Annotated in this window: 394 protein-coding genes, 3 tRNA genes, 5 pseudogenes and 3 riboswitches (2 of these 405 only partly in view); of the genes and pseudogenes, 231 read left to right on the top strand and 171 right to left on the bottom strand. The window is 67.2% G+C overall.

Annotated elements, in window-relative coordinates:
• From C1930_RS19790 to C1930_RS19780, 3 genes are all read left to right on the top strand, one after another.
• Window positions 1–1,020, top strand: partial view of a translocation/assembly module TamB domain-containing protein gene (locus C1930_RS19790; RefSeq protein WP_108772478.1) — the final stretch only. The gene continues 2,850 nt to the left of window position 1, outside the view; 1,020 of the gene's 3,870 nt are visible here — the last part of the coding sequence; the start codon falls outside the window, past its left edge; its stop codon occupies window positions 1,018–1,020.
• Between the two features lie 168 nt (window positions 1,021–1,188).
• A complete protein-coding gene (locus tag C1930_RS19785; RefSeq protein WP_108772477.1) occupies window positions 1,189–3,336 on the top strand; it encodes a S46 family peptidase in 2,148 nt (715 codons plus the stop codon).
• 111 nt (window positions 3,337–3,447) lie between these two features.
• On the top strand, window positions 3,448–6,903 hold the full coding sequence (locus C1930_RS19780; RefSeq protein ID WP_108772476.1) for a PAS domain-containing hybrid sensor histidine kinase/response regulator: 3,456 nt from the start codon (window positions 3,448–3,450) through the stop codon (window positions 6,901–6,903).
• Between the two features lie 68 nt (window positions 6,904–6,971).
• On the opposite strand, the gene C1930_RS19775 is transcribed toward C1930_RS19780, so the two are convergent.
• The 3 genes from C1930_RS19775 to acs all read right to left on the bottom strand — a co-directional run bounded on the left by C1930_RS19775 (window position 6,972) and on the right by acs (window position 10,655).
• Window positions 6,972–7,547, bottom strand: coding sequence for a manganese efflux pump MntP family protein (locus C1930_RS19775; RefSeq protein WP_108757556.1), 576 nt, complete (start codon window positions 7,545–7,547; stop codon window positions 6,972–6,974).
• 89 nt (window positions 7,548–7,636) lie between these two features.
• Window positions 7,637–7,726, bottom strand: a riboswitch (yybP-ykoY riboswitch).
• 167 nt (window positions 7,727–7,893) lie between these two features.
• Window positions 7,894–8,559: a response regulator transcription factor gene (locus C1930_RS19770; protein WP_006477308.1), complete on the bottom strand. Its 666-nt coding sequence runs from the start codon at window positions 8,557–8,559 to the stop codon at window positions 7,894–7,896.
• 152 nt (window positions 8,560–8,711) lie between these two features.
• Complete coding sequence (gene acs / locus C1930_RS19765) at window positions 8,712–10,655, bottom strand: acetate--CoA ligase (protein WP_108757555.1); 1,944 nt, start codon at window positions 10,653–10,655, stop codon at window positions 8,712–8,714.
• A gap of 244 nt (window positions 10,656–10,899) precedes the next feature.
• Here acs and C1930_RS19760 point away from each other — a divergent pair, with 244 nt between their 5' ends.
• The 4 genes from C1930_RS19760 (at window position 10,900) to xth (ending at window position 16,601) form a co-directional block, all read left to right on the top strand.
• Window positions 10,900–12,321 carry a DcaP family trimeric outer membrane transporter gene (locus C1930_RS19760; protein ID WP_108754623.1) on the top strand — a complete coding sequence of 474 codons (1,422 nt, stop codon included), beginning with the start codon at window positions 10,900–10,902 and terminating at the stop codon, window positions 12,319–12,321.
• A gap of 113 nt (window positions 12,322–12,434) precedes the next feature.
• A complete protein-coding gene (locus C1930_RS19755) occupies window positions 12,435–14,099 on the top strand; it encodes an MFS transporter (RefSeq protein ID WP_108772475.1) in 1,665 nt (554 codons plus the stop codon).
• Window positions 14,100–14,314: 215 nt separating this feature from the next.
• Complete coding sequence (locus C1930_RS19750) at window positions 14,315–15,724, top strand: coniferyl aldehyde dehydrogenase (RefSeq protein ID WP_108772474.1); 1,410 nt, start codon at window positions 14,315–14,317, stop codon at window positions 15,722–15,724.
• A gap of 109 nt (window positions 15,725–15,833) precedes the next feature.
• Window positions 15,834–16,601, top strand: coding sequence for an exodeoxyribonuclease III (gene xth / locus C1930_RS19745; protein ID WP_108763246.1), 768 nt, complete (start codon window positions 15,834–15,836; stop codon window positions 16,599–16,601).
• 79 nt (window positions 16,602–16,680) lie between these two features.
• Here the strand turns inward: xth and C1930_RS19740 are convergent, their stop codons facing one another.
• Entirely contained in the window at window positions 16,681–16,932 is a 252-nt protein-coding gene (locus C1930_RS19740; RefSeq protein WP_108751668.1) for a GlsB/YeaQ/YmgE family stress response membrane protein, read from the bottom strand.
• An 84-nt stretch (window positions 16,933–17,016) separates the two neighbouring features.
• Here C1930_RS19740 and C1930_RS19735 point away from each other — a divergent pair, with 84 nt between their 5' ends.
• The 13 genes and pseudogenes from C1930_RS19735 to C1930_RS19675 all read left to right on the top strand — a co-directional run bounded on the left by C1930_RS19735 (window position 17,017) and on the right by C1930_RS19675 (window position 31,029).
• Window positions 17,017–17,616 carry a 4'-phosphopantetheinyl transferase superfamily protein gene (locus C1930_RS19735; RefSeq protein ID WP_108754617.1) on the top strand — a complete coding sequence of 200 codons (600 nt, stop codon included), beginning with the start codon at window positions 17,017–17,019 and terminating at the stop codon, window positions 17,614–17,616.
• Window positions 17,617–17,668: 52 nt separating this feature from the next.
• The gene (gene rsmG, locus C1930_RS19730) at window positions 17,669–18,307 is read left to right on the top strand and encodes a 16S rRNA (guanine(527)-N(7))-methyltransferase RsmG (RefSeq protein ID WP_108754900.1); all 639 of its coding nucleotides are present in this window, start codon (window positions 17,669–17,671) and stop codon (window positions 18,305–18,307) included.
• A gap of 113 nt (window positions 18,308–18,420) precedes the next feature.
• Window positions 18,421–19,218 (top strand): ParA family protein, encoded by a 798-nt coding sequence (locus tag C1930_RS19725; protein WP_108754616.1) that lies wholly within the window; start codon window positions 18,421–18,423, stop codon window positions 19,216–19,218.
• Window positions 19,218–20,138: a ParB/RepB/Spo0J family partition protein gene (locus C1930_RS19720; RefSeq protein ID WP_108751359.1), complete on the top strand. Its 921-nt coding sequence runs from the start codon at window positions 19,218–19,220 to the stop codon at window positions 20,136–20,138. The genes C1930_RS19725 and C1930_RS19720 overlap by 1 nt, the downstream gene beginning before the upstream one ends.
• 70 nt (window positions 20,139–20,208) lie before the next feature.
• On the top strand, window positions 20,209–20,934 hold the full coding sequence (locus C1930_RS19715; protein WP_108772473.1) for a suppressor of fused domain protein: 726 nt from the start codon (window positions 20,209–20,211) through the stop codon (window positions 20,932–20,934).
• Window positions 20,935–20,983: 49 nt separating this feature from the next.
• Window positions 20,984–21,949 (top strand): NAD-dependent epimerase/dehydratase family protein, encoded by a 966-nt coding sequence (locus C1930_RS19710; RefSeq protein ID WP_108754614.1) that lies wholly within the window; start codon window positions 20,984–20,986, stop codon window positions 21,947–21,949.
• Between the two features lie 90 nt (window positions 21,950–22,039).
• Window positions 22,040–22,762: a glycosyltransferase family 2 protein gene (locus C1930_RS19705; protein WP_108754613.1), complete on the top strand. Its 723-nt coding sequence runs from the start codon at window positions 22,040–22,042 to the stop codon at window positions 22,760–22,762.
• On the top strand, window positions 22,762–23,103 hold the full coding sequence (locus C1930_RS19700; protein ID WP_108757547.1) for a lipid-A-disaccharide synthase N-terminal domain-containing protein: 342 nt from the start codon (window positions 22,762–22,764) through the stop codon (window positions 23,101–23,103). Before C1930_RS19705 ends, C1930_RS19700 begins: the two co-directional genes overlap by 1 nt.
• A gap of 168 nt (window positions 23,104–23,271) precedes the next feature.
• Entirely contained in the window at window positions 23,272–25,044 is a 1,773-nt protein-coding gene (locus tag C1930_RS19695) for a DUF885 family protein (RefSeq protein ID WP_108772472.1), read from the top strand.
• A gap of 122 nt (window positions 25,045–25,166) precedes the next feature.
• On the top strand, window positions 25,167–25,544 hold the full coding sequence (locus tag C1930_RS19690) for a hypothetical protein (RefSeq protein WP_234412705.1): 378 nt from the start codon (window positions 25,167–25,169) through the stop codon (window positions 25,542–25,544).
• Window positions 25,545–25,602: 58 nt separating this feature from the next.
• On the top strand, window positions 25,603–26,874 hold the full coding sequence (locus C1930_RS19685) for a TolC family protein (protein WP_108772471.1): 1,272 nt from the start codon (window positions 25,603–25,605) through the stop codon (window positions 26,872–26,874).
• Between the two features lie 155 nt (window positions 26,875–27,029).
• A pseudogene (locus tag C1930_RS19680) lies at window positions 27,030–27,842 on the top strand (efflux RND transporter periplasmic adaptor subunit); the annotation flags it as partial.
• A gap of 19 nt (window positions 27,843–27,861) precedes the next feature.
• The gene (locus C1930_RS19675; protein ID WP_199912441.1) at window positions 27,862–31,029 is read left to right on the top strand and encodes a CusA/CzcA family heavy metal efflux RND transporter; all 3,168 of its coding nucleotides are present in this window, start codon (window positions 27,862–27,864) and stop codon (window positions 31,027–31,029) included.
• 48 nt (window positions 31,030–31,077) lie between these two features.
• Here the strand turns inward: C1930_RS19675 and C1930_RS19670 are convergent, their stop codons facing one another.
• Window positions 31,078–31,467 (bottom strand): RidA family protein, encoded by a 390-nt coding sequence (locus tag C1930_RS19670; RefSeq protein ID WP_108772470.1) that lies wholly within the window; start codon window positions 31,465–31,467, stop codon window positions 31,078–31,080.
• 109 nt (window positions 31,468–31,576) lie between these two features.
• On the opposite strand from C1930_RS19670, the gene C1930_RS19665 reads away from it, so the two are divergent.
• The gene (locus C1930_RS19665) at window positions 31,577–32,470 is read left to right on the top strand and encodes a LysR family transcriptional regulator (RefSeq protein WP_108772469.1); all 894 of its coding nucleotides are present in this window, start codon (window positions 31,577–31,579) and stop codon (window positions 32,468–32,470) included.
• A 146-nt stretch (window positions 32,471–32,616) separates the two neighbouring features.
• Window positions 32,617–33,126, top strand: coding sequence for a DNA polymerase III subunit epsilon (dnaQ, locus tag C1930_RS19660; RefSeq protein ID WP_108772468.1), 510 nt, complete (start codon window positions 32,617–32,619; stop codon window positions 33,124–33,126).
• Window positions 33,127–33,144: 18 nt separating this feature from the next.
• Here the strand turns inward: dnaQ and C1930_RS19655 are convergent, their stop codons facing one another.
• On the bottom strand, window positions 33,145–34,395 hold the full coding sequence (locus C1930_RS19655) for a glycosyltransferase (protein WP_108772467.1): 1,251 nt from the start codon (window positions 34,393–34,395) through the stop codon (window positions 33,145–33,147).
• Window positions 34,396–34,677: 282 nt separating this feature from the next.
• Here C1930_RS19655 and rpmB point away from each other — a divergent pair, with 282 nt between their 5' ends.
• The 6 genes from rpmB to C1930_RS19625 all read left to right on the top strand — a co-directional run bounded on the left by rpmB (window position 34,678) and on the right by C1930_RS19625 (window position 40,883).
• Entirely contained in the window at window positions 34,678–34,914 is a 237-nt protein-coding gene (rpmB, locus tag C1930_RS19650) for a 50S ribosomal protein L28 (protein WP_005411638.1), read from the top strand.
• A 10-nt stretch (window positions 34,915–34,924) separates the two neighbouring features.
• Complete coding sequence (gene rpmG / locus C1930_RS19645; RefSeq protein ID WP_170272460.1) at window positions 34,925–35,092, top strand: 50S ribosomal protein L33; 168 nt, start codon at window positions 34,925–34,927, stop codon at window positions 35,090–35,092.
• Window positions 35,093–35,325: 233 nt separating this feature from the next.
• Window positions 35,326–36,744 carry a cardiolipin synthase gene (gene cls / locus C1930_RS19640; protein WP_108757539.1) on the top strand — a complete coding sequence of 473 codons (1,419 nt, stop codon included), beginning with the start codon at window positions 35,326–35,328 and terminating at the stop codon, window positions 36,742–36,744.
• A 30-nt stretch (window positions 36,745–36,774) separates the two neighbouring features.
• Window positions 36,775–38,196: an FAD/NAD(P)-binding protein gene (locus C1930_RS19635; protein WP_108772466.1), complete on the top strand. Its 1,422-nt coding sequence runs from the start codon at window positions 36,775–36,777 to the stop codon at window positions 38,194–38,196.
• A 9-nt stretch (window positions 38,197–38,205) separates the two neighbouring features.
• Entirely contained in the window at window positions 38,206–40,398 is a 2,193-nt protein-coding gene (gene uvrD, locus C1930_RS19630) for a DNA helicase II (RefSeq protein WP_108772465.1), read from the top strand.
• A gap of 158 nt (window positions 40,399–40,556) precedes the next feature.
• Window positions 40,557–40,883 (top strand): low molecular weight protein tyrosine phosphatase family protein, encoded by a 327-nt coding sequence (locus tag C1930_RS19625; RefSeq protein WP_108757537.1) that lies wholly within the window; start codon window positions 40,557–40,559, stop codon window positions 40,881–40,883.
• Window positions 40,884–40,992: 109 nt separating this feature from the next.
• Here the strand turns inward: C1930_RS19625 and C1930_RS19620 are convergent, their stop codons facing one another.
• Window positions 40,993–41,595, bottom strand: coding sequence for a hypothetical protein (locus C1930_RS19620; RefSeq protein ID WP_108772464.1), 603 nt, complete (start codon window positions 41,593–41,595; stop codon window positions 40,993–40,995).
• A gap of 130 nt (window positions 41,596–41,725) precedes the next feature.
• Between C1930_RS19620 and C1930_RS19615 the strand changes: the two genes are divergently transcribed.
• Window positions 41,726–42,280: a hypothetical protein gene (locus C1930_RS19615; RefSeq protein ID WP_108757535.1), complete on the top strand. Its 555-nt coding sequence runs from the start codon at window positions 41,726–41,728 to the stop codon at window positions 42,278–42,280.
• An 80-nt stretch (window positions 42,281–42,360) separates the two neighbouring features.
• Here C1930_RS19615 and C1930_RS20485 read toward each other — a convergent pair whose 3' ends face one another.
• Window positions 42,361–42,507, bottom strand: coding sequence for a hypothetical protein (locus C1930_RS20485; protein ID WP_199912386.1), 147 nt, complete (start codon window positions 42,505–42,507; stop codon window positions 42,361–42,363).
• A 73-nt stretch (window positions 42,508–42,580) separates the two neighbouring features.
• Entirely contained in the window at window positions 42,581–44,176 is a 1,596-nt protein-coding gene (rtcR, locus tag C1930_RS19610; RefSeq protein ID WP_108757822.1) for an RNA repair transcriptional activator RtcR, read from the bottom strand.
• Window positions 44,177–44,363: 187 nt separating this feature from the next.
• Between rtcR and C1930_RS19605 the strand changes: the two genes are divergently transcribed.
• The 4 genes from C1930_RS19605 (at window position 44,364) to C1930_RS19590 (ending at window position 49,293) form a co-directional block, all read left to right on the top strand.
• Window positions 44,364–45,911: a VWA domain-containing protein gene (locus C1930_RS19605; RefSeq protein ID WP_108772463.1), complete on the top strand. Its 1,548-nt coding sequence runs from the start codon at window positions 44,364–44,366 to the stop codon at window positions 45,909–45,911.
• A 503-nt stretch (window positions 45,912–46,414) separates the two neighbouring features.
• A complete protein-coding gene (locus C1930_RS19600; protein ID WP_108757821.1) occupies window positions 46,415–47,641 on the top strand; it encodes an RtcB family protein in 1,227 nt (408 codons plus the stop codon).
• Between the two features lie 57 nt (window positions 47,642–47,698).
• Window positions 47,699–48,715, top strand: coding sequence for an RNA 3'-terminal phosphate cyclase (gene rtcA / locus C1930_RS19595; protein ID WP_108772462.1), 1,017 nt, complete (start codon window positions 47,699–47,701; stop codon window positions 48,713–48,715).
• A 131-nt stretch (window positions 48,716–48,846) separates the two neighbouring features.
• On the top strand, window positions 48,847–49,293 hold the full coding sequence (locus tag C1930_RS19590) for a universal stress protein (RefSeq protein WP_108754591.1): 447 nt from the start codon (window positions 48,847–48,849) through the stop codon (window positions 49,291–49,293).
• Window positions 49,294–49,746: 453 nt separating this feature from the next.
• On the opposite strand, the gene C1930_RS19585 is transcribed toward C1930_RS19590, so the two are convergent.
• On the bottom strand, window positions 49,747–50,031 hold the full coding sequence (locus C1930_RS19585) for a DUF2782 domain-containing protein (protein WP_108757532.1): 285 nt from the start codon (window positions 50,029–50,031) through the stop codon (window positions 49,747–49,749).
• Between the two features lie 86 nt (window positions 50,032–50,117).
• Between C1930_RS19585 and polA the strand changes: the two genes are divergently transcribed.
• Together polA and C1930_RS19575 are read left to right on the top strand one after the other, a co-directional pair.
• On the top strand, window positions 50,118–52,892 hold the full coding sequence (polA, locus tag C1930_RS19580; protein WP_108772461.1) for a DNA polymerase I: 2,775 nt from the start codon (window positions 50,118–50,120) through the stop codon (window positions 52,890–52,892).
• A 338-nt stretch (window positions 52,893–53,230) separates the two neighbouring features.
• Entirely contained in the window at window positions 53,231–53,716 is a 486-nt protein-coding gene (locus tag C1930_RS19575) for a YetF domain-containing protein (RefSeq protein WP_108757530.1), read from the top strand.
• Between the two features lie 401 nt (window positions 53,717–54,117).
• On the opposite strand, the gene hemF is transcribed toward C1930_RS19575, so the two are convergent.
• From hemF to C1930_RS19555, 4 genes are read right to left on the bottom strand one after another with little or no spacing between them, the layout of a single operon-like run.
• Entirely contained in the window at window positions 54,118–55,014 is an 897-nt protein-coding gene (hemF, locus tag C1930_RS19570) for an oxygen-dependent coproporphyrinogen oxidase (RefSeq protein WP_108757529.1), read from the bottom strand.
• 31 nt (window positions 55,015–55,045) lie between these two features.
• Complete coding sequence (locus C1930_RS19565) at window positions 55,046–55,609, bottom strand: hypothetical protein (protein ID WP_108757528.1); 564 nt, start codon at window positions 55,607–55,609, stop codon at window positions 55,046–55,048.
• A gap of 34 nt (window positions 55,610–55,643) precedes the next feature.
• Complete coding sequence (locus tag C1930_RS19560; protein ID WP_108757527.1) at window positions 55,644–56,063, bottom strand: NUDIX domain-containing protein; 420 nt, start codon at window positions 56,061–56,063, stop codon at window positions 55,644–55,646.
• Complete coding sequence (locus tag C1930_RS19555) at window positions 56,060–58,426, bottom strand: S9 family peptidase (RefSeq protein WP_108772460.1); 2,367 nt, start codon at window positions 58,424–58,426, stop codon at window positions 56,060–56,062. Before C1930_RS19555 ends, C1930_RS19560 begins: the two co-directional genes overlap by 4 nt.
• Window positions 58,427–58,593: 167 nt before the next feature.
• On the opposite strand from C1930_RS19555, the gene C1930_RS19550 reads away from it, so the two are divergent.
• The 26 genes from C1930_RS19550 to C1930_RS19425 all read left to right on the top strand — a co-directional run bounded on the left by C1930_RS19550 (window position 58,594) and on the right by C1930_RS19425 (window position 83,539).
• Window positions 58,594–58,923, top strand: coding sequence for a hypothetical protein (locus C1930_RS19550; protein ID WP_108754583.1), 330 nt, complete (start codon window positions 58,594–58,596; stop codon window positions 58,921–58,923).
• A gap of 36 nt (window positions 58,924–58,959) precedes the next feature.
• Window positions 58,960–59,604, top strand: coding sequence for a sigma-70 family RNA polymerase sigma factor (locus C1930_RS19545; RefSeq protein WP_108772459.1), 645 nt, complete (start codon window positions 58,960–58,962; stop codon window positions 59,602–59,604).
• The gene (locus C1930_RS19540; protein ID WP_108772458.1) at window positions 59,601–59,810 is read left to right on the top strand and encodes a hypothetical protein; all 210 of its coding nucleotides are present in this window, start codon (window positions 59,601–59,603) and stop codon (window positions 59,808–59,810) included. Before C1930_RS19545 ends, C1930_RS19540 begins: the two co-directional genes overlap by 4 nt.
• Window positions 59,811–60,292: 482 nt before the next feature.
• Window positions 60,293–61,690 (top strand): cytochrome ubiquinol oxidase subunit I, encoded by a 1,398-nt coding sequence (locus C1930_RS19535; RefSeq protein ID WP_108772457.1) that lies wholly within the window; start codon window positions 60,293–60,295, stop codon window positions 61,688–61,690.
• A 1-nt stretch (window position 61,691) separates the two neighbouring features.
• Window positions 61,692–62,705 carry a cytochrome d ubiquinol oxidase subunit II gene (gene cydB / locus C1930_RS19530; protein WP_108757522.1) on the top strand — a complete coding sequence of 338 codons (1,014 nt, stop codon included), beginning with the start codon at window positions 61,692–61,694 and terminating at the stop codon, window positions 62,703–62,705.
• Window positions 62,706–62,922: 217 nt separating this feature from the next.
• A complete protein-coding gene (locus tag C1930_RS19525; RefSeq protein WP_108772456.1) occupies window positions 62,923–63,666 on the top strand; it encodes a beta-ketoacyl synthase chain length factor in 744 nt (247 codons plus the stop codon).
• Window positions 63,659–64,456, top strand: coding sequence for a lysophospholipid acyltransferase family protein (locus C1930_RS19520; protein ID WP_108757520.1), 798 nt, complete (start codon window positions 63,659–63,661; stop codon window positions 64,454–64,456). Before C1930_RS19525 ends, C1930_RS19520 begins: the two co-directional genes overlap by 8 nt.
• Window positions 64,443–64,700, top strand: a complete 258-nt coding sequence (locus tag C1930_RS19515; RefSeq protein ID WP_005411610.1) for a phosphopantetheine-binding protein — start codon at window positions 64,443–64,445, stop codon at window positions 64,698–64,700. The genes C1930_RS19520 and C1930_RS19515 overlap by 14 nt, the downstream gene beginning before the upstream one ends.
• 15 nt (window positions 64,701–64,715) lie before the next feature.
• A complete protein-coding gene (locus tag C1930_RS19510) occupies window positions 64,716–64,973 on the top strand; it encodes an acyl carrier protein (protein WP_108751324.1) in 258 nt (85 codons plus the stop codon).
• A gap of 22 nt (window positions 64,974–64,995) precedes the next feature.
• Window positions 64,996–65,547 (top strand): hypothetical protein, encoded by a 552-nt coding sequence (locus tag C1930_RS19505; RefSeq protein ID WP_108772630.1) that lies wholly within the window; start codon window positions 64,996–64,998, stop codon window positions 65,545–65,547.
• Complete coding sequence (locus C1930_RS19500) at window positions 65,540–67,222, top strand: AMP-binding protein (protein WP_108772629.1); 1,683 nt, start codon at window positions 65,540–65,542, stop codon at window positions 67,220–67,222. Before C1930_RS19505 ends, C1930_RS19500 begins: the two co-directional genes overlap by 8 nt.
• A complete protein-coding gene (locus tag C1930_RS19495) occupies window positions 67,212–67,982 on the top strand; it encodes a glycosyltransferase family 2 protein (protein ID WP_108754576.1) in 771 nt (256 codons plus the stop codon). Before C1930_RS19500 ends, C1930_RS19495 begins: the two co-directional genes overlap by 11 nt.
• A 1-nt stretch (window position 67,983) precedes the next feature.
• Window positions 67,984–68,925 (top strand): acyltransferase, encoded by a 942-nt coding sequence (locus tag C1930_RS19490; protein ID WP_108751322.1) that lies wholly within the window; start codon window positions 67,984–67,986, stop codon window positions 68,923–68,925.
• Complete coding sequence (locus tag C1930_RS19485; protein WP_108772455.1) at window positions 68,915–70,465, top strand: aromatic amino acid ammonia-lyase; 1,551 nt, start codon at window positions 68,915–68,917, stop codon at window positions 70,463–70,465. Before C1930_RS19490 ends, C1930_RS19485 begins: the two co-directional genes overlap by 11 nt.
• Window positions 70,452–70,883 carry an acyl-CoA thioesterase gene (locus tag C1930_RS19480; protein ID WP_108757518.1) on the top strand — a complete coding sequence of 144 codons (432 nt, stop codon included), beginning with the start codon at window positions 70,452–70,454 and terminating at the stop codon, window positions 70,881–70,883. The genes C1930_RS19485 and C1930_RS19480 overlap by 14 nt, the downstream gene beginning before the upstream one ends.
• Complete coding sequence (locus tag C1930_RS19475) at window positions 70,880–71,509, top strand: outer membrane lipoprotein carrier protein LolA (protein WP_108754573.1); 630 nt, start codon at window positions 70,880–70,882, stop codon at window positions 71,507–71,509. The genes C1930_RS19480 and C1930_RS19475 overlap by 4 nt, the downstream gene beginning before the upstream one ends.
• Window positions 71,502–73,856: an MMPL family transporter gene (locus tag C1930_RS19470; protein WP_199912385.1), complete on the top strand. Its 2,355-nt coding sequence runs from the start codon at window positions 71,502–71,504 to the stop codon at window positions 73,854–73,856. Before C1930_RS19475 ends, C1930_RS19470 begins: the two co-directional genes overlap by 8 nt.
• Before the next feature lie 56 nt (window positions 73,857–73,912).
• Window positions 73,913–75,163, top strand: coding sequence for an NAD(P)/FAD-dependent oxidoreductase (locus C1930_RS19465; RefSeq protein WP_108751317.1), 1,251 nt, complete (start codon window positions 73,913–73,915; stop codon window positions 75,161–75,163).
• A complete protein-coding gene (locus C1930_RS19460) occupies window positions 75,151–75,708 on the top strand; it encodes a DUF3261 domain-containing protein (RefSeq protein ID WP_108751316.1) in 558 nt (185 codons plus the stop codon). The genes C1930_RS19465 and C1930_RS19460 overlap by 13 nt, the downstream gene beginning before the upstream one ends.
• On the top strand, window positions 75,705–76,889 hold the full coding sequence (locus C1930_RS19455; RefSeq protein WP_108757516.1) for a beta-ketoacyl-[acyl-carrier-protein] synthase family protein: 1,185 nt from the start codon (window positions 75,705–75,707) through the stop codon (window positions 76,887–76,889). Before C1930_RS19460 ends, C1930_RS19455 begins: the two co-directional genes overlap by 4 nt.
• A gap of 47 nt (window positions 76,890–76,936) precedes the next feature.
• Window positions 76,937–77,344 carry a hypothetical protein gene (locus C1930_RS19450; RefSeq protein ID WP_108772628.1) on the top strand — a complete coding sequence of 136 codons (408 nt, stop codon included), beginning with the start codon at window positions 76,937–76,939 and terminating at the stop codon, window positions 77,342–77,344.
• A complete protein-coding gene (locus tag C1930_RS19445; RefSeq protein WP_108772453.1) occupies window positions 77,341–78,072 on the top strand; it encodes a 3-ketoacyl-ACP reductase FabG2 in 732 nt (243 codons plus the stop codon). The genes C1930_RS19450 and C1930_RS19445 overlap by 4 nt, the downstream gene beginning before the upstream one ends.
• Complete coding sequence (locus tag C1930_RS19440) at window positions 78,072–79,310, top strand: beta-ketoacyl-ACP synthase (protein ID WP_108751313.1); 1,239 nt, start codon at window positions 78,072–78,074, stop codon at window positions 79,308–79,310. Before C1930_RS19445 ends, C1930_RS19440 begins: the two co-directional genes overlap by 1 nt.
• A 36-nt stretch (window positions 79,311–79,346) precedes the next feature.
• Window positions 79,347–79,787, top strand: a complete 441-nt coding sequence (locus C1930_RS19435; protein WP_108751312.1) for an excinuclease ATPase subunit — start codon at window positions 79,347–79,349, stop codon at window positions 79,785–79,787.
• Between the two features lie 160 nt (window positions 79,788–79,947).
• Complete coding sequence (locus C1930_RS19430) at window positions 79,948–80,208, top strand: YcgL domain-containing protein (protein WP_108757514.1); 261 nt, start codon at window positions 79,948–79,950, stop codon at window positions 80,206–80,208.
• A complete protein-coding gene (locus tag C1930_RS19425; protein WP_108772452.1) occupies window positions 80,201–83,539 on the top strand; it encodes an ankyrin repeat domain-containing protein in 3,339 nt (1,112 codons plus the stop codon). Before C1930_RS19430 ends, C1930_RS19425 begins: the two co-directional genes overlap by 8 nt.
• A 563-nt stretch (window positions 83,540–84,102) precedes the next feature.
• On the opposite strand, the gene C1930_RS19420 is transcribed toward C1930_RS19425, so the two are convergent.
• Window positions 84,103–85,878: a monovalent cation:proton antiporter-2 (CPA2) family protein gene (locus tag C1930_RS19420; protein ID WP_108757512.1), complete on the bottom strand. Its 1,776-nt coding sequence runs from the start codon at window positions 85,876–85,878 to the stop codon at window positions 84,103–84,105.
• Between the two features lie 346 nt (window positions 85,879–86,224).
• Between C1930_RS19420 and mgtE the strand changes: the two genes are divergently transcribed.
• From mgtE to C1930_RS19400, 3 genes are all read left to right on the top strand, one after another.
• The gene (gene mgtE / locus C1930_RS19410; protein WP_108772451.1) at window positions 86,225–87,592 is read left to right on the top strand and encodes a magnesium transporter; all 1,368 of its coding nucleotides are present in this window, start codon (window positions 86,225–86,227) and stop codon (window positions 87,590–87,592) included.
• 150 nt (window positions 87,593–87,742) lie between these two features.
• Complete coding sequence (locus C1930_RS19405) at window positions 87,743–90,463, top strand: bifunctional acetate--CoA ligase family protein/GNAT family N-acetyltransferase (protein WP_108772450.1); 2,721 nt, start codon at window positions 87,743–87,745, stop codon at window positions 90,461–90,463.
• Between the two features lie 213 nt (window positions 90,464–90,676).
• Window positions 90,677–91,384: an alpha/beta hydrolase gene (locus tag C1930_RS19400; protein ID WP_108757818.1), complete on the top strand. Its 708-nt coding sequence runs from the start codon at window positions 90,677–90,679 to the stop codon at window positions 91,382–91,384.
• 42 nt (window positions 91,385–91,426) lie between these two features.
• On the opposite strand, the gene C1930_RS19395 is transcribed toward C1930_RS19400, so the two are convergent.
• From C1930_RS19395 to C1930_RS19385, 3 genes are all read right to left on the bottom strand, one after another.
• Entirely contained in the window at window positions 91,427–91,858 is a 432-nt protein-coding gene (locus C1930_RS19395) for a hypothetical protein (RefSeq protein ID WP_108772449.1), read from the bottom strand.
• 391 nt (window positions 91,859–92,249) lie between these two features.
• On the bottom strand, window positions 92,250–93,059 hold the full coding sequence (gene dkgB, locus C1930_RS19390; RefSeq protein ID WP_108757508.1) for a 2,5-didehydrogluconate reductase DkgB: 810 nt from the start codon (window positions 93,057–93,059) through the stop codon (window positions 92,250–92,252).
• A gap of 87 nt (window positions 93,060–93,146) precedes the next feature.
• Window positions 93,147–94,361 (bottom strand): MFS transporter, encoded by a 1,215-nt coding sequence (locus tag C1930_RS19385; RefSeq protein WP_108772448.1) that lies wholly within the window; start codon window positions 94,359–94,361, stop codon window positions 93,147–93,149.
• 105 nt (window positions 94,362–94,466) lie between these two features.
• Between C1930_RS19385 and C1930_RS19380 the strand changes: the two genes are divergently transcribed.
• A complete protein-coding gene (locus tag C1930_RS19380) occupies window positions 94,467–95,372 on the top strand; it encodes a LysR family transcriptional regulator (RefSeq protein WP_108772447.1) in 906 nt (301 codons plus the stop codon).
• Between the two features lie 25 nt (window positions 95,373–95,397).
• On the opposite strand, the gene C1930_RS19375 is transcribed toward C1930_RS19380, so the two are convergent.
• Complete coding sequence (locus tag C1930_RS19375; protein WP_108757505.1) at window positions 95,398–97,518, bottom strand: methyl-accepting chemotaxis protein; 2,121 nt, start codon at window positions 97,516–97,518, stop codon at window positions 95,398–95,400.
• A gap of 183 nt (window positions 97,519–97,701) precedes the next feature.
• Here C1930_RS19375 and C1930_RS19370 point away from each other — a divergent pair, with 183 nt between their 5' ends.
• Both C1930_RS19370 and C1930_RS19365 read left to right on the top strand, forming a co-directional pair.
• Window positions 97,702–98,157 (top strand): Rrf2 family transcriptional regulator, encoded by a 456-nt coding sequence (locus C1930_RS19370; protein WP_108757504.1) that lies wholly within the window; start codon window positions 97,702–97,704, stop codon window positions 98,155–98,157.
• On the top strand, window positions 98,147–99,088 hold the full coding sequence (locus tag C1930_RS19365) for an NAD(P)/FAD-dependent oxidoreductase (RefSeq protein WP_108772446.1): 942 nt from the start codon (window positions 98,147–98,149) through the stop codon (window positions 99,086–99,088). Before C1930_RS19370 ends, C1930_RS19365 begins: the two co-directional genes overlap by 11 nt.
• Before the next feature lie 127 nt (window positions 99,089–99,215).
• Here C1930_RS19365 and C1930_RS19360 read toward each other — a convergent pair whose 3' ends face one another.
• Entirely contained in the window at window positions 99,216–100,436 is a 1,221-nt protein-coding gene (locus C1930_RS19360; RefSeq protein ID WP_108772445.1) for an RtcB family protein, read from the bottom strand.
• Window positions 100,437–100,832: 396 nt separating this feature from the next.
• Complete coding sequence (locus C1930_RS19350; protein WP_108754548.1) at window positions 100,833–101,789, bottom strand: aldo/keto reductase; 957 nt, start codon at window positions 101,787–101,789, stop codon at window positions 100,833–100,835.
• Between the two features lie 169 nt (window positions 101,790–101,958).
• Between C1930_RS19350 and C1930_RS19345 the strand changes: the two genes are divergently transcribed.
• The gene (locus C1930_RS19345) at window positions 101,959–102,819 is read left to right on the top strand and encodes a class I SAM-dependent methyltransferase (protein WP_108772444.1); all 861 of its coding nucleotides are present in this window, start codon (window positions 101,959–101,961) and stop codon (window positions 102,817–102,819) included.
• Window positions 102,820–102,899: 80 nt separating this feature from the next.
• Window positions 102,900–103,439 (top strand): pseudouridine synthase, encoded by a 540-nt coding sequence (locus tag C1930_RS19340; RefSeq protein ID WP_108757501.1) that lies wholly within the window; start codon window positions 102,900–102,902, stop codon window positions 103,437–103,439.
• A 98-nt stretch (window positions 103,440–103,537) separates the two neighbouring features.
• On the opposite strand, the gene C1930_RS19335 is transcribed toward C1930_RS19340, so the two are convergent.
• Together C1930_RS19335 and hrpB are read right to left on the bottom strand one after the other, a co-directional pair.
• Window positions 103,538–103,927 carry a hypothetical protein gene (locus C1930_RS19335; protein ID WP_108751293.1) on the bottom strand — a complete coding sequence of 130 codons (390 nt, stop codon included), beginning with the start codon at window positions 103,925–103,927 and terminating at the stop codon, window positions 103,538–103,540.
• Between the two features lie 213 nt (window positions 103,928–104,140).
• The gene (gene hrpB, locus C1930_RS19330; protein ID WP_108772443.1) at window positions 104,141–106,645 is read right to left on the bottom strand and encodes an ATP-dependent helicase HrpB; all 2,505 of its coding nucleotides are present in this window, start codon (window positions 106,643–106,645) and stop codon (window positions 104,141–104,143) included.
• 68 nt (window positions 106,646–106,713) lie between these two features.
• On the opposite strand from hrpB, the gene C1930_RS19325 reads away from it, so the two are divergent.
• The gene (locus C1930_RS19325; protein WP_108754544.1) at window positions 106,714–107,511 is read left to right on the top strand and encodes a TatD family hydrolase; all 798 of its coding nucleotides are present in this window, start codon (window positions 106,714–106,716) and stop codon (window positions 107,509–107,511) included.
• 348 nt (window positions 107,512–107,859) lie between these two features.
• Here C1930_RS19325 and C1930_RS19320 read toward each other — a convergent pair whose 3' ends face one another.
• From C1930_RS19320 to C1930_RS19300, 5 genes are all read right to left on the bottom strand, one after another.
• Window positions 107,860–108,762, bottom strand: a complete 903-nt coding sequence (locus C1930_RS19320) for an NAD-dependent epimerase/dehydratase family protein (RefSeq protein WP_234412703.1) — start codon at window positions 108,760–108,762, stop codon at window positions 107,860–107,862.
• Window positions 108,763–108,770: 8 nt separating this feature from the next.
• Window positions 108,771–109,709: a 2-dehydropantoate 2-reductase gene (gene panE, locus C1930_RS19315; protein WP_108772442.1), complete on the bottom strand. Its 939-nt coding sequence runs from the start codon at window positions 109,707–109,709 to the stop codon at window positions 108,771–108,773.
• 213 nt (window positions 109,710–109,922) lie between these two features.
• A complete protein-coding gene (locus tag C1930_RS19310) occupies window positions 109,923–110,474 on the bottom strand; it encodes a hypothetical protein (protein WP_159093641.1) in 552 nt (183 codons plus the stop codon).
• 162 nt (window positions 110,475–110,636) lie between these two features.
• The gene (locus tag C1930_RS19305; protein WP_108751287.1) at window positions 110,637–111,428 is read right to left on the bottom strand and encodes an ABC transporter permease; all 792 of its coding nucleotides are present in this window, start codon (window positions 111,426–111,428) and stop codon (window positions 110,637–110,639) included.
• Window positions 111,425–112,393, bottom strand: coding sequence for an ABC transporter ATP-binding protein (locus tag C1930_RS19300; protein ID WP_199912384.1), 969 nt, complete (start codon window positions 112,391–112,393; stop codon window positions 111,425–111,427). The genes C1930_RS19305 and C1930_RS19300 overlap by 4 nt, the downstream gene beginning before the upstream one ends.
• 84 nt (window positions 112,394–112,477) lie before the next feature.
• Between C1930_RS19300 and C1930_RS19295 the strand changes: the two genes are divergently transcribed.
• The 4 genes from C1930_RS19295 (at window position 112,478) to C1930_RS19280 (ending at window position 116,822) form a co-directional block, all read left to right on the top strand.
• Entirely contained in the window at window positions 112,478–113,227 is a 750-nt protein-coding gene (locus C1930_RS19295; protein WP_108772440.1) for a ferredoxin--NADP reductase, read from the top strand.
• Window positions 113,228–113,371: 144 nt separating this feature from the next.
• Entirely contained in the window at window positions 113,372–114,898 is a 1,527-nt protein-coding gene (locus C1930_RS19290; RefSeq protein ID WP_108754538.1) for an alpha/beta fold hydrolase, read from the top strand.
• Window positions 114,895–115,641, top strand: a complete 747-nt coding sequence (locus tag C1930_RS19285; RefSeq protein WP_108751282.1) for an ATP-binding cassette domain-containing protein — start codon at window positions 114,895–114,897, stop codon at window positions 115,639–115,641. Before C1930_RS19290 ends, C1930_RS19285 begins: the two co-directional genes overlap by 4 nt.
• The gene (locus tag C1930_RS19280; RefSeq protein WP_108757495.1) at window positions 115,638–116,822 is read left to right on the top strand and encodes an ABC transporter permease; all 1,185 of its coding nucleotides are present in this window, start codon (window positions 115,638–115,640) and stop codon (window positions 116,820–116,822) included. Before C1930_RS19285 ends, C1930_RS19280 begins: the two co-directional genes overlap by 4 nt.
• Here C1930_RS19280 and C1930_RS19275 read toward each other — a convergent pair.
• The 3 genes from C1930_RS19275 to C1930_RS19265 all read right to left on the bottom strand — a co-directional run bounded on the left by C1930_RS19275 (window position 116,809) and on the right by C1930_RS19265 (window position 119,498).
• Complete coding sequence (locus C1930_RS19275) at window positions 116,809–117,447, bottom strand: transposase (protein ID WP_108757494.1); 639 nt, start codon at window positions 117,445–117,447, stop codon at window positions 116,809–116,811. The genes C1930_RS19280 and C1930_RS19275 overlap by 14 nt on opposite strands.
• A gap of 211 nt (window positions 117,448–117,658) precedes the next feature.
• Window positions 117,659–118,675 carry a TonB family protein gene (locus C1930_RS19270; protein ID WP_108754535.1) on the bottom strand — a complete coding sequence of 339 codons (1,017 nt, stop codon included), beginning with the start codon at window positions 118,673–118,675 and terminating at the stop codon, window positions 117,659–117,661.
• A gap of 199 nt (window positions 118,676–118,874) precedes the next feature.
• Complete coding sequence (locus C1930_RS19265) at window positions 118,875–119,498, bottom strand: TIGR00645 family protein (RefSeq protein ID WP_108757493.1); 624 nt, start codon at window positions 119,496–119,498, stop codon at window positions 118,875–118,877.
• Between the two features lie 110 nt (window positions 119,499–119,608).
• Between C1930_RS19265 and C1930_RS19260 the strand changes: the two genes are divergently transcribed.
• The 6 genes from C1930_RS19260 to C1930_RS19230 all read left to right on the top strand — a co-directional run bounded on the left by C1930_RS19260 (window position 119,609) and on the right by C1930_RS19230 (window position 130,918).
• Complete coding sequence (locus C1930_RS19260) at window positions 119,609–120,298, top strand: glutathione S-transferase N-terminal domain-containing protein (RefSeq protein ID WP_108757492.1); 690 nt, start codon at window positions 119,609–119,611, stop codon at window positions 120,296–120,298.
• 134 nt (window positions 120,299–120,432) lie between these two features.
• On the top strand, window positions 120,433–122,658 hold the full coding sequence (locus C1930_RS19255; protein ID WP_108772439.1) for a S9 family peptidase: 2,226 nt from the start codon (window positions 120,433–120,435) through the stop codon (window positions 122,656–122,658).
• A 24-nt stretch (window positions 122,659–122,682) separates the two neighbouring features.
• Window positions 122,683–123,198 (top strand): cytochrome c oxidase assembly factor Coa1 family protein, encoded by a 516-nt coding sequence (locus C1930_RS19250; protein ID WP_108772438.1) that lies wholly within the window; start codon window positions 122,683–122,685, stop codon window positions 123,196–123,198.
• Between the two features lie 326 nt (window positions 123,199–123,524).
• Window positions 123,525–124,154 carry a hypothetical protein gene (locus tag C1930_RS19245; protein WP_108772437.1) on the top strand — a complete coding sequence of 210 codons (630 nt, stop codon included), beginning with the start codon at window positions 123,525–123,527 and terminating at the stop codon, window positions 124,152–124,154.
• Between the two features lie 214 nt (window positions 124,155–124,368).
• Window positions 124,369–129,078, top strand: a complete 4,710-nt coding sequence (locus C1930_RS19240) for an RHS repeat-associated core domain-containing protein (protein WP_108772436.1) — start codon at window positions 124,369–124,371, stop codon at window positions 129,076–129,078.
• A 1,384-nt stretch (window positions 129,079–130,462) separates the two neighbouring features.
• A complete protein-coding gene (locus tag C1930_RS19230) occupies window positions 130,463–130,918 on the top strand; it encodes a hypothetical protein (protein WP_108772434.1) in 456 nt (151 codons plus the stop codon).
• Between the two features lie 42 nt (window positions 130,919–130,960).
• On the opposite strand, the gene C1930_RS19225 is transcribed toward C1930_RS19230, so the two are convergent.
• Window positions 130,961–131,470, bottom strand: a complete 510-nt coding sequence (locus tag C1930_RS19225; protein WP_159093640.1) for a hypothetical protein — start codon at window positions 131,468–131,470, stop codon at window positions 130,961–130,963.
• A gap of 27 nt (window positions 131,471–131,497) precedes the next feature.
• Window positions 131,498–131,863, bottom strand: a complete 366-nt coding sequence (locus tag C1930_RS19220; protein ID WP_108772432.1) for a hypothetical protein — start codon at window positions 131,861–131,863, stop codon at window positions 131,498–131,500.
• A gap of 436 nt (window positions 131,864–132,299) precedes the next feature.
• On the opposite strand from C1930_RS19220, the gene C1930_RS20375 reads away from it, so the two are divergent.
• The 4 genes from C1930_RS20375 to C1930_RS19205 all read left to right on the top strand — a co-directional run bounded on the left by C1930_RS20375 (window position 132,300) and on the right by C1930_RS19205 (window position 136,181).
• Window positions 132,300–132,860 carry a hypothetical protein gene (locus tag C1930_RS20375; protein WP_159093639.1) on the top strand — a complete coding sequence of 187 codons (561 nt, stop codon included), beginning with the start codon at window positions 132,300–132,302 and terminating at the stop codon, window positions 132,858–132,860.
• Window positions 132,861–133,465: 605 nt separating this feature from the next.
• Entirely contained in the window at window positions 133,466–133,825 is a 360-nt protein-coding gene (locus tag C1930_RS19215; RefSeq protein WP_108772431.1) for a hypothetical protein, read from the top strand.
• 52 nt (window positions 133,826–133,877) lie between these two features.
• The gene (locus C1930_RS19210) at window positions 133,878–134,228 is read left to right on the top strand and encodes a hypothetical protein (protein WP_108772430.1); all 351 of its coding nucleotides are present in this window, start codon (window positions 133,878–133,880) and stop codon (window positions 134,226–134,228) included.
• A 156-nt stretch (window positions 134,229–134,384) separates the two neighbouring features.
• Window positions 134,385–136,181, top strand: a complete 1,797-nt coding sequence (locus C1930_RS19205) for a DUF885 domain-containing protein (RefSeq protein WP_108772429.1) — start codon at window positions 134,385–134,387, stop codon at window positions 136,179–136,181.
• A gap of 283 nt (window positions 136,182–136,464) precedes the next feature.
• Here C1930_RS19205 and C1930_RS19200 read toward each other — a convergent pair whose 3' ends face one another.
• Window positions 136,465–136,923 (bottom strand): hypothetical protein, encoded by a 459-nt coding sequence (locus C1930_RS19200; protein ID WP_108757485.1) that lies wholly within the window; start codon window positions 136,921–136,923, stop codon window positions 136,465–136,467.
• Window positions 136,924–137,100: 177 nt separating this feature from the next.
• On the opposite strand from C1930_RS19200, the gene C1930_RS19195 reads away from it, so the two are divergent.
• The 4 genes from C1930_RS19195 to C1930_RS19180 all read left to right on the top strand — a co-directional run bounded on the left by C1930_RS19195 (window position 137,101) and on the right by C1930_RS19180 (window position 139,715).
• Window positions 137,101–137,349 carry a hypothetical protein gene (locus C1930_RS19195; RefSeq protein WP_108754522.1) on the top strand — a complete coding sequence of 83 codons (249 nt, stop codon included), beginning with the start codon at window positions 137,101–137,103 and terminating at the stop codon, window positions 137,347–137,349.
• A 124-nt stretch (window positions 137,350–137,473) separates the two neighbouring features.
• Window positions 137,474–138,391, top strand: a complete 918-nt coding sequence (locus C1930_RS19190) for a bestrophin family ion channel (RefSeq protein ID WP_108763188.1) — start codon at window positions 137,474–137,476, stop codon at window positions 138,389–138,391.
• A gap of 19 nt (window positions 138,392–138,410) precedes the next feature.
• Window positions 138,411–139,400: a porphobilinogen synthase gene (gene hemB, locus C1930_RS19185; protein WP_108751261.1), complete on the top strand. Its 990-nt coding sequence runs from the start codon at window positions 138,411–138,413 to the stop codon at window positions 139,398–139,400.
• 45 nt (window positions 139,401–139,445) lie between these two features.
• Window positions 139,446–139,715 (top strand): SHOCT domain-containing protein, encoded by a 270-nt coding sequence (locus C1930_RS19180; protein ID WP_108751260.1) that lies wholly within the window; start codon window positions 139,446–139,448, stop codon window positions 139,713–139,715.
• A gap of 113 nt (window positions 139,716–139,828) precedes the next feature.
• Here C1930_RS19180 and C1930_RS19175 read toward each other — a convergent pair whose 3' ends face one another.
• Complete coding sequence (locus tag C1930_RS19175; protein ID WP_108772428.1) at window positions 139,829–140,692, bottom strand: PD40 domain-containing protein; 864 nt, start codon at window positions 140,690–140,692, stop codon at window positions 139,829–139,831.
• Window positions 140,693–140,740: 48 nt separating this feature from the next.
• Here C1930_RS19175 and aroE point away from each other — a divergent pair, with 48 nt between their 5' ends.
• The 3 genes from aroE to dinG all read left to right on the top strand — a co-directional run bounded on the left by aroE (window position 140,741) and on the right by dinG (window position 144,292).
• Complete coding sequence (aroE, locus tag C1930_RS19170) at window positions 140,741–141,586, top strand: shikimate dehydrogenase (protein WP_108751258.1); 846 nt, start codon at window positions 140,741–140,743, stop codon at window positions 141,584–141,586.
• Window positions 141,587–141,589: 3 nt separating this feature from the next.
• Window positions 141,590–141,946, top strand: coding sequence for a hypothetical protein (locus C1930_RS19165; protein ID WP_108751257.1), 357 nt, complete (start codon window positions 141,590–141,592; stop codon window positions 141,944–141,946).
• 243 nt (window positions 141,947–142,189) lie between these two features.
• The gene (gene dinG, locus C1930_RS19160; protein ID WP_108772427.1) at window positions 142,190–144,292 is read left to right on the top strand and encodes an ATP-dependent DNA helicase DinG; all 2,103 of its coding nucleotides are present in this window, start codon (window positions 142,190–142,192) and stop codon (window positions 144,290–144,292) included.
• 98 nt (window positions 144,293–144,390) lie between these two features.
• On the opposite strand, the gene C1930_RS19155 is transcribed toward dinG, so the two are convergent.
• Window positions 144,391–145,002, bottom strand: coding sequence for a hypothetical protein (locus C1930_RS19155; protein WP_108757481.1), 612 nt, complete (start codon window positions 145,000–145,002; stop codon window positions 144,391–144,393).
• Between the two features lie 130 nt (window positions 145,003–145,132).
• Complete coding sequence (gene ilvD, locus C1930_RS19150; RefSeq protein ID WP_108772426.1) at window positions 145,133–146,971, bottom strand: dihydroxy-acid dehydratase; 1,839 nt, start codon at window positions 146,969–146,971, stop codon at window positions 145,133–145,135.
• 364 nt (window positions 146,972–147,335) lie between these two features.
• Here ilvD and C1930_RS19140 point away from each other — a divergent pair, with 364 nt between their 5' ends.
• The 3 genes from C1930_RS19140 to C1930_RS19130 are packed head-to-tail and all read left to right on the top strand — an operon-like array spanning window position 147,336 to window position 149,768.
• Window positions 147,336–147,905: a DUF1190 domain-containing protein gene (locus C1930_RS19140; RefSeq protein ID WP_108751249.1), complete on the top strand. Its 570-nt coding sequence runs from the start codon at window positions 147,336–147,338 to the stop codon at window positions 147,903–147,905.
• Between the two features lie 7 nt (window positions 147,906–147,912).
• Window positions 147,913–149,091 carry a glutathionylspermidine synthase family protein gene (locus C1930_RS19135; RefSeq protein ID WP_108772425.1) on the top strand — a complete coding sequence of 393 codons (1,179 nt, stop codon included), beginning with the start codon at window positions 147,913–147,915 and terminating at the stop codon, window positions 149,089–149,091.
• Window positions 149,091–149,768, top strand: a complete 678-nt coding sequence (locus C1930_RS19130; RefSeq protein ID WP_108772424.1) for a hypothetical protein — start codon at window positions 149,091–149,093, stop codon at window positions 149,766–149,768. The genes C1930_RS19135 and C1930_RS19130 overlap by 1 nt, the downstream gene beginning before the upstream one ends.
• Window positions 149,769–149,911: 143 nt before the next feature.
• Here C1930_RS19130 and C1930_RS19125 read toward each other — a convergent pair whose 3' ends face one another.
• The 10 genes from C1930_RS19125 to C1930_RS19075 form a co-directional block, all read right to left on the bottom strand.
• Window positions 149,912–151,210: a DUF58 domain-containing protein gene (locus tag C1930_RS19125; protein ID WP_108772423.1), complete on the bottom strand. Its 1,299-nt coding sequence runs from the start codon at window positions 151,208–151,210 to the stop codon at window positions 149,912–149,914.
• Window positions 151,207–152,190 (bottom strand): MoxR family ATPase, encoded by a 984-nt coding sequence (locus C1930_RS19120; RefSeq protein ID WP_108757474.1) that lies wholly within the window; start codon window positions 152,188–152,190, stop codon window positions 151,207–151,209. The genes C1930_RS19125 and C1930_RS19120 overlap by 4 nt, the downstream gene beginning before the upstream one ends.
• Entirely contained in the window at window positions 152,187–153,389 is a 1,203-nt protein-coding gene (locus C1930_RS19115) for a DUF4350 domain-containing protein (RefSeq protein ID WP_108757473.1), read from the bottom strand. Before C1930_RS19115 ends, C1930_RS19120 begins: the two co-directional genes overlap by 4 nt.
• Complete coding sequence (locus C1930_RS19110) at window positions 153,386–154,993, bottom strand: DUF4129 domain-containing protein (protein ID WP_108757817.1); 1,608 nt, start codon at window positions 154,991–154,993, stop codon at window positions 153,386–153,388. The genes C1930_RS19115 and C1930_RS19110 overlap by 4 nt, the downstream gene beginning before the upstream one ends.
• Complete coding sequence (locus C1930_RS19105) at window positions 154,983–155,975, bottom strand: stage II sporulation protein M (protein WP_108757472.1); 993 nt, start codon at window positions 155,973–155,975, stop codon at window positions 154,983–154,985. Before C1930_RS19105 ends, C1930_RS19110 begins: the two co-directional genes overlap by 11 nt.
• Window positions 155,972–156,661 carry an RDD family protein gene (locus tag C1930_RS19100; protein ID WP_108757471.1) on the bottom strand — a complete coding sequence of 230 codons (690 nt, stop codon included), beginning with the start codon at window positions 156,659–156,661 and terminating at the stop codon, window positions 155,972–155,974. The genes C1930_RS19105 and C1930_RS19100 overlap by 4 nt, the downstream gene beginning before the upstream one ends.
• 125 nt (window positions 156,662–156,786) lie before the next feature.
• On the bottom strand, window positions 156,787–157,317 hold the full coding sequence (locus C1930_RS19095; RefSeq protein ID WP_108757816.1) for a gamma carbonic anhydrase family protein: 531 nt from the start codon (window positions 157,315–157,317) through the stop codon (window positions 156,787–156,789).
• Between the two features lie 51 nt (window positions 157,318–157,368).
• Entirely contained in the window at window positions 157,369–158,187 is an 819-nt protein-coding gene (locus C1930_RS19090; RefSeq protein ID WP_108772422.1) for a nucleotidyltransferase domain-containing protein, read from the bottom strand.
• A gap of 172 nt (window positions 158,188–158,359) precedes the next feature.
• On the bottom strand, window positions 158,360–160,249 hold the full coding sequence (mnmG, locus tag C1930_RS19085; RefSeq protein WP_108772421.1) for a tRNA uridine-5-carboxymethylaminomethyl(34) synthesis enzyme MnmG: 1,890 nt from the start codon (window positions 160,247–160,249) through the stop codon (window positions 158,360–158,362).
• Between the two features lie 524 nt (window positions 160,250–160,773).
• Window positions 160,774–161,271, bottom strand: a complete 498-nt coding sequence (locus C1930_RS19075) for a hypothetical protein (RefSeq protein WP_108772420.1) — start codon at window positions 161,269–161,271, stop codon at window positions 160,774–160,776.
• Between the two features lie 158 nt (window positions 161,272–161,429).
• Between C1930_RS19075 and C1930_RS19070 the strand changes: the two genes are divergently transcribed.
• Window positions 161,430–162,392: a pyridoxal-phosphate dependent enzyme gene (locus C1930_RS19070; RefSeq protein ID WP_108757468.1), complete on the top strand. Its 963-nt coding sequence runs from the start codon at window positions 161,430–161,432 to the stop codon at window positions 162,390–162,392.
• Window positions 162,377–163,021: a YdcF family protein gene (locus tag C1930_RS19065; RefSeq protein WP_164275080.1), complete on the top strand. Its 645-nt coding sequence runs from the start codon at window positions 162,377–162,379 to the stop codon at window positions 163,019–163,021. Before C1930_RS19070 ends, C1930_RS19065 begins: the two co-directional genes overlap by 16 nt.
• A gap of 249 nt (window positions 163,022–163,270) precedes the next feature.
• Here C1930_RS19065 and bioC read toward each other — a convergent pair whose 3' ends face one another.
• From bioC to bioB, 5 genes are all read right to left on the bottom strand, one after another.
• Window positions 163,271–164,155, bottom strand: a complete 885-nt coding sequence (gene bioC / locus C1930_RS19060; RefSeq protein WP_108754501.1) for a malonyl-ACP O-methyltransferase BioC — start codon at window positions 164,153–164,155, stop codon at window positions 163,271–163,273.
• A 12-nt stretch (window positions 164,156–164,167) separates the two neighbouring features.
• Window positions 164,168–164,947, bottom strand: coding sequence for an SDR family oxidoreductase (locus C1930_RS19055; RefSeq protein ID WP_108772419.1), 780 nt, complete (start codon window positions 164,945–164,947; stop codon window positions 164,168–164,170).
• Window positions 164,948–164,976: 29 nt separating this feature from the next.
• On the bottom strand, window positions 164,977–165,756 hold the full coding sequence (bioH, locus tag C1930_RS19050) for a pimeloyl-ACP methyl ester esterase BioH (RefSeq protein ID WP_108772418.1): 780 nt from the start codon (window positions 165,754–165,756) through the stop codon (window positions 164,977–164,979).
• Window positions 165,757–165,773: 17 nt separating this feature from the next.
• On the bottom strand, window positions 165,774–167,012 hold the full coding sequence (gene bioF / locus C1930_RS19045; RefSeq protein ID WP_108757465.1) for an 8-amino-7-oxononanoate synthase: 1,239 nt from the start codon (window positions 167,010–167,012) through the stop codon (window positions 165,774–165,776).
• A 67-nt stretch (window positions 167,013–167,079) separates the two neighbouring features.
• A complete protein-coding gene (gene bioB, locus C1930_RS19040) occupies window positions 167,080–168,111 on the bottom strand; it encodes a biotin synthase BioB (RefSeq protein ID WP_108772417.1) in 1,032 nt (343 codons plus the stop codon).
• A gap of 158 nt (window positions 168,112–168,269) precedes the next feature.
• Here bioB and C1930_RS19035 point away from each other — a divergent pair, with 158 nt between their 5' ends.
• The 4 genes from C1930_RS19035 (at window position 168,270) to C1930_RS19020 (ending at window position 169,944) form a co-directional block, all read left to right on the top strand.
• Window positions 168,270–168,578, top strand: a complete 309-nt coding sequence (locus C1930_RS19035) for a hypothetical protein (protein WP_108772416.1) — start codon at window positions 168,270–168,272, stop codon at window positions 168,576–168,578.
• A 53-nt stretch (window positions 168,579–168,631) separates the two neighbouring features.
• Window positions 168,632–169,177, top strand: coding sequence for a CbrC family protein (locus C1930_RS19030; protein ID WP_108757462.1), 546 nt, complete (start codon window positions 168,632–168,634; stop codon window positions 169,175–169,177).
• A 61-nt stretch (window positions 169,178–169,238) separates the two neighbouring features.
• Complete coding sequence (locus C1930_RS19025) at window positions 169,239–169,628, top strand: hypothetical protein (protein ID WP_108772415.1); 390 nt, start codon at window positions 169,239–169,241, stop codon at window positions 169,626–169,628.
• Window positions 169,629–169,635: 7 nt separating this feature from the next.
• A complete protein-coding gene (locus C1930_RS19020) occupies window positions 169,636–169,944 on the top strand; it encodes a hypothetical protein (RefSeq protein WP_108772414.1) in 309 nt (102 codons plus the stop codon).
• Between the two features lie 33 nt (window positions 169,945–169,977).
• Here the strand turns inward: C1930_RS19020 and C1930_RS19015 are convergent, their stop codons facing one another.
• A complete protein-coding gene (locus C1930_RS19015; RefSeq protein ID WP_108772413.1) occupies window positions 169,978–170,538 on the bottom strand; it encodes a hypothetical protein in 561 nt (186 codons plus the stop codon).
• A 141-nt stretch (window positions 170,539–170,679) separates the two neighbouring features.
• Entirely contained in the window at window positions 170,680–171,429 is a 750-nt protein-coding gene (locus C1930_RS19010) for a glucose 1-dehydrogenase (RefSeq protein ID WP_108757460.1), read from the bottom strand.
• A gap of 126 nt (window positions 171,430–171,555) precedes the next feature.
• Between C1930_RS19010 and C1930_RS19005 the strand changes: the two genes are divergently transcribed.
• On the top strand, window positions 171,556–172,461 hold the full coding sequence (locus tag C1930_RS19005) for a LysR family transcriptional regulator (RefSeq protein WP_108772412.1): 906 nt from the start codon (window positions 171,556–171,558) through the stop codon (window positions 172,459–172,461).
• Window positions 172,462–172,487: 26 nt separating this feature from the next.
• Here C1930_RS19005 and C1930_RS19000 read toward each other — a convergent pair whose 3' ends face one another.
• Window positions 172,488–173,132: a DNA-3-methyladenine glycosylase gene (locus tag C1930_RS19000; RefSeq protein ID WP_108772411.1), complete on the bottom strand. Its 645-nt coding sequence runs from the start codon at window positions 173,130–173,132 to the stop codon at window positions 172,488–172,490.
• Window positions 173,133–173,284: 152 nt separating this feature from the next.
• Between C1930_RS19000 and C1930_RS18995 the strand changes: the two genes are divergently transcribed.
• Window positions 173,285–173,983 (top strand): ComF family protein, encoded by a 699-nt coding sequence (locus tag C1930_RS18995; RefSeq protein ID WP_108757815.1) that lies wholly within the window; start codon window positions 173,285–173,287, stop codon window positions 173,981–173,983.
• Window positions 173,984–174,226: 243 nt separating this feature from the next.
• Window positions 174,227–174,787, top strand: coding sequence for a DUF308 domain-containing protein (locus tag C1930_RS18990; RefSeq protein ID WP_108757457.1), 561 nt, complete (start codon window positions 174,227–174,229; stop codon window positions 174,785–174,787).
• Between the two features lie 487 nt (window positions 174,788–175,274).
• On the opposite strand, the gene C1930_RS18985 is transcribed toward C1930_RS18990, so the two are convergent.
• From C1930_RS18985 to C1930_RS18960, 6 genes are all read right to left on the bottom strand, one after another.
• Window positions 175,275–177,050 (bottom strand): MFS transporter, encoded by a 1,776-nt coding sequence (locus C1930_RS18985; protein ID WP_108772410.1) that lies wholly within the window; start codon window positions 177,048–177,050, stop codon window positions 175,275–175,277.
• Between the two features lie 190 nt (window positions 177,051–177,240).
• On the bottom strand, window positions 177,241–178,368 hold the full coding sequence (nagA, locus tag C1930_RS18980) for an N-acetylglucosamine-6-phosphate deacetylase (RefSeq protein WP_108772409.1): 1,128 nt from the start codon (window positions 178,366–178,368) through the stop codon (window positions 177,241–177,243).
• A complete protein-coding gene (locus C1930_RS18975; RefSeq protein WP_108751658.1) occupies window positions 178,365–179,141 on the bottom strand; it encodes a DeoR family transcriptional regulator in 777 nt (258 codons plus the stop codon). The genes nagA and C1930_RS18975 overlap by 4 nt, the downstream gene beginning before the upstream one ends.
• Window positions 179,142–179,174: 33 nt before the next feature.
• Window positions 179,175–180,509 (bottom strand): D-tagatose-bisphosphate aldolase, class II, non-catalytic subunit, encoded by a 1,335-nt coding sequence (locus C1930_RS18970; protein WP_108772408.1) that lies wholly within the window; start codon window positions 180,507–180,509, stop codon window positions 179,175–179,177.
• 17 nt (window positions 180,510–180,526) lie between these two features.
• Window positions 180,527–181,465, bottom strand: a complete 939-nt coding sequence (locus C1930_RS18965; RefSeq protein WP_108772407.1) for an ROK family protein — start codon at window positions 181,463–181,465, stop codon at window positions 180,527–180,529.
• On the bottom strand, window positions 181,458–182,612 hold the full coding sequence (locus tag C1930_RS18960; RefSeq protein ID WP_108772406.1) for an SIS domain-containing protein: 1,155 nt from the start codon (window positions 182,610–182,612) through the stop codon (window positions 181,458–181,460). Before C1930_RS18960 ends, C1930_RS18965 begins: the two co-directional genes overlap by 8 nt.
• A gap of 322 nt (window positions 182,613–182,934) precedes the next feature.
• Between C1930_RS18960 and C1930_RS18955 the strand changes: the two genes are divergently transcribed.
• The 4 genes from C1930_RS18955 to C1930_RS18940 all read left to right on the top strand — a co-directional run bounded on the left by C1930_RS18955 (window position 182,935) and on the right by C1930_RS18940 (window position 191,646).
• Window positions 182,935–186,294, top strand: coding sequence for a TIM-barrel domain-containing protein (locus tag C1930_RS18955; protein WP_108772405.1), 3,360 nt, complete (start codon window positions 182,935–182,937; stop codon window positions 186,292–186,294).
• A 131-nt stretch (window positions 186,295–186,425) separates the two neighbouring features.
• On the top strand, window positions 186,426–189,401 hold the full coding sequence (locus C1930_RS18950; protein WP_108772404.1) for a TonB-dependent receptor: 2,976 nt from the start codon (window positions 186,426–186,428) through the stop codon (window positions 189,399–189,401).
• A gap of 63 nt (window positions 189,402–189,464) precedes the next feature.
• Window positions 189,465–190,820, top strand: coding sequence for a Gfo/Idh/MocA family oxidoreductase (locus C1930_RS18945; RefSeq protein WP_108772403.1), 1,356 nt, complete (start codon window positions 189,465–189,467; stop codon window positions 190,818–190,820).
• Window positions 190,821–190,938: 118 nt separating this feature from the next.
• A complete protein-coding gene (locus tag C1930_RS18940) occupies window positions 190,939–191,646 on the top strand; it encodes a DKNYY domain-containing protein (protein WP_108772402.1) in 708 nt (235 codons plus the stop codon).
• A 12-nt stretch (window positions 191,647–191,658) separates the two neighbouring features.
• Here the strand turns inward: C1930_RS18940 and C1930_RS18935 are convergent, their stop codons facing one another.
• The 3 genes from C1930_RS18935 to C1930_RS18925 all read right to left on the bottom strand — a co-directional run bounded on the left by C1930_RS18935 (window position 191,659) and on the right by C1930_RS18925 (window position 192,988).
• Window positions 191,659–192,072 carry a DUF5615 family PIN-like protein gene (locus C1930_RS18935; RefSeq protein ID WP_108772401.1) on the bottom strand — a complete coding sequence of 138 codons (414 nt, stop codon included), beginning with the start codon at window positions 192,070–192,072 and terminating at the stop codon, window positions 191,659–191,661.
• Window positions 192,069–192,773: a DUF433 domain-containing protein gene (locus tag C1930_RS18930; RefSeq protein ID WP_108757446.1), complete on the bottom strand. Its 705-nt coding sequence runs from the start codon at window positions 192,771–192,773 to the stop codon at window positions 192,069–192,071. The genes C1930_RS18935 and C1930_RS18930 overlap by 4 nt, the downstream gene beginning before the upstream one ends.
• Before the next feature lie 138 nt (window positions 192,774–192,911).
• Window positions 192,912–192,988, bottom strand: a tRNA-Arg gene (locus C1930_RS18925).
• A 150-nt stretch (window positions 192,989–193,138) separates the two neighbouring features.
• Between C1930_RS18925 and ubiA the strand changes: the two genes are divergently transcribed.
• Window positions 193,139–194,032, top strand: coding sequence for a 4-hydroxybenzoate octaprenyltransferase (ubiA, locus tag C1930_RS18920; protein WP_108757445.1), 894 nt, complete (start codon window positions 193,139–193,141; stop codon window positions 194,030–194,032).
• 401 nt (window positions 194,033–194,433) lie between these two features.
• Entirely contained in the window at window positions 194,434–195,858 is a 1,425-nt protein-coding gene (locus tag C1930_RS18915) for a TIGR00366 family protein (RefSeq protein WP_199912383.1), read from the top strand.
• A 200-nt stretch (window positions 195,859–196,058) separates the two neighbouring features.
• Here C1930_RS18915 and C1930_RS18910 read toward each other — a convergent pair whose 3' ends face one another.
• A complete protein-coding gene (locus C1930_RS18910) occupies window positions 196,059–197,723 on the bottom strand; it encodes an AMP-binding protein (protein WP_108772399.1) in 1,665 nt (554 codons plus the stop codon).
• Window positions 197,724–197,800: 77 nt separating this feature from the next.
• Window positions 197,801–198,271, bottom strand: coding sequence for a hypothetical protein (locus C1930_RS18905; RefSeq protein WP_108772398.1), 471 nt, complete (start codon window positions 198,269–198,271; stop codon window positions 197,801–197,803).
• A gap of 270 nt (window positions 198,272–198,541) precedes the next feature.
• Here C1930_RS18905 and C1930_RS20480 point away from each other — a divergent pair, with 270 nt between their 5' ends.
• Complete coding sequence (locus C1930_RS20480; RefSeq protein ID WP_180886923.1) at window positions 198,542–198,706, top strand: hypothetical protein; 165 nt, start codon at window positions 198,542–198,544, stop codon at window positions 198,704–198,706.
• A gap of 87 nt (window positions 198,707–198,793) precedes the next feature.
• On the opposite strand, the gene C1930_RS18900 is transcribed toward C1930_RS20480, so the two are convergent.
• A complete protein-coding gene (locus C1930_RS18900) occupies window positions 198,794–199,417 on the bottom strand; it encodes a YiiX/YebB-like N1pC/P60 family cysteine hydrolase (RefSeq protein ID WP_108772397.1) in 624 nt (207 codons plus the stop codon).
• An 80-nt stretch (window positions 199,418–199,497) separates the two neighbouring features.
• Between C1930_RS18900 and C1930_RS18895 the strand changes: the two genes are divergently transcribed.
• Both C1930_RS18895 and C1930_RS18890 read left to right on the top strand, forming a co-directional pair.
• A complete protein-coding gene (locus C1930_RS18895) occupies window positions 199,498–200,016 on the top strand; it encodes a hypothetical protein (protein WP_108772396.1) in 519 nt (172 codons plus the stop codon).
• Window positions 200,003–201,286 carry a TPM domain-containing protein gene (locus C1930_RS18890; protein ID WP_234412702.1) on the top strand — a complete coding sequence of 428 codons (1,284 nt, stop codon included), beginning with the start codon at window positions 200,003–200,005 and terminating at the stop codon, window positions 201,284–201,286. The genes C1930_RS18895 and C1930_RS18890 overlap by 14 nt, the downstream gene beginning before the upstream one ends.
• 1 nt (window position 201,287) lies before the next feature.
• Here the strand turns inward: C1930_RS18890 and C1930_RS18885 are convergent, their stop codons facing one another.
• On the bottom strand, window positions 201,288–201,959 hold the full coding sequence (locus C1930_RS18885) for a VOC family protein (RefSeq protein WP_108772395.1): 672 nt from the start codon (window positions 201,957–201,959) through the stop codon (window positions 201,288–201,290).
• 322 nt (window positions 201,960–202,281) lie between these two features.
• Here C1930_RS18885 and C1930_RS18880 point away from each other — a divergent pair, with 322 nt between their 5' ends.
• The 4 genes from C1930_RS18880 to C1930_RS18865 all read left to right on the top strand — a co-directional run bounded on the left by C1930_RS18880 (window position 202,282) and on the right by C1930_RS18865 (window position 205,372).
• Window positions 202,282–202,650, top strand: coding sequence for a hypothetical protein (locus tag C1930_RS18880; RefSeq protein ID WP_108772394.1), 369 nt, complete (start codon window positions 202,282–202,284; stop codon window positions 202,648–202,650).
• A gap of 99 nt (window positions 202,651–202,749) precedes the next feature.
• Window positions 202,750–203,109, top strand: coding sequence for a hypothetical protein (locus C1930_RS18875; protein WP_159093638.1), 360 nt, complete (start codon window positions 202,750–202,752; stop codon window positions 203,107–203,109).
• Window positions 203,110–203,628: 519 nt separating this feature from the next.
• Window positions 203,629–204,069 (top strand): DUF2231 domain-containing protein, encoded by a 441-nt coding sequence (locus tag C1930_RS18870; RefSeq protein ID WP_108757436.1) that lies wholly within the window; start codon window positions 203,629–203,631, stop codon window positions 204,067–204,069.
• Window positions 204,062–205,372, top strand: a complete 1,311-nt coding sequence (locus C1930_RS18865; protein ID WP_108763140.1) for a sorbosone dehydrogenase family protein — start codon at window positions 204,062–204,064, stop codon at window positions 205,370–205,372. The genes C1930_RS18870 and C1930_RS18865 overlap by 8 nt, the downstream gene beginning before the upstream one ends.
• A 339-nt stretch (window positions 205,373–205,711) precedes the next feature.
• Here the strand turns inward: C1930_RS18865 and C1930_RS18855 are convergent, their stop codons facing one another.
• The gene (locus C1930_RS18855; protein ID WP_108772392.1) at window positions 205,712–206,374 is read right to left on the bottom strand and encodes an exopolysaccharide biosynthesis protein; all 663 of its coding nucleotides are present in this window, start codon (window positions 206,372–206,374) and stop codon (window positions 205,712–205,714) included.
• A gap of 167 nt (window positions 206,375–206,541) precedes the next feature.
• On the opposite strand from C1930_RS18855, the gene yidA reads away from it, so the two are divergent.
• From yidA to C1930_RS18840, 3 genes and pseudogenes are all read left to right on the top strand, one after another.
• On the top strand, window positions 206,542–207,375 hold the full coding sequence (gene yidA / locus C1930_RS18850) for a sugar-phosphatase (protein ID WP_108757812.1): 834 nt from the start codon (window positions 206,542–206,544) through the stop codon (window positions 207,373–207,375).
• 507 nt (window positions 207,376–207,882) lie between these two features.
• Window positions 207,883–210,197: pseudogene (locus C1930_RS18845) on the top strand (TonB-dependent receptor).
• A gap of 309 nt (window positions 210,198–210,506) precedes the next feature.
• Complete coding sequence (locus C1930_RS18840; RefSeq protein ID WP_343125575.1) at window positions 210,507–210,890, top strand: hypothetical protein; 384 nt, start codon at window positions 210,507–210,509, stop codon at window positions 210,888–210,890.
• Here the strand turns inward: C1930_RS18840 and C1930_RS18835 are convergent.
• Window positions 210,801–211,283 (bottom strand): cold-shock protein, encoded by a 483-nt coding sequence (locus C1930_RS18835; protein ID WP_199912381.1) that lies wholly within the window; start codon window positions 211,281–211,283, stop codon window positions 210,801–210,803. The two genes, C1930_RS18840 and C1930_RS18835, sit on opposite strands and share 90 nt — an antisense overlap.
• An 86-nt stretch (window positions 211,284–211,369) precedes the next feature.
• The gene (locus tag C1930_RS18830; RefSeq protein ID WP_108757431.1) at window positions 211,370–211,717 is read right to left on the bottom strand and encodes a hypothetical protein; all 348 of its coding nucleotides are present in this window, start codon (window positions 211,715–211,717) and stop codon (window positions 211,370–211,372) included.
• A gap of 582 nt (window positions 211,718–212,299) precedes the next feature.
• Here C1930_RS18830 and C1930_RS18820 point away from each other — a divergent pair.
• A complete protein-coding gene (locus C1930_RS18820; RefSeq protein ID WP_267895986.1) occupies window positions 212,300–219,820 on the top strand; it encodes a CHC2 zinc finger domain-containing protein in 7,521 nt (2,506 codons plus the stop codon).
• Window positions 219,821–219,982: 162 nt separating this feature from the next.
• On the top strand, window positions 219,983–220,522 hold the full coding sequence (locus C1930_RS20370) for a hypothetical protein (RefSeq protein ID WP_159093636.1): 540 nt from the start codon (window positions 219,983–219,985) through the stop codon (window positions 220,520–220,522).
• A 236-nt stretch (window positions 220,523–220,758) separates the two neighbouring features.
• Here C1930_RS20370 and C1930_RS18815 read toward each other — a convergent pair.
• Window positions 220,759–220,986, bottom strand: a pseudogene (locus tag C1930_RS18815) (IS3 family transposase); the annotation flags it as partial.
• A gap of 27 nt (window positions 220,987–221,013) precedes the next feature.
• Between C1930_RS18815 and C1930_RS18810 the strand changes: the two are divergent.
• Complete coding sequence (locus C1930_RS18810; protein WP_234412699.1) at window positions 221,014–222,444, top strand: TonB-dependent receptor; 1,431 nt, start codon at window positions 221,014–221,016, stop codon at window positions 222,442–222,444.
• A 71-nt stretch (window positions 222,445–222,515) separates the two neighbouring features.
• On the opposite strand, the gene C1930_RS18805 is transcribed toward C1930_RS18810, so the two are convergent.
• The 3 genes from C1930_RS18805 to msuE are packed head-to-tail and all read right to left on the bottom strand — an operon-like array spanning window position 222,516 to window position 225,183.
• The gene (locus C1930_RS18805) at window positions 222,516–223,550 is read right to left on the bottom strand and encodes a methionine synthase (RefSeq protein WP_108772391.1); all 1,035 of its coding nucleotides are present in this window, start codon (window positions 223,548–223,550) and stop codon (window positions 222,516–222,518) included.
• A 49-nt stretch (window positions 223,551–223,599) separates the two neighbouring features.
• Window positions 223,600–224,577: a DUF1852 domain-containing protein gene (locus C1930_RS18800; protein ID WP_108754448.1), complete on the bottom strand. Its 978-nt coding sequence runs from the start codon at window positions 224,575–224,577 to the stop codon at window positions 223,600–223,602.
• 15 nt (window positions 224,578–224,592) lie between these two features.
• Complete coding sequence (gene msuE / locus C1930_RS18795; protein ID WP_108757424.1) at window positions 224,593–225,183, bottom strand: FMN reductase; 591 nt, start codon at window positions 225,181–225,183, stop codon at window positions 224,593–224,595.
• 75 nt (window positions 225,184–225,258) lie between these two features.
• Here msuE and C1930_RS18790 point away from each other — a divergent pair, with 75 nt between their 5' ends.
• The 6 genes from C1930_RS18790 to C1930_RS18765 all read left to right on the top strand — a co-directional run bounded on the left by C1930_RS18790 (window position 225,259) and on the right by C1930_RS18765 (window position 229,792).
• Window positions 225,259–226,170, top strand: coding sequence for a LysR family transcriptional regulator (locus tag C1930_RS18790; RefSeq protein ID WP_108757423.1), 912 nt, complete (start codon window positions 225,259–225,261; stop codon window positions 226,168–226,170).
• Entirely contained in the window at window positions 226,170–227,033 is an 864-nt protein-coding gene (locus C1930_RS18785; protein ID WP_108772390.1) for a methylenetetrahydrofolate reductase, read from the top strand. The genes C1930_RS18790 and C1930_RS18785 overlap by 1 nt, the downstream gene beginning before the upstream one ends.
• Before the next feature lie 102 nt (window positions 227,034–227,135).
• Entirely contained in the window at window positions 227,136–227,657 is a 522-nt protein-coding gene (locus C1930_RS18780) for a DUF6622 family protein (RefSeq protein WP_108772389.1), read from the top strand.
• Window positions 227,658–227,700: 43 nt separating this feature from the next.
• A complete protein-coding gene (locus tag C1930_RS18775) occupies window positions 227,701–228,420 on the top strand; it encodes a GNAT family N-acetyltransferase (RefSeq protein WP_108772388.1) in 720 nt (239 codons plus the stop codon).
• A 64-nt stretch (window positions 228,421–228,484) separates the two neighbouring features.
• Entirely contained in the window at window positions 228,485–228,934 is a 450-nt protein-coding gene (locus C1930_RS18770; protein WP_108772387.1) for an SMI1/KNR4 family protein, read from the top strand.
• A 69-nt stretch (window positions 228,935–229,003) separates the two neighbouring features.
• Window positions 229,004–229,792 (top strand): hypothetical protein, encoded by a 789-nt coding sequence (locus C1930_RS18765; RefSeq protein WP_108772386.1) that lies wholly within the window; start codon window positions 229,004–229,006, stop codon window positions 229,790–229,792.
• A gap of 36 nt (window positions 229,793–229,828) precedes the next feature.
• Here C1930_RS18765 and C1930_RS18760 read toward each other — a convergent pair whose 3' ends face one another.
• Window positions 229,829–230,335, bottom strand: coding sequence for a GNAT family N-acetyltransferase (locus tag C1930_RS18760; protein ID WP_108772385.1), 507 nt, complete (start codon window positions 230,333–230,335; stop codon window positions 229,829–229,831).
• Entirely contained in the window at window positions 230,322–230,984 is a 663-nt protein-coding gene (locus C1930_RS18755) for a TetR/AcrR family transcriptional regulator (protein ID WP_108772384.1), read from the bottom strand. Before C1930_RS18755 ends, C1930_RS18760 begins: the two co-directional genes overlap by 14 nt.
• A 154-nt stretch (window positions 230,985–231,138) precedes the next feature.
• Between C1930_RS18755 and C1930_RS18750 the strand changes: the two genes are divergently transcribed.
• Both C1930_RS18750 and C1930_RS18745 read left to right on the top strand, forming a co-directional pair.
• Entirely contained in the window at window positions 231,139–233,403 is a 2,265-nt protein-coding gene (locus tag C1930_RS18750; RefSeq protein WP_234412698.1) for a TonB-dependent receptor, read from the top strand.
• A 17-nt stretch (window positions 233,404–233,420) separates the two neighbouring features.
• Window positions 233,421–234,317 (top strand): tyrosine-protein phosphatase, encoded by an 897-nt coding sequence (locus C1930_RS18745; RefSeq protein WP_108772382.1) that lies wholly within the window; start codon window positions 233,421–233,423, stop codon window positions 234,315–234,317.
• A gap of 42 nt (window positions 234,318–234,359) precedes the next feature.
• Here C1930_RS18745 and C1930_RS18740 read toward each other — a convergent pair whose 3' ends face one another.
• The gene (locus C1930_RS18740) at window positions 234,360–235,865 is read right to left on the bottom strand and encodes a YifB family Mg chelatase-like AAA ATPase (RefSeq protein ID WP_108772381.1); all 1,506 of its coding nucleotides are present in this window, start codon (window positions 235,863–235,865) and stop codon (window positions 234,360–234,362) included.
• A gap of 537 nt (window positions 235,866–236,402) precedes the next feature.
• Between C1930_RS18740 and C1930_RS18735 the strand changes: the two genes are divergently transcribed.
• A complete protein-coding gene (locus tag C1930_RS18735) occupies window positions 236,403–236,552 on the top strand; it encodes a hypothetical protein (RefSeq protein ID WP_199912380.1) in 150 nt (49 codons plus the stop codon).
• Between the two features lie 76 nt (window positions 236,553–236,628).
• Here C1930_RS18735 and C1930_RS18730 read toward each other — a convergent pair whose 3' ends face one another.
• The 5 genes from C1930_RS18730 to C1930_RS18710 all read right to left on the bottom strand — a co-directional run bounded on the left by C1930_RS18730 (window position 236,629) and on the right by C1930_RS18710 (window position 241,726).
• Window positions 236,629–239,391 carry a zeta toxin family protein gene (locus C1930_RS18730; protein WP_108772380.1) on the bottom strand — a complete coding sequence of 921 codons (2,763 nt, stop codon included), beginning with the start codon at window positions 239,389–239,391 and terminating at the stop codon, window positions 236,629–236,631.
• A complete protein-coding gene (locus C1930_RS18725) occupies window positions 239,388–239,738 on the bottom strand; it encodes a hypothetical protein (protein WP_108772379.1) in 351 nt (116 codons plus the stop codon). The genes C1930_RS18730 and C1930_RS18725 overlap by 4 nt, the downstream gene beginning before the upstream one ends.
• 387 nt (window positions 239,739–240,125) lie before the next feature.
• Window positions 240,126–240,620: a cold-shock protein gene (locus tag C1930_RS18720; protein WP_108772378.1), complete on the bottom strand. Its 495-nt coding sequence runs from the start codon at window positions 240,618–240,620 to the stop codon at window positions 240,126–240,128.
• A 4-nt stretch (window positions 240,621–240,624) separates the two neighbouring features.
• Window positions 240,625–240,981, bottom strand: a complete 357-nt coding sequence (locus C1930_RS18715; RefSeq protein WP_108772377.1) for a hypothetical protein — start codon at window positions 240,979–240,981, stop codon at window positions 240,625–240,627.
• Between the two features lie 493 nt (window positions 240,982–241,474).
• Window positions 241,475–241,726 carry an accessory factor UbiK family protein gene (locus C1930_RS18710; RefSeq protein ID WP_108754433.1) on the bottom strand — a complete coding sequence of 84 codons (252 nt, stop codon included), beginning with the start codon at window positions 241,724–241,726 and terminating at the stop codon, window positions 241,475–241,477.
• 135 nt (window positions 241,727–241,861) lie between these two features.
• Between C1930_RS18710 and C1930_RS18705 the strand changes: the two genes are divergently transcribed.
• Window positions 241,862–242,200: a P-II family nitrogen regulator gene (locus C1930_RS18705; protein ID WP_108751139.1), complete on the top strand. Its 339-nt coding sequence runs from the start codon at window positions 241,862–241,864 to the stop codon at window positions 242,198–242,200.
• 139 nt (window positions 242,201–242,339) lie between these two features.
• On the opposite strand, the gene C1930_RS18700 is transcribed toward C1930_RS18705, so the two are convergent.
• The 3 genes from C1930_RS18700 to C1930_RS18685 all read right to left on the bottom strand — a co-directional run bounded on the left by C1930_RS18700 (window position 242,340) and on the right by C1930_RS18685 (window position 245,415).
• Window positions 242,340–243,149, bottom strand: coding sequence for a trypsin-like serine protease (locus tag C1930_RS18700; protein WP_108772376.1), 810 nt, complete (start codon window positions 243,147–243,149; stop codon window positions 242,340–242,342).
• Window positions 243,150–243,622: 473 nt separating this feature from the next.
• Window positions 243,623–244,282, bottom strand: coding sequence for an RIO1 family regulatory kinase/ATPase (locus tag C1930_RS18690; RefSeq protein WP_108757406.1), 660 nt, complete (start codon window positions 244,280–244,282; stop codon window positions 243,623–243,625).
• A 206-nt stretch (window positions 244,283–244,488) separates the two neighbouring features.
• Window positions 244,489–245,415, bottom strand: coding sequence for an alpha/beta hydrolase (locus C1930_RS18685; RefSeq protein WP_159093635.1), 927 nt, complete (start codon window positions 245,413–245,415; stop codon window positions 244,489–244,491).
• 224 nt (window positions 245,416–245,639) lie between these two features.
• Between C1930_RS18685 and C1930_RS18680 the strand changes: the two genes are divergently transcribed.
• Window positions 245,640–246,545: an aspartyl/asparaginyl beta-hydroxylase domain-containing protein gene (locus C1930_RS18680; RefSeq protein WP_199911456.1), complete on the top strand. Its 906-nt coding sequence runs from the start codon at window positions 245,640–245,642 to the stop codon at window positions 246,543–246,545.
• A 91-nt stretch (window positions 246,546–246,636) separates the two neighbouring features.
• On the opposite strand, the gene speE is transcribed toward C1930_RS18680, so the two are convergent.
• Window positions 246,637–247,491 carry a polyamine aminopropyltransferase gene (speE, locus tag C1930_RS18675; protein WP_108751135.1) on the bottom strand — a complete coding sequence of 285 codons (855 nt, stop codon included), beginning with the start codon at window positions 247,489–247,491 and terminating at the stop codon, window positions 246,637–246,639.
• Window positions 247,492–247,670: 179 nt separating this feature from the next.
• On the opposite strand from speE, the gene speA reads away from it, so the two are divergent.
• Both speA and C1930_RS18665 read left to right on the top strand, forming a co-directional pair.
• Window positions 247,671–249,560, top strand: coding sequence for an arginine decarboxylase (gene speA, locus C1930_RS18670; RefSeq protein WP_108757404.1), 1,890 nt, complete (start codon window positions 247,671–247,673; stop codon window positions 249,558–249,560).
• A gap of 57 nt (window positions 249,561–249,617) precedes the next feature.
• Window positions 249,618–249,938 (top strand): DUF6122 family protein, encoded by a 321-nt coding sequence (locus C1930_RS18665; protein WP_065174355.1) that lies wholly within the window; start codon window positions 249,618–249,620, stop codon window positions 249,936–249,938.
• Window positions 249,939–250,281: 343 nt separating this feature from the next.
• Here the strand turns inward: C1930_RS18665 and C1930_RS18660 are convergent, their stop codons facing one another.
• From C1930_RS18660 to C1930_RS18650, 3 genes are read right to left on the bottom strand one after another with little or no spacing between them, the layout of a single operon-like run.
• Entirely contained in the window at window positions 250,282–251,601 is a 1,320-nt protein-coding gene (locus C1930_RS18660) for a sensor histidine kinase (RefSeq protein ID WP_108757403.1), read from the bottom strand.
• The gene (locus C1930_RS18655) at window positions 251,598–252,257 is read right to left on the bottom strand and encodes a response regulator transcription factor (protein WP_108772374.1); all 660 of its coding nucleotides are present in this window, start codon (window positions 252,255–252,257) and stop codon (window positions 251,598–251,600) included. Before C1930_RS18655 ends, C1930_RS18660 begins: the two co-directional genes overlap by 4 nt.
• Complete coding sequence (locus tag C1930_RS18650) at window positions 252,257–252,553, bottom strand: PepSY domain-containing protein (protein ID WP_234412201.1); 297 nt, start codon at window positions 252,551–252,553, stop codon at window positions 252,257–252,259. Before C1930_RS18650 ends, C1930_RS18655 begins: the two co-directional genes overlap by 1 nt.
• Before the next feature lie 148 nt (window positions 252,554–252,701).
• Between C1930_RS18650 and C1930_RS18645 the strand changes: the two genes are divergently transcribed.
• Window positions 252,702–253,136, top strand: a complete 435-nt coding sequence (locus tag C1930_RS18645; RefSeq protein ID WP_108757400.1) for a PepSY domain-containing protein — start codon at window positions 252,702–252,704, stop codon at window positions 253,134–253,136.
• A 140-nt stretch (window positions 253,137–253,276) separates the two neighbouring features.
• Here C1930_RS18645 and C1930_RS18640 read toward each other — a convergent pair whose 3' ends face one another.
• The 3 genes from C1930_RS18640 to C1930_RS18630 all read right to left on the bottom strand — a co-directional run bounded on the left by C1930_RS18640 (window position 253,277) and on the right by C1930_RS18630 (window position 255,714).
• Complete coding sequence (locus tag C1930_RS18640; protein WP_108763107.1) at window positions 253,277–253,765, bottom strand: hypothetical protein; 489 nt, start codon at window positions 253,763–253,765, stop codon at window positions 253,277–253,279.
• Between the two features lie 230 nt (window positions 253,766–253,995).
• The gene (locus tag C1930_RS18635; protein WP_108772373.1) at window positions 253,996–255,207 is read right to left on the bottom strand and encodes an FAD-dependent oxidoreductase; all 1,212 of its coding nucleotides are present in this window, start codon (window positions 255,205–255,207) and stop codon (window positions 253,996–253,998) included.
• 12 nt (window positions 255,208–255,219) lie between these two features.
• Window positions 255,220–255,714 carry a lipocalin family protein gene (locus C1930_RS18630; protein WP_108757809.1) on the bottom strand — a complete coding sequence of 165 codons (495 nt, stop codon included), beginning with the start codon at window positions 255,712–255,714 and terminating at the stop codon, window positions 255,220–255,222.
• Window positions 255,715–255,897: 183 nt separating this feature from the next.
• Between C1930_RS18630 and C1930_RS18625 the strand changes: the two genes are divergently transcribed.
• Both C1930_RS18625 and C1930_RS18620 read left to right on the top strand, forming a co-directional pair.
• A complete protein-coding gene (locus tag C1930_RS18625) occupies window positions 255,898–256,146 on the top strand; it encodes a hypothetical protein (protein ID WP_108772624.1) in 249 nt (82 codons plus the stop codon).
• Window positions 256,147–256,376: 230 nt separating this feature from the next.
• Window positions 256,377–258,809: a DUF3772 domain-containing protein gene (locus tag C1930_RS18620; RefSeq protein ID WP_199912379.1), complete on the top strand. Its 2,433-nt coding sequence runs from the start codon at window positions 256,377–256,379 to the stop codon at window positions 258,807–258,809.
• 485 nt (window positions 258,810–259,294) lie between these two features.
• On the opposite strand, the gene C1930_RS18610 is transcribed toward C1930_RS18620, so the two are convergent.
• Window positions 259,295–261,400, bottom strand: coding sequence for a phosphoglycerol transferase I (locus tag C1930_RS18610; protein WP_108772371.1), 2,106 nt, complete (start codon window positions 261,398–261,400; stop codon window positions 259,295–259,297).
• A 231-nt stretch (window positions 261,401–261,631) separates the two neighbouring features.
• Window positions 261,632–263,275 (bottom strand): AarF/UbiB family protein, encoded by a 1,644-nt coding sequence (locus tag C1930_RS18605; protein WP_234412399.1) that lies wholly within the window; start codon window positions 263,273–263,275, stop codon window positions 261,632–261,634.
• Between the two features lie 288 nt (window positions 263,276–263,563).
• On the opposite strand from C1930_RS18605, the gene C1930_RS18600 reads away from it, so the two are divergent.
• Window positions 263,564–264,490: a DUF808 domain-containing protein gene (locus C1930_RS18600; protein WP_108772370.1), complete on the top strand. Its 927-nt coding sequence runs from the start codon at window positions 263,564–263,566 to the stop codon at window positions 264,488–264,490.
• A 76-nt stretch (window positions 264,491–264,566) separates the two neighbouring features.
• Here the strand turns inward: C1930_RS18600 and C1930_RS18595 are convergent, their stop codons facing one another.
• Window positions 264,567–266,105, bottom strand: a complete 1,539-nt coding sequence (locus C1930_RS18595) for a GGDEF domain-containing protein (RefSeq protein ID WP_108751120.1) — start codon at window positions 266,103–266,105, stop codon at window positions 264,567–264,569.
• A gap of 106 nt (window positions 266,106–266,211) precedes the next feature.
• Between C1930_RS18595 and C1930_RS18590 the strand changes: the two genes are divergently transcribed.
• Window positions 266,212–266,847, top strand: coding sequence for an NAD(P)H-binding protein (locus C1930_RS18590; protein ID WP_108772369.1), 636 nt, complete (start codon window positions 266,212–266,214; stop codon window positions 266,845–266,847).
• 336 nt (window positions 266,848–267,183) lie between these two features.
• Here the strand turns inward: C1930_RS18590 and C1930_RS18585 are convergent, their stop codons facing one another.
• Genes C1930_RS18585 through pdhA form a run of 4 tightly spaced genes read right to left on the bottom strand, consistent with a single transcriptional unit; the run spans window position 267,184 to window position 271,066 of the window.
• The gene (locus C1930_RS18585) at window positions 267,184–268,572 is read right to left on the bottom strand and encodes a dihydrolipoamide acetyltransferase family protein (protein WP_108757392.1); all 1,389 of its coding nucleotides are present in this window, start codon (window positions 268,570–268,572) and stop codon (window positions 267,184–267,186) included.
• Window positions 268,569–268,922, bottom strand: a complete 354-nt coding sequence (locus C1930_RS18580) for an SH3 domain-containing protein (protein WP_108751116.1) — start codon at window positions 268,920–268,922, stop codon at window positions 268,569–268,571. The genes C1930_RS18585 and C1930_RS18580 overlap by 4 nt, the downstream gene beginning before the upstream one ends.
• A 1-nt stretch (window position 268,923) precedes the next feature.
• Window positions 268,924–269,991 (bottom strand): alpha-ketoacid dehydrogenase subunit beta, encoded by a 1,068-nt coding sequence (locus tag C1930_RS18575; protein ID WP_108751115.1) that lies wholly within the window; start codon window positions 269,989–269,991, stop codon window positions 268,924–268,926.
• Window positions 269,984–271,066 (bottom strand): pyruvate dehydrogenase (acetyl-transferring) E1 component subunit alpha, encoded by a 1,083-nt coding sequence (gene pdhA, locus C1930_RS18570; protein ID WP_108757391.1) that lies wholly within the window; start codon window positions 271,064–271,066, stop codon window positions 269,984–269,986. Before pdhA ends, C1930_RS18575 begins: the two co-directional genes overlap by 8 nt.
• Before the next feature lie 335 nt (window positions 271,067–271,401).
• Here pdhA and C1930_RS18565 point away from each other — a divergent pair, with 335 nt between their 5' ends.
• From C1930_RS18565 to C1930_RS18550, 4 genes are all read left to right on the top strand, one after another.
• Complete coding sequence (locus tag C1930_RS18565) at window positions 271,402–272,277, top strand: tryptophan 2,3-dioxygenase family protein (protein WP_108757390.1); 876 nt, start codon at window positions 271,402–271,404, stop codon at window positions 272,275–272,277.
• A gap of 180 nt (window positions 272,278–272,457) precedes the next feature.
• Window positions 272,458–273,957, top strand: a complete 1,500-nt coding sequence (locus tag C1930_RS18560) for an oligopeptide:H+ symporter (protein ID WP_108757389.1) — start codon at window positions 272,458–272,460, stop codon at window positions 273,955–273,957.
• A gap of 17 nt (window positions 273,958–273,974) precedes the next feature.
• Window positions 273,975–274,586, top strand: coding sequence for a thioredoxin family protein (locus C1930_RS18555; protein WP_108757388.1), 612 nt, complete (start codon window positions 273,975–273,977; stop codon window positions 274,584–274,586).
• 158 nt (window positions 274,587–274,744) lie between these two features.
• Complete coding sequence (locus C1930_RS18550) at window positions 274,745–275,884, top strand: hypothetical protein (RefSeq protein WP_108757387.1); 1,140 nt, start codon at window positions 274,745–274,747, stop codon at window positions 275,882–275,884.
• Window positions 275,885–276,014: 130 nt separating this feature from the next.
• Here C1930_RS18550 and C1930_RS18545 read toward each other — a convergent pair whose 3' ends face one another.
• Window positions 276,015–276,509, bottom strand: coding sequence for a MarR family transcriptional regulator (locus tag C1930_RS18545; RefSeq protein WP_108754407.1), 495 nt, complete (start codon window positions 276,507–276,509; stop codon window positions 276,015–276,017).
• Between the two features lie 129 nt (window positions 276,510–276,638).
• Between C1930_RS18545 and hppD the strand changes: the two genes are divergently transcribed.
• Both hppD and hmgA read left to right on the top strand, forming a co-directional pair.
• A complete protein-coding gene (gene hppD / locus C1930_RS18540) occupies window positions 276,639–277,751 on the top strand; it encodes a 4-hydroxyphenylpyruvate dioxygenase (RefSeq protein WP_199911386.1) in 1,113 nt (370 codons plus the stop codon).
• An 84-nt stretch (window positions 277,752–277,835) separates the two neighbouring features.
• On the top strand, window positions 277,836–279,134 hold the full coding sequence (gene hmgA / locus C1930_RS18535; RefSeq protein ID WP_108757386.1) for a homogentisate 1,2-dioxygenase: 1,299 nt from the start codon (window positions 277,836–277,838) through the stop codon (window positions 279,132–279,134).
• A gap of 188 nt (window positions 279,135–279,322) precedes the next feature.
• Here the strand turns inward: hmgA and C1930_RS18530 are convergent, their stop codons facing one another.
• Window positions 279,323–279,841 (bottom strand): hypothetical protein, encoded by a 519-nt coding sequence (locus tag C1930_RS18530; protein ID WP_108757385.1) that lies wholly within the window; start codon window positions 279,839–279,841, stop codon window positions 279,323–279,325.
• Between the two features lie 122 nt (window positions 279,842–279,963).
• Between C1930_RS18530 and C1930_RS18525 the strand changes: the two genes are divergently transcribed.
• Entirely contained in the window at window positions 279,964–280,605 is a 642-nt protein-coding gene (locus C1930_RS18525) for a hypothetical protein (RefSeq protein ID WP_108772368.1), read from the top strand.
• Window positions 280,606–280,677: 72 nt separating this feature from the next.
• Complete coding sequence (locus C1930_RS18520) at window positions 280,678–281,634, top strand: sodium:calcium antiporter (RefSeq protein WP_108772367.1); 957 nt, start codon at window positions 280,678–280,680, stop codon at window positions 281,632–281,634.
• Window positions 281,635–281,722: 88 nt separating this feature from the next.
• Here C1930_RS18520 and C1930_RS18515 read toward each other — a convergent pair whose 3' ends face one another.
• From C1930_RS18515 to C1930_RS18480, 8 genes are all read right to left on the bottom strand, one after another.
• Window positions 281,723–282,109, bottom strand: coding sequence for a Na+/H+ antiporter subunit G (locus C1930_RS18515; RefSeq protein WP_108751104.1), 387 nt, complete (start codon window positions 282,107–282,109; stop codon window positions 281,723–281,725).
• Window positions 282,106–282,390, bottom strand: a complete 285-nt coding sequence (locus C1930_RS18510) for a K+/H+ antiporter subunit F (RefSeq protein ID WP_006399171.1) — start codon at window positions 282,388–282,390, stop codon at window positions 282,106–282,108. The genes C1930_RS18515 and C1930_RS18510 overlap by 4 nt, the downstream gene beginning before the upstream one ends.
• Complete coding sequence (locus C1930_RS18505) at window positions 282,387–282,893, bottom strand: Na+/H+ antiporter subunit E (RefSeq protein ID WP_108751103.1); 507 nt, start codon at window positions 282,891–282,893, stop codon at window positions 282,387–282,389. Before C1930_RS18505 ends, C1930_RS18510 begins: the two co-directional genes overlap by 4 nt.
• A complete protein-coding gene (locus tag C1930_RS18500) occupies window positions 282,890–284,425 on the bottom strand; it encodes a monovalent cation/H+ antiporter subunit D (RefSeq protein ID WP_108772366.1) in 1,536 nt (511 codons plus the stop codon). Before C1930_RS18500 ends, C1930_RS18505 begins: the two co-directional genes overlap by 4 nt.
• Window positions 284,422–284,799: a Na+/H+ antiporter subunit C gene (locus C1930_RS18495; RefSeq protein WP_108754400.1), complete on the bottom strand. Its 378-nt coding sequence runs from the start codon at window positions 284,797–284,799 to the stop codon at window positions 284,422–284,424. Before C1930_RS18495 ends, C1930_RS18500 begins: the two co-directional genes overlap by 4 nt.
• Entirely contained in the window at window positions 284,799–287,627 is a 2,829-nt protein-coding gene (locus tag C1930_RS18490) for a monovalent cation/H+ antiporter subunit A (protein ID WP_108757381.1), read from the bottom strand. The genes C1930_RS18495 and C1930_RS18490 overlap by 1 nt, the downstream gene beginning before the upstream one ends.
• A gap of 339 nt (window positions 287,628–287,966) precedes the next feature.
• On the bottom strand, window positions 287,967–288,452 hold the full coding sequence (locus C1930_RS18485; RefSeq protein ID WP_108772365.1) for an Mpo1-like protein: 486 nt from the start codon (window positions 288,450–288,452) through the stop codon (window positions 287,967–287,969).
• Between the two features lie 234 nt (window positions 288,453–288,686).
• Window positions 288,687–289,613 carry a phosphoribosylaminoimidazolesuccinocarboxamide synthase gene (locus C1930_RS18480; protein WP_199912378.1) on the bottom strand — a complete coding sequence of 309 codons (927 nt, stop codon included), beginning with the start codon at window positions 289,611–289,613 and terminating at the stop codon, window positions 288,687–288,689.
• A gap of 141 nt (window positions 289,614–289,754) precedes the next feature.
• Here C1930_RS18480 and C1930_RS18475 point away from each other — a divergent pair, with 141 nt between their 5' ends.
• The 4 genes from C1930_RS18475 (at window position 289,755) to yegS (ending at window position 292,522) form a co-directional block, all read left to right on the top strand.
• On the top strand, window positions 289,755–290,084 hold the full coding sequence (locus tag C1930_RS18475; protein ID WP_107232903.1) for a DnaJ domain-containing protein: 330 nt from the start codon (window positions 289,755–289,757) through the stop codon (window positions 290,082–290,084).
• 32 nt (window positions 290,085–290,116) lie between these two features.
• A complete protein-coding gene (gene rpe / locus C1930_RS18470; protein WP_108751097.1) occupies window positions 290,117–290,794 on the top strand; it encodes a ribulose-phosphate 3-epimerase in 678 nt (225 codons plus the stop codon).
• Window positions 290,795–290,797: 3 nt separating this feature from the next.
• Window positions 290,798–291,289 (top strand): GNAT family N-acetyltransferase, encoded by a 492-nt coding sequence (locus tag C1930_RS18465; protein ID WP_108757379.1) that lies wholly within the window; start codon window positions 290,798–290,800, stop codon window positions 291,287–291,289.
• Window positions 291,290–291,589: 300 nt separating this feature from the next.
• The gene (yegS, locus tag C1930_RS18460; protein ID WP_108772363.1) at window positions 291,590–292,522 is read left to right on the top strand and encodes a lipid kinase YegS; all 933 of its coding nucleotides are present in this window, start codon (window positions 291,590–291,592) and stop codon (window positions 292,520–292,522) included.
• An 8-nt stretch (window positions 292,523–292,530) separates the two neighbouring features.
• On the opposite strand, the gene C1930_RS18455 is transcribed toward yegS, so the two are convergent.
• Entirely contained in the window at window positions 292,531–293,397 is an 867-nt protein-coding gene (locus tag C1930_RS18455) for an ankyrin repeat domain-containing protein (protein WP_108772362.1), read from the bottom strand.
• An 11-nt stretch (window positions 293,398–293,408) separates the two neighbouring features.
• Window positions 293,409–294,290 carry an ankyrin repeat domain-containing protein gene (locus C1930_RS18450; protein WP_234412697.1) on the bottom strand — a complete coding sequence of 294 codons (882 nt, stop codon included), beginning with the start codon at window positions 294,288–294,290 and terminating at the stop codon, window positions 293,409–293,411.
• A 102-nt stretch (window positions 294,291–294,392) separates the two neighbouring features.
• On the opposite strand from C1930_RS18450, the gene C1930_RS18445 reads away from it, so the two are divergent.
• The 7 genes from C1930_RS18445 (at window position 294,393) to C1930_RS18415 (ending at window position 302,462) form a co-directional block, all read left to right on the top strand.
• Window positions 294,393–296,762: an XVIPCD domain-containing protein gene (locus C1930_RS18445; protein WP_234412696.1), complete on the top strand. Its 2,370-nt coding sequence runs from the start codon at window positions 294,393–294,395 to the stop codon at window positions 296,760–296,762.
• Window positions 296,763–296,919: 157 nt separating this feature from the next.
• Window positions 296,920–298,395: an anthranilate synthase component I gene (gene trpE / locus C1930_RS18440; protein WP_057494325.1), complete on the top strand. Its 1,476-nt coding sequence runs from the start codon at window positions 296,920–296,922 to the stop codon at window positions 298,393–298,395.
• A 67-nt stretch (window positions 298,396–298,462) separates the two neighbouring features.
• A complete protein-coding gene (locus C1930_RS18435) occupies window positions 298,463–299,242 on the top strand; it encodes an SIMPL domain-containing protein (protein ID WP_108772360.1) in 780 nt (259 codons plus the stop codon).
• Between the two features lie 2 nt (window positions 299,243–299,244).
• Window positions 299,245–299,832, top strand: a complete 588-nt coding sequence (locus C1930_RS18430) for an aminodeoxychorismate/anthranilate synthase component II (RefSeq protein ID WP_108754392.1) — start codon at window positions 299,245–299,247, stop codon at window positions 299,830–299,832.
• A gap of 16 nt (window positions 299,833–299,848) precedes the next feature.
• Complete coding sequence (trpD, locus tag C1930_RS18425) at window positions 299,849–300,880, top strand: anthranilate phosphoribosyltransferase (protein ID WP_108754391.1); 1,032 nt, start codon at window positions 299,849–299,851, stop codon at window positions 300,878–300,880.
• 74 nt (window positions 300,881–300,954) lie between these two features.
• Entirely contained in the window at window positions 300,955–301,749 is a 795-nt protein-coding gene (gene trpC, locus C1930_RS18420; RefSeq protein ID WP_108757373.1) for an indole-3-glycerol phosphate synthase TrpC, read from the top strand.
• Window positions 301,746–302,462 (top strand): haloacid dehalogenase-like hydrolase, encoded by a 717-nt coding sequence (locus C1930_RS18415; protein ID WP_108754389.1) that lies wholly within the window; start codon window positions 301,746–301,748, stop codon window positions 302,460–302,462. The genes trpC and C1930_RS18415 overlap by 4 nt, the downstream gene beginning before the upstream one ends.
• A gap of 93 nt (window positions 302,463–302,555) precedes the next feature.
• Here C1930_RS18415 and C1930_RS18410 read toward each other — a convergent pair whose 3' ends face one another.
• Together C1930_RS18410 and crp are read right to left on the bottom strand one after the other, a co-directional pair.
• Window positions 302,556–303,317 carry a sulfite exporter TauE/SafE family protein gene (locus C1930_RS18410; RefSeq protein WP_108772359.1) on the bottom strand — a complete coding sequence of 254 codons (762 nt, stop codon included), beginning with the start codon at window positions 303,315–303,317 and terminating at the stop codon, window positions 302,556–302,558.
• Window positions 303,318–303,393: 76 nt separating this feature from the next.
• Window positions 303,394–304,083: a cAMP-activated global transcriptional regulator CRP gene (gene crp / locus C1930_RS18405; protein ID WP_010482649.1), complete on the bottom strand. Its 690-nt coding sequence runs from the start codon at window positions 304,081–304,083 to the stop codon at window positions 303,394–303,396.
• A gap of 149 nt (window positions 304,084–304,232) precedes the next feature.
• Here crp and speD point away from each other — a divergent pair, with 149 nt between their 5' ends.
• Complete coding sequence (gene speD, locus C1930_RS18400) at window positions 304,233–305,027, top strand: adenosylmethionine decarboxylase (RefSeq protein WP_006473908.1); 795 nt, start codon at window positions 304,233–304,235, stop codon at window positions 305,025–305,027.
• 166 nt (window positions 305,028–305,193) lie between these two features.
• On the top strand, window positions 305,194–305,514 hold the full coding sequence (gene sugE / locus C1930_RS18395; protein WP_108751088.1) for a quaternary ammonium compound efflux SMR transporter SugE: 321 nt from the start codon (window positions 305,194–305,196) through the stop codon (window positions 305,512–305,514).
• 118 nt (window positions 305,515–305,632) lie between these two features.
• On the opposite strand, the gene coq7 is transcribed toward sugE, so the two are convergent.
• A complete protein-coding gene (coq7, locus tag C1930_RS18390; RefSeq protein WP_108754387.1) occupies window positions 305,633–306,277 on the bottom strand; it encodes a 2-polyprenyl-3-methyl-6-methoxy-1,4-benzoquinone monooxygenase in 645 nt (214 codons plus the stop codon).
• 196 nt (window positions 306,278–306,473) lie between these two features.
• Here coq7 and rplM point away from each other — a divergent pair, with 196 nt between their 5' ends.
• Both rplM and rpsI read left to right on the top strand, forming a co-directional pair.
• On the top strand, window positions 306,474–306,902 hold the full coding sequence (rplM, locus tag C1930_RS18385) for a 50S ribosomal protein L13 (RefSeq protein ID WP_005414692.1): 429 nt from the start codon (window positions 306,474–306,476) through the stop codon (window positions 306,900–306,902).
• Between the two features lie 2 nt (window positions 306,903–306,904).
• The gene (rpsI, locus tag C1930_RS18380; RefSeq protein ID WP_005411311.1) at window positions 306,905–307,297 is read left to right on the top strand and encodes a 30S ribosomal protein S9; all 393 of its coding nucleotides are present in this window, start codon (window positions 306,905–306,907) and stop codon (window positions 307,295–307,297) included.
• 188 nt (window positions 307,298–307,485) lie between these two features.
• Here the strand turns inward: rpsI and C1930_RS18375 are convergent.
• Both C1930_RS18375 and C1930_RS18370 read right to left on the bottom strand, forming a co-directional pair.
• Window positions 307,486–307,560: transfer RNA gene (locus tag C1930_RS18375), tRNA-Gln, on the bottom strand.
• A gap of 52 nt (window positions 307,561–307,612) precedes the next feature.
• Window positions 307,613–307,689 (bottom strand) — tRNA-Met (locus C1930_RS18370).
• A 121-nt stretch (window positions 307,690–307,810) separates the two neighbouring features.
• Between C1930_RS18370 and C1930_RS18365 the strand changes: the two genes are divergently transcribed.
• The 3 genes from C1930_RS18365 (at window position 307,811) to bfr (ending at window position 309,358) form a co-directional block, all read left to right on the top strand.
• A complete protein-coding gene (locus C1930_RS18365) occupies window positions 307,811–308,431 on the top strand; it encodes an RNA pyrophosphohydrolase (protein WP_108751086.1) in 621 nt (206 codons plus the stop codon).
• Between the two features lie 108 nt (window positions 308,432–308,539).
• A complete protein-coding gene (locus C1930_RS18360; protein WP_057497541.1) occupies window positions 308,540–308,746 on the top strand; it encodes a (2Fe-2S)-binding protein in 207 nt (68 codons plus the stop codon).
• 141 nt (window positions 308,747–308,887) lie between these two features.
• Complete coding sequence (bfr, locus tag C1930_RS18355; protein ID WP_108754386.1) at window positions 308,888–309,358, top strand: bacterioferritin; 471 nt, start codon at window positions 308,888–308,890, stop codon at window positions 309,356–309,358.
• 149 nt (window positions 309,359–309,507) lie between these two features.
• Here the strand turns inward: bfr and C1930_RS18350 are convergent, their stop codons facing one another.
• From C1930_RS18350 to C1930_RS18340, 3 genes are read right to left on the bottom strand one after another with little or no spacing between them, the layout of a single operon-like run.
• Window positions 309,508–311,721: a hybrid sensor histidine kinase/response regulator gene (locus tag C1930_RS18350; protein WP_108757371.1), complete on the bottom strand. Its 2,214-nt coding sequence runs from the start codon at window positions 311,719–311,721 to the stop codon at window positions 309,508–309,510.
• Complete coding sequence (locus C1930_RS18345; RefSeq protein ID WP_108757370.1) at window positions 311,722–313,620, bottom strand: EAL domain-containing protein; 1,899 nt, start codon at window positions 313,618–313,620, stop codon at window positions 311,722–311,724.
• Window positions 313,621–313,664: 44 nt separating this feature from the next.
• Window positions 313,665–314,282, bottom strand: a complete 618-nt coding sequence (locus C1930_RS18340; protein WP_108757369.1) for a DUF4126 domain-containing protein — start codon at window positions 314,280–314,282, stop codon at window positions 313,665–313,667.
• Window positions 314,283–314,460: 178 nt separating this feature from the next.
• Here C1930_RS18340 and C1930_RS18335 point away from each other — a divergent pair, with 178 nt between their 5' ends.
• From C1930_RS18335 to ampE, 5 genes are all read left to right on the top strand, one after another.
• The gene (locus C1930_RS18335; RefSeq protein ID WP_108757368.1) at window positions 314,461–315,204 is read left to right on the top strand and encodes a DUF6776 family protein; all 744 of its coding nucleotides are present in this window, start codon (window positions 314,461–314,463) and stop codon (window positions 315,202–315,204) included.
• 4 nt (window positions 315,205–315,208) lie between these two features.
• Entirely contained in the window at window positions 315,209–315,676 is a 468-nt protein-coding gene (locus tag C1930_RS18330; RefSeq protein ID WP_108757367.1) for a polymer-forming cytoskeletal protein, read from the top strand.
• A gap of 31 nt (window positions 315,677–315,707) precedes the next feature.
• Entirely contained in the window at window positions 315,708–316,100 is a 393-nt protein-coding gene (erpA, locus tag C1930_RS18325) for an iron-sulfur cluster insertion protein ErpA (protein WP_108747525.1), read from the top strand.
• Between the two features lie 66 nt (window positions 316,101–316,166).
• The gene (gene nudC, locus C1930_RS18320; RefSeq protein WP_108757366.1) at window positions 316,167–317,072 is read left to right on the top strand and encodes an NAD(+) diphosphatase; all 906 of its coding nucleotides are present in this window, start codon (window positions 316,167–316,169) and stop codon (window positions 317,070–317,072) included.
• 111 nt (window positions 317,073–317,183) lie between these two features.
• Window positions 317,184–318,071: a regulatory signaling modulator protein AmpE gene (gene ampE, locus C1930_RS18315; RefSeq protein ID WP_108757365.1), complete on the top strand. Its 888-nt coding sequence runs from the start codon at window positions 317,184–317,186 to the stop codon at window positions 318,069–318,071.
• 526 nt (window positions 318,072–318,597) lie between these two features.
• On the opposite strand, the gene C1930_RS18310 is transcribed toward ampE, so the two are convergent.
• The 9 genes from C1930_RS18310 to C1930_RS18270 all read right to left on the bottom strand — a co-directional run bounded on the left by C1930_RS18310 (window position 318,598) and on the right by C1930_RS18270 (window position 334,417).
• Window positions 318,598–319,023 (bottom strand): DUF2752 domain-containing protein, encoded by a 426-nt coding sequence (locus C1930_RS18310; protein ID WP_108757364.1) that lies wholly within the window; start codon window positions 319,021–319,023, stop codon window positions 318,598–318,600.
• 43 nt (window positions 319,024–319,066) lie between these two features.
• Window positions 319,067–319,339: a CD225/dispanin family protein gene (locus C1930_RS18305; RefSeq protein ID WP_108751076.1), complete on the bottom strand. Its 273-nt coding sequence runs from the start codon at window positions 319,337–319,339 to the stop codon at window positions 319,067–319,069.
• Between the two features lie 32 nt (window positions 319,340–319,371).
• On the bottom strand, window positions 319,372–319,659 hold the full coding sequence (locus C1930_RS18300; RefSeq protein ID WP_108751075.1) for a CD225/dispanin family protein: 288 nt from the start codon (window positions 319,657–319,659) through the stop codon (window positions 319,372–319,374).
• Window positions 319,660–319,834: 175 nt separating this feature from the next.
• Window positions 319,835–321,724 (bottom strand): MFS transporter, encoded by a 1,890-nt coding sequence (locus C1930_RS18295; protein ID WP_108757363.1) that lies wholly within the window; start codon window positions 321,722–321,724, stop codon window positions 319,835–319,837.
• Between the two features lie 433 nt (window positions 321,725–322,157).
• Window positions 322,158–324,338 carry a YccS family putative transporter gene (yccS, locus tag C1930_RS18290; RefSeq protein ID WP_108751073.1) on the bottom strand — a complete coding sequence of 727 codons (2,181 nt, stop codon included), beginning with the start codon at window positions 324,336–324,338 and terminating at the stop codon, window positions 322,158–322,160.
• A gap of 96 nt (window positions 324,339–324,434) precedes the next feature.
• The gene (locus C1930_RS18285; protein WP_108772358.1) at window positions 324,435–326,492 is read right to left on the bottom strand and encodes a TonB-dependent receptor; all 2,058 of its coding nucleotides are present in this window, start codon (window positions 326,490–326,492) and stop codon (window positions 324,435–324,437) included.
• Window positions 326,493–326,713: 221 nt separating this feature from the next.
• Complete coding sequence (locus tag C1930_RS18280; protein ID WP_108772357.1) at window positions 326,714–329,836, bottom strand: efflux RND transporter permease subunit; 3,123 nt, start codon at window positions 329,834–329,836, stop codon at window positions 326,714–326,716.
• Between the two features lie 31 nt (window positions 329,837–329,867).
• Window positions 329,868–333,101, bottom strand: a complete 3,234-nt coding sequence (locus C1930_RS18275; RefSeq protein ID WP_108754373.1) for an efflux RND transporter permease subunit — start codon at window positions 333,099–333,101, stop codon at window positions 329,868–329,870.
• Window positions 333,102–333,175: 74 nt separating this feature from the next.
• Window positions 333,176–334,417 carry an efflux RND transporter periplasmic adaptor subunit gene (locus C1930_RS18270; protein ID WP_108772356.1) on the bottom strand — a complete coding sequence of 414 codons (1,242 nt, stop codon included), beginning with the start codon at window positions 334,415–334,417 and terminating at the stop codon, window positions 333,176–333,178.
• A gap of 186 nt (window positions 334,418–334,603) precedes the next feature.
• Between C1930_RS18270 and C1930_RS18265 the strand changes: the two genes are divergently transcribed.
• The 11 genes from C1930_RS18265 (at window position 334,604) to C1930_RS18215 (ending at window position 346,495) form a co-directional block, all read left to right on the top strand.
• Entirely contained in the window at window positions 334,604–335,923 is a 1,320-nt protein-coding gene (locus C1930_RS18265; protein WP_108754371.1) for a M20 family metallopeptidase, read from the top strand.
• 602 nt (window positions 335,924–336,525) lie between these two features.
• Window positions 336,526–337,344, top strand: coding sequence for an NADPH-dependent 7-cyano-7-deazaguanine reductase QueF (gene queF / locus C1930_RS18260; protein WP_108757358.1), 819 nt, complete (start codon window positions 336,526–336,528; stop codon window positions 337,342–337,344).
• A 198-nt stretch (window positions 337,345–337,542) separates the two neighbouring features.
• Window positions 337,543–337,836 carry a LysM peptidoglycan-binding domain-containing protein gene (locus C1930_RS18255; RefSeq protein ID WP_108751066.1) on the top strand — a complete coding sequence of 98 codons (294 nt, stop codon included), beginning with the start codon at window positions 337,543–337,545 and terminating at the stop codon, window positions 337,834–337,836.
• Window positions 337,837–337,893: 57 nt separating this feature from the next.
• Window positions 337,894–338,403: a hypothetical protein gene (locus C1930_RS18250; RefSeq protein WP_108751065.1), complete on the top strand. Its 510-nt coding sequence runs from the start codon at window positions 337,894–337,896 to the stop codon at window positions 338,401–338,403.
• A 385-nt stretch (window positions 338,404–338,788) separates the two neighbouring features.
• Window positions 338,789–341,011: an NADP-dependent isocitrate dehydrogenase gene (locus C1930_RS18245; protein WP_108772355.1), complete on the top strand. Its 2,223-nt coding sequence runs from the start codon at window positions 338,789–338,791 to the stop codon at window positions 341,009–341,011.
• A 294-nt stretch (window positions 341,012–341,305) separates the two neighbouring features.
• Entirely contained in the window at window positions 341,306–342,253 is a 948-nt protein-coding gene (locus C1930_RS18240; RefSeq protein WP_108772354.1) for a hypothetical protein, read from the top strand.
• Complete coding sequence (locus tag C1930_RS18235; RefSeq protein WP_108772353.1) at window positions 342,246–342,794, top strand: ATP/GTP-binding protein; 549 nt, start codon at window positions 342,246–342,248, stop codon at window positions 342,792–342,794. Before C1930_RS18240 ends, C1930_RS18235 begins: the two co-directional genes overlap by 8 nt.
• A complete protein-coding gene (locus tag C1930_RS18230; RefSeq protein WP_108772352.1) occupies window positions 342,787–343,203 on the top strand; it encodes a roadblock/LC7 domain-containing protein in 417 nt (138 codons plus the stop codon). The genes C1930_RS18235 and C1930_RS18230 overlap by 8 nt, the downstream gene beginning before the upstream one ends.
• 54 nt (window positions 343,204–343,257) lie before the next feature.
• Entirely contained in the window at window positions 343,258–343,617 is a 360-nt protein-coding gene (locus tag C1930_RS18225; protein ID WP_108751060.1) for a hypothetical protein, read from the top strand.
• Window positions 343,618–343,829: 212 nt separating this feature from the next.
• Window positions 343,830–345,560 (top strand): bifunctional isocitrate dehydrogenase kinase/phosphatase, encoded by a 1,731-nt coding sequence (gene aceK / locus C1930_RS18220; RefSeq protein ID WP_108772351.1) that lies wholly within the window; start codon window positions 343,830–343,832, stop codon window positions 345,558–345,560.
• A 62-nt stretch (window positions 345,561–345,622) separates the two neighbouring features.
• A complete protein-coding gene (locus C1930_RS18215) occupies window positions 345,623–346,495 on the top strand; it encodes an energy transducer TonB (RefSeq protein WP_234412695.1) in 873 nt (290 codons plus the stop codon).
• 24 nt (window positions 346,496–346,519) lie between these two features.
• Here the strand turns inward: C1930_RS18215 and C1930_RS18210 are convergent, their stop codons facing one another.
• The 5 genes from C1930_RS18210 to C1930_RS18195 form a co-directional block, all read right to left on the bottom strand.
• Entirely contained in the window at window positions 346,520–348,094 is a 1,575-nt protein-coding gene (locus C1930_RS18210; protein WP_108757351.1) for a sensor domain-containing diguanylate cyclase, read from the bottom strand.
• Between the two features lie 107 nt (window positions 348,095–348,201).
• Window positions 348,202–349,218, bottom strand: a complete 1,017-nt coding sequence (locus C1930_RS18205; RefSeq protein WP_108757350.1) for a cupin-like domain-containing protein — start codon at window positions 349,216–349,218, stop codon at window positions 348,202–348,204.
• Between the two features lie 62 nt (window positions 349,219–349,280).
• The gene (locus C1930_RS18200; protein ID WP_108772350.1) at window positions 349,281–352,268 is read right to left on the bottom strand and encodes a TonB-dependent receptor; all 2,988 of its coding nucleotides are present in this window, start codon (window positions 352,266–352,268) and stop codon (window positions 349,281–349,283) included.
• Between the two features lie 100 nt (window positions 352,269–352,368).
• Window positions 352,369–352,638: a hypothetical protein gene (locus tag C1930_RS20365; protein WP_159093634.1), complete on the bottom strand. Its 270-nt coding sequence runs from the start codon at window positions 352,636–352,638 to the stop codon at window positions 352,369–352,371.
• Window positions 352,639–352,832: 194 nt separating this feature from the next.
• Entirely contained in the window at window positions 352,833–353,840 is a 1,008-nt protein-coding gene (locus tag C1930_RS18195) for a LacI family DNA-binding transcriptional regulator (protein ID WP_108754360.1), read from the bottom strand.
• A gap of 341 nt (window positions 353,841–354,181) precedes the next feature.
• On the opposite strand from C1930_RS18195, the gene C1930_RS18190 reads away from it, so the two are divergent.
• Window positions 354,182–356,713 carry a glycoside hydrolase family 3 protein gene (locus C1930_RS18190; RefSeq protein ID WP_108772349.1) on the top strand — a complete coding sequence of 844 codons (2,532 nt, stop codon included), beginning with the start codon at window positions 354,182–354,184 and terminating at the stop codon, window positions 356,711–356,713.
• A 138-nt stretch (window positions 356,714–356,851) separates the two neighbouring features.
• Window positions 356,852–357,919 carry a hypothetical protein gene (locus C1930_RS18185; protein WP_108772348.1) on the top strand — a complete coding sequence of 356 codons (1,068 nt, stop codon included), beginning with the start codon at window positions 356,852–356,854 and terminating at the stop codon, window positions 357,917–357,919.
• Between the two features lie 259 nt (window positions 357,920–358,178).
• On the opposite strand, the gene rho is transcribed toward C1930_RS18185, so the two are convergent.
• On the bottom strand, window positions 358,179–359,930 hold the full coding sequence (gene rho / locus C1930_RS18180; RefSeq protein ID WP_108754357.1) for a transcription termination factor Rho: 1,752 nt from the start codon (window positions 359,928–359,930) through the stop codon (window positions 358,179–358,181).
• A gap of 227 nt (window positions 359,931–360,157) precedes the next feature.
• On the bottom strand, window positions 360,158–360,487 hold the full coding sequence (gene trxA, locus C1930_RS18175) for a thioredoxin (protein ID WP_025878607.1): 330 nt from the start codon (window positions 360,485–360,487) through the stop codon (window positions 360,158–360,160).
• 523 nt (window positions 360,488–361,010) lie between these two features.
• Here trxA and rhlB point away from each other — a divergent pair.
• The 5 genes from rhlB to ung all read left to right on the top strand — a co-directional run bounded on the left by rhlB (window position 361,011) and on the right by ung (window position 366,053).
• Window positions 361,011–362,732 (top strand): ATP-dependent RNA helicase RhlB, encoded by a 1,722-nt coding sequence (rhlB, locus tag C1930_RS18165; protein WP_108757346.1) that lies wholly within the window; start codon window positions 361,011–361,013, stop codon window positions 362,730–362,732.
• A gap of 123 nt (window positions 362,733–362,855) precedes the next feature.
• Window positions 362,856–363,542, top strand: coding sequence for a cell division ATP-binding protein FtsE (ftsE, locus tag C1930_RS18160; RefSeq protein ID WP_108751049.1), 687 nt, complete (start codon window positions 362,856–362,858; stop codon window positions 363,540–363,542).
• A gap of 3 nt (window positions 363,543–363,545) precedes the next feature.
• Window positions 363,546–364,493 (top strand): permease-like cell division protein FtsX, encoded by a 948-nt coding sequence (ftsX, locus tag C1930_RS18155; protein WP_108757345.1) that lies wholly within the window; start codon window positions 363,546–363,548, stop codon window positions 364,491–364,493.
• A gap of 7 nt (window positions 364,494–364,500) precedes the next feature.
• The gene (locus C1930_RS18150) at window positions 364,501–365,343 is read left to right on the top strand and encodes a response regulator (RefSeq protein ID WP_108757344.1); all 843 of its coding nucleotides are present in this window, start codon (window positions 364,501–364,503) and stop codon (window positions 365,341–365,343) included.
• Complete coding sequence (ung, locus tag C1930_RS18145) at window positions 365,340–366,053, top strand: uracil-DNA glycosylase (RefSeq protein WP_108772347.1); 714 nt, start codon at window positions 365,340–365,342, stop codon at window positions 366,051–366,053. The genes C1930_RS18150 and ung overlap by 4 nt, the downstream gene beginning before the upstream one ends.
• 21 nt (window positions 366,054–366,074) lie before the next feature.
• Here the strand turns inward: ung and C1930_RS18140 are convergent, their stop codons facing one another.
• Window positions 366,075–366,425, bottom strand: coding sequence for a helix-turn-helix transcriptional regulator (locus C1930_RS18140; RefSeq protein ID WP_234412190.1), 351 nt, complete (start codon window positions 366,423–366,425; stop codon window positions 366,075–366,077).
• A gap of 434 nt (window positions 366,426–366,859) precedes the next feature.
• On the opposite strand from C1930_RS18140, the gene C1930_RS18135 reads away from it, so the two are divergent.
• The 4 genes from C1930_RS18135 to rpoH all read left to right on the top strand — a co-directional run bounded on the left by C1930_RS18135 (window position 366,860) and on the right by rpoH (window position 384,857).
• Window positions 366,860–368,944 (top strand): DUF11 domain-containing protein, encoded by a 2,085-nt coding sequence (locus C1930_RS18135; protein ID WP_199912377.1) that lies wholly within the window; start codon window positions 366,860–366,862, stop codon window positions 368,942–368,944.
• 110 nt (window positions 368,945–369,054) lie between these two features.
• On the top strand, window positions 369,055–380,037 hold the full coding sequence (locus C1930_RS18130) for an Ig-like domain-containing protein (RefSeq protein WP_108772345.1): 10,983 nt from the start codon (window positions 369,055–369,057) through the stop codon (window positions 380,035–380,037).
• 10 nt (window positions 380,038–380,047) lie between these two features.
• Window positions 380,048–383,662 carry a hypothetical protein gene (locus tag C1930_RS18125; protein WP_108772344.1) on the top strand — a complete coding sequence of 1,205 codons (3,615 nt, stop codon included), beginning with the start codon at window positions 380,048–380,050 and terminating at the stop codon, window positions 383,660–383,662.
• A gap of 319 nt (window positions 383,663–383,981) precedes the next feature.
• Window positions 383,982–384,857, top strand: coding sequence for an RNA polymerase sigma factor RpoH (gene rpoH / locus C1930_RS18120; protein ID WP_108751041.1), 876 nt, complete (start codon window positions 383,982–383,984; stop codon window positions 384,855–384,857).
• Between the two features lie 98 nt (window positions 384,858–384,955).
• Here rpoH and C1930_RS18115 read toward each other — a convergent pair whose 3' ends face one another.
• The gene (locus tag C1930_RS18115; protein WP_108757338.1) at window positions 384,956–385,396 is read right to left on the bottom strand and encodes a hypothetical protein; all 441 of its coding nucleotides are present in this window, start codon (window positions 385,394–385,396) and stop codon (window positions 384,956–384,958) included.
• Between the two features lie 151 nt (window positions 385,397–385,547).
• On the opposite strand from C1930_RS18115, the gene C1930_RS18110 reads away from it, so the two are divergent.
• Together C1930_RS18110 and C1930_RS18105 are read left to right on the top strand one after the other, a co-directional pair.
• A complete protein-coding gene (locus C1930_RS18110; protein WP_108757337.1) occupies window positions 385,548–385,937 on the top strand; it encodes a type II toxin-antitoxin system RelE/ParE family toxin in 390 nt (129 codons plus the stop codon).
• Window positions 385,921–386,253 (top strand): DNA-binding transcriptional regulator, encoded by a 333-nt coding sequence (locus tag C1930_RS18105; RefSeq protein ID WP_108757336.1) that lies wholly within the window; start codon window positions 385,921–385,923, stop codon window positions 386,251–386,253. Before C1930_RS18110 ends, C1930_RS18105 begins: the two co-directional genes overlap by 17 nt.
• 117 nt (window positions 386,254–386,370) lie before the next feature.
• On the opposite strand, the gene purD is transcribed toward C1930_RS18105, so the two are convergent.
• From purD to purH, 3 genes are read right to left on the bottom strand one after another with little or no spacing between them, the layout of a single operon-like run.
• Entirely contained in the window at window positions 386,371–387,654 is a 1,284-nt protein-coding gene (gene purD / locus C1930_RS18100) for a phosphoribosylamine--glycine ligase (RefSeq protein ID WP_108757335.1), read from the bottom strand.
• A 58-nt stretch (window positions 387,655–387,712) separates the two neighbouring features.
• A complete protein-coding gene (locus tag C1930_RS18095; RefSeq protein ID WP_108772343.1) occupies window positions 387,713–388,579 on the bottom strand; it encodes a hypothetical protein in 867 nt (288 codons plus the stop codon).
• 17 nt (window positions 388,580–388,596) lie between these two features.
• Window positions 388,597–390,180 carry a bifunctional phosphoribosylaminoimidazolecarboxamide formyltransferase/IMP cyclohydrolase gene (purH, locus tag C1930_RS18090; RefSeq protein WP_108772342.1) on the bottom strand — a complete coding sequence of 528 codons (1,584 nt, stop codon included), beginning with the start codon at window positions 390,178–390,180 and terminating at the stop codon, window positions 388,597–388,599.
• A 181-nt stretch (window positions 390,181–390,361) separates the two neighbouring features.
• On the opposite strand from purH, the gene C1930_RS18085 reads away from it, so the two are divergent.
• The 6 genes from C1930_RS18085 to C1930_RS18060 are packed head-to-tail and all read left to right on the top strand — an operon-like array spanning window position 390,362 to window position 396,152.
• On the top strand, window positions 390,362–390,979 hold the full coding sequence (locus C1930_RS18085; RefSeq protein ID WP_108772341.1) for a CDP-alcohol phosphatidyltransferase family protein: 618 nt from the start codon (window positions 390,362–390,364) through the stop codon (window positions 390,977–390,979).
• Between the two features lie 24 nt (window positions 390,980–391,003).
• Window positions 391,004–392,755, top strand: a complete 1,752-nt coding sequence (locus C1930_RS18080; protein ID WP_108772340.1) for a bifunctional alpha/beta hydrolase/class I SAM-dependent methyltransferase — start codon at window positions 391,004–391,006, stop codon at window positions 392,753–392,755.
• 23 nt (window positions 392,756–392,778) lie between these two features.
• A complete protein-coding gene (locus C1930_RS18075) occupies window positions 392,779–394,089 on the top strand; it encodes a phosphatase PAP2/dual specificity phosphatase family protein (RefSeq protein WP_199912440.1) in 1,311 nt (436 codons plus the stop codon).
• A complete protein-coding gene (locus C1930_RS18070; RefSeq protein ID WP_108757329.1) occupies window positions 394,086–394,523 on the top strand; it encodes a hypothetical protein in 438 nt (145 codons plus the stop codon). The genes C1930_RS18075 and C1930_RS18070 overlap by 4 nt, the downstream gene beginning before the upstream one ends.
• A gap of 10 nt (window positions 394,524–394,533) precedes the next feature.
• Window positions 394,534–395,163 (top strand): lysophospholipid acyltransferase family protein, encoded by a 630-nt coding sequence (locus tag C1930_RS18065; protein WP_108751032.1) that lies wholly within the window; start codon window positions 394,534–394,536, stop codon window positions 395,161–395,163.
• A complete protein-coding gene (locus C1930_RS18060; RefSeq protein WP_108757328.1) occupies window positions 395,160–396,152 on the top strand; it encodes a phosphatidate cytidylyltransferase in 993 nt (330 codons plus the stop codon). The genes C1930_RS18065 and C1930_RS18060 overlap by 4 nt, the downstream gene beginning before the upstream one ends.
• Before the next feature lie 143 nt (window positions 396,153–396,295).
• Here the strand turns inward: C1930_RS18060 and fis are convergent, their stop codons facing one another.
• The 3 genes from fis to prmA all read right to left on the bottom strand — a co-directional run bounded on the left by fis (window position 396,296) and on the right by prmA (window position 398,392).
• Entirely contained in the window at window positions 396,296–396,571 is a 276-nt protein-coding gene (fis, locus tag C1930_RS18055) for a DNA-binding transcriptional regulator Fis (RefSeq protein ID WP_108751030.1), read from the bottom strand.
• Window positions 396,572–396,685: 114 nt separating this feature from the next.
• Window positions 396,686–397,429, bottom strand: coding sequence for a DUF3426 domain-containing protein (locus tag C1930_RS18050; protein WP_108757327.1), 744 nt, complete (start codon window positions 397,427–397,429; stop codon window positions 396,686–396,688).
• A gap of 42 nt (window positions 397,430–397,471) precedes the next feature.
• Complete coding sequence (prmA, locus tag C1930_RS18045; RefSeq protein ID WP_108757326.1) at window positions 397,472–398,392, bottom strand: 50S ribosomal protein L11 methyltransferase; 921 nt, start codon at window positions 398,390–398,392, stop codon at window positions 397,472–397,474.
• A gap of 149 nt (window positions 398,393–398,541) precedes the next feature.
• Between prmA and C1930_RS18040 the strand changes: the two genes are divergently transcribed.
• Window positions 398,542–399,507 carry a hypothetical protein gene (locus C1930_RS18040; RefSeq protein ID WP_108757325.1) on the top strand — a complete coding sequence of 322 codons (966 nt, stop codon included), beginning with the start codon at window positions 398,542–398,544 and terminating at the stop codon, window positions 399,505–399,507.
• Window positions 399,504–399,878: a hypothetical protein gene (locus tag C1930_RS18035; RefSeq protein WP_108754332.1), complete on the top strand. Its 375-nt coding sequence runs from the start codon at window positions 399,504–399,506 to the stop codon at window positions 399,876–399,878. The genes C1930_RS18040 and C1930_RS18035 overlap by 4 nt, the downstream gene beginning before the upstream one ends.
• Window positions 399,879–399,991: 113 nt before the next feature.
• On the opposite strand, the gene accC is transcribed toward C1930_RS18035, so the two are convergent.
• The 5 genes and pseudogenes from accC to C1930_RS18015 form a co-directional block, all read right to left on the bottom strand.
• On the bottom strand, window positions 399,992–401,359 hold the full coding sequence (gene accC / locus C1930_RS18030; protein WP_010481079.1) for an acetyl-CoA carboxylase biotin carboxylase subunit: 1,368 nt from the start codon (window positions 401,357–401,359) through the stop codon (window positions 399,992–399,994).
• Between the two features lie 10 nt (window positions 401,360–401,369).
• Entirely contained in the window at window positions 401,370–401,849 is a 480-nt protein-coding gene (accB, locus tag C1930_RS18025) for an acetyl-CoA carboxylase biotin carboxyl carrier protein (protein ID WP_108754331.1), read from the bottom strand.
• Window positions 401,850–401,908: 59 nt separating this feature from the next.
• Window positions 401,909–402,352: a type II 3-dehydroquinate dehydratase gene (gene aroQ / locus C1930_RS18020; RefSeq protein ID WP_108751024.1), complete on the bottom strand. Its 444-nt coding sequence runs from the start codon at window positions 402,350–402,352 to the stop codon at window positions 401,909–401,911.
• Between the two features lie 78 nt (window positions 402,353–402,430).
• Window positions 402,431–402,568 (bottom strand): hypothetical protein, encoded by a 138-nt coding sequence (locus tag C1930_RS20360; RefSeq protein WP_159093633.1) that lies wholly within the window; start codon window positions 402,566–402,568, stop codon window positions 402,431–402,433.
• Between the two features lie 21 nt (window positions 402,569–402,589).
• Window positions 402,590–403,311 (bottom strand): annotated as a pseudogene (locus C1930_RS18015) (DOPA 4,5-dioxygenase family protein).
• Window positions 403,312–403,466: 155 nt separating this feature from the next.
• Between C1930_RS18015 and C1930_RS18010 the strand changes: the two are divergent.
• On the top strand, window positions 403,467–404,297 hold the full coding sequence (locus tag C1930_RS18010) for an isocitrate lyase/phosphoenolpyruvate mutase family protein (RefSeq protein WP_108757323.1): 831 nt from the start codon (window positions 403,467–403,469) through the stop codon (window positions 404,295–404,297).
• 130 nt (window positions 404,298–404,427) lie between these two features.
• Here C1930_RS18010 and C1930_RS18005 read toward each other — a convergent pair whose 3' ends face one another.
• From C1930_RS18005 to C1930_RS17995, 3 genes are all read right to left on the bottom strand, one after another.
• Entirely contained in the window at window positions 404,428–406,479 is a 2,052-nt protein-coding gene (locus C1930_RS18005) for a TonB-dependent receptor (protein ID WP_108772338.1), read from the bottom strand.
• A gap of 153 nt (window positions 406,480–406,632) precedes the next feature.
• Window positions 406,633–407,418, bottom strand: a complete 786-nt coding sequence (locus tag C1930_RS18000) for an SDR family oxidoreductase (protein ID WP_108757321.1) — start codon at window positions 407,416–407,418, stop codon at window positions 406,633–406,635.
• A 23-nt stretch (window positions 407,419–407,441) separates the two neighbouring features.
• Complete coding sequence (locus C1930_RS17995; protein WP_108772337.1) at window positions 407,442–408,428, bottom strand: MDR family oxidoreductase; 987 nt, start codon at window positions 408,426–408,428, stop codon at window positions 407,442–407,444.
• Between the two features lie 119 nt (window positions 408,429–408,547).
• Here C1930_RS17995 and C1930_RS17990 point away from each other — a divergent pair.
• Window positions 408,548–408,865, top strand: a pseudogene (locus tag C1930_RS17990) (helix-turn-helix domain-containing protein); the annotation flags it as partial.
• 194 nt (window positions 408,866–409,059) lie between these two features.
• Window positions 409,060–410,607 carry an alkaline phosphatase gene (locus C1930_RS17985; protein ID WP_108772336.1) on the top strand — a complete coding sequence of 516 codons (1,548 nt, stop codon included), beginning with the start codon at window positions 409,060–409,062 and terminating at the stop codon, window positions 410,605–410,607.
• 161 nt (window positions 410,608–410,768) lie between these two features.
• Here C1930_RS17985 and C1930_RS17980 read toward each other — a convergent pair whose 3' ends face one another.
• Complete coding sequence (locus C1930_RS17980; protein ID WP_108772335.1) at window positions 410,769–411,704, bottom strand: AEC family transporter; 936 nt, start codon at window positions 411,702–411,704, stop codon at window positions 410,769–410,771.
• 92 nt (window positions 411,705–411,796) lie between these two features.
• Between C1930_RS17980 and C1930_RS20470 the strand changes: the two genes are divergently transcribed.
• Together C1930_RS20470 and C1930_RS17975 are read left to right on the top strand one after the other, a co-directional pair.
• Complete coding sequence (locus tag C1930_RS20470) at window positions 411,797–412,030, top strand: LysR family transcriptional regulator (RefSeq protein ID WP_199912376.1); 234 nt, start codon at window positions 411,797–411,799, stop codon at window positions 412,028–412,030.
• 21 nt (window positions 412,031–412,051) lie between these two features.
• Window positions 412,052–412,672: a LysR family substrate-binding domain-containing protein gene (locus C1930_RS17975; RefSeq protein WP_267895997.1), complete on the top strand. Its 621-nt coding sequence runs from the start codon at window positions 412,052–412,054 to the stop codon at window positions 412,670–412,672.
• Window positions 412,673–412,822: 150 nt separating this feature from the next.
• Here the strand turns inward: C1930_RS17975 and C1930_RS17970 are convergent, their stop codons facing one another.
• The gene (locus tag C1930_RS17970) at window positions 412,823–413,539 is read right to left on the bottom strand and encodes a transporter substrate-binding domain-containing protein (protein ID WP_108772334.1); all 717 of its coding nucleotides are present in this window, start codon (window positions 413,537–413,539) and stop codon (window positions 412,823–412,825) included.
• A 162-nt stretch (window positions 413,540–413,701) separates the two neighbouring features.
• Here C1930_RS17970 and C1930_RS17965 point away from each other — a divergent pair, with 162 nt between their 5' ends.
• Window positions 413,702–414,070: a VOC family protein gene (locus C1930_RS17965; RefSeq protein ID WP_108772333.1), complete on the top strand. Its 369-nt coding sequence runs from the start codon at window positions 413,702–413,704 to the stop codon at window positions 414,068–414,070.
• 7 nt (window positions 414,071–414,077) lie between these two features.
• On the opposite strand, the gene C1930_RS17960 is transcribed toward C1930_RS17965, so the two are convergent.
• The gene (locus tag C1930_RS17960) at window positions 414,078–414,914 is read right to left on the bottom strand and encodes an arylamine N-acetyltransferase (RefSeq protein WP_108772332.1); all 837 of its coding nucleotides are present in this window, start codon (window positions 414,912–414,914) and stop codon (window positions 414,078–414,080) included.
• A gap of 201 nt (window positions 414,915–415,115) precedes the next feature.
• Between C1930_RS17960 and C1930_RS17955 the strand changes: the two genes are divergently transcribed.
• Complete coding sequence (locus C1930_RS17955; RefSeq protein ID WP_108772331.1) at window positions 415,116–417,653, top strand: methyl-accepting chemotaxis protein; 2,538 nt, start codon at window positions 415,116–415,118, stop codon at window positions 417,651–417,653.
• A 63-nt stretch (window positions 417,654–417,716) separates the two neighbouring features.
• On the opposite strand, the gene C1930_RS17950 is transcribed toward C1930_RS17955, so the two are convergent.
• From C1930_RS17950 to C1930_RS17930, 5 genes are all read right to left on the bottom strand, one after another.
• Window positions 417,717–420,248 (bottom strand): sulfite reductase flavoprotein subunit alpha, encoded by a 2,532-nt coding sequence (locus tag C1930_RS17950; protein ID WP_108772330.1) that lies wholly within the window; start codon window positions 420,246–420,248, stop codon window positions 417,717–417,719.
• Between the two features lie 524 nt (window positions 420,249–420,772).
• Window positions 420,773–421,330, bottom strand: a complete 558-nt coding sequence (locus C1930_RS17945; RefSeq protein ID WP_108772329.1) for a TlpA disulfide reductase family protein — start codon at window positions 421,328–421,330, stop codon at window positions 420,773–420,775.
• A complete protein-coding gene (locus C1930_RS17940) occupies window positions 421,327–423,702 on the bottom strand; it encodes a protein-disulfide reductase DsbD domain-containing protein (protein WP_108772328.1) in 2,376 nt (791 codons plus the stop codon). The genes C1930_RS17945 and C1930_RS17940 overlap by 4 nt, the downstream gene beginning before the upstream one ends.
• Entirely contained in the window at window positions 423,699–424,037 is a 339-nt protein-coding gene (gene cutA, locus C1930_RS17935) for a divalent-cation tolerance protein CutA (RefSeq protein WP_108754311.1), read from the bottom strand. Before cutA ends, C1930_RS17940 begins: the two co-directional genes overlap by 4 nt.
• A gap of 74 nt (window positions 424,038–424,111) precedes the next feature.
• Entirely contained in the window at window positions 424,112–425,914 is a 1,803-nt protein-coding gene (locus tag C1930_RS17930) for an endonuclease (RefSeq protein WP_108772327.1), read from the bottom strand.
• A gap of 311 nt (window positions 425,915–426,225) precedes the next feature.
• Here C1930_RS17930 and C1930_RS17925 point away from each other — a divergent pair, with 311 nt between their 5' ends.
• The 3 genes from C1930_RS17925 to C1930_RS17915 all read left to right on the top strand — a co-directional run bounded on the left by C1930_RS17925 (window position 426,226) and on the right by C1930_RS17915 (window position 429,019).
• Window positions 426,226–426,513: a co-chaperone GroES gene (locus C1930_RS17925; RefSeq protein WP_006396661.1), complete on the top strand. Its 288-nt coding sequence runs from the start codon at window positions 426,226–426,228 to the stop codon at window positions 426,511–426,513.
• Window positions 426,514–426,596: 83 nt separating this feature from the next.
• A complete protein-coding gene (groL, locus tag C1930_RS17920; protein WP_108750286.1) occupies window positions 426,597–428,246 on the top strand; it encodes a chaperonin GroEL in 1,650 nt (549 codons plus the stop codon).
• 161 nt (window positions 428,247–428,407) lie between these two features.
• Complete coding sequence (locus C1930_RS17915) at window positions 428,408–429,019, top strand: DUF6445 family protein (RefSeq protein ID WP_108757307.1); 612 nt, start codon at window positions 428,408–428,410, stop codon at window positions 429,017–429,019.
• A gap of 28 nt (window positions 429,020–429,047) precedes the next feature.
• Here C1930_RS17915 and C1930_RS17910 read toward each other — a convergent pair whose 3' ends face one another.
• Window positions 429,048–430,214 carry a serine hydrolase domain-containing protein gene (locus tag C1930_RS17910; protein ID WP_108772326.1) on the bottom strand — a complete coding sequence of 389 codons (1,167 nt, stop codon included), beginning with the start codon at window positions 430,212–430,214 and terminating at the stop codon, window positions 429,048–429,050.
• Window positions 430,215–430,279: 65 nt separating this feature from the next.
• Window positions 430,280–431,209: a pepsin/retropepsin-like aspartic protease family protein gene (locus C1930_RS17905; RefSeq protein WP_108772325.1), complete on the bottom strand. Its 930-nt coding sequence runs from the start codon at window positions 431,207–431,209 to the stop codon at window positions 430,280–430,282.
• A gap of 103 nt (window positions 431,210–431,312) precedes the next feature.
• Between C1930_RS17905 and C1930_RS17900 the strand changes: the two genes are divergently transcribed.
• The 8 genes from C1930_RS17900 to C1930_RS17860 all read left to right on the top strand — a co-directional run bounded on the left by C1930_RS17900 (window position 431,313) and on the right by C1930_RS17860 (window position 438,150).
• The gene (locus C1930_RS17900) at window positions 431,313–432,020 is read left to right on the top strand and encodes a response regulator transcription factor (protein WP_108757304.1); all 708 of its coding nucleotides are present in this window, start codon (window positions 431,313–431,315) and stop codon (window positions 432,018–432,020) included.
• 32 nt (window positions 432,021–432,052) lie between these two features.
• Entirely contained in the window at window positions 432,053–433,345 is a 1,293-nt protein-coding gene (locus tag C1930_RS17895) for a HAMP domain-containing sensor histidine kinase (protein WP_108772623.1), read from the top strand.
• A gap of 245 nt (window positions 433,346–433,590) precedes the next feature.
• Complete coding sequence (locus C1930_RS17890; RefSeq protein WP_108772324.1) at window positions 433,591–434,091, top strand: MarR family transcriptional regulator; 501 nt, start codon at window positions 433,591–433,593, stop codon at window positions 434,089–434,091.
• The gene (locus C1930_RS17885) at window positions 434,088–434,831 is read left to right on the top strand and encodes a DNA alkylation repair protein (protein ID WP_108772323.1); all 744 of its coding nucleotides are present in this window, start codon (window positions 434,088–434,090) and stop codon (window positions 434,829–434,831) included. The genes C1930_RS17890 and C1930_RS17885 overlap by 4 nt, the downstream gene beginning before the upstream one ends.
• A 266-nt stretch (window positions 434,832–435,097) precedes the next feature.
• On the top strand, window positions 435,098–435,358 hold the full coding sequence (locus tag C1930_RS17880; protein ID WP_108754304.1) for a hypothetical protein: 261 nt from the start codon (window positions 435,098–435,100) through the stop codon (window positions 435,356–435,358).
• Window positions 435,359–435,617: 259 nt separating this feature from the next.
• Complete coding sequence (locus tag C1930_RS17875) at window positions 435,618–436,691, top strand: 3-deoxy-7-phosphoheptulonate synthase (protein ID WP_108757301.1); 1,074 nt, start codon at window positions 435,618–435,620, stop codon at window positions 436,689–436,691.
• Window positions 436,692–437,177: 486 nt separating this feature from the next.
• Window positions 437,178–437,585 (top strand): hypothetical protein, encoded by a 408-nt coding sequence (locus C1930_RS20355; RefSeq protein ID WP_159093632.1) that lies wholly within the window; start codon window positions 437,178–437,180, stop codon window positions 437,583–437,585.
• A gap of 28 nt (window positions 437,586–437,613) precedes the next feature.
• Window positions 437,614–438,150: a type II TA system antitoxin MqsA family protein gene (locus C1930_RS17860; RefSeq protein WP_159093631.1), complete on the top strand. Its 537-nt coding sequence runs from the start codon at window positions 437,614–437,616 to the stop codon at window positions 438,148–438,150.
• 58 nt (window positions 438,151–438,208) lie between these two features.
• Here C1930_RS17860 and C1930_RS17855 read toward each other — a convergent pair whose 3' ends face one another.
• The 4 genes from C1930_RS17855 to C1930_RS17840 all read right to left on the bottom strand — a co-directional run bounded on the left by C1930_RS17855 (window position 438,209) and on the right by C1930_RS17840 (window position 446,588).
• On the bottom strand, window positions 438,209–441,268 hold the full coding sequence (locus C1930_RS17855) for an efflux RND transporter permease subunit (protein WP_108772320.1): 3,060 nt from the start codon (window positions 441,266–441,268) through the stop codon (window positions 438,209–438,211).
• A complete protein-coding gene (locus tag C1930_RS17850; protein WP_108772319.1) occupies window positions 441,265–444,453 on the bottom strand; it encodes an efflux RND transporter permease subunit in 3,189 nt (1,062 codons plus the stop codon). Before C1930_RS17850 ends, C1930_RS17855 begins: the two co-directional genes overlap by 4 nt.
• Entirely contained in the window at window positions 444,450–445,637 is a 1,188-nt protein-coding gene (locus C1930_RS17845; RefSeq protein ID WP_108772318.1) for an MdtA/MuxA family multidrug efflux RND transporter periplasmic adaptor subunit, read from the bottom strand. The genes C1930_RS17850 and C1930_RS17845 overlap by 4 nt, the downstream gene beginning before the upstream one ends.
• A 333-nt stretch (window positions 445,638–445,970) precedes the next feature.
• A complete protein-coding gene (locus tag C1930_RS17840; protein WP_108750299.1) occupies window positions 445,971–446,588 on the bottom strand; it encodes a trimeric intracellular cation channel family protein in 618 nt (205 codons plus the stop codon).
• A gap of 84 nt (window positions 446,589–446,672) precedes the next feature.
• A riboswitch (glycine riboswitch) is annotated at window positions 446,673–446,777 on the bottom strand.
• 13 nt (window positions 446,778–446,790) lie between these two features.
• Window positions 446,791–446,880: riboswitch (glycine riboswitch) on the bottom strand.
• A gap of 41 nt (window positions 446,881–446,921) precedes the next feature.
• Between C1930_RS17840 and C1930_RS17835 the strand changes: the two genes are divergently transcribed.
• From C1930_RS17835 to C1930_RS17825, 3 genes are all read left to right on the top strand, one after another.
• A complete protein-coding gene (locus C1930_RS17835; RefSeq protein ID WP_108757804.1) occupies window positions 446,922–447,188 on the top strand; it encodes a GIY-YIG nuclease family protein in 267 nt (88 codons plus the stop codon).
• Between the two features lie 73 nt (window positions 447,189–447,261).
• Window positions 447,262–447,672: a hypothetical protein gene (locus C1930_RS17830; protein WP_108772317.1), complete on the top strand. Its 411-nt coding sequence runs from the start codon at window positions 447,262–447,264 to the stop codon at window positions 447,670–447,672.
• A 71-nt stretch (window positions 447,673–447,743) separates the two neighbouring features.
• Window positions 447,744–448,175, top strand: coding sequence for a nuclear transport factor 2 family protein (locus C1930_RS17825; protein WP_108772316.1), 432 nt, complete (start codon window positions 447,744–447,746; stop codon window positions 448,173–448,175).
• 101 nt (window positions 448,176–448,276) lie between these two features.
• Here C1930_RS17825 and C1930_RS17820 read toward each other — a convergent pair whose 3' ends face one another.
• Window positions 448,277–449,554, bottom strand: coding sequence for an NAD(P)/FAD-dependent oxidoreductase (locus tag C1930_RS17820; RefSeq protein ID WP_108754296.1), 1,278 nt, complete (start codon window positions 449,552–449,554; stop codon window positions 448,277–448,279).
• A 112-nt stretch (window positions 449,555–449,666) separates the two neighbouring features.
• Between C1930_RS17820 and C1930_RS17815 the strand changes: the two genes are divergently transcribed.
• Entirely contained in the window at window positions 449,667–450,446 is a 780-nt protein-coding gene (locus C1930_RS17815; protein ID WP_108757291.1) for an NYN domain-containing protein, read from the top strand.
• 80 nt (window positions 450,447–450,526) lie between these two features.
• Window positions 450,527–451,147 (top strand): glutathione S-transferase, encoded by a 621-nt coding sequence (locus C1930_RS17810; RefSeq protein WP_108757290.1) that lies wholly within the window; start codon window positions 450,527–450,529, stop codon window positions 451,145–451,147.
• A gap of 109 nt (window positions 451,148–451,256) precedes the next feature.
• Here the strand turns inward: C1930_RS17810 and C1930_RS17805 are convergent, their stop codons facing one another.
• Window positions 451,257–453,434 carry a primosomal protein N' gene (locus C1930_RS17805; protein WP_108772315.1) on the bottom strand — a complete coding sequence of 726 codons (2,178 nt, stop codon included), beginning with the start codon at window positions 453,432–453,434 and terminating at the stop codon, window positions 451,257–451,259.
• A 413-nt stretch (window positions 453,435–453,847) separates the two neighbouring features.
• Here C1930_RS17805 and C1930_RS17800 point away from each other — a divergent pair, with 413 nt between their 5' ends.
• The 4 genes from C1930_RS17800 to sppA all read left to right on the top strand — a co-directional run bounded on the left by C1930_RS17800 (window position 453,848) and on the right by sppA (window position 459,060).
• The gene (locus C1930_RS17800) at window positions 453,848–454,849 is read left to right on the top strand and encodes a hypothetical protein (RefSeq protein WP_108757288.1); all 1,002 of its coding nucleotides are present in this window, start codon (window positions 453,848–453,850) and stop codon (window positions 454,847–454,849) included.
• Window positions 454,842–455,405: a DUF3106 domain-containing protein gene (locus C1930_RS17795; protein ID WP_108757287.1), complete on the top strand. Its 564-nt coding sequence runs from the start codon at window positions 454,842–454,844 to the stop codon at window positions 455,403–455,405. The genes C1930_RS17800 and C1930_RS17795 overlap by 8 nt, the downstream gene beginning before the upstream one ends.
• A 252-nt stretch (window positions 455,406–455,657) precedes the next feature.
• On the top strand, window positions 455,658–457,022 hold the full coding sequence (locus tag C1930_RS17790) for an MATE family efflux transporter (RefSeq protein WP_108772314.1): 1,365 nt from the start codon (window positions 455,658–455,660) through the stop codon (window positions 457,020–457,022).
• Between the two features lie 115 nt (window positions 457,023–457,137).
• Entirely contained in the window at window positions 457,138–459,060 is a 1,923-nt protein-coding gene (gene sppA, locus C1930_RS17785) for a signal peptide peptidase SppA (protein ID WP_108757285.1), read from the top strand.
• Window positions 459,061–459,143: 83 nt separating this feature from the next.
• On the opposite strand, the gene C1930_RS17780 is transcribed toward sppA, so the two are convergent.
• Complete coding sequence (locus C1930_RS17780) at window positions 459,144–459,350, bottom strand: hypothetical protein (RefSeq protein WP_108750309.1); 207 nt, start codon at window positions 459,348–459,350, stop codon at window positions 459,144–459,146.
• Window positions 459,351–459,459: 109 nt separating this feature from the next.
• Between C1930_RS17780 and C1930_RS17775 the strand changes: the two genes are divergently transcribed.
• Window positions 459,460–460,236 carry an SDR family oxidoreductase gene (locus tag C1930_RS17775; protein ID WP_108757284.1) on the top strand — a complete coding sequence of 259 codons (777 nt, stop codon included), beginning with the start codon at window positions 459,460–459,462 and terminating at the stop codon, window positions 460,234–460,236.
• A 79-nt stretch (window positions 460,237–460,315) separates the two neighbouring features.
• Here the strand turns inward: C1930_RS17775 and C1930_RS17770 are convergent, their stop codons facing one another.
• Together C1930_RS17770 and C1930_RS17765 are read right to left on the bottom strand one after the other, a co-directional pair.
• Window positions 460,316–461,053: a hypothetical protein gene (locus C1930_RS17770; protein WP_108772313.1), complete on the bottom strand. Its 738-nt coding sequence runs from the start codon at window positions 461,051–461,053 to the stop codon at window positions 460,316–460,318.
• A gap of 151 nt (window positions 461,054–461,204) precedes the next feature.
• Window positions 461,205–461,373, bottom strand: partial view of a hypothetical protein gene (locus C1930_RS17765; RefSeq protein ID WP_108757282.1) — the 3' end only. The gene runs 527 nt beyond the window's last position; 169 of the gene's 696 nt are visible here — the last part of the coding sequence; the start codon falls outside the window, past its right edge; the stop codon is at window positions 461,205–461,207.

Raw genomic sequence — 461,373 nt, 5'->3', positions numbered from 1 at the left:
TCGGCCAAGATCACCGCGCAGGCCAATTCGGGGCAGGGCACGCTGTACGTGGACGGCGGTCTGTCCTGGTTCGGCGATGCGCAGCCGCTGCAGCTGAAGATCCATGGCGAGAACGTGCTGGTGTCCAACACCAGCGAACTGCGCATCATTGCCAACCCGAACCTCGATTTCACCCTGGCCAAGGCCGCGATGGAACTGCGCGGTACGGTGCACGTGCCCGAGGCCGACATCGACCTGGAACGCCTGGACCGCGGCACGTCGGTGTCCGAAGACGTGGTGGTGCTGGACCCGGCCGATCCGGAGGAATCGCGCACCTCGCCGCTGGACATGGACCTGACGGTCAGCCTGGGCGACAAGGTGAAGATGACCGGGTTCGGCCTGAAGGGCGCGCTGACCGGCAAGATGCAGGTGTGGGCGCGGCCGGGCCGCGAGATGACCGCCAATGGCGGCCTGGAAGTCAGTGGCCGCTACAAGGCCTATGGCCAGGACCTGACCATCACCCGCGGCAACCTCAACTGGAACTACAACGCGGTGTCCGACCCGCGCATCAACATCCGCGCCGAGCGCCGCATTGGCGATGTCACCGCGGGCATCGATGTGACCGGGCGCGCCCAGCAACCCCGTGCCGATGTCTGGTCCGATCCGGCCATGTCGCAGTCCGAAGCCCTGGCCTACCTGGTGCTGGGCCGCAGCCTGACCAATGCCAGCAGCGACCAGACCCAGCAGGTCACCGCCGCCTCGGCCGCGCTGTCGGCCGGCAGCGGCCTGCTGGCCTCGCAGCTGGGTGCCAAGCTGGGCCTGGACGATGCCGGGGTCAGCCAGTCGCGCGCGCTGGGCGGTTCGGTGATTGGTTTTGGCAAGTACATTTCGCCCAAGCTGTACGTGGGCTACGGCGTATCGATGGTCGGCAGCGGTTCGGTGCTGACGCTGAAATACCTGCTCAGCCGCGGCTTCGACGTGGAAGTGGAATCGAGCACGGTGGAAAACCGCGGCTCGCTGAACTGGCGCCGGGAGAAGTAGAGCCACGCCATGCGTGGCTGCACCGGCGCCACGCCATGCCGGGGGTCAGATCCCTTTCAACGAAAGGGCTCTGACCCCGGGTGCAACGCCGCCACCCAACCATCGGCCGTTGCCCCGGCCTGCCCCAGCGGCTATGGTCCCCGGCTGTTCTGTATTGCCGGAGTGCCGATGTCTGCCCGCAAAACCCTTCCCGCTGCCCTGGCCCTGGGCCTGACCCTGGCCGCCGGTGCCCACGCCGACGAAGGCATGTGGATGCCGACCCAGCTGCCCGACCTGGCCAAGCCGCTGCAGGCGGCCGGTTTCAAGGGCGATCCGGCCGACCTGGCCAACGTGACCGCGCCGCCGCTGAGCGCCGTGGTGCGTGCTGGCGGTGGCACCGGTTCGTTCGTGTCGGCCGATGGCCTGCTGCTGACCAACCACCACGTGGCGATGGGCGTGATCCAGTACAACAGCTCGCCCGAGCACAACCTGATCGACAACGGCTTCATCGCCCAGGGCCGCGCCGACGAGCGCCCGGCCAACCCGGATTTCCGCGTGCTGGTGACCGTCGGGTTCGACAAGGTGACCGACCAGGTGCTGGCCCAGGCCCGTGGCAAGACCGGCCGTGCTTACTTCGACGCGGTGGATGCGGCCAGCAAGCAGATCGTGGCCGAGTGCGAGAAGACCGGCAACGTGCGCTGCTCGGTGGCCAACATGTACTACGGCACCGATTTCTACCGCATCGCCCAGCTGGAGCTGAGCGACGTGCGCCTGGTGTACGCACCGCCGCGCGCGATCGGCAACTACGGCGATGAGATCGACAACTTCATGTGGCCGCGCCACACCGGCGATTTCACCCTGCTGCGTGCCTACGTGGGCAAGGACGGCAAGCCGGCCCCGTACAGCAAGGACAACGTGCCCTACCAGGCGCCGGCACACCTGCAGATGTCGCTGGAAGGCCCGAAGGAAGGCGATTACGCGATGCTGGCCGGCTACCCGGGCATCACCTACCGCCACCGCACGGCGGCCGAGTTCGCCGGCCAGATCGATACCGTGCTGCCGCGCCGGGTGTCGGTGTTCCAGCAGATGATCGACACGATCGAAGCGGCCACGGCCAAGGATGCGCAGGCGCGCACCCGCTACGCCTCGCAGCTGCAGTCGCTGAAGAACAACCGCAAGCGCGCCGCCGGCGAGCTGGAAGGTCTGCTGCGCAGCGATGCCAAGGCCCAGCGCGCCGCCGACGAATCGGCCATGCTGGCCGCCACCGACCGCCGCTACCAGGGCGATATCAAGGCCCTGCTGGGCAACCTGTCGCAGGGTGCAGCGGTAGGCGAGCGGGACCTGCTGCTGGACCAGATGGCCCTGCAGACCCAGCTGCTGCGTTCGGCGCTGCTGCTGGAGCGCCTGCGCATTGAATCGGCCAAGCCCGATGCGCAGCGCGAGACCGGCTTCCAGCAGCGCGACCAGGCGATGATCGAAGGCGTGCTCAAGCAGGTGCAGCGCCGCTATGCGCCGGAGGTCGAGAAGGCCCTGCTGAGCAGCCTGCTGGCCCGCTACCAGCAGCTGCCGGACGCGCAGCGCGTGGCTGAATTCGATGCCGCCTTCGGGCGCACCCCCGAACAGCTGGCCAAGGCCTTGGATACGCTGTACGCCAGCACCCAGCTGGGTGACGAGGCACAGCGCCTGAGCCGCTTCGCCGCCGCCCGCGAAGGCAAGGCCCTGGCGGCCGATCCGTTGATTGCCGTGGCCGGCCCGCTGGTGGCCGCGCAGCTGCGCATCGAGAACGAAAGCAAGACCCGCGAGGGCGAACAGCTGCGCCTGCGCCCGGCCTACATGCAGGCGCTGTTCGCCTGGCGGGCCAAGCAGGGCCGCGCCGTCTACCCCGATGCCAACCGCACCCTGCGCATCAGCTACGGCAAGGTGGAGGCACTACACCCGCGTGATGGCGTGACCTATTCGCCGGTGACCACCGTGGCCGGCATCGTCGAAAAGAACACCAACGCCTATCCCTTCGACGCGCCCAAGCCGCTGCTGGCGGCCATCGCCAAGGGCGATTTCGGCAGCACCGCCGACCCGGCGCTGAAGACCCAGACGGTCAACTTCCTGACCAACCTGGATACCACCGGTGGCAATTCCGGTTCGCCGGTGCTCAACGCCAAGGGCGAACTGATCGGCCTGAACTTCGACAGCAACTGGGAATCGGTCAGCGCCAGCTGGTGGTTCGACCCGCGCTACAAGCGCGCCGTGCACGTGGACATGCGCTACCTGCGCTGGCTGCTGGCCAAGGTCTACCCGGCGCCGGCGCTGCTGGAGGAAATGGGCGTGCCGGCCCAATAACGTCGGTACCTGGCAGGTGCCCACCCCTGCTGGTGGGCACCTGCCGCCATGACCTACCCTCACGACCAACGGTCGTGATCTACTGGCCCCTGTCCTGACGGAAACGCACGCGTGGTCTCCAGCTGGATCCTGCTGCTGGTCTCGGTTGCCTATGCCGCGCTGCTGTTCGGCGTGGCGTGGTGGGGTGACCGACGGCCCATGTACCCCGACCGCCCGTGGCTGCGGCCGGTGGTCTACAGCCTGGCGCTGGCCGTCTACTGTTCGTCGTGGACTTTCTACGGTGCCGTGGGCACCGCCGTGCGCAACGGCGTGGGCTACCTGCCGATCTACATCGGCCCGTTGCTGCTGCTGCTGTTCGGCTGGCGCATCATCGAGCGGCTGGCGCTGATCGCACGCAGCCAGAACGTGGTGTCCATCGCCGATTTCATATCCTCGCGCTTCGGCCGCTCGCGGCGGCTGGCCGCGCTGGTGGCGATCATCGCCCTGATCGGCATCGTTCCGTACCTGGCCCTGCAGTACAAGGCCGTGGCCATGAGCCTGCAGGTGCTGACCGGCAACAGCGGCCCCACCGGCTTCTTCACGGATCCGGCGCTGTACGTGGCGCTGTTGATGGCCCTGTTCGCCACCCTGTTCGGCACCCGCCAGGTCGATGCCACCGAGCACCACCACGGCATGATGCTGGCCATTGCCTTCGAATCGGTCATCAAGCTGTGCGCGATGCTGGCGGTGGGCGTGTTCGCCTACCTGTGGCTGAGCGACCGCAGCGAAGCGGTGGTTGCCTCGGTGCATACATTGTTCACCGGCCTGCCGCCGGTGGGCTTCATTTCGCAGACCCTGCTCAGTTTCCTGGCCATCATCTGCCTGCCGCGCCAGTTCCATGTGGCGGTGGTGGAGTGCGGCGACGTGCGCGACGTGCGTCGCGCGCGCTGGATGTTCGGTGGCTACCTGGTGCTGATCTCGGCCATGGTGCTGCCGATCGCCACCGCCGGCGTCAGCCTGTTCGGCACCGGCGGCAGCGTGGCCGACGATGCCATGGTGCTGGCGCTGCCGCTGGCCGAGGGGCGCAACGCGCTGGCCCTGATCGCCTACGTCGGCGGTTTCTCGGCGGCCACCGGCATGGTCATCGTCTCGTCCATCGCCCTGGCCACCATGGTCAGCAACGACCTGGTGATGCCGGTGCTGCTGCGCCGCAGTGGCGACCACCAGGAAGCGGCCGACGTGGCCTCGCGCGTGCTGTGGATCCGCCGTTTGGCGATCCTGCTGCTGGCGTTGATGGCGTACAGCTACTACCGCAGCAGCAGCAACGACAGCACCCTGGCGTCCTACGGCCTGATGGCATTCGCGGCGGTGGCGCAGTTCGCGCCGGGCCTGATCGGCGGCCTGTACTGGCGTGGCGCCAGCCGCCGCGGCGTGGAAGCCGGCATGCTGCTGGGCTTTGCCACCTGGCTGTACACCCTGCTGCTGCCGGCGATGACCCTGGCCGGCTGGGTGGATGCGGCGTGGGTGCAGCACGGGCCGTTCGGTATCGACTGGCTGCGCCCGCAGCAGTTGTTCGGCATGACCGGCTGGGACCCGCTCACCCACGGCACGTTCTGGTCGCTGCTGGTGAACGCGGCGACGATGATGCTGGTGTCCGCGCGCTGGCGCCCCGGCGTGGACGAGCGCCTGCGTGCGGCCCCCTTCCTGGACCCCTACGCAGAACGGCCGTCGGTCGCCGGTGGCTGGCCCGGCCATGTGCACGTGGGCGACCTGCTGGCGCTGGCCTCGCGCGTGGTGGGCGAGCGCCATGCGCAGCGCTCGTTCTTCGAACAGGCGCAGTCGCTGGGTCGCGAACTGCAGTCCTCGGCACCGGCCGACCGGCCGTGGGTGCAGTTCACCGAGCGTCTGCTGGCCGCCTCCATCGGTGCGGCCTCCGCACGCCTGCTGCTGACCAGCCTGCTGCGCGGTTCGGGCATGGACCTGGGCGAAGTGGTGGCGGTGCTGGATGAAGCCGGGCAGGAGCTGCGCTTCAACCGCGAGATTCTTTCTACCACGCTGGAAAACATCAGCGCCGGCGTCAGCGTGGTCGACCCGGACATGCGCCTGACCGCCTGGAACCGCCGTTACCAGGACATGTTCGGCTATCCCGACGGCATGCTCTACGTCGGCCGCCCGGTGGCCGACCTGATCCGCTACAACGCCGAACGCGGCGAGCTGGGCGAAGGCGATATCGAAGTGCAGATCAACCGCCGCATCGGCTACATGCGCGCCGGTTCGCCGCACGTGTTCGAGCGCACCCGCAGCGATGGCAAGGTGATCGAGATGCGTGGCCAGGCGCTGCCCGGCGGCGGTTACGTGACCAGCTACAACGACATTACCGATTACAAGCACGCGGAAAAGGCGCTGCTGGAAGCCAACGAAACGCTGGAACAGCGCGTGGCCGAGCGCTCGCATGAAGCCGAGGTGGCGCAGCAGTCGAAGACGCGCTTCCTGGCGGCGATCAGCCATGACGTGCTGCAGCCGCTGAACGCGGCGCGCCTGTTCGCTTCGGCACTGCGTGACAGCGACCACGTGAGCGATGAGCAGAAGCACCTGGCCGAACGCGTGGATGCGTCGTTGCGCGCGGCCGAAGAACTGCTGGATGGCCTGCTGGACGTGTCGCGGCTGGATGCCGGTGGCCTGCACCCGGTCATCGGCGAGTTCGACGTGAGCGCGCTGATGCGCGAGCTGGCGGCGCAGTACACCCCGGTGGCTGCGGGCCGCGGCCTGCGCCTGGACCTGTTCGCGCGCACCACCTGGGTGCGCAGCGATCGTCGACTGCTGCGGCGCGTGCTGCAGAACTTCCTGGCCAATGCGCTGCGCTACACCCGCCAGGGCCGCATCGTGCTGGCCGTGCGCCAGCGCGGCGATGAAGTGGAACTGCAGGTGTGGGACACCGGGCCAGGCATTCCTGAGCACCACATGCGGCAGATCTTCGACGAATTCCACCGTTACCAGCAGCCGTTCGACTGGGGTGAGCAGGGGTTGGGCCTGGGCCTGTCGATCTGCCAGCGCATCTCGCGTCTGCTCGACCATCGCTTGAATGCCCGCAGCCGGGTCGGCAGTGGCTCGATGTTCTCGATCATCCTGCCGCGGGTGGCACCGTTGCCGGGCTACACCGAGCCGGCGGCTGTGGTCACCGCAGCCGCACCGGCGGTGCGCAGCGATTCGCTGGCCGGCCTGCGCGTGCTGTGCGTGGACAACGACGAGGAGATCCTGGACGGCATGCGCGCGTTGCTGGGTCGCTGGCAGGTGCAGGTGATCACCGCCTCCACCGTGGACCAGGCACTGGAACGGATTGTCGAGCGACCGCAGGTGATGCTGGTGGATTACCACCTGCATGACCGCATGGATGGCCTGGATGCCCTGGTGGCGCTGCGCGACGCGGCCGGCTATGCATTGCCGGGCGCGTTGCTGACCGCCGATGGTCGTGACGAGTTGAAGCGGATGGCCCGCGAACGCGGCTACCGCGTGCTGACCAAGCCGATCAAGCCTGCCTCGCTGCGCGCCTTCCTGGGCGCGCTGCGCGATGCAGGAACGTCACCGTAGATCCACGCCATGCGTGGATGCGCATCGATTTCGCCGGGCCACGCCCGGCGGCAACGATAGCCAACGCGTTATGCCACGCCGTGCAGGTGCTCGTACAGGATCGTCGAACCGATGATGATCAGGATCACGCCGCCGATGATCTCGGCGCGCTTGCCGACCATGCTGCCCAGCGCACGGCCGAGCATGATGCCGGCGGTGACCATGGTCAGCGTGCACAGGCCGATCACGGCTGCCATCACGCCGATATGCACGTCCATGAAGGCCAGGCCGATGCCCACCGCCATGGCGTCGATGCTGGTGGCGAAACCGGTCAGCGCCAGCTTCCAGAAGCCGTGGTGCTGCGAGGAGTCTTCCTCCTCGTCATCGCCGTCCGGGCGCACACCGTTGATGATCATGTGCACGCCCAGTGCCAGCAGCAGGCCGAACGCGATCCAGTGGTCGAAGGCTTCCACGTACCGCAGGGCGGCGCGACCGAGCAGCCAGCCGATGATGGGCGTGATCGCCTCGATGACACCGAAGATGATGCCGGCGCGCAGTGCATCGCGGAACACCGGCCTGCGCATGGCCGCACCCTTGCCGATCGCCGCAGCGAAGGCATCGGTGGACATGGCAAAGCCGATCAGGAGGATCGAAACAGGAGACATGGGCGGCAACTGAAGGTCGGGCAAGGACGGACGCACGGCTCGCGTTCGCGCCCAACCTGAGATTGCGCACGCGGGCCGCTGGTCTCGCCAACCATCATGGTTGTCCACGCCACGGCGCACTGGCCGAGTATGTTGACGTGGACGATTCCTGCGAAGGAATCCGGCTACTCCCCAAGGGGACGCGAAGCTTAGCACCGCGATCCGCGCGTGGCGCATTTCCAGGCAAACGCGCAGGCAGGGCTGGTTTGTATAGCGCAGGCTATATCGAGGCGAAGCAGAAGCGTGCCAAGCAAGCTTGGCACCCACCAGGGTGGTCAAGGTAGCGCCGGGCCATGCCCGGCGAGGGTCAGTCTTCTTCCGGCGGCAGCACGATGGCGTCGTCGTCGATGGCCAGCTTGCCGGCCATCAGCACGGCCTGGGTGCGGTTGGTCACGCCCAGCTTGCGCAGGATCGCGGTCACGTGCGCCTTGATGGTCGCTTCAGAGACATTGAGGTCGTAGGCGATCTGCTTGTTCAAGCGACCGGCGCCCAGCATCTGCAGTACGCGGAACTGCTGCGGTGTCAGTTCGCGCAGGCGCTGGCCGACTTCGCGTTCCTCGCTGCCGGTGGGCGGCACGTTGTGCGCTTCCGGCGGCGCCCAGGTTTCGCCATCCAGGATGGTGCCCAGCGCATGGCCGATGGTGTCCGAGTCGGCCGACTTGGGAATGAAGCCCAGCGCGCCGTGGTCCAGCGCACGGCGCATCACCGTCGCCTCTTCGCGTGCCGACACCACCACCACTGGCAGGTGCGGGTGCAGCGACCGCATGTGTACGAGCGCATTGAAGCCCTGCGCACCGGGCATGTTCAGGTCCATCAGGACCAGGTCGGCATCGTTGTGCTGGTCGGCCAGTGCGTACAGCGCTTCCACGCTGTCGGCCTCGAACAACTGCACGCCGGGGATGACCCGCTGCACCGCCCCACGCAGGGCTTCGCGGAACAGGGGATGGTCATCGGCAATCAGAAGGGTGGTCATGGTCGGGGGGAACCGTGGGGGAAACTGTTCGGGGTCAGATCCCGTTCCGTCAGGGACGGGCTCTGACCCCGTGGCGGCCGGAATCTGCTGGGGTCAGAGCCCTTTCCTTGCGGAAAGGGATCCGACCCCGGGATCTGACCCCGGGTGATGCATCAGCGCACCTTGCGCTCGTCCACCAGCGAGGCCACGACCGAGGGATCGGCCAGGGTCGAGGTGTCGCCAAGCTGGTCAGGTGCATTCTCGGCGATCTTGCGCAGGATGCGGCGCATGATCTTGCCCGAGCGCGTCTTCGGCAGGCCCGGCGCCCACTGCAGGTGGTCCGGCGTGGCGATGGGGCCGATTTCCTTGCGCACCCAGGCGACCAGCTCTTTCTGCAGCTCGTCGCTGGGGGCCTCTTCGGCCACCAGGGTCACATAGGCATAGATGCCCTGGCCCTTCACGTCGTGCGGGAAGCCGACCACGGCCGCCTCTGCCACCTTCGGGTGCGAGACCAGCGCGCTTTCCACTTCGGCGGTGCCGATGCGATGGCCGGACACGTTGATCACATCGTCCACGCGGCCGGTGATCCAGTAGTAGCCATCCTCGTCGCGGCGGCAGCCGTCACCGGTGAAATAGCTGCCCGGATAGGTGCGGAAATACGTGTCGATGAAGCGCTGGTGGTCGCCATACACCGTGCGCATCTGGCCCGGCCAGGAATCACGGATGATCAGGTTGCCCTCGGTCGGGCCGTCCTGGATCTCGCCATCGGCATTGACCAGCGCCGGCTGTACGCCGAAGAAGGGCAGGGTGGCCGAACCCGGCTTCAGATCCATCGCGCCGGCCAGCGGCGAAATCAGGATGCCGCCGGTTTCGGTCTGCCACCAGGTATCGACGATCGGGCAACGGCTGTCACCCACCACTTCGTAGTACCAGCGCCAGGCCTCCGGATTGATAGGTTCGCCAACACTGCCAAGCAGGCGCAGCGAGGCACGCGAGGTCTTCTTCACCGGCTCCTCGCCCTCGCGCATCAGCGCACGGATGGCGGTGGGGGCGGTGTAGAAGATCGACACCTTGTGCTTGTCGATCACGTTCCAGAAGCGCGAGGTGTCCGGGTAGTTCGGCACGCCTTCGAACATCAGCGAAGTTGCGCCGTTGGCCAGCGGGCCGTACACGATGTAGCTGTGGCCGGTGACCCAGCCGACGTCGGCGGTGCACCAGTAGATGTCGTCCTCGCGCAGGTCGAACACCGCTTCGTGGGTGTAGGCCGCGTACAGCAGGTAGCCGCCGGTGGTGTGCAGCACACCCTTGGGCTTGCCGGTGGAGCCGGAGGTGTAGAGGATGAACAGCGGATCTTCCGCGTTCATGCGCTCCGGTTCGCAGGTGGACGGCTGGCTGTCCACCACGTCATGGAACCAGCGGTCGCGCGGGGCCTGCATGTCCACCGCACCGCCGGTGTGGCGCACCACCAGCACGGTTTCCACCGTGTTGGTGCCCGGCAGTTTCAGCGCGGCATCCACGTTGGCCTTCAGCGGCACCTTGCGGCCGCCGCGCAGGCCTTCGTCGGCGGTGATGATCAGCTTGCTCTGGCAATCGCTCACCCGGTCGGCAATCGAGTTCGGAGCGAAGCCACCGAACACCACCGAGTGGATCGCACCGATACGTGCGCAGGCCAGCATGGCCACCGCGGCATCGACGATCATCGGCAGGTAGATGGTGACCCGGTCGCCCTTCTTCACGCCCAGGTTGCGCAGCGCGTTGCCCAGGCGACAGGTGCGCTCGTACAGCTCGCGATAGGTCACGTGCTGGGCCGGTGCATCCGGGCTGTCCGGTTCGAACAGCAACGCGGTCTTGTCGCCGCGCTTCTCGAGCTGGCGATCCAGGCAGTTCACGCTGGCGTTGAGCTCGCCATCTTCGAACCACTTGATGTGGAAATCGGCCAGGTCGTAGCTGACGTTGCGGATCTTCGTCGGCGCACGCATCCAGTCCAGCCGCTGCGCGGCCTTGCCCCAGAAGGCATCCGGATCGGACACCGACGCCTGGTACTGCTGTTCGTAGGACTTCTTGTCGATGCGTGCCTTGGCGGCGAACTGCGGATCGACGGGGTAGATATCAGCCATGGCACCCTCACTTGCACGTTGACTTTTCATGTGCGTCCGCAGCATCGCAGCGGCCGTTCCCCCTCAGTTTGCCCCATCCACCCCCGCCCGCGTTATCGCCGCGCTTAGACCTTGGTCGAAAGACCGGCCCGTAGCAGCCCGGCTTCGACCAATGGCGAATACCGCTATACATAAACCCCCCGCAGTCTCGGCTCGACCGTGCCCCACGCGCGGCATCACCTTGCCACTTGGGAGAGAGGGCAACATGAGCCACCGTACGTTGAAAGCCGTGCGCAAACCTTTGGCGGCCTGCTTGCTGGTCGCCCTGGTCGCACCGGGCATGGCGTTTGCAGAAACCGCCAAAGAGAAAGCACTGGAAGCGCGCGTTGCCGAGCTGGAACGCCAGGTCCAGGCGCTGCTGTCATCGCAGCAGCAGCAACAGACCCAGATCGTGCAGACCCAGCAGGCGGTCACCGAAGTCCGCACCGTGCAGGCCGAGCAGAAGCCGGCCGTGCCCGCGGGCAAGCAGCCGATCCAGGTCACCACCATCACCCCCGGGGCGGCGCCGGGCACCACGGTCAAGATCGGCGGCTTCATCAAGGCCGACTTCCTGGCCACCCAGACCGGCGATGGCCAGTTGGCTGACGATGCCACCGGCCGCGCGCTGTACCTGCCGGGCCAGACCCCGGTGGCCGGCGCCGGCGGCAGCGGCAAGCGCTCGGACGTGGACTACAACGCCCACGCCAAGTTCTCGCGCTTCAACATCGGCATCGACAACGTCAGCGAATCGGGCAACAAGTCCGGCGCGCTGTTCGAGATGGATTTCTTCGGCAACTCGCTGGGCAACCAGACCGCCACCAACACCTACGGCGTGACCCTGCGCCATGCCTACATGTACTGGAACAACTGGTTGGCCGGCCAGACCTGGTCCAACTTCATGGACGCCGCAGCGCTGCCTGAAGCGGTCGATTTCGTCGGTCCCACCGACGGTGTGATCTTCGTGCGGCAGGCGCAGGTGCGTTACACCAACGGCGGCTTCAGCGTGGCGCTGGAAAACCCGGAAACCACCACCTTGACCGGCACCCGCAACCCGGTGACCGGGGCCTGGACCAACGCCAGCGCCAACTCCGACCGCGGCAGCCTGCCCGATCTGACCCTGCGCTATGGCTGGAAGGGCGACTGGGGCACCTTCGGCGTGGGTGGCATCGTGCGCCAGCTGAAGGTCGACAACCAGGCCACCGGGGCCAAGGCGGACAAGGTGGGCGGCGGCCTGACCGTGGGCGGCAAGTGGGTGATGGGCGGCAACGATTCGCTGCATTACCAGCTGACCGGTGGTGAAGGCATTGCGCGCTACATCGGTCTGGGTGTGACCGCCGATACCGCTTACGACGTGGCACGTGACGAACTGAACCCGACTGGCGTGCTTGCCGGCTACGTGGGCTGGCGGCATGCGTTCACCCCGAAGCTGCGCACCAACCTGATCTACGCGCGCAGTGACTACGACAACGATGGCAGCCTGGGCCCGCTGGTGACCAAGAGCGTGCAGAGCATCCGCGGCAACATCTTCTACACGCCGATGCCCAAGGTCGATATCGGTGCCGAGTACATGTACGGCGTGCGCGAGATCGAAGACGGGCGCAAGGGCGATATCAACCGCGTGCAGTTCACCACGAAATACAGCTTCTAACGGCGTGCCGACCAACGGTCGGCACCTACCAGAACACGGTGCCGACCAAGGTTGGCACCTACCGAGAATGAGTGCCGACCCTCGGTCGGCACCTACAAAGGGGAAAACGTCTCATGTCCAGTACACCCAGCACCGCGCACGACGCCGCGGGCAGCCTGACCAAAGGCCACAAGAAGGTCATCTTCGCATCGAGCCTTGGCACGGTCTTCGAGTGGTATGACTTCTTCCTGTACGGCTCCCTCGCCGCGATCATCGCCAAGCAGTTCTTCAGTGGCGTGAATGAAACCACCGGCATGATCTTCGCTCTGTTGGCCTTTGCCGCAGGCTTCTTCGTGCGACCGTTCGGCGCGGCCTTCTTCGGCAGCCTTGGCGACCGCATCGGCCGCAAGTACACCTTCCTGGTCACCATCCTGATCATGGGCATCTCGACCTTCCTGGTCGGCGTGCTGCCCAACTACGCCTCGATCGGCTTCGCCGCACCGGTGATCCTGATCATCCTGCGCCTGGCCCAGGGCCTGGCGATGGGCGGTGAATACGGCGGTGCCGCCACCTACGTGGCCGAGCACGCGCCGGACGACAAGCGCGGCCTGTACACCAGCTTCATCCAGTGCACCGCCACGCTGGGTCTGTTCATGTCGCTGCTGATCATCCTGGCCTGCCGCTACTTCCTGGGCAACGAAGCCTTCGAAGCCTGGGGCTGGCGCATTCCGTTCCTGGTGTCGATCCTGCTGCTGGGCGTTTCGGTGTGGATCCGCCTGCAGCTGAGCGAATCGCCGCTGTTCCAGCAGATGAAGTCCGAAGGCAAGGGTTCCAAGACCCCGTTCCGTGACAGCCTGAAGGGCGGCAACCTGAAGTTGATGCTGCTGGTGCTGCTGGGTGCCGCGGCCGGCCAGGCCGTGGTCTGGTACGGCGGCCAGTTCTACGCGCTGTTCTTCCTGAGCAGCATGCTGAAGGTCGATGCCACCACCTCTTACCTGCTGATTGCCGCCGCGCTGGCGCTGGGCGTGCCGTTCTTCATCTTCTTCGGCTGGCTGTCCGACCGTATCGGCCGCAAGAAGATCATCCTGGCCGGCTGCCTGCTGGCCGCCGTCACCTACATCCCGATCTTCAAGGGCCTGACCCACTTCGCCAACCCGGCCATCGAAGAAGCCCGCAGCAGCTCGCCGGCACTCGTGGTTGCCGATCCGAACACCTGCTCGTTCCAGTTCGATCCGGTGGGCCTGCGCAAGTTCACCAGCTCCTGCGACGTGGCGACCGCCGCGCTGACCAAGGCCGGTGTGCCGTACGACGTGCAGCCCGCCGCTGCCGGTTCGCTGGCGATGGTGAACGTGGGTAGTGCCAGCGTCACCTCGTATGAGGCGGCCGGCCTGACCAAGGAAGAAGGCAAAGCCAAGGCCGATGCGTTCGGTGCCGAACTGAAGGGCGCGCTGACCACCGCCGGCTACCCGGCCAAGGCCGATGGTTCGCGCATCAACTACGCCGGCACGATCTTCATGCTGTGGCTGCTGGTGCTGTACGTGACCATGGTCTACGGCCCGATCGCCGCCTACCTGGTGGAACTGTTCCCGACCCGCATCCGCTACACCTCGATGTCGCTGCCGTACCACATCGGCAACGGCTGGTTCGGTGGCTTCCTGCCGGCGATCTCCTTCGCGCTGGTGGCCGGTACCGGCAACCTGTACTACGGCCTGTGGTACCCCATCATCATCGCGCTGATGTCGGTGGTGATCGGCGGCTTGTTCCTGCGTGAGACCAAGGACGTGGACATCACCAAGTAGGAATGGTGATCATCGGATAGAGGAGAGGCCGTGGTGCAGACCACGGCCTTTTCGTTTCCCGGTAGCGCCGAGCCATGCTCGGCGACCGCGCAACGCGCGGCACAAAATCCGCAGACGCGAAAAGACAGCGTTCGGCACGCCCGGGGTCAGATCCCTTTCGCATGCGAAAGGGATCTGACCCCAGTGAATGGCGCGGCACCCCGTATAGTCGGCCCATGACCACCACCGCCCCGGCCGACCTTCCCGCCCTCCTGCACACCCTGCGCAGCGCCTGGCAGGCCCGGCGCCCTTCGCTGGACCAGCGCGAGGCCGACCTTCGCCGCCTGCGCGAAGCACTGAAGGCGCGCCTGGATGAAATGGCTGCGGCCATCGCCGAAGACTTCGGCCACCGTGCCCATGTCGAATCGAAGCTGGCCGATGGCATGAGCGTGCTGTCGGCCATCGACCACCTGCGCCGCCACCTGCGGCGCTGGTCGAAGCCGCAGCGGGTGGGCGCCGGCTGGCGGCTGTGGCCGGCGCGTGCGCAGCTGCGGCCGACACCGCTGGGCGTGGTCGGGGTGATTTCGCCCTGGAACTACCCGGTCACCCTGGCCCTGGTGCCGCTGGCCACGGCCATCGCGGCGGGCAACCACGTGCTGCTCAAACCCTCCGAACACACGCCGCGCACCAGCGCGTTCCTGGCCGATCTGCTGGCCAGCGTGTTTCCGCCCGATCGCGTGGCGGTGGTGCAGGGTGGTGCGGATGTGGCTGCAGCCGTGTCCTCGCTGCCGCTGGACCATCTGGTGTTCACCGGCTCAACCGCCGTCGGCCGCAAGGTAATGGCGGCCGCAGCCGAGCACCTGGTGCCGCTCACGCTGGAATTGGGTGGCAAATCACCGGCCATTGTCTGCCGCGATTTCCCGCTGGACAAAGCCGCCGCGCGGCTGGCCACCGGCAAGTGGTTCAACGCCGGCCAGACCTGCATCGCGCCCGATTACGTGCTGATCGATACCGTGCGCCAGCGCGAGTTCGTGCAGGCGCTGCAGCAACAGGTGCGCGCGCGCTACGGGGATTTCGCCGATGCCGATGACTACACGCGCATCATCAACGAGGGCCAGTACCAGCGCCTGCAGGGCTATCTGGCGCAGGCCCGCGAGCGCGGCGTGCCGGTCATTCCGTTGGCCCAGGTGGATGCCACGCGCGCCGACCGCGAGCGCCTGCTGGTGCCCACGGTGGTGCTGGACCCGCCGGATGACCTGGACCTGATGCGCGAGGAGATCTTCGGCCCGATCCTGCCGGTGCGGGCCTACCCGGACCTGGATGCGGCGCTGGCCGATGTGCTGTCGCGGGATCGCCCGCTGGCGCTGTACCCCTTCAGCCAGGACCGTGCGACGGTGGAGCGCATCCTCGACCAGGTGGTGGCCGGCGGGGTGACGGTGAATGACACGCTGCTGCATTTCGCCGCCGACGGCCTGCCGTTTGGCGGAGTGGGGGCCAGTGGCATGGGCGCGTACCACGGGCGGGCTGGGTTCGACGCCATGAGCAAGCGGCTGCCGGTGCTGTGGCAGTCACGCTGGGCGGCCAGCGACCGGCTGCGGCCGCCGTATTCGAAGATTGCGGGGTTGTTGAGGTTCCTGTTGCGGTGAAGCCACGCATGGCGTGGCTCTACCGACGGGGCCGCGTTCCGGTAGGTGCCAACCTTGGTTGGCACGCGGGTTTGGCGCCTACCAAAGCAGGGCCGGGTAGAATGCCCCCATGAAAATCGCCTCGTGGAACGTCAATTCGCTCAATGTCCGCCTGCCGCACCTGGAGCAGTGGCTCAAGGACTTCGGCCCGGACATCGTCGGTATCCAGGAAACCAAGCTGGAGGACCACAAGTTCCCCGATGCGGCGCTGATCGCCGCGGGCTACCGCAGCGTGTTTGCTGGCCAGAAGACCTACAACGGCGTGGCCCTGCTGTCGCGTGAGCCGGCGCAGGACGTGCAGATCGGCATTCCCGGTTTCGAGGACGAGCAGAAGCGCGTCATCGCCGGCACCTTCGGTGATCTGCGGGTGATCAACCTGTACGTGGTCAACGGCCAGGACATCGGCACCGACAAGTACGACTACAAGCTGCGCTGGCTGGAAGCCGTGCATGCCTGGATCGCGCAGGAGCTGCAGCGCCACCCGAAGCTGATCGTGATGGGCGACTTCAACATCGCCCCGGACGCGCGCGACGTGCACGACCCGGAGGTGTGGAACGAAAACCACATCCTCACCTCCACCGCCGAGCGCGGCGCGCTGAACAAGCTGCTGCAGCTGGGCCTGCACGATGGCTTCCGCCTGCACAACGACGAGGCCGGTGTGTTCAGCTGGTGGGATTACCGTGCGGCTGGCTTCCGCCGCAACCTGGGCCTGCGCATCGATCTGACCCTGGTGTCCGATGCGCTGAAGGGCAGTGCGGTGGCCGCGGGCATCGACCGCGAGCCGCGTACCTGGGAACGCCCCAGCGACCACGCCCCGGCGTGGGTGGAATTGGGTTGAAACGGTAGCGCCGGGCCATGCCCGGCGAGCGCAGCGGCGGCAGGGAGGCGCCGGGCATGGCCCGGCGCTACCCCTCGGATCACCGTATGCTCTTGCGGGTGAACAGGTTGACGATGGCCAGCAGGATCACCGCGCCGATCAGCGAGAACAGGAACGTGCGGATCGTAATCGCTTCGTTGATGCCGCCGCCGAACAACCAGCCGGCAATCAACGCGCCGACGATGCCGACCACGATGTTGAGGATGATGCCCTGCTGGGCGTCGCGTCGCATGATGAGGCTGGCCAGCCAGCCCACCACGCCGCCCACGATCAGCCAGATGATGATGCCCATGTACGTGACCTCCGGAAGGGAACGCGCCCAGTTGACGCGCAGCGCCGTGAACCCGTCGTGCAATCCCGTGACGGGGGCGTGCGGATGAGCCTGCCGGCCACCCTGGACGGCCCCTGGCGGTTCGGCCCGGTGACCGTCTGGCGGCGCCCACATGTGCCCGGCCAGCGGGGTGAACCGCAGGCGCGGCAGGTGCTGGCGCAGGCGCTGGGGGTCGAACCGGAGGCGTTGCCGCTGGTGCGTGATGACAAGGGCCGGCCCGAGCTGGCCGGTGCGCTGGCCCACTACGGCACCGGCTGGAGCCACAGCGGCGAGGTGCTGCTGGTGGCGCTGGGCGAGGGCGTGCGCCTGGGGGTGGACCTGGAACTGCTGCGCCCGCGCCCGCGGCTGCTGGAAATCGTGCAGCGCTTCTTCCACCCGGACGAGGTGGCCTGGCTGGAGGGGTTGTCCGTGGCCGAGCGCGAACACTGGTTCTTCCGCGTCTGGTGCGCCAAGGAGGCGATCCTGAAGGCGCACGGGCAGGGCATTTCCTTCGGCCTGCACCGCCTGCGCCTGGCCCCCGGCCGCGATGGCGCCCTGCACCTGCTGGCCTGCGATGCCGAGCTGGGCCAGGCCGAGCGCTGGCACCTGCACGAATGGCAGGCCAGCGGCCAGTTCCGCGCCGCGTTGGCCTGGCATGCCGATTGATGCCGCGCAGTGAAGCGGCGAACCGGCGGGCAAAACCGGCGATAATGGCGGCATGAGCGAACATGATCTTCCCGCCGGCGTGGTTGCCACGCTGGAACAGGGCCTGGCCAGCATGGGCCTGGCGGCCGACCTGGCGCCGCCGCTGCTGCGCTACCTGGCCCTGCTGCACCGCTGGAACGGCACCTACAACCTGACCGCCATCCGCGACCCGCAGGAGATGGTCACCCGCCACCTGCTCGATTCGCTGGCCATGCAGCCGTTCGTGGCCGATGGCAGCCTGGCCGACCTGGGCACCGGCCCCGGCCTGCCCGGCATCCCGCTGGCCATCGCCTGCCCGGGCCTGCAGGTCACCCTGGTGGAAAGCAACGGCAAGAAGGCGCGCTTCATGCGCGAAGCCGTGCGCCAGCTGGGCCTGGCCAATGCCCGCGTGGCCGAGTCGCGCGCCGAGGCGCTGGACGAGGCCGGCGCCTACGACCAGCTGACCGCGCGCGCCATGGACACCCTGGCCGGCATCGTCCGCGTGGGCGGGCACCTGCTGCGCCCCGGCGGCGTGCTGCTGGCCATGAAGGGGGTCTACCCGCATGACGAGATCGCCGCACTGCCGGCCGGCTGGCAGGTGCGCGAGGTGACCCCGCTGAGCGTGCCCGGCCTGGCCGGCGAACGCCATCTGGTCACCGTTACCGGCCCTTGAACCCGCTCGTCGACCCCTTGTGCAACAACGGGTTGGCGATCCACGATTTCCGCCCGGGGCCGGTTGTACGCATAATGACCGGTCCCAACCATCCGTCGACGAGGCACACCTGCATGGCCCGCATCATCGCCATCGCCAACCAGAAGGGTGGCGTCGGCAAGACCACGACCGCCGTCAACCTGGCCGCTTCCCTGGCCAACGCACCCAAGCGGGTGCTGCTGGTCGATCTCGATTCGCAGGGCAATGCGACCATGGGCAGCGGCGTGGACAAGCGCGAACTGGTCGCCTCCACCTACGATCTGCTGCTGGGTGAAGCCAACGCCGCCGATGTGCGCGTGGCCACCGCCGAAGGCTACGACCTGCTGCCGGGCAACATCGACCTGACCGCAGCCGAGATCCAGCTGATGGCACAGGAAGCGCGCGAGCAGCGCCTGAAGCGCGCGCTGGCGCCGATCCGCGATGAGTACGACTACATCCTGATCGACTGCCCGCCGGCGCTGTCGCTGCTCACGCTGAACGCACTGGCCGCCGCCGATTCGGTGATCGTGCCGATGCAGTGCGAGTACTACGCACTGGAAGGCCTGAGCGCGCTGGTGGAAACCATCGAAGCGCTGCGTGCCAACCTGAACCCTGCGCTGGAGATCGAAGGCGTGCTGCGCACCATGTTCGACGTGCGCAACAACCTGGCCAACGCGGTGTCGGCCGAACTGACCGAACACTTCGGTGATCGCGTGTTCCGCACCATCGTGCCGCGCAACGTGCGCCTGGCCGAAGCCCCCAGCCATGGCCAGAGCATCGTCGGCTACGACCGTGCCTCGCGCGGTGGGGTGGCCTACCTGGGCCTGGCCGGCGAGATCATCCGCCGCAACAACGAACGCAACAAGGCCGCCAAGGCCGTGGAGACCGCCTGATGACCAGCAAGCCTGCAGCCAAGAAGCGAGGCCTCGGCCGCGGCCTGGACGCCCTGCTGGGTCCGAAGGGCGCGGTCAGCCAGGTGCAGGCCACCACTGCTGTCATCGAGCCGCTGCCGGGTGAAGTGCTGCGCAAGCTGGCTGTCGGCCAGCTGCAGCCGGGCAAGTACCAGCCGCGCCGCGAGATGGACGAAGGCAAGCTCTCCGAGCTGGCCGATTCGATCAAGTCGCAGGGCGTTATCCAGCCGATCCTGGTGCGCCAGCTGCCGGCCGGCAACTACGAAATCGTGGCCGGCGAACGCCGCTGGCGCGCTTCGCAGCTGGCGGGTCTGGACGAAGTGCCGGTGGTGGTGCGCGAGCTGGAAGACCGCACCGTCATCGCGATGGCGCTGATCGAGAACATCCAGCGCGAAGACCTGAATCCGCTGGAAGAAGCCGAAGCGCTGCAGCGGCTGATCAGCGAATTCACCCTGACCCACGCCGAGGCCGCCGAAGCGGTGGGCCGCTCGCGCGCGGCGGTGTCCAACCTGCTGCGCCTGCTGGAACTGCCGGTGGCGATCCGCCTGCTGCTGGAAACCCGCCGCCTGGAAATGGGCCACGCCCGCGCACTGCTGACCCTGGCCCCGGAACTGGCCGGCAAGCTGGCCCAGGAAGCGGCCGACGAAGGCTGGTCGGTGCGCGAGGTCGAGCGCCGTGCGCAGGCCTTCGCCGCCGGCAAGGTGCCCAGCAACCGCCCGGTGGCCACGCCGAAGGTGCAGCAGGCCGACATCGCGTCGCTGGAAACCGAACTGTCCGAATCGCTGGGCACCAAGGTGGCCATCAACCATGGCCGCGGCGGCAAGGGCAAGCTGATCATCCACTACACCGACCTGGATACGCTGGACGGCGTGCTGGAAAAGCTGCGTACGCGCCAGGGCTGAGCCCGGCCGGGTTTCTGCCCCGCGCACGGCGCGCCTGCGCCGTGCCCCGGGGCCTGACAGGGAACCGTGCATGAGCAACGACTTCGACGATGTCAGCCCCGGTGGCAGCCGCATGCACCTGCACCGCCGCGACACCGTGCATTCGCCTGCACAGGGCCAACCGCACACGGCGCAGATCCGTGCCTATATCGAGCGCCACCTGGGGCCGGTAGCGGGCGCGTTCGACGATGCGCTGCCCGATACGGTGCGCGTGCTGGTGCACGTGGTACCGCCCACCGCCGACCGTCCCTGGCTGCAGCTGGTCACCTCGGGCATGAGCGATCTGCCGATGAACCTGCCGCCGGGCGTGGATGTTCCGCATTTCGCCGAACTGATGCTGACCCTGCCGGCCCACTGGCCGCTGGATGCGCAATCGCTGCAGGACGAGCGCTTCTACTGGCCGGTGCGATTGCTGCAGACGCTGGCACGCCTGCCGCATCTGTATGACACCTGGCTGGCACCCGGGCACACCGTGCCGCATGGCAATCCGGCCGAACCCTACGCGGCTGACGTGCGGTTCGACGGCGCCATGGTGGTGTATCCGGCTACAGTGCCGCCGGCCTTTGGCGAACTGCTGGACGATGATGGCCGCACGATTGCCTTCCGCGCGGTGCTGCCGCTGTACCCCGAAGAGATGGCGTTGAAGCTGCAGGAAGGGGCCGATGAACTGCTCGAACGCCTGCAGGCCAAGGGCATCGACGACCGCATCGACACCGGCCGCTTCAACGTGGCGCGGCCACGGCTGGGCCTGTCCTGAGCCAGGCGGGTAACATCTGTGCTGCATTCCTGCGCGTAGAGCCCCCGCCATGACCCTCCTGCTCACCGGCGCTGCCGGCTTCATCGGTGCCTACACCGCCCGTGCCCTGCTGGAGCAGGGCCAGGCCGTGGTTGGCCTGGACAACTTCAACGATTACTACGACCCGCAGATCAAGCGCGACCGCGTGGCCGCGCTGTGCCCCACGCTGGACCTGCGCACGCTGGACCTGACCGACCGCGAAGGCCTGGCCGCCCTGTTCGACGAAGTGCAGCCCAGCGCGGTGATCCACCTGGCCGCGCAGGCCGGCGTGCGCTATTCGCTGGAAAACCCGCACGCCTACGTCGACAGCAACCTGACCGGCTTCGTCAACATGCTGGAATTGTGCCGCCACCGGGGCGTGCAGCACCTGGTGTACGCCTCCAGCAGCTCGGTGTACGGTGATTCGGCCACGCCGCCGTTCTCCGAAGACCAGCGCGTGGACCAGCCGCGCTCGCTGTACGCGGCCACCAAGGCCGCCAACGAGCTGATGGCCTACACCTATGCGCAGCTGTACGGCCTGCATGCCACCGGCCTGCGCTTCTTCACCGTGTATGGCCCGTGGGGCCGCCCGGACATGGCGCCGCTGCTGTTCTCCCGCGCAGTGCTGGCCGGCCGCCCCATCGATGTGTTCAATGAAGGGCGCATGCAGCGCGACTTCACACATGTTTCCGACATCGTGGCCGGTATCCTCGGCGCCCTCGCGCACCCGTCCACCGAACCGGTGCCGCACCGCGTGTTCAACCTGGGCAACCACACTCCGGTCGAGCTGGAACGCTTCATCGGTGTGATCGAACAGGCGGCCGGGCGCCCGGCGCAGAAGGTCTACAAGCCCATGCAGCCCGGCGACATGGTGCGCACCATGGCCGACACCCGGCGCGCCCATGACGCATTCGGCTTCGACGCGGTCACCCCGATCGAACAGGGGCTGCCGCCGGTGGTGCAGTGGTGCCGCGAGTACTTTGGCGATCGCGCCTGAGGAAGGCTCCTCACGCAGCCGGGTTCATCTTCGGATAACCTCGGCTGCGGACAATGCGCGGTCTTTGTTTCCCTCTTGGCCGAGTGCCCCATGAGCCAACCTGAGCTTTCCGTTGTCGTTCCGGTGTTCAACGAGCGCGACAATGTCGCCCCGCTGGTGGCCGAGATCACTGCCGCCCTGCGCGGCCATCTGCCGTTCGAGATCGTCTACATCGACGACCATTCGCGCGACGACACCTTGGCCGTGCTGCAGGGTCTGAAGGCCACCACCCCGGAACTGCGGGTGCTGCACCATGTCAGCCAGAGCGGGCAGAGCACCGCCGTGCGCACCGGGGTGAAGCATGCGCGCGCGCCGTGGATCGCCACCCTGGATGGTGATGGCCAGAACGATCCGGCCGATATTCCCAAGCTGCTGGCCGCCCGCGCCGCCGCCGATGCGCAGGTGAAACTGTTCGCCGGCTGGCGGGTGAACCGCCAGGACAGCGGCAGCAAGCGCTGGGCCAGCCGCTGGGCCAACGCCATCCGCGCGCGCATGCTGCGCGACGACACCCCCGATACCGGCTGCGGCATCAAGCTGTTCGAACGCGCCGCCTTCCTCGACCTGCCGTACTTCGACCACATGCACCGCTACCTGCCGGCGCTGATGCAGCGGGCAGGCTGGAAGACCACCAGCGTGCCGGTGAACCATCGCCACCGCACCGCTGGGGTTTCCAAGTACAACAACCTGGGCCGCGCGCTGGTCGGCATCCGCGACCTGCGCGGCGTGGCGTGGCTGATCACCCGCAGCAAGCGCACTGCGGTGGAGGAGCGTTGATGGAACTGCACTGGCTGGACCAACCGCTGACCTGGCTGTACTGGACCGGCCTGCACGTGACCGGCTGGAAGCTGATCGGCTACACCGGCGCGCTGATGTTCGGCGGCCGCTGGCTGGTGCAGTTCGTGGCTTCCAAGCGGGCGGGCAAGCCGGTCATCCCGCGCCTGTTCTGGTACATGAGCGTGGTCGGCAGCCTGATGACGCTCAGCTACTTCCTGTTTTCGGCCAAGCAGGATTCGGTGGGCGTGCTGCAGAACCTGTTCCCGGCGTTCACCGCGCTGTACAGCCTGCACCTGGACATCAAGCACCGCGGCTGGAAGCGCGACAAAGCCAGCCATTGAGGGCCGGGGTCGGATCCCTTTCCGCAGGAAAGGGCTCTGACCCCCGTCAGGATCCCCGGCGCATCCACGCATGGCGTGGATCTACTCATCAGGCAGGACCTTCGTCCCATGCCTGCACGGGGCTGGCGGTGCGATCATCGGGGTCTGCCTTCCCGGGAACCTGTGCTTGTGAAAACCCGTCTTGCCGTTGCCCTGCTGATCGCCCTGGCCGCGCCGGCCGTTGCCCTGGCCGCGCCGCCCGCTGCCGCTGCACCGGCCAGCATGGCCGCCGAATCGCCCGCCGACGCGGCGTTCCGCGCGATCTACGAGAAAGAATGGAAGTGGCGCCAGGACGGCGGTGGTGAAGCCAGCGAAGACGGCGATGCACCGGCCAATGCCACCCGCCTGCCCGACGTCAGTGCCGCCGCCCAGCAGGGCCGGCTGAAGGTCTGGGACCAGACCCTGGCCGACCTGAAGAAGATCGACCCGGCCACGCTCAGCGCGGCCAACCAGGTGAACTACGCGATCTATCGCGACCAGGTGTTCAACCTGGCCGAGGAAACCCGCCTGCGCGGCTACGAAATGCCGTTCAATTCCGATTCCTCGTTCTGGTCCAACCTGTCCTTCATGGCCCGGCGCGAGATGAAGACCGCGCAGGACTACCGCAACTACATCGCCCGCCTGAACGATGTGCCGCGCTACTTCGGCCAGCAGACCGACAACATGCGCGCCGGCCTGAAGCGCGGCTTCAGCGTGCCGCGCGCGGTGCTCGATGGCCGCGAAGTGTCCATCGCCACCGTGGCCGAACTGAAGGACCCGACCCAGTCGCCGCTGTACGCGCCGTTCAAGAAGCTGCCCAACAGCATTCCGGCCGCCGAACAGGCCGCGCTGCGCGAGCAGGCGGTGGCGGCGATCGGCGGCAAGGTGGTGCCGGCGTTCCAGCAGCTGCGCACCTTCTTCGTGAACGAATACGTGCCGCAGGCCCGCACCACCCTGGCCGCCGAAGCGATGCCGGGCGGCAAGGCGTACTACAAGCAGCAGATCCACGAGTACACCACGCTGGATCTGACGCCCGACCAGATCCACCGGATCGGCCTGGAAGAAGTGGCCCGCATCCAGCAGGAAATGAACGCCATCATCAAGCAGGTGCAGTTCAAGGGCAGCTTCGCCGATTTCCTCACCTTCCTGCGCACCGACCCGCAGTTCTACGCCAAGACCCCGGAAGAGCTGCTGTCGCGCGCCGCATGGATCTCCAAGCGTGCCGACGGCCAGATCGGCAAGTTCATGACCCTGCCGCGCGCCCGCTTCACCATCGTGCCGGTGCCGCCGGATATCGCTCCGTTCTGGACCGCGGGTCGCGGTGGCATGGGCACCTACTGGGTGAACACCTACGATCTGCCGTCGCGCCCGCTGTACAACCTGCCCGCGCTCACCCTGCACGAATCCGACCCGGGCCACGCCCTGCAGGGCGCGCTGGCGGCCGAGCAGGGCGAACAGCCCGAGTTCCGCCGCAATGCCTACATCTCGGCCTACGGCGAAGGCTGGGCGCTGTACTGCGAGAAGCTGGGCGTGGAAATGGGCATCTACGAAACCCCCTACGAGGATTTCGGGCGCCTGACCTACGAAATGTGGCGCGCCGCGCGCCTGGTCATCGACACCGGCGTACACAGCAAGGGCTGGACGCGCGACCAGGCGCTGGCCTATCTGCGCGACCACACCGCGCTGAGCGAGCACGAAGTGACCACCGAAGTGGATCGCTACATTTCCTGGCCGGGCCAGGCGCTGAGCTACAAGCTGGGTGAAATCGCGATCGTGCGCCTGCGTGCCCAGGCCGAGAAGGAGCTGGGCGACAAGTTCGACATCAAGGGCTTCCACGACGCCGTGCTGAAGCAGGGTTCGGTGCCGCTGCCGGTGCTGGAACAGCAGATCCAGGCGTATATCGCCGAACGCCGGAAGGCCTGACCGGTCACGCCGCCGGGCATGGCCTGGCGCTACCGGAAGGCACGCAGGGGTAGCGCCGGGCCATGCCCGGCGAGCGGCGGCTGCGATTGTGTAACGGCTGCAACGCCCGCTACCCTCCCGGCATGATCCGCTTCGTGCGCCGCCGCCCGTCGTTCCTGCTCCGCCTGCTGATGCTGGTGGTGGTGGCGATCGGCAGCGTGGGCGGCGCCACGGCGTCGGCACTGGGCGAGCTGCACGAGATGTCGCATCTGGACCATCCGGCGGCGCCGCACGATGCCGCCGGGCTCGATGCCGGGCACGATCCGGACGACACCAGCGCACGCCTGCTGCACGCGCTGGTGCATTGCGGGCACTGCCACGGCCAGGGCGGCGTCCTGCCGTTCGCATTGGCCAGCTGGGAACTGCCGCTGCCGCCGTCGGCCGCCGCGCCGACCACCATCGACACCGACGGCCGCCCGGCGCCGCTGGAATCGCTGCTGCGTCCTCCGATCCAGGCCTGATCCATCGCCCGCCGTGCGCGGGCTTCCGATCCTGTCCTGAGATTTCCGGAGTATTCCCATGTGGATCCGCCTGGCCGCTGTCGCGGCCCTGGCGATCGCGCCGTGCGTGCATGCGCAGGCGCCGTCGTCGCTTGACCCCCTGACCCTGGACGCGGCCGTCGACCGTGTCGCCCGTACCCATCCCGACCTGCGCCTGCCCACCCTGCAGCGCCAGGCCGCCGAAGCCCGCCTGGACGGCGCCGCCCTCACTCCGGCGCTGGTGCTCGGCGTGGAGCTGGAGAACGTGCTGGGCACCGGCAGCACCCGCGGCTTCGATGCCGCCGAAGCCACCGTCACCCTGGCCGGCGTGCTGGAACGCGGCGGCAAGCTGGACGCGCGTCGTGCCGTGGCCCAGGCCAACCTGGACGCGCTGGCCCCGCAGCGCGAGATCACCCGCCTGGATCTGCTGGCCGAAACCGCGCGCCGCTACCTGGCCATCAGCGCGGCCGAACAGCAGCGCCGCATCGCCGTGGACGATATCGAGCAGCGCCGCCGCGCGGTGGCCGCCGCACGTTTGCGCCTGCAGGCCGGTGCCTCGCCGGCGTCCACGCTGCTGACCGCGCAGGCGGCACTGGCCCAGGCCGAACTGGACCGCGACCGCAGCGTGCAGGCGGCACGCGCTGCGCGCATGGCGCTGGCGGCGCTGTGGAACGCGCGCGAAGTGGATTTCGACGCCATCACCGGCGACCCCTTGCAGCTGCCCGCCCTGCAGGACTTCCAGCAACTGGCGCAGCTGCTGCAGCGCACGCCGGAACTGGCGGTGATCGCCACCGAAGCACGCGTGCGCGAGGCGCAGCTGCAGTTGGCGCGCAGCCAGCAGCGCAGTGACCTGTCCTGGCAGCTGGGCGTGCGCCACATGCGTGACAGCGGCGACAGCGCCCTGCTGGCCGGCTTCAGCATGGCGCTGGGCAGTGCGCGCCGTGCGGTCCCGGAGATCCGCGCCGCAGAAGCCGAACTGGCCCTGAGCGCGGTCGAACGCGAGGCCCGCGCGCTGCAGCTGTACGCCACCCTGGCCGAGGCGCACGGCCGCTACGAAACCGCCCGGCTGGAAGTGCAGCGCATGCAGCGCGACGTGCTGCCGCAACTGCAGAAAGCCGAAACGGCCGCCGAAACCGCCTGGCGCGCCGGTGCCATCAGCTACCTGGAATGGGCCCAGCTGCAGGCCATGCGCATCGAAGCGCGGCAGCGGCAGTTGGATGCCGCGCTGTCGGCACAGTCCGCCCTGATCGAAATCCAGCGCCTGAGCGGACAACCGCTGCTGGCCCCCTCTGCTGAAGGAACCCTGCCATGAAGGCTGTCACCTCGCTGATCCGTCTGGCCACCGTGGCCGCGCTGCTGGCCGCGCTGAGCGCCTGTGGCAACGGCGGCCCGCAGGCCGCGTCGCCTGCGGACGATGACCACGACCACGCCGAAGGCGAAGCCGCGCATGCCGACGATGCGCCCGAGCGCACTACCATCACCGCCGCGCAGGCGGCCGAGGCGGGCATCGTCAGTGCCGCAGTGGGCGCCGGCACCATCGCCGACGAACACGACGTGCAGGGCCTGCTGGCCCCGGTCGATGGGCGCAGCGCACAGGTCACCGCACGCTTCCCCGGCCCGGTGCGCGCGCTGCGTGCGAACGTGGGCGACCGCGTGCGCGCCGGCCAGCCGTTGGCCAGCATCGACAGCAACCTCAGCCTGACCACCTACAGCGTGGCCGCGCCGATCAGCGGCGTGGTGCTGTCGCGGCAGGTGCAGGTGGGCGCCATGGCGGGCGAGGGCCAGGTGCTGTTCGAGATCGGCGATCTGTCGCAGCTGTGGGTGGACCTGCATATCTTCGGTGCCGATACCCAGCACATCACCGCCGGCGTGCCGGTTACCGTCACCCGCATGACCGATGGCGTCAGCCAGGTCACCACGCTGGAACGCGTGCTGCCCGGCACCGCCACCGCCAGCCAGAGCACCGTGGCGCGCGCCAGCGTGGACAATGCCGATGGCCTGTGGCGGCCAGGTGCGGCGGTGCGCGCGCGCATCGTGGTGGCCAGCACGCCGGCCGATATCGTGGTGCCGCTCAGCGCGTTGCAGACCCTGGACGGCAAGGACGTGGTGTTCGTGCGCGAGGGCGACACCTATACCGCGCGACCGGTCACCCTGGGCGCACGCGATGCGCAGCAGGTGGCGGTCAGCGCCGGGCTGCGTGCCGGCGAGCAGGTGGTGGTGCAGCAGAGCTACACGGTGAAGGCCGACATCGGCAAGGCGGGTGCCAGCCATGAGCACTGACCCCAACGCCCGCCACGGGCTGCTGGAACGCATCATCGCCGCAGCCATCCAGCGCCGCTGGCTGATGCTGGGCCTGACCCTGGTGCTGGTGGCGGTCGGTATCTGGAGTTTCACCCGGCTGCCGATCGACGCCACCCCGGACATCACCAACGTGCAGGTGCAGGTGAACACCGCCGCGCCCGGCTATTCGCCACTGGAAAGCGAACAGCGCATCACCTACGCGGTGGAAACGGCGATGGCCGGCCTGCCGAAGCTGGACCACGTGCGTTCGCTGTCGCGCTACGGCCTTTCGCAGGTCACCGTGGTGTTCAAGGACGGCACCGACCTTTATTTCGCCCGCCAGCAGGTGGCCGAACGCCTGCAGCAGGTGCGCTCGCAGATTCCGGCCGGGCTGGACCCGCAGCTGGGGCCGATTGCCACCGGCCTGGGCGAGATCTTCATGTACACCATCGACGCCGATCCCAAGGCGCGCAAGCCCGACGGCACGGCCTACACCGCCACCGATCTGCGCACCCTGCAGGACTGGGTGATCCGGCCACAGCTGCGCAACGTGCCGGGCGTGACCGAGGTCAACACCATCGGTGGTTTCCAGCGCCAGGTGCACATCACCCCGGATCCGGCGCGACTGCGCGCGCTGGGCTTCAGCCTGGACGACGTGGCCGAAGCCGTGCAGGCCAACAACCAGAACGTCGGTGCCGGCTACATCGAACGCAATGGCCAGCAGTTCCTGGTGCGCATTCCCGGCCAGGTGGCCGATCTGCAGGAGATCGGCAACATCGTGCTGGACCGCCGCGAAGGCGTGCCGATCCACGTGCACGACGTGGCCAGCGTGGCCGACGGCCCGGAACTGCGCAGCGGCGCGGCCACCCAGAATGGCCATGAAGTGGTGATGGGCACCGTGGTGATGCTGGTCGGTGCCAACAGTCGCGAGGTCGCGCAGGCCGCGGCCGCTCGCCTGCAGCAGGCGCAGGCCAGCCTGCCTGCGGGAGTTACCGTTACCGCCAGCTACGACCGCACCGCGCTGGTCGACCGCACCATCCAGACCGTGGCGCGCAATCTGCTGGAAGGTGCGCTGCTGGTGATCGTGGTGCTGTTCCTGCTGCTGGGCAACGTGCGTGCCGCGTTGATCACCGCGGCGGTCATTCCGCTGGCCATGCTGTTCACCCTCACCGGCATGGCCCGTGGCGGCGTGTCGGCCAACCTGATGAGCCTGGGCGCACTCGACTTCGGCCTGATCGTCGATGGCGCGGTCATCATCATCGAGAACTGCCTGCGCCGCTTCGGCGAACGCCAGCATGCGCTGGGCCGCGACATGACCGTGGCCGAACGCTTTGCCGAAACCGCCAGCGCCACCGCCGAAGTGATCCGCCCCAGCCTGTTCGGCCTGGGCATCATCACCGCGGTGTACCTGCCGATCTTCGCGCTTACCGGCGTGGAAGGGAAAATGTTCCACCCGATGGCGATCACGGTGGTGCTGGCACTGACCGGCGCCATGCTGTTGTGCCTGACCTTCGTGCCGGCTGCCATCGCGCTGTTCCTCGGCGGCCGCGTGCAGGAAAAGGAGAACCGGCTGATGGCCTGGCTGCGGCGGCGCTACCAGCCGCTGTTGGCGTTCACCCTGCGCCGCGGCCGCTGGGTCGCCGTGGGCGCCCTGGTGCTGGTGCTGGGCTGCGGCGCCCTGGCCACGCGGCTGGGCAGCGAATTCGTGCCCAGCCTGGACGAAGGCGATGTGGCCATGCATGCCATGCGCATTCCCGGCACCAGCCTGGCGCAGTCAGTGCAGATGCAGGTGCAGATTGAACGCCGCCTGCTGCAGGTGCCGGAAGTGGCCAAGGTGTTTTCCAAGATCGGCACGCCGGAAGTGGCGTCCGACCCGATGCCGCCCTCGGTGGCCGACACCTTCATCATGATGAAGCCCCGCAGCCAATGGCCCGACCCGCGCAAGCCGCGCGCAACGCTGCTGGCCGAGCTGGAGCGCACGGTGGAATCGCTGCCCGGCAACAACTACGAGTTCACCCAGCCGATCCAGATGCGCATGAACGAGCTGATTTCCGGCGTGCGTGCCGATGTGGCGGTGATGCTGTACGGCGATGACCTGGACACCCTGCGCAACGTCGGCCAGCGCCTGCAGCGCGTGGTCGCAGCGGTACCGGGTGCGGCCGATGTGCGGCTGGAAGAGACCACCGGCCTGCCGCTGCTGACCGTGCTGCCGGATCGGCAGCGGCTGGCCGGCTATGGCTTGAACCCGGGCCAGGTGCAGTCCACCGTGGCCACCGCCGTGGGTGGGCAGGTGGCCGGGCAGCTGTTCGAAGGTGACCGCCGCTTCGACATCGTGGTGCGCCTGCCCGAAGCCCTGCGCCAGGACCCGGCGGCCTTGGCCGATCTGCCCATTTCGCTGGAGCCGGCGCTGGCCAGCGACAACGGCGACGAACTGAGCCGAGGCGTGGCCGCGGGCAGCGGTGCACCGCGCACCGTGCCGCTGCGCGAACTGGCCCGCATCGAAACCAGCGAAGGCCCGAACCAGATCAACCGCGACAACGGCAAGCGCCGCATCGTGGTCACCGCCAACGTGCGCGATCGTGACCTGGGCAGTTTCGTGGCGGACCTGCAGCAGGCGGTGCAGGGCAGGGTGGAACTGCCGGCCGGCTACTGGATCGACTACGGCGGCAGCTTCCAGCAGCTGATCTCGGCCAGCCAGCGCCTGGCGGTGGTGGTGCCGGTCACGCTGCTGCTGATCTTCGTGCTGCTGTTCTGGGCGTTCGGATCGGTGCGTGATGCGGCCATCGTGTTCAGCGGCGTGCCGCTGGCGCTGACCGGCGGCGTCCTGGCGCTGGCGTTGCGTGGCCTGCCGCTGTCGATCTCGGCCGGCGTCGGCTTCATCGCCCTGTCGGGCGTGGCCGTGCTCAACGGCCTGGTGATGATCAGCTTCGTGCGCCACCTGCGCGAGCAGGGCCTGCCCCTGCTGGATGCGGTACGCGAAGGCGCGCTGGGGCGCCTGCGCCCGGTGCTGATGACCGCCCTCGTCGCTTCGCTGGGCTTCGTGCCGATGGCCTTCAATGTCGGTGCGGGATCGGAAGTGCAACGGCCCCTGGCCACCGTGGTGATCGGTGGCATCGTCTCGTCCACGCTGCTGACCCTGCTGGTGCTGCCCGTGCTGTACCGCTGGCTGCACCGCCGCGAGCCCTGACCGGAGGGGTCAGATCCCTTCCGCAGGAAGGGCTCTGACCCCATCCACTTACGGCAGCTTCGCAATCACCTTGATCTCGAACTGGAACCCATACAGCCAGGTCACGCCGATGCCGGTCAGGGTCGGGTGCGGCGCCTGGCCCCAGTATTCGGGCACGATGGCCCAGGCCTTCTCGAAATTCTTTTCCGGATCGACCAGAAACACCGTCGCGTCGATCACATCGTCGAACGTGCAGCCGGCGGCTGCCAGCACCGCATTGAGGTTGTCGAAGGCGCGGCGCACCTGGGTCTCGAAGTCCGGCTCGGGCGAGCCGTCTTCGCGGCTGCCGACCTGGCCGGAGACGAACAGGAAGCCGTTGGATCGGATGGCCGGCGAGTAGCGGTTGCGCTCGTAGAGGGCCTGGCGACCGGCGGGGAACACGACATCACGCTGTGACATGGGGACTATCCCGTGGAAGAGAGGGCCATCCTCCTCGCCAAAGCTGTCTGGATAAACCGCGATAATCGGCCTAGATTGATTGTCGATCCCAAACAATTGCGGGCCGCCCATGGACCGATTCGAGGCAATGCGGGCCTTCGCCCGGGTGGTGGAAACCGGCAGCTTCACCCGCGCCGCGCACACCCTGCAGATCAGCCGCACCACGGTCACCCAGCTGGTGCAGCAGCTGGAAGCGCACCTGCGCCTGCGCCTGCTCAACCGCACCACCCGGCGTGTCAGCACCACCGCCGATGGCGCGGCGTACTACCCGCGCATCGCCCGCCTGCTGGCCGAGCTGGAGGCGGTGGAAGGCGGCCTGGGCGAAGCCGCCAGCCAGCCGCGCGGGCGCCTGCGCATCGACGTGCCGGGGCCCTACGCACGACTGCGGCTGGTGCCGGCGCTGGCAGATTTCCACGCACGCTACCCGGAGATCCAGCTGGACATCGGAGTGAGCGACCGCGAAGTGGATGTCATCGCCGACAACGTGGACTGCGTGATCCGCGGCGGCACGCCGGCCGACCCGGCGCTGGTCGCACGGCCGCTGGCCAGCCTGCCGCTTGGCTTCTACGCCAGCGTTGCCTACCTGCAGCGCTTCGGCGCGCCCGACCACCCGCGCGCACTGGAAGGACCGGACCATCACGTGGTCGGCTTCCTCAGCCCGCGCAGCGGTCGCGCGCGGGTGTTCAGCGCCCGCCGTGGCGATGAGCGCATGGAGGTGCAGGGCCGTTACACGGTGGGCTTCGATGATGGCAACGCCTATCTGGCGGCCGCTGTGGCCGGACTGGGCGTGGTCGCACTGCCCAGCTACATGGCGCAGCCGCATGTGGCGCGCGGCGAACTGCAACCGGTGCTGCAGGACTGGCAGCTGCCGGCCATGCCGATGCACGTGATGTTCCCGCCGAACCGGCACATGAGCCAGCGCCTGCGGGTGTTCATCGATTGGGTGGTGGAGGTGCTGGGGTAATGCCTTTGCAGCGTCGAGCGTTGCTCGACCGCTTCTGCTCGGCGCTACAGCCTCCCGGCCGCAAAGTTTTGCAACTGTTCCTAGGTCGATGGCGTCAACGTTCGTGCGACCATTTCCGGCACGCCACAAAGGAAATGGATTGCCACATGAGTCGTATCGTTGCACTGGACACCGAAACCACCGGCCTGTCGCACAAGCAGGGCCATCGCATCATCGAAATCGGTGCGGTGGAAATGATCGACGGACGAATCACGGGTCGCCAGTTCCACACGTTCCTGCAGCCACAACGTCGCGTGGATCCTTTCGCACAACGTGTGCACGGCATCAGCGACGCCATGCTGGTCGGCAAGCCGTTGTTCTCCAACAAGGCGGTCGAACTGCTTGAATTTCTGCGTGGCAGTGAACTGGTGGCCCATAACGCCACGTTCGACGTCGGCTTCCTGGACCATGAACTTCGCCTGGCCGGCCACACGGTGGCCCTGGCCCACCATTGCAGCGTGACCTGCAGCCTGAAGATCGCCCAGCAGCGCTGGCCGGGGCAGCCCAACAAGCTGGATGACCTGCTGCAACGCCTGGGCATTCCCGGCGAGCGCGGCCTGCACGGCGCGCTGAAGGATGCACATCTGCTGGCACAGGTGATTCCACACCTGCGTTGACTTGGCCCGCAGCAGGGGTCAGAGCCCGCGTCTGTCGACGCGGGATCCGACCCCATCGGGAAGCCGTGCCAACCGTTCGATCATCGCCACACCGGTGGCCACGCCATCTTCGCTGGCCATCGCTGCACCCAGTGCAACCGCACGTGCGCGCGTTTCCGGGTCTTCGGCGAACGCGATGGCCGTCGCCAGCGTGGCCGCATGCAAGCGCTTCGGCGACAGTGGTGCTGGCGCAACACCGAGCGCCTGCAGACGCCGCGCCCAGAAGAACTGATCGGCGGCGAAAGGCATCACCAATGAAGGAATACCTGCGCGGCAGGCCGAATGCGTGGTGCCGCTGCCACCGTGATGGATGGCCAGCGCGCAGCGCGGGAACAACGCTTCATGCGGTGTCGGGCCAACGACGAACACGTTCGCCGGCAGGTCGCCTGCAGGCAGGCCCGCCCAGCCGGGAAACAGCAGCACGCGGCGCGGTGCCAGGGCCTGCAGCAACGCCGGCAGCACGCGCTCGCGGTCGAAGCCGGTCATGCTGCCGAAGCCCAGGTACACCGGTGGCGGACCGGCATCCAGGAAGGCCTGCAGGTCTGGCGGCGGCAACCACGGTTGCTCCGGCATCCGCCATTGCCCGCACACCACGTGGTCGGCCGGCCAGTCCGGCGGCGGCGGCAGCAGTTGCGGGGAAATGCCGTACAGCATTGGCAGGCCGGTCCACAGCGTGCGGCGCGGGGCTTGCCCCAGTGCGGCGCGCGCCACGTTGATCGGCTTGCGGAACGTGCGCCACACCGCCTGGTTGACCAGCCCGTAGCTGGCCCGGCGCAGGAACCCGGGCAGCGGCAGCGGCGGCAGGAAGGGGGATGCAAAGGCCCGCGTCGGGGTGAGCGGAATCATGCCGGTGCCGATGGCTGGCAGGTCGTGCCGTTCGGCCACGCTCAAGCCCACCAGGGCGGCCAGACCCCCCGTCAGTATGGCGTCGCAGCCTGCGGCGGCCGCATCGGCCTGCGCCATCCAGGCCGGCACGTGGCGGCCGGCCATCCGCGCCAGACCGCGCGAGGCGGCAGCCAGGTTGTTGCCGCGTGCCACCAGGGCCACCACCTCATCGTGGATGTCGCCCTGCAGCGCCGCGTGCGGCACGCCGAGGTCGCGCGCAGTGGCCAGCGTGCCCTGTTCGGCCAGCAGCATCACCTCATGGCCCGCCTGGCGCAGCCCGTGGCACAGCATCACCAGCGGCCGGGTGTCGCCTTCGGTGCCATAGGTCAGGGCCAGCAGTCGCATGGAAGGGCTCGCGGGAGGGGCCGCCAGTATGGTCAGACCCGGCATGAACACGGCGTGCCACGTTCAGCCTTCGCCCTGTGGACAACTTGCGCAAGTGATTGAAAGCCTGCATAATGCGCGGCTCGCTGTGTCCGGTTTCGTACCGGGCGGCACCCCCGGGAGCACGTCCCCGGCCGCCCAACGCCAGCGTAACCCTTTGATTCTCTTGATGTGTGGTGGGTAACCACCGAGGCCGCCGTCTCCCGGGCTACGGGCTGACAAAATTAACTATCGAGGTGCGCAATGTCCCGCGTATGCCAGGTTTCCGGCAAGCGAGTGCAGACGGGTAACAACGTCTCGCACGCCAACAACAAGACCCGTCGTCGTTTCCTGCCCAACCTGCACGAGCGCCGCTTCTGGGTTGCCAGCGAAAACCGCTGGGTGAAGCTTCGTGTTTCCGCGCATGCACTGCGCACCATCGACAAGAACGGCATCGATTCCGTTCTGGCTGAGCTGCGTGCGCGCGGCGAAAAGGTCTGAGGAGTAGACGATCATGGCAGGCAAGCGCGATAAGGTCCGTATGATTTCGACCGCCGGTACCGGTCACTTCTACACGACCGACAAGAACAAAAAGAACACCCCGGGGAAGATGGAATTCTCCAAGTACGATCCGGTCGTGCGCAAGCACGTCCCGTACAAGGAAGGCAAGATCAAGTAATCCGCAAGGGTTGCTGATCGCCTCCGGAAAAACCCGCCCTTGTGGCGGGTTTTTTCATGCCCGGCGCCCGGCAGGTGCTCACCCCGCCCGGTAGGTGCCAACCTTGGTTGGCACACGCACCCCCCCGGTAGGTGCCAACCTTGGTTGGCACATGGCTTCCAAGCCGTCGAGCAAGCTCGACTCTACACACCCTGCTGGGCAGAATGGCTGCACACCTCCCGACGGGCGACGCGATGCTGTTCGAGTGGCTGCTGGGCTCCTACCTGCTGTTGATCGACTGGCTCATCCGCCTGGTCGCGCTGTGCTGGATTCCCACCCGCACCACGCCGGGGGCCGCACGCAGCTGGCTGTTGCTGGTCGGCTTCGTGCCGCTGCTGGGCCTGCCGTTGTACCTGCTGTTCGGCCATCCCTGGCTGTCACGCGAACGCATCCGCCGCCAGGCCGAGGCATCGCTGGTCATCCGCGAAGAGCAGGCGCTGCAGCGGCGCCTGCGCTGGGTGCCGCAGCCCGACACTGCCACTGCCGAGATCGTGCCGCTGGTGCAGCGCCAGGGCGACTTCATGCCGGTACACGGCAATGCCGTCGATCTGCTGACCGACTACGATGAATCGCTGCACAGCCTGATTGCCGATATCGACCAGGCCGAAGACCGCGTGCACCTGCTCTACTACCTGATGTTCGATGACGCCGTGGGCGAGGCCATCGTCGAAGCCCTGCAGCGAGCCGCCGCGCGTGGCGTGCAGTGCCGCGTGCTGCTTGATGCCGTCGGCGCCAAGCGCGGCCTGCGCGCCTACCGCAAACGGCTGCAGGCACGCGATGTGGAAGTGCGCGCGATGCTGCCGGGCGGCCTGCGCTGGCGCCGCAGCGGCCGCATGGACCTGCGCAACCACCGCAAGATCGCAGTGATCGACAACGAAGTGGCCTACGTGGGCTCGCAGAACCTGGCCGGCCCGCAGTTCGTGCCCGGCCATCCCAACCGTGAACTGGTGGCGCGCGTGCGCGGCCCGGCGGTGGCGCATCTGGAAGCGGTGTTCGCCAGCGACTGGTACATGGAAACCGGGCAGCGCCTGGAGGTGATCGCCAACGTGCCGGTGTGCAGTGACGACATCGCCACCCAGCTGCTGCCCAGCGGCCCGGCCTACCCGTACAGCAATGCGCGCGATGCCGTGGCCGCACTCATCCACCTGGCACGGCGGCGACTGGTGATGGTGACCCCGTACTTCGTGCCCGACGAGGCCACCCTGAGCGCGCTGCGCATCGCCGCGCTGTCGGGCGTGCAGGTGCAGTTGATCCTGTCGGCCAGCAACAACCAGCGGCTGACGTCCTGGGCGCAGGAGGCGTACTACGACGAACTGCTGCGCTGTGGCGTGCAGATCGCGCTGTACGAGCCACAATTCCTGCACGCCAAGCACATGAGCGTGGACGAAGACATCGCGGTGCTCGGTTCGATCAACATGGATATCCGTTCGTTCGCGCTGAATGCCGAGATCGGCCTGATCTGCTACGACCGCCCGCTGGTGAAGCAGCTGTGCGCGATCGAAGACGACTACCTGCGGCAGTCGACGCTGCTCGATCTGGAGCAGTGGCGGCAGCGACCGGCGTGGCGGCGCAGCCGCGAAGGCATCGCACGGCTGGCCGATGCGCTGATGTAAACGGGCGTGTTGGCGCGGGTCACGCCGGCCATGGCCTACAATCCACGCATGACTGATTCCGCGCGAACCGCTGAAGCGGACCTGGCGATCATCGGTGGCGGCGCTGCCGGCGTACTGGTGGCCCTCCACGTGCTGCGCCTTGCTCGGCAGCCGCTGCGTATCGCTTTGTTCGAGCCGGCCTCGCAGCCGGCGCAGGGCATTGCCTATTCCACACCGTGGCCCGAGCACCTGCTGAACGTGCCGGCGGCAAAGATGAGCGCATTCCCGGAACAGCCCGGCGATTTCCTCGATTACCTGGAAGCGGCCAACGCCTACCCGGGTGAAGCACGCGATGTGCTGGGCGATCGCTATGTCTGCCGCCATTACTTCGCCAGCTACCTGCAGCAGCGCCTGCAGCAGGCCGCTGCGGCCAGCCCAGCGCAGGTGCAGGTCATCGCCCAGCCGGTGCTGGCCCTGCAGGTGGACGCGCACGGCTGCCAGTTGCAGCTGGGCGATGGACAGGTGCTGCGCGCCGCGCAGGCGGTGCTGGCCACCGGCAACAGCATGCGCCCGCTGCCGGTGCCCGGCGCCGACGCATTGCCGGCCGACGCCGTGGTCGAAGCCTGGGATTACGATGGCGTGCGCACCCTGGCCGGCGCACAGGCGCTGGCCATCGTCGGCTCGGGCCTGAGCATGGCCGATACCGTGCTGGCCCTGGTGGCGGCCGGCCATAGCGGCCCGCTGCACGTCATCTCGCGGCACGGCCTGCTGCCGCTGGCGCACGACCATGGCGCGCTGCCGAGCTTCGATCCCGCCAGCCTGCTGCCGCTTACCCTGCGCCAGCGACTGCGCGCACTGCGCCAGCACGCCGGTGAACTGCAGGCCGCCGGGCAGCCGTGGCAGGGCGTGATGGACCGTATCCGCGCGCATGGGCAGGCCCTGTGGTGCAGCCTGGATGCAGCCGACCAGCGTCGCTTCCTGCGCCATGTGGTGCGCTACTGGGACGTGCATCGTCATCGCATTGCCGAAGGCATCGATGCGCAGCTGCAGGCGCTGCAGGCCAGTGGCCAGCTGCAGATCCACCGCGCACGGTTGCAGCAGGTGCGCCAGCAGGACGACGCCCTGTTGCTGAGCGGGCGCAGCGCTGACGGTGCTGACCAGGCCTGGGCGGTGGCCGGCATCATCAATGCCACCGGCGTGGAAACCCGTGCCACCGCCCTGCGCAACCCGTTGCTGCAGCAGCTGCTGGCCGATGGCGTGGCACGGCCGGGACCGCATGGGCTGGGCCTGGACAGCAGCGTGCCCGGCGATCGCCTGCACGACGCTCAGGGCCGGCCGCAACCGCGGCTGGGCGTGCTCGGCAGCCTGCGCATCGGCAGCCTGTGGGAAAGCCTGGCCGTGCCTGAACTGCGTCAGCAGGCACAGGCATTGGCCACGCAGGTGGTCGCAGGGCACGCGACCGCGATGCCGTAAAATGGGGGCATGGATGTCTCCCACCTGCTTGATGGCCTGAACCCGGCCCAGCGCGACGCCGTCTCTGCTCCCCCTGGCCACCACCTGGTGCTGGCCGGCGCCGGCTCGGGCAAGACCCGCGTGCTTACCCACCGCATTGCCTGGCTGCATGAAGTCTTCGGCGTGCCCACCCACAGCATTTTCGCGGTCACCTTCACCAACAAGGCGGCCGGTGAAATGCGCCACCGCATCGACGCGCAGCTGCCCAACGGCAGCCGCGGCATGTGGATCGGCACCTTCCACGGCCTGGCCAACCGCCTGCTGCGCCTGCACTGGCAGGACGCCAAGCTGCCCGAAGGCTTCCAGGTGATGGATTCGGACGACCAGCTGCGGCTGGTCAAGCGCGTGGTGCAGGCGCTGGAAATCGACGACAGCAAGCACCCGCCCAAGCAGATTGCGTGGTGGATCAACGAGCAGAAGGACGAGGGGCGCCGCCCGCAGCACATCCAGCCCGAGCCGCACGATGCGTGGCTGGAAACCATGCGCCAGGCCTACATCGAATACCAGGCGCGCTGCGACCGCGCCGGCCTGGTCGACTTCGCCGAACTGCTGCTGCGCGCTCACGAACTGCTGCGCGACAACCCGGCCCTGCTGGCGCACTACCGCGCCCGCTTCCGCGAAATCCTGGTGGACGAATTCCAGGATACCAATGCCATCCAGTACGCCTTCGTGCGCGTGCTGGCCGGCCATGAAGGCCACGTGTTCGTGGTCGGTGACGATGACCAGGCCATCTACGGCTGGCGTGGCGCCAAGGTCGAGAACGTGCAGGGCTTCCTGCGCGATTTCCCCGGCGCGCAGACCATCCGCCTGGAACAGAACTACCGTTCCACCGCCAACATCCTGGGCGCCGCCAACGCGGTGATCGCGCACAACCCGGACCGCATCGGCAAGGAACTGTGGACCGACAGTGGCGATGGCGAGCCGATCGATCTGTACGCCGCGTACAACGAAATGGACGAGGCGCGTTACATCGTCGAACGTGCCCGCCAGTGGGTGCGCGACGGCGGCAGCTACACCGAAGTGGCCGTGCTCTACCGCAGCAACGCGCAGTCGCGCGCGCTGGAAGAAGCGCTGCTGAGCGAACAGGTGCCGTACCGCGTGTACGGCGGCATGCGCTTCTTCGAGCGTGCCGAAATCAAGGACGCGTTGGCCTACCTGCGCCTGCTGTCCAACCGCAATGACGATGCCGCCTTCGAGCGCGCGGTGAACACGCCCACCCGTGGCATCGGCGAGCGCACGCTGGACGAAGTGCGCCGCGAAGCACGTGCGCAGGGCCTGTCGCTGTGGGAAGCCACCATGCTGGTGACCCAGGGCAGTGCGCTGGCCGCACGCGCACGCAACGCGCTGGCCGGCTTCCTGGTGCTGGTGAACGAGCTGCAGGCACAGACCCTGCACATGACCCTGGCCGAGCGCGTGGACCACATCCTGTCGCGCTCGCAGCTGCGCGAACACTGGAGCAAGGAAAGCCGCAATTCGCTGGATTCGGAATCGCGCACCGACAACCTGGACGAACTGGTGTCGGTGGCCTCGCGCTTCGTGCGCCGTGCCGATGACATCGAGGAAGTGGGCGAGGAGATGGACGAGCTGGTCGCCTTCCTGGCCTACGCCGCGCTGGAGGCCGGTGAAGGCCAGGCGCAGGCGGGCGAGGAGGGTGTGCAGCTGATGACCCTGCACTCGGCCAAGGGCCTGGAATTCCCGCTGGTGTTCCTGGCCGGCATGGAAGACGGCCTGTTCCCGAGTGCGCGCTCGCTGGAAGAAAGCGGGCGGCTGGAAGAAGAGCGCCGCCTGGCTTACGTGGGCATTACCCGTGCACGGCAGAAGCTGGTGCTGTGCTACGCCGAATCGCGGCGCATCCACGGCCAGGACAACTACAGCCTGCCCTCGCGCTTCCTGCGCGAGATTCCGCGCGAACTGCTGCACGAGGTGCGCCCGAAGGTGCAGGTCTCACGTCCGGCCTCGCTGGGCAGCAGCCGGGTGATGGGCCACGCCTCGATCGAGGCGCCGCCGCTGAAGCTGGGGGCCCTGGTCACCCATCCCAAGTTCGGCGAAGGCATGGTGACCGACTATGAAGGCAGCGGCGCGCACGCCCGCGTGCAGGTCGAATTCGCCGATGCCGGCAGCAAGTGGCTGGTGATGGCCTACGCCAACCTGACGGTGATCTGATCACCGTCGGGGTCAGATCCCTGCCGCGGGAGGGCTCTGACCCCCTCTGCGAACTCCTGTAGAGTCGAGCTTGCTCGACTGCTCTGCGCGTTCAGTCGAGCAAGCTCGACTCTACAAAAAGCAGTCGAGCAAGCTCGACGCTACAACGGCAGAATCCCATGACCCGCAACGTGCTCTTCCTCTGCAGCCAGAACCGCCTGCGCAGCCCCACGGCCGAGCAGGTGTTCGCCGATTGGCCCGGCATCGAAACCGCCTCGGCGGGCTTGCTGGCCGACGCCGAGGAAGTGCTCAGCCCCGAGCTGCTGCAGTGGGCCGACCTGGTGTTCGTGATGGAAAAGGCGCACCGCAACCGCCTGTCCAGCCGCTACAAGGCATGGCTGAACGGCAAGCGGGTGATCTGCCTGGATATTCCCGACGACTACGACTACATGGACCCGGTGCTGGTGGAACTGCTGAAGCGCAAGGTGCCACCGTTCCTGCGCTGACAGGTCGCCACGGCACCCTGTCGCGCGCGGTAACCGCCCGTAGAGTCGAGCTTGCTCGACTGGCCCTTCCCGGAAGCAGCCGTCCAGCCCGCCCGGCGCTACGGATGGGCTACTCCTGCGCCGCCATCTTCTGCTTGAAGTCCGCGGTGAAATCAGTGACTGCACGCTCCAGCGCTTTCTCCCAGTTTTCCGGCGAAACCACTTGGAACACATTCGTGCCATGGCCCTTGGCAACGAACGATCGGCTCTGCTCAGCCTCGCCCGTTGTCACTTCCACCGATATATCCGCCACCATCTGTTGCGCCCAGCCTGCGGCGCGCCAGAAATTGAAAGGCGCTCTGACCGCGAACTGATTCATCGACGCCTGCAGGTGCAGGCAGCGTGCGTCGCAGCTCTCGACGGTGCGATAGCCCATGTTCCGCAGTGCCTGAATGATGATCTCGCGGGTCTTCTCGGCCGTGGTGGTCGACTCCAGAACCAGGTTGAAGCCATTGCCTTGGCGGACTTCTCCGCCCACGTTCCGGGCCCGGTCCGCTGCGGGCACCAGCGCCAGGAAGTCGGTGGGGCGATGGTCGGTGACCGGTGCCACGACCACCGACGTGCCCTGTTCCGGATTGACCCGGATGTCAGGCACGTTCACCCGCACGACTTCGGTGCGGATGCCGCAGCCAGTGAGCAACAGCAGCAGTGTGGCTGCAATGATCGACTTCATGTATTCCCCCTGTTGGAATGATGTTTCTGTACCGCGCATTATCGCGTGACCGACGGGTCCGGGGGGCTGAAGAAGCAGTCGAGCAAGCTCGACTCTACAATAGGCGGCGACATCTTCCAGGAACGCCGCCATGACCGAACCCACGCTGCACGTTACCGTGACCTTGAACGCCAAGTTGCAGCCCGAGCACCGCCACGAGCTGTTCGAGGACCCGCTGGATGCGCTGCTGCAGGCGGCCGGCATCGGTGAGATCACCGGCGGCGGCACCGCGATCTCCGACGAGGGGGAAGTGGAGTACGGCGATATCGAAATCGCGCTGAACGACGCAGCCGGCGTGCCCAAACTGGTTGATCTGCTGGAACAGCTGGGTGCACCGAAGGGTTCCAAGGTGCAGGGCGCGGGCGAGGCCGATCGCAGTTTCGGCGTCACCGAAGGGCTGGGCATCTACCTGGACGGTCTGAACCTGCCGGACGAGGTGTACGAGCAGTGCGATTCGAACCATGTGTTCGAGCAGCTGTCCGAGCGCATCGATGGCCTGGGCGAAATCTGCAGTTGGTGGCAGGGCCCGACCGAAACCGCGCTGTACATGTACGGCCAGTCGTTTACCGCGATGCAGGCAGCCATTGCCGAGTTCGTTGCCAGCTACCCGCTGTGCCAGAACGCGCGCATCGTGCAGATTGCCTGAGCGTAGACGTTCACCGGTAGGTGCCAACCTTGGTTGGCACGATGCTTCCGATCACAGAAAACAGTCGAGCAAGCTCGACGCTACTGGCCCGCCGCCTGCTTTGCATTGTCGCGCAGGGCCAGTTCCTTGCCGACCTGATAGCCGCCGTAAAGCACCGCGAAAACGCCGATGACAACCCATACAAGTGTGCGCGGGACGGCGGCGGGTGTTGGTTTGCGTTCGTGCATGGCGATCTCCTTGAAAGCGATGGATGCTGCGCGGCCAGCATGTACCGGGGCCCTTTGTCGAGCAAGCTCGACGCTACGCAGAACCGGGGCTGCGCACCTGTTCCCAGTCCAGGCCGAACTTCGCCAGGTACTTGCGCAGGCGGTCGGCGTCATTGGTACTGGCGCGCTGGGTGCGCGACACCGCGAACAGCTCGCGTCCAGCGGCAGAAAGCGACTTTGAGCGCGCGCAGACCCGCACCACTTCTTCCAGCTGCACGCGGTCGAAGCGGTCCAGCTGGTCGGCGGCGTCGCCCAGCAGGGCCTGCAGCGGTGAGGGCGCTTCGCCGCCGCGCCACTGCCGGCGCAGGCGGGCAATCTCCTCGTCCACGCCCTCGGTCTGGATACGCCCGCCCGTGGCCAGCGTGGCCAGGCGCATGATCGATGCGCCCAGGTCGCGGAAGTTGCCGCGCCAGGCGGCCTCGGCGCTGGTGGCGAAGGCCAGGTAGCGCGCGCGTGCTTCCGCGTTGAAGCGCACCCGCGCGTGCTGCTGCTGTGACCAGCGCTCCAGCTCGAACTCGATGTTCGGCTCGATGTCCTCGCTGCGCTGGGCCAGGCCCGGCAGGTGGTAGGTCCACAGGTTCAGGCGTGCCAGCAGGTCTTCGCGGAAGCGGCCTTCCAGCACCGATTGCTGCAGGTCGCGGTTGGTGCCGGCAATCAGCTGGAACTCGCTTTCCACTTCGCGATCGCTGCCCACCGGCAGGAAGCGTTTCTCCTCCAGCGCACGCAGCAGCATGGCCTGTTCGTCCAGGCCCAGTTCGCCGATTTCATCCAGGAACAGCAGCCCTTGGTGCGCCGAACGCAGCAGGCCGGCGCGGTCCGACGATGCACCGGTGTAGGCGCCCTTGGTATGGCCGAACAGCGTGCTCATCGCACCGTCCCCGCGCAGCGTGGCGCAGTTCACTTCAACGAAGCGGCCGGGCAACTGGTGCTTGAGCTTCTTCAGTTCGAACACGCGCTTGGCCAGCTGGCTCTTGCCGGCACCGGTGGGGCCCATCAGCAGCATAGGTGCGCGTGAACGCGTGGCCACCGTTTCAATCTGCTCGATCATCGCGTTGAAGGCGGCGTTGCGGGTGGCGATGCCGCTCTTCAGCAGGTCGCGGTCCTGCAGTTGCTGCTGGGCGAAGCGCTGGGCAATGTGGTCGTAGCGTGACAGGTCCAGATCGATGACGGCGTAGCTGCCGGCCGCGCCATCCTGCTTGCGCGGCGGCGAGGTCTGCAGCAGGCGGCCGGGAAAATGGCGGCTCTCGGTGAGCAGGAACCAGCAGATCTGCGCCACGTGCGTGCCGGTGGTGATGTGGACGTAGTAGTCCTCCTCCTCCGGCTGGAACGGGTAGCCGGCCAGGAAATCGTGCAGGGTGGCGTAGACCCCTTCGAATTCCCACGGATCGGCCAGGTAGGTGTCGTGCCGACGCACCTCCAGGCCCGGCGCGGCCTGCTGCAGGTCCTCGCACACCACGCGCGCCAGCTTGGCGTAGCGGCGCTCGTCCAGCAGCAGCTCGACGCGGTCGGGCAGGAAATCCTCATGCATGCCCAGCGACACCGTCGGCCGCCATTTCTGCCAGCGGCCGGGGCCTTCGCCCGTGTCGAGCTGGGTGCCGAGCATGCCGAAGACGACCTGTCGCCGAGACATATCCATTCCTATAAAAGACGCGCTGCAACTATATACATTCTTCGAGCGCTACGCCGGCGATTCTTGCCTGAAGCGAATAAAAAATCAGTAAAAACAACAATTTGATCAATTAGATCAAGAGTTGGCACGGCCGTTGCTCTATTCCAGGCAAGACACGACGCGGGCAGTTCCCGCCGAGGACACCACGATGGCCAACCTGACGCTCTTCTCCAACCCGCGTGCCGCATCGCTGCCGCCGGCCACCACCGTCAATGAGGCCGGTGGTCTGGCCTACCGCCGCGACCCGCGTGCTGCGCTGGCCCTGTATGCGGCCACCGGCTGCCTCAACAACACCTTCTACAGCAACGCCGACGCGCAGCTGCAGCAGGTGCTGGCGCTGACCGCGCAGGTCGAGCCGGCCTTCGTGGCGCGCACCGCGGTGTACGCACGCCAGGTGGCGCACATGAAGGACATGCCGGCGCTGCTGCTGGCGGTGCTCAGCCTGCGCGACGCCGCGGTGTTCGCCCAGGTGTTCCCGCGGGTGATCGACAACGGTCGCCAGCTGCGCACCTTCGTGCAGATCATGCGCAGCGGCCAGGTCGGGCGCCGTTCGCTGGGCTCGCTGCCCAAGCGTCTGGTGCGTGAGTGGATCCAGCAGGCCCCGGTGGAAACGCTGGTGCGTGCAGCCATCGGCCAGCAGCCGTCGCTGGCGGATCTGATCCGCATGGTCCACCCGAAGCCGGCCGATGCCGAGCGCAAGGCGCTGTATGCGTGGGTTGTCGGTCGTCCGTATGACGCGGCGCAGCTGCCGGCGCTGGTGCAGGCCTACGAAGCGTTCAAGCGTGACCCGCAGGGACTGCCGCCGGCGCTGCCGTTCCAGTACTTCAGCACGCTGCCGCTGGATGCGGCGCAATGGTCGGCGCTTGCGCGCAGCGCGTCGTGGCAGTCGATGCGGATGAACCTCAACACGTTCGCCCGCAACGGCGTGTTCGACGATGCGGCGATGGTGGACCTGATTGCCGCGCGGCTGCGTGACCCGCAGCAGGTACGTCGTTCACGGGTGCTGCCGTACCAGTTGCTGATGGCGTTCCACGCCGGCAAGGGCCTGCCGTTGCCGATCCTGGATGCACTGCAGGATGCGATGGAGATCGCCACGGCAACGGTACCGGTGCTGCCGGGGCGGGTAGTGGTTGCGGTGGACGTGTCCGGGTCCATGCAGTGGCCGCTGACCGGCTACCGCAAGGGCGCCAGTACGTCGGTGCGCTGTGTGGACGTGGCGGCCTTGATCGCGGCTTGTGTGCTGCGCGGTCAGCCGCAGGCCACGGTGCTGCCGTTCGACACCCAGGTGCGGCCGGTGCAGTTGAACCCGCGCGACAGCGTGATGACCCTGGCCGCGCAGTTGGCGATCAACGGCGGCGGCACCTCGGTCAGCGCACCGCTGGAAGACCTCAACCGTCGCCGCGCGCAGGTCGACCTGGTGGTGCTGGTGTCGGACAACGAGAGCTGGCGCGATACCCGCCAGGGCGGTGCGACGGCCACGATGCGGGCGTGGGAGGTGCTGAAGCAGCGTTGCCCGCAGGCGCGCCTGGTCTGCATCGACCTGCAGCCGGTGGCCAGCAGCCAGACGGCGCAGCGCGAGGACGTGCTGCACATCGGCGGCTTCAGCGATGCCGTGTTCGATCTGCTGGGCCAGTACGCGCAGGCACCGGCCGATGGCAGTGGCTGGGTGCAGCGCATCCAGGACATGACGTTGTAAGGCGGCAAGGATGTCGCCAGGAACCGCCCGGCGGGCAATGGGGCCCGCCGGGCAGGGACCCGGAATTCGAGTTTTCGCGGTGAATGCTGGTGGAACTACATTGGTTGTCCCTTCGGGGTCGGGTTCAAATCCCGCCTTTCCTGCCGGGTGTGGGGAAAGAGATGTTCCACTCCTTTTGTCACCGCACCTGCTTCAACGCCGGCACTGCGAATGCCGGAGGAACTACAGCCTTCCAAGCTCCGGGTCGCGGGTTCGAGCCCCGCCCGCTGTGGCAACGCAGCGGTAGCTCAGTGGTAGAGCAGGATGTTCCTCCAACCCTCGTCGTGCTGCCGGCACCTTCGCTTTCGTTGCGCGGGGAATGCCGGCCGAACTACATCGGAAACCCTTCGGGGTCGGGTTCAAGTCCCGGCCACCTGCCACGGCAACGCGGCAGGTGGTGCGTTCGGCCACCTTTGTCACCGCACCTTCTTTGCTTTTTGTATTGGATGAAAGGAAACATCACCATGACCACCTTGAACCACGACGTGATCCAGCAGCCCGGCGCTGCACCCATCAAGCTGTGGACGCGCGGCGTGCCGCTGGAAGACCAGGCACGCGAACAGCTGCAGAACATCGCGCGCCTGCCGTTCATCCACAAGTGGATTGCGGTGATGCCCGACGTGCACCTGGGCAAGGGGGCAACCGTGGGTTCGGTGGTGCCGACCGTGGGCGCCATCATTCCCGCCGCGGTGGGCGTGGATATCGGCTGCGGCATGATGGCCGTGCGTACCACGCTCGACGCCAGCGACCTGCCGGACAACCTGTCGGCCGTGCGCAGCGCGATCGAACGGGCGGTGCCGCACGGCCGCAGCGTGACCCGCGGTGGCCGTGACAAGGGCAGCTGGGATACGCCGCCGGAGCTGGCCATCGAAGGCTGGAAGCAGCTGGTGGACGACTTCGCGCTGATCTGCGAGCGCCACCCGCGCCTGAAGAACACCAACAACCTCAAGCACCTGGGCACCCTGGGTACCGGCAACCACTTCGTGGAAGTGTGCCTGGACCAGGACCAGCGCGTGTGGTTCATGCTGCACTCCGGCTCGCGTGGCGTGGGCAATGCCATCGGCACCTACTTCATCGAACTGGCCAAGCAGGAAATGCGCCGCTGGATGATCAACCTGCCCGACCAGGACCTGGCGTACCTGCCCGAGGGCAGCCAGCACTACGGCGACTACGTGTTCGCCGTGGAGTGGGCGCAGCGTTTCGCACGCATGAACCGCGAGGTGATGATGCGCAACGTGGTGGCCGCCGTGCGCACGGTCATCAGCAAGCCGTTCGAGGCCCAGGCCGAGGCGGTGAACTGCCACCACAACTACGTGAACCGCGAGACCCACTTCGGCAAGGACGTGATGCTGACCCGCAAGGGTGCGGTCAGTGCGCGCAAGGGCGAGCTGGGCATCATTCCGGGCAGCATGGGTGCCAAGAGCTTCATCGTGCGTGGGCTGGGCAACGAGGACAGCTTCCACAGCTGCAGCCACGGCGCCGGCCGCGTGATGAGCCGCACCCAGGCGCGCAAGCTGATTACCGTGGACGAGCACGCCAAGGCGACCGCGCACGTGGAATGCCGCAAGGATGCGGAGGTGGTGGATGAATCGCCGGCGGCCTACAAGCCGATCGAGGCGGTGATGGAGGCCCAGCGCGATCTGGTCGAGATCGTGCACACGCTGCGCCAGGTGGTGTGCGTGAAGGGATGAAGCGGGCCGCGCGCGGCGTACACTGCGCCGCGCGCGGCAGGATGGAGGAACCTACACATGGATATGATTGAACTTGATGGCGGGCAGGGCGGCGGGCAGCTGCTGCGCTCGGCCCTGACCCTGAGCCTGTGCACCGGCATTGGCTTCACCCTGCAGAACATCCGCGCGATCCGGCGCAAGCCGGGGCTGATGCGCCAGCACCTGACTGCCGTAAATGCGGCCGCGCGGGTCGGAAACGCCTGCACGCATGGCGCTGCGCTGGGTGCCACCTCGCTGCGCTTCGAGCCCGGCGTGGTGAGCGCTGGCGACTACCACTTCGCCACCGGCAGTGCCGGTTCGGCCACGCTGGTGCTGCAGACCGTGCTGCCGGCGTTGTGGCGCGCGCAGCAGCCCTCGCGCCTGCGGCTGGAAGGTGGCACCCACAACCCGCTGGCGCCCAGCGCCGATTTCATCGCCGACAGCTACCTGCCGTCACTGGCGCGCATGGGAGTGCAGGTCGAGATGCAGCTGCTGCAGCATGGCTTCCACCCGGCCGGCGGCGGCGTGATTGAAGTGCAGGTGCAGCCGTGCGCCGCGTTGCAGGCACCGCTGCTGGAGCAGCGGCCGGCCCTGGAGTCGATGCAGGCGCAGGTGCTGATGTCCGGCCTGTCCAGCAGCATCGGCCTGCGCGAGCTGCAGGTGCTGGCCGACACCCTGGGCGTCGACCCGCACCCGCGTCACGTGCAGTCGATCCGCCCGGCCTTGGGCCCGGGCAATGTCGCCCTGGTGCGCGTGCAGCATGGCAGCCACGTGGAAGTGTTCGATGGCCACGGCGAGCGCGGGGTGAGTGCCGAACAGGTGGGCGCACGCCTGTCGGCCCGCGTACAGCAGTACCTGCAGGGCAATGCCTACGTGGGTGAATACCTGTCCGACCAGCTGCTGCTGCCGATGGCCCTGGCCGGCGGCGGCGCCTTCACCACCCACGTCATCAGCGATCACCTGGCCAGCAACGCCCGGCTGATCGAGAAGTTCCTGCCGGTGGAATTCGACTGGCAGCCGCACGAGGGGGGCTGGCGGGTGACCGTCGAGGCGTAGGCATCCTGGGGCTCGCCGGGCCATGCCCGGCGGGCGTCAACCCCGCGCATTGATCCTGCTCAAGGCACGGCGTGCACATCGGCTGTGTAATGGTGGTGTTCCCATTCGGCAGATCGCCACGGAGCCCCACCATGTACACGCGCATCCTGATCGCCACCGACGGTTCCGAGCTGGCCGACAAGGGCCTGGCCAAGGGCCTGGAGCTGGCCAAGGACCTCAACGCCGAGGTCGATATCGTGACGGTGTCCGAGCCGTGGGCCGTCGGCATGTACGACGCCATGGGCTGGAGCGTGGGCTACATGAACAGCCCCGAGTACAAGGCCGACCGCGAGGAAGGGGCCCAGAAGGTGCTGCAGCCGGCGCTGGCCAAGGCCGCCGAACAGGGCATCAAGGCCAACCCGGTGCATGTGCTGGACCGCTACGCGGCCGACGGCATCATCGAAACCGCCGCTGATCGCAACAGCGATCTGATCGTGATGACCTCGCACGGCCGCCGCGGGGTGACCCGCGTGCTGCTGGGCAGCCAGACCGCCGAAGTGCTGGCGCGCAGCTCGCTGCCGGTGCTGGTCATCCGCTGAATTCACGCGTTCCCGGGGAGGGGACCGACGCCGGTGCGCAGGATGCGTACCGGCGTCATCTTTTGTGGGGTTCGGGATGGCCGCATCCACGCATGGCGTGGATCTACTGCGGGGTTCGGGCGGGCCGCATCCACGCATGGCGTGGATCTACCGGGGTTTGGGATGGCCGCATCCACGCATGGCGTGGATCTACTGCGGGGTTCGGGCGGGCCGCATCCACGCATGGCGTGGATCTACTGCGGGGTTTGGGATGGCCGTATCCACGCATGGCGTGGATCTACCGGGGTTTGGGATGGCCGTATCAACGCATGGCGTGGATCTACCGGGGCGGGATGCGCGTGTACGTGCCGGGTGCCAGGTAGTAGATCCACGCCATGCGTGGATGGGCATTGCCGCTGGCCCTGATGGGGTCAGAGCCCTTTCCTGCGGAAAGGGATCCGACCCCTCGCCACATCACCAGCTGTAGAGCTTCCAATACACCGGCGACACGCCATCCTTGTCGTTGTCCATGCGGCCATCGCCGTTCTGGTCATACATGTAGAACGGTGCGCCCCGCGACGGGGTGACCTTGACCATGCGCAGCTGGCCGGACACGCGGTACTCCTCGATGGTGTCGCCGTTGTCCATGGTGCGGCTGGACACTTCGGCACCCTTCACGTCCACCGGGGGAGCGCCGGCACCGCCCATGCTGGCGCAGCCAGCAAGCAGGAGCACGGACGCCAGCATCAGGGTCTTCATCGACAGGGCCTTTGCCTGGAACGGGTCTTGATTATGCCCCATCACCGTGTCGCCGCCGTGCAGGCGTGGGCGCGTAGAATCGCCGCATGAGCAGATTAGTCCTGATCGACGGGTCCAGTTACCTGTACCGCGCGTTCCACGCGCTGCCGCCCCTGTCCAATGCACAGGGTGAACCCACCGGCGCGCTGTTCGGCGTGGTCAACATGCTGCGGTCCACACTGAAGGAGCGCCCGGCCTACGTCGCCTTCGTGGTGGATGCGCCGGGCAAGACCTTCCGCGATGACCTGTACGACCAGTACAAGGCCAACCGCCCGCCCATGCCCGACGACCTGCGCAGCCAGGTGGAACCGATGTGCCGCATCGTCGAAGCGCTGGGCATCAGGATCCTGCGCATTCCCGGCGTGGAGGCCGACGATGTGATCGGCACGCTGGCCCTGCAGGGCGTGGCGCAGGACCTGAAGGTGACCATTTCCACCGGTGACAAGGATTTCGCCCAGCTGGTGCGCCCGGGCATCGAACTGGTGAACACCATGACCGGCAGCCGCATGGATTCCGATGCGGCCGTCATGGACAAGTTCGGCGTGCGTGCCGACCAGATCATCGACCTGCTGGCACTGATGGGCGACACCGTGGACAACGTGCCCGGTGTGGAGAAGTGCGGGCCGAAGACCGCGGCCAAGTGGCTGGCCGAATATCAGACGCTGGACGGGGTGATGGCCGCTGCCCCGACCATGAAGGGCAAGATCGGTGAAAACCTGCGCGCGGCGCTGGATCGCCTGCCGCTGAACCGCGATCTGGTGACCATCCGTACCGACGTGGAACTGGACGCCAGCCCGACCACCCTGGCGCTGCGTGACCAGGACGTGCCGGTGCTGACCGAGCTCTACGCGCGCTACGGCTTCACCCAGGCGCTGAAGGAGCTGGGTGCGCCGCTGCCGGCCCCGGCCGCCGCCAGCGAAGCCACCCCCAGCCTGCGCGGCACCGCCGCCGGTTTCGCCCGCGGCAGCGCCGAAGCGCCGGCTGTGGGTGAACTGGACCCGGCCCTGGCCGCACCGGGCGAGTACGAAACCGTGGTGACCGACGAGCAGTTGCAGGCCTGGGTGCAGCGCCTGCAGCAGGCAGAGCTGATCAGCTTCGATACCGAAACCGATGCGCTGGACGCAATGCGTGCGCGCCTGGTCGGCATCAGTCTGGCGGTGGAGCCGGGCAAGGCCGCCTACATTCCGGTCGGCCACGATTATCCCGGCGCGCCGGCACAGCTGCCGCTGCAGCACGTGCTGGACGCGCTGCGCCCGCTGCTGCAGGACCCGGCGAAGAAGAAGCTGGGCCAGCATGGCAAGTACGACCTGCACGTGCTGCGCCGCCATGGCGTGGAGGTGCAGGGCTACCACGACGACACCATGCTTGAGAGCTTCGTGCTCAATTCCACGGCCACCCGCCACGACATGGATTCGCTGGCCCTGCGCTACCTGGGCTACAACACCATCAAGTTCGAGGACGTGGCCGGCAAGGGCGCCAAGCAGATTCCGTTCTCGCAGGTGGGTATCGACGAAGCCAGCCGCTACGCGGCCGAGGACGCCGACATCACCCTGCGCCTGCACCACGCGCTGCGCCCGCAGCTGCTGGCCGAACCGAGCCTGGACAGCGTGTACCGCAGCATCGAGATGCCGCTGGTGCCGGTGCTGACCACCATCGAAGCCAACGGCGTGCACATCGACACCGCCGAACTGCGCCGGCAGAGCCAGGACCTGTCCTCGCGCATGCTGGCCGCGCAGCAGAAGGCCACCGAACTGGCCGGCCGCAGCTTCAACCTGGATTCGCCCAAGCAGCTGCAGGCCGTGCTGTTCGACGAGCTGAAGCTGCCGGCGGTGGTGAAGACCCCCAAGGGCCAGCCCAGCACGAACGAGGAAGCACTGGAGGCCATTGCCGACCAGCACGAGCTGCCGCGTGTGATCCTAGAATACCGTGGCCTGGCCAAGCTGCGCAGCACCTACACCGACAAGCTGCCGGAGATGGTGAACCCGGACACCGGCCGCGTGCACACCAGCTACCACCAGTCCGGCGCCGCCACCGGCCGCCTGTCCTCGTCGGACCCGAACCTGCAGAACATTCCGATCCGCACCGACGATGGCCGCCGCATCCGCCGCGCCTTCGTCGCCCCGGAAGGCTGCCAGCTGCTGGCGGCCGACTATTCGCAGATCGAGCTGCGCATCATGGCCCACCTGTCCGAAGACCCGGGCCTGGTGCGCGCCTTCGAGCAGGGCGCCGACGTGCACCGTGCCACCGCCGCCGAAGTGTTCGGCCGCACCCTGGACGAGGTGACGCCCAACGAGCGCCGCGCCGCCAAGGCCATCAACTTCGGCCTGATGTACGGCATGAGCGCCTTCGGCCTGGCCCGCAACCTGGGCATCGACCGCGGCCAGGCGCAGGACTACGTGGCGCTGTACTTCAGCCGCTACCCGGGCGTGCGCGACTTCATGGAGCGCATGCGCCAGCAGGCGCGCGAGCAGGGCTATGTGGAAACCCTGTTCGGCCGCCGCCTGTACCTGAACGACATCAACGCCCGCAACCAGGGCCTGCGCGCCGGCGCCGAACGGGCGGCCATCAACGCCCCCATGCAGGGCACGGCGGCGGACATCATCAAGCGGGCGATGGTGTCCGTGGACCAGTGGCTGCGCGACAGCGGGGCACCGGCGCGGATGATCCTGCAGGTGCACGATGAACTGGTCTTCGAAAGCGCGGCCGGTTTCACAGAGGAATTGCGTAAGCACGTGGTCGAACACATGTCGCAAGCGGCACAGTTGCGGGTGCCACTGGTGGTCGATACCGGCATTGGCAGCAACTGGGACGAAGCGCACTGAGTCGCATTTCGGGCCATTAACGACGTGAATTCATTCATTTCAGGGGATTTTCTGACTCGAAGATGAATGTTTCCGGAGGGGCGCACGATTAAATGGGCGCCCTTCACGAACCGTTAGTGTTCGGAGTGCTTCTATAACTCTCGACAGGCGCAACGCCTGTTGTGGATCTCTCCCATCCCCTGGAGCAGATCTCGGAACGGGGGCTCCTCCCCAAGCGCCCGTTCCCCGGCCCCGTTGACCTCCCCCTGGTCAGCGGGGCTTTTTATTTGTGCCGCCGGAAAGCTGCGGATCTGACCCCAGGTGCTAGGCTGGGCCATCGCTCCGCTGGGGAACCGGCAATGCACGACCTGTTCGCACTGGCCATGCCGTGGTGGGAATTCATCCTGCGCGCGGTGGTGGTCTACACCGTGGTGCTGGGCATGGTGCGGCTGGGCGGCAAGCGCGCGCTGGGGCAGATCACCCCGTTCGACGTGCTGCTGATCGTGCTGCTGGGCAACGCTGTACAGAACGCCTTGCTGGGCAGTGATACGTCACTGGGCGGTGGCCTGCTGCTGGCGGCCACGCTGATCCTGCTGAACTACGCCGTGGGCTGGCTGACCACGCGCAGCCGGCGCATGGAGCGGATCATCGAAGGCGAGCCGGTGGTGATCGGGCGCGATGGGCGCTGGTTCGACAGCGTGCTGCGTCGTGAACAGGTGACCCGCGCCGACGTAGAAGCCGCGCTGCGCCAGCAGGGCTGCCTGGGCGTGGAAGAAGTAGCCCTGGCGCTGCTGGAGAACAACGGCCATATCACCATCATTCCACGGCAGAAGACGGCCGCGTGATAGCCGCGCGATGTTGAACGCATTCGACGTGCGCCCCGCGCTCGCAATATCGAACGCACTCGGCCGTGCGTCCCGCTTCGGTAGAGTCGAGCTTGCTCGACTGCCGTTGGCGCCATGCGAAAGGCAGTCGAGCAAGCTCGACTCTACGGGCATTGCGCCACATGCATTGATGGCGTCGAACGCGTCCGCCCCGCTCCGGTAGAGTCGAGCTTGCTCGACTGCGGTTGGCGCAATGCGAAGAGCAGTCGAGCAAGCTCGACGCTACGGGCATTGCGCCACACGCATTGATGGCGTCGAACGCGTCCGCCCCGCTTCGGTAGAGTCGAGCTTGCTCGACTGCGGTTGGCGCCATGCGAAAGGCAGTCGAGCAAGCTCGACGCTACGGGCATTGCGGCGTTGCGCTACACCCAGTCGCGCGGCACCAGGTAATCGGCCAGGCGCGCCTCGGCGCTGCCGGCTTCGGGGCTGAACCCGTATTCCCAGCGCACGCGCGGCGGCAGGCTCATCAGGATGCTTTCGCTGCGGCCGCCGCTCTGCAACCCGAACAGGGTGCCGCGGTCATAGACCAGGTTGAACTCCACATAGCGGCCGCGACGGTACAGCTGGAACTCGCGCTCGCGTTCGCCGTAGGCGGCATCCTTGCGCCGCTGCACGATCGGCAGGTAGGCCTGCAGGAAGCCATCGCCCACCGCGCGCAGGTAGTCGAAATCGCGTTCGAAATCGCCGTGCAGGTCGTCGAAGAACAGCCCGCCCACGCCGCGCGTTTCGTTGCGGTGGCGCAGGAAGAAATACTCGTCGCACCAGCGCTTGTGGGCGGCGTAGCGTTCTTCGCCGAACGGCGCGCACAGGTCGCGGGCCACCCGATGCCAGTGCTGCACGTCCTCGTCCTGCGGATAGAACGGGGTCAGGTCGAAGCCGCCGCCGAACCAGCTGGCCACCACTTCACCGTCGCGCTGTGCCTGGAAGAAGCGCACGTTGGCGTGGGTGGTGGGCACGTGCGGGTTCAGCGGATGGAACACCAGCGAGACGCCTGTGGCGCGCCATGATGCGCCCGCCAGCTCCGGGCGGTTGGCCGACGCAGACGGCGGCAGGCGGCTGCCGCAGACATCGGAAAAGCCGATGCCGGCCTGCTCGAACACGGCGCCGTCGCGCAGCACGCGGGTACGCCCGCCACCGCCCTCGGCGCGCTGCCACAGGTCTTCCTGGAAGCGCGCGCTGCCATCGGCGGCTTCAATGGCCGCACAGATGCGGTCCTGCAGGTCGGTCAGGTAGGCGCGCACGCGCTCGAATTCGTTCATGCCGCGTACTTTACCGCAGCGACCGCTCCGTTCAGCGGAAGCGCGCGCGGATGTCCGGCCGCAGCAGGCGCCAGCCCAGCCAGCCCTGCAGGCCGGCGAACAGCACCGAGGTGCCCAGCAGCGTGAGCGTCATCAGCAGGCGCTGCACCTGCAGCTGCTGCTGCAGCTCGGCATCGTTGGCGGCCAGCCCGATGAACTGCAGCATCACCACATCCAGCCACCAGGTGATGACGAAGTTGGCCAGTGCGCTCAGGGCCAGCGCCCATACGAAGGCCCACAGGCCCCAGCGGCGCTCGCGCCACAGGCCCCAGCTGGCCAGGGTGGAGCCCAGGCAAAGCAGCGCAGCGATCAGGGACGTCGCCACCGGGTGCGCGAGCATCCACAGCAGGCTGCCATCCAGCTGGTTTTCCCAGGCCAGCTTCACCAGCGCCTGCCACAGCGCGGTGGGCGCCAGCACGGCCGCCACCACGGCCTGGCCCAGGAAGTAGACCACCATCAGCACGCACAGCCAGAACGAGCCCTGTGCCAGCGGTTTCACCCACGTGTTGAGGGGGGCCGCGGCCGGCGAGGGAAGATCGGGAATGGAGGGAGACATCCGGTGTCCTTGCACTGCGATGGCGCCCGCCAGGTCAGCGGGCCGTCGCCAGGGCGGCGACCGCCGGCAGGATATGGTGTTCACTCAAGGGTGCCAAGGGCAGGCCGTGCGGCGGCTGCAGCGGCACCCAGGCCAGTTCGGCAATCTCCGCCTGCGCGCGGGGCGTGCCCGCCACCTTTACCCACCAGGCATCGGCCTGCACCCGGTGGCCGGGTTCGTTCACCGCCCAGTCCTGGAAGCGGCCCAGGGCGATGGCCGAATCACGCTGCAGCTGCACGCCCAGTTCCTCGTGCAGCTCGCGCGCCAGCGCGGTCAGCGCCGCTTCGCCGGGCTCGGGCTTGCCACCGGGCTGGATGAAGCGCTGGGCGCCGTGCTTGCGCACCACCAGCGCCCGGCCGCGGTCATCCAGGATGACCGCGGCCACGATCTGGATCGTGGCCGCGGCGTTGCTCACTTCAGGTTCTGCTCGAACAGCTTGAGGATGCGCTTGTACTGGTCCAGCCAGGAATCGGCACGGGTGTAGCCGTGGCGCTCCAGCGGGTACGGCGCGATGGACCAGTTGTCCTTGTGCAGCTCGATCAGGCGCTGGGTCAGGTGCACCGAATCCTGGAAGAACACGTTGTCATCCATCATGCCGTGGGCGATCAGCAGGTTGTCCTGCAGGTTCTGCGCGTACTCGATGGGCGAGGACGTGCGGTACGCCTCCGGGTCGATGTCCGGGGTGTTCAGGATGTTGCTGGTGTAGGCGTGGTTGTAGTTGTTCCAGTCCACCACCGGGCGCAGTGCGGCGCCGGCCTTGAACGTGCCCGGCGAACGGAACAGCGCCATGAAGGTCATGAAGCCGCCGTAGGAACCGCCGTAGATGCCGGCGTGGTCGCGGTCGCCCTGCTGGGTGTCCACCAGCCAGTCCAGGCCGTCCTTGTAGTCTTCCAGTTCCGGGTGGCCCATGTTGCGGTAGATGGCCGTGCGCCAGTCGCGGCCGTAGCCCTCGCTGCCGCGGTAGTCCATGTCCAGCACGATGTAGCCCTTTTCCACCAGCAGGTTGTGGAACATCTGCTCGCGGAAATAGGCCGGGTAGCGCTGGTGCACGTTCTGCAGGTAGCCGGCGCCGTGCACGAACATCACGATCGGGTACTTCTTGCCCGGTTCCTTGTGCTCGGGTTCGTAGTACTTGGCCCAGACCACGCCGGCGCCGTGCTTGGACGGCACCGCCACCAGCTTCGGCTGCACCCACTCACGCGCCTTGTATTCGGCGGTGCGGGTGTCGGTCAGCACGCGGGCCTGGCCACCCGAGGACGGCAGCACCGCCAGCTGCGGCGGCAGGTAGGCGCCGGAATAGCGCACCAGCAGCTGCTGGCCGTCCGGCGACAGCGAGAAGTCTTCCACGCCGTTCAGGCTGGTCAGTTCGCGCACCTGGCGGCTGCCGGTGTCGACCGCGCAGACTTCGTAGTCGTGCGGGGCCTGCTGGTTGCACAGGAAGTAGAAGCCCTTGCCGTCGGCCGACAGCACCGGCGCGGAGGTTTCCCACTTGCCGCCGGTCAGCGCCTGCGGCTTGGCCGTGCCGGCCTGGGTATACAGGTGCGAGTAGCCCGATTCTTCCGAAAGCAGCCACAGCGTGCGGCTGTCGGCCATCCAGCCGAAATCGTTGAAGCCCCAGTTGATCCAGGCGTTGTCGGTCAGCCGGTGGCGGTTCTGCACGCGGCCATCGTTGCCCACGCTGACGATCCAGCGGTCCTTGTTGTCGTTGGCGCGCAGCATCACCGCCGCCTGCTGGCCGTCGGCGCTCCAGCGCATGCCGCCGCCCATGAAGTCGCTCATCACCTGCACGCTGCGGTCGCCCTTCAGCGCGTCCTTGCCGGCCTTGCGGCGCAGCTCGGCCAGCGGGTCGGTGCCGATGCCCGGCAGGCCCGACAGCGACAGCTTCTGCGCCTTGCCGGTACGCACGTCCACGAACCACAGGGTGTGCGGTTCAAAGCCGTTGCGGCCGACGCGGGTACGGGTGTCTTCGGTTTCCTCGTAGCCCGATTCGGTCACGTACAGCGGCATCTTGCTGGTGCGGCCGTCATCGAAATCCTTGGCTTTGGTGGCCACGATCAGGTGGCCCAGGTCCGGCGACAGCAGGCTGTCGACGATCTCCACGTCGGCGCCCAGGTAGATCGGTGCGGCCGCGCGGGTCGGGTCGGCCTGGCGCCAGCGCTGGTCCTGGTCCTTCAGCGCTTCGCGCTGGTCACGGTCGCGGCGCAGGGTTTCCAGGGTGCGCAGCTGCTGGTCGCGCAGCAGGTCATCCTTGGGCTTGCTGGCCGGGTCCTTGTCGGCCTTCAGGCTGGCCACCTGCTGCACGCCGCTGGCGGCGGTCCAGTGGAACCAGTTCTGGCCCACGCGCCAGATCACGCCGTTGTCGGCGGCGAAGTTCACCCCGGTCGCACGCTCGTTGCTGCGGGTCAGCTGGGTCAGCGCGCCACTGCGCAGGTCGCGCACGAACACATCGCCATTGCGCACGAAGGCGCTGCGGCTGCGGGTGCGGTCGTAGACCGGATCGGCCACGTCCAGGCTGCCGCGCTGGTCATCGGCCACCTGCGCGGCGGCGCCACCGGCCAGCGGCTGGCGGAAGGTGTCGCGCACCGGGCTGCCATTGCGCTTGAGCTGGTATTCCACCTGCTGGCTGTTCCACGACCACCAGGCCTTTTCCACCGGCGGACCGATCCAGTCCGGGTCGGCCATGGCCTGTTCGATGGTGATCGGCGTGGGCGCGGCATGCGCGGCCGGTGCGGCCAGGATGGCCGACAGCAGAAGGGACAGGGGCAGCACTCGGGACATGGGCGGACGGCACCAGAAGAGGAAACCGGGAAAGGGTAGCAGCCGCCCGCGCCGGGGGAGGGGGCCACAGGTCATGGCAGCGGGATCGGCAAAGCCGTGCAACCGGCAGCCGGTCCTGCGCATCCAATCTCCTGAACCCGCATCATCCACCGGACAGGAGCCCGACCATGCAGGAACTCATTCCGATCACCCTCTTCATCTGCATCGCCTATGCGATCCATGCCCTGGCCGATGCCCGCGCCCGCAGCAAGCTGGTCGCCCCGCACGTGCCGGAGGAGGTGATCCGTTCGCTGGCGGTGCTGGAAGAAGAGCGCCGCCGCCAGGGCGCGCTGCGCTGGGGCATCAGCCTGGTCAGCCTGGCCGTGGCCATGGGCCTGCTGGAGGCGATGGGCGCGCGCGAGCTGACCTTTGGCGCGGCTGCGGCGCTGGCCGGCAGTGCCGGGCTGGGCCAGCTGCTGGCCTGGCACTTCACCCGTCCTGCCCTGCGCAAGGGCTGAGGCCGGCATGCCACGGGCACAGGGGGCGCCCCGCGCATGAGCCTGCTGGGCGGAGCACTGGCTGCATTGCGGGGGCGTCGCCACGACGTCCCCGCAGCGCCTCTACCGGAAGCTGACGACGACCGCGCGCTGGTGCGGGCGATCATCGATGGCTCGCAGCCGGCGTTCGCGCAGTTGGTGCAGGCCCACCAGCGCACCTGCGCGCACGTGATCGGGCGCATGGTCGGCGACCGTGACCAGGTGGCCGACCTGCTGCAGGAGACCTTCCTGGCCGTGTTCCGCCAGCTGCACCGGTTCCGCTTTGAATCTTCGCTGCGCACCTGGGTTTCGCGGGTGGCCTACACCACGGCGCTGCAGTACCTGCGCCGGCGGCGGCTGGAGGCGCAGTGGATGGTGGCGGTGGACGTGCCGGAGGAGCTGGGCGTGGGTGATGAAGGCCCCGGCCCGGCGGAACTGAGCGAGGCGCTGCAGGCCGGGCGCCAGTTGGGCGCGGCACTTGAGCGGCTGAGTGCACCGCAGAGGCTGATCGTGGGCCTGCATTACCTGGAGGATTTCGACCTGGCCGAGATCGAGCAGGTGACCGGGTTGCCACGCGGTACCATCAAGAGCCACCTGTACCGCGCGCGGCAGACCCTGAAGCAGGAGCTGACCCGACGCGCCACCGCCGGAGAGCTGCTGTGAGCGAAGCCAACGACCCCCGCGATGCCGATGCGCGCGCGCTGTCGCGGGCGCTGCGCGAGCAGGAGGACTCCGTGCCCGATGTGAGCGAGGCGCTGCAGCAGCGATTGCAGGCGGAAACCCGCGACAGCGGCGTGGGCTACGTGGTGGTGCAGGTGCTGCTGGTGTGTGCCCTGCTGGCCGCCGGCGTTTGGTATTTCTGGCGGTGAAGCCCCCGCCGGGCATGGCCCGGCGCTACCCGCACTGGTAGCGGCCGACCTTGGTCGGCGATGTGCGATGTGCCAACCAAGGTTGGCACCTACCAGAGCGGGTCGGTTGGCACCCACGTAGTGGTAGCGGCCGACCTTGGTCGGCGATGTGCGATGTGCCAACCAAGGTTGGCACCTACTAGGGCGGGTCGGTTGACGCCCACTTACTGGTAGCGGCCGACCTTGGTCGGCGATTTGGGGTGTGCCAACCAAGGTTGGCACCTACTAGGGCGGGTCGGTTGACGCCCACTTACTGGTAGCGGCCGACCTTGGTCGGCGATTTGGGGTGTGCCAACCAAGGTTGGCACCTACCAGAGCAGGGCGCCGGCGGCGTCTGCCCCCTGCGACACAGTGAAGCAGCGCGACACCGCGTCGCATCCCAGTGCGGCGATATCTTCCTAAAGTGGTCCGGTATCCCACCCGTACCCGGCAGGAGGCGTCCCTTGGACGCGTTGTTGTTGTCGCGGATCCAGTTCGGATTCGTCATCAGTTTCCATGTGCTGTTCCCCGCCTTCACCATCGGCACCGCCAGCTGGCTGGCCTTCGTTGAATGGCGCTGGCTGCGCACGAAGTTGCCCGTCTGGCGCGATCTCTACTTCTTCTGGCAGAAGATCTTCGCCGTGTCCTTCGGCATGGGCGTGGTCAGCGGCATCGTCATGGCCTTCCAGTTCGGCACCAACTGGCCGCGATTGAGCGAAGTGGCCGGCACCGTGATCGGCCCGCTGCTGACCTACGAAGTGCTGACCGCGTTCTTCCTGGAAGCCAGCTTCCTGGGCGTGATGATGTTCGGCTGGGGCCGGGTCTCGCCGCGCCTGCACTTCCTGTCCACGTGCATGGTGGCGCTGGGCACGCTGTTCTCCACGTTCTGGATCCTGTCGTCCAACAGCTGGCTGCATACGCCGGCCGGCTACGAACTGATCAACGGCATCGTGCACCCGGTGGACTGGTGGCAGGTGGTGTTCAACCCGTCCTTCCCGTACCGCTTGGCGCACATGGCGCTGGGCTCGTTCATCACCACCTGTTTCGTGATCGGTGGCGTGGGCGCGTGGTACCTGCGCAAGGGCACGCACGTCGAAGCTGGGCGACGCATGCTGATCGCCGCCGTGGCCTTCGCCGCGCTGACTGTGCCGGTGCAGATCTTCGTCGGCGACATGCATGGCCTGAACACGCTGAAGCACCAGCCGATGAAGATCGCGGCGGTGGAAGCGCACTGGCACGAAAGCAAGGAAGGCGAGGGCGTGCCGCTGGTGGTGTTCGCCCTGCCCAACGAGAAGGAACAGCGCAACGATTTCGAAGTGGCCATCCCCAAGCTGGGCAGCGTGATCCTGACCCATTCGCTGGACGGCACCTTCGATCCGCTGACTTCCGTGCCGGCCAGCGAGCGGCCGCCGGTGACGCCGGTGTTCTTTGCCTTCCGCATCATGGTCGGTCTGGGCACGCTGATGCTGCTGCTGGCCTGGGTGTCGGCCGTGCAGCTGTGGCGGAAGAAGCTGCTGGATTCGCCGTGGCTGCTGCGCGGCTGGAACTGGATGCTGCCCAGCGGCTTCATCGCCCTGGTGTCCGGTTGGTTCGTGACCGAGATGGGCCGCCAGCCCTGGGTGGTGTACGGCGTGCTGCGCACCGCCGATGCCGTGGGACCGCAGAGCGCGTGGATGACCGCGTTGTCGCTGGCGGTCTACGTGGTCGGCTATGCCTTCGTGTTCGGCTGGGGCATCTGGTACCTGGTGAAGATCCTGCGCCATGGCCCACAGCCCCATGACCACGGGCCGTCGCTGGACCATGGCAGCCACACCCCGGCGCGCCCGCTGTCGGCGGCCGATGAACCGCTGGAGGAGCGCTGAGATGGACCTGATGACCTGGCTGCCGGTGGCATGGTTCGCGGTGATCGGCTTCGGCGTGTTGATGTATGTGGTGCTGGATGGCTTCGTGCTGGGCATCGGCATCCTGGCCCCGTTCGCCGAAGACGAGGAGCAACTGGACCTGATGATGAACACTGCCGCGCCCATCTGGGACGGCAACGAGACCTGGCTGGTGCTGGGCGGTGCCGGCCTGCTGGCCGCGTTCCCCAAGGCCTATGCGGTGCTGCTGTCGGCGCTGTACCTGCCGGTGCTGCTGCTGGTGGTGGCGCTGGTGTTCCGTGGCGTGGCCTTCGAATTCCGCTTCAAGGCGCACCGTTCGCGGCGGCTGTGGAGCGTGGCCTTCGGCCTGGGCTCGCTGCTGGCGACCTTCGCCCAGGGCGTGATCCTGGGCACCCTGGTGCAGGGCATTCCGCTGCTGGAGGGTCGCTTCAGCGGTGGGGCGTTCGTGTGGTTCAGCCCGTTCGCGATGCTGACCGGTGCCGCGCTGGTGGCCGGTTACGCGCTGCTGGGCAGCACCTGGCTGATCCTGAAGACCGAAGGGCGCGTGCAGGCACTGGCGCGGCAGCTGACCCGGCCGCTGGTGGCCGCGGTGATCGTGGCGATGGGCCTGGTCAGCAGCTGGCTGCCGTTCCTGCACTCGCGGCTGATGGACCGCTGGTTCAGCGATGGCAACTTCTGGTGGCTGTCGCCGGTACCGCTGCTGACCTTGGCGGTGGCGGCCGCACTGTGGCGCAGCGCCACCCACCCGCGCCGCGACCTGCCGCCGTTCCTGCTCAGCCTGGGCCTGTTCGTGCTCGGCTTCGCCGGTCTGGTGCTGGGCATGTGGCCCTACCTGCTGCCGCCGTCGATGACCCTGTGGCAGGCCGCGGCCCCGGCCTCGTCGCTGGGCTTCAGCCTGGTCGGGCTGGTGATGCTGCTGCCGGTCATCCTGGGCTATACCGCATGGTCGTACCGGGTGTTCCGCGGCAAGGTGCACGCCGGCGCCGGTTACCACTGAGGCGTGACCCACGGCAGCGGACGGTGACCGCTGCCCGTTGGGGTTTGTGAAACATGTATTCCCTGCGCCGGACGTGCTAGCGTGCGCTCCTTTCCGGCCGCCAGGGGGGGCTGCCGGCGACGTCCTGGACGGACGCACGGCTGCAGGAATGGGGGGCCGCCGCGCGTCGCCGTAACTGGCTCGTGCCTATTGTTTGCCCATCCAAACATCACCGGTAATGATTGAATTTTCCGTAGTCGACTGGGCTGCCTGGGCACCCGGGCTGACCGAACGCAGCCAATGGATGGACTGGGCCCGCACGCCGTTCCTGCCGCAGGGCGAGGGCACGCCTGCGCTGGCCGAAATTCCCGCCATGCAGCGGCGCCGCATCGAGCGCCTGGGCCGCATGGCCATCCAGACCGCCTGCTGGTGCGAAGACGGGCAGGGCGCCGACAGCCAGGTGCCGCTGGTGTTCGCCAGCCGCCATGGCGACGTGGCCCGTTCAATGGAACTGCTGGGCTCGCTGGCGGCCAACGAGCCGCTGTCGCCCACCGGCTTCGGGCTGTCGGTGCACAACGCCATCGCCGCGCTGTATTCCATCGCCCGCGGCCACCGCGGCAACTACCTGGCGCTGGCCGCCGGCCAGGCCACCGTGGAAGCGGCCTGCCTGGAAGCGGTGGGGCTGCTGGCCGATGGTGCGCCGGAAGTGCGCATCGTGGTCTACGAATCGCCGTTGCCCGACGTTTACGCGGAATTCGCCGACGAACCTGACCCGTTCTTCGCCTGGTGCTGGCGTCTGGCACCGGCCGACGCGGCCGGTACCGGCCTGCGCCTGGCCTGGCAGGCGGCCGAGGGCGCGCCGCAGACCGCCCCGGGCCTGCTGCCGCACGCGCTGGACCTGCACCGCTTCCTGCTTGGCCAGGACGCCAGCCTGGAGCACGTCAGCCAGGGCCAGCGCTGGTGCTGGAGCCGCCGTGTCTGAGGCGCTGCGCCGCCTCGATCACGCCTGGCGGGTGTTCGGCACCGGCCTGAGCTTTGCTGCCTTCGGTGTGGGCGGGCTGCTGCTGGGCGTGTTCGTGATGCCCCTGCTGCTGCTGATGCGCGACCCGGTGGCGCGGCGGCGGCGTGCGCGACGGGTGGTGCAGGGCGCGTTTGCCAGTCACGTCTGGCTGATGTGCCGGCTGGGGGTGATGACCCTGCAGGTGGAAGGGCGCGAGCGCCTGCAGCGCGACGGCCTGCTGGTGCTGGCCAACCACCCCACACTGATCGACGTGGTCTGCCTGATCGCCCTGTTGCCCAACGCCGACTGCGTGGTGAAGCGGGCGGTGGCCTGCAACCCGTTCATGCGCGGCCCGGTACGCGCCGCCGGCTACATCGCCAACGACGATGGCGCCGGCCTGGTCGATGACTGCGTGGCGGCCGTGCATGCCGGCGGCACCCTGGTCATTTTCCCGGAAGGCACCCGCACCGTGCCGGGCCAGCCGCTGCGCCTGCAGCGCGGCGCGGCCAACATTGCCGTGCGCGGCCGGCTGGACATCACCCCGGTGCGCATTACCTGCACCCCGCCCACGCTGACCAAGGGCCAGAAGTGGTATCGTGTGCCCTCACGTCGTTTTCACGTTCAGCTGCAGATCGGCGAAGATATCGCGATCGCGCCGTTCCTGGCCGAAGATGACTCGCCGAGGGGGGATGCCTTGGCGGCCCGTCGCGTCACCGACCACCTCACTCGTTATTTCGACCTGTCTGGAGATCCGACCCGTGCAAGCACTTGAGCACGAGATCAAGGAATTGATCATTTCCTCGCTGTCACTGGAGGACATCACGCCGGAGGACATCGATCCGACCGCGCCGCTGTTCGTTGAAGGCCTGGGCCTCGATTCGATCGATGCGCTGGAACTGGGCCTGGCGCTGCAGAAGAAGTACGGTGTCAGCCTCTCGGCCGACTCTGAAGAAACCCGTCGCCATTTCTCCAGCGTGCGCGCGCTCGGCGAGTTCGTCGCCGCCCGCCAGTCGTAAGGCGCAGGAACAGCCATGACCAAGAATGAACTTTTCGAGCGCATCGTCCGCATCCTGACCGACAGCTTCGAGATCGAGCCGGCCCGGATCACCCCGGAGGCGCGCCTGTATGACGACCTGGACATCGACAGCATCGATGCGGTCGACCTGATCGTGCAGCTGAAGCCGCTGCTGGGTCGCAACCTGCAGCCGGAAGCCTTCAAGGCCGTGCGCACCGTGCAGGACATCGTTGATGTCGTGCATGGCCTGCTGCCTGGTCAGGCTGCCGCCTGACCGCAGCGCAGACGGCACGGCCATGGCTCGGGCACGCGTGGTCGTGGTGGCAGCGCTTTCGCTGGCCTACCCCGTGCTGGTGTACGCCGCGATGGGCCGCTTCGAGCCACGCTGGCTGTCGCTGCTGCTGTTCGGCCTGGCCCTGCTGCGCGCGCTGACCACCCGGCAACCGCTGTGGTGGGCCGCCGCCGCCGGTGCCGGCCTGCTGGCCGCGCTGGCCACCCTCCTCAACCAGGCGCTGCCGCTGAAGCTGTACCCGGCGCTGGTGAACGTGGTGATGCTGTGCGTGTTCGCCACCAGCCTGCGCTTCGGCCCGCCGCTGGTGGAACGCCTGGCGCGCCTGCAGGAACCGGACCTGCCACCGTTCGCGGTGGTCTATACCCGTCGCGTCACCCAGGTGTGGTGCGGCTTTTTCGTTTTCAACGGAGGCCTGGCCCTGCTCACCGCGCTGTACGCGTCGGATCGGGTCTGGATGCTCTACAACGGACTGTTGGCGTACGTGATGATGGGCGTGTTGTTTACAGGTGAATGGCTGGTGCGGCGGCGGGTGAAGGCAGCACATGCGCATGGCTGACTGGATCGCCCTGGACCGCCTGATGGTCACCGCGCAGCCGGGTCGCCCGGTCGGTCTGTGTGGCGAGGTGGCGCTGGACCACAGCGCGCTGCGCCAGCGTGTGGTGGCCTGGCGTGATGCCTTCGCCGCAGCCGATGGCCGCGACTGGGCGCTGTATTTCGACGATGCCATCGCCTTCGCCGCGGCCCTGTTCGGCGCGTGGCATGCCGGCAAGCGCGTGTTCCTGGCCGCCGACAACCTGCCGGCCACCCTGCAGGCGCTGCAGCCGCAGGTCGCAGGCTTTGCCGGCGATGTGTCGGCCGATTACCGGCCGCTGGTTCCCGCTGCTCCGACCGATGGCGCGCTGCACGCGCTGGATGAGCGCGCCTGCGAACTGTGCGTGTTCACCTCCGGCAGCACCGGCCAGCCCAGCGCGATCAGCAAGCGCATGGACCAGTTGGCGCGCGAGGTCGATGCGCTGCAGGCGGCCTTCGGTGCGCAGGTGGAGGGCGCGCAGGTGCACGGCACCGTGTCCCACCAGCACATCTACGGCCTGCTGTTCCGCGTGCTGTGGCCGCTGGCGGCGGGGCGGCCGGTGCAGCCGCGGCGGTTCTTCCATGAAGATCTGGTGGCGACCCTGGCCGCGGCCGACAGCGTGCTGGTGGCGACCCCGGCGCACCTCAAGCGCCTGCCCGAACAACTGGATTGGGCCAGCCTGCATGGGCGCCTGCGCGCGGTGTTTTCCTCCGGCGGCCCGCTGCCCGAAGACGCCGCACGACAGGTGCGCGGCTGGCTGGGCGTGGCACCCACCGAGGTGTATGGCAGCAGCGAGACCGGCGGCATCGCCTGGCGCCGCTGGGATACCGACATGCCGCCGTGGCAGCCGCTGCCGGGCGTGCAGTGGCGCATTGAAGAGGGCTGCCTGGCCGTGGCCTCGGCGCACCTGGAAAGCGCCGACTGGTGGCGGACCCAGGATCGGGTGGAAGCCCTGGCCGATGGCCGCTTCCGCCTGCTGGGGCGTGCCGACCGCATCGTCAAGATCGAAGAGCGCCGGGTTTCGCTGGACGCGCTGGAACGCGCCCTGCGCGAAGACCCCGAAGTGGAGGACGCGCGCGTGCTGGTGCTGCAGGGGCACCGTGAACAACTGGCCGCCGTGGTGGTGCCCGCCGTTCCGGCGCTGGCCGAGGCCGGTGATGCCGCACGTCGCGCACTCGGCCAGCGGCTGGGCGCCCGCCTGGCGCAGGGCCATGATGCGGTGACCCGCCCGCGCCGTTGGCGGCTGGTGCAGGCACTGCCGATCAATGCCCAGGGCAAGGTGACCCAGGCGGCGCTGGCGGCATTGTTCCAGCCGTTGCTGCCGGTGCCGCAGTGGGACCAGCGCGGCGACGCCAGCGCGACCCTGCGCATGACCCTGGACCCGGCGCTGCGTGCATTCCAGGGCCACTTCCCGCAGGCCGCGATCCTGCCCGGCCTGGCCCAGCTGGATTGGGCGGTGCGCTTCGGCCGTCAGGCCTTCAACCTGCCAAGCGGCTTCGTGCGCATGGACGTGGTGAAGTTCCAGAAGGTGGCGCGGCCCGGCGATGAGCTGACCCTGCAGCTGGACTGGGATGCGCCGCGCGGCGTGCTGACCTTCCGCTACACCTCCCTGCACGGCGTGCATGCCAGCGGCAAGGTGATCCTGACCGATGCGCACTGAGCCGGCGCCGACCGGGGGCGCCTTCGCGCCGCTGGTGGTCATTCCCGTGTACGACCACGAACACGCCATCGGCGCCGTGGTGCAGGGCGTGCAGGCCGCGGGCCTGCCGTGCCTGCTGGTGGACGATGGATCATCGCCTGCGTGCGCGGCCGTGCTGCGCGCGTTGTCCACGCAGCCCGGCGTCGATCTGCTGCGGCTGGACCAGAACCAGGGCAAGGGCGGCGCCATGCTGGCCGGTTTTGCCGAAGCGGCGCGGCGCGGCTACAGCCATGTGCTGCAGATCGATGCCGACGGCCAGCATGACACCGGCGATCTGCCGCGCTTCATCGCCGCTGCCCGGGCCCGCCCGCAGGCAGTGATCTGCGGCATTCCGGCCTACGATGCCAGCGTGCCCAAGGCGCGCCTGTACGGTCGCTACGCCACCCATATCTGGGTCTGGATCAACACGCTGTCGCTGCACCTGCGCGACACCATGTGTGGCTTCCGGGTGTATCCGCTGCCGCCGGTGCTGGCGCTGGTCGGCCAGGAAACCATCGGCCGGCGCATGGATTTCGATACCGAAATCATGGTCCGCCTGTACTGGCGGCAGGTGCCGGTGGAGCACCTGGCCACGCGCGTGACCTACCCGGCCGATGGCGTGTCGCACTTCGATGTGTGGCGCGACAACGTGCGCATCAGCCGCATGCACACCCGCCTGTTCTTCGGCATGCTGCCGCGCGCGCCGCGCCTGCTGTGGCGCCGCCTGCGGGGCCAGGGCTGACATGGCGCGCACGCAGGACGCACCGCATTGGGCCGACATCGGCGAATCCACCTCGGTGGCCGGTGTGCTGTTCCTCTGCTGGGTGCACCGCTGGTTCGGGCGCTGGCCGTTCCACCTGTGCGTGTGGCCGGTGGTGGCCTGCCACTGGCTGGGCAACCGGGTCGGCCGCCAGGCGTCGATGCAGTACCTGCAGCGGCTGCAGGCGCACAGCGGTGCGCTGGGCCATGCGCCCACCTGGCGCGACAGCCTGCGCCACTTCTTCAGCTTCGCCGATACGCTGCTGGACAAGCTGCTGGGCCTGGGCGGGCGCTACCCGCCCGAACGCATCCACCTGCAGCGCGACCTGGTGCTGGGCAAGATCGCGCGCCGCGAAGGCGGCCTGATCCTGACCGCGCATATCGGCTGCCTGGAACTGTGCCAGGTGCTGGCCGAACAGGTGCCCGGCTTCCGCATTACCGTGCTGGTGCACACCGCCCATGCGCAGCGCTTCAACCGCCTGCTGCAGCGGCTGGACCCGCTGGCCGCGGTGGAGCTGGTGCAAGTGACCGAAATGGGCCCGGCCACAGCGATGATGCTGGCCGACAAGGTTGCTTCCGGTGGCTTCGTGGCCATCGTCGGCGACCGCGTGCCGGTGCAGGGCGGGCGCAGCGTGATGGCCGATTTCCTGGGCCACCGCGCGCCGTTCCCGATCGGTGCCTACGTGCTGGCCTCTGCGCTGGCCTGCCCGGTGTACACCATGTCCTGCCTGCACGATGGCGATGGCTATCGCGTGGCGTTTGAACAGTTCGCCGAACGCGTGGTGCTGCCGCGCGGCTCGCGTGATGCCGCCCTGGCCGAACAGGCGCAGCGCTTCGCGCGCTGGCTGGAACTCCAGGTCATCCAGTCCCCGTTGGACTGGTTCAATTTCTTCCCCTTCTGGGATCAGGCCCCCCATGACGACTGACGCCGTACCCGTATGCCGTTTCGGTGATGCACCGCTGACCATTGAAGACGTGGTGGCGCTGGCCCAGCGCCAGTGCGAGGCCGCCCTGAGTGAGGCGCCCGCGTTCCGCGCGCATATCCAGCGCGGCGCCGATTTCCTCGACCGCCTGCTGCGCGAGGATGGGGTGATCTATGGCGTGACCACCGGCTACGGTGATTCGTGCACGGTGAACATTCCGCCGGCGCTGGTGGCCGAGCTGCCGCACCACCTGTACACCTACCACGGCTGCGGCCTGGGCCGTTACCTGGACCCGGCGGAAACGCGTGCCGTGCTGGCCGCGCGCCTGGCCTCGCTGGTGCGTGGCATGTCCGGCGTCAGCGTGCCGCTGCTGGAAGGCCTGGCCACCCTGCTGCAGCACGACGTGCTGCCGCTGGTCCCGGCCGAAGGCTCGGTCGGCGCCAGTGGTGACCTGACCCCGCTTTCGTACGTGGCCGCCGTGCTGTGTGGCGAGCGCGAGGTGCTGTTCGAAGGCCAGGTACAGGCGGCCGGTCCGGTGCTGGCGAAGATCGGCATGACCCCGCTGAAGCTGCGCCCGAAGGAAGGCCTGGCGATCATGAACGGCACCGCGGTGATGACCGGCCTGGCCTGCCTGGCCTGGCAGCGCGCCGACTACCTGGCCCGCATGGCCACGCGCCTGACTGCCTTCAACGTGTTGTCCAGCGACGGCAACGCGCACCACTTCGATGAAACCCTGTTCGCCGCCAAGCCGCACCCCGGCCAGAGTCGCATTGCCGCGCGCCTGCGCAGCGACCTGCACAGCGAGCGCCCGCCACGCAACGAACAGCGCCTGCAGGACCGCTATTCGCTGCGCTGTGCGCCGCACGTGATCGGTGTGCTGGAAGACAGCCTGCCGTTCCTGCGCCAGCTGATCGAAACCGAACTGAACAGCGCCAACGACAACCCGCTGATCGATGCCGACGGCGAGCGCATCCTGCATGGCGGTCACTTCTATGGTGGCCACATCGCGCTGGCGATGGATACGCTGAAGAACACCGTGGCCAACGTCGCCGACCTGCTGGACCGGCAGCTGGCGCTGGTGGTCGACGCCCGCTACAACCACGGCCTGCCGGCCAACCTGTCGGCAGCCACCGGCCCGCGTGCGGCCATCAACCATGGCCTGAAGGCGCTGCAGATCAGCGTGTCGGCGTGGACCGCCGAAGCCCTGAAGCAGACCATGCCGGCCAGCGTGTTCTCGCGTTCCACCGAATGCCACAACCAGGACAAGGTCAGCATGGGCACCATCGCCGCGCGCGACTGCCTGCGCGTGATCGAACTGACCGAGCAGGTGGTGGCGGCCATGCTGATCGCCGCCCGCCAGGGCCTGGCCCTGCGCGAACGGGTTGGCCTGAACGCGCAGCTGCATGGCAGTCTGGCCGACATGTACGCCGACCTGGGGCAGCGCATCGCCCTGGTTGAAGAAGACCGCGCGCTGGATCGCGAACTGCGGGAACTGCTGGTGGAGATCCGCGCGCAACGCTGGGAACTGTATGCCGGTGAATGAACACACGGAACTGGTCGGGGAAATCACCCTGACCCCTGCCTTCCATGACTGCGATCCGATGAACGTGGTCTGGCACGGCAACTACTTCAAGTATTTCGAGATCGCGCGCTGCGCGCTGCTCGGCCGCTACGACTACGACTACCCGCAGATGCTCGAATCGGGCTACCTGTGGCCGGTGGTCGATGCGCGGGTGAAGTACGTGCGCCCGCTGCTGTTCAACCAGCCGCTGCGCATCGTGGCGCGCATCGTGGAATGGGAGAACCGGCTGAAGATCGAGTACGAAATCTTCGATGCGGGCAGCGGCCAGCGCTTGACCCGTGCAATGACCATCCAGGTCGCGGTGGACGCGACCAGCAAGGAAATGCTGTACCAGTGCCCGCCGGTGCTGTGGCAGCGCCTGGGAGTGCCTGCACCATGAAGACCCTGTTCACCGTTCCGCGCGCGCTGCTGTGCGCGCTGCTGCTGGCCGCTGCGCCGCTGGCCCAGGCCGCCGACCCGGCGGTGGATGCGATCACCCAGGCGGTGGCGCGGCCGGACGTACTGCGTGGCCAGTTCACCCAGGAAAAGCAGGTCAGCGGCTTCAAGAACCCGCTGCGTTCGCAGGGCCAGTTCGTGGTCGCGCGCCAGCACGGCGTCATCTGGACCACGCTCAAGCCGTTCCCCTCGGAAGTGGTGGTCACCGCCGACCGCATCCTCAGCCGCCAGCGCGACGGCAGCACCCGGGTCGAACTGGATGCGCGGCAGCAGCCGGCCATGCGCTCGGTGAACGCGATCATGTTCGCGCTGATGAGCGGTGACGTGCAGGCGCTGTCCAGCCAGTTCAACGTGCAGGCCAGCCGCGAAGGGCAGGGCTGGACGCTGAAGCTGACCCCGAAGTCGGCGATGCTGGCCAAGGCTTTCGAATCGCTGACCCTGCAGGGCGACCGCTACGTGCGCCAGGTGCAGATCGTGGAGGCCAACAAGGACCGCACGCAGATCCAGTTCAACGCGTTGAGCGAAGCACCGGCCACGCTGAATGCCGACGAGGCGCGCCGCTTTGACTGATCTGGGTAGCGCGAACGGAGCGGACCGCCTGCGCCGCTGGTGGCACTGGCTGGGCATTGCCTGGCTGCTGGTGCTGCTGGTGCTGGGCGTGCAGCAGTGGCGGCTGTGGAGCGAACAGTCGCGGATCGACACCGACATCCTGGCGCTGTTGCCGCAGGATGCACACGATCGCCTGTTGAGCGATGTCACCCGGCGCATTGCCGACGGCAGCTCGCGCCAGGTGGTGGTGCTGCTGGGCAGTACCGATGGCGGCGCCGCCAAGCGCGCGCAGGCCGCCTTCGCCAAGGCGATGGCCGGCGATGCCGACAACGGGCTGCTGGTGCCCAGTGGTTCGATCGAAGGCTGGTTCGATGAAGCGCGCGCGTTCTACGCGCCGTACCGCGACCGCCTGCTGACCCCAGGCCAGCGCGAACAGTTGCAGCAGGCCGAACCGGGCGCGCTGGCCGAACAGGCCTTGGGCGCGTTGTATGGCCCGATGGGCGCACCGCGGTTGACCGATTGGCGGCAGGACCCGCTGTCGCTGTGGCCGAAGTGGTGGCAGCAGCAGGCACAGGGCTCGGGCCTGCGCCTGGGCGATGATGGCCTGCTGGAAGCCGAAGGCAAGCATTGGGCCGCGCTGCAGTTCGATACGCCGGGTTCGGCGTTCCAGCTCGATGGCGAGCGTCATATCGATGGCCTGCTGGAACGTGCCGGCCAGGCCGCCAAGGCCGCGGCGCCGGATCTGGAGATCCTGCACGCCGGCGTGCCGCTGCATGCCGAAGCGGCGGCCGTACAGGCCAACCAGGAAATCAACACCATCGGCTGGGGCTCGCTGGCCGCCGTGCTGCTGCTGGTCTGGCTGGCGTTCCGTTCGCTGCGCCCGATCCTGCTGGTGGCCGCCTCGCTGCTGATCGGCTGTGGCGTGGCGCTGGCGGTCACCGTGCTGGTGTTCGGCAAGGTACACGTGCTGACCCTGGTGTTCGGTGCATCGCTGGTGGGCGTGGCCGAGGACTACGGCATCCACTGGTTTGCCTCGCGCCAGGCCGAACCGGCGGACCGCCGCTGGAAGCTGCTGCGGCACCTGCTGCCCGGCCTGTGGCTGGCCCTGCTGACCAGCGCGCTGGCCTACCTGGCACTGGGCCTGGCCCCGTTCCCCGGCCTGCGGCAGATGGCGCTGTTCTCGGTGGTGGGCCTGGCGGCCGCGTTCCTGACGGTGATCTTCTGGTTCCCGTGGCTGGACGGCGGTGACATCCGCCAGACCCGTTTCTCGCAGTGGCTGGGCAGCACCCTGGAGCGCTTCCCGCGCCTGCATGGCACGCGCCCGGTCACGGTGTTCATCGTGGCCGCACTGGCGCTGTCGGCCATCGGCATCGCGCGCCTGCAGAGCAACGACGATCTGCGCAGCCTGCAGTCATCGCCGCCGGCGCTGATGGCCGAACAGATCCGCCTGAGCCAGTTGCTGGGCATGCCCAGCCCGGCGCAGTTCTACCTGGTGCAGGGCGAAGATGACGCACAGCTGCTGCAGCGCGAAGAAGCGCTGACCGAGCGCCTGCGTGTGCTGGCCCATGACAAGCGCATTGGTGGCTACCGTGCGATCAGCGATTGGCTGCCGTCGCCGGCGCGCCAGCAGGCCGATGCCGCACTGACCGCGAAGGTCGAACCGGGCGTGTTGTCGGCGGTGGGCGAAGCGGTGGGCGAACCGCTGCCGCGCCCGGATTTCGCTGCCGGCCCGCTGACCGCGCAGGCATTCCTGGCCTCGCCAGCGTCCAAGCCGTTCCGCCACCTGTGGGTGGGCAGCGTGGGCGGGCAGAAGGTCAGCGTGGTGATGGTCGACGACCTGTCGCGTGCCGATGCGCTGGCCACCCTGCAGGGCGCGGCCGAAGGCCTGTCCGGCGTGCGCTGGGTCGATCGCACCGCCGATTTCTCCAAGCTGCTGGGCCACTACCGCAAGCTGATGGGCGGCCTGCTGCTGGTCGGCATCGCGCTGGTGTTCGGTGCGCTGTGGCTGCGCTACCGCCGCCAGGCGTGGCGGGTGTTCGCACCCACCCTGATTGCCGGTGCGCTCACGCTGGGCCTGCTGGGTCTGTTCGGGCAGCCGCTGCAGCTGTTCAACGTGCTGGCGCTGATGCTGTTGCTGGGCATGGGCATCGACTACGGCATCTTCCTGATCGAGCACCGCGGCGATGCCAGTGCCTGGCTGGCGGTGTGCGTGGGCGCGGCCAGCACCTGGCTGTCGTTCGGCCTGCTTGGCCTGTCGCAGACCCCGGCGCTGCGCGCGTTCGGGCTCACCCTGCTGTTCGGCATCGGCCTGGTCTGGCTGATCTCGCCGCTGTTCCGGCCACCGCCGCACGACCTGCCGCCGGCATGACGCCGGCACCGCCGTTTTCCCTTCTTTCCACCTGATCGAGCAACAAGGACGCCCCGATGAACACTGCTGTGGATGCTGTCGAACGTACTGAAATCCTGATCATCGGTGCCGGTCCCGCCGGTTCGGTGGCCGCCGCGATGCTGCGCCAGCAGGGGCGCCAGGTGCTGATGCTGGAGCGCCAGCAGTTCCCGCGCTTCTCGATCGGTGAAAGCCTGCTGCCGCAGAGCATGGAATACATCGAAGCGGCCGGCCTGCTGCAGGACGTGGTGGAAGCGGGCTTCCAGTACAAGAACGGCGCGGCCTTCGTGCACGGCGAAGCGCGCACCGCCTTCGATTTCCGCCAGAAGTTCTCGCCGGGCTGGGGCACCACCTACCAGGTGCAGCGCGCCGACTTCGACAACGTGCTGGCGCGTGGCGCCGAGCGCATGGGCACCACGCTGCGCTTCGGCGATGAAGTGCTGGCGGTCGAGCCGGGCGAGCAGCCGGTGGTGAGCGTGCGCCGTCCCGACGGCAGCGAATACCGCATCCAGGCCGACTTCATCCTCGATGCCTCCGGCTTCGCACGCCTGCTGCCGCGCCTGCTGGATCTGGAATCGCCGTCGAACTTCCCGGTGCGCGGGGCGATCTTCTGCCACGTGCGCGACAACATTCCGGCCGAGGCCGATTTCGACCGCAACAAGATCCTGATCACCACCCACCCCGAGCACATCGACGTCTGGTACTGGACCATTCCGTTCTCCAACGGCTGCTGCTCGTTGGGCGTGGTGGCCGAACCGTCGTTCTTCGAACGCTACGAGGGCGACGATCTGCAGAAGCTGCAGGCCATCGTGGGCGAAGACCCGAACCTGACCCGGCTGCTGGCCAACGCCGAATGGGCGGTGCTGCCGGTACGCCGCATCACCGGCTATTCGGCCAATGTCAGCTCGCTGTGGGGCCCGGGTTACGCGCTGCTGGGCAATGCCGGCGAGTTCCTCGATCCGGTGTTCTCCTCCGGCGTCACCATCGCCTTCAAGTCGGCGCAGCTGGCCAGCGAATGCCTGAAGCGCCGCTACGCCGGTGAAACCGTCGATTGGGAAGCGGAGTTCTCCATTCCGCTGCGCGCCGGCGTGAAGACCTTCCGCCGCTTCGTCGAAGCCTGGTACCAGGGCGGTTTCCAGAAGATCATCTACCACCCCGACCAGCAGCCTGCCGTGCGCGACATGATCAGTTCCATCCTGGCCGGCTATGCGTGGGATACCAAGAACCCGTACGTGGCCGATGACAGCGGCCGCCGTATGCGTGTGCTGGAGGAATTGTGCAGCGCCTGATCGTCCGTTTCACCGCCGTGCTGCTGTGCGTGCTGCTGGCCGCCTGTGCCAGCCGCATGCCGCGGCCCCTGGTCGAACTGCCGCCGCTGCGCCTGCCGCCGGCCAGTCTGCCGGCGCCGCTGGCGCTGCAGCAGCAGTTGCATTTCCGTTTCGGCAGCCACGAGCGCGACCTGGACGCGCTGCTGGAAGCCGATGCCCAGCAGGTGCAGTTGGCGGTGCAGGCCATGGGCCAGACCGGCGTGCGCCTGCAGTGGGATGGCCAGCAGCTGACCCAGCAGCGCGCGCCGTGGCTGCCGCCGCAGGTGCGTGCCGAACGCGTGCTGGACGACCTGCAGTTCGCGCTGTGGCCGACCGCCGCGATTGCCGCGGCATTGCCGCCGGGCTGGCAGGTGGCCGACGACGGCCAGCAGCGCACGCTCTCACGCGACGGCACGGTGTGGCTGCTGCTGCAGCGCCGCGCCGATGGCAGCGTGGAACTGGACAACCGCGCCGAGGGCTACGCCCTGCGCATTGAATCGATCGACATGGCCGGGCAGCACGAATGACCGCACCGATTTTCCTGAACGACCTGGGCGTGGTCTGCGCGCTGGGCGCGGGCCGCGCCGAGGTGGCCGCCGCGCTGTTCGCCGACGCCCCCGGTGGGCTCAGCGACAACCACACCCTGCTGCCGGGGCAGACCCTGGCGCTGGGTGAAGTGCGCACGCCGCTGCCGGCGCTGGACGATCTGCCGGTCGCCCTGCGCGGCCGCAACAATGCGCTGCTGGACGTGGCGCTGGCACAGATCGCGCCGTCGGTTGCCGCGGCCATTGCCCGCTATGGCGCATCGCGCGTGGCGGTGGTGCTGGGCACCAGCACCTCCGGCATCGGTGAATCCGAACAGGCGCTGCGCACCCGCGCCGAGCAGGGCCACTGGCCCGAAGGTTTCGATTACGCACAGCAGGAAATGGGCACCGCCGCCCAGTTCGTGCGCCAGCGCAGTGGCGCGCAGGGCCCGGCATGGACGTTGTCCACGGCCTGTTCGTCCAGCGCCAAGGCGCTGATGTCGGCCGCGCGCATGCTGCGCACCGGCGTTGTCGACGCCGTCATCGCCGGCGGCGCCGATTCGCTGTGCCGCTTCACCGTGGCCGGCTTCAGCGCACTGGAATCGGTATCGCCGCAGCGCTGCAATCCGTTCTCGCAGCACCGCAATGGCATCAACATCGGCGAAGGCGCCGCACTGTTCCTGCTGACCCGCGAGCCGGGCGGCGTGCGGTTGGCCGGCTGGGGTGAATCGGCCGATGCGCACCACATGTCCGCACCCGATCCGCAGGGCCTGGGTGCCATCGACGCGCTGCAGCAGGCCCTGCAGCGTGCCGGCTGGGCCGCGCAGGAGGTGGACTACGTGAACCTGCACGGCACCGCCACCGGCCACAACGACGCCATGGAAAGCCAGGCGGTTGCGCAGGTGCTGGGCACCACCGTGCCGGCCAGTTCCACCAAGCCGCTGACCGGGCACACGCTGGGCGCGTCCGGCGCGATCGAAGCCGCGCTGTGCTGGATCGTGCTGGCCGACAACCCGCAGCAGCTGCTGCCGCCGCACTGGTGGGACGGCGTGGCCGACCCGGCGCTGCCGGTGCTGCCGCTGGTGGCACCCGGTACGCGCACGGCGCAGGCACCGCGGCGCGCCCTCAGCAATTCTTTCGCCTTCGGTGGCAGCAACGCCGTGCTGGCGCTGGAGCGCCTGTGAGCCGGCCGCTGTACGCCATTGAAGAGGTGGTGCCGCACCGCCAGGACATGTGCCTGCTCGAGCGCATCGTGCACTGGGACGATGAAGGCATCGAGGCCGAGCTGGTCGTGCCCGAGGCGGGATTGTTCGTCGAAGACGGCGGCATTCCGGCCTGGGTGGGCATCGAATACATGGCCCAGGCCATTGCCGCATGGGCGGGGTGCCGCGCACGCACTGCCGGGCGCCCGCCGCAGCTGGGCTTCCTGCTCGGCAGCCGCCGCTACAGCAGCCAACGCAGCAGTTTCCCCAGCGGCACCCGCCTGCGCGTACAGGCGCGCTGCGAGTTGTTGGGCGACAATGGGCTGGGAATGTTCGCCTGCCGCATCCTGGCAGGCGACGAAGAATGGGCGGTTGCCAACGTGTCGGTGTTCGAACCGGCCGACTCGATGGCCTATCTGGAGAGTGGACAGGCATGACAGGGAATCGGAGTGTGCTGGTGACCGGCGCCAGCCGGGGTATCGGCCGGGCCATCGCGCTGCGTATCGCGCGCGATGGCTTCGACGTGGTGGTGCATTGCCGCAGCCGCGTGGAGGAAGCGCAGGCCGTGGCCGCGGAAATCCAGGCGCTTGGCCAACAGGCCCGCGTGCTGGCATTCGACGTGGCCGACCGCGCCGCCGCGCGTGCGGCGCTGGAAGCCGACGTGGATGCGCACGGCGCCTACTACGGGGTGGTCTGCAATGCCGGCATCGCCCGTGACGGCGCCTTCCCGGCGCTGTCCGAAGACGATTGGGACCAGGTCATCCACACCAACCTGGACGGCTTCTACAACGTGCTGCACCCGCTGATCATGCCGATGGTGCGCCGTCGCAAGCCGGGCCGCATCGTCACCCTGTCGTCGGTGTCCGGCGTGGCCGGCAACCGCGGCCAGGTCAACTACAGTGCGGCCAAGGCCGGCATCATCGGTGCCACCAAGGCGCTGGCGCTGGAACTGGCCAGCCGCCAGATCACCGTGAACTGCGTGGCCCCGGGCCTGATCGAGACCGACATGCTGAATGAAGAAGTGGTCGAACACGCATTGAAGCTGATTCCCGCCGGCCGCGTCGGCCGCCCGGACGAAGTGGCCGCCACCGTGGCCTTCCTGCTGTCCGAGCCGGCCGGGTACATCACCCGCCAGGTCATTTCGGTGAACGGGGGCATGATCTGATGGCCGCCGATCGTCGCGTCGTGGTGACCGGTGCCGCCGCCATCAGCCCGCTTGGCCACGACTGGCCGACCATCCAGGCGCATCTGCGCAGCTGCCGCAATGCAGTGCGCAGCATGCCCGAATGGGATGTCTATGCCGGCCTGAACACCAAGCTGGCCGCGCCCGCGCAGGATTACGAACTGCCGCCGAACTACAACCGCAAGACCACCCGTTCGATGGGCAAGGTCGCCATCATGTCGGTGCGCGCCACCGAAGTGGCGCTGCGCGAAGCCGGCCTGTACGAGCACCCGGTGCTGCGCAGCGGCCGTGCCGGCGTGGCCTACGGGTCCTCGTCGGGCAGCCATGAAGCCACCGGTGAATTCGGCCGCATGCTGCATGAATTCACCACCGATGGCATCAGTGCCACCACCTACCTGAAGATGATGAGCCACACCGCGCCGGTGAACATCGGCGTGTTCTTCGGCCTGTCCGGCCGCGTCTACACCACCTCCAGCGCCTGCACGTCGGGCAGCCAGGGCGTGGGCGCCGGCTACGAGGCGATCCGCAGCGGCAAGCAGACGGTGATGGTGGCCGGCGGTGCCGAACAGCTCGACGCTACCGCGGCGGCGGTGTTCGACACTCTGTTCGCCACCAGCACCCGCAACGACGCCCCGCAGACCACCCCGCGCCCGTTCGATGCCGGCCGCGATGGCCTGGTGCTGGGCGAGGGCGCCTGCACGCTCATCCTGGAAGACCTGGAGCACGCGCAGGCGCGCGGTGCCACCATCCTGGCCGAGATCGTGGGTTACGGCACCAACAGCGATGGCCAGCACGTCACCCAGCCCAGCGCCGACACCATGGCCCAGGCCATGCGCCTGGCCTTGGAGGACGCCGGCCTGGAGCCGTCGCAGATCGATTACGTGAACGCCCACGGCACCGCCACCGACCACGGTGACATCGCCGAAACCCAGGCCACCGCCCAGGTGTTCGGAAACGCCGTGCCGATCAGCTCGCTGAAGAGCTACGTCGGCCACATGCTGGGCGCCTGCGGCGCGTTCGAGGCCTGGATGAGCATCGAGATGATGCGCGCCGGCTGGTTCGCGCCCACCCTGAACCTGGGCGAGGTCGATCCGCGCTGTGGCCAGCTCGATTTCATCACCGGCCAGGGCCGTGAACTGCAGGCCGAGTACGTAATGAGCAACAATTTCGCCTTCGGCGGCATCAACACCTCGCTGGTGTTCCGCCGCTGGAGCGAGTGACCCGCTGTACCCGCACCCCAACAAGGAGATGTTCCGATGCGCCGCACCCTGCTGATCGCCGCCGCCACCGCGCTGCTGGCCCTGTCCTCCACCGCCTCGGCCCGCGACACCCGCGTCGAGCAGTCCCTGCGTGACCTGGTCAATTCGCAGGCCGCCAAAGATGCCGGCATTGATGGCAGCGTCCGCTTCTACCTGGCCGGCCAGCCGGTCAGCGTGCAGCAGCGCCTGGGCGAGGACGTGACCAACAAGAAGACCAACGCCGCCAACAAGAGCGACGAAGAAGCCTGCCGCTGGGTGGCCCTGTCGGCGCTGCGCGCGCTGCAGGATGGCGCCAAGTCGCGCGGCGCCAACGCCGTGGTCGACATCGTCAGCTACTACAAGAAGAACGAGTTCAAGAGCGCCACCAACTACGAATGCTATGCCGGCGCGATCCTGGCAGGCGTGGCGCTGAAGGGCACCTACGCGAAGGTCAAGTAAGGCCCGCGCAGCGCCCGGTGCTGGCTGAACGCCGCCGCCACATTGCTGAACCCCGGTGGGGAAACGCCGTCGATCGCGCCGCCATCGTCGCGTGACGGCTTTCCCCGCCCCCGGCTTTCCGACACAATCATGGCTCTTCCCGGGTTATCGTCCCGCGGACATGCACGCCTACGTCTATAAAAGCCAAAAAAAGCCGGACACCTACGTCTATCTCGCCCGTCGTGATGACTTCAGTGCGCTGCCTGCGCCGCTGGCAGCGTCGCTGGGCGCGCTCACCTTCGTGCTGGATGTCGCGCTGGATGCCTCGCGCCGCCTGGCCCAGGCCGACCCGGCCAAGGTCCGCAGCGAACTGACCGAACGTGGTTTCTACCTGCAGGTGCCGCCGTCGGTGGCCAGCCTGATGCCGCGCCACTATGACTGAGCTGTCCCGTTCGCGCGCCCTGACGGCGGCCTTCGGGCTGGGCGCCGTGCTGGCGCTGGGTTCGGCCCTGGGTGGCCTGCCGGGTGCGCTGCTGGCCGCCTTGGCGCAGCCGGCGTTCGCGCTGGGCGTGTCGTGGTGGCGGCGCAGCCGTGCGCTGCTGCCGCTGCAGCAGACCCTGCGCCAGGACGTGCCGGCGCTGCTGGCGCTGTGGTTCGCTGCGCCGCTGCTGCTGGCCCTGCTGTTGGCCTGGCCGTTGGCGGCGCTGCGCGACAGCGGCAGCCTGGCCGCCGTGCTCGGCCTGAGCGTGCTGGTCAGCGCCGCGTTGCTGGCGGCCTGGCGTACCTGGCCGCTGTGGAACGATGTCGAACGTCTGGATGGTGGCCTGGGCCCGCACTGGCAGGCACTGGCCGGGCGCGATCTGAGCGCCTGGCGTGGCCTGGGCGTGGCCGCGATCGTGGTGGCGCTGGCCGCGCTGGTGGTGTTGCCGGCCTGGCCCGAACTGCTGCCCGAAGGCGCACGCTGGCCGGCCGCGCTGGCCGTGCTGCTGCTGTCGCCGCCGCTGCACCTGCTGCTGCAGAAGGTGCAGCCGGCACCGCTGGTGGCACTGCGCAGCCGTGTGCTGGACACCGCCGGCGACGATGCGGCACCGCTGTTCACTGCCGTAGCCGACAGCACCCCGCTGGAAGCCATGGCGCCGCAGGAACTCACCCCGTCGCTGTTCGAAGCGGCCCGCCACGGCCGTGTCGACCGCGCGCTGCAGTTGCTGCAGGCCGGTGCCGACGCGCACGCGCTGCCCGATTCGAGCTGGCGCGACCAGCGCAGCCTGGCCGTGCTGGCGGCGGTGCTGCCGGACCTGCGCCTGCTGCGTGAACTGATCGGCCGCGGGGTGGATGTGAACGCCCCGCACCGCGGCATGACCCCGTTGCTGGCCGCCACCCGTGACAGTTGGCATGGCCGCCCCGAAGCGGTGATGACCCTGCTTGCCAACGGTGCCGATTCGCGCGCCACCGACAGCGACGGCAACACCCCGCTGCACCATGCCGCACGCAGTTCCGACCCCGGCGTGGCCGCGCTGCTGCGCGACGCCGCCGCCGAAGTGGACGCGCTGAACCATGAAGGCTGGTCGCCGCTGGCAGTGGCCTGCCAGGTCGGCAACTGGCGCCTTGCACGCTTCCTGCTGGAGCGCGGCGCGCGTACCGAACCGGCCGAGGGCACCCCGGTGCTGCTAGCCGCGGCGGCCACCGAAGACGATGACCCGGCCGGCGTGCAGCTGCTGCTGAAGCACAAGGCCCGTGCCGATGCGCGTGATCGCCAGCGCCGCAGTGCGCTGCACGACGCCGCGCTGGCCGGCCACGTGGACATCATCGGCGTGCTGCTGGGCGCCGGTGCCAACCTGGAAGCCCGCGACGCGCTGGGCCGCACCCCGTGGCTGGAAGCTGCCCGTGCCGGTCGCGCAGCGGTGATCGAACACCTGCTGCCGCACAAGCCCGACCTGACCGCCGTCGATGGCGAAGGCCGCAACGCCGTGCTGCTGGCCGCCATGGCCGACGATGTGTCGCCGCTGCTGGTCAAGCGCCTGGTGGACCTGGGCATCGCCGCCGATGCCAGCGATCCCTTGGGCCGCCGCGCCGTCGATTACGCTGCCGAAGCCGGGCGCTGGGCGATCGTGGCCCTGCTTGATCCCAGCTATCCGCTGCCAGCGGCCGTCAGCGATGGCCTGGCCGAACGCGGTGATGCTGCCACCGCCAGCGGCCTGCTGCCGGACCGCCCGCCGCTGACCCTGCTGCGCGAAGCGCTGGGCTTCGGCAATACCGACGGCATGGCCGCCCTGGCCAAGCTGTGCCAGCCCGAAGAACTGGGCAGCCTGCTGCTGGACCCGGAACTGGCCCTGGAACCGCGCGCGGTGGACTGGCTGCTGGGCCATGGCGCCGACCCGTACGTGCGCGATGCCTGCGCCGACACCCCCATGTTCGCCCTGCTGGCCCGTGGCATCGATGCCGTGCCGGCGCTGCAGGTGATGCTGCAGCGTGGCCTGTCACCGGCCGGCCGGGGTGGCCTGGCGCGCTTCCTGGCCGCCTGCGCACAGCACGACCAGGCCGCCCGTGGCCTGGAACAACTGTCGCTGGAACTGCTGGAACGCGGCGCCGATCCGTTCGCGCCTTCGCCGGCCGGTGATCCGCCGTTGTCGTTGGCCGTGCGCCTGGGTTGGCTGCGCCTGCAGCAGGCCTTGCTGAACACTGGCGTGGACCGCGAAGCGCGCGACAGCCATGGCATGACCGCCCTGCACCTGGCCACCGCCCTGGCCCGGGAAGGCGCGTTGAAGCTGCTGGTGCAGCACGGTGCATCGCCCGAAGCGCGCGCCGCCGACGGCCAGACTCCGTTGGGCGTGGCGCTGTCGATCGGCCGTCGCGACCTGGCCGACTGGCTGGACTGGCGCGTGTGGCCGCTGCCGCGCCGCACGCTGCGTGAAAGCGATCTGCCGGCCGCCGCCATGGCCGGCGACGTCGATGCCGTGCGTCGCCTGAACGATCTGGGTTTTGCCATCGATGCGGTGGATGCGCAGGGCTGCACGGCCCTGCTGCGCGCGGCCGGTGGCGGCCACCTGGCGGTGGTCGATCTGCTGCTGGCCCGTGGCGCCGATCCGCAGCATGGCGCGGCCAGTGGTGCCACGCCGTTGTCGGCGGCCGTCAGCATGCGCCAGGTCGATATCGTGTCGGCCCTGCTCGATGCCGGTGCGCAGCTGGAACACCGCCTGCCCGGCGGCGTAACCGTACTGATGCTGGCCTCGGCGCTGGGTCTGCCGGACATCGTGGCGCGCCTGCTGACCGCCGGCGCCGACGTACATGCCGGCGATGCCCAGCAGTTGGGGCCGCTGCACTGCGCGGCGCTGTACGGTTTCAGTGCACGCGATCGTTCGCGCCTGCTGGCCCTGCTGGATACGCTGCTGCTGGCCGGTGCCGAGCCGGACCAAGCCGCTGCCGGTTCGGTCACCCCGCTGCTGCTGCTGCTGGGCGCGCGCGCCGAGCCGGGCACGGCCTGCGACGAACAGGTGGTGATGGCTGCCGTGGAGCGCCTGCTGGATGAAGAGGTGAGCCTGGACGTGCGCGATCCGCGTGGTTTCGGCCCGCTGCATCTGGCCGCCCTGCACGGCCTGCCGCTGCTGGTGCAGCGCCTGCTGCGCGCAGGCGCCGACCCCGAAGCCCGCGACAGCTTGAACCGCAGCCCGCGCGAGATCGCGGTCATGCGCGGCTTCATCGACGTGGCCGGCGAATTCGAACCGCGCGTCCCCGGTGTGTCCTCCATGGCCCGCTTCCTGCGCGACAACGGCTGAGGCACCACGGTAGCGCCGGGCCACGCCCGGCGGCATCGCATGTGGGTGCCGACCGTTGGTCGGCACGTGGGGTCGGCCGACCCCAGTAGATCCACGCCATGCGTGGATGACCGCATCCGCAGCCAACAGCATCCACGCATGGCGTGGATCTACTTGTCGCGCTCGGCGTCGGCTACGAACAGATGCATCAGGTCGTTGGCTGAAGCGCGGGGTCGGATCCCTTTCCGCAGGAAAGGGCTCTGACCCCTGCATGGCCGCATGCATGCTCATCCACGCATGGCGTGGATCTACTTGTCGCGCTCGGCGTCGGCTTCGAACAGGTGCATCAGGTCGTTGGCTGAAGCGCGGGGTCGGATCCCTTTCCGCAGGAAAGGGCTCTGACCCCTGCATGGCCGCATGCATGCTCATCCACGCATGGCGTGGATCTACTTGTCGCGCTCGGCGTCGGCTTCGAACAGGTGCATCAGGTCGTTGGCTGAAGCGCGGGGTCGGATCCCTTTCCGCAGGAAAGGGCTCTGACCCCTGCATGGCCGCATGCATGCTCATCCACGCATGGCGTGGATCTACTTGTCGCGCTCGGCGTCGGCTTCGAACAGGTGCATCAGGTCGTTGCGGGCATCGCGTGAGGTCTGGATCACCGCGGCTTCGTCGTCGTAAACCAGATACTGGTCACGCAGCAGCTGTTCGTCGTGCTCGCGGAAGCGCTGCACATGGCGCTCGGCCACATCGGGCGCCACACCCAGCGCGGTCAGCACGCGGCCGCTCATCTCCAGGCTGGTGCCGAACACTTCGCGGAACGGCTCCGCCGACATGTCCATCAAGCGCCACGCATGCTGGCGGTTGCGCGCACGCGCCAGCACCTTCGCTTCCGGGTACAGGCGGCGCACCATGCGCACCGCGCGCAGGTTGGTTTCCGGGTCGTCCACGGTGATCACGAACACATCGATGCGCTCGCCGCCGGCCGCGCGCAGCATTTCCGGCCGGGTCGGGTCGCCGTAGTACAGCTGGTTGCCGAAGCGGCGCAGGTCGGCCACGGTGTCCGGGTTCGCTTCCAGCGCCACGAACGGCACCTTCTGCGCGGTCAGCAGGCGCGCGATCACCTGGCCGAAGCGGCCCATGCCGGCAATCAGCACCTTGGGCTGGTTGTCCGGCGCCACCTTGTCGGCCGGCGCGGCATCACGCGGCGCCACGCGCTCGCGTCCCAGCAGTTTCAACAGCGCGATCATCAACAGCGGGGTGATGGCCATCGACAGACCGACCACCGCCACCAGCCGGTCGTGGTTGGCATTGCCCAGCAGGTGCGCGCGCTGCGCTTCGTTGAACACCACGAAGGCGAACTCGCCGCCCAGCCACAGCACACTGCCCAGCAGCAGCGACTGCCGCGACGTCAGCCGGGCAACCCGGCCGATCGCATACAGCACGCTGAACTTCACCAGCAGCAGCGCGCCCACGCCGGTGGCGATCAGCCAGGGCTCGGCGGCAATGCGGTCCAGGTCGATGCCCATGCCCACGGCAATGAAGAACAGCCCCAGCAGCAGGCCCTTGAACGGCTCGATCTGCGCTTCCAGTTCATGGCGGAATTCCGAATCGGACAGCAGCACACCGGCCAGGAACGCGCCCAGGCTGGGGCTCAGCCCGGCTTCCTGCATGAACCAGGCGGTGCCCAGTACCACCAGCAGGGCGGTGGCGGTGAACACTTCGGGGCTGCGCGTGCGCGCGATGACGCCAAACACCCGCCGCAGCACCGGGCGCCCGCACAGGATCACCACCGCCAGCGCACCCAGCGCCACTGCCACATCTTCCCAGCGCAGGGTCTGGTTGCGCGCCCCGCCCAGCAGCGGAATGGCGGCCAGCAGCGGAATGGCGATCAGGTCCTGGAACAGCAGGATCGCAAACCCCAGCCGCCCATGGTCGCTGTTCAGCGCCTTGTGTTCGGACAGCAGCTGCAGGCCCACCGCCGTGGACGACAGGGCCAGCGCGATGCCCACCACCAGCGCGCTCTTCCACTGGAAATGGTCCAGCAGCAACAGCCCGCCCAGCAGCAGGCCGGACACGGCCACCTGGGCCGCACCGGCACCGAACACCGAGCGCCGCATCACCTTCAGGCGCGAGGGTGACAGTTCCAGCCCGATCACGAACAGCAGCATCACCACGCCGATCTCGGCCGCGCCCAGGATCCGGTCGGCATCCTGCACGAAGCCCAGCCCGTCCGGGCCCAGCACCACGCCGGCGGCCAGGTAGCCCAGCACCGCGCCGAAGCCGAACTTCTTGAACACCGGCACGGCGATCACCGCGGCCAGCAGCAGCACCAGTGCCAGTTCCAGACCACCGCTATGCATGGGAATACCTGGTCATCGCAGTGGCCGGGGCGCGTCCGTTCGGTTGGGGGAAGGGCGGTGGAGTGCCCTGCGCGCATTATGCGCGCCTGCCCGTGCACGAACGACAACGGCACCGCAACCGGCAACCGGCCAGCGCCGCAACCGGGGTTGACCGCGGCAGTGGGCAGGTCCAGACTGCCCGCCGCTGCCGGTGTCTTGCGGCAGTACACCCATCCGGAGTCCCCAACCCATGTCCAGCGACAGTAGAAGTCGACCTCGTTCGACGCCAGCAATGGCAACCGCCTGACATCGGGACGGTCTGCCTGCGTTGGCGTTGCGCGAGGTCGCACCCACGAAAGGCAGATCCATGAACCAGAAGCAATTGCTGCGTCCGGTGGCCGATGCCGCCGCACTGGCCGCCCCCCTGGCCGACTACAACACCGCCGACGCGGTGGAATTCCTCAACACCCTGGAGCTCGAGCGCGCCGCAGACACGCTGGCGGCACTGCCGCTGCCGCGCGCGGTGAAGATGCTGGAAGCACCGGAACTGCACCGCAGCGGTGAACTGGTGGCCGCACTGCCGCCGGCGCGAGCAGCCGCGCTGCTGGGCCTGATGGCCGACGACCGTGCCACCGACATCGTGCACGAGCTGGACGAGGACGAGCGCGCCCGGCTGATTCCGCTGCTCGGCAGCGAAGCCCGCCAGGCCATCCAGACCCTGCTCAGCTACCCGCCGAACACGGCCGGTGCGCTGATGACCACCGAATTCGCGGTGCCGGCCAGCTGGACCGTGGCCCAGACCCTGCAGCACATCCGCCAGGTCGAGCGCACCCGCGAAACCGTGTACGCCATCTATGTGCTGGACCCGGCCAGCCAGCAGCTGCAGCAGGTGGTGACGATGCGCCGGCTGATCACCGGCCTGCCGGAGGAATCGATCCTGGACGTGGCCCAGGTCAACCCGCCGGTCACCGTCGATGCCCTGCTGGACCAGGAAGAAGTGGCGCGGCTGATCCGCCGCCACGACCTGCTGGCCATTCCGGTGGTCGATACGCAGCAGCACCTGCTGGGCATCGTCACCGTCGATGACGTGCTGGACGCCCTGATTGAAGAGTCGACCGAGGACGCGCACAAGTTCGGCGGCATGGAAGCGCTGGACAAGCCGTACATGCAGATCGGCTTCTTCGAGATGCTGCGCAAGCGCGCCGGCTGGCTCAGCGTGCTGTTCCTGGGCGAAATGCTCACCGCCAGCGCGATGCAGCACTACGAGGACGAACTGGCGCGCGCAGTGGTGCTGACCCTGTTCATTCCGCTCATCATGAGCTCGGGCGGCAACTCCGGTTCGCAGGCCACCTCGCTGCTGATCCGCAGCCTGGCCCTGCGCGAGCTGCGGTTGAGTGACTGGTGGAAGGTGGCCCTGCGCGAAGTGCCCACCGGCATGGTGCTGGGCGCGATCCTGGGCTGCCTGGCCATCGTGCGCATCGTCATCTGGCAGCTGGGCGGCCTGCACGACTACGGCGAGCACTGGGTGCTGCTGGCCATCACCATCGGTGCGGCGCTGGTGGGCATCGTCACCTTTGGTTCGCTGTCCGGTTCCATGCTGCCCTTCATCCTCAAGCGCCTGGGCTTCGACCCGGCCAGCGCGTCGGCCCCGTTCGTGGCCACCCTGGTGGATGTAACCGGCCTGGTCATCTACTTCAGCATCGCCGCGATGATCCTGCACGGCACCCTGCTGTAGCTGCTCTGGTAGGTGCCCACCTTGGTGGGCACGCAAGGCTCTGGTAGGTGCCCACCTTGGTGGGCACGCAACGGTCACGCCGGGGTCAGAGCCCTTTCCTGCGGAAAGGGATCCGACCCCTTCACCACGGAATTTCGGTACCGTAGGCGCATGAGTACCTACCATCTGCAGTCCGTGTTCCGCCCGCAGTCGGTTGCGGTGATCGGCGGCAGCCCGCGCGAACGCTCGGCCGGCCGCGCGGTGATGCGCAACCTGCGTGGCACCGGCTTCCCCGGCAAGGTGGCGTGGATCAACCCGCGCCATGCCGAGATCGATGGCATCCGCACGGTGAAGCGGCTGAAGGACCTGGACTGGGTACCCGACCTGGTGGTGATCACCGCACCGGCGGCCATCGTGCCGCAGGTGGTGCGTACCGCCGCCGAGCGCGGCGTGCAGGCGGCCATCATCCTCACCGCGCACCTGGGCGAGGGCCCGGGCTCGCTGTCCGAACAGGTGGAAACGGTGGCGCGCAAGCACGGCCTGCGCATCCTCGGCCCGCACTGCCTGGGCGTGATCGCGCCGCACGCGCGGCTCAATGCCAGCATCGCCGCGCATTTCCCGCAGGCCGGCGACCTCGCGTTGATTTCCGAATCTTCGGCGATTGCCGCGGCGCTGGTGGAGTGGGGCGTGGCACGTTCGGTCGGCTTCTCCGCCGTGGTATCGCTGGGCGACACCCTGGACGTCGACTTCGGTGACCTGCTCGACTACTTCGCCACCGACTACCGCACCCGCGCCATCCTGCTGTACGTCGAACACATCAAGGACGCGCGCAAGTTCATGTCGGCCGCGCGTGCCGCTGCGCGTGCCAAGCCGGTGGTGGTGGTGAAGTCCGGCCGCGCCGAGCGCGTGCAGCCTGGCAGCGCCGATACCCACGTGCAGGCGCTGGCACGCGCCGATGATGTCTACGGCGCCGCCTTCAACCGCGCCGGGCTGCTGCGCGTCAGTGCGCTGGACGAGCTGTTCACCGCTGCCGAAACCCTCGGCCGCCTCGGCACGTTCCCGGGCCGCCGGCTGGCCGTGCTCAGCAACGGTGGCGGCGTCGGCCGGTTGGCCGTGGACCAGCTGGTCGCCCTGCGCGGCACCCTGGCACAGCTGTCCGACAGCACGGTCGAAACGCTGGACAAGGTGCTGCCGCAGGGCTGGTCGCGCAGCAACCCGGTGGACATCGTGGTGGACGCCGATGGTGACCGCTACGCCGCCGCCATCGAGGCGCTGCTGGCCGACAGCGAAAACGATGCGGTGATGGTGGTCAACGTGCCCACCGCGTTCACCTCGTCGGCCGATGCAGCGCAGGCACTGACCCGCACCCTCGGCCTGCGCCCGCGCCACCACCGCGACAAGCCGGTGTTCGCCGTATGGCTGGGCAACGATGACCAGGCTACCGCCACGCTCAACGCCGCGCGCGTGCCGACCTACCCGACCGAAGCCGAAGCCGTGCGTGGTTTCCAGCACCTGGTGCGCTACCGCGAAGCGCAGAACGCGCTGATGGAAACGCCCCCCAGCCTGCCGCAGGATTTCAGCGTGGACACCGCGCGGGCGCGCGCCCTGGTCGAATCTGCACTGTGCAACGGCCAGCAGTGGCTCGATCCGCTGGCCACCCATGAACTGCTGAAGGCCTACGGCATTCCGTCGGCGCCGGTGCTGCATGCCCGCGATGCGCACGAGGCGATGGATCTGGCGCAGCCGCTGCTGGAGCGCGGCGCCACGGTAGCCCTGAAGATTCTTTCGCCGGATATCCCGCACAAATCGGAAGTGGATGGCGTGCGCCTGAACCTGGCCACGCTGCCGGCGGTGCAGAGCGCGGCCAACGCGATTCTTGCCCGCGCGCGCCAGCTGCGCCCCGATGCGCGCATTGACGGTCTGCTGGTGCAGCCCACCATCGTGCGGCCGAAGGCGCGCGAGATCATCGTCGGCATTGCCGATGATGCAACCTTCGGGCCGGTGATCGTGGTCGGGCGCGGGGGCACCGCCGTGGAAGTGATCAACGACAAGGCGCTGGCGCTGCCACCGCTGGATCTGCGCCTGGCGCACGAACTGATCGGCCAGACCCGCGCCTCGCGCATCCTGAAGGCCTATGGCGATGTGCCCGCGGCCGACGAACGCGCGCTGGCGCTGGCCCTGGTAAAGCTGGCACAACTGGCCGCCGACATTCCCGAAGTGCGCACGCTGGACATCAACCCCTTGCTGGTGGACAGCAAGGGCATCCTCGCCCTCGATGCGCGCGTGGCCATCGCACCCTCGCGCATCCTGCACAAGGGCCGCGGCCATCCGCGCTTCTCGGTGTTCCCGTACCCGAAGGAGTGGGAGCGCACCATCGATCTGTCCGATGGTGGCCGCGCCTTCGTGCGCCCGGTGCGGCCGGAAGACGACGCGCTGTTCCGCGCGTTCTTCGCCCGGGTCAGCGATGAAGACCTGCGCCTGCGCTTCTTCCAGTCGGTGAAGCATTTCAGCCACGAGTTCATCGCGCGCCTGACCCAGCTCGACTACGCGCGCTCGATCGCGCTGGTGGCCATCGACCCACGCAGCGGCGACATGCTGGGCGCGGTGCGCCTGCATGCCGATGCCGATTACCATCGCGGCGAGTACGGCATCCTGATCCGCTCGGACCTGAAAGGCCACGGCATTGGCTGGCGCCTGATGGCGATCATGATCGAGTACGCCAAATGGCTGGGCCTGGACGTAGTGGAAGGGCAGGTGCTGCGCGAAAACAGCACCATGCTGGCGATGTGCCAGAGCCTGGGCTTCAAGGCAAAGCTGGACCCGGATGACCCTACCGTGATGGTGGTGACCCTGCCGGTGCAGCAGGTTGAGATCGCAGCAGCCCCCCCGTAGCGTGGAGCAAGCTCGACTGCTCTGGATCTTCGTAGAGGCGAGCTTGCTCGACTGCTTTGGATCTTCGTAGAGTCGAGCTTGCTCGACTGCTTTGCGCACAGCAGTCGAGCAAGCTCGACTCTACGACAGAGCGCAGTCGAGCAAGCTCGACTCTACCGTGCAATCGCCCGTTCCGGCATGGCCACGTCGCCCCACCGGCGCGACAATACCCCCATGACCGAACGCATTCCCCTGCTGCTATTGCCCGGCCTGCTCAACGATGCCGAGCTGTGGCGCGCGCAGCTGGCCGATCTGGCCGACATCGCCGACTGCACGGTGGGCGACCAGACCCGTGGTGAAACCCTGCAGGCGGTGGCCGAGGACGTGCTGGCGCAGGCGCCCGAGCGCTTCGCCTTGGCCGGCTTCTCCCTGGGCGGCTTCGTCGCCCAGCAGATCCTGCGCATCGCGCCCGAGCGCGTGCTGCGGCTGGCGCTGGTCGATACCTCGATCCATGCCGATTCGCCGGAGCGCGCCGAACAACGCCGCAGCCAGCGCGCCAGCGTACGCCTGCCGGGCAAGTTCCATGGGTTTGGCGATGCGCTGATGCGCAGCTACATCGACGCCTCGCGGTTGGATGACTACGTGCTGGTGCAGCGCGTACGTGACATGACCGCACGCCTGGGCGCCGAGGTATTCCTGCGCCAGAGCGGGCTGGAACGCCGCGATGGCCATGACGTGCTGGCCGCCTACCGCGATCCGCTGCTGATCGTCTGCGGTGCCAACGACCGCATCACGCCGTTGGCGGTGAGCGAGGAAATGCACGCGCTGGTGCCGCAGTCGCAGCTGGTGGTGGTGCCCGATTGCGGGCACCTGGCACCCATGGAAAGGCCGGACGAAGTGAGCGCGGCAATGCGCGGCTGGTTGCTGCAGAGCAGGGGCTGAACCCCGCTTCGGGTAGGTGCCGACCTTGGTCGGCACGCTGTTTCAGCTCAAGCGAGAATCCTGCCCGCCAGCCCCGTAATGCCGATAAAACTCGCGATCTTCCCAGTCGTCGCGGAAGGCTGCGGGAATGCGTGACGCGATGTCACTCACGGCCAACGCGCGATCCCCACTGAAGAAGCTCTGCATTCGGTCGTCTGCAATCTGCAGCAATTCGGGCCAACGCATTTCATGTGCGACGAGTTCAATCAGCTCGATCGGCAGGCTGCCAGAATCCAGCAGTTCCGGAGAGCGGAGAGACAATGCAGAACGAACCTTTGAAACAAACACACTTCTCAAGCCGGGCTCTTCTCTCAAGATTCGAACGACCTCGAAGAACGACGCTTCCGCGGAGTTCACGCCAAAGCCAGCGGCCAGAATACGAAGAGCGTTCTCAATCAAGATGTCGAGAAGTTGAGATGACTTGAGTGGATTCATTGGAAAGCGTTCTCCGCTTTTTTCCAGTTGCGTCTGGCCCTTGGGCGGACCGGCCAATTATCACCTCGCCGGAGGTCCTGGCGACATAAGCGCGCTTTGTATCGCCCACGGTGCACCGCTTCAGGTAGGTGCCGACCTTGGTCGGCACGCAGTTTCATCGACCGACCAACGGCCAGTGCCGACCAAGGTCGGCACCTACCAATTCCAGTCCCTGACCGCAGTCGGGATCAATCCAGTGCGGCAATGCGCGGCTGGCTGTTGCAGAGCAGGGGCTGAACCCCGCTTCTGGTAGGTGCCGACCTTGGTCGGCACGCAGTTTCATCGACCGACCAACGGCCAGTGCCGACCAAGGTCGGCACCTACCGGTTCCGGTCTCCAACCGCAGTCGGGATCAATCCCAGGCCGGTGCAATGCCTTCGGGGTTGGCCAGGCGATGGCCGCGGTCCAGCTTGGCGATCTGCGCCATGTCATCGTCGGTCAGGCGGATCGCGGCGGCTTCCAGGTTGCCGGCCAGGTTCTCGCGCTTGGTGGACGAGGGAATGACCGCAAAGCCCTGCTGCAGCGCCCAGGCCAGCGCAACCTGGGCCGGGGTGGCCTGGTGGCGGCCGGCAATGGCCTGGATCACCGGGTCCTTCAACACTTCGCCATAGGCCAGGCTCATGTAGGCGGTAATGCGGATGCCGTTATCCTGCAGGAACTTCACCAGCAGGCGGTTCTGCAGGTATGGGTGGATCTCGATCTGGTTGGTGGCGATGGCATCGGCGCCCAGGATCTCGATCGCCTTGCGGGTCTGGGCGATGGTGAAGTTGGAAATGCCGATCTCGCGGGTCAGGCCCTGCGCCTTGGCCTCGGCCAGTGCCGGCAGGTATTCCTCCATCGGCACATCCACCTTGTCGTTCGGCGAAGGCCAGTGGATCAGTGCCAGGTCCACATGGTCGGTGCGCAGCTTCTGCAGGCTGGTGCGCAGGCTGGCCAGCAGCGCGTCGTGCTTGAACTCGCTGATCCACACCTTGGTGGTCAGGTAGATTTCCTCGCGCGGCACGCCGGATTCGGCGATCGCCTGGCCGACTTCGGCCTCGTTGTCATAGATCTGCGCGGTATCCACGGCGCGGTAGCCGACGTCCAGTGCGTTGCGCACCGAATCGATCACGGTCTGGTCTTTCAGGCGGAAGGTGCCAAGGCCAAAGGCGGGGACAGTCATGGGAAGCTCCAACGGGGGGAAAGGAGTGAACAGGAAGGGTAGGTCAGCGGCCGTATGCATGCCGGCAACGGTGCATTGCATGGCCGGTCAGTGTGCGGCGGCGGCAATGCCTTCGGCGCGGTGGTCCACGCCATCGCGGCGGTCCAGGCGGCCGCTGAGTGCGGTCAGTGCATAGGCGGCCAGGACCACCAGCGCACCCAGCCACGGCGTGTGCATCAGGCCGATGTGCTCCACCACCAGGCCACCCAGCGAGGCGCCCAGGGCGATGCCGATGTTGAACGCGGCGATGTTCAGGCCCGAGGCCACGTCGGTCGCCTGCGGTGCATAGCGCTGCGCCTGCTTGACCACGTACACCTGCAGGCCCGGCACGTTGCCGAAGGCGACTGCACCCAGTGCCAGCACGGTCAGCAGCATCAACCAGGTGTTGTGGGCGGTGAAAGTGAGCACGAACAGCACCAGGGCCAGCAGGGCGAAGATGCGCTTCAGCGCCGGCACCGGGCCCAGCCGGTCGGCCAGGCGGCCGCCCCACAGGTTGCCGATTGCCACCGACACGCCGTACACCAGCAGCACCAGGCTGACCGCATTGGCCGAAAAGCCGGTCACGTCCTGCAGGATCGGCGCCAGGTAGGTGAAGGCCAGGAAGGTGCCGCCGTAGCCCAGCGCGGTCATCGCATAGACCAGCAGCAGGCGCGGCTGGGCCAGCACGCCCAGTTGCTGGCGGAAGCTGGCCGGCGCGCTCTGCGGCACCGTGCGCGGCACGAACAGCAGTGCGCCCAGCAGGGCCACCACGCCCAGCGCGGCCACGGCCAGGAAGGTGGCACGCCAGCCCAGGTGCTGGCCGATGAAGGTGCCCAGCGGCACGCCGGTCACCAGCGCCACGGTCAGGCCGGTGAACATGATGGCGATGGCACTGGCGGCCTTTTCCTTCGGCACCACCGCGGTGGCGATGATCGAGCCGATGGAGAAGAACACGCCATGGGCCAGGCCGGTGAGGATGCGCGCGGCGATCAGCGAGGTGTAGCCCGGTGCCATCCAGGCAATCACGTTGCCCAGGGTGAACAGCACCATCAGCGCCACCAGCAGCTGCTTGCGCGGTACGCGCCCGGTCAGCGCAGTCAGCACCGGCGCGCCGATGGCCACGCCCAGCGCGTACAGGGAAACCAGCAGGCCGGCCGAGGGCAGGCTGACCTGCAGGTCGGCGGCAATGGTCGGAATGAGGCCGACGATGACGAATTCGGTGGTGCCGATGGCGAACGCGCCGAGCGTCAGCGCCAGCAGGGCCAGGGGAATGCCACGGGTCATGACAGGGTCCAGAGGAGGAGAAGGCGGGCAGTGTGCGCGGCCCACCTTTGCTGAAAAACCGGTCTTCACGCCAATCACTCTTGCCTGCTGGTCAATAATGGCGGCATGAAGACCACCCTCGACGAAATGCAGGCCTTCCTGGCGGTGATCGACAGCGGTTCGATCAGCGCCGCCGCCGAGCAGCTGGGGCAGACCCCTTCGGGGGTCAGCCGCGCGCTGGGCCGCTTGGAAGAAAAGCTGGGGACCACCCTGCTGACCCGCACCACGCGCCGGCTGCACCTGACCGCCGAAGGCGAGGCCTACCTGCGCCACGCGCGGGCGATCATCGATGCGGTGGAATCGGCCGAGGAGCAGATGGCCGCTCGCCGCGAGCGCCCGGTCGGGCGGCTGCGGGTGGATGCGGCGATGCCCTTCGTGCTGCACGTGATTGCACCGCTGGTGGCCGGCTATCGTGCGCGCTATCCCGAGGTGCAGCTGGAGCTCAACAGTTCCGAGCGCTATATCGATCTGCTGGAGCGGCGCACCGACCTGGCCATCCGCATCGGCCCGCTGGCCGATTCAACCCTGCATGCGCGGCCGCTGGGCCGCTATCGGTTGCAGCTGGTGGCCAGCCCGGCCTACCTGGCCGCCCACGGCGAGCCGACCAGCGTGGCGGCGTTGGGGCAGCACACGCTGCTGAGCTTCAACGAACCGGAGTCGCTGAATCGCTGGCCGCTGCCGGGCGATGCCGACGGGCAGTTGCTGGTGCGCCCGGACGTGGCCGTTTCCAGCGGTGAAACGCTGCGCCGTCTGGCGGTCGAAGGCGTGGGCATCACCTGCCTGTCCGACTTCGTGACCGCACGCGACCGCGCCGCCGGCACGCTGGTGCCGGTGCTGTCCGCGCAGACGCTGGATGTGTACCAGCCGATCCACGCGGTGTACTACCGCAACACCGCCGTATCGGCGCGCATCAGTTCGTTCCTGGATTACCTGGGTGAGGCGATGGCGCAGGGCCAGGACCCGCGCTGGTAGCGCCGGGCCATGCCCGGCGGAACCCTCACGCCGCGCGCGCCAACGCTTCCTTCGTCGCAGCGTCGCTCGACAGATCGAACACATCCACCGCGTCGATCAAGCGGTCGGCCTGCTGTTCCAGGCTGCGTGCTGCGGCACTGGCTTCTTCCACCAGCGCCGCGTTCTGCTGGGTGGTGCCATCCATCTGGATCACCGTCTGGCTGACCTGTTCGATGCCCGCGCTCTGTTCCTGCGACGCGGCGGAAATCTCGGCCATGATGTCGGTCACCCGCTGCACCGACGCCACGATTTCGGCCATCGTGTTGCCGGCCTGGCGCACGTGCTGCGTGCCCTGGCCGACCTGTTCCACCGATGCTTCGATCAGCGCCTTGATCTCCTTGGCGGCGCCGGCCGAGCGCTGTGCCAGCGTACGTACTTCACTGGCCACCACCGCAAAGCCACGGCCCTGGTCGCCCGCGCGCGCCGCTTCCACCGCTGCGTTCAGCGCCAGGATATTGGTCTGGAACGCAATGCCGTCGATCACGCTGATGATCTCGGCGATCTGCCGTGACGACGCTTCGATTGCATCCATGGTTGCCACCACCTGGCCGACCACCGCGCCGCCCTGCGAGGCCACGCCATGTGCGCCGATCGCCAGTTGATTGGCCTGGCGTGCGTGTTCGGCGTTCTGCCGCACGGTCGAGGTCAGTTCTTCCATCGAGGCAGCGGTCTCTTCAAGGTTCGCAGCCTGCTGCTCGGTGCGCCGTGACAGATCGTTGTTGCCTGCGGCAATTTCCGCCGCCGCGCTGTGGATGCTGCCCGAGGTGTGCTTGATGGCGGTGACGATGGTGGCCAGCTGTGCGGCGGTGGTATTGGCATCGCCGGCAATGCGGGCGAACACGCCCTGGAAATCGCCGTGCATGCGCGCACCCAGGCGACCATCGGCGATGGCGCGCAGCATGCTGGAGACCTCGCCCAGGTTGTGCTCGGTGGTCTGCATCAGGCGGTTCAGACCTTCCACCATGCTGCGGAAGTCGTGCTGGAAACGGCTGCTGTCGCCGCGCTGGCTGAAATCACCTGCCGCCGCAGCTTCGGCCAGGCCGCGGATCTGCCCGTTGATCGCGCCCAGGTTCGCTTTCACTGCATCCAGGGCCTGGGTGATCACCACCTTTTCGCCCGGCAGGCGTTCCATGTCCTGGCTCAGATCGCCAATGGCATAGCGCCCCATGATGGCGATGGCTCGCATCTTTACCTGGATGTGTGCGTCCACCAGTGCATTGGTGTCGGCCACCATGCGCCCGTAAGCGCCAGGGAAAGCGCTGGCATCCATGCGGTGGCTGATGGTGCCGGCCTCGTGCTGCTCGGCCATGCCGGCCTGTGCGGCCAGCACGCCACGCAGGGTGTTCTGCACGGCCTGCATGGCCTGAGCCAGGCGGCCGATCTCGTCGCGGCTGCGGACCTGCACCGCATGGTCCAGATCGCCAGCGGCGACCGCGCGTGCGGCGGCTTCCACCGCCAGCACCGGTTGCACCACTGCGCGCCGCAGCCACCAGCCCAGGGCCAGCAGCAGGGCGATGGCAGCGCCTATCGTCAGGCCACCGCTGACCACCAGCATGTGCCGCGCCGCCTGCGAACGCGCAGCCACCGCGGCCTCGGCTACCTTGGCCGTGTGGTCACCCAGCGCATCCAGCGCGGCGGCGACCGGGCGGTCCTTGCCGCGCACCAGAGTGTCACCGGCGGCCGGGTCGTACTGGGCCTCGGCAAAGGCCTGCAGCGCACCGTGGTAGGCCTGCTGCAGCTGCGTGTGCTGCGCGCTGAAGGCCTGCGCCAACGTGCGCGTACGCGCATCGGGGCTGGCCGCCACACGCTGCGCCAGCTCGGCCACCACGCGGCCCTCGCTGTCGAAGGCATCCAGATGGCGCTGCCGCAGCGCGTCGTCGTGGCCGCGCAGCAGCACGTTCTTCCACTCCTGCACCTGGCTGCGGAACTCGCGTTGCAGGCGCTCGGCATCGCGGCTGAGCGCGACCTCCGGCGGCACTTCGGTGGACAACTTCAGCCAGGCCGTGGCCAGACCGGCCAGGGCACACAGCAGTACGACAGCCAGACCAACAGAGACGGCACCGAGCAACTTGGACTGCAGTCGCGGCGCAGCGGACGACACGTTCATGGAAGGGGCTCAAGGATGAATGGCGATGCGGTATCGACCGTTCTTGAGTCCCCTGAAGTGGGATTCAGATCACATTACCGTTCCGTTTAGGGAGGTGAAGATTGTGTTTCATAGGACAGATGTGTCCAGACGAGACGAAAGCGGACAGTAGACGGGCGGTTTAAATGTAACTATGGTTGTTACATGAAGTCCGCCAATCCATTGTCCGACGCACTGCATGTCATGGCCCACCTGGTCGGCCAGCCGGGCCCGCGTACCTCCGAACAACTGGCCGCGTGCCTGCCCACCCACCCGGTGGTGATCCGCCGCCTGCTGGCGCAGCTGCACAAGGCTGGCCTGGTGCACAGCAGCCGCGGCCACGGCGGTGGCAGCCAGTTGGCCCGCGACGCGGCCGCGATCACCCTGCACGACGTCTACGTGGCGGTGGGCTCACCGCCACTGGTGCAGGTCGGTACGCGTGACAGCGGCGGCGGCTGCCCGATCCAGCAGCTGGTCAACCAGGCGCTGCTGGACGGCGCGCGCGAGGCCCAGCGCCTGCTGGAAGCCCGGCTGCAGGCCAGCACGCTGGACCAGCTGGGCGCCGACTTTGCCCGTCACCTTGCCCATCACCGTTCCCTGGAAGGCTCCCATGAATCCTGATGTCATCATCGTCGGCGGCAGCTACGCCGGCATCGCCGCCGGCCTGATCCTGGCGCGCGCACGGCGCCCGATCACCGTCATCGACAGCGGCCTGCCGCGCAACCGCTTCGCCAGCCACTCGCACGGCGTGCCGGGGCAGGACGGCATCAGCGGTGCCGAGCTGCTGAAGAACGCGCGCCAGCAGCTGCTGGATTACCCCACCGTGCGCTGGCTGCAGGGTGAAGCGGTGGATGCGCAGGCCGGCGCCGATGGCGTGCAGGTGCGCACTGCCGATGGACAGGTACTGGCCGCGCGCAAGCTGCTGCTGGCCACCGGCATCGCCGACCAGGTGCCGGATCTGCCGGGCCTGGCCGAGCGCTGGGGCAGCACCGTACTGCACTGCCCGTACTGCCATGGCTACGAGGTGGGCGGCGGGGCCATCGGCCTGCTGGGTGGCCACCCGCTGTCGGCAGGCAAGGCGCCGCTGTTCGCCGAATGGGGCAACGTGACGTTCTACAGCCAGGGCCTGCCGATCAGCGACGACGAGCGCGCGGCCATGCAGCAGCGCAACGTGCAGGTGGAAGACACGCCGGTGTTGGGCGTGCGCGGCGATCAGGACACGTGGCTGGAAGTGGAGCTGGCCGATGGCCGCCGCATTGCCCAGCGTGCGCTGTTCGTGGCCGCACCGCAGGCGATGGCGACGCCGCTGGTCCAGCAGCTGGGCTGCGCGCTGGTGGAACACCCGCTGGGCGTACTGGTGCAGGTGGATGCGATGAAGCAGACCAGCGTGGCGAACGTGTACGCCGCCGGCGATGCCACCACGGTGGGCAACATCACCCTGGCGATGGCCGAAGGCGTGCGCGCCGGCATCGGCGTCCACCACGCCCTGGTGGGCGAAGACAGCAGTGGGGTCGGAGCCGGGGTCGGATCCCTTTCGCAGAAAGGGCTCTGACCCCCGCATCCACGCATGGCGTGGATCTACCAGCCCCGCATCCACGCATGGCGTGGATCTACCACCGTGCAGGGCGTGGATTCGATGTGTCGACCAAGGTCGACACCTACCGGAGCGGTGGGATCCCTCAGCCCTTCACGCACAGCACCTGGCGCAGCGTGTGCACCACTTCCACCAGGTCCCGCTGCGCGGCCATCACATCATCGATCGACTTGTACGCCGCCGGTGATTCATCCAGCACGCCGCTGTCCTTGCGGCACTCCACGTGCGCGGTGGCTTCGCGGTGCTGGGCCAGGGTGATCTGCTGGCGCGCCGCACCCCGGCTCATCACCCGGCCGGCACCGTGGCTGCAGCTGTGGAAGCTGTCCGCGTTGCCCTTGCCGCGCACGATGTAGCTGCGCGTGCCCATGCTGCCGGGAATGATGCCCAGTTCGCCGGCACGGGCGCTGACGGCACCCTTGCGCGTCACCAGCAGTTCCTGCCCGGCGTGCGATTCCTTCTGCACGTAGTTGTGGTGGCAGTTCACCGCCATCGCCGCCAGCTTGAACTTCGGCAGGCGCTGGCGCATCTCGGCCAGCACGCGCGCCATCATCGCTTCGCGGTTCTGCCGTGCGTAGTCCTGCGCCCACGACACCGCCTGCACGTAATCGTCGAACAGCGGTTCGCCTTCCATGAAGAACGCAAGGTCTTTGTCGGGCAGATGGAAGCCGAGCACGCGGCGCTCCAGTTCATGCCGCGCCTGTTCGATGAAGTAGGTGCCGATCAGGTTGCCGGTGCCGCGCGAGCCGCTGTGCAGCATCACCCACACCGCATCGGTTTCATCGAGGCAGAGTTCGATGAAATGGTTGCCACCGCCCAGCGTGCCCAGCTGGCAATCCAGCTTGTCGGTACGGATCTTCCGGTGCTTTTCCTTGATGCGCTCCAGCCCCGCGGCCAGCCCCGACTGCACCAGCCGGGTGCCGATGCTGTCGGGCAGCCGCTGGTGTTCGCCGCCACGGCCGTTGCCGACCGGCACACTGCGCTCGATGCCGCTGCGCAGTTGGCGCAGGTCATCGGGCAGGTCGTTGGCGCGCAGCGTGGTGCGTACCGCGGCCATGCCACAGCCGATGTCCACGCCCACCGCGGCCGGAATGATCGCGCCCCGGGTGGGGATGACCGAGCCGACGGTTGCGCCCTTGCCCAGGTGTACGTCGGGCATGACCGCCACCCACGGCCCGACGAACGGGATCGCGGCGATGTTGCGCAGCTGCGCGTGGGCCTCGGCTTCCAGCGGAACGCCGTCCACCCAGCCCTTGATCGGCGTGCTGCCTTCGGCATGCAGCCATTGATAATTGTGTTGAATGTCCATGTCGTGATGAATGTCCTGCACAGGCCCGCACCACGGCGCGGCCGTGGGCATTTCCCTGTGGTTGCAGTGCGGGCACGAAGGCGTGCGCGGCGCAATGCCGATACGTGTGACGACGCAAACGAAAACGCCCCCGGAACTGCATTCCGAGGGCGTCGCCAAGCCTCGGAGATCGGGGCGACCGATCTCCGCAGCGCGGGTATCAGGCCGTTGTCAGCGGGAATTCCTTCACCGACGCACGGATCGCCACGTCCATGCGCAGGCATGGCAGCAGGTTGGCGATGGCGACGGCGGGTGTGTTCAAGGAAGGAATCCGGTAGCTGTTGAAACGTGGCGCGCACCATAAACCACGAACCCGTGGTGCGCAACCACGCAATGCACGGCGATTGGTCCGTTGCCTCAGCCTTCCGCGCTGGCGGCATCCAGCTGCGCAATGTCCTGCACGCTCAGGCCAAGGTTGGCCGCGGCCAGCAGATCGTGCAGCTGTTCAACGCTGGTGGCGCTGACAATCGGCGCGGTGATCGACGGCCGTGCGATCTGCCAGGCCAGTGCAATCTGTGCGGCACTGGCGTTGTGCTTGCTGGCCACATCATCCAGCGCCTGCAGGATGCGCAGGCCGCGCGGGTTCAGATAGCGCTTGACCACCATCTCGCCACGCGCCGGGCTCTTGGCCGCATCGGCGGCGGTGCGGTACTTGCCGCTCAGGAAGCCGCTGGCCAGCGCGTAGTAGCCGATCACGCCGATCTGTTCGCGCTGCACCAGCGGCTCCAGTTCGGTTTCATAGCCGGCGCGGTCGTACAGGTTGTATTCCGGCTGCAGGGTTTCGTAGCGCGGCAGCTTGTAATCGCTGGATACCTTCAGCGCATCGGCCAGGCGCGTGGCGCTGTAGTTGGACGCCCCGATGGCGCGCACCTTGCCGGCCTCGATCAGCCGGCCGAACGCGGCCAGGGTGGCTTCCAGCGGGGTGGATTCATCGTCTTCGTGGGCCTGGTACAGATCGATCACATCGGTCTGCAGGCGGCGCAGCGAATCTTCCACCGCCGCGTTGATGTTGTCCGGGGTCAGGCCCGGGCGCTCGGCCCACTTGGCCACCTTGGTCGCCAGGATGACCTTGTCACGCTTGCCGCTGCGCGCGAACCACTTGCCGATCAGCGTTTCCGATTCACCGCCCTGGTTGCCCGGTACCCACGCCGAATACACATCGGCGGTATCGACCAGGTTGAAGCCGGCATCGACGAAGGCATCGAGCAGGGCGAAGCTGGCCTTTTCATCGGCGCTCCAACCGAACACATTGCCGCCGAAGGCGAGCGGACGTACATGCAGGCCGGAACGGCCGAGTTCGCGGGTTGCCGTCATGGACACGGACTCCTTGGGGGAAGTCCTCCAGCATAGAGCGCCACCTGTGACCGTGCTGCGGCGGTCACCACAAAACAGTGTTCCGCAACGCGCACGCCGCTAACGTTTTGTGAACACCTGCGGCGCGGCGACTGCTAGTCTCGCCGCATCTTCCGCTGGAGTCGTCCCGATGAATGCTGTTTCGTCCCTGCGTGGTTGCCGCCTGCTGCTTGCTTCGGCGCTGCTGGTAGCGGTTCCCGCCATCGCCGCGCCCGCTGCCGTCGTGGCGCCGGCCAAGATCCAGGTATCGCCGGCACTGGAAGCTGCGATCAAGGCGCCTACCCGCGATGCCAACAACGTAAAGCGTGACGGATACCGTCATCCTGCGCAGACGCTGGCGTTCTTCACCGTGGCACCGGAAAAGACCGTCATCGAAATCACCCCCGGCAACGGCTGGTACTCGGAAATCCTGGCGCCGCTGCTGCGCGACAAGGGCCATTACATTGCCGCGGTGGTCGATCCGCAGGCGGTGGCTGAAGGGCGTGGCCGCGATTACCAGCAGCGTAGCCGTGACGGCCTGGAAAAGAAGTTCGCCGGCGCCCCGGCGCAGTTCGACAAGATCGCCGTGGTGGCCTACGACCCGGCCAAGCCGGTGTTCGGCCCGGCCGCTTCGGCCGATGTGGTGCTGACCTTCCGCAACGTGCACAACTGGCGCAAGGCCGGCCAGGCGCAGGGCATGTTCCAGGGCTTCTTCAACGTGCTCAAGCCGGGCGGCGTGCTGGGCGTGGTCGAGCACCGTGCCAAGGCCGACGTGGCCGACGACGATGACACCGGCTATGTGGGCCAGCAGCAGGTGATCGCCATGGCCGAGGCCGCCGGCTTCAAGCTGGACGCGCGTACCGAAGTGAATGCGAACCCGCGCGATACCAAGGACCACCCCAATGGCGTGTGGACCCTGCCGCCGACCAACCAGCATGACAAGGCCGACGACGCCAAGTACCAGGCCATCGGTGAAAGCGACCGCATGACCCTGCGTTTCGTGAAGCCGTAAGAGGGTAGCGCCGGGCCACGCCCGGCGAGCGCGCAGTGCGGCGTGGGACAATAGCCCATCGCCGCCTGCCGCCCCCTGCAATGCTGATCGCCTTCAACAAGCCCTTCAACGTGCTCTGCCAGTTCACCGACCGCAGCGTGCCGCCGCGGCCGACCCTGGCCGGGTTCGGCCTGCCGCCGCGCGTGTATGCCGCCGGCCGCCTGGACCATGACAGCGAGGGCCTGCTGCTGCTGACCGACAACGGCACGCTGGCACACAAGCTCACCGACCCGCGGCACAAGGCCGACAAGACCTACTGGGTGCAGGTGGAAGGCACGCCCAGCGACGAGCAGCTGCAGCAGCTGCGTGACGGCGTGGTACTGAATGACGGGCCGACTCTGCCGGCGAAGATCGAGCGCCTCGATCCGGCGCCGGCGCTGTGGCTGCGCGATCCGCCGGTGCGGTTCCGCAAGACCGTGCCCGACAGCTGGCTGGCCATCACCATTCGCGAGGGCCGCAACCGCCAGGTGCGGCGCATGACGGCCGCGGTGAACCTGCCGACCCTGCGCCTGGTGCGCGTGGCGATGGGCCCGTACCGGCTGGACGACCTGCAGCCGGGGCAGTGGCGGCAGATCGGCTGAAACAAGAAGGGTCGGAGCCCTTCCTTGCGGAAGGGATCCGACCCTTGATCGGGGTCAGACCCCTTCCGCAGGAAGGGCTCTGACCCCTCTGATGGGGCTCAGGTATCGCTGCCGATGTCGCTGTGCTCGTCCACCACGGTGTCATTGCGGCGGTCACGCGCGTGGATGCGCTGCGCCTGGCCATTCACCACATGGCCATTGGCCGCCTTCTTCTTCTGCTGCTTGCGGTACAGCGCGTAGCCCAGCAGGCCCACGCCCACCGCTGCGGCGGCAATGGTCACCGCCGGGTTGCGGCGGGCGAACTTGGTGGCCACCTTGCCCCCGGTCTTCACCGCACCCAGCGCAGCGCCGGTCTTGATCCAGTCGCTGGCCTGCGGGCCCAGGTGGCGCAGGCTGCCGCCGGCACTCTTCAGGCCATCGCCAGCGCTGTGGGCCAGGTCCAGGGCGCGCTCCAGGGCGCGGTCGGTGATTACGGTCAACTTGCTCATGCGGGGGTCCTTTGCCTCGGGTCGAAGTCCAGTGTGTCGTGCTGCCTGTAAACGGTATGTCAGGCAGGCGGGCATGCGCCTTGACGCGACCGCCGCCGTTCAGCATCCGGCAGGCCGGGGTCGGATCCCTTTCCCTTGGGAAAGGGCTCTGACCCCGCTGCGTGAATATGGGGTCAGAGCCCTTTGCGTTGCAAAGGGATCCGACCCCGTCACTCAGGTACCGCGCGGTTTGGCGCGGTGGGTCGCGGTGGCCGTCCACGGGTCATCCGGCCACGGGTGGCGCGGATAGCGCCCCTTCATTTCCTTCTTCACCTCGGCATAGGTGTTTTCCCAGAAGTTGCGCAGGTCCTGGGTGACCTGCAGCGGGCGGCCGCCGGGCGACAGCAGGTGCAGGGTCAGCGGCACCCGGCCATCGGCAATGCGCGGGGTGTCGGCCAGGCCGAACAGCTCCTGCAGCTTCACCGCCAGCACCGGCGGCTGCGGCTCGCCGGTTTCACTGTCCAGGCCATAGGTGATCGCCCGCTCCAGCCCCGAAGGCACGCTGATGCGGGTGGGCGCATGGCGTTCCACCAGTTGCCGTTGCGCCCATTCCAGCGGCGATTTCAGCGCTTCGCCGAAACTGCTCTCGTCCAGCGCATCCAGCCGCGTCTTGCCGGCAAAGGCCGGTTGCAGCCATTGCGCGCGGCTGGCCAGCAGGGCCGCATCACTGCAGTCGGGCAGGCCCAGGTCGGGCATCCAGCGGCGCAGCGACTCCACCCGTGCCTGCCATTGGCGCAGGCCCTCGGTCCACGGCAATGCCTGCAGGCCCAGTTCGGCCACGGCATCGGTCAGCGCCTGCGCGGCGTGCTGCGGGTCCACCCGCCCGGCCGAACGGCTGTCCAGCACGATGCGGTCGAAGCGGGTCTCGCGCAGGGCCACCAGGGCGCGCCGTTCGCTGTCCCAGCGCACGGTGTCCTCGGTCACGAAGCGCTGCGGCCAGGTGGCACGCAGATAGCCTTCGTCCACCGGCGCGGCGCGCAGCAGCAGTGCGTCGCGGGCCTCGAAGCGCAGTTCGCTGGCCACCAGCCACGGTTCACCGCGCAGGTCGCTCAGCTCGTGCAGGCGCGCGCTGCGGCCGTTGGCCAGCAGGTAGCGCAGCGGGTCGGACGGATGCTGGAACGCGATGCGGTCGGGGAAGGCGTGAGCCAGCAGATCGCCCAGTTCGTGCGCTTCGATGCTGGCCGGTGGCAGCGCATCGCAGCGCAGGCGTCGGCGCCACTGCTTGGCCGCTGCATCGATCGCGGCCAGGCCGCTGCGGTTGGCATCGGCCGGTGCACGGCCATTGCGGAACGCGGCCAGTGCGCGCCAGCGCGCCGCCAGCGCATCGCCGCCCTGGCGCAGCGGATCGCGTGCTTCCAACAGGGCGGCCAGATCGGCGGCCAGCGCCTGCGCGCGCGCATCCGCGGCGGCCAGCAGGATCGCCGCCAGCCGCGGGTGGGTGCCCAGCGCCAGCACGCGCCGGCCCAGCGCGGTGATCGCCCCGCTGCTGCTGAGTGCGCCCAGCCGTTGCAGCAGCTCGCGCGCGGCGGCCATCGGCCCGCTCGGCGGGGTATCGACGAAGCGCAGATCGCTGCTGCCCCAAGCCGCCAGCTCCAGCGCCAGCCCGGCCAGCTCCACCTGTTCGATTTCCGCACGCCGCTGCGGCTCCAGCCGTTGCGACTGCGGCCACAGCCGCCAGGCCACGCCTTCGGCCACGCGGCCGGCGCGGCCGGCACGCTGGTCGGCCGAGGCCTGCGCGATCGCCACCACGTCCAGCCGGGTGAAGCCGCTGTTGGGGTCGTAGCGCGGTTCCCGGGCCTGGCCACTGTCGATCACCACGCGCACGCCGGGCAGGGTCACCGACGATTCGGCCACGTTGGTGGCCAGCACCACGCGGCGTCGGCCATCGCTGGCCGCCTGCAGCACGCGCGCCTGCTGTTCCACCGGCAGTTCACCATGCAGGGCCAGCACCTCCACGCTGCTGTCCAGCGCGTCCTGCAGGCCGGCTTGTACGCGCGCGATCTCGCGCTGGCCGGGCAGGAACACCAGCGCGTCGCCGGGGTGTTCGGCCAGGGCCTGCTGCACCGCGCGGCGCACCTGCAGTTCCAGGGTCTCGTCGCGCCGGGCCGGGAAGTGGCTGATCGCCACCGGGTAGCTGCGGCCTTCGCTGCTCAGTCGTGGTGCATCCAGGAAGCGCGCCAGGCGCTCACCGTCCAGGGTGGCCGACATCACCAGCAGGCGCAGGTCCTCGCGCAGCTGCGCCTGCACGTCCAGCGCCAGTGCCAGCCCCAGGTCGCCGCTCAGATGGCGTTCGTGGAATTCATCGAACAGGATCGCGCCCACTGTCTCCAGCATCGGGTCGTCCTGCAGCATGCGGGTCAGGATGCCCTCGGTGACCACCTCGATGCGGGTGCGCGCCGAAACCTTGTTCTCGAAGCGGATGCGGTAGCCCACCGTGCCACCCACGTCCTCGCCCAGTTGCCGGGCCATGAACAGCGCCGCGCTGCGTGCGGCCACCCGGCGCGGTTCCAGCAGGATGATCCTGCGGCCCTGCAGCCACGGTGCATCCAGCAGGGCCAACGGCACCTGGGTGGTCTTGCCGGCGCCGGGCGGGGCTTCCAGCACCAGGCGCGGGTGGTCGGCCAGGTGCTGCTGGATCTGCGGCAGCAGCGGCGAAATCGGGAAGAGCGGGGCATTCATGTGCAAAGGATAAGGGGCGCAGCGCGGCGCAGGTACAATGCGCGGGTTTTCCTGTCTCTGCTGCCCCCATGCACCTGATCGATATCGGCGCCAACCTCACCCACGATTCCTTCGATCGCGACCGCGATGCCGTACTGGACCGCGCACGCCAGGCCGGGGTGGTGCAGATGGTGATCACCGGCGCCAGCCGCGAGCATTCGCCGCTGGCCTTGCAGCTGGCGCAGCAGCATCCGGGCTTCCTGTACGCCACCGCCGGCGTGCACCCGCACCACGCGGTGGAATACACCGACGAATGCGATGCGGAAATGCGCGCGCTGCATGCGCATGCCGAAGTGGTGGCCGTGGGCGAATGCGGGCTGGATTACTTCCGTGATTTCTCGCCGCGCCCGGCGCAGCACCGTGCGTTCGAGCGCCAGCTGCAGCTGGCGGCCGACAATGGCAAGCCGTTGTTCCTGCACCAGCGCGACGCGCACGCCGATTTCATGGCGCAGATGAAGAACTTCGACGGCCGCCTGGGCCCGGCGGTGGTGCATTGCTTCACCGGCGAGCGTGACGAACTGTTCGATTACCTGGACCAGGATTGGTACATCGGCATCACCGGCTGGTTGTGCGATGAACGCCGCGGCGCGCACCTGCGCGAGCTGGTGAAGAACATTCCGGCCAACCGCCTGATGATCGAGACCGACGCGCCGTACCTGCTGCCGCGCACCCTGAAGCCGATGCCGAAGGACCGCCGCAACGAACCGATGTTCCTGTCGCACATCGTGGAAGAACTGGCCCGCGATCGTGGCGAAGACGTGGCGGTGACCGCAGCCAACGCCACCGCAGCCACGCGCACGTTCTTCCGGTTGCCCGACGCGGGTTGACCGGGTAGGCGGCGTGGCGAAACGCCACGCGTCGCGATGTCGAACGGACCGACATTGCGTCGTGATATCGAACCAATCGACCTTGCACCGTGATGTCGAACGAACCGACGTTTCGCCGTGATGTCGAACGCATCGATCATGCGCCGTAATGTCGAACGAACCGACATTGCGCCGTAGAGTCGAGCTTGCTCGACTGCTTCTGCCAACAGCAGTCGAGCAAGCTCGACTCTACGACCCTGGCAATCCGCGCATGCGTGCCATGAAAAAAACGCCGGGTCGTGCGGGCAATCCGCGCGCGCGTGCCATGAAACAACGCCGGGTCATGCGGGCAATCCACGAACGCCAGGATCAATCAACGCCGGCAGCAGGTAGCGCCGGGCCATGCCCGGCGAGCGCAGCGGCCAGATCCTCCAGCCCCTGCCGGTAGGTGGCAAACCGCGGTGCCCACCCCAGCGCTTCGCGCGTGCCACGGCTGTCGATGCGCTTGTTGCTGGCATAGAAGCGGCGCAGCGTCGGGCTCACCGCCGGGTCGTCCCAGGCCACCGCCGGGGGCAGGGCGAAGCCCCCCAACTGCGCGGCATACGCCAGCACGTCCTGCGGCGGCGCCGGTTCGTCGTCGGCGGGCAGGTACAACCCCCCCGGCGTGGGCCGTCGCATCGCCGCGATGACCACCGCGGCCAGATCCTCCACGTGCAGCCGGTTGAACACCAGCCCGGGCCGCAGCACGTGGCGGGCGCGGCCCTGCGCCAACTGCAGCAGCGCATTGCGGCCAGCGCCATACAGGCCCGGCAGGCGGAACACCGCCGAATCGATGCCGCGCTCCCTCGCCAGCGCCTGCCATTGGGCTTCCGCACGCAGACGCTGCACACCCGCCGCCTCGGTGCTGTCGGCCACGCTGTGTGCATCCACCCAGCCACCGTCGCGGTCGGCATACACCGAGGTGGACGACAGATAGCCTACCCAGCGCAGCGCCGGGCTGGCCAGCAACGCCGGCTGCAGCACGCGCAGCGCCGGATCTCCGTCGGCATCGGGCGGCACGCTGCACAGCACGGCCTGCGCCTGCGAAACGGCCTCCAGCAGGGCCGCTGGCGGCGCCGCATCGGCATGCAGTGCGAACCGCTGCAGTCCGTCAGCGGGCGCGGCGGTGGGGTCACGCACCGTGCCTGCCACTGGCACCCCCAGCGCCTGCAGGCGGGCGGCCAGCACGCGGCCGCTCCAGCCCAGGCCCAAGATCAGTACTGGTGCGGGCACCGCCGTGTTCACGCCGCGCGCTGTGCCTGGTAGGCCTGCAGGCTGCTGTAGGCCACCTGCAGCAGCAAGGCTTCCTGGCCGGCGGTGCGTGCACGGGCCAGCATGTCGCCCACGATCTGCGCGGCCTCGACCTGCTGGCCGGCCTCCAGATCGCGCAGCATCGAGGCCTTCAGCGCCGAGCCGGCCTGGGTCAGGGTGCTGCGGGCAACGTCCTGCGCATCGTCGGGAATCGGTTCGCCCGCGGCTTCGGCCACGGCCAGGCATTCGTCGTACAGGCCGCGCACGATGGCCTGGCCATCGTCGGTGGCCACGATGGTGCCGATGTCCGCGCGCAGCAGGCAGGTGGCGGCGGCCAGCGCGGTCAGGAAGGTGTACTTGATCCACTGCTCCTGGCCGATCTGGCCGCTGGCCAGGTGGTCCACGCCGGCCTGCACGCAGGCGGCAGCGAAGGCCTGCACGCGCGGCGACAGGGCGCCGCCATCACGCTCACCGAAGGTCAGCTTGGCCGGCCGGCCCAGGTGCAGCACCGCGCCGTCGGCGGCCTTGGTGGCACTGATGAAACACAGCCCACCCAGTACCGCTTCGCGGCCGAAGCGCGCGTCCAATGCGCCGTAGTGGTGCAGTCCATTGAGGATCGGCAGCACGGTGGTCGCCGGGCCCACGGCCGGGGCGATGGCATCGATCGAACTGTCCAGGTCGTAGGCCTTGCAGCTCAGCATCACCAGGTCGAACGGCTGCGCGGTGGCCAGCGCGGGCAGGGCATCGGCGGTGACATGCTGCACCGGGAAGCGCGCATCGCCCAGCGGGCTCTGGATCACCAGCCCGTCGCCGTCGAGCTGGGCGGCGCGCGCGGGGCGCACCAGGAAGGTCACATCCACGCCGGACTGGGCCAGGCGGCCGCCGAAGTAACCGCCGGTGCCACCGGCACCAAGAATCAGGATACGCATCACACCTTCACCGCAGTTGGGGGGTCACCTGCAGATTGTGCCGGAGATCGCATTCCGTGGCCGTGCAGCCGGTGGCGGGTGAGGGGGAAAGACATCGCCGCTGACGGTGGTGGCCACTGCCACGCTCGGCGCAGCAGCAGAAAGAAAAGCCGGGCATGCGCCCGGCTCTTCAGCAGACGGTATCCACGCAGGGCGTGGATGATCCGCCACGGTTCAATTGATCGCGGCGATGAAAGCCGGATCCTTGATGGTCTGTTCGATGTTGAGCTTGATGGTCTCGTTCAACGAACCAAAGATGTTCACGAACTTGGACGTGTTGCGCTGCACGTTCTTCACCTGGTCGTAGACCACCTGGCCCTGCGGGTCGGTCACCACGTAGCGCACGCGCAGGGTCCAGTCGACGCTGTAGCCCAGATCGTCGATCAGGAACTCTTCCACCTTGCCGCTCAGGACATTGCCTTCCTTGTCCATCTTGATGCCGACCAGGCGCAGCTCGGAAAACACCGCATCGCGCATGATCGCATCCACGTTCTTTTCGAACAGGATGTTGCCCATGGCGGTGTTGCGCACCTGGTTGGGCTTGATCTCCCCGCCCTTGGCCGGCAGGTACTCGAACGCGGTCACATCCACCCGGCCTTCGGCGCTCAGCACCGAACTGGGGGCGTAGTTCAACGGAATGGGCCGGGAAGCGCAGCCGGCCAGAACGAGCAGGAACAGCGATGCAGCGACGAGCCGGGCAGGGCCGGCAGTACGACGGGTGAACATCTGGTTGGGTCCCCTGGTGCGTCCATGACATATGAAAAACCAGCCGGCCCGGGGGCCCGCTGGTCGGTCTGGTGAAGCGCACCGATTAGACGACCGAACCGGGCGCCAGGCAAGTGCCCTGGCGCCACCGGAACCGGTCCCCCCACGCAGGGGGGGATTACCTCAGCTGCGCATGCCCACGCCGCGGCGCAGCAGCCACAGCGCAAGCGCGGTCAGCACCACCACGAAACCGATCATCAGGGCATAGGCCACCCACACCGGCACATCGCTGCTGCCCAGCAGGCCGTAGCGGAACGCGTTGACCATGTAGAAGATCGGGTTGGCATGGGTGGCCGCTTCGGCCCAGGTCGGCAGCAGCTTCACCGAATAGAACACGCCACCCAGGTAGGTCAGCGGGGTCAGGATGAAGGTCGGCACGATCGCCACGTCATCGAACTTCTTGGCGTACACCGCGTTGATGAAGCCGGCCAGCGAGAAGATGGTCGCGCCCAGGATCACCGTGCTCAGCGTCACCAGCGGGTGCGGAATGCGCACCGGGGTGAAGAACATGGCGATGATCAGCACGATCACGCCAACCATCAGGCCGCGCAGCACCGCACCGGCCACGTAGCCCCACAGGATCACCCAGTTCGGCATCGGGCTGACCAGCAGCTCTTCCACGTGGCGGCCGAACTTGGCGCCGAAGAACGAGGAACTGATGTTGCCGTAGCTGTTCTGGATCACGCTCATCATCACCAGGCCCGGCACGATGAACTCCATGTAGCTGTATTCGCCCATGTCGCCCACCCGCGAGCCGATCAGGCGGCCGAAGATGAGGAAGTACAGGGTCATGGTGATCGCCGGCGGCACCAGGGTCTGGCCCCAGATGCGCAGGATGCGCGCGACTTCCCGGCGCACGATGGTCATCAGCGCGATGCGGTTGCGCTGGCCGTCGGTCAGCTCGGTGGTGCTCATGCAGACGTCTCCTGGTTGCCGGTGAGGCGCACGAACAGCTCCTCCAGGCGGTTGCTCTTGGTGCGCATCGAACGTACGCGGATGCCGGCCTCGTTCAGCGTGGCGAACACGCGGTTGAGGTCCATGGCGCGCGGCATGTCGATGTCCAGCGTGTGCGCATCGGGTGCGGTCAGGGTCGCGCCCTCGATCACCGGCAGCTGCGCCGGCAGGTCACCGTCGATGTCCAGCAGGAAGCCTTCCACGTCCAGCTTGGCCAACAGGGCGCGCATCGGCCCCTGCTCCACGATCTGGCCGTGGTTGATGATGGCCAGGTTGCGGCACAGGTACTCGGCCTCTTCCAGGTAATGGGTGGTCAGGATGATCGTGGTGCCGGCGGCATTGATCTCCTTCAGCACCCGCCACATGTCGCGGCGGATCTCGATGTCCACGCCGGCGGTGGGTTCGTCCAGGATCAGCAGGCGCGGCCGGGTCATCATCGCGCGGGCGATCATCAGCCGGCGCTTCATGCCGCCGGACAGGGTGCGGCTCATCACCTGCGCCTTTTCCCACAGGTGGGCACGCTTCAGCTCCTCTTCGGCGCGCTGCTCGGCTTCCTCGCGGGCCACGCCGTAGAAACCGGCGTAGTTCACCAGGATATCGAAGGGCTTCTCGAACAGGTTGAAGTTGATTTCCTGCGGCACCAGCCCGATCAGGCGCATGGTGGCGCTGCGGTGCTGCACCAGGTCGCTGCCGAACACTTCCACCTTGCCCTGGCTCAGGTTGACCAGGGAGCTGATGATGCCGATCAGGGTCGATTTGCCGGCGCCATTGGGGCCCAGCAGGGCGAAGAAGTCGCCCGGGGCGACCTCCAGCGAGACCCCCTTCAGGGCCTGGGTGCCGTTGTCGTAGGTCTTGCGCAGGTCGCGCACGCGCAGGGCGGGCGCCGTTTCGTTCAGGGAAGCCAAGCTTGCAGCCTTCGCGCCCATGGGCTGGCGCAGGAGAGGGGCGGGGAGGGTCTATTATAGAAGACCCCGAGGGCTTGCCCCGGCTACACACTGTCCCGAAAAGTCGTGCCTGTCCAATTCCCCATCAAGCTGGTCGGCCGCCGCATGCTGGCGCCGACCATCGGCCACTACCAGTTCGTGCGTGATGACGGCCAGCCGCTGGATTTCCAGCCCGGCCAGTTCATCCAGGTCCATTTCGCCTACGCCGACGGCACCGAAACCAAGCGCAGCTACTCGCTGGCAACCATCCATGACCACGCCCTGGGCCCCGGCGAAGCGGTCGACATCGCCGTCAGCTTCGTGCCCGGCGGTGCCGCCACGGCGCTGTTCGAGGCGCTGGACATCGGCGGCCAGATCAGCGCGTCCGGCCCGTATGGCCGCTTCTGCCTGCAGCCCGGCGACCACAATGCCCGCTACCTGCTGATCGCCACCGGCACCGGCGTCACCCCGTACCGATCGATGCTGCCGCTGCTGGCAACGGCCATGGCCGAGCGCGGCGTGCAGGTGGTGCTGCTGCAGGGCGCACGCAGCCCCGGCGAACTGCTGTACAGCGATGATTTCTACAGCTTCGCCGAAAAGCACCCGAACTTCCGCTATGTGCCGTGCCTGTCGCGCGAACTGCCGGCCGAGCCGCACCCGGACGTGCACCACGGCTACGTGCAGCAGGCCCTGGCCAGCATCCAGCCTGACCCGGCCACCGACATCGCCTACCTGTGCGGCAACCCGGACATGGTCGATGCCTGCGCCGAGGCGCTGAAGGCGGCCGGCCTGGGCAACCCGCAGGTGCGGCGCGAGAAGTACGTCAGCAGCAAGTAAGGCAGCTGGAGGGCGCCCGGTTTTTCGACCGGCGCCCATCGCCGCCAGCAGCGTGCCCGTGTAAGTTGTCCCCTGCAGTTGGTCACATCCGCCGCGACCGCGCGTCGTGGTCGACAGGAACGTCCTCCAGGGGAAACACGCACGATGCAAAAGCACCCACTTGTACTGGCCGGGGTACTGGCCAGCCTGCTTGCCGCCGGCTGCAGCGCGCCGCCTTCCGCCGGCACCGCCGATGGCGGCGACAGTCCCAGCCGCCGTTACGGCCAGATCGATTTCCGTCCCTGCACGCTGTCCACCGTGGGCGCCAGCGCCAACGTGGAAGCACAGTGCGCCACCTTCAAGGTGCCCGAGGACCGCGCCAACCCGGCCGGCCGCAGCATCGACCTGCGCATTGCCCTGCTGGAAGCGGGCAACAGCGGTGCCGGTGCGCCGGACCCGGTGTTCTTCCTGGCCGGTGGGCCGGGCCAGGCCGCCAGCGAAGTGGCCGTCATTGTCGATACCGCCCTGCGCCAGGTGCGCAAGCAGCGCGACATCTTCCTGATCGACCAGCGCGGCACCGGCGGTTCCAACCCGCTCAGCTGCCTGGGTGCCGATGGCAAGGAACTGCAGCTGGACGAAGACGCTGCGCCCACCGAAGCGGTGATGCGCGACTTCGCCACGCAGTGCCTGGCCTCGCTGAAGGGCCGTGCCGACCCGCGCTTCTACACCACCACCGAAGCCATTGCCGACCTGGACGCCGTGCGCCAGGCGCTGGGCGCGGAAAAGCTGAACCTGGTGGGCGGCTCGTATGGCACGCGCGTGGCCCAGCGCTATGCCATGGCCTACCCGCAGCACACCCGCAGCATCGTCATTGACGGCGTGGTGCCCAACGACCTGGTGGTGGGCGGCGAGTTCGCCAAGACCTTCGACAACGCCATCACCCTGCAGTCGGCGCAGTGCCGCAAGGATGCCGCCTGCAGCAAGCGCTTCCCGGTCGATACCCGCGAACAGCTGCGCAGCGTGGCCGACACCCTGCGCCGTGCGCCGGTCACCGTGGATTACCGCGACCCCGGCACCAATGCGCCGCGCCAGGACGTGCTGTCCCCGGACAGCGTGGTCGGCCTGGCGTTCGCTTTCTCCTACGTGCCCGAATATTCATCGCTGCTGCCGCTGGTGCTGGATGAAGCGGCCCAGGGCCGTTACGCGCCGCTGGCCTCGCTGGTACGCGGTGCCACCCGCAGCATGGATTTCCAGATCAACCGCGGCATGCAGTGGTCGGTCATCTGCAGCGAAGACGCGCCGCGCTTCCAGGCGCCGCCGGAAAGCGATGACGCCCTGTTCGGTGCCGAAGCGGCACGCGCGTTCTTCGCCGCCTGCCCGGTGTGGCCGCACCAGCCGGCACCGGCAGCCACCACCGCCGCGCTGAAGGGCGACCTTCCGGTGCTGCTGCTCTCCGGCGAGCTGGACCCGGTCACCCCACCGCGTTACGCCGACCAGGTGGTCAAGGGCCTGCCCAACGGGCGCGCCCTGGTCGCCCGCGGCCAGGGCCACGGCACGCTCAGCGCCGGCTGCATGCCGCGCCTGCTCGGCCAGTTCATCGACACCACCGACGCCAAGGCACTGGATGCCAGCTGCCTGGACACGCTGAGCTACGTGCCGGCATTCACCTCGTTCAACGGATGGGCCCCATGATCGTCGCCGAGAACCTGCACAAGGGTTTCGACACCCGCACCGGCCGCATCCAGGCCGTGGCCAACGTCGGCTTCACCGCTGCTGATGGTCGCATCACCGGCCTGCTGGGCCCCAACGGCGCCGGCAAGACCACCACCATGCGCATGCTGTACACGCTGATGACCCCCGACCAGGGCAGCATCACCGTCGATGGCATCGACGCGGCGCGCGATCCGGTGGAAGTGCGCCGCCACCTGGGCGTGCTGCCCGACGCCCGCGGCGTCTACAAGCGGCTGACCGCGCGCGAGAACATCGCCTACTTCGGCGAACTGCACGGCCTGTCGGCGCAGCAGATCCGCGAACGCACCGAGGTGCTGTCGCATGCGCTGGACATGGGCGACATCCTGGACCGGCAGACCGATGGCTTCTCGCAGGGCCAGCGCACCAAGACCGCCATCGCGCGCGCGCTGGTGCACGACCCGCGCAACGTCATCCTGGACGAACCCACCAACGGGCTGGACGTGATGACCACCCGCGCACTGCGCCGGTTCCTGCTGGGCCTGCGCGAAGAAGGGCGCTGCGTGATCCTGTCCAGCCACATCATGCAGGAAGTGGGCGCGCTGTGTGACCACATCGTCATCATCGCCAAGGGCACCGTGATGGCTGCCGGCAGCAGCGATGAACTGCGTGCGCAGGCGGGCGAAACCAATCTGGAAGATGCGTTCGTGAAACTGATCGGCAGCGAAGAGGGCCTGCACGCATGAGCATGATGTCGACCCTGATGACGGTGATGCGCAAGGAACTGCGCGATCTGTCGCGTGACCGCCGCACGCTGGCGCTGACCCTGCTGTTCGGGCCGCTGCTGTACCCGCTGCTGATCCTGGGCATGGGCAAGCTGTCGGAAAGCCGGGTGCGCACGCAGATTGAACAACCGCTGCAGATTCCCACCATCGGCGCCGAACACGCGCCCAACCTGGTGCGCTTCCTGGCCGCACAGGGCCTGAATGCCACCACCGCACCGGCCGATCTGGCCGAGGCCATCCGTTCGCAGGAAATCGATGTTGCCCTGCGCATCAGTGCCGATTTCGGCAAGGACTGGGCCGACGGCAAGCCGGCGCTGGTGGAAGTGATCCGTGACAGCACCCGGCGCGCCGCCGAAGTGCCCAGTGCGCGGTTGCAGGCGGCGCTGGCCACCTACAACGGCCAAGTGGGGGCACTGCGGCTGATGGCACGCGGCGTGGATGCCCAGGTGGCACGCCCGCTGGATGTGGCCCAGCAGGACATGGCCAGCGCCGAAGCCAAGCGCGGCATGATGCTGTCCATGCTGCTGCCGGTGCTGCTCACGCTTACCTCGTTCATTGGTGGCGCCTACCTGGTGATGGATTCCACCGCCGGCGAGCGTGAGCGGCAGTCGCTGGAGCCGCTGCTGGCCACGCCCGGTTCGCGCAGTGCGATTGTCAGCGGCAAGATCGCCGCGGCCTGCGTGGTTGGCTTTGCCTCGCTGCTGCTCACGCTGGTGGCCTTCAAACTGAGCGCCCAGATCGCCCCCGGCAACGTCGGCCGGCAGTTGAACATGAACATCGTGTCCATGCTGCAGATGCTGCTGGTCATGCTGCCCATGCTGCTGATCGGTACTTCGCTGCTGACCTACCTGTCGGCGGCCGCCAAGAGCATGAAGGAAGCGCAGAGCCACATGACCTGGCTGGTGCTGCTGCCCATGCTGCCGGGCTATGCGCTGATGGCCTACCCGGTGAAGAGCGAGCTGTGGCAGTACGCGGTGCCGTTCCTGTCGCAGAACCAGATGCTGTTGAAGGTGATCCGCCACGAAGCGATCTCGCCGACGGTGTGGGGCATCTATCTGGGCGCCAGCCTGGGCCTGGCCGCGGTGCTGTGGTTCGCTGCCGTGCGCCGCTACCACAACGAGCGCCTGGCTATTTCCGGCTGAGCCGGGGCGCGCGCAGGGTGACCGCCGCCCCAAGGGTAGGCGGTCGCCGTGCCAGGGCCTCGATCGCGATGGCATCGGCATGCGCGGTGCCATCGCACAGGAAGGCGGCGTAGCGCAGCGCACGCTCCTGCGCATCTGCGCCCAGCGCCAGGTACTGCGGGTGCGCTGTCAGCAGCGCATCCTCGCGCAGCCCCAGGTTGCCGTGGATGCTGGACCAGGCGTGCTGTTCGGGGTGTTCCACCGCACGCGCATGCACCGGTCCCCGTTCCACATGGCGGTGCGCCCCCAGCAGATACGCCGGGTCCTGCACGGGCAGGCACTGCAGCCCGGTCTGCCACTGCGGCGGCGCGTGCCCATGCCGTTGGCTGAAGGCCCGGCTGTAGGCGGCGCAGCACGCGCGCAGCGCACGCACCACGCCATCACCTGTGCGCGGCGTGGCCAGCAGGTGCAGGTGGTCATCCATCACCACGTAGGCATGCAGCAGCAGCCCGTGCTTCAGCAGCGCGCTGTGCAGCAGGGCCAGCAGCTGGCGCCGGTCGTCATCGTCGACGAACAAGGTGGCCGGGTGGCGCGCGCGCTGCCGCACCAGGCAGGGCGGGTAGGGGGACAGTGGCGGATGGCGCATCGCGCGTGCCTGGCGCAGGGAATCCCCCAGCCTGCACGGCCCGCAACTGCGGCGCGAGCGGGTAACAGGCCAGCAAGGCCTGCGGCATGCCGACGGCGGCCGCCTCGCAGCCAGACGCGACAGGTTCCCTACCCACGGCAAGACACCCGCAACGCAACAGGGCCCGGATCGCTCCGGGCCCTGCAGGCAGCATGCCGTCGTGGCGGGTGGATCAACCGCCCGGAGCGAACACCAGCGTGCGGCGGGTGGTGACCGGTGCCCCCACCGGCTCGAAGCGCCAGCGCTTCACCGCGTTCAGTGCCTCGCGGTCGAACACGCGCGACGGCGTGGCGCGCAGCACGCGTGCATTGGTCACCGAACCGTCGGTGCCCACGGTGATTTCCACCAGCACTTCGCCAGACGTACCCGAGCGCAGCGCCTCAGACGGATAGCGCGGCGCCGGCGTGCTGACCGGGCGCAGGCTCGGTGCCGCGGTGGCAGCGGCCTGGCGCGCGGCCGTCGCGGCCTGGGCAGCCGCCTGCTGTTGCTTCTGCTCGGCCTCGCGGCGTGCGGCGGCCTGGCGTTCGGCATCCTGGCGTTCGCTGTCGCGGCGCGCCGCGTCCTGCTGGGCGGCAATCTGCTTGGCGGCCTCGGCTTCCTTCACCCGCTGGTCGGCCAGGCGCTGCTGTTCCACCAGCTGCTTGGCGCGGTCCTCGGCGTCCTTCTTGACCTTGGCGGTCTCGTCTTCGGTGCGCTTGGCGGCCACCTGCACGCCCTTGGTCATGCCTTCCTTCAGGCGCGGCAGGGCCGGGGCGGACGGGTCCACCTTCTCGATCAGCGCCACCAGCCGCTGGGCTTCGCTGAAGTCCTCGCGGCCCAGGTGCTGTTCGGCGGCAATCAGCGTGTACGGCAGCAGGTCGGTCAGCGCGCTCTTCACCGAGGCGTCGTCCGGGGTCTTGTCACGCAGGGCCAGGTAGTACTCGATGGCGTTGTCGCCGGCCGGCGCGTACATGCGGTTCTCGCGCAGGGCCTGGCTGGCGGCCTCGCGCAGCTGTTCGGTGCCCATCGACTGCACCTTGGCGGCGACCGCCGGTGCGGCGGCATCGGCCGGGGCCGTTGCGGCGGGCGCGGCGGCGCCGGGTGCGGCAGCGGCGGGTGTTTCTTCCTTGCCCGAGCAGGCCGCCAGGGCCAGCACCAGGGCAACCGGCATCCACCGGCGCGCGGCAGCGATCGTAGAGACGTGCGACATCCTGCTCCCCTTTAGAAGACGACGTTACGTAGTGCGTGTGGCTGCAGCGCCGGGATCGGGATCCGGGCGTGGTCGCCGGCGTTTCCCGACGCCGGCGCCGACTGCGGCGAGGGTGCAATCTAGCATCCCCGCCGCCATCGCGTACAAGGGCAGTGGCCGTGGCCGGCAGCAGCACGGGGCGGCTGCCGGCCCGCAGGGCTCAGTGCGCGCCGCTCTTGCCGTGGTTGTCGGCCTTGTCGTGGCCGTTGGACATCAGCTTGTCGGTCCAGGCAATGCCGATGGCCGACAGGATGAACACGCAGTGGATGATGGTCTGCCAGAGCACGCCATCGGCGGTCAGCATCGAGCACTTGGCGGCGCCGATGTTGGCGGCGGCCACGTTCATCTGTTCCGGGGTGCACAGCGGAATGCCGCCCAGCGCGCCGGTGGCGATGAAGGTCTTCAGCAGGTGGATGGAGGAAATGCCGATGATCGCCATCGCCAGCTTCACCTTCAGCACGCTGGCATTGACGTGGCTCAGCCATTCCGGCTGGTCCGGGTGACCTTCCAGGCGCAGGCGCGACACGAAGGTTTCATAGCCACCCACGATCACCATCACCAGCAGGTTGGAAATCATCACCACGTCGATCAGGCCCAGCACGATCAGCATGATCTGCTGCTCGCCCATCGAGGCCGAGTGGGAAATCAGGTGCCACAGCTCCTTGCCGAACAGGAACACGTAGACGCACTGCGCCACGATCAGGCCCAGGTACAGCGGCAGCTGCAGCCAGCGCGAGGCGAAGATCAGCGAGGACAGCGGGGACAGGGGGCGTTGGGGGCTCATGCAGGACAGTGCGTTGCGGGGAAGCGGCGAGGTTACCGGCCCACCATGACGGTGCCAAGCCAACCAACGCACTAGACTGGCACTTTCCTGAACGACGCCGAGCCGACGCCATGATCGACCTGTATTACTGGCCCACCCCGAACGGCCACAAAGTGACCCTGCTGCTGGAAGAAACCGGACTGGATTACCGCGTACACCCGGTCAACATCGGCGCCGGCGACCAGTTCAAGCCCGATTTCCTGGCCATTTCGCCCAACAACAAGATGCCGGCCATCGTCGACCATGCCCCGGCCGACGGCGGCGCCGCGCAGAGCGTGTTCGAATCCGGCGCGATCCTGCTGTACCTGGCCGAAAAGACCGGCCAGTTCCTGCCCGCCGACCCGCGCGGGCGCATCGCCACCCTGGAATGGCTGTTCTGGCAGATGGCCGGACTGGGCCCGATGAGCGGGCAGATGGGCCATTTCAACGTGTATGCGCCGGAAAAGATCGGCTACGCCATCGAGCGCTACGACAACGAAGTGCGCCGCCTGCACGGGGTGATGGACAAGCGCCTGGCCGAGCACGCCTACCTGGGCGGTGCCGAGTACAGCATTGCCGACATGGCCAGCTACCCGTGGATTGGCGCCTACGACAAGATTCCGGTCGACTTTGCCGCGTTCCCGAACCTGAAGCGCTGGCACGAAGCCATCGCCGCACGCCCGGCCACCCAGCGCGCCTACGCCCTGCGCGACAAGGTGAACCCCAACGCCGGCAAGCCGCTGAGCGACGAAGAGCGCAAGCAGCTGTTCGGCCAGCGCTGAAGCTTGGCGAAACCGGGGTCAGATCCCTTTGCGCCGCAAAGGGCTCTGACCCCCGCTGGCCATGGGCAGAAGGTCATGCTGCCTTCGCGCACCGGCTTGGTTAGGATGGACACTGACGTTGCCCGGGATGTCCCATGCGCCACCTGTTCGCCTCGCTTGCCCTCATGATCGCCACCAGCACTGTTGCCCACGCCGAAAAGCTCACCCTGGAAGCCATCACCGGCCCGCTGCCGCTGTCCGGCCCCACGCTGATGAAGCCCAAGGTAGCCCCGGACGGTTCGCGCGTTACCTTCCTGCGTGGCAAGGACACCGACCGCAACCAGCTGGACCTGTGGAGCTATGACATCGGCAGCGGCCAGACCCGCCTGCTGGTGGATTCGAAGGTGGTGCTGCCCGGCACCGAAACCCTGAGCGACGAAGAAAAGGCGCGCCGCGAGCGCCAGCGCATCGCCGCCATGACCGGCATCGTCGATTATCAGTGGGCACCGGACGCGCAGCGCCTGCTGTTCCCGCTGGGCGGCGAACTGTATCTGTACGACTTGAAGCAGCAGGGTGCCGCGGCCGTGCGCCAGCTCACCCACGGCGAAGGCTTCGCCACCGACGCCAAGCTGTCGCCCAAGGGCGGTTTCGTCAGCTTCATCCGCGGCCGCAACCTGTGGGTGATCGACCTGGCCAGCGGCAAGGCCGTGCAGCTCACCCACGATGGCAGCGCGACCATCGGCAATGGCGTGGCCGAATTCGTGGCCGACGAGGAAATGGACCGCCATACCGGCTACTGGTGGGCGCCGGATGATTCGGCCATCGCCTTCGCCCGCATCGATGAAAGCCCGGTGCCGGTGCAGAAGCGCTACGAGGTCTACGCCGACCGCACCGATGTAATCGAGCAGCGCTACCCGGCCGCCGGCGATGCCAACGTGACCGTGAAGCTGGGCGTGATCGCGCCGGCCGCCGCTGCCGCGCCGCGCTGGATCGACCTGGGCAAGGAACAGGACATCTACCTGGCGCGCGTGGACTGGCGCGATGGCCAGCGCCTGACCTACCAGCGCCAATCGCGCGACCAGAAGCAGCTGGACCTGGTGGAAGTGGACCTGGCCGGCAAGGGCACGCGCACGCTGGCCCATGAAACCAGCCCGACCTGGGTGCCGCTGCACAACAGCCTGCGCTTCCTGCAGGACGGCAGCCTGCTGTGGTCGTCCGAACGCAGCGGTTTCCAGCACCTGTACCGCATTGCCAACGACGGCAAGACCACCGCACTCACCCACGGCAACTGGCCGGTGGACGAACTGCTGGCCGTGGACGAAGCGGCGGGCAAGGTCTATTTCCGCGCCGGCATCGAATCGGCACGCGAAAGCCAGATCTACGCCGTATCGCTGCAGGGCGGCGCGCCGCAGCGTCTGTCGCAGGCCCCGGGCATGCACAGCGCCAGCTTCGCCCGCAACGCCAGCGTGTATGTAGACACCTGGTCCAACAGCAACACCCCGCCGCAGATCGAGCTGTACCGCGCCAATGGCGAGAAGATCGCCACCCTGCTGCAGAACGATCTGGCCGACCCCAAGCATCCCTACGCGCGCTACCGCGACGCGCAGCGGCCGATCGAGTTCGGCACGCTTACCGCCGCCGACGGCAAGACCGCGCTGAACTACAGCATCATCAAGCCGACCGGCTTCGACCCGTCCAAGCGCTACCCGGTGGCCGTGTACGTGTATGGCGGCCCGGCCAGCCAGACCGTCACCGACAGCTGGCCCGGCCGTGGCGACCATCTGTTCAACCAGTACCTGGCCCAGCAGGGCTACGTGGTGTTTTCGCTGGACAACCGCGGTACCCCGCGTCGCGGCCGTGATTTCGGCGGCGCGCTATACGGCAAGCAGGGCACGGTGGAAGTGGCCGACCAGCTGCGCGGCGTGGCGTGGCTGAAGCAGCAGCCCTGGGTAGACCCGGCGCGCATTGGCGTGCAGGGCTGGTCCAACGGCGGCTACATGACCCTGATGCTGCTGGCCAAGGCATCGGACAGCTATGCCTGCGGCGTGGCCGGCGCACCGGTCACCGACTGGGGCCTGTACGACAGCCATTACACCGAACGCTACATGGACCTGCCCAAGCGCAACGACGCCGGATACCGCGAAGCGCGCGTGCTGACCCACATCGATGGCCTGCGCTCGCCGCTGCTGCTGATCCACGGCATGGCCGACGACAACGTGCTGTTCACCAATTCCACCAGCTTGATGAGCGCGCTGCAGAAGCGTGGCCAGCCGTTCGAACTGATGACCTACCCGGGCGCCAAGCACGGCCTGTCCGGCGCCGATGCGCTGCACCGCTACCGCGTGGCCGAAGCCTTCCTGGAGCGCTGCCTGAAGCCCTGATCGCGACTGGGAAGGAGCCCGCCGATGCCGCTGCCACCGCCCGTCCCCGCACATGCCGCCCCCGCCACCGGCTGGTGGCGGCGCCACTGGCGCTGGGCCATGCCGCTGGCCGTGGTGCTGCTGCTGGCCAGCCTGGGCGGCGCCACCGCGTGGAGCCTGCTGCGCTGGAGCGAGGCCGCGCGTGACAGCGCACCCATGCGCGAGGCCATGCGCCGCGCCGGGTGCAGCATTGAACTGGTGCAGGCCTTCGGCGAACCGCTGCAGGCCGACGCAATGCCGGTGGGCAGCATGCAGACCGCAATCGACGGCCAGCGCAATGTTGGCCTGATCGTCGGCCTGCAGGGACCGGATGCGCGCGGGCGCCTGTTCGTACAGGGCAGCCGACGTGATGACGTCTGGGATTACCCGGTGATGTACGTGCTGGGCGAAGACGAACAGACCTTCGACCTGAGCGCGCTGGACGATGCGGAGGCCGCAGAAGCGTGTGCGCTGCGGGAATGCCGTGCGCGGGGCGGGTGTGGGGCGGGGTTGGCGTTGTGATGGGGTGTTGCCAGGTCGCTGGCGGGCTTGTCGCGATCTGCCGCGGCTGAACCCACTTCCGTCGATCAGGCTTCTTGTTGGATCAGTAGATCCTGTGTGAGATTGCCTGCTACCGACATTGCACGACGTCGTTGAGCCGTTTCGCTATCGGTGAAGCCTTCGATTTCTGCTGATTTCATACGCACGATTCATAGTGTGAGCGACGTCCCTGCACGTGGACGTACCTTCATTCCAATCATTGATCCGTTGCAGCGTGCGTCCAGCTGCAGCATTTCTCTTGATCCTGGAAGGAACATGCGATGCGAAGGTATGCAATCACAAGATGGATGGCAGTGACGGTCTGCTTGCTGGCCTCTATCGGGCCCGCCATGGCGGCCGAGCCACTGCTGCAGATGCTTCCAGATGCAATGCTGGATGAAGCGGCACAGGAACTGCGCAGTGTTGGCGACGATGTGGACTGGGTACGCCGTGTTCGCGTGAACGAGGCGGCCTTGGCCGCTGATGAGCTTACGGTCGATCTCCACGACACCGTTCTGCATCTTGTTCGAGATCCCACCGCGCCTTTGTTCGAGGATGCCCAGCATGTGATCTACCGGCCTACGCACGGCGAACACGCGCATCGAGAGGTGCGTACGCTCTCAGGATTGCAGTGGGTGGGTAGAGTGAAGCTCCTCGGGCCGGGTGTCGAGGCCACGCCTGGGCAGTCCAGGCCGGTGCGGATCTGGTCGGACGCGTCGGGAACGCATGCACGTTTCAGTTACGGGTTCTGGAACTACGCGCTCGACGGCGAGCGGTTGGTAAAGCGGGACGTGCGCCGTGCCCGACGCGACGAGCGCGATGATGTGAGGGACCGGCGGCCGGATCGGCCAGCTCCCGACCTGCCGGCAGAGAGGGCGCGCCACGTGTGCGACAAAGGGAGTCGTTGCCGGTATCTCGTGGGACCCGCCACTGCGTGACGCTGGTGCTTCACGCCACTAGGAATAATCCGAAATTCGACCGATAGCACAGTTCATGCCTTGAACGTGCCGGTTATTTCGGAGATAACTTCGCCCATGCGGCCCAGCCGCGTTACCGGAACAGGGACGGTCCGACGTACAGCGCGCCATGGCGATGCTGGCGTGTGGGTGTTCCTCCGCCGGTGCGACCCCCGCCCAGGAGTGGAGAACAGGGATGTTCAAGCGAATCAAAGCCGAATGGCTGCTGGCACTGTCGTTGGCCCTTCCGGGTCTTGCCGTGGGTGCCAGCGCATGGGCGCAGGAAGTCAAGAAGGAATGGCTGGCGCTTGCACCCGGAAGCATTGCCCGTGCGACCGAAAAGCTCGCGCAGCAGGACGTCGAGAAGCGCTACCAGAATTACCAACAGTATGGCCCCTTCAGTTGGGAAGTGCGGGGTGTGGCGTCGCTGCCGAACAAGGTCATCTATGACTATGCGATCAAGCCGGCCAAGCTCATCAAGACCGATTGGGTCTATCACTATGCTCAGAAGGAGTTCAACTCCCTGGAAGATCTGTCTGCTGCGCTCAAGGCAGAGATCCCCCAGCAACCCTCGTGTCCCGCAACGCAAGTCACAATCGCTGAGCAATGGGATGGCATTCCCGGTGGCGGCCAAGGTGCGGGTGCCGATGGCAGCAACACGGGTGAGCAAGGCGGCGCAACGGTTGCGTTCTACCACCTGAATCCAAGCACCAACACCTGTGAACTCGTGACTGGCACGCGCTACCTGCAGCGCCAGCGTGAGGTCAGGTGCCCAAACACCAGCACCACGATCATGACCTGGCAGGCGGCCAAGGGCATGTGTGCCATGCCGCCCATACTGGATACGGGCACGTTGTCCATGCTTCGCAAGTACGTCAGCACGCCTGTGACAAACAAATGCAAGGTGGGCAACCCCTGCGACCCGACCACCGGTGACAAGAGCCAGCCCGAGCCGGACTTTGATCTGGGCTGGATCGACTTCCGTCGCCATTACCATTCACTGACCAGCACGCCTGGGGGTGCGCTTGGCACCGGCTGGACCCATTCACACAATCTGCGTCTGACCCTTGGCGTGGACAGCAGTACCTTCCCGCCGGGAACGGAGCTGAAGGTGGGATTGCTGTCCGAAGACGGTACGCAGGGCGCGTTTCCCAACCGTGGCAGCTACTACGAGTCAAACGACGGCAGCGGCGATCGCGTGGTCCAGCAAGGTACGCGCTGGCTGCTCTCCCGTGCGCAGGAACGTATCGTGTTCAATGCCTCCGGCCTGATGGAACGTCGAGAGTTCGAGGACGGCACCTGGCTTGAATACGCCTACGACGCGCAGGCGCGACTGGTGACTGTCTCGCATTCGAGCGGGCGCGAGCTGCAGTTCGAATATGGCGCTGCTGAGAACGACTCGCTTATCTCGCGGTTGTCACTGGGCGGCCAGACGCTTGTTTCCTATGGGTACAGTGCAAGTGGCGAGCTGACCACGGCCACCTACGCCGATGGCGGCATTCGCACCTACCACTACGAAGACACACGGTTTCCTGCGTACCTTACCGGCGTAACCGCCGAGGATGGGCAACGCTACAGTTGGTTTGGCTACGATGCCAAGGGCCGCGTGATCTGCAGCCGTCACTCTGGCGACTGCTCGCAGGGTGGGGTGGGCATTGATGGCGTCCATCTGGAATACACCGCTGCCGGTCCGGTCATCGTGACCGATGCGCTTGGGAAGCAGAGCGAATATGCGCTCACGCCCAGTGGCAGTGACGGTCTGCCACGAAAGGTCAACGGCATCAGCGATTCCACGGGGACTGCGACCCACACCTACCTGTCTGCCAGTCTGGACTTCCGCCGCCGTCTGCAGTCGTCCACAGACAAGCGGGGAACAAGCACGACCTTTGCGTACAACGATGCTGCCGATCCGGTGTACGGTGCCGTGGTCATCACCACCACCACCGAAGCGACCGGCACCCCAGAGGAGCGGATTCGCGAAGTGCGAACGGCTGCAGAAAGCAACAGGATTGTTCAGCAGACCGTCGGCAATCAGGAACTGCGGGTCACCCGGAATGCGCGCCTGCAGCCGACCGCAATCACGCTGCGCGATATCGTGAGCGGTGATGTGCGTGTCACTACGCAGACCTATTGCGAATCGGAGGGGCCGGATTGCCGGTTGATCGGCCTGCTGCACAGCGTGGATGGGCCGCGCACGGATGTTTCCGATGTCACGATCCATCGCTACTACGCGCAGGACGATGCGGGCTGTGCAAGCGGTGGCACCTGCAGTTTCCGCAAGGGCGACCTGCGCAGCATCAGCAATGCGCTGGGCCACACCACGGAGACGCTTTCCTACGATCCCTTCGGGCGCCCGTTGTCAGTGCGCGATGGCAACGGCGTGGTCACCGACTACAGCTATCACCCGCGCGGTTGGCCGACATCGATCACGGTGCGCGGCGCGACCACGGCTGACGACCGCTCGACCCAGATCAGCTACTGGCCCACTGGCCAGGTGCAACAGGTCACCGAGCCTGACGGCAGCAGCGTCACCTACGTGTATGACGCGGCCCAGCGCCTGACCGATATCGCAGACAGCGCCGGGAACACCATCCACTACACGCTGGATGATGCCGGCAACCGACTCAACGAAGACACCGTGGATGCCGGTGGCACCCTGCGGCGCACGCTGGCGCGGACCTACAACACCCTTGGCCAATTGACCGCGCTGAAAGATGCGGGCAACCATGCCACCGGCTTCACTTACGACGCCAACGGCAACCCGCAGACGGTAACCGACGCCCTGCAGCGCGTGACCAGCCAGCAGCACGATCCGCTGAACCGCCTGGCCCAGACCCGGCAGGATGTGGGCGGCGTGGCGGCAGAGATCCGCAGCCATTACAACGCGCTGGATCAGGTTACCCAGGTGACCGACCCCAAGGGGTTGCACACTACCTATGCCCACAATGGATTCGGCGACCTGACCGGCCAGGTCAGCCCCGACAGCGGCACCACCAGCTTCACCGTGGATTCGGCGGGCAATCGCAAGACCCGCACCGATGCACGTGGCGTTACGGCCACCTACAGTTACGACGCGCTCAATCGCTTGATCGGTGTTGCGTACCCAGATCCGAATCTGGATGTCGGCTACAGCTACGATGTGGCGCCGGCTGCCTGTGCCACCGACGAGCGCTTCGCCAAGGGGCGTCTGGGCCAGGTACTGCATGCCGATGGCAGCACACAGTACTGCCACGACCGCTTCGGCCAGATCACCCGCAAGGTGCAGACGATCAACGGTGTGGCCAGCACCTTGCGCTATGCCTACAGCAAGGCGGGCCGCCTGACCGCGCTGACCTATCCCGATGGCAGTGTGGCCGACTATGTACGCGATCCCTTGGGACGCATCAGCCAGGTTGGATTGACCCGCCCGGGGCAAGCGCGGCAGGTGGTGGTCGACAACGTGACCTATGCAGCCTTCGGCCCGGCTACCGGTTGGACCTACGGCAATGGCCGCCAGTTGCAGCGCCCGTTGGACCTGGACTACCGTCCGCAGGCCGTGCATGACCCGGCCGCAGGCGGCCTGTCGCTGAGCTATGGCTATGATCCGGTGGGTTCGATCACCGAACTGAAGAATGGTGCGGGCTCAACCGTATTGGCCACGTATGCCTACGACACGCTGGGCCGTCTGACCCAGACTCAGGACGGTTCGACGGGCACGCCGATTGAGACCTACGCGTACGATGCCACTGGCAACCGCACCGCATTGACCACCGCGGCCGGTGTGGCCAGTTATACCTATCCCGCCAGCAGCCATCGCTTGACTGCGGTGGATGGCGAAGCCCGCGGCCATGATGCGGCGGGCAATACCACCAGCATTGGCAGCAAGGCGTTCACCTACAACGACGGCAACCGCATGAATGCGGTGAAGCAGGGCAACGCGGTGCTGGAAAGCTATGCCTACAACCATCGCGGTGAGCGCGTGCTGCGTACCCCGGCGGGCGGCACTGCGCAGATCACCTTGTACGACGAGGCAGGGCAATGGCTGGGCAACTACAGCGCCAGTGGTGACGCGCAGCAGCAGGCCATCTGGCTGGACAATTACCCGGTCGCGCTGATCAGTGTGCCCGCTGCGGGCGTGCCGGAGCTGGCCTACATCCAGCCCGATCACCTGGGTACCCCGCGCGTGGTGATCGACCCAGTGCGGGATGTGGCGATCTGGGAGTGGAGCAACAAGAGCGAAGTGTTTGGGAACCAGATCCCGAGTGCCGACCCGGACGGTGATGGTGTGGCGTTCGAACTGGCGCTGCGCTTCCCGGGGCAGCAGGCGACGGATGCGAGTGGGATGTTCTACAACTACCAGCGGGAGTATGACCCGGCGGTGGGGAGGTATTCGCAGAGTGACCCGATTGGGTTGGCAGGTGGGTTGACAACGTACTCCTATGCTGAGTCCAACCCCAGTTCAAATCTGGATCCGCTTGGCTTGGAATCTGGTCAATTTCAGTTCGGTAAGTACCGCATGAAACAGCCGGAAGCCCCTCCCGCTACCGATATCGGGGATGCGATTGTAGCGGCCAAGATTCTTTCGAGATACAACGCTGAGATGAAATCTAGGAACATTTCCGGAGCGGATCAGTTCTATCACTGCCTTGCTGCTTGCCGGGCGACTCAAGTAACAAGCAACGCGGGAGTTGTACTTGAGTTGATGGCCATGAAGGAGACGAAAGACTACTATGCGGGGCGCCTGGGTCTCTATGGAGACGGTACTCGGAGGACCCACTCAGAAATGCGCGACGACAATCTGAAAGATATGAGCGCAAACAAGCGCGGCGCTAGCTGTGAGCTTGGTGAAAACTGTGCCAGGCGATGCGCTGACTATGTCCCTAATTCATCCCGCCCGTTTTTGAATGACTACATTCCGGAGTGGTGATGTGAATATGTATAAGAATCTAATGAGGGTCACTATTTCTGGTCTTGTGGTCTGCCTTCTTGGCTGCGGATACAAGGAGAGGCGCTACGAATCTCTCTCGCATGTAAATAGCGAAGGAGACCTATCTATAGCAAGTGCGTTGTCGATTCCTGAAGATGCAGTGTCCATAAGTTTCAGGTCGGATGCAGAGTCTGGGCACTACTTTGCTTCATACGACACGAAGCGCTCCGCTGATTACATTCAGGAACGCAGGTTGCTGGCTGCATCCGCACGTCAGGATAAGTCTATTCGAAGTTCAATTGGCTTCGGTGTTGTTTTGCCGAAGAGCGCGTCTTTATACTACAGATGCTCGTCTTCCTTAAAGTATCACGATGAGCCGAATTTTGGATCTGATGAGATATCTTTGTTGGGCGTCGCTGGCCGTAAGGTTTATCAGTGGAACAAGATTCACGATGAAAAGCTTACCGGGGAGCTATGTCGCAATGATCGATAGTAGACCTGCTCGCGAGTGAGACTGGCATCATGTGATTCTCATGTCGCTTGTGTTCTGAGTGACGTGAATTTTTAGTGCGCGCCGCGCCAGCAGTCATGAGCGTTCGGCGCGGAGTGGGAGGGCAAACTATGGTCTGGCCTAAGGATGCGGGTGTCCTTGATATGAGTGCATACAGACGATTTCTCCGGGCCTACTACATCATGTTTTTCTGGGTGCTGAGATTGGTTGGTTGCCTAGGAATTGCTGTGAATTTGATAATACTTACATTTGTTCTTGCTGATGTTTATGGTGATGGCAGAAAGTATGGTTACTCGGGTCTAGTTTTCGTGGTCGTCTCTCTCGTTTGGTTTTTTGTCACGTTGAAGGTTGGATCTATTGGCCTGGTCCGTCTCCGGCAGAAAAGCGCATCGTAGGCGTTGCTCGGCGGGGAAGTCATAGTGGGAGGACAAGAAGGGGCGTGAGATAGATGAAGATATATGGGAAAAAACAGCTCCTCGATGACCCTGGTCGGTTGGAGGAGGTGGTTCTACAAGTTGGACCCGCGGAAGCGCGCCTCCTTGCCGCTTTCCTGGCTGAGTGTGCTCAGGAGATGGAAAATAGCGATGCGTGGGAGCATCGTCACTTTTCTGATTGGGAGAGAAGGACAGATGCCGAGGGAGAATGTGAATTGATCGTCTTCAGGTCGAACGGGTAAGTCGATCGATGGTGGGCCGATCCCCGCCCAGCAGCTATTCAAAGCGCTGGGTATGACCATCTAAGCGCCTACCGAGCACACCTGGGCAAAGAACGATCCATTGTGTCCGGATCAAGGAAGCTGCGGAAGAAACACCCGAAAAAAGATAAGAGCAATGCTGGAGAGTGGGTGAATTTCATGAAACAGGGTGGGGCCAAATGACGATGTTCAAGAAGACTGGTCTTCTCCTATGTCTGGTGGGTGCAGGGTTTGTCGATGCGCAGGTGCCCCCTCAGCCGGAAAGGCCGGTAGTTGATCTTGATGGCGCGATCGCTACGGATAGTGGCGCTGTGCTTGATGATGAGCAACTGCTTGCGTTCACTGGTCGCGCAGATGCGGGCGACGCTGAGGCAGCGTTTCGAATCTCACGCCATTTTGAGGGCAAAGGCACGGCTGGTAGCTCCCGCATGTGGCTTGTCTATGCCGCAGCGCTGGGGCACCCGATTGCACAGTACAACGTGTTCTTCATGTTGAGGGACAAGCAGGACTGTGCGTCATCAAGCGAGGCATACGCATGGCTCAAGAGTGCCGCGTTGAAGGGGGCGACGGGCGTGGATTCTGAACTTGAGCAAGCGGCCCGCATGGCGGCTCTACGTTGTGCTGGTAACCGTTAGGCAGAATGAGTCGAGCTTGTTCAACTGAACCCCGATACCTCATCACCAAAACCGATCCCGCTCAACCAATGCGCTCAACATCGAACGCACGGCACGGTACCCGTCCATCAGCCGGCCGCCAGATGGCAACGCACACCGCTCATCCTTCGGCACCGCAGGCCCAGCCCGCCACCACGGTCGGGCCCGACCATCGGGAATGCTGACACCCTCAAGCTGATTGAGCGCCATTAACTGCTGCAGATCCAGATGCAGCGCCTCAGATTCCGGCGCACGCTGCAGGGCGTCCGCCGGCAGTCGAAGCACGACCGTCGCTTTTGTGCGCTCCACCCTCAGCACGGGAAAGCCTTTGCAGCGCACCTGGAAAGAGGGCGCAACGGCATCCGCCGGGTAGATCGTGAAGCCCGTTGCTCGGCGCTCGGAAACAAATTCGTGCGCACTGCCATAGAGCTTCTCGAACTCCGCGAATCCCATCTTCGGATAGACCCACGTCTCTTGGGCTGCGCTTTGCGGCCAGGGCAACAAGGCAACAGTGGCCAGCGCACCGATGACCATCAGGCCAGATGCCAGGAACGACCTCACTCACGCCCCCGCGCCGAGCGGCCGCACGCGTTCCTGGATGAAGACATTGAGCGCGAGGCAGGCCATCGCCAAGCCTTCCATCACGCGGTCGCCCACGTCCTGGTCAGGGTCTCCATTCTGGCGGGCGCGCTCGGCGGCCAGCAGCAGTTCCTGCACCACGCGCTGGCCAGCCAGTGCGCAATCGGCATCGGCCAGTGCAATCTGTCGGCTGCGTAGCGGGTGGCGTTCCGGCCAGGGCTGGCCGTCGGCGGCGGCACCGGCGCCGATGCTGCGTAGCAACTGGGTGAGGGTGTTGGGGTCTGGCGCGGGATCGTCTGCCGGCGGTTCCTGAATGGAATGCGGGGCAGGGGAATAGGGTGCGGTCATGGCGGGCTCCTTGCGTGCAGGCAGAAGCCGCCACCGATAAAGGTGGCGGACGATGCGTGGTTCGAAACCCGGCGTTCGCGAAACCGGCAGGCACAAGGCCTCCACGCACCGCCCGCCATAGCCGGCCGACGGATTGCCAGCCGGCACCACACAGGGTGATGCCGGCTGGCAAGCGTTTACTTCTACGAACTAGCGGGGTTTCGAATCCCGGCCACCGATGCACGGTGGCATCGAAAGGAATACGCCCGGTCGTACGCGATGCCAAGGCAGTAGGGCCGATGCCGTCACTGCATTCAACATTTTCAGAATCGTTGCAAATTTCGCCGTGCGGCTGAGGCCTTGGTATGCAAGGCTATTGGCAGTATTGGTGGCTCAGACGCGTTTGCAATTGCAGAGGTGCCTGGGGCGCCAGGGGCAGGGCAGATGCGACATCCCCATGCCGCGCCAGCAGAGGTTGGTGCCCGTTCATCGCGATCTTGGTCCGTTCATGCCAGACGGTATTGTGGTTGGGCGCGTGGCGCGACCAATGCTTGGCAACGTCCCGGATGCTGGCGAGCAAGCGGCAGACCTGTTCGCAGTCGCCGGGCTATGCCATCAGCTTTCCGGCATCGATGCGATAGACCTCCAATCTGCAACGGCCCGCCAAGCAGAATTCATGCCACCCGTCTTGAGTGGGGGTGTGCTGCAGATGATCTATTCTGGAAGAATCATGGGCGTGGCCGTTGCCAAAAAAATGGAGGAGGTTGATGGCAAGGAAATCCAGGAGAACAACCCTGGCTATGCGAGTCGATGCCAAGGCGGACCTCGCCCGCAAGAGGCGTGCTATCCGGGAGAAGTATTCTGCGAGCGTCGCATTGAGCAGGCGCCAAAAGATGGCCCAAGTGCTGAAGGCCGTCTTCTACATTCTGGGTGGGCCTCTGGTATGGATTCTGAAGTCAGGAAGAAACAGGTGATCCTGAAGAAGGTCGTTGTTCGCTCCCAAGAGGTGAAGTCATGAGGGGGGCTGTCAGCTACGTCTTGTCTTCTGTTACGTCCACGGTTCTCATGTGTTTGACTGTCCCGGAATTCATATGGGACATGTATCAGCTCGATACTGGCAATGTCTTTCCGTAGCTGTATTTGGTGTGGCTCATTTGCCTGGGGCTGCTGTTGAGGCCTCATCACGGAGAGACCGTATGGGGTTGTACGAAGAAGGGGCTTTTGGTTGGCGCCGTGGCCGGGATTCTGGCCCAACTGGCGGTGTTGCTCGTTGAGCATGAAAGGTTTGCCACTCTCAATGCATCTTTGATATGGCAGACGCTGCTTTCGATGTGTCTTATGAGCATCCTTTTTGCCACTCCCGTGTGGGGAAGCATCGCAAGTGGACTGTCGTTCTGGATTGTGAGCCGGAGATCGAGTGCAAATTCAGCTTGACCGTTCATGGTGTGGGCCCGGTACCAGGAAATCTGGCGGGATAGCTAGTCGATAGCGTTGATGAATTTGCCAAGATCCGGTCTTCCAGCGCGCGGTGATCGACCGAGCTCGGAGCCTGAAAAGGGCCAAGAGCCAAGGCTCGGCGAAGCCCCCGCCATACGATGCCAATCAAGGAGAGGATCCACCCTGATGCGCCTGGTGACCTTCACCTGCCCACTCTGTGGCGCGCACCGGCAACGCTTCCCCATGCGTACTGCCTGGAAGAGTCGGGCGCAGGTATCCTGCCGGGACTGTGGCATCGTCGTGTGTTCGAACCCTCCACGGGGCACGCACCTGCTGTACCTGCTGTACGCCGAGGTCATCACCCTGCTGGCGTCATTGGCGCTGGTCGTGGCGTATGTCCTCAACGCATGGGCATGGCTGGGCGCAATCTGGCTGGTGGCAATGGTGCTGTGTTGGTTTCCCGGAGCGATCAGGCACGCACGAAGCCCGATCGTCCGTGCCGTGCGGGATCCCAACTACAGCTACGCGCGCAGGCCGAACGCGTGAGTGGCCGAAACACTGCCATGTATCCGGGATCTTCATGATACGCAGACTTTTCATGATGTTTGGCACAGCGTCAGCCCTGGCGGCCTGCAACGGTGGTGATCGACTGGGCGAGCTGCAGACCAAGCCCATTTCCGCACTCATGAGCAGGGCTTACTACGGGGGAATGTGCGAGGGCTCGGCCACCGCCGACGAGCAGATCGCAGATATTCGCGTCATGAAAATCCATACCAGTTCCGGTGATTGCCGGGTGCTCTATCTGGATGGCGTGGACCGGGCCGGCGAGCTTCTGATCTACGAGGAAAAGCCTGGTGACCGTCTGGCGTGCGACGGGTTGCTTCAACGGTTGAAGGAAAAGAATGCCAGCGCGGCCGTCATTGCCAAGGCCGCCGAGCGCTGCAGCTGATCGATAGCCCTTGCCTTGGTAGAGGCCAAACTTGGTTGGTTCCCTTGGAGCCGCCCACCAAGGTGGGCGTCTACCAGAGCGGGCCGTGACCTCCAGCCGATTGTCGCCATCGCCCCAACCGCGTAAGTTGCGGGCAACCCTTTGCTGGAGTGTCCCATGAAGCCCATCGCGTTGGCCGTTGTCCTGGCCCTGAGTGCCGCCCCGTTGCTGTCCGCACCGTCGGCCCTGGCCGCACCCGCCGCCAAGGCGGCTACCCCGGCCAGCCCGGCCTGGGTGGCGCGCAGCAACGCGCTGGCGCAGATCCTGCTGGACGCGCAGGGGCCGTTCCAGCCCGAGGAAACCGGCTTCTTCGGCGTGCCCGGCTATGACGACAAGGTGGCCGACCTGGGCCCGGACAACGGCCAGCGCTATCGCGCCGCCATGGCCAAGGCCCGCGACGAACTGAAGGCCAAGCTGGCCAGCGAGAAGGACCCCAACGTCCGCCAGGACCTGGAGATCATGATCGCCGCGGCCAACCAGAACATCGAAGGCAGCGAACTGAACGACAAGTACCTGCTGCCCTGGCGCGATGCGCCGCAGACGGTGTTCAGTGGCCTGAACCTGCTGCTGTCCGACCAGGTGCCGGCCGAGCGCCGCGGCAAGGCGCTGGATCGCCTGAAGGCCTATGCCGGCCTGCAGCCGGGCAGCACCGCCTTCACCACCCTGGCCCGCCAGCGCTACGAAGAGCGCCTGAAGGACAGCAGCCTGCTGCAGCCGACCACGATTGAAGTGCAGCAGTCGCTGGACAACGTGCAGACCTACATCACCGGCATCGAGTCGCTGCTGAAGAAGTACCAGATTGCCGGGGCCGATGAAGCCATGCAGGCCCTGGCCGGGCAGATGAAGGACTACGCCGAATGGACCCGCAAGGAAGTGCTGCCCAAGGCCCGCACTGACGCGCGCCTGCCGGCGCCGCTGTATGCCTACCAGCTCAAGCAGGTGGGCATTGATATCGACCCGAAGCTGCTGATGCAGCGCGCCCAGTTGGAATTCATGGAAACCCGCTCGGCGATGCAGCAGCTCGCGCCGCTGGTGGCCAAGGAAAAGGGCCTGAAGGTGGCCGACCCGAGCGACCCGGTGGCGGTCATTCGTGCACTGAAGGCCAACAAGATTGCCAATGACCAGTTGGAAGGCCACTACCGCAAGGTGATCGATGCGATCGATCCGCTCATCCGCGAACACGCCATTGTCGATGTGCCCAAGCGCGCCATGCAGATGCGCCTGGGTTCGGCGGCGGAAAGCGCGGCCAGCCCGGCCCCGCACTTCCTGCCGGCGCCGCTGGTGAACAACACCGGGCAGCAGGGCACCTTCGTGCTGCCGCTGGGCAACCCGGCCGCGGGTGAGGGCGCGCAGTACGACGATTTCAACTTCGGCTCGGCGGCATGGACCCTGAGCGCGCATGAAGGCCGCCCGGGTCACGAACTGCAGTTCACCGCCATGGTCGAGCGCGGTGTGTCGCTGGCACGCACCATGTTCGCGTTCAATTCGGTGAACGTGGAAGGCTGGGCGCTGTATGCCGAGGCCGAGATGGTGCCGTACGAGCCGCTGGACGGGCAGATGATCGCCCTGCAGTTCCGCCTGCTGCGCGCGGCGCGCGCGATGCTCGACCCGATGCTCAACCTGGGCCTGACCGACCGTGCCACCGGTGAGCGCGTGCTGATCGATCAGGTGGGTCTGTCCAAGGCCATGGCCACGCAGGAGCTGGACCGTTACATGGTGCGCATGCCCGGCCAGGCCGGCAGCTACTTCTACGGTTACACCCGCATCCTTGAACTGCGCATGCAGACCGAACTGGCACTGGGCGCGAAGTTCGACCGCCTGGCGTTCAACAACTTCCTGCTCGACCAGGGCCTGCTGCCGCCGGACCAGCTGGCCGAAGCCGTGCAGCAGCAGTTCGTGCCGAAGTACCGGTAACGCCAGACCCGGGGTCGGATCCCTTTCCGCAGGAAAGGGCTCTGACCCCAGGGGTTATCGGGAAAGCCCATCCACGCATGGCGTGGATCTACCAGCCACCGGACCGGTAGCGCCGGGCCATGCCGGGCGAGCGCAGCGGAAAAGCCGCCAATTCGGACCGGTAGCGCCGGGCCATGCCCGGCGAGCGCAACGGAAAAGCCGCCAATTCGGCCAGGTAGCGCCGGGCCATGCCCGGCGAGCGCAGCGGAAAAGTCGCCGGGCATGGCCCGGCGCTACCGTGGTATCAGCGTTGCGGGGTAATGGTCTGCGTCGGCAGGCGTGCCGGCGGTTCGGGGTTGGGCACCCAGATCGCCACGCCGGCCGCGCGCTTCTGCGTGGTGGGAATGCCGATGCCCACGCCGCCGCCCACGTGCGAGCCGTAGCTGCCGGCGCCCACCGACATGCCCACCGGCGAACCGCTGCTGCCCACGCCCATCAGGATCACGCCGTTGGCGCCCAGCGCGGCGGCTTCGCGCTTCAGCCGCGCCACCGCTGCATCGGTCTGGCCCTGGGTCCCGAAGCCCACCGCCGAAGACGATTCCAGCTGGGCGATTTCCAGCGAACCGGCCGGCGGGGTGGAATAGATCTGCACCAGGGCCGGGTCGATCGGCGCCCGCGCCCGGCCCAGCATGACTTTGGAGGTGCTGGCGCACCCGGCAGCGGCCAGCAGCATGGCCGCCAATGCGACCCAACGGATGTTCATGGCGTATACCCCTGTGGATTGCCTCGGATCATCGGACCGGCACTCTGAATAAGCGCCAACACCGGCATGCTGGCCCTGGCCGCATGCTGGCACGGCGGCGGTGATGCTGTCGCCAACACCGGTAGGCGGCCGCCCCGGGAACGGCTATGGTGGCGGCAACCAAGCACGGAGCGTGGCATGGGCGTTATCAGTCTGTTGTGGGGTGTGGTGGCGCTGCTGTGGATGATCCTGGCGCTGATCCCCCTTCTGGGGTGGGGCAACTGGTTCCTCATTCCCTTTGCGGCCGTCGGCGCGATCATCGCCGCCATCGGCATCCTGTTCACCCACCCCAGCAAGCGCGGCCGCGCCTGGGCCGGCCTGGTGCTGAACGGCATCGTGGTGGTGGTGGGCATCTTCCGCCTGGGCCTGGGCGGCGGGGTGATCTGAACACCCCCGGCGGGTGCGACCGGGCGTCGCAGGTGCGCGGTCGCGGCGCGGGCAGGGGCGTAGAATGGGCGGCTGCGCGAGCCCCCCGCGTGCCTGCAGGACCGCGTCCGCCGCGGTAGCCCCGATGATCATTCGCCCCCGGCCGCACGGCTGGCAATTGTTGTACATCCTGCGCGGTTCCATCGTTCCGGCGGTGGCGCCCAAGGTGCTGGCCATCCTGGTGCTGGCCATCGCCGTTGCCGCGGTGGTGGAGCTGGCCCAGCCGCCCGGCATCGAGCGCGTCTCGGCCGCACCGTTCACCCTGCTGGGCCTGGTGCTGTCGATCTTCCTCAGCTTCCGCAACAGCGCCTGCTACGACCGCTGGTGGGAAGGCCGCAAGCTGTGGGGCCAACTGGTCTACGAATCGCGCTCGCTGGCGCGCCAGCTGCACCTGCTGCTGGCCGACGATGCGCCGCGCCGGCAGCGCGTCAGCTACCTCACCATTGCCTTCGCCGCCGCCCTGGCCGCGCGCCTGCGCCGCCGTGAGGTGGCCCTGGCGGCCGTGCCGTGGCTGGACGATGACCAGCGCGCGCAGCTGGCCCAGCGCGAGAACGTGCCCGATGCACTGCTGGCGATGATCGCCGCCGAACTGGCCCAGGCCCTGCGCGCCGGCACCCTTGATTCGATCCTGTACACGCAGCTGGAAGAGCGCCTGCACGCCATGTCGTCCATCCAGGCCGGCTGCGAGCGCATTCTCACCACGCCGTTGCCGTTCGCCTACACCCTGCTGCTGCACCGCTGCGCGTGGATGTTCTGCGTGCTGCTGCCGTTCGGCCTGGCCAGTTCGCTGGGCTGGGCCACGCCGGTGCTGTCGGCGGTGCTGGCCTATGCGTTCTTCGGCCTGGACCAGTTGGGCGAAGAGATGGAAGACCCGTTCGGCCTGGAGCCGAACGATCTGCCGCTGGACGCCCTGGTGCGCACCATCGAAATCGACCAGCTGGATGCGCTGGGCGAACGCCCCCTGCCCGAACCCCTGCTGCCGCAGGGCTACCTGTTGCAATAGCCACTCCTCGGAGCCTGCCATGCCTCACCCCCATTACCGCCCACGGCGCATGCGCCATGACGAATTCTCGCGCCGCCTGATGCGCGAGAACACGCTGACCACCGACGACCTGATCTACCCGGTGTTCGTGCACGAGCCGGCCGGTCGCGTGGCCGTGCCGTCGATGCCCGGCGTGGAGCGGCTGTCGATCGAAGAGCTGCTGAAGGTGGCCGAAGAAGCGCTGGAGCTGGGCATTCCGGTCATCGACCTGTTCCCGGTCATCGATGCCTCGCAGAAGACGCTGGACGCTTCGGCGGCCTGGGCCGAGGACGGCCTGGCACAGCGGGCGATCCGTGCGCTGAAGACCCGCTTCCCGGAACTGGGGGTGATGACCGACGTGGCCCTGGACCCGTACACCACCCACGGCCAGGACGGGATCATCGACGACAAGGGCTACGTGCTGAACGACATCACCGTGGAAGCCCTGGTGAAGCAGTCGCTGTCGCACGCCGAGGCCGGCGCCGACATCATCTCGCCGTCGGACATGATGGACGGCCGCATCGGCGCCATCCGCCGTGCGCTGGATGCCGACCACCACGTCAACGTGCGCATCATGGCCTACTCGGCCAAGTACGCCTCGGCCTTCTACGGCCCGTTCCGTGATGCGGTGGGCAGCGCCGGCAACCTCGGCAAGGCCGACAAGAAGACCTACCAGATGGACCCGGCCAACGGTGACGAGGCGCTGCGCGAGATCGCGCTGGACCTGGAAGAAGGCGCCGACATGGTGATGGTCAAGCCGGGCATGCCCTACCTGGACCTGGTGCGCCGGGTGAAGGAGAAGTTCGGCGTGCCGACTTTTGCTTACCAGGTCAGCGGCGAGTACGCGATGATGAAGGCCGCCTTCGCCAATGGCTGGCTGGACGAACGCGCCTGCGTGCTGGAATCGCTGCTGGGCTTCAAGCGCGCCGGCGCCGATGGCGTGCTGACCTATTTCGCCCCGCAGGTAGCGCGCTGGCTGCGCGAGCGCTGACAATAGCGCCCACGAACGCGTTCACGAACTAGGGAGACACAGGCGATGGCACCGGAACTGGGATGGATGCAGTGGTTGATCTGGATCGTGGGCACCACGATCTTCGGCGCCATCATCGTGTTCGTGTTCCTGGCCGCCCGCCGTGCCGCCCGGCGCGCGCCGGAACAGCCGTCCGCCGCGCGCCACGTGGCCCGCAGCCAGGCCCTGCCGGATGCGGTGGAAGCCGAGCTGGCCGCGTTGAACCAGCGCAAGGACAGCGGCCAGATCAGCGAAGCCGAGTACGAACAGCAGCGGGCCAAGGTGTTGGCGCGCTGAGCGGCGTGACCCGGGGTCGGATCCCTTTCCGCAGGAAAGGGCTCTGACCCCTTCGCGAGTGTGCCAACAAAGGTTGGCACCTACCGTGAGGTTCATCCACGCATGGCGTGGATCTACTTTACGCACCCGGCCACGGCCGCGATCTTCGGCACCGCCAACCGGTACACATCCACGCCACCGGCACGCGGCGCGCGTGCGGCGCTGCTGGCCACCAGCATCTCGCCGGGCTTGGCGTTGTCGATCACCGGTGCCGCGGTCCAGCCGCCGTTCTGGTTGAACGACAGCCCCAAAGGCTGCAGCGCCGCCCCGGTCCACGCGCAGCCGCTGGTCATCACCTGCGCCGCGGTGGCGCCCACGCGGCTGAACACCACCGCGCCGTCCTGGCCCAGCCAGTCACCGTCGGTCTCATCGCCCGCGCTGTTCAGCGCATCCAGCGCCACCGCCGCGCCACGCGCGCCCTGCGCATCCAGCGGTGCCACGAACAGATCCCAGCCCGTCCCCCGGCCCTGGTGGCGTGCGAACAGCAGCCGGCGGCCATCGGCGCTCAGCGCCGGGCCACGCTCGGGGCGGGTCTTGCCGGTGCCGGCCAGCGCCTGCGCAGGGCCCAGGCTGCCATCGGCCGCCAGCGGCGCGCGGTACAGCGCCAGCGCGTCCTCGCGGCCGGCGGCAAACAGCAGCCAGCGCCCATCGCGGCTGAAGTACGGATCGACCACCTCGCCGGGCACCGCCACCGGCAAGGCCTGCGCCTGCTGCCAGCGCCCGTCCACCACCCGTGCCTGCCACAGCCCCCAGCCCGCTTCGCCGCGGCGGGCGAAGACGATGCGCTGGCCATCGGCACTGATCGTCGCGCGCCCTTCATCGGCCCGGGTCGATACCACCCCCATGCCTTCAATGCCGTACTCGTTCAACGCCATCGCCACGGGGGCAGAGAGTAGACTGGCGGCGAGCACCAGCAGGGGCGGGGTGATGCGCATCATCCAGGTCCGTGCACGAAAGAGCATCAGTCTAGCCAGCTTGAGGATTCCATGACCGACCGTTACGCCGTCTTCGGACACCCCGTCGCCCACTCGAAGTCGCCGCAGATCCACGCGACGTTCGGTCGCCAGGAAGGCATCAGCGTGGACTACCGCGCCATCGACCTGGCCCCGGACGCTTTCCTGGCCGGGCTGGAAGCCTTCGCTGCCGAAGGCGGCGTGGGTGCCAATGTCACCTCGCCGCACAAGGAAGCCGCGTTTTCGGTGTGCACCACCCTGACCGCACGTGCGCGCCGCGCCGGCTCGGTCAACACGCTGCTGCGCAAGGGCGACCGCTGGCACGGCGACACCACCGATGGCATCGGCCTGGTGCGTGACCTGACCGACCGCCACAGCCTGGACCTGCGCGGCCGCCGCGTGCTGCTGATCGGCGCCGGTGGTTCGGCGCGCAGCGTGGCACCGGCACTGCTGGATGCCGGCATTACCGAACTGGTGGTGGTGAACCGCACGCCGGAACGTGCCGACGAACTGATCGACGCGATGGGCGAACCCGGCCGCGCCATCAGCCGCTACTGGGAAGACCTGCGCGAGCTGGGCGATTTCGAACTGATCCTCAACGCCACCTCGGCCGGCCGCGACCGCGATGTCGAGTTCAAGCTGCCGCTGTCGCTGGTCAATTCGATGACCACCGCCGTCGACCTGAACTACGGCGAGGCCGCCATCGCCTTCCTGGCCTGGGCGCGCTCGGCCAACTGCCGCAACACCGTTGATGGCCTGGGCATGCTGGTCGAGCAGGCCGCCGAAAGCTTCCTGCAGTGGCATGGTGTGCGCCCGCAGACCGACGAGGTCTACCAGCAGCTGCGCGCCGGTGCCGGCACCTTCGCCGGGCAGGACTGAACCATGGATGCATCGGCCATGCTGATGAGCGTGCTCAGCCTGCTGGGCGTGCGCCTGCCGGTGCTGATCGCACTGTGCGTGGGCCTGGTGTGGGTGCTGGGCGCGCCGCGTGATGCGGCCCGCAGCGGCGCGCTGGCCGGCCTGCTGCTGTTGCTGGCCGCCAACCTGGGCAGCCTGGGTGCCAGCGTGGTGCCGCTGTGGCTGGTCAGCAGCGGCGATTTCAGCGCCGTTTCGGCGATGAGCGCGGTGCTGGGCGGGGTGCACTTCGTGCTGGCCCTGCTGGATGCCTTCGGCATCGTGCTGCTGGTCTGGGCGCTGGTGCGGCTGCTGCGCGCCCGCCCGGCGGCGTCGGCGCCGTAACGCGGGGCAAGGCCTGCTTTTGGTAGTCGCCGACCTTGGTCGGCGCTGTGGGGGTGTGCCAACCAAGGTTGGCACCTACCAGAGCGGTGGACGGGTGGCGCTATGTGCCTTGGTCGCGGCGCTGCGCCCGGCCCATGGCCGCCAACGGCCGTCGCCGCTGACCCCGTTCAGCGCCGCCGCGCCGGTCCCGTCGGCCGGCCATGCGACAATGACCGGCCTGATCCAGCCACGGTAACTTCCGGCGTGACCGAAACTGTCGCCGCCCCCCGCAAGCTCGATGACGCCTTGAAGGACGCGATCCGCAAGGCCTATACGACGCTGCAGGCCAACACCCCCGGCTTCTCCACCCGCCGCTCGCAGAGCCAGATGATCGGCGTGGTGTCGCGCGCGCTGTCCACCAGCGGCGGCGTGGGCGTGGTCGAAGCGCCCACCGGCGTCGGCAAGAGTCTGGGCTACCTGACCGCAGGCGTGCCGATCGCGCTGGCCAGCAAGAAAAAGCTGGTCATCAGCACCGGTACCGTGGCGCTGCAGTCGCAGCTGGTCGAGCGCGACATTCCCAATTTCCTCAAGGCCACCGGCCTGGAAGCGACCGTGGCGCTGGCCAAGGGCCGCACCCGCTACCTGTGCACGCGCAACGCCGCCGAAGCGCAGGGCGAGGGCGCCCAGGGCGGCATGTTCGAAGACGAGGCGCCGCTGTACGACCGGCCGCTGGCGCCCATCGAAATGGATATCGCCAAGCGCCTGTCCGATGCCTTCACCAGTGGCAGCTGGGACGGCGACATCGACAACGCGCCGGAAACCATCAGCCCCGGCCTGCGCAGCCGCATCACCACCCCGGCCTCGGCCTGTGCCGGTCGTCGCTGTGCGTATTCGGCGCAGTGCGCCGTGCTGCGCTCACGCAACACCGTGCGCGATGCGCAGATCGTGGTGACCAACCACGCGCTGCTGCTGTCGGCGCTGTCCATTGGTGACAGCGACAACGGCCAGCCGATGATCGCCGCGCCGTCGGACATGCTGCTGGTGCTGGACGAAGGCCACCACATCGGCAACGTGGCCATCGACCAGGGCGCGGCCAGCCTGGCCCTGGACGACATGGCCAAGCGCGTCGGTCGCCTGCAGATCCTGATTGCCGGTGCGTACCGCGCGGTCGACAAGGACCGCCTGGGCAACCTGCTGCCGAACGAGGCCATCGACGTGGCCAGCAACGTGGCCAAGCAGCTGCGCGCCTTCCGCGATCATATCGAAGCGGTATGGATGCCCGCGCCGGCCGACGAAGAGCCGATGTGGCGCGCGGCCAACGGGCGCCTGCCCGAGGCCTGGCGCGAACCCATCGAAGCGCTGGCCGACGACACCCGCAGCCTCTACAACTGGGCCCACGCCGCCACCGCACAGGTGGCCAAGGGCAAGCCGGACGACGCTGCGCGCGAGCGCCTGCAGCGCAACCTGGGCATGGCCCTGGAAATGATCGAGCAGCAGTACAACCTGTGGCAGGCCTGGCGCCGCGAGGACAAGGACGGCGCGCCGCCCACCGCGCGCTGGGTCACCGCCACCCGCGATGGCGACCTGGTGCTGCACGGCTCGCCGGTGTCGGCCGCACACGTGCTGCGCAAGCTGCTGTGGGATGAAGTGGATTCGGTGGTGATGACCTCGGCCACCTTGACCGGCGGCGGTGATTTCCAGTCGCTGGCCATCGACAACGGCATTCCGCCCGAAGCGGAAATGGTCTCGCTGGCCTCGCCGTTCGACCTGCCCAACCAGGCCGAGTTGATCGTGCCGAAGTTCCCGGTCACCCCCGACGACCGCGACGGCCACCCGCGCGAAGTGGCGCGTTACCTGGATACCGAACTGGACTGGGCCAAGGGCTCGATGGTGCTGTTCACTTCGCGCTGGAAGATGGAAAAGGTGGCCGGCCTGATGTCGGCCGCGCGCCGCAAGCAGGTGCTGGTGCAGGGCGAAATGTCCAAGACCCGGCTGATTGACGAACACCTGCGCCGCGTGGCCGCCGGCGAAGGCTCGGTGCTGTTCGGTCTGAACTCGTTCGGCGAAGGCCTGGACCTGCCAGGCGAAGCCTGCACCACGGTGGTCATCACCCAGGTGCCGTTCGCCGTGCCCACCGACCCGCAGACCGCCACCCTGAGCGAATGGGTGGAAGCGCGGGGCATGAACGCCTTCAACCTGATCGCCATTCCGCATGCGCTGCGCACGCTCACCCAGTTTGCCGGCCGCCTGATCCGCACCTCCACCGACACCGGCCGGGTGATCATCCTCGACTCGCGCCTGCTGACCCGCCGCTACGGCAAGCGCATCATCGACGCACTGCCGCCGTTCAAGCGCGTGATCGGCTGAGTCGGGGTCAGAGCCCTTTCTGCGAAAGGGATCCGACCCTCTGTCGCGATCCGGGGTCAGATCCCTTCCGCAGGAAGGGCTCTGACCCCAGCCCGCCCTCAACCGCCTTCCGGGTTCCGGCAGGATTGGCTGCCCATCGCATCGTGGTAGTCGCGGTCAAAGCAGCGCAGGAAGCCATCCAGCACGTCCAGGTTGGGCGGCCACGGCGCATCCACCTGCTGCCCGCCGGCGGTGGTGAAGTGATAGCGCCCATCCTTCAGCGCCCCGGCGATCTGCTCGGGGGTGGGAATCGCGATCAGCGCTGCGCGCGCTTCTTCCAGCGCCGCACGGTCGCGCTGCAGGAAGGCGATCGTGCCGTCCACGTAGGCGTTCCAGTAGCCCGGATCGGTGTCCTTGGGCGCGTAGGTGCGTTGCATCAGCGCAATCGCCTGCGGGTACTGGCCTGCCTCGGCACGCATCTGGCCGGCGTGCCAGAGAATGATGTTCCTGCCAGCGGCTTTGGGCTGCGCGGCGTAGGCAGTCAGCAGGTCCGCCGCCTCGCGCTGGCAGCCGCGGTCGGCCAGCGGGCGCCAGCCACCTTCCAGGTCCTGGTCGAACGCATCCGGCTCCATCGCCAGCATGGCATCGCGGTCGTAGCTGCAATCCGGCGCGTTCGGCGGTTCCGGTGCCGCGCCCAGCGCAGCGGCAAGGGCAATGGAAAGCAACGTCATCACAACCTCCGTGTTGGTGTTGCGTCCTACCTTACCGGGGTCAGAGCCCTTTCTGCGAAAGGGATCCGACCCCCTGCCGCGATCCGGGGTCAGATCCCTTCCGCAGGAAGGGCTCTGACCCCAGGGCCTCTCAATCGCCCAGCAGGGCGGTGTTGCGCACGGCGCCCTTGTCGGCGCTGGTGGCCAGCAGGGCGTAGGCCTTCAAGGCGCTGGTGACCTTGCGCGGGCGTGCTTCACGCGGCTTCCAGCCACGCGCGTCGGCCTCGTTGCGGCGCTGGGCCAGGGTGGCTTCGTCCAGCAGCAGGTCGATGCGGCGGGCCGGAATGTCGATGCGGATGCGGTCGCCATCTTCCACCAGGCCAATCGTGCCGCCGCTGGCCGCTTCCGGTGAAACGTGGCCGATCGACAGGCCCGAGGTACCGCCGGAGAAACGGCCATCAGTCAGCAGGGCGCACTGCTTGCCCAGCCCCTTCGATTTCAGGTAGCTGGTCGGGTACAGCATTTCCTGCATGCCGGGGCCGCCCTTCGGGCCTTCGTAGCGGATCACCACCACGTCGCCCGGCTTCACCTCATCGGCCAGGATGCCGGCCACGGCCGCATCCTGGCTCTCGAACACGCGCGCCGTACCTTCGAACACGTGGATCGACTCATCCACGCCGGCGGTCTTCACTACGCAGCCATCGATGGCCAGATTGCCGCGCAGCACGGCCAGGCCGCCCTCGGCCGAGTAGGCGTGCTCGACGCTGCGGATGCAGCCTTCGGCGCGGTCCACGTCCAGCGTCGGCCAGCGCGTGGCCTGGCTGAAAGCCACCTGGGTGGGAATGCCGGCCGGGCCGGCGCGGAAGAAATCGTGCACGCTCGATTCGCCGCTGACTGCCACGTCCCAGCGTTCGATGGCGTCGGCCAGGGTGCGGCTGTGCACGGTCGGCACCGTGGTGTCGAGCAGGCCGCCACGCGCCAGTTCGCCCAGGATGCCGTACACGCCGCCGGCGCGGTGTACGTCTTCCATGTGGTACTTGGGCGTGTTCGGCGCCACCTTGCACAGCTGCGGCACGCGCCGCGACAGCGCATCGATGTGGGTCAGGTCGAAGTCCACCTCGGCTTCCTGTGCGGCCGCCAGCAGGTGCAGGATGGTGTTGGTGGAACCGCCCATGGCGATATCGAGGGTCATTGCATTGGCGAATGCGGCCTGGGTGGCGATGCCGCGCGGCAGCGCGCTCGCTTCCTCGCCGCCGTACCAGCGGTGGCACAGTTCGACGATCAGGCGGCCGGCGCGCAGGAACAGCTGTTCGCGGTCGGCGTGGGTGGCCAGGGTGGAGCCGTTGCCGGGCAGCGACAGGCCCAGCGCTTCGGTCAGGCAGTTCATCGAATTGGCGGTGAACATGCCCGAGCAGGAACCGCAGGTGGGGCAGGCGCTGCGCTCGAACTCGGCGACCTTTTCATCGCTGGCGCTTTCGTCGGCGGCGATCACCATCGCATCGACCAGGTCCAGCTTGTGCTCGGACAGCTTGGTCTTGCCGGCTTCCATCGGCCCGCCGGACACGAACACCACCGGGATGTTGAGGCGCAGCGCGGCCATCAGCATGCCGGGGGTGATCTTGTCGCAGTTGGAAATGCACACCAGCGCATCGGCGCAGTGCGCGTTGACCATGTATTCGACCGAGTCGGCGATGATCTCGCGGCTGGGCAGCGAGTACAGCATGCCGTCGTGGCCCATGGCGATGCCGTCGTCCACGGCGATGGTGTTGAATTCCTTGGCGACGCCGCCGACCTTTTCGATCTCGCGCGCGACCAGCTGTCCGAGGTCCTTCAGGTGCACGTGGCCGGGCACGAACTGGGTGAAGGAGTTGGCGATGGCGATGATCGGCTTGTGGAAGTCGCCGTCCTTCATGCCGGTGGCGCGCCACAGGGCGCGGGCGCCGGCCATGTTGCGACCGGCGGTGGAGGTGCGGGAGCGGTATTCAGGCATGGCTGGCGGAACGGGCGGGCCGTACAACGTGGGGGTTGCCCGATCATGGCGGAGTTTTTCGGTTGCTGCTGCAACCACCTTCGCCGCCTGCAGCGGCTTGGTGGTCCGCGCATTTCTCCTTATCCCCGCGCCTTCGGCGCGCCCCCTTGAACAACAAGGGGGCTCCTCGCCTGAGACGTGGGAGCGCTCGCCGGGCAGGGCCGGGCGCTGCGGCATGTGTGCCAACCAAGGTTGGCACCTACCGGAAAGGTGTGCCGGCCCGGCGAAAATGAAAACCCGTTCATCTTTCCTACTTTGCCGATTCCGGTTGTTGGTGTGAATTTGGCATCATTGGGGCATTGATCCGATTCCGAGGCATGACGCCATGAAGCGTTCCCGCACCACCGCGCTGCTGTTGATGAGCGCTGCACCCCTGCTGTTCACCGCCTGCCAGAAGGATGAACAGGTGCAGGTGCAGGAAGGCCTGTACACCTCGGTGGAGGCCTGCACCGAGGCCACCGGCGACCCGTCGTCGTGCCGCAACGCCTTTGCCGAAGCGCAGCAGAAGGCGGCCGATGCGGCGCCCAAGTACGCCAGCAAGGAAGCCTGCGAACAGGACTACAAGCCGGAACAGTGCGTGCAGCAGCACACCTCGGCCGGCACGTCGTTCATCGGCCCGATGATGATGGGCTTCTTCATGTCGCAGATGCTGAGCAACCGCGGCGGCCTGGCCCCGCAGGCGCCGGCGTCGGCACCGGCCTACCAGGACAAGAACGCGGGCTGGGCGCGCCCGGCACCGGGCGGCACCGGTGGCATGAACACCGCCAGCGGCATCGGCGCCGGCAAGGCCGGCCTAGCCCCGGTGACCAGCGAACCGAACCGCGCCGTGACCGCCAGCCGCAGTGGCTTTGGCAGCACCAGCGCGCGCCGCAGCGGCAGCAGCTTCGGCGGCTGATCGATCCATGCAGCGTATCCAGATTGCCGAGCGCGCCCATTGGCGGGCGCGCGCGGAGGAAGCCGGTTTCCGCTTCCACACCATCGACGGCCAGCCGTACTGGGACGAGCGCGCGTACTACGCTTTCACCCTGCGCCAGATCGAACAGGACATCGAAGACCCCAGCGCCGAACTGCACCAGATGGCGCTGGACCTCGTGGGCGATGTGATCGCCAGCGAGCGCCTGATGGACCAGTTGGCGATTCCGGCGCACTACCGCGACTGGATCGCCGAGAGCTGGCGCCAGCGCCAGCCGCACCTGTACGGGCGCCTGGACCTGGCCTACGACGGCACCGGCCCGGCCAAGCTGTACGAACTGAACTACGACACGCCCACCTCGCTGTTCGAGGCCAGCTTCTTCCAGTGGCAGTGGCTGGAAGACCAGCGCAATGCCGGCCGCCTGCCGCAGCACGCCGACCAGTTCAATGGCATGCACGAGGCACTGGTCGAGCGTTTCGGCGCACTGGCCGGGCAGTTGCCGCCGCCGTTGTTCTTCAGCGCGGTGGGCAGTTCCGAAGAAGACCGCGGCACGGTCGATTACCTGCGCGATTGCGCGTCGCAGGCCGGCCTGCATGGCCAGGCCATCGCCATTGAAGATATCGGCCTGTCCGAGGACGGTCGCTTCACCGCGCTGGATGACACGGTGATCGGCACGCTGTTCAAGCTGTACCCGCTGGAAGAGCTGATGGCCGAGGAATTCGGCCGCGCGCTGCCCGGTTCGGGCATCCAGCTGCTGGAACCGGCGTGGAAGGCGGTGCTGAGCAACAAGGGCATCCTGCCGCTGCTGTGGCAGCGCAACGTGGGCCACCCGAACCTGCTGGAAGCGCATTTCGACGATGGCAGCGCGCTGGCCTCGGGCTGGGTGCGCAAGCCGCTGTTCTCGCGCGAAGGCGCCAACATCGAAATGCACCTGGCCGATGGCAGCACCCAGCGCAGCGACGGTCCGTACGAAGGGCCGGCGATCATCCAGCGTGCGCATCCGCTTACCCGTTTCGACGGCGGTTACCCGCTGATCGGCAGCTGGGTGATCGGCGACCACGCCTGCGGCATCGGCATCCGCGAGGATGACAGCGCGATTACCCGCGACAGTGCGCGCTTCGTGCCGCATGCGATCGTGGACGAGGCGCCGACGCGGATCTACGTCTGATGGCGGTGCGGCGCAACCGCGATCTGCGGCCGGCGCCGCTGCCCGGTCGCCACCTGGACGATGGCCATGGCCTGTGGCGGTATGCAGACCGCGTGGCCGTGCGCTGCCATCGTTGCGATACCCCGGGCTGGGTGGTGGGGCGGTCTGCAGCAGCGCGTTTCCGCTGCCTGGGCTGCAGCCTGGCGCTGGACGGTGGCAGCGGCAACGCCGGTGCCTGCACCTGTGGTCGCTGCAGCGCGGGCGATTGGATTGGGCCGGTGCGCTACAGCGGGCATCGCGCCTGCGGCCACTGTGGGCACAAGTGGGTGAGCGCCGCGTTGTATCGCGCGCGTGCCGCAGCGCCGGTGCGCACCTTGATGGGGGATTGCGGCCAGTGTGGGCGCAGCAGTGAAGTGACGGTGAGCGTGTCGCGGGTGCGTGCGCACGAGGCCATCGACCCGCATCTGGGGCTGCCGCTGCGGTTGGTGGAAAAGACGGCTGCCGGGGTGCTGTGGGCGTACAACGAAGCCCACCTGCAGGCCTTGCATGCATTTGCCGTGGCGCCGCTGCGCGAGCGCGCGGGCGTGGCCAATGCCTCGATGTTTTCACGCCTTCCGCAGTGGATGAAGCTGGCCCGTAACCGCGTGCTGCTGCAGCGCGCGGTGGAGCGGTTGCAACGGCGATTGCTGAAGGGGTGATGCCAAGCTTGGTCGGCGCTGTGGGTTTTGTGCCGACCAAGGTTGGCACCTACCGGGGCGTGAAGGGTGGTAGATGCCGACCTTGGTCGGCATTGTGGGTGTCGTGCCAACCAAGGTTGGCACCTACCGGGGCGGTGTGGCGGTTACAGCAGGCCTTCGCGCTTCACCGACAGGTAGCGTTCCACCAGGGCGGCGGGCAGGGCGTCGGCGGTGACGTCCAGCACCATTACTTTTTCGGCACGCAGAGCGTCGTGGGCCTGCGCGCGCTGTTGCAGGTACAGCGCGGTGGCGCCGGCCTGGGCGGCTTCTTCCAGCGTGTTCACTTCGCCGTCCAGCACCGCTTCCAGCTCGCGTTCGCGCAGGCTGGCCACGCACACCAGGTGGCGGCGCTGCAGCAGGCGCACGGCGGCCAGCAGGTCTTCGATATCTTCATCGCGCACGTTGCTGACCAGCATCACCAGTGCGCGCCGCTGCTGGCGCAGCGATACCTCGGTGGCGGCGGCCAGGTAGTCGGTGGCCACCGGCTGCGGCTGCAGGTCGTAGCTGGCGCGCAGCAGGTGCTGCACCGTGCCCATGCCACGCTGCGGGGCCACCCAGCGGCGCTCGCCGCCAGCGGCGAACAGGCCCACCGCATCGCCCTGGCGCAGGGCCAGGTAGGCCACCACCAGCGATGCATTCAAGGCATGGTCGAAGTGCGAAAGCCCGCCCTCGCTGGCCAGCATGCGCCGGCCACTGTCCAGCATCAGCAGCAGCTGCTGGTTCTTCTCGTCCTGGTACTCGCGCGAGATCAGCTTGCGCGCGCGTGCGGTGGCCTTCCAGTCCAGCTGGCGCAGGCTGTCGCCGGTGCGGTACTCGCGCATCTGGTGGAAATCGGTGCCTTCGCCACGGCGGCGCTTCACGTGTGCGCCCACCAGCCGCGATGCCTGGTCGGCACTGAACAGGGCGAAGCGGGTGAGCGGCACGAAGTTCGGGTAGACCCGCACCTCCAGCGCCGGCGGCAGCGTGCGCTGCTGCCACCACAGTCGCCACGGTGAACGCAGTCGCAGGTGCACGCCATCGAAGCGGTAGCGCCCGCGCTGCGGCGGCTGCACGTGGTAGTGCAGGGTGCTGGCATGCCCAGCGCGAAGCTGCAGGCGCTGCGGCAGGTCTTCCACGGGCCAGCCGCCAGGCGCCAGGTCGAACACCTGCACGTACTGCGCGCGCGCGGCCTGCAGGCGCAGGCCCACCTGGCGGCGCACGCCCAGGGCCAGCGCTTCGGGCACCTGCCGTTGCACCTGCGGCGACGGCTGCCGGGCCACCCGCCAGGCATCCAGCAGGGCCAGCAGCAAAGCCGCCAGCCCCATCGCGGCCCAGCTCCAGCGCGGCAGCAGGCCGCCCAGCACCATGCCGCCCAGCGCAGCCCAGGCCAGCAGCACAGCCAGCAGCAGCGGCGCAGGCCTCATCGGCGCGGTGCTTCCACCTTGGCCAGCAGGGCGCCCAGCACGTCGTCCGGGCCCTGGCCTTCAATCTGCAGTTCCGGTGCCAGCGCAATGCGATGGCGCAGGGCAGGGCGTGCGATGTCGCGCACATCGTCGGGGGTGACGAAATCGCGCCCGGCCAGTACCGCCTGCGCGCGTGCGGCACGCACCAGGGCAATGCTGCCGCGCGGGCCGGCGCCAACCGCGATACCCGGCCAGGACCGGCTGGCGGCGACGATGCGCACGGCGTAATCAATCACTTCATCGTCCACGGTGATCGCCGCCGTGGCCTGCTGCAGCGCCAGCAGTTCGCCCGCGCCAAGGACGCGCGGCACCTGGCTCAGGTCGAAATCGCTGGCGGCACGGCCATGGGTGATCGCCGCCACCATGCGCTTTTCGTCGTCCAGCTGCGGGTAGTCGATCAGCACCTTCAGCAGGAAACGGTCCAGCTGCGCTTCCGGCAGCGGGTAGGTGCCTTCCTGTTCCAGCGGGTTCTGCGTGGCCAGCGCCATGAACGGCGGCGCCAGGGTGAACGCCTTGCCTTCGATGGTCACCTGGCCTTCCTGCATCACTTCCAGCAGGGCCGACTGGGTCTTGGCCGGCGCACGATTGATTTCGTCGGCCAGCAGCAGGTTGGTGAACACCGGGCCGCGACGGATCCGGAAGCTTTCGCTCTTGGGGTCGTACACCGCGTGGCCGCTTACGTCGCTGGGCATCAGGTCCGGGGTGAACTGCACGCGCCCGTAATCCAGTTCCAGCGCCTGTGCCAGGGCGCGCACCAGCAGGGTCTTGCCCAGCCCGGGCACGCCTTCGATCAGCACATGGCCGCCGGCCAGCAGGGCCACCAGGATCTGGTCCAGTACATCGCTCTGGCCGATGAAAGCGCGGCCTACCGCTTCGCGGATGGCATCGACGCGTTCAATCAGGCGGGCGGCGGCGGACGGAAGCTCAGGGGCATCGGTCATAGCAGGGATCTCATCTGGAGCAGCAAGCGGATGCGCTCGCGCAGGGCGGAGGAATCGTTGGCGGCAGGCACGGTCATCGCGCTGGCCACGCGTGTAACCGGCCAGCGCAGCAGTTCGGCAATGGCATGGTCGCGCGCGCTGCCGTCCAGCGCGGCGGCCACCGGCGCGCGCAGGCGCAGCCGGTGCAGGAACAGCGCCTGCACCGCGCGGTACAGGTGTGGCCCCTGGCCGAAGCGCAGCAGCAGTTCGCCGCTGGCGCGCACGTGTTCCAGCAGCGAGCGGCGTGCCACCACCGGCGAAGGTTGGGCACTGCCCAGGCGCTGCGAGCGCGCCCACAACCAGCCCAGGATCGCCAGCAGCAGCGGCAGCCACACCGGCCAGCCCTGCAGCACGATGCGTGCGAACAGCGTGGGCGGGCGCTTGCCGTAGACCAGCCAGACCGTGCCACGGCCGTAGTTCGGGTCCAGCAGGTAGCGGGTCAGGTCGCGGTGCGACAGGTCATGCAGGCCATCGCGCAGGCGTTCGCCGGCATTCAACACGCGACGTTCCGTGTTGGTGCCTGCGCCGGTGCCGCGCATGAATTCCATGTCGGCCAGCACATCGATGCGGCCCTTGCCGTGGCGCAGGCGCGCGAACACCAGGTCGCCGTCGTTGCCCCAGCGCCGTTCGGCAGTGGCGGCGGCGCGGAAGCCCAGCGAGAAACGGCGGCCTTTGCAGAACTCCACGTGGTCGGGATCATCGGCCACGTGGAAGCGCTGGCATCGGCTGTCGTGGAACAGGCTGTCCACGCCGATGCGGTCCAGCAGCGGACCTTGCGTGGTGCTGGTGGTGTCCTTGCGCCGGGCGGTGGCCGGTGGCGGCGTGCGCAGCAGCAGATGACCACCTTCGCCCACCCAGTCCAGCAGGGCCTGCGCGGTATGCGGCGCCAGATCGCGGGTGTCCTGCAGCAGCACCAGGGTATCGCCCGGGGCCAGCGCCATGTCGCGCAACCGCAGCTGCTGCCGTGTCTGCACCTGCAGGCCGTCGGCACGCAGCGCCTGGCCCAGCACGTACAGCGGGTTGAAGCTGGCCTCGCCCTGCGGCGGCAGCACCAGGGTCTGGCTCACTTTCTCGTGGGTGCGCAGGAACAGGATCGTCAGCGGCACGCCGAGCACGATCAGCGCGCCGAGCAACAGCGACCAGAACAGGCGCGGCTTCATGCCTGCCACCGGAACTGCTGCTGCAGGGCAGCCGACAGTGCGTCGAAATCACTGCGGGCGGGCAGGCGACCGCCGTAGGCGGCGAACTGCCACATGCGCACGATGCGCGCGAACAGCTCGCGGTCACTGGCTTCGGGCATGCGCCGCGAGGCGCGCAGGCACTGCGCTTCGGTGGCGCCGGGCGGCAGCACCACGCCGCTGCGGTCCACCACGGTGCCCACGCTGGCGCGATACAGGAGGGCCAGCGCCTGGCGCGGGCGGCCGTCGTCCCACAGCCGTGCGGCCTGGGTGGCCACGTCCGGCGGCAGGATGTCAGGCAGCACGATGCTGTCTTCGCGGATGGCCGGTGCCGTTCCACCCTTGCGCCGACCGCTGCCGCGCAGCCACGGCAGCCACAGCCGCGCGGTCAGCAGCAGCACCAGCACCAGCAATCCCAGGCCACCCCACAGGCCCCACTCGGCCACGCGCGCCACCCAGCGGCGTGCATCCTGGCGGGCCTTGCGCGCGCGCTCAGCGTCGGTGTCCGGCTGCAGTTCCTTCTTTTCCTTCTTTTCCGCGTCGTCGCGGTCGATCGGCTGCCATTGGCTGACCTCGCGCAGCGGCCGCTGCAGCGGATCTTCGTAGGCGCGGTTCACCGCCTGGCGGAAGCCGGCGGTGTCCACCGGCGCATCGCCGAAGATCACCGCCGGGGTGTTGGCCGGATCCTGCGCGGCGCTGGGGCGCTTGCGGGTGGGCTTGTCGCTCTGCTCCGTCGCGGCCGTGGCCGGGCGGGCATCGCTGTCCTGCGCGTGCGCCGGTGCCAGCGGCAACGCCAGGCACAGCAGCAGCACCAGCGACGACGCGGCCGGCAGCAGGCGCTCACGCAGCCGGCGCAGGGCCATTTCCACGTCCCAGGCTTCCATTTCCGTGCGCCGGTTCAGATACAGCCCGAAGCCGGCGCCGACGTACAGCGGGCCGATCAGCGCCGACGCCAGCCAGCACAGCAGGTTGAACACCAATAGCGCCCACGGCGGTGGCGCCACGCGCAGCATGTCCCACGCCGCACGCCACGAGTCGGGCAGCAGATCCAGCGGAATGAACAGGAACGCCGAGGCGATCGCGCCCAGCACCAGCACCAGTTCGAAGCCCAGGCACAGGCAGCACAGGATCAGGGCCGCGCCGCCCGCGCCGGACACCACCGCGCGCCGCCGTGGCCCGCGCTGTCCCGGTGCATTGCCTTCCAGCAGGTTCACCGGCAGGCACAGGCTGCGCAGCCCACTGAAGCGGCGCCAGCCCAGGTAACCCCAGAAGCCGCTGTTGCCCCACTGCCGCTGCGCACGCAGCGCCGCACGTGGCGCCACCTGTTCGCCGAAGATGCCGCGCGAGAGCACGTACAGCGGCGCGCGCTCGAACAGCGGCTTGCACCACCACATCAGCAGCCAGGCCCAGCCGAACGCATCCAGCCACCAGGCCAGCGCATTGAACAGCACGAACAGCGGTGCGCTGGCCAGCAGCCAGCTGCCCCACACGCTGCGTGCGTGGCGGCGGGCCAGGGCCATGCCCAGCTCCATCGCCTCCCAACTGCTGCGGGCGCGCAGCGCGACGTTCAGATGTTCAATCCGCACGACTGCCCCCACGCCCACCGCGCCACAGCCACAGCAGCACGCCGGCCCACAACACGCCGGCCACGCTGAACTTCAGCCAGGCCGGAATGTCGGCAATGGACGACCAGAAGGCCTCCACGAAGGCGGCCAGCAGCAGCATGAAGGCCACGCCCAGGCACAGGCGTGCGCCGATGCGACCGCCTTCCACCAGCGCGTCCACGCGGCGTTGCCGGCCCGGTGCGAGCAGGCGCATGCCCAACTGCAGGCCCGCACCGCCGGCAATCACGATGGCGGTCAGCTCGAACGCCGCATGCCCGACCACGAAGCGCCAGAACGGATCGCCATGGCCGATCTGCTGCAGGTGGCCGGCCACCGCACCGATGGTGACCCCGTTGAACAACAGCACCAGCAGCGTGCCCAGCCCGGCCAGCAGGCCGCTGGCGAAGGTGCGCAGGGCAATGCCGATGTTGTTCAGGATGTAGTAGCCGAACATCATCCAGTCGGTACCGCTGTCGCGGCCCAGGCGGTCGGCCGAGGGGTCGTACATGCGTTCCATGCTGGCGATCTGCGCGTTGTCCATCAGCAGGTACACGCTGTCCGGGTGCCACTGCACCAGCACGAAGCAGGCGATGGCCGGCACCGCGAACATGGCCAGTGCCGCCCACATGCTGCGCGCCTGGCTGCGCACCAGCAGCGGGAAGTCGGCCATCAGGAATTCCAGCGCACGCCGCCAGCGCGTGGGCGGCGTGCGGTACAGCACGTCGTGGCCCTGCTGCATCAGCCCCTGCAGGCGCTGCACCAACTGCGGGCTGTAGCCGCGTTCGCGGGCAAGGGCCAGTTGCTGGCACAGCCGCCGATAGCGCTGGGCGAAGGCGGTATCGCCGGGGTCTGCACTGCCCATGGCAGCGCGGCGCCGGCGCAGCAGACCCGCGCGCTGCTGCAGCCACTGTTCCAGCGCATGCCATTCCTGCTGGTGGCGGGCGACGAACTGTTCCTGCTTCATCGCCGGCCCAGCAGCCAGTTGGCCATGGCGTACAGGCGCAGCACACCTACCTGGCCGTTGGCGCCGGTAAGCGGCTGGGCCAACCCGGCCAGTTCCTGCTGGCGGGCCGGCGACAGCCGCGGCGCGCGTTCGGCGAAGGCCATCACGGCGGTCTGTTCTTCCGGCCGCAGCGGCTGCGCCGGGGCCAGCACGCTGTCGATGGTGACCGGCGGCGGCAGGTAGAACGGCGGCGCGTGCACCACCACGGTGCCGGCCACCAGATCACCCAGGCGCCGCCCATGCGGATCGAACAGGCAGCTGACCAGGCCCAGCGCGTAGGCGAAGGGCAGCATGTCCACGGTGCGCAGCAGGTTGCGGGTGACCGCGCCGGCCCAGCCCAGCGGCGCGCCATCGCGCATCACCACGCGCAGGCCCAGCGCACGCTTGCCGGGGGTGCGGCCCCACAGCGCTTCGCAGACGATGGGGTAGGCCCACATCAGCAGGAACATGATGGCCAGATAGATGCCGCGGCCGAACTCTTCCAGCAGCGCCAGCGGAATGGCCAGCACGAAGCCGGTGCCCACGCGGATGCCCAGGTCGATCAGCCAGGCCAGCGCACGCGGCATCGGCCCGGCGGCCGGCAACTGCAGCAGCACGCCTTCGGGCGTGACCACCTCGCGGTAGGTATCGAGCATGGGCGCGGCCATCAGGGCGACGGTCGCGGGTGTGGGCGCTGGAGTCCTCTCCGGCGTGCTGCCACGGGCATGGGCGGGGTCTCGACGGTTCCTGGTCGGGCCCCGACTTTAGCAGAGCGTGGTGGCCGGCGAGGGGCTCAGCCCAGGTATTCGTTCTTCAGGCGTACGTAGTGGTCGGCCGAGTAGTGCAGCGATTCGATTTCCTTGTCGCTGAGCGTGCGTGCCGGCCGCGCCGGGTTGCCCACCCACAGTTCGCCTTCGCCCACCACCTTGCCCGGGCCGACCACCGCGCCGGCGCCGACGAAGGCGTGGCGGGCGATCTGCGCGCCGTCCAGGATGCAGGCGCCCATGCCGATCAGGCTGTAATCGCCAATGCTGCAGGCGTGGATGATGCAGCCGTGGCCGACGGTCACGCCTTCGCCGATCAGGGTGGGGTAGCCGGCCTTGTTGTAGGGGCTGTGGTGGCTGACGTGGATGATGGTGCCGTCCTGCACGTTGGTGCGCGCGCCAATGCGCACGTAATTCACGTCACCACGGATCACCGTGCCCGGCCAGATCGACACGTCGTCGGCCAGTTCCACATCACCGATGAGGGTGCATGCCGGGTCGATGTACACGCGTTCGCCGAGTACGGGCATCTTGTCGCGGAAAGGGCGCAGCGGGTTCATCGGTGTCTCCAGCATTCGGGGCATTCGCGACGATGATACGCGCGCTACCGCCTATGCCGGCGCGTGTGAGGCCAGCATCTGCCGGAACAGATCATCCAGCCACGCCGCATCCCCGTGCCCTGCGGGCAGTCGTGGGCCTTCGGCGCGCGCAGCCAGTTCCGTATCGATGTAATCACTGATGGCGGCGATGCGCGGCCCGGCGGCGACTTCGGCGCTGGCGCGCTTCACTACCAGCAGCGCATCGATGGCCTCACGCACCGGGCCGTGCGGCAGCAGCCGGTCCAGCAGGTCCTCGAAGGCCATCGGCGGCGGCGTCTGCTCGTGCTCGATCCATTGGCAGGCCAGCAGCGGGCGCAGTACGTACAGGTACTTCTTGGTGCGCACCGTGTCGCCACGCAGGTAGCCGCGATGGTTGGAACGGGCCATGTTGAAGTAGTGCCACCAGGTGCCCAGCGGCGAGTAGAAGCGTTCGGCGGCCTGCCACAGCTGGGCCACGGCAGCGTCGTCCTGCTGGTAGATGATCGGCGAGCGCAGCCATTCGATCAGGGTCGGGTTGGACTTGGACACCAGACGCAATGCCTTGCGCAGGTCCCAGCCGCTCACGTCCAGCTCGTCGTCGATGGGCAGCTCGATCACATCGCGCTGCGCCTCACCGGGGCCAGTGGCTTCATTGACGCTCAGGTACCACGGCTGGCGGTGCACGTAGATGAAGCGCGCATCGTAGTCGCTGTCCGGCGACGAGAAGCCCCAGCCGCGGCTACCCGATTCGCAGGCCAGCAGCACGCGCACGCCATGCGTGCGTTCGATGTCGGCCAGGGTGGAAAGGATGGCGGCGCGCTTGTCCGGCGCGATGGGGTGGATGTCGTCCATGCAGAGCAGATTCGTAGAGTCGAGCTTGCTCGACTGTAACGCACGCGTGGCACAGGCATGCGTGTCGACCAAGGTCGACACCTACCCACCGGTCCCGGTAGGTGTCGACCTTGGTCGACACGATCCCCGCTCTGGTAGGTGTCGACCTTGGTCGACACGCAGGCAGGGGGGGTTACGCCACGCGGCCGCGGCGGGCGCGTTCCAGGTGCACCAGCAGCAGCGAGATCGCTGCCGGGGTCATGCCCGGAATACGCTGGGCCTGGCCGATGGTCTGCGGGCGCACCCGTTCCAGCTTCTGCAGCGCTTCGGCCGACAGGCCGCGCACGATCGCATAGTCGAAATCCTGGGCGATCGGCGTGGCTTCATGCCGCTGCTGGCGCTCGATCTCCTCGCGCTGCCGGTCCAGGTAGCCGGCGTACTTCACGCCGATCTCGACCTGTTCGGCCACCTTGCCATCGGCCACGGCCGGGCCCAGCGACGGCACCTGCATCAACTGCGCGTAATCCAGCTCCGGGCGCTTGATCAGGTCCAGCACGTTGGTTTCGCGGCTGACGGCCACGCCCAGCGTTTCCTGCACCTCGCGGCCCAGCGCGTTGGCCGGGGTGGCCCACAGCGCGCCCAGTCGCGCGCGCTCGGCGCTGACGGCGGCCTGCTTGGTTTCAAACGCGCTCCAGCGGCGGTCGTCGACCAGGCCCATCTCGCGGCCGACCGGGGTAAGCCGCTGGTCGGCGTTGTCTTCGCGCAGCTGCAGGCGGTATTCGGCGCGACTGGTGAACATGCGGTACGGCTCGTTGGTGCCATGGGTGATCAGGTCATCCACCAGCACGCCCAGGTAGGCCTCGTCGCGGCGCGGGCACCAGCCATCCAGCCCGCGCACCTGGCGCGCGGCGTTCAGGCCGGCCAGCAGACCCTGCGCGGCAGCTTCTTCATACCCGGTGGTGCCGTTGATCTGGCCGGCGAAGAACAGGCCGTTCACCAGCTTGGTTTCCAGCGAGGCCTTCAAGCCGCGCGGGTCGAAGAAGTCGTATTCGATGGCGTAGCCGGGGCGGGTGATGTGCGCGTTCTGGAAGCCGACGATGCTGCGCACCATCTCCAGCTGCACGTCGAACGGCAGCGAGGTGGAAATGCCGTTGGGGTAGATCTCGACGATGCCCAGCCCTTCGGGTTCCACGAAGATCTGGTGGCTGGCCTTTTCGGCGAAGCGCACCACCTTGTCTTCGATGGACGGGCAGTAGCGCGGGCCGATGCCTTCGATCTGTCCGCTGTACAGCGGCGAGCGGTGCAGCGCGTCGCGGATGATCTGGTGGGTCTGCTCGGTGGTGTGGGTGATCCAGCAGCTGACCTGCTGCGGGTGCTCATCCACCGAACCGAGGAAGGACATGACCGGCCGCGGCGTGTCGCCGGGCTGTTCGTCCATCACGCTGTAATCGAGCGAACGGCCATCGATGCGCGGCGGCGTGCCGGTCTTCAGGCGGTCCACCTGGAACGGGCGTTCGCGCAGGCGCGCGGCCAGCGTGGTGGCCGGCGGGTCGCCCATGCGGCCGGCGGCGTACTGGGTGGGGCCCACGTGGATCTTGCCGGCCAGGAAGGTGCCGGCGGTGAGCACCACGGCCTCGGCGTCGAAACGCAGGCCGGTCTGGGTGATCACCCCGCGCACGACATCGCCTTCGATGACCAGGTCATCCACGGCGGCCTGGAACACGGTCAGGTTCGCCTGGCCTTCCACGATGGCGCGGATCGCCATGCGGTACAGGTTGCGGTCGGCCTGGCAGCGGGTGGCGCGCACGGCCGGGCCCTTGGAGGCGTTCAGGGTGCGCCACTGGATGCCGGCACGGTCGGCGGCATGGGCCATGGCCCCGCCCAGGGCGTCGATCTCCTTCACCAGGTGGCCCTTGCCGATGCCGCCGATGGCCGGGTTGCAGCTCATCGCGCCCACCGTTTCGATGTTGTGGGTCAGCAGCAGGGTGCGCACGCCGGTACGGGCCGCGGCCAGCGCGGCCTCGGTGCCGGCGTGGCCGCCGCCAATGACGATGACATCGTAACGATGGAAGGACGGGTTCATAGGGGGCAGGTCAGCAAAGGGGGCGGGCGCGCCGAAGGCGGCCAGGGTGGCGATTTTAGCGCCATTCGGCGGGGGGCGACGGGGGGCGCCCGCACGCTTGGGTGAAATCAACCCTAAAGTTGGCAGGAAAGTTGCAGATAACCCGATAGCACCCATCGTGGCTGGCGCTCATGGCGTTGGTGACCGGATTGGAACAGGGGCCGGTACAGGCGCACGATGGGGAAGCAGGGGGCCGGTGGTCGGGGGACTGCCGGCCCCGTTTTTTTTCGGCCAAGGGTGGCGCTATCCACGCATGGCGTGGATCTACCGGCAGCATCAAAAACGAACGGCCCCGCAGTGCGGGGCCGTTTGTCTTGCAGAGGTGCCGACATCCGACAGGGCCGGAACAGGGGGGATCCAGATGTTCCTGTCGGATATCGACGTAGAGCGTATTGGTCACGGCCCTAACGTTTTTGTCACATTGTGACGCGGGCCGTCACCACCTGCGTAGAGTGAGGCTTGAACCGGGGGAAATGCAAGATGGTTCAGGGCTCAACTGTGCGCTGCGTCCCACGATCGAGATTGCGCCATGGGGAACCGTTCATCCTGGGTGCGGCCGGACGCGGCGGCGGACCGGCCGGACGCGCCGGGCGGGCTGCTGGTGCCGGACGCTGGACTGCCTGCGGCGGGCGCTGCATCGAATCCAGGTTGCGCCAGGGCGAGCCGCCGTTGTTCTGGCGGGGCGGCCGCGGCAGAGGGTTCTCACCGCCATTGCCCGGGCGCGGCGGCGGGCGATGGTTGTGCGGCGGGCGGTAGATCGGCCGCGAGTAGTACGGGTTGCCATAGCCGTAATAGCCATAGCCGCCATAGCCGCCGTAGTACGGGTAGCCCGAATCGTAGGGATAGCCGTAGGGGTAGCGGTACTCCGTCGAGGGCGCACCGTGGTAGTAGCCGCCACCGCGGCCACCGCCAACGTAATCGTAGGTAGCGCAGCCGGTCAGGGCCAACATCAGGCCACCGGCAAGCAACAGGCGCAGTTTCATGTGGAGTCCCCCCAAGGACGGGTGTAGTGCCAGCTTCGGGCGCGCGCGTTGAATCGCCCCTTAATCCCGCCGGCCAGAATGAATGGCGGTGAAGGGCAGCATGCTGGCACGGCAGCCGGCATCGCCGCCAGCGCGGGGGCTTACGTTAACCTTGCGTCATGAGCGATTCACTGTTGCCTACCCCCGCCGATGTACTGGCCGCCGCAGCGCGCATCGCGCCGCATGCCCATGTGACCCCGGTGCTGCGTTCGCACGCGCTGGATGCGCTGGCCGGAGCGTCGTTGGCGTTCAAGGCCGAGCACCTGCAGCGCGGCGGTGCCTTCAAGTTCCGTGGGGCATGCAATGCGGTGTGGTCGCTGCCGGAAGATCGGGCGGCGGCGGGCGTGGTGACCCATTCGTCGGGCAACCACGGTGCCGCACTGGCGCTGGCGGCGCGCACCCGCGGCATTCCCTGCCACGTGGTGGTGCCCGAGGGCGCGGTGGCAGCCAAACTGGCCAACATCGCCCGCCACGGTGCCACGCTGTGGCGTTGCCCGCCCACCATTGCCGACCGCGAGGCCACCTGCGCGCAGGTGCAGGCCGATAGCGGCGCGACCTTGGTGCACCCGTATGCCGACCCAGCCGTGATGGCCGGGCAGGGCACCGCGGCGCTGGAACTGCTGCACAGCGATGGCCCGTTCGATGTGCTGGTGGTGCCGGTCGGCGGCGGTGGCCTGGCCTGCGGCACCGCGCTAGCCCTGCAGCACGCCAGCCCGCACACCCGCCTGGTGCTGGCCGAACCGGCCGGGGCCGACGACACCGCGCGCTCGCTGGCCGCCGGTACCCGCCAGGGCCCGTTCACCCCGGACACGTTCTGCGACGGCCTGCGCACCCTGGTCGGGGTGCCCAACTTCGCCCTGCTGCAGGCCGCCGGCGCCGAGGTGATCGTGGTCGATGATGCCGCCACGCTGGCCGCCATGCGCCTGCTGTGGGAGGTGCTGAAGCAGGTGGTCGAACCGTCTTCGGCCACGGTGCTGGCCGCGGTACTGGCGCAGCCGCAGCGGTTTGCCGGCCTGCGCGTGGGCCTGGTGCTGTCCGGTGGCAACGTGGACCTGCCGGCACTGCGCTGGGAGGCGGCGTGAGCCGCGGCCGGCACCGTGCCCGCACCGGCCTGCTGGGCTGGCTGTGGCGGCTGTTCGTACTGGTGGTGGTGTGGTTGCTGGGGGTGACGGCGTGGATCGTCTGGGTGGGCGAGCGCGACCAGGCGGCCAAGGCCGACGCGATCATCGTGCTGGGTGCTGCGGCGTACGACGCCAAGCCGTCGCCGGTGTTCGAAGAGCGCATCCGCCATGGCCTGGATCTGTACCAGGCCGGCTACGCGCCGTTGCTGATCTTCACCGGTGGCTATGGTGGCAGCGGCGCGCGCTTTTCCGAATCACAGGTGGCGCGCCGTTACGCACTGAAGCATGGCGTGCCCGACGACGCGATCCTGATTGAGACCGCCTCGCGCAATACCGTGCAGAACCTGGTGGAAGCCAAGCGCCTGATGGAGCAGCGGCACCTGCAGCGGGTCATCATTGTCAGCGACCCGCTGCACATGGCCCGCGCGCTGCGCCTGAGCCAGGCGATGGGGATCGAAGCGCTGGCCTCGTCCACGCCCAGTACGCGCTTCCGCAGCTTCCATACCAGCTGGCGCTTCCTGCTGCAGGAGATCTACTTCTTCCACCGCGACCTGGTGCGCCCGCCGTTGAGTTCGCCGGGCAACACCTGAGCGGTTGCCGCCCGCTTCTGGTAGGTGCCGACCTTGGTCGGCACGATGTTGGCCGCGTCGCGATGTGATCGGTTGTGCCAACCAAGGTTGGCACCTACCAGAGCGGGCTGCAGGTTGCCGCGGCGCGCGCCGGCCGATATCTGCATTTGGTAGGTGCCGACCTTGGTCGGCACGATGTTGGTCGCGTCGCGATGTGATCGATTGTGCCAACCAAGGTTGGCACCTACCAGAGCAGACCGCGGGCGGGCATCAGGGCTGCTTGCGGCGGATCGGGATGGCCGACACCGGTACCGATGCGATGTCGTGGCCACCTTCGCGGATCGGTGCGCCGGGGTCCGGTGCCCAGGCGTGGGCGTAGATCACTTCCCAGCTGCTGGGCAGCTTGCCATCGTCGCGGCGCAGGGGTTCGTAGGCCGCCGCAGCGGCGGCGAAGCGGCCGCGCCCGGTCAGGGTATGGCGACGGTCCACGCGGGCGTTGGTGGCGCCCATCGCGCGCAGCTCGCGCATCAGCGCGGGCAGGTCGTCGTAGGTCAGGGTGAACAGATCGCGGTCCAGCACCGGGTCGCGGAAGCCGGCCATCATCAGTGCATCGCCGAACTGGGCGATCTGCGCGAAGCGACTCACGTGCGGACGGTCATCGGCGGCGGCGAACGCTTCGTTGAGCTCGATCAGCGTTTCCGGGCCGAAGGTGGAACACAGCAGCAGGCCGCCGGGCTTGAGCACGCGGCGGAAACCGGCAAACACCGCCGGCAGGTCGTCCAGCCACTGCAGGCACAGGTTGCTGAAGATCACATCGACGCTGTTGTCGGCCAGCGGCAGCGCGGCGGCATCACCGCACAGGCGCTGGAACGGCTTCCACCAGCCGGCCTGGCGCTTGGCCTGGCCCAGCATCGGCAGGGCCACGTCCAGCGCGATCACCTGCGCCTTCGGCCAGCGCTTCTTCATCAGCGCGCTGGCGTGGCCGGTGCCCGAACCAATGTCCAGCACCACCGCCGGCGTGCGTGCTTCCAGGTAATCCAGCGATTCGATCAGCCGCGACTGCACTTCGCGCTGCAGGGCAGCGGCGGCGTCGTAACTGCTGGCGGCGCGGCCGAAGGCGCGGCGGACGTGGCGGGCATCGAAGTGGGACGGCATTGCAGAAGTCTCTTAGAACGTACCGGGGTAGGCGCCGCCGTCGATCAGCAGGTTCTGCCCGGTGAGGTAACCGGCCTGTGCGCTGCACAGGAAGGCGCAGGCCGCGCCGAATTCGTCCGGCGTGCCGAAGCGGCCGGCGGGGATCTGCTGGCGGCGGCGCTCGGCCACGGCCTGGGCGTCGCCGTCCTGGCCCGCTGCATGGGCGAAGTTGGCGCGCAGGCGGTCGGTGTCGAACTGGCCGGGCAGCAGGTTGTTGAGGGTGACGTTGTGGCCGACGGTGCGCCGGGCCAGGCCGGCGACGAAGCCGGTCAGGCCACTGCGCGCGCCGTTGGACAACGCCAGCGTGTCGATCGGCGCCTTCACCGATGAAGATGTGATGTTGACGATGCGGCCGAAGCCGCGCGCGATCATCGCGTCCACCGTGGCGCGGATCAGCGCGATCGGCGCCAGCATGTTGGCGTCCAGCGCGGCGATCCAGTCGTCGCGTTCAAACGTGCGGAAATCGCCGGGCGGCGGGCCACCGGCGTTGGTCACCAGGATGTCCACCTGCGGGCAGGCGGCCAGCGCCTGGGCACGGCCGGCGTCGGTGGTCACATCGGCAGCCACCGCGCGCACTTCGCCGGCACCGGGCAGGGCGCGCAGTTCGTGGGCGGCGGTCTGCAGGGCGGCTTCGCCACGGGCCACGATCACCACGTTCACGCCCTCGGCCACCAGCGCACGGGCGCAGCCCAGGCCCAGCCCCTTGCTTGCGCCACACACCAGTGCCCAGCGGCCGGAAATACCCAGATCCATACGTCAGCCCTGCATCGTTCGGAAGGCGCTCATTGTCCGCCATCGGCCGGTGACAGGCCGGCAACGAAGTGTTGCAGGGCAGCGGCCACCTGATCGGCGTGGCCCAGGAACGGCGCATGGCCGCCGTGGGCGATGGTCAGTGCCTGCGCGCCCGGCGCGAGTGCCGCGGCGGCCTGGATGGCAGCCGGTGACACCAGACGGTCGCGCTGGCCGGCGATCCACAGGCTGGGTCTGCCCAGCGCCGGCAGGGCGCCGCGCAGGTCGGTGCTTTCCAGCAGGCGCAGGCCTTCCAGCAGGGCGCGCTCGGTCGGCGCGCCACGTTCCACCAGGCGCTGGCGCAGGGTGCGCAGTTCCTCGCGGGCGTGCGCCGAGCCCATCACGTCCAAGGCCAGGAAGCGTTCCAAGGTGCCGGCGAAATCGGTCGCCAGGTCACGCCCGAACTGCTCGAACACCGCCGGTTCCACGGCATGCGGCCAGTCGTCGCCGCGGACGAAACGCGGAGTGGCCGCGATCATTGCCAGCCCGCGCACCTTGGGCAGCGTCGCTGCGGCATGCAGGGCGAACAGCCCGCCCAGTGACCAGCCGCACCACACCGCCGGCGGGGTAGCCGCGGCAATCGCGTTCACCACGTAGGGCAGGCGCAGCGGCGTGGTGTCTTCGCGGCTGTGGCCGTGGCCGGGCAGGTCCACCACGTGCAGGGTGAAGTGGTCGGCCAGGCGTTCCAGCAGCGGCGCGAACACGCCGCCCTGCAGGGCCCAGCCATGGATCAGCACCAGGTCCGGCCCGCGGCCGGTGACATCGATATGCATGCGGGGCCCTGCGTGTTTCAGGCGATGGCGCGGTCGAACGGCAACGACGGCGGCAGCGGATCGGGGGCGAGGGCGGCGCGGCCGACCTGGTCGCGCGCGCTGGCAATGGCGTCCACCAGACCACGCACCTGTTCGGGCGTGTGCAGCGCCGACAGGGTGACGCGCAGCCGCGCCTTGCCTTCGGGCACGGTGGGTGGGCGGATGGCACCGACCAGCCAGCCGGCTTGTTCCAGCGCCTGCGACATCGCCACGGCGGTGTGGTCGTCGCCGCACAGCAGCGGCTGGATCGGCGTTTCCGAGGCCATTACATCCAGCCCGTGGCGGCGTGCTTCGCCGCGGAACAGGGCAATCAGATCGGTCAGGCGCTCACGCCGCCAGTGGTCACGGCGGGCCAGGCGCACCGCTTCCAGCGCGGCGGCGGCCAGGGCCGGCGGCAGCGCCGTGGTGTAGATGTAGGGCCGCGCGGTTTCGGCCAGGTGTTCAATCAGGTCGTCGCGACCCAGCACCAGCGCGCCGGCACCGCCCAGCGCCTTGCCCAACGTGACCAGCTGCAGCGGCACATCGTCCACGCCCAGCCCGGCGCTGGCCACGGCACCACGACCATCGCCCAGCACGCCCACGCCGTGCGCATCGTCCACGTAGAACAGCGCCTGCTGCAGGCGCGCCACCAGGGACAGCGCACGCAGCGGCGCGATATCGCCATCCATGCTGAAGACACCGTCGGTGGCCAGCATGGCCGCGCCATCGGGTGCGTGCTTGAGCTGGCGCATGGCGCCTTCCGGGTCCAGGTGCGGGTAGCGGCGCAGGCGTGCGCCGGCCAGCCGGGTGGCATCGAGCAGGCTGGCGTGGTTCAACTTGTCCTGCACGCAGACATCGTTCTCTTCGCTCAGCAGTGCCTGCTGCACGGCCAGGTTGGCGGCGAAGCCACTGCCGAACAGCAGGGCGCGCGGGTAACCCAGCCAGTCGGCAACTTCGCGTTCCAGTGCGTCGTGCAGCGCGTGGTGGCCGCAGACCAGGTGCGAGGCACCGGCACCGGCGCCTTCGCGCGCGGCGGCGTCCTGCAGCGCGTTGACCACGCTGAACTGCTGGGCCAGGCCCAGGTAATCGTTGCTGCAGAAGCCGGTCAGCCAGCGCCCGTCAATTTCCAGGCGCACGCCATCGCGGCGCGACACCGTGCGCCGGGGGCGGCGACGGCCTTGGGCATCGCGCAACGCGCGCTGGGCTTGAAGGCGGGCGGACAGGTCGGGGCGGGCCATGGTGGCTACGGGCGACGACGGGGCGGCTAGGGTAGCGCGTTGCTGCGGCGGCCGCTTGTGCCCCGCATCACGCGGCGCCGGCAGCGGCACAGGCGGCGATATCGGCGTGCACGGTGCCGCCGTGGTCATGGCCCGCGGCGTCCACCTGCACCGGCATCGGCTGCAGGCCCAGGCGCGCGAACAAGGCCAGGTCGCGTTCGCTTTCCGGGTTGCCGGTGGTCAGCAGTTTTTCCCCGTAGAAGATCGAGTTGGCGCCGGCCAGGAAACACAGCGCCTGCAGTTCATCGCTCATGGCTTCGCGGCCGGCCGACAGCCGCACCATCGAACGCGGCATGACGATGCGGGCCACGGCAATCATGCGCACGAACTCGAACGGGTCCAGTTCGGCGCTGCCATGCAGCGGTGTGCCGGGCACCTGCACCAGCTGATTGATGGGTACCGAATCGGGGTGGGCCGGCAACGTGGCCAGCGCCAACAGCAAGCCGATGCGCTGCGCGCGCGTTTCGCCCATGCCGACGATGCCGCCACAGCAGGTTTTCAGTCCCGCATCGCGCACGTGGCCCAGGGTATCCAGGCGGTCCTGGTACTGGCGGGTATGGATGATCGAATCGTAGTAATCCGGCGCGGTGTCCAGATTGTGGTTGTAGTAGTCCAGGCCGGCCGCTTTCAGGGCACGTGCCTGTTCGGCGCTGAGCATGCCCAGGGTGGCGCAGGTTTCCAGGCCGAGCGCCTTCACCCCGGCAATCATCGCGGCCACCTTCGGAATGTCGCGTTCCTTCGGCGAACGCCATGCGGCGCCCATGCAGAAGCGCGATGCACCGGCCGCCCTGGCCTGGCGTGCCTTGGCCAGCACCGCCTCGGTGTCCATCAGCTTCTGCGCGTTCACGCCGGTGTTGTAGCGCTGCGCCTGCGGGCAGTACGCGCAGTCTTCCGGGCAGCCGCCGGTCTTCACCGACAGCAGGGTAGACACCTGCACCTGCGCCGGATCGAAATGCGCGCGATGCACGCTGGCGGCGCGGAACAGCAGTTCCGGCAGGGGCAGGTCGAACAGCGCCTGCAGTTCGTCGTGCTGCCAGTCGTGGCGGATGGCATAGGCCATGGCGGGACCTTGGAAGGGGTGGAACGAGGGCGGCAGTGTGGGTGGGTGGGTGAAGACTGTCAACTTCAGGGTTTATTTGTAGGTTTACAGGCGGGAGTGCAGCAAGCCGCCGCCGCGGTGTAAGTTCATGGCTGCATAGGGAGTCGCGAGCATCTGCCATGGACAGTTCCCAGACTTACCCGATCCGCCGCGATGCGGTGCTGTGCAGCCTGGCCGAAGTGCCGGACGGCGGCCTGCGCGTGGTGCTGGATGATCTGCGCCAGACCGATCCGCCTGGGCACTGGAAGCACCACGTGCTGGTGACCTTCAAGGACTACCCGGCGGGGCAGCTCGATCCGTCGGCGCTGTCGAACGAGGAACTGCAGGCATTCGGCCATTACGTGCTGGTTCGCCTGCTGGCCATCAACGGTTGCCTGCCTGCCGAGGAAAGTGCTGCCGAACGCGATGCGCCGCTTGCCGGCCCGTAGCGGCCGCAGGGACGACCGGCCGCTACACTGGCCCGCCCAGCAACGGACCTGCCATGGAACTGCCGCACTTCGCCTACCACCCCGACCCGCTGGCCACCGGCAGCGTGATCGCCGCCGATACCGCGTGCGTTTGCTGCGGGCAGTCGCGCGGCTACGTCTATGCCGGGCCGGTCTACGCCGAAGACGAATACGAACAGGCGATCTGCCCCTGGTGCATCGCCGATGGTTCGGCGCATGCGCAGCTTGGGGCTACCTTCACCGATGAAGAAGGCGTGGGCGGTGGCGGTGAATGGGACGAGGTGGACGAGACGATCATCGATGAAGTGGCGCAGCGAACGCCGGGCTTCAACGGCTGGCAGCAGGAGCAGTGGTGGACACACTGCGGCGATGCCGCCCAGTTCATCGGCCGCGCCGGTCGCGCCGAGCTGGAAGCGCTGGGCCCGGCCGCGCTGGCCGCGATCCAGGACAGCACCGGCTTGGACGATGGCCCGCAGTGGCAGCACTTCCTGGCGGCGCTGGACAAAGATGGATCACCCACGGCCTACCTGTTCCGCTGCCGGCACTGCGGCGAAGTGGGTGGCTACCAGGATTGCGACTGACAGGAGCCACGCCTACATGCAGGCACGCCGATACGCTCGTGTTTCCCGATGTGCCACTGCGGTGGCAAGCGCGCTGGCCTGCCTGCTTCCGCTGCAGAGCGGGGCGCAGCAAGCGGCGGCTACCGACATTCCCTACGCCACGCCCGACGCGGCATTGACTGCCCTGCGGGCGCTGCCGCAGGTACGCGAGCGCCAGGACAACGACTGGGTGGTGCTGCACGACATGCAAGGCCAGGTGTTCTGGTCGGTCACCCTGCCGGGCAATGGCTGGCATCCGTCCATCGTCCGCCGGCAACTGCGCGAGCAGCAGGGCGAAGTCAGCGTCGACATGCAGGTGCGCTGCGGCGCTGACAAGGATGACTGCGACCGCTTGGTGCAGGTGTTCCAGGCCAGCAACGAGACCCTGCGCACGGCGGCCAGGCCGATGGCCGAAGTGCCGGACAAGGACTGAGCCTGACATGTATGAATGGCAGCCCATCACCTTCTCTGAGCTGGAAGCGTTGGTGGCCGAACAGCTGGGCCGCTGCACGCCCGCCCAGCAGGCGGCTTTCGCCAGGCTGCGCGTGCCCTTCCATCACGTGCCCGTGCATCGCCTGGGTGCCGTAGAGCAGGTGTGGGTGGTGGCCCATACACCTGCCGGCTGGCTTTACTACGAAGACGTGGAAGAGGGCTTTGAGACCGGACGGCCCGATGCACACGGCGCGCTGACCGAGCGCGGCTGCGATCAGCTTGAGCTGACCCACCTGCTGCAACGCCTGGGGCTGTAAGCCACTACAGCCCCGGCGTGCAGCGCAGTGGCATCAGGCCGCCTTTGCCTGCTGGCGGGCGCGCGCGCGGCGCTCAATGCTGGCAGCGAACAGCGGGGTTTCGCGGCCATTGTGATTGCCGCCGTCGCGCTGGCGTGCTTCGGCCGCTTCTTCGAACGGGGTGCCATGTTCGGCGATGAAATCCAGGAATTCCTGGGTGGGGTGGGCGACCACGCTGTTGGTGTACTCGCAGGTGTTTTCGTCGATCTTCTTCACGCTCAGCGTCCAGATCACCTGCACGCGGGTGCGCCCGTTCGGGGTGAAGGCATCGGACGTGGACACCATGCGGCACAGGCTGGACGTGGCCACTTCGGCCACGTAGTGCTGCACCATCAGGGTCTTGCCGATCATTTCCACGTTGATGGACATGCGCGTGCCATCGTCGGTGGTGGTGCTGCCAGCGGAAATATGGTCGGGCGGGCAGCAGCGCTGGTACTCGGCTTCAGGCAGGTTGAACAGCCACTCGGCGATGTCCACCTGTTCGATCGGCAGGTTGATGATGGCGCTGTAGGCCGAGGAAGACAGCTGCTTGTCGCTGATGATGATGTCGGACATGTGCGGGCTCCGCAGTGGTGGGGGGTGTGACCACTATCGGTTGCCGCTGCGCGCAGGGCAGCCACCTGTTGGCATGGTGGCGTGCATCCATGCGGGCAGCGGCGCCATACCAAGGTATGGCGCCTGCAGCAGACTGCCCGCTTACACCTGGGCCATGCCACCGTCGACGAACAACTCGACACCGTTGATGAAGCTGGCCGCATCCGAGGACAGGAAGGCCACGGCATTGGCCACCTCCTGCGGTTCGCCCAGGCGTGCCAGCGGCACCTGCGCGGCCAGGTGGTCGAACAGACCCTGGCGGGCTTCATCGGGCACCAGGTCGCCCAGACCAGGGGTGCGGATGGGGCCCGGGCTGACCACGTTCACGCGGATCTTCCGGTCCTTCAGGTCCAGCGACCACGAGCGGGCAAAGTTGCGCACCGCCGCCTTGCTGGCGCTGTACACGCTGAAGTTGGCGGTGCCCTGGATCGACACGGTCGAACCGGTCAGCACGATCGAGGCGCCATCGACCAGCAGCGGCAGCGCCTTCTGCACGGTGAACAGCACGCCGCGCACGTTGGTGGCGAAGATGCGGTCGAAGTGTTCTTCGGTGATCGCCCCCAGCGGCAGCATGTCACCGCCGCCGGCATTGGCGAACAGGATGTCCAGGCGGCCGGCCTGGCGGGCAATCTGCGCGTAGACCGCGTCCAGGTCACTCGGCTGCGAGGCGTCGGCACGGATGCCGGTGGCCTGCGCACCGATGCTGGCCACGGCCGCATCCAGTTCCGGCTGGCGGCGGCCGGTGATGTAGACCGTTGCGCCCAGGCGGGCCAGGTGCTGGGCGGTGGCCAGGCCGATGCCGGTGGTGCCGCCGGTGACCAGGGCGATCTTGCCGTTGAAATCAGTGCTCATGGTGTTCTCCTGTAAGGGCTGCCGGGAGGGAGGTGGCAGCGGGTGGGAGAATGATGGGCGGCCTCGGTTTGGCGATAAATAATGCGCAATGACAATGACTATGCACGTGAGTGCATAATCGGCCGTATGAACCAGCTCAACGCCATCCATGCCTTCGCCCGCGTGGTCGAGACCGGCAGCTTCACCCGCGCCGCCGATTCACTGGACATGCCCACCACCTCGCTGAGCAAACTGGTGCGCGAACTGGAGGCGCACCTGGGCGTGCGGCTGCTGCAGCGGACCACGCGCCGGGTGGCGGTGACCGCCGAAGGCCAGACGTACTACGAGAAGGCCGGCCGCCTGCTGCGCGACCTGCAGGATGTCGATGCCTCGTTCAGTGCGGCACGCGGGACGCCGCGCGGCATGCTGCGCGTGGACATCGGCGGTTCCACCGCGCGTGACGTGCTGATTCCGCTGCTGCCGGCGTTCATGGCGCGCTACCCGGACATCCGCATCGAGCTGGGCGTGTCCGACCGCACGGTGAACCTGATCGGCGAGAACGTGGACTGCGTGATCCGCGGCGGCGCGCTGGATGACTCGTCGCTGGTCGCACGGCACCTGGGCGATGCGCGCCTGATCACCTGCGCCAGCCCGGCCTATCTGAAGGCGCATGGCGTGCCGGCGTATCCGGAAGAACTGCGCAATGGCCACCGCTTGATCAGCTATCTGCTGCCGTCGAACGGGCGTGCCGTGCCGTTCCGGTTCCGTGGCCCCGACGGTACCTTCGAGATCAAGGCCGAGCATCGCCTGGGCATCAACGAAAGCAATGGCCATCTGGCCGCCGCGGTGGCAGGCCTGGGCCTGGTACAGACCTTCGGTTATGCCGCCGACGCGGAGCTGCGCAGCAAGGCGCTGGTGGAGGTGCTGCAGCCGTGGCGGCCGGCGGCCTACCCCTTCCATGTGGTGTACCCCGACAACCGCCATGTCAGTCCGCGGCTGCGGGTGTTCATTGACTGGCTGGTGGAGGTGATGCCGCCGTTGTTGGGGGGCTAGTGACCCGCTATGCGGGCAGCGCAGCGTCAGCTGCGTCGCGGCCGCACGGACACGTGGGGGTGGTCGGGAACATGCCAGCGCCACGGGAAGTCCGCGGCGCGGCTGATGCCGATGCGCGGTCCCACCACGGGCGACGCCGGTGGTGGCGTGCCGTCGGAGGCGATGACGATGCCGCGGTCGGCGCCGACCAGGTCCGCACCATCCAGATCGCGGGTAATGCCGAATGCCTGGGAAAGCTTGCCGGGGCCGCTGGCCAGATCGCGCTCGCGCCTGGCCGCAGGCCGCGCCACCTGCATGGCCGCCACACCGGCCACGGGTTCGGCCGCCCTCAGCAGCACGCCGACGCCTTCGCCGACTTCCCCACATACCGCGTTGCTGCCCCAGTGCATGCCATAGGTGAAGTAGACATAGAGATGACCGGCCTCGCCGAACATCGTGGCGTTGCGCGCAGTCTGCCCTCGATACGAGTGTGCGGCCGGGTCTTCGCTGCCGGCATAGGCTTCGACTTCCACGATGCGCGCGGCGCGCCCGTCATCACGCACGAGCAGCTTGTTCAACAACTGGGGTGCAACCAGGGTGGGATGGCGCCGATAGAAATCGCGCGGCAGCACGTGCCATTGGGCGGGAAGCCAACAGAGGGTTGTTCCCGGCTTTTGTGTTGGTGCTGACATGTCACTGCATACGTTGCGCGATGGCCATCAAGCTAATCCGTCGTATGTGCAGTGCACGTGTCGGCTTGAGTGCGGCGCAGCGGTCAATCCTTACCGGACGGTGCAGCAGCGACTGATAGCGGACTGACGGCGTTGCGAGCATGTTCAAGCGCATGCACCTACGACGATTCCACAACGTCCTTACCCGCGTTACAAGACAGACACTGCAGCTGCTGCTTCCGCTGCGCTGTCTGGTCTGCGGCGAGCCCGGCCATGATGGCCTGGATCTGTGCGGCGCCTGTCTTTCCGATATCCCCTGGTCAGCCCGTGCCTGCCACCGCTGCGCGCTGCCGCTGCCCGATATCGCGCTGCCGGTGTGCGGTACCTGTCGCGACGAACCACCGCCGCAGGCGGCCACGCACGCCAGCCTGTTGTACCTGCCGCCGGTGGACCAGTTGCTGCTGCGCTTCAAGTTTCACCACGACCTGGCGGCCGGGCGACTGCTGGCCCAGCTGATGCTGCGGCATCCACCGGCGTGGACCTGTCCGACGCTGGCACCGGTGCCGCTGCATCGCCGCCGCCTGCGCCAGCGCGGCTACAACCAGGCCGGGGAGCTGTGCAGGTTTCTGCAGCAGCCAGTGTGGCGCGGGCTGCACCGCCGCCGCCATACCGCGCCGCAGTCAGAGCGCAGTGCCGAACAGCGCAGGGACAACCTGTTCGATGCCTTCGACGTGCGCGGACCGGTGCCGCCGCGGGTGACGCTGGTGGATGACGTGATGACCACCGGCAGCACGGTGCTTGAGATTGCCGAAACGCTGAAGCTGGTGGGCGTGGGCGAAGTGCGCGCCTGGGTCTGCGCACGGGTGCCGTGAGCGTGCCCACAGTGATGGATGCCAGTAGAGTCGACTGTCAGTCGACTATCGCGCGCAGCGCGGGATTCTTCGCGATCTGAAGGAAGGGTAGTCGACTGACAGTCGACTCTACCCAGTCGACTCTACCCAGTCGATTTGCCCAGTCGGTGGCCACGCCAGCGGGTCAGTGCGCGGATGCCATGACAGTGTCGTCATCGGTTCTGGCGCTAGGATGCAGGTTGGATCCTGATCGAAGGAGTGGTCATGCTGTCTCCGGACTCGTCCCGCCCGTCGCTGGTATCGGCCATTGGCCGCAGCTGGCCGATCCTGCTGCTGTATGGCGTGGTTGCGCTGGGGTTCGGCATCACCGCAGTGGGCTGGCCACTGTCGGCGGCCACCGCACTGGCCTGGGTGCTGGGCGTGATGGCCATTGCCGAAGGGGTGATCAGTCTGCTGGCGCTTATCACTGGCGGCAGTGGCGCACCGCGCGGCTGGCTGTTGCTGTACGCGTTGGCGTCGCTTGGCTTCGGCGTACTGGCGATCATCAATCCGCTGGCCACGGCCAGCGTGCTGGTGCTGCTGCTGGCCGTGTGGCTGCTGGTGGCCGGGCTGTACCGCATCGTGTTCGCCATTCGCGTGCGCAAGCAGATCCAGGGTGAGTGGCTGCTGATACTCAGTGGCGTGGTGGCCGTGGTGCTGGGCGTGCTGCTGGCCGCCAACCCGGTGACAGGCCTGGCGGTCACCACCCTGTGGATCGGCATTGGCAGCCTGGTGTACGGGGTGTTGCAGATCGTGGTGGCATTGAAGCTGCGCAAGCTTACGTAGCGTCGAGCTTGCTCGACCAGGCGGGACCCCAGGTAGAGTCGAGCTTGCTCGACTGCAGTTCGCGGCAAGCCCGCGCGGCGCGCGATGGTCGACCAAGGTCGACCGCTACCAAGCGAAGCGGGGCCCGGTAGAGTCGAGCTTGCTCGACTGCAGTTCGCGGCAAGCCCGCGCGGCGCGCGATGGTCGACCAAGGTCGACCGCTACCAAGCGAAGCGGTGCCCGGTAGAGTCGAGCTTGCTCGACTGCAGTTCGCGGCAAGCCCGCGAGGCGCGCGATGGTCGACCAAGGTCGACCGCTACCAAGCAAAGCGGTGCCCGGTAGAGTCGAGCTTGCTCGACTGCTGTTGAATGGTCGACCAAGGTCGACCGCTACCAGACAAAGCGGGGCCCGGTAGAGTCGAGCTCGCTCGACTGCTGTTCGCGGCAAGCCCGCGCTGCGCGCGACGGTCGACCAAGGTCGACCGCTACCAGGCAAAGGGTCCAACCGCTTACCGGAAGTGCGCTTCGATCTCTTCCAGCGATTTTCCCTTGGTTTCCGGCAGCCACAATGCGGCCACCAGAAAGAACACGAACGTGCAGCCGGCCCAGAACAGGAACATGCTGGCGTAGCCGTAGTGGCCCACCGTGGGCAGGAACAATGCCGCAATCGTGGTCGAAACGAACTGGTTGATCAGCAGCGCGATGCTCATGCCGTTGGAGCGGATTCGGTTGGGCATCAGCTCGGATAGTGCCAGCCATACGCACACACCGGGGCCGACGGCGAAGAAGGCGACGAACACCAGGATGCAGGCGGCCACGGCCCAGCCATGGGCCGGCGGCGGCACCGGGCCGATGCGTGCCTGTTCGATGCGCAGCGGCGCCTGCGCGGCGCTGGCCGGGTCGGCGAAGGGATTCAGGTGCAGGCGGCGGAAGAACGTACCGATCACGCTGTCCGGCTGCACGGTGCCGGCACGCTCGATGCGCAGTTCGCGGTCACCTGGGTTGTCGCTGCGCAACGCGCGCACATTGGTGAAATCGCCGTAGGCGTAGGACACGGTCAGTTGCAGCGGCCGCCCTTTGCGGTCGATGCCCGCGCCCAATTGCTGCCACTGCGCGTCATCCAGTACCAGGCGCAGGTCATCGCCTTGCACCGCTGCGTGCAACTGCGGCTGCACATCGGCACGGCCGCGCTCGGCCTGGAAGAACAGCGTGGCGGCCGCCAGCAGGGCCACGCAGATGCCACCACTGCCCAGCATCAGCAGGAACTTGCGGCCCTTACGATCGACCAGCAGCAGCGCAGCCACGGTCATCAGTGCGTTGAGCAGCTTGATGGCCACGTCGGCACCATTGGCCACCGAGCCCGACAGGCCCGCTTGGTTGAGGATATTCACCGCATAGGCCAGCACCGAATTGATGCCGGTGGCCTGGGTGCAGGCCAGCACCACGCAGGCCAGCAGGAAGGGCTTCACGTAGCGGCGGCTGAGCAACGGCTCGCGCTTGCCGTCGGCACTGCGGGTATCCGGTGCCTGGATCTGCGCCAGCGTGGCCTCCACCTGGTCGGGCGCCAGCACGCGCTGCAGGCTGCGCCGCGCGTCGTCCACGCGCCCACGCTGGACCAGCCAGCGCGGTGACTCAGACAGCCAGAACAGACCCACGCAGAACACGATGCCCGGGGTCAGGCAGCTCCAGAAAATGGTGCGCCAGGCATGGTCCTTGGCCGCGAACAGTGCCTGCGCCTGCTGTGCGTCGGGCAGGCGCCGCGCCGCTTCGGTGGCCGCATCCACCGCATGGGCCTGGTACAGACCGATCAACGCGGCCAGCACCAGGCCAATGGTCAGCAGCAACTGGAACATGGCCGCGCCACGGCCGCGCCGTTCCGGGCTGAGTACCTCGGCCAGGTACAGCGGCACCACCACGCCGATCAGGCCGCCGCTGATGCCCTGCAACAGGCGCCCTAGCAGCAGCGGCGTATAGCCCGAAGCGAGTGCCATGATCGGAATCGAGGCGGTGAACAGCACACCGGCCAGCAGCATGGCGCCACGGCGGCCGATCAGGTCGGCCACCAGTCCGGCGAACAGCGAAGAGAGCACGCTGCCCAGCAGCACCGCCGCCACCACGAAGCCGAGCTGCTGGCTGCTCAGGTGCCAGGCCTGGCTGGCGGTGGCTTCCAGGTAGGGCAGGGCGCCGGCAATGATGCCGATGTCGATGCCGTACAGCAGGCCCCCCAGGCCGCCAATGAACAGCAGATAGCGAACGGGCCAGCGCGGAGCGGTACGTGCAGTCATCGACAGGTTTCCTGTGCGGCAATTCGGTGCGGGTTGCTTTCGTAGCGTCGAGCTTGCTCGACTGAGCGCGCACGGCGGGGCAGAGCAGTCGAGCACGCTCGACTCTACGAGAGGCGGAGAGCAGTCGAGCAAGCTCGACTCTACGAGAGGCGGTACGTCAGGCGTTTTCGGGTGTTACGAACGTGGTGCGTCAGGCTGGTGCAGCGTTGAGGTCAACCACGTGCCCACCCACCACCACCTGCTGCAGGCGCAGGCTGGCGTCGAGCACCACCAGGTCGGCCAGGGTGTCGGGCGCAATGCGGCCGCGATCCTGCAGGCCCAGGTAATCGGCCGGGAAGGTGGATACGCGCTGTGCGGCGTCGGCCAGGTCCAGGCCTACCTGCACCAGGTTGCGCAGTGCCTGGTCCATGGTCAGTGCGCTGCCGGCCAGCGAACCGCTGGCCAGGCGCACGCAGCCGCCGCATTTGTGCACGCGCTGTTCGCCCAGCGCGTATTCGCCATCGGGCATGCCGGTGGCAGCGGTCGCATCGGTCACCGCGTACAGGCGCGGAATCGCGCGCGCGGCCAGGCGGATCACGCCGGGGTGGATGTGCTGCAGATCAGGAATGATTTCCGCGTACTGCGCATGCGCCAGTGCGGCGGCGGCAATGCCGGGGCGGTAGTGGTCCACGCCGGTCATGCCATTGAACAGATGGGTGAAGCCCGAGGCGCCGGCCTGCAGTGCGGCCACGCCTTCTTCGTAGCTGCCGGCACTGTGACCGAGCTGCACACGGATGCCCATCTCCGCCAGCGCGGGAATCAGCGCGGTGTGCTCGCCGATTTCCGGTGCCAGCGTCATCACCCGGATCGGCGCGAGCGCATGCAGCTGCTGCACCAGCGCCAGGGTGGCCTCGATGGTGCGGTTGGGTTGCGCGCCCAAGCGCTGCGGGCTGATGAAGGGCCCTTCAAGATGCACGCCGGCAATGCGCGCGGCATCGGCCTGCGGCGCGGCCTGGGCCGCGGCGACGCCACGCAGGGCGTGTTCGATCTCGTCCAGCCCGGCGGTCATGGTGGTGGCCAGCAGGGTGGTGGTGCCGAACCGGGTATGGGTGCGGGCGATGGTGCGCGCCACTTCGCCGCCCTGCATCAGATCCACGCCCGCCGCACCGTGTACGTGCAGGTCGATGAAGCCGGGCAGGATCACCGGCAGCTGCAGATCATCCGCACCGCTGTGGTCATCCACCTGCAGCTGGCGCACGTGTGAATCGAAGTGGACGTGGCCGCGTCGCCAGCCCAGCGGGGTCAGGATGCGGCCGTACAGGGAGCGTGTCGGGTTCATGGCGGTGTCTCGGCGATGATCACTTCGATGCCCAGCCGCTGCAGCCCCTCGCGGGTGGCCTCGTCGATGCCGGGGTCGGTGATGACGGCGTGGATCTGGTCCAGGCGGGCGATGCGGTGCAGGCTGACGCGACCGAACTTGGACGCATCGGTGAGCACCACGATGCGCCGCGCGCGTTCCACCATGCGGTGGTTGAGGCGCGCTTCGGCCTCGTCGTGGGTGGTCAGGCCGAACTGCAGGTCCAAGCCATCCACGCCCAGGAACAGGGTGTCGAAGCTGTAGGAGTTGAGGCTGGCCTCGGCCTGGCTGCCCTGCAGCGACAGCGACTGCTGGCGCAGCAGGCCGCCGGTCAGCAGCACGTTGATGCCCGGCGCGTTGGCCAGTTCCCAGGCGATGTTCAGGCCGTTGGTCATCACCGTTACATCGCGGTGGCCGCGCAGGTGGCGGGCCAGGGTCATGGTGGTGGAGCCGGAGTCGATGATGATGTTGTCACCGCCCTGCACCAGCCGCGCGGCGCGCGCGCCGATCGATTCCTTCAGCGGCAGGTTCAGCGCATCCTTTTCATGGATGTCCTGTTCCTGCGGCGGCGTGCGTACCAGGGTGGCACCGCCGTGGGTGCGGTTGGCCAGGCCCTGCGCCTCGAAGTGGGTCAGGTCGGCGCGGATGGTCACCGCCGAAACGCCATAGCGCTCCACCAGGTCGGCCACCTGCACGGTGCCGTGTTCAATCAGGCGCTGCAGGATCTGTTGGCGACGGGAGCGGGTGTTGCGCATGGCCATCTCTCGGTTTCGTGTGAAAGGTAGAGATTAGCTGTTCGCAAGAACGCTGGCAGCAGAACTTGCGTTCTGCTTGCGGGCCCCGGCCTGGTTGGCGCTGCACGCCCGTGCGTACTCGCCCAGGCACTGGCCCACCCGATGCTGCGCCAGCGCGGCCGGCGTGTTGGCCAGCGTGCCGTCGCGCACCGCGCGGTACTGCTCGGGCAGGTACTGGCTGAGCAGCACCAGCGGCGGTGCATGCTGTTCCAGGTTGGCGAACAGGGTCTGCACGGCCTGCACCAGCGCCGGTTCGCCCCAGTAGTAGCGGCAGCGGTCGCTGAAGGAGAACGCGCGCAGCAGGCGCAGCGCGGCCTCGTCACCCTGGTAGTACGACTGCCAGTACTTCGGCTGCGCCACCATCACCGCGTCCAGCACCTGCGGCAGGCGCGAACACTGTGCGGCCGGCAGCAGCTCGGCCTCGATCGCGGCCAGTGCGAACAGCGCTTCGCGATAGGCGAAGGTCGCCGCCGGGCCCACCTTGAGAATGGCGAAGTGATCGCGCACCAGTGCGTGCAGGCCGCTTTCGCGCTGGTAATCGGTGGAATGTGCTTCGAAGACGATGCGCGGCTGCTGTTCCAGGAAGTCGGCCAGTGCGCTGGCCGCGGCCGGATCGTATTCGTGCACGCTGCTGTGGTCGAAGTCCACGCCCGGCTGCACCACCATGGCGATCACCCGCTGCCAGGCATCGCGCAGCTGTGGCGTATCGAAGGCATGCTGGTGGATGGCCAGGGTCTGCGCGGCGGCCGCCGGCGTGGTCACCTGCAGGCCTTCGGCCAGCGAGGCTTCGCCGCCGGGAATCGGCACTTCGGTACCGATCACGTAGACCGGTGGCGGCAGGCCGTGCTCGGCGGCGGTGCGTTCGGCAATCTCGGCCAGCTCGGCCGAACGCGCGGCCACGATGGCGTCGGGCAGCGGCACCGGGTCGTCGGCGCAGGACATGCTGCAGTCCAGGTGGATCTTGTGGAAACCGGCGGCCACGTAGGCTTCAATCAGCACGCGTGCATGGGTCATCGCTTCGGCAGCGGGACGCTTCTGCCAGGCATTGGGACCCAGATGGTCACCGCCCAGGATCAAGCGCTCGCGCGGGAAGCCTTCTTCATCGGCCAGCGTGCCCACGTAGTCGCGGTACTGCGGCGGCGTCATGCCGGTGTAGCCGCCAAACTGGTCCACCTGGTTGGAGGTGGCTTCGATCAGCAGCACCGTGCCATGCGCCAGGGCCACGTGCATGGCCGCGCGCAGCACCTGTTCGTTGCTGCAGCAGACGCTGTACAGGCCAACGTTGGCACCGGCACGGTGGGAAGCAAGCAGGGTCTGCAGCGGGGACATGGTCAGGCTCCGGTCGATCAGGAAAGCGAGGGATGGCAGGCCAGCAGGGCGGCGCCGCGTGCGCCACCGGCATCGCCGAAGCGTGGCGGCACGATGGGCGGCACCTGCACGCCGTTGAACAGATGCGCGACGACGGCGGCGGGCAGCTGCTGGTACAGCGGCGCGTACTGCGACAGGCCACCGCCGAGCACGATCACGTGCGGGTCCAGCGCCAGCACCAGGGCGGCCAGGCTGTGGCCCAGCAGGTCGCGGTGGATATCCAGCGCCTGCCGTGCACGCGCATCGCCTGCTTCGGCGTTGGCGATCACGGCGCTGGCATCGGCAGCGCTGCCGCCCAGATGGCGTTCGATCATGGCCAGGCCGCTGCCGGACACGTAGCGCTCCACGCAGCCCTGCAGGCCACAGGCGCAGGCGATCAGCGGCAGGCCGTGGCGCTGCAGCAGGTGGCCCGGCACGCTCCAGTGGCCCCATTCGCCCGCCAGGCCGTTGAAGCCGGACAGCAGGCGACCGTGCAGGCAGAAGCCGCCGCCGGCGCCGGTGCCGAGAATCGCGCCGAACATGCTGGGGTAGCCTTCAGCGGCGCCGCCGTGTGCTTCCGAAAGTGCGAAACACTGCAGGTCGTTGCCGAAGTGCAGCGGGCGCTGCAGGCGCGCCTGCAGATCGGCGGCTACGGTCTGCCCGGTCAGCGCCGGCACGTTCGCACTCAGTTGCCGGCCACTGCGACGGTCGCGCACGCCGGGCAGGGCAATGCCGATGGCCGCGGCGGGGCTGCCGAGCGCGGCATCGGCCTCGGCCACCAGGGCCGCCACCGCTTGCAGGAAACCGGCGTAGTCGCCCTGCGGGGTGGCCACGCGGCGGCGCCAGCTGACCTGCATCGTCGTATCGCAGGCCACCAGTTCAATCTTGGTGCCGCCGATATCGATGCCGTAGCAGGCGTGGGCGATCAGCTCAGCCATGGTGGATGGTGACGCCCTGCACGACGCGGTTGACGGTGCCGTCGGGGAACGGGTTGTCCGGGGTCAGGCCCAGCGCGGCCGAGCGCTGCAGTGCGTACAGCTGGGCAAAACCCAGCCACACCGGGGCCAGCCACGGATCATCCAGGGCCGGCACGCTGAGGGTGTAGTCATCATCGGCACCGATATCGGCATGCGGGCCGATGGCCAGCACCTGCCCGGCCACGCCGTCGCGGCGCAGCTCTTCCAGCAGATCCTGTTCGTAGCGGCGGGCCAGCGCCTGGCCACTGCGCAGCACCACCACCAGGGTCTGTGCATCCAGCGTCGACTTCGGGCCATGGCGGAAACCCAGCGGCGTGTTGGCCAGCGCCAGCACGCGGCCGGCGGTCAGCTCCAGCACCTTCAGCGCGCTTTCGCGGGCCAGTGCTTCCAGCGGGCCGCTGGCCAGGTAGATCACCCGGTTGAAGGGGCGCTGCGCCAGTGCCGCCACCGGCGCATCCCAGGCGGCCAGGCCTTCGCGGCCCAGCGCGGCAATCTGCTTCAGGCGCGCGATGCGGGCATCCCACGGCGCGCGATCAAACACGGTCAGCGCGGCCAGCAGCATGCAGGTCAGGCTGCTGGTCATCGCAAACGCGCGGTCGCAGCTGGCCGAGGGCATCAGCAGGGTGCAGGTATCGGCACGACCGGCGCCACGCCGGGCCAGTTCGCCATCGGCATTGCAGGTGATGTCCAGGAAGCGTGCCTGCGCCACGTCGCTGCGCACGCGGTCCACCGCGGCCACGCTTTCCGGGCTGGAACCGCTGCGCCCGAACGACACCAGCAGGGTGGGGCGATCGCGCTGCAGGTACAGCGCCGGGTGGGTCAACAGGCTGGTGGTGTGCACCACGCGCACCTCGGCCGGCCACTGCGCGTTGATCGCATCGGCCACCATTTCGGCAATGAAGCCGGAGCTGCCGGCGCCGGTGAACAGCACACGCTGGTTCGGATCGTTGAGGCTGTCGCCAAGGAAGGCCTGCAGGCGGTCGCGGGCACGCGACAGATCCTGCGCCAGGGATTCCCACAGCGCCGGCTGCTGGGCGATCTCGGCAGCGGTGTCGGCTCCGCCAAGGCGCTGCCAGGCGGACACATCGGAAAGCAGGGTGACGTCCATTCAGAGGTTCCAGTTGGGCCAGCGCACCATCTGCGTTTTCTTTCGAAATGTCAAATATCGAAAGCAAAAGAAAAGAAAATGGCATGGCGGGTTTGCCCTGCCAGCACGTGGCATGCAGACGAAAGAAACGGCGGAATGCCGTGTCGCACAACGCTTAATAGGCGCCTGCAAGCGCTTACACAAAGTATTGCGGCGCATCATCTTTCGTTTCATGGAAATAAATCTTCCTTTTTGCTTTCAATTTATTGACATCTTTCGAATCGCTGCCCTAGAGTCGGCCCAACCGCTTTCGAAACGCCCGGTGAACGGGTTGGGAGTCTGTGTGGAGAACTGCGTTCGTCGCTCGCCGCTGCTGCTGGCGCTGCTGCCGGCATTGATGCTGGCAGCGACATCGGCCCGCGCCGAACCCGTGGGCAACCTGCGTTCGATCACCGCCAGCGACAGTCGCGAAGGCCTGCGCGGCTGGGACCTGCAGACCGACAACGGCACCCGCCTGCGCATCGAACTGCCGGCCGCCGACATCGTCCGCGTGCAGGCCGGCCGCAACGGTACGCTCACCGGCGCCGGCGACAAGGCCGCGCCGATCGTGCTGCCGCAGCCCAAGGCGAACGTGCAGGCGCAGTTGGAAGAAGACGCGCAGGAAATCCGCGTGCGTACCGATGCACTGGTACTGCATGTGCAGCGCCAGCCGCTGCGCCTGCGCCTGGAACGGCTGGACAACGGCCAGTCCACCGCGCTGTGGCAGGAACTGCAGCCGCTGGACCTGGATGCCACGCAGAGCGTGCAGGTGCTGTCTTCGCAGGCCGATGAAGGCTATTACGGAGGCGGCCAGCAGAACGGCCGCTACCAGTTCAAGGGCCGCGAGCTGGAAGTGTCCTATTCCGGTGGCTGGGAAGAGGGTGACCGCCCCAGCCCGGCGCCGATGCTGCTCAGCAGCCGCGGCTGGGGCATGCTGCGCAACACCTGGAGCGATGGCAGCTACGACCTGCGCCAGGCCGACCAGGCCACCCTGCTGCATCGCGAAGACCGTTTCGATGCCTACTACTTCGTCGGCGCCGACCTGCCCAGGCTGATCGAGCGCTACACCCAGCTGACCGGCCGCCCGAACCTGGTGGCGCGCTGGGCGCTGTCCTACGGCGATGCCGATTGCTACAACGATGGCGACAACAGCAAGAAGCGCGGCACCGTGCCCGAAGGCTGGAGCGACGGCCCGACCGGCACCACGCCGGATGTGATCGACAGCGTAGCGAAGCAGTACCGCGACCATGACATGCCCGGCGGCTGGATCCTGCCCAACGATGGCTACGGCTGCGGCTACAAGCAGTTGCCGGAAACGGTGAAAGGGCTTGCCGGCTACGGTTTCCGCACCGGTCTGTGGACCGAGAACGGCGTGGACAAGATCGCCTGGGAAGTGGGCAAGGCCGGCAGCCGCGTGCAGAAGCTGGACGTGGCCTGGACAGGCAAGGGCTACCAGTTCGCGATGGACGCCAACCGCCAGGCCTTCAACGGCATCCTCGACAATTCCGATTCGCGCCCGTTCCTGTGGACGGTGATGGGTTGGGCTGGCATCCAGCGCTACGCGGTGGCCTGGACCGGCGACCAGAGCAGCAGTTGGGACTACATCCGCTGGCACGTGCCGACGCTGGTGGGGTCGGGCCTGTCTGGCATGGCCTACGCCAGCGGCGATGTGGATGCGATCTTCGGCGGCAGCGCCGAAACCTTCACCCGCGACCTGCAGTGGAAAGCATTCACCCCGGTGTTGATGGGCATGAGCGGCTGGTCGTCGAACGCGCGCAAGCACCCGTGGTGGTACGACGAACCGTACCGCAGCATCAACCGCGACTACCTGAAGTTGAAAATGCGGCTGACCCCGTACATGTACGGGCTGGTGCACGAGGCTGCGCAGACCGGCGCGCCGCCGGTCCGCGGCCTGATGTGGGACCACCCGCGCGATCCGCACGCGCAGGATGAAACCTACAAGTACCAGTTCCTGCTCGGCCGCGATCTGCTGGTGGCGCCGGTGTACCGCAGCCAGGCCGCCAGCCGTGGCTGGCGCCGCGACATCCACCTGCCGGCCGGCGGCTGGATCGACTACTGGGATGGCCGCCGCGTGCAGGCCGGTGCCGAGGGCCGCCAGCTCGACCGCCAGGTGGACCTGGCCACGCTGCCGGTGTTCGTGCGTGCCGGTGCGATCCTGCCGATGTACCCGTCCATGCTGTTCGACGGCGAAAAGCCGCTCGATGAAGTGACCTTCGACCTGTATCCGCAGGGCGATGCGCAGTACACGCTGTACGAAGACGATGGCAGCACCCGCCGCTACCAGCAGGGTGAATCGAGCACGCAGCGGGTGCGCGTGCAGGCCCCGGCGCAGGGCAGTGGCCCGGTGCAGGTGCAGATCGATGCAGTGCAGGGCCAGTACAACGGCCAGCTGGCACAGCGCCGCTACGGCCTGCGCGTGCTCAGCCGACAGGCGCCGCGCGCGGTACAGGCCGCTGGGCGCACGCTGCCCGCGCTGGCCGATGCGGCTGCGTTCAACGCTGCTGCCGAAGGCTGGTACTTCGATGCCAGCGAGCGCCGTGGCACCCTGCACGTGCGCACCGTCGCGCAGGATATCCGCCAGCCGCTGCAGCTGCAGCTGGACTTCGCCGTAGCGGCGGCGCCCGCCGACGATGCCTTCCCGGCCGCACCGGTGCTGGGCCGCGAACTGCCGGCCGACAGCCTGCTGGTGGTCAACCGTCCGGCAGAAGAGCCCGGCCATGCACTGGAAAATGCCTTCGATGATGATCCGGGCACCTGGTTCCGCAGCGTGCGCAACCAGGCCGTGCGCACCGGTGCCCACGAGTGGGTGATCGGCTTCGGCGAGCGCAAGATGATCGATGGCATCGACATCGCGCCGCGCAACGACAAGAACTGGAAGCACGGCCAGGTGCGCGACTACGAGGTCTACCTGGGCGACAGCAACGGCGAGTGGGGTGAGCCCATCGCCCGTGGCCGCCTGCAGCTGAAGGAAGGCGTGCAGCGCATCGACTTCCCCGCCCATGCCGGCCGCCTGCTGCGATTCCGCGTGCTGAGCGTGCAGAACCCGGAAGGCGACGGCGCCAGCAGCACCGATCCGATGGTCACCGCCGCACAGGGCAGCGCCCGCGCCTTCGATGCCCTGCAGCCGCGCGATGTAGGCCCGATAGCCCTGTCCACCTTCCACATTCTTGAACACCCGACACCAGAACGGCCGGCCCAGCAGCGCTTTCTCTCGGAACTGCCGGTGCCGGCCGCCCTGGCCCAGCAGGTGCGCGCCGACCACGCCTTCCGTGGCGACGCCGGCATGCGCATGAACGGCCTGCAGTTCCGCCGCGGCCTGGGCGTGGCCGCCAACAGCCGTATCGACCTGCGCCTGCAGGGTGGCTGGCAGCTGCTGCGCGCCGACCTGGGCATCGACGATGCCTGCCGCAGCGCCGGTGGCCTGCAGTTCCAGGTCTGGGGTGACAACCACCTGCTGTATGACAGCGGCCTGGTGAAGGCGCCCGGCGTGGTCAAGCCGGAACTGGATATCCGTGGCCTTTCCACCCTGAGCCTGCGCACGCTGGGTGCGCAGGGCAGCCAACCCACCCAGGTCTGTGCGAACTGGGCCAACGCCGTGCTGATCGGCCAGGAGGGCGACTCGGCCAGCATCGTCGCCCCATGACCCCCACGTAACACCGCTCCTCCCCCGCCCATTCCGACTACGGCTTCCGAGCCGTGGCCCGGGAGCGTTTTGCCCGCCAATCGCTTTCGCGCCGCCCACCCGCCGCGCACCCCTGCCAGGAGAGAACCCCGATGTTGCCCGCCCGCCATGCTCGTCCGCCCTGTCGTTCGCTCGCCCCGTTGTCGCTGGCCATTGCCGGCGTGCTGCTGTCCATCGCCCTGCCTGCTGCCGCCCAGGACAGCAAAGACGCCGCCACGGACCTGGCCCGCATCGAAGTGACCGGCTCCAACATCCGCCGCACCGACGTGGAAACCGCCTCGCCGGTGCAGGTGATCAGCAAGCAGGACATCCAGAACATGGGCGCGCGCACCCTGCTGCAGGTGCTGGACAACCTGCCCGCCGCACGCCCGGCGCAGCAGGATTCGCGCTCGCTGTTCACCGGTTCCGATGGCGCATCGCAGGCGAACCTGCGTGGCCTGGGCGCGCAGGGCACGCTGGTACTGCTGAACGGCCGTCGCCTGTCGTACTACGGCGCGCCAGCAGGCTTCCAGACCCAGTTCGTCAACATCGATGCGATTCCCGCCGCCGCCATCGAACGCATGGAAGTGCTGACCGACGGCGCCTCGGCGGTGTACGGCACTGACGCGGTGGCCGGTGTCATCAACGTGATCACCAAGCGCAATTTCCAGGGCGCGGAAATCACCTTCAGCAACGACACCTCCTCGCGCATCGATTCCTATGGCGAACGCCAGGCCAGCATCACCGCCGGTTTCGGTGACCTGACCGAAAACCGCTTCAATGTGTACGGCGCGGTGAACATGTACCGCCGCGATGCCATTCCGCTGGCCGACTTCTATGACAAGCGGCCGGACCAGTACTACGTCAACAACCCCAACTACCTGACCAACCTGCGCCTGGGCGTGGGCAGCAAGCCGGGTCAGTTCAACCCGGGTACCTATTTCGCCTTCGATCCGGTGACTGGCCGCCGCGTGCAGGAAGCTGCACCGGGCTGCCAGAACGTGCTGCAGGGCCAGGCCGCGGGCCCCAGCTGCGTCTGGGAAACCTGGATGAACAACGAGATCGACGCCGGCGCCAAGTCCGAGCGCAACACCGCCTACCTCAACGGCACCTTCCTGGTCGGCGACAACACCGAAATCTTCGCCGAAGCCACGTATACCGATATCGACCTGCGCGCCAACGGTGGCACCCCGCGCGCCTACGGCACCACCACCGGCAATCCCAGCAGCTGGTTCTCGCGCGATACCGGCACCACGGTGAACCAGTTCCTGTACCCCTACCTGGGCCCGAACAACGAATACAACCACGCCAGCCCGGAACTGAAGGCGCTGATGGGCGGCGTGGTGGGTCTGAACTACCTGCTGCAGGACGCCGGCCCGAACTACTTCGGCCAGCGCAACACCGACCAGAGCTACCGCGTGCTGACCGGCGCGCGTGGCAACGTGGGTGACTGGAACTGGGAAACCGCGTTCGCCACCGCCGGTACGCACTCGGTCACCTACCAGACCATCAACGTGAACCTGAAGGGCTTCGAGAAAGCCTTCGGCCCGTACTCGGTGGACCCGGGCACCGGCCGGGTGGTCATTTCCGATCACCCTGCCTACAAATTCGGTGAGATCAGCGAGGCCAACGCGGCGCTCATCCGCGAAGCCTTCCCGACCTTCGACATCCAGTCGTGGACCCGCCTGCATACCCTGGATGGCAAGATCGAAGGCCCGCTGGCGCAGCTGCCGGCCGGTGAAATGCGCGCGGCGTTCGGCTTCAACGCCAGCCGCGAAACCTTCTACACTCCCGGCAACCCGGATGCCGCTGCGGGCCTGATCACCCAGCAGGGCGGCTCGTGGTTCGATGGCGCGCGCAATACCTATGCGCTGTTTGCCGAAACGGTGGCGCCGATCACCGACAAGTTGGAACTGGACGCCGCGCTGCGCGTGGACAAGTACCCGAACTTCAAGGCCAACGTGGCGCCGAAGATCGGCTTCAAGTACCAGGCGTTTGACCAGCTGATGCTGCGCGGTACCTATTCCACCGGCTTCCGCGCACCCAGCCTGGCCGAATCGGGCAGCGGCGGCGTGTTCGCCCAGCTGGGCGGCTACCGTGACGATGTGCGCTGCGACGAAACCAACGCGATCGCCAACCTGCTGCTGAAATCGCAGCGCCCCGGCGATGTCGACCTGGGCAAGGGCCTGCTGAACGTGGATTGCAGCCGCACCGTGGCCCGCATGACCCAGCCCAACCAGGACCTGAAGCCGGAAAAGGCGAAGATCGCCACCCTCGGCTTCGTCTACGAGCCGGCCAGCTGGCTGTCGGTGTCGGCCGACTACTGGTTCATCTACCGCGACAACGAAATCGTCGCGCCGGATTTCACCAAGGACACCGACATCATCGCTTCCACGCGTTCGCCGATCACCGACGCCGACCGCGCCAACGTGGCCCAGCTGGCCGCGATGTGTGCCGACCCGGCCAGCGGCGTGGCCTGCCCCGGCGTGCTGCCCGGCTACAGCGTGGGCAACGTGGCCAGCGTGGTGGGCCAGTACAAGAACCGCGGCAAGACCCTGGTCGACGGCTTCGACGTGGATGCGCGCAGCCGCTTCTCGCTGGGTGAATGGGGCGGGCTGAACATCGGCCTGGCCGCGACCATCGCCAACCGCAACCGCTACTACATGGATGAAGAGAGCGGCTGGTACTACGGCGATGTGGTGGGCTACTACAACAACCCGCGCCTGCGTGCCACGCTCAATGCCGACTGGACCTACAAGCAGGTGACCACCAGCATGTTCGTGAACTACGTGGGCGGCACCAAGTGGGCACGCGACCGGGTGGACGAAGTGGACAACAATGCGCAGACCTGCACCGCCGGCTTCCTGGCTCTGGAAAAGAGCAAGTGTGACGGCGCACCGTCGTGGTGGACCGCCAACCTGAGCGTGACCTGGCGCCCGGACGATGCCTGGAACCTCAGCTTCACCGTCAAGAACCTGTTCGACCGCCTGCCGTTCTACGACCCCAACAGCTTCCTGGGCGATTCCAGCGATTACGCCACCATCTTCGGCCGCGGCTACAGTGTCACCGTGGGCTACAAGTTCCAGTAAACCGATCGTGTGACCTGGCGCGCCGGCTGCGGCTGGCGCGCCTTCAAGAGGAGAGTAAGAGCCATGCAACGTAGGGAATTCATTGCGGCCGGTGCCGCCATCGCCGCCAGCAGCCTGCTGCCGCAGACCCCCGCCTGGGCACGCGGGCGCAAGGTGCGCCTGGCCCTGATCGGCACCGGCATGCGTGGCCTGGTGCTGCTGAAAGAGCTGGTGCGCCGCGATGATGTGGAGGTCGTCGCCCTGTGCGACATCGAACCGATCATGCTGGGCCGCGCCATGGACATGGTGGCCAAGGCCGGCAAGCCCGCGCCGAAGACCTACGGCCAGGACCGCGACAGCAACGCGTGGAAGCGCCTGCTGGAACAGAAGGGCATCGACGGGGTGATCATCGCCACGCCTTGGGAATACCATGCGCCGATGGCGATTGCCGCCATGCAGGCCGGCGTGGCCGTGGGCTGCGAAGTGGTGGCCGGCATCACCCTGCAGGACCACTGGGATGTGCTGAAGACCCAGCTGAGCACCGGCACCCCGTACATGCTGCTGGAGAACGTCTGCTACCGCCGCGACGTGATGGCCGCGCTGCAGATGGTGCGGCAGGGCCTGTTCGGTGAACTGGTGCACCTGCAGGCCGGCTACCAGCACGACCTGCGCGGGGTGAAGTTCAATTCCGGCGATCCCAACCAGCCCTACGACAGCGGCGTGGAGTTCGGCCCCAAGGGCTGGAGCGAAGCGCGCTGGCGCACCGAACATTCGGTGCAGCGCAATGGCGAGCTCTACCCCAGCCACGGCATCGGCCCGTGCGCCATGTATACCGGCATCAACCGCGGCAACCGCTTCACCCACATCAACGCGTTCGCGACCAAGGCCCGCGGCCTGCACGACTACACCGTGGCCAAGAGTGGTGGCACCATCCATCCCAGCACGAAGGTGAAATTCAAGTTGGGTGACATCGTGACCACCACGCTGGCCTGCGAGAACGGCGAAACCATCCTGCTGCAGCACGATACCTCGCTGCCGCGCCCGTATTCGATGGGTTTCCGCGTGCAAGGCACCAAGGGCCTGTGGATGGATGTGAACCATTCGATCCATATCGAAGGCCGCAGCCCGCCGCACCAGTGGGAAGAGTTCAAGAAGTACCAGGACCAGTACGAACACCCGCTGTGGAAGCAGAATGCCGATACCGCGGCCAGTGCCGGTCACGGTGGCATGGACTGGTTCGTCATCCACGCCTTCGTGGAAGCGCTGAAAGCCAAGGCACCGATGCCGATCGACATCTACGACGCGGTGACCTGGAGCGCGATCACCCCGCTGAGCGAACAGTCCATCGCCAACGGCTTCCAGACCCTGGAATTCCCCGACTTCACCGCCGGCACCTGGAAGCAGCGCAAGCCGATCTTCGCCTTCGACGGCAACTACTGACCCGCTCTTGTAGAGTCGAGCTTGCTCGACTGCTCTGCAGGTAGCGCCGGGCCATGCCCGGCGCTGCTGCTGGCGCCTGCGCTACTCTGCACGCAGAAACCCAGGACCCCTCATCCCCATGGCATGGCAGAAGATCAGCGACCTTCCTGACCAACGATTCGTAGGCCCCTACGGCATCGAATACTGGCGAATCCACGAAGGCCAGGTCTTCCACCAGGGTCGCCTGCTGCGCAAGGCCGATGCGGCCACGTTCGAGTTCATTCCCGCCCACTACTTCATCGCGCGCGACGCGCATGCCGTCTACCACGCCTGGACCCGGCTGCCCGCCATCGACCGCGATAGTTTCCGCCAGTGCGGCGATTACTGGCTGGACAACCGCCATGTGTACTGCGAGTACGAAACATCGCTGAAAGCGCTGGCAGAAGCCGATTGCACCACCTTCCGCAGTCTGGGCGGTGCCTATGGCGCCGATGACCATGGCGGCTGGTACGGCGGCCGGCGCATGAAGCAGTGCGTGCGGGGTGACCGGCTGCAGCTTTCACCGCTTGACCCGCTGTTCGCGCTGGACGACACCCATGTCTACTGCGATGGAAAGCCGCTGCCCGGCGTGGATCGCACGCGCTGGCGCCTGCTGAACGATGGGTTCTCCCGCGACGACAGCCGTATCTACTACCTGGAACGGAAACTGCCGCGCGTGGATGCGGCGTCGTGGCGGCAACTGCAGGGCAGCTGGTCGCGGGACCACAAGCACCTGTTCCATATGTTCATGATCGAGACCGACCCGGCGCTGCGTGCGCAGCATGGTTTCAGCGATGACGCGGGGTGACGCTGCAGTCGGTTACCGCGATACCTTGATCTGGGTCAGGCGTTCCCCCGAGGCCCTGGCGTGCGGTACGCGGAACATCGCGCCGGGTTGCACGAGTTCGGCCTGCTGCATCATCTTCGGCCACCACTCCAGAAGCCGCGCTGCGCGCTCGTAGTGGTTGAACGTGCTCCATCCCTTGGCCAGCACGAACACGGTCAGACCGAGGCGTGCGATGGCCTCGCGTTCTGCAGGCTTGCGATGGTGATGATCCTGGGTGACGTGTACGCGGATGCCACGCTGGGTGGCCGCGTCGAAGAGCTCCAGGTCGGTCGTGCCAGGTTTCACGAACTGCCTTGCGTGGAAGACTTCATGTTCGTCCGCACCTGCAATGGCGTCGATGGCCCGGGCCAGCGCGGGCGGAAGATTCTCATCGATCTGCGCCTTCAAGGCGCGGCTCGATTCTCGAACTGCAGTGCTTTCTTCACTGCAGCCAGAGGCAGGTCATACAGTCGTGCCACGCGACGCTCATCGCCACCTTCGGCCTGCATTGCCTCGACAATGGCGATGGTGGGAACGCCCGATTCGGAGAGGATGGGCTGACCAAAACTGCGCTGGGGATCAAACACCACCGCGCGGGAGCCCTTCAGTGGGAACCATCGTTCGGCACGATCATCGATGCCCAGCTCAATGCCCTCACGCAGTGACGGTGCGATGACTTTGCGCATCACGTCCTGGCGCTTCACCACATCCACCAGTGCGGCATCGCCGCTGTCGCCCACCAGTTCCATGAAAATGCGGCGCCCGTCGGTCTTGAAGCTGGTGCTGGTGAAGGGATACTCCTTACCGAGCCGTTCGTTCAGTTCGACAATGGTTCGCCGCACCAGGTTGAGTGGCACGCCACAGGCGACGAACGTGCGGACGAAGCGCAGCTCGATCAGATCGCGGAAGCCAATGCCGTCGATCTCTGAATCGGCCCATTGCGACTTCCACAGGGGAGGGTGGACCTCAGGATTACCGTGCTTCCGGCCCTGGTAGCCCTTCAGCCACCGGCGCAGCTCCGACGAGCTGCCGCCAATGAAGCGCGCGGCATCGGCGTAGGAATAGAGGCCGACGCCAAGGTTGTCCTGTGCTGGCAAGGCGATACCCATGGCAGCGAGTCTACTCAATGCGAAGGGAGCAGGAGTGCAGAGCTACATTCTGCGCCCTGCCGGACGCATGAACTGAGACGGGAGACATGCGGGAGGCAAATCTGCCCGCTGCTTGGCAGGCCGTAGCCGACACGAAGATGGCGCGCCCGGAGGGATTCGAACCCCCGACCAATGGCTTCGGAAGCCACTACTCTATCCGGCTGAGCTACGGGCGCGTTGTAGAACCGCCACACCGTCGGCCAGTGCCGGGGCGGGCATCGCAGCGCCATGAAGACGGTGCGGGAGGGGCATTCTATCCAGTTTCGCCGCACAAATCTCCCCCCGGCTGCAAAGTCGGCCGCAGGGCACAGGAGTATCCTAGTGCGATGGCTGATACCCCCCTTTCCGCGCCGCATTCGGCGCCGACGCCGCGCTGGCGTCATTACTGGTCCCTGATGCGCGCTGATCGCCCGATCGGCACGCTGCTGCTGCTGTGGCCCACCTGGTGGGCGTTGTGGCTGGCCGCTGGTGGCCTGCCGCCGCTGTGGACCCTGTTCGTGTTCACCGCCGGCGTGTGGCTGACCCGCTCGGCCGGGTGTGTCATCAACGACTACGCCGACCGCTGGCTCGACCCGCACGTGGAACGCACCAAGGCCCGTCCGCTGGCCACCGGGGCGATCAGCGGCCGCGCGGCGCTGGTGCTGTTCGCGGTGCTGATGCTGGTGGCGTTCGCGCTGGTGCTGACCCTGAACGGCCTGACCATCGGCCTGAGCTTCATTGGCGTGTTCCTGGCCGCCAGCTACCCCTACCTGAAGCGCTACACCCATCTGCCGCAGGTGTACCTGGGCATGTCCTTCGGCTGGGGCATCCCCATGGCGTTTGCCGCCGTGCAGGGCGAAGTGCCCACGCTGGCGTGGTTGCTGTACGCGGGCAACATCCTGTGGTCCACCGCCTACGACACCTGGTACGCCATGGTCGACCGCGAGGACGACCTGAAAATGGGCTCGCATTCCACCGCGATCCTGTTCGGTGAACTGGACCTGGTCATCCAGGGCGTGCTGTATGCACTGTTCCTGGCCACGATGGCGCTGGTGGGCGTGCGCGGCGGCCTGGGCGGGTACTACCTGGCGGGCGTGGCGGTGGCCGCGGTGCTGGTGGCGTATGAATTCTGGATCTGCCGCAACCGCGAGCGTGGGCCGTGTTTCAAGGCCTTCCTGCACAACAACTGGGTGGGCGCGGCCTTGTTTGCGGGTATCGCCGCCGATCTGGCGCTGCGCTGACACGCGTGCCGAGGCAGTCGAGCAAGCTCGACTCTACGACCCCGCATCTGGGTGGGCGCAGCCCTGTTCGCGGGTATTGCCGCGGATCTGGCGCTGCGCTGATGGCGCCCGCCGGGCATGGCCCGGCGCTACCGGTGTGGGTTGCGCGGATGGCGCCCTGCGCCGGCTTTCGTAGAGTCGAGCTTGCTCGACTGCTCTTCGCGGCCAACCCAGGGCAGTCGAGCAAGCTCGACTCTACGACCAGACCCCGCATCCCGGTAGAGTCGAGCTTGCTCGACTGCTCTTCGCGGCCAAGCCAAGGCAGTCGAGCAAGCTCGACTCTACGACCTACGACCAATAGGTGGCTGACAGCCCGCACCCTACCGCCCAGAATCGGGCCATCGAACCTGGGAGGGTAGGCGATGGCCTCGACGGCAGCAGTACAGGACGGCTGGATGGCGCGCGCAGCGCTGCGTTCGGCCGCCTGGGCGGAAAAGTGGTTCCCCGATGCGTACGTGTTCGCGGTGCTGGGCGTAGTCATTGTCGCGCTGGCGGCACTGGGCTTCGGCTCGACCCCGCAGGCCACCGCCAGCGCCTTCGGCGATGGCTTCTGGAGCCTGATCCCCTTCACCATGCAGATGGCCTTCGTGGTCATCGGCGGCTATGCGGTGGCCACTGCCCCCGTCGTCGCCCGCTTCATCGACTTCCTGGCGCGGGTGCCGCGCACCGGCCGTGGTGCGGTGGTGTACGTGGGCCTGGTCAGCATGCTGGCCTCGCTGCTCAGCTGGGGCTTCTCGCTGGTGTTTGGCGGCCTGCTGGTGCGTGCGCTTGCCCGCCGCAGCGAACTGCGCATGGATTACCGCGCCGCAGGTGCGTCGGCCTACCTGGGCCTTGGCGCGGTGTGGGCGATGGGCCTCAGCTCGTCGGCGGCGCAGTTGCAGGCCAACCCGGCCAGCATGCCGCCGGGGCTGGTGGAAATCACCGGCGTGCTGCCGTTCACCGAAACCATCTTCCTGTGGCAGTCGATCGCGCTGACCGCGGTGCTTATCCTGGTTTCGCTGCTGATCGCCTGGCTGACCGCACCGGCTGCCGACAGTGCACGTACCGCCGAAGATTTCCCCGGCGCCGCGCAGGCCGAACCGGAACCGCTGCAGCAGCGCACCCGCCCCGGTGAATGGCTGGAATACAGCCCGCTGCTGACCGTGCTGCTCTCGCTGCTGGCCTTCGGCTGGCTGTTCAACGAATTCGCCAGCAAGCCGGTGGTCACCGCCATCGCCAACCTCAACACCTACAACTTCCTGTTCATTTCGCTGGGCCTGCTGCTGCACTGGCGGCCGCGCAGCTTCCTCAACGCGGTGGCCAAGGCGGTGCCCAGCACCACCGGCGTGCTCATCCAGTTCCCGCTGTACGGCGGCATCGCGATGATCCTCACCCATGCCGCCGGCGGTGATGGGCAGACGCTGGCGCATCGCCTGTCCAGCCTGTTCGTGCACGTGGCCAGCACCGATACCTTCGCCCTGGTGATGGGCGTGTACTCGGCCGTGCTGGGCTTTTTCGTGCCCTCCGGTGGCGGCAAGTGGATCATCGAGGCGCCGTATGTCATGCAGGCGGCCAACGAACTGAAGGCACACCTGGGCTGGGCGGTGCAGGTCTACAACGCTGCCGAAGCGCTGCCGAACCTGATCAACCCGTTCTGGATGCTGCCGCTGCTGGGCGTGCTGGGGCTGAAGGCGCGCGATATCGTGGGCTTCACCTTCATCCAGCTGCTGGTGCACATCCCGCTGGTGCTGGGCCTGCTGTGGCTGCTGGGCATGACCCTGACCTACGCGCCGCCAGTGATGCCGTAGCAAGCCCGGGGTCAGATCCCTGCCGCAGGCGGGGCTCTGACCCCAACAACCCCCCGTAGAGTCGAGCCTGCTCGACTGCTTTGCGATCCTGCCCTTGTAGAGTCGAGCTTGCTCGACTGCTTTGCGATCTTGCCGTTGTAGAGTCGAGCTTGCTCGACTGCTTTACGCGAGCAAGCCACAGCAGTCGAGCAAGCTCGACTCTACGACCGCGCCGCTTGCTTCTCGATCTCGGCCTTGCGCAGCAGGAAGCGCTGCACCTTGCCGCTGGGTGTCTTCGGTACCTGCGCCACGAACTCCACCTGGCGCGGGTAGGCGTGGGCAGACAGGCGCGAACGCACGTGCTGCTGCAGCTCCGTGGCCAGCCCTTCATCGCCGCTGTGGCCATCGCGCAGGATCACGAACGCCTTCACGATCTCGGTGCGCTCCGGATCGGGCACGCCGATCACCGCGGCCTCGGCTACCGCGGCGTGTTCCATCAGCACGCTCTCCACGTCGAACGGCCCGATGCGGTAGCCCGACGAGGTGATCAGATCATCAGAGCGGCCGATGAAACTGATCGAGCCATCATCCTCCCACTCCACCGAATCGCCCGTGCGGTACCAGCCATCGCGCAGCGCGGGCGTCTCGGCGCCGTAGTAGCCGGTGAACCAGAGAATGGGCGACTGCTGCACATCCACCGCCAGGATGCCCGGCGTGCGCGGCGGCAGTACGTTGTCGTGCTCATCCAGCACCGCCACCCGGTAACCGGGCATGGCGAAGCCGGAAGAACCGGGCCGCACCGCGTGGGCCAGCGCGTGGTGGTTGTTCACCACCATGCCGGTTTCGGTCTGCCCATAGTGGTCCAGCACCGTGGTGCCCAGGTGTTCGCGGAACCAGCGGGCGATTTCCGGATTCAGTGGCTCGCCCGCGCTGCTGACCACCCGCAGCTGCCCCTTGATGCCGGCGCTGGCCGCAGGGCCGGCACCGATGATCTGCCGGTAGGCGGTGGGCGAGCCCGCCAGGTTGGTTACTCCCAACTGCTGGATGATCTGGTTCAGCCCGGCCACGCTGAAGCCGGCTTCGCTGAAGGTGGTGGCATGGCCCAGCAGCAGCGGGCCGGTGACCCCGTAGTACAGGCCGTAGGCCCAACCGGGATCGGCAATGTTCCAGAACACATCGTCGGCGCGCAGATCCACCGCCAGTTCCATGTAACTGGCAAAGGCCAGCAAGGCGCGCAGCGGCACCGGCACGCCCTTGGGGCTGCCGGTGGTGCCCGACGTGGACAGCAGGGCCATCAGTTCGTCACCGCGCAGCATCACCGGGGCCCGCTCGGCCGGTGCCTGGTACGTGCGCGCCCGCCAGTCGATATCGCCGTCGGCCACGCGCAGCCCGGTGCCGGCGATGGTGGCTACGGTAGGGCAGCCGCCCACCCCGTCCAGCTTGCTGCGGTTGGCCAGGTCGGTCACCACCAGCCCAGTGCGCCCGGTGGCCAGCCGCGTTTCAATGGCCTTGGGCCCGAACGCGGTGAACAGCGGCTGATAGATTGCGCCCAACCGCCAGGTGCCCAGGATCACCGCCAGCAGATCGGGCGTGCGCGGCAGCAGGCCGGCCACCACATCGCCACGGGCAATGCCAGCCTCGGCCAGTACGTTCGCGGCGCGCGCAGCGGCTTCGCGCAGGTGTTCGAAGGTGTAGGTGTGCAGGTGCCCCTGCGCATCCACCCAGCGCAGCGCGGTGGCATTGCGCCCGCAGTGGCGGTCGCAGCATTCCACGCAGGCATTCACACCGGTCTGCAGATCGCCCTGCAGTCGCGCTTCCCACTGCGCCAGATCGAAGTCGGCCAGGGCCTGGTCGTAGGAAGGCCGTGCTGTGCTGTCGGGGGCCATGCGTGTCTCCGCCAAGGGTCTTCCCGACGATAGGCGCGGCCGGGGGCGGCTGCAAATCGGACCAAAGGCGTAGGCGGTCAGCCGGCGTCGTCTTCGCCGAAGCGCACGCCGTTGAAGGTATGCGTGCAGCAGGTGCACGAGGGCAGCATGTCCTTCGCCGTCAGCGCCGGTGCCACCCGCTGCAGCAGACCGGCCTCATCCACGTACAGCCCGCTGAAGTACGAGGCCTCGCCCACGCGCACCTGGTCGCGGCGCGGGGCATTGCCGGTGGCCGCGATCCAGGCGATGGGTTCGGGCGTATCCAGCCGCGCGCAGGCTTCCGAATGCACCTGCACCCAGGGCTGGCCCACCTTGGACAGCAGGAAGCGGAACAGCGGTGTGTAATCGCGGCCGTGGCGGTGCCCGCCATGCATCGAACCGCGCGTGGCCTCGCTGGCCAGCGTGCCTTTGCGATGGCGCTCGTGGCGGTACTCGCCGCCGTGCTCGCCGTGGCGGCTGTTGCGTGCCCGTGCGTTTACCCGGCGGAACAGCGGGGCGGAACGGTCCATCGTTCACTCGGTGTAGAGAAGGGCATCGATTGTCGGGCGGCCCCGCGCAGCCAGCAAGCGCCGGCCCACCTTAATGGGCGCGGCACGCGGCCGGCATAAGCACATGCGCAACCCGCATGAATCCTTCATGCGCTTGCGGCACAAGGGCCTGCGCGTGTTCATTCACCGCCGTGCACGCGCCCGTAGCCGCGCTGCAACGCGTGGTTAACCTTCGGCTGAAGACCATGCGCACGTCCACCGCATTCCGCGCGTGGCATTTGGAGATCGGACATGGCACAGCAGAACCAGAACCCGAACCAGAAGCAGCAGGGCCAGCAGAACCAGCAGGATCAGCAGCAGGGGCGTGGCCGCGACCAGCAGCAGCAACAGCAGCAGGAACAGCAGCAGCGCAACCAGCGCAACCAGCAGCAGGGCGGCCATGACGAAGAAGAATGACCCGCGTGCAGCCCACGCGTGAACGGTGAAGCCCCGCCTGGTGCGGGGCTTCGCTTGTTACAACGGGCGTGTTTACAGCAGGCGTGTTTACAGCACGCCTATACGCTGCAGCGCGGGGGTGGCCGCCATGTCGTTGGGGTTGGTGCCGGGAAGATCCTGCGGCACCGCCATGCCCATGCCGGCATACAGATCCACCCAGTGCTGGGAAATCTGCCCGGTCTTTGGATTGCGGAAGTTCATCGGCTGCAGCGCGAACACATGGTGGGTGCGGAACGCGCGCTCGATGAAATCCGAACAGTAGTAGCTGTCCTCGTTCAACACATAGGCCGTGTTGTACGGCTTGCCCAACATGGTGCGCGCCGTGGCGATGGCATCGGCCAGCACCTGCGGCGGCGCCGCGCGCAGGCGGTACACCACGATCTGCCGCTGCTTGTCCCGCGCATCCTGGCGGAATTCCGCCAGCGTCTGCTGCCGCGAACCCTTTTCATCGGCGTGCAGCACCTGCAGTTGACCCGGCCCATCGGCCACCAGGGCCACGTGGTCGAAGCGGGTGCCGCCTTCGCGCGCGGTGGCATCATCAATGGCGGCGCTCAGGCCGGTCTGGCCGGCACTGACGAACAGCAGATCGCCGGGCCGTGCCTCCACGGCCAGCGCAACGGACGGCCACAGCGCGGGCAGCAACAGGCCAATCAACAGGAACAGGGCGCGCATGTCAGGGCCGGGGTCGGGAAAAACGCGATTGTACGGCGCAGGGTAGGATGGTGCGACCGAACCGGAATCAGGATGATCCCATGCGCTGCCGCCGTTCCCTTGTGCTGCTGGCCCCTGTCTTCAGTCTTGCCCTGGCCGCCTGCACCCAGGCCCCGCAGGCTTCGCAGCCGCAGCCCGCAGAAGCGGCGGCCGCTGCTGCACAGGCCGCCGCACCGGCAGCCGCCACGCCCGCCGCTACGCCCGCGGCACCGGCCTGCCCGCACGAGCAGTTCGATACCTTCCTGAAGCACTTCGGCAATGAGATCGCGCTGCAGGAAACGGCCACTGCCGATCCGCTGCGCGACAGCTACGTCGATGCCGGTGCCGAACCCGAGCCGAAGACCGTGGAAAAGCAGCTGCCGCTGGTCGAGGTGGAATGGCCGGTGATGCCGGATCCGGCCACGCTGGCCGGCCGTGGCCGCGAGATGACCGTCACCGCGCAGGCCGACGGCCAGATGCAGGTGCTGATGCGCACCCCCGATACCAGCGACCAGCAGGTCTACACCTTCGCCCGCACCCCGTGCTGGACGCTGGTGAGCCGGGCCGATGAATCGATCTGAGCCGGTGCGGAGGTCGGTGCATCTGGTGCGCGGCCTGCTGATGCTCCTGCTGCTATGGCCCGTGCTGGCCTGGGCGCAGGTGCAGGTGCCGCCGCTGGATGGCCCGGTGGTTGACCCGGCCGGTGCACTGCGCCCGGCCACCCGTGCCGCATTGGAACAGCAGGCGCGCGCGCTGCAGGCCCGCAAGGGCGGCGCGCAACTGCAGGTGCTGTTGGTGGGCAGTACCGGCCAGGAAAGCATCGAGGCCTACGCGCAACGGGTGTTCGACCAGTGGCAGCTGGGTCGCAAAGGCGTGGATGACGGCGTGCTGCTGCTGGTGGCCGTGCAGGACCGGCACGTGCGCATCCAGCCCGGCTATGGGCTGGAAGGCGCCATTCCCGATGTCTACGCCAAGCGCATCATCGAAGAAGCTATCCTGCCGCGTTTCCGCGAAGGCGATCTGGACCAGGGCGTGCTGGACGGCAGCGCGCTGCTGGCGGGGCTGGTGGATGGCGAGCCGCTGCCACCGCCACGCAGCAACCATCTGCTGGATCTGGCCTGGCAGGGCATGGATACGATCCTGCTGCTGGCGTTGATGGCCGGGTTCGCGCTGGGCCGCTGGCAGGGGCGCGGGGCAGCCGTGCCGGTGCGACGGTGGTGGTACCGCCCGCTGCACTGGCTGGCGCTGATCGCGCTGGCCGGGCTGGCGACCGCGGTGTGGGCGCCGCGGCAGATTGTGCCGATGCTGTTCTTGCTGGCAATGGCCGTGCCACTGGCGTGGGTTTGCGGGCACCGGTGGCGGCGCAGCTCGTCGCTGCGGCGCACGCTGTGGGGCCTGCTGGTCGCCAGCATCGGTATCAGCGTGGCCGTGCTCGCCACGCGCGGGGTGTTCCCCGGGCTGTTCGTGCATGTGGCCCTGTACTTCCTGGCAGGCATCGCCGCGGTGGTGCTGTGGTTCCCGCTGACCCTGGCGCGTGACCGTTGGCAGGAAAGCCGGCGTGGTTTCGCCCTGCGTGTGCTGCTGCTCGGCACGGTGATGGGCGCGGGCCTGGTGTGGACGCTGCTGCAGCCGGACCGGCTGGATGCCGAAGCGCTGCTGCTGGTATTCGGCGCCGTGGGCTACATGGGCTGGGCCGTGGCCATGCTGGTGGGCACCGGCACACGCGGTGACGACGATGATGACGACCGCCGCGGTGGCTGGGGGAGTTCGTCGTCCAGTTCGTCCTCGTCCAGCGACTGGAGCGGTGGTGGTGGGCGCAGTGGCGGCGGTGGTGCCTCGGGTAGCTGGTAGATCAGACGGTGTGCACGCGCCATCCGCGCGCGTCGTCATGCAGTTCGCCGCTGCCGGCCACCCCACCGATCTGCAGCACCAGGCCCTGTGCATTAGGCAGGTCTTTCTGCTCGGGGAACCAACGGCGGTCGGCGGCCACCACGATCAACAGGCCCTCATCGTCGCCCATCGGCGCGAACTGCGCCGACGGCGCACTGAGCGGTTGCAGGCCGAAACGCGCACTGGCGGCGGCGCGTACCGCATCCACATCATCGCTGGGCAGGCCGACTTCGCTCAGACACTGCAGTTCACTACCGTGGAAGGCGCCGGTATGCGTGCCAGCCGGCAGGCGATTGCGCCCGATCAGCTCCAGGATCAGCCCGTCGGGTCCGGTGAAATACACCGACTGCGACTGCCAATTGCTTTCCAGCGCGAAGTAGTCGATGCCCTCGGGACTGCGCTGCAGCGGCGTACGTTCGCGCAGCCACGCCATCGCTTCGGCGAAGCGGTTGTCGGGCACGTTGAAGGCCAGGTGCACGCCACCCGTCGCGTGGGCACCCGCCGGTTGCAAGTCGATCGTGCTCCAGCCGATATGCACATGGTGGCCGACCACGCGCTGCTGCAGCACATCGCGGAAATAGTCCGCCACGGTTTCGACGTTCGACACCGGCAGGGTGAGATGCAGCAGGCGCATGCGTGATCCTCCATGAAGCACTGGGGCGAGTGTAGCGCCGCGCACCTTTCGCCAGCGTCATCGCCCGCGCAACGAATCGTTACGCCGCCACCGCACGTTCTGGTGGGTGCCAACCTTGGTTAGCACTCTCCGTCCACAACCGCGCCCCGCCGCACGCTCTGGTAGGTGCCAACCTTGGTTGGCACTGGCCGTCCGCAGCCACCCGTTGCGACAGGGGCTTGCACTGGCGGCCACAACCGCAACAATGCACCGCTCAAGGACGTCTACAGGAGAAGCGCATGCAGGGTCTTATGGCAGAACACCGCGCCGCGGGTGAAACCGCATGGCCATGATCCTGGCGCTGGTGCTGCTGGCGCCGCTGCTGCCATTGGCCCTGCTGGTGCTGATGTGGCGGCGTGCGCCGCGCTGGCAGGGCAACCCGTGGTTGTATCGGGCGGGCTTCGCCTTCCTGGCCGCGCTGCTGTCACCCACGCTGCTGATGGCCGGCCACGGCGGCCTGCCGTGCCCCACCTTCGGCGGCCTGATACTGGTGTTCATGCGGCTGGAATGGATTGGCGACCTGCACCTGAACCTGATCGCGTTCGGCAGCAACGATGCCGCGATCCTGTCCGCACCGTTCCTGGTGGTGTTCACCGCCGCCCTGTTCATCCCGCTGCGCACCGCCCGCCGCGCCAGCCTCACGTTCGATTGATCGCGCCCCCATCGGGCGCCCATTAGCCTGGTAGGTGCCAACCTTGGTTGGCACGAACCGTCAGCGCCGCACATTCGGCCTGCCCCTGAAGGACTACAGATGGTCAGCAAAGACCCAACGAGCGAAGGCCCCGTGAATGCGGCATTCCGCCCCGTCCTGACTTGGATGGTCAACGAAATCGCGGCCGGCCGCCCGCCGCAGACGGCAAACGTGTACCTGCGCACCGCCGATACGTGGGAGGCCATCACCGGCATCCTTCAGGACTACGGCGAAACCCTGGTGCCGCTGCCGGAGACGAGCTGGGAATCCTCGGTGTGCCAGTGGTATGGGAAGCACTGGCAGGTCCTGGTCGATCTGTACACGGAGGGAGAGGGGCGAAGCGATCTGGTGATGCATGTCGACATCACCGAAGCCGAAGGCGGCTTCGCGTACACCCTGCACCTGGTCTATGTTCCCTGATCACACGCAGCCGTAGAGTCGAGCTTGCTCGACTGCTCCGGCCCTTCGTAGAGTCGAGCTTGCTCGACTGCCGTAGCCAAGAGCAGTCGAGCAACCTCGACTCTACCAAAGCCAAGCAGCCACGCATCGCCCGGTATTCCAAGCCAAGCAGCCACGCAGCGCCCGGCATTCCAAGCCAAGCAGTCCCGCAGCGCCCGGCATTCCAACCCAAGCAGTCCTGCATCGCCGGCATTCCAAGCCAAGCAGTCCTGCATCGCCCGGCATTCCAAGCCAAGCAGTCCTGCAGCGCCCGGCATTCCAAGCCAAGCAGCCACGCAGCGCCCGGCATGCCAAGGCCAAGCAGCCCCGCACCGCCCGGCTCGGCCCATGCACGCATGGCGTGGATCTACCGGTGTGCGCCGGGCGTGTCCCGGCACATCCATCCAAGCGCGGCGTGGCCCCAGCCGCCATCATCGCGTTGCCTCCCGGCCGCTTGTGCTACTACGGCCCGTGCAGTCCTTCCCCCTTCGGAGCACGACCATGGTCAACCCCGTCGCCCAGGCCCATCGCGGCCCGGGCACCACGCTTTTCAGCCTGCTGAATCCCATACCGTTCGGCTTCTTCGTTGCCGCGCTGATCTTCGACATCCTCTACCTCAACACCGCCGAGGTGATGTGGGGCAAGTCCGCCGCCTGGCTGATCACCTTCGGCCTGCTGATCGCCATCATTCCGCGCCTGATCAACCTGTTCGCGGTGTGGCGCCGCAACGGCACCGCCACCGGCGTGGACCGTGTGGATTTCGTGCTGAACCTGCTGGCCATCGTGCTGGCCATCTGGAACGCCTTCGTGCACAGCCGCGACGCCTATGCGGTGGCCGTGCCGGGCACCGTGCTGTCCGCGCTGACCGTGGCCCTGATCGCGATCGGCTACATCCTGTTGTCACTGCAGGCCCCGGTGCTGCAGGGAGGTCGTCATGGCTGAGCGCATCCTGCCCACGCTGGGCATCCTTTCCCTGGCCGTCATGCTCGCCGCCTGCGCCGGCAAAGCCGAATACCACCCGGCCGACCAGTCCGGTCCGCAGCCGCCGCTGCCCAAGCCGGCCAACTTCCTCATGCCGCCCATGCAGGTGCCCAAGGGCGTGGGTTGGGCCGAAGGCCAGGCGCCGGCCGTGGCCGAAGGCCTGAAGATCGAGCGCATTGCCGCCAACCTGCAGCACCCGCGCCGCCTGCTGACCCTGCCCAATGGCGATGTGCTGGTGGTGGAAGGCAATGGCCCCGGCGAAGAACCGGTCACCACGCCCAAGCAGTGGATTGCCGGCAAGGTGAAGGCGCGCTCGGGCAAGGCCGGCAAGGGCGGCAACCGGGTCACCCTGCTGCGGCGCACGCCGGGCACCGATACCTGGACCCAGCACGTCTACATCGAAGGCCTGCATTCGCCGTTCGGCATCCAGTTGATCGGCAACACGCTGTACGTGGCCAACACCGGCAACATCATGCAGTACCAGTACGTGCCGGGCGCCACCCGCATGGCCGACAAGGGCCGCGAGTTCACCGATCTGCCCAGCACCATCAACCACCACTGGACCAAGGAACTGCTGGCCAGCCGTGATGGCAGCAAGCTGTACGTGGGCGTGGGGTCCAACAGCAACATCACCGAAAATGGCCTGGCCGTGGAATACCGCCGCGCCGTGGTGCTGGAAGTGGACGTGGCCACCCGTGGCAGCCGCATCTACGCATCGGGCATCCGCAACCCCACCGGCCTGGACTGGGAACCGAGCACCGGCGCGCTGTGGGCGGTGGCCAACGAGCGCGATGAAATCGGCGCCGACCTGGTGCCCGATTACCTGACCTCGGTGAAGGAAGATGGCTTCTACGGCTGGCCCTACAGCTACTACGGTCAGCACGTGGACGAACGCGTGCAACCGCAGCGGCCCGATCTGGTGGCCAAGGCGATCAAGCCCGACTACGCCATCGGCTCGCACGTAGCACCGCTGGGCCTGCTGTTCTACACCGGCCAGTCGCTGCCCGCGAAGTACCACGGCGGCGCCTTCATCGGCGAACACGGCAGCTGGGACCGTTCACCGCTGAGCGGCTACGAAGTGGTGTACGTACCGTTCAAGGACGGCAAGCCGACCGGCCGCCCGCAACCGGTGGTGACCGGGTTTGCATCGAAGGATGAAAAGACCCTGATGGGCGCCCCGGTGGGCATGGCGATGGACGCCGACGGCGCCCTGCTGGTGGCGGATGACGTAGGCGACGTCGTCTGGCGGGTCTCGGCAAAGTAACGGAATTGTAGAGTCGAGCCATGCTCGACTGCTTTGGCCGTGGCTGTGGCCGTGGCTGTGGCTGTGGCTGTGGCCGTGGCTGTGGCTGTGGCTGTGGCTGTGGCTGTGGCTGTGGCTCTGGCTCTGGCTGTGGCTGTGGCTGTGGCTGTGGCTGTGGCTCTGGCTGTGGCCGTGGCTCTGGCTGTGGCTCTGGCTGTGGCTCTCGCTCTGGCTCTGGCTCTGGCTCTGGCTCTGGCGTTTGTAGAGTCGAGCTTGCTCGACTGCTTCTGCCAACAGCAGTCGAGCAAGCTCGACTCTACGAAAAGCGAAAGGCGAAGCGCAGCCAAGCATGGCTTGGCTCTACAGCTCGGCGGTGCTTCCGCGCAGCCCGCTGAACACCGATTCGGCGGCAAACCCTACGCCACCGAGCAGTACGCCGAAGTACACCATCGTGGCCACCACGAAGGCATAGCCGGCCGCCACCGCAGCGCCATCGCGCTGGATGAAGCCGATGGCAAACGACATCAGTGCCAGCGCGGGCAGCGTATTGCTGAAGGGAATCGGCCCGGCCGGGGCCATGAGCAGCAGCGTGGCCACCACCAGCGCCACGTTGTTCACGCGCATCATCTTCTTCGAGCGCACCATCACCGCCAGCCGCATCGGCTGCGACAGGCGCTCCATGCGATGCACCCACTTCAGGGCCCGGCCCAGATTGGCGCGCAGCTTTTCAGTGGCCACTTCCTTCTGCGCCAGGCGCTGCGGCACCCACAGCGGCCGGTCGCGCACGCGGCTCAGGCCAATCAACAGAATGGACGCACCAAACACCGTGCTCAGGCCGGGAATGGATACCGGAATCAGGAAAATGGCCGACAGCAGGATCACGATCAACATCAGCCCCTCATCGCCCAGGGCCTGCAGCAGGGTGCCCACGCGGATGTGCTGGCCGGGCAGGCCGTCAATCAGGTCTTCAATCTGCTGTGCCAGCGGGGCGGTGTCGGTGGCCTCGGGGGCGCGGTAGGTCATGCGTCTGGATCTCCAGGGTAGGGCGGTCAGGGGGCCGTCCTGCGGTGGGGCGCACAGGCTTGCCGAGTATGGCCGCCAACGGCTGCGCGCGGCTGAACCGCACATGAGAACGGCAGCCGCCGCCGGCCTGGCCTAAAATGGAGGGCCCCGCGCTGGAAATGAAACTGATGGACATGGGCCGCAGGCAATCGACCATCCAACTGGTCGCCATCGATATGGATGGCACCCTGCTGGACCCGGCGCACAAGCTGACCGCGCGCGCCAAGCAGGCCATTGCACAGGCGCGCGCGCTGGGCGTGCATATCGTGCTGACCAGCGGCCGCCCGGTGTCCGGGCTGGCGCCGTTCCTGCAGGAACTGGGCATCACCGGCAATGACGATTACTGCATTGCCTGCAACGGCGGCCTGGTGCAGCGCATCGGCACGCGCGAAACAGTGGTGGAGTTCCCGCTCAGCTTCGATGACTTCGTGTACTGCGAACAGGTTTCGCGGCAGCTGGGCGTGCATTTCCAGGCGCTGGACGGCCAGCGGCTGTACACCACCAACCAGGACATCAGCCGCTACACCGTCATCGATTCGCACCTGTCCCACGTGCCGCTGTCGTACCGCCGCGTGCAGGACATGGAGCCGTCAATGTCCTTCATCAAACTGATGATGATCGACGAACCCGACGTGCTGGATGCAGCCATTACCCGCCTGCCGGCCGAACTGACCGAACGCTTCGCCGTGTTGAAGAGCGCACCGTTCTTCCTGGAAGTGTTCGACCACCGCGCTGGCAAGGGGCCCAGCCTGCAGCGCCTGGCCGAACACCTGGGCATCGACCGCGCCAACGTGATGGCCATTGGCGATCAGGAAAACGACCTGACCATGCTGCAGTTCGCCGGCACCAGCGTGGCCATGGGCAACGCCATCGACGCAGTGAAGGCGGTGGCGCGTTTTGAAACCGCACCGAACACCGACGAAGGCGTGGCCCGCGCGATCGAGCGCTTCGTGCTGCAGTAACCACGCGCCCCGGCTCTGGTAGGTGCCAACCTTGGTTGGCACATGGCCCGGGGTCAGATCCCTTCCGCAGGAAGGGCTCTGACCCCACGGGCAATGTTCCCGGTACCTAAAAGCATGCCAACCAAGGTTGGCATCTACCAGATCGCGGGGCCGGCAGTAGATCCACGCCATGCGTGGATGCCCTTCGCAACCGGGGTCAGAGCCCTTTGCTCCGCAAAGGGATCCGACCCCTTTACGCGTCGCCACCAACCACGCGGCTATCCCCGCGTATATCGCCGCTGTACCACGGCGCGATGGCAACCGCGGGCCACCGATGCAAGAATTTCGCACGTCGAAATCACGCCCTTGAACCCCGCCGCAGATGATCGTCCTTCTCTGCAGCTGACAGGCGCGCACAGCGCCTGAACTCCCAAACGCAACCGCACCGCCAGTCAGGTCGCCGCTCATCGCGCCGCACCGTGCTGGGCGTGCGCCTGCGCCATGTTCCCAACGCAGCTGGATTCGCCCATGAACACGCCACCCACGCAGCGCCTTGCGCTCGCCATCGCCCTGTCCATTGCTTCGTCGGCCCGTGCCATCGAAGCCCACGACACCACCCACGACACCCCGGTCACCCTCAATGCTCTGCAGGTGATCGCCACGCCCCGCGGCGCCGCCACTGCACCCACGCAGGTGGTCGGCCCCAACCGCTACATCATCAACGCCACCGACCTCGATGCCATGGTGACCGGCAACAACGGCCTGGCCATGCTCAAGCAGGTGCCCGGTGCCAGCTACACCGCCACCGACGGCCTGGGTCTGGATATTTCCGCCACCAGCCTGTTCGTGCGTGGCTTCCGCATGAATGAAATGGGCATCACCTTCGAAGGCGTGCCATTGAACGACAGCGGCTTCCTCTCGCTGACCGGTACGAGCGTGGTGAACGTAGGCGTGCCCGATGGCATCGGTGCCATCACCGTCAGCCCGGGTGGTGCGCCGGTGCACGTGTTTTCCAGCAGCGCCAACGGCGGCAGCCTGGAATACCGCCTGCGCGATCTGCAGGACAGCCCCAGCCTGCGGGTGAAGCAGGGCGTGGGCAGCAACCGCACCTTCGTTACCACGGTTTCCGCGCAGAGCGGGCAACTGGGTGAACACGGCCCCAAGCTGTGGACCTGCAGCGTGTGTCGGCCGACAAGTACCAGGGCGCCGGCACGCAGGATTTCCTGCGCGGCAATCTGAAGGCACAGCAGGACGTGGCCTGGGGTGACGTCACCCTGTTCGTGTCAGACAGCAGGGCCAAGGTCTGGGGCTACAACAACATTTCCTTCGACATGATCCGCAAGCTGGGCTGGAAGGCCGACAGCTTCTACCCGGATTACGCCTGGGCATACCACGTGGCCTCGCCGGAAAACGCGGAAGCATCCTGCGGCGCCTATACCTGCGGCGAACTGTCCGAACTGATTCCCTACGACACCGGCCAGATCACCCGCGACCGCATCGCGTCCATCAACCACCGTTTCCAGATCACCCCGGCACTCAGCGGCAACGTGCAGCTGTACAACGCCAACAGCCATACCCAGGCCACCCTGACCGACCCCACCGTGCCTTCCCCCAACGGCGCGCCGTTCTCCGAGCAGGTACAGACCCCGCGCGTGAACCGCCTGGGGGGCATGGCCAATCTGCAGCTCGAAGCCGGCGCACACACGTTCACCGCCGGCGTCTGGCAGGAAAAGAGCAAGGCCGCGGCCCGCACCGACTGGTACCAGCAGCCGCTGCTGGGGCAGGGCGCACCGCTGAAGGCGACCGGCCCGTTCGATGTGTACGGCCCCGCGTTCCAGACCGACAACGCCTCGCGCTGGGTCACCCGTTCGCGGCAGCTCTATCTGCACGATGACATCGCGCTGCGCGACACCTTGAGGCTGGGCGTGGGATTCAAGGCGGTGGATTTCCGCACCGAAGGCGGTGGCCTGGGTGACGCCCCGGACCGCCCGGTGTACGGCGCGCTGCGCGCCAAGAGCAACTTCCTGCCGCATGTCTCGCTGTTCTGGAGCCCCAGCGCAGCAACCGACGCGTTCATCGATCTGGCCAGCGGCATGAACGGCTACCGCGTGGCCCAGCGCGGCAACATCGGCTACGCCGCCTCGGCATGGACCGTGACCGACCAGGAAGAATTCGACCGCATTGCTGGCAGCCTGCGGCCGGAAAAGAACTGGAACCTGACCGTGGGCGCCACCCATCGCTTCGAGCGGCTCACGCTCACCGGCGATGTGTTCTACAGCGATATCCGCAACCGCCTGCTGTCTGCGGCCGTCGGCACCCAGTTCGCGCAGATCAACACCGTGCGGCTGATGCCGAAGATGCACGTGATCGGGGCGAACCTGGGCATCACCGCCGATCTGGGCGACCACCTGCAGTTCTACCAGGGCGTGGCCGTGGCCCGTTCGTACTACGACAGCGATTTCGTAGTGGGCGATACCGTGTACCCGATCAAGGGCAACGCGCAGCCTGGTTACCCGCAGGTATCGCTGGTAAGCGATCTGTCCGCGCACTTTGGTGACTGGCGCGTGGGTGCCACCAGCACCTCGTACCTGCGCCAGCCTTTCACGTACGAAAACGATATCCGCGTGCCCACGTTCTGGCAGGTGAACACCTATGCCGCCTACACGCTGGGGCAGGGCAGCGTGCTGCCCGGTCTGGAACTGCGCGTGGACATCAGCAACCTGTTCAACCGCAACAACATCGGCACCGCCACCATCGCCGGCTCGTCGTTCTCGGGCGATTACCAGACCCTGCAGCGCAGCGCCCCCCGGCAGGTGATGTTCAGCACCGCCATCGCGTTCTGAGCAGACGGGGTCAGATCCCTCCGCGAACGCGGAGGGCTCTGCCCCCCCCAAGCGTCGAATCGCGGGCAGTAGATCCACGCCATGCGTGGATGCTCTTCGCAACCGGGGTCAGAGCCCTTTGCTCCGCAAAGGGATCCGACCCCTCACGCGTCGAATCGCGGGCGGTAGATCCACGCCATGCGTGGATGCTCTTCGCAACCGGGGTCGACCGGGGTCAGAGCCCTTTGCTCCGCAAAGGGATCCGACCCCTCAAGCGATCGGGCGCAGCTACGCAAGGTTCCCACAATGTTGCCGGCGCATGCTGTCCGCATGGCCCAGCCCGACCCCGTGTTCCTACCCACCCGCCCGCGCGCCCACGGACGCCCGCGTCCGGTGCCTTATGCGGCCCCGCAGGTCGATCTGCAGACCGAATACCAGTTCTGGCAGGCCTACGAGCGCCTGGTGCGGCCCTTGCCCGGCGGCGGCCTGCGCCTGGCCTGGCTGGTGTTCCAGCAGGTCTACCGCGCCCGCCAGCGCCACCCCCACGACAGCCACGCCAACGCCCTGGGCCGCGTGCTGTTCGGCAGCAACATGACCGCCGAACGCGCCGCAGAACTGCAGGACTTATACGGCCTGGTCAGCCGCCGCCTGGCCGCGCTCGCCAGCCGGGGCGCCACCCGGGGTCAGATCCCTTTTCGCAGAAAAGGGCTCTGACCCCGAAGCGCCGACATCCACCCCAAACACACACCGCGCATCATCCGGCACCCCTCGCTGCATACGCAGAATCCGCGCCTGCACCCACGACGGCTCGACAGCCCCCACCACATCACCCGGCGCAATCCCCAGCCATCGTTGGAAACGCCGATGCAGCTGAGCGATATCCGGTGCCCGCCACAGCGCATCGGCGGGCATGCGGATCAGCACCAGCGGCGGGGCATTCTGCACATCCATCACCACCACGCCCCTGCAGCGCACCTGGAAAGCCGCAGCGTCACCATCCTCGGTATGGAAGTCGAACCCCTGCCGGCCCTTCGCCGTGGCCAGGCCGCGTGCATCGCCTTCCAGCAGCGAGTAATCGAAATCCTGCAAGGTGGTGTAGGCGTGCACCTGGTCCTCGGGCGGCGCGGGCCACTGCCACCACACCGTGGCCGCCACCACGCCGCACGCGGCCACCGCAGCAAGCAGGCGCGTCCTCATTGCGGCCGCACCCGCTCCTGGATGAAGCTGTTCAACGCCAGCGCTGCCATCGCCAGACCTTCCATCACGCGGTCGCCCACGTATTGGTCAGGATCTCCGTTCTGGCGTGCGCGCTCGGCGGCCAACAGCAGTTGTTGCACCACGCGCTGCCCGGCCAGGGCGCAGTCGGCGTCGCACAGGGCGATCTGCCGGCTGCGCAGCGGGTGGCGTTCCGGCCACGGCTGGCCGTCAGCGGCAACGCCGCCGTCCACGCTGCGCAGGATGGCCAGCAGGCTGGTGGGGTCCGGGGCGGGTTCGGCCGCTTCCTGGATGGGGCGCGGGGGAGGGCAGTGCGGTGTGGTCATGGCAGGCTCCGTGCAAGCAGGCAGAAGCCGCCACCGATGAAGGTGGCGGACGATGCGTGGCTCGAAAACCGGGTGTTTGGACAATACCGGCGGGTACAAGACCCCCACGCACCGCCCGCCATAGCCGGCAGACGGATTGCCAGCCGGCACCACGCTGGGTGGTGCCGGCTGACAAGCGTAAACAACATCCAAACACCACGGGTTTTCGACGCCCGGCCACCCGTTGTCGGTGGCGGTACCAGAGATGCCTGATGTTGTTTGGAATGACAAGGGGTTGGGGTCGATGACGCCAACACCAGAGACGCTTTTGGCATTGTCGCACACGGTGCCATGGCCGATAGCCCTTGCGCGGAGGTGTAAATGCACTCCGTAAGCGAATACGGAAGTGTCGCTCCTACATCACACCGATGATGCCAAATGCGACAAGGAAGTTTGCATGTAAGTTGCTTGCTTCCATGGAGGCACTCGCGCGCCTTCGATGCCCGCTCCGATGGCTACTAAGTTCCCCTGCATCTCCGCCAGTAAAGAGAGTAGACAAGCTGCTAAGCTCTGCTAAAGATAACTGAATAGGTAGGGGGCGGAGTGGCTTGGTACGACATAGGCGACCTTTTGATGAAGGTCCCGCTTGAAGAAGTCATCAGTCGTCTTGGCATGAAGGCTGAGCGGCGCGGTCACCAACTGCGTGCCCTGTGCCCGTTCCATCAAGACTCTCGACCATCACTCAACATTTATCCCCCGGAAAAGGGGGCGCCTGCGCACTTCCACTGCTTCTCATGTGGGGCGCACGGCAACGCCATTGACCTTGTGAAAGAGGTAAATGGATACGATTTCTCAGAAAGTGTAGATTGGCTTGCACGAAATTTCGGCATTCAGCCGGCGCGCGGAGATTCACAGGGCCGCGAAAGACAGGTGCGGAAATTATCGGCACTAGACTTCGCTCTGAGGCAATTTGAGGCTGGCCACGACGCTGCAAGATTTCGAAATTGGTGTTCTAGTCGCGGATTCGATCATGATTTTCTTAAAGAGAAAGGATTGCGATTAGTAGGTGCGCCGGTCCTGGTTCCGGCGCTTCAAAAACTGCCACTTGGTGAGCGGATAGAGCTCCTTGACGGGCTGCTAGAGCTGGGGCTTATTCGCCGCCTGCGACCAAGCGCATTTGCAGCACAATTAAAGTTGAAGCTCGGCGAGCAGTATCAGGATTACTTCAGGGATGGGCGTGTAGTCATTCCCGTGTACGGATCAGATCGGCAAGGGTCAAAGATCGTCGGGTTTGCCGGGAGGCTACTTGCAGATAGCCCGGATGGCGCTGTGGCAAAGTATATGCTCACCCCGGGGTTCAAGAAATCTAATTATCTCTTTAATGCAGAATCTGCATTTCCGAAGGTTGTAGAAGAGCTAAAGAACGGCCAGCCATCAACGCTGTATCTTGTCGAGGGGTTCCTGGACGCGTTGCGTCTCGAGGCCCTTGGTCAGAAAGCAGTTGCTCTAATGGGAACAAGTCTTGGCGAAGGGCAGTTTCAGCAGCTGGCCGCCCTCGTCAGTGCATCGCCTGGCAAGGCGACTAGTCTCACTATTGCTATATTCCTCGACAACGATCCCGCTGGATTCGACGGTTCGGATCGCCTGGCGAGGGATCTGCTCGGACTAATCGGTACAGATCTCAGGTGGATTGGCGCGCCGTGGAAGAATTTGCCAGAATTTGGCAAAGATCCTGACTCGTGTCTGCTCGGAGTAAACGATACTGCGGGTGCCAAAAATTGGCTGAATACCTATGACCTCCCCGCAGAAGGCATCCTTGTGGCGGGATCAGTTGGAGGAAAAGATAGTTCGGTCATTCAAGATGGAAGCTGGACCGAGCTTCCTCCCATAGCGCGAGAGCGGGCGCTTCATCGCGCCGCCGTTACCATAAGAAAATTTATTGGCAAGCGTTCGCTGGATATAACATTTGATAGGTTAAGTGGCCTTGACTCAATCTGGGCGGAAGAGCTTCTTCGAGTACTCCGGGGAGGGAGCAATGACAACCCCGAAGCGCGCGGTGGAGTTTATCTTCAAGGCATATATGAAAGGACTGCCCTCGCGAGAAACTTAGCTTACTTTGGTGCTCGGAGAGGTGAGCTCCCCTGCGACGAAGAGGCATGGCTGACGCTCGGTGGCAACGCTCGGCTATTCGATCAAATTGCCGTCGATAGGTTGCAAAGTCTGATGCGCGGTAGTGACTCCCACTGGGTCCAGGTTGCACCATTCGATGCGGTGAATCTGCCTCGCAAGCTGAGCGCCGATGAGACCATCCTAGAAGACCCGCGTCGTAAGGTTATGCCTCACCCTGCCGATCTTCATGTGCAGCAGATTGTTTTGAATGAGCTTCTCACTCAGCGACACGATCGGCTCAATGCGGCTGGGAGAACTTTCTCTTCCAGTATTCCTGCAGTGCGTTGGTACTCCTCACGGGGGGAGGTCGTTGTTACGGGCCCCTTTGAAGCGCTCAGCGAACCTAACGTCCATGCTGGTGAGCCACCCACACTGAGCTTCGGATATCAGATTGATATGGATGTTCTGGAGGGAGATAAAACGCCTTCCGACCAAGGGATGTTCAGGCCGTTTGGAGAATGTTGGCGTGACTTCATGGGCAGCTTGTCCCAGCAGTGCCATGCTATAGGTTCTCAAGTGCACGTGCTTCGCTTGGATGCAAAGCGCTATTACGACAACGTGCAGCGGTACGTAGTTCGAGATCGTCTACTCACTCCACTGTTCGATGAATTGAACTCGAGTGGAATCCCACTTGGCTTCTCGGAGATGTTCGGGTTGGACGTAGGCGATGTCAAAGATGCCTACGCAGGCGCTTTTGAGCGCTTGCTGATGGGGTTTCTTTTTGGGTTCGCGTCAAGAAGCCCCAAGCGTGATGGTGACGTAGACCGGAGCAGCGAAGCAATCGGAATTCCACAGGGACCAGTTATTTCTGCATACATCGGAACAATTGCACTGTTCCCTGTGGATAACTGTGCTCGCCAGTTCATCCGACGAACCTCAAAGCCTTCTGAAGATGGAATTTATCGGCCAACAGCAGGATACGCCCGCTACGTCGATGACATAGTTATCTTCGCAGACAGTGAGCAGGCACTTGGTGAAATGCGAGAGGCTCTGCAAGCAGAGGCGGCTCTCTCTTCGATCTCTCTCATACATAAAGGAGATCGGGTGCGCGCGGGCTCACCGCACGCCGTGATGCAACAGCTAAATGAGGGGCGAGGGCTGGCTGGCTCGGTTCCCGGGTGGGAGCCGCCGCTTGTCGGCGATGGCGAGGCTGGTTGGGGCATGGCACAGGATATGCCTGATGTTGATCGCCAGTGCGCGTTGAAGATGCTGCGGCATCCAGATCTCATCACAAATCCATCAGGAGTTCGTGCTCAAGTAGAAGCTGCAATGAACGCTCAGGATCTTAGGCCGAGCGATCTCGGGTTGTGCGCGCGCTGGCTGTGGTGGCAAGTAGCACAGGAATGGGATGGTGTAACTAGTCAAGCTAGCCGCGATGTATGGGAAAGATTCTGGAAGCTATGGGACAGTGTTTGCCAAGATCACGAGTGGAGCTCTGGCTTTAGGAAGCGCGGCTATCAGTGGCTCTATGCAATCGAGGGACTGGACCGCCTGCTCGATCCGAATCCCTGGGTAGAGAATGGACAGGCATTGCTTGAGGTGCCGAAGAATCGAGCGCTCCGAAAGGCGCTGGGTGAAGTGGTTTGTCGGCCTGACTTCTTTACAGATGTCAGCGCGGTCGAGAACCGATCACATCTGCTACGGCGTTCCCGCCTGATCGCTACTAAGGCTCGGAGACTTGTAGGCACCGACTCACCCAGGCCGCCGATTGATGCCCATCGTGCAGACTCGGTGACTTCTGTTGAGTGGTTATGCATTGCTGCGGAAGCGCTCAACTCTGCGGGAGGCGCAAGCGCAGATGGAGTGTGGGATCCGTTAAATGAACTGAGAGGGCGCGCTAAAGAATCTACCTCTTTCTCCGCTGGTCTCAATCTGGCAGACGGTGTCCGCTCTCTTCTGACGAGCGAGGAGGCTGCTTGCGCTGAGTCAGGAGCAGCCGACGTACTGGGCCTTGCCATAGACTTCGTGCTAAACAGCGCGCCTAGACGAAGCGGGCTGGAGGTATTGGAGAGATTCCCACATCTACTATCGGGCGTGGATGGATCAGCAGGCATCGTACTCATACCCCATCTTCCGATTGCAGATGAAAGAACTTCGTCTCTATATGCGCTGGAAAAGTCCGATGTGGACGGGCAGAGAGACATCCTTGTTTTTACGGCTCCGCCGATGCAAAAAAGCTCGCGTGAGTTCGTTGGAGTCGTGTTCCATGAGCACAGGGAAGTAGAAAGTACGTGGTCCAGCATAGATTTTCGACGGGTAGATTCGCCCGCTAAGCTTCTTGGGATTGAAAGGAGTACTGGCGCAGTGCCCTGGAGCGCCATTGGCTCAGGGGATTTGGCTCTTCTCGGGAGGCCTATAGAGGTTGCTACAGTTCTCTTCGATGCTCTCTATGCAATCCATGTAGAGAAGGGCGCGGCTGAAGGAACTGTCTATGTTCCTTTCAAGCCGCAGTTGGTCCAGTACGCATCGGAGCGGGGCAGGGGACTGCATCTCTTGGCCGATCCAATGCCGCGCGAGCTGCTCGGCATTAACGCTTGGTTCCATGATCAGGATGGTCGCGCACGAACTATTAGCGTTCCTAAAGCGCACGCTGACGTTTGGCGCGTGGGCTGGACGGTCGCTGATGTACTCGGCTTGGCTATGGGCTTGGCGGGCGAGGTCGGAGTGCGAGAAGAGGTACTTCCCGCTGATTTCAGTGAGGCGCCTTCACCTCATGAAGTCGCAGATTTGATTGAGGGGTATGTTCTTAGACAGCAGCTCCGTAAGCTCCAAGGATTCTATATTTCAGAAGCGCAGGTGGACGTCTCGGAGTACGGAAACAGCAGGGGGTATCTGCCGAGAACTGTCAAGCGAACTTTGGACGTGCTAAGGAAGTATCCGATAGCACAGGACTTATCAGCCCAAGTGCGTTATGTCATTGCAACCGAGGCAGAGACAAGGGCCATGGCCCTGCGGTTGTCTCGCCGAAGTGAGAGCAGTCTTCGCAGTCAACTTCATCTGATCTTCCCAGAAGCGATCAGCCGGCTTCCTCTTTGGGTGCTCCAGGGACTTGATCTTGCCGTAGTGGATGTTGAGCAGAGGGGTAAGCGCCCGGAACTCTTGTTGATGACATCTCTGTACAAGGCTATGCAAGGCGATGATCGTCACCGTTCGCAGGCCGACACTACGGAAACTGAAGCATGGCTGCGAACTGCCTTGGCGCTTTCTGTTGCGACAAGCGGCCTGCGTGGCTCAGTCGCTGCTCTGTGGGGTCTTACACAAAGTAGTAGAAGCCAAATGAAGGAGCATCTGTACTTGCCATCTGACTGGTCTGCGCCCGATGGATTACGCGCCGATCCTCAGGCAGATTACGCTGCAATTCGAAAGTGGCTCTCGGATTCGGATTGGGTCGCACTTGGGCGTGCATCGCCATGGCACTGGATGCTCGCTATGGTTGGATTGTTGGATTCAAACTTCCCCTCGGTTCTAGAGAATTCCGCGCTGGTTCGCACTTTTGGAATTCTCAGCAAATGGACATATGGAGGCGCTGTTCCAGCAGATTCCCCGATGTCGTTGGAGCAGGGCGTATGGCCATTCGATGGTTTGGAAACTGTAGATGATGAGACTTGCGATGCGCTTGTGGAGGCGGTGTCGGCTGCTGTTCATGGAATTGATCTACTTCTAGATATCCAAGTGGTGCGCGTCGAGCATGGGAAGTTCAGCAGGGACCCTCACTCTGATGAATTCACTGATGCTAGCGGTGTCGGTTGGCAGATGGCTAAAGCCCAGTACACATCAGTCGGCCCAGGTGATGTAGAGCGAGTAGTTAGGAACAGGCAGAGGCTGTCCGCTTGGACCGAAAGTCGCGTGAAGTCCACTGGCGAGCTCATAGCAGTTCACTGGCTCGGATCCAAGCTCGGAAGTTGGATCTCGGTGGATCGAGTAAACGACACTAGAAACACTGAAGGATCGGAAGTTAAGCCCACGGATTTTGATCGATGGCCCGCGTCGTCGGCCCGTGTAGCGAAGTATCCCGACTCGGCGGCGGCAGAATCAACGGTGGACCCTGAGAGCCCGGCTCCCGTTGGGGAGACCTATCGCCTGAGTCAGGATGCTATGTTTGAGAGCACTAAATCAGTCGAAGGTCTCAGCCATCTTCGGCAACGACAGAAAATATCTCTGTCTCGTCGCAGGAGAGCAGAGCCTGGCGACGTGGTTAGTGTCGCAAGGGCCAGTAGTCACTTCCGCGTAGCGCTGCTTCAGCTTCGGTCCCAAGACAGCTATTCGCATCCGCTAGCCGAAGTGGGTATCGATGGAATTCCGCTGGGTCAGGGCGCTCGCGATGAATTGATCTCCCTACTGGGAAATTCTGAATTTATGGCAGTAAGAGCAGCGGCAACACCGGGCGGAGAACACCTCTGGAATCAAGAGATGGCCCTCATCTCTTGGTCGGAACATCGACGCCGAGCAGTTTTGACGGAGGCACTGCAGGCGTGCCACTCGCTGGGCGTGGAGCTCTTGGTTCTGCCCGAAGTCTCAGTTCGAAAGGACACAATCGAATGGATGAAACGGGAGCTCACGCTTCACTATCCAGGCCTTTCGATTCTCGCAGGCACATACCGGAATTTCTCTTCAACTGTTGAGTCTGAACATTTGAAGGAAATCACCACCTTGTTGTGGAGGCCGGAGAACTCTTTGGTCACTCAGCTGGGCCTGGATGCTCGTTCTCCTACAATAGAAATGTCTAGAGGTAAGAAGTACAGATCTGTAGCGGCGCACGAGCTATTCAGGCCGCATCTTGGGAAATTGGCTCCTCTCTTTTCTGATGAGGGTGTGCTCGACGCGATAAGCGATCTCCGCTCCGGCTCGGAATCGTGGCGTGGTTCTGACATCAAGGGGTTAGTCAACGCGTTGGTAAACGACTCTCCGAAGCTGCGCTACTGCATGGAGCTGATTTGTTCGGAGCTTTTCCTTCTGACTAGTCCGGCAAACCGTAGGCCACTGGAGCAAGAGCTTGAGAAGATGCTAGCATTGTTTTCTGAGGACCCCAAACAGGCTAGTAACGAAGTTACGGACGATTTGCTTGCAGTTGGTGATCTGCTTACATTCGCGCACGGCCGCCGTGAGCGACGCTCTGTCCTCATTGTGCCTGCTCACACTAGCCGAAGTAATGACTATTGGCATGCTGGCCAAGCAAGTGTGCTTGCATCAGGTACAGCGACAGTTTTTTGCAACGCGGTCTTTGATGGCGCAAACGGGGAGAGTTGCTTTATCGGAATCGACTCCGTGACTCGCAGCAAATCTCAGGTTGGCGTGGTCAAGCTGCTCACTCCCTATCACGGGTGGCAAAAGGGGATCCTCCAAGCGGACGGGCAAGGTCCGCTATCGGGTAAAGATCAGGCGCTAGTCGTTGTTGATATTGACCCGGTCCATGTGGTTAGTGGCAAGCCGCGACCGCAACTGTTGCCTGAGCCAATGGCGTTAGTGGCGTACATGCCAATTGTTGAAGTGGCGGACAGCAAGAGGAGTATAGGAGGGCTGGCACGAGCCCTTGTTGCACCCGAGGAGTCGGGCGCGCAAATTTCTGAGTCCGACAGGGAAACGCTGATCAAAAAGATAGAAGGCCTACTGCAAAGCGCCAACTTTCTGTCGAGGGTTACATGCGATAGAGATGGTTTCGCGAGTGCATATCAGCAATTGCTTGGAGCCCAGCACGAGGGAGTTAGTGACGCCGAATATAGAAGATTGGTAGAAAATTTCTCGAAGAGTTTCGGTGATCCAGATTCTCTGTGTGAGCGATTCAATGCATGGCGCAGAGATCGACATCAGCAGCCTGGCCTTAAGGCAAGCAGCAGTGGATCGGAGCCAGCTTGGGTGGATTTCTTGGTGGCTGATCTCACTTGCAATGGTCAGTTGGCGCGCATAAATGTGCCCGCATGGTCGGACATTGGCGGGGGGCGAGGTGAGCAGTACTGATGTCCCGCGGTATCGCTCTAAGTTCGCATCGCCTTGCTATGTGCCAGTATCTTTAAGTGAATTCTATCGAGCGCGGAACTGCCCTTTCGAAATCGTTATGGCGTTTTGTTTGCGTGCTTTCAGTTACTGTTCTGAAATTAAAATATTGAGAGGGTGTTTTTAATGAGTGCTCCTGATATTTATTTGACGATTGATGAGAATGCGCTTTTTCATTCTATCGATTTCGACTCTAGTGCTCTAGATCAAACCGCTAGCTCGCTTGCTTCAATGGGGCTTCTTGCTCGCAGCCTTCTAGATCGAGGGGCTGTCCCGAAAGAGAGGATTGCATACTTGACGGATCCCCAGTTAAACCCTGGCGGGCGGGGTAAGTCGCGAGTTCAGGCTATTGAACGCAACGGAACTTCCGGCGATGAATTGCTGATACATCCAACTTTCATCAAATATATTAAGTATTTTGTTTGTGGGCCAGACCTTCCTCTTTCGGCGATTGAGAGGTTTAAGGATGAGGCGATGGGTTCAGGATATCTAACCGGTGGTGATATTAACGATCTCGCACCCTTCGCGAGAGATTGCGTCCGTTCAAATGGTTTGATTCCACATCATGCTGCTGAGGAGTTCTTCAAGCTCGCGATTGAGTGCGGCGCAATGCCCTCTGTTGCAGAATCGATTCGGAGCTCAGTTCGCGCAATGAAGCCGCGTTAGTGGGATCGTCATGGTCAGTGACGCGTGGTCTATTCAAATGAAGCGGCTAGATTCGTTGGGGCCGCATTAGGGCGGGATGGAACTATGGATGACAGGCGATTGTGAGCGGGCTCCAGCCGCACAACCACCGCTTCAGAACCACGACGGTGCCTCGCTCAACAGTGTTGTGCCAGCCGGAGCCTCGCCGAATCCTTCGCTGCAACGCCGTTTTGGACCGGCCAGACTTCCGTAGAAACTCATGAGCCGCTTTGCGCGTAGCGACGTTCAAACTCTACAGGGGCCAGGCCACCGGCGGAACCATGCCGGCGGACCGGGTTGTAGAACATCTCGACGTAATTGAATACGTCGGAGGGCGCCTCGTCCCGGGTGGGATAGATCCGTCGCTTGATCCGTTTCTTCTTCAGCGCGCTGAAGACGCTCTCAGCCACTGCATTGTCGGGGCAGTTTCCTCGCCGGCTCATGCTCGGAACCTGCGCACGCGCGCGCCGGGCATGTTCGAGTACGAATACCTGCCGCTGGATGTGGGCCTGTACAACCGCACCTACGGCACGCGCCTCAACGGCGGGCGCCAAGCCGGTGACTTCACCTATATCAACGATGCGCCCAAGCGCACCGAGAAGGATGAGACGGTGGTCGGCTTGAGTGCGCAGTGGCAGTTGGAGGCCGGCACCTTCGACGTGGCCGCGTCCTACCGCACCCACGAGGATGTTTCGGCGGGCTACGACTTCGACATGACCGAGAGCGCGGCGCTGGCCGGGCGTACCTACGACAAGCAGGACGCCTGGAATGCCGAGGCGCGCTTCAGCTCGCCGGATGACCAGGCACTGACCTGGATGGCCGGTGTTTCCACCTACCGCACCGACAAGGATTCGATCCTGGGCACCTTCGTCGGACCGATTACCCGTGGCTTGAACAGCTACAACCTGGCACCCCGGCAGACCGCCAAGGGCCAGGACTACAGCGTGTTTGCCACGGCCAGCTACACCTTCCCCGCCGTGCCGAAGCTGACCGCCAGCCTGGGCCTGCGCCACGAGCAGGCGCGCCGTTCCACCGAACAGCGTGCCGGTTCGCTGGACCTGGCCGAAAGTGGGCTGGTGCTGTACCGCGACGCCGCGCTGGAACACACCTTCCATGCAACCCTGCCGCGCGTGTCGCTGCGCTACGACGCCACCGACAACCTCTCGTTCTACGCGGCCTCGGCCAAGGGCTATATCCCCGGCGGCTTCAATCTGGCCGCCGCGCAGAGCGATGTAGTGAATGACAAGGTGCTGCGCTACGAATCGGAAATGATGTGGAGCCACGAGCTGGGCTTCAAGATGAACGTCGGCGGTGGCCGCGGCCACATCGGCGGCGCCCTGTTCCACATCACCTCGGACAACTGGCAGGAAATCCAGGTGGCCACCGATGCCAACGGGCGCCCGATTTCGTCGGACTATGTGGGCTCGGATGCATCGATCCGCTCGCGCGGCGCCGAACTGGAAGGCGCCTATGAACTGGCGCCGGGCTTCACCCTGACCGCCAACGTGGGCTATGTGGATGCGAAGTACACCAAGCTCTGGGCCACGGTGGACGAAAACCTGGCCGGCAACCGGGTGAAGCTGACGCCGCATTACACGGGCTATCTGGCGGCACGCTACCAGCACCCGTCCGGCGTCTTCGGGCGGGTGGAATCGGCGTTTACCGGTTCCAGCGCGCTGGATGAGCGCAACCGTGCCTACCAATCGGCCGTGGCCATCATCGGGCTGCAGGTGGGCTACGAACAGGGCCCATGGACCGGCCGCCTGTTCGTGCAGAACCTGACCAACAAGCGGCGCGTGAACGGGTTGATCTTCGACAACCTGGCGTTCGGGCGCGACGGCAACTACTACGGCCCGATTGACAGCCCGCGCATTGTGGGCGCCGAAGTGAGCATGAGCTTCTAGGCCTCACGCGCAAACGGCGGTGCAGTAGAGAAACTGCACCGCCGCTGGCGATCGAAGGATGCGGGACACCCTCAGCGAATACCCGCAAGCTCCTCACGCACGATCTGCGCGCCGGCACTCAGCGCCCGCAGCTTGCCGCGCGCCACCTCACGCGGCAGCGGCGCCATGCCGCAGTTGGTGCAGGGGTACAGCTTGTCGGCATCCACGAACTGCAGTGCCTTGCGCAGGGTGTTGGCCACTTCTTCCGGCGTTTCCACCGTGCTGGACGCCACATCGATCGCGCCCACCATCACTTTCTTGCCGCGCACCAGTTCAATCAGGTCGATGGGCACATGCGAGTTGTGGCATTCCAGCGAGATCAGATCGATGCTGGATTGCTGCAGCTTGGGGAAGGACTCTTCGTACTGCCGCCATTCCGAACCCAGCGTCTGCTTCCAATCGGTATTGGCCTTGATGCCGTAGCCGTAGCAGATGTGCACGGCGGTCTGGCATTTCAGCCCTTCAATTGCACGCTCCAGGGTGGCCACGCCCCAGTCGTTCACCTCGTCGAAGAACACGTTGAAGGCCGGTTCGTCGAACTGGATGATGTCCACGCCGGCCGCTTCCAGTTCCTTCGCTTCCTCGTTGAGGATCTTCGCGAATTCCCAGGCCAGCTTTTCGCGGCTCTTGTAGTGCGCGTCGTACAGCGTGTCGATCATGGTCATCGGGCCGGGCAGGGCCCACTTGATCGGCTGTGCGGTCTGCCGGCGCAGGAACTTGGCATCTTCCACGAACACCGCCTTCGGCCGGCTGACCGCTCCCACCACGGTGGGTACGCTGGCGTCGTAACGGTTGCGGATGCGCACGGTTTCGCGCTTGTCGAAATCCACGCCGTCCAGGTGTTCGATGAAGGTGGTGACGAAGTGCTGCCGGGTCTGCTCGCCGTCGCTCACGATATCGATGCCGGCGTGCTGCTGTTCCTGCAGGGACAGGCGCAGCGCGTCCTGCTTGCCCTCGGTCAGCGCGTCATCCTGCAGTTTCCAGGGCGACCAGAGCTTTTCAGGCTCGGCAAGCCACGACGGCTTGGGCAGGCTTCCGGCGGTAGAGGTCGGCAGTAGTTTCTTCATCGGTATCGGGGGTCTTGTGTCCTGGGGAGGGGAATCGAGTGAACAGCGGTCAGCGCGCAGCCCACTGCTCAAGCACGCTGCGGTAGGGCTTGATGAAGTGTTCTTCGGTGAAGCGGCCCTGCTTCACGGCCAGTTGGCTGCGCTCTTCGCGGTCATAGACGATGCGGGTGGACGAATAGTCCTGGTGCTTCAGGCTGGGCTGGTAGACCTTGCCGGCCACCGAATTGGCGTTGTAGATCTCCGGGCGGTAGATCTTCTGGAAGGCCTCCATCACGCTGATGGTGCCGATCAGTTCCAGGTTCGAGTAATCGCCCAGCAGGTCGCCTTGGAAATAGAACGCCAGCGGCGCAACGCTGCCCGGGGGCATGAAGTAACGCACCTGCAGGCCCATCTTGTCGAAGTACTGGTCGGTGGGCGAGAACTCACCCTGGCGGTATTCCACGCCCAGGATGGGGTGGTGGTTCTCGGTGCGGTGGTAGGTCTTGCTGCTGGAAACGCTGATGCAGATGACCGGCGCCTTGCTGAACTGCGCGCGGTAGGCGTCGGACTGCAGGAAGTGCTTGAACAGCTTGCCGTGCAGATCGCCGAAGTCTTCGGGAATGGCGAAGCTGTCCTTGCCCTCGTTGCTGGCCGGCAGCACCACGCTGAAATCGTAGTCACGCACATACGAGGAGAAATTGTTGCCGACGATGCCCTCGGTGCGCGCGCCGGTGTGCGTATCCACCAGGGTGGGGCGCAGCACTTCGATCAGCGGGAACGGGTCGCTGCCATCGCTGCCGTCGATGTGCATTTCCACCGAGATGATGTCCAGCTCCACCACGTAGCGATCGGCGTTGGGGTTGTCCCAGTGCGCAAGATCGTTGCAGCGGTTGTTGATCATGCTCAGCGTGTTGCGCAGGTTCTGCTGCCGCGCCGCGCCGCGTGCCAGGTTGGCGAAGTTGGTGGTGATGCGGGTGCCGTCGGCCGGCTGGTAATCCTCGTTGAACGGGATGCGCGTGATGCTGAAGGTAAAGGTGTCTGTGCTCATGGGCGGCATTCCGGTTCAGAGGGTTGCAAGGGTGGCGGCGGGCTGCGGCGCGGGGCGGTGGGACAGCGCCAGCAGCGGCAGGGCGCGCTGCACGGCCAGTTCTGCGCGCTGCAGCAGGGCCGGGTCGTGTACGCGGCCGTCGGCGAAGTCCTTGTCGGTGGCGTACACCCCCAGCGGCAGGGTGCGGGCCTGGAAGAAGCTGAAAAGTGGCCGCAACTGGTGGTCGATCATCAGCGCGTGGCGCTCGCTGCCGCCGGTGGCGGCCAGCAGGATGGGGGTGTCGACCAGCGCGTCCTGCTGGATGAAATCGAAGAAATGCTTGAACAGGCCGGTGTACGAGCCGCGGTAGACGGGCGTGGCGACCACCAGCACGTCGGCCTGTTCAACCGCAGCCAGTGCCTGTTCGGCGCTGTCGGGCAGTTGCGAACGCCACAGCGCGCCAGCCAGTTGCGGGGCCAGCTCCCCCAGTTCAATCAGCTGCGGCTGGCTGGGCAGGTGGTCGCCCAGCAGGTCCAGCAGGTGTTCGCACAGGGTGGCCGCCCGCGAGGGGCGCTGCAGGCCGCCGGACACGGCGACGATTCGGAGGGGGCGGTGGGGAGAAAGCATGACCCGATGCTAGTCAGGGCGTTCCATGACGTAAAATGGTTTTACTTCACACATCCATGAGCGGGGCTCATAGACATGCTGGAACGCATCCACCTCAGCATCGTCCAGCAGGTTGAACTGCAGGGCTCGCTCACCGCCGCCGCCGGGGTGCTGAACCTGACCCAGTCGGCGCTGAGCCACAGCATGAAGAAGCTGGAACAGCAGCTGGGCACCGATGTCTGGCTGCGCGAGGGCCGCAACCTGCGCCTGACCCAGGCCGGCCAGTACCTGTTGGCCGTGGCCAACCGCGTGCTGCCCCAGCTGGACCTGGCCGAAGAGCGGCTGGGCCAGTTCGCCCAGGGCGAGCGCGGCTCGCTGCGCATCGGCATGGAATGCCACCCCTGCTACCAGTGGCTGCTGAAGATCGTGTCGCCCTACCTGGCCGCCTGGCCCGACGTGGACGTGGACGTGAAGCAGAAGTTCCAGTTCGGCGGCATCGGCGCGCTGTTCGGCTACGAGATCGACCTGCTGGTCACCCCCGACCCGCTGCTGAAACCGGGCCTGACCTTCGTGCCGGTGTTCGATTACGAGCAGGTGCTGGTCGTGGCCAGCAACCACCCGCTGGCCAAGGTGGACCATGTAAAGCCGCGCCAGCTGACCCAGGAAGTGCTGATCAGCTACCCGGTGCCGTTCGAGCGGCTGGATATCTACAACCAGTTCCTGCTGCCGGCCGGGGTGACCCCGCGCCGCCACAAGGCGATTGAAACCACCGACATCATGATGCAGATGGTGGCCAGCGGCCGTGGCGTGGCGGCCATGCCGCGCTGGCTGGTGGAAGAGTACGCCGCGCGCATGGACGTGGTGCCGGTGCGCCTGGGCGCGAAGGGCATTCCCAAGCAGATCTACCTGGGCGCGCGCGAATCGGATACCGCCATCGATTATCTGCGGGCCTTCGTGGACCTGGCTCGCGGCAGTTCGGCGGTCGCGCGCGCACACGGGGCCAGCTGATGTCCATGGAAACCGGGGCCAGGGCGCGGGCCTTCCTGGATGCGTGTTCGTGGGAAGTGAGCGCGAAGGCCGTGCAGGCCTTGCGCGCCGAGGCCGCACGCATCGCGCCGGGCACCACCATCTCCATTCCCTACCTGGCCAGCGAAGACGACCAGGCGCGGCTGGCCGCGGCACGCGCCATTCGTGAGCTGGGCTTCCAGCCGATGCCGCACCTGTCTGCACGGCGTATCGGCACCCAGGCCGCGCTTGAACACTTCATCCAGCGCGCAGTGGGCGAGGCCGGCGTGGAGCGCTGCCTGGTGATTGCCGGTGATCTGGCGGAGCCGGCCGGACCGTTCGCCGACAGCACGGCGATCATCGAAACCGGTCTGCTGGAACGCGCCGGCATCAAGGTGGTGGCCGTGGGCGGGCACCCGGAAACCCACCCGGTCATGACCGCCGCGCAGTGCTGGCAGGTGCTGCAGAACAAGTGCCAGCGCATTGAAGCGCACGGCATGGCGCCGTGGATCATCACCCAGTTCGCCTTCGATGCCGAAATAGTGCTGGCCTGGTTGAATGCACTGCGCGCACGCGGCATTGCGCACCCGGTGCTGGTGGGCATTCCCGGGCCGGCCAGCGTGACGCGGCTGGTGCGCTATGCGGCCATGTGCGGGGTCGGCGCGAGCACGGCCATGCTGGCCCGCTACGGTATTTCCCTGGGCCGCCTGCTGGGCTCGGCAGGGCCGGACCGGTTCGTGGACAAACTGCTGGCCGGACTGGGCGACGAGCTTGGCCCGGTCAGTCCGCATCTGTTTCCCTTCGGCGGCATCGCGCCGTCGCTGGACTGGGTGCAGCAGTACCGGCGCAACGCCCGGTCAGGGTAAGCGGCTGACACCTGTCACTTGTGGCGGTTTCGTGCAGGACCATAATCGAGGCGTCAGATAACCGCAGCACGCCCTCAACCTGCCGACAAGGAATGCCCCGCAATGATCATGCAGATCCTCTCGCACACCCCGCTCTGGGTCTGGGCCCTGCTTGCCTTCCTGGTGTACCGCGGCATCGCCGCCATGAAGCCGGGGGAAAGTTCGCTGGTGCGGCTGGCGATCGTGCCGGCCCTGTTCATTGCGTGGGGCGCGTGGTCCATCAGCCATCGCTACGGTGGCTCGCTGCAGGCCTGGGGTGAATGGCTGGTCGGCATCGCTGCGGGCGCGGCCATCGGCTGGCTGCTGCTGCGCCGTGCGACGCTGGCGCTGAACCCGGCTACCGGCAAGCTGCGCCGCAGCCCAGACTACAGCCTGCTGCCGCTGCTGCTGGTCACCTTCCTGGTGAAGTATGGGTTTGAAGTGGCCTTCGCGGTGTCGCCCGCGCTGGCGGGCCATGCCGGGTTCACTGCGGCGTATCTGCTGACCTCGGGTGGGTTTGCCGGTATTTTCCTGGGCAAGTTCTGCCGGTACGTGGTAGCCGTGCGCCGCGGTGCGGGTGGTAGCGCGCTGGGTGTGGCCGGTTGACTCGAATACCGGACAACCCTTGCACAAGGATGTGAGACGCACGATGTCCAAACCGACCTGCAACGTGGCCCAGTACTGGAATGGCCTGTTTGACGCGGGAATTCCCGTTCCGACGGTGGATGCGTTCCGGCTGGCCATCAACCCGCAGCTTGCCGAGCAGCGGCGGGCCATGATCCTGGTGACCACCGACGGCGCTACGCGCGCTGCCGTATCCGAGCGCGTTGCCTCTGCGCTGCGGTTTGCACCGGGTGGCCCGGCGGTATCGTTGCAAGGGCTGCGCAAGGCGCTGCAGAGCGCTGGCATCGAGATGCACGCGCCGGATGTCATCTACCACGTTGGCGAACAGGGAATGCCGGTGGTGCGCAACAGCAGCGTGATCGAGGTGCGCCAGCTCGCGCCTGACGATGCCGCGCTTTTTGAAGGGTTCATGGCACAGGCCCCGGTGGCCGACCAGGATGATGCGTCAGTCGAGCTGGGGCACTGGGCGACCTTTGGGGCGTTCATTGAATCCGAGCTTCTGGCGGTCTCCAGTCTTTACCCCTGGGGGGGCGAGGACATCGCGGACATGGGGGTGCTGACCCTGCCCCGTGCACGCGGCAAAGGGCTGGCAGCCGCCCTGGTGCGAACCATGATCGAGTACGCCGGCACGCGTGGATACGATGCGCAGTACCGCTGCCAGCATGACAACGTCGCCTCCAACCGGCTTGCGCAGTCGCTTGGCCTGAAAGCCTACGGACAGTGGGAAGTGGCGTGCACGCCGTAAGCGCGCCAGGGCGCCCCGCGCATGGCAGGATGCTCGCAGAATCGGAAGCGCCGAACGCACACGCATGTTGAAACTCATCGACTCCTCGCCGCTGGTGGATGACGCGACCCTCGCGCGTTTCAATGCCTACTTCGGCAACAAGCTTCCCCCGGCCATGCTCGCCTTCTACCGCAGCGCCAACGGTGGCTACCTGCGGGGCGAAGACGAGGATACCGACCCTACCGGCGTGGCTTCCTTGATTGCCGTGGGTGACGGCCGCACCTGCATCGAAAACCTGCACCGGGATTACATCCAAGGGTTTCCCCATCTGGCCGAGTACGTGCCATTCGCCGAAGACAATTTCGGGAACTGCTACGTGCTGTCACTGCGTGATGAGGACTACGGACACATCTATCTTCACCTGCTGGAAGACGATGAGCTGATGCCGATTGAAGACTCCTTCGAGGAACTGATGGAGGGAATCGAGCAGCGGCAGCATAAGGCGCATCAGTCGCGCGCAGGCGCCAGTGGGTAGTTGTAAGCCGTAGCCTGTTTCTACAGCGGTACACTCAAAGGACGAAGATTCAATCAGGAGCAACACTGCATGGATAACAGCAGGCCCTATGTTCGATTCGTCCTCGTGCTTTTCCTGGTGCTGCCCTTCCACGCGCTGGCCACCACGCAACGCGGTAGCTCGGCGCCACCCAAGGCAGTAACAGCGTGTGCTGATTGGATGGCCACACGCAGCTCGGCAGACGGCGCGCAGGTGCGACGCATTGGCAGCAGCACGTTGTGCGCCGACATCCCCTCGCTGTCGGAAGCGGCCGTCGAGGATTTTGTGAGAGAACTTTCGTTTCTGTCTGGCGACAACCCGCCCGATATCGTGATCAGGTCAGCCGGGGGCAGGGTTGATCTGGGGCTGACGATGGGCGAGGAACTTCAGCGCCGGCGCGCTGCCGTGTACGCGTATGGGTTCTGCGGTTCGTCCTGCGCGAACTACGTATTCCTTCCCGCGGCACGTAGGGTGATTCTCAACGACACACTGCTGGTGTTCCATGGTGGCTTGTACCGGTCAATGCTGACCCAGGCCGGCCTGACCGAAGAGGGAAAGGCCAAGATGGATGCCCAGCTTTCGCGTCAGCACGCGTTGCTGCAGAAGGCAGGCGTGGAGCCCGCCATCTTTGAGCGGATGGAAGCCCTGAACCACGATGGTCGCCAGCTCTTCGACAAATGTGGCGAAGTAACGCCCATCCGAAGCATCGTCTTCTTGGCCAAGGAACTGGCGGCGTTCGGTGCAGGGGTTGATCAGGACCTTGGGCCGCAGACGACGGCTGAGGTCGAATCCCTTACGCGCAAGTATGGAATCGCCCAGGGTACCTGCTACTGGCACTGATGGGCTGCCGTTCGATGCGCGGCACGGTCGTCCCGTTCACCGCGCAGTGATCACGAACAGCCGAAAGTCTGCATGCTCAGGCCCCGAGGGAACCCGGTGTGTCATTCCCATCTTTGCCAGATTGCGGTCCCAATAGGCGAGCGCGGCCTTGTCTTTCCAGAACGTAGCCAGAAGCCATTCGCCGGTTTCCGGGCGCACCAGCGCCTTCACCACTGCGGTGGCTATGCCCTTGCCGCGATGCTTGGGCAGGATAAACAGATCGGCCAGTTCGGGCAGGCGCCGCCCTTCAATCTCCACATTATCGACCTGCACGAACCCGCACAGCACCCCGTCAAGCCAGAGAAGCCGTGTCCATTCCGGCTCATCCCGCAGGCGCAACTGCACGTCGAGCAAGGTGGAGTCATACAAACCGCTGGGAAGAATCTCTTCACCGCTCCACGCTGAAGATTCGAAGTAATACAGCTGCATCAATTGGAAAACCACCTCTGCATCCTGAACGGTGGCGGTGACAAGGCGCAGTCCATCCACATCAACCACGCGCATCGGTACCGTCCCCCATTACCCGCGCAACGGCACGGCTCAACAGGGCATGCAGGGCGTCCGGCTGCAGATCGGGGTCGCGCACGGCGCGCATCGCCAGGCCTTCCACCAGCAGTCGCAACAGCAGCGTGCGCTGCTCGATTGCTTCTTCCTCAACCGCCACGCCGCGGGCGCGATCATGCTCGCGCAGCCAGGCATGGATGGCTGCAGTGGTCTGCTTGTCGTGCCGACGCAGCACCTCGGCCACTACCGGGTCGCGGTGCGCTTCGGCGTTGATTTCCGCATACAGCGCAACGCTGGCGATGGCATTGGCGTGGGTGTCCAGCACCTCGCCGCGTGCCCAGTGCTGGTAGCAGGCCAACAGGCCGTCGGCCAGGTCGGCCGAGGTGGGCATGTGCCGGATCGACACCTGGTCGTGGGCCAGCTGGCGCTCGATCAGGGCCAGGATCAGCGCACGCTTGTTGTCGAAATAGCGGTACATCAGCCCTTGGCTGATCTCCGCTGCGGCCGCGATTTCGCTGATCGAACCGGCGTGGAAACCGCGGGTGATGAAGCAGCGTTGCGCCGCATCCAGGATCTTCCGGCGCTGGGCGTCGGCATGGGCGGTGGCGGTGTCGTCGGCGCTGGCAAGCGGTGTGTCGGTCGGCGTCATTGCGTGATCTGAAAGCGTCCAATGGCCCGATCTTACGTTATCGAATGTGTGAATGAACGGTCATTCACCTGTCATTTCACGCACCCAGACTGCGGCCGCCTCCTCCCTTCCGCGACCGACATCGATGCGCTCCCCCACGTTGCCCCGTCAGCTGTTGACCCTCGCTATTGCCGCCACGCTCGCCGGCGTGGCCCACGCCGAAGACCTTCCCACTACCGATGCCAACGCGGCGGCCAGCGCCGGTGGCAACCACGATGTGGTGGCCCTGGACCAGGTGGTGGTGACCGCGCAGAAGCGCGCCACCAACCTGCAGGAAACGCCCATCTCGGTTTCCGTGGTCGATGCCGAGGCGCTGAAGGATCGCAGCGCGATCTCGCTGGGCAGCCTGTCCGATGGCTCCATTCCCTCGCTGCGGGTCACCCCGTTTGCCACGCGCAGTTCGGCGCTGAACATCGGCATCCGTGGCATCGGCGCCTCGGGTGATGCCAACCAGCCGGCGCGCGATGCCGGCGTGGGCATCTACGTGGACGGCGTGTTCATGGGCCGCGCGCAGGGCCTGGGCAGCATGCTGTACGACGTGGAGCGCATCGAAGTGCTGAAGGGCCCCCAGGGCACGCTGTTCGGGCGCAATACCGAAGGCGGTGCGGTCAGCATCGTGACCAAGGCGCCCACCGGCGAGTTCGGCGGCACCGTCAGTGCGGGCGTGTCCAACTTCAGCGGCTACAACAGCGCGCTGCACCTGGACCTGCCCAAGGTGGGCGACGTCAGCTTCAAGATCGACGCGGTGCAGGCCCGCCGTGGCGGCACCACCGATAACCCGATGCGCGGTGAGCGCGACTTCAACAGCTATGACAAGCGCGGTGCGCGCCTGAGTGCGCTGTGGCAGCCCAGCGATGATTTCTCCGCACTGTATGCCTTCGACCGTTCCTACGACGCCACCACGCCGTACCACACGCAGGTGCTGGTGCCGGGCGCGTACCTCAGCCCGCTGCAGATTGCCGGTGCCAGCCAGGACCGGCGTGACAGCGCGATCCTGGGCGGACCGCAGGAAGACAACGTGGGCCGCACCAGTGGCCACCTGCTCAACCTGTCGTGGACGCTGAGCGATGCGCTGGAACTGAAATCGATCAGTTCGTACCGCGAACTGACCCAGGGCCAGTTCGACATGGGCCTGGTCGATGCGATTTCCGCATACGGCGGTGCCGGCACGGCCTTCGGTCGCTACAGCCTGGCCCAGGTCTACCAGCACCAGTACAGCCAGGAATTCCAGCTGATCGGCAATACCTCACAGGTGCAGTTCCTGGGTGGCGCGTTCTATTACCACGAGACCACCGGTGACAACGCGCAGACCCCGAACATGCTGGTCTGGGGCCCGGGTGGAAACAGCTACACAGTGAACCCGGCCACCAATCCGCTGGACCTTTCCAAGGTGCGCATCGACCGCGCCAGCAAGGCGTGGACCGACAGCCTGGGCGTGTTCGGCCAGGCCACCTGGACGCCGGCCGCGCTGGAGCGCCTGCACTTGACCGCCGGTGGCCGCTACACGCGCGACGACAAGAAGGGCAGCCTGTACATCGTCAATGGAGCGGCCACCCAGCTGGCATTCGACGATTCCTGGAGCCGTTTCGACCCGATGGTCAACATCGCCTATGACATCGGCGAGCAGGCCATGGTCTATGCCAAGTACAGCACCGGCTTCAAGGCAGGCGGCGCCAACTCGCGTTCGACCACCTACACCGCCTTCGCGCCGGAAGAAGTAACTGCCTACGAACTGGGTTTCAAATCGCAGTTCTGGGATAACCGCGCACGCCTGAACCTGGCGCTGTTCGATTCGAAGATCGCGCACAAGCAGATGGATTTCTCGCTGCCGTTCGATCCCAACAGCGGCGAAACCCGCACCACCATGGTGACCACCAACGCGCTGAGCGATGGCAAGTCACGCGGCGCCGAGCTGGAATTCAGCGTGATGCCGATCGAGAACCTGACGGTTGGCTTGAACTACGCCTACACGAAGATCGACGCGCAGACGGCGGTCGACCCGTTCGGCGCAGGCGTGGCAGTTACCGTGCAGCCGCTGCTGGCACCGGAGAACGCCGGCAGCCTGTCGCTGGATTATCTGGTGCCGTTCGCCAACTTCGTCGCGCTGAAGTTCCATCTGGACGGCAACTGGTCCGACGGTTTCTACACCAGCGAATACGACCAGATGCTGACCGACAGCTCGTTCGTGGTGAACGCCCGCGTGGCGCTGGTGGATGTGCCGCTGAACGACACCGGCACCACCATGTCGTTCTCGCTGTGGGCGCGCAACCTGCTGGATGAAGAGCACCTGTTCTACAAGCTCAACAGCCCTGCGTTGGGCCAGACCGGCATCTTCAACGATCCGCGCACCTTCGGCCTGGACGTGGCCGTCAACTTCTGAATTCACTGGAGACCGACATGAACCGCAGCACCGAACTGACCCTGGCCCTGATGCTGGCCCTGCCGCTGGCCGCGCCCGCCCTCGCCGCCGATGCCTCGCGCCCCGCGACCGCCAGCGCCGCGGCAGCCACCGCCAATGTGGCGCCCACCGCCGACGATGCGCAGCGCGTCATTCCGCTGCAGGGCGCATGGAACGTACGCAGCTTTGCCGGCCTGCAAGGCCGCAACGGCCCGATTCCGGCCACGGCCTTCGTGCGCACCGCCGATCTGGGCCGTCTGACGGCCGCCGACCGCGACGCACTGGCCGCCGCCGGGGTGACGCTGGACATCGACCTGCGTACCGCTGACGAGCAGAGCCAGTCGCCGGACCTGCTGGCCGATGACGCGCGCTTCGCCTACCAGCGCATTTCGCTGATGGGCACCGAGAAGATGGATCTGCAGAAGATGATGACCACCTTCCCCGATTCGCTGGGCGAAGCCTATGTGCAGTGGTTGGGCCACAGCCAGCCGCAGTTCAAGCAGGTGTTCCAGCGCATTGCCGCCCAGCAGGATGGCACCGTGCTGTTCCACTGCACGGCGGGCAAGGACCGTACCGGCATCATCGCCGGCCTGCTGCTGGACCTGGCCGGTGTGCCGAAGGCGCAGATCGTGCACAACTACGCCATTTCCGCGCACTACCTGGAAGGGCAGCCGAAGGACAGCGCGATGAACGCGCAGATCAAGGCGATGCTGGAGCAGCACCCGGAGATCGCACGCAAGATGGCTGGCATGTCCGGCACCGCGCCGCAGAACATGGAGCAGTTCCTGGCCGCGCTGCACAGCCAGTACGGTGGCGCCGAGGGCTACCTGAAGTCGATTGGCGTGAGCGCGCAGGAAATCCAGCAGTTGAAGGTGCGCTTGGGCCAAGCGGGCTGAGTGGGGTGGCAGGCGCCGGGTAGTGCCGGCGCCCGCTTGCTGTCAGGTGCCGGCCTTGCCGCGATCCAGTTGCCGGTAGCCGATGGCCTCGGCCAGATGCGCGGTCTGGATGGTTTCGCTGCCGGCCAGATCGGCAATGGTGCGCGCAACGCGCAGAATGCGGTGCATCGCCCGCGCTGATAGCTGCAGCCGCTCGATGGCCTGCTCCAGCAGATCCTGGTCGGCTTCGCTCAGCCGCGTGCAAGTGCGCAGCGTGGCGGGCGGCAGATGGGCATTCAGCCCGCCGCGTTCCCGCTGCTTGGCGTGTGCTGCTTCCACCCGTGCGCGTACCGTGGCGCTGGGTTCGCCCAGTGGCGTGCTCTCGCGCAGTTCCACCGCATCCAGCCGTGACACGCTGATATGCAGGTCGATGCGATCCAGCAGCGGGCCCGACACGCGCGCGCGATAGCGGGTGATGCGCTCATCGGTGCACAGGCAACGGTTACTGCGGTCGCCGGCCCAGCCACACGGGCACGGGTTCATAGCGGCCACCAGCTGGAATCGTGCGGGGTACTGCACGCTGCGCGCCGCACGCGCGATGCGGATATGGCCCGACTCCAGCGGTTCGCGCAGGGTTTCCAGCGCGCTGCGGTTCCACTCGGGCAGTTCGTCCAGGAACAGCACGCCGTGATGGGCCAGGGATATTTCGCCGGGGCAGGGTGGATTGCCGCCACCGACCAGTGCGGCGGCGCTGGCGCTGTGGTGCGGGGATCGAAAGGGGCGCTGCCGCCAGCGCCGGGGGTCCAGGCCTTCGCCACTGACCGATGCAATGGCAGCCAACTGCAGCGCCTCGGCCTCGTCGGTATCGGGCAGCAGGCTGGGCAGGCGCGAGGCCAGCAGGGTCTTGCCGCAGCCGGGGCTGCCGATCAGCAGCAGATGGTGGCCACCGGCCGCCGCCACTTCCAACGCGCGCCGCGCATGCGCCTGCCCACGTACGTCGGCCAGATCGGGCAGCGGCAGTGGCGTGGTGTCCACGCGCTGCACCGGTGGCAGCAGGCGCGGGTTGCTCAGGCCCGCACAGCATTCCAGCAGGGTGCGGGCCACGCGCACATCGGCATGGTCGGCCAACGCGGCCTCGGCGGCGTTGCCGGGCGGCACCACCAGGATGCGCCCCGCTTCGGCGGCGGCAATCGCGGCAGGCAGCGCGCCACTGACCGCACGCAGCTCACCAGTCAGACCCAGTTCGCCAAGGAACTCGTACTGCAGCAGCGATTGCGGATCGACCTGACCGCTGGCGGCCAGGATGCCCAGCGCGATCGCCAGATCGTAGCGGCCGCCTTCCTTGGGCAGATCGGCCGGGGCCAGGTTCAAGGTGATGCGCCGCTGCGGAAAGTCGAACCGTGCGCAGAGCAAGGCTGCACGCACGCGCTCGCGCGACTCGCGCACGCTGGCCTCGGCCAGGCCGACAATCTGGGTGACCGGCAGGCCGCCGGACAGATGCACTTCCACCCGTACCAGCGGCGCATCGACCCCGGCGCGGGCGCGGCTGTGGACCAGAGCCAGGCTCATGTGTGGTTTCCTGCGGGGGAGCGCTTGATGGTGGGGGAAGCGCTGGGCGGGAAACCATCGGGGATTGCGGGTGGAGGGGATAGGGGGATTCTGGCCAATGGGGTGAAGCAAGAATTTCGAGAGGACACCCTGCGGCGATGCAGGGCCTCGCTTCTCGTCTTGGTTCGTTGGGCGGAAGCGAGAAATGTCGCCGAACTGAAGTGATGCTGGCGCGGGCCCGTGTGCATGCGACGGGTGAGAATGCGCCATGTAGCGGAGCGTTCGACTTCACGATGCGGCGGCTGTGGCGCAAGTTGCCTGGGACCACGCCCTGCAAGCAATGGCGCTAATTGTAGTGGTGCTAGATGGTGTGCTGATCGGAAGAAACCAGCCCGATAGGCCTCCCACTCCGCAGTCATACCGACGAGGGCGCTTCCCACGCCGTTGCTTGTGCTCAGGCCAGATCGCGCGTCCACACTTGGCGCGTCTGATCACTGCCGGAACTTTGGTGGAGCTCTTCCTCTACCAGCGAAAGCCGGCCTTCTCATAAATATGGCCGTGGCCTGGTACTACGAGGTGCCCAGGATCGAAGCCCCATTTCTCGCGATTGGCGTGCTGACCGTGCTTCTGTTGGGCCAGGCCGTAACCCATGTTCCTGCCCGACGTGCAGCCAAGGAAGCCCTGGCAGCGATCCTGCGCAGCGCTTGACGGCGATGGGTCTATCGTCCTGTCAGTGCACGGCTCGTCGGCCTACTCTTCAGTTCCCGGCGCGAATCAGCTACGACTACCGCCCCATGCTGGTGGCTTTGGCTTGGTTCTCCTGCTGGTGCTGTTCCTGCAATTGTGCGGCATGAGATTGCTGTTCCACTTGGCGGCTGACCACTTCGTACTTCTGCATCGATTCCTCAATCGGGGCTCGCACCGCCTGCTCGGTGGGCATGGCCGCACGCAGGTGGGCAGGATCGTCCAGCTTCCCCTGGACCACAAACACGTTATGTGCGGCTGGACGTTCAGAAGTGACGTTGCTCAACACCACATGATCCACCCGTGTCAGTCCATTGTTCTTGGCCAGTACCAGCAGGCTTGCCGTCATGCGCTCGCTGGTCGCATCGAACTGACGCCCGTGCCGACCGTCTAGTTCTGCCACGCCATCGCGGATCTGCTGATAGAGCGGGTCTGAGTGCATTGCGATCATGGCTGCTGCCGGCGTTGCCTCCTGCCGGGAAGCTGTCGCGCTCTCCACATGGGGCGGGTTCGCGGGTTGGTCGAACGAAGACCGCGCGGGCTGTTGCAGGCCATCGTTGCTGGCGGGACCAGTCCGTCCCTGGGCCCGGGAAATGTCTTCAGTGGTGGTCACAGCCGCAATGGAGTAGCTCTTGCCGTCGGACCCCAGACGCAGATTGGCAATAGGGCTGTCCATGTCGTAACTGCCGTTGGCATTGCGCTGCACTTGCAAGGCAGTGGTATCAGAATCCAACCCATGGACGGTCTGCGTGGCCTGAACGGCGGTCGCGCTGGCTGCCAGTTGTTCCGCACTGGGCACGACTCCCACGTTCGAATAGGCGCCGCGCAGTGTGTCGAGCATGCGCTCATCGGCCGTCATCGGTAACGGTCTCTGTATGGATTGGGGGGGCGGCAGCGTCGCGGCCACGACGTCACGGGTGGCATCCAGTTCGGCGCGTAGATTGCCGGAGGCGGTGGAGTTGTAGATCATTCCTTCGCTGACCCAGCGGCCGTCCGCCTGACGCTGGTAACGGTTATCGTCGGAGGCGGTCACGGCATCCAGGTCGGTGCGTGCCTGCTGCACGGCCTCAGGCATTGACCCATAGGATGCCCAGCCATTCTGGGCGTACGCGGCTTCGTAGCGCGCCGCAATCACCGGTCGGCTGTTGGCGGCATTGTTCAGCACGACTTGCGCGGCGGCCTGATCAAGTTCGGCGGCTCGTTCCGGACCAGCCACGTCGATTCGCGTCTCACGCTGGCCAAGCTCGTACACAGCAGTGGTCACCTCGCGCTGCCACTGCTGGCCGTCGTCCGTACGTGTCCACTGCGCCGGATACCAGCTTTGAGGATCGCCGAAAGTGGCGGGTTGTGTGAACGGATCGTGTTGACTGGGCGGGCTGCCCAACACCAGCTTCGCCGACTCGCTAGTTGCTTGGTAGTTCAGTTGGTTGGCAAGCGCAGGTGGCGCGCGCAAATGACCACGCGTCGGGTTGTCTACACCGTCGTCGCTGCTGTCGACAGGCGCGGGTCGCTGCCAGCCCTGATCGGGATGGTCTGGGTCATAGGTCCATGTGTTCCCCAGGCTGTCGGCCTGGTTGTAGATGCGGCGGTTGTCAGTCCACTCAGCGATCTTATCGCCCGCGAACGCGCCCGCAATCCCACCGACGGCGCCTGTGACCAGCAATCCCGGGCCGGATTCGACGCCAGCGATAGCGCCGACCGCCATGCCCAGGCCAGCACCGGCAAAGCCACCGACGCTACGTGCACCGAAGTGGATCAATTCGGACTCTGCAGCTGTGTCATTGCCTTCGCCGCGCAGACGATTACTGTTGCGTAAAGCCTCACCTGCGTCATAGGCATCCAATGCAAGCGCTGCGATACCCAGTGCACCGCCAGCGCGTATGCGGTTAGAGCGCACGCCGGAAGCGTGTGTTTCGAATGATTGCTGGGCATTTCGCTCCAGACCTTCAATCACTTCGCCGGAGTAGCGCTCCGTCAGCAGGTTTCCGCGCGCAGTTGGATTGACGTTGTCATTCGTGGACAGGTTCTGCTCCAGATCTCGATTCCAAGCCTTCTGCTCCTGCCAGCCGTCGCGCAGTTGGCGGGTAATGCCAAGGTCCTTCAATCGTGCGTCGCGTGCCTCCTGCAGTGCAACTCCTGGCAACTTCGGGCTGGTGTGGCTGTTATACAGTTCATTGCCATCGCGGTTGAAGATGCGTATCTGCACATCGGTGCGCTCATGTATCGTGTCCAAGCTACTGGGCAACTTGTCGTAGATGGCATCGCGAGCGCCAGCAGGAACGTAGCGGCCATAGCCGTTGCGGTCGACGCTATCAGTGAAGCGTTTGTCGACCCCAAGTTCGCTCTCCAGCTTCGGGGTTGCAACGGCACGTACCTCCACCGCATATCCCTTCGATTGCAGGTCCTTGATCAGTTCGGACGACCACTCGCCGTTGCTCAATGTGGTGTCGAAGATCAGGTTCTTCTTGCCCGAAACGGTGGCATCCAAAAGTTCTTCGGCCCATGCGCTGGCATCACCATGGGTGTGCGTAGACCATGAGGTGGGATAGCGTTCCCGAAGATCTTCTATATCTGGGTGGTATTTGCGGAATTCATCGGGATCGACCACGACGGCGTCTCCGTTCAATTCCTGGTTTGCAATTGCTACCAGGCTTCCTTTGCCTGAGCCGGGCTGTCCTCCTAGAATGATAGCCGTGGGGTTTTCATGGGAAGGCAAGTCATGTAGACGACTCCGGGGAAGCACCTTCTCTTGGAAGGTCTTTGCGTGGACCGCGGGATCCAGTTGACCGTCAGCAGTGCTCATAAACGGAACCTCCCTGGTGCCCGGAAGTATTCTGAAAGCTCTCTGTCTCCCACCCACACAGTTTTTGATGCAGCACGGAACATCAATGATTCTCGCGCCGTGGCGTGTTCAACAGCCAGCGGATCGCCGCTGGCTTCGGCCACTTTGGTCTCCTTGACTGCGTCCAGCGCAAACCTCTCGAGCGCATCCTCCAGCGCCCAGATTGCCTGCTCGATTACGGGTATGCCCGTAGACGGATTTTCGGCTACGTGGTTCAACGCAGCCTGCAATTTTTGAATATGCTCCGGGTAGTCCTTGAGCATCTCGCGCAGCCGCTGGGGAACGGGAGGTGGTGTGGTGTGTCGCATGGCAGCTCCTTTATGTGTTCAGGCGTTTCCGTTCAGCGAAACGGACTGCTTGGTTGTTGGGCTGAGTATATGCACGAGTGTTGGACTCCTGTCGCGACGCTGGTCACGTCGTGTGACAAGCTCACTCCGCCAGTGACGCCTCTGGAGCCGGCCCCGTTACCACGTGGGTAGGCTGTGGGTGAGGCCTTTCCCCTTCGGACTTGGTGCCGAGCTGCTGCCGTAATGTTGGCCGATTGCGACAGCATGGCGGGCGATGCAACTGTCCCCATCACCCCGCCAAGGCTCTGCGCCGCTGGTTCGCAAGATCCTAAAATTGGCGCGCTTTCTGTTGGCCTAGATGGCTGGCCGGCATGGTGTGACTGGTTACCGGCATTGACGGGCACGCGCCTACCGCGCCTCCAGATGCCTCCCAACCAGACAGCGCTCACTCTCAGCCACCGACCCACCCGGCTCCATCCTCTTCTCGATCCATGACGGCCCCGCGCGCTCCATCAACAACCAGCTGTCGTTCTGATAGATCGTCATCCAACGCACGAAACTGGCGCGCAAGTCCTCGATATCCGGCGCGCGCATCTGCGCATCACCCGGCATGCGGATCACCACGCGCGCGGCCGTGTTTTCCACGTCCAGCACCTGCACGCCTCTGCACAAGATCTCGAATGACACCGGGCCAGCGCCGCCATCGCGCGCACGCAACTCAAACCCCTGTCGCCTCTTCACCGTAACGAAGGCGAGCGCATTGCTGTGCAGTTGGCGGTAATCCACCGGCTGCAGCTTCTGGTAAGACCACACCTGTTCGCTGGCCGGCGCGGGCCAGGCGGCCCACACGGTGCCGAACAGCGCGATGCAGGCCGCAACTGCGGTAAACGCGTTCCTCTTCATGCGCTTACTCCCGTGGCCGCAGGCGTTCGTGGATGAATGCTGTCAGCGCGACATCGGCCATTACCAGGCCCTCCATCACGCGGTCGCCCACGTACTGATCCGGCTCGCCGTTCTGCCGTGTGCGCTCGGCGGCCAGCAACAGTTCCTGCACGATGCGCTGGCCGGTCAGGGCGCAGTCGGCGTCGGCCAGGGCGATCTGCCGGCTGCGCAGCGGGTGGCGTTCGGGCCAGGGCTGGCCGTCGGCGGCAGCACCGGCGCCAAAGCTGTGCAGCACGGCGATCAGGCTGTTGGGATCACGCGCCGGGGTGGGCGAGGGCGCTTCCTGGATGGGGCGCGGTGGCGGGGAGTGTGGCGTGGTCATGGCTGGCTCCGTGCATGCAGGCAGAAGCCGCCACCGATAAAGGTGGCGGACGATGCGTGGCTCGAAAACCGGATCACTAGACAAAGCCGGCGGGTACAAGACCCCCACGCACCGCCCGCCATAGCCGGCAGACGGATTGCCAGCCGGCACCACGCGTGGTGGTGCCGACTGGCAAGCGTAAACAACGTCTAGTAATCCGGGTTTTCGACGCCCGACCACCCGTTTTCGGTGGCCCTACCAGAGTTGCCAGATGTTGTTGGAGATGCCAAGGGGATGGGGTCAAAGACGCCAAAGCCCTGGTCGCTTTCGGCATTGTGGCACAGCGTGGAACGGCGTCGAGAGCCTTGCAGGGCTGCGCTTCTGCAAGGATTGGACGTTATGTGTCGGACTTTCCACTATGAGGCATCTGACTGTGGCAGATGCGACATCGACCGCGCCGCTACCGGCGGTAGCTATGGCCCAAAGTAACGGCGGCATTGCACCGCCGCCTCGTTTACTCCGCGCTGCCGCGCCCTTCCAGTTCGCGCACCGTGGCTTCCAGCGCATCCAGCTTCTCGCGGGTCTTCAACAGCACCGCACGCTGCACTTCAAACTCTTCGCGGGTCACCAGGTCCAGCTTGGCCAGGCCGGCCTGCAGCGCGCTCTTGAAGGTGGCCTGCAGTTCCTCGCGCGATTCGCGCAGGCCCGGCGGCACCAAGTCGCTCAGGCGGCGGGCAAGGTCATCCAGTTGGTTCAGGTCGATCATGGGGTACTCCGGGGTGCGGTCGGGCCGTGCAGGCCACAAGGATACTGCCGGGCCGGTCGCCCGCACAGGCGTGAGCGGTTTCGCACCGGGCGCGTTCAGGCGCTATCCTCCACGCCGGAATACAGGAGATTGGCGATGAAGATGGTCATGGCGGTAATCAAGCCGTTCAAGCTCGACGACGTGCGCGAAGCGCTGGCCGAGCGCGGGGTGACCGGCATTACGGTAACCGAGGTGAAGGGCTTTGGTCGGCAGAAGGGCCATACCGAGCTGTATCGCGGCGCCGAGTACGTGGTCGATTTCCTGCCGAAGGTGAAGCTGGAAGTGGCGGTGACCGACGACCAGGTGGAGGCCGTGGTGGAATCGATCGTGAAGGCGGCGGGCACCGGCAAGATCGGCGACGGTAAGGTGTTTGTGTACGACTTGGGCAGCGTGGTGCGTATTCGTACGGGTGAACTGGACGCTGACGCGCTGTAAGGGGGGCCTGGGGCGTGGGCGGCTATCTGCTGCAGTCGAGCAAGCTCGACTCTACGTATCGGCGCCCGGATGCATGACTGCTCTGCCGTAGAGTCGAGCTTGCTCGACTGCTCTTTGCTTCAGTCGAGCAAGCTCGACTCTACGGGGCGGTGCGCAGCACGCGGTCGATCCAGTCGGCATAGCGCGAAATGCGCACGTTGTGCACCACCTGCCCGTAGTAGCCGGCTTCAAGCGCATGCTCGGGCACTGCGGTGATCCACGAACCCAAGCCGATCAGCTGCCAGCCCTGAGCGTCGCGGATCATCAATGGCCCGCCGCTGTCACCGCTGCCGAGCACGCCTTCCAGCGGCAGGCCGCCGCCGGGGCCGTCGAATCGATACCAGAGATAACGATCATTGCCGCCGGTCACCGCGTTTTCCGCGCGGCGCAATACCCCGCGGTGCGATCCACCCGGCGCCAGCCCGGTCATGCCGGTGCCCGTGGCGCCCTTGCCGACCAGGGTAGCGATCTTTCCCGCTTCGTCCTGGCCGCGATAGAGGCGAACCGGCGCAACCTCGCTGACCGGTGCGGCCAGCTGGATCAGGGCGATGTCATCGGAGGCGGCGAGGAAGGCATGGATGGGGCCTGGGTTGCCTGACGCCAGCGCCGCCTGGCCAAGCGCATCGGGCATGCGCCGGTAACCGGGATGCACGAACACGCGCTCGACACGGTACGGGTGACCGTTGATCTGAACCTCGGCGTCCATGCCTTCCATGGGCGCGGCGTGTGCGGCGGTCACTACCCAGCGCGGCGCGATCAGGACGCCGTGGCCCTCGCCGGGCAGGTCGGCCAGGGCCGGGAATTCGGAGGCCGGTACGCGGTAGGCGCTGTCATCCACATCGCTGCGGATGACGATGGCGCCGGCGGTGAAGGGCAGGGTAGCCAGGGCGAGTAGGAGCCAGCGGCGCATGGTTCGGTGCAGTCCTGTGCATGGAAGGCGATGACCCTAGCCGGGATTGGCTGGCGCGAACACCCATGTGCGACGAAGTGCCCTTCCGGCGTGATCAACCCGGCGGAATGAGGGGTGGCGACTGCCACTCCGGTAGACGGAGTGCGCGGCGGGTGCGCTTCACGATGGCGGCGATAGCGCGATGGGATGCCGGAACGCGACGGGATGCCGGAATGCGACGGGATGTTGGAACGCGCCGGGATGTCGGAATGCGTCGGGGCGCCGGAACGCGACGGGATGTCGGAACGGGACGGGGTAGAGTCGACTGTTGGTCGACTAACGCCCGCAGCGCGGGCATTTCGGTCACGGACGGGAAGAGCAGTCGACTAACAGTCGACTCTACCCCGCCAGGCATTCCATCCCCGCCAGGCATTCCATCCCGTCAAACATTCAATGCCGCCAGGCCATGCACCCACCCGGCTGCCAAACAGCGCTTAACGCTGCTTGGCCCACTTGTAGAACCGCTTCCAGCTCTGGCGCACGGCGGACACCCAGCCCGGGTCGGCTACCAGGGCAGCCTGTGCGGCGCTCGGGGCCTGGCCGGTCACGCGCTGGCGCATCTTCAGCAGGTTCTTCATGTCGCTGCGGCTGAGCTGACGGCTGAGCGGGTTGCGGCGCAGCCAGCGCGGTACGCGCCAGGCCGAGGTGAAATCCAGCAGCACCGGCACGCCGGCGCTCACAACTACATTCGTGCCGTGCAGGTCGTTGTGGGTGATACCGGCGGCGTGCAGGCGGCTGAGGGCGTGCTGCAGCTGTTCGAACACGTCGTTGCCCACCGCCTGGGCGGTGCTCAGGGTCTGGCCGGGAATGAATTCCATGCCCAGCGCCAGGCCACCCAGGGTGCCCAGCAGGGCCGGGGCGTGCTTCCAGCCACCCAGGCGCTGCAGCATGCGCGCTTCGCGGCGCACCATCAGGCGCGCGATCAGCGAAACCGGCGTGCCACGGTAGCGGGAATAGTCCTTCACTACGGCCGGACGGCCGTCCATGCAGGTGCGGTAGACGTCCGGGGCCAGGAAACGATCGCCGCGCTTGAGCAGCAGCGGGGCCACGGCGTCATCGCCGCAGGACGGGGAGGGGGAGGCAGAGAGGGTCATGTGCGGGGTCTCGGACGACCCGGTGGGCGGCGCTGAGCGTCAAGCGAACCGGTACGACTGGGGGGATTAGCTAAACTTTCGTTAAGTGAAATTTTAGTACCGCCGAGTTCGCTATTCCACGGTTTGTCGTAGAAATGTCGGGGTCGTGGCTGGAACAGTTCGTCGCGCAGGCTCGGACAATTCCGTCTCAGTTATCCAATATGTCTTTACCTATCAATACGTTGCAGGAACGGCAACAGCGCATCGCGCAGCTGGTCCAGCCCCGGTTGTTCCACCGGGAAGTGGCCGCAGCCGTCCAACAGCACGCGCTGCTTGGGCGCGGCCAGTCGCTGGTAGAAGCGGTCGCTGATGGCCACCGGGGTCCAGTCGTCGCAGGCCGGGTGCAGCATCAGCACGGGGCAGCGCTGGAACTGCTCGGGTTCCAGTGCCGGGGCGGTGCCGAACAGCGAGGCCAGCAGGCCGACCGGCACCCGGTTGCCGCCGCCCAGCGGATCGGTGCAGACCAGGGCAGTCAGGGCGGGGTCGCGCGACATGCGCTGCATGTGGGTGAACCAGCGCACCGGTACCCGCAGGCCACGGGTCAGCCGGCTGAGAGGCCGCAGGGTAGGCAGCAGGGCGCGCATCCACGGCTGCCGCACCAGCGCGGCCTGCACCACCGGGTCGCGCGGGTCGGCCAGCGTGGTGGCGGCAAGACCGCGCACCCACGGCGATTCGGCCGCCACCAGATACGCCAGATAGCCGCCGATGCTGGCGCCCAGCAGTGCGATCGGGCGCGCGCGCTGGGTGTGCTCGGCGTCGATCAGCGCCAGCAGGGCGCGCTTCCAGGCCGCGTAGTCCACCTGTGCCCAGTGCGCCGGGCTCAGGCCGTAGCCGGGCAGATCCGGCGCCAGCACTTCATGGCCGGCGTCGGCCAGTGCGGCGGCCAGCGGCGCGAACATGCGGCCGTAGCCGCCGGCGCCATGTACCAGCACCACCGTCAGCGGCGCCTGGCGCGGGCCGTGACGGTCCAGGCGCAGCGTGCCACCGGCCCAGCGGAAGGCTTCCCTGCGCGGTGTGGCAGTCGGCTGGCCGGGGAAGAAATCCGCGTAGCGGGCACTCAGGGCGGGGTAATCGGGGGGCGCAACGGCAGGCATGCGGGAAGTGTAGGCCAGCCGTTCAGCCACGTGATGCTGAACCGGACGCACGGGCAACTTGACCACGGCCCACCGGCTGCCGACCATAAGCTGTTAATCCGCGACATCGGCGGCCGCTCCCACCCGGCACGTCACCGTCCCCTGCCGCGTCCCCAACCTGGTGCTGGCCGCGCGGCCGCATCGTTCGTTTCCCTGTCCGGCACCCGCTGGAGGAAAGTGTTTTGATCATCAAGATTGTCCTGGCAGCGCTGTTCGTGGCCTGCGTGCTGTACATCCATTTCCGCGGCAAGGTCCGCGCGCGCTGGTCGCGCCAGTTGCTGGACCATTCCAGCTTCATGGCCCCGATCAACGTGATCATGTACCTGTTCTCGAAGGTGCCGACCACGCCGTTCCTGGACCCGGGCAAGGAGCTGCCGCAGCTGGAACCGCTGCGCCAGAACTGGCAGGTGATCCGCGATGAGGCGCTGGCGCTGCGCGATGCGCAGAAGATCGCCGCCTCCAGCAGCTACAACGATGCCGGCTTCAATTCGTTCTTCCGCCGTGGCTGGAAGCGCTTCTACCTGAAGTGGTACGGCCCGTCGCACCCGTCGGCCAAGGCCATGTGCCCGAAGACCGTGGCGCTGATCGAATCGATTCCCGATGTGCGTGCGGCGATGTTCGCGCAGCTGCCGCCGGGCAGCGAACTGCGCCCGCACCGCGACCCGTTCGCCGGTTCGCTGCGCCTGCACCTGGGCCTGAGCACACCCAACGACGATGGCTGCTACATCGTGGTGGACGGGGTGAAGAAGAGCTGGCGCGATGGCGAGTGGATGATGTTCGACGAGACCTACATCCACCATGCGCACAACGAGACCGACCAGGACCGCGTGATTCTGTTCTGCGATATCGCCCGCCCGCTGCGCTTCGGCCTGCCGGGCCTGTTCAATCGCGCCGTGGCGGCTACCCTGCTGGCCGGCGGTGCATCGCCGAACCTGCCCGGCGACCCGACCGGTGGCGTGAACAAGGCCTTCGGTGGCCTGTACAAGGTGCGCCTGAAGGCCAAGGCACTGCGCGAACGCAGCGTGGTGGCCTACCAGGTGATCAAGTGGGGCCTGGTGGTGGCGGTGATTGCCGGTATCTGGGCGATCTGAGCGCCGGTTTCACGGAAACGAAAAACCCGCGCTGTTGCCAGCGCGGGTTTTTTGTTGGGTAGGTGCCAACCTTGGTTGGCAAGCTTTCCAATCAACCCTTCAGTGCGGCCTGCACGAACGGTGGGGTCACCAGCACGCCGGTGTGCAGCGCGGCGGTGTAGTACAGGGTGTTGAAGGTCTTGGCGGCCGAATCGGCCTGGCGGAAGTCGAAGCCACTCTCGCCCTTGCGGGCCATGGTCACGCTCCACCAGCCGGTGGGGTAGCACGGCTGCGGGAACGGCAGGGTCTTGAACGAGCCGAAGCCGGCCTTGCCCATTTCCGTGCGCATTTCGTTGATCAGCTCCAGCTGCATCAGCGGCGATTCGGACTGCTGCACCAGGATGCCGTCGTCCTTCAGGGCCTTGAAGCAGCTTTCGTAGAAGGCCTTGTTGAACAGACCTTCGCCCGGGCCCACCGGGTCGGTGGAATCGACGATCACCACGTCCACGCTGCCGGCCGGGCAGTTGGCCATGTAGGCCACGCCGTCGTCGAACAGCAGTTCGGCACGGGCGTCATCGTTGGAATCGCACAGTTCCGGGAAGTGCTTGCGCGCCATCACGGTGACCTGCTCGTCGATATCGCACTGGGTCACGCTCTCCACGCCGCTGTGCTTGAGCACTTCGCGCAGGGTGCCGCAGTCGCCGCCACCGATGATGACCACGCGCTTGGGCGCGGCGTGGGTGAACAGCACCGGGTGGCTGATCATCTCGTGGTAGAAGAAGTTGTCCTTGCTGGTCAGCATGATGGCCCCGTCGATGGTCATCAGGTTGCCCCAGTCGGTGGTCTGGAAGATTTCGATCTTCTGGAACGGCGACTGCACTTCGTCCAGCTTGCCGGTGATGCGGTAGCCGATGGCCGAGCCAGTGCGTTCGAAGTGTTCGATGTACCAGTTGCTGCTGTCAGTCATGGAGATACGGTCCTGTTCGGAGGGGATGGAGCCGGGCTGACGGCGGGGTGCCTCGCTTCCGGACGGATCGGCCCGTTCAGGTTCAGACCTGCCACGGGCGCGGGCGCGCATGATAACGAACCTGTGGGCATATAGGCGTTATCATGCCCCCCCTTTCACTGCCAACAAGGCCGACTGCAATGACCGATTGGTCCCTCGACCAAGCCCGCAAGACCTACTCGATCCCGCATTGGGCGGATGGTTACTTCGATGTGGATCAGGCCGGGCACATGGTGGTGAGACCGACCGGGGCGGACGGCCCGGTGGTATCGCTGCCCAAGGTGGTGGACGCCGCGCGTGAAGGCGGCGCCAAGCTGCCGCTGCTGGTGCGCTTCCCGGACATCCTGGGCCAGCGCCTGGGCAAGCTGCAGGCGGCCTTCGCCCAGGCCCAGCAGGACTGGGACTACACCGGCGGCTACACCGCCGTGTACCCGATCAAGGTGAACCAGCACCGCGGCGTGGCCGGTACCCTGGCCAGCCACCACGGTGAAGGCTTCGGCCTGGAAGCGGGCAGCAAGCCCGAACTGATGGCCGTGCTGGCGCTGTCGCGCCCGGGTGGCCTGATCGTCTGCAACGGCTACAAGGACCGCGAGTACATCCGCCTGGCTCTGATCGGCCGCAAGCTGGGCCTGCAGACCTTCATCGTGATCGAGAAGCCGTCCGAGCTGAAGCTGGTGCTGGAGGAATCCAAGGCACTGGACGTGAAGCCGGGCCTGGGCGTGCGCATGCGCCTGGCCTCGCTGGGCGCCGGCAAGTGGCAGAACAGCGGTGGCGACAAGGCCAAGTTCGGCCTGTCCCCGCGCCAGCTGCTGGACCTGTGGAAGTCGCTGCGCGATACCGAATACGCCGACTGCCTGAGCCTGCTGCACTTCCACATGGGCTCGCAGATTTCCAACGTGCGCGACATCGCCAACGGCATGCGCGAAGCCACCCGCTACTTCGTCGAGCTGTCGCAGCTGGGCGCGAAGATCACCCACGTGGACGTGGGTGGCGGCCTGGGCGTGGATTACGAAGGCACCCGTTCGCGCAGCTTCTGCTCGATCAACTACGGCCTGCATTCCTACGCCAGCAACATCGTGCAGCCGCTGGCCAATGCCTGCGAAGAACACGGCCTGACCCCGCCGCGCATCGTGACCGAGTGCGGCCGCGCGATGACCGCGCACCACGCGGTGCTGATCGCCAACGTGTCTGAAGTGGAGCAGGCGCAGGAAGGCCGCGTGCCCGACGCACACGACGACGAGCCGGCCTCGATCCGCCACCTGCGCGAGATCCACGAGGAACTGGACGTGCGCCCGGCGGTGGAACTGTTCCAGGAAGCGCAGCATTTCCATGCCGAAGGCCTGGCCAGCTACGCGCTGGGCCAGATCGACCTGCCGCAGCGTGCGCGCATCGACGATCTGTTCTACGCCATCGCCCATGGCGTGCGTGCGCGCCTGAGCTACGACGAAAAGAGCCATCGCCCGGCGCTGGATGAACTGAACGAGCGGCTGGTGGACAAGTACTTCGTCAACTTCAGCGTGTTCGAATCGATTCCCGATGCCTGGGCGATCGACCAGGTGTTCCCGATCGTGCCGATCGAGCGCCTGGACGAAACCCCGGACCGCCGCGGCATCATCGCCGACATGACCTGCGATTCGGACGGCATGGTGAAGACCTATGTCGAGAACGAAAGCCTGGACACCTCGCTGCCGCTGCACGCGATCAAGCACGGCGAAAGCTATCGCATCGGTTTCTTCATGGTGGGTGCCTACCAGGAAATCCTGGGCGACATCCACAACCTGTTCGGCGACACCGACGCGGTGGAAGTGGTGGCCGATGCCGATGGCTACGCGATCACCCAGCAGCGCCGCGGTGATACCACCGACGTGATGCTGGACTACGTCGGCTACAAGCTGGACGACCTGCGTGCGGCCTACGCCCAGCGCGTGGCTGCGGCCGATCTGTCGCCGGAGCGTGCGCAGGAACTGTCCGAAGCGCTGGAAGCGGGCCTGACCGGCTACACCTACCTGTCCGACGAACCGCTGGTCTGATGTTCACGGGAACGCCGGGCCTGGCCCGGCGCTACCGGTCTTGATGAGCCTCGCCGGATGAGCGCGCGCGCGATCTTCCACCTGTTCCTGCATGCCGCCGTGCCAGCCCTGCTGGCATGGCTGTTCTGGCGCAAGCGCTTTGCCTCGGCGTGGCTGTTGATGCTGCTGGGCTGGATCATCGACCTGGACCATCTGCTGGCCGACCCGATCTACGCGCCGAACCGCTGCAGCATTGGTTTCCACCCGCTGCACACTGCACCGGCCATTGCGGTGTATGCCGGGCTGTGCGTGCCGAAGAAAACCCGGCTGGTGGGTATCGGGTTGGTGATCCACATCGTGCTGGACGCCATTGATTGCTGGTGGATGCACCACCGCTGACGGCCAACGCGGTTCCATGCGTTGGCGGGGCCGTCGCATTGCCTTGGTAGATGCCGACCTTGGTCGGCATGGCGTGTCGACCAAGGTCGACACCTACCGGTCGTGGCGGGGCCGTTGCGCTGCTTTGGTAGATGCCGACCTTGGTCGGCATGGTATGTCGACCAAGGTCGACACCTACCGGTCGTGGCGGGGCCGTTGCATTGCTTTGGTAGATGCCGACCTTGGTCGGCATGGCGTGGCCGGGACCGTTGGATTGCTTTGGTAGATGCCGACCTTGGTCGGCATGGTGTGTCGACCAAGGTCGACACCTACCGGTCGTGGGCGGGGTAGGCGCAGCGGGGTGTTACCCCGCCGGCAACCACAACGTGGCCCGCAACCCCGGCTGTGCGTTCTGCAACGCCAATCGCCCGCCATAACTGGCGGCAATATCGCCCACGATCGCCAGCCCCAGGCCGCTGCTGCCGGCGCGCTCATCCAGGCGCACGCCGCGCTCGGTCACCCGCGCCAGCGCCTCGGCGGTCAAGCCCGGGCCGTCGTCGCGTACGTCGATGCGCAGCTGCCCGTCTTCGGCCACCGCGGTAACGCGCACCTGCTGCGTGGCCCACTTGCCCGCGTTGTCCAGCAGGTTGCCCAGCATTTCTTCCAGGTCTTCGCCCGCTCCTGCGAAGCGCAGTGCCGGTGCCATCGCCTCTGCAACGAAGGTCACCCCACGGTCCCCGTGTACGCGCGCCATCAGGCCGCACAGCGCCTGCGCCGCCGGTTCCACCTCGGTGCGTTGGCGGTGGTCGGCACTGATGCCCGCGGCCAGGTAGCGGTCCACGCTGGCCTGCATGCGTGCGCCCTGTTCGCGCAGGGTGCGGCGCCAGTCGTGGCCGTCGCCGTCCGCTTCGGCTGCCAGCACGCTCAGCGGTGTCTTCAGTGCGTGCGCCAGATCCTGCGCGCTGGTGCGCGCGCGCGCCACCATGCGTTGCTGGTGGTCCAGCAGGGTGTTCAGTTCTTCGCCCAGCGGCGCGATCTCCGCACCCAGGCCGGTGGTATCGATCTGCTGCGCCTGGCCGCGGCGCACGCGTTCCAGTTGCGCGCCCAGCCGCTGCAGCGGGCGCAGGCCGAAGTGCACTTGGCTGGCCAGCACGGCCAGCCACGCCGCCACCAGGATGGCCAGTGCGATGGCCGTGCGCTGGCGGAAGGTCGCCACGTCGGCGTCCAGTGCGCTGCGATCGGTGGCCACCACGGCCAGGTACGGGCCACTGGCGCGCGGCAGCCGCACCTGCTGCACGCGTGCGCGCAGCGACTGCTGCAACGGCCCGGGCAGGTCGCGCGTGGCCGGGCCGTTGCCGGCAACCGGCAGCGTTTCGTCCCACAGCGAGCGCGACTGCAGCAGCACCGTGCCGGCTTCATCGGCCACCTGCCAGTAGGCGCCGGAAAACACCCGCTGGAAGCGCGCATCGTTGGGTTCCTGGCGCAGGTGCAGTTGGCCGTCGGCGCCGATTTCTGCCTGCGCCAGCAGGGTCAGCATGTCCTGCTGCAGTTCCTGGTCCAGCCGGTCGCGCGCGCTGCGCTGGTACAGCTCGCCCAGCAGCGCGCTGGCCAGCACCGACACCAGCAGCAGGCCCACGCCGCCGGCCAGCAGCAGGCGGCGGCGCAGCGAGGGCTGCGCGCTCACGGCGGGGCCAGCCGCCAGCCCTGGCCGCGCACGGTCTGGATCAAATCCACCCCCAGCTTGCGCCGCACCCGGCCCAGCAGCACGTCCAGCGCGTTGGAATCGGGGTCCAGCCCGCCGTCGAACACGTGTTCGCCCAGGCGGTCGCGGCCGATCACCTGGCCGCTGTGGTGGATGAAGCAGCTCAGCAGACGGAATTCCTGCGGGCTCAGCGCCAGCGCCTCACCGTCCAGCTCGAAGCGCCCGGCATTGACGTCCAGCTGCAGCGGGCCGCACTGCAGGCGCGGGCTGGCGTGGCCGTGGCTGCGGCGGATCAGCGCCCGCAGGCGCAGGATCAGTTCGTCGGCCTGGAAGGGTTTGGTCAGGTAGTCGTCGGCACCGGCGTCGAACCCGGCCAGCTTGTCGTGCCAGCGCCCGCGCGCGGTCAGCACCAGCACCGGAAACGCGCGGCCGTTGCTGCGCCAGCGTTCGATCACGCTCAGACCGTCCAGGCCGGGCAGGCCCAGATCGACGATGGCGGCCTGCAGATCTTCGATCTGCCCGATCTCTTCGGCCTGGCGGCCATCGGCCACCACCTGCACCACGTAGCCGGCCTGTTCCAGCAGCGGCTGCAGGCGGTGTGCCAGGGCCTCATCGTCCTCGGCCAGCAGGATGCGCATCAGTCGTCCAGCTCCGTCTTCAGCAGCTTGCCGGTGCGCGCATCATAGTCCAGCTCCACCACCACGCCGTCGGCACGCAGGATCTCGACTTCGTACACGCCGTCGTCCAGCTCCACTTCCAGCAGTTGCCCGGCGTGGCGTTTCAGTGCATCACGCACCACGCTCTCCAGCGGCACATAGCGGCCCTGCTGCACCGCGCGGCGCGCCACCTGCTGTTCCGGGTCCTGGCTGGGCCCGGCGGCAACGGGGGCGCTGGCCAGGGCCAGCAGCAGGGACAGGGCAGGGAAGACGTTCACGGCGTGATGCGATGGATGGAGAACGGGAGATGGCGCGAGTGTGCCAGCGCTGGCTAACCATCGACTAACAGGCGCGGCTAAGGGCCTGTTAGGCGGCGTGGGCAAGCTGGTGTTGCCGGGCTGGTCCGGCCCCAACAGGAGAACCCCCATGCTGAAGTCCCTCGCCCTGGCCACCGTGGCCGCACTCGCCCTGGCCCCCGCCGCACAGGCCGCCCCGCTGGGCATCGCCCAGGTGGAACAGACCCTGCGCAAGGCCGGCTACACCCAGATTCACGAGATCGAGCGCGATGACGGCCTGTGGGAGGCCGACGTCAGCCGCGCCGATGGCCGTTTCAGCGAGGTCTACGTGGACCCCAAGACCGGTGAGATCTTCGATGAGCACAACGGCCGCGCGCTGCTGGGCACCGAACAGGTGCTGGCCAAGGCGCAGGCGCAGGGTCTGCGCGAAATCCATTCGCTGGAACGTGATGGCGCGACCTGGTCGCTGGAAGCGCGCAATGCCCGCAACCAGAAGGTGGAAGTGCGCATGAGCGGTTACGACGGCCGCATCCTGCACAGCGAGCGCGACGGCTGGCTGGATTGACGCCGGGTAGCGCCGGGCCATGCCCGGCGACCAAAGCGTGTCGACCCAGGTCGACACCTACCGGGTAATCGGCTTTGGTAGCTGCCGACCTTGGTCGGCAGAGCGTGTCGACCCAGGTCGACACCTACCGGGTCATTGGCTTACCAGCCGTACGGCGGCGGGTAATCCCAATACCCCGGACCGCCGCCGTAGTAACCGCCACCGTAGGGCCCAAAGTACCCCGGGCCCTTGCCTTCGCTCACGTGGATGTTGACGTTGACCCCGCGGGTCTTGCCCTCATCGGTGGTGTAGTTCTTGCTCAGGTTCAGGGTAGCGGCGTTGTAGTGGCTGTTGCCGGTGTTCTTCGAATAGCCGATGCCGGTGGTGAAGCTGCCGGAGACCTTCAGCTTGTCGTCCTGCACGTCGGCGATCTTCGCATCGTCATGTACGCGCGGGCCGCTCTTGTCACCGTAGTAGGTGCCGGGCGGGTCCTGCGGCAGGGACGGGTCGTTCAGGTAGCGCATCGGCGCCTGCGGCACCGACAGGTCCAGGCCCGAGGCCTGCGGCGCGGTGGCACCGGCGGCGGACTGGGCAAGCGCGGCGCCCGGTAGGGCGGCCAGGCACAGCAGCAGGGACAGGGGGCGGATCATCACGACGCTCCAACGCAATGGGGCCGCGCAACACGCGGCGGTACAGGCCGACGCTAGCAGGCGTTGCTTGAATGATGCCTGTAGCCGGCCCGTAGAGTCGAGCTTGCTCGACTGCTGCTCTTGTAGAGTCGAGCTTGCTCGACTGCCGTTGGCAGAAGCAGTCGAGCAAGCTCGACTCTACCGGGGTCTCGGGCGCAGTCGAGCAAGCTCGACTCTACGCAAGGCGGGCGTCACGCCCGCCGTTCAAACCCGAATAGGCCCTGCAGCGGGTGCCGCCGCCGCTCCAGCCCGGCGCGCAGCAAGCCGGCGCCGATCATCGAATAGGTAATGCCGTTACCACCGTAGGCCATGGCGAAATGTACCCGTGGCCCCCACTGCGCGTGCGGGCCGAAGAACGGCAGGCCGTCGGCGGTCTCGGCAAAGGTGCCCGCCCACGAGAACGCCGGGGTGGGCTGCAACTGCGGGAACCAGTGCAGCAGCTGCTTCATCAGCTGCTTGGCCTTGCCCTGCACGCGGCGGTCGCGGCGCGCAGGCACGTCGATGGCATCGTCCAGACCGCCCACCAGCAAGCGCCCTTCGCCGGTGGCACGCAGGTACAGGTACGGCCGCGCGCTTTCCCACACCATGGCCTGCTGCAGGGGACCCAGCAGCTGCGCATCGATGGGGTCGGTGATGAAGGCGTAGCTGCTGCGGTTGCGGGCCACACGTGGCTTCAGCCAGTGCTGGGTGGCGTAGCCCATGGCCAGCACCACATGACGCGCCTTGATGACCGCGCCGGCGGCGGTGCGTGCGGTCACGCCGCGTGGGCCGGGCTGCAGGGCCTCCAGCACGGTGCGGTCGTACACACCGCAGCCGCGCCGCTGCAGGCGCTGCAGCAGCCCATAGGTCAGCGCGTACGGGTCCACGCGCGCGGCCTGCCGGGTCAGCAAGGCGCCGCCGGCGTCCACGCCAAAGCGTTCGCGCAGGCGCTGCGGGGTCTGCCAGCGCGCATCCAGGCCGGCGCGGCGGCGTGCATCGCCCTCGGCCATCAGGCGCGGTACGTCGCGGCTGCGGCTGGCCAGGTACAGGCTGTCCATGCGCTGGAAATCCACGCCACGCAGGCCGCGGGCGGCGTCGCGCAGGGCAGGCAGCGCTTCGGCACAGGCCCGGTAGGCCAGGGTGGCCGCGTCCGCACCGTACTGCTCGGCCAGTTCCAGCAGATGGGTATCGATCTCGTACTGCAGCAGCGCGGTGCTGGCCGAGGTGCTGCCCCAGCCGATGTCGCGCTGCTCGATCACGGCCACATCGTGGCCATGGCCGCACAGTTCATCGGCGATCAGCGCACCGGTCACACCGCCGCCCACCACCAGCACATCGCACTGCAGGTCCTGCTGCAGCGGCGGGAACGCATGCAGCAGACCGTTGCGCACCGCCCACCACGGGTAGCCACTTTTCAGGTCCATGGGGGCAGGGGCTCAGGCAGTGGGGTGGCCGGTGTGCGGGGTGTGGATCAGTTCGGACAGATCGAAGCCCTGCTGCTGCGCGGTGGCCAGATAATGGTCGCGCACGGTGGCATCGAGCTGCGGCTGGCGGGACAGCAGCCACAGGTAGTTGCGGTCGGGGCTGCCGACCAGGGCCACGCTGTAGTCCGGGGCGACCTGGATCACCCAGTAGTCGCCCTTGGCGAACGGCAGCCAGCGCAGCCCCTTGGGCAGGAAGCTGACTTCCAGGCGCGCGCTGTCGTTGTCCACGGCGCTGGCTTCACCGGTGGCTTCCTCTACTTCGCCGTCCATGCGGCAGCGGTTTGTCACGCCCACGTTGCCGTTGTCCAGCAGCCGGTAGTGCGCCGAGACATCGGTGCAGCCCTCGGGTTCGTGGCGCATGGGCAGGCGGGCGATCTCGTACCAGGTGCCCAGGTAGCGGGGCAGCTTGAGGTCGGTAACGGTCTTCAGCGGCGGCAGGTCGGTCATGGTCGTGCGGGGTTGCGGGCGGTTCCCCACCTTGCCCACGCGGCTGCCATGGCCGGGTGAAGCCCGGGCGAGGGTGGTGTCCAGAACATTGCGTCGCCGTGGCGGTGCAGGTGCGGTGCCGGTCGCGGCGGTATGCTGCGGCCAGCGCCGGGTTTTTCCGATTCCAAGGCAGTGGAGGTGCCGATGTACCAGGTGATTCTGTTGAAGAGTGAAACCGCGTTCGCGCGCGAGCAGTGGCCGCAGGTCGATGATCTGGTGGACTACCAAGGCGTGAGCTACAGCCTGCGTGCGGGCCCAAGGCAGCCGCTGCCCACCGACCACGCCTGGCACCCGATCGCGGTGTATGCGCCGGATGAGATTACCGAGGAAGAATTCCAGGACTGGTATGCCGCGCAGCAGCCACAGGTGGAAGAGCTGCGGTTGAAGTACTGAAGGCGCGGGCGCCCGGCCCGGGCTGCGGGTTGCGGTAGAGTCGAGCTTGCTCGACTGCTCTTCGCGCGGTGCCGAACATTCCGACAGTCGAGCAAGCTCGACTCTACGACAGAGCGGGCTGCAGGCTACGGTAGAGTCGAGCTTGCTCGACTGCTTTTCTCGACTCTACGCGGGCGTTACCCCCTGTGCCGTATAGTCGCGCGCAGGCGCGGTGGTCCGCGCGAACCGGTGTGGCTGGCTTGCTTTCCTTCTTCCGAACGATCCTGAAACGTGGCCCGTCGCTGGCGCTGCTGTTGTGTGGTGCGCTGCTGCTGGCCGCGCCGGTGCTGGCCCAGGATGACGACCCCACGCCGAAGCAGCAGCTGGCCAGCATCGAGGCCAGTCTGAAGGATGTGGAGCGCAAGCGCGACGCCGCCGACGCCATTGAAACGCTGGCGATGCTGTCCGAAACCGCTTCGCAGGCGCGCCGCGATGCCGAGGCGCTGGACAAGAGTCTGCAGCCGCAGCTGGATCAGTTGAACGAGCAGCTGAGCCAGCTTGGTCCGGCGCCCGACGGCAGCACCGAGCTGCCCGAGCTGGCGGCACAGCGCCGTAACCTGACCCGCCAGCGCGATGCGCTTGCCGCGTCCATCGCCCAGGCCAAGGCCAGCGCCGTGCGCGCCGGCCAGTTGGCCACCGATATCGACAAGCAGCGCACCGCCCAGCGCACCGAGGAGCTGGGCCAGAAGGTGGATTCGCCGTTGTCGCCCTCGCTGTGGCGCAAGGTCGCCAAGCAGCTACCGATCGACGTTGCCCGGGTGATGCCGTTGGCCGAGCAGGGCCGAGATGCCTTGGCTGTCGCGCTGCGCAAGGAAGGCTGGAGCACGCCGCTGCTGGGCCTGCTGGCCGCGCTGGTGATGATGTTCCCGCTGCGCCTGTGGCTGCGTTCGCTCGGTCGACGTTTCGCCGCTTCCGAACGCGCCCCGGACGGGCGCCTGCGCCGTTCCGGCCTGGCCATGTGGTTGCTGCTGGTGGGCACCCTGTTGCCGGGCTACGCGGTGGTGGTGTTCATCGCTTCGTTGAACGCCATCGGCGCCATCGCCCCGCGACTGCAGACCGTGGCCGAAGGCGTGCAGCAGGCCACCTTCGCCGCCGCCTTCATTGCCGCGCTCAGTGCCTGCCTGCTGGTGCCCACGCGGCCCTCGTGGCGCTTGTTGAACCTGGATGACACCGCGGCGCTGAAACTGCGCAAGTACGCCTGGGGTGCGGCAGCGCTGGCCTGGCTGAGCACGGTGCTGGTGGCCATCGACCGCGCCACGCGCACCAGCGATGTGACCACGGTGGCGCTGGACGGTGTGATCGCGCTGACCTACCTGGGCCTGATCATGGCCATGCTGGTGACCCTGGCGCGCCTGCACCGCCGGCAGACCGCCGAAGCCGAAGCGAAGCTGGAAGCGCAGGCCGACGGCCAAACCGTGGCCACCCCGGTGCGGCGTGGCAGCTGGCTGGTGCTGGCCCGCGTGGCCGGCAACGCAGCGGTGGTGGCAGCGATCATCGCCACCCTGCTGGGCTACGTGAACTTCGCCAAGTTCGTGAACCAGCAACTGATCGGCGGCACCATCGTGGTGATGGCCGCCATGCTGCTGTTCAAGTTCGTCGATGACTTCTGCACCTGGCTGCTGAACGCCGACAGCAAGGTGGGCCAGACCATCCTGCTCAGCACCGGCCTGAGCGTGTCGCGGCTGGAGCAGGCCGGCGTGCTGCTGTCGGCGATGCTGCGTACCCTGGTGGTGCTGATCGCACTGCTGGCGCTGGCTGCGCCGTTCGGCAACATCGGCACGATCGTCGAGCGCATCGGCTCGCTGGCCAACGGCATCGTGATCAACAAGGACCTGACGCTGCAGCCGGGCCGCATCGTCACCGGTGTGCTGGTGCTGCTGGTGGGCATCGGCCTGACCCAGCTGATGCAGCGCTGGCTGACCGACACCTACCTGCCCAAGACCGAGCTGGACTTGGGCGCGCGCAATTCGATCAGCACGATTGCCGGCTACGTGGGCATCATCCTGGTGGGCCTGTGGGCGCTGACCGCAATGGGCCTGAACCTGAAGAACCTGGCGCTGCTGGTCAGCGCGCTGTCGGTGGGTATTGGTTTCGGCCTGCAGGCGATCATCCAGAACTTCGTTTCCGGTCTGATCCTGCTGGCCGAGCGGCCGGTGAAGATTGGCGACTGGGTGAAGCTGGGTGACCAGGAAGGCGACATCCGCCGCATCAACGTGCGTTCGACCGAGATCCAGGTGGGTGACAAGTCCACGTTGATCGTGCCGAATTCGGAACTGATCACCAAGACGATCCGCAACATGACGATGGGCAACAACCAGGGCCGGATCCAGATCCAGTTCGCGGTGCCCACCAGTACCGATGTGGCGGGGCTGCGGCAGGCGCTGCTGGATGCCTATGGTGCGCACACGTCGGTGCTGCAGCAGCCGGCGCCGTCGGTGTATATCGACAGCATTGCCGGTGGCCAGATCACGTTCAACAGCTTCGCTTACGTGGCCAGCCCGCGGCAGGTGTACGGCACGCGCAGCGATCTGTATTTCAGCCTGCTGCAGATCCTGGCCGAACGGGATATTCCGCTGTCCACCCCGACCGACATTCACCTGGTACGCGACACACCAGCGGAGTAAGGGAGTTTTTGTGTGCAGGGCTTGCAGCCCTGCACCCGCTGTAGAGTCGAGCCATGCTCGACTGAAGCAACGTCAAAGGCGGGTGGGCTGAGGGTTGGCGGGGTGGGTCCGGTTGAGGGGGACGCCGCAACCGGACCCACCCCGCCTTCGACAATTTCCCGCGATCTGCGGGGAATGCGCTTGGGGTCAGATCCGTTTTCCGTAGGAAAACGGATCTGACCCCAGAAACAATTCGATATCTGACAGATGTGTCGACCAAGGTCGACACCTACCCACAGCCGCGGGGCACTGTCAGAGGTGGGGCGGTGTCGGATTGCGGGGTGTCCGCCGCATGGATGCGGCGGCCAAGCCTACAGGGACGTACTTGCGGCGTCCCCGCAATCCGACACCGCCCCACCATCCCACGTAATACACGCTTCTGCCGTTGCCGTTGCCGTTGCCGTTGCATCGAGCGGGTGCAGGGCGCAGCCCTGCCGAACACCCCTTTACCCCCGCGGTCTGCCGCGCGAGGGCACCAGGGCGAAGGTATCCACGGCCAGCTTCTCGGCATGGTTCAACCACGCGCGGATCTCCAGATCGTCCACTTCGTGGTCCAGACCGAACGAGACGTTGATCTTGCCGTCGGCATCAGGCTGCACCCACTGCTGGGCCAGCACCACCTTGCGCTGCGACGACACCGCTTCGATCCAGAAACCACGGTCCGGGCGCGTGCTGGCCACCAGCTGCAGCATGTACTGGCCGGCGCGGGTGCGGCGGCCCTTCTGGGTGATCATGTGCGCCTGGCGCACGCTGGGGCGCGGCCCCTGGAAGGCTTCCAGCGGCGCGTCCACGGCAATGCCACCGCGCAGATCGTCGTCGCGGTACAGCTTGATGCCGTTGTCGCGGTTCACCAGCAGCGCGCACCAGTCGCCGTCGGCCGAACCGTCCTCGAACGCCGTGCAGCGGTCCACGTAGGCCAGGGTGTTGTCCGGGTCGGCATCGTCGAACTGGCGCGAGGTGTTTTCCAGGTACACCGATTTCAGCGCCCAGTCCTTGTCGTACTCCAGCAGCACCGGCGGCTGCACCTGCTGCAGACCCACCACCACCTGGTCATCGCCATCGATCTTCAGTTCGCGGGTTGGCTCGCCCAGCCACAACGAACGGGCGAAGGCCAGGTACTGCGGGTAATCGCGGCCGCCATCGCGGCGGGTGGCTACGCTGGCGCTCGGCGCGCGGTCGGTGTCGATCAGCGAGCGGCCAAAGCCCATGGTCTTCAGGTTCGGGTCCAGCAGGCTGAGCAGGGTGGCGCCCGAATCCAGCGTGGTGCCGGCCTCGGTGGTCAGCTGGCGCGGGGCAATGCCATCGCCCAGGAACAGCAGCAGGTTCTCGCGCTTCTGCCGGGTCAGGATGTGGCTCAGGTCGTTGGGCATGGCCAGGTGATCGGAGGCGATCACGATCAGCGTGTCCTTGCCGTACGGACTGGCTTGGATGCGCTGCACCAGCTGCGAGATCAACCGGTCGCTGCACTTGAGCGCATTGAGCATGTTGATGTTGCCGTACTGGCTGTCGTAACGCTGGCCCTTGCAGGCCACCGGCAGGTGCCCGGCCGGGTGATGGGTATCCATGGTCAGCGTGGTCAGCATGAAAGGCTCGCCCTTGCGCGAGAGCTGTTCGAAACGCTGGTAGGCGGTATCCAGCAGCACGTCGTCATGCACGCCCCACGGCGAGTAATGCACGCGGCCGATCTTCTTCTGCTGCTTGAACCAGTCCAGATCGTGTACTTCGTCGAAGCCGTGGCTGGCCAGGAACTGGCCCTTGCCGGCGAAGCGGCCGTTGGCACCGCCCAGGTAGTGGTTGGTGTAGCCCTGCTGCTTCAGGTAATCGCCCAGGCACACGGCCTTGGGCAGGAAGCTGCCCATGCGGTCCATGCTGTTTTCGTCACCGGGCGAGGTGGTCAGCGGCACGCCGCACATCGACGACACCAGGCCGGCAATGGTCCAGCCGCTGCCTTCGGCCGAGGCAAGGCCGCGCACATCCAGCGACTGGCTGGCAAGGCGATTGATGTTGGGCATCAGCCCCGGGAACACGTTCTCGTCCAGGTAGGTGCGTTCCAGGCTCTCGCCGTAGATCCAGACCACGTTGCGCGGGCGCTGCAGCGGCTGCGTGGGCACCTGGTATTCGGGGGCGATGCGCGCGAAATCGACCGGGCGCAACTGCTGGTACAGACGTTGGCCATCGCGCGCCAGCGGGCTGATGAAGATCGTTGCCATCCACACCACGGCGAAGCCTGCGAACCAGGCTGCGCCACGGCCGGGGCGGCGCCAGCGCTTCACCCGGGTGGCGAACAGCGGCAGCAGCGACACCAGTGCCAGCACCACGAAGCCAGCGATATAGCCCTTGAAGTCGGCTACGCCGGCGCCTTCCATGTCGGCACCCAGGTGGTACAGGGTGGCCGCATTCAGGCCATCGCCGGAGAGCTTGTCGATCAGCCACCAGGCACTGAGCGACAGCAGCAGCAGCGAGAACAAGGCAGCCTTCCACCACACCCACTTATCGGACGCGAGGAACAACCAGGCCAGCAGCAACAGCGACAGCAGCAGAATCCAGAGCATAGGCAGCTTCGGCAGTGACGGGGTGTTGGTGATGGACGTCGTACCGACGCGTGTCCATCCAACCGACGCTGCCGCAAGCACACACACATGACAGGTCGATGACCCGATCATGCCTGCGCGAACCTGACTGAAATGTTTGTTCGTTACATGATGTGAAATCGCGCCGTATTGGTAAAACCAGCGTGAAAACAGCTACGCGATTTCATTAAGACGGTGCACGCACTGCCCGCTTCAGCGATGCCCGCGTTCTTCGCGTGCGCGTGCACGGCGATCAAACAGCAGTGCGCTGGTAACGATGCCCAAGCCCAATACCACACCGATCAGCATCAACAGAAGCGCGATGGCGGGGTAGCCGAACACATGCCAGCCGGTCTCCAGCTTCATCATCAGCGATGCGGCCATGATCAGTGCCGCACTGATGATGCCCGCCGCCACGCGGTTGGCGATCTTCTGCAGGTTTTCCATCAGCCGCGATTCTTCCAGCCCGGTCACCTTCATCTGCAGGCGGTTCTCGGCCAGAAGCGCCATGATGTCCGACAACTTGCGCGGCCCGTCGCGCAGCAGCTGCTGCAGCTCCATCGCTTCGCTGGCCAGGTTGGCAGCCGAAAGCGACTTCTTCAGGCGCGCACGCATCACGTGCTGAAGCTGGCGTTCGACGATGCGCCGGGTATCCAGGTCCGGTGCCAGCAGGCGGCACACCGTTTCCAGGTTCAGCAGCGCCTTGCCCAGCAGGCTCAGTTCCGGCGGTGTGCGCAACCCGCATGAGGTGGCGATGCGCACCATGTCCAGCACCACGCGGCCTTCGGAGAAATTGCCGTTGGCCGCGTAGCGCGCGATCAACTGGCCGGTCTCGCGCAGGTAGCGTTCCTCGTCGAAGGCTTCCAGCCGCGTGCTGATGCTGATCAGATCGTCGGCCACTTCCTCGCCGCGGCCATCGACGGCGGCGAACAGGATCTTCAGCAGGCGCTCGCGCAGCCGCGGTGGCATGTGCGCCACCATGCCCAGGTCGAAGATGGCCAGGCGCCCATCCGGGGTGACGCGCAGATTGCCCGGGTGCGGGTCGGCGTGGATTTCGCCATGCACGAAGATCTGGTCCAGGTAGCCGCGGATCAGCGCGGCGGCCAGCGGGTCCATCGCCTGTTCGGTGCGGCGCACACCGGGAATCGCGTCCACGCGCACGCCAGTGGCCAGTTCCATGGTCAGCACGCGCTGGCTGCTGAAATCCCACAGCGGCTGCGGCACCCACAGGCGCCGGAACGGCTTCAGGTGACGACCGAAGCGCGCCAGGTTCTCGGCCTCGGCGTGGTAATCCAGTTCCTGCATCAGGGTCTTGGCGAACTCGTTCAACCAGTCGCGCAGGCGCACGCGGCGGCCCACCTGGGTCAGGTGATCGGCGGCCAGGGCGAAGCTGCGCAGCGCTTCCAGGTCCGAGCGCAGTTGCGCGGCCACTTCCGGCTTCTGCACCTTCACCGCCACCTGGCGGCCGTCGCGCAGCACGGCGCGATGCACCTGGGCAATGGAGGCGCAGCCCAGCGGTTCCGGGTCGAACGAGGCGAACAGCTTGTTCACCGGTGCGCCCAGCTCCTGTTCCACGATCGCGTGGATGCGCTGCACCGGAATGGCGGCCACCTTTTCCTGCATGCGCTCCAGCGCGGTGGCGAATTCCACCGGCACCATGTCCGGGCGGGTGGACAGCATCTGCCCCAGTTTGACGAAGGTGGGGCCCAGCGCTTCCAGGTCGCTGACGAACTGTTCGGGATTGCCGTCGGGCGGCACGTCGGTATGGCTGCCCGCCGCATCCAGGTTCATGCCGGAAAACACGCCGGAATGGCGATAGCGCATCAGCAGGCGCAGGATCTGGCTGCGCCGGTTCATGCCTGTGACCAGCGGGGGATTGCCCGGGGCGGTGGACGGATTGCTCAAACGACACTCCTTGAAAGCGACGGCACCCTGTTGGTAGCGCCGGGCCACGCCCGGCGGACACCCTGTGCAGGTAGCGCCGGGCCATGCCCGGCGGACACCCTGTGCAGGTAGCGCCGGGCCATGCCCGGCGGATTTGGCAACGCCCCCAGTGTCCCCGCAGCGCGGTAGGCGCGCGGTGAACCCGCTACCGCCGTTGCCCCTGATCGGTCAGAATCCGTCCATTCCCTCTCTGGAAGTGCCATGGCCGGTGCCAGTCTGTTTGCCCTGCTCGACGATATCGCCACCCTGCTGGACGACGTCTCGATCCTCACCAAGGTTGCCGCGAAGAAGACCGCCGGCGTGCTGGGCGACGATCTGGCCCTGAACGCGCAGCAGGTGACCGGCGTGAACGCCAACCGCGAACTGCCGGTGGTGTGGGCCGTGGCCAAGGGCTCGCTGGTGAACAAGGTGATCCTGGTGCCGGCGGCGCTGGCGATCAGCGCGCTGGAAGCCTGGCTGCACAGCCGTGGCTGGAACGTGCCGCTGATCGTGCCGCTGATGATGATCGGCGGCGCCTTCCTGTGCTTTGAAGGCGTGGAAAAGCTGGCGCACCGCTTCCTGCATTCCGCCGACGAGGACGCCGAGCACCAGGCCGAACGCCGCAAGGCGCTGGCCGATGAGCAGGTGGACATGGTGGCGTGGGAAAAGGACAAGGTGAAGGGCGCGGTCCGCACCGACTTCATCCTGTCGGCCGAGATCATCGTGCTGACCCTGGGCGTGGTGGCGGTGGCCTCGTTCACCCAGCAGGTGCTGACCCTGACCGTGGTGGCGCTGGCGATGACGGTGTTTGTCTATGGCCTGGTGGCTGGCATCGTGAAGCTGGACGACGTGGGCCTGTACCTGTCGCGCAAGGGCGGGGCGGTGGCCGCGTTCGGGCGGGGCCTGGTGCGCTCGGCGCCGTGGCTGATGAAGTTCCTGTCGGTGGCCGGCACCGTCGCCATGTTCCTGGTGGGCGGCGGCATCCTGGTGCACAACATCCCGGCGCTGCACCACGCGGTGCAGGCGATGGGCGGGGAAGGGCAGTGGGGCTGGCTGATCAGCGCAGCGGCGAACATGGTGGTGGGTATCGTGGCCGGCGCCATCGTGCTGGCCGCCGTGACTGGCTTCCAGAAGCTGCGCGGGCGGTAGCCGCTGCTGCTCATGCCAACCAAGGTTGGCATCTACCAGAGCGGGTTTTCCGCGGGAATCGGCCCGGCGGATCGCATCAACCCGCCTGTACGCGGTTCTTGCCGTGGCGCTTGGCCTCGTACAGCGCATCATCGGCACGCCGCAGCAGGCTCTGTGCATCGTCGCCGGGCTGCCACTGCGCCAAGCCAGCGCTGAAATGCACCGGCACGCGCTGGTCGCGCACGGTCAGCACACGGTGCGCCAGTGAACGCTGCAGACGCTGGACCGTGGCCATGCTGTCTGCGCCCTGTGCATCGGGCAGCACCAGCACGAATTCATCGCCACCCAGGCGGGCCACGCCATCGGTGGCACGCAGCAGCAGCCGGCACACCGACACCAGGTGCTGCAGCAGCGCATCGCCACCGGCGTGCCCGTGGGCCTCGTTGGTCTGGTGGAAGTCGTCCAGATCAATCACCGCCAGCCCCAGCGGCGTGTTGTTGCGCGCGGCACGGGCCAGCTCGCGCTGCAGCAGTTCGTCCAGGCCGCGGCGGTTCAGGGCCTGGGTCAGCGGATCGATGCGGGCCAGGTCTCCGGCCTCGCGCAGTTCCTGTTCCAGTTCGGTGATGCGCTGTTCGGCGCGTTCCACTTCGGCGCGCGCGCTGGCCAGATGGTCGCGTGCCTGCGCGGCCTGCTGCTGCACCTTGCCGGTGTCATGCATCACTTCCTGCAGCAGCTGGTTCAGATCGGCGATGCTGCGTGCTTCGCGCAGCTGCAGCGCATAGCTGCCGATACGGTCGTGGTATTCGCCGGTGCTGGTGGCCATGCCATCCATGCGTTCGATGAACTCGCCCATCAGCCCGCGCATGGCGGCCTTGGATTCATCGATGCCCTGGCGCAGCAGCCCCTGCTTGTAGATCACTTCGCGCAGTTCGGCGCGGGTGCGTTCCACCGCTTCGGTATCCAGCGGGCCGGTCAGCAGCTGCTGCACGGCGGTGATCTGGCCCTGCAGCCAGCTGCGGTCGTCCAGCAGCTCGCTTACGTTTTCCAGCAGCAGGGCAAACAGTTCCAGCAGCAGGGCCTGCTGTTCCTGCCAGCTTTCCGCGCGCACGCCCACCTGGTGGCCGAGTTCGCGCACGCCCTGTTCGATGGGTTCCAGCGCCACGCCGGGCTGCCACTGGCGCAGGCGCGTTGCCAGCGCCTGGGCCTGCTCGCGCAGGTCGGGGTCGTGCTGCAGCAGGGCCACCACCGCACCGCCCAGCAGCAGCCGCAACTGTTCGGACAGGCGCAGGCTTTCGGGCTGGCCATCGGGGGAGTGCTGTTCGATGGTGCGGATGTACTTGTCGATCAGCTGGCGCATGGCCCGGCCATAGCGCGGCCAATCGGCGCTGGCCTGGGCCGACTGCAGGCGGTCGCCCATGTCGCCCAGCTCGCCGGGCAGGGTGGCCATGCCGTTGGCGAAGGCGGCCAGCAGCGGCTCGGGCGCATCGGCGCCGGCGAACAGCTGCTGCAGGGCCACGCCGCCGCCGCCCTGCAGCACCACCCGGTCGGCCCGGCCATCGTCCACCACCGCGCGGACGCGCGCCGGCGGCCCAAGGGCGGTGCCGGGGGCAGGGCGGTGGTCTGGCTGGTCCGTCATGGAGCGAATCCCGGGGGTGGCAGGGGCTGGTTCCAGCATATCGGCGCGGCCGCGCACGGCTTGAACGGATAGCATGGGGCCACAGAATGCAGCAGTGGGGGTGGGTATGCGTGTGATGTTGCTGGGGGCGACCGGGCTGGTCGGTGGTCTGGCGCTGCCGATGCTGCTGGACGACCCGCGCTGCCGCGCCGTGGTGGCACCCACGCGGCGGCCGCTGGACCTGCGTGATGCCAAGCTGCACGCGCCGGTGCTGTCCTTCGACGCAGTGCCCGAGGCGCCGGACTGGGCGCAGGTGGATGCGGTGATCTGCGCCCTGGGCAGCACCATGGCCCAGGCCGGCAGCCGCGAGGCGTTCTACCGGATCGACCACGACTACCCGCTGGCCTTCGCCAATGCGGCCCGCACCCAGGGCGCCCGCGCCTTCGTGCTGAATTCCGCGGCCGGGGCCAACCCGCGTTCGGCGGTGTTCTACAGCCGGGTGAAAGGCGAGCTGGAGCGCGACCTGCGGGCGCTGGAGTTCGCCTCGCTCACCCTGGTGCGGCCCGGCTTGATTGGCGGCCATCGCCAGCAGGTGCGCCGCGGCGAAGCGTTCGCGCTGAAGGTGCTGGGCGCGTTGGATCCGGTGCTGCCACGGGCCTGGCGGATCAACCCGGCCGAGCGTATTGCCAAAGCACTGGTGGATGCCGCGCTCGCCCCGGCCCCGGGCGAGCACATCGTGCCATCGCGGGATCTGGTGGGCTGAGCGGTAGAGTCGAGCTTGCTCGACTGCCTTTGCTCTTCGCTCTTCGCTCTTCGCTTTCCGTAGAGTCGAGCTTGCTCGACTGCTCTTCGCGAACAGCAGTCGAGCAAGCTCGACTCTACCAAGGCAAATGCCAAGGCAAATGCCAAGGCAAATGCCAAGGCAAATACCAAGGCAAATACCAAGGCATTTGCCAAGGCAGTGGATCGCCGCATTGCGCCCACAAAAAAACGCCGGGCATTGCCCGGCGTTTCTCCAACCCATGTGCCAACCAAGGTTGGCACCTACCATTCAGTTCATGTGCGAACCCAGGTTGGCACCCACCCATCAATGGGTCGATCAGCTGGCCAGTGCCAGGTCGTCCATCATCGCGCGCAGGAAGCGGGCCGCTTCGCCGCCGGTCGCCGCGCGGTGGTCGAAGGTGACCGACAGCGGGATGACCTTGTGCGCTTCCACGCCGCCCATCACCGGGGTCATCTGGTGGCGGGCACGGCCGGCACCGACGATGGCCACGCACGGCGGCACGACCACCGGCGTGGCGTAGCGGCCGGCGAACATGCCGAAGTTGGACAGCGAGATGGTGTAGCCACTCAGTTCCGAGGCGGCGATGGAACGCGATTCCACCTGCTCGCGCAGACGGTTCACGCCTTCGCGGATGCCGCGGGCGTCGAGCATGTCGGCATTGCGCAGGGCCGGCACGAACAGGCCGTCGTCGGTGTCCACGGCAATGCCGATGTCCACCTGCGCGTGCAGGGTGCGGGTCAGTGCCTCACCGTCGAACCAGGCATTCATGGCCGGCACCTTCTGCGCGGCCACCACGATCGAACGCACCAGGCGCGCGGTCACATCGTTGCCCGGCAGCCAAGCGTGGATGTCGGCGTCGTCGTTCAGCGTGGTCGGCACGACCTTGCTGTGCGCGTCGGCCATCACCCGCGCCATGTTGCGGCGTACGCCCTTCAGCGGTTCCGGCTGGCCCTTGGCGACCACGCCCGGCGGCTGGGTGCGCATGGGCTTGCCGGCGGCCGACAGCGGGGTGCGGGCTTCGTTCTGCACCGGCGCCGACACCTGCGCCGGAGCCGGCGCTGCATAAGCAGCGGCAGCCACCGGTGCCGGGGCGGCGCCCAGCTTGGCGGTGCCGTTGGCAGCGGCCTGCTTCACGTCGGCCATGGTCACCGCGCCATCGGCGCCGGTGGCACGCACGCGCGACAGGTCCACGCCCAGCTTGCGCGCGGTGGCACGCACGGCCGGCACGGCCTTGACGCCACCAACGGCCAGCGCCTGTTCGGTATGTACGGCGTTGGAGCTCTGCATGGCGCCGACCACGGTGCCAGCGTCATCGCGCTCGGCCTTGGCTTCTTCGGCCACGGCCGGGGCCGGGGCTGCAGTCGGAATGGGCGGCGGGGTCGGTGCGGCGGCAGCCGGTGCCGGCGCATGGCCGTGGCTGTGGCCGGTGTCCTGGCCATCGGCGCGCTGCGGCAGGTTCGGGTCGATCTCGAAGCTGGCCAGCACCGAACCGGTGGGAATGATGTCGCCGGCCGCGCCGGACAGCTTCAGTACCTTGCCGGACACCGGCGAGGGTACTTCCACCACGGCCTTGGCCGTTTCCATCGACACCAGCGGTTCGTCCAGCTTGATCACATCGCCTTCCTTCACGAACCATTCCACGATGGTTGCGTCCGGCAGGCCTTCGCCCAGGTCGGGCAGGTTGAAGTTCTTGGTCTGGCTCATGTGCAGTTCTCTTCCAGCAGTTCCAGTTCGCGGGCCGGCAGCCAGCCCGTCGCGCCGTTGGCGCGCTCGGACCACCACCACCCACCATGTTCGTGATGCAGCTTCACCATCTCGCCGCTTTCCACATCCAGCTCGCGGGCGTCGTAGTCGCGCAGGGCTTCGGCGCGACCTTCGTCCAGCGGCTGCAGCCAGGCGACGGGCGCCCAACCGGCGCGCCCATCGTTGCTGCGTACCCAGGCAAACGCCGGCCATTCTTCGTCACGTACACCCACTTCGACGATCTGGCCGGTGCGGAACCGGAGCGGATTGGAATATTGGCTGCGGTAAGCCCCCAGCAGGCGGGCCCGCATGTCAGCCCGCCGCCACCGCGCGCTTGGCCGCGGTCACGATCCGGTCCACGCTGGGCAGGTACTTCATTTCCAGGCGGAACAGCGGAATGTGGGTGTCGTAGCCGGTAACGCGTTCGACCGGGGCCAGCAGGTCATACAGCGATTCTTCGGCCAGGCGGGCGGCAATCTCGGCACCGAAACCAGCGGTCTTCGGCGCTTCCTGCACGACCACGCAGCGGCCGGTCTTGGCCACCGATTCGGCGATGGTGGCAAAGTCCAGCGGGCGCAGGGTGGCCACGTCGATGACTTCAGCACTGATGCCTTCGCCGGCCAGCTTGTCGGCCGCTTCCAGCGCTTCCTTCACCTGTGCGCCCCAGGCAACCAGGGTCACGTCGGTGCCGTCGCGCAGCACGAAGCAGACGTCCAGCGGCAGCGCTTCGCCGTCGTTGACGACCACTTCCTTGTACTGGCGGTAGATGCGCTTGGGTTCCATGTAGATCACCGGATCGGGATCGCGCATGGCGGCCAGCAGCAGGCCATAGGCACGCTGCGGGCTGGACGGCAGCACCACGCGCAGGCCCGGCACGTTGGTGAAGATCGATTCGTTGGCTTCGCTGTGGTGTTCCGGCGCGCGGATGCCACCGCCCCACGGCACGCGCAGCACCATCGGGCAGTGCAGGCGGCCACGGGTGCGGGTACGCAGGCGTGCGGCGTGGCAGATGATGTGGTCCACCATCGGGTAGACGAAGCCGTCGAACTGGGCTTCGGCCACCGGCTTCATGCCCTGTGCGGCCAGGCCGACGGTCAGGCCGGCAATGGTGGTTTCATCCAGCGGGGTGTCGAGGATGCGCTGCGAACCGAAGCGCTGCTGCAGGCCGGCGGTGGCGCGGAACACGCCACCGTTCACGCCCACGTCCTCGCCCAGCACCAGCACCGACGGGTCGTGTTCCAGCTCCCAGGCAAGCGCCTGGGTGATGGCTTCGATCAGGGTGATGGGGGTAGCGGTCATTGCGATGTCTCCACCGGCGACAGCGGCGCTGTCGGCGGCATTGGCCTGGGAAGCGGAAGCGCCGTGCTTGATCTCATCCATGGCGCTGCTCCAGGGCAATGGCAGCCGCGCGCTGGGCCAGCAGGTCCGCCGGCGGGTCGGCATACAGGTAGTCGAACATGGCCTCGACCGGCTGCACCGGGGTGTTGAGGTACTGGTTCACTTCCTCGTCCACCTTGGCCGCGCACTGCTCGACCCAGGTCTTCTCTTCTTCTTCGCTCCACACGCCGTGGGCGACCAGGTACTTGCGCAGGCGCAGCATCGGCTCGCGGGTCCAGGCGTCCTTCACTTCGGCGTCGTCGCGGTAGCGGCGGGCGTCGTCGGCGGTGGTGTGGTCGGACAGGCGGTAGGTCAGCAGTTCCAGCACCGTGCCGCCTTCGCCGGCCAGGCCGCGTTCGCGCGCCTGTTCCATCGCGGCCAGCACAGCAATCAGGTCGTTGCCGTCCACCTGCAGGCAGTGCAGGCCGCCGGCCAGACCCTTCTGCGCCAGCGTTTCGGCACCGGTCTGGGCCGAGCGCGGCACCGAGATGGCCCAACCGTTGTTGACGATGCACAGGATCAGCGGCAGCTTGTAGGCACCGGCCGAATTGAGTGCAGCGTAGAAGTCGGTCTTGGAGCTGCCGCCATCGCCGCACACCGCCACCGCGATCTGCGCTTCGTTGTTCAACTTGAACTTCAGCGCAGCGCCGGCGGCATGCAGGCACTGGGTGGAAATCGGCACGCAGAACGGGAAGTCCTTCACCGCGTTGCCGGTGTAGTCGTTGCCGCGCTCGTCGCCGCCCCAGTACATCAGCACGTCGTATGGGCGCACGCCACGCATGAACATGGCGCCGTACTCGCGGTAGCTGGGGGCGAACACGTCACCCTGCTTCATCGCGGCGCCAATGCCCACGTGCGCGGCCTCGTGGCCCAGGCAGGCGGCATAGGTGCCCAGCTTGCCGGTGCGCTGCAGCGCGATGGATTTGCTGTCGAACGTGCGCACGTACAGCATCTGCTTGAACAGCGGCACCAGGACAGCCGGATCCTTCAGGGATTCGGGCAGGTCGTTGCGGACGAGCTTGCCGTCCGCGTCCAGGTACTGCAGGTATTCGATCTTGAACTCGGCGGCTACCGTCATTGCGTACTGCACCTTCGACAGAGAAGTTACAAATGATATGAATCGCCATGTTAAGGAAGGCGTACGAAATAGCCTTCCTGCGGCGCAACACGGCGATTCCCCGTTGTACCCCTGCCGACGGGTGGGGGGCCAATAACAACAACGTATTCAGTCGTTGCTGCAAAGCATCAGAATACGCCTTTGGCTGACTGCTGGCGCAACGGCGCAAACGGTTCCACGCGCAGCGGGGCGCTCGCGGCTGGCTCCACGGGCCACCGCACGCCCCGGTACGGTGGGCGCCGCTGCCAGCGCGGCGGCAACGCGCTACCCTTGCCGCCCCTGATCTGGTCCCGCCCATGTCCGTCGACAACAACCAACGCGATCTCGAAGCTGGCATCCACACCGATCTGCAGGGGCGCCTGACCTACGGCGGCTACCTGCGGCTGGACCAGCTGCTGAGCGCGCAGCAGCCGCTGTCCAACCCGCCGCACCACGACGAGATGCTGTTCATCATCCAGCACCAGACCTCGGAGCTGTGGCTGAAGCTGCTGGGCCACGAGCTGCGTGCGGCGATCGGCTTCCTGCAGCGCGACGAGGTCTGGCAGTGCCGCAAGGTGCTGGCCCGCAGCAAGCAGGTGCTGCGCCAGCTGACCGAACAGTGGTCGGTGCTGGAAACCCTGACCCCGTCCGAGTACATGGGCTTCCGCGACGTGCTGGGCCCGTCCTCGGGCTTCCAGTCGCTGCAGTACCGCTACATCGAGTTCCTGCTGGGCAACAAGAACGCGCAGATGCTGCAGGTGTTCGAGCATGACCCGGCTGGGCAGGCGCAGCTGCGCACCGTGCTGGAAGCGCCCAGCCTGTACGAGGAATTCCTGAAGTACCTGGCCCGCTTCGGCCACGCCGTGCCGGCGCTGTACGACAGCCACGACTGGACCCAGCCGCACGTGGCCGACGACACCCTGCAGCCGGTGTTCGAACGCATCTACCAGGACACCGACCGCTACTGGCGCGAGTATTCGCTGTGCGAGGACCTGGTGGACCTGGAAACCGCGTTCCAGCTCTGGCGCTTCCGCCACATGCGCACGGTGATGCGGGTGATCGGCTTCAAGCGCGGCACCGGTGGCTCGTCCGGCGTGGGCTTCCTGCGGCAGGCGCTGGAGCTGACCTTCTTCCCCGAACTGTTCCAGGTGCGCAGCACCCTGCAAGCCGGGCCCCCGGCAGATCAGGCCTGATCCCCATTCAGCTTGGCCTGCCGCGAGCGGCTGGATCGTTTCAGATGCAAGTTCAGCGAGCAGGTCGTGACCTGCCTCAAACGGCGTGTATTTGACGTGAACGCCACAAGTCGGTGATCCTCGCGCGTTGCTCCAGCGCACAGCGGATGTGCCGTCCATCCACCGAACCAGGAAACCCGCATGAGCCTAGACGCCACTGCGAACACCCCAGAACCGGCGCTGCCGGACTTCAAGACCACGCTGGGCCACCCGCGCCCGCTGTGGATGCTGTTCATGACCGAATTCTGGGAACGCTTTGCGTTCTACGGCATCCGCTGGGCCTTGGTGCTGTACATCGTCTCGCAGTTCTACAGCGGCAATGCCGCCGGTGAAGGCGATGCCAGCCGCATCTACGGCGCCTACCTGGCGCTGGTCTACGCCGCGGCGATCTTCGGTGGCTACGTGGCCGACCGGGTGCTGGGCTACCAGCGTTCGATCCTGACCGGCGCGGTCATCATGGCCGCCGGCCTGTTCATGATCTCGCTGCCGCAGGAGCACATCTTCAAGCTCGGCCTGGCCACGATCATCGTCGGCAATGGGCTGTTCAAGCCGAACATCTCCACCATGGTGGGCAAGCTGTACGGCCTGAAGGACGAACGCCGCGACTCCGGCTTCACCATCTTCTACATGGGCATCAACATCGGCGCGATGATCGCCCCGGTGCTGACCGAATGGCTGGCACGCAAGGTGTTCGGCACCTCGGAAATGCCGTCGTACAAGGTCGTGTTCATCGCCTCGGGCGTGGGCATGCTGATCTCGCTGGTGTGGTTCTACATCGGTCGTGCCGGCCTGAAGGGCATTGGCGCACCGCCGGCCGGTGCCGAAGGCTTCGGTCGCATCGTGATGGTGCTGGCCGGTGCCGTGGTCGCCATTCCGGTGGCCTACTTCCTGCTGGCCACCGGCGCCACCGCGCTGGCCTGGATCCTGGGCGCCATGTTCACCGCCCTGGCCATCCTGCTGCTGGTGGAAGGCATCCGCGAGGGCAAGGTGCAGCGCGACCGCGTGATCGCCATGCTGATCATCTTCGCCTTCAACGTGATGTTCTGGATGTTCTTCGAACAGGCCGGCAGCTCGTTCACCTTCCTGGCCGAAAACATCGTCAACCGCCAGTTCGGTGACTGGACCTTCCCGACCGCGTGGTTCCAGTCGGTGAACTCGGTGGCCATCATCACCCTGGCCCCGATCATTGCCTGGATCTGGGTGGCCATGGGCCGCGCCAATCCGTCCATCCCGCGCAAGTTCGGCCTGGGCCTGCTGTTCAACGGCGCCGCCTTCGCCCTGCTGATGTTCGCCCTGTCGCAGATGGTCGTGGACGGCAAGATCCCGTTCTGGACCCTGTTCATGGTCTACGTCATCCAGTCGGTGGGTGAGCTGTGCCTGTCGCCCATCGGCCTGTCGATGGTGACCAAGCTGGCCCCGGTGCGCCTGGTCGGCTTCGGCATGGGCGGCTGGTTCCTGTCCACCGGCATCGGCAACAACCTGTCGGGCATCTTCGCCGGTGCGGTCAGCGGTGAAGGCGGCATGACGATCGAATCGGCACTGAAGGGGTATACCTTCGGGTTCTGGGCGTTGATCGGTTCGGGCGTGGTCCTGTTCCTGATCGCGCCGCTGATCAACAAGCTGATGCACGGCGTCAAGTAATCGCGAGGGCAGTGGGCATGGGTACAACGTTCGGCAGGGCCGTGGTGGCCGTGATGTGTGCAGCGCTGATCAGCGCCTGTTCCCAGCAACCGCCGCCGGCACCGGCCGAACCCACCCAGCCCCTGGATACCCGCCCCACCGAGCCACCGGCCGCTGACCCCAGCGTGCCGGTGGCCTCGGGCAACACCCCGGCGGCGGCTGATATCGCCGCCATTGCCGGCCTCAACGCCAGCTTCGACCCGGCCCGCGACCCGCAGGCCGATCTGGAAACGGCCAAGGTGGAAGCGCAGCGCGGCAACAAGCGCATCATTCTGGACGTGGGCGGCGAGTGGTGTTCGTGGTGCCACCTGATGGACAAGTTCATCGAGGGCGATGCCGAAGTGCGCCGCCTGCGCGATGCGAACTTCGTCTGGATGAAGGTGAACTACAGCGAAGACAACGAGAACACCGCGTTCCTGTCGCAGTACCCGCAGGTGAAGGGCTACCCGCACCTGTTCGTGCTGGACGCCGACGGCACCCTGCTGCAGTCGCAGTTCACCGGCGAACTGGAAAAGCCCAAGGGCGAAGGCAAGGGCTACCAGCGCGCCCGCTTCATCGCCTTCCTGGAAAAGTGGGCGCCCCCGCGCTGACCCCGCTCCCCTTGTAGAGTCGAGCCATGCTCGACTGCTCTGCCTGCTCGACTGCCGTGCACGCTCGACTGCCAAGCGGTTACAGAAATCCCCCCCATGGCCGCTAACGGCAAGGACCTCAGTCGAATCGACTGCGGCCCCCACCCGCAGGAGCGCCCATGCACAGCGACCACGCCGACCGATCGCCTGACCCCGCCAGCACACCGGCCGACGGCGCGGCCCCTGAAGGCGTAGGCCTGCCCGCGCAGGAAACCCTGCTGGACGATGCCGGTACCGGCGAAGACACGCTGGACCTGGCGCCGCCGCGCTACCGCCTGCCGCAGATCGCGCTGCCCGACAACGTGGTGCTGAAGGGCGCCGTGCAGAAACTGGTCGAGCAGAAGGCCCGCCTGGACCGGCTGGCTGCCGAAGGCCAGTTGACCGGCCTGCTGCCCGCCGAATGGCAGGGCAGTGGCCTGCGTGCCATCGATCTGTCCAGCTTCATCCAGGGCGTGCTGCCGTTCCTGCAGACCGGCGAACGCGGCGAGACCGCGCCCGCCCGCCTGCCGGTGCGCCACGTGCTGGGCGATGACAGCCGCTGGGGCGTGCAGGACGTGGCCGAACCGAAATCGCTGGCCTGGTACCTGGCCAGCGATGAGCGCGCCAGCGCCGGCAGCAAGGACGTGGCCGAAGCCTGGCTGGTGGGCGCGTTGGGCCTGGCCTGGATGCAGGAAGGGCGCAGCCGCCCCGGCTTCCTGCGTGCCATGGACCAGGACAGCCTGGCCGCGCGGGTAACCATGCTGGGCTATCCGCCGCCGGGCGAACTGGCGTTGTACAGCGTGACCGCCCACGGCCAGCCGCAGATCTGGTGCGTGTACGGCCGGCGCAAGCTGCGGCCGTTGCTGGCCCCGTGGCTGAGCGTGCCGCTGCTGACCGCCTATGGCGTAGCGGCGCCGGCGGCGTGGCCGGCCAGTTTCCCGCCGGTGGACGCAGTGGCCGACGCTATTGCCGCAGCCCGCCCGGGCAAGCTGGTGCCGGAAGTGGACCTGGCCAAGGTGGTGGCGAAGATTGCCGAAGACACGGCGGGGGACGCCTGGCAGCCGGTCAGCCTGTTGCAGCTCAACACCTGGTCGCCGCGCTGGACCTTCTTCCTGGGCACCTTCGTCGGCCTGCCTTCGCTGCTGCTGGTCACCGCCGCGCTGGCCCTGCCGGGCGCGGTGGAAGCGGCCACCGTGGCCGCCTCGCTGGGGTTTGCCGGCGGCGCCATCGCCGCCCTGGCCGTGCCGTGGATCCATGCCCGGCGCAAGCACCTGAGCTGACCCCGCTCGGGGTCGGATCCCTTTCCGCAGGAAAGGGCTCTGACCCCACCAAACCCACCGAAGCCTTGGGGTCGGATCCCTTTCCGCAGGAAAGGGCTCTGACCCCGGAACAACGCCAAGGTAGGCGCGGTTACACCCCTTCGCCCATCCGCTCCAGCCCATCGCCGGCCAGCCGCAGGATCAGCTTTTCCAGCAGCTGCTCCTCTTCCTCGCTCAGCACCGACATCAGCTTGCGGGTGATCTCGATCACCAGCGGGGCAATGGTTTCGTACACCTCGAAGCCGGCCGCCGACAGCGCCAGCACCGAGCGGCGGCGGTCGTCGCCATGGGTTTCGCGCTTGATGAAGCCGCGCTCCAGCAGCCGCGCCACGGCCCGGCTGACGGCCACCTTGTCCATGGCCGTGCGGTCGGACACCTCGCTGGCCGACGAGCCCGGGTACAGCGCCAGGATGGTGATCACCCGCCACTCGGGAATGGCCAGGCCATAGCGGTCGCCGTACAGCTTGGCGATGTTGCCGCTGACCCGGTTGGACAGCACGCTCAGCCGGTAAGGCAGGAACTGTTCCAGGTCGAGCAGGACGTGCGAGGCGCGCACGCGGGTGGAGGCGGGATCGGCTGGGTTCATGCTGCGGTGCACCTTGCTGGTGGTTTCAGTTGTAACTATAAAGGTTGGGTCCGTACCCTGCATTCTCGCCGGGTCCAACCCCGCCCGCACCTGGTTTGTGCCGATGCGGCACCGATTCGGAGCCACGCCATGAATACCGCCGTCCCGACCGCCTCGCACCCGAACCCCGGCATGCAGGTCACTACCTTCGAAAACCCGATGGGCATCGATGGTTTCGAGTTCGTCGAATTCGCCGCCCCGGCCGGCCGTGGCCAGGAACTGCACGATTACTTCCGCAAGATGGGCTTCAGTGCGGTGCTCAAGCACAAGCAGCGCCCGATTACCGTCTATCGCCAGGGCGACGTCAACTTCCTGGTCAACGAAGACCCCGACTCGTTCGCCGCCGACTTCGCCGAAAAGCACGGCCCCTGCGCCTGCGGCTTCGCCATCCGCTTCCAGAAGCCGGGCGCCGAGGTCTACCAGACCGCGCTGGGCAACGGCGCCGAAGCGGTGGCCTTCAAGCCGGACAGCAAGGCCGTCAACGCGCCGGTCATCAAGGGCATCGGCGATTGCATGCTGTACCTGGTGGACCGCTACGGCGCCGCCGGCAGCATCTTCGATGGCGACTACGAAGCCGTGCCCGGTGCGGACCTGCACCCGTTCGGCTTCGGCCTGACCTTCATCGACCACCTGACCCACAACCTGTACTTCGGCAACATGCAGCAGTGGTCGGATTACTACGAGCGCCTGTTCAACTTCCGCGAGATCCGCTACTTCGACATCAAGGGCCTGAAGACCGGCCTGGTGTCCAAGGCGATGACCGCACCGGACGGCATCGTGCGCATTCCGCTGAACGAATCGTCCGATCCGAAGAGCCAGATCAACGAATACCTGGACGCGTACAAGGGCGAGGGCATCCAGCACATCGCCTGCTTCACCGACAACATCTATGAAACCGTCGAAGCCATGCGCGCGCAGGGCGTGGATTTCCTGGATACGCCGGACACCTATTTCGATGTGATCGACCAGCGCGTGCCCAACCATGGTGAAGACGTGGCGCGCCTGGCCAGGAACAAGATCCTGATCGACGCCGACCCGGAAACCCACCAGCGCAAGCTGCTGCAGATCTTCACCCAGAACTGCATCGGCCCGATCTTCTTCGAGATCATCCAGCGCAAGGGCAACGAAGGCTTCGGCGAAGGCAACTTCACCGCGCTGTTCGAAAGCATCGAGCGCGACCAGATCCGCCGCGGCGTGCTGTAAGGTCAGCGCACGCACCACCCTCGGTAGCGCCGGGCCATGCCCGGCGGCTTTCCGTTCCGGCATCGCTGTTCTCTGGAGCTCCCCATGTCCACCGCCCTCACCGCCCGCGGCTACCAGTCCGGCTTCGGCAACGAATTCGCCACCGAGGCCGTGCCCGGCGCGCTGCCGGTTGGGCAGAACTCGCCGCAGAAGGTGGCCCATGGCCTCTACGCCGAACAGCTGTCGGGTACCGCGTTCACCGCGCCGCGCGGCAGCAACCGCCGCAGCTGGCTGTACCGCATCCGCCCGGCGGTGACCCACGGCGAGTTCACCCCGTTCGCGCAATCGCGGCTGCAATGCGATTACAACGCGCAACCAGCATCGCCGAACCAGCTGCGCTGGAGCCCGCTGCCGCTGCCGGAACTGCCGACCGATTTCGTCGAAGGCCTGTACACGATGGGTGGCAACGGTTCGCCCGATGCGCACGCCGGCGTGGGCATCCACCTGTATGCCGCCAACCGTGACATGGTGGGCCGCTACTTCTACAGCGCCGATGGCGAACTGCTGATCGTGCCGCAGCTGGGCGCGCTGCGCCTGCTGACCGAGCTGGGCGTGGTCGAGATCGAGCCGCAGCAGATCGCGGTGATTCCGCGCGGCGTGCGCTTCCGCGTCGAGCTGCCCGACGGCCCCAGCCGCGGCTATGTGTGCGAAAACCATGGCGCATTGCTGAAGCTGCCCGACCTGGGCCCGATCGGTGCCAACGGCCTGGCCAACCCGCGCGACTTCGAAACCCCGCATGCCGCCTTCGAAGACATCGACGGCGACTTCGAGCTGATCGCCAAGTTCGACGGCCGCCTGTGGCGCGCGCCCATCGACCATTCACCGCTGGACGTGGTGGCCTGGCACGGCAACTACGCGCCGTACCGCTACGACCTGCGCCGCTTCAACACCATCGGCTCGATCAGCTACGACCACCCGGACCCGTCCATCTTCCTGGTGCTGCATTCGCCCAGCGACACCCCCGGCACCAGCAACATGGATTTCGCCATCTTCCCGCCGCGCTGGCTGGTGGCGCAGAACACGTTCCGCCCGCCGTGGTTCCACCGCAACATCGCCAGCGAATTCATGGGCCTGGTGCACGGCGCCTATGACGCGAAGGCCGAAGGTTTCGTGCCCGGCGGTGCGTCGCTGCACAACTGCATGAGCGGGCATGGCCCAGATGCGCCGACCTTCGACAAGGCGTCCAACGCCGACCTGTCCAAGGCCGATGTCATCAAGGACACCATGGCCTTCATGTTCGAAACCCGCGCGGTGATTCGTCCCAGCGCGCAGGCGCTGGCTGCATCGCACCGCCAGGGTGATTACCAGCAGTGCTGGAACGGGTTGCGCAACAATTTCCGGTGAATGAGCGGATCCACGCATGGCGTGGATCTACCGTGGTGCGTCGCATCCACGCATGGCGTGGATCTACCGTGGTGCGTCGCATCCACGCATGGCGTGGATCTACCGTGGTGCATCGTATCCACGCATGGCGTGGATCTACCGGGCGGTGCGTAGTAGATCCACGCCATGCGTGGATGCCGTTCGCCGCATCACGCGCCGACCGCAAACCCGTCGCAATGCTCCAACGGCAACGCCTCCAACAACCGCTGCCGCACCCGCTGGCAATAGCCTTCCGAGGTCATGCCGGGTAGCACGCCCAGCGCCGCACGCAGCACGGCCAGCACCTGGTCTTCTGCGCGCGCCTGCTGCAGGTCGCGGAACAACGCTGCGGCCTGTGCATTGCGCTGCATTTCCAGAATGCCCAGCAGGTAGATGCGCGCGGCCGCCAGCGAGCGGCGGCGCTCGACCCCGGCCGGGACCGGTGCAGGGTCCCGCGCGACCGGTACCGCTGGAGGTGCAGCGATTGTCGTTTCCGGCCCGGTCTGCAGATAGCCGCCCTGGATCAGCTGGATCACCATCGCCGGTGCCTCCTGGCCGATCAGGCCGGTCAGATCGGCAATGCTGCGCTGGCCATCGCACAGGATCAGCAGCCGGCGCTGGCGCATGTCCAGCGGCGCGCGGTGGGCCTGCAGCGCGGTTCGGGCGAGGTCGGTCTTGCGCGGTTGCATGGAAGGACAGCCAAGTCGGTGCACGCCGAGCCTGAACGGGCGGCATGAAACGGCGATGACAATGCAGCGCCTGCACGCGCGCTGCGCTAGCGTGCCTGCACACCTTGCCCAGGAAACCCCCCATGAAACACCTGCCCCTGGCTGGCCTGCTGCTGTTGTCGCTGGCCGCCTGCAACCGCACGCCGGAGCCGGCCGCACCTTCCGAGCCTGCCGCCACCGCTCCGGCCAAGGACGCCTCGGTGCCCGCCGATGCCGACCTGGCCACGGCTTCGCCGGTGGACCCGCGCAGTGACAGCCCGGCGCGGCTGGACGGCTTTGGCGGCGTGATGCTGGGCGCCGGCATTGCCGAGGTGCGCAGCGGCTATGGCAGCCCCCTGCAGGGACTAGGCACCGATGCCGCCGGCAAGCCGCTGCCGGCCGATGACAGCAATGACGGCTGCTACTTCCTGCGCCCGCAGGATGCCGAAGACCCGCGCCTGATGATCGAAGGCCGCACGCTGGTGCGCTACGACGTGCGCAGCAGCGCCATCGTGGCCCCCGGCGGTGGCCGGGTGGGCATGACCCTGGGCGAGCTGCAGACCCTGTACCCGGATCGCGGCGACGTGGTGCCGGACAAGTACGACGACAAGGCCCAGCACCTGCGGGTGCGCCCGGCGCAGGAGGGCGGGGCGGTGGTCGACTTCGCGCTGGGCGCCGACGGCAAGGTGGGCGGCTGGCGGGTGGGCAAGACGCCGCAGGTGGATTACGCCGAAGGCTGCGGCTGAACCTTGATCCGCGGCGCCCCGGTGACGGGGCGCCGCGCGTAGAATCGCGCCACGACCGCTGGGGAGTGCTCGATGATCGTCATAGCCATTGCCTGGTTCCTGCTTGGCCTGCTGTTGCTGGCCCTGGGTGGGGACTCCATCGTCAAGGCTGTCTCCGGCCTGGCCCAGCGCTTCGGCGCCAGTGCCTTCACCGCTGGCCTGCTGTTGTTGGGCGTGGCCACTTCGCTGCCGGAGCTGGCGGTCAACGCGCGCGCGCTGCTGGCCGGCCAGCCGGAACTGGCGCTGGGCAACGCGGTGGGCAGCAGCATCGCCAACCTGGGCCTGACCCTGGCCGTGGCCGCCATTGCCGCGCCCTTGCTGCTGCGCGCGCGCCTGCAGACTGTGCTGTGGTGGTCACTGCTGGCCGCTGCGCTGCTGCTGATCGTGTTCGGCCTGGATGGTGGCCTGCAGCGCTGGGAGGCCGCTGTTCTGGTAGCCGGCTTCGTCGTCGTGCAGGCCGTGCTGCTGCGCCGTGGGCGCCTGGAAGGCCCTGAGGTGCAGGCGGTCATCGCCGAATCGGCGCTCAGCCGCACCAGCCTGCCGTTGAACGTGCTGCGGGTGCTGATCGCCGCGCTGACACTGTACTGGGGCGCGCGCCTGGTGGTTGGTGCGGCGGCGGACTTCGGCACCGCCCTGGGCTGGTCCCCGTTGCTGGTGGGCCTGCTGCCGGTGGCAATCGGCACCGCACTGCCGGAGGTGGCCGTAGCCATCGCCGCCGCGCGTCGTGGCCACGGCGACATGGTGCTGGGCCACGTGCTGGGTTCCAGCGTGGTGAACCTGCTGCTGGTGATCGGCGCGATGGGCCTGCTGCAGCCGCTGGCCCTGCCGGCCTCGTTCGTGCGCCTGGAACTGCCGGCGCTGCTGGCTTTCGCCCTGGTGCTGTACCCGATGCTGCGCGGCGATCTGAAGATCAGCCGCGTGGAAGGTGCGATCCTGCTGGGCGCGTTCGTGGCGTGGGTGGGGTTGGAGATCGCCTTGACCAGCGCGTGATCCAGGACCGTGCCGGGCAACGGTCGGTACCCACCATCGAACCGTGCCGACCAACGGTCGGCACCTACCGCACCCACCGCACCCACCCTCAACGCGCGGTGGTTTCCTCTTCCCGCTCCGGTTCCGGCGGCGGCAACTGCTCTTCGGCGGCGCGTTCGTTGCCCGGCAGGCTGGGCCGGGTTTCCATCAGCAGCGACAGCGCGGCCTTGGCCATCAGGTGCGCGCTGATCGGCGCGGTGATGAACAGGAACACGGTAATCAGCAGCTCGCGCGGCTGCGGGTCCTGGCCCAGGAAGATGTGGTAGCACACCGAACACACCAGCACGCAGCCCACGCCCAGCGTGCTGGCCTTGGTCGGCGCATGCAGGCGCTTGAAGAAGGTGGACAGCTTCACCAGCCCCAGCGCGCCCACCAGGATGAAGAAGCAGCCGAACAGCAGCAGCACCGACAGCGCAATCTGGATGAAGGTGATCATTCGACGATGTCCCGCCGCAGCACGAACTTGCTCAGCACCACCGTGCTGCCGAAGCCCAGCATGGCGATCACCAGCGCCGCTTCGAAGTAGATGGCCGAGTTCAGGTACATGCCGAACAGCATCAGTTCGGCGATGGCGGTCACCGACAGGGTGTCCAGCGCCAGGATGCGGTCGGGCACGGTGGGCCCGCGCAGCAGGCGCCAGGTAGCCAGCAGCATGGCCAGGCCGACCACGTGCATGCACACCACCAGGGTGGTCTGGATGATCTGGAATCCAGTCATGGGAAGATCTCCATCAACGGGGCTTCGTAACGGCGCTTGATCGTGTCGATCAGCTCCTGCGGGTCGTCCAGGTGCAGCACGTGCACCAGCAGGAAACGGCGGTCGTCGCTCAACGCAGCCGACACCGTGCCGGGGGTCAGGGTGATCATGCTGGTCAGCGCGGCGATGCCGTGGATGTTGGCGATATCCAGCGGCAACCAGATGAAACCGGGGTGGATGTTCTTCTCCGGCCCCAGCACCTGGATCGCCACCCGGATGTTGGACACCAGGATGTCCCACAGGGTGACGAACAGCAGCTTGGGCACCGGCCGCAGCGTGCCGATGCGGGCGAATTCGCGGTCCAGGCGCGCGGCGAACAGTGGTACCACCACGCCCAGCACCAGGCCCAGCACGATCTGGCCCAGGGTGAAGCTGTCGGACATCAGCACCCAGAACGCCACCACCATGATGCTCAGGGCGGGCGAAGGGATGATGCGGCGGAACAACGAGCGCTGTGCGTTCATGGCTGGCGGATCTCCGGCGTGGTCGCACGCAGTTGCTGCACGTACTCGCCCGGCTGCAGCAGCTGCGCAGCGATGGCATCGGTGTGGCGCATCAGCGGGGCAGCGCCCAGGGTCATGGCGATGCCATAGGCCAGCAGCAGGCAGGCGGCATACAGCTCGACGCGGCGCAGCGGCGCCTTGCGCGGCGGAGGCAGCGCCGGGTCCGGTGCCGGCACGCGCCAGAACAGGCGGATGCCACCGCGGGTCAGGCCCATGATCACCAGCAGGCTGCTGACCAGCACCGCCGTCCACACCACGCCGGTGTACTGCGCCGGCATGCCGGCCAGCAGTGCGGCCTTGGCCAGGAAGCCGGACAGCGGCGGCAGGCCGGCCACCGACACCGCGCCGATCAGGAACAGCACCGCCGGCGTTTCCTTGCCCGGCATCGGCGCCACCACTTCCTTGCGATCGCTGGCACCGCCGCGGCGGCGCCGGATCAGATCGGCCACCAGGAACAGTGCTGCGGCCACGAAGCTGCTGTGCGGCAGGTAGTACAGGCCGGCGGACAGCACCCGCGGCGTGCCCACCGCAAAGGCAATGAACAGCGTGGCCGCCGAGACGATCACCAGGTAGGAGATCAGCACGCGCAGGCGGGTGGCGGCCAATGCGCCCAGGCCACCCAGCACCAGGGTGGCCACGCCGGCCCACAGCAGCCACTCGCGGCCGTAGCCGGCCATCGCTCCGGCATCCTCACCGAACCACAGCATCTGGATGCGCAGCACCGCGTACAGGCCGACCTTGGTCATGATCGCAAACAGTGCGGCCACCGCTGCCGGCGCGCGCGAATAAGCCTCGGGCAGCCACAGGTACAGCGGCATCAGCGCGGCCTTGGCGCAGAACACCAGCAGCAACAGGCCCATGGTGGCCTTCACCAGGGTCAGCTGCGCCGGCGGCACCTGCGCGATGCGCTGCGACAGCTCGGCCATGTTCAGCGAGCCCAGCGAGGCGTACAGCAGGCCCAGGGCAATCAGGAACAGGGTGGAAGCGGTGACGTTGAACACCACGTAGTGCAGGCCGATGCGCATGCGCAGGCCGCGGCCGCCACTCAGCAGCAGACCGTAGGAGGCGATCAGCATCACCTCGAAGAACACGAACAGATTGAAGATGTCGCCGGACAGGAACGCACCGTTCAGGCCCACCAGCTGGAACTGGAACAGCGCATGGAAGTGCGGTGCGCGCCGGTCCCAGCCCGAGCACGCATGCAGCAGGCAGGGAATGGCCAGCAGCAGGGTGGTCAGCAGCATCCACGCCGACAGTCGGTCGGCCACCAGCGCGATGCCCAGCCGCGCCGGCCAGTCGCCCAGCAGATAGACCTGGATATCACCGCCGGCGGTGGCGGCAAACAGCAGGCCCACCACCAGCGCCAGCGCGCCCAGTGCGGTCCACGCGACCGCGCGCTGCACCTTCGGGCCGTAGCGGCGGTGTTCGACGAACAACGAAAGCGCAGCGCCCAGCAGCGGAACCAGGATCGGCAGGATCACCAGATGGTTCATGCCTGGTCCTCGCCCCGGCGCGGCGGTGCGTCGTCATCGGGTTCGTGGGCGTCCACATGGTCACTGTGGTTGTCGCTGCGGCTGCGCATGGCCAGCACGATGCTGACCGCGGTCATCGCAAAGGCGATCACGATGGCCGTCAGCACCAGCGCCTGTGGCAGCGGGTCGGTGTAGTTGCCCAGGTGGCTGTCCATGCCTTCCTGCAGCACCGGCGCCTTGCCCTGCACCACGCGACCACCGGCGAAGATCAGCAGGTTGGTGGCGTAGGACAGGAAGGTCATGCCCAGGATCACATCGAAGCTGCGCGCGCGCAGCAGCAGGTAGATACCGATGGCGGTCAGTACGCCGATCGCGGTGGCCAAGGCCAGTTCCATCAGTGCATCTCCCCGGTCAGGGCCGAACGGCGTTGCAGATCGATCTCGCCCTTGCGCGCAGTGCGGGTGCGCGAGGGTTTGATCGTGCCCATCATCGACAGCATCAGCATGGCGCCGCCGAACACCACCAGGTACACGCCGATATCGAAACCGATCGCGCTGGCCAGCGGCACCTCGCCAATCAGCGGCAGGTGCAGGTCGATATGCCCGCTGGTCAGGAACGGCACGCCGAACAACATGGAGGCGCAGCCGCTGAGCAGGGCGATCAGCAGGCCGGCACCGATGCAGCGGATGTAGTCGAAGCCGAAGCGCGATTCCACCGACGCCGAGCCCTGGATCACGTACTGGATCAGCAGCGGCACCGCCAGCACCAGGCCGGCAATGAAGCCGCCGCCGGGCGCGTTGTGGCCGCGCAGGAACAGGAAGATCGACACCGTCAGGGTGAGCGGGAACATGATCTGGGCCAGGTCGGCCGGCACCGGCAGCTTGATCGGCGGGCCGGGCATGATCTGTTCCGGCGCCATGCGGGTACGCCGCAGCAGGGCGTGCACCACCAGCGCGGCGATGCCGAACACGGTGATCTCGCCGAAGGTATCGAAACCGCGGAAGTCCACCAGGATCACGTTCACCACATTCTGGCCGTAGGCCTCGGGCAGCGAGCGCGCCAGCATTTCGCCGGCCATGGTGTTCGGCGGCAGGGTCATGGCGGTGTAGGCCAGCGCACCCAGGCCGGCACCGGCGATGATGGCGATCACCGCATCGCGGCGCTTGCGCCAGCGCGGCCGCTCGGGACCGGACTGTGCAGGCAGGTAGTTCATGCCCAGCAGCATCAGCACCAGGGTCACCATCTCCACCAGCAGCTGGGTCAGGGCCAGGTCCGGTGCGGACAGGAACACGAAGGTCAGGGCGACCATCAGGCCTACACCGCCCACCAGCAGCACCGCCAGCAGGCGCTGCTTGTAGATGCGCAGGGTCGCCACCGCGCAGCCCATCATCACCAGCCACAGCGCCCAGCCCAGCAGCGGAATGGGCTGCGGCTTGGTCCAACTGGGCGAGCCCGGGTTGGCCACGAACGGCGCCGCGCCCACCACCACCGCCACCAGCACCAAGCCCAGCAGCATGCGCTGCAGGCTGCCGTTGGCAATGCCGTTGGTCAGGCGCATGGCCAGCGCGGAAAGCGCATCCAGCTGCGCATGGAAGACGTTGCGGCCGGTGGCGGTGTTCTGCACGCCGTGCAGGTTGATCAGCCTGCGCAGCCCGAAATACAGCGCCACGCCGCCCACCACGCCCACCGCGCTCATTGCCAGCGGCAGGTTGAACCCATGCCAGACCGACAGGCTGTAGTCGGGCATGGCCGGGCCCAGGATGGCCGCCGCACCGGCGTGCAGCACCGGGGCGATGGTCAGCGCCGGGGCAATGCCCACCGCCACGCAGATCACCACCAGGATCTCCACCGGCACCTTCATCCAGCGCGGCGGCTCATGCGGCACGTGGTCCAGGTCGTGCGGGCCGTCGCCGAAGAAGGTGTCGTGCACGAAGCGCAGGCTGTAGGCCACGCCGAACACGCCGGCCAGCAGCGCGGCGATCGACACCGCCATGCGCATGGTGCCCGGGCCGCCAGCGGTGAGCGCCTCGGCGAACAGCATTTCCTTGGACAGGAAGCCATTGAGCAGCGGAATGCCGGCCATCGCCAGCGAGGCGATGATGGCCAGCGCACTGGTGAACGGCATCAACCTGCGCAGGCCGCCCAGGCGGCGCATGTCGCGGGTGCCGGTCTCGTGGTCGATGATGCCGGCGGCCATGAACAACGACGCCTTGAACGTGGCGTGGTTGAGGATATGGAACACGCCGGCCACCACCGCCATCGGCGTGGACAGGCCGAACAGCAGGGTGATCAGGCCCAGGTGGGAAATGGTCGAATAGGCCAGCAGGCCCTTCAGATCGTGCTGGAAGATCGCGTTCCAGGCGCCGATCAGCAGGGTGAGCGCACCAATGCCACTGACCGTATAGAAGAACAGATCGCTGCCGGCCAGCGCCGGGTGCAGGCGCGCCAGCAGGAACACGCCGGCCTTCACCATGGTGGCCGAATGCAGGTAGGCCGACACCGGGGTGGGGGCGGCCATCGCGTGCGGCAGCCAGAAATGGAACGGGAACTGCGCGCTCTTGGTGAAGATGCCGGCCAGCACCAGGAACAGCGCATACGGGTACAGCGCACTGGCGCGGATCTGCTCGCCGGCGGCCAGCACCGCGTCCAGGTCGAAGCTGCCGACGATGCGGCCGATCAGCAGCACGCCACCAAGCAGGGCCAGGCCACCGCCACCGGTGATCACCAGCGCCATGCGCGCGCCCTCGCGGGCGTCCTGCCGGTGTGACCAGAAGCCGATCAGCAGGAACGAGCTGATGCTGGTCATTTCCCAGAAGATCATCAGCAACAGCAGGTTGCCGGAGATCACCATGCCCAGCATGGCGCCCATGAACAGCAGCAGGTAGCAGTAGAAGCGGTGGGCGTTGTCCTGGCTGCTCAGGTAGTAGCGCGCATACAGCACCACCAGCGCGCCGATGCCCAGCACCATGCCGGCGAACATCCAGGCCAGCCCATCCAGGCGCAGGGCGAAGTCCAGCCCGATCTGCGGCAGCCAGGGCACCACGCTGCGCACCACCTGGCCATCCATCACCGCTGGGGTCAGCCAGCCAAGAATGGCCAGCCCGCCCAACGGCGCCAGCGCCGCCAGCCAGGCAGCAGTGGTGCGCGAACTACGGGGGAAGGCGGCAACGGCCGCTGCCATCAGGAACGGCAGGGCCAGCAGCAGGGGCAGGCTGGGGAGCATGCAGGGAATCCATGATTCACGAGCAGGTCAGTGAGTCTAACAGTCAGTCAAATGTCGCCGAAACCCATGTAACGGCGACAAACAGCATGTAACGTGCGGTATTCATGTTTTTTGCAGCGCAATATGGGGCGTTTGCGGCCTTGCCGGGTACGTGTGGCGGCTTTGCCGAATCGGCCCCTACGCCCGCGCACGGAAGGGCGCAGGCCCTGCACCGCAGGGGCTGCGGGTTCACGTGGGTCGGCAACGGATGGGATCAGCCACGGCCTGGCCGGCAGCGTGGCAGGCACGGCGTACAGCCACAGTGAGCGCGCGGCCCCGTTCAGGAAAGCCGCCCGGCGATCAGTAGCGCCAGTCCAGCTTGCGGTACAGCTTGGCCATCACCCAGGCCGGGCCGATCAGCAGGTAGGTCAGATCGGTCAGGAAGCTGGGCTTGCGGCCCTCGAACTTGTGGCCGATGAACTGGGCGATCCAGGCCACCACGAACACGCCCAGCGCCAGCCAGCGCAGCGCATGCAGGCCGATTTCGGCTTCCAGCAGGCGGCACAGGCAGCCGAACACGAAGAACTGGATGAGCATGCCGATGCCCAGGGGGCGCGACAGCTTGTTGTAGAAGCACCAGGCGCTGAACATCGCAAACGCCGCCCAGATGCCGTACTGGAACCAGGTGATCAGCGGCGGCACGCACCACAGCAGGGCCACCACCGACCACAGGATGGCCGGTACGGCGACCACATGGATGGCCTGGTTGATCGGGTTCTGGTAGTCGTCGGAATAGCTGGCGAAGTAGCGATCGACGGGGCGTGCAAGCTGGGTGGTGGTCTGCATGCGGCCAGCATACTCCCGCAGCGCCGCGCGGTGATGGGGGGCGTGGAATGGTGGGGGCGACCGGGTGGGACCGACTGTGTGGAAACGACGGGGTCGGACCGACCGGGTAGAGTCGACCGTTGGTCGACTCTCGCGCGCAGCGCGGCGATTTCCGCGGTTTGAACGGAGAGCAGTCGACCAACGGTCGACTCTACCGGAACGCCCCCAGCCGCGCGGGCCGGGGGCGCAGGGGCATCAGTCGACGCTGATGCCGGCCAGGCGCTGCAGCGCCTCGGCGTACTTGGCGCGGGTGCGCTCGATGATCTCGGCCGGGATGGTCGGGCCCGGGGCGGTCTTGCCCCAGTCCAGCGTCTCCAGGTAATCGCGCACGAACTGCTTGTCGTAGCTCGGCGGGCTGGTGCCCACTTCGTACTCGTCGGCCGGCCAGTAACGCGAGGAATCCGGGGTCAGCATCTCGTCCATGATGTACAGACGGCCATCGGCATCGGTACCGAACTCGAACTTGGTATCGGCCAGGATGATGCCGCGTTCGCGGGCGTAATCGGCGGCGAACTTGTAGATGCGCAGGGTGGCATCGCGCACGCGCTCGGCCAGGTCCGCACCCACCTGCTTGACCATCGCATCGAAATCGATGTTCTCGTCATGGTCGCCCACGGCGGCCTTGGTCGAAGGGGTGAAGATCGGTTCGGGCAGCTGCTCGGCCTGGCGCAGGCCGTCGGGCAGGTCGATGCCGCTCACCTTGCCGGTGCGCTGGTAGTCCTTCCAGCCGCTGCCGATCAGGTAGCCGCGGGCGATCGCTTCCACCGGCACCGGCTTCAGCTTGCGGGTCACCACCGCACGCTTGGCATACAGGGTCGGGTCCACGCCCTCGGGCAGCACGCTGGCCACATCGATGCCGGTCAGGTGGTTGGGCATCAGGTGCGCGGTCTTGGCGAACCAGAAATTGGACACCTGGCAGAGCATCTCGCCCTTGCCCGGAATCGGGTCGGGCAGCACCACGTCGAACGCCGACAGGCGATCGGTGGCCACCATCAGCAGGTAATCGCCCGGCGGGGTCCCTGCCGGCAGCCGCTCGCGCGGAATATCGAACACATCACGCACCTTGCCGCGATGGCGCAAGGGCAGGCCGGGGAGATCGGATTGCAACAGCGTGGTCGGCACGGGCACTCCTGGGGCTTTGTCGATACGGCTGCCCAACGGACCCGGCGGGCCCGCTGACCAGCGGGCGGCCTAGTGTAAAGCGGTCCGGGCCCGCTGTGACGTAAAATGATCGTCCATTTCGTCGGTCACCCCCGGAACGCCATGCGCTGGTACGGAAAACTGCTCGGATTCATCGCCGGGGCCCTGCTGTTCCGGCCCAATCCGCTGTTCGGGGCGGTGGTGGGCCTGCTGCTGGGCCACGCCTTCGACAGCGACTGGTTCCGCCTGAACAAGGAAAACCCGTACCGGGAGCTGGGGCTGACCTCCGAGGCCACCGACGCCGAGATCGAGCGCGCCTACCGCAAGCTGATTTCCCAGTACCACCCCGACAAGCTGGGTGGCGCCGCCCCCGAGCTGCAGCAGCAGGCCGAACAGAAGTCGCGGCGCATCAATGCCGCCTACGACCGCATCAAGACCCTGCGCAAGCGCTGAACCCCTTTCCCCTCGTGCCCAAGGCCCCGGCCATGTCCAACTGCCTCATCGCCCCGTCCATCCTGTCCGCCGATTTCGCCCGCCTGGGCGAGGAAGTGGACAACGTCCTGGCCGCCGGTGCGGACTGGGTCCATTTCGATGTGATGGACAACCACTACGTGCCGAACCTGACCATCGGCCCGATGGTCTGCCAGGCGCTGCGCAAGCACGGCGTCACCGCGCCGATCGACGTGCACCTGATGGTCGAGCCGGTGGACCGCATCATTCCCGATTTCGCCGAGGCCGGTGCCACCTACATCAGCTTCCACCCGGAAGCGAGCCGCCACGTGCACCGCACCATCCAGCTGATCCGCTCGCTGGGCTGCAAGCCGGGCATCGTGCTGAACCCGGCTACCCCGGTGGACATCCTGGATTGGGTGCTGGATGACCTTGACCTGGTGCTGCTGATGTCGGTCAACCCGGGCTTCGGCGGCCAGGCCTTCATTCCCTCGGCGCTGGACAAGCTGCGCGTGGTGCGCCAGAAGATCGATGCCAGCGGCAAGGACATCCGCCTGGAGATCGACGGTGGCGTGAAGGCCGACAACATCGGTGCCATCGCCGCCGCCGGCGCCGACACCTTCGTTGCCGGTTCGGCCATCTTCAACGCCAAGACCAGCTACCAGGACGTGATCGCGCAGATGCGCGCGAATGTCGCTGCGGCGCGGGGCTGAGCCATGGGCACGGCGGCCGTGTTGAACATCCGCGCGGCCACCGTGGCCGACGCCGGCCTGATCCTGCGCTTCATCCGCGAACTGGCCATCTACGAGAAGGCCGAGCACGCGGTGCAGACCGATGAGATCGGCATTGCCGAGAGCCTGTTCGGCGCCGATGCCAGCGCCCGCGCGCTGATCTGTGAAGCCGACGGCGAAGCCATCGGCTACGCGGTGTACTTCTACAACTATTCCACCTGGCTGGGCCGCAAGGGCATCTACCTGGAAGACCTGTACATCAGCCCGGAAAAGCGCGGCGGCGGCGCTGGCAAGGCACTGCTGAAGTACATCGCGCGCCAGGCCGTGGCCGAAGGTTGCGGTCGTTTCGAATGGTCGGTGCTGGACTGGAACACCCCGGCCATCGCGTTCTACACCGCCGCCGGCGCAAAGCCGCAGGACGAGTGGACCGTGTACCGGCTGCAGGGCCAGGCCCTGCACGATTTCGCCAACGGTTGATGCGTAGGGCAGCCACGCATGGCGTGGCTCTACCGGGCCGGCGCCTCAACCCGGGTGTGGTGGGTGCGAACCGCCACCCGGTAGGTGCGAACCTTGGTTCGCACTGCTCGAGCCTGAAAAAAAAAGCCGCGCCAACCCCCGGCGCGGCTTCGCTGCATGCGTGGGAGGCTGATCCTGCCTCCATCCATCATCCCTGCTATGGCCTTCCATTCTCCGGGCCATCCATGACACCTGAATGACATTCACCGCAGGCAAACGCGGCGTTGATAGCCTGTGCCACCCCCCTCCCGGAAGCACTGCATGAGCACCCCGCGCTGGCGCCTGATCCTCAACGGCAAATCCGCAGGCGACGACGACCTGCGCAGTGCCGTCGGCCATTGGCGGCAGCAGGGCGTACAGCTGGAAGTGCGGGTGACCTGGGAAGAGGGCGACGCCGAGCGTTACGTGGCCGAGGCCATCGACCACGGCGTGGACGTGATCGTGGCCGCCGGCGGCGATGGCACGCTCAGCGCCGTGGCCGAAACCCTGGCCCACCGCGATGAACCGGCCGAGGCGCTGCCCTCGCTGGCGCTGGTGCCGATGGGCACGGCCAATGATTTCGCCACTTCCGCCGGCATTCCCACCGAACCCCAGCAGGCCTTTGCACTGATCGGGCAGGCCGCCGCGCGCGCTGTGGATCTGCTGCGCGTGGACGCCGACGGGCGCACCTGGTGGTGTGCCAACCTGGCCAGCGGCGGCTTCGGCACGCAGGTGACGGTGGAAACCGATGCGGGCCTGAAGAAAATGCTGGGTGGGCTTGCCTACGTCATCACCGGCATCGCCAAACTGGGCCGCATCGAGCCGATCACCGCGCGCCTGTCCGGCCCGGATTTCGCATGGGAAGGCGGCTTCATCGCCCTGGGCATCGGCAATGGCCGCCAGGCCGGTGGCGGCCAGCAGCTGTGCCCGCAGGCATTGATCGATGACGGCCTGCTGGACGTGACCGTGGTGCCCGAACTGGAAGGCGAGGTGGCCGCCACGATTGGCCAGATGCTGACCGGTGGCAAGGAAGCCGCGCTGGAGCGCGTGGCAACGCGCGCACAGTTGCCGTGGTTGCAGATCGAGGCCCCGCAGGCGCTGACCTTGAACCTGGACGGCGAGCCGGTGCAGGCCCGCCGTTTCCGTATCGACTGCGTGCCGGGCCGGGTGCGCATGCACCTGCCGGCTGGCTGCGAGCTGCTTTCCGGGGCTTGAGCTACGGGCTACAGCAGCGGGATGTCTTCTTCCCGGCTGGGGAACTTGAAGGCCTCCCGCTTTCTGCGGATGTGCTCGGGCATCGGCGGGCGTGGGATGTTGCGGTCAGCCAACCATTGCTGGCACTTCTTCTGCCACGGCAGGTTGTCGGGCGTGGTGATTTCCCAGTAGATGTCTTCGACCATCAGCTGACGCGCAGTCTTGCCCGATCCTTCCTGGACAGGTTGGGAGATGGTGGGATCTGCTCCGTGCTCCAGCAGCCAGTAGGCATAGTCGAATCCACCTCTTCCTGTGTACCAGCTCAGGACGGTGTCGTCACCCAAGCTGCGGCGATTGGATTCATTTACATCTGCGCCGTTTTTCACCAGCGTCTGGACATTCTTCCATTGATTTCCGCTGATGAACGCCTGGTAGAGAAGCGTCTCATTGTTGACGTTGCGCGTATCGGGATTTCCGCCATGCTTAAGCAGAAGATCCAGATAGCGCGCGTCGTCCATCTTCGTCGCGTAGACCATCGCGTTGTCGAAGTTGATCAACTGCCCGTTCATCTGCTTGGACTCGCGGGCATTGGGGTCTGCACCGGCATCGAGCAAGGCTTTCAGTCCCTCGATGCTGCGGGCTCGCAGCGGCCATGCGATCAGGGGAATTCCGTCGCGCGATGAAAACGTCTTGTCCGGGTCGACGCCCTCGTCTTTGACAAGGTGACGTATGGCATCGGAGTCGCCGCCTTCGGCGGCAATCGCCAGCTGTAAAGCCTTGCCTTCAAAGTAACCCTCAGCGCCATGCATCGACTGCGACGTGCATGCTGAAAGCAGAGTCAACGCTGCCGCCAATACGGCGGAACCGAAGATGGGATTACGAAAGCGAGAGTCCATTTCATCTGTCCTTACAGAAGTGGGATGTCTTCCTCCCTGCTCGGGAAATTGAAGGCCTCCCGCTTCCTGCGGATGTGCTCGGGCATCGGCGGGCGTGGGATGTTGCGGTCAGCCAACCATTGCTGGCACTTCTTCTGCCACGGCAGGTTGTCGGGCGTGGTGATTTCCCAGTAGATGTCTTCGACCATCAGCTGACGGGCAGTCTTGCCCGATCCTTCCTGTACAGGCTGGGAGATGGTGGGATCTGCACCGTGCTCCAGCAGCCAGTAGGCATAGTCGAACCCACCTCTTCCTGTGTACCAGCTCAGGACGGTGTCGCTCCCAAGGCTCTTCAAGTTGGATTCGTTTATGTCGGCCCCGTTCTCGACCAGAACTTGCACGTTCTTCCACTGATTTCCGCTGAGAAACGCCTGCAGCAGCAACGTCTCATTGTTGATGTTCCGCGTATTGGGATCGCCACCGTGTTTCAGTAGAAGATCCAGATAACGCGGGTCGTCCATCTTTGCCGCGTAGACCATCGCGTTGTCGAAGTTGATCAACTCCCCGTTCATCTCCTTCGACTCGCGGGCGTTGGGGTCTGCACCGGCATCGAGCAAGGCTTTCAGTCCCTCGATGCTGCGGGCTCGCAGCGGCCATGCGATCAGGGGAATTCCGTCGCGCGATGAAAACGTCTTGTCCGGGTCGACGCCCTCGTCTTTGACAAGGTGACGTATGGCATCGGAGTCGCCGCCTTCGGCGGCAATCGCCAGCTGTAAAGCCTTGCCTTCAAAGTAACCCTCAGCGTCATGGGCAGAAGTTGCCGTGGTCGCAGAGCACCCCGTTGCAAGAAAAAGTGTGATCCATGCCGCGCCTGCGAGGAATCTTGTCGTCAAATTGTGAAGAGTGACGTTCATTTTTCCCTTTTGGTCCGTTCCTGGCGTGACAGTAGCAAAGGGTTCTGGTAATCCATAGTTACCGCAGAACAAGCGGCATTTCAAAGTGCAATGGAGTTTGCCATGAGCGATCAGGACAATGAGGTGCGCGGCCGCGTAGTCCGTGAGCAGAACTTGCTCGTCCAGCAGTTGCGCGATAGTGGAAATGAAGGTGAGGCAGATCGTCTAAAAGAAACGTACCACGCTCGCGAAATGTCGGGGCTGGCGGCCGATGTGTACCAGTCTGCGAAGCATGAAGGGACCCCGCCAGCAGGATGGACGCGCGCAAGCAGCGATCCAGCTGCACTTCGCAAGGCTGGGTTTGATATCTCCGACGCTGACCTCAAAGAGCTGTTGGAGCCCACGCGTTCGGGGTTCCGGGCAGAAATATATCTTCCCGACAAGCATGTTCTGGGCGAGGACGCCAAGCCGGTAATCGTCTACAAAGGCTCCACCGGTGAAATTGTTGATCCGTCTTCACCTGATGGCCGCCGCCAGTCCGGGAGCGAGGACTTCCTCAACAACGGTCAGCAGGGTATCGGCATGCGCAGCGATTACTATGATCGCGCCATGCGCCTTGCATCTGTCATGAATCAGCAGATCCCGGGCGGCTTCGAAATAGCCGGCCACTCTCTCGGCGGCGGCATGGCCTCCGCCGCTTCCGCCGTCACCGGCGCGCGCGCCACGACCTTCAACGCCGCTGGCCTGCATCCGGCAACCGCATCGCGTTACGCCAAGGACAACGGCCTGCCGACGTTCGACACCGGGCAGACCGTGCACACCTACCAGACCACGGGTGAGGTGCTGAATGATGTGCAGAACGGCATGCACCGCCTGAGCGAGCATCAGCGCCGCGGCTATGGTGTGCTCGCCAACGAGCTGGGCATGGTGCTGAAGGACCCGGTCATGCAGAAGGTTGTCGGTGAGCAGCTGCGCGAGAGTCTGCCGCCGGGCGCGCAGACCGCCGCTGCACAGTTCATCGAACAGCTGGCGACCCAGCCGGGTCAGCAGGCGCTGCGCGATATTCCACTTGCGGCAGGGCGTCTTGAGCTGCTGCTGGAGCCAAAGACGCGCGATGCGCAGGGCGCGCTGATTGATCGCCCGCAGGTGGCCGCGCCCAGCCAGGTGGCCGAACTGGCGGGCCCGCTGTCCACCGTGCTGCACGCCACGGCACATGGCATGCGCAACGGTCGCTTGATCGGCGAGCAGGTGGAAAAGGCAGGCGCTGTCACTGCCCATGTGCTGGACAGAACCGGCGATGGCGTCGAGCGCGTGCTGAAGACCGAAGGCATGGCCATCGGCCAGGTGGTGAACATGGGCTCGGCCAGCCTGCAGGTGGGGACGCGCGCGGCAAGCACGGTGATTGCTTCCGGGCGTGAACTGACCGGCAGCATCGAAGCCACGGTGCATCGCGTGCAGTCGCAGGCCGGCGCCCGTGGGCTGTCCGCGCTGTCGTGGGTAGCGGGCAGCGTGGGCATGGACAACGTGGCCGACAGACTGTCCCGGCAGGGCGACGCCGTTCGTGATCTCGGCGAGCAACGTGCGCAGCACGCGACAAAGCAGGCCCATGCCGAAGCTGTGGGCGCTCGCGCGACGGGCGAGCGCGTGGCCGCCGCCATCAACCATGATGGGCAGTGGGTGGCGGGCAAGCTGCAGAACGGCTTTGCCACGGCCGGTGCCCATGTGGAACGTGGCTACGATCTGGTGGCATCCCACATGAGGGGCATTACCGCGACCGCACCGGTTGCCCTGGCCACCGTTGGCGGGGCAAAAGCTGGCCTTGAGGCGGCCGCCGCCACGCATCTGCCCAGCGGAAACCTGCCAATGGTCGCGGTGAAGCTGCACAACCTGGACCAGTCCGCCCGCGTGATTCGTGGCATCGGGGCAGCCTTCGGCGAGGCGACCGCCCGCCACGGCATGGACCCGACCGTAATCCCCAGCCTGGATTCCGCGCTGATCACGCAGGAGGCCGCCGCGCGCAAGCTGATCGAGCAACAGCCGGGCATCGTGCCTGCCGCAGGTGGCCGGACCACGGGACCCAGCGCGCAGGCGATCGGCATCGATCACCCCTCCCATGTGGCCAATCCGCTGTTCCTCGGCGCCCAGTCCGGCGTCCACGCCCTGGACCGGGCCCACAACCGCGTGCCCGACCTGCAAAGCGACCAGCTGGCCGGCGCGCTGGCGGCCCAGGCCAAGCGCGAAGGGCTCGAGACCATTTCCCATGTGGTCCTCAGCGACGACCGCGCCCGGGCCTTCGCCGTCGATACCGCCGACCTCAATGCCCCGCACCGGCGCCATGCCCATGTGGAGGTGGCCCAGGGCATGGCCCAGCCCCTCAGCGTCAGCACGGCCCAGGTCGATGCCGTCACGGCCAGCCGGTCCGCGTCTGTGGAGGCCGGTCTGGCCCAGCAGCAGGTGCAGGAGTCGCAGGAACTTGCGCGACGCATGGGCTAGGGCCGCAGGGTTTCCCTGCCGCCGAACCTGCGCTACAGTCAACGGGTGTCCAGCCTGACGACCCCGCATACCCTTTCTTCCGCACGCCGTTGGTGGCGATGGTGGCCCGTTGCCGTCGTCCGCCCCCATAACGCTGTGTCCCGGAAGGAAAGTCGTCTTGAACTCGCACGCTCAGTTTCAGCAGCAGGCCGCTGAAGGCCACACCCATATCCCCGTTGTCCGCGAAGTGCTGTCCGACCTGGACACGCCGCTTTCGGTCTATCTGAAGCTCGCCGACGGCCCCAATACCTACCTGTTTGAATCCGTCGAAGGCGGCGAGCGCTTTGGTCGTTACTCGATCATCGGCCTGCCGGCACGCCGCGTGTACGCCTTCCACGGCCACACCCTGACCGTGCGCGAGGATGGCCAGGTGGTGGATACCCGCGAGGTGGCCGACCCCTTCGCCGAGGTCGAGGCGCTGCGCAGCGCCCACTCGGTGCCCAAGCTGGACGGCCTGCCGGGCTTCACCGGTGGCCTGGTCGGCTGGTTCGGCTTTGAATGCATCGGCTACATCGAACCGCGCCTGGCCCCGCCGGCCGGCCGCGATGAACTGGGCACGCCGGACATCCTGCTGCTGGATTCCAACGAACTGGCGGTGTTCGACAACCTGAAGGGCCGGCTGTACCTGATCGTGCATGCCGACCCGCGGGTCGACGGCGCGTTCGAGCAGGCGCAGGCGCGCCTGGATGCACTGACCGCCAAGCTGCGCGCACCGGGCGCGGGCTACCCGGCACCGCTGAACAGCGATGTGCTGGACGAGTCCGATTTCGTTTCCGGTTTCACCCGCGAAGGCTTCGTCGATGCGGTCCAGCGCAGCAAGGAGTACATCCGCGCCGGTGACATCTTCCAGGTAGTGCTGAGCCAGCGCTTGAGCGTGCCGTTCAAGGCGCGCCCGGTGGATGTGTACCGCGCGCTGCGTGCGCTGAACCCGTCGCCGTACATGTATTTCCTGGATGTGGGCGACCTGCAGGTGGTCGGTTCGTCGCCGGAAATCCTGGTGCGCCTGCAGGATGGCGAAGTGACCGTGCGCCCGATCGCCGGCACCCGCCCGCGCGGGGCCACCGTCGAACAGGACCTGGCGCTGGAAGCCGAGCTGCTGGCCGATCCGAAGGAACGCGCCGAGCACCTGATGCTGATCGACCTGGGCCGCAATGATGCTGGCCGTGTTTCGAAGGCCGGCACCGTGGAAGTAGGCGAGCAGTTCGTGATCGAGCGCTACAGCCACGTCATGCACATCGTCAGCGAAGTGACCGGGCAGCTGCAGCCTGGCCTGAGCTACGCCGACGTGCTGCGTGCCACCTTCCCGGCCGGTACGGTCAGCGGCGCGCCGAAGATCCGCGCGCTGGAAGTGATCCGCGAACTGGAACCGATCAAGCGCAATGTCTACGCCGGCAGCATCGGCTACATCGGCTGGCACGGCGATGCCGATACCGCGATCGCGATCCGCACCGCGGTCATCAAGGATGGCCGCCTGTACGTGCAGGCCGGCGCCGGCATCGTCTACGACTCGGACCCGGACAAGGAATGGGACGAGACGATGAACAAGGGCCGTGCGCTGTTCCGCGCCGTCGCCCAGGCCGCCAAGGGCCTGTGAGTTTCCCCGTGCCGTGGCCTGCGCCGCGGCACCTTCCGCTGTTCCCACCCAAGACAAGGAGTACCGCATGAAGCTGCTGAGCGCATTGCTGTGGTCGTCGCTGCTGGCCACGATGGCCCCGTCCGTGTGGGCGCAGGCCAATACCATTCCCTCGCAGCCGCATCTGCTGGTGAAGGGGCAGGGCACCCGCACGGTGATGCCCGACCGCTTCGGCCTGCAGTTGAACATCGAAGAGACCGACATGGACGCCGATGCGGCGCGCCGCCGCGTGCAGGACAACGTGGCGCGCGCGCTGGCGCAGTTCAAGCAGCACAAGGCGGTGGACGGCAGCGTGCGCGCGGACAACCTGCGCATCGGCCCCGCCACGCGCTACGAGGACAGCCGACAGGTGTTCATTGGTACCCGCGTGTCGCGCCAGCTGCGTGCCAGCTTTGCCAGCGTGAAGCAGATGCAGGACGTGCTGGCCGCGCTGAAAGCGAATGAGCATGTGCAGGTCAGCAGCGTCGCCCCGACCTACTCCGGTGAGGTCGCACTGCGCCGCGAGCTGAAGTCTGAAGCAGCGGCCCAGACCCGTGAATCGGCGCAGGGCCTGGCCAAGGCCTATGGAACGTCGCTGCGCGGCCTGTACAGCATTTCCGATGTGGCACCGGATTTCGCCTATGGCATCCAGGCCGGGCAGTGGCCCCAGCTGGACGAGGATGGCCAGAACCTGGACCGGATCTCGGTGACCGGCAGTCACGGCTACGCCGCAGCGCCTGAGCCTGGTACGCGCGAATCCATCGAAGCCGGCCCCATCACCTACACCGAAAACGTGTACGCCATTTTCCTGATAAGCGACGGAACCTGACCATGTTGTGGATGATCGACAACTACGACAGCTTCACCTACAACCTCGTGCAGTACCTGCAGACGCTGGGCGCCGAAGTGAAGGTGGTGCGCAACGATGCGATGAGCGTGGACGAGATCGCCGCGCAGAAACCCGAGCGCATCGTCATTTCGCCCGGCCCGTGCACGCCCAATGAAGCAGGCGTGTCGCTGGAGCTGATCCAGCGGCTGGGCCCGACCACGCCGATCCTCGGCGTGTGCCTGGGCCACCAGAGCATCGGCCAGGTCTACGGCGGCACGGTCATCCGCGCCGGCAACATCATGCACGGCAAGACCTCGCCCATCCGCCATGAAGGCAAGGGCGTGTTTGCCGGGCTGCCGGACCGCTACCAGGCCACCCGCTACCACTCGCTGGTGGTGGACAAGACCAGCCTGCCCGACGCGCTGGAAGTGACCGCCTGGACCGAGAACGAGGACGGCTCGATCGAAGAGATCATGGGCCTGCGCCATCGCCAGTTCCCGGTGGAAGGCGTGCAGTTCCACCCCGAATCCATCCTCACCGAACACGGCCACGCCCTGCTGCGCAATTTCCTGCAGCGCCCGGCGGCCTGATCCAAGGAGCATTCCGATGAGCTTCTCCCCCCAGGAAGCCCTGCAACGCACCATCGAACACCGCGAAATCTTCTTCGACGAAATGGTCGACCTGATGCGGCAGATCATGCGCGGCGATGTCTCGCCGATGATGACCGCCGCCATCCTCACCGGCCTGCGGGTGAAGAAGGAAACCATCGACGAGATCGCTGCGGCCGCCACGGTCATGCGCGAATTCGCGCTGGCGGTGCCGGTGGCCGATACCACCCACCTGGTCGATATCGTCGGCACCGGTGGCGATGGTTCGCACACCTTCAACATTTCCACCTGCGCGATGTTCGTGGCGGCCGCCGCCGGCGCGCGCGTGGCCAAGCACGGCAACCGCAGCGTGTCGTCCAAGTCCGGCAGCGCCGATGCGGTGGAAGCGCTGGGCGCGGCCATCGAGCTGCAGCCGGCGCAGGTGGCCGCGGCGATCGAGCAGACCGGCATCGGCTTCATGTTCGCGCCGATCCATCACCCGTCGATGAAGGTGGTCGCGCCGGTCCGCCGCGAGATGGGCGTGCGCACCATCTTCAACATCCTCGGCCCGCTGACCAACCCGGCCAGCGCACCGTCGGTGCTGATGGGCGTGTTCCATCCCGATCTGGTGGGTATCCAGGCGCGCGTGCTGCGCGAGCTGGGCACCGAGCGCGCCATGGTGGTCTGGGGCCGCGACAACATGGACGAGATCTCGCTGGGCGCCGGCACCCTGGTGGGCGAGCTGCGCGACGGCAAGGTGCGCGAATACGAGATCCACCCCGAAGACTTCGGCATTGCCATGTCGGCCAGCCGCAACCTGCGCGTGGACAGCCCGGAGCAGTCGATCCAGATGCTGCGCGCGGTGCTGGACAACCAGGCCGGCCCGGCGCTGGACATCGTGGCGCTCAATGCCGGCGCAGCGCTGTACGTGGCCGGCGTGGCCAGCGACATCGGCGACGGCCTGGCCCGTGCCCGTGCCGCCATCGCCGACGGCAGTGCCCGCCAGCGCCTGCAGCAGTACGTTGATACCACCCGCGCGCTGGTTGCCTGAGCGCGCGGTTCAGCCTGACCCACCCGATGGCCGATAATGGCCGTCCTCACCGCCCCAGTACTGAAGCGACGACGATGAGCGACATCCTGCAGACGATCCTGGCCCGCAAGGCCGAAGAAGTGGCCCAGCGCCGCGCCCAGCGCCCGCTGGAGGCGCTGCAGGCGGCCGTGGCCAGTGCCCCCCCGGTGCGCGGCTTCGTGCGCGCGCTGCAGGCGGCGGTGGCCAACGGCGACCCGGCGGTGATTGCCGAGGTGAAGAAGGCCAGCCCGTCCAAGGGCGTGATCCGCCCCGACTTCCGCCCGGCCGACATCGCCGTCAGCTACGAGTTCGGCGGCGCCAGCTGCCTGTCGGTGCTGACCGACGTGGACTTCTTCCAGGGCGCCGATGCCTACCTGCAGCAGGCCCGCGAAGCCTGCACGCTGCCGGTGCTGCGCAAGGACTTCGTGATCGACGCCTACCAGGTGTACGAGGCCCGTGTGCTGGGCGCCGACTGCATCCTGCTGATCGTGGCCGCGCTGGACGACACCCAGCTGGCCACCCTGTCCGAACTGGCGCTGTCGCTGGGCATGGACGTGCTGGTGGAAGTGCACGACATCGACGAACTGGAGCGCGCCCTGCAGGTGCCGGCGCCGATGATCGGCATCAACAACCGCAACCTGCGCACCTTCGAGGTCTCGCTGCAGACCACCCTGGACATGCAGCAGGCGGTGCCGCGCGACCGCCTGCTGGTGACCGAGAGCGGCATCCTGGGCCCGCAGGACGTGGCCCTGATGCGCGACGCCGGCATCCATGCGTTCCTGGTGGGCGAGGCCTTCATGCGCGTGGAAGAGCCGGGTGAGGGCCTGCGTCAGCTATTCTTCGGGGCATGACAACGCACTATCCAACGCCGCGCGAGGATGCGCCGCTGGTCGTTTTCGACTTCGACCACACTCTCTACGACGGTGATTCGGGCACCCACCTGTTCGCCTCGCTGATCAAGCGCAATCCGCTGCGCATGCTGGCCGCGCTGCTGGTCACGCCGATCGCCGGGCCGCTGGTGGCGATGCTGCCGACCCGCCGTACCGGCATTTCGGTCTACGTGTGGATCGGCAGTTTTGGCCTGCATCGGGCGCGCGAGTTCAACCGGGTGATCGACGCCTACGTGATCCGCAACGAGCAGCAGATGCGCGCCAAGCTGCTGCCGCAGGCGCTGGAAGTATTCGCCGCACACCGCGCCAAGGGCGACCGGGTAGTAGTGGCCACCGGCGCACCGCCGGAGCTGGCCCGTGCCATCCTGGCCTTCGTGGCGCACCAGGATGTGCCGGTGATCGGCACCGAAGTGGGCCCGCGCCTGGGCGGGGTCGGCCCGACCCGACACTGCCACAACGAAGAAAAGATGCGCATGCTGCGCGAGCGCGGCTATGGCGACATCGACATCGCCTATTCGGACAGCACCGCCGACCTGCCGCTGCTGCTGGCCGCCAAGGCGCCGGTGGTGGTGAACCCGAAGCGCTCCAAGGTCGACTTCTTCCGCAGCGTGCTGCCCGCCGGTACCCGCATCCTCAACTGGGGCTGCGTCGACCGCGGCGGCGACAAGGCCTGACCCAGGGTCAGATCCCCGCAGGGGCTCTGACCCCATCGCACGGTGAATGATCCGCCGGGCATGGCCCGGCGCTACCGGGACAGGCGCGGGCCGTCAGCGCCCCAGGTAACCGCCCAGCGCGTGGCCGATCTGGAACAGGCTGATGCCCAGCACCAGCACGCCTACTGCCACCAGCACCCAGCGTTCCTTCACCCGCTTGACCAGGATCGCCGCCACCGGCGCGGCCATCATGCCGCCGATCAACAGGCCGGCGACGATCTGCAGGTGCTGCAGGCCCATCGACAGCAGGAAGGTGGCCGAAATGGTCACCGTCACCACGAACTCGGCGGCATTGACCGTGCCGATGGTGGTGCGCGCCTGGCCGCCGCGGGCCAGCAGGGTGGAGGTGGCCACCGGGCCCCAGCCACCGCCGCCGCTGGCGTCCAGCAGGCCGGCGAAGAAGCCCAGCAGCGGAACCCGACGGATCTCGCCCCGGGGCATCCAGCGCCCGGCTGCACGCGCCAGGATGAGGATGGCCAGCACCAGCAGGTACAGGTAGATGAGCGGGCGGATGATGTCGCCCGGCAGTTGGGTCAGCACATAGGCGCCCACCGCGCCGCCCAGGGCACCGGGCAGGGCCAGACGGAAGAACAGGCGTTTATCGACATTGCCGGCGACCAGATGCGACACGCCGGACGCGCCGGTGGTGAACACTTCGGCGGTGTGGATAGCGGCGCTGGCCTGCGCCGGCGGGATGCCCATGGCCAGCAGCACCGACGATGACACCAGGCCAAAGGCCATGCCCAGCGCACCATCGACCAGCTGTGCGCCCAGGCCGATGAGGATGAACCACCAGAATTCGCTGCTCAGTTCCATGCACCGAGCCTAGCGGATGCGCATGTGCGGGGCGTGCGATGGTGTGCGGACCAAGGTCCGCACCCACCGGGCGTGCTCAACGGGTGCCGTACAGCACCACGGTCTTGCCGCGGGCATGCAGCAGGCCGTCGGTCTGCAGCTTCTTCAGCACGCGGCCGGCCATTTCACGCGAGCAGCCGACCAGGCGGGCCAGTTCCTGGCGCGAAACGCGCAGCTGGCTGCCCTGCGGGTGGCTCATTGCTTCCGGTTCCTGGGCCAGATCGTGCAGGGTGCGCACGATGCGGTCGGTCACGTCCAGGAACGCCAGGCGGCTGGCCTTGCGGCTGGTATCGAGCAGGCGCTTGGAGATCTGCTGGCCCAGCGCGTACAGCAGGCGCGGGGCGTCGGCCGACAGCGGGCCCAGGAACAGCTGGTGCAGGCGTTCGTAGCTGATCTCGGCCAGTTCACAGGCCGTACGGGTGCGCAGGATCACCTCGCGGCGGTCCGATTCCACGAACAGGCCCATTTCGCCCACGAACTCGCCGGCACCGAAGTAGCCCAGTACCAGTTCGCGGTCGTCGTCCTCCTCGGCCATGATCGAGACAGAGCCGCTGATGACGTAATACAGCGTTCCCGCCGGGTCCCCGGGGCGGAAAACGTCGGTACGGGTGGGGTAACGCCGCCGATGGCTGTGCGCCAAGAAGCGATCGATGGTGGCGATATCCAAGGCCAATGGGCTGCTAGCTAGGCGCACGGTTGACACGATAGGGGCGCTCCCTCTGCGCATGAACGGATTCACGGGTTCGATGGCGGAGCTTAACCAGCGCACCTGTTAAGGGCAAATAGTGTGCCAGATGCGTGAGCCCTTCACGTTCCCCCGGCGGGCAGTTTGCCCCATAATTCCCCCTTTCCCATCTCACACAGGAATCGACCGCCGTGGTCAAGCCGTTGCCTCGCCTGAGGTTGCAGGGTTTCAACAACCTCACCAAGGCGCTGAGCTTCAACATCTATGACGTGTGTTACGCGCGCACCGAAGAGGAGCGTCAGCGTTACATTGAATACATCGATGAAGAGTACAACGCCGACAGGCTGACTCAAATCTTGACCGATGTCGCCGAGATCATCGGCGCGAACATCCTGAACGTGGCCCGCCAGGACTACGATCCGCAGGGTGCCTCGGTGACCATCCTGATCTCCGAAGAACCGGTGATCGACAAGAAGCAGGCCGGCAAGGAGCTGATCTCCGACGCCGTGGTCGCGCACATGGACAAGTCGCACATCACCGTGCACACCTATCCGGAAACGCACCCGCAGGAAGGCATCGCCACCTTCCGCGCCGACATCGACGTGGCTACCTGTGGCGTTATTTCGCCGCTGAAGGCGTTGAACTACCTGATCGAGAGCCTGGAATCGGACATCGTGATCATGGACTACCGCGTCCGTGGCTTCACCCGCGATGTGAAGGGCAAGAAGCACTACATCGATCACAAGATCAACTCGATCCAGAACTTCCTGGCCAAGAACATCAAGTCGCGTTACGAGATGTTCGACGTCAACGTCTACCAGGAAAACATCTTCCACACGAAGATGCACCTGAAGGACTTCGACCTGGACCAGTACCTGTTCGAGGAAAAGGCCAAGAACCTGTCGTTCAAGGAACGCATGAAGATCGAAGCGCTGCTCAAGCGCGAGATCGAAGAGCTGTTCCACGGCCGCAATCTGTCCGAGTAACACCCGTGCGCGATGCCCCTTGGCATCGCCCACCCAGGCGGGACGACCCGCCCCGTGGAACCGAATGCTGCGCAATCAGTGGTTCCACGGCGATGTACCGACCTCCGGCCCGGTGTGAAAACACCGGGCCGTTTCGTTTTTGTTCAACAAGGTAAGGACCCCACCCATGCCCTGGATCTATCTGCTGCTGGCCGGCCTGTTCGAAATCGGCTTCGCCATTGGAATGAAGTACTCCGAAGGCTTCAGCAAGCCCCTGCCCACCGCCGCCACCGTCGTCTCGGCGCTGATCAGCCTGTACCTGATGAGCCAGGCGATGAAGAGCATTCCGGTGGGCACGGCCTACGCCATCTGGACCGGTATCGGCGCGCTGGGCGTGGCGGTGCTGGGCATCTTCCTGTTCAACGACAGCGCCTCGCCGGCGCGGCTGGGCTGCGTGGCCCTGATCGTGGCCGGCGTGATCGGCCTGAAGCTGGTGTCGCCCAATTGATTGACGGGGTCGGATCCCTTTTCCACGGGAAAAGGGCTCTGACCCCATCATGGATCACGGACCGTCAGGGGTCAGAGCCCTTTCCCCTTGGGAAAGGGATCCGACCCCGGCGGGTTCCCTACAGCCGGTAGGCGATGGTCTTCATCACCTTCGATGCCAGCGCCATCGCGCCTGGAATCGGGAACGGCAGGCGGCGGGCGCCGGCCTGTTCGGCGTGCTCGGCGTGCCGGGCTTCGTCTTCCTTCATCACCTGGATGACCGCGCGGCTGCGCAGGTCGCCCGGCGGCAGGTCCACCAGGTGCTCGTCCAAGTGGGCTTCCACCTGGCGCTCGGTTTCCACCACGAAGCCCAGGTTCCAGCCATCACCGCGCAACCCGGCCAGGGTGCCGATGGTGTAGCTGCCGGCGTACCACAGCGGATTGAACAGGCTGGGCCGGCTGTCCAGCTCGCCCAGGCGGGTGGCGCACCAGGCCAGGTGGTCGGTCTCTTCCTGCGCCGCTTCCAGCAGGTGTTCGCGGGTGGCCGGGTCGCGGGCCACGGCGGCCTGTCCGAAATACAGGCCCTGCGCGCAGACCTCGCCCACGTGGTTGATGCGCATCAGGCCGGCGGCATGGCGCCGCTGTGCGCGGTCCATGCCCGGTTCGTCGGTGTCCGCGGCCGGGTAGGGGCGGGCGGCCGGCGGGTTGCCGAACACCGTGTCCAGGGCGCGCTGCGCCTCGGTCAGCAGGTGGTCCAGCGGGGTGGTCTGGCGGAGCGCGGTCATGGCAGCACGGGTGGGGCGGGGAGACCTGCGATTCTCGCCCGGCGCCCGGGCCCTGCCAACCCAGGGCAGGGGGCGCTTGCACCGGGCAGGCCGGGTGCGTACAATCCCGCCTCTTACGCTTCACCTTTTCACAACGCGTGGCAGAGTTCCGGCGAGCCTTTCGCCGCAATGAGCCCGACCTAACCTAGAGTTCTTCATGAGCACTTTCACTGCCAAGAACGAGACCGTCCAGCGCGACTGGTACCTCGTCGACGCCGAGGGCAAGACCCTGGGCCGTCTCGCCACCGAGCTGGCCCGCCGTCTGCGCGGCAAGCACAAGCCGGTCTACACCCCCCACGTTGATACCGGCGACTACCTGGTCGTCATCAATGCAGAAAAGATTGCCGTCACCGGCAAGAAGCTGCAGGACAAGATGTATCACCGTTTCACCGGCTACATCGGCAACCTGAAGACCGAATCCCTGGCACAGGCGCTGGAGCGCCACCCGGAGCGCGTGATCGAGATCGCCGTGAAGGGCATGCTGCCGAAGGGCCCGCTGGGTCGCCAGATGTACCGCAAGCTCAAGGTCTACGCCGGCACTGAGCATCCGCACGCCGCACAGCAGCCGCAGGTTCTGGATATCTAATCATGGCTATCACTCAAAACTACGGCACTGGCCGCCGCAAGTCCTCCACCGCTCGCGTGTTCCTGCGCAAGGGTTCGGGCAACATCACCGTCAATGGCCGTCCGCTGGACGAGTTCTTCGGTCGTGAGACCGCGCGCATGATCGTGCGCCAGCCGCTCGAGCTGACCAAGAACACCGAAAGCTTCGACATCCTGGTCACCGCCGCTGGCGGCGGCACCACCGGCCAGGCCGGTGCGATCCGTCTGGGCATCGCCCGTGCACTGGTCGAGTACGACGAAACCCTGAAGTCCGAGCTGCGCAAGGCTGGCTTCATGACCCGTGACGCCCGTGAAGTCGAGCGTAAGAAGGTCGGTCTGCACAAGGCCCGTCGCGCCACCCAGTTCTCCAAGCGCTGATCCACTGCGCCTGGTTGGGCTCCTTCGGGAGCCCGCTGGTTGGAAACGCAAAAGCCCGGCTTCGGCCGGGCTTTTGTCGTTCTGGGGATTGGGGGTCGGATCCTTTTCCGCAGGAAAAGGCGTTGACCCCCCAGTGATGCGCACACAAAGAAAAAGGCCAGATCTTTCGATCTGGCCTTTCTTGAATTTGGCTGCCCCGGATGGATTCGAACCACCGAATGCCTGAGTCAGAGTCAGGTGCCTTACCGCTTGGCGACGGGGCAATGTCGCGAACTGCTATTCTCACATTTTTCACATTGAAAAACAACTTCAATGTGGTGGCTATGGGTGGACTCGAACCACCGACCCCAGCATTATGAGTGCTGTGCTCTAACCGGCTGAGCTACATAGCCTTGGTGAGCCCGCTATTCTGCGCATGTGTACTGGGCCTGTCAACACCTTTGTAACGTGCTTGTGGCCTGACAGGCGTCATGGGATAGTCCCAGCCAGTAGATTTTCTTAGGAGTCCGCATCGTGATCGATCCGGACGGCTATCGACCGAACGTCGGCATTGTGCTGATGCGGCAGGACGGGCAGGTATTCTGGGCACGACGTGTGCGCCGGGATGGCTGGCAGTTCCCGCAGGGCGGAATGAACACCGACGAGACCCCCGTCGAAGCCATGTATCGTGAACTGCAGGAAGAAACCGGACTGCTGCCCGAGCACGTGGAAGTGCTGGGCGCGACACCGGGCTGGCTGCGCTACAAGCTGCCGGCGCGGGCAATCCGCCGCAATGAACGGCAGGTCTGCATCGGCCAGAAGCAGGTCTGGTTCCTGCTGCGCCTGACCGGCGATGAATCGCACGTGCGCCTGGACCACACCGACTCGCCCGAGTTCGACCACTGGCGCTGGGTCGATTTCTGGTACCCGGTGGAACACGTGGTCATGTTCAAGCGTGGCGTCTATGCCCGTGCCCTGCGCCATCTGGCGCCGCTCGCACGCGGGGTGGCGGGGCAGGGGGTCACCTCCATGCCCAAGAGCGCGGCCGAGGCCTGGATGCCCGGCCAGGCTGCCGGCCATGACCGCCCACGCAAGCGCCCGCGCAGCCGCGGGTACTGGCCAAAAAAGGCCCAGGGTGACGGTCCGGCCACCTAGTGGCCTGAACGGTAGCGAGAATGGTTCAGGTCATTGATTGACAACCATTCTCGTTTGCATTGGAATAGCGACCAGGCCGCTTCCGGCCTGTCAGCCTGGTTCCTGCCCGTGTACGTCTGCATCTGCAATGGTGTTACCGACCACCAGATCCGTGAAGCCGCCTCGCAGGGCGTCACGTCGGTGGGCGAGCTGACCATGCGTACCGGTTGCGGCGCCACCTGCGGTTCCTGCCTGGACATGGCCGGCGACCTGCTGGCCAAGGCGCTGGCCACGCACGACCTGCCGCTGCCCGTGCTGGGCCTGCAGGCGGCCTGATCCGCCTTCGCGCGGCATTGACGCCGCGCCCACTTCTGCTTCGCTGCTGGCTGCACTGGCCAATGCGCACGATTCGCGTTCCTTCACGCTCGCGCGCAAGGGGTTACAGTGCCCGCGTTTTCAGCGTGCAGGAGCATCCCCATGAAGGGCGACACCAAGGTCATCGAATTCCTCAACAAGGTCCTCTACAACGAGCTGACCGCGATCAACCAGTACTTCCTGCACGCCAAGATGCTCAAGAACTGGGGCATCAAGGAACTGGCCGAGCATGAGTACAAGGAATCGATCGACGAGATGAAGCATGCCGACATGCTGGCCGACCGCATCCTGTTCCTGGAAGGTCTGCCGAACTTCCAGGCACTGGGCAAGCTGCGCATTGGCGAAAACCCGACCGAGATCCTGCAGTGCGACCTGTCGCTGGAACGCGACGGCGTGGTCACCCTGCGCGACGCCGTGGCCTATGCCGATTCGGTCGGTGACTACGTCAGCCGCCAGCTGTTCGTGAAGATCCTGGATTCGGAAGAAGAGCACATCGACTGGCTGGAAACCCAGCTGGACCTGATCGAGCGCATCGGCGAGCCGAAGTACCTGCTGAGCAAGCTGGAAGAGTGATGTAACCCGCAGCGTAGAGTCGAGCTTGCTCGACTGCTCTACCCGCGGTTTGTAGAGTCGAGCTTGCTCGACTGTTTTTGCCTGAAGCAGTCGAGCAAGCTCGACTCTACCGAGGGGCCACGGCAGTCGAGCAAGCTCGACTCTACCGGTTACCGTTGCTGCCCCAGGTAGCCGGTCAGCGCCACGCGCGCACGGGCGAATTCGGCCACCAGCAGCGCCACCGCCACGGCGGGGCGCTGCAGCGTGCCGCCGCGGGCTTCGCGCTCGATGCGCGTGGCCACGGCCGACAGCGACAGCGCACCCACATTCGCGCTGGATGATTTGAGGCTGTGCGACAGTGCCTGCAGGCGCTCGATGTCTTCGCCCTGTGCGGCCTGCTGCAACTGCTGCACCAGCAGCGGCGCATCTTCCAGGAATACGGCCACGATCTGCAGCGCGGCCGGACCGATCACGCTCTGCAGTTCTTCCAGCACGCTGCGGTCGAGCACCGGCTGCGGCTGAGTGTCTTTGTCGGGCGCTGGTAGAGTCGAGCTTGCTCGACTGTCGCCATGCTTATCGCAGTCGAGCAAGCTCGACTCTACGGGGGGCGGGCAGTCGAGCAAGCTCGACTCTACCGGGGCGGGTGCGCCGCCCCAGCGCTGCAGCAGCGTGTGCAGGGCTTCGCGGTCGATCGGCTTGGACAGGTAATCATCCATGCCCGCCTGCAGGCAGCGCTCGCGATCGCCGGCCATGGCGTTGGCGGTCATCGCGATGATCGGCAGGCGGGCCTGGCCGGTCTGCGCTTCTTCATGCCGCCAGTGGCGGGTGGCGCTGTAGCCGTCCAGCACCGGCATCTGGCAATCCATCAGCACCACGTCGATGCCACCGGCGCGCATGGCCGCCAGCGCCTGTTCGCCGTCGGCCGCATTGCGTACCTGGCACTGGAAGACCTTCAGCAGCTGCTCGGCCACCATGCGGTTCACCGCGTTGTCTTCCACCAGCAGTACCTGCAGCCCCAGCGCAGGCAGCGTGGGCAGCGGCGCGCCGGCGTCGGCCGCCAGCAGCGGGGCGGGCCGCGCACTGGCCATGGGCGCGCCCAGCAGGGTGTGCAGGGCGGCGTCGGTGAAGGCGGCGGGCAGCTGCTGCTGGCGCGGCCGCGCGGGCGCGGCGTCATCCTGCAGCCACAGCACCTGCAGCGCGTCGTCGTCGCCGCGCTCGGCCAGGGCCCGTTGCAGCGTGGCCTCGCCCTGGCGGCGCTGGCGTGCATCCACCAGCAGCCATGCCGGCGCCGGCTGGCCGGGCCGCGGCGCACTTCGCAGGCGCTGCACCAGTGCCTCCAGATCGGACAGCGCCTGCGCCTGCAGGCCGTGGTGCACGGCAATGCGTTCCACCCGGGCCTGCAGCAGCGGGTCGGCGCTGTACAGCAGCAGCGCGGCCGGGCCGCGGGTCGATGCCGGCAGGTCGCCGGGCACCTTCAACAGCGGGATCTCGAACCAGAACGTGGCGCCATGGCCGGGCGTGGACTGCACGCCGATCTGGCCGTGCATCAGGTCGATGATGCGCTTGCAGATGGCCAGGCCCAGGCCGGTGCCGCCATACAGGCGGGTGGTCGACGCATCGGCCTGGCTGAAGGACTGGAACAGACGCGCCTGCAGCGCCTGGTCGATGCCGATGCCGGTATCGATCACGTCAAACCGCAGCTGGTGCTGGGCCGGGCCTTCGCCCAGCCGCTGCACGCGCAGCTGCACGTGGCCGCGCGCGGTGAACTTGATGGCATTGGCCAGCAGGTTGCTGAGCACCTGGCGCAGCCGCACCGGATCGCCACGCACCGACAGGCGCACCGCTGGGTCCAGCTGCAGGCTTACGGAAAGCCCCTTCGATTCGGCGGCGCGCTGCATCAGCTGCACCACGCCATCGAGCAGTTCGCGCAGATTGAACGTGGTGATTTCCAGTTCCAGCGCCTGCGCTTCCAGCCGCGAGTAATCCAGGATGTCATCGACGATGCGCAGCAGCTGCTGCGAACTGGCCGATGCGGTGGCCAGCATCTGCCGCTGGTCCTCGCCCAGCGGCCCACGCGCGATCAGTTCCAGCATCGGCAGGATGCCGTTGAGCGGGGTGCGGATTTCGTGGCTCATGGTGGCCAGGAATTCACCCTTGGCCAGCACCGCGGCTTCGGCGGCCTGCTTGGCCTGCAGCAGCTGGTGTTCCAGCTGCCCCTGGCGTTCGGTGGTGCGCCGCAGCTGGTCGCGTTCGCTGGCCAGCACGGTGCGTTCGCGCTGGCTGGCAGCCAGTTGCCGGCCGCGCGCCCGCAGGCGCAGGCCCAGCACTGCCAGAGCCACGGCGGCCAGGCACAGCGCCGCCAGCAGCGCGACCGTCAGCGGCACTCAGAGCACCGCGTTCTGGAAGTCGAAGTTCAGGTCGCTGCCGGCCGACTGCACCATGTTGCCCTGGATGTAATCGACACCGCCCACCCACATGGCCGCCGCGGCCTGCGGGTCTTCGATCTGCTGGCCGATGATCTGCAGGCCAGCGGCATGCGCCTGTTCGATCGCACGGCGCAGTTCCTCGCGCGTGCCCGGGTTGGAATGGCTGCTGGAAAAACGCGCGGCCATGCGCACGAAGGCCAGCGGCAGCTGGGTCAGCAGGGCATCGGCTTCGCTGCCGGGTTCGAACTGGCTCAGGCAGAAGCGCACGCCGGCGCTGGCCATGCGCTGGCAGAACTGCTGCAGCGGCACCGTGTGGATGAGCGCATCGGGCAGGCGCACGTCGATCACCAGCGCACTGCCCGGCAGGTCGCGCTGCTGCAGCGATTCCAGCAGCCAATCGGCGAAGGCATCGCGCTGCAGGGTGCGCAGCGACTGCGAGACGAACAGGTTCAACGGGTGGGTGGCGTGGCGGTATAGATCCAGCAGGCCCATGGCATGTTCCAGCACCTGCTGGTCCAGGTCGGCAATGCGCCCGGCCGCTTCGGCAGCGGGAATCACCTGGCCGGCAGTCAGCACGGTGCCGTCTTCCTGGCGCAGGCGCAGCAGCAGCTGGTACTGCGCACTGCCGCCACCGGCCACCGCCACGATCGGCTGGTAGGCCAGTTCCAGCTGGCCTTCCAGCAGCGCCAGGTGCTCTTCCTCGTTCACCGTGGGGCGGTGCACGTGGCCGGCCACGCCGGAGCTGAGCAGTCGCGCCTGCAGGGTGGTGCGTTCCACCGCTTCCAGTGCGCTGGTGGCATCGTCGAAGCCGGGCGACAGCGGCGCATAGCCGACCACGCCGCGCAGATGCACCGATTCGTCGTCGCGGATCACGAAGGCGCGCGCGGACAGCTGTTCGCGCAGGTTGGCGGCCAGGGTTTCCAGATGGTCTTCGTGGGCATCGCGGGCCAGCAGCAGGAAGCTGTTGTCGTTCAGGCGCGCCAGCAGGTGCGGATGGCCCGCTTCGGCCAGGCGCTGCCCGGCCTGCACCATCAGCCGTTCGAATGCGGCGTAGCCGTAGCGTTCGCGCAGGCCAAGCGCGCTGGAAATCTCGATGAAGAACACGCCGCCATGGCCGTGGTGGGCCAGGCTGGCGCTCAGCTGCTGCAGCACGTGGTGGCGGGTGGGCAGGCCGGTTTCCGGGTTGCTGGTGGCCGGTGCACCGTTGGCGCCGGGCAGGGTGGCGGCCTGCGCACGGGCGCGGCGGATGCGGTTGGCCACGGCAGCAATCAGGTGGCGCGGCCGGATCGGCTTGCTCAGGTAGTCGTCGGCGCCGCAGTCCAGCACTTCGAACTGACGTTCCGGGTCCGGATCGCCGCTGAGGAACACGATCGGCAGCAGCTGCATGCCCGGCTGCTGGCGGATCATCGCGGTCAGCCGCATGCCATCCACGCCCGGCAGGTGCAGGTCCATCAGGATCAGGTCGGGGCGCTGTTCGCGGATCGCCTGCGGTACGGCATCCGGGTCGCCCAGCACCACCGCCTGCATGCCGGCGCCGTGCAGCACGCTCTGTGCGAACAGGGCCTGCGCGCGGTCGTCTTCGACGATCAGCACGCGATATGGCGAATCGGCCGGGGGCGGTGCGGCGTCGCTGTTGCCGGCTTCGCCCTGCGGCGGCGGGAACGGCAGCGGCGGCGGTGCCGGCAGCTCGCTGCCAGCGGCGTGTTCGGTAGTGGCCTGCACCAGGCTCAGGGGCGCCGGAGCGGCCACCGCCACGGCAGGCGCGGCGTCGGGCGTGGCCCAGCGCTGCCAGTGGTCGGCAGGTGGGGTTTCAGCGCGTCCTTGGCGGGCGCCCGCGGGAAATTCATTTGCGGCCATGGGGGCTCCTGATGTTCACGGCCATTATGCGGCAAGGCCAGCCGTCATCCTGCGCGGGCGGGCCCGCTGCCGGCGCTGCCGCCAGCACGGGCAAGCCAGCGCACGCCGTTCCACAGCGTGCGCCACACCAGCCACACCAGCAGGGCACCGGCCAGGCTGCAGGCCAGCGCCACGATCAACGCGATCCACGGGTGGGCCAGGGCAAGCGCGAGGCCGCCGATCACCACGGTGTCTTCGGCGGCCGAGGCAATCCAGTTGCTGGCCGGTTCCGGCGAGGTGTTCAACAGGGCGCGGGTGCCGGCCTTCAGGCCATGGCTGGCCAGGGCCACGCCGGCGCCGGCCACCAGCGCACCGGTGCCCAGATCGCCGTCGGGCGACAGCGTGGCGGCGGCCAGGAAGGCGCCCGCCGGCACACGGGCCAGGGTCTGCAGCAGGTCCCAGATCGAATCGACGCCGGGGATCTTGTCGGCGACGAATTCGGCCGCGGCCAGCGCCGCCGAGGTGCCCAGCACCCACCATGATTCGGTGGCCTGCAGCGCAGGGGGCAGGTCCACCCAGCCCAGCAGGCCGGCCAGGCCAACGCCAAACACGGTGAGGTAGACGCGGATGCCGGCCAGCCAGGCCAGCAGGATGCCGATCACGAACAGGTGGGCTTCGGTCATGGCGGACTCCGGCGGCGGAACTGTGCGGGGTGCCACACTATCGGCGATGGCGTGCCTGAACACCACTGGCCGCTGGCGGCCGCCCCCGGGGAAACCCGCCGTTCCTGACTTACACTAGCCCGTCGTTTGCCACAGGGGCCGTGACGGTGTTGCCAATGCGATGCCCCGGAGACTACCCATGAACAACCGCCCTCCCATGCGTGTGCAGGTTCGCCTGCCGGGTGCATCACAACCGCCGCTCGATCGCCGTCGCCTGCTGATACTGGCCGGTATCTGGCTGCTGAGCCTGGTGCTGGCCGTGCTGGGTGGCTGCTGGCTGGGCGCGCCGCGCGATGCCCAGGGCCAGCGCCTGCAGGCCGCCGAAAAGCGCGCCGAGACCCTGCAGGCCCAGTTGACCGAGGTGCGCCAGAAGCAGGCCACCCTGGAAGCGTCGGACCGGATCAGTCGCGCGGCCAACACCGAGGTGCAGTCGTCGCTGGCCGAGCGCGATGAAGAGATCGCCGGGCTGCGCGCCGACGTGGCGTTCTACGAGCGCCTGGTGGGTTCCACCAGCCAGCGCAAGGGCCTGAACACCCATTCCATCGAGTTCAGCCCGGAATCGGCCGGCACCTGGCAGTACACCGCCGTGCTGACCCAGAACCTCAACCGTGGCGCGATCAGCCAGGGGCAGATGCGCTTCACGGTGGAAGGTGTGAAGAACGGCAAGCTGGCCACGATCAGCTGGGATGAGCTGCACCAGCGCAACAAGGTACCGGGGCAGGATTACTCGTTCCGGTACTTCCAGCAGCTCAGCGGCAGCGTCATGCTGCCGACAGACTTCACCCCGCAACGCGTGCGGGTGACATTGGGTGGGGGTGCGGGGGGCACGACCCAGGTATTTGACTGGAAACAGGCCGGTGCACCGGCCAGCAATGGGGAGTAGGCAGATGTTCGGAAACAGCAAGTCGAGCCGTGATGGCCAGCTGGTGGTGGATGCCCTGATCGGCAACCAGGTGGTGATCCGTGGTGATGTGGAATTCAGTGGGGGCCTGTATGTGGAAGGCCGCATCCACGGCAAGGTGATCGCCCAGGAAGGCGCCAGCGGTGCCACCCTGACGGTGGCCGAGCATGGCGTGATCGAAGGGGAGATCCGCGCCCAGGTGGTGGTCATCAGCGGCCGCATGGATGGCGACGTGCATGCCACCGAGAAGGTGGAACTGACCCCCAGCGCCCGGGTGAACGGCAACGTGCATTACCAGGTGGTGGAAATGAACGCCGGCGCGCAGCTGAACGGCCGCCTGATCCACGCCAGCAGCCCGGTTGCCGCGCTGCCCGCCCCGGAAGGCGAGGAGACCGCCGGCAAGGGCAAGGGCGGCGATGCCGCGCGTCGCAAGCTGGCCGAGGCCATGGCTTGAAAGCCACGCCCGGCGCCCCCATGCTGGGGCCATGAGCACGCTAGTTTCCCTGCCCGGCGCCACGCCGGCCGCCGCTCCCGACTACCAGTCGCTGGAGCGGCCGCTGAACTTCACCGAATCCGCTGCGGCCAAGGTGAAGGAACTGATCCAGGACGAGGGCAACCCCGACCTGGCCCTGCGCGTGTACATCGAAGGCGGTGGCTGTTCCGGCTTCCAGTACGGCTTCGAGTTCGACGAGAACCGCGCCGAGGATGATCTGGCGGTACAGACCAGCGGGGTTACCCTGCTGGTCGATCCGCTCAGCCTGCAGTACCTGATGGGCGCCGAGGTGGATTACACCGAGAGCCTGACCGGTGCGCAGTTCGTGATCCGCAACCCGAACGCGAAGACCACCTGCGGCTGCGGCAGCAGCTTCAGCATGTAACCACCGGCACGCGCGGCGGGTAACGCCGACCTTGCCACCTGCGGCGAATGGCGGCAGGCTTGTGGAATGCTTACGACTCCTTCGCCGCTTTCCGGTTTCGCCTTCGTGGACGAACCGCTGGAGCGCGCCGATGCCCTGCGCGCCGATGCCGATGCACTGGCGCGCCTGTGGCCGGATGCGCGCATTCTTGTGCTGGACCAGGACGGCACGGCCTTCACCGATGAGGATGACCAGCCCCTGGCGCTGACCGGCGCCGCACTGGGCGGCGGGCCGGGTGCGGCGATCTTCCTTGGCCTGCGCGAGGGCCAGGCGTGGTTCGGCGTGGATGCCGCGCAGGTCAGCGTGACCGCGCCGCGGCGGCTGGACCTGCGACAGGCGGCGTTGTTGTGGACGGTGGCCGATGCCACGGCCTTCAGCTACGCGCGCGGCATGTCGTACTGGCAGTCGCGCACGCGCTTCTGCGGTGTCTGCGGCAGTGCGGTGGCCTTCGCCCGCGGTGGCTTCGTCGGCCGTTGCCCGCAGTGCGCCACCGAACACTACCCACGGGTGGACCCGGCGGTGATCGTGGCCGTGGAAAACCAGGGCCGGCTGCTGCTGGGTCGGCAGGCCAACTGGGCGCCGCGCCGCTATTCGGTGCTGGCCGGGTTCGTCGAGCCGGGCGAAACGTTTGAACAGACCGTGGCCCGTGAAGTGCACGAGGAGAGCAAGGTGCGCGTGATCGCCGCGCAGTACCTGGGCTCGCAACCGTGGCCGTTCCCCGGCGCGCTGATGGTTGGCTTCCGCGCGCAGGCGCACGACGATGTGCCCACCGTGGATGGCGAGCTGGAGGATGCGCGCTGGTTCACGGTCGATGAAGTGGGCGCGGCACTGGCGCGCGACGTGGAAGACGACGGCCAGGGCATCCGTCTTTCGCCGCCGATCTCGATCTCGCGTGGCCTGATCGAACACTGGTACCGACAGCAGCGCGGCTGAGCATTGCCGCCACCTGAACACGCGACGGGTTACAGTGGAATCCGTCGCTGAAGGCGCGGCTGCGGCAGGTAAGGTAGCGGCGCCGAACGCTTGTTCATCGGGAGACCCGCCATGTTCACCACCCTGGTTGCCGTGCTGGTGGCGCTGGCCCTGGGCCATGTTGCCCCGGCCGCTGCCGCTTCACTGCGCCGTTTCGAGGGTTTCCGGCGCTGGCTGGGCTGGTTGGACGCGCATGGCGGGCGGGCCTGGCAGGGGCCGGTCGGGGTGGTGGTGGCATTGCTGCCGCCGCTGCTGCTGATGGGGCTGCTGGTGTGGCTGCTGAGCGGGGTGCTGTTCGGGCTGCCCGCGCTGTTGCTGGGCGTGGCGGTGCTGGCCTGGTGCTGGGGCCCGCGCGATCTGGACCGTGATGTTGAAGCGGTGATCGATGCCGACGAGGCCAGTGCCCGCCAGGCGGCGGTGCGGCACCTGCAGGCCGCTGGTGGCAGCCTGCGCGAGGATGTTCCGTCGCTGGTGGAAGCGACCGTGTTGAATGCACTGCGGCGCTGGTTCGCGGTGCTGTTCTGGTTCCTGTTGCTGGGCCCGGTCGGGGCGTTGGCCTACCGACTGTTGGCGCTGATGGCCGAGAGCCCGATGCGGGCGCGGGTGCCGGTGGAACCGCTGGCCTTGGCGCAGCGCGTGCTGTCGTGGATTGAGTGGCCGGTGGCCCAACTGATGGCGTTTTCGATGGCGCTGGTGGGCAACTTCGATACCGCGTGGAAGGCCTGGCGGCAGGCCCATGGCGAGCGGCTGGCCGGCGGCATCGGTTTCCTGGGCGCGGTTGCGCGAGCCAGCGTGAACGCAGAGCTGCGCGAGGACGCGCACGATTACACCGAAGCGGGGCTGTTGCCGGTGTGGCAGCGGCTGCCGGACCTGCGCGATGCGATGAGTCTGGTGTGGCGCATGCTGCTGCTGTGGCTGGCGGTGCTGGCCCTGCTGGTGATTGCCGGCTGGGTAACGTAGGTGTTCGGGCAGGGCTTGCAGCCCTGCACCCGCTAACGTCAACGGCAACGGCAACGTCAAAAACGGGATTTCTGAGGGATGGCGGGGCGGTGTGGGTGGGCAGGAGCGGCTGTGGGTATCGACGACTGTTCGAACGCCCGGCTGTTGGTAGGTGTCGACCTTGGTCGACACAGTAGATCCACGCCATGCGTGGATACCGAGCGCAGCGACCCGCTGTGGCTTTTGATCTTCTTTGCAGCCGTTGGTAGGTGTCGACCTTGGTCGACACAGTAGATCCACGCCATGCGTGGATACCGAGCGCAGCGACCCGCTGTGGCTTTTGATCTTCTTTTCTTTTCCGTGGTGGACGCGCACGGAAACTGTCCGTGGCCGGGTGCGATGGGCTTGCGGGGGTATCCGCGCCATGGATGGCGCGGCTAAGCCCCCATGGATGGGTTTACGGCGTCCCCCGCAAGCCCATCGCATCCGGCCAACCTCATGATCGCCAAACGCCCCACCACGAGGGGCTGCGCCGTTGGCTTGAACCCTAGACCGGGGCCAGGGCGGTGAAGGGGGCCCAGGGCAGGTTGCGCAGCAGCGCGTAGCCCGGCAGCAGCCATAGCCAGAACATCGGGTTGGCCAGCACCCGCATCAGCGGGTCCAGCACGCGTGGACGGATGCCGGCGCTGTTGAGCAGCATCAGGAACAGGAACGGCAGGCTGATGACCAGCAGCGGATTCATCGCCATCGCGCCGGGCAGGTCGAAGTGGACCAGCGAGTACAGGCAGCGCGTGCTGCCGCAGCCGGGGCAGTACAGCCCGGTCAGTGCATACAGCGGGCAGCCGGGCAGTGGATTGCCCGAGACATAGGGATTGACGTGGCGCAGCACCACGGCGGCACCCGCGGCCAGGCCGGAAGCGGCCAGCAGTGGGGCCCAGCGGGCCAGTCGGGAACGTGCGGGAAGGACGGACATGCGACAACGGGATCCGGCGCGGAGCCGGATCCCGCAGGGTGCATCAGTAGCTGCTGCCGCCGCCCATCACGCCGACCACGGCGATCAGGATGCCGTACAGGATACCGACCACGACAGCGGCGATGGCCGACCAGATGGCCCACTTCTTGGCCTTTTCCGACGACTCACGGGCACCGGCGATGTCGCCAGCGGCCAGCTTGCCGTTGACCTGGGCGGCGTAGACGATCGACACGATGCCGGCCGGCAGGCAGCAGAACAGGGTCGACAGGATGGCCCAGACCAGATTGTTGGGGACCTGCGGGGTGGTGGTGTTCATGGTTCAAGCTCCTCGATGGGTGGTGGTGTGAATCAAAGGTCGGAAAGAGCGCCCAGCGCGGCCAAGCCGCCGAACAGCCCGAACCACAACAGCAACAGGACCGGCAGTGCGACGGCCGAAGCCACCGCCCACCAGCCCGCCTTGCGCGACGCACTGAAGGCCCCCGGCAGATCACCGGCCGCGCGGCGGCCGTCCACCTGGGACGCATAGACAATCGACACCACCCCCAGCGGCAGGCAGCAGAACAGCGTGGTCACGATCGCCCAGACCAGATGGTTGGGGATGTACACCGGACGCTCGATAGGTGGCGGTTGATTCAAAGCAAGACTCCATTCCTTGGCGGTCGGTCTGTCGCGGACAGGCCGAACCTCCCCCCTGTGGGTGCGTAATCTACCGCAACGCGGGCTTCATGTATGCGTTTACATGCCCGCCAAGGGGGGCTCGGCGGGTGTCCAGTCGACGTAACGGGGCACGCTGCGCCCCGTGTCAGCTGCGTCAGGCGTTGTCGCCGCGCAGGCTTCGCACCTGCGTTTCCAGCGCGGCCGCATCGGTACGCTGGCCGTCCACGGCGGGTGCGGCGACCACTTCCACGGTGGCGCGGAAGCGGCGCGGAACGCGCATGCGGCCCAGGCGGGTATCGCGCCGGCTCCACATGCTCGACCACATGCCGCGCAGGGCCATGGGCACCACCGGCACCGGCCTGCGCTCCAGGATCTTCTCCACGCCCGATTTGAACGGCGCCATCTCGCCATCGCGGGTCAGTGCGCCTTCGGGGAAGATGCAGACCAGTTCGCCCTCGGCCAACGCGGCATCCACTTCGTCGAACGCGCGCTGCATCAAGGCCGGGTCTTCGCGTGCGCCGGCAATCGGGATCGCCTTGGCGGTGCGGAAGATCCAACGCATCACCGGGATGTTGAAGATGCGGTAGTACATGACGAAGCGCACCGGGCGCGGAATCGTCGCCGACAGGATCAGCGCATCCATGTAGCTGACATGGTTGCAGACCAGCAGCGCGGCGCCTTCGTCGGGCACGTTGGCTTCAATGCCATGCGGGCGCAGCCGGTACAGCGTGCGCACCATCACCCAGCTCAGGAAGCGCATCAGGAATTCGGGGACGATGGTGAAGATGTAGATCGCCACCACGGCATTGGCGATGGCCAGTGCCAGGAACAACTGCGGGATGGTCCAGTGCAGCCATTCGCGCGCGGCCAGTGAAATCAGGGCGGCGCCGACGATGAAACCGGAATTCTGGATGTTCAGTGCGGCGAACACGCGCGACATCTGCGCCTTCGGGGTGCGGCTCTGGATGAGCGCGAACAGCGGCACCACGAACACGCCGGTGAACAGGCCGATACCGACAAGATCGACGACGATGCGCACGCTGCCGGCCTGCTGCAGGAAGGCCAGGATGCCCATGCCGTGCACCGTGGCCTCGCCCGGGCGGGCGAAGTACAGATCGAGCAGGAAGGCGGTCATGCCGAAGGCGCCCAGCGGCACCAGGCCGATTTCAACGGTGCGCGCGGACAGCTTTTCGCACAGCAGCGAGCCGACGCCGGTGCCGACCGAGAACAGGGCCAGCGCGAACAGGTACAGCTTCGGTTCGCCGCCCAGGTTGGCCAGTGCGTAGTTGGGCAGCTGCGAGGTCAGCACGGTGCCGACGAACCAGAACCAGGACACGCCCAGGATCGCGTTGCGCACCGCCTTCTGCTGCCGTGCCATGCGCAGCACGACCAACGATTCCGGCAACGGGTTCCAGTTGATCTTCAGGTCCGGGTCGCCGGCATCGACCTTGGGGATCATGCGTGCGGCGATGTTGCCGCATACCGCCAGCGCGATGACCGCCGTGGCCGCCACGATCGGACCCTGGCTGCCGGCCAGCAGGAACACCGCGCCGCCCAGGATCATGCCCGACAGGATCGAGATGGAGGTGCCCATCTCCACCAGGCCATTGCCGCCGGTCAGCTCTTCGGGCTTCAGCACGGCCGGCAGCACCGAGTACTTCACCGGGCCGAACAGGGTGGACTGCATGCCGGTGCAGAACAGTGCCACCAGCAGGAACGGCAGGCTTTCGGTCAGGAAGCCGACCGCCGCCATCGACATGATCACGATCTCCATGGTGGTGGTGATCACGATCAGGCGCGATTTTTCCAGTTTGTCGGCGATCTGGCCGGCAAGGGCTGAAAACAGGAAGTAGGGCAGGATGAAGATGGCCGGCGCCAGCGTGGTGTAGAGCGAACGCTGCTCTTCCGATACGCCCAGGTAGAACAGCAGGCCGATGATCGCTTGCCGGTAGACGTTGTCGTTGAAGGCACCGAGCGCCTGCACGATGAAGAACGGCAGGAAGCGGCGCTGGCGCAGCAGGGCGAACTGGTTGTGGCCGGACATGGAACCTCCTTGGACCGCCGCAGCCTAGCATTCCTGCCTGCACGGCGGGTGCGGGGCGGCGGGACACGCAGTGGTGGCGCTCCATCCGAACGATGCCTGGCACCGGGCCGGACGATGCCGCGATGCTGCCGCGATGGCGGACCGAACGATGCTGTGATGCTGCGCGATGCCCGGGTCGAACGATGCCGCGATGATGCGCGATGCCCGGGCCGAACGATGCCGCGATGCTGCGCGATGTCGGGACGAATGATGCCGCGATGCTGCGCTGCGTAGAGTCGAGCTTGCTCGACTGCTGTTGGCAGAGCAGTCGAGCAAGCTCGACTCTACCGCCATCCCCATCCCCATCCCCATCCCCATCCCCATCCCCATCCCCACCGCCATCGGCACCGTCACAGCCAACGGCACCGCACCACCTCCGCCCCTGCAGGCGGAATCAGGTCAGGCCACGCACCGCTTCGTTGGCCGCCGCGCGCATTTTCGGCAGCATGCGCAGCACCAGTGCCATCTGGGTGCGGATCAGCTGCAGCTTCGGCGCCATGCTGTCGTCGGTCTGTTCCAGTTCGGCGGCCACGGCGCGGTCGGCGTCGTTGTCGTCTTCGCTGACCGGCTGCCGTGCGCCCAGCGCACTGCCCAGCTGTTCCAGCGCCTTGCGCACGCGTTCGCCGGCGGCCAGGGCCAGCGGGTCGGCGGCGAAGCTGTCCACCTGGTCGCGGTGCGCGCCCAGTGCGGAAAGGTGGCCCAGCAGGGTGTTGGACAGTGCCAGGAAGCGGAAGCCGGCATCCAGGTTGCGGCGCACATGGCCGGGTTCGCGCAGCATGTTCGACAAGGCCGTGGACAGCGCTGCATCGGCGTTGTGCATGTCGCGGCGGGCAATGCGGTAGGCCAAGTCGTCGCGCATGCCGCTGCGGTACTGGCCCAGCACCGATTCCAGATAGCGCGCGGCGGTGTCCAGCACCCGCGCCAGTACCTTGTGCAGCTGCCGCCCCTGCCAGTCGGGCAGGATCAGGAAGGCCGCGGCGGCGGCGATGGCGCAACCCAGCAGGGTATCGACCATGCGCGGCACGATCAGCACGAAGCCATCGCCGATCAGGTTGAAGCAGGTCAGCGCCATCACCGTGATCGCCGCCGAGGCCACCAGGTAGCGGTCGGTGCGGGTGAAGAAGAACAGCAGGGCCGACAGCAGGGCGATCAACAACTGCACGTGCAGCTGCGGGAACAGCTGCAGTAGTGCCCAGGTCAGCACCAGGCCGGCCAGGGTGCCGACGATGCGCTGGGCCAGGCGCTGGCGGGTGGCGCCGAAGTTGGGCCGGCACACGAACACGATGGTCAGCAGCACCCACGAGCCGTTCTGTGCATTGAACAGGCGGATGGCCAGGAAGCCGGCAATCAGCGCCAGCGCCATGCGCAGGCCGTGGCGGAACAGCACCGAACCGGGGGTGAGCTGCTGGCGGATGCGCACGCCCATTTCGCGCAGGGTATGGGGGTTGCTGTCGCGCAGGCGGGTATCGACGTTGTCCAGGCTGGCTTCGGAGCGTTCGGCGTCCAGCAGGCGGCGTTCGATGCTGCGCAGGTTGTGCACCAGCAGGTCCAGCGAACCCAGCAGGCGCTGCCACTGCGGGCGCTGCTGGTCGCGCAGGTAGGCCAGGGCATCGGCCAGGTCACGCCCGGCCTGCTGGTTGCTTTCCCCGTACACGAACGGCCGGCGCAGGCGGATCGCCTCGCCCAGCCGTGCGCAGGCCTGGCCCTGCAGGTCCAGCAGGCGCTGGCAGCGGTACAGCACGTCACTGTGGAAGAACGCATCCACCAGGGCGCCGTAGGGGTAGTGCGACGAGCTGGCACGCTCATGGAAATCCTGGGCCATGTAGTACAGGCGCAGGTACAAGCCGGAATTCACCCCGGGGCGGCCGGAGCGGCCGAAGCGCGCCATGATCGCGGCCTTGGCTTCATTGAGTGCGCCCACCACCCTGCGGTTCTGCTCGGCCAGGTCCAGCTGGCGACGGTGCAGGTCCGCTTCACGCACCGGCTCGAACAGCGCGGCCTTCAACTGCAGGTAGCGGCCCAGTTCCTGGTACAGGCGGGCTACGCGTTCGCGTACCGGGCGGTTGGCGAACAGGGCGGTCCAGACAATGGACAACAGGCCATACCAGACCGCACCGGCCAGCAGGTGGCTGACCGCATGCAGGGCGCGTGGCAGATCGCCGGCGCCGCCGTGCTGCTCCAGCCCGATCATGGTGTAGATGGCCAGGGTGACCGTGGCCTGGGCGATGGAGGCGTAGCGTTCGCCCAGCGCGCCCAGCAGGGTCAGGCCGAAGGTGGACAGCGCCAGCGCGGCGATGAACAGCCACGGCCACGGGAACAGCCAGATGACCGACGCGGCGGCAATGCAGAAGCACAGCAGCGACAGCAGCACCGCCTTGGTGCGGCCCCACCAGTTGTCATCGGTTTCGGCGATGGCGCTGGCGATGATGCCCAGGAACACACCGGGCAGGGCCGGCAGTGCGTCCATGTGCCAGCACACGCCCAGCGCGGTGGTCAGGGCAATGAAGACGCGCAGGCCGTAGCTGGCCTTTTCATGGGCCCACAGGCGACTGAGGCGGGAATGGGGCGCGGACATGCAGGCTCGGGGGGCGGAGTGCCCCCATTATGGCGGTGCGCGCGTGTGTAGGGTGTTCGAGGTGCGGACCAACGGTCCGCACCCACCGAAACCGCATTACATCTCCCAGCGCACGCTCACGGCGAAGGTGCGCGGCAGGCCGATGCCAGCGTTGGACCAGTACTTGCGGTTGCCCAGGTTTTCCACGCTGGCGCGCAGGGTGACCGGATGGCCGCTGGCCATCAGGCGATAGCCCACGCCGGCATTGACCAGGGTGTAGTCAGGCAGCTTCAGGGTGTTGTCGGCGTCGTACCAGACATCGCCGTAGTAGCGCACGGCGGCGTAGGTTTCCAGGCCATCCACCCACGGCAGCTGGTAGCTGGCATGCAGCACGCCGCTCCAGCGGGCGGCACCGACGGTGCGGTTGCCTTCCTGCGCGGCGCTGTCCGGCGACAGCTTGTCGTAGGTCGGGTCCAGCCAGGTCACGCCGCCACCCACGGTCAGCGCGTCGGTCAGGTGCAGGTCGGCGCTGGCTTCCACGCCTTCGTACAGGGTGATTCCATCCTGCACCAGGCGCAGGCCGGTGTCGGTCTGCTGGTCGATGTTGGCGCCACGTTCCAGCCGGAACGCGGCCACGTTCGCATTCCAGCGCGAGGCTTCCACCTTGGCGCCGATTTCATACTGCTTGCTGATGGTCGGGTCCAGCACATCGCCGGCGTTGATGTAGGTGTTGCCCACGCGGCTGCCGGCTTCCAGCGATTCGATGTAGCTGGCGTACAGGGTCACTGCCTCGCTGGGCTTGAACATGACTGCATAGGTCGGAGTGACCGGGTAGGTGTGGTAACGGCCCTTGGTCTCGAAGTCGTTGTAGCGCCAGCCGGCCAGCACCGACCAGCCGCCGCCGAAGTCGACGGTATCGCTGGCGAACACCGCCTGCTGCACGGTTTCATCGCCGCGGGTCATCACCCGCGAACCCACCGCGTCGTGGCGGATCGCCGAACGCTGGTACAGGTTGGCGCGGCCGATGGTGTTCCACTCGTAGGGGCGGTCCCAGCCCAGCCCGGTCTGGTGGCTGATGCCGGCCACCAGCTGGTGCTGCAGCGGACCGGTGCGGAAGTTGCCCTGCACCAGCGCCTGCGCGAGCTTCCATTCGCTCTTGCCGCCCAGCTCGTACACGTTCACGTTGTAGTCGCCGTTCGGATCGTCGATGTAGGCGAAGATCTTGTTGACGTCGTTCCACGAGGTGGTGACGCCGTAGCTCACGCTGGCCTTCCAGTCGCTGTTGATCTGCCAGTTCAACGCGGTCGACAGCAGGCTGGAACGGGTGTCGTAGTAGGTGCCCGGCACGCTGTTGTCGACGTCGCCGGCAATCGGCCGCGGCAGCGAGGTCAGGCCGATGAAATAGTACTGCGGCGATTCTTCGCTCAGGTCGCGCGACTGGAACACGCCGTCGAAGGTCCAGGTGAGCGCATCGCTCAAGCGCGCGTCCAGCGACAGTGCGCCGACCTTGCGGTCGACATGGCCGCCGTTGAAGGTTTCGCCCTTCTCCTGGTACGCGTTGAAGCGGTAGCCGAACATCTCTTCGTTGCCGAAGCGCCCGCCGGCATCGACGCCGCCGCTGACGATGCCCTGTTCGCGCCAGCCCAGCTGCGCGGAGAACGTCGGGGTGTCGGTCGGCTTCTTGGTGATGTAGTTGACGATGCCGCCGGGTGCGCCGAAGCCGTACAGGAAGCCACCGGGGCCCTTCAGCAGGTCGACCTGTTCCATCACTTCCAGCGGCCATTCGGTGCCCCACGAGGACACCTGCAGGCCGTTCACGCGGTAGCTGTCGTAGTTCAGATCGATGCCGCGGTTGCGGATGGGCGAGCTCCAGCCACTGGCGTAGGCGCTGACCTGGGTGGTGACCGAGGGATCGAACAGGAAGGCTTCACCCAGTGAGACGACCTGGCGCTGCTCCAGCTGTTCGCGGCCGACGGCGGTGATGGCGAACGGGGTGTCACGCAGGGCACGGTCGCCCAGCGCACCGGCTTCGGTGTGGGTGCGTTCGCCGACCACCTTGATGGCGTCCAGGTCGGTGGCGCTGCGGGTGTCGGCCGGGGCTTCTGCATGGGCCACGCAGGCAGCGGTCAGGGCGGCGGCCAGCAGGGCCACGCGCGGGGTGCGGAACGAAGGCATCGATCAGGTTCCTCGGCGGACGGCCACGGGCCATCCACCCATGGTTGGGGGAAGGGGCAGTGGCTGGGATCACGCAGGCTGACCGGGAACCGGGAGCGGGGCGCCGCAGGGGCGCAGGACCATGGCTGGTTGCGAATTGTTCTCTTTTCGTTACAGCGCGTCAAACCGTGACCGCCGCACGGGGTCAGAGCCCTCGCAGAGCGAGGGATCTGACCCCGGGGCTATGCGCGGGCCGCGCGCTTGAGCAGCTTCGCTTCGCGCTTGCGTGCGCGGCGTGCCCGCCAGCGATCGGCCAGGCACGAGAAGATCACGTACAGCGCCGGCGTGCTCAGCAGGGTCAGGCTCTGCGAGAACAGCAGGCCGCCGATCATCGCGATGCCCAGCGGCCGACGCAGTTCGGAGCCTTCGCCCAGGCCGATCGCCAGCGGCACCGCCGCCAGGATCGCCACCATCGTGGTCATCATGATCGGGCGGAAGCGCACGATGCTGGCCTCGCGTGCCGCTTCGCGCGGGGCCAGGCCGTGTTCGCGCTGCGCCACCAGGGCGAAGTCGATCATCATGATCGCGTTCTTCTTCACGATGCCGATCAGCAGCACCAGCGCGATCATCGAGATCACCGACAGTTCGGTGTTGGTGCCGAACAACGCCAGCAGCGCGCCCACGCCCGCCGCCGGCAGGGTGGACAGGATCGTGACCGGATGGATCAGGCTCTCGTACAGCATGCCCAGCACCAGGTACACGGTCAGGATCGCCGCGAACACCAGGATCAGCATGTCGCTGGGATCGGAGTTGAAGCCGAAGCCGGCGTCGTCGGCCAGGCGGATGTCGCCGGGCATGCGCATGCCCGCCACGGTGGCATCGATGATCGCCTTCGCTTCGCCCATGCTCACGCCGGGAGCCAGGTTGTAGCTCAGGTCCATCGTGGTGTACTGGTTTTCATGGGTGATCTGCGAAGGCGCCAGGCCAGGCACCTGGCTGGCCACCGCGGTGATCGGCACCATCTGCCCATTGCTGGCCTTCACATACACCTCGTCCAGCGCCGCCGGGGTGGCGGTCTGCGAGGGCAGGGCGTTCACCACCACGCTGTACTGGTTGATGTCCGAATAGATGGTGGAAATCTGTCGCTGGCCGAACGCACCGTACAGCGCACCGTCGATGGCACCGACCGAGACACCCAGGCGCGCCGCCTTGGCGCGATCGATTTCGATGTTCTGGCGCAGGCCGGCGTTGTCCACGTCGGTGCCCACGTCACGCAGCTTGGGGTTCTTCTTCAGCTCGGCCTGCAGCTTGGGCAGCCATTCCTGCAGTGCAGCCAGGTCGTTGCCCTGCAGGGAAATGCGGTACTGCGCGCCCTGGCTGTTGCCGCCGCCATCGTTGCTGGGCAGGTCCTGGATCGCGCGCAGGCGCAGCTGCAGGTCAGGGTAGCGGTCGGCCTTGGCGCTCAGGCGGGCCAGTGCATGGGCGGTGGTCTCTCGACGCCCTTCCTTGCGCGACTTCAGTTCCACGTTGAACTGCGCGCTGGAGCCCTGGCGGCCACTGCCCAGGCGCACGCCCACGGTCTTCACCGCCGGGTCGGCCATCAGCATGTCGGTGATGCGCCGCTGGCGGCTGACCATGTCTTCGAAGGAGACGGTGGCGCTGGAATTGGCGCGGCCCCAGATCAGGCCGGTGTCCTGTGGCGGGAACGCGCCCTTCTTCACCGCACCGAACAGGAAGATGGTGACGCCGATCAGGATGAGCGGGGTGAGCGAGAGCAGCAGCGCATGGCGCAGCGAAAAGTCCAGGAACACGGTGTAGATGCGCAGCATGCGCTCGTGCCCGGCATCGAGCCAACGGCCGAAGCGCGACGGTGCGGCGTTGTGGTCGTGCGCGCTCAGGAAGCGGCTGCACAGTGCCGGGGTGAGTGTCAGCGAGACGATCATCGACACCACGATGGCCGCCACCAGGGTCACGGTGAACTCGCGGAAGAAGGCGCCCATCATGCCGCTGGCAAACAGCAGCGGAATGAACACTGCAACCAGCGAGGCGGTGATCGAGACGATGGTGAAGCCGATCTCGCGCGCACCGGTGAAGGCCGCCTGCAGGCGCGGCATGCCTTCGTCCAGGTGGCGCATGATGTTCTCGATCACCACGATCGCATCGTCCACCACGAAGCCGATGGCGATCACCAGCGCCAGCAGGCTCAGGTTGTTCAGGGTGAAGCCCAGCGCGTACATCACCAGCGCGGCGCCGGCCAGCGACAGCGGCACGGTGACCGCGGCGATCAGGGTGGGGGCCAGGCGGCGCAGGAACAGCGCCATGGTCAGCACCACCATGGCCAGGCTGATCAGCAACGTGATCTGCACTTCATGCAGCGACGAGCGGATGGTCGGCGTGCGGTCGAAGTACGGGGTCATGGTGGTGCCGGGCTGCAGGTAGTCGCGCAGCGCGGGAATCTGCGCCTTCACCCGGTCCACGGTTTCCACGATGTTGGCGCCGGCACGGGTGAACACGTACATCACCACGGCCGGTTTGTGGTCGAACCACGCGGCCTGGTAGGCATCCTGCTGGCCGTCGTAGACGTTGGCGATGTCCTTCAGGCGGATCACCCGGCCATCGCCCTGGGTCTTCACCACCAGGTTGGCGAAGTCGGCCGCGCGTGCGACCGAATCGTTGGCGATGATCGCCGTGGTGGTGTTGCCGTCGCTGAGGAAGCCGGTGGGCGAGGTGACGTTGGCCGCGCGCACGGCGTTGCGCAGGTCATCGGCGGTCAGGCCCAGGGCGTTCATCAGGCGCAGGTTCACGTCCACGCGCACGGCCGGCGTGGAGGCCCCGGCGATATCCACCGAGGCCACGCCGCCGATCTGGCGGATGCGCTGGGCCAGCAGCGAATCGGCCACGTTGTACAGCTCGTCGGCCGACTGCGTCTGCGAAGTCAGCGCGATGGCGATCACAGGGTCGTCGTTCGGGTTCGCCTTCTGGTACATCGGCGAGCCCATGCCCGAAGGCAGGTCGGCCTGCGCCGAGTTGATCGCGGTCTGCACGTCCAGCGCCGCCGAATCGATATCGCGGTCGGTCTGGAAGATCATGAACACCAGCGAGCTGCCTTCCGAACTGGAAGAGCGCATGCGGTCGATGCCGGGCAGCTGGCCCAGGTGGCGTTCCAGCGGCGCGGTGACCGTGGAGGCCATGGTGGCCGCATCGGCGCCGGACTGGCTGGCGTGCACGAAGATGACCGGAATCTGGATGTTCGGCAGCGCCGACACGCCCAGCTTCAGGTAGCAGATCAGGCCGATGATGAACAGGCCGATGGCCAGCAGCGCGGTGCCGATCGGGCGGCGGATGAAGGGGCCGGACAGGTTCATCGTGCGGCCCCCCGCAGGTGCGGGGCCTGGATCATGCCTGCGGCTCCTGCAGCGAACCGTCGCGCAACGCGCGCTGCTCGCGGCGGCGGGCCAGCCATTCCGAGAACCGTTCCATGTACAGGTAGATCACCGGCGTGGTGTACAGCGTTACCAGCTGCGACAGCAGCAGGCCGCCGACGATGGCGATGCCCAGCGGGCGGCGCAGTTCCGAGCCGATGCCGGTGCCCAGTGCCAGCGGCAGCGCGCCCAGCATCGCCGCGGCGGTGGTCATCATGATCGGGCGGAAGCGCAGCAGGCAGGCGCGGCGGATCGCTTCGTGGGCGTTGGCGCCGGCACGGCGGGCTTCGATGGCGAAGTCCACCATCATGATGCCGTTCTTCTTCACGATGCCGATCAGCAGCACGATGCCGACGATGCCATCCACCGACAGGCTCAGGCCGCACACCATCAGCGCGAGCAGCGCGCCCACGCCGGCCGGCGGCAGGGTGGAAATGATGGTGATGGGGTGGATGTAGCTTTCGTACAGCACGCCCAGCACGATGTAGATCACCACCAGCGAAGCCAGCAGCAGCCACACCACGTCGGTCTGGCTGCCGGTGAACTCGGCGGCCTTGCCGATGAACTCGGCATGCAGGTGGGCCGGCATGTCCAGGCTGGCCTTGGTCTCTTCGATGGCCTTGACCGCATCGGACAGCGAGTAGCCCGGCGCCACGTTGAAGGAGACGGTCACCGCCGGCAGCTGCTGCTGGTGGCTGACCACCAGCGGCGCGCTGGTCACCTTGCCTTCGGCCAGCGCCGACAGCGGAATGATGTTGCCCGCGCCCACGGTAATGCCGGTGTTCTGCGCACCGATGCCGGTGGCGGTGGACGAGTTGGACGAGGTGACCTGGCCGAAACTGGTGGCGTTGGTGCCGGTCAGCGCGCCGGCGCCGTTGGAGGCCACGGCCAGCTGTTCCATCAGCGCGGTGCTGGTGCGGAATTCCGGCGCCACTTCCAGCACCACGCGGTACTGGTTGAGCTCGGTGAAGATGGTGGAGATCTGGCGCTGGCCGAACGCATCGTAGAGCGTGTCATCGATGGTCTGCATCGGCACGCCCAGCACGCTGGCCTTGTCGCGGTCGATGTTCAGTTCCAGCGCACGGCCCTGGTTGGACAGGTTGTTGTCCACGTCCGCCAGCTCCGGGCGCTGGCGCAGCGCCTCGGTCAGGCGCGTGGCCTGGGTGGCCACGGTGGCCGAATCGACGTCCGACAGCGAGTACTGGTACTCGGTGGCGGCCACGCGCGTATCCAGGGTCACGTCCTGCACCGGTTTCAGGTACAGCGCCACGCCGGGAATGCCGGCCACCGCCTTCTGCAGGCGCGGCAGGATCTCATCCAGGCCATCGCGCTGGCCGCGCTCCTTCAGCACGATCGACAGCTGGCCCTGGTTGAGCGTGGGGTTCATGCTGCCGGCACCGATGAAGGCCGACACGCCGGTCACGTCCGGGTCCTGGCGCAGGGCCTCGGCCACCTGCTTGGTGCGCTGCTCCATCTGCGGGAAGGCGATGTTCTGGTCGGCCTGCACCACGCCGGTGATCAGGCCGGTGTCCTGTTCGGGCAGCAGGCCCTTGGGAATCAGCACGTACAGCAGCACGGTCAGCACCAGCGCGGCGGCGGCCACGACCAGGGTGGCGCGCTGGTGGTCCAGCACCCAGTCCAGGCTGCGTTCGTACAGGCCCACGGTGCGCGTCCACAGGTTCTGCTTGCCGGCGGCCGCTGCGCGCTCATGCGCGTCTTCGCCCTCGGGCAGCGCGTCGGGCTTGAGCAGGTAGGCGCACATCATCGGCGTCAGCGTCAGCGAGATCAGCATCGACAGCACCACGGCGATGCTGAGCACCCAGGCGAATTCGTGGAACAGGCGGCCGGTGACGCCGGGCATCAGCAGCAGCGGCAGGAACACGGCCACCAGCGAGACGGTCAGCGACAGCACGGTGAAGCCGATCTGGCGCGCGCCGATCTCGGCCGCTTCGCGGCCACTCTTGCCCTGCTCGATGTAGCGCACGATGTTCTCGATCATCACGATCGCATCGTCCACCACGAAGCCGGTCGCCACCACCAGCGCCATCAGCGAAAGGTTGTCCAGCGACATGCCGGTGAAGGCCATCACCGCGAACGTGCCGGCCAGCGACAGCGGTACCGCCACCGAGGGAATGATGGTGGCCCACAGCCGGCGCAGGAACACGAAGATGACCGCCACCACCAGGCCGATGGTCAGGATCAGGGTGAACTGCACTTCATGCACCGACGCACGGATCGTTTCGGTGCGGTCGTTGAAGACTTCCAGGTGCACGTCGGCCGGCAGCACACCCTGCAGCTGCGGCAGGATGGCGCGGATGCGTTCGACGGTCTGCACGATGTTGGCACCGGGCTGGCGGCGCACTTCCAGCAGCACCGCCGGCTTGCCATCGGCCCAGGCGGCCAGCTGGTCGTTCTCCACGCCGTCCACCACCTGGGCCACGTCGGACAGCCGCACCGGGCGGCCGTTCTTGTAGCTGATGATGGTGTCGCGGTACTCGGCGGCACTGGCCAGCTGGTCGTTGGTACCGATGCTGTAGGACTGGGTCTTGCCGTTCAACGAGCCCTTGGGCGCGTTGACGTTGGCCTGGGTGAGCGCGCTGCGCAGCTCTTCCATGGTCAGGCCCATGTTCGACAGCTGCGCCGGATTGACCTGGATGCGCACGGCCGGGCGCACGTTGCCGGCAATCGATACCAGACCCACGCCCTGCACCTGCGACAGGCGCTGGGCCAGGATCGAATCGGCGTAGTTGTTGACCTCGCGCAGCGGCCGCGTGTCAGAGGTCAGCTTCAGGGTGACGATGGCCGCGTCGGCCGGGTTCACCCGGTTGTAGACCGGCTGGTAGGGCAGCGACGAGGGCAGGGTGGCCTGGCGGATCGCCGCCTGCACGTCCTGCGCGGCGATATCGATGTCGCGGTCCATCGAGAACTGCAGGATGATCGTGGACAACCCGGCCGACGAATCGGAGGTCATCAGTTCCAGCCCGGAAATCTGCCCGAACTGGCGCTCCAGCGGGGTGGTGACCAGCGACGCCATGGTGGTGGCGTTGGCACCGGGGTACTGGGTGGTGACCACCAGGCTGGGCGCATCGATTTCCGGCAGCGCCGACACCGGCAGCTTGCGGTAACCCAGGATGCCCAGCAGCAACAGGCCCGCCATCAACAGCGAGGTAGCGATGGGACGGCGGATGAAGATCGTCGAAAAGCCCACGGACTGATCCTTGCTGTCGCTTCAATGGCTGCGCCGGCAGCAGGGCCGGCGCGAAAGGAAAGGGTGGCCTGCGCTCAGCGCGGGCCACCACCGGGACGGCCGCGGCCGCCGCTCTTCTGTTCGGCGGCCTTCAGTTCGGCCTCGGTGGGCGCAGCGGGGGTTTCGCCCGGCTTCAGCGCGGTCACCTTGCTGCCCGGCTTCAGGCGGAACTGGCCTTCGCTGACCACCCGCTCGCCACCCTTCAGGCCTTCGGTGATCTGCACGTGGCTGTCGCCCACTTCCACGCCACTGCGCACGGTCTGCATCTTGACCGTGTTGTCGCCCTGCACAAGATAGACGTACTCGCCATCGGGCCCGCGCAGCACGGCCTGGGTGGGAATGACCACGCCACCGGCAATGGTGCGCAGCTGCATGCGCACGTTCACGAACTGGCCCGGCCACAGGCCGTTGTCGGTGTTTTCGAAGATCGCGCGGGCCTTGAAGGTGCCGCTGTCGGCGCTGATCAGGTTGTCCACCACGTCCAGCGAGCCGTCACCGGACAGCACGTGCGAATCGGCGCGGTCCAGCGCAGCGACCGGCACCTTGCCTGCGGCCTGCGCCTGGCGCACGTCGCCCAGCTGGCGTTCGGGCAGGTTGAACAGCACATGGATCGGGTGGATCTGGGTGAGGGTGACCAGCGCGGTACCGGCATTGACCACGTTGCCAGCGTCGACCGCACGGATGCCGGCAATGCCGGAGATCGGCGCGGTGATGCGGGTGTACTGCAGCTGCACCTGCGCGGCGCGCGCGCTGGCCTCGTTGGCGGCCACTGCGCTTTCGTACTGTGACACCTGGTTTCGTTGTGTATCCAGATCGGTCTTGGCGACGAACTGGCGATACTCCGGCGCGTTGGAGCGCTGGTAGTTGGAACGGGCGGTGGCCAGCAGCGCCTCGTTCTGGCGCTGGGCGGCCACGGCCTGGTCATAGCTGGCCTGCGCGCTGCGCGGGTCGATCTGCGCCAGCAGGTCGCCCTGCTTCACTTCCTGGCCTTCGCGGAAGTTGAGGCTCATCAGCTGGCCACCCACCTGCGGGCTGACCGTGACGGTGTTCATGGCCGTGACCGTACCCAGGGCGCTGGCATACACCGGCACATCCTGGCGGGTGGCATCGACCACGGTAACCGGCACCGGGCCGGCATCGGGGTCTTCGCCGCCCTGGCGCGCCGCGGCGCCCGGGCCTGCCGCCTTGTCCTTGCCGCCGCCCAGTACCCGCACGCCGACGACTGCCAGCACCAGCACTGCCACGACCAGCAGCACGATCTTCCAAACACGTGACATTCAAGGACTCCAAGAAGGCTGGACGGGGCGGCGCCCCGGTTGGCAATGCGCAAAGCATACCTGTGACCCATGCCATTTCCTGCATGACGGATGGGACGGGCGCTCAGACCCGGCGTGGCGAAAGAGGTTCCCGTAGCGGCAGCCTTGCCCTACATTCAGGTGCAGACCCCTTCCGTGGAGCCCGTGATGCGCCGTTCCCTGCTGCTGTCCGCCCTGCTGCTGGCTGTGCCGGCCCTTGCCCATGCCGACGTGGCCGAGCGCCCGGAGGTGACCGCTGCCGCGCAGCGCCTGCAGGCGCAGGTGGTGGAATGGCGCCGCGACTTCCACCAGCACCCGGAACTGTCCAACCGCGAAGCGCGCACCTCGGCCGAGGTGGCCAAGCGCCTGCGCGCGATGGGCCTGAAGCCGAAGACCGGCATTGCCCACCACGGCGTGGTGGCGATCATCGAAGGCGGCAAGCCGGGCCCGAAGATCGCCCTGCGCGCGGACATGGACGCGTTGCCGGTAACCGAACAGACCGGCCTGCCGTTCGCCTCCAAGGCTACGGCGCAATACCGCGGGCAGACCGTGGGGGTGATGCACGCCTGTGGCCATGATGCGCACACCGCCACCCTGCTGGGCGTGGCCGAGGCCTTGGTGGCGATGAAGAAGGACCTGCCAGGCCAGGTGATGCTGATCTTCCAGCCGTCCGAAGAAGGTGCGCCGCCGCCGGAAGAGGGTGGTGCCGCGCTGATGCTGAAGGAAGGCCTGTTCGCCGACTTCAAGCCCGAGGCCGTGTTTGGTCTGCACGTATTCTCCAGCGTGCAGGCCGGGCAGATCGCGGTGCGTGGCGGCCCGTTGATGGCCGCTTCCGATCGCTTCGGGATCAAGGTGATCGGTCGCCAGACGCATGGTTCGGCACCGTGGAACGGGGTGGACCCGATCGTGGCCACCGCCGATCTGGTCGGCACCGCGCAGACCATCGTCAGCCGCCGCACCAATCTGTCCAAGCAGCCGGCGGTGCTGACCTTCGGTGCGATCAACGGCGGCATCCGCTACAACATCATTCCCGACGAAGTGGAGATGGTCGGCACCATCCGCACCTTCGATGAGGGCATGCGCCAGCAGATCTTCGCCGATCTGCGCAACGTGGCCGAGCACACGGCCGCGGCGCACGGGGCCAAGGCGGTGACCGAGATCTACGAGGCCGAGGGCAACCCGGCCACGGTGAACGACCCGGCGCTGACCGCGAAGATGCTGCCGAGCCTGCAGGCGGTAGTGGGCAAGGACAACGTCTATGAGCCGCCGCTGCAGATGGGCGCGGAGGATTTCTCGCTGTACGCCAAGGAAGTGCCGGGCATGTTCTTCTTCGTCGGTTCCACCAGCGTGGGCATCGACCCGGCGACGGCGCCGGCGAACCATTCGCCGAAGTTCCTGTTGGATGAGAAGGCGCTGGATGTTGGCCTGCGCGCGTTGCTGCAGGTCAGCCTGGATTATCTGCACGGCGCCGGCACCCCGGCGGGGTGAGGGTTACCGGCAGGGCTTGCAGCCCTGCACCCGCTAACGTCAACGTCAACGTCAAAAGCGGGGCTGGTTTACTGTGGGTTGGGCGGGGCGGGGCGGTGTGGGCTTGCAGGACACGCCGTAAATCCATCCATGGAGGCTCGTAGGCGCCATCCATGGCGCCTGCGGTCCTGCAAGCCCACACCACCCCGCCCCCGACAGTTTCCCGCAACTGTCGGAACGGCACGGGGTCGGATCCCGTTGCTTCGCAACGGGCTCTGACCCCAACGCTGCTCTGGTAGGTGTCGACCTTGGTCGACTCGGCGGACGTCATGAACGTCCGAAGCATGGGCTTTTGAATTTGATTTTCCTGATCTTTCCCGTGGTGGCGGCCGCGCGCAGGAAACTGTCAGGGGCCGGGTGGGCAGGCGGGGCGGGGGTGTCCGCGGCATGGATGCCGCGGCCAAGCCCCCAAGGACGGGTTTACGGCGTCCCCCGACCCGCCTGCCCACCCGGCCAAGCCGATAGACCGCCTTCCGCGACCAACCAACACCCCCACCACGGAGGGGCTCCGCCGTTGGCCGACCCGGCCGAAGGCCCGCCCTGCGCGCGATACAATGACGCCCATGAACACCCCCCAGGACTCCAGCCTCGGTCGCGAGGTCAGTTACCCGTCGCAGTACGATCCCGGCCTGCTGTTTCCCATCCCGCGCATCGGCGCCCGTTCGGAAATCGGCCTCGATGATGCCGCGCTGCCGTTCGTCGGCCATGACCGCTGGCACGCCTTCGAACTGAGCTGGCTCGACCCGCGTGGCAAGCCGCAGGTGGCCGTGGCCACCGTGCAGGTGCCGTGCACCTCGCCGCGGCTGATCGAATCGAAGTCGTTCAAGCTGTACCTGAACTCCCTCAACAGCACCCGTATCGACAGTGCCGAAGCCCTGCGCGAGCGCCTGGCCGCCGACCTGTCGGCCTGTGCCGGTGCGCCGGTGCAGGTGGAATTCGGTCTGCCGGCGCTGCGCGAAGCGCCGCTGGGTGAGTCCATCGACGGGCTGGAGGTGGAGATCGACTGCTATGGCCCGCCGCAGGCCAATTATCTGGCTGCCGACGCGGGCAACGTGGTGGAAGAGACCCTGGTGTCGGCCTTGCTGAAATCCAACTGCCCGGTGACCGGCCAGCCGGATTGGGCCACGGTCAGCCTGCGCTACCGCGGCCCGAAGATCGATCGTGCTGGCCTGCTGCGTTATCTGGTCAGCTACCGCGAGCACGCCGAGTTCCACGAGCAGTGCGTCGAGCGCATCTTCAGCGAGGTGTCCGCACGCTGCCAGCCGCAGTGGCTGGAAGTGGAAGCGCGCTACACCCGCCGCGGTGGCCTGGACATCAATCCCTGGCGTGCCAGCCCCGGCATCGCAGCCCCCGCTGCGACCTACCGCGAACTGCGCCAATAAGCGCCGCCGGGCATGGCCCGGCGCTACCGCGGGGGATGGCCGGCGGTAGCGCCGGTTCACGCCCGGCGAGCGCAGCGGCCATCGGCCACCCCGATTGTTCAGCCGCCCCGGGGGGCGGCTTCACATCTGCACCATCCCCATTTAACAACCGCCATGGCACCGTGCATACCACGTAGTCATGCAGACGGGAGTGTGTGGATGAGTACCGAGAAGAAGGCCGATTTCTCCGGCGTAAGCGCCAGCGTCGACAGTACCGCGCAACAGGTTCCCAAGGCGGACTTTTCCGGCGTGAGCGCATCGGTGGACAGTACCGCTGAGGTTGTCAGTGGCGGCACCTACACCGTGCAGAAGGGAGATTCGCTGTCGAAGATCGCCAAGCAGCACCTGGGCGATGCCAATGCCTGGAAGAAGATCTTCGAGGCCAACCGCGATGTGCTTGACGACCCGGACAAGATCTTCCCGGGCCAGACCCTGAAGCTGCCGCCGAAGTAAGCCGGACCCGTAACCGGCCCACGATCGCTATCCGAACATGCCTGGGAGAAACCACGAATGATCAAGACCACGCCGCTTCAGAACGCCCTGCTGGCCGCCCTGCTGGGCAGTGTCGCCCTGGTGGGCTGCAAGAAGAAAGAAGAATCCACCGATACCAATGCCGCCCCGGCAGCCACTGCCCCGGCCGAGCCGGCACCGGCGCCGATGACCGGCGCGCCGCCGCCGATGGCCGCCGCAAGCGCCGTGGCCGTGTCCTCGGTCACCGTGGGCAAGAGCGCGGCTGCGGACAAGTCCGTCGCCACGGCCGCCCTGTTTGCACCGAAGGATGATGTCGTCGTTTCGGTGAAGACCGATGGCGCGGCCAGCAACGTCAACGTCGGCGCCAAGCTGACCTTCCAGGACGGCCAGGTGGCCGGTGAACAGAGCGCCACGCTGAACACCAGCGGCGCCGAGACCACCAACATCACGTTCAAGAATGCCAATGGCTGGCCGGCCGGCAAGTACCGCGCCGAAGTCATGGTTGATGGTAAGGCGGCCGGAACGCCGCAGGAGTTCGAGGTCAAGTAAGTCCCGCCGACTCTCTCCCGGTTGGACTCACGATGGACGCAGCCGCGAGGCTGCGTCTTTTTTGTTGGGCAGTTGCACGCTGGGCCGCATCCACGCATGGCCTGGATCTACCCGAACGGCCGCCGCGCAGGGTGTAGACCACGCCACGCGTGGGCGCGCGGCGATGGTTGCAACCGATACCACGGCAATGGATCACTGCGTTGCCGCAGCGCAGTACCTTGGCGTATGGCATGGCTTTGCCCCGCGCGGCTGAAAACGCGACAATGCAGGGGTTTCCCCGCCGCGCGCCCACCCTGACGGCGACGAGGGAAAGTGACACGGTTGCACGTGGCCCGGCGCTGGCGCCGGCCTTCCCCTGAGAACTGCTACAGAGTCCAAGTCCCCCATGTCCAAGATCCTCTATACGCTGACCGACGAAGCACCGTTCCTGGCGACCCAGTCGCTGCTGCCGATCATCGACGCCTATACCGCCACTGCTGGCATCGTGGTGGAAACCCGTGACATCTCGCTGTCCGGCCGCATCCTGTCGCAGTTCCCCGAACTGCTGAGCGATGCGCAGAAGGTCAGCGACGACCTGGCCGAGCTGGGCCAGCTGGCGACCACCCCGGACGCCAACATCATCAAGCTGCCGAACATCTCCGCCTCGGTGCCTCAGCTGAAGGCGGCCATCAAGGAACTGCAGGACCAGGGCTATCCGCTGCCGGATTACCCGGAAACCCCGGCCGACGACCAGCAGCGCGACTACAAGGCGCGCTACGACAAGGTCAAGGGCAGCGCGGTGAACCCGGTGCTGCGCGAAGGCAACTCCGACCGCCGCGCGCCGCTGTCGGTGAAGAACTACGCCCGCAAGCACCCGCACCGCATGGGCGGCTGGGCGTCGGATTCGAAGTCGCACGTTTCGCACATGGCCGCCGGTGATTTCTACGGCAGCGAAAAGTCGGCCACGCTGGCCAACGCCGGTGCGCTGAAGATCACCTTCCACGGTAAGGACGGCAGCGCCGTCGTGCTGAAGGAAAAGACCGCGGTCAAGGCCGGCGAGATCGTCGATGCCGCGGTGATGAGCCGCAAGGCGCTGGCCAGCTTCATCGCCGCGCAGATCGAAGATGCCAAGGCGCAGGGCGTGCTGTTCTCGCTGCACCTGAAGGCCACCATGATGAAGGTCTCCGACCCGATCATGTTCGGCGTGGTGGTCAACGAGTTCTACAAGGACGTGCTGGCCAAGCACGCCGACGTGCTGAAGCAGGCCGGTTTCGATGCCAACAACGGCATTGGTGACCTGGCCGCGCGCCTGCCGTCGCTGCCGGAAGCCACCCGCGCCGCGATCGAAGCCGACCTGGCTGCCGAGTACGCACAGCGCCCGGGCGTGGCCATGGTCAACTCGGACAAGGGCATCACCAACCTGCACGTGCCGAGCGACGTGATCGTCGACGCCTCGATGCCGGCGATGATCCGCGACTCGGGCAAGATGTGGAATGCCGAAGGCAAGCTGCAGGACACCAAGGCCATCATCCCTGATCGCTGCTACGCCGGCGTGTACCAGGCCGTCATCGACGACTGCAAGGCCCACGGTGCGTTCAACCCGGCCACCATGGGTTCGGTGCCGAATGTCGGCCTGATGGCGCAGAAGGCCGAAGAGTACGGCTCGCACGACAAGACCTTCCAGATCGCTGCCGACGGCGTGGTCAAGGTCACCGACGATGCCGGCAACGTGGTGTTCGAACACGCGGTGGAAGCCGGTGACATCTGGCGCATGTGCCAGACCAAGGACGCACCGATCCAGGACTGGGTGAAGCTGGCCGTCGAACGCGCCCGCCTGAGCAGCACCCCGGCTGTGTTCTGGCTCGATGCCGCCCGCGCCCACGACGCGCAGGTCATCGCCAAGGTCGAGCAGTACCTGAAGGACCACGACACCAACGGCCTGGACATCCGCATCCTGCCGCCGGTGGAAGCGACCGCCTTCTCGCTGGATCGCATCCGCAAGGGCGAGGACACCATTTCGGTGACCGGCAACGTGCTGCGCGATTACCTGACCGACCTGTTCCCGATCATGGAACTGGGCACCAGCGCCAAGATGCTGTCGATCGTGCCGCTGATGGCCGGTGGTGGTCTGTTCGAGACCGGCGCCGGTGGTTCGGCCCCCAAGCACGTGCAGCAGTTCGTGGAAGAGGACTACCTGCGCTGGGATTCGCTGGGTGAATTCCTGGCCCTGGCCGCGTCGCTGGAACACCTGGGCAACCGTTACGACAACGCCGCCGCCCGTGTGCTGGCCAAGGCGCTGGACGAAGCCAACGGCCAGTTCCTGGACAACGACAAGTCGCCGTCGCGCAAGCTGGGTGGCATCGACAACCGTGGCAGCCACTTCTACATCGCCCTGTACTGGGCGCAGGCGCTGGCTGCGCAGGACGACGATGCCGCACTGAAGGCGCGCTTCGCACCGCTGGCCAAGGCGCTGAGCGACAACGAACAGAAGATCGTTGACGAGCTGGTGGCGGTGCAGGGCAAGGCCGTGGATATCGGCGGCTACTACCGCCCGGACGTGGCCAAGGCCAGCCAGGCCATGCGTCCCAGCGCGACCCTGAACGCCGCACTGGAACAGCTGCGCGGCTGATCCATCGCCGCCTGGTTGTGAAGAAGAAACCCGCGCTCCGGCGCGGGTTTCTTTTTGCTGGGGCCAGGGGTTGGTGCCCGGGGTCGGATCCCGCTGCGAAGCAGACGGCTCCGAACCCTTCCCCCAACGCCGTCAACACGGCATGAAACTTGCCCCCGATGGCCGTCGCAGAACCGCTGTGTGCCCTTTCACCACCCGCTGCAATCTGAGCAATGGGTCACGGCCCGCCGTGTCTCACTTGTCCTAGCCTTGGCCTGCGAAACCGCCGGGGAGGCGGTTGCCCGGGGAACTCGGATGGCACGCGTGCTGGTGGTGGGAACCGATATCCAGGGCGAGCAGGCACTGCTGCAGCGCCTGCGCGTGGCCTCGGCATTGCCCGACGGGCAGATCCGCCGCAGCCAGGATCTGGATGACTGCGATCTGCTGGTGATCCGCGATACGCCGGCCCTGCGCAATGCGGCACTGCGCATGCGCCAGCAGCGGCCCCGCCTGCAGTGCTGGATAGAAGACATCGGTGGGCAGCTGCGCCGCGGCGATGGTGGCCAGGATGTGCTGGACGACGGCGCCATCGGCCATGCACTGCGTGGCATGCAGGCCGCGCCGCCGTCCACACCGGTACGCCTGGCCGACGGCGCCCATGCCATCACCCGCCTGCTGCGCGAGCGTTTGCCGTTGCGCCAGGGCCAGTTGCTGCTGGCCCTGGAGGGCCAGCCGCTGCTGCTGATGGATATCGAACAGGACCAGGCCGTGCTGCTGCAGGAGCCGGCCGCGCACCTCGTGGAGCGCCTGGCCGACGGATTCGAACACCTGCAGCTGGACGCGGTCACGGCCGTGCAGCTGCAGGCGCTGGCCGGTACGCGGCCGCGCCAGCCGCTGCGCCCGCTGCTGTGGCAATGGGCGCAGCGCAGCCGCCACTGGCAGGCACTGGACGAGCGCCTGCGCGGGGCCACGGTGAAGCTGCTGCGCTGGCCGGATTTCCGCGTGCTGGGCCACGATCACGATGCCTTCCGTCTGTGCTCGCTGCTGCTCAAGCGCGCCAGCACGGTGGATGAGTGCGCGATGCTGCTGGAGCTTCCCGCCGCGGCCGTGCGTGACTTCGTGCATGCGGCCTACCTGTGCGGCTACGCCCAGTTGCAGGGTTCTGCCACACCCACGGCCACGCCGCTGCGCGGCAGCAGCCCCGACCCTGGCCTGCTGGCCCGTCTGTGGCGCAGCCTGCGCGGGAACGAGCGCCATGCGTGAACACAAGGTGGTGGTGCTGGGCGGCATGGGCAGCGGCAAATCGACGCTGGTGCGCAGCATCGCGGCCGGCGCGGTGATCGATACCGATGTGGCCAACAGTGATCGCGGCGGTGCCGACAAAGCATCGACCACGGTGGCCCTGGACTACGCCGACATCGACCTGCCCAACGGCGAGCGCCTGCGCCTGTACGGCACGCCGGGCCAGCAGCGCTTCGACTTCCTGTGGCCGATCCTGCTGCAGGGCGCGCGTGGCGCGGTGCTGCTGCTGGACGCGCGCCGCAGCGGCCTGACCACCGAACTGGACACCTACCTGCAGGCCCTGCAGCCCTTCGCCGGTGCGCTGGCGCTGGTGGTGGCGGTCACCCACCTGGACCTGGCACCGGCAGCGGTACTGGACGACTGGGCGGCACGCGCCGTGCTGGACGGGCAACCGTTGCCGCTGCTGCCGCTGGATGCCCGCGATCGTGAGCAGGGACTGCTGCTGATGGATGTACTGATGAGCGAGATGGAAGCGCACGCCCTGGTGGCCGCGCATGGCTGACGGACAGCCGGCCCTGCTGCCTGACGAACGACAACGCGCGCGCCTGCAACCGCTGTTGCACGACCTGCGACAGCGCGTGGAGGGCGTGCGTGCGGTGGTGCTGGCCAGCGTGGATGGCTTTGCGGTGGTCAGTGCCGGTGCCGAAGGGCGCGGCGAACGGCTGGCGGCGATGACCAGCGCCATGCTGGCGCTGGCCGGCGCGGTGGGGCGCGAACTGGTACTGGGCGAACTGCAGACGCTGATGCTGGAGGCCGCCGGCGGCAAGGTGCTGATGCTGACCATTACCGCCGAAGGGCGCGCACCGCTGCTGCTGATGGCCGCGTGCAACCAGCGCAGCGTGATCGGCCAGGTGCTGTGGCAGAGCAGGGAATGTGGCCGGGAGATCCTGGCCGAACTCGGCGGAACGTGAGCCCGGCCGCAGGGGAACGAGGGGCTCGAACCAACAAGATGAAGGGGAGCGCACGTGGCTGGACTGACTGAATCGCTGAATGCACTGATGGGGATTGACGGCGCGCAGGCCGTCGCCCTGGTCGATTACGAGAGCGGCATGCTGCTGGGCGAGGCCGGCGCGGGCATGGACATGGAGGTGGCGGCCGCCGGCAACACCGAAGTGATCCGCGCCAAGATGAAGACCGCCGCATCGCTGAACCTCAACGACAGCATTGAAGACATCCTGATTTCGCTGGGCAAGGCGTACCACATCATGCGCCCGGTGGCGCGCAAGAAGGGCCTGTTCTTCTACATCGTGCTGGACCGGACCAAGAGCAACCTGGCCCTGGCCCGGCGCAAGGTGCAGGACGTGGAAGCCGAACTGGCGATCTGACCGCCCGCCTGACCGCCTTTCGTAGAGTCGAGCTTGCTCGACTGCTCCGCACCGGGCGTTCGTAGAGTCGAGCTTGCTCGACTGCTTCTACCCAAGGCAGTCGAGCAAGCTCGACTCTACGGAAAGGCAGTCGAGCAAGCTCGACTCTACGGAAAAGCAGCCGCCGCGCTCGACGCTACACAAGCCACCCCACGGCGGCGTATGGTTTACCCATGGCCGCCCTCCACTTCCCGCCGGAACTGCCCCTGCGCCTTGCCCAGGCCATCGCGGCCGGCTTCGAGGATTACCACGCGCGCTTTGCCGCCATCACGGCGCGCGCGCGTGGCCGCTTCGAGCAGCGCGACTGGGCCGGCGCACGCCAGGACGCGGTCGAGCGCATCGCCCTGTACGACCTGTGCATTGCCGAACGCATGGATGCCCTGCGGCGGTTGGCCGGCGAGGCCGTCGGCGAGCGCGCGCTGTGGCTGCAGGTGCACGCGCACTTCACCACCCTGCTGCAGGGGCTGATCGACGCCGAGCTGTACAAGACCTTCTACAACACGCTGTCACGGCGTTTGTTCGGCACCCGCGGCGTCGATCCGGCGGTGGAGTTCATCGCCTTCGACGTCGAGCCCTCCGATGCGATCACCCACCCGGTGGCCCGCCACACCTACTCGGTCTCGGCCACCCGGCCAGTGGAGGCCCTGCAGCGGGTGCTGGCCGACTATCGCTTCGATGTGCCGTATGCCCACCAGTTGCGTTGCGCTGCGGCCATCGCGGTTCGCCTGCAGGACGATCTTGCCCACTGGGGCGATACCCCGGTACGCAGCATCGAACTGCTCGATACGGTGTTCTACCGCGAGCGCCGCGCGTACCTGGTGGGGCGTGTATTTGGCGAACACCGTTTCTCGCCCTGCGTGATTGCCCTGGTGAACGATGCCGGCGGCCTGCGTGCCGACGCCGTGCTGACCCGCCGGCGCGATGTCGCCCACCTGTTCGGTGTATCGCGCAGCTACTTCCAGGCCGACCTGGCCACGGTGGGCGATGCGGTGGTGTTCCTGCGCAGCCTGCTGCCGGGCAAACCCATCGATGAGCTGTACACCGTGCTGGGCCGCGCCAAGCAGGGTAAGACCGAGCGTTACCGTACGTTCTTCCGCCATTTCGGCGACCATCCCAACGAGCAGCTGGTGCATGCCGAGGGCACACCGGGCATGGTGATGGCGGTGTTCACCCTGCCCAGCTACCCGCTGGTGTTCAAGCTGATACGCGACCGTTTCGCCTGGCCCAAGGCCATGTCGCGGCAGCAGGTGGAAGAGAAATACGCGCTGGTGTTCAACCTGGACCGGGTGGGGCGCCTGCTGGACGCGCAGCCGTACCGGCACCTGCGTTTCCCGCGTGCGCGGTTTGCTCCGGCGCTGCTGGATGAGCTGCTGCAGCAGTGCGCGCAGAGCGTGCGCGTGGATGGCGATGAGATCGAGATTGCGCTGTGCTACGTGCAGCGCCGTTTCCGGCCATTGAATCTGTACCTGCGCGAACAGAGCGGCGACGCCGTGCGTGCAGCGGTGCTGGACTACGCGCAGGCGATCACCGACATGGCGCGCAACAACATCTTTCCGGGCGACATGCTGCCGAAGAACTTCGGTGTATCGCGGCATGGGCGCGCGGTGTTCTATGACTACGACGAACTGTGCCTGGTCAGCGAATGCGTGTTCCGCGCCTGGCCGCAGCCGCGCTCACCGGAAGAGGCCATGGCCGACGAACCCTGGTTCCATGTGGGCCCGCGTGACGTTTTTCCCGAGCGCTTCGGCCCGTTCATGGGGCTGCCCGCGCAGGAACTGGCGGCGGTGCGCGAGCACTATCGCCATCTGTTCGATCCGCTGTGGTGGCAGGGGCTGCAGGCGCGTTTCGCGGCCGGCGACTACCCCGATACGCCCCCTTACGCAGGGGCGCACCGCCTGGCCTGAGCCTTGGATGCCCTGGCCGGGATGGGGTAGCCTGTGGTCTTCATGCACAAGGAGTGGCTGTGATGCGTACATCTCTTTTCCTGGCCGTGGCCCTGGCAGTGGGTGCCGGCGCAGTGACCTTCGACAGCGCGCAGGCGCAGACCGCGCGGGAAGTGCGCAAGCAGGCCGAGGCCAGCCTGACCCTCACGGGCGTCATCGATATCGGCCGCGAAGGACAGGTGGAAGGCTTCCGTCTGGACAAGCGCGACAAGGTGGGCGAGGGCGTTGCCGCACTGGTGGAAAGCACCGTGGGCCAGTGGCGTTTTGAACCGGTGAAGGTGGACGGCACTGCCGTGCCGGCACGCACCGCGGTGCGGCTGCGCCTGCTGGCCGACAACATGTCCGAGGAAAGCATGCAGGTGCGGGTGGCCGACGCCAACTTCGGCCCGGCCAATGCCAGCAAGGGGGCCAGCACCGATGAGGTGAAGGGCCTGCGCCTGACACGGCCGGAATACCCGCAGCGTGCGTGGGCCATGCGCGGGCAGGGCATGGTGCTGCTGCTGGTGAAGGTCGCCCGGGACGGTACCGTGGCCGATGTCGTGGCCGAGCAGACCAACCTGACATCGGTGGGCCCGGCGCGCACCATGGACCTGCTGCGCAAGACCCTGGCAGATGCCAGCGTCAGGACCGCCAAGGGCTGGACCTTCACCCCGCCCACCACCGGCAAGTACAAGGACAGCGAGTTCTGGACCGTGCGCGTGCCCGTGCACTACGACATCGACAACCGCGACGAACGCTACGGCCGCTGGTCGGCCTATATCCCGGGCCCGCGCCAGAAGGCGCCGTGGATTACCGGTGAGGATGCGCAGGCCACCGGCACCGATCTGCTGCCCGCAGGTGGCGTGTATATGGTCGGCACCCAGGACGGCCCGCGCCTGTTGACCCCGCTGGGCTGAGGCGGCGCCGCCATGCCCGCACGCTCAATCGGCGTGCGGGTACACCACCACCTGGTTGCGGCCCTGTTCCTTGGCCAGGTACAGGGCCTTGTCGGCCAGCCGCAGCGCCTGCTCCACATCGGCATGGAAGCTGGGGAAATGGGCCACGCCCAGCGACACGGTGATCGTGCCGACCGGGGCGAAGGCTTCGTCGGCGATGTGCCGGCGCAGCCGTTCGGCGGCCTGGCGTGCGGCATCGGTGCCGACGCCCGGCAACAGCAGCAGGAATTCCTCGCCGCCGGCGCGGCACAGCACGTCGGTTTCGCGCGAATGCCGGCGCATCTGTTCGGCAATGTGCACGATGGCCGCGTCGCCCACATCGTGGCCGTGCGTGTCGTTGATCGACTTGAAGCGGTCGATGTCCAGCGCCACGATCGCGAACGGTACGCCCTGCGCCTGCAGCAGCTCCAGTGCGTGCTGCAGGCCACGGCGGTTCAGCAGCCCGGTCAGCGGGTCGGTGCGGCTGGCCCGGTTCAGCGAACCGATGCGGTCCTGCAGGGCGTTGAAGCTGTACAGCACCGCCTGCTTCAACTGCGCCACTTCGAAATACCAGGCGCGGATGCCGGTCACGTGGTTGATCGCGTTGCCGGTGTCTTCGCCTTCCTGCACGTTGCGCGCCAGCTGCCACAGCGGCAGCGAGATGCGCCGTGCGAACCACCAGGTGATCAGCAGCGACAGCACGCCCAGCGGAATGGCATTCCAGATGACCGAGCTCATCAGGCGCGACAGCGGCTGCAGGGTCGCTTCGGTGGGGCGCTGGGCGATGATGCCCCAGCCGGTGGCCGGCACCGGCGCATAGCCGGACAGCTGGGCCACGCCGTGGTTGTTGACCAGCTGCTGGCTGCCGGAACGGCCGCGCATCAGCGCCTTCACCGCCGGGTTGTCCAGCGCGTAGGTGCCCACTTCCTTGGCATCGTTGTGGTAGATGATGCGACCGTTGTGGTCCACCACGTACAGGTACGAGCCATCGCGGTAGTAGTGCTTGCCCAGCAGGGTGTGCAGGGCGCTGCGCTGGCGCAGGTACAGGGTGCCGCTGACGTAGCCCAGGTAGTTGCCCTGGCGGTCGAAGATGGGGTGCGACAGCGAGATCAGCAGTTTGCCGGTGGCCGACTGGTAGGGATCGCTGATCAATGGCTGGCGCCGTGCCAGGGCCATCTGGCTGCCCACGCTCTTGAGCACTTCACCCTGCAGCTGCAGGGTCTGCGGTGAGGTCGCGATGACCCGGCCATCCACGTTCACCACCAGCGAGGAATTGAAGCTGCTGGACTGCAGCTGCAGGCGGCTGGCCTCGCGCTGCGCCTGCTCCGGCTCCAGGCCGGTTTCACCCAGCCGGGTCGCGGCGTAGGCCAGCTGCTGCTGCGCCGACAACAGGAAGTTCTGCGTGGTCTCGGCCAGTTTGCTGGCGTAGACCCGGTTGGCTTCCAGGGTGTTGCCCACCAGCTGGTCGCGCTGCACGCGGTAGCTGGCCAGCAGGGTGTTGGCCAACGCAATGAGCGTACTCAGCAGGGCCAGCGCAAGAATCAGCTTGCCCAGGTTCAGGCGGTTGGAGATCGGTGGCATGCGGCAGCGGAGCGCGGCGCGAACAATCGCAGCCGGCGCAGACGGTGGGGGGAACCGCCATTATGGGCACATTCGCGCGCGGCGGGGTTAACTCCGGTGCCCCGGTGTCATCGTTGCAGGCGGCGCCGCAGCGTATCGCGCACGCGTTCGGCACCGGCCGCCTCCAGCGGTGCAAGCACGCCACGCGCGTCCTGCGGCACATGCGCGGCCGTATGTTCGCCCGCCTCGAACACATAGTGGTCGAGCATCGTGCGCCAGTGTGCGCGTTGTTCCGGCGGCAGGTCGCGCAGTGCAAGGATGGCCAGCATCAGCGCGTTCATCGGTGAATCCATCCACGCCGGTACCGGCCGCCACCAGCTGTTGACCAGCACGTTGAACGCTTCCAGCCCTTCCATGTGGTGCCACCACAACGACGGAATGAACACCGCATCGCCGGGCGCCAGCTCGGCCACCTGGGCCTGCGCCCACGCCTGCGCGAAGCGCGGGAAGCGCTGCAGGTCCGGTGCGTGGAAATCGACCAGGCTGATCGCCTGCCCGGCTGGGGTGAAGTCCAGCGGGCCCACGTACAGGTTGTCGATCTGCTCCGGTGCGAACAGGGTGACGCGGCGGCGGCCGGCCGCCACGCAGGCCAGATTGTCCGGCACGTCCTGGTGGGCAGCGATGCGCGAGCGGTTGCCGATCCAGATGCTGGCCAGCGGGTCGGCCACGCCGAGGTGCAGCGGATTGGCCTGGCTGAAACCGGGCAGGAAGCTGTCCAGCGTGGTCGACGCCACATAGATGGACGGCGGCGCGGGATCACTGGCGTACTTCAGCAACGTGGCCAGCACCACCTTCAGCGGAATCTGTTCGCGGCGGAAATTGAAGCCGCTCATGTCTTCGTTGTAGAACAACCGGCCGCGGGTCTCGGGCGCGGCGGTGGTCGCCGTTACCGGCATCTGCCCATGGTCGAAGCTGGCCAGGTGGGCCACCGCTTCGGCCGCGGACCGGCGCGCTGCGGCCACCAGTGGCCAGTGCGCCACCAGTCCACGGATCACCTTCGGCGTCGTCCAGGTGGACAGCTGCACGTGCAGCTGCGCCGGGTCCAGGCCGTGGATCTCTTCGATGGGGCGGGGCGGTGAAGGCATGCGCGGGTATCCGGGGCAGTGTGGAGCCGGGCCTGGGCTCGGCTCCACACTACTGCAGCCGATCAGAACTTGTAACGCACGCCGAACATGTAGCGCGGGCCGGTCTGGGTGGCGTAGCGCAGCATGTTGGTGTGGCGCGAATAGGTGCGCATGGTCTCGTCGGTCAGGTTGATCGCTTCCAGGCTCAGGCTCAGCTGCTCGCTTACCGCGTAGCTGATGTTCAGATCGAGCTGGCCGTAGGCGGCGGTGTAGTTCGGGTTCGGGCCCTGGCCGCCGATGCCGTTGAGGAATTTGTCGCGCCAGTTGTAAGCCGCGCGGACCTGCCAGGCGTTCTTGTCGTAGAACGCAACCACGTTGGCCGAGTCGCTCAGGCCGATCATCGGGTACTGGTCACCCAGGCTGAGGTTGTTGAAGGTCAGCCCGGACTTCACCTTGGTGTAGTTGGCGGCCACGCCGAAACCGGACTGGCCGAACAGGTGCTGCACCGCCACTTCCCAGCCATCGAGGTGGTCCGAATGCTGGTTGGCCGGCACGGTGATGTCGAAGCCGGCGATCGGGTCGGTCGGCAGGCCTTCGATGGTGCCGGTCAGCTGGCCGGCCGAATTGACCCCGGTGAAGTTCACGCCCGGGTCGCCGGCGTGGTTGGTGAAGATGTAATCGCGGATGCACGGCATGTCGGTGCCGCCGCACGAGGCCAGCGCTTCGTTCCAGTACGCACCACCGACCGGCGTGTGCAGGCTGCCGGCGTTCTCGCGCACCACGGTGTCGCTGATGAAGTTCTTGATGTTCTTGCGGAAGAAGCCGGCCGAGGCGTAGCTGCCTTCGCCGTAATACCACTCCAGCGACAGATCGAAGTTGTCCGAGATCAGCGGTTCCAGCCCCGGGTTGCCGCGGCTGCCGCTGCCGCCCTGGGTGCGTACGATGTCGGCCAGTGACTGGCCGCTCTGGATCTGCGTCCAGCTCGGCCGGCCCAGCGTGCGGCTGTAGCTGCCGCGCAGTGCCAGCGTCTCGCTCAGATCCAGCTTCAGGTCGACATTGGGCAGCACGTAGTCGTACTTGCCGCGGCCGCCGACGAAGCTGCTTTCCGGTGCGTAGACGATGTTCAGTTCATTGGCCGAGCCCCAGCTGATGCCCGTGGGCACCCGCACCATCGCGCTGGATTCCACCTCGGTCTGTTCGTAGCGCACGCCGGCCGCCACGTGCAGCGGCATCGACCAGTCGAAGGTGGTGCGGTACTGCAGGAAGGCGCTGCGGGTCTTTTCGGTGGTGCGGATGTCTTCGGAGTACTCGGTGGGCGCGTAGTAGCAGGTCGGGCAGGCCGGATCGGCGTCGGTGCCGACCTGCGCGGCGCGGTCGATCAGGCGGTCGAAGTCGAACACCAGGAACTGGCCGGTCAGGCGCGGATCGCTGTGCCCGGAGAAGGCCTTGAAGTACTTGGCCATGTTGTCCGCATACCAGATGTCATCGGCATAGTCGGACGGCGAACCCAGGCCGCCCCAGGTATTGCGCTGCATGATGGCCGAGGCCGAGCGGTTTTCCACCTGGGTGTGGCCGATGCCGAAGTCCAGTGCCGAGTAGTCGGCGAAGCGGAACGTGCCGCGACCCTGGTACTGCTGCACCTTGGATTTGTTGTAGCTGTTCTGGAACACCGAGCCGGTGACCAGCGCATCGGACGCCTGTACGCCACCCGGCGGCAGGGCGATGTTGATGATCGGCAGGTCACCGCTGTAGTCGACGGTGGTCTTGCCGCGTACGAAGGCGGCCACGCCGAGCACGCCGGCCGAGCCGTAGGGGCTGTCCGGCTGCGATTCGGCCTGGGAATTGTGTGCGTCGAAAGACAGATCCAGCGCGTCGTTCACTTCCCAGTCCACGTTGAAGCCGAGCGAGTGCATGTCGGTCTTGGTCGCCAGCCGCGCACCGCCCATCGACACGTCCGAGTTGGTCATGTCCTCGCTGTAGATGATCGGCGCCGCCACCGGGCCATTGGTCCAGGTGCTGTCGCCCGGGCCGTAGTTGAACCACACCGACAGCTCGCTGCGCTGCTGCTGCACCTTGTTCTCGACATAGGTGTAGTCCAGCGTGGTCGTGACATTGTCGGCCGGCTTCCACTGGAAGGTGGCCTGCGCGTTGGTGCGCTGGCGCTGCACGCCGTTGACGTTGTAGGCGGTGTTCTGCGGCCGCCCATACACATCGTTCGGGCCCGGCCGGTTGGTGATGCGGTCCGAGTAGCCCTGTCCCGGCAGCGGCAAGGCACGCCAGTCGGTGGTGTTGTTGCCGTAGAACGTGGCCCAACCCTCGGCCACGGTGGCCTGGTTGAAGCCGGAATCACGCTCCTGGTGGCTGGCACTGAGCGACACGCCGAAGCGGTCGTCGGCATAGCGCTGGCTGAAGATGCCCGACAGTTCGCCGGTCACGTTGGAACCCTGCAGCGTGCGCGGCAGGTTGTCGTTGGACGAATCGTTGACCGCCTTCAGGCCGAGGCTGATCACCGGCTCTGATTCGAGCGGGCGCAGTGTCTTGATGTTGATGGTGGCACCGATGCCGCCGGCCGGATTGTCGGCGCGACTGGTCTTGTAGACCTCCACCGCCGAAATCGACTCCGAGGCGAGATTGGCGAAGTCGAACGAGCGCGACCCGTTCAGGCCACCACCGCCGTTGCCGAGATTGGACGCCGGCATCTGCCGGCCGTTCAACAGCACCAGGTTGTAGTCGGGGCCGATGCCGCGCACGGTCACCTTCGAGCCTTCGCCACTGGACGTGCGGTCGATCGAGACACCGCTGATGCGCTGCAGTGATTCGGCCAGATTGGTATCGGGGAACTTGCCGATGTCCTCGGCAACGATGCCATCGACCACGCCCTGGCTGTCGCGCTTGAGGTTCATGGAAGACTGCAGGCTGCCGCGGATACCGGTGACCTGCACCGTATCGAGCGTGGCCGGGTCGGGAGCTTCGCCGGCAGGTGCATCCTGCGCCCAGGCCGGTGCAGCGAGCGCTGCCAGCAGCGCGGAAGTGAGCATCGTCTTGCGAGGTACTGCCTTGTACGTCTTCATGGAAGCTCCCTCCCCAGGGAATTCGGTGGTGTCGTTGCGGCGTCTTCTCGATGGCGGGTTACTGCACGTGGCCGGATTGGAGCGACGGTTGACAGCGTTGTCAACAAACTGCCATCAAGTGCGCCTCAGCAACGTGCGCGCAGGTCGCGATGTAACCGTTGCCATGAAAGTGCTCACGCGGATGAATTGCCTTTGGTTGCAGCATTTGCAGCGGTTTTTCAGCCATGACAGCGCTGCCAATGGATCGGTGGAATCGTGTTGTGCGGTGCAGAACGGAACTGCGCGGATGCAGGTGCAGCGAGCTGGGGGCGAGGGTGTTGGTGCGATTGACAGCGCTGGACAAACGCAATGCCCGGAGGATGTCGTGCATGTCCTCTGGATGGCTTGAATCGATGACCGGGAGGACAGGTTCTGGACATGGCAACGACGATGCACGGACAACGCATGCAGCGCAGTGTCCGCATGCAGGCCTGTCATCGCGCACGGCGAAGCGGCCGCCGCGCGCGTGCACGCACGTGTGTGGGAACCGGCAACGGACGCGCAGGTCCGCTGCGGCAGGGGGCGTCAGCGTCGGCGCGGTGCGGCGGTCGATTCGCGGTCCAGCACCGCGTGTTCGACCGTGATCATGCGTCCGGCCGTCTCGGTGCGGATGTGCTCGATCAGCTGCTCGGTGGCCAGCCGGCCCATGTGCGCGGTCGGCTGGCGCACGGTGGTCAACGCCGGGTAGATGTGGCCCGCGATGGGCGTGTCGTCGAAGCCACACACCGACAGGTCGCGCGGCACGCGCAGGCCACGCTCGCCCGCCACGCGGTACACCGCGGCGGCCATGTCGTCGTTGGCGGCGAAGATCGCTGTCGGCGGGTCATCCAGGTCAAGCAGGAGGTTGGCCGCGTCCACGCCGGACTCGAAAGAGAACTGGCCGCTGACCACCAGTGCCGGGTCGTAGGCGATGCCTGCGTCGCGCAGCGCTTGGCGGTAACCGGCATGGCGCCACTGGCAGGCACCGTGCGCGCGCGGGCCCTTGATGTGGCCGATGCGGCGATGGCCCTGCGCGACCAGGTGGCCGATCAGTTCGACCACGGCGGTGGTTTCATCCATGCGCACGCCGATGCGGCCTTCCGGGTGGCGTGGCGCGATGCAGGCGAAGGGGATGTCCTGCTCTTCCAGGTAGGACAGCACCACCTCATCGTCGGTCAGTGGCGGGATCAGCACCACGCCATCCGGGCGCGAGTTCTCGAACAGCGCGGCCAGGTCGGGCAGGGTGCGGCGGCCGATGCCGACCGGGCCCAGGATCAGGTTGTAGTGCTGGGCATGACACGCTTCCAGCATGCCGCTCTGGATTTCCATCAGGTAGTTGCGCGACGGATTGTTGTAGACCAGCGCCAGTGCATACGAGCGCTGGCCGGCCAGGCTGCGCGCCGACAGGTTCGGCTTGTAGCCCAGCCGCGCCACCGCCGCCAGCACGCGTTCACGGGTCTGCTCGCGCACGTTCGGCTCATGGTTGAGCACGCGGGACACGGTCTTGATCGACACTCCGGCAACGGCGGCGACATCCTCGATTCGACTGCGCATGGTGCGATGGTTCCTCCTGGAAGGCGGCGGGCACGCGGCGATGGTAGTGCGTGCCGACCCGGTCGATGTTGCCGAAGCAGGCGGATGTTGCCACGACATGAGGGGCGCTGGCACCTCCCGATTTCGTGTCGCGATGCAGCACCCGCGCAGGCCGCCAGCATGCGATGGGCGCGCCGGAGCCCGCTGTTGCGGTACACGCGCCCGGTTGCACACGAACAACGATTGACAGCCGCGGGGACGCCTTATATGACAGCGCTGTCAGGAGCGGTGCGCAGGCGCCCACGCCGACGTGTTGCCGCAGCCGAACACGCCAGGAACTTCATCCACGGAGGTAGAGCCCAGTGAATCGCCCCACCCAGACCCTTCTTGCCAGCTGCCTGCTGGCCGCCCTTGCCGCGCCCGTGGGTGCCGCACCGGCCAGCGGCGAACGCCTGCAGGACTGGCCGCGCGTGCACAGCGCGATCGCCACCGATGCGCAGATCGAAAGCCGCGTGCAGCAGATCCTTTCGCAGATGACGCTGGCGCAGAAGATCGGGCAGATGACCCAGGCCGAGATCAAGACGATCACACCCGAGCAGGTGCGCCGCTACTACATCGGTTCGGTGCTCAACGGCGGCGGCTCGTGGCCGGGCATGGACAAGCACGCCAGCGTGCAGGACTGGCTGAAACTGGCTGATGCCTACCACGCTGCCTCGCTGGCCACCGATGCGAAGACGCCGGTGCCCGTGATCTGGGGCACCGATGCGGTGCATGGCCACAACAACGTACTGGGCGCCACCCTGTTCCCGCACAACATCGGCCTGGGCGCGGCCGGCGATCCGGAACTGATCGAGCGTATCGGCGAAGCAACCGCGCGCTCGGTGCGCGCCACCGGCATCGGCTGGGTGTTCGCGCCCACCCTGGCGGTGGCCCACGACCCGCGCTGGGGCCGCACGTACGAAAGCTATTCGTCCGACCCGGCGGTGATCCGCAGTTTCGCCCATGCCTACGTCAAGGGCGCCCAGGGCGCGTTCAAGGATGACGGCAACGTGGTCACCACCGCCAAGCACTACCTTGGCGATGGCGCCACCGACAGCGGCCGCGACCAGGGCGAGGCGCTGGTCGACAAGGCGACGATGATCAACGTGCATGCGCAGGGCTACTACGGCGCGCTGGCCGAAGGCGCGCAGACGGTGATGGCCTCGTTCAACAGCTGGAATGATCGTGCCGCCGGCGTCGACTACGGCAAGATGCACGGCAGCAAGGCGCTGCTGACCGACGCGCTGAAGGACAAGATGGGCTTTGACGGCTTCGTCGTCTCCGATTGGAACGGCATCGCCCAGGTGCCGGGCTGCCGCAACGACAGCTGCGCGCATGCGATCAACGCCGGCATCGACATGGTGATGGTGCCCGACGACTGGAAGGCCTTCATCGACAACACCACCGCGCAGGTGCAGAAGGGCGAGATCCCGATGGCGCGCATTGACGATGCGGTGACGCGCATCCTGCGGGTGAAGCTGCGCGCCGGCCTGTTCGAGCACAAGCCGTCCGACAGCCGCTATGCCGGTGATGCCAGCGCCGTGCAGCACCGCGAACTGGCGCGCCGTGCAGTGCGCGAATCGCTGGTGCTGCTGAAGAACGAAGGCAAGGTGCTGCCGTTGCGCCGCGATGCGCGCGTGCTGGTGGTCGGCAAGGGCGCCGACAACATCGGTGACCAGTCCGGTGGCTGGTCGCTGACCTGGCAGGGTACCGAGAACAAGAACGCCGATTTCCCAAACGCCGATTCGGTGCTGGGCGCGCTGCGCGCCGAACTGGGCGCGGACAAGGTCAGCTTCAGTGCCGATGGCCAGGGCGTCGACCCGAAGTCCTTCGACGTGGTGCTGGCGGTGATCGGGGAGACGCCGTATGCGGAAACCAACGGCGACATCCTTGCCTCAGATACCGTCAGCCACAGCCGTGCCTACCCGCAGGATCTGGCCGCGCTGAAGGCGGCCGCTGCGACCGGCAAGCCGGTGGTGACGGTCTACCTGTCCGGTCGCCCGATGTACACCAACGATCTGCTCAACCTGTCCAGCGCCTTCGTCGCAGCCTGGCTGCCGGGCACCGAAGGCAAGGGCGTGGCCGACGTGCTGGTGGCCGGCAAGGGCGGCAAGCCCGCGCACGACTTCCGCGGCCGCCTCAGCTTCCCCTGGCCGGGCGTGCCCTGCCCGGCACCGATCGACCAGCCCGATGCGAAGAAGCCGTCGCTGTTCGCGCTCGGCTATGGCCTCAGCTACGCCAAGGGCGGCAAGGTCGCCCGTCTCGAAGAGGCCGACCCGGACAGTTGCGGCGAAGTGACGGTGCTGCCGATCTTCAACCGCGCCGACACGCCGCCGTTCGCGTTGCACGTAGCGGCCGCGGGCGCCACCCAGCCGCTGGGCAATGATCTCAATGCCACCCTGCGCTGGCCGACCGCCACGCCGGTGGTGCAGGTGCATACCGTGCAGGTGAACACCCAGCAGGATGCCAAGGAAGTGACCTGGCTGGCCCCGGCGCAGCTGATCGCACGCAGCACCTCGCGGCGCAACCTGGGCGCCCTGGCGCGCAGCAACGGCGCGCTGCAGTTCGACGTGCAGCTGGTGAAGCGACCGGCCTCGCCGGTGAAGGTGACCATGCAGTGCGGCAGTGGCTGCGAGGGCGGGGTGGATATCGCCCCGCTGCTGGGCAAGCTCTCGCCGGGGCAGAAGCAGACGGTGACCGTGCCGCTGGCGTGCTTCGCCAAACAGGGTGTGGCATTGGGCGCGGTGGAGGCTCCGTTCGTGGTGAGCGCGGACAAGCCGTTTGCGGCGGCATTCACCCAGATCAAGTTGACCGCCAACACGGCCAACGCCGAGGGCGCGGTGGCCTGCCCGTAAGACGCGCGCCCGTGCGGGCGCACGCCGGTCCGCGCGGCAAAACGGGATGCTGTTCCGTCCGTTGATCCTGGTGCGCCGTTACACTGGCGCGCCAGGAAACGATCCGCGCATGGCGTGGATTCACACACAAGGACGATCATGCGGCGTTTGTTCCAGAGCGTGCGGCTGCTGCCGTACGCCTCCACCGTGAATGTCAGGCTTGTCGGCGAAGCGCAGGCCCTGCTGCAGCAGGTGCGCGAGGGCGCCTACGCCTCGGCTTCGGCCACCATGGCCGGGGTGCATGAAGGCGACCAGGTGAACTTCTATGCCTGTCTGGGTGAGCTGAAGGACGCCATGGCGATTGCTGCGCAGTGGCTCGCCGCCGAACCCGACTCCGCCGATGCTGCGCTGCTGCTGGCCTTCGCCGAACTGGGGGAAGCGTGGCGCGTACGCGGCGAGGACTACTATGACGACATTCCCGCTGCGCGCAGGCGCGCGTTTCCGCTGAAGTTCCAGGCCGCGCAGACGCGGTTCAAGGAACTGGCCGCGCGCATCAATCCGCCGCCGTTGGCCTTCTATGGGCTGCTGCATTGCGATGTGGTGTGTGACATCGAGCGTGATGCGCGCAGCCAGCGCTTCGCACAGGTAATGGCGATGGTCCCCTTCCACGCGCCGTCGGTGCACATGCTGGCCAAGGCCAGCATGGGCAAATGGGACGGCAGCGATGAGCAGATGTGGGCGTACCTGCGCTGGATCAGTGAGCACGCACCGCGTGGCCGTGATGCGCATGCGGTGATCGCCTGGCACGTGGTGGAATGGGCCGAGACGTGGGTGGACGAGTGCAATGCACCGCTGGAAATCGTCGGCGTGGTGCGCGCGGGCAGGGTGCCCGGGCTGGCGGATCTGGTGCGCAAGGCGCTGCTGGACTGGCTGGACGTGCACCCCGCCGGGCTGGCACACGCACTGGCCGGGCGTACGTCCCTGCGCGAACGCCGTCACCTGAGCCAGTTCGCATTGGCGCTGTACTTCAGCGGTGCGTGGGAAGAAGCGCGCGTGGTGATGCAGGCGCAGGGCGGCAAGGTGCCGGTGGAGCCGTGGTGCTACCTGGCCTACCGCGGCAGCAGCATCCTCAGTGAAATGCTGGGCGGCACGTTGCGCTGCGCCGGCCTGGCCCACGACCGCATCTGCCGTGACCTCGGCCTGGACCCGCGGCAGGTCTGCGCGTAAACCCAAGCCGCCGGGCATGGCCCGGCGCTACCGGGGGGGATGCATCCGCCGGGCTTGGCCCGGCGCTACCGGGGGGTGATGCATCCGCCGGGCATGGCCCGGCGCTACCGGGGGGGATGCATCCGCCGGGCTTGGCCCGGCGCTACCGGGGGGTGATGCATCCGCCGGGCATGGCCCGGCGCTACCGGTAGATGCACGCCATGCGTGGATGGGGCCGTCCCGGAAGCAAAAAAAAGCCCCGCACTGCGGGGCTTCTTTCTTATCGCTTCATGGAACCGAAGAACTCGTCGTTGGACTTGGTGTTCTTCATCTTGTCCAGCAGGAATTCCATCGCGGCCATTTCATCCATCGGATGCAGCAGCTTGCGCAGGATCCAGATCTTCTGCAGCAGTTCCGGTTCGATCAGCAGGTCTTCGCGGCGGGTGCCCGAACGGTTGATGTCGATGGCCGGGAACACACGCTTTTCAGCGATGCGACGGCTCAGGTGCACTTCGCTGTTGCCGGTGCCCTTGAACTCTTCGTAGATCACCTCGTCCATCTTCGAGCCGGTGTCGACCAGCGCGGTGGCGATGATGGTCAGGCTGCCGCCTTCTTCCACGTTGCGCGCAGCACCGAAGAAGCGCTTCGGGCGGTGCAGGGCGTTGGCGTCCACACCACCGGTCAGCACCTTGCCCGAGCTCGGCACCACGTTGTTGTAGGCACGTGCCAGGCGGGTGATCGAGTCCAGCAGGATCACCACGTCCTTCTTGTGTTCGACCAGGCGCTTGGCGCGCTCGATCACCATTTCGGCTACCTGCACGTGGCGTGCGGCCGGTTCGTCGAAGGTCGAGCTGATGACTTCGCCGCGCACGGTGCGCTGCATTTCGGTCACTTCTTCCGGGCGCTCGTCGATCAGCAGCACGATCAGGTGCACGTCCGGGTGGTTGGTGGTGATGGCCGTGGCCACCTGCTGCATCATCATCGTCTTACCGGCCTTCGGCTGGGACACGATGAGCGAACGCTGGCCCTTGCCCTGCGGCGCCATCAGGTCGAGGATGCGGCCGGTGATGTCTTCCGACGAACCGTTGCCGCGCTCCAGGGTGAAGCGGCGACGCGGGAACAGCGGGGTCAGGTTCTCGAACAGCACCTTGTTCTTCGACGCTTCGATCGGCTCACCATTGATGGTGTCGACGATGTTCAGTGCGAAGTAGCGCTCGCCGTCCTTCGGGAAGCGGATGCGGCCGGAGATGTGGTCGCCGGTGCGCAGGTTGAAGCGGCGGATCTGGCTGGGCGAGATGTAGGTATCGTCCGGGCCGGCCAGGTAGCTGGCTTCGGCCGCGCGCAGGAAGCCGAAGCCGTCCGGCAGGATTTCCAGCACGCCGTCGGCGGCGACGCCGTCACCGTGGCGGGTCAGCACCTTCAGCAGGGCGAAGATCACGTCCTGCTTGCGGGCGCGGGCGACGCCTTCGGAGATCTGCAGCTGCTCGGCGATTTCCAGCAGCTTCTGCGCCGGCATGCGCTTGAGGTCGCTCAGCGAATAGACCGGGAAACCTTCCGGCACGTTGGCGTGCGGGCGCGGCACGAAGGGCTGCTGCTCGCCGCCGTCCTGCGGCATGCCGTCATCGCGGCCACCGCGGTTGCGGTCACGGTCGCGACGGTTGCGGAAGCGGTCGCGGCGGTTGCCCTGGCCCTGCTGGCCGTTCTGGTTGTACGGGTTGTTGTTCTGGCCCTGGTTCTGGCCGCCACCCTGACCACCCTGGTGGTTCTGCTGGCGCGGCTGGCCGGATTCGCGGCCTTCGCCGGCGTCACCGCCGCCGGAGGCGGGGGCTTCAGCGGCGGGCGCGCTCGGCGCGGGGGCGGCTGCGGCCGGTGCCGGCGCTTCGGGCGCGGCTGCCAGCGGCAGGGTCGGCTGCGCGGGGGCAGCGCTGGTTTCGGCGGCTGCCGGAGCGGCGGCCTTGCTCACGCGGGGCTTGCGCACGCGCTTTTCGGCGGGCGCATCGGCGCTGCCGGTTTCGGAAGTGTGATCGGACAAGAGCGTTATTCCTCGCTTGAAGGTGCGAGCGCCCGGCTGGGGCGGCGAACGTTGGGAATGGGTCTGGAAGAAACTGCGTCCAGAGGGTGCGGCACGCGAACGCGGCCGGATATGCCGACACTATCATCGGCCCGCGGCGCCTTGCAAGGGTCACCGGGAATGGCATTCATGCGGGCGCGGGGCGCCCAGCGGCAGCCGCGGTCAGCGGCTGCCGTGGAACAGCAGGATCAGGCCAGGGCCTTGTCCAGCAGGCCGGCCAGCTGGGCCTTGCCCACCGCACCGATCTGCTCGCCCACCTTTTCGCCGTCCTTGAAGACGACCAGGTAGGGAATGGAACGCACGTGGTACTTGGCGGCCAGCGCACGGTTGTTGTCGACATTGACCTTGGCGATCTTGGCGCGGCCCTGGTAGGCGTCGGCCAGTTCGTCCAGCGCCGGGGCGATCATCTTGCACGGGCCACACCACTCGGCCCAGAAATCGACCAGCACCGGTTCCTTGGAATTCAGCACTGCGCTATCGAAGTCGGCATCGCCGACGTGTACAACCTTGTCGCTCATCTTGGTTTCTCGTCTTGGATTGCACCCGGCCAGGCCGGAGGTGGGTGAACTGGGCCATGCCCGGTGGCGCGACCCTCGTCGTTGCCTCGCGGCGGTGTGCCACGGTGCGTTCGGCGGGATGCCTGGACGCTCACGGCCGGCAGTGTACCCCTATCGCAGCGCGGGGACAGAGGCTGGCTGGAACCCAGCGTATCGTGACCGTGTCCGACGACGGTATGTGTCGGATTTCACTGTCTTCCCGGGATATGGGGGCATCTGGCGGCCGGCCCAGCCCCTGTCGGCGGGGGGCGTTCAAGTGCGGTGTGGCTGGGTGAAGAGCGGGGTGCAGGGTTCGTCTCTAGGCGGGTTGAGACGGCTGCGCGGGATTGCCGGCCCGGTTGCGGTAAACTGAGGCATTGTGAGGCGTGCGGACCCGGTGGTCCCAGCCTGCCAACCCGCCGCAGGGGCCGCAGTTTGCGACGGTGCCCCTAGACGATGAAGTGCCAGCCGCCCCACGGGCCGGCGGCCATACCAAGACGGACTCATGAGCGACAAACCGCTGACCGATTTGACCTTCTCCTCCTTCGAGCTGCACCCGGCCCTGCAGGCGGGCCTTGAAGGAGCCGGATTCACCCGTTGCACCCCCATCCAGGCGCTGACCCTGCCGGTCGCGCTGCCCGGTGGCGATGTTGCCGGCCAGGCCCAGACCGGCACCGGCAAGACGCTGGCCTTCCTGGTCGCTGTCGTAAACCGCCTGCTGACGCGTCCGGCGCTGGCCGACCGCAAGCCGGAAGATCCGCGCGCACTGATCCTGGCGCCGACCCGCGAACTGGCCATCCAGATCCACAAGGATGCGGTGAAGTTCGGTTCCGACCTGGGCCTGCGTTTCGCTCTGGTCTACGGCGGCGTGGATTACGACAAGCAGCGCGAGCTGCTGCAGCAGGGCGTGGACGTGATCATCGCCACCCCGGGCCGCCTGATCGACTACGTGAAGCAGCACAAGGTGGTTTCGCTGCACGCCTGCGAAATCTGCGTGCTGGACGAAGCCGACCGCATGTTCGACCTGGGCTTCATCAAGGACATCCGCTTCCTGCTGCGCCGCATGCCCGAGCGCACCACCCGGCAGACCCTGCTGTTCAGCGCCACCCTCAGCCACCGCGTGCTGGAGCTGGCCTACGAACACATGAACGAGCCGCAGAAGCTGGTGGTCGAAGCCGAGACCATTACCGCTGCGCGCGTGCGCCAGCGCATCTACTTCCCGGCCGACGACGAGAAGATCCCGCTGCTGCTGGGCCTGCTGTCGCGCAGCGAAGGCGCGCGCACCATGGTCTTCGTCAACACCAAGGTCTTCGTCGAGCGCGTGGCGCGTTCGCTGGAAAAGGCCGGCTACCGCGTGGGCGTGCTGTCCGGTGACGTGCCGCAGAAGAAGCGTGAGAGCCTGCTCAACCGCTTCCAGAAGGGCCAGCTGGAAATCCTGGTGGCCACCGACGTGGCCGCCCGCGGCCTGCACATCGACGGCATCAAGTACGTCTACAACTACGATCTGCCGTTCGATGCCGAAGACTACGTGCACCGCATCGGCCGTACCGCGCGCCTGGGCGAAGAGGGTGATGCGATCAGCTTCGCCTGCGAGCGCTACGCGATGGGCCTGCCGGACATCGAGGCCTACATTGAGCAGAAGATTCCGTCCGAGCCGGTCACCAAGGAACTGCTGACCCCGCTGCCGCGCCCGGAACGTCCGGCCCCGGCTGCGGGCGAGGAAGGCGAGGAGAACGAGAGCGTCGGCCAGATCTTCCGTGAAGCGCGCGAAGCCCGCGCTGCCGAGGAAGAGCGTCGTGGCGGTGGCCGCAGTGGTGGCCGCTCCGGCGGTGGCCGTGGCGAGCGCCGTGACGGTGAGCGCAGTGGCGAGCGTCGCCCGCGTGGCCCGCGCAAGCCGCGCGTGGAAGGCGAGCAGACGGCCGCCGCGCCGGTCGAGGGTGCCGAGGCCGCCGTGGCCCAGGCCCCGCGTCCGCCGCGCCCGCCGCGCGCCGAAGGTGCAGTGGAAGGCGCCGCCGAGGGCGAGCGCAAGCCGCGCAAGCGCCGTCGTCGTCGCCACGGCCGTCCGGTCGAAGGCGCCGAAGGCGTGCAGACCTCGTCGGGCAACGGCGCCAACCCGGTCACCCCGGTGCAGGTGGTGGCCAAGCCGGTACGCACCGCCGCCGATACCGGTGATTCGTTCCTGACCCGCATCGGCCGCAAGATCCGCCGGATGCTGTCGGGCAACTGATCGGCACTGCCGATCAGCGGGTAGCGCCGGGCCATGCCCGGCGAGCGCAGCGGCAGATTGAAAAATCCGCCGGGCATGGCCCGGCGCTACCGATCCGTCGCGTCGGTCCTGCATAATCGGGGCATGAGTGTCCTGCGCTTTGACAATGTCAGCAAACAGTACGCCGGTGGCCACGAGGCGCTGATCGATGTCAGCTTCGAAGTGGCCCCCGGCGAGATGCTGTTCGTCACCGGCCATTCCGGGGCGGGCAAGAGCACCCTGCTGCGGCTTATCCACCTGGACGAACGGCCGAGCCGCGGCGCGGTGGTGTTCGACGATCGCAACCTGCTGAAGGTGCGCGGCGGCGATGTGCCGCGCCACCGTCGCGCGGTCGGCGCGGTCTACCAGGACCATCGCCTGCTGATGGACCGGTCCATCGCCGAGAACGTGGCCCTGCCGCTGATCCTGCGCGGCACGCGCCGCGCCGATATCGGCAAGCGCGTGCGCTCGGTGCTGGAACGCATGGGCCTGGGCCACCGCGAAAAGGCACTGCCGTCGCAGCTGTCGGCCGGTGAGCAGCAGCGCGTCGGCATTGCCCGCGCCATCGTGGGCGAACCCAAGCTGCTGGTGGCCGACGAGCCGACCGGCAACCTCGACCCGACCCTGGCCGCCGAAATCATGGCCCTGTTCGCCGAACTGCCTTCGCGCGGCACCAGCGTGCTGGTGGTCAGCCACGATCTGCCGCTGCTGCGGCGCATGCGCAAGCGCGTATTGATCCTGGACCACGGCCGGCTGGTGGATGACATCTCGCCGCAGGATCTGGCGGAGTAACCCATGGCCAAGAACGAAAACGCCGAAGCCGCCGCACCCTCGCGCCTGGGCGTGTGGATCCAGCACCACGTACACAGCGTGGTGTTCAGCCTGGGCCGTGCCTGCCGCAAGCCGTGGGCCACCCTGCTGACCGTGATGGTCATGGCGCTGGCACTGGCGCTGCCGTTGGGGTTGTCCATCGCGCTGGACAACCTGAAACAGTTCGCTGGCAGCGTGCAGCAGTCGCGCGACATCAACGTGTTCCTGAAGGCCGATGTGGACGGTCCCGGCGCACTGCGCCTGGCCGGCGAACTGCGCGACCGCCAGGACGTGGCCAACGTGGCCGTGCGCACCCCCGAACAAGGCCTGGAGGAACTGCGCCAAGCCGGCCTGGGCGAGGCGATCGACGCCCTCAACGACAACCCGCTGCCCTCGCTGCTGGTGGTGACCCCGGCGCAGGGTCAGGATGACGCGCGTCTGGCGCGCGCGCTGGAAAGCCTGCCCGGTGCCGACCTGGTGCAGCACGATGCCTTGTGGCGCAAGCGCCTGGATGCATGGCTGGCGTTCGGCGCGCGGCTGGTGCAGGTGCTGTCGGCGCTGCTGGGCGTGGGCGCCGCGCTGGTGGTGGGCAACACCGTGCGCCTGGATATCCAGGCCCGCCGCGAGGAAATCGGCGTGCTGCAGCTGCTGGGCGCCAGCGATGGCTTCATCCGCCGCCCGTTCCTGTACCTGGGCGCGTGGTACGGCCTGGGCGCCGGTGCCGTGGCACTCGCGCTGATCGGCGTGGCCGGTGCCGCATTGCGCGCACCGCTGGCCGACCTTTCGCGCAGCTACGGCAGCCCGTTCGTACTGCACGGGCTGGACCTGCTGCACGGCAGCCTCGTGCTGCTGGGCACGCTGCTGCTGGGCTGGCTGGGGGCCTGGCTGGTCACCGGCCACTTCCTGCGCCAGACCCGCCCCACCGACACCTGAGACCTGCATGCAACCGCAAGCGCTGAAGCATATTGAAGGGCCCGCGACGCGGGTGATGGTGGTCGATGGGTCCAAGCTGGTCCGCAAGCTGATTGCCGACGTGCTGCAGCGCGACCTGCCCGGCGTGGAGGTGATCGGCTGCGACAGCATTGAAGAGGCGCAGCAGGTGCTGGCGCAGGGCCCGGTGGACCTGGTCACCACCTCGCTCACCCTGCGCGATGGCGACGGCCTGGACCTGGCCCGCAAGGTGCGCGAGGCCGCCGGCCAGGCCTATGTGCCGGTGATCGTGGTGTCTGGCGACGCGCAGCAGCACCTGGAGCAGCGCCGCTTCACCGAATTCGTTACCGACTATTTCGACAAGTCGCTGGGCCACGAAGCCCTGGCGACGTTCATCCGTGGCTACGTGCAGCCGCAGACCATTCCTGGCGCCACCATTCTGTACGTGGAAGACAGCCGGGTCGTGGCCGAGGCCACCAAGCGCATGCTGGAACGGCAGCAGTTGAACGTGCTGCACGTGGTCAGTGCCGAAGAAGCCTTCACCCTGCTCACCGCCGAATCGCTGGGCCGCAGCCGCCACCGCATCGACCTGGTGCTGACCGACGTGACCCTGAAGGGGGAACTGAGCGGGCGTGACGTGGTGCAGCGCGTGCGCGTGGATTTCGGTTACGGCAAGCGCCGCCTGCCGGTGCTGGTGATGACCGGCGACGGCAATCCGCACAACCAGACCGGCCTGCTGCAGGCCGGTGCCAACGATCTGGTGCTCAAGCCGATCGAAGAACGCCTGCTGGTGACCAAGGTGCTGTTCCAGCTGCGCCTGGCCCGCTTGAACGATGGACCTGTATTGAAATGATCGACGAAGTAGTGGGAACCCCGGCTATCCAGCTGGAGCCGAGCTGGAAGCAGCGCGTGGGCGATTATCTGCTGCAGCCGCAGATGCGCGAGCTGTCCGCGTTCCTGCGCCAGCGCAAGGCCAGCGGCGTGGCGGTGTTCCCGCCGGGGCCGCAGATCTTCGCTGCGTTCGACGCCACCCCGTTCGAGCAGGTGAAGGTGGTCGTGCTGGGCCAGGATCCCTACCACGGCCAGGGCCAGGCCCATGGGCTGAGCTTCTCGGTGCAGCCCGGCGTGCCGGTGCCACCTTCGCTGCTGAACATCTACAAAGAGATCGAAGGCGACCTGGGCATTGCCCGGCCCGATCACGGCTGCCTGCTGCCGTGGGCGCAGCGTGGCGTGCTGCTGTTGAACGCGGTGCTGACGGTGGAGGAGGGCAGTGCCGGCGCCCACCAGGGCCGCGGCTGGGAAGGCTTCACCGACCACGTGGTGGACGTGCTGAACCGCGAACGCGACGGCCTGGTGTTCATGCTCTGGGGCGCGTACGCGCAGAAGAAGGGCAAGGTGATCGACACCGGCCGCCACCGCGTGCTGAAGGCGCCGCATCCCTCACCGTTGTCGGCGCACCGCGGTTTCCTCGGCTGCCGCCATTTCTCGATGGCCAACGACTACCTGCAGCACCAGGGCCAGGCGCCGATCGACTGGTCGCTGCCGCCGCGCGCCCGCCTGTAACCCGGCGGGCCCACCGCAGCGTCACACGCCCAGCATCTCGATGATGTCGTGCGCCACCTTGCGCTTGCGCGGCGGCAGCCGCCGTACCAGCGACAGGATGTTGCCCTCCAGGTCATTGCGCGCGTAATCGGCGCTGGGCGGCGCCGCCCCCAGTTCCTCATCGTCCGGCTTGCCGCAGCCGCGGCCCGTGGCCAGCCATTCAAAGCGGACCTCGGTCACCACTGCGATCCGGGCCAGATGCGACACGCTGGGATGGGTGCCGCCGCGCCGCTCCCATTGCGCCACCGCACTGCGCTTCACCCCGGTTTCCTGCGCCAGCTGTGTCTGTGAAAGTCCGGCCGCCGTGCGTGCACCGCGGATTCGATCAGCCATCGACAACATCGGTATTCCCCCTTTCCCTGTCCCTAGTTGATGGGTGGTTATCGATACTTACCGGGCAGCGATTCTTTTACGTGCCTGTACAGAATGACTGTCTGCCCTTGCCGCACCTGGGTTTCCCATCGTCTCCTCCCTGGCGACAGTGCTGCTTACTACCGTCTTCACGCCGTCTTGTTTGACCCCTGCGCGCGCAAACGTAATTAATCGCAAAACCGGCCACGCAGCGCCGGAAAACATCAGAAACATCGAAGCCAGTGTGCGACACATGCCTCATCACCGGCAATGTCCGGGCGGTGCTGGTCGGGTGCAGCCGCGGCGCAGGGGATGGGGCGATGGATAAGGCTTCAGTCGTGAAGCGGGTGTCAGTGTTACTCACCAAAGTAAATGTCCTGCTATTTAGTGTGATCCTGTGCACATTAATAATGGTCGTGCCGACGGCCCGCGCCCAGGATGCCTGTACCGCCAATGGCGCCTGTGTTTCGGCTGGGCCCCGCCTGGTGTCGGTCGATTCCACCCAGAGCCCGGTGTTGAATCTGTTGTTCAGCACGCTGCTGCCCGGCACCAGCGTCCAGCTCACCGCCTTGGACTGGAACAACCTGGCCGGCGCCGACATCAATCTCAACGCGCTGCTGACCCAGCTCAACGGCGGCGTGGTGGTCAGTGATCCCAGCCAGGTGCTCAACGCCAACATCACCCTGGCCCAGCTGCAGGCGGCGATGGTGTCGGTGCTGCAGGCCGACGGCAAGACCGCCGCGGCCAGCGCGCTGGGTCTGCTCAGTCCGTCCATCGGTGGGCTGACCGGCAACATCCGCCTGGCCGATCTGCTGCAGGTCAGCCTGCCGCCGGGTTCGCTGGCCACGGTGAACCTGGACGTGCTGGACCTGATCACCGGCGGGGTGCAGCTGTACAACTTCCGCAACGTGGTCACCACGCCCACGCCGATCACCCTGACCACTGCGCAGCTGGCACCGTTGGGACTGGGCGGGCTGGCCAACGTGCGCGTGTGGGCGCAGGTGGTCGAACCGCCGGTGTTCAACTGCGGCCCGGTCGGCACCAGCTTCCACAGCGCGGCGATCCGCCTCAAGCTGGATTTCGACATCGTGCAGGGCCTGAACGTGGCGCCGCTGATTTCAGCGGTGAACGGACTGAACGTGGGTGGCCTGGTATCGCTGTCGGGCACCAGCATCAATGCGTCGCTGCTACATCTGTCGGTCTACGCCGATGTGGCGCGCGCCGAAGGCACCATCAGCGCGGTCAGCCTGGCCAGCAACGCGGTCACCCTGCAGGCGCGACCGGGCCTGGTGAACCTGTATGTCGGCACCATCAGCGACGCGGTGTTCTTCAACCGCAGTGCCGTACTCACCCCGGCCAGCGTGACCCCCATCAATGCCACGACGTTGAACGTGACCGTGGCGGTCAGCTTGTTGGCCGGTGCCGTGAAAGTGGCCGACGTGGATGTGCCGTTGACCGTGTCGGTGCGCGCCGTCGCCACGGCTACGCCCGGCCTGCAGTCGGTAGTGGTACCCGGCGCATTTCCACAGACACGCACGCTCACCGCGGGCACGGTCAGCGCCAGCACCATGGTCACCTCGCTGATCAATTCGCTGGACGTGACCATCACCAGCGGTACGCCGGTGGTGCGTCTGGTCAACGCGCTGGTTACCCTGCCACTGCCGGTGAACACCATCGTCAACGCGCTGGTATCCACCCTGCTGCCACCGCTGCGCACCGTGGTGAATGCACTGGTGGGACCGGTGCTGACGGCGGTGCTGGGCGGGGTGGTCGACAACCTGCTGGCCTTGCTGGGCATCCGCATCGGCCAAGCGGTGTTCACCGTGGAAAGCATTTCGCAGAGCTGCGCTGCCACGGTGCAGCTGGTGAAGACGCTGGCGCCGACCACCGATACCGGTGTGTTCAACCTGAGCGTGGCACAGGGGGCCACGGTGCTGGCCAGCGTGGCCAACGTGGGTAACAACGGTGCCACCACGGCAGTGGTTACGACACCCGGCACGGTCTACACGCTGGCCGAAACCGCAGGCACCGCCACGGTCCTGGCGCGCTACGCCAGCAGTTGGGAGTGCAAGGACCAGGGCGGCACCACGCTCAGCAGCGGCACCGGCCAGAGCTTCAACTTCACCGCGCCGGCGCTGGCGGCGCAGCCGCTCACCGTGGTCTGCCGCATCACCAACCGCACCCGCCAGGCCGATCTGTCGATCAGCAAGAGCGATGGCAGTGCCACCTACACACCCGGTGGCAGCGCCAGCTATGTGCTGACCGTCAGCAACGCCGGCCCCGATGCGGTGACCGCCGCGCAGGTCAGCGACACGCTGCCAGCGGGCGCCACGCTCAGCGCGCCGTGGACCTGCAGTGCCTCGGCCGGCAGCACCTGCAGCGCCGCCAGTGGCGGTGCCGCGGGCGGCACCAGCGTCAGCCTGGGGGTGAACCTGATCAATGGGGGGCAGGCCACGATCACCGTGCCTGTCAGCTTCAGCGCCGATCCGGGCGCGTACTAGCCGTATCCACCCGGGCCGCTGCGCTGTGCGCGGCCCGGCAGCAACGACGCTTCATGTGACGCGCAGGTGGGGAACGCCAGAGCCTGCGCGGTGCTTTCGAGGATGACAGCATGCACACCGCCCGCGCCCGTCGCTTGAACTGCCTGCCCGGCCACGCCTGCCTGCGCGCGCGCGCGCTGCAACTGGGCACCGCGCTGCTGGCCACGCTGGCCATGGCGGGCGCACAGGCGCAGGCGTACCGCAACCCGCTGGTGAACACCGCCACGGTGACCGCGCCGGCTGACGTGTCCGATCCCACCCCGGGCAACAACAGCAGCAGCGACAGCAATGCACTGGCCGCCAGCGCGCAGCTGAGCATCGTCAAGACCATCACCACGCCGGTGCCGGTCGCGGCCGGTGGGGCGGTGCAGTACCGCATTGAAGTGCGCAACACCGGCCCGTCGCAGGCGGTGGGCGCCACCCTTACCGATTCGGTGCCCGCGCAGCTGAGCGGGGTCACCTGGACCTGCGCAACGGTGTCGGCGGCCACCTCCTGCTCGGCGGCTTCGGGCACCGGCAGCCTGAACGTCGGCGTCAACGTGGGCGTGGGCGATGTGCTGGTGGTGCTGGTGAACGGCACCGCGCCTAGCGTCACCCCGGCGACCATTTCCGCCAACGCGGCCACCATCACCCCGCCGCCGGGTACCACCGATCCGACGCCGGGCGACAACACCGCCACCACGCCCACCATCGCCGTGCAGGCGGCCGCCATCGTCGCCACCAACGACGACTATAGTGCCACGCCATTCCCGCCGGGCGGCGGCGGCAGCACGCCGCGCGTGTTCACCAACGACACCCTGGGTGGCGCGGCGTTCGCCGATGCCGCCGTGGTCGCGACGCTGACCAACGCGCCGTCCGGCTATGCCATTGCGGCCAACGGCACCATCAGCGTGCCGGCCACCGCCGCAGCCGGGCCGGTCAGCCTGACCTATCAGATCTGCGAAGCGGCTTCGCCCAGCAACTGCGCCAGCGCCACGGTCAGCCTGCTGGTCAGCCCGGATGCGCTGGATGACAGCGTGGCCGTGCAGGCCGGGCAGGCGGTGAACGGCAACGTTGCCAGCAACGACAATGTCTTTACCGGTTCCACCTTCGTGCAGACCGGCGCAGTGCCCAGCCAGGGCAGCGTGGTGCTGCAGGCCAGCGGCGCGTTCACCTACACCGCCAACGTGGGCGCCACCGGCACCGATACCTTCGGCTACCAGGTGTGCCTGCCGGCACCGAACGCGGCGGTGTGTGACACCGCAACGGTCACCGTGAACCTGACCGCCAACACCATCGATGCGGTGAACGATGATTTCAGCGCCGCGCCGATCGCCGCGGCCATCGGCGGCACCACGGCCAGCGTGCTGGGCAACGACACCTTCAATGGCGTGGCAGTGGTGCCGGCCAATCTGACCACCACGCTGATCACCGCGCCGGCGGGGTATCTGATCAACGCCGCTGGCGTGGTCACGGTGCCGGCCAACGCCGTGGCCGGCCCGGTCACCCTGGGCTACCGCATCTGCCTGACCGCCGCGCCCACGCTGTGCGATACGGCCAGCGTGCAACTGGTCATCGCTCCCGATGCGGTGGACGATGCGATCGCCACGCCAGGTGCGGGGCAGCCGGTGTCCGCCAACGTCGGCAGCAACGACAACACCCCGGCCGGCTCCACCTTCAGCCTCGGTACCGCCGCCAGCAAGGGCGTGGTGACCGTGAACAGCGACGGCAGCTATACCTACACGCCCAATGCCGGCGTTACCGGCAGCGACACGTTCGGCTACCAGGTATGCCTGCCGGCACCGAACGCTGCGGTGTGCGATACCGCGACGGTCACCGTCACCCTGGGCGCCAATGCGCTGGTGGCCAACGATGATCTGTTCGCCACCCCGGTGCCCGGCCTTGCCGGCGGCACCACCCCCAGCGTGCTGGGCAACGACACCCTCAATGGCGTGGTGGTCACCGCCGGGACGGTTACGGCAACGCTGCAGGCGCCGGTGGCGGGCTTCAACCTGGATGCCAGCAGCGGCGTGATCACCGTGGCCGCAGGCACCACGCCGGGTGCCACGACTCTGGCCTACCAGCTGTGCGAAACGGCAGCCCCGGCCAACTGCGATACCGCCAGCGTGCAGGTGCTGGTCGCGCCGACAGCCGTGGCCGACAGCGTGCCGGTGCAGTCGGGCCAGGCCGTGACCGGTTCGGTGGCCAGCAATGACAGCACCGGTACCGGTGCGGAATTCAGCGTGCTGGTCGCCCCCACCCAGGGCACGCTGCTGCTGGCCGCCGATGGCGGCTTCACCTACACCTCGGCCGCCGGCAGCGGTGGCACTGACAGCGCCAGCTACCAGGTCTGCCTGCCCGCACCGAACAGTGCGGTGTGCTCGACGGCGACGGCCACCTTTGTCATCACCGCCAACACGGTCGATGCGGTGGACGATGCCTTTGGCACGCCGGCCATCTCGCCGGTGACCGGCGGAAGCACGCCCAGCGTGCTGGGCAATGATCTGTTCAACGGCGCGGCGGTGACCGCCGCGCAGGTGAGCGTGAGCCTGGTGAACGCACCGCCGCCGGGCTACACCTTCACCAGCGCCGGGGTGATCAACGTGCCGGCCGGCGCCGCTGCTGGCGCGCAGACCCTGACCTATGAACTGTGCGAGGCCGGTACCGCCAACTGCGACACCGCCCAGGTCGCGCTGGTGGTGGCGCCCGCTGCCACCGACGACAGCTACAGCACCTCGGCCGGGCAGCCCCTGGTGGGCGATGTCAGCCTGAATGACAACGCGCCTGCAGCTGCGACCTACAGCCTGGTCACGCCGCCGGCCGCTGGCACGTTCACCCTGCAGGGCAACGGCAGCTTCAGCTATGCACCGGCCGCGGCGGGGCCGCAGACCGCGCAGTACCAGGTCTGCCTGCCGGCGCCCGATGCGGCCGTCTGTGCCACCGGCACGGTCACGATCACGGTGGTGGCCAACACCGTTGATGCGGTGGATGACAACTTCCGCAGCCCCGTGTTCGCGCCCGGTGCCGGCGGCACCACGCCCACGGTGTTTGCCAACGACAGCTTCAACGGCGCGCCGGTGAATCCGCTGCAGGTCACGGCCAATCTGGTGGCCGCGCCCACCGGTTTCAGCATTGATGCCAATGGCATCATCACCGTGGCCAGCTACGCGCCGGCCGGTGCCACCACGCTCACCTACTCGCTGTGCGAGCAGGGCGGCAGCACCTGCGATACCGCCGCGGTGCAGGTAGTGGTTGCGCCCGATGCCGTCGATGACAGCGGCAGCGTGACCGGCACCCAGCCGGGCACCTTCGACCTGGCCGCCAACGACAACGTGCCTGCCGGTGCCACGTATACCGTGGTTACCCCGCCCACCCTGGGCAGCGCGGTGCTGTCGACCAGCGGCAGCCTGCAGTACACCGCCAACGCGGGCGCCAGCGGTGCCGATACGTTGACCTACCAGGTGTGCCTGCCGGCACCGGACGGCGCTGTCTGCGATACCGCCCAGGTGGCGCTGACCCTGGCGGCCGCTGCACTGGTGGCGGTGAATGATGATTTCAGTGCCAGCGCGGTCCCGCCGAGCGGTGGCAGTACCGCCAGCGTGCTGCTCAACGACACCTTCAACGGTGCGGCCATCGTGCCGGGTACCACCCCGGTCACCGCCAGCCTGACCACCCTGGTGTCCGGCTACAGCATGGCCGCCAATGGTGTCATCAGCGTCGCGGCCGGTACCTTGCCGGGCTCGGTCGCGCTGGGTTACCAGGTCTGCGAAACCGCTGCGCCGACCAACTGTGCCACCGCCACGGCGGTGGTGGTGATGAGCCCGGATGCAGTGAACGATGCACTGCCGGCCGCGGCCGGTGCGACCACCGTACTGAATGTCCTGGCCAACGACGTGGCACCGGCCACGCCGGTGGTGACCGTCAGCGTGGCGCCGGTGAATGGCAGCGCCGTGGTCAACGCCGACGGCAGCATCAGCTACACCCCCACCGGCAGTTTCAGCGGGCCGGATTCCTTCACCTACCAGCTGTGCCTGCCGGCGCCCCATGGCAGCGTGTGTGATACCGCCACGGTGGCGGTGACGGTCAGCACGACCTCGCTGGTCGCGGTGAATGACAGCTTCCTGGCCACGCCCATCGATCCGGCGGCCGGCGGCAGCACCACCAGCGTGCTGCTCAACGACACCTTCAGCGGCAGTGCGATCGTGCCGGGCACCACGCCGGTCACCGCATCGCTGGTCACGCCGGTGTCCGGCTACAGCCTGTCGGCCGACGGTGTGGTGAGTGTGGCCGCGGGTACGCGCCCGGCGGCAACCACGCTCAGCTACCAGGTGTGCGAGAACGCGGTGCCGACCAACTGCGCCGCCGCCACCGCACTGGTGGCGGTCAGCCCCGATGCCGTCGCCGACAGCCTGCCGGCCACCGCAGGCACCACCACGGTGTTGAACGTGCTGGCCAACGATGCCGCGCCGCTGAACCCGGTGGTCACCGTCAGTGCCGGCCCGAGCCAGGGCACGGCCGTGGCCAATGGCGATGGCACCATCAGCTACACGCCGACCGCCGGCTTCACCGGTACCGATACCTTCACCTACCAGCTGTGCCTGCCCGCGCCGGGCGGCACGGTCTGCGATTCGGCCACGGTGACGGTCACTGTCAGTGCCACCTCGCTGGTGGCCAGCAACGATGATTTCAGCGCCAGCCCGATTGCACCGGCCACCGGTGGCAGCACCAGCAGCGTGCTGTTGAACGACACCTTCAGCGGCGCCCCCATCGTGCCGGGCACCACGCCGGTCACCGCCACGCTGATTGCCGCGCCGGCCGGTTACACGATCTCGGCCAGCGGTGTGATCACCGTTGCTGCGGGAACCACGCCGGCCGCGGCGACCCTGAACTACCAGGTCTGCGAAAACGCGGTGCCGGGCAACTGTGCCGCGGCCACCGCGCTGGTGGCGGTCAGCCCGGACGCCGTGGCCGATGCGCTGCCGGCGGCCGCCGGTGCCACCACCGTGCTGAACGTGCTGGCCAACGATGCCGCGCCGCTGAACCCGCTGGTGACCGTATCGGTGGCGGCGGGCAACGGCACCACCCTCGTCAATGGCGACGGCACCATCAGCTACACGCCCAGCGCTGGTTTCACCGGCACCGATACCTTCAGCTACCAGGTCTGCCTGCCGGCACCAGCGGCGGCGGTCTGCGATACCGCGGCGGTAACCGTCACCGTGGCGGCCACGACGCTGACCGCGGCCAACGATGATTTCAGCAGCAGCCCGATCGCTCCCGCGGCCGGCGGCAGCACCAGCAGCGTGTTGTTGAACGACACGTTCAATGGCGTGGCCATCGTGCCGGGCACCACGGCGGTGACCGCTTCGCTGCTGACCACGGTGCCGGGCTACAGCATGGCGGCCGACGGCGTGATCACCGTGGCCGCAGGATCACCGCCGGCGACGACGACGCTGAACTACCAGGTCTGCGAAAACGCGGTGCCGGGCAACTGCGCGTCGGCCTCGGCCGTGGTCGCGGTCAGCCCGGTGGCGGTGGCCGACACTCTGCCGGCCACCGCCGGTACCACGACCGTGCTGAACGTGCTGGCCAACGACACCGCACCGCAGAACCCGGTGGTGACCGTGTCGGTGGCGCCGACCAACGGCACCACCACGGTCAATGCCGACGGCAGCATCAGCTACACGCCGACGGCCGGCTACACCGGTGCCGACAGCTTCACCTACCAGTTGTGCCTGCCCGCGCCGGCGGCAACGGTCTGCGCCACTGCAACCGTTTCGCTTGCGGTCAGCAACACCTCGCTGGTGGCGACCAACGATGACTTCACCGCAGCGCCTATCGCGCCGGCCACCGGCGGCAGCACCACCAGCGTGCTGCTCAACGATACGTTCAATGGCGCGGCCATCGTGCCGGGCACCACTGCCGTGACGGCGTCGCTGCTGGCGCCGCCCAGCGGCTACAGCATGTCGGCCAACGGGGTGATCAGCGTTGCGGCGGGCACCACGCCGGCGGCAACCACGCTGAACTACCAGGTCTGCGAGAACGCGGCGCCGACCAACTGTGCGGCAGCCACCGTCGTGGTCGCGGTCAGCCCGGAGGCGGTGGCCGACGCGCTGCCCGCTGCCGCTGGCGCCACCACCGTACTGAACGTGCTGGCCAACGATCGCGCACCGGCCAACCCGACGGTGACGGTGTCGGTCGCACCGACCAATGGCAGCACCACGGTGAATGCCGACGGCAGCATCAGCTACACCCCGACGGCGGGCTTCACCGGCACCGACAGCTTCACCTACCAGGTCTGCCTGCCGGCCCCCGGCGCCACGGTCTGCGATTCGGCGACGGTGACGGTCACCGTCAGCAACACCACGCTCAGCGCCCTGGGCGATGACTTCACTGCGGCGCCGATCGCCCCGGCGGCCGGTGGCAGCACCGCCAGTGTGCTGCTGAACGACACCTTCAATGGCGCGGCCATCGTGCCGGGCACCACGCCGGTCAGCGCCTCGCTGGTGACGCCGGTGAACGGCTACAGCATGAACCCGGCCGGCGTGATCACGGTGGCACCGGGTACCACGCCTGCCGCAGTGACGTTGAACTACCAGGTCTGCGAAAACGCGGTGCCGACCAACTGCGCGGTGGCCTCGGCCATCGTGGCGGTCAGCCCGGAAGCGGTGGCGGACACCCTGACCGCAACGGCGGGGACCACCACCGTGCTCAACGTGCTGGCCAACGACACCGCACCGCTGAACCCGGTGGTGACCGTGTCGGCGGCACCGGCCAACGGGACTGCCACGGTCAATCCAGATGGCAGCATCAACTACACCCCGACGCCGGGCTTCACCGGCGCGGACAGCTTCACCTACCAGTTGTGCCTGCCGGCGCCGGGCAGTGCGGTCTGCGATACCGCCACGGTCAGCCTGACGGTGGGTGCCAATGGCATCAGCGCGCTCGCCGATGACTTCAGCGGCATGCCCATCGCACCCGCCACCGGTGGCAGCACCGCCAGCGTGCTGTTGAACGACACGTTCAACGGTGCGGCCATCGTGCCTGGTACCACCCCGGTTGCTGCCTCGCTGGTGACGCCGGTGACCGGCTACAGCATGAGCGCAACGGGCGTCATCACCGTTGCGGCGGGCACCACGCCCGCGGCGGTCACGCTGAACTACCAGGTCTGCGAAACCGCCGTGCCCACCAACTGCGCGCAGGCAACGGCGCTGGTGGCGGTCAGCCCGGACGCGGTGGCCGACACCCTGCTGGCTGCCGCCGGTACCAGCACCATCCTGAACGTGCTGGCCAACGACACCGTGCCGTCGAACCCGGTGGTGACCGTGACGGTTGCGCCGACCAACGGCCTGGCCACGGTGCTGGCAGACGGCACGATCCGCTACTCGCCCTCGGAAGGCTTCACCGGCAGCGACAGCTTCACCTACCAGGTGTGCCTGCCGGCACCGGCCGCCGGCGTCTGCGACACCGCCACGGTCAGCCTCACCGTTGCGGCCACCACCCTGGTCGCCAACGCCGATGATTTCACCGCCGCGCCGATCGCACCGGCCAGCGGCGGCACCACCACCAGCGTGTTGCTCAACGACACCTTCAACGGCGCTGCGATCGTGCCGGGCACCACGCCGGTCACCGCAACGCTGATCACCCCGCCTGCGGGCTACACGATGGCTGCCAACGGGCAGATCACGGTGGCACCGGGCACGCCGCCGGCTGCGGCAACGCTGACCTACCAGGTCTGCGAGAACGCGGTGCCCAGCAACTGCGCGCAGTCCACCGCGGTGGTTGCGGTCAGTCCTGCTGCGGCCAACGACACCCTGACGGCAACGGCCGGCACCACCACGGTGCTTAACGTCACCGCCAACGACACCCTGCCGTCCAACCCCACGCTGACCGTGCTGGTGGCGCCGGGCAATGGTGCCGCGGTCGTCAACGCCGACAACACCATCAGCTACACGCCTGCGGCGGGCTTCACCGGCGCTGACACCTTCACCTACCAGGTCTGCCTGCCCGCGCCGGCAGCGGGGGTGTGCTCCACCGCCACCGTCACCGTCAACGTGGGCACGACCAGCGTGAGCGCGTTGAACGATGACTTCAGCGCGACACCCATCGTGCCGGCCACCGGCGGCACCACCACCAGCGTGCTGTTGAACGACAGCTTCAACGGTGCGCCCATCGTGCCGGGTACCACGCCGGTAACCGCCACGCTGATCACGCCGCCCACCGGCTACAGCATGAGCCCGAGCGGCGTCATCACCGTCGCTGCGGGTCTGGTTCCGGTCGCCACCACGCTGAACTACCAGGTCTGCGAAAACGCGGTGCCGACCAACTGCGCGCAGGCCACCGCACTGGTGGCGGTGCGCCCGAACGCGGCCGATGACACGCTGTCGGCCGGTACCGGCACCACCGTGCTGAACGTTGCCGCCAACGACACGCTGCCGTTGAACCCGGTGTTCACGGTGATCGTTGCGCCTTTGAACGGCACCGCCGTGGTGAATGGTGACAACACCATCAGCTACACCCCGAACCCGGGCTTTACCGGCACCGATACCTTCACCTACCAGGTCTGCCTGCCGGCACCGAACCTCAATGTCTGTGACACCGGGTCGGTCAGCGTGACCGTGAGCGCCACGACCCTTCAGGCAGTGAGCGACAACTTCAGTGGCACGCCCACCCTGCCTGGCGCGGGCGGGTCCACGCCGTCGGTGCTGGGCAATGACCTGATCAATGGCGTGCCGGTGCAGCCGGCGCAGGTCACGGTGTCCCTGGTCGCACCTCCGGCAGGCGTCAGCATCGATGCCAACGGCATCATCACCATCGCCGGCAGTGCCGCGGCCGGTGCGCTCAACCTGACCTATCAGATCTGCGAAGCCAGCAACACGGGCAACTGCGCGCAGGCTACGGCACTGGTGCTGGTACGTCCGGACGCGGTGAACGACGTGGCCACCACGCCGGCCGGGCAGGCGCTGAGCGGCAGCGTGGCGGGCAATGACAACGCCGGCGGCGGTTCGGTGTTCTCGCTGGTGACCGCACCGGCGCAGGGCACCGTGGTGCTCAATGCCAATGGCAGTTACACCTACACGCCCAACGCAGGCTACACCGGCAACGATTCCTTCATCTACCAGCTGTGCCTGCCCGCGCCGTATGCCGGCGTGTGCGATACCGCCACACTGGCCATCACGGTCAGCGCCGCGGGTGGCACCCTGGTCGCGGTGGATGATGCGATTGCCGATGTGCCGGCCACCGGCGCCACCGCAGTGTTGAACGTGCTGGTGAACGACACGTTCAACGGCGCCGCGCTGGACCCGACCACGGTGCAGCTGACCCCCACCAACACCACGGCCATCACCATCCAGGCCAATGGCAGCGTGGACGTTGCCGCCGGTGTGGCCGGCGCCACCTACACCACCACCTACCAGATCTGCCTGGTCAGCCAGCCCAGCGTCTGCGACATCGGTACGGTGACGGTGACCCTGGCCAACCCACCGGCGGGCAGCACCGTGCAGCCCGCCGACGATACCGCTACGACGCCGCAGGACAGCCCGGTGGTGGTGGCGGTGCTGGCCAACGACCTGGTCGCCGGCAGCCCGGTGGTGCCGGCGTCGGTGGCCGTGACCATCAGCACTGCGCCCACCTCGGGCACGGCCGCAGTACTGGCCGACGGCAGTGTGCGCTACACGCCGGCGGCCACGTTCAGCGGCAGTGACACCTTCGCCTACACCGTCTGCACGCAGGCCGCGCCGGTGCAGTGCGGTACCGCCAGCGTGACGGTGCAGGTGCAGGCCAACGCCGTGGAAGTGGTGGATGAGACCGTGACCACGCCCGATGGTGAACCGGTCACGATCTCGCTGCTGGACAACATCAGCACCAGCGGCGCGCCGATCAACCCGCGTTCGCTGCGCGTGCTGGCCGCGCCGCGCTACGGCCGCCTGGGCTGCACCGACGGCGTCTGCATCTACACCGCCTTCGTCGGCTACAGCGGCCAGGATGCCTTCACCTACAACATCTGCGACGTCTCCATTCCGACCCCGGTCTGCGCCGATGGCCGGGTGAACATCACCGTCACCGCCAGCGGTGCCGTGCTGCGCCTGACCAAGCAGACGGCGCAGCGCACGGTGAAAGTGGGCGAGCTGGTGCGCTACGTGGTGACCGTGGAAAACCTGGGCGAAGTGGACGCGCTGGGCGTGAACGTGGTCGATACGCTGCCGGCCGGCTTCACCTTCGTGCAGGAGGGCTTCGAGGCCCGCGACCTGGACAACGCCGCGTTCGTGAGCGCGCGTTCACCGCTGCGGGTGGAACAGGTGGATATCGCCGCCGGTGGCCGCGCCACGCTGGTGTACTACCTGCGCGTGGGGGCTGGCGTGGGCCAGGGCATCCACACCAACCGGGTGACCGCGGTGGATGCGGTCAACGCCAGCATCGGCAACGTGGCGTCGGCCGATGTAGAGGTGGTGGGCGATCCCTTGCTGGACGAGAGCCTGATCCTGGGCAGCGTGTTCGAAGACCGCAACGGCAACGGCATCCAGGATGACGGTGAGCGCGGCATTCCCGGCGTGCGCGTGGCATCGGTGGAAGGCCTGGTGATGGAAACCGATGCCTTCGGCCGCTACCACCTGGTCGGCATCAACGGCGGCCAGGCACGTGGGCGCAACTTCATCCTGAAGGTGGACCCGACCACGCTGCCGGCCGACGCGCGCTTCACCACGCGCAACCCGCTGCTGCGGCGGATCACCCCGGGGTTGCCGGTACGCTTCGACTTCGGCGTGCAGCTGCCCGATGCACGGTTCGACAGCGGTCGTCCGGCCCTGCGGCTGGAGTTCGGTCCTGCACTGTTCGTACCGGGCCGCGCCGAACTGGCACCTGGCAACGAGGCGGTACTGGTGCAGGCGGCCAGCGCGTTGCAGGCCCGCCAGGGCGGGGTGCTGCAGGTGCGTGCCGAGGCGGGCCAGGAAGCGTTGGCGGCAGACCGCGGCCGCGTGCTGCAGCAGGCCGTGCTGGCGCGGTTGCCAGACGGGTGGGCCGACCGGGTGCAGGTGCAGGTACTGCCTGCACCGGCCACCGTTGACCGCGCGGACCGCTGAGGAGAGGGCCATGATCAAGACGACCGCACTCATCACCCTGGCCACCGCGCTGCTGCTGCCTTCGGCCTGGGCGCAGACCGCAGCGCCCGCGCCGGCACCGGAAGTGCCGCAGACCCTGTGCGGTGCCGAAGGCTGCCGCCGCGGCAACGACCTGCTGCTGCAGGTGCATGGCGACCCGACCCCGCAGACCGTACCAACGCCCGCCGACGCGCGCGCGGCCGCACCGGGTGGGCAGTTCGTGACCGAGCTGCCTGACGGCGCGGTGGTGTGGGCCACCGAAGATCCGTCGCTGTCGGCGCCGGTGCTGAACGTGCAGACCGGTTCCATGGCACCGTTCGAGAACGGGCGCCTGACCAAGCCGCTGCGCTTCCATGGCTACAACAACTACGCCTCGTTCATCGAACGCATCGAGATCACGCTGTATCGCGGTTCCGATACCGATCTGGTCACGCCGCTGGCGCGCATTCCCATGCCGGTGGACTACGTGGGCAACACCGAATGGGATGGGCAGCTGCCGGCTGGGCTGAACCTGCGCGAAGGCGACGAACTGCAGTACATCGCCCGCGCCTACGGCCACGATGGCGCGTTCGACGAAACCAGCGCGCAGCGCTTCCAGCTGGTGCTGCCCACCGACTACGAGCGGGGCACGCAGCAGGTGCGCGACAACGTGCAGAAGACCCTGGGCAAGGTGCTGAACGGCGAGGAGGCGCGCGACCAGCAGCTGACCAATGACATCTATGGACAGAACGCGCTGCGCCAGCAGAACATCGCCATCTACGGCTCGCGCGTGCGCATCTACGGCCGTGGCCTGGCACCCAACGCGCGCGTGCTGATCAACGGGCAGAGCTTCCCGGTGGATCTGGAGCAGAAGTTCGCCGCCGAATTCCTGGAGCCGATCGGCCAGCACCGCTACCAGGTGGAAGTGGAAGCGCAGGACGCGCCGCCCCTGCAGCGCACCCTGGACGTGGAGGTGACCGGCAGCTACCGCTTCCTGGTGGCCCTGGCCGATGTGACCCTTTCCAAGAACACCGCCAGTGGCAACCTGGACCCACTGGTGGCCGACCAGGACCGTGACGACAGCTTCCTCAGCGAAGGCCGCCTGGCGTTCTACCTGAAGAGCAAGCTGCGCGGGAAGTACCTGGTGACCGCGCAGGCCGACACCTACGATCGCGAGTTGAAGCGTCTGTTCAGCGGCTTCCTGGATGCTGATGCGCGCGATGTGTTCCGCCGCCTGGACCCGGACCAGTACTACCCGGTGTACGGCGATGATTCGACCACGTACCGCGATGTGGATACCCAGGGCAAGCTGTACGTGCGCGTGGACTGGGACCAGAACCAGGCGCTGTGGGGCAACTTCGCCACCGGCTTCACCGGCACCGAGTACGGCCAGTACGTGCGCTCGCTGTATGGTGCGGCGCTGAGCTGGCGATCACGCGCGACCACGCCGCTGGGCGATCCGCGTTCCTACCTGAAGGCATTCGGCTCGGAGGCGCAGTCGGCGCTGGGCCACAGCGAATTCCTGGGCACCGGCGGCAGCCTGTACTACCTGCGCCACACCGATCTGCTGCCGGGCTCGGAACAGGTGGTGCTGGAAGTGCGCGACCGCACCACCGGCCGTACCGAAGTGCGCAGCACCCTGCAGCGCGGCGTGGACTACGAAGTGAACGAGATCCAGGGCCGCATCCTGCTGACCCGTGCGCTTTCGCAGATCACCCGCGAGAACGTGCGCACGCTCACCCGTGACACGCCGCTGGATGGCTACGACCAGGTGCTGCTGGTCGATTACGAGTACGTGCCGGTGGGCTTCAGCACGGACGATGTCAGCGCCGGCCTGCGTGGCAAGCAATGGTTCGGTAACCACGTGGCGGTGGGCGGCACCTACGTGGACGAAAACCGCAGCGGCGACGACTACAGCCTGATGGGCGCCGACCTGACCCTGCAGGCCGGGCGCGGTACCTACCTGAAGCTGGAACAGACCCGCAGCGAAGCCACCGCCGCGCCGATCTTCTATTCCGACAACGGCGGTCTGAGCTTCATCCAGCGCAACCCGGTGAACGCGGCGCGCAAGGGCGATGCACGGGCCGTGGAAGCACGCGCCAACCTGCGCGAGCTGGGCTGGACCACGCAGGACTGGAGCTTTGGCGCCTGGTGGCGCGATGTGGATGCCGGCTTCTCGGTATCGCGCATGGACACCGGGGTAGCACTGGAAGAGTACGGCGCCGAGTTCCTCGGCTACTTCACCGACAACCTCAGCCTGTATGGCCGCCAGAGCCGCGCCGAACGCGGCGACGTGGCGCTGGAACAATCGCAGCTGACGCTGGATTGGCGGCTGGGCAACAACGGCCAGCTGGGTGCGGAGCTGCGCCGGGTGCGCGAAGAGAATGCAGGCGTGGACGTGGATGGCACCCTGGCCGCATTGAGCTACCGGCAGCGCTTCGGCGCCAAGTGGGAGCTGTACGGCACCGGCCAGCTGACCGTGGATGACGACGGCGGCGCTTACGAGGACAACAACCTGTTGACCCTGGGCACGCGCTATCTGTTCGGTGATCGCTCCAGCGTGGGCGCCGAAGTGAGCAGCGGCAGCCGCGGCGACGGCGCCAAGCTGGAAGCCGAGTACTGGATGACCCCCGAGCACAGCTTCTACGGCAACTACAGCTACAGCACCGACCGCACCACCACCGACCCGCTGTACGACACCGGCCTGCAGTCGGGCTGGACGCTGGGCCAGCGCTGGCGCCTGAGCAACCAGGTGAATGTGTTCAACGAAAGCCAGTACCTGAAGGACCGGCGCGAGGACACCGCGGGCCTGGTCAACACCTTCGGCATGGATTTCTACCCGGCGCAGGGCTGGAACCTGGGCTTCAGCGTGATGGATGGCAAGCTGGACGCCACCACCGGCCGCGTCGATCGCCGCGCCTACAGTGTCAGCGGTGGCCGTACCGACGCCAACACGCAGTGGACCAGCAAGCTGGAGTACCGCCGCGACCAGGGCGCCGAACAGCGCGAGCAGTGGGTGACCACCAACCGCCTGCTGTACAAGATCAACGAGGACTGGCGCATTGCGCTGCGCGCCAACTACGCCGATACCCAGGACAGGATCAACGCGCTGGCCGATGCCAAGCTGGTGGAATCCAACCTGGGCTTCGCCTGGCGCCCGCACGACAACACGCGCTGGGCCGCGTTCGGCAAATACACCTATCTGTACGACGTGGCGTCGCTGGGCCAGGAAGGCGGCAACGTGTACGACCAGAAGTCGCAGATCATCTCGCTGGAGGGCGTGCGGCAGATCGGCGAGCGCTGGGAAGTGGCGGCCAAGCTGGCCGCGCGCTGGGGCGACTACCGCCCCGGCCGCGGCGAAGGCCCCTGGCTGGACAGCCGGGTGAACTTCTCGGCGCTGCAGTTGCGCTACCGGCTGTGGTCGCAGTGGGAAGGCCTGGCCGAGTACCGCTGGCTGGATGTGCGCGACGGCGGCGACAAGAAGGGCTGGCTGCTGGGCGTGGACCGACAGGTCGGGCAGAACTTCAAGATCGGTGCCGGCTACAACTTCACCGAGTTCAGCGACGACCTGACCGAGCTGCGCTACGAGAGCAAGGGCTTCTTCCTGAACCTGTCCGGCTACTACTGAGCGCTTTGGCCGCGGCCTGGGTTGCCGGGCATGGTCCGGCACTACCGGGCTGGGGCCGCCTGGGCCTGAATGACCGGCAACATTGCCGGGCTGAATGGGGCGGGTTGGTGGGATTTTGCGGCCCAAAAGCACAATTCATCCACCAGTTTGTGCATAAGTGATTGTTTTGTAATGGTTTGATGCGTTATGGGGCGTGCTCGCCATTGTCATCAATTCGCGATAGGGTAGGGATGTTGAACGGCCCATTGTTTCGCCTGCGGAACACTGGAACTTCCTACCGCTTTAGCAGTCCAAAACCCGGACTGCTAAGATGAGCCCTATGAGCCAGAACACCTCTACTGCCCTTGTGGCAAACAATCTCCCGATTCCCAGTGCGCTCGGTTCGCTGGACGCCTACATCGGTGCCGTGCACCAGATTCCGGTGCTGTCGGTCGATGACGAACAGGACCTGGCCCGTCGTTTCCGCGACGGCGACGATCTGGACGCTGCGCGCGAGCTGGTGCATTCGCACCTGCGCTTCGTGGTGCACGTGGCCCGCGGTTACAACGGCTACGGCCTTGCGCTGGGCGACCTGATCCAGGAAGGCAACATCGGCCTGATGAAGGCGGTCAAGCGCTTCGACCCGGATATGGGCGTGCGCCTGGTGTCCTTCGCCGTGCATTGGATCCGTGCCGAAATGCACGAGTTCATCCTGAAGAACTGGCGCATCGTGAAGGTCGCCACCACCAAGGCGCAGCGCAAGCTGTTCTTCAACCTGCGCAAGTCGAAGACGCGCCTGGGCTGGATGAACGCGGCCGAAGTGAGCGCGGTGGCCAAGGACCTGAACGTGTCCGAGCGCGAGGTGATGGAAATGGAATCGCGCCTGTCCGGTCGCGATATCGGTTTCGATGCGCCCAGCGATGAGGACAACGAACACGCCCCGCCGTCGCCGGCCGCGTTCCTGGTCGCCAACGACGAAGACCCGTCGATGGCCTACGAGCGTGCCGACAGCGAAGACAACCAGCTGCAGCTGCTGCGCGAAGGCCTGGCCGAGCTGGATGCCCGTTCGCGCGACATCATCCGCCGCCGCTGGCTGGACGCCGACAGCAAGGTGACGCTGCAGGAACTGGCCGATGAGTACGGCGTTTCCGCCGAGCGCATCCGCCAGGTCGAAGCGAACGCGCTGAAGAAGATGAAGGCGCTGTTCAACGCGTAACGCGGTGCAGCGTTGCAAAGACGAAAGGCCCGGCAATGCCGGGCCTTTTTTGTTTGGTGGGGCTCATCCACGCATGGCGTGGATCTACTGATCCCGCCTCATGGCATCGGCTTTCCCGTCGTCTCCGTCAGGGCCCAGACCGGGATCGATGCGTGTTGCCGGAAGTCGATCGTGTTGAAGGTCGCCAGACCGGCCAGCACCTGCAGGTCCCCGCTGAGTGCCGTGCGCTGAATGGCCAATGTAGGCGTGGCAAAGCGCACGTAGCCGCCCCGGTTCCAGTCGTACACATGGATGCCGCGCGAAGCCATGGCCACACCGTCATCGTCACGGGGAACCTTCATGTGCATGACGGCCCTGCCAACCACCGGCAGCTCCATCAACATCATTTCCATATCGAAGATGTCCACCGCGGCTTGGTGCAGAAGCGCGGTAGGGATGTCTCCCTCGCCTGCGGTGACGAATGCCGCCACTGCGCCGGTCTGGTCAACGCCCAGCCAAACACACTCAAAGCCGTCCGGATAATCCTGATGCTGGCGCATTCTGCGTACTCCCGTCCCTGAAGCCGAGGCCTGGCGTTGCCGGGCCGCTTCTGTTCCTTCCTGCCGCCATACCGACGATCAGGTGCTCACAATCCCCACGTATGCAGGAGCCTGACGCTGATTTTCACGCCGTACCACTCGGTGGCACGGTATGATCATGCCACGTGTCTTCCGCACCCGAAGCTTCAACCGAAGCACACGAAAGTCAACGTTGTCCGACTCGGCATTGTGCCGCGCGGTGAGCGAAATGCGTCATGGGCTTATTGATGCCGATCTGGGTGGCGGTCTCATCAAGAAACGCGTCGCGCTGCCGGGCCGCGGAAAGCGCGGTAGCGCCCGCACCATCGTGGCGACCCAGTTGGGGCGCTACTGGTTCTTTCTCTTCTGCTATGAAAAGAACGAGCGCGCGAACCTCACCAGGGCGGAACGGGATGCGCTTGAGTTATATGCGTCTGAGTTCTTGAAGATGAGCCCTGCACAGTTGGACAGGGCAGTGATGTGCGGCGATCTGCAGGAGATATGCCATGACCAAGCGTGTTGAACGTAGACGTGCAAAGAGCCCAATCCTTGATGCGGTGCATGAAGGCGCTGCAGGCCTGTATGCCAGCGGCTTCATCGACAAGCGACGAATGGGCATGTACGAGGCCCTGTGTCTGGAGCCCGTACCCGAATACAGCAGTGCCCAGATCCGCGCACTGCGCGCGTCGCTGCACCTCAGCCAGCCCGTATTCGCCGGTGTGCTCAATACCAGCGTTTCGACAGTCCGCAGCTGGGAGCAGGGCGAAAAGAAGCCGAGCGGGCCCTCGCTGAAGCTTCTGAACCTGATCGACCGCAAGGGTCTGGACGCTGTCCTCTAAGGCAAAGGCCCGGCAACGCCGGGCCTTTGCGTGTCTGCAGGGTTCATCCACGCATGGCGTGGATCTACTGCGATCAACCCGGGTAGAGCCACGCCATGCGTGGCTGCACCCCGCACCTCACCCCTCGCGTGCGATCGCGCGCCAGCCGATGTCGGTGCGGTGGAACTCGTTGGCCCAGCGCACCTTGGCCACGCCGGCATAGGCATTGGCCTGCGCGTCGCGCACGCTGTCGCCCAGCGCGGCCACGCACAGCACGCGGCCACCGGCGCTCAGCACCTGGCCCTGCGCGTCCAGCGCGGTGCCGGCATGAAACACCTTGGCGCTGGCCGGCACATCGGCCAGGCCGGAAATCACATCACCGGTGATCGGCGATTCCGGGTACGGCCTCGCGGCCAGCACCACGCCCAGCGACGGGCGCGGGTCCCACTGCGCCTCCACTTGGTCCAGGCGACCGTCGATGGCCGCTTCCACCAGGTCCACCAGGTCGGACTGCAGGCGCAGCATCACCGGCTGGGTTTCCGGATCGCCGAAGCGCACGTTGAACTCGATCACCTTCGGTGCGCCGCTGGCATCGATCATCAGCCCGGCATACAGGAAGCCGGTGAACGGAATGCCGTCGGCAATCATGCCCTGCACGGTCGGGTTCACCACCTCGCGCATCACCCGCGCATGTACTTCGGCGGTGACCACCGGTGCCGGCGAATAGGCGCCCATGCCGCCGGTGTTCGGGCCGGTATCGCCGTCGCCCACGCGCTTGTGGTCCTGCGAGGTGGCCATCGGCAGCGCATGCACGCCATCGACCATGGAAATGAAGCTGGCTTCTTCGCCGTCCAGGAATTCCTCGATCACCACGCGCGCACCGGCGTCGCCGAAGGCATTGCCCGACAGCATGTCGCGCACGGCGTCTTCGGCCTCGGCCAGGGTCATCGCCACGATCACGCCCTTGCCGGCGGCCAGGCCGTCGGCCTTGACCACGATCGGGGCGCCCTTGTCGCGGATGTAGGCCAGCGCCGCGTCCACCTCGGTGTGCACGGCGTAGAACGCGGTGGGGATGTTGTGGCGGGCCAGGAAGTCCTTGGCGTAGGCCTTGCTGCCTTCCAGCTGTGCAGCGGCGGCGGTCGGCCCGAAGATGCGCAGGCCGGCGGCGCGGAAGCGGTCGACCACGCCGGCCACCAGCGGTACTTCCGGGCCCACCACGGTCAATGCCACGCCTTCGGCCTGGGCCAGCGCCAGCAGGCCGTCGATGTCGGTCACCTTCACCGCCGCGTTGCGGCACTTGTCCTCGGTGGCGGTGCCGGCGTTGCCGGGCGCCACGAGCACTTCACTGACCTGGGGGGATTGGGCCAGCTTCCATGCCAGGGCGTGTTCGCGGCCGCCAGAGCCGATGACAAGTACGTTCATCACGAGATTCCAGATTGCGTGGGAAGGGAAGGGCGATGTTCCCGGCAGGCCGCGTGCCTCACTCGCAGCCCTCGCGCAGCAGCGCGGCGGGGAAGGAATAGGTCCACGTCTTCGGGTCCAGGGTGAAGCGGTGCTGCTGGCGCACGGCGGTGCCACCGCAGGTGCTGCCGGTCTCCTCCACCAGCAGCGGCCAGACGCGTGCGCTGCGGTCGCTGTCGTCGAAGCGCTGGTTGAAGTCGATGTTGAATACCTTGCTGCGGCAGTCTTCGGCCGCATCGGCGTCGTCGCAATCGTAGGCGGCGCCATTGTCGATATGGCTGCGCATGCTGCCGGTGTCGACCAGGCCCTTCGGGCCGGGCAGCACCAGCGATTGCGAGATCAGCGAATAGCCCTGGCCGAACCAGCCGTCTTCCACTCGGAAGCCGTAGAAATCGCTGCCGGCGCGCACGATCTGCACCGTGCCGGGCTGGCCGCTGCTGCCGTAGGTGCCACCGGTCAGCTCGGCGGCCACGTCGAAGCCGCTGGCGGTTGGCCGCAGCACGTAGAAGTCGATGGTGCCCGGCTCCGGGTGGCCGGCTTCGACCAGCGCGCCGCAGACGGCCAGCAGCTGCTGCCAGCTGTCGCCGCTCACCACCGGCTGCTCGGCGCAGACCTGCCAGCTGACCGGGCGCGTTTCGCCGTCCTGGGTCCAGCTGCCGCGCCAGTCACCCGACAGCGCGGCGCCCTGGCCGTAACGCTGGGCCAGGAAGGCCTGCAGCCGGGCGGTGCGGCTGATCGGCGTGGCCGGTTCGGCCGCCGCCGTCGTGGCCGCCGGCGCTGCAGCGGCAGCAGCCGGCGCAGGATCGGCGGCCGGCGTGCAGCCGGCCAGCAAGGCCGTGCCGGCCAAAGCGAGCACGGTGAGCGGTTTCAAAGAGACTGCAGACATCCGTGTCGCTCCCTGTATCAGTGGCGGAAGTGGCGAACGCCGGTGAACACCATGGCCAGGCCATGCTCGTCGGCGGCGGCGATCACTTCCGCATCGCGCATCGAACCGCCCGGCTGGATCACCGCCTTGATGCCGGCAGCGGCGGCGGCATCGATACCGTCGCGGAACGGGAAGAACGCGTCGGAGGCCATCACCGAACCTTCGACCACCAGGTTGGCGTCGGCGGCCTTGATGCCGGCGATGCGTGCCGAGTACACGCGGCTCATCTGCCCGGCGCCCACGCCAATGGTGCGGTTGTCCTTGGCGTACACGATCGCGTTGGACTTCACGAACTTGGCCACCTTCCAGGCGAACAGCAGATCGGTGAACTGCTTGTCGGTCGGCGCCAGCTTGCTGACCACCTTCAGTTCGTCGCGGGTCATGCCGCGGTTGTCCGACGACTGCAGCAGCAGGCCCGAGCCCACGCGCTTGCTGTCGAAGTTGTTCAGGCCATCACCGTGCGGAATGCGCAGCACGCGCACGTTGGCCTTCTTCTGCGCGTATTCCAGCGCGGCCGGCTCGTAGTCCGGGGCGATCAGCACTTCCACGAACTGGCGGTCCAGGATCACCTTGGCGGTGGCGGCGTCCAGCGGCTTGTTGAAGGCGATGATGCCGCCGAAGGCGCTGGTCGGGTCGGTGGCGTAGGCCAGTTCATAGGCATCGCCGTTGCCGGCACCCACGGCCACGCCGCACGGGTTGGCGTGCTTGACGATCACGCAGGCCGGCGCGTCGAACTGGCGCACGCATTCCCACGCCGCATCGGCATCGGCCAGGTTGTTGTAGCTCAGTTCCTTGCCCTGCAGCTGCTGGAAGGTGGCCAGCGTGCCCGGCACCGGGTACAGGTCGCGGTAGAACGCGCCGCTCTGGTGCGGGTTTTCGCCGTAGCGCAGGTCCATCACCTTCACGAAGGTGGAATTCATCTGCGCCGGGTATTCGGCGCGCACCGGCACGGCGACGTCGGTGGCGGTGACCGCCGACAGGTAGTTGCTGATGGCCGCATCGTACTGGGCCACGCGGTTGAACGCGGCCACCGAGAACGCGAAGCGGGTGGCGGCGCTCAGCTGGCCGTCGTTGGCTTCAAGCGAGGCCAGCAGTTCGGCGTACTGCGACGGGTCGGTGGTCACCGCCACGCGGGCGAAGTTCTTGGCCGCCGAGCGCAGCATGGCCGGGCCGCCGATATCGATGTTTTCCACCGCGTCGGCCAAGGTGCAGTCGGCCTTGGCGGTGACCGCTTCGAACGGGTACAGGTTCAGCACCAGCAGGTCGATGGCGCCGATGCCATGCTCGGCCATCACCGCATCGTCCAGGCCCGAACGGCCCAGCAGGCCGCCATGCACCATCGGGTGCAGGGTCTTGACCCGGCCGTCCATCATTTCCGGGAAGCCGGTGACATCGGCCACGTCCTTCACGGCCAGGCCGGCATCGCGGATGGCCTTGGCGGTACCGCCGGTGGACAGCAGCTCCACGCCGCGTGCGGCCAGTGCAGTGGCCAGCTCGACCAGGCCGGTCTTGTCGGAAACGGAAAGGAGGGCCCGGCGGACGGGCAACAGATCAGCAGTCATGGGGACAGGGCAATCGGCAGCGGAGCGGGGCCGATATTGTAGTTCGTGGGGGCCGGTGGCGGGCGCTGCGCGGGGCGGTTTCCTGCCCCCGGTGCGTACAAACGCCCGTATCGGCATGCTGGGCTGGGCACGCCATGGGGTAGGCTATGCCGGAACTGCCAGGGATCAGCGGGTTCAGATCGTGTCGATCTATGCATTGAAAGGACGTTTCCAGGACCTGTTGCCTCCGGCCGTGCGCGGGCTCTACCGCCTCGGCATCACCGCCAACACGGTGACTGTGGCCGCCGCCGTGGTCTCGCTGCTGGTGGCCGCCGCCGTGTGGTGCTGCGCCCCGGCGCAACCGCTGCTGTACCTGCTGCTGCCGCTGTGGATGCTGCTGCGCATGGCGCTCAACGCCGTGGACGGCATGCTGGCCCGCGAGTTCGGCCAGCAGTCGCGGCTGGGCGCCTATCTGAACGAATTGTGCGATGTGATTGCCGACGCCGCGCTGTACCTGAGCCTGCTCAGCGTGGCGGGCGTGAACCCGGTGGCGCTGTGGCTGCTGGCCTGGGCGGCGGCACTGAGCGAATACGCCGGCGTGCTGGGCCTGATGGTCGGCGCCAGCCGGCGCTACGATGGGCCCATGGGCAAGAGCGACCGCGCCTTCGTGATCGGTGTGCTGGGCCTGCTGCTGGCCTTCGGCTGGGTGGGGGCCGCCACGGTGACGTGGGTGGCGGGCGTGGCTGCACTGCTGTGCGCGGTGACGCTGTTCAACCGGGTGCGCAGGGGCCTGCAGGAATCGGCGGTTACACCGCAGTAAACACCACGACAATACGGAGATTGCATGCGTCAGGCGCAGGAACGGGAATTCCACAGCTTCGACCAGGTACCGCTGTTCTACCGGTACTGGGCGAGCACCACGGGCAGCACGGCCAGCAAGGCCGTGGTGCTGCTGCATCGCGGCCACGAATATTCCGGCCGGGTCACCCACCTGGTCGATGAGCTGGACCTGCCCGATACCGCCTTCTTCGCGTGGGATGCGCGTGGCAATGGCCGTTCGCCCGGTGCGCGCGGCGATGCCCCCGGGTTCCCGGCGCTGGTCCGCGACCTGGACAGCTTCATTGCCCATATCGGCGCCGAGCACGGCATCGCGGTGGAAGACATCGTGGTGATCGCGCAGAGCGTGGGCGCGGTGGTGGCCGCCACCTGGGTGCACGACTACGCGCCGCGCCTGCGGGCGCTGGTGATGGCCTCGCCGGCGTTCAAGGTGAAGCTGTACGTGCCGTTCGCACGGGCAGGGCTGGCGCTTATGCAGAAGCTGCGCGGCAACTTCTTCGTCAACAGCTACGTGAAACCGCAGTGGCTGACCCACGACCCGGCGCGGGTGGAAAGCTACCGCACCGATCCGCTGATCACCCGGCCGATTTCGGTGCGCGTGCTGCTGGGCCTGTACGAGGCGGCCGACCGCATCGTGGCCGATGCGCAGGCGATCAGCGTGCCGCTGCAGCTGCTGGTGTCCGGTTCGGATTTCGTCGTGCACCGGGGCCCGCAGGACCGCTTCTACGAACGCCTGTCCAGCCCGATCAAGGAGCGCGTGCACCTGCCGGGCTTCTTCCACGACACCCTGGGCGAGCGTGACCGCGCGCCGGCACTGGCACGCATCCGCAGCTTCATCCAGGCACGTTTCGCCGAACCATTGCGCGAACTGTCGCGCCGCGATGCACACCGCCACGGTCCGACCTTCGAAGAATCGGAGATTCTGTCGTGGCCGCCCGAACGCAACAGCCTGGCCGACCTGCGTTGGCGCTTTGTGCGTGGTGGCCTGCGTTTCGGCGGCACGCTGTCCGAGGGCATTGCCCTGGGCCTGCAGACCGGCTTCGATTCGGGCAGCACGCTGGATTACATCTACCGCGACCAGGCGCGGGGCAAGGGCCCGCTGGGGCGCATGGTCGACCGCAACTATCTGGACGCGATCGGCTGGCGCGGTATCCGCGTGCGCGGCCAGCACCTGCAGGAACTGCTGCGCGACGCCGCCCAGCGCCTGCGCGGGCAGGGCACGCCGGTACGCGTGCTGGACGTGGCCGCAGGCCACGGGCGCTACGTGCTGGAGGCGCTGGGACAGGGCGAACAGCGCGCCGAGCGCATCGTGCTGCGCGATTTCAGCGAACTGAACGTGACCCAAGGCCAGGCCTTGATCGAACGCTTGGGGGCGACCGATATCGCCCGCTTCGAACAGGGCGATGCATTCGACCCGGCGCAGCTGGCGAAGGTGGACCCGGCGCCGACGCTGGCGGTGGTGTCGGGCCTGTACGAACTGTTCCCCGACAACGATGCGGTGCTGCGCTCGCTGCAGGGCATTGCCGCGACCGTACCAGTGGGCGGTTACCTGGCCTATACCGGCCAGCCGTGGCATCCGCAGCTGGAGTTCATCGCGCGTGCGCTCACCAGCCACCGCGGTGGCGCGGCGTGGGTGATGCGCCGCCGTACCCAGCAGGAGATGGACGAGCTGGTACGCCTGGCCGGGTTCCAGAAGGTGGCCCAGCGCATCGACGAGTTCGGCATCTTCACCGTTTCGCTGGCGCGCCGGGTCGGCTGATGTCCGCCGTCGCTGCCACCCCGGTGGCCCCCACGACGCGCCCCTGGCGGCGCGCCCTGTTGTGGCTGGTGCTGCTGGGGCCGTTCTTCTTCGCCAGCTACGGCTTTGCGAACTGGATGGCCGGTCGCCAGCCGGACGTGCCGGTGCTCGCCTTCGCTTGGGAAACCCACATTCCATTCGTGGCCTGGACCATCGTGCCGTACTGGTCCATCGATCTGTTCTATGCCATTTCGCTGTTCCTGTGCCGGCAGCGGCTGGAACTGGACCGGCACGCGTTGCGCTTGTTCAGTGCGCAGCTGATCGCGGTGAGCTGCTTCCTGCTGTGGCCATTACGCTTCAGTTTCCAGCGGCCGGAGATCGACGGCGTCTTCGGCTGGCTGTTCGATGTGCTGCTGGGTTTCGACAAGCCGTTCAACCAGGCGCCATCGCTGCACATCGTGCTGCTGATCGTGCTGTGGGTGAAGTTCGCCCAGTACCTGCACGGCGCGTGGCGCTGGGTGCTGCATGGGTGGGCGCTGCTGATCGGCATATCGGTGCTGACCACCTTCCAGCACCACTTCATCGATGTACCCACCGGGCTGCTGGTGGGCTGGCTGTGCGTGTGGCTGTGGCCCGACCAGGGTGTGCCACCGCTGCGCGCATGGCGCACCGCGCGCGACCCGAAGCGCTGGCGCCTGGCGCTGCTGTACCTGCTGGGGGCGGCCGTGGTGTTGCTGCCGGTGCTGCAGTGGCACGGCACAGCGCTGTGGCTGCTGTGGCCGGTGGTGTCGCTGCTGCTGGTGGCGCTGGCGTATGCGGGGTTGGGCACGGCGGTGTTCCAGAAGCGCGCCGATGGCCGGCTGACCATGGCCGCACGCTGGCTGCTGGCGCCGTACCTGGCCGCTGCATGGATCAATTCACGGCTGTGGACACGGCGTGCGCCGCAGCCGGTGCAGGTGGCCGACGGTGTGTGGCTGGGGCGCCTGCCCAGCGGCCGCTTGCCGGCGCCGCTGCAGGGCGTGGTCGATACCTGTGCCGAACTGTCCTGCCGCGCCCCGGGCGCGGTCTATGCCGGGGTGCCGATGCTGGACCTGGTGGTGCCCAGCGCTGCCCAGCTGCGCGCCGCTGCCGCCGCGATCGAGCGCCTGCATGCGCAGGGGCCGCTGCTGGTGTGTTGCGCGCTGGGCTATTCGCGCAGTGCCGCCAGCGTGGCGACGTGGCTGCTGTGCAGTGGCCGCGCTGGCGATGCCGCGCAGGCGGTGGCGCAGGTGCGCCAGGCACGGCCGTCCATCGTGCTGCACGACGTTCACCTGTTGGCGATCGCGGCCGCTGCCGCACAGGAGACCACCGTATGAGCCAGGCCCCGGACCTGCCGATGATGCACCTGCTGCTGCGCCAGGGCCGCTGGCCCGCCGTGCTGTCGCTGGGACTGTTGCTGGTGGGCCTGCTGCTGCTCGGCATCGAGCCGGGGCTGGCGATGATCGCCGCCGGCCTGGTGCTGCTGAGCGTGGTGCTGGGCCTGGCGCAGGCGTACTTCGCGGTGCGCGTGCGATTGGATGCCAGCCTGCTGCAGTTGCTGCTGCAGGAAGGCCTGCAGGGCGAGGCGGCAGCACATCGGATCGACCAGGCCCTGCACGTGGCCGGGCTGCGCCGGCTGCCGGCCGATGCGCCGCTGCGTGGCTGGGACGCGCGCTGGGCCGGCATGCGCGGCCTGCTGCTGCGCCAGTATCTGTTCACCGCGCTGCAGTTCGTAGCGGTGCTGCTGGCCGTGTTGTGGCCGCAGACCTGAGGGGAACCTGATGTTCGCAAGCGTGATTGCCCGTGCCTGCAGTGGCGCCATCCATGTGCTGACCGGTGCGCGCGCGCTGTGGATCGGCTGCGCGCCCTCCAGCGACCACCGCGTGTACTATGGCAACCATGCCAGCCACGGCGACTTCGTGCTGATCTGGTCGTCGATGCCACCCGCGTTGCGCCGCCAGGTGCGGCCGGTGGCCGCGGCCGAGTACTGGCAGCGCGATGGCCTGCGCCGCTACCTGATCGATGCGGTATTCAACGGCGTGCTGGTGGAACGCGAAGCGGCGCGCCGCCAGCAGGATCCCCTGCAGGTACTGCGCGATGCGGTGGATGAAGGCTGCTCGCTGATCCTGTTCCCGGAAGGCACGCGCAACACCGGTGAGGAGCCGCTGCTGCCGTTCAAGAGTGGCATCTACCATCTGGCGCGGCAGCGCCCGGAACTGGAGTTCGTACCAGTGTGGATCGACAACCTGAAGCGGGTGATGCCCAAGGGCCGCTTCCTACCGCTGCCATTGCTGTGCACCGCAACCTTCGGCGCACCGCTGCGCCTGCAGGCCGAAGAGGACAAAGCGGCGTTCCTGGCGCGCAGCCGGCAGGCACTGCTTGACCTGGCGCCGAACGGGGGCCGCGCATGAGTTTTCTGATCGATGTGTCCGGCGATCTGGCCACGCAGAGCGTGGGCCAGCAGACCGGGCTGCTGTTCGGCGGCATCGGTGCGGTGCTGGTGCTGGCCACGGTGGTGGCCGAGACCCTGCGCTGGCGCCAGCGCGGCAAACCCAGCGCGGTCATCGCCAACCTGGTCTCGCGCATCCGCGCGTGGTGGGTGATGGCGATCGTGGTGGGTGGCGCGCTGTTGTTCGGCCGCGCCGGGGTGATCGTGCTGTTCGCGATCATTTCGCTGTTCGCGCTGCGCGAGTTCATCACCCTGGCACCCACCCGGTCGGGTGATTACTACGCGTTGCTGGCGGCGTTCTACATCGTGCTGCCATGGCAGTACTACCTGGTGTGGATCGACTGGTACGGCATGTACACCCTGCTGATTCCGGTCTACGCGTTCCTGTTCCTGCCCATCCTGTCGACCATCGGCGGCGATACCACCCACTACCTAGAGCGCACGGCCAAGGTGCAGTGGGGACTGATGATCTGCGTGTTCTGCATTTCGCACGTGCCGCTGCTGCTGAACCTGCAGGTGCCGGGCCACGACCCGGCGCGCAACGTGCTGTTGTTTGCCTTCCTGGTGATCGTGGTGCAGTCGTCCGATGTGCTGCAGTACATCTGGGGCAAGCTGCTGGGCCGGCACCTGATCGCACCGAAGCTGTCGCCGTCGAAGACGGTGGAAGGGTTCGTGGGCGGGGTGCTGAGCGCCAGCGCGCTGGGTGCGGCGCTGTGGTGGATCACCCCGTTCACGCCGCTGCAGGCGTTCGGGCTGTCCCTGCTGATCAACCTGATGGGGTTCTGGGGCGGCCTGGTGATGTCGGCCATCAAGCGCGACCGCGGCATCAAGGACTGGGGGCACATGATCGAAGGCCATGGCGGCATGCTCGATCGGCTGGATTCAGTGTGCTTCGCCGCGCCGGTGTTCTTCCATGTGGTGCGGTATTACTGGAAGGCGGGCGGGGGCTGAGGGCTTCATCCACGCATGGCGTGGATCTACACGCGGGCGGGGGCGGTTGATCCTGCGGGGCCTTCATCCACGCATGGCGTGGATCTACTGGCAGGTGATGGCCTGGTATCGGTAGCGCCGGGCCATGCCCGGCGGCGGTGCGCTTACGCGCTGATGCCGTATTCCTTCAGCTTCTTGCGCAGGGTGGCGCGGTGGATGCCCAGCATGGCCGCGGCGCGGCTCTGGTTGCCTTCGCAGTGGTTGAGCACTTCCACGAACAGCGGAATCTCCATCTCGCGCAGCACGATCTCGTACACATCGTCCGCATCGCAGCCATCAAGGTCGCGCAGGTAGCGGCGCACGGACTGGGCTACGTGTTCGCGCAGCGGTGGCCGGGCAGCGCCACGACTGGTGTCAGGACGAGTGAGGACAGCGTTCAAGGGGGTTCCCGATCTGAAGGCCGGTGCGCGCGGTGCGCGCAGGCGGACGTGTGATTGGCCGTCAGTCTAGCGCGAGCGTGCCCGAGCTGCCACGGCCTGACGCCTCGACCTTGGTCAGAGGAACTCGAAGGTGAATGCGACGGTGGAGGCCGCCGGCTCCTGCACGCGGAACGCGACCCGCGCGCTCTGCCCGGGCTCCAGCGTGGCCGCCGGGGCCTCACCCAGGTACTGCGCCGGGGTAAACACCCCGCTGCCGATCAGGCGGCCATCGGCATCGGACAACGACAGGCGCAGGTCCGGCCAGGCCTGTGCCCAGCGCGCATCGTTGCGGATGCTGGCCTGCACCTGCAGCACACCTGCCTGCCCCGGCAGGGGGCGGATCTCGCGGCTGGTCATGGTGAACGCCGTGGGTTCGCGCCAAGCCGGCAGGCTGCAGCGAAGCACACCGCACAGCGCGCTGATCCAGGGCCGATGGCCGGCATCGGCGGCCAGGCGCGCGCGATCGGCCAGCACGCTCTGCAGCAGCAGCAACAGTGCCAGTCCTGCAACCAGTGCCCAGTGCCAGCGCGGTGACGGTCGCGCGCGCGGGCGCAGGTCCAGGAAGCTGGGGGCCTCGCTGGCCACGGCCGCATCGACCGTGTCGCTTTCGGCACGGTCGGCATCGGCATCGGCATGTGCGGTGGGTACCTCGATCGGGGCGAGCGACGGCGCGGTGTCCTGATCGTCCTCCGCGGCCTCGCCTTCCTGCAGCAGCTGCGGGGCGGCGTGGCCGGTGGCGTCGACAGGTGCGGCGTCGGCTCCCGGCGCAGTGCGCAGGAAGGTGGCCAGCGGGCGACGCGGCGGGTTCGGCTCGGACATCGTCAGGGCACCGGCTCGGATCCAGCGCTCATTCAACCACGATCAGGCGCGGCGTACGCCGGTGATGCGCATCCAATCGCCATCCTGGGTGGCCTGCAGTTCGTCGAACCAGGCGGCATAGCGCTGCAGCAGTTCGCCTTCCTGGCCATGCAGGATGCCCGACAGGGCGATGCGGCCACCGGCGGCCACGCGTGCGGCCAGCAGTTCGGCCAGTGCGTCCAGCGCCGAGGCCAGGATGTTGGCGACCACGATGGGATAGGTCGCCACCGGTTCGTCCTGCGGCAGATAGACGTGCATGCGCGCCTGCTCGCCATTGCGCTCGGCGTTGTCGGCGGTGGCCACGAGCGCCTGCGGGTCGTTGTCCACGCCGATCGCTTCGGCCGCGCCCAGCTTCAGTGCCGCCAGGGCCAGGATGCCCGAGCCACAGCCGAAGTCGAGCACGCGCTGGCCCTGCAGCTGGCCGTCCACGGCCAGCTGGTCCAGCCAGCGCAGGCACAGCGCGGTGGTCGGGTGGGTGCCCGAGCCGAAGGCCAGGCCCGGGTCCAGGCGCACGACGGCGGCATCGGCGGCCTGCGCGGCCTCCGGCAGGTCGTGGTTCCACGGCACGATCCAGGTGCGGCTGCCGAAATCCATCGGCTGGAACTGGTCCAGCCAGGCGCGTTCCCAGTCTTCGTCTTCCACGGCGCGGAAGCTGCCGCCGCTCCAGTCCAGGTCCGGGTCGAACGCTTCCAGCGCCGCCAGCAGCAACAGCGCATTGCTGTCGGCCGGGAACAGCGCGCTCAGTACCAGGGTGTCCCACAGCGGGGTTTCGCCCACGCCCGGTTCGAGGATGGCCTGCTCGTTGCTGGTGTCGGCTTCGGCATCAAGCAGGGTGACGGCCAGCGCGCCCACGTCCTCCAGCGCGTTTTCATAGCGGGGCTGGGTGGCTTCGGTGCAGCGCAGGGTCAGTTCCAGGAACGGCATGGCGGTGGGGGCAATCGCGGGAAAGGGGCCATGCTAGACCATCCGGCCGTCTCCGTATGCCCTGAGATGAACCGCAGTGGTTCAGACAGCGCTTCGGGGGCTTGCTAAAATGCCGGCTTTGCTGTGCCCCGCGTCCACTTCTGTCGCCCATGGCCTTCGCTCCCACCCTGAAAACCTGGTTGCTCGTGCTGCCCGCCGTGGCGGTGCTTGGCGTGGCCGGTTACCGGGCCAGCGGCCATGGCCACGCGCTGCAGGATGGCGTGGCGGTGCCGATGGAGGTGTCCGCGTCTTCGGTGGGCGATGCGTTGGCGCCGGTGGTGCCCGAAGGGTTGGCCCGGCGTCTGTCGGGCGTGGAGCGCAGCACCGCGCTGCCGTCCGGCCTGCCGCTGGATATCCGCGCGGATATCGAAGGTGAGACCGATCTGTTCGCCTATGCGCAGCGCCTGCGCGTGCAGGCCGACAACGGCAACCACGAGGCGCGCTGGATGCTGAGCCGGGTCTACGACTACTGCGCGCAGTACGCGGTGGACCCGGGTGGCTACCGCCTGGACAACAACGTGCTGGCCGGGTTGGGGCTGAGCGCGGCGCCGGCCATGGTGCAGGCGCGCGAACGCGTGGCCCAGCGCTGTGGTGGCTTCGTGCCGGGCGACAAGCTGGGGCCGGCGCTGGTGATCGGCGAGCGCCGGCGCGCGGCGCAGGAAGGCAACCTGGCGGCGGAAGCATCGCTGCTGGCCGAAGGTGAGCCGCTGCAGGACAGCGAGCAGTACCGCCGCGAGCTGGTGCAGCGCGTGCAGGCATCGCGCGATCCAGAGGCCTACATGGCGCTGGCACCGGCCATGGGTCTGCGCGCGGCCGGCGACAAGGCGATGACCGGCATGGTTGCCGGCGAACAGCTGAGCGAGCTGGCCTGGCGCGTTGCCGCCTGCGAGCTGGGGCTGCCGTGCGGCGCCGACAGCGTGCTGGTGAACAGTTATTGCGCGAACGGAGGGATCTGTTCGCAGGGTGGAACGCAGGATTTCCGGGATTTCGTGTATGACGCCGCGGTTTCGCGGCAAGGTGCGGGGAAGATGAAAGAGTGGATCAAGCGATTGATTGGTACGGGAGCAGGGCGATGAACTACCGTCGTTTACTACATGGCGCCAAGTTCTGGTTCTGGGTGGTGTTGTTCGTGGCTTACTCGGCCGGTGCGGTCGGCCTGTTGATGATCGACACCTACGAAGATCGCTACCGGCACCTGTCGAAGGTGGAATTGACCACGGTGAAGGCGCAGGAAGCAGTGCGCCGCGCCGGTGCCAGCCAGGTCGCTGCGGTGTACCGCGCGCAGAGTGGGGTGCCGTTCGCTTCGTTGCCGGCCGGCAGCACCTTCCAGGTGGTCTGGCCCGATGGTTCCACCGAAACCATGGTGATCGTCGATCCGACCTCGCCCAATGGCGTGCGCCCGCTGGCCAATTCGCAGATTCCTGCCGAAGTGGCCGACAAGCGCTGACCTGCGCCCGGTAGCGCCGGGCCAAGCCCGGTGGCGTTGCGCATCGTCGCCGCGCGCAACAGAAAAGGGCGGGGAAATCCCCGCCCTTTTCGTGTCCAGCGTTGGCTGCGCGATCAGGTCAATGCGATCGGCTTGTTCTTGCGTTCGGCCAGGCGCTTTTCCAGGTAGTGGATGTTCTGCCCACCGGCCTGGAAGCCCTTGTCACGCATGATGCGCTGCTGCAGCGCCACGTTGGTCTTGATGCCGTCCACCACCATTTCGCTCAGCGCCACCCGCATGCGGGCGATGGCGGTTTCGCGGTCCGGGCCGTGCACGATCAGCTTGCCGATCATCGAGTCGTAGTTCGACGGCACGCGGTAGCCACTGTAGATGTGGGTGTCCACGCGCACGCCGGGGCCGCCCGGCGGATGAAAGCCGGTGATGGTGCCCGGGCTCGGCACGAAGGTTTCAGCATCTTCGGCGTTGATGCGGCATTCGATGGCGTGGCCGGTCAGCACCACGTCGCTCTGCTTGATCGACAGCTTCTGGCCCGCGGCGATCTTCAGCTGCTCGGCCACCAGGTCGATGCCGGTCACCATCTCGGTCACCGGATGTTCCACCTGGATGCGGGTGTTCATTTCGATGAAGTAGAAGCGGCCGTCCTCGTACAGGAACTCGAACGTGCCGGCGCCGCGGTAGCCGATGCGGATGCAGGCTTCCACGCACACCTTGCCGATCTGCTCGCGCTGCTCGGCGGTGATGCCCGGTGCCGGGGCTTCTTCCACCACCTTCTGGTGGCGGCGCTGCATCGAGCAGTCGCGCTCACCCAGGTGGATGGCGTTGCCCTGGCCGTCGGCCAGTACCTGGATTTCCACGTGGCGCGGATTCTCCAGGAACTTCTCCATGTAGACCTCGCCATTGCCGAACGCGGCCTTGGCCTCGCTCTTGGTGGTTTCGATCGAGGTCTTCAGCGAGGCTTCGGCATGCACCACGCGCATGCCGCGGCCACCGCCGCCACCGGCCGCCTTGATGATGACCGGGTAGCCGATCTCGCGGGCGATCTTGGTGTTGGCCACGATGTCTTCGCCCAGCGGGCCGCCCGAGCCGGGCACGCACGGCACGCCGGCGGACTTCATCGCGCGGATCGCTTCGACCTTGTCACCCATCATGCGGATGGTGTCGGCCTTGGGGCCGATGAAGATGAAACCGGACTCTTCTACGCGCTCGGCGAAATCGGCGTTTTCCGACAGGAAGCCGTAGCCCGGATGGATGGCCTGGGCGTCGGTGACTTCAGCGGCGGCGATCAGTGCCGGAATGTTGAGGTAGCTCTGCGGCGACGGCGCCGGGCCGATGCAGACCGACTCGTCGGCCATGGCCACGTGCTTGAGGTTGCGGTCGACCGTGGAATGCACGGCCACCGTGCGGATGCCCAGGGTGTGGCACGCGCGCAGGATGCGCAGCGCGATCTCCCCTCGGTTGGCAATGACGACTTTGTCGAGCATGGCGTGCCCCTCAGCCGATCACGAACAGCGGCTGGTCGAATTCCACCGGCTGGCCGTTCTCGCCCAAGATGGCGACGATGGTGCCGGACTTGTCGGCTTCGATCGGGTTGAACATCTTCATCGCTTCGATGATGGCCAGGGTTTCGCCTTCCTTGACCTGCTGGCCAACGGTGACGAAGGCCGGCTTGTCCGGAGCGGCCGAAGCGTAGAAGGTGCCGACCATCGGCGAGCGCAGCACGTGGCCTTCCGGCAGGGCCGGGCCCGGCTTGGCGGTGCCGCCAGTGGAGGCTTCGGTGGGCGACTGCATCGGCATGGCCGGGGCCGCCGGGGCGGCCGGCGCGGCGTACACCGGGGCCGCGACCGGCGCGGCGTAGCCGGCCACCGGGGCGCGCGACAGGCGCACGGATTCTTCGCCTTCCTTGATTTCGATTTCAGCCAGGTTCGACTCTTCCAGCAGGTCGATCAGCTTCTTGATTTTGCGCAGATCCATGAGGGCCTCTTTGGTTTCTATCTAGGTGAGGAGGGCGCCATGGGCGCCCGGTTCGACAATCAGGTGGCCGACAGCCGCAGCAGGGCCGCGTCCATCGCGTAGCGGTAGCTGTCGGCGCCGAAGCCGCACACCACGCCCACCGCCTTGTCGCTGAAATAGCTGTGCTGGCGGAACGGTTCGCGGGTATGCGGGTTGGACAGGTGGATTTCGATGAACGGCACCGCCACCGCCGCCAGCGCATCGCGCAGGGCGACCGAGGTGTGGGTGAAGGCGGCCGGGTTGATCAGGATGAAAGCGGTTCCGTCGGCGCGTGCGGCCTGTACGCGGTCCACCAGCACGTGCTCGGCGTTGGATTGCAGGCTGTCCACGGCGTGGCCGGCGGCGCCCGCCTGGGCAGCCAGGGCCTGGTCGATGTCGGCCAGCGTGGTGCGCCCGTAGACCTCCGGCTCGCGCGTGCCGAGCAGGTTGAGGTTGGGGCCGTGCAGGACCAGCAGCTTCGCCATGGAATCCGATCAACGGGAAAGGGCGGCAGTCTGGCGGAACCTGAGGATGGTGTCCAGTTCGGCGAAGTTTGCGGCGTTTCAATCGTTTGTTTGAAATTCGCCGAGGCCCTTGTGGCCGTATGCGGCAGGGCGGATCAAGGCTGGCTGAACGTTGTCATCGGCGGCGATGGCAGCACGTACGCCGACAATGGCCCCGGCGGGGTAGATCCGCGCCATGCGGGGATGAATGTACCGTGCTCAGCTCTCCAGCGGCACCGTGGGCACCACGTTGGGAAAGACTTCTTCCAGCGCTTCGGTTTCCCCCGGCGCTGGTGCAGGCCAGTTGTAGGCGTTCACCGGCTGCGCCCGGTTCACCCACAGCGCGTAGTGCAGATGGTCGGCACGGCCATCGCCGGTGTTGGGGTGGATGAGGATGGTCAGGCCCAGGCTGTTCAGCTGCAGCCACGGCACCAGCACCGGCAGCAGGTCGTTGCGGAAGCCGAAATAGAACGACGGCGTGACGTGCGGGCCGCGCGGCTGCAGGTTCCAGTTGCCCAGTTCCACCGGAAAGCGCTCGGCTACCCAGCGCCGCAGCAGTGCCGCCTTCTGGTAGCTGTCTTCGTCGAAATAGATATGCGCGTGGTAGCTCTTGATATCGGTATAGGCGCGTGGCCGGTCGGGCAGTGGCGTTTCGCCTGGACGAACGCTGGCTGGGCGCGGTGTGGCTTCGCTCACCGTGTCCTGGCCCAGGGGCTGTGCCCCTGTGCGGGCGGCGGCACGATCGGGCGGAAGCCGGGGCGCCCCGGCTCGGTGGTGTTGGGCGCGGCGCCGGCAGCGCTGCCGGCACTGGCGCTGGCCAGCCCGCCCACTGCCACCCCGGCCGAGGCGAGCAGGCGCCGGCGCACCGGTGATCCCAGGTCAGCCTGTTGTGCATGGTGATCATCGCCAGTGGGCAGCAGCGTGCCAGCCTCGATGGGCATGTCCGGACTCCTGAAGGGGGTCTGCCACCGTTGCGCAGCGCCTGGCGCCGGTCCAATAAGCAGGCAGCATCACTTCATGAAGGCCACGCCATGTGGCGTTGAGTTGCGTCGGTCAGCGGGCTAGGGTGGCGCTGTCGCCACTCCGCCTGTCTGCCATGACCGCTACAGACGCCCAGACCCAGCGCAAGCGTGCCGCCTTCCGCCAGCTGCATGCGCAGGGTTGCTTCGTGCTGCCCAACCCGTGGGATGTGGGCAGTGCGCGCTATCTGCAGCGGCAGGGGTTCCAGGCCTTGGCGACCACCAGCGCCGGCTGTGCGTGGAGCGAAGGCCGGCCCGACGGTGCGGTCTCGCTGCAGGCCACACTGGACCATCTGCGGTTGATGGCTGCGGCCACGGATCTGCCGTTGAACGCCGACTTCGGCGATGGTTTCGGCGCCACACCCGAAGACGTGGACCAGGCGGTGACCGCGGCGCTGGACACCGGCATTGCCGCACTGTCGATCGAGGACGCCAGCGGTCTGGCCGATGCACCGTTGCGCCCGCTGGATGAGGCCGTGCAACGCCTGCGCGCCGCGCGTGCGGCCATTGATCGCGCCGCCGCCGATGTGCTGCTGGTGGGGCGCGCAGAGAACTTCTTCGTGGGCGTGCCGGATCTGGACGATACGCTGCGGCGCCTGCGTGCCTACGCGGCGGCCGGTGCCGATGTGCTGTACGCCCCGGGCATCACCACGGTGGAACAGATCCAGGCAGTGGTGGCCGCCGCGGAGGGCACGCCGGTGAACCTGCTGGTGGGTGGGCCGACGCCACTGACGCTGCAGGACATCGCGGCGCTGGGCGTGCGCCGGGTCAGCCTGGGCGGCGCGCTGGCCCGCGCGGCGTGGGGAGGATTGATGCAGGCCACCGATCCGCTTGTGCGCGAGGGCCGCTTCGATGGGCTGCAGCAGGCCGCTGCCGGCGCCGCCCTGAACGACCTGTTCCGGCCGTAGCGGCCGCGGTAGATCCACGCCATGCGTGGATGGGGGCGCAGGCTGGGGTCGGAGCCCTTCGCTGCGCGAAGGGATCCGCCCCGCGGTCAGAGCCCGTTGCCTGGCAGCGGGCTCTGACCCCACGGTTTGATCAGAACCGCGCGGTGGCGCCGACGAAGAAGGTACGTGCGCCGCCGTCGTAGTTGTTGCCTTCGTCGATGGTGGACACATCACCCACGTTCAGCACGCCGGCACGCAGGGTCAGGTTCTCGTTCACGTCGAAGCCGGTGACCAGATCCCACGTGGTGTAGGCCTTGGCGAAGGTGGCGCTGGTGGCCGACACCAGCTGCTTGCCGATGTGCTGCGCACTGGCATTGAGCGACCAGGCGTCGGTCACCTGCCATTCCAGCGAGGTGTTGGCAGTCAGTTCCGGTACCACCAGCAGGGTGGCGCCGGTGGTGCGGTTCTTCGATTCCAGCATGCGCGTGGCATTGGCGGTCCAGCTCAGGCGTTCATGCAGCGGCACGGTCACGCTGGCTTCCACGCCGCGCGTGCGCGCCTTCTGGATGTTCTGCGCCACCGTCCACCAGTAGCCGTTGACGAAGCTGGTGGTCTGGCCGGGAATCTGGCTCAGCGGCACCTGCTCGATCTTGTCGTCGAAGTTGGTCAGGAAGTAGGTGGCCGACGCCGACCAGCCACCCTGGTCATAGCCCAGGCCCAGCTCGTAGTTGGTGCTGGTTTCCGGTTCCAGGTTCGGGTTGCCGGCCATGTAGCAGCCACGCGTGCCATCGGCATTCACCGAGGTGCTGCTCCAGCCTTCCACGGTCAACGCGCGGCAGCCGTTGCCACCGGACTGGGTGGCCGCGCCGGCGGTGCCCTGCTTCAGGTTGGGCGCGCGGAAGCCCTTGGAAATGCCACCACGCACGGTCCACGCATCGGCCGGGTGCCACACGCCGTAGATGCGCGGGCTCAGGTTGTCGTCGTAGTTTTCAGTGTTGTCCCAGCGCAGGCCCAGGGTCAGCACGAAGCGCTCGTGCAGGGTGATGTGGTCTTCGGCGAACAGCGCCCACGAATCGGCTTCGCTGGTGGGGCTGATGCGGCCGCTGCCGGTCCAGGTGACCGGAACGGTACCGATCGTGTCGCTGTTTTCCAGCTCCTCGCGCTTCCATTGCCCGCCCACGTTCAGGCTGTGCTCGAAGCCCCAGTGGAAGCCGGTGGTGAAGGCGGTATCGAAGACAGTTTCCTTCGAATGGTTGCCCACCGTGCTGCCCTTGTCCTCGTAATCGTTCTGCACCAGCGTGGTCTTGGACGTGCTGGCGTCGCCGTACTTGCCGTCATGGCTGAGCACGTAGCCGGTCTGCACCAGCTTGGACAGACCCCAGCTGCTGACCGCGCCGGCGCCGCTGTTGCGCTGGGTGCCGCGCGAGGCTTCCACGCCCACGCTGTGGTTGTCGTTCATCCGCCAATGGAACTGCACGTTGGCATTTTCCGCCTTGTTGCCGGGCGTCTGCCGCGCGCCGCGGTCCGATTCGCGGTCGGTCACGTTGGCGCCCACGCGCACGCCCAGGTTCTGGGTGAGCGGGCCACTGAACAGCGCGCCCATCTGCGTGGTGTTGCCGCGCGTATCCGAATCGGGCTTGCTGTAGTTGAAGGTGGCCGAGCCGCCCCAGTGGTCGGCGATCTTGCGGGTGATGATGTTGATCACACCGCCCATCGCGTCCGAACCGTACAGCGAGGACATCGGGCCGCGCACCACTTCGATGCGCTCGATCATGTCCGGCGACAGCCAGTTCAGATCCTGCGGGCCCAGGTCATCGCGGTAGTTCACGCCGGCCGAGCTGCCTTGGCGGCGGCCGTCGATCAGGATCAGCGTGTACTGCTCGGGCAGGCCGCGCAGGCGGATCTTCGACTGCGCGCCGGACAGCGCGTAGCCGCCGGTGACGCCCGGCACGGTGCTCAGCAGTTGGCCGATGCTGCTGACCGGCTTGCGCTCGATCTCCTCGCGGGTGATCACGCTGATGCTGGCCGGGGCATCCTTGATCCACTGCTGGGCACCGGTGGCGGTGACCACCACGGTGTCCAGCTGGCGTGCCGAGGAGGCATCGGCGCTGGCATCAGCGTGGGCGTGGGCAGCCAGCGCCAGACCGATCGCGGCGGTCAGGGTGGCAATGGAACGGCGGCGGTTCGGTGAGGCGTGCGACATCGCGCAGGTACTCCTGTGAGGGGGTCCACTGGCGATGGCTGGGACGTCCGTGTGTGGGGGTTTCAGTATTCCTTAACAATCGTATCACGAATCATTCGCATTTGATGCGGGGCGATACACAGGGCCACGGTGGGCCCTGTGGGGTCGTGGCCGCTAGCGGCGGTAGCGGGCGGGTACTTCGCTGCGTGACAGGTTGGGGGCCATGGCCAACCGTGCCGCCTGCAGGGCGGCGAACTGCGCGTCATCCGGCAGCGGGGGCAGGGTGACGGTCTCCCCCAGATCCAGGCCCACTAGCGCGGCATCCACCATGTCGCCGGTTTCCATCAGGAAGCCCGGCGGGAAGCTGTCGACATCGCGCCCGGCCTTTTCCCAGAGCTCGGTGCGGGTGGCGCCCGGCAGCACCGCTTGCACCCGCAGCCCCTGCGGTTCCCACTGTGCTGCCAGCGCCTGGCTCAGGTTCAGCAGGTAGGCCTTGGTACCGCTGTACACGCCTTCGAACATCTCTGGCGCCAGGGCCAGCACCGACGACAGGTTGATGATCGTGCCGCGGCCCTGTGCCAGGAAGGCGCGGCCGGCGGCGGCACACAGGCGGGTTGGCGCGGAGACGTTCAGGGCGATGATCTGCTCCAGCGCCTGCGGCGTGTTGTCGATCAATCCGCCTTTCAGCGACATGCCGGCGTTGTTCACCAGTACGTCGATATCGCCACGCTGTAGGCGCGCTTCCACGCGCGCCAGATCATCAGCGGCGGTCAGGTCGGCGGTAAGCACTTCCACGGCACAACCATGCTCGGTGCGCAGGCGCTCGGCCAGCGCGGCAAGGCGCTGGGCATCGCGCGCTACCAGCACCAGCGCATGGCCACGGCGGGCGAAGCGATCGGCGTACACGGCACCAATGCCGGTGGAAGCGCCGGTCACCAGCGCGATGGGGGAGGTTTTCATGGGTATTCCAGGCAGGGAAGGGATCAGCGGTTCACATCAACCAGAGTGCGGCCCTTGGCCTGGCCCTGCAGCATGCGTGCGGTGAAGGCCGGTACCTCGCCCAGGCCGATCTCGTGGGTAGTGGCCGCCAGCTTGGCCAGGTCCAGATCGGCGGCCAGGCGCTGCCATGCCTGTTCGCGCAGCGCCGCCGGCGCACGTACCGAATCGATGCCGGCCAGGGTGACGCCACGCAGGATGAATGGCAGCACCGTGCCCGGCAGTTCGCGCCCGCCGACGAAGCCACAGGTGGTGGCAATGCCGCGATAGCGTGTCTGCGCCAGTGCGTTCACCAGCGTCTGTCCGCCCACCGCATCCAGGGTGGCGGCCCACCGCTCGGCCTGCACGGGCGCGCCCTGTGCGGACAGGGTGGCGCGGTCGATGATCTCTGCCGCACCCAAGGCGCGCAGGTACTCGGCTTCGGCGGGCTTGCCGGTGGACGCCACCACCCGGTAGCCTCGGCCCGACAGCAGGGCGACAGCCACCGAGCCCACGCCACCGGATGCACCGGTGACCAGCACATCGCCGTCGCCCGGTGCGACCCCATGGCGCTCCACTTCCAGCAGGCTGAGCATGGCGGTCAGGCCGGCGGTGCCGATGGCCATGGCGGCGCGCGCGTCGAGTGCGGTAGGCAGCTTCACCAACCAGTCGCCCGGCACGCGCGCACGCTGTGCATAGCCACCATGGTGGGCCTGGCTCAGGTCCCAGCCGGTGGCCACCACTGCATCGCCCGGCTGGAACCGCGGATCCGACGACGCTTCCACCGTGCCCGCAAAGTCGATTCCGGGAATCAGCGGGAAGGTCTGGATGATCTGCATGCCGGCCAGCGCGATCGCATCCTTGTAGTTCACATTCGACCATTCCACGCGCACGGACACATTGCCGTCGTGGAGGATGTCGTCCTGCAGATCCTGCGGGGTGGTGGTGACGGCGCCATCGGCGGCGCGCTCGGCAACGAGGGCTCGGAAGGACATGGGATTTCCTTGGGGGATGGATGTGGTGCGACTATAGGCAGGCACCGCCGTGTGCGTAAGAACGCACAATTACCGCCGTTACTATCATTCGTGTGCCTATGGCAGGCAGGAGAAGCGACATGCGTACCAAGCGCCTGGACCCCAAGAGCGGCTGCGCCGTGGAGCTGACACTCTCGGTGATCGGCGGAGTGTGGAAGCCGCTGTTGCTGTTCCACATCCTGACCGGCAAGAAGCGCTTCATGGAACTGACCCGGCTGATTCCCAACGCCACCCAGCGCATGCTGACCCTGCAGCTGCGGGAGCTGGAAGCCGACGGCATGGTGCTGCGCCATGTCTACGCCGAAGTGCCGCCACGCGTGGAATACGAAGCTACGCCGCTGGCCCGCACGCTGGCGCCGGTCATGCTGAGCCTGCGTGAGTGGGGCGAGCGCTATCGCGAACAGCAGCAGAGCCTGCCGCCACTGCCGGCACAGTGCGACGCAGACGCAGCGATTCCCGCAAAGGCAGCATCGCCCGCGCGATCGCGCAAGGCAGCGAGCACGCAGGCAACGTCGCCGCAGTAACTGCAACATTGCACTGCTATAACGTTGCGCCGTCGGCGGCGGTGTCCGCCTTGCAGTGCAGGAAACGCATGACCCGAGTTCTTTCGCGGCGCTGGCTGCGCCCGTCGCTGCTGGCCATGGTGGCCGCGCTGGCCGCATGCCAGCCCGTCGCGCGCGGCGACGCGCCGCTGGCCGAGGCCACCCGGCCGCACAACGTGATCGTGATGATCAACGACGGCGCCGGCTGGGGCACCTGGGATGCTGCCGCATACTGGCAGTACGGCAGTCGCGACGGCGCGCCCTACGCGCAGTTCCCGCAGCGCCTGGGCGTGACCACGTTCCCGTTGAACGCCAGCAGCCAGCCCACCCGCGATGCGGCGCAGACCATCGGCTACGACCCATCGCGCGCCTGGAGTGCCACCGCCGTACCCGCCACCGACCTGCCGTTCGAGGGTTACCAGTACCTGGCCGCCGTGGCCACCGACAGCGCAGCGGCCGGCACCGCGCTGTCTTCCGGGGTGAAGACGTACAACAACGCCATCAACTTCAGCAACGACGGCGTGCCGGTGGACTTCAACACACTGCGCGCCAAGCGCCTGGGCATGGCCACCGGCGTGGTCACCTCGGTACCGTTCGCACACGCAACGCCCGCGGCGTTCGCCGCGCAGAACGAGTCGCGCAACAGCTACCACGCCATTGCCCACCAGATGCTGGCGCAGGGCCACATGGATCTGGTGATGGGCACCGGCGGCCCCGGCTACAGCGTGGACGGCAAGCCCTGCGTGGACGGCCTGGATGCGGTCGCCGCCGAGGGCTGCCAGAACCCTTGGGAATGGGTGTCACAGCAGGATTGGCAGCAGCTGGAAGCGGGCACGCCGATTGCAGGCAATCCGGCAGGTGCGTGGCGACTGATCCGCAGCAAGGATGAATTCACCGCGTTGGCCGCAGGCCGCCTGCCCAGTGATCGCCCGCTGATCGGCGTGCCGCAGGTCGCCAACACGCTGCAGCAGGCGCGGCAACTGGCCGTGGTCGGGCGCGATGCGGCCACGCCGTCCGGGGTGAAGAAGATCGACAGCGTGCCTGACCTGGCCACCATGACCCGTGGTGCGTTGCAGTTCCTGCAGCAGCGCTCGCCGAAGGGCCTGTTCCTGATGGTGGAAGGTGGGGCCACCGATTGGGCTGCGCACACCAGCGCCTGCGGCACCGAGTGGCATTACGGCGCCTGCACCGACCAGCCGCAGTTCGGCCGCCTGATCGAGGAAACCGTGGAGTTCAACGATGCGGTCGCCGCGGTGGTCGAGTGGATCGAACGCAATGGCGGCTGGGAACGCAACCTGCTGATCATCACCACCGACCACGACAACAGCATGCCGATGGGCCCGGATGCACAGCAGGTGGCGTTCCAGCCGGTACGCAACAACGGCCGCGGGCAGCTGCCGGGCATGAGTTTCCGCCCCACCGGCAACCATTCCAATGGGCTGGTGCCGCTGTGGGCCAAGGGCAACGGCGCCGAAGCCCTGGCCCGGCGCGTGCGCGGCATCGATGCCGGCTACCGCCAGCACGTGGGCTGGAATGACGGCAGCTACATCGATAACACCGACGTAGCCCTGGCCGTGCAGGAAGCCCTGAGCCGCTGACTTCGCTATTTGTAGAGTCGAGCTTGCTCGACTGGACTGCCAAATGCAGTCGAGCAAGCTCGACTCTACAGAAGGCGGTAGTCGAGCAAGCTCGACTCTACGGAAGGCGGCAGTCGAGCAAGCTCGACTCTACAGAAGTCCTGCGCCCAGCAGGTGCGACGCTACCGGATCAGCGCCAGATACGCGGTCACGCTCAGCAGTGACAGCACGGTCGTCCCCAGCACCGTCGCCGCGGTCGTCGCGGCCTCGCGCCGATGGAATTCGGCCAGCATGAACGGCCCGGTGCCGGTGGGAAGCGCGGCCAGCAACACCGCGGCATGTACCAGCGGGGTGGGCAGCGCAAACACCCGGGTGGCCAGCACCCACACCAGCAGCGGCTGCAGCAGCAGCTTTGCCGCGCCCAGGCCCAATGCGCTGCGTGCGGCGCCGGGTGCAACATTGCGGCGCTCACCCAGGAACAGGCCCAGCGCGATCAAGGCGCAGGGCGCAGCGGCGCTGCCCAGCAGCTTCAGGAAGGCATCCACCGGCCCGGGCACGGCCAGACCGGTTGCCATCGGTACGATGCCCAGCGCCGGTGCCAACAGCAGCGGGTTGCGCGCCAGCGATCGGCTGACCTTCCACAACAGATGGTGCAGGCGCTGTTCCCGCTGCAGGCCCGCTTCGATCAGGATGATGGCCACGGCGAACAGCACGCAGACCGTCAGCAGGGTGGCGACCAGAGTCGGTGCCAGTGCGGTCGGGCCCAGTACCGCGGCCGCCAGCGGAAAGCCCATGAAGCCGGTGTTTGCGTAGGCGGCATTCAGGCCGTCGATGCTGGCATCGGCCAAGGCATGGCCACCGCGTCGGCGCAGCAGCACCGTGGCCGCGAACACCAGCGCCGTGCCGATGCCGAAGCTGAGTAGGAAGCCAGGGTGCCAGAGGTCGCGCCACTGCGCGTGGGCCACCACGTCGAACAGCAGCGCAGGCAGCGCAAGGTAGACAACGAACCGGTTCAATTCACTGGTGGAGTGCGGGCCCAGGGCGCCGCTGCGGCGTGCCACCCAACCCGCGAACACCAGGGCGAAGATGGGCAGCACGATCGCCAGTACAGACCACATGGCGGCTTGAAAAAGGGGAGGGGCTACAAGGCTACGCAGCGCCATCCATACCTTCCAATGCTTTCTTCGGCATTCAGCGATACCCTTTGTGCATGATCGACATCCGCCCGTTGCGCTATTTCCTGGCCGTGGCCGAGACACTGCACTTCGGCCGTGCGGCCGAGCGCCTGCACGTCACACAGCCCCCGCTCAGCCGGCAGATCGCGGCGCTGGAACGCTCGTTGGGCGTGGCACTGTTCGAGCGCGATTCGCGCCATGTGCGGCTGACCCCGGCCGGCCAGCGCTTTCGCGAAGATGCGCGTGCCGTGCTGGCCTCACTGCAGTAGGCCTGCCACACGGCGCGGCAGATCGACGCCGGTGAACAGGGCGAACTGCAGGTCGGTTTCATGATGCACGCCGCCCACAGCTCGGTGCCGCCGTTGGCGCGCCGGTTCATGGCAGCCTGCCCGCAGGTTCAGCTACGCCTGCGCGAGGCACTGCCGTTTCCACTGCTGGACGGGGTGCTCAGTGGCGAGCTGGATGCAGGCATCGGCTTCGCGCCCGCAGCAATGCGCGGTCTGCAGATGCAGCCATTGCTGCAGGAGCCGTTGTGCGTGGTGGTGCCGCAGGACCACCGCTTGGCGCGGCGGCGTCAGGTGGCCGTGGCTGCGCTGGCCGATGAAGGCCTGATCACCGCGCCCGCCGAGGTGGTGCCGACGCTGCGCGAAGCGATCGACGCGTGCTTCCGCGCCGTAGGGCTCGAACCGCGGATACGTCTGGAAGTGCAGTTGCAGCAGAGCATCGTCAGCCTGGTGGCGGAAGGGTTGGGCATCGCGCTGGTGCCGGCGTCGCTGCGCCGGCTGGGGGTGCCTGGCGTTGCATTCGTGGGGCTGAAGGATGCCCCGCAGGTGCAGCAGGTCCTGTTCTGGCGTGATGGCAACCGCAATCCTGCATTGGCGCGTCTGCTGGCGTGCATCACCGCCACGTAGCGTCGAGCTTCGCTGTCTGTAGAGTCGAGCTTGCTCGACTGATCTTCGCTCTTTGTAGAGTCGAGCTTGCTCGACTGGATTGCCAGAAGCAGTCGAGCAAGCTCGACTCTACGGAACGCGGCAGTCGAGCAAGCTCGACTCTACTGGCCCCTACCGCAGCAGGGTCACCTGCTGCCCGGCGCGGTCGAACGCTTCGGCCAGCAGCGATGTCTGCCGGATGGCATCCACTTCGGCAAACAACGCCTGCAGCGCTGCCACCGGGCGCGCGGCCGGTGCGGCCACGGCCTGGGCTATCGCGGTGAACCGGTCAGCCAGCACGCGGTGGCCGGGATGCAGCGCGGCCCACGCCTGCAGCGGCTGGCGTACGCCTGCGGCTGCGTCCATGCGCTGCTGGTCGAACAGGGCGATGGCGGCGGCGGATGTGTCGGCACGCTCGATGCGTGCATGCTGCAACGCACGGCTGAGAAACAGATCGTAGGCGGCGCCGCGGCCCACCGCGATGCGCATGCCATGGCGGTCAAGATCGGCCACCTGCTGCGCGGGGCTGTCATCACGCACCAGATAGGTGCCTTCAATTTCCAGATACGGTGCGCTGAAGGCGATGCGATCGGCGCGCGCTGGATCAATGGCCAGAAAAGCGAGATCCCAATCATCATTGGCGGCGGCCGCCACGACCGATGCAGCGGCGTCATGGCAGGTGAAGCGCGACGCAACCCCCAACCGTTGCGCCAGCGCCGTGGCCAGGTCCACCGAAGGGCCACGCGGCGCCGATGCGTTGCCCTGCGCCAGCACCGGGTTGCCCAGATTGATGCCGACCCGAAGGTAGCCAAGCGGCGCGAGCGCAGTGCGGAAGTCGGACAGCGGCATGGGGTACTCCGGCAAGCACGGGGGAGCCCAAGCATGCCAGCCACAGCGTGCCGGTGGCGTGCCGCCCTCCATGCTCCGCGACAGGCTCGGTGCCGGCGATGGCCCCCGCGCCATGCCGAAGGCGATTACCCTGCGCATCATCTGAAGCGAAGTGGCGCAGCGATGAACCCTGTCATGCATGTCGAGATTCCGGTAGCCGACCTGGCCCGTGCCATTGCGTTCTACCAGCGATGGCTGCAGGTGGTGATCGATGCCCCGGTGCCGGTGCATGACTGCATGATGGCCTACCTGCCGTTCGACGATGACGCTGGCGGCGCCAGCCTGGCCCTGGTACAGGGAGCGGACTATCGGCCCTCGGAGCAGGGTGCGCGCATCTACATCGGTGTTGATGACCTGGACGCCAGCCTGGCCCGTGCGCTGCAGGCCGGCGCCGCGCTGCGGTTCGGCCCCGCCCAGGCCGGTGAGTGGCACGTGGCCGAGATCGCTGACAGCGAAGGCAACCGCATTGCCGTGCAGGCCCCGGCAGCCTGACGCCCGGCTACGCGGCAGCGGACTGCCAACGCTGCAACCACCCTGCAATGGCGGGGTCCAGCCGCGCATCGTCGGGAAGCCGCACGCCGAAGCGGTCCTGCAGCACCTGCCGCACATCGACCACATCGCGCAGCGCCCGCTTCTGCGGCGTCTGGCCGTGGCGGTACTCGGTGTAGTTGCCGCTGCCGATGGTGCGGCGCCAGTTCGGGCCGGTCAGCGAAGCACGCAGCTCGCCCGGGAAACTCGAGTGCGGGTGCGTGCACACATACCAGTTGCCTACTTCGTTGTCGGCCGGCGCCGGTGAGGCCAGGTCGAAGCGATACAGCGAACGCCAGTCATCGCCACTGCTGGCCGCCAGCAGGAAATCACCATCGTCCAGCCGCTGCAGGCGATAGCGCTCGTGGGGCGTGTCCTGCACGGCGATCTCGCGCAGGCGCAGCGGTACGGTCGGGGTCAGGCTGCCAAAGCCGGTGTCCACCAGCCAGTCCCCGTCATCCAGGCGTACCCGGATCAACAAATGGGTACGCGGGGTCAGTTCGCCATCGCTGGCCGACAGCAGCACGCGCGCGCTCAGCGGGTGGGCGTCGAAACCCAGCGCCTGCAGCAGCGCCAGGAAGGCGCCGTTGAGCTCGAAGCAGTAACCGCCGCGCTGGGCGTGCAGCAGCTTGCGCTGCACGCTGTCCAGATCGATCGGCACCGCATCGCGCAGCAGGCAGGTCAGCGTCTCGAAGGGTACGTGGGCGTTGTGGCGCTGCTGCAGCTCGGCCAGCCCAGCAAGGGTGGCAGCCGGCGCGGCCGACAGCTGCAGGCGTTGCAGGTAGCGGGGGATATCGAGCGTGGTCATCACGGCACCAGGCGGGGCATAGATCCCTACTGTGCAACCGCAACCGGGGTTGAGGTCAAGCGGCAGGGCGGTGTCATTTCCTCGTCGTCTGTGGCCGGTACAAAGACCGCGACCGCTGGTGCGGCGATGGCCGCCGAAAGAAATGCTAAAGTCCAGGCGATCCAGGCCGATACAGATGCGTCCTTCTGCCTGGAGTCTGTCATGTTGATCGCGGTGCCCCGCCTCCGGTCCCTGCGCACCCGCCTGGATGGTCTGCGCTCGGCGTTTCCTGGCGTGCTGCGCTGGCTGCAGCCGCATCGGCTCAGCGTCGCCAACAAGCTGAAAGCCACCCTGTGGGTCTGCGGCCTGGGCCTGGTGGCCATCGCTGGGGTGTATGCCTGGACCGGCCACGCCAGCGCACAGGCCGCACGCACGCAGGCCAGCTACCAGCGTGGCAGCGATCTGGCCGCAGCGCTGGCCACCCGTGTGGCCGAGGCGCGTCGCCTGCAAACACAGTATGCACGCAGTTTCGACGATGCCGACCGCAGCCAATTGCTGGTCACGCAGCAGTCGCTGCAACGCGACCTGCAGGCGCTGCGTGCGCAACCCATGGACGCTGGCCGGCGCAAGGCACTGCAGTCTCTGGCGGAGGCCGTGGACGGCTTCTCCGACGGCATCACGGCGCTGTTCGCGCGTGTTGACGAGATGGGACGGGGCGAGGCGGGTTTGGCCGCGCAGCTGCAGCAGGCTGCCGATACGCTGCAGGCGGCGGTGGCGGCGCAGCAGCGTCCCGCGCTGGAGCTGCATGTCCAGAAGATGCGCCGGCAGGAAGCGCTGCTGCTGCTCGATGGCGACTCCACCCATGCAGACCGCGCAAGCGAAGAGAAACTACCGTTCGACCTCGCCCTGGTCGGGTTGTCGGCCGATGCCCAGGAACGTCTGCGCAGCGCCATGGATGCCTATCAGGCCGCGTTGCTGGGCTATACCGCCGCGCGGGTCGGCCTGGACGTGGAAGCGCTGTCCCTGCTGGATACCGCCGCCGCCGTGGCGCCGGCAGTGGCCACGTTCCAGGAAGCACAGCGGACCGCACTGGCGCAGGTACAGTCCCGCCAGCAACGGGGCGCACGTACCATGGGCGCGTTGTTCGCCTTCACCCTCGTGCTGGTTGCGGGCGTGCTGATCACCAGTCTGGTGCTGGTCCTGCGCGCCGTACGCCGCCCGATCCAGGACACGCTGCGCTTCGCCAGCGACATCGCCGACGACCGCCTGGATACCACCCTGCGCGTGCACAACGACAGCGATGAGATCGGCCAGCTGGCACAGCGGCTGATCCACATGCAGCAGCGGCTGCGCGCACGGATCGAAGACGAGCGTGCGGTCGCGCGTGGCAATACCCGGGTGCGCCAGGCGCTGGACAGTGCACAGACCGGTTTGATGGTGATCGACGCCGAGGGCCGCGTGGCCTACGCCAACCCGGCGCTGCTGCAGCTGCTGGCGCTGCAGATCGACACCCTGGTGGGCAGTGATGCCGCGCGCCTGCATCCGGCGATGGTCCGCCTGGCCGGCGCACGCCGCCGCGAGGAGCACGAGATCGCGCATGCGGGCGTGCGCTACCAGCTGATTGCCAACGCCATTGTCGACGACGGGCACTTCCTTGGGGTGGCGGTGGAATGGCGCAGCCGTGCGCTGGAAACTCTGCTGGAAACCGAGGTGGCGGCACTGGTCGATGCCGCTGCGCACGGCGACCTGCACGGCCGCATTGCACTGGAAGGGAAGCAGGGCTTCGTACGTACCCTGTCCACCAGCATCAACCATCTTCTGGCCACCTTTGAGACCAACCTTGCCGACCTGCAGGCGCTGCTGGCGGCACTGGCGCGCGGCGACCTGAGCGTGCGCATGGAAGGCGACCTGCAAGGCGTTTTCGCACGCATGCGCGACGATGCCAATGCCACCGTTGGCCAGCTTGGGCGCATCGTCACCCGCATCCAACAGGCCACCGCGCAGCTGGATCTGGGCGTTGGCGAAATCGTGTCCGGCCACCACGATCTATCGCAACGGACTGAACAGCAGGCGGCCAACCTGGAAGAGACCGCCGCCTCCCTGCACGAGCTGACAGACACCGTTGGCCGCAACGCCGATGCCGCCGGCCGCGCCGACGCGCTGGTGCAGGGCGCGGCAGCCGTGGCGGCGCGCGGCGGCCAGGCAGTCGGTCAGGTGGTGGCAACCATGCACGGCATCAGCGCAGCCTCGCGCCGTATCGGTGACATCACCCAGTTGATCGACGGCATCGCCTTCCAGACCAACATCCTGGCACTGAACGCCGCAGTTGAAGCCGCGCGTGCTGGCGAGCAGGGCCGCAGCTTCGCAGTGGTGGCCTCGGAGGTGCGCCTGCTGGCCCAGCGCAGTGCCGAGGCGGCCAAGCAGATCAAAGGGCTGATCGAAGATTCGGTGACCCGCGTTGCCCGGGGCAATGCGTTGGCTGAGCAGGCCGGCACCACGATGGGCGATATCGTCGGCAGCGTGCAGCAGCTGGCTGAACTGCTCGCCGCCATCCGCAGCGCATCGCAGGAACAGCACGCCGGCATCGCGCAGGTGAACCAGACCATCGTGCAGATGGAATCGAGTACGCAGCGCAATGCCACTCTGGTGGAAGAGGCTGGCGCCTCCACGGCGCAGATGCAGGCACAGGTACAGGCCCTGGCCGAAGCGGTATCGGCGTTCCGCCTGCAACCGCAGCGGCGCCCACGCGCGGCCGCCTGATCGCCCTCGACGGGCAAGGCCCGGCGTTACCGGGAAGCGCCGGGCCATGCCCGGCCGATCAACTCAGTACACGTCGCGGCGGTAGCGCCCGTTCTCCAGCAGCGTTTCCACGGCATCGTCGCCCAGCGCGGCGCGCAGCACCTGGTCCACGCCTTCGGCCATGCCCTGCAGCGAACCGCAGACGTGGATCACCGCACCGCGTGCCAGCCACGCCTGCAGTTCACCGGTTGCGGCCTGCAGCCGGTGCTGCACGTAGCCGCCACCGTCGGCATCGCGCGAGAACGCCAGGTCCACGCGTGCCAGGTGGCCGTCAGCCTGCCACTGCGCAAGCTCATCGGCGAACAGCAGGTCATGCGCGCGCTGGCGCTCGCCGAACAGCAGCCAATGCCCGTGCTCGCCATCGGCCGCCGCTTCGCGCAGCAGGCTGCGCAGGCCGGCAATGCCGGTGCCGTTGCCGATCAGCACCATCGGGGTTCCGGCTACGCGCTGGAAACCGGGGTTATGGTGCGCGCGCGCGGCAATGTTTTCGCCAGGCACCGCGTGCACGGCCAGCCAGCCGGAGCCCAGGCCGGCACGCCCGGCACTGTCGTGGGTCAGGCGTACCACCAGTTCCACCACGCCATCGGCAGCACAGGAGGCGATCGAGTATTCACGGCTGGGCAGCAGCGGCAGCCCGGACAACCACAGGCAGGCGTCCTGCACCGGCATGGCCGGCTGGCCATCGGGCAGCACGCGCTCGCTGGCCAGCTGCAGCAGGGTGCGGGTCTGTCCATCCACGAGCGTGGGCTGCAGCGGGTCCAACCCGTGCGCCTGCAGTACGGCGCGTGCGTGCGCGGCGGCGTTGCGCGGTGCGATGTGCAGGATGTCGCCGGCCTTCCAGTGCTGGTTCGCGGGCGTGGCCAGGCGGATGCGCCAGATCTGCCCGCCCATGCTTCCGGGATTCAACAGCGTGCGCTCCAGCAGTTGCCAATCATGCAGCACGGTGGCCGGTGGCAGCACGCTGTCGTCGGTGTGGATGCCGGTCAACGCACCCAGCTGCAGCTGCCACTGGCGCAGCGACGCCACCGCGGCCGCATCCACGTCGATGCGGTCGAACAACGGCTGCGCGCCGTTGCGTGCCAGCCAGTCATCCACTTGCACGCCGAAGGCGCAGTAGTGCGGGTACTGGCGATCGCCCAGCGCCAGCAGGCCATAGCGCAGACTGGAAAGATCGGCCGACTGCGCGAGCAGCTGGCGGGCCGCTCGGCGCGCATTGTCCGGTGGCTCGCCATCGCCGAAGGTGCTGAGCATGAACAGCACCTGCGGCGTGTCCTGCAGCTGTTGCAGGCTGAGCCGCGCAAGCGGCAGCACCTGCACCGGATGCCCGGCCGCCTGCAGTTGGGCCGCTGCGCGCCAGGCCAGCTGTTCGGCCAGGCCGCTCTGGCTGGCGTGTACCACCCGCCACGGCGTGCCTTCGTGGGCGACGCTGGCGCCGCTGTCCGGCAGCGACTGGCGCAACGCGCGCGCGGCGCGTTGGCTGCGGCGACGGTCCAGGTACAGCATCCAGCCGGTGATGAAGAACAGGGTCATGCACAGGCTGGACAGCATGACGATCACGCGACCGGGCAGGCCGAAGAAGCTGCCCGAGTGCAGTGCGAACATGCTGGTCATCACCTTGCCGCCCGCATCCAGCTGGCCGTAAGGGCGGTGTTCCAGTACGGCGCCGGTACCCGGGTCGATCTGCAGGCTGTCCTGGGCGCGGTCGTGGCCGCCACCGCGCAGCGCCGGATCACCGGCCATCACCCGTGCGGTGATCGGCTGGCCGGCTTTGCCGGGCAGGCGCAGGTCGATGTAACCACTGCGCACGCCGGGCAGGGCGTACAGGCTTTCCTGCACCCGCGTCAGGTCCAGCGGGCCGGGCTGCACGTGGGCACGGGGGGCACTGCGGCCGTCGCCCAGCAGGCGGGTGACACCGTCGCGGTACCAGTCGAACGACCACCACAGGCCGGTCAGCACGATGACCAGGTAGACCAGCAGCACCCAGGTGCCGACCACCGAGTGCAGGCTCCACAGGAAGCTGCGTCCGCTGCGTTTCCATTCCACGGCCAGCCAGGTGCGAGGGCGCCACCACTGGCGTGGCCAGCGCAGGTAGAGGCCGGAAAGCACGAAGAACAGCAGGATGATCGCGCAGCTGCCGGTCAGCACCTTGCCGCGCTCGCCTGCGGCCAGGTGCCGGTGCAGGTCTTCGACGAAGTCGAAGAAGGCCTGGCCGCGCAGCGTGCTGAAGCGCTCACCGCTGTACGGGTCGAAGTAGACCCAGTGTTCCTTGCCGCCTTCAAAGCGCGCCACCGAGGGGCGCTGGCCGGTGGCATCCACGCGCAGACGTTGCAGGGGCCGGTCGCTGTCGGCCTGCAGCATCGGTACCAGTTCGTCCAGGCTCAGCGGCGGCTGGCCGTCGGCATGATGTTCGGCAATGCCGGCCAAGCCGGGGTTCGCAGCGCGCAGCAGCTCGTCCTCGAACGACAGCGCCGCGCCACTCAGGCCCATGATGGCCAGGATGGTGCCGGCGGTGATGCCGAGGAACCAGTGCAGCTGGAACAGGACGTTCTTGAACATCGGGAAGGGGGCCGTGGGTCTGCCGCGGCATCCCTGCGCAACAGTAAATGAGAATTAATCTCGGAATTCTCCCGGTCACGACCGGCCCTGGTCAAGGAGGGTGTTCCGGCAGGGCTGCGCCCTGCACCCGCCGAAGCAACGTCAACGTCCACGTCAAAGGCCAAAGCGGGCATTCCGTGGGATGGCGGGGTGGGTCCGGTCGAGGGGGACGCTGCAAGTACGTCCATGTAAGCTCGGTCGCCGCATCCATGCGGCTCACGCCCCCTCGACCGGACCCACCCCGCCTTCGACAGTTTTCCGCGCGCTGTTGGAACGGCACGGGGTCGGATCCCGTTGCTGCGCAACGGGCTCCGACCCCAGATCGTTCTGGATATCTGACAGATGTGTCGACCAAGGTCGACACCTACCAACAGCCGAGCGTTCGAACAGTCGCCGTTACCCACACCGCCCCGCCATCCCACGGATACCCAGCTTTTGACGTGGACGTTGCTTCGGCAGGTGCAGGGCGCAGCCCTGCAAAACCCCTATTTCACCCAGCCGGCAATCTCGCCGTGCGCGAACGGGCCCAGCTTGGCCTTGACCATGCGCCCGTCCGCGTCGAACAGCACGCTGTAGGGCAGCAGGCCCTGCGCGTTGCCCAACTGCACGCTGGCATCGCGCGGGCCCGGCGTGTCCAGCACGATGGGGTAGTGCACCGGCACCCGCTGCAGGAAATCAGCCACGCCCTCGGGGGTATCCATGGCCAGCCCCAACACCTGCACACCGGTGCTCCCCTGTGCCTGGGCGAAGCGTTGCAGCTCGGGCATTTCTTCCACGCAGGGGCCGCACCAGCTGGCCCAGACATTCACCAGCAGCGGCCGCCCGGCGAAGCGCTGGCGGATGTCCAGCGGCTGGCCCGATGGGTCGGGCAGTACCAGCGCGGGCAGGGCATCACCGGGGCGCAACGTGGGCGCGCTTGCCACAGCAGCATCGGAAGGCGCGCGCGGCGCCGTCGGCGCCGGTGTCAGCCGGTGCCCGGCCCACAGGCCCAGGCCGGCGGCCAGCACCGCTGTCCACAGCAGTGCGGGCCGCTGCCACTTCACCGCGCGGTGCGCAGCAGGGCTTCTTCCACCACTGCCTGGGTCAGCAGGGTGGGCAGCACGGTGGGCGGGGCGCCGGGGCCGTACACCACGTACAGCGGCACGCCTACGGCCTTGTGCTCTTCCAGGAAATCGGTGATCTGCGGATCGACGTTGGTGTAGTCACCGCGCATGTACACCGCATTGGTGCGGCGGAGCAGGTCCTTGAACTCCGGGCGCGACAGCACCGCACGTTCGTTGGCCTTGCAGCTCACGCACCAGTCGGCGGTCATGTTCACGAACACCACGCGGTTGTCGGCGCGCAGGCGGTCCAGCAACTGCGGCGAATACTCCACCACGTTGTCGGTGCTGGCCTGGGCGGCGCGCGCCGGCAGTGCCAGCTGGGTCACGCCCCAGACCGGCACCAGCGCGGTCAGCACCAGCAGTACGCCCAGCAGGATGCCACCGCGCTTGCTGCGCCAGCGGCTGGTTTCGAACAGCCACAGACCGCCGGTCAGCAGCAGCAGGCCACCCAGCGCCAACGCCATGCCATCCACGCCGCGCTGCTTGCCCAGCACCCACAGCAGCCACAGCGCGGCGGCGTACATCGGGAAAGCCAGCACGTGCTTCAGGGTTTCCATCCACGGGCCGGGCTTGGGCAGGCGGCGGGCCAGCGCCGGCACGAAGCCGATCAGCAGGAACGGCAGGGCCAGGCCCAGGCCCAGGAACAGGAACACCAGCATGGCCGCCACCGGCGGTGCCACGAAGGCGTAGGCCACGGCCGGGCCGAAGAACGGACCCACGCAGGCACTGCCGACCACGCAGGCCAGCACGCCGGTGAAGAAGTCACCGGCCGGGCCGCTGCGGCTGGCCAGCGACTGGCCGAAGTTGCCCACGCCACCGCCCATGGTGAACACCCCGGACAGGCTCAGGCCGACGGCGAACATCACGTAGGCCAGCGCGGCCACCACGGCCGGGTGCTGCAGCTGGAAGCCGATGCCCACCGCGTTGCCCAGCATGCGCAGGCCCACCATCGAGGCGCCGATCACCGCGAAGGCCACCAGCACGCCCAGCGTGTACCACATCGCATGGCTGCGGGCGCGCTCGGCGCTTTCACCGCTCTGTGCCAGGCTCAGGACCTTCAGCGACAGGATCGGCAGTACGCACGGCATCAGGTTCAGCACCAGGCCGCCGCCCAACGCCAGCAGCAGCACCCACAACAGCGAACTGTCGGTCTTCGGCACGGTGCCTGGCGGCTTGGTGCGCAGCGCGTTGTCCGGGCGCGCATCGGCGGCGAACGCGGTCGTGCCGGGCGCGGTGTCTGCCGCAGTGGGCGCCGGATCGTTCGGCACGGTCGGCAGCAGGCGGCGCAGCGCGCCGTCGCCGCCTTCGCGTGCGGCATCGGCCGCAGAGCCGGGCAGCGGCTGGATCACTTCGCTGCGTGCAGCGGTGGCCGACGCACTGGCGTTGACCTTGCCGGCAGGAATGGCCAGCTTCACCCGGCGGGTCATCGGCGGGTAGCAGATGCCGTCGGTCTGGCAGCCCTGGAAGGTGACCACCAGGGTGCCGTCCACCGCATCGGCGCGGCTGCGGCGCAGCGGCAGCGGCACTTCCACCTGGTTGAAGTACACCGAGACATCGCCGAAGTGTTCATCGCGGTGCGACTGCGCCTTCGGCCAGCGCGGGGTGTCGGCCAGCACGCCACTGCTGCCTTCCAGCTTCAGCGAGGTGCGGTCGCGGTACAGGTAGTAGCCCGGCGCCGGGCTGAAGCGCAGCAGCAGGGTGTTGCCGTCGCTGGCGATGGCATCGAAGGCGAACGCCTGTTCCGACGGCAGCGGCAGGGCCTGGGCCGTGCTGGCGCCGGGCAGCTGCAGGCCGCGCGCGGTGCCGGCCCCGGCCAGCGGGTTGTTGAAGGCAGGCGTGGTGCCGCTGCGCGCGGCCGGCGCTGCCGCCGCATCGCCACCGGGCAGGGTGACCTGCACCACGCGCTTCTGCGGCGGGTAGCACACGCCGGCGTCGGCGCAGCCCTGGTAGCGCACTTCCAGGCTGATCGTGCCGGCGGCATCGGTGGGCGCGCCGGGCAGGGTCGCGACCAGGCGCTGGCGGTAGGTTTCCACCTCACCGAAGAAATCGTCGTGGTGCTTGTCACCGGCCGGCATCTGCAGCGCGCCGGCATTGAAGGCGGTGTCGGCCTTCACGCTGGTGCGGTGGCGGTACAGGTAGTAGCCGGGGGCGATCTTGAACTGCAGTTGGATCTGCCCCCGTTCGGGCGCGGTGGCGGTCAGCGCGAACGCCTGGTCCACCGGCAGCAGGTCCTTCTCGTCCAGGGCGAAGGCCGGCAGGGAAAGCCACAACAGGGCGCACAGGGCGGCGCCACGCGCAAACAGAGTCTTCAAACGGTGTCCTCCCGGGTCTGCGCCCGGATCCAGTCCAGATACGCCGGCAGGCCGGCCCGGCTTTCGACCGCGATGCACTCCGGGAGTTCATACGGATGCAGGGCGACGATCCGGGCGATGGCGGCATCGACCCGGCTGGCCGTGGTCTTCACCAGCAGCTGCAGTTCGGTATCGGTGGTCACCTGGCCTTGCCAGCGGTAGGTCGAACGCGCGCCGTCCAGGCGGGTCACGCAGGCGGCCAGCTGTTCGCCCACCAGTGCGTGGGCGATGCGTTCGGCACTGTCCGCGTCGGGACAGGTGGTGAACAGCAGCAGGACGGGATCGGCGATCGACATGACCGCCGAGTATAGGGCCCCTGTCCGGCCGGGTCAGGGCCGGACAGGGGATTTGCAACTTTCTTCAACGCAGATCAGTTGGCCAGCTGGCAGGTGGCCGGCTTGGCCGAGGTGAACAGGGCCGGGGTGGCCCACTCGGGGTGGTCGATGAACGGGTTGCGGTTGCCCTGGAAGCTGTAGATCACGTCGTTGCGGGCGCGCTCGGCGTCGCTCGGCGGATCGGCCAGGTGCCAGTCGATCAGGGTGGACAGCAGGCCCATGTAGGCCGGCGAGCTGCTGGTCTTGACGATCTTGCTGCGGTCGTCGGTCAGTTCCAGGTCCGGTTCGGACTGGCCGGTGGCCGCATCCTTGCCGCCCTCATAGCGGATCGCCATGTACATCACCGCACGCGCCATGTCGCCCTTGCGCTGGCCCCAGACCTCGAAGGTGCCGGTGTTGCCGTCCGGGGTGCGCACCCAGTTGGAATTGCCCGGGTAGCCGCCGCTGCCGCCGCCCTGGCCGTTGTTGGCCTCGGTGGCGCGTTCGCCGCAGTTGCTGTCGCACTTGCCGAAGGGCTTGTTGCCGCGGTCGGCATTCCACTGCGCGTCGGTCAGGTACAGCATGTGGGTATCGGTGTACGGGGCGTACGGCAGGCCCTTGTCGCCGGTGGTGCTGGCAAAGCCCAGCGAATTCGGCCAGGTGTGCTCGCGGTTGTACTTCAGGCCGCTGCCACTGCCGGCACGGTCGGTCACCTTGGTGTAGCTGCGGTTGCGGTAGGCATCGAGGATCTTGCCGCTGTTGTTCGGGTCTTCGTCGGCGATTTCCAGGATGGTCCAGGTGCTGGTGCCCGAGCCGCTGTACGGGTAGGCGGTGTGGCCCTTGATGGTTTCATGCAGCGAGCAGCGCAGCTGGCTGGGGCTGCTGGTGTTCACCTTGGAGTAGTAGCCCTCCGGGGTGCCGGGGTTGCCGGGGTTGCCCGGGTCCGGGTTGCCGGTGGTGCTGGCCACGGTGAAGGCGATGCGGCTGTCGGCGGCCGGGTGTGCGCCCTGGCTGTCGGTGATCCGTGCGGCGCGGATGTCGAAGCGGCAGGCTTCGCCGGCCACCAGGGCGGTGTTGGTGGACAGCTTCACGGTGCGGCCGCTGGTCGGCCAGGTCAGCGGCACGCTGCCCGAACTGCCGCAGCTCAGGCTGAAGGCGCCACTGGCCAGGGTCACGGTCTCGCTGAACACCACTTCCAGATCGGCCGCGGCCGGGAAGGTGCTGCTGCCCTGCGCCGGGGTGGTGGTGCTGACCGACGGCGGGGTGTTCGGGCCCGGGGTGCCGCCACCGCCGGTGAAGGTCTGGCTGGTGTTGCAGCGGCCGAAGGTCTGGCCGGCCGATTCGGCCCAGGTGAAGTGCGCGTACTGGCTGCCGCTGCCGGTCAGCTGCAGCGAGGTGCCCGGCGCGGTGCTGTTGGTTTCGGCCACCGGAATGTTCTGGCTGGTCATGCCGGCCGCCGGGCCACCGGCCGCGGTGATCGCGCCCTCGTAGCTCAGGAACTGCACGACCTTGCCGCTGGCGTCGACCAGGGCGATGCCGTCGTTCGGCCCGTTCTGCAGGCCATTGGTCGGGTAGGTGACCACCGCGATGGTGGCGCTGCCGCAGCTGGCCGCGGTGCCGGCCGGCACCGGGTTGTTGGCGTAGACCGCCGCAGCCGACGGGTTGCTGCCGTTGTACAGGTACAGTCGGTAGGCGGACAGGTCCTCACCGGCGGTGGCGACCACTTCAATGGCCTCGCCCACGTCGCCGGCAGCGGTGCTGTCGTCGTAGTGCAGTTCGTTGATGAAGACCTCGGCCTGGGCCGGCGCGGCGGCCAGCGCCAGCAGGCAGGCGGCGGCGAGCGGGGACAGCAATCGCATCGACTACTCCTTGTGATTGGGAATGCCGGGCGAGACTAAGGCCGATCACGTGACACTTTGTCGTAACTGAACGCCAGATATCTGACACTGCGACGCCCGTCACCAAAAAACTCGGAACTTCGCCGGATCCGCGCCGCAGCGCACCGTCGAAAAATTTTGCCGCGATGGCCTTGAAAGGCCCCCGGCGGGCTCCATCTCTGTCCTGCTCCCGACCTGTCGGGCTTTTTCACGCGCAATGCTGGCAGTCACCCTGGGTGAGTGCTAAAATCGCCAGACTTTTTCAGACCAATCAATAACTTAAGAGGTCTCTCATGAGCATCAAGCCGCTGCACGACCGCGTTGTGGTCAAGCCGATCGAAGCCGACGAAATCTCCGCCGGTGGCATCGTCATTCCGGATTCGGCCAAGGAAAAGTCCACCAAGGGTGAAGTCGTGGCCGTCGGCCCGGGCAAGCCGCTGGACAACGGCAGCGTGCGCGCGCCGTCGCTGAAGGTCGGCGACAAGGTCATCTACGGCCAGTACGCCGGCAGCTCGTACAAGAGCGAAGGCGTCGAGTACAAGGTCCTGCGCGAAGACGACGTGCTCGCCGTCATCGGCTGAGCCCCGCCGCGACCTGCTGCATCCCCTGATTCCAAACACCCAGCCGCCGGGCATGGCCCGGCGCTACCAATGAGGTAACTGCAATGGCTGCCAAGGATATTCGTTTCGGTGAAGACGCCCGTTCGCGCATGGTGCGCGGCGTCAACGTTCTCGCCAATGCCGTCAAGGCCACCCTGGGCCCGAAGGGCCGCAACGTCGTGCTGGAAAAGAGCTTCGGCGCCCCGACCATCACCAAGGACGGCGTCTCCGTCGCCAAGGAAATCGAACTGGCTGACAAGTTCGAGAACATGGGCGCGCAGATGGTGAAGGAAGTCGCTTCGCGCACCAACGACGACGCTGGCGACGGCACCACCACCGCCACCGTGCTGGCCCAGGCCCTGATCCGCGAAGGTGCCAAGGCTGTTGCCGCCGGCATGAACCCGATGGACCTGAAGCGCGGTATCGACAAGGCCGTCGTGGCCGCCGTTGCCGAGCTGAAGAACATCTCCAAGCCCACCGCTGACGACAAGGCCATCGCCCAGGTCGGCACCATCTCGGCCAACTCGGACGAGTCGATCGGCCAGATCATCGCTGATGCGATGAAGGAAGTCGGCAAGGAAGGCGTGATCACCGTTGAAGAAGGCTCGGGCCTGGACAACGAGCTGGACGTGGTCAAGGGCATGCAGTTCGACCGCGGCTACCTGTCCCCGTACTTCATCAACAACCAGCAGTCGCAGACCGCTGACCTGGATGACCCGTTCATCCTGCTGCACGACAAGAAGATCTCCAACGTGCGTGACCTGCTGCCGGTGCTGGAAGGCGTCGCCAAGGCCGGCAAGCCGCTGCTGATCGTGGCCGAAGAAGTCGAAGGCGAAGCGCTGGCCACCCTGGTGGTCAACACCATCCGTGGCATCGTCAAGGTCGTGGCCGTGAAGGCTCCGGGCTTCGGCGACCGTCGCAAGGCGATGCTGGAAGACATGGCCGTGCTGACCGGCGGCACCGTGATTTCCGAAGAAGTGGGCTTGTCGCTGGAAAAGGCCACCATCAAGGACCTGGGCCGCGCCAAGAAGGTGCAGGTTTCCAAGGAAAACACCACCATCATCGACGGCGTGGGCGACAAGGCCAACGTTGATGCACGCGTGGGCCAGATCAAGACCCAGATCCAGGACACCTCCTCCGATTACGATCGCGAGAAGCTGCAGGAACGCGTGGCCAAGCTGGCCGGCGGCGTTGCCGTGATCAAGGTCGGTGCCTCGACCGAAATCGAAATGAAGGAAAAGAAGGATCGCGTCGACGACGCCCTGCACGCTACCCGTGCAGCCGTTGAAGAAGGCGTGGTTCCGGGCGGCGGCGTGGCCCTGGTCCGTGCGGTCACCGCGCTGGCTGGCCTGAAGGGTGCCAACGAAGACCAGAACCACGGCATCCAGATCGCCCTGCGCGCGATGGAAGCCCCGCTGCGCGAAATCGTCTCCAACGCCGGTGAAGAGCCGTCGGTCATCATCAACAAGGTCAAGGAAGGCAGCGGCAGCTTCGGCTACAACGCCGCCACCGGTGAGTTCGGCGACATGCTGCAGTTCGGCATCCTGGACCCGACCAAGGTGACCCGTTCGGCGCTGCAGAACGCTGCTTCGATCGCTGGCCTGATGATCACCACCGAAGCCATGGTTGCCGAAGCTCCGAAGAAGGACGAGCCGGCCATGGGCGGCGCCGGTGGCATGGGCGGCATGGGTGGCATGGGCGGCATGGACTTCTAAGTCCACGTCTTCCCGATGCAATGAAAAACCCCGCCGCAAGGCGGGGTTTTTTTGTGGGTCCACGGCCTGCGTGGATGCGCGCACGCAAGCAGGTTCGCGCCGGCCGGTTTCATGCTGCACGCTGCCTTGCCGCCGCAACCTGCCGGCACTAGCCTCCGCGCATGCCTACTTCGTTCCTCGTCGTCGACGACTTTCTTTCCCCGTCCGATGCGCAGGGCCTGCGCCGTGCCGGCCTGGGCCTGGACTACCCCGAGCAGGATGGCGCGTTCCCGGGCCGCAATTCGCTGCAGCGCCTGGAAATGCAGGGGCTGGCCGGTGCCGCCTCGCGCCTGCTGAACGAGCCGCTGCGGCCGGTACAGCCGCTGCAGTCGCATGGGAAATTCCGCCTGACCCTGGCCAACGACGTGGGTCGGGCGCGGGTGCATACCGACCATTCGCACTGGTCGGGCATCCTCTATCTCAGCGCGCCCGAACATTGCCAGGGCGGCACCGAGTTTTTCCGCCACCGCCGCACCAACACCGACCGCCTGGCACTGAACCCGGCCGAGCTGGCCGCACTGGGCTACGCCGATGGCGCGGCCATGCACCGCGACATCATCGAGCGCGACAGCAACGATGAAAGCGCCTGGGAACCGACCATGACCATTCCCATGCGTTTCAACCGCCTGGTGCTGCTGCGCCCGTGGTTCTGGCACACCGCCGGGCCTGCCTTCGGCGACTGCGCGGAGAACGGGCGCCTGGTCTACCTGATGTTCTTCGAACAGGCCGGTTGAGGCCACGCTCATCCGGCGTGGCGCCGATCTACTTCACGAACGCCTTCGACGCACCGTATTCCCACTGCCAGGGCACGCCGGTGTCGCCCAGTACGAATGCCACCAATGCAGGGAAGGTGGCTTCGGCTCGTACATCGTTGCCCAGGACCACCACGCAGCGCTGGCGCTGTTCAAGGCAGACCAGCGTATTGCCGACGGCATCATCGTGGCCGCCCTTGTAGAAGCCCGGCCCCTGCGGGCCCCGGAAGGTCACCACGCCCAGGCCGGCCGCCAGATCGCTGCGCTGCTGCGCTGCGGGTAGCTCCGGCTGCAGCGTGGGGAACTGGCTGGCGGTGGTGATCGGCAGCTGCGGGCGCACCAGCTCCCTGCGCATCGCCGTCGACAGACCCTCGCCGCGCACGTAGCCGGCGGCGAACTGGGCCATGTCGTTGATGGTGGTGTCCATCGACCCGGCCGCACGCACGCGGCTGCGCTCATCGTGCGGTTCGGCGCTGCCCTGCTGGGTCCAGCCATCGGCCAGGTTGCCGGCAAAATCGTCGCGCCACATCATGCTGGTGCGTGGCATGCCGAAGCGGTCGAATACGCGCTGCTGCATCAGCGTGCCCACGTCCAGGCCCGGGCGCCCGCGCTCGAGCACGAACTGCAGCAGGATCAACCCCTCGCCGGAGTAGCCATAGCGGCTGCCGGGATCGAAGTGGAACTTCAAGCGGCCGTCAGGTTCTAGGAAAGCGAAGTTGGCAAATCCGCTGGCATGGTTCAGCAGCAGGCGCGGTGTCAGCTGGCGCCAGCGTGGGTCGTCGGCCAACACGGTGTAGTCGGCGTACTTACGTGTTTCGGCAGGGTAGTCCGGCAGCGGCTTGTCCAATGCCGTGGCAATGCTGGCATCCAGATCGATCACCTTCTGTTGCGCCAACTGAGCCACCAGATGGCCGAAGGCCATCTTGGTCAGCGATGCCGCATACATCACGGTGTCGGTGCGCAGCGGCTCTCCGGCGGCGTTGCGTTCGCCATAGGCGGCCACGTGCACCACCTTGCCGCCATCAATGACCGCCACGGCCATGCCGCGTGCATGCGCGGCCCGCATCAGGCGCTGGGCTTCGGCGTCGATGCGCTCCGGCGTTGGAACCGGCAGAGCGGGCGCAGCCCATCCGGCCAGTGGCAGCAGCGTCAGCAACAGCAGGAAAACACGGCACATGCGCGGAACTCCTGATGGGACCGGGCGATCCTACCCCCGCCCGGCGGCGCCGTCATCGCCCACCGTCATCCCTGCGTAGGCCGCCGCAGGCAGATCCGCTCGGCGCCGGCACTGATATCCACCTGGCCGCCCTGCATCACGTCCGCGCCCAGGATCACCGCCGGGCGCTGGTCCAGGCCGATGGCGCGGAACACGGGCAGTTCGCTGATGCGCACTTCCACCGCGGGGTGCTGCCAGCCCGTACTGGCCAGCGCCGGCAGGGTGTACAGCCACGTGGGCGTCGGCTTGCCGCCCAGCCCTTCGCTGCCCTTGCTGCGCGCCCGCACGCGCGCATCGCGGCCATCGGTGCGCAGGCCCAGGGCGCTGGCCGCCGCGTTGTTGAGGATGGTCTGCGCGGCACCGGTGTCGACCACGCCGATGGCCTGCACACCGTCTTCGCCCAGGCGCAGGGTGACGAAGCCGAAGCCCTTCAGCACGCCACTGCGATCGGGAAGGGCGTTGTCCTGGCAGAACGCATCGGGCGTCGGCAGCGACCGGGCCGGCCACAGCAGCAGGCGCGACTGGTCGAAATCCCAGCGCGTATCGAAGGCTGCGGTGATGTCCTGGCCGATGATGCCGTGCAACGGTGCGCTGTCTGCCGACGAAAGGCTGGCCAGGTCGGCCTGCAGTGCGGTCACCTGCAGCTGCAGGCTGCCCAGCGCCATCGCCACGCGGCGCGTGCTGCGCAGGGCCAGACCGCCGGCACTGGCGCCCTGCGCATCATGATCGCGCGCGTTCGCGTCCTGCAGCCCGAAGCGCTGCACCACGGCGGTATCCAGCAGGGTCGCGCTGGCGGCGCTGTCCACCACCAGGTACAGCCGTTCGTCGCGGCCGTCCAGCGTGCCCAGCACGGTGGGGTGGCTGGCCTGCATCGTCATCGGCAGGCTGTGCAGGGCAGGGGGCTCGGCCAGGGCAGGCAGGGCAGTGAGCAGCAGTGGGAGCAGGGCCAGGCGCATCGGTGAATTCCTCGGGAACGTGTGGCCATTTCGCCGCAGGCGCGTGTTGCCGGTATGTCGCTGCTGATACCGGGCCGATACACAGCGCCGTCATACTGGCTGCATGAATGCTACCGCCACCCTTTTCGTCGTGGATGATGATGCCAGCATCCGCGATGCCATCGCCGACCACCTGCTGCTGCACGGCTACCGCGTGCGCGTGGCGGCCGATGCGGCGGCCATGGACATGCTGCTGCAGGCCGAACGCCCCGACGCCATCATCCTGGATTGGATGATGCCGGGCGAAGACGGCCTGTCCGTGTGCCGCCGGCTGCAGTCGCGGGCCATTCCGATCCTGATGCTGTCGGCGATGGGCAGTGCGCCCGACCGCGTGATCGGGCTGGAGATGGGCGCCGACGACTACCTGGCCAAGCCATTCGATCCGCGCGAACTGTTGGCCCGCGTGCGCGCGCTGTTGCGCCGGCAGGACAAGCTGCGCGCACAGACCCCCATCGAGCTGCGCTTTGCTGGCTGGCGCCTGCTGCCCGAGCAGCGCCGCCTGCTGGCACCAGACGGCGCCGAGGTCGTGCTCAGCCGCGGCGAATTTTCCTTGCTGCAGGCGCTGGCCGAACGGCCCGGCCGCGTGCTGGACCGCGAGCAGTTGATGCAGCTCACCCGCGGCGATGACAGCGACAGCGTTGACCGCGCCGTCGATCTGGCCATCAGTCGCCTGCGTCGCAAACTGGCCCAGGCCGCCGGCGATGCCGAAGGGTTGGTGCAGACCCTGCGCGGTGAGGGCTATCGCTTCGGTGCGACGGTGCAACGGCTGTGAGACCGCGTTGGAGCACAGCACGCTGGATCGCCCTGCTGGCGCTCAGCAGCCTGCTGCTGGCCACTGCGGTCAGCATGGCGGTGGTCGGCTGGTTGCCGCGCCCGGCGGCGCCACAGATGCGGCTGGACCAGGCCATGCAGGTGCTGCGCGGCGAGCGCGCGGCCGACAGCGTAGGCCTGCGCGTGGACGTGCGCGAACTCGCCCCATCCGGTACCGGCCATGCGCGCCTGCAGGCACTGGCAGTGGACGGCCTGCATCAGCCGGCACAGCAGGTGCGCCTGGTCTGGGCAGGCAACAACCGGCCGCCGGATGTCCATGTGGTGGCCGCCGGCGGCGAGCAGGGGCGCGATGGCGATGCCGCCGTGCTGCGGGCCGCGCAGCAGGTGCTGGCCACTCTGCCCTGGCCGCCGTTCGAACTGGCCGTGCAGCAGGCCGATGGGCGCTGGCGCGTGGTCAGCAGCGCCTACAGCGATCTGGCGGCGTGGCGCAGGCAGGTACTGCTGGCCCTGCTTGGCGGCACCGTGCTGCTGGCACCGCTGGCCGCCTGGGCGGCGGTGCGGCTGGGCCGTCCGCTGCGTCGGCTGGCCGAGGCCAGCGCCACGCTGGACCTGCACGCGCAGACGCCGCTGCCCGACGATGGGCCGCGCGAAGTGCAGATGCTGGCCATCGCGCTGGATGCGGGGCGCACCCGCCTGCGTGAGCAGGCGCAGCAGATGACCCGCATGCTGGCCGCGGTGGCACACGACCTGCGCACGCCGCTGACCGGCCTGCGCCTGCGCGCCGACTTCGCACCGCCCGCACAAGCCGAACGCATGGTGGCCGACATTGAGCGCATGAACGCCATGATCGAACAGGTGCTGGACTACGCCCGCGGCGAGTTGCAGCCATCGCAGCTGCAGCGGATGGACATCGCGCCGCTGCTGGACGACTGCGTGCAGGCGGCGCGGCTGCGTGGTGTCGACTTGGAGGCGGTGCTGCCTGCCACCCTGCCGTGCCTGGCCGACGCCCTGTTGCTGCACCGCGCGCTGGACAACCTGATCGACAATGCCAGCCGCTATGCGGGCGCGGTGGAGCTGCGTGCCGTGCAGCGTGACGATGGGCTGCAATTGGACGTGATGGATCGCGGCCCTGGCATTGCTGCGGCAGATCGCGAGCGCCTGCTGCAGCCCTTCCAGCGCAGCGAAAGCTCGCGCAGCCGCGCCACCGGCGGCACCGGCCTGGGCCTGGCCGTGGCGGCCAATGCCGCCCGCCATCACGGCGGTTCCCTGCAGCTGCTGGACCGCGAAGGCGGCGGCCTGATCGCCCGCCTGCACCTGCCCCGGTAGCGTCAACTGCTCTTGCTCCTGCCGTTCGTAGAGTCGAGCTTGCTCGACTGCTCTTGCTCCTGCCGTTCGTAGAGTCGAGCTTACTTGACTGCTGTTTGCTCCTGCTGTTCGTAGAGTCGAGCTTGCTCGACTGCTGTTTGCTCCTGCCGTTCATAGAGTCGAGCAAGCTCGACTCTACCGCCAGGTATTGCATCACCCGTTCTTTCATAAATATCATTAGGCGCCTAACCATATGGATAAAAACGGTGCTGGAAGCCAAACACATCGCGCTGATAGAAGAAGCCACCCGCCGCGGCCACGCCAACCTGGCCCAGCTGCGCCTGTGCTTCCAGCTGCTCTCCGTATCCGCCGCGATCGACCGCGACTGCGCCACGCGACTGGCCCCGCATGGGCTCAGCGAAGGACGCTTCATCGTGCTGTTCCTGCTGCACGGCGCCGGCGGCACGTTGCCGCCGCATGAACTGGCCGAACGCGCCGGGGTCAGCCGCGCCACCATCAGTGGCCTGTTGGACGGGTTGCAGCGCGAGGGGCTGCTGCAGCGACGCAACGACGCCGAAGACGGGCGCCGCCTGCAGATCGTGCTGACCGCGCGCGGCAAGCGCCTGGCCGAAGACCTGTTCAACCAGCACACGCAATGGATAGGCGGTCTGTTCGATGGCCTGGATGGCGCGGAGCAGGTGCAGCTTTCGCGGTTGCTGGCCAAGGTCTGGCAGCACACCGACAGCGGCCGCACGTCCCTGCCATGAGCACAGCGATCAATCCCACGCGGCAGCGTGAGTTGGATGCCGGCGCCGCGGCCAGTACGCACCTGGCCGAATGCCTCGCGGTGGATTTCGCGGCACTGCTGCGCGCCGTTGCGGCTGTTCCGGAACACGCGCTGCAGCGCATGCACGATGCCGCCAGCAAGGGCATCACCCAGCGCATGGCGCTGGCCGCAGTGCTGCTGCGCGACGCCGGGCAGGGCGCAGCCGCGCACTGGCAGTCGCATCCCTCGGACACCGTGCGCGGATGGGCTTGCTACCTGATTGGCAGTGATCACACGCTCACCTTGCCCAACAAGCTGCAGGCCATGCGCCCGCTGGCCGATGACCCGCATTTTGGCGTGCGCGAATGGGCATGGCTGGCGGTGCGTGCGGATCTGGTCGCGGCCCCGTTGCAGGCGCTGCAGCTGTTGTTGCCGTGGACCCGGGAAGCCTCGCCCTACCTGCGCCGCTATGCCTGCGAAGCACTGCGCCCACGCGGGGTGTGGGCCACGCATATCGCGGTCTTCAAACAGGAACCAGAGCACGCGCTGCCGTTGCTGGAAGCACTGGCCAACGATCCCGAACGCTACGTGCAGGACTCAGTAGGCAACTGGCTGAACGACGCCGGCAAGACCCAGCCGCACTGGCTGCGCGCACTGTGCGACCGCTGGCAGCGCGAGCACGACAGTGCCGCCAACGCCTACATCCGCACCCGCGCCCAACGCTCCCTCACGAAGTCGTAGCGTCGAGCTTGCTCGACCGCTGTTGCTCCCGCTTTTCGTAGAGTCGAGCTTGCTCGACTGCTCTTGCGCCTGCGTTGGTAGAGTCGAGCTTGCTCGACTGCTCTTGCTCCTGCCGTTCGTAGAGTCGAGCTTGCTCGACTGCTGTACGTCTCAGTCGAGCAAGCTCGACTCTACCAGCCCCGCCCGGACCATCGCGGCACATGCGCATGTCATCGATTCCGGGTAAACATGGGTATTGCCCATGTCCACCCGCAGGGAAGTCGATCATGCAGAGCAAGCTCCAGGTCACGCTGTACGGAACCCTTGGCGACAGCCCGGCGTTGCAGTTGCCGGGCGTGGAGGGTCCGTCGGTGGCCATCCTGGAATCGACCCTGCGGCGTCTGGTGTCCGATCTCTACACGGCACGCTCGCTGCTCAATCCGGAACAACTGGATGAAGCCCGGTTGGAGCTGGACCGCGTGGTGGAGCGCTGGGTGGATATCCACGAAGGCCTGCTGCTGGACTTGGAAGTACACGGCAAGCGGTAGTGCCAGCGCGGCTGAACCGCAGCCCCAGTTGCGAATGAAACAGTTGGCACCCGCCAAAACCCTGTGTTATCAATACATCCCATGAACGCAGCCCACGCCAACTTTTATTGGTATTACTTTCCGAAGCCCCCGGCGGAGGAAGGACTGCGCTCACCCTGAAGAAACCTTCAGACGCATTCCCGAAAGCCGCCAGCGAACCTGGCGGCTTTTTTCTTGTCGCCACGCTGCGGACCCCCACCTTCCGTAGAGACCCCCCGCCATGCCCCCGCACACCGACGACCTGCGTATCCGCACCATCGAACCGCTCACACCGCCTGCCCAGCTGCTGGCGATGCTGCCCTGCGACGATGAAGCGTCCGACACCGTCAGCGCCTCGCGCGCGGCCCTGCACCAGATCCTGCACGGCCGTGACGACCGCCTGGCCGTGGTGGTCGGCCCGTGCTCGATCCACGATCCGCACGCGGCCATCGAGTACGCCCAGCGCCTGAAGCCCCTGCGCGATGCGCTGGCCGGCGAACTGGAAATCGTCATGCGCGTGTACTTCGAGAAGCCGCGCACCACGGTGGGCTGGAAGGGCCTGATCAACGACCCGGACCTGGATGGCAGCTTCAAGATCGACAAGGGCCTGCGCATCGCCCGCGGCCTGCTGCGCGACATCAACAAGCTGGGCCTGCCGGCCGGCGTCGAGTTCCTCGATGTGATCTCGCCGCAGTACATCGCCGATCTGGTCGCCTGGGGCGCCATCGGCGCACGCACCACCGAAAGCCAGGTGCACCGCGAACTGGCCTCGGGTCTGTCCTGCCCGGTGGGCTTCAAGAACGGCACCGACGGCAATGTGAAAATTGCGGCCGATGCGGTGGGCGCGGCGTCGAACCCGCATCACTTCCTGTCGGTCACCAAGCAGGGCGGCACGGCCATCGTGTCCACCACCGGCAACCCGGATTGCCATGTGATCCTGCGTGGCGGCAAGCAGCCGAACTACGATGCGGCCAGCGTGGGCGAGGCCTGCCAGGCGCTGGCCAAGGCCAAGCTGCCGACCCGTCTGATGATCGATGCCAGCCACGCCAACAGCCTGAAGAATCCGGACAACCAGCCGAAGGTGATCGAAGACATCGCCACCCAGCTGGAAGACGGCGAGCAGCGCATTGTCGGGGTGATGGTGGAAAGCCACCTGGTCGGCGGCCGCCAGGAACTGGTGGAAGGCCAGCCGCTGGTCTACGGCCAGAGCATCACCGATGGCTGCATTGATTGGGACACCACCGTGCAGGTGCTGGAGCGCTTGGCCACTGCCGTGCGCGCCCGCCGTGAAGTGAAGGTGTCCGAAGCCGCTTGAATGCGGCACGTGTGTGGATGGCGGCCAGCGCCTGCGGGGGTGCGGCCGCGATCAGGGTCGGTCGGAGTTGGAGACCGACCCGTCCGCACCGGCGATGCGCCTGGCGCTGCGTAAGTGCGACAGCGCCAGGTACATCGCCGGGGTGGTGATATCGCTCTTCTGTAGAGTCGAGCAAGCTCGACTCTACCCAGCCGGCCGGGCCCCAGTAGATCCACGCCATGCGTGGATGAAATCCCGGCCACGCTCGTGACGGCAGCAACCTCTCCTGTGCTTGGCCCAGCGCGACCCGCAATCACGGCACCCCAGGCTCCGTCTGTGTTCTGTCAGGTATGGCACGAACAGCCTTTCGTCTGTTCCTGCCACGCCTCAGGGTTGTGCGCAGAAGAAGTCGCCACATCGTGGCGACAGGGGCGATGGACCCGCCATGGGCTTGACGAAACTTATCATGGTGATAAATTGAGGCCGGTGTTTTGGCGGGTCGATCCCGTGCAATTGCCGCAGCCTCAGGATTTCGGCCGGGGTCGGCGGGCAATCGGCGTGCATGGGCTGCCCCTGATCGACCTGGATGCCTTGCAGGACTGCGTGCGCACCGGTGGTTTGCAGCCTGATGACGTCTGGATCGCCACCCACAAGGCGCAAAGGGATCTGGACAACCTGCGCTGGACGCTGGCTGACCTCCTGGATTGCCTGATGTGCGTGCAGGCGCATGACTACAAGGGATCGGAGTGGTGCAGGGATCAAATGGGTACCTGGCATCCATGTGACGCCTACGCCGTCCGCTACGACGATGTGCGCAAGTGCCGGCTCAACCACTCCGACATCAACTACTACCTCAAGTTTTCCGTTGGCCAGAATGGAAGTCTGCGAGTCATCTTCCTCAGTTGCCATCTCTAGATCGCTGTACGTTCCATCGGATCATGCCATGAACACATCCACGTCCCGGCTGTGCCCTGCGTGTCAGCAGGAAATGTTGAGGGCATCCACACGCGAACGGCATTTCAATCCGCGCGGCAATGCCGTGGTGGTGGAATTGCTGGTGATGGAATGTCCATCCTGCGGCGCAACGGCAACCAGCGAAGCACAGCAGGTCGAGAATCTCAGGCGACTTGAGGCACGACGCGAGCACTACCGGGGCTTGTTGCTGGGCGAGGACGTACTTGCATTCCGGCGCCGCTATGGTTTGACCCAACGTGCAGCCGCTTCGTTGTTCGGAAAAGGTGCAATCGCGTTTTCCCGCTACGAGAACGAGACCACCTATCCTGACGACGCCACGACGATGCTGCTCTGGCTTGCCATCGAGAAACCTGAGGTCGTGCGCTGGCTGGCCGAGCGCACGGGCACGGTGGTGCCGCTGCTGGACCCACCGCGCGAAACCGCAGGCAAGCCCGCGCGGCGTGTGGTGCGAAGCCGTCGTGGTGCGCCAGGGGCGCAAGGTGCTTCGATCCACGCAGCGCGTTGATCCACCGACGATGCCGCAGTAGATCCACGCCATGCGTGGATGATTCACCCGACCGCCTTCACCGCCCGCTGCGAATCCTCGCCAACGCCAGGTACATCGCCGGGGTGGTGTACAGGGTCAGCCACTGGCTGACCAGCAACCCGCCCACAATCGCGATGCCCAGCGGCTGCCGCAGTTCCCAGCCCTCGCCATTGGCGAGCATCAGCGGCAGCGTGCCCAGCAGTGCCGCCAGCGAGGTCATCAGGATCGGTCGCAGGCGCAGCCGTGCCGCCTCCATCACCGCATCCTGCGCGCTCAGGCCGCGCCGCTCGCCTGCAAGCGCGAAGTCCACCAGCAGGATCGTGTTCTTCATCACCACGCCGACCAGCAGGAACAACCCGAGCAAGGCGATCAGGTTCAGTTCGTTGCCGAACACCCACAGCGCCAGCAGTGCACCGATACCTGCCGATGGCAGCGTGGACAGGATCACCAACGGTTGCAGGAAACTCTCGTACAGCACGCCCAGCACCAGGTAGACCGCCAGCGTGGCGCCCAGCACCAGCCACAACTGGCGCGAACGCAGGCTATCCAGGCCGCCCGCTTCGCCGGACAGCTTGGCCTGCACCGAACGCGGCAGCATCAACTGCGCCATGGCCGTGTTGATGGCCTGCGTGGCCTGTTCCAGGCCAACCCCCGGTGCCAGCGCGAATTCGATCCAGATCGAGGCGAACTGTTCGCTGTGGTAGATGCGGTCCGGCGCCATGCCATAACGCCAGCTGGCAATGCTGGACAACGGAATGCGCTGGCCGTTGCCGTCGATCACCTGCAGGCGCGCCAGCGTGCCCGGGTCCTGGGTGTGCTTCGGGTCCAGTTCCATCACCACCCGGTACTGGTTCAGGCTGTCATACAGGGTGGCGACCTGGCGCTGGCTGAAAGAGTTGTTGAGCATGTTGGCCACGGTGCGCAGGTCCACGCCGTGGCGTGCGGCCGCTTCGCGGTCGATATCCAGCACCACCTGGCGCATGCCGGCTTCGCCCTGCGCTTCCACGTCCACCAGCTCGGGCAGGGCGCGCAGTGCTGCGGCTACCTTCGGTGCCCACTCGCGCAGCGGCGCCATGTCGGCCGACAGCAGCTGGAATTCGTACTGGCCGCTGCTGCCACCGCCTTCCAGGCGGATGTCCTGGTCTACCCACAGGTACAGGTTGCCGCCGGGAAGCTGCGGCAGGCGCGCACGCAGGCGGTCGATCACTTCCTGGCTGGACACCTTGCGCTCGGCCAGCGGCTTCATCTTGATCATGATGAAGGCGTTGTTGACCCCGTTGCTGCCACCGATGTAGCCGATGATGTCCTCGATGGCCGGGTCGGACAGCAGCAGCGTGCGGTAGGCATCGATCTTCGGCTGCATGGCCTGGAACGAGAGGCCGTCATCGCCGCGCGCGAAGCCACGCAGCTGTGCGGTGTCCTGCTTGGGCACCACGCCCTTGGGCACCTGCTGGAACAGCCACGCGTTGAGCGCGATGACCGCCACGAAGGCCAACAAGGGCCAGCGCAGCTGCCGCAGGCTGGCCTGCAGGGTGCGCAGGTAGGCCTTGCGCACGCGTTCAAACAGCGCGTTGCTGCCGCGCTGCCAGCGCGAGGTGTGCTGCGCATCGTCCACGAACAGGCGCGCGCACAGCATCGGTACCAGGCTCAGCGCCACCACCACCGACACGCCCATCGCCGCCACCAGGGTGAGCGAGAACTCGCGGAACAAGCGTTCCACGAAGTCATCCAGGAACAGGATGGAGACGAATACCACGGCCAGCGCCAGATTCATCGACAGCAGGGTGGCACCCACTTCCGAGGCGCCGCGCACGGCGGCCTGCCAGCGGTCGGCGCCCAGTTCGCGGTGGCGCGCGATGTTTTCCAGTACCACGATGGCATCGTCCACCACCAGCACCGCGGCCACGATCAGCGCCATCAGCGAAAGCGTGTTGAGCGAGAACCCCATCAGCGCGATCAGCGCCAAGGTGCCGAACAGCACCACCGGAATGGCCACGCTGGGCACCAGTGCGGCACGCCAGTGGCCCAGGAAGGCCAGTACCACCAGCACCACCAGCACGATGGCCAGCACCAGGGTCAGCTCGGCTTCGTGCAGGGTGGCGCGGATCACCGGCGAGCGGTCCATCACCAGGCGCATGTCCACGTGGCTGGGCAGCAGTGCGTGCAGCTGCGGCAGCTGCGCCTGGATGGCATCGACGGTGGCGATGATGTTGGCGCCGGGCTGGCGGCTGACGATCAGCAGCACGGCCGGGCGTTCATTGTGGAAACCGCTGGCGTAGCGGTCTTCCACCCCATCGGCAACCACCGCCACATCGCCCAGCCGCAGCGTGCGGTCATCGCTGACCTTCAGCGCCAGTTGCTGGTACTGCGCGGCCTGGCGCAGCTGCAGCGGCGCTTCCAGCTGCCACTGCTGGCGGTCATCGCCCACCGCGCCCAGCGGGCGCACGGCATTGGCACGGGCGATGGCCTGGGCCACGTCCTCCAGCGCCAGGCCGGCATGGTTCAGTGCATTCGGGTCCAGTGATACGCGCACCGCGGGCAACGCGCTGCCGCCCACCTGCACTTCGCCCACGCCCGGTACCTGGGACAGTTTCTGCGCCAGCACGGTGGAGGCCAGGTCGTAGAGCTGGCCCGGCGGCAGTGTGTCCGAGGTCAGCGCCAACGCCAGGATCGGCGCCTGCGAGGGATTCACCTTGCGGTACTGCGGCATGCCCGGCATGCCGCTGGGCAATTGCCCGCGTGCCAGGTTGATCGCCGCTTGCACCTCGCGCGCGGCTTCGTCGATATCGCGGCCGAGTACGAACTTCAGCTCCACCGACGTCTGCCCCTGGGTGCTGGCCGAATCGATGCGCGAGATGCCGGGCAGGCTGCCCAGCGCACGTTCCAGTGGGGTGGCCACGGTGGCGGCCATCGATTCGGGCGAGGCGCCGGGCAGGCTGGCGCTCACTTCAATGGCCGGGTAATCCACCTGCGGCAGCGGCGCCACCGGCAGCAGGCGTAGTGCCAGCAGGCCGGCCAGTACCAGTGCCACGGCCAGCAGGATCGTGGCCACCGGTCGTTGCACGCAGGCCTGGGCCAGGCGCGCGATGGGGCTCATGCGCGCGCCTCGGCAGCGCCGGCGGCGGCCGCCGAGCGACCGCGCTGCAGGCGGTCGAAGGCCAGGTAGATCACCGGCGTAGTGAACAGGGTCAGCACCTGGCTGACCAGCAGGCCGCCCACCATCACCCACCCCAGCGGCTGCCGCAGTTCCGCGCCCGAACCGGTGGCCAGCATCAGCGGTACCGCACCGAACAAGGCGGCCAGCGTGGTCATCAGGATCGGGCGGAAGCGCAGCAGCGCGGCCTGGTGGATTGCCTCGCGCGGGGTCATGCCGCGCGTGCGCTGCGCGTCCAGTGCGAAGTCGATCATCATGATCGCGTTCTTCTTCACCAGGCCGATCAGCAGCACGATGCCGATGATGGCGATCAGGTCCAGGCTGCGCCCGCTCACCCACAGCGCGGCCAACGCTCCGACCGTGGCCGAGGGCAGGGTGGACAGGATGGTGATCGGGTGCACGAAGCTCTCGTAGAGCACGCCCAGCACGATGTACATCACCACCACCGCAGCCAGGATCAGCCACAGCGTGGACGACAGTGAACTGCTGAACGCCGCGGCCGCACCCTGCAGGCGCAGTTCGATGCTGGCCGGCAGCGCGATGGCCGCACGCGCTGCCTGCACCGCGGCAACGCCTTCGCCCAGCGAGGCGCCCGGCGCCAGGTTGAACGACAGCGTGGCCGCCGGGAACTGGCCGACGTGGTTGCGCAGCAGGGCGGCGGGCCCCAGTTCCACCCGCGCCACCGCGCCCAGCGGTACGGTCTGGCCGGCGCTGTTGCGCACGCGCAGGCCGCTGATCGCCTCGGGGCCGGGCTGTCGTGCCGGATCGGCTTCCAGCACCACGCGGTACTGGCTGGCCTGGGTGAAGATGGTGGAAATCTGCCGCTGCCCGTAGGCGTCGTACAGCGCATCGGCCACCGCTTCCACGCTCACGCCCAGGCGTGCGGCGGCATCGCGGTCGATGTTCACCCGTGCCTGCCGGCCCTGCATCTGCAGGTCACTGGCCACATCGCGCAGCGCCGGCTGCTGGCGCAGGGCCTGCAGCAGCTGCGGCGTCCAGGTTTCCAGCGTCTGCTGTTCCGGCGTGGTCAGGGTGAACTGGTACTGGGTGCGGCTGATGCGGTCTTCGATGCCCAGCTCCTGCACCGGTTGCAGGTACAGGGTGATGCCGGGAATCTTCGCCACACGCTGCTGCAGGCGCGCCATCACCACGTCGGCGGCATCGCGGTCGCCGTGCGGCTTCAGTTCGATCAGCAGGCGGCCGGTGTTGAGCGTGGCATTGTTGCCGTCCACGCCGATGTACGAAGACAGGCTGGCCACCGCCGGGTCGGCCTCGATGGCCTCGGCCAGCGCCAGTTGCCGCTCGCGCATGGCCTGGAACGAGATCGCCTGCGGCGCTTCGCTGATGCCCTGCACCAGACCGGCGTCCTGCACCGGGAAGAAGCCCTTGGGCACGGCGAAGTACAGCGCCACGGTCAGCGCCAGCGTGGCCACGGTGGCCAGCAGCATCAGCGGTTGGCGCTGCAGCACCCAGTGCAGCTGGCGGTCGTAGATGGCGATGATGCGGTCGAACACATCGCGCTTGGGGGGGGATGGGGTCGGAGCCCCAAGGGGATCCGACCCCTCAGCCACCGGGGTCAGATCCCCGTGGGGCTCTGACCCCACAGACCCGACCGGGGTCAGATCCCCCTGGGGCTCTGACCCCTTCGCATGCGGCTTCAGGAACCGCGCACACAGCATCGGCGTCAGCGTCAGCGACACCAGCAGCGAAATGCCGATGGCCACCGCCAGCGTCACCGCGAACTCATGAAACAGCGCGCCCACCAGGTCGGCCATGAACAGCAGTGGGATCAGTACTGCGATCAGCGACACGGTCAGTGACACCAGGGTGAAGCCGATCTCGGCGGCGCCCTTCAGCGCGGCTTCCTGCGGGCTTTCGCCTTCTTCCAGGTGGCGGGCGATGTTTTCCAGCATCACGATGGCATCGTCCACCACGAAGCCGGTGGCGATGGTCAGCGCCATCAGGGTCAGGTTGTTGAGCGAGTAGCCGGCCAGCAGCATCACCGCGAAGGTGCCGACCAGCGACAGCGGCACCGCTACGCTGGGAATGAGCGTGGCCGGGCCGTTGCGCAGGAACACCCAGGTGACCAGCACCACCAGGCCGATGGCCAGCACCAGTTCCTTCTGCACGCCGCGTACCGAGGCGCGGATCGATTCGGTGCGGTCGCTCAGCACCTTCATCTGCACACCGGCGGGCAAGGTGGCCTGCAACTGCGGCAGCATCGCGCGCACCTGTTCCACTACGGCTATCACATTGGCGCCGGGCTGGCGCTGCAGGTTCACCAGCACGGCGGGTTCGGTACCACTCCATGCCGCCAGCTGCCGGTTCTCGGCGCCGTCAGTGATGGTGGCCACGTCGCCCAGTCGCAGCGGTGCGCCTTCGCGCCAGGCCAGCACCAGCGCACGGTACTCGTCCGCGCTGCGCATCTGGTCGTTGGCATCGAGCATCACCGCACGGATCGGGCCGTCGAAGCTGCCCTTGGGCAGGTTCACATTGGCGGCCGCAATGGCCGTGCGGATGTGGTCCATGCCCAGCCCATTGGCCGCCAGCGCGGCAGCATTGACCTGGATGCGCACCGCAGGCCGCTGACCGCCAGCCAGGCTGACCAGGCCCACGCCGGGCAGCTGGGCCAGGCGCTGGGCGATGCGGGTGTCGACCAGGTCATGCACCTGCGGCAGCGACAGGCCCTGCGAGGTCACCGCCAGGGTGATGATGGGCGTGTCAGCCGGGTTCACCTTGCGGTACACCGGCGGCACCGGCAGGTCGTCCGGCAGGAAGCTGCCGGCGGCGTTGATGGCCGCCTGCACGTCCTGCTCGGCCACCCCCAGCGACACCTCCAGGCCGAACTGCAGGGTGATGACCGAAGCACCACCGGAGCTGGTCGACGACAGCTGCTTCAGCCCGGGAATCTGCCCGAGCTGGCGTTCAAGCGGCGCGGTGATGGTGCGCGTGGTCAGCTCCGGGCTGGCGCCCGGATACAGCGTGGTGATCTGGATGATCGGGTAGTCCACCTGCGGCAACGCGGCCACCGGCAGCAGCCGATAGGCCAGCACGCCGGACAGCAGCAGGGCCACCATCAGCAGCGTGGTGGCGACCGGGCGCAGGATGAAGGGGCGCGACAGGTTCATGCGCCGGCCTTGGCCGCCTTCGCCTGCGCGGCGGGTTCGGCCACGATCTCCACGGCGGTGCCATCTTCCAGGCCATCGATGCCTTCGATCACCACCTGGTCGCCGGCCTGCAGCCCCGAGCGCACGGCTACGCGGCCATCATCGGCCGGGCCCAGCACCACGGTGCGGCGTTGCGCCTTGTTGTCCTTGTCGACGATGTGCACGTAGTTGCCCTGGCTGCCGAACTGCACAGCGGCATCGGGAATCAGCAGGGCAGGGTGCTCGCCCAGTTGCAGCCGCACATTGACGAACTGGTTCGGGAACAGCCCCTGGTCTGCGTTGTCGAACTGCGCGCGCAGCTTCAACGTGCCGGTGGCGGTGTCGATGCGGTTGTCCACGCTGGACAGCGCGCCGTGCGCCAGCTGCGTGCGTTCTTCGCGGTCCCAGGCTTCCACGGCCAGCGCCGGCTGTGCCTGTACCGCATCCAGCAGCGCCGGCAGTTCCGGTTCGGGCACGGTGAACAGCACGCTGATCGGCGCGGTCTGGGCCAGGGTGACCAGGCCTTCGGCATCGCTGGCCTGCACCAGGTTGCCCACGTCCAGCCGGCGCAGGCCCACGCGGCCGCTTACCGGGGCGATGATGCGGGTGTACTGCAGCTGCAGGCGCGCTTCGTCCACGGCAGCCTGGTCGCTGATGCGGCGGCCCTGCAGCTGGCGCACCTTGCTCTGCTGGTCGCTCAGTTCCTGTGTCGAGACGAAGTGCTGGCGCTGCAGTTCGCGGTAACGCTGCAACTGGCGTTCGGCGTTTTCCAGCTCCGCCAGGTTCTGCTGCTGGGTGCCCTGTGCCTGCGCCAGCTTCACTTCGTACGGGCGCGGGTCGATCTGCGCCAGCAGATCGCCGGCCTTCACCTGCTGGCCTTCCTGGAATTGCAGGCGCATCAGCTCGCCGTCCACGCGGCTGCGCACCACCACGCTGTGCAGCGGAGTGACCGTGCCCACTGCTTTCAGGCGCAGTACCAGCGGCTCGGCGCTGGCCCGGGCCACGCGCACCGGTACCGTCTTGCCGGGGCTGCTGGCGGCTGCGCTTGCATCGGCCCGCGGCCAGGCCCACCAGGCCAGCGCGGCGGCGGCCACGAGCACGGCGGCGATCAGCCACGCGCGACGGAAACGGGGCGGGGTGCTACGGGGCGACTCGACAGCGGACATGGGGCATCCTGCGCCCTGCGCACGCGCAGGGACATGTACGCCCGCTCGCGCATCGTGCGCCGCGGGCAGCGGGGGAGGGGAGTTGTCTGGCGGGGCCGCAGCGCGGCGTGGCTGGATGCCGTCGCGCGTGCGACGGGGCGCCCATGGTAGCGAATCAGCCTGCCGATTGCCGCATGACCAAGGTCATGGCGCTGCGGCGTGGGGCGTGCGGGGCTGCTTGGCGGGGCCTGGATTCGTAGAGTCGAGCTTGCTCGACTGCTTTTGCCGGGAGCAGTCGAGCAGGCTCGACTCTACGAAGCACGGCAGTCGAGCAAGCTCGACTCTACGCACTGCTCAATGCACTTCGTCGTGGTACACGAATTTGGGCATTTCCCAGCGGTAATGGATCGCCAGCAGGCGCAGCGCGAAGCCACCGCCCAGGCAGCACAGGATCGCTGTGGCATCGGCCACGCCCCAATGCAGCAACAGCAGATACACCGCACCGGTCAGCAGCGAGATGATCGCGTACAGCTCCTTCTGGAAGATCAGCGGCACTTCGTTGCAGAGGATGTCGCGCAGCACGCCACCGAAGGCGCCGGTCAGCATGCCGGCAATCAGCACGATCGGCATCGCGTGGCCGGCCTCGCGCGCGATCGAGCAACCAATCAGGGTGAAGGCGATCAGGCCCAGGCCATCGAGCACCAGGAAGGTGCGGCGGAAATGGTGCATCCAGCGCGCCACCCAGGTGGCGATCAGCGCCGCACACACGGTGAAGGCCAGGTACTCCGGATGCTTCACCCAGCCCAGCGGGTAATGCCCCAGCAGGATGTCGCGCAGCGAACCGCCGCCGAGGGCAGTCACACAGGCAATCATGACCACGCCGAACAGATCCATGCGGCGGCGGCCCGCAGACAGGGCGCCGGTCATGGCTTCGGCGGAAATGGCGATCAGGTAGATGATGGACAGCAGCATGGGTCAGGCTCCGGGCGCGGTGGGGCCGGCCATGCGCATATACCGCCACTGCCTGCGCAATGACGGAATGACGATGACCGGTGCCGCTCCCGCTGTCCTTTTTGCCTGAGAGTTCAGCGGGATGAACCGCGTGCCCCTTCGGCGGATCGCGGCGGGCGTGCCCGGCGACCTCTCTCCAGCTCGGCGTGTCGAATGCATGGTTGGTGGGATTCCAGCCCACCGGCCTGAGCGATCATGGGAGCCTGCGCCTTCGGCGGGCGCCAGCGCGGCGCCTCTCTCCTGCATTCGGGCGCCAGTATATCCGCTGCAGTGCAGCACGGCATAATCGGCGGCATGGCCCCGTCCCCCCGCCCGTGGTTCCTGTACCTGCTTGAATGCCGCGACGGCAGTTACTACGCCGGCATCAGCACCGACGTGGCGGCCCGTTTCGCCGCCCACCAGGCCGGCAAGGGCGCGCGCTATACCCGGGCGCGACCGCCGCTGCAGATCCTGGCCGTGCGCGAGTACCCCGACCGCGCGGCCGCCTCGCGTGCCGAATGGCAGCTCAAGCAGCAACCGCGCGAACGCAAGCTGGCCTGGCTGCAGGCCGCGATCCCGTAGATCCACGCCATGCGTGGATGGGTACCCCGTGGCATGCCATCATCGCCACACCCATCGACACAGGGACGGTCCGATGAAACACCGCTGGTTGCTGATGTCCCTCTGCACCGCTCTGCCGGCAGGCGCCCAGACCCCGCCGTCGCTGCAGCACGGACAGATCGGCACCGCCGCCGAACTGACCGCGCAGCGCGGCCCGACCACACCTGAAGTCATTGGCCTGCGCCGCGATCAGGTGCCCCCCGATCTGGTCGATCTGATCCCGCTGGCCGAGAAGTGGGGCATCGCCGATGACGAGCTGCGCGACGAGATGCAGCAACGGGCAACGGCAGCCGAGAAGAAAGCGCTGGGCGACGCGCTGAAGGGCCGTCATGCGCGCATTACCGCATGGCTCGATACGTTCCCGCAGGGACAGCCGATGCCGGACGCAGCGGCGGCCTTCATGTACCTGCAACTGGGTGCCGATGAAATGGGTCTGATGCCGTAGATCCACGCCATGCGTGGATGGGATCCCCCAGCCATGCCACCATCGCCACACGCCCAGCGCTGGAGACACCCATGTCCACCGTTGCCCTGTTGTTCGCTGTCGCTGCAGCCACCAGCCCCACCGCCGACCCCTCCACCCTGGCAGCCATCGAAGCGACCTGCCATGACTACGTCGATGGCCAACTGGAGGGCGACCCGCAGCGTGTCGCCCGCGCGCTGCATCCGGACCTGGCCAAGCGCGCCGTGCTGGGTGATACGCCCGACGAACGCCTGGGCCTGCGCCGCATGTCGAAGGAAGAACTGGTTGCACTGACCCGGCAGGGCGCACTGAAGACCCCAAAGGATCAATGGGAACGTCGCTGCACGGTGCTGGATGTGACCGGCAACGCCGCCTCGGTGCGGTTGGAAACGCCGTGGTTCGTGGACTACTTCCACATGGGCCGTTTCGACCAGCGCTGGGTTATCGTCAACGCGCTGTGGTACCCCAAGCCGAAGGCAGAGTAGATCCACGCCATGCGTGGATGTTCCCAAGGCGGCCCGCACGGTCATTCATCCACGCATGGCGTGGATCTAGTGCAAGGGATCCGACCCCGTTTTCCCGCCCGTTATTTCGGGCGCCGGTCGTCCTGGTCATCACCGAAGATGATGCGCGCGCTGCGCTGGTAGCTCCAGTACGCCACGGCCCAGTTCAACAGCACCACGATGCGGTTGCGGAAGCCGATCAGGAAGAACACGTGCGCGGCCAGCCAGAACCACCAGGCCAGGATGCCTGACAGCTGCAGCTTGCCCAGGTGCACGATCGCGGCCATGCGGCCGATGGTGGCCAGGTTGCCGTAGTCGGCGTACTTGAATGCCCCGGGTTCGGTCTTGCCGTGCAGGCGCGCGCGGATGGTTTCGGCCACGTGCTTGCCCATCTGCTTGGCGGCCGGTGCCACGCCAGGCACGGGGCGGCCATCGGCCTGGCTGACCGCAGCCAGATCGCCGGCCACGAACAGTTCGGGGTGGCCGGGCAGGGTCAGGTCCGGTTGCACCTGCACCCGGCCGGCGCGATCCAGCGGCACGTCCAGGGTCTTTGCCAGCGGTGAGGCGGCCACGCCGGCCGCCCACACCACCGTGCGCGCGGGCACGAACTGGTCGCCCAGCTTGAACCCCTGGCTGTCGATATCACTGACCGGGGTGCCGGTCAGCACTTCCACGCCCAGCTTTTCCAGCTGCCGGCGTGCCTTCAGCGAAAGCACTTCCGGGAACGAGGACAGCACGCGCGGGCCGGCTTCCACCAGTCGCACCTTGGCGCTGGCCGGATCGATATGGCGGAACTCGTTGCGCAGGGTGTGGCGGGCGATCTCGGCCAGCGTACCGGCCAGTTCCACACCGGTGGGGCCACCACCCACCACGGCGAAGCTCAGCCAGGCGGCTTTTTTCTCCGGGTCTGGCTCGGCTTCGGCACGCTCGAACGCCAGCAGCAGCTTGCGGCGCAGGGCGATTGCATCGTCCAGGGTTTTCAGGCCTGGCGCATCGGCGGCCCACTGGTCGTTGCCGAAGTAGGCATGGGTGGCGCCGGTGGCCAGCAGCAGGCTGTCATAGCCCAGCGTGCTGCCGTCGGCCAGGGTGATCTGGCGGGCCTGTTTTTCAATGCCCACCACTTCGCCCAGGCGCACTTCCACGTTGCGCTGGTGGCCCAGGATATGCCGCAGCGGCGCGGCGATATCGGGTGCGGACAGGCCCGCAGTGGCGACCTGGTACAGCAGGGGTTGGAACAGGTGGTGGTTGCGGCGGTCGACCAGGGTGATCCTGATCCGTTCGCGTGCCAGGGCACGGGTGGCCCAGAGGCCCGCGAAACCGCCGCCGATGATGACCAGGTGGGGGACTGGTTCGCGGCTCATCGACGTACTCCGGAGGGGGATGGATGTCGTCCGGCATCATCGCACGTCACATGCCCGCCCAACGGGATCGGCGATACTCGGTTCAGGCCGCAGCCCCTTCGCCGAGGAACCCATGTCCGAACCGGAAAAGCGCATTGCCCTGCTGATCGACGCCGACAACGCGCCGGCATCGAAGATTGATGAAGTGCTGGCCGAAGTGGCCCGCCATGGCGTGGCCAACGTGCGCCGCGCCTACGGCAACTGGAAGAGCCCGCGCTTGAAGGGCTGGGAGGCGGTGCTGCACGAGTACGCCATCCGCCCCATCCAGCAGTTCGCCTACAGCAAGGGCAAGAATGCATCGGACATGGCCATGGTGATCGATGCCATGGACCTGCTGTACGCGCGCAACCTGGACGGCTTCGCCATCGTGTCCAGTGATGCCGACTTCACGCCCATGGTCATGCGCCTGCTGACCGACGGGGTGAAGGTCTATGGCTTTGGCGAAAAGAAGACGCCCGAGCCGTTCGTCAACGCCTGTTCCAAGTTCACCTATCTGGAAGCCCTGGGCCAGGCCCATGCCAGCGTGCCCGATGCCGACGCACCCGAAGTGGAACGGGCCGCCAGCGAACAGGCCGCCAGCGATGAAGCACGCCCGCGCAAGAGCGGCGCGGAAATGCGCAGTGATACCCGCCTGGTGAAAATGCTGCGCCGCGCGGTGTCGTCGGCCGAAGGCGAAGACGGCTGGTCGCACCTGGGGCCGGTCGGCAGCCAGATCGGCAACCAGGCTTCGTTCGACCCACGCAACTATGGCTATGGAAAGCTCAGCGATCTGCTGGCGGCGATCGGTCTGTTCGAGCTGAAGAAGGACGGAAAATCGTCCTATGTGCGCGCGTTGCCGAAGAAGAACCGGTAGCGCAGCACGGTGCGTTTGATCGGCGTATCGTAGCGGCTCCGCGCCAGCGTGGCGCACCGCTGCAGGCAAGGAACAAACGCATGTTGAAGATCTGGGGCCGCCGCAATTCCAGCAACGTCCGCAAGGTGCTGTGGTGTGCCGAGGAAATCGGGCTGCCGTATGAATCCATCGAAGTGGGCGGCAGCCACGGCGGTACGCAGTCGGCCGAATACCTGGCGATGAACCCCAACAGCCTGGTGCCGGTGATCGAAGACCACGGCCTGCCGCTGTGGGAATCGAACACCATCGTGCGCTACCTGAGCGCGCGCTACGCGCTGGGCACGCTGTATGCCGAAGATGCGATGGAACGTGCCCAGGCCGAGAAGTGGATGGACTGGAGCACCTCGCGCATGGCGCCGCTGTACTCCGAACTGATCTGGGGCATCATGCGCACCGCCCCGGCCGACCGCGACGAAGCGCGCATCAACGCGGCCATCGTGCGTGCCGGCGAATACCTGGCCATGGCCGATGCCACCCTGGCCAAGCAGCCGTGGCTGTCCGGCGACCGCTTCGCGATGGGCGACATCCCGTTGGGATCGCTGGTCTACGCCTGGTACGAACTGCCGATCCAGCGCCCGGACCTGCCGCACGTGGCGCAGTGGTACGCGCGACTGCGCGAGCGCCCGGCGTACCAGCGCGGCGTGATGTCGCCGCTGACCTGAGCGCGCGTTGCCCGGGGTCGGATCCCACCTGACGGGTGGGATCCGACCCCACACCGGCGGCCACCACGGTAGCGCCGGGCCATGCCCGGCGGAGGCCACCCCGCAACCTTCAATACAGATCCGTCGGGTCCACATCCAGCGACCAGCGCACCTTGCGTGCTTCCGGCAGTGCGTACAGCTGCGGCACCAGCTGCGCCAGCACCCCATGCAGGGGTGGCCGCTGCGGCGCCGACAGCAGCAACTGCGTGCGCTGGTAGCCGGCACGGCGCGGCATCGGCGCCGGCATCGGCCCGTAGGCTTCCACCATGTTCTGTTCGCCCAGCAGGTGCCGCGCGGCCAGCAGGAAGGCGTTGGCATGCTCGACCTGCTGCGCTTCGGCACGCATCAGTGCCAGGTGCGCGAAGGGCGGGAAGCCGGCGGCCTGGCGCTGGTTCAGTTCGGCCTGCGCGAAGGGGTGGTAGCCACCGTTCACCAGGGTTTCCAGCAGCGGGTGCCCCGGGTGATGGGTCTGCAGCCAGACCTCGCCGGGATCGCGCGCGCGGCCGGCGCGCCCGGCCACCTGGATCAACTGCTGGGCCAGCTTCTCGCTGGCGCGGAAATCGGCGGAGAACAGCCCTTCATCGATGCCCACCACCACCACCAGGGTCAGCTTGGGCAGGTCGTGGCCCTTGGCCAGGATCTGCGTGCCGACCAGGATGCCGGGCTGGTCCCCCAGTTTCGCCAGCTGCTGTTCCAGCGCATCGCGGCGTGAGGTGGTGCCGCGATCAATGCGCACCACGGGGTAGTCGGCGAAGGCGCTGACCAGATGTTCTTCCAGTCGCTCGGTACCGATGCCCTGCGGCTGCAGGGCGAGGCTGGCACAGGCCGGGCAGGCCAGCGGCGCCGGCTGGCGTGCGCCGCAGTGATGGCACTGCAGGCGGCGCCCGCCGCCATGCACGGTCATCGGCGCATCGCAGCGTTGGCATGGTGCGGTCCAGCCGCAGTCGTGGCACAGCAGCACCGGCGCGTAGCCGCGGCGGTTCTTGAACACCAGCACCTGCTGGCCGCGCTGCAGGTGTTCGCCGATGCCGGCCAGCACTTCGTCGCTCAAGCCATCGCGCAGCGGCCGCTTGCGCACATCCAGGATGCGCACGCGCGGTGGCCGTGCATCGCCGGCGCGCTGCTTCAGGCGCAGGTGCGCGTAGCGGCCTGCGTAGGTGTTGTGCAGGGTTTCCAGTGACGGCGTGGCGCTGCCCAGCAGCACGGGAATGCCCAGGGCCTTGGCCCGCACCAGGGCGAAATCGCGCGCGTGGTAGCGGATGCCGTCCTGCTGCTTGTAGCTGCCGTCGTGTTCCTCGTCCACGATCAACAGACCGGCCTGCGGCAGCGGCGTGAACACGGCCGAGCGGGTGCCGACGATCACCCGTGCTTCGCCGCGCGATGCTGCTGCCCACACGCGTGCGCGCTCGTTGTCGTTCAGCCCCGAATGCAGCGCATGCACGGGAATGCCCAGGCGGCCACGGAAGCGCGCCAGGGTCTGCGGGGTCAGGCCGATTTCCGGCACCAGCACCAGCGCCTGCCGGCCCTGCGCCAGGCAATGGATGATGGCCTGCAGGTAGACCTCGGTCTTGCCGCTGCCGGTCACCCCATCCAGCAGGAACGGCTGGAAGCCATCGGCTGCGGTGATCGCGGCCACGGCATCGGCCTGGTCGGGGTTCAATGTGGGTCCGGGCAACGGGTGCGCGTGGCGCGGGGCCACCGCCAACGCCACCCGCTCGGCCAGGCCGCGCTTGGCCAGGCTGCGGGCCGCCGTGCGCCAATCGGGCATGCGTGCGCCCAGCACGTCTTCGTCCACCACGGCCTCGGCCAGGTGTTCGGCCAGTTGCCGCGGCCGGCTGCCGGCGCGAAGTTTGTCGCGCTGGGTGCGGCCGTCGTCGGTCAGCTGCCAGCCCCAGTGATGGGTGTCGGGCAGCGGCTCGCCGTGCCGCAGCGGGCCCGGCAGGGCGGTGCTGACCACTTCACCCAAGGGCGCGTGGGTGTAGCGGGCCAGCCATTGCAGGCTGTGCCACAGCTCGCCCTGCAGCAGGGGTTGCGGGTCCACCCAGGCCAACGCATGGCGCAGCCCCTGCGTGTCCTCTGCCTGGCCCAGGCCGGCCACCATGCCCACCAGTTCACGGTTGCCGAAGGGCACCTTCAACCGGCAGCCCAGCGCATCGGCCGGCGCCTGGCCGTCGGGGGCCAGGTAGTCGAACAGGCGGGGCAGGGGAACGGGCAGCGCGACCTGCAGGGTCGGAATCAGTGCGGGCATGGGCGCAGTTTAACGGCCCATGCGCGCCCGCATGGCAGGTTGCTGTCCGGCCGCAACGCGTCGTGGCATTCATAAATGTCACCTAAATACAGGCGGCTATTAGAGATTCAGTCTTATCCACATCTTCTGTGGATAAGTTTGTGCGTTACCCGTCGGCGAACACCCGCGAAGCCGATGGCGACGGCCTCACGGTTGCGTTGGTCAAAAAATAGCCACATAAAAAAGTTCTTGAATATCAACAACATCGATGTGAAACATTGCTGAAACACGCTGAATTCACGGCTCCATGCCGGTCGCCCCAAGTCAGGTCTTGATGCTGTGCACAACCTGCAGCACGAAGTGCCCATGGGCGCAAGCCCTGCCGGCGGCCAAGGGCCTGCCGCTATCATGCCGGCAGACCTTTGGAGTGACCGATGACGGCTGTGCCCGCCCCTGTTTCCTCGACCGCGGCCGGCGCGCTGTCGGCGTTCCTGCGTGGCGTCGAGCGCCGCGCGCTGGTGGTTGCCGAGCTGCAGTGCGGCGACCCCGCCCGTGCCGAGCAGACCCTGGTGGCGGTCATGCGTGCTTTCGCCGCGGTGGCCAGCGACCTGCCCATGGCGCAGTGGCCCACCCGCTTCTGGACCCTGCTGGGCCAGCGCCAGGCCCTGCGTGAGCCGTCCGCCGGGCAGTGGCCGCCGTCGCTGGCCGCGCTGGGCGACATGGACCCCGTGCCGCGCCTGGCCCTGCTGCTGCGGGTGGGCGGCAGTCTGGACGAAGCCATTGCCACGCGGGTGCTGGACACCGACGAGAATGGCTACCAGCAGCTGCTGGCCGCGGCCTGCCCGCGCGATGTCAACGGCCAGCCCGATGCCGCCGCCTGGCGCGGCCTGGCCGAGCAGGTGCAGCTGCGCATCCGCGACCTGCCGGCCAAGCGCCTGCAGCAGTTGCAGCAGCCAGCCGCACCGGGCAGCAGCACGCAGAGCCCGACCCCCGGTTGGCGCGCGCCCGAACGCGACGACCGCACGCCGACGGCCGGCAAGCGCCGCCGCCCGAATGCGCGCCCGCGCTGGCGCGGCCCGCTGATCCTGCTGGTCACCGTGGCCGTGCTGTTGGCGGCCGCGCTGGGCTGGAGGCACTGGCAGGGCCTGCGCACGGCCAGCGATGCCCCGCTGCCGGAAGGCGTGGTGGGCGAAGCGGGCCCGGTAACGGTGGAATCGCTGCCGCCGACCGACGTGCAGGCATCGGCCGCGGTCGACGGCCACGCCGCCGAAGATGCCGCGATGCTGGCCGACCGTGACTACCCGCTGGTGGCCGACGCCGATCTGTATGCCTGGAGTGCCGCCGGTGGTCCGCTGCCGGTGGATGAATCCGAACCCAAACCGACCCACCCCGAGCCGGTGGGTGCCGCGCTGGAAACCTCTGCTGCCGATGAATAAGTTCCTGCTGGCCGGCCTGCTGCTGGCCCTGCCGCTGTGCGCCGCCGCCGCGCCGAATGCCCTGGACCTGCCGCCGCCCACCGCGGTGCCGGCCAGTGCGGTTGATGCCGCGTCGCCGGCCGGCTTCGCCCATCTGGATGTGGCCGCCCAGCGCCAACGGCGGGCCGATTACGCGGCCTGGCGCGCGCTGCCGGAAGGCGAGCGTGAGCGCATCCGCGTGGCCGCTTCGCGCTTTGCCGCCCTGCCGGCCGCCCAGCAACAGCAGCTGCGCGAACAGTTCCAGGCGCAGGACCAGGCCTTCCGCGAGGGCTGGCGGCTGGGCCCGCAGCTCGGCCAGCAGTTCCCCAAGCTGCACGGCCTGTTCGGCTTCGTGCCGCCGGAACAGCGCGAGGCCGCGTTGGCGGTGCTGCGCCAGCTCAGCCCTGCACAATTGTCGCAATTGACATTGGTGGCGCAGCGCACGCCGCCGCAGGAACGCGATGCGGTGCGCAGCGCATTCCTGGCCCTGCCGGCGGCCGAGCGTGACGGTTGGCTGAAGCGCCAGGCCGGGCAGTAGCGCCGGGGGGAGTCGCCTCGGAATCGGCGGGGATCTGATGGGGAATGGGCCGGGGTTTTCGCGCGGCCCGAATGAAGAGCAGTCGACCAACGGTCGACTCTACCCCGTCGCCCGTACCCATTCGCCCCCGCCACGTCGCCCGTACCCCGCCGACGTTCGCGCCCATGCCGGGCTGTTTGGCCGTAAGATGGCGGCCCGCAACCCGGTGCCTGTGCCCTTCGCGCGCAACCGTAGTTGGCGTTCTGTACTTCCATGTCTACCGCAACCTCCACGCCGCGCTTCAGCAAGGAAGTCGGCGCGACCGGTCTGCTTGCCCTGCCGTTGGTGGTGGGCCATGTCTCCACCGGCCTGATCTCCTTCGTCGACAACGTCATTGCCGGCCACCACGCCACCGCCACGCTGGCGGCGGTCACCATCGGCACCGCGCTGCTGTGGCTGCCCATGCTGATTCCGATCGGCACCCTGATCTCGCTCACCGCCTCGGTGTCGCAGCTGCACGGCGCCGGCCGCGAGCGCGAGATCGGCCCGCTGTTCCGCCAGGCCCTGTGGCTGGCGCTGGGCCTGGGGCTGATCATGTTCGCCTTCCTGACGCTGGTGCCGCCGCTGCTGCCGGCCTTCGGCATCGCCCCGGACATCGTGCCGGGGGCCACCGCCTTCCTGCACGCGGTGCGCTGGGGCGGGCCGGCGCTCACCCTGTACTTCTGCATGCGCTATCTCAGCGAGGGCATGCACTGGACCCTGCCGACCATGCTGCTCGGCTTCGGTGGCCTGCTGGTGCTCGCACCGATGGGCTACGTGCTGGCCAACGGCAAGCTGGGCTTCCCGGAAATGGGCGCCGAAGGGCTGGGCATCGCCTCGGCGGTGATGATGTGGCTGCAGGCCATCGCCTTTGCCACCTACCTGTGGTTCACCAAGCGCTTCGCCCACCTGCAGCTGTTCTCGCACTTCGAAGGCCCGCGCCCGGCGGCGATCTGGGACCTGCTGCGCACTGGCCTGCCGATCGGCATCACCGTGCTGATGGAAGGCGGTCTGTTCATCGTCACCGCCCTGCTGATCGGTCGCCTGGGCGCCAATGAGGCGGCCGCGCACCAGATCGCGATCAACGTGGCGCAGCTGTGCTTCATGATCCCGATGGGCGTGGCTGAAGCGACCACCGTGCGCGTCGGCCATGCGGTCGGCCGTGGCGATGGCTTCGGTGTGCGCCGCGCGGCCTGGGCCGGCTACGCCATCATCATGGGCACCCAGACCCTGTCGGCGGCGGTGCTGCTGTTCGGCCACGATGCCATCGTCGGCGTCTATACCAACGATCTGGCCGTGGCCGGGCTGGCATCCACCCTGCTGCTGTACGCGGCTACGTTCCAGTTCCCCGATGGCATCCAGGTGCTGTCGGCCGGTGCGCTGCGCGGCCTGAAGGACACCCGCGTGCCGATGTTCATCGCCATGTTCGCGTACTGGGGCCTGGGCATGCCGCTCGGCGCCGGGCTCGGCCTGGGCCTGGGCATGGGCCCGCAGGGCATGTGGATCGGCCTGATCGTCGGCCTGACCGCCGCGGCCATCCTGATGGGCTGGCGCCTGCGCCGCAGCAGCCTGCGCATTGGCCAGTCGGCCCTGGAATGATCCCCGCGCCCGTCACCGCAGACCGTGACGGGTGATCCCCTGACTTGTGTCCGATGCCGCCTCACACGGCACCGGCTATGCTGTTACCACGGCAAGAAGCCATCCGGAGCGCTCCATGAACCAAACCGTGCCCCCGCTGCCCCCGGCACGTCGCAACCCCGTCGCCAGTTTCTTCATCGGGCTGTGGGACGTGATGAATTTCACCCGCCGGCTGATCCTGAACCTGGTGTTCTTCGGCCTGTTGCTGTTGTTCGTGGTGATGTTCATCGTCGCCGCCGGCATGGGCGCCGGTGCCAGCAAATCGCTGCAGGACCGCACCACCCTGGTGATCGCGCCGGAAGGCCGGCTGGTCGAGCAGTTCAGCGCCGATCCGGTCAGCCGCGCGCTGGCCAAGGCCGTGGGCGACAACAGCGCCGAGGAAGTGCAGCTGCGCGATCTGATCCGGGCCATTGAAGCGGCCAAGGACGACAAGAAGATCGAACGCGTGGTGCTGGAACTGGACAAGCTGCAGCCGTCCGGCTTCGCCTCGCTGCGTGAAGTGGCGGCCGCGCTGCAGGACCTGCGTGCGTCGGGCAAGCAGGTGGTGGCCTTCAGCCAGAGCATGGGGCAGTCGCAGTACCTGCTGGCCGCGCAGGCCGACGAGGTCTACCTGGACCCGATGGGCTCGGTCGTGCTGGAAGGCCTGGGTCGCTACCGCCAGTATTTCCGCACCGGCCTGCAGGACAAGCTGGGCGTGGACGTGCACCTGTTCAAGGTGGGCGAATACAAGTCCGCCGCCGAACCCTACGTGCTGGATGCCGCATCGCCGGCGTCCAAGGAAGCCGATCTGTTCTGGATGAACGATGTCTGGCAGCGCTACCTGGGCGACATCGCCAAGGCACGCCGCCTGGACCCGGCGCAGCTGGCGGCCGGCATCGATACCCTGCCGGAAGGCGTGGCCGCCGCCGGTGGCGACCTGGCCAAGTTCGCCCTGCAGCAGAAGCTGGTGACCGCGCTGAAGACCCGCGAAGAATTCGAGGATCTGATGATCGACCGCGGCGTGGCCGATGAAGATGCCGAGGGTGGCTTCCGCAGCATCGACTTCGGCGGTTACCTGACCCAGCTCGATGCACGCCGCAATCCGGTGGACAGCCGTCCGCAGGTGGCCGTGGTGGTGGCCTCGGGCGAAATCAGCGGCGGCGACCTGCCGGCCGGCCGCATCGGTGGCGAATCGACCTCGGCGCTGCTGCGCGCCGCGCGCGACGACGAACACGTGAAGGCCGTGGTGCTGCGCGTGGATTCGCCCGGCGGTGAAGTGTTCGCCTCCGAGCAGATCCGCCGCGAAGTGGTGGCCCTGCAGGCCGCCGGCAAGCCGGTGGTGGTGTCGATGGGCGACCTGGCGGCGTCCGGTGGTTACTGGATCAGCATGAATGCCGACCGCATCTATGCCGACCCGTCCACCATCACCGGGTCGATCGGCATCTTCGGCATGATCCCGAACTTCAGCCGCGCGCTGGACAAGATCGGCGTGCACACCGATGGCGTGGGCACCACCCGCTTCGCCGGCGCGTTCGATGTCACCCGCGAAATGGACCCGGCCGTGGGCCAGGTGATCCAGTCGGTCATCAACAAGGGCTATGCCGATTTCACCGGCCGTGTGGCCGAAGCGCGCAAGAAGCCGGTGGAAGCCATCGATGAAGTGGCCCGTGGCCGCGTGTGGAGCGGCGCCCAGGCCAAGGAACGCGGTCTGGTCGATGCGTTCGGTGGCTTGAAGGATGCGGTGGCCGATGCCGCCGGCCGCGCCAAGCTTGGCAACGCCGACAAGTATCGCGTGCGCTATATCGAAAAGGCCGCCACGCCGTTCGCGCAGTTCGTCAGCGGTTTCGCTGGCAGCCGCGCCGGCGCTTGGATGCTGTCCGATTCGGGCATGGCGCGCATGATGCTGGCACGCACGATGCCGGAAGTGGACACGCAGCTGCGCTTCGTCGAAAACGCCGCTCGCGAAAAGGGCAACGGCGCCCCGGTGAAGGCACTGGCCTACTGCTTCTGCGGATTCTAAGCAGACCGGGGTCAGATCCCTTTGCGCAGCAAAGGGCTCTGACCCCATCCATTACCCGCAGCAAAGGGCTCTGACCCCACCCATTACCGCGTCGCGTCAGCCTCGGCCTGGCGCTCGCGTTCGGCGCCTTCGTCCACGGTCTGCTGCACGCCCTTGGCGCGGTCCAGCGGCTGGTTGATGGCCTTGGCCAGCGCCTGCGGCTCCGGCGGTTTTTCGGGGTTGGGTGGGGCAGGGCGCTGGCAACCGGCCAGCAGCGCAGCCGACAGGCACAGTGGAATCAGCAGACGCATCGCGGCTCTCCAGGGTAGGCGTTGGCGCAGTGTCGCACCGTCGGCAGGCGCGTGCTGTGACGCGTATCCTTTGCGCATCGAAATACAGCGGCTGCGGCCCGGAGGACACATGACCCAGCAACGATGGCGCCTGGACGGGCAGACCGCGCTCATCACCGGCGCCAGCGCCGGTATCGGCCTGGCCATCGCCCATGAACTGGCCGGTTTCGGCGCCGACCTGATGATCGTGGGCCGCGACATCGACATGCTGGAAACCGCCCGCGACGAACTGCTGGATGTGCACCCGCAGATGCAGGTGCATGCGCTGGCGGCCGATGTGTCCGACGACGAAGACCGCCGGCAGATCCTGGACTGGGTGGAAGACCACAGCGACGGCCTGCACATCCTGGTGAACAACGCCGGCGGCAACATCACCAAGGCGGCCACCGAGTATTCCGAAGACGAGTGGCGCGGCATCTTCGAAACCAACCTGTTTTCCGCCTTCGAGCTCTCGCGCTATGCGCACCCGCTGCTGGCGCGGCATGCGGCATCGTCCATCGTCAACGTCGGCAGTGTTTCCGGCCTGACCCACGTGCGCAGCGGTGTTGTGTATGGCATGACCAAGGCGGCCATGCACCAGATGACCCGCAACCTGGCGGTGGAGTGGGCCGAAGACGGTATCCGGGTGAACGCGGTGGCGCCGTGGTACATCCGCACGCGCCGCACGTCCGGGCCGCTGTCCGACCCCGATTACTACGAAGAAGTGATCGCGCGCACGCCCATGGGCCGCATTGGCGAACCGGAAGAAGTGGCCGCCGCAGTGGGCTTCCTGTGCCTGCCGGCATCGAGCTATGTCACCGGCGAATGCATCGCCGTGGATGGCGGCTTCCTGCGCTACGGGTTCTGATGGATTCGCCGGGGTCGGATCCCTTTCCAACGGAAAGGGCTCTGACCCCCGGTAGCGCCGGGCCATGCCCGGCGGATGTTCAGTCAGGTACGGCGCAATCACTCGCGGCCAGCACGGCCTGCAGCCGCTCGCGTTCGCCCCGTGCGGCATCGCGGTTGTCCGGCGTGGCGAAGCGCTCGCGACCGCGTGCGTTGCGGAAACGCTGCTGCCAACTGCCGCAGCGCTGCGCTTCACTGACTTCGCTGCAGCGGTCGGTCACCACTTCACAGCTGGCCGCATTGGCCGGGGTGACCCCGCCCAGCCCCTGCACCTGCAGCAGTTCGCAACGGCCCGGTGCGGCCTCGTATTCGTGCAGGTAACCGCCGCCCTGGGCATCGGTGCACTGGAAGATGGGCGGCAGCGGCGGCTTGGGCGGCGCATTGCCGTCGGCTTGCGCCTGCGCGTTTGCCTGGCGCAGCTGCGCGCTGTCCAGGATCAGGTTGTCATCGGGGCGCTCGACCATGCGCGCTTCGCTGATGATGCGTTCTTCGCCGGCCTGTGCCTGTGCCGGTTCCGCCGTGGGTGTGGCCGTTGGGACAGGTTCGCCCGCGGGCGGTGCGCTGGGCAGCACCGCCGAAGGTGGTGGCTCGGCTGGCGGTGTGGGCGCCGCCGGCGTGGCGCCGGGAAGACGCACGATTTCCTGCCGCAGACCCTCCGCGCAGGGCACGCGCTGCACGGTCGGAACGTCGCTGCTGCCGGTGCAGCGATAAATCACCTGTGCCTCGGCCGCGGCTGCGGTGGGCAGCAGGCACAGGGCCAGCCAGAACAGTTTCTTCATGCGAGCAGCGTACAGCGACTGCCCACCAAGGTGGGCAGCTACCAGAGCAGGGGCCACGGCAGTGGCCAACCCTGGTTGGCCGCAGGGCAACGGGGCGAGGCCGTGGTAGGGGCCAACCTTGGTTGGCCGTAGGGCACCGGCGCGGGGCGTTTCAGCCGCCGCAGTCGCGGCCCAGCCGCGCGTCAATGCCGCGCTGTTCGGTGGTGATCGCCGTGCGTTCGCTCTGCAGCGCGCTGTTGTAGCGGCGGTCCAGCTCCCAGCGCCGATCGCGCAGGCGTGAACAGACTTCCTGCGCTGGCAACGGCGTGCAGGTATCGCGC

Origin of the sequence: Stenotrophomonas sp. SAU14A_NAIMI4_8 (assembly GCF_003086695.1) — a bacterium.
GTDB lineage: Bacteria > Pseudomonadota > Gammaproteobacteria > Xanthomonadales > Xanthomonadaceae > Stenotrophomonas.
Note: the sequence above shows the minus strand (reverse complement) of the source record. Positions and strands in the feature narration are given on the sequence as shown.

Bases quoted from the DNA above. Each gene is read 5' to 3' on its own strand.
- C1930_RS19655 (WP_108772467.1), bottom strand. From the start codon at position 34,395: ATGCGACTGCTGGCCCTGACCTATGGCACCGAAGGCGACACCCGGCCG.
- nagA (WP_108772409.1), bottom strand. From the start codon at position 178,368: ATGAACCCGACACGCTCCCTGTACGGCCGCATCCTGACCCCGCTGGGC.
- hemB (WP_108751261.1), top strand. From the start codon at position 138,411: ATGCCTCACCCCCATTACCGCCCACGGCGCATGCGCCATGACGAATTC.
- C1930_RS17835 (WP_108757804.1), top strand. From the start codon at position 446,922: ATGGCCCCGTCCCCCCGCCCGTGGTTCCTGTACCTGCTTGAATGCCGC.
- cydB (WP_108757522.1), top strand. From the start codon at position 61,692: ATGGACCTGATGACCTGGCTGCCGGTGGCATGGTTCGCGGTGATCGGC.
- C1930_RS18715 (WP_108772377.1), bottom strand. From the start codon at position 240,981: ATGACCACGCCACACTCCCCGCCACCGCGCCCCATCCAGGAAGCGCCC.
- C1930_RS18605 (WP_234412399.1), bottom strand. From the start codon at position 263,275: ATGAACCGGCGCAGCCAGATCCTGCGCCTGCTGATGCGCTATCGCCAT.
- panE (WP_108772442.1), bottom strand. From the start codon at position 109,709: ATGCGTATCCTGATTCTTGGTGCCGGTGGCACCGGCGGTTACTTCGGC.
- C1930_RS18970 (WP_108772408.1), bottom strand. From the start codon at position 180,509: ATGTCCCCGCTGCAGACCCTGCTTGCTTCCCACCGTGCCGGTGCCAAC.
- C1930_RS20365 (WP_159093634.1), bottom strand. From the start codon at position 352,638: ATGCACGACATCCTCCGGGCATTGCGTTTGTCCAGCGCTGTCAATCGC.
- C1930_RS18865 (WP_108763140.1), top strand. From the start codon at position 204,062: ATGGCTGAGCGCATCCTGCCCACGCTGGGCATCCTTTCCCTGGCCGTC.
- C1930_RS18780 (WP_108772389.1), top strand. From the start codon at position 227,136: ATGATCATGCAGATCCTCTCGCACACCCCGCTCTGGGTCTGGGCCCTG.
- C1930_RS18550 (WP_108757387.1), top strand. From the start codon at position 274,745: ATGCACAGCGACCACGCCGACCGATCGCCTGACCCCGCCAGCACACCG.
- C1930_RS18580 (WP_108751116.1), bottom strand. From the start codon at position 268,922: ATGCGGGCCCGCCTGCTGGGGGCTTACCGCAGCCAATATTCCAATCCG.
- C1930_RS18965 (WP_108772407.1), bottom strand. From the start codon at position 181,465: ATGGCTGAGCTGATCGCCCACGCCTGCTACGGCATCGATATCGGCGGC.
- C1930_RS17980 (WP_108772335.1), bottom strand. From the start codon at position 411,704: ATGTGGTCTGTACTGGCGATCGTGCTGCCCATCTTCGCCCTGGTGTTC.
- C1930_RS18445 (WP_234412696.1), top strand. From the start codon at position 294,393: ATGAGCGATCAGGACAATGAGGTGCGCGGCCGCGTAGTCCGTGAGCAG.
- C1930_RS18665 (WP_065174355.1), top strand. From the start codon at position 249,618: ATGAGCGCGCGCGCGATCTTCCACCTGTTCCTGCATGCCGCCGTGCCA.
- speA (WP_108757404.1), top strand. From the start codon at position 247,671: ATGACCGATTGGTCCCTCGACCAAGCCCGCAAGACCTACTCGATCCCG.
- C1930_RS19325 (WP_108754544.1), top strand. From the start codon at position 106,714: ATGCACCTGATCGATATCGGCGCCAACCTCACCCACGATTCCTTCGAT.
- C1930_RS17885 (WP_108772323.1), top strand. From the start codon at position 434,088: ATGAGCACAGCGATCAATCCCACGCGGCAGCGTGAGTTGGATGCCGGC.
- C1930_RS18080 (WP_108772340.1), top strand. From the start codon at position 391,004: ATGCGTCAGGCGCAGGAACGGGAATTCCACAGCTTCGACCAGGTACCG.
- C1930_RS19620 (WP_108772464.1), bottom strand. From the start codon at position 41,595: ATGAAGTCGATCATTGCAGCCACACTGCTGCTGTTGCTCACTGGCTGC.
- C1930_RS20480 (WP_180886923.1), top strand. From the start codon at position 198,542: ATGGCACAGCAGAACCAGAACCCGAACCAGAAGCAGCAGGGCCAGCAG.
- C1930_RS17845 (WP_108772318.1), bottom strand. From the start codon at position 445,637: ATGTCCGCTGTCGAGTCGCCCCGTAGCACCCCGCCCCGTTTCCGTCGC.
- C1930_RS18700 (WP_108772376.1), bottom strand. From the start codon at position 243,149: ATGCGCCGCTGGCTCCTACTCGCCCTGGCTACCCTGCCCTTCACCGCC.
- C1930_RS18755 (WP_108772384.1), bottom strand. From the start codon at position 230,984: ATGACGCCGACCGACACACCGCTTGCCAGCGCCGACGACACCGCCACC.
- C1930_RS19210 (WP_108772430.1), top strand. From the start codon at position 133,878: ATGATGTTTGGCACAGCGTCAGCCCTGGCGGCCTGCAACGGTGGTGAT.
- C1930_RS19720 (WP_108751359.1), top strand. From the start codon at position 19,218: ATGACCAGCAAGCCTGCAGCCAAGAAGCGAGGCCTCGGCCGCGGCCTG.
- C1930_RS18115 (WP_108757338.1), bottom strand. From the start codon at position 385,396: ATGCGCCAGCATCAGGATTATCCGGACGGCTTTGAGTGTGTTTGGCTG.
- C1930_RS18430 (WP_108754392.1), top strand. From the start codon at position 299,245: ATGTTGTGGATGATCGACAACTACGACAGCTTCACCTACAACCTCGTG.
- C1930_RS18050 (WP_108757327.1), bottom strand. From the start codon at position 397,429: ATGTCCGAGCCGAACCCGCCGCGTCGCCCGCTGGCCACCTTCCTGCGC.
- C1930_RS18945 (WP_108772403.1), top strand. From the start codon at position 189,465: ATGCAACGTAGGGAATTCATTGCGGCCGGTGCCGCCATCGCCGCCAGC.
- C1930_RS19480 (WP_108757518.1), top strand. From the start codon at position 70,452: ATGCCGGTGAATGAACACACGGAACTGGTCGGGGAAATCACCCTGACC.
- C1930_RS19440 (WP_108751313.1), top strand. From the start codon at position 78,072: ATGGCCGCCGATCGTCGCGTCGTGGTGACCGGTGCCGCCGCCATCAGC.
- C1930_RS19775 (WP_108757556.1), bottom strand. From the start codon at position 7,547: ATGTCTCCTGTTTCGATCCTCCTGATCGGCTTTGCCATGTCCACCGAT.
- C1930_RS19590 (WP_108754591.1), top strand. From the start codon at position 48,847: ATGTACACGCGCATCCTGATCGCCACCGACGGTTCCGAGCTGGCCGAC.
- C1930_RS19075 (WP_108772420.1), bottom strand. From the start codon at position 161,271: ATGAAACTGCGCCTGTTGCTTGCCGGTGGCCTGATGTTGGCCCTGACC.
- ung (WP_108772347.1), top strand. From the start codon at position 365,340: ATGATCGACGAAGTAGTGGGAACCCCGGCTATCCAGCTGGAGCCGAGC.
- C1930_RS18760 (WP_108772385.1), bottom strand. From the start codon at position 230,335: ATGCGCGTGGTTGATGTGGATGGACTGCGCCTTGTCACCGCCACCGTT.
- C1930_RS19635 (WP_108772466.1), top strand. From the start codon at position 36,775: ATGGCCTACAATCCACGCATGACTGATTCCGCGCGAACCGCTGAAGCG.
- C1930_RS19380 (WP_108772447.1), top strand. From the start codon at position 94,467: ATGAAGACCACCCTCGACGAAATGCAGGCCTTCCTGGCGGTGATCGAC.
- C1930_RS17860 (WP_159093631.1), top strand. From the start codon at position 437,614: ATGAACACATCCACGTCCCGGCTGTGCCCTGCGTGTCAGCAGGAAATG.
- C1930_RS19495 (WP_108754576.1), top strand. From the start codon at position 67,212: ATGCGCACTGAGCCGGCGCCGACCGGGGGCGCCTTCGCGCCGCTGGTG.
- C1930_RS18710 (WP_108754433.1), bottom strand. From the start codon at position 241,726: ATGATCGACCTGAACCAACTGGATGACCTTGCCCGCCGCCTGAGCGAC.
- bioC (WP_108754501.1), bottom strand. From the start codon at position 164,155: ATGCCGTCCCACTTCGATGCCCGCCACGTCCGCCGCGCCTTCGGCCGC.
- C1930_RS18515 (WP_108751104.1), bottom strand. From the start codon at position 282,109: ATGATCACCTTCATCCAGATTGCGCTGTCGGTGCTGCTGCTGTTCGGC.
- C1930_RS18060 (WP_108757328.1), top strand. From the start codon at position 395,160: ATGAGTTTTCTGATCGATGTGTCCGGCGATCTGGCCACGCAGAGCGTG.
- C1930_RS17905 (WP_108772325.1), bottom strand. From the start codon at position 431,209: ATGCGCCTGGCCCTGCTCCCACTGCTGCTCACTGCCCTGCCTGCCCTG.
- bioF (WP_108757465.1), bottom strand. From the start codon at position 167,012: ATGGCCCGCCCCGACCTGTCCGCCCGCCTTCAAGCCCAGCGCGCGTTG.
- C1930_RS19340 (WP_108757501.1), top strand. From the start codon at position 102,900: ATGCTGATCGCCTTCAACAAGCCCTTCAACGTGCTCTGCCAGTTCACC.
- C1930_RS20375 (WP_159093639.1), top strand. From the start codon at position 132,300: ATGCCGCGCCAGCAGAGGTTGGTGCCCGTTCATCGCGATCTTGGTCCG.
- C1930_RS19625 (WP_108757537.1), top strand. From the start codon at position 40,557: ATGACCCGCAACGTGCTCTTCCTCTGCAGCCAGAACCGCCTGCGCAGC.
- C1930_RS17925 (WP_006396661.1), top strand. From the start codon at position 426,226: ATGAGCATCAAGCCGCTGCACGACCGCGTTGTGGTCAAGCCGATCGAA.
- C1930_RS18560 (WP_108757389.1), top strand. From the start codon at position 272,458: ATGAGCCTAGACGCCACTGCGAACACCCCAGAACCGGCGCTGCCGGAC.
- ubiA (WP_108757445.1), top strand. From the start codon at position 193,139: ATGGCTGATACCCCCCTTTCCGCGCCGCATTCGGCGCCGACGCCGCGC.
- trpD (WP_108754391.1), top strand. From the start codon at position 299,849: ATGAGCTTCTCCCCCCAGGAAGCCCTGCAACGCACCATCGAACACCGC.
- dnaQ (WP_108772468.1), top strand. From the start codon at position 32,617: ATGAGTCGTATCGTTGCACTGGACACCGAAACCACCGGCCTGTCGCAC.
- C1930_RS17855 (WP_108772320.1), bottom strand. From the start codon at position 441,268: ATGAGCCCCATCGCGCGCCTGGCCCAGGCCTGCGTGCAACGACCGGTG.
- C1930_RS19200 (WP_108757485.1), bottom strand. From the start codon at position 136,923: ATGAACATCCGTTGGGTCGCATTGGCGGCCATGCTGCTGGCCGCTGCC.
- C1930_RS18285 (WP_108772358.1), bottom strand. From the start codon at position 326,492: ATGCCTTCGTTCCGCACCCCGCGCGTGGCCCTGCTGGCCGCCGCCCTG.
- nudC (WP_108757366.1), top strand. From the start codon at position 316,167: ATGCTTACGACTCCTTCGCCGCTTTCCGGTTTCGCCTTCGTGGACGAA.
- C1930_RS18095 (WP_108772343.1), bottom strand. From the start codon at position 388,579: ATGTCTGCAGTCTCTTTGAAACCGCTCACCGTGCTCGCTTTGGCCGGC.
- aroQ (WP_108751024.1), bottom strand. From the start codon at position 402,352: ATGGCGAAGCTGCTGGTCCTGCACGGCCCCAACCTCAACCTGCTCGGC.
- C1930_RS19375 (WP_108757505.1), bottom strand. From the start codon at position 97,518: ATGAACGTGTCGTCCGCTGCGCCGCGACTGCAGTCCAAGTTGCTCGGT.
- C1930_RS19435 (WP_108751312.1), top strand. From the start codon at position 79,347: ATGCGCCGCACCCTGCTGATCGCCGCCGCCACCGCGCTGCTGGCCCTG.
- C1930_RS19755 (WP_108772475.1), top strand. From the start codon at position 12,435: ATGTCCAGTACACCCAGCACCGCGCACGACGCCGCGGGCAGCCTGACC.
- C1930_RS19195 (WP_108754522.1), top strand. From the start codon at position 137,101: ATGGGCGTTATCAGTCTGTTGTGGGGTGTGGTGGCGCTGCTGTGGATG.
- C1930_RS18305 (WP_108751076.1), bottom strand. From the start codon at position 319,339: ATGAACACCACCACCCCGCAGGTCCCCAACAATCTGGTCTGGGCCATC.
- C1930_RS18790 (WP_108757423.1), top strand. From the start codon at position 225,259: ATGCTGGAACGCATCCACCTCAGCATCGTCCAGCAGGTTGAACTGCAG.
- C1930_RS17780 (WP_108750309.1), bottom strand. From the start codon at position 459,350: ATGCGTCTGCTGATTCCACTGTGCCTGTCGGCTGCGCTGCTGGCCGGT.
- C1930_RS19305 (WP_108751287.1), bottom strand. From the start codon at position 111,428: ATGAGCACCACCGAGCTGACCGACGGCCAGCGCAACCGCATCGCGCTG.
- C1930_RS19020 (WP_108772414.1), top strand. From the start codon at position 169,636: ATGTATGAATGGCAGCCCATCACCTTCTCTGAGCTGGAAGCGTTGGTG.
- C1930_RS18730 (WP_108772380.1), bottom strand. From the start codon at position 239,391: ATGAGCACTGCTGACGGTCAACTGGATCCCGCGGTCCACGCAAAGACC.
- xth (WP_108763246.1), top strand. From the start codon at position 15,834: ATGAAAATCGCCTCGTGGAACGTCAATTCGCTCAATGTCCGCCTGCCG.
- C1930_RS18575 (WP_108751115.1), bottom strand. From the start codon at position 269,991: ATGGATGAGATCAAGCACGGCGCTTCCGCTTCCCAGGCCAATGCCGCC.
- C1930_RS17900 (WP_108757304.1), top strand. From the start codon at position 431,313: ATGAATGCTACCGCCACCCTTTTCGTCGTGGATGATGATGCCAGCATC.
- C1930_RS19105 (WP_108757472.1), bottom strand. From the start codon at position 155,975: ATGAAGCAGGAACAGTTCGTCGCCCGCCACCAGCAGGAATGGCATGCG.
- C1930_RS17955 (WP_108772331.1), top strand. From the start codon at position 415,116: ATGTTGATCGCGGTGCCCCGCCTCCGGTCCCTGCGCACCCGCCTGGAT.
- cls (WP_108757539.1), top strand. From the start codon at position 35,326: ATGCTGTTCGAGTGGCTGCTGGGCTCCTACCTGCTGTTGATCGACTGG.
- trxA (WP_025878607.1), bottom strand. From the start codon at position 360,487: ATGAGCGACAAGGTTGTACACGTCGGCGATGCCGACTTCGATAGCGCA.
- C1930_RS18330 (WP_108757367.1), top strand. From the start codon at position 315,209: ATGTTCGGAAACAGCAAGTCGAGCCGTGATGGCCAGCTGGTGGTGGAT.
- C1930_RS19190 (WP_108763188.1), top strand. From the start codon at position 137,474: ATGATCATTCGCCCCCGGCCGCACGGCTGGCAATTGTTGTACATCCTG.
- C1930_RS19485 (WP_108772455.1), top strand. From the start codon at position 68,915: ATGACGACTGACGCCGTACCCGTATGCCGTTTCGGTGATGCACCGCTG.
- C1930_RS18870 (WP_108757436.1), top strand. From the start codon at position 203,629: ATGGTCAACCCCGTCGCCCAGGCCCATCGCGGCCCGGGCACCACGCTT.
- C1930_RS20360 (WP_159093633.1), bottom strand. From the start codon at position 402,568: ATGGCGCGGATCTACCCCGCCGGGGCCATTGTCGGCGTACGTGCTGCC.
- C1930_RS18245 (WP_108772355.1), top strand. From the start codon at position 338,789: ATGTCCAAGATCCTCTATACGCTGACCGACGAAGCACCGTTCCTGGCG.
- C1930_RS19345 (WP_108772444.1), top strand. From the start codon at position 101,959: ATGAATGCTGTTTCGTCCCTGCGTGGTTGCCGCCTGCTGCTTGCTTCG.
- polA (WP_108772461.1), top strand. From the start codon at position 50,118: ATGAGCAGATTAGTCCTGATCGACGGGTCCAGTTACCTGTACCGCGCG.
- C1930_RS18450 (WP_234412697.1), bottom strand. From the start codon at position 294,290: ATGAACGTCACTCTTCACAATTTGACGACAAGATTCCTCGCAGGCGCG.
- prmA (WP_108757326.1), bottom strand. From the start codon at position 398,392: ATGCCGTTCCTGGAACTGACCCTGCGCTGCACCGAAGCCACCCAGCCC.
- coq7 (WP_108754387.1), bottom strand. From the start codon at position 306,277: ATGACCGCGCTCCGCCAGACCACCCCGCTGGACCACCTGCTGACCGAG.
- C1930_RS18465 (WP_108757379.1), top strand. From the start codon at position 290,798: ATGGGCACGGCGGCCGTGTTGAACATCCGCGCGGCCACCGTGGCCGAC.
- C1930_RS18585 (WP_108757392.1), bottom strand. From the start codon at position 268,572: ATGAGCCAGACCAAGAACTTCAACCTGCCCGACCTGGGCGAAGGCCTG.
- C1930_RS18070 (WP_108757329.1), top strand. From the start codon at position 394,086: ATGAGCCAGGCCCCGGACCTGCCGATGATGCACCTGCTGCTGCGCCAG.
- C1930_RS18975 (WP_108751658.1), bottom strand. From the start codon at position 179,141: ATGCGCAACACCCGCTCCCGTCGCCAACAGATCCTGCAGCGCCTGATT.
- C1930_RS18720 (WP_108772378.1), bottom strand. From the start codon at position 240,620: ATGAAGAGGAACGCGTTTACCGCAGTTGCGGCCTGCATCGCGCTGTTC.
- C1930_RS18490 (WP_108757381.1), bottom strand. From the start codon at position 287,627: ATGCTCCCCAGCCTGCCCCTGCTGCTGGCCCTGCCGTTCCTGATGGCA.
- C1930_RS19280 (WP_108757495.1), top strand. From the start codon at position 115,638: ATGAGCATGATGTCGACCCTGATGACGGTGATGCGCAAGGAACTGCGC.
- C1930_RS18270 (WP_108772356.1), bottom strand. From the start codon at position 334,417: ATGTCACGTGTTTGGAAGATCGTGCTGCTGGTCGTGGCAGTGCTGGTG.
- C1930_RS18930 (WP_108757446.1), bottom strand. From the start codon at position 192,773: ATGGGTATCGCCTTGCCAGCACAGGACAACCTTGGCGTCGGCCTCTAT.
- C1930_RS18210 (WP_108757351.1), bottom strand. From the start codon at position 348,094: ATGCCACCGATCTCCAACCGCCTGAACCTGGGCAAGCTGATTCTTGCG.
- C1930_RS18890 (WP_234412702.1), top strand. From the start codon at position 200,003: ATGAATCGATCTGAGCCGGTGCGGAGGTCGGTGCATCTGGTGCGCGGC.
- C1930_RS19430 (WP_108757514.1), top strand. From the start codon at position 79,948: ATGCACGCCTACGTCTATAAAAGCCAAAAAAAGCCGGACACCTACGTC.
- C1930_RS19600 (WP_108757821.1), top strand. From the start codon at position 46,415: ATGACCACCTTGAACCACGACGTGATCCAGCAGCCCGGCGCTGCACCC.
- C1930_RS19285 (WP_108751282.1), top strand. From the start codon at position 114,895: ATGATCGTCGCCGAGAACCTGCACAAGGGTTTCGACACCCGCACCGGC.
- C1930_RS18555 (WP_108757388.1), top strand. From the start codon at position 273,975: ATGGGTACAACGTTCGGCAGGGCCGTGGTGGCCGTGATGTGTGCAGCG.
- C1930_RS18775 (WP_108772388.1), top strand. From the start codon at position 227,701: ATGTCCAAACCGACCTGCAACGTGGCCCAGTACTGGAATGGCCTGTTT.
- C1930_RS19510 (WP_108751324.1), top strand. From the start codon at position 64,716: ATGACCAAGAATGAACTTTTCGAGCGCATCGTCCGCATCCTGACCGAC.
- ilvD (WP_108772426.1), bottom strand. From the start codon at position 146,971: ATGCCTGAATACCGCTCCCGCACCTCCACCGCCGGTCGCAACATGGCC.
- C1930_RS18065 (WP_108751032.1), top strand. From the start codon at position 394,534: ATGTTCGCAAGCGTGATTGCCCGTGCCTGCAGTGGCGCCATCCATGTG.
- C1930_RS17805 (WP_108772315.1), bottom strand. From the start codon at position 453,434: ATGCCCGCACTGATTCCGACCCTGCAGGTCGCGCTGCCCGTTCCCCTG.
- C1930_RS19605 (WP_108772463.1), top strand. From the start codon at position 44,364: ATGGCCAACCTGACGCTCTTCTCCAACCCGCGTGCCGCATCGCTGCCG.
- rpoH (WP_108751041.1), top strand. From the start codon at position 383,982: ATGAGCCAGAACACCTCTACTGCCCTTGTGGCAAACAATCTCCCGATT.
- C1930_RS17850 (WP_108772319.1), bottom strand. From the start codon at position 444,453: ATGAACCTGTCGCGCCCCTTCATCCTGCGCCCGGTCGCCACCACGCTG.
- C1930_RS18475 (WP_107232903.1), top strand. From the start codon at position 289,755: ATGCGCTGGTACGGAAAACTGCTCGGATTCATCGCCGGGGCCCTGCTG.
- trpC (WP_108757373.1), top strand. From the start codon at position 300,955: ATGAGCGACATCCTGCAGACGATCCTGGCCCGCAAGGCCGAAGAAGTG.
- C1930_RS18885 (WP_108772395.1), bottom strand. From the start codon at position 201,959: ATGCGCCTGCTGCATCTCACCCTGCCGGTGTCGAACGTCGAAACCGTG.
- C1930_RS18500 (WP_108772366.1), bottom strand. From the start codon at position 284,425: ATGAACCATCTGGTGATCCTGCCGATCCTGGTTCCGCTGCTGGGCGCT.
- C1930_RS17830 (WP_108772317.1), top strand. From the start codon at position 447,262: ATGAAACACCGCTGGTTGCTGATGTCCCTCTGCACCGCTCTGCCGGCA.
- accC (WP_010481079.1), bottom strand. From the start codon at position 401,359: ATGCTCGACAAAGTCGTCATTGCCAACCGAGGGGAGATCGCGCTGCGC.
- C1930_RS19115 (WP_108757473.1), bottom strand. From the start codon at position 153,389: ATGAAGCCGCGCCTGTTCTGGTCGCTGTTGCTCGGCGCGCTGATCGTG.
- C1930_RS18215 (WP_234412695.1), top strand. From the start codon at position 345,623: ATGCGTACATCTCTTTTCCTGGCCGTGGCCCTGGCAGTGGGTGCCGGC.
- uvrD (WP_108772465.1), top strand. From the start codon at position 38,206: ATGGATGTCTCCCACCTGCTTGATGGCCTGAACCCGGCCCAGCGCGAC.
- C1930_RS19240 (WP_108772436.1), top strand. From the start codon at position 124,369: ATGTTCAAGCGAATCAAAGCCGAATGGCTGCTGGCACTGTCGTTGGCC.
- C1930_RS18000 (WP_108757321.1), bottom strand. From the start codon at position 407,418: ATGAAAACCTCCCCCATCGCGCTGGTGACCGGCGCTTCCACCGGCATT.
- C1930_RS18105 (WP_108757336.1), top strand. From the start codon at position 385,921: ATGACCAAGCGTGTTGAACGTAGACGTGCAAAGAGCCCAATCCTTGAT.
- C1930_RS17875 (WP_108757301.1), top strand. From the start codon at position 435,618: ATGCCCCCGCACACCGACGACCTGCGTATCCGCACCATCGAACCGCTC.
- C1930_RS19120 (WP_108757474.1), bottom strand. From the start codon at position 152,190: ATGACCGATGCCCCTGAGCTTCCGTCCGCCGCCGCCCGCCTGATTGAA.
- C1930_RS19665 (WP_108772469.1), top strand. From the start codon at position 31,577: ATGGACCGATTCGAGGCAATGCGGGCCTTCGCCCGGGTGGTGGAAACC.
- C1930_RS19125 (WP_108772423.1), bottom strand. From the start codon at position 151,210: ATGAGGCCTGCGCCGCTGCTGCTGGCTGTGCTGCTGGCCTGGGCTGCG.
- C1930_RS18905 (WP_108772398.1), bottom strand. From the start codon at position 198,271: ATGGACCGTTCCGCCCCGCTGTTCCGCCGGGTAAACGCACGGGCACGC.
- C1930_RS19685 (WP_108772471.1), top strand. From the start codon at position 25,603: ATGTGGATCCGCCTGGCCGCTGTCGCGGCCCTGGCGATCGCGCCGTGC.
- C1930_RS19260 (WP_108757492.1), top strand. From the start codon at position 119,609: ATGATCGACCTGTATTACTGGCCCACCCCGAACGGCCACAAAGTGACC.
- C1930_RS18740 (WP_108772381.1), bottom strand. From the start codon at position 235,865: ATGAGCCTGGCTCTGGTCCACAGCCGCGCCCGCGCCGGGGTCGATGCG.
- C1930_RS18655 (WP_108772374.1), bottom strand. From the start codon at position 252,257: ATGCGCATCCTGCTGGCCGAGGACGATGAGGCCCTGGCACACCGCCTG.
- C1930_RS18505 (WP_108751103.1), bottom strand. From the start codon at position 282,893: ATGAACGCACAGCGCTCGTTGTTCCGCCGCATCATCCCTTCGCCCGCC.
- C1930_RS19300 (WP_199912384.1), bottom strand. From the start codon at position 112,393: ATGGGCGCGAAGGCTGCAAGCTTGGCTTCCCTGAACGAAACGGCGCCC.
- C1930_RS19180 (WP_108751260.1), top strand. From the start codon at position 139,446: ATGGCACCGGAACTGGGATGGATGCAGTGGTTGATCTGGATCGTGGGC.
- hmgA (WP_108757386.1), top strand. From the start codon at position 277,836: ATGTCCACCGCCCTCACCGCCCGCGGCTACCAGTCCGGCTTCGGCAAC.
- C1930_RS17770 (WP_108772313.1), bottom strand. From the start codon at position 461,053: ATGAAGAAACTGTTCTGGCTGGCCCTGTGCCTGCTGCCCACCGCAGCC.
- C1930_RS19135 (WP_108772425.1), top strand. From the start codon at position 147,913: ATGCAGCGTATCCAGATTGCCGAGCGCGCCCATTGGCGGGCGCGCGCG.
- C1930_RS18345 (WP_108757370.1), bottom strand. From the start codon at position 313,620: ATGGCCGCAAATGAATTTCCCGCGGGCGCCCGCCAAGGACGCGCTGAA.
- C1930_RS17965 (WP_108772333.1), top strand. From the start codon at position 413,702: ATGAACCCTGTCATGCATGTCGAGATTCCGGTAGCCGACCTGGCCCGT.
- C1930_RS19290 (WP_108754538.1), top strand. From the start codon at position 113,372: ATGCAAAAGCACCCACTTGTACTGGCCGGGGTACTGGCCAGCCTGCTT.
- C1930_RS18125 (WP_108772344.1), top strand. From the start codon at position 380,048: ATGATCAAGACGACCGCACTCATCACCCTGGCCACCGCGCTGCTGCTG.
- C1930_RS19035 (WP_108772416.1), top strand. From the start codon at position 168,270: ATGGACAGTTCCCAGACTTACCCGATCCGCCGCGATGCGGTGCTGTGC.
- C1930_RS18185 (WP_108772348.1), top strand. From the start codon at position 356,852: ATGCGGCGTTTGTTCCAGAGCGTGCGGCTGCTGCCGTACGCCTCCACC.
- crp (WP_010482649.1), bottom strand. From the start codon at position 304,083: ATGCGCAGAGGGAGCGCCCCTATCGTGTCAACCGTGCGCCTAGCTAGC.
- C1930_RS19310 (WP_159093641.1), bottom strand. From the start codon at position 110,474: ATGTTCACCCGTCGTACTGCCGGCCCTGCCCGGCTCGTCGCTGCATCG.
- C1930_RS19385 (WP_108772448.1), bottom strand. From the start codon at position 94,361: ATGACCCGTGGCATTCCCCTGGCCCTGCTGGCGCTGACGCTCGGCGCG.
- C1930_RS18295 (WP_108757363.1), bottom strand. From the start codon at position 321,724: ATGTCCGGCCACAACCAGTTCGCCCTGCTGCGCCAGCGCCGCTTCCTG.
- C1930_RS18035 (WP_108754332.1), top strand. From the start codon at position 399,504: ATGAACTACCGTCGTTTACTACATGGCGCCAAGTTCTGGTTCTGGGTG.
- C1930_RS17775 (WP_108757284.1), top strand. From the start codon at position 459,460: ATGACCCAGCAACGATGGCGCCTGGACGGGCAGACCGCGCTCATCACC.
- C1930_RS19700 (WP_108757547.1), top strand. From the start codon at position 22,762: ATGGAACTGCACTGGCTGGACCAACCGCTGACCTGGCTGTACTGGACC.
- C1930_RS20370 (WP_159093636.1), top strand. From the start codon at position 219,983: ATGAGTGCTCCTGATATTTATTTGACGATTGATGAGAATGCGCTTTTT.
- C1930_RS19690 (WP_234412705.1), top strand. From the start codon at position 25,167: ATGATCCGCTTCGTGCGCCGCCGCCCGTCGTTCCTGCTCCGCCTGCTG.
- C1930_RS19550 (WP_108754583.1), top strand. From the start codon at position 58,594: ATGCAGGAACTCATTCCGATCACCCTCTTCATCTGCATCGCCTATGCG.
- C1930_RS18840 (WP_343125575.1), top strand. From the start codon at position 210,507: ATGGCCCAGCCCGACCCCGTGTTCCTACCCACCCGCCCGCGCGCCCAC.
- bfr (WP_108754386.1), top strand. From the start codon at position 308,888: ATGAAGGGCGACACCAAGGTCATCGAATTCCTCAACAAGGTCCTCTAC.
- C1930_RS18940 (WP_108772402.1), top strand. From the start codon at position 190,939: ATGGCATGGCAGAAGATCAGCGACCTTCCTGACCAACGATTCGTAGGC.
- yegS (WP_108772363.1), top strand. From the start codon at position 291,590: ATGAGCACCCCGCGCTGGCGCCTGATCCTCAACGGCAAATCCGCAGGC.
- C1930_RS19525 (WP_108772456.1), top strand. From the start codon at position 62,923: ATGATTGAATTTTCCGTAGTCGACTGGGCTGCCTGGGCACCCGGGCTG.
- groL (WP_108750286.1), top strand. From the start codon at position 426,597: ATGGCTGCCAAGGATATTCGTTTCGGTGAAGACGCCCGTTCGCGCATG.
- C1930_RS17880 (WP_108754304.1), top strand. From the start codon at position 435,098: ATGCAGAGCAAGCTCCAGGTCACGCTGTACGGAACCCTTGGCGACAGC.
- C1930_RS18950 (WP_108772404.1), top strand. From the start codon at position 186,426: ATGTTGCCCGCCCGCCATGCTCGTCCGCCCTGTCGTTCGCTCGCCCCG.
- C1930_RS18745 (WP_108772382.1), top strand. From the start codon at position 233,421: ATGAACCGCAGCACCGAACTGACCCTGGCCCTGATGCTGGCCCTGCCG.
- C1930_RS19370 (WP_108757504.1), top strand. From the start codon at position 97,702: ATGAAGTCCGCCAATCCATTGTCCGACGCACTGCATGTCATGGCCCAC.
- C1930_RS19670 (WP_108772470.1), bottom strand. From the start codon at position 31,467: ATGTCACAGCGTGATGTCGTGTTCCCCGCCGGTCGCCAGGCCCTCTAC.
- rpmB (WP_005411638.1), top strand. From the start codon at position 34,678: ATGTCCCGCGTATGCCAGGTTTCCGGCAAGCGAGTGCAGACGGGTAAC.
- C1930_RS17970 (WP_108772334.1), bottom strand. From the start codon at position 413,539: ATGCCGCTGTCCGACTTCCGCACTGCGCTCGCGCCGCTTGGCTACCTT.
- C1930_RS19715 (WP_108772473.1), top strand. From the start codon at position 20,209: ATGAGCAACGACTTCGACGATGTCAGCCCCGGTGGCAGCCGCATGCAC.
- C1930_RS17790 (WP_108772314.1), top strand. From the start codon at position 455,658: ATGTCTACCGCAACCTCCACGCCGCGCTTCAGCAAGGAAGTCGGCGCG.
- C1930_RS18830 (WP_108757431.1), bottom strand. From the start codon at position 211,717: ATGACCACACCGCACTGCCCTCCCCCGCGCCCCATCCAGGAAGCGGCC.
- C1930_RS19760 (WP_108754623.1), top strand. From the start codon at position 10,900: ATGAGCCACCGTACGTTGAAAGCCGTGCGCAAACCTTTGGCGGCCTGC.
- C1930_RS18880 (WP_108772394.1), top strand. From the start codon at position 202,282: ATGGCCATGATCCTGGCGCTGGTGCTGCTGGCGCCGCTGCTGCCATTG.
- C1930_RS19565 (WP_108757528.1), bottom strand. From the start codon at position 55,609: ATGTCTCCCTCCATTCCCGATCTTCCCTCGCCGGCCGCGGCCCCCCTC.
- C1930_RS18525 (WP_108772368.1), top strand. From the start codon at position 279,964: ATGAAACACCTGCCCCTGGCTGGCCTGCTGCTGTTGTCGCTGGCCGCC.
- C1930_RS19735 (WP_108754617.1), top strand. From the start codon at position 17,017: ATGAGCCTGCCGGCCACCCTGGACGGCCCCTGGCGGTTCGGCCCGGTG.
- C1930_RS19070 (WP_108757468.1), top strand. From the start codon at position 161,430: ATGAGCGATTCACTGTTGCCTACCCCCGCCGATGTACTGGCCGCCGCA.
- C1930_RS18110 (WP_108757337.1), top strand. From the start codon at position 385,548: ATGATCATGCCACGTGTCTTCCGCACCCGAAGCTTCAACCGAAGCACA.
- C1930_RS18530 (WP_108757385.1), bottom strand. From the start codon at position 279,841: ATGCAACCGCGCAAGACCGACCTCGCCCGAACCGCGCTGCAGGCCCAC.
- C1930_RS18785 (WP_108772390.1), top strand. From the start codon at position 226,170: ATGTCCATGGAAACCGGGGCCAGGGCGCGGGCCTTCCTGGATGCGTGT.
- C1930_RS18690 (WP_108757406.1), bottom strand. From the start codon at position 244,282: ATGACCCTCTCTGCCTCCCCCTCCCCGTCCTGCGGCGATGACGCCGTG.
- C1930_RS18915 (WP_199912383.1), top strand. From the start codon at position 194,434: ATGGCCTCGACGGCAGCAGTACAGGACGGCTGGATGGCGCGCGCAGCG.
- C1930_RS18810 (WP_234412699.1), top strand. From the start codon at position 221,014: ATGTTCGAGTACGAATACCTGCCGCTGGATGTGGGCCTGTACAACCGC.
- C1930_RS18855 (WP_108772392.1), bottom strand. From the start codon at position 206,374: ATGACCTACCGCGCCCCCGAGGCCACCGACACCGCCCCGCTGGCACAG.
- C1930_RS17995 (WP_108772337.1), bottom strand. From the start codon at position 408,428: ATGTCCTTCCGAGCCCTCGTTGCCGAGCGCGCCGCCGATGGCGCCGTC.
- C1930_RS19490 (WP_108751322.1), top strand. From the start codon at position 67,984: ATGGCGCGCACGCAGGACGCACCGCATTGGGCCGACATCGGCGAATCC.
- C1930_RS17795 (WP_108757287.1), top strand. From the start codon at position 454,842: ATGAATAAGTTCCTGCTGGCCGGCCTGCTGCTGGCCCTGCCGCTGTGC.
- C1930_RS18130 (WP_108772345.1), top strand. From the start codon at position 369,055: ATGCACACCGCCCGCGCCCGTCGCTTGAACTGCCTGCCCGGCCACGCC.
- C1930_RS19130 (WP_108772424.1), top strand. From the start codon at position 149,091: ATGGCGGTGCGGCGCAACCGCGATCTGCGGCCGGCGCCGCTGCCCGGT.
- C1930_RS18410 (WP_108772359.1), bottom strand. From the start codon at position 303,317: ATGGAACTGAGCAGCGAATTCTGGTGGTTCATCCTCATCGGCCTGGGC.
- C1930_RS19420 (WP_108757512.1), bottom strand. From the start codon at position 85,878: ATGCATAGCGGTGGTCTGGAACTGGCACTGGTGCTGCTGCTGGCCGCG.
- C1930_RS18140 (WP_234412190.1), bottom strand. From the start codon at position 366,425: ATGGCTGATCGAATCCGCGGTGCACGCACGGCGGCCGGACTTTCACAG.
- C1930_RS17815 (WP_108757291.1), top strand. From the start codon at position 449,667: ATGTCCGAACCGGAAAAGCGCATTGCCCTGCTGATCGACGCCGACAAC.
- C1930_RS19250 (WP_108772438.1), top strand. From the start codon at position 122,683: ATGCCGCTGCCACCGCCCGTCCCCGCACATGCCGCCCCCGCCACCGGC.
- C1930_RS17950 (WP_108772330.1), bottom strand. From the start codon at position 420,248: ATGTTCAAGAACGTCCTGTTCCAGCTGCACTGGTTCCTCGGCATCACC.
- C1930_RS19395 (WP_108772449.1), bottom strand. From the start codon at position 91,858: ATGAATCCACTCAAGTCATCTCAACTTCTCGACATCTTGATTGAGAAC.
- C1930_RS18990 (WP_108757457.1), top strand. From the start codon at position 174,227: ATGCTGTCTCCGGACTCGTCCCGCCCGTCGCTGGTATCGGCCATTGGC.
- C1930_RS19005 (WP_108772412.1), top strand. From the start codon at position 171,556: ATGAACCAGCTCAACGCCATCCATGCCTTCGCCCGCGTGGTCGAGACC.
- C1930_RS19465 (WP_108751317.1), top strand. From the start codon at position 73,913: ATGAACACTGCTGTGGATGCTGTCGAACGTACTGAAATCCTGATCATC.
- C1930_RS19445 (WP_108772453.1), top strand. From the start codon at position 77,341: ATGACAGGGAATCGGAGTGTGCTGGTGACCGGCGCCAGCCGGGGTATC.
- C1930_RS18005 (WP_108772338.1), bottom strand. From the start codon at position 406,479: ATGTCGCACGCCTCACCGAACCGCCGCCGTTCCATTGCCACCCTGACC.
- C1930_RS18705 (WP_108751139.1), top strand. From the start codon at position 241,862: ATGAAGATGGTCATGGCGGTAATCAAGCCGTTCAAGCTCGACGACGTG.
- purD (WP_108757335.1), bottom strand. From the start codon at position 387,654: ATGAACGTACTTGTCATCGGCTCTGGCGGCCGCGAACACGCCCTGGCA.
- C1930_RS19255 (WP_108772439.1), top strand. From the start codon at position 120,433: ATGCGCCACCTGTTCGCCTCGCTTGCCCTCATGATCGCCACCAGCACT.
- queF (WP_108757358.1), top strand. From the start codon at position 336,526: ATGAACACCCCCCAGGACTCCAGCCTCGGTCGCGAGGTCAGTTACCCG.
- C1930_RS19245 (WP_108772437.1), top strand. From the start codon at position 123,525: ATGGCAGTGACGGTCTGCTTGCTGGCCTCTATCGGGCCCGCCATGGCG.
- C1930_RS18595 (WP_108751120.1), bottom strand. From the start codon at position 266,105: ATGACGGACCAGCCAGACCACCGCCCTGCCCCCGGCACCGCCCTTGGG.
- acs (WP_108757555.1), bottom strand. From the start codon at position 10,655: ATGGCTGATATCTACCCCGTCGATCCGCAGTTCGCCGCCAAGGCACGC.
- C1930_RS19015 (WP_108772413.1), bottom strand. From the start codon at position 170,538: ATGTCCGACATCATCATCAGCGACAAGCAGCTGTCTTCCTCGGCCTAC.
- C1930_RS18900 (WP_108772397.1), bottom strand. From the start codon at position 199,417: ATGCGCGCCCTGTTCCTGTTGATTGGCCTGTTGCTGCCCGCGCTGTGG.
- purH (WP_108772342.1), bottom strand. From the start codon at position 390,180: ATGACTGCTGATCTGTTGCCCGTCCGCCGGGCCCTCCTTTCCGTTTCC.
- C1930_RS19770 (WP_006477308.1), bottom strand. From the start codon at position 8,559: ATGACCACCCTTCTGATTGCCGATGACCATCCCCTGTTCCGCGAAGCC.
- yccS (WP_108751073.1), bottom strand. From the start codon at position 324,338: ATGTCCGCGCCCCATTCCCGCCTCAGTCGCCTGTGGGCCCATGAAAAG.
- C1930_RS19360 (WP_108772445.1), bottom strand. From the start codon at position 100,436: ATGGACATTCAACACAATTATCAATGGCTGCATGCCGAAGGCAGCACG.
- C1930_RS19225 (WP_159093640.1), bottom strand. From the start codon at position 131,470: ATGGTCATCGGTGCGCTGGCCACTGTTGCCTTGTTGCCCTGGCCGCAA.
- C1930_RS19705 (WP_108754613.1), top strand. From the start codon at position 22,040: ATGAGCCAACCTGAGCTTTCCGTTGTCGTTCCGGTGTTCAACGAGCGC.
- bioB (WP_108772417.1), bottom strand. From the start codon at position 168,111: ATGGCCTATGCCATCCGCCACGACTGGCAGCACGACGAACTGCAGGCG.
- C1930_RS19165 (WP_108751257.1), top strand. From the start codon at position 141,590: ATGGATGCATCGGCCATGCTGATGAGCGTGCTCAGCCTGCTGGGCGTG.
- C1930_RS18205 (WP_108757350.1), bottom strand. From the start codon at position 349,218: ATGCCTTCACCGCCCCGCCCCATCGAAGAGATCCACGGCCTGGACCCG.
- dkgB (WP_108757508.1), bottom strand. From the start codon at position 93,059: ATGACTGTCCCCGCCTTTGGCCTTGGCACCTTCCGCCTGAAAGACCAG.
- C1930_RS17825 (WP_108772316.1), top strand. From the start codon at position 447,744: ATGTCCACCGTTGCCCTGTTGTTCGCTGTCGCTGCAGCCACCAGCCCC.
- C1930_RS19710 (WP_108754614.1), top strand. From the start codon at position 20,984: ATGACCCTCCTGCTCACCGGCGCTGCCGGCTTCATCGGTGCCTACACC.
- C1930_RS18435 (WP_108772360.1), top strand. From the start codon at position 298,463: ATGAAGCTGCTGAGCGCATTGCTGTGGTCGTCGCTGCTGGCCACGATG.
- erpA (WP_108747525.1), top strand. From the start codon at position 315,708: ATGAGCACGCTAGTTTCCCTGCCCGGCGCCACGCCGGCCGCCGCTCCC.
- C1930_RS19365 (WP_108772446.1), top strand. From the start codon at position 98,147: ATGAATCCTGATGTCATCATCGTCGGCGGCAGCTACGCCGGCATCGCC.
- C1930_RS18280 (WP_108772357.1), bottom strand. From the start codon at position 329,836: ATGAACCTGTCCGGCCCCTTCATCCGCCGCCCGATCGGCACCGCGCTG.
- C1930_RS19175 (WP_108772428.1), bottom strand. From the start codon at position 140,692: ATGATGCGCATCACCCCGCCCCTGCTGGTGCTCGCCGCCAGTCTACTC.
- C1930_RS18510 (WP_006399171.1), bottom strand. From the start codon at position 282,390: ATGACTGGATTCCAGATCATCCAGACCACCCTGGTGGTGTGCATGCAC.
- bioH (WP_108772418.1), bottom strand. From the start codon at position 165,756: ATGCATATCGATGTCACCGGCCGCGGGCCGGACCTGGTGCTGATCCAT.
- C1930_RS18610 (WP_108772371.1), bottom strand. From the start codon at position 261,400: ATGCTCTGGATTCTGCTGCTGTCGCTGTTGCTGCTGGCCTGGTTGTTC.
- C1930_RS18805 (WP_108772391.1), bottom strand. From the start codon at position 223,550: ATGAAGAAACTACTGCCGACCTCTACCGCCGGAAGCCTGCCCAAGCCG.
- C1930_RS18520 (WP_108772367.1), top strand. From the start codon at position 280,678: ATGATCGTCATAGCCATTGCCTGGTTCCTGCTTGGCCTGCTGTTGCTG.
- C1930_RS18240 (WP_108772354.1), top strand. From the start codon at position 341,306: ATGGCACGCGTGCTGGTGGTGGGAACCGATATCCAGGGCGAGCAGGCA.
- C1930_RS19615 (WP_108757535.1), top strand. From the start codon at position 41,726: ATGACCGAACCCACGCTGCACGTTACCGTGACCTTGAACGCCAAGTTG.
- C1930_RS19555 (WP_108772460.1), bottom strand. From the start codon at position 58,426: ATGTCCCGAGTGCTGCCCCTGTCCCTTCTGCTGTCGGCCATCCTGGCC.
- C1930_RS19425 (WP_108772452.1), top strand. From the start codon at position 80,201: ATGACTGAGCTGTCCCGTTCGCGCGCCCTGACGGCGGCCTTCGGGCTG.
- hppD (WP_199911386.1), top strand. From the start codon at position 276,639: ATGAATACCGCCGTCCCGACCGCCTCGCACCCGAACCCCGGCATGCAG.
- C1930_RS19455 (WP_108757516.1), top strand. From the start codon at position 75,705: ATGACCGCACCGATTTTCCTGAACGACCTGGGCGTGGTCTGCGCGCTG.
- C1930_RS19265 (WP_108757493.1), bottom strand. From the start codon at position 119,498: ATGAGCCCCCAACGCCCCCTGTCCCCGCTGTCCTCGCTGATCTTCGCC.
- rtcA (WP_108772462.1), top strand. From the start codon at position 47,699: ATGGATATGATTGAACTTGATGGCGGGCAGGGCGGCGGGCAGCTGCTG.
- C1930_RS18265 (WP_108754371.1), top strand. From the start codon at position 334,604: ATGCGCCGTTCCCTGCTGCTGTCCGCCCTGCTGCTGGCTGTGCCGGCC.
- C1930_RS17960 (WP_108772332.1), bottom strand. From the start codon at position 414,914: ATGACCACGCTCGATATCCCCCGCTACCTGCAACGCCTGCAGCTGTCG.
- ftsE (WP_108751049.1), top strand. From the start codon at position 362,856: ATGAGTGTCCTGCGCTTTGACAATGTCAGCAAACAGTACGCCGGTGGC.
- C1930_RS19155 (WP_108757481.1), bottom strand. From the start codon at position 145,002: ATGACGTTGCTTTCCATTGCCCTTGCCGCTGCGCTGGGCGCGGCACCG.
- C1930_RS18230 (WP_108772352.1), top strand. From the start codon at position 342,787: ATGGCTGACGGACAGCCGGCCCTGCTGCCTGACGAACGACAACGCGCG.
- C1930_RS19140 (WP_108751249.1), top strand. From the start codon at position 147,336: ATGAAGCGTTCCCGCACCACCGCGCTGCTGTTGATGAGCGCTGCACCC.
- C1930_RS18910 (WP_108772399.1), bottom strand. From the start codon at position 197,723: ATGGCCCCCGACAGCACAGCACGGCCTTCCTACGACCAGGCCCTGGCC.
- C1930_RS19090 (WP_108772422.1), bottom strand. From the start codon at position 158,187: ATGGACGACATCCACCCCATCGCGCCGGACAAGCGCGCCGCCATCCTT.
- C1930_RS19030 (WP_108757462.1), top strand. From the start codon at position 168,632: ATGGAACTGCCGCACTTCGCCTACCACCCCGACCCGCTGGCCACCGGC.
- ampE (WP_108757365.1), top strand. From the start codon at position 317,184: ATGTTCACCACCCTGGTTGCCGTGCTGGTGGCGCTGGCCCTGGGCCAT.
- C1930_RS19220 (WP_108772432.1), bottom strand. From the start codon at position 131,863: ATGACCGCACCCTATTCCCCTGCCCCGCATTCCATTCAGGAACCGCCG.
- C1930_RS18765 (WP_108772386.1), top strand. From the start codon at position 229,004: ATGGATAACAGCAGGCCCTATGTTCGATTCGTCCTCGTGCTTTTCCTG.
- C1930_RS19505 (WP_108772630.1), top strand. From the start codon at position 64,996: ATGGCTCGGGCACGCGTGGTCGTGGTGGCAGCGCTTTCGCTGGCCTAC.
- C1930_RS18630 (WP_108757809.1), bottom strand. From the start codon at position 255,714: ATGACCGACCTGCCGCCGCTGAAGACCGTTACCGACCTCAAGCTGCCC.
- C1930_RS19405 (WP_108772450.1), top strand. From the start codon at position 87,743: ATGAGTACCTACCATCTGCAGTCCGTGTTCCGCCCGCAGTCGGTTGCG.
- C1930_RS20470 (WP_199912376.1), top strand. From the start codon at position 411,797: ATGATCGACATCCGCCCGTTGCGCTATTTCCTGGCCGTGGCCGAGACA.
- C1930_RS18340 (WP_108757369.1), bottom strand. From the start codon at position 314,282: ATGACCGAAGCCCACCTGTTCGTGATCGGCATCCTGCTGGCCTGGCTG.
- C1930_RS17840 (WP_108750299.1), bottom strand. From the start codon at position 446,588: ATGCTGCTGTCCATCATCTACCTGATCGCCATTTCCGCCGAAGCCATG.
- C1930_RS18485 (WP_108772365.1), bottom strand. From the start codon at position 288,452: ATGCAGACCACCACCCAGCTTGCACGCCCCGTCGATCGCTACTTCGCC.
- C1930_RS19575 (WP_108757530.1), top strand. From the start codon at position 53,231: ATGCACGACCTGTTCGCACTGGCCATGCCGTGGTGGGAATTCATCCTG.
- mgtE (WP_108772451.1), top strand. From the start codon at position 86,225: ATGAACCAGAAGCAATTGCTGCGTCCGGTGGCCGATGCCGCCGCACTG.
- C1930_RS19230 (WP_108772434.1), top strand. From the start codon at position 130,463: ATGACGATGTTCAAGAAGACTGGTCTTCTCCTATGTCTGGTGGGTGCA.
- C1930_RS18800 (WP_108754448.1), bottom strand. From the start codon at position 224,577: ATGAGCACAGACACCTTTACCTTCAGCATCACGCGCATCCCGTTCAAC.
- rsmG (WP_108754900.1), top strand. From the start codon at position 17,669: ATGAGCGAACATGATCTTCCCGCCGGCGTGGTTGCCACGCTGGAACAG.
- C1930_RS19475 (WP_108754573.1), top strand. From the start codon at position 70,880: ATGAAGACCCTGTTCACCGTTCCGCGCGCGCTGCTGTGCGCGCTGCTG.
- C1930_RS18875 (WP_159093638.1), top strand. From the start codon at position 202,750: ATGGTCAGCAAAGACCCAACGAGCGAAGGCCCCGTGAATGCGGCATTC.
- C1930_RS18640 (WP_108763107.1), bottom strand. From the start codon at position 253,765: ATGATCCGCCCCCTGTCCCTGCTGCTGTGCCTGGCCGCCCTACCGGGC.
- C1930_RS18310 (WP_108757364.1), bottom strand. From the start codon at position 319,023: ATGTCCGTCCTTCCCGCACGTTCCCGACTGGCCCGCTGGGCCCCACTG.
- C1930_RS19000 (WP_108772411.1), bottom strand. From the start codon at position 173,132: ATGTCAGCACCAACACAAAAGCCGGGAACAACCCTCTGTTGGCTTCCC.
- C1930_RS19585 (WP_108757532.1), bottom strand. From the start codon at position 50,031: ATGAAGACCCTGATGCTGGCGTCCGTGCTCCTGCTTGCTGGCTGCGCC.
- C1930_RS19055 (WP_108772419.1), bottom strand. From the start codon at position 164,947: ATGGATCTGGGTATTTCCGGCCGCTGGGCACTGGTGTGTGGCGCAAGC.
- C1930_RS17810 (WP_108757290.1), top strand. From the start codon at position 450,527: ATGTTGAAGATCTGGGGCCGCCGCAATTCCAGCAACGTCCGCAAGGTG.
- pdhA (WP_108757391.1), bottom strand. From the start codon at position 271,066: ATGACGGTAGCCGCCGAGTTCAAGATCGAATACCTGCAGTACCTGGAC.
- C1930_RS19010 (WP_108757460.1), bottom strand. From the start codon at position 171,429: ATGAGCACTGATTTCAACGGCAAGATCGCCCTGGTCACCGGCGGCACC.
- sppA (WP_108757285.1), top strand. From the start codon at position 457,138: ATGAACCAAACCGTGCCCCCGCTGCCCCCGGCACGTCGCAACCCCGTC.
- C1930_RS17910 (WP_108772326.1), bottom strand. From the start codon at position 430,214: ATGTGCCGTGTTTTCCTGCTGTTGCTGACGCTGCTGCCACTGGCCGGA.
- C1930_RS18040 (WP_108757325.1), top strand. From the start codon at position 398,542: ATGGCCTTCGCTCCCACCCTGAAAACCTGGTTGCTCGTGCTGCCCGCC.
- yidA (WP_108757812.1), top strand. From the start codon at position 206,542: ATGGACATGGGCCGCAGGCAATCGACCATCCAACTGGTCGCCATCGAT.
- C1930_RS19205 (WP_108772429.1), top strand. From the start codon at position 134,385: ATGAAGCCCATCGCGTTGGCCGTTGTCCTGGCCCTGAGTGCCGCCCCG.
- C1930_RS18590 (WP_108772369.1), top strand. From the start codon at position 266,212: ATGCGTGTGATGTTGCTGGGGGCGACCGGGCTGGTCGGTGGTCTGGCG.
- C1930_RS19750 (WP_108772474.1), top strand. From the start codon at position 14,315: ATGACCACCACCGCCCCGGCCGACCTTCCCGCCCTCCTGCACACCCTG.
- C1930_RS19545 (WP_108772459.1), top strand. From the start codon at position 58,960: ATGAGCCTGCTGGGCGGAGCACTGGCTGCATTGCGGGGGCGTCGCCAC.
- C1930_RS17930 (WP_108772327.1), bottom strand. From the start codon at position 425,914: ATGCGATTGCTGTCCCCGCTCGCCGCCGCCTGCCTGCTGGCGCTGGCC.
- mnmG (WP_108772421.1), bottom strand. From the start codon at position 160,249: ATGAACCCGTCCTTCCATCGTTACGATGTCATCGTCATTGGCGGCGGC.
- C1930_RS19095 (WP_108757816.1), bottom strand. From the start codon at position 157,317: ATGAACCCGCTGCGCCCTTTCCGCGACAAGATGCCCGTACTCGGCGAA.
- C1930_RS18895 (WP_108772396.1), top strand. From the start codon at position 199,498: ATGCGCTGCCGCCGTTCCCTTGTGCTGCTGGCCCCTGTCTTCAGTCTT.
- C1930_RS19350 (WP_108754548.1), bottom strand. From the start codon at position 101,789: ATGACGGCAACCCGCGAACTCGGCCGTTCCGGCCTGCATGTACGTCCG.
- speE (WP_108751135.1), bottom strand. From the start codon at position 247,491: ATGACTGACAGCAGCAACTGGTACATCGAACACTTCGAACGCACTGGC.
- C1930_RS18600 (WP_108772370.1), top strand. From the start codon at position 263,564: ATGGCCGGTGCCAGTCTGTTTGCCCTGCTCGACGATATCGCCACCCTG.
- C1930_RS18625 (WP_108772624.1), top strand. From the start codon at position 255,898: ATGTACCAGGTGATTCTGTTGAAGAGTGAAACCGCGTTCGCGCGCGAG.
- C1930_RS18010 (WP_108757323.1), top strand. From the start codon at position 403,467: ATGACCGCTACAGACGCCCAGACCCAGCGCAAGCGTGCCGCCTTCCGC.
- aceK (WP_108772351.1), top strand. From the start codon at position 343,830: ATGGCCGCCCTCCACTTCCCGCCGGAACTGCCCCTGCGCCTTGCCCAG.
- C1930_RS18635 (WP_108772373.1), bottom strand. From the start codon at position 255,207: ATGGACCTGAAAAGTGGCTACCCGTGGTGGGCGGTGCGCAACGGTCTG.
- C1930_RS19335 (WP_108751293.1), bottom strand. From the start codon at position 103,927: ATGAGCAAGTTGACCGTAATCACCGACCGCGCCCTGGAGCGCGCCCTG.
- aroE (WP_108751258.1), top strand. From the start codon at position 140,741: ATGACCGACCGTTACGCCGTCTTCGGACACCCCGTCGCCCACTCGAAG.
- hemF (WP_108757529.1), bottom strand. From the start codon at position 55,014: ATGAACGAATTCGAGCGCGTGCGCGCCTACCTGACCGACCTGCAGGAC.
- C1930_RS18255 (WP_108751066.1), top strand. From the start codon at position 337,543: ATGAGTACCGAGAAGAAGGCCGATTTCTCCGGCGTAAGCGCCAGCGTC.
- C1930_RS19785 (WP_108772477.1), top strand. From the start codon at position 1,189: ATGTCTGCCCGCAAAACCCTTCCCGCTGCCCTGGCCCTGGGCCTGACC.
- C1930_RS18495 (WP_108754400.1), bottom strand. From the start codon at position 284,799: ATGGAACTGGCCTTGGCCACCGCGATCGGCGTACTGACCGCCATCGGT.
- C1930_RS18565 (WP_108757390.1), top strand. From the start codon at position 271,402: ATGTCCGTCGACAACAACCAACGCGATCTCGAAGCTGGCATCCACACC.
- C1930_RS19100 (WP_108757471.1), bottom strand. From the start codon at position 156,661: ATGGCCGCGCCCATGCTCGATACCTACCGCGAGGTGGTCACGCCCGAA.
- rplM (WP_005414692.1), top strand. From the start codon at position 306,474: ATGAGCACTTTCACTGCCAAGAACGAGACCGTCCAGCGCGACTGGTAC.
- C1930_RS19270 (WP_108754535.1), bottom strand. From the start codon at position 118,675: ATGTCGCACGTCTCTACGATCGCTGCCGCGCGCCGGTGGATGCCGGTT.
- C1930_RS18150 (WP_108757344.1), top strand. From the start codon at position 364,501: ATGCAACCGCAAGCGCTGAAGCATATTGAAGGGCCCGCGACGCGGGTG.
- rpsI (WP_005411311.1), top strand. From the start codon at position 306,905: ATGGCTATCACTCAAAACTACGGCACTGGCCGCCGCAAGTCCTCCACC.
- C1930_RS18455 (WP_108772362.1), bottom strand. From the start codon at position 293,397: ATGGACTCTCGCTTTCGTAATCCCATCTTCGGTTCCGCCGTATTGGCG.
- C1930_RS18770 (WP_108772387.1), top strand. From the start codon at position 228,485: ATGTTGAAACTCATCGACTCCTCGCCGCTGGTGGATGACGCGACCCTC.
- ftsX (WP_108757345.1), top strand. From the start codon at position 363,546: ATGGCCAAGAACGAAAACGCCGAAGCCGCCGCACCCTCGCGCCTGGGC.
- C1930_RS18645 (WP_108757400.1), top strand. From the start codon at position 252,702: ATGCTGAAGTCCCTCGCCCTGGCCACCGTGGCCGCACTCGCCCTGGCC.
- sugE (WP_108751088.1), top strand. From the start codon at position 305,194: ATGCCCTGGATCTATCTGCTGCTGGCCGGCCTGTTCGAAATCGGCTTC.
- rtcR (WP_108757822.1), bottom strand. From the start codon at position 44,176: ATGTCTCGGCGACAGGTCGTCTTCGGCATGCTCGGCACCCAGCTCGAC.
- C1930_RS18200 (WP_108772350.1), bottom strand. From the start codon at position 352,268: ATGAAGACGTACAAGGCAGTACCTCGCAAGACGATGCTCACTTCCGCG.
- C1930_RS17800 (WP_108757288.1), top strand. From the start codon at position 453,848: ATGACGGCTGTGCCCGCCCCTGTTTCCTCGACCGCGGCCGGCGCGCTG.
- rpe (WP_108751097.1), top strand. From the start codon at position 290,117: ATGTCCAACTGCCTCATCGCCCCGTCCATCCTGTCCGCCGATTTCGCC.
- C1930_RS18195 (WP_108754360.1), bottom strand. From the start codon at position 353,840: ATGCGCAGTCGAATCGAGGATGTCGCCGCCGTTGCCGGAGTGTCGATC.
- C1930_RS17915 (WP_108757307.1), top strand. From the start codon at position 428,408: ATGCCTACTTCGTTCCTCGTCGTCGACGACTTTCTTTCCCCGTCCGAT.
- C1930_RS17820 (WP_108754296.1), bottom strand. From the start codon at position 449,554: ATGAGCCGCGAACCAGTCCCCCACCTGGTCATCATCGGCGGCGGTTTC.
- rhlB (WP_108757346.1), top strand. From the start codon at position 361,011: ATGAGCGACAAACCGCTGACCGATTTGACCTTCTCCTCCTTCGAGCTG.
- C1930_RS18960 (WP_108772406.1), bottom strand. From the start codon at position 182,612: ATGGACGTCACCCTGCTTTCCGATGTGTCCGCCTGGCAGCGCCTTGGC.
- C1930_RS18685 (WP_159093635.1), bottom strand. From the start codon at position 245,415: ATGCCTGCCGTTGCGCCCCCCGATTACCCCGCCCTGAGTGCCCGCTAC.
- C1930_RS19400 (WP_108757818.1), top strand. From the start codon at position 90,677: ATGACCGAACGCATTCCCCTGCTGCTATTGCCCGGCCTGCTCAACGAT.
- C1930_RS19275 (WP_108757494.1), bottom strand. From the start codon at position 117,447: ATGCGCCATCCGCCACTGTCCCCCTACCCGCCCTGCCTGGTGCGGCAG.
- C1930_RS18335 (WP_108757368.1), top strand. From the start codon at position 314,461: ATGAACAACCGCCCTCCCATGCGTGTGCAGGTTCGCCTGCCGGGTGCA.
- C1930_RS18415 (WP_108754389.1), top strand. From the start codon at position 301,746: ATGACAACGCACTATCCAACGCCGCGCGAGGATGCGCCGCTGGTCGTT.
- C1930_RS18250 (WP_108751065.1), top strand. From the start codon at position 337,894: ATGATCAAGACCACGCCGCTTCAGAACGCCCTGCTGGCCGCCCTGCTG.
- C1930_RS18545 (WP_108754407.1), bottom strand. From the start codon at position 276,509: ATGAACCCAGCCGATCCCGCCTCCACCCGCGTGCGCGCCTCGCACGTC.
- C1930_RS20485 (WP_199912386.1), bottom strand. From the start codon at position 42,507: ATGCACGAACGCAAACCAACACCCGCCGCCGTCCCGCGCACACTTGTA.
- C1930_RS17985 (WP_108772336.1), top strand. From the start codon at position 409,060: ATGACCCGAGTTCTTTCGCGGCGCTGGCTGCGCCCGTCGCTGCTGGCC.
- C1930_RS19725 (WP_108754616.1), top strand. From the start codon at position 18,421: ATGGCCCGCATCATCGCCATCGCCAACCAGAAGGGTGGCGTCGGCAAG.
- C1930_RS18725 (WP_108772379.1), bottom strand. From the start codon at position 239,738: ATGCGACACACCACACCACCTCCCGTTCCCCAGCGGCTGCGCGAGATG.
- accB (WP_108754331.1), bottom strand. From the start codon at position 401,849: ATGGATCTGCGCAAAATCAAGAAGCTGATCGACCTGCTGGAAGAGTCG.
- C1930_RS18235 (WP_108772353.1), top strand. From the start codon at position 342,246: ATGCGTGAACACAAGGTGGTGGTGCTGGGCGGCATGGGCAGCGGCAAA.
- msuE (WP_108757424.1), bottom strand. From the start codon at position 225,183: ATGCTTTCTCCCCACCGCCCCCTCCGAATCGTCGCCGTGTCCGGCGGC.
- C1930_RS18995 (WP_108757815.1), top strand. From the start codon at position 173,285: ATGCACCTACGACGATTCCACAACGTCCTTACCCGCGTTACAAGACAG.
- C1930_RS19740 (WP_108751668.1), bottom strand. From the start codon at position 16,932: ATGGGCATCATCATCTGGCTGATCGTGGGCGGCGTGGTGGGCTGGCTG.
- C1930_RS19500 (WP_108772629.1), top strand. From the start codon at position 65,540: ATGGCTGACTGGATCGCCCTGGACCGCCTGATGGTCACCGCGCAGCCG.
- hrpB (WP_108772443.1), bottom strand. From the start codon at position 106,645: ATGAATGCCCCGCTCTTCCCGATTTCGCCGCTGCTGCCGCAGATCCAG.
- C1930_RS19215 (WP_108772431.1), top strand. From the start codon at position 133,466: ATGCGCCTGGTGACCTTCACCTGCCCACTCTGTGGCGCGCACCGGCAA.
- C1930_RS19450 (WP_108772628.1), top strand. From the start codon at position 76,937: ATGTGCCTGCTCGAGCGCATCGTGCACTGGGACGATGAAGGCATCGAG.
- C1930_RS18985 (WP_108772410.1), bottom strand. From the start codon at position 177,050: ATGACTGCACGTACCGCTCCGCGCTGGCCCGTTCGCTATCTGCTGTTC.
- cutA (WP_108754311.1), bottom strand. From the start codon at position 424,037: ATGTCGATCGCCGATCCCGTCCTGCTGCTGTTCACCACCTGTCCCGAC.